Raw genomic sequence first — 452,498 nt, forward strand, 5'->3', positions numbered from 1 at the left:
GTGTGGCGCTGGAAGCAGGCTTTACCACCCCGGACCCGGAAGAAGCCGCCGTCAAGGCGGCAGCGGCGCACCGGGCACAGGAAACATGGTTCCTTGTGGATGACGCCAAGTTTGCCCGCATCTACCCGGCGGTCATCGCCGACCTGCAGGGCGGTGCCATCCTCACCAACCGCTGCCCCAATCCGAAATACAAACAGTTCACACTGGTAAAGGAGACGGAAGTATGATCTACACAGTTACATTCAATCCGGCCATCGATTATGTGGTGCGCTTGGAAGCACCGCTGGAAGTAGGCGAGGTGAACCGCGCAGCCGGTGAGGACTGCGTGCTGGGCGGCAAGGGCATCAACGTGTCCGGCGTGCTGGCACAGCTGGGCTGCGGGAACGTGGCACTGGGCTTTGTGGCGGGCGAGACCGGTGCATGGCTGGAGCGGGGCCTTGCGGCACAGGGCATGAAGACCGACTTTGTGCATCTGGAGCAGGGCATGACCCGCATCAATGTAAAGATCAAAGCCGGGCAGGAGACCGAGCTGAACGGGGCGGGCCCCGACATCCCGGAGAGCGCCATGCAGGAGCTGGAAAAGAAACTGGACAGCCTGAACGAGGATGATATCCTCATTCTGGCGGGCAGCATTCCCAAGAGTCTGCCGCAGGATACCTACGAGCGGCTGCTGGCCCGGCTGCAGGGCAGGGGCGTGCGCGCGGTGGTGGATGCCACCCGCGACCTGCTGGTGAATGTTCTGCAGTATCACCCCTTCCTCATCAAACCCAACAATCACGAGCTGGGCGAGATCGTGGGCAAGGTGCTGAAAACAGAGGAAGAGATCATTGCTGCGGCCCGCACCCTGCAGGAAAAGGGCGCCCGCAACGTGCTGGTGAGCATGGCGGGGGACGGTGCTCTGCTGGTGGACGAGCAGGGACAGGTACACCGCATCGGCTGCCCCAAGGGCAAGGTTGTAAACAGCGTGGGCGCAGGTGACAGCATGGTGGCCGGCTTTGTGGCTGGCTGGATGCAGACCCGGAGCTATTCCTTTGCACTGCGTCTGGGCACCGCCTGCGGCAGCGCCACGGCGTTCAGTCTGGGTCTTGCTACCAAAGAAAAAATCGACGAACTGATGAAGGAAATCTGACCCTCTGTGACGGAGAGGGCTGCAGTTATACAGGAAGGGAGAAAAATCATGCGTATTACGGAATTATTCACCGCGCAGTCCATCGCACTGGATGAGGCTCTGACCGATCAGGAGCAGATCATCAGCCGTCTGGTGGAGCTGCAGGCCACCCATGGCAACATCACGGACAAGGAAGCCTACAAAAAGGCCCTTTATGCCCGTGAGGCGGAGGGCTCCACCTATGTGGACAACGGCATCACGGTGCCCCACGCCAAGACCAATGTAGTCACCCGGCCCAGTCTGGCGGCGCTGCGGCTGAGCAGCCCGGTGCAGTACAATGCCGAGGACGACGGCACCACCGACCTGCTGTTTGCCATTGCAGCTCCGGAAAACGGAAGCCTGCATGTGGACATGCTGGCCCGTATGATGCAGATGCTGATGAACGAGGACTTTGTAGAAAAGCTGAAGGCCGCAAAGACCCCGGCAGAGTTCCTTGACTGCATCGATGCACAGGAAGAGGCTCAGTTCGGTGCGGAGAGCTTCACCCAGCAGGAGATCCCCCAGAACGGCTACCGCATTCTGGCCGTGACCGCCTGTGTCAACGGCATTGCCCACACCTATATGGCAGCGGAAGCCCTGACCAAGGCCGGCGACAAGCTGGGCCTGCCCACCAAGGTGGAGACCAATGGATCGGATGGTGCCAAGAACATCCTCACCAGAGAAGAGATCGCAAACTGCGACGGCATCATCGTGGCGGCAGAAAAGAAGGTGGAGACCGCCCGCTTCGACGGCAAGCCGGTGCTGTTCACCCGGGTGGACGATGGCATCCACAAGCCGGAGGAGCTCATCAAGAAGATCGTGCACGGCGAGGTGCCTGTTTACCACGCCGAGGGCGGCGCACAGGCCGCCGAGGATGCTTCCGGCAAGGACAGCTTTGGCCGCACCCTGTACAAGAACCTGATGAACGGTGTCTCCCACATGCTGCCCTTCGTGGTGGGCGGCGGCATCATGATCGCACTGGCGTTCCTGCTGGACGATTACACCATCGATCCCTCCAACTTTGGCATGAACACCCCGGTCGCTGCCTTCTTTAAGACGGTGGGCAGCGCAGCCTTCGGTTATATGCTGCCCATTCTGTCGGCCTTCATTGCCATGTCCATTGCAGACCGTCCGGGTCTGGCAGTCGGCTTTGTGGGCGGTGTGCTGGCCATGAACGGCACCAACTTTGCAGGCATTGCAGCGGGTGAGACCACCGGTGTTTCCGGCGGCTTCCTTGCGGCGCTGCTGGCCGGTTTTGCTGCAGGCTACATCGTTGAGCTGCTGAAAAAGATCACCGAAAAGCTGCCTGCCAGCCTGAACGGCATCCGCCCCATGCTCATCTATCCGCTGGGCGGTATGCTCATCCTCGGCGCGGTGATGTGCGGCATCAACCCGATCATGGGCATGATCAACACTGCCATGACCGATTGCCTGAACGCCATGGGCGGTACCTCCAAGGTGCTGCTGGGTGCCATCGTAGCCGGTATGATGAGCATTGATATGGGCGGCCCCTTCAACAAGGCAGCTTACGTCTTTGGCACGGCAGCCCTTGCCTCCGGCAACTATGAGGTGATGGCCGCTGTCATGGTGGGCGGCATGGTCCCTCCCATCGCCATCGCCCTGTCCACCACCTTCTGCCCCAAGAAGTGGACGGCCGACGAGCGCCGCAACGGCATCGTGAACTACGTCATGGGCCTGTGCTTCGTTACCGAGGGCGCGATCCTTATGCAGCAGCGGACCCCTGCGCGTCCTGCCCAGCTGCGTGGCCGGTGCAGCGGTGGCCGGTGCGCTCTCCATGACCTTCGGCTGCGCTCTGCGTGCACCGCACGGCGGCATCTTCGTGTTCCCTGTGGTTGACCACGCAGTGCTGTACTGTGTGGCACTGGCCGTGGGCAGCGTGCTGGGTGCCGTGATCCTGAGCCTGCTCAAGAAAAACCGTACCGACGCAGAATAAACGACATTTCCTCCATATTCGAGATACTTCATAAAGCCGCAGCAAGCCCCCGGGGAGACCCGGGGGCTTGCTGTATCCGGTTGCCCGGCAGGACGGCAGGAAGCTTTCTCCGCGAACAGCCCGGAACCCACGGTTCCGCCCCACCACCTGCGGTGGCATGGCCCCACTTCCCAGTCATTCGCTGGAGAAACTTCCTGCTGTCCTGCAAAACTACAGATAATTTTAGAATCAGATATAGTCCGAAATGTACGGGATCTTATGGAACAGCACATCGTCCAGCCGTTCCACAGCTTCCTCCCGGCCCTCGATGCGTTCCAGCTCAAACAGGCGTTCTGCGGTCTTGTAGCCCAGCAGCAGGGTGGAAAGGGTGCCGATGCCCATTTTCAGGTGGTATTCGGCGGGGGCATTGGTCAGCTTGCAGCCGCCGTCTGCAAATCGGATGCGGAAGGTGCGGTCGTTCCAGGGCAGAAGAGTGTCCGCGATCTCCAGCTCGATGCACAGCTCGCCGCCGTCCGGGTCGCAGGGGTAATCCTCCAGAAAGCCGGCCACATCCACGATACGGCCCATGGCATAGGGGCGGATGGCCTCCTTGATGTCGCCGTCGTCCATTTCAAAGGCGATGGGCTCACTGAAATAGGTATTGCCGTGCACCTCATCGATCATGGAATCGTGGGCGTGGATATACTCCCACAGGCCCTTCTGGGCCTCGCGGTTCAGGTAGATCATTTCCTTGATGTGCATGATGTCGTTCTTGATGAGGTACACCATGTAGCCGCAGGGCTTGTCCTTTACATTATAGTAGACGGCAACGTTGGTGTCGTCCTCATCCCAGCGCCAGTATTCTTCCCATGCCAGCGCGTTACGGAACAGGCACCCGTGCGTGATGGAAGCAAAGTGCGAGTGCAGCTCGTGGAATTCGGTGTTGTCCCATGCGACGCGCCGCACATAGCCGGGCGCGGAGACCTTTGTGGGGATCTGCCGGTCCTTGATGTTGAAGGAGATCTTGTTGGAGATGATCTCCCACCCAAGGTGATGGTACAGCGGGATGGAGTAGGGGTAGAGCAGAGCGAAGCTCTTGCCCTCCTTGTGCATCTGGGTCAGTCCCTGGATCATCAGCCGCTTCATGATGCCGTTGCCGGTGTACTCCGGGTAGGTACACACGCTGGTCACAAAGCCTACGTGATATACCGTGTCGTAGATGTTCATTTTCAGCGGGTAGACCGCGAACTGCGAGACGAGGTTTTTGCCGTCAAAGCAGCCCAGCACATCGGCGCGTTCCAGCACAGGAAACTTGGACTGCTTGATCTCGTCGTCCTTCCAGCCGGTGGCGGTAAGCTCTTCCTCGGTCACCTGAAAGGTATAGCGCAGCAGGGCGTTATACTGATCGAGATCGTCGGTCTCAAGATAACGGTATGTATAATCCTCGACAGAGTTCATGATAGACTTCCTCTCTGTTTTCAAAGACGTTTGCCGAACAGCTCCATTATACACCCGTTGTCAAAAAGGCGGCAAGAACCATTTTCACAAAAAACAGGGCAAAGAATAAGGCGAAACGCCGCATTTGCTGGAAAAAGCCGCAAGGGCCTCCTTTTGGATTGCACCCGGTTTTTGAGTGTGGTATACTGTTTCTGTTATGGAAAAGTTCCGGTGCGGTGTGCCGGGCACAGCAAAGAGGAAAAGGAAACGAACGATGAAAATTGGATTTGACAACGATAAATATCTTTCGATGCAGTCGGAGCACATCCGTGAGCGCATCAAGAAGTTCGACAACAAGCTCTATCTGGAATTCGGCGGCAAGCTGTTCGATGATTACCATGCATCCCGCGTGCTGCCGGGTTTTCAGCCCGATTCCAAACTGCAGATGCTGCTTCAGCTGAAGGATCAGGCCGAGGTGGTCATCGTTATCAGCGCCGAGGACATCATCAGCAACAAGATCCGCGGCGACTACGGCATCACCTACGATTTGGACGTGCTGCGCCTGATCGACGCGTTTCAGGAGGTGGGCCTGTATGTGGGCAGCGTGTGCGTGACCAAGTACGCCGCCGCACCGGAGGTGGAGGCCTTTGAAAAGCGGCTGAACGGTCTGGGCATCCGCACCTTCCGCCACTACAAAATTCCCGGCTACCCCAACGATGTGGCCCGCATCGTCAGCGACGAGGGCTACGGCAAGAACGATTACATCGAGACTCAGCGCCCGCTGGTGGTCATCACGGCCCCCGGCCCCGGCAGCGGAAAAATGGCGACCTGCCTTTCCCAGCTGTACCACGAGTACAAGCGCGGCGTGAAGGCCGGTTACGCCAAGTTCGAGACCTTCCCCATCTGGAACATTCCCCTCAAGCACCCGGTGAATCTGGCCTACGAGGCCGCCACGGCCGACCTGAACGATGTGAACATGATCGACCCGTTCCATCTGGAAGCCTACGGCGTGACCACCGTCAACTACAACCGCGACATTGAGATCTTCCCGGTGGTGAACGCCATGTTCGAGCTCATCGCGGGCAAGAGCCCCTACAAGAGCCCCACGGATATGGGCGTCAACATGGCAGGCAACTGCATCGTGGACGATGCGGTCTGCCGCGAAGCCTCCCGCAAGGAGATCCTGCGCCGCTACTTCAAGTGCCTGTGTGAGCAGAAGATCACCGGCACGGTCAAGGAGACCGAGCGCTACAAGCTGGAACTGCTGATGAATCAGGCCGACCTGACCGTGGGCCAGCGCGAAGTGGAAAAGCAGGCTCATGCCCGCAGCGAGAGCACCGGCGGGGCCCCCGCTGCCGCCATTGAGCTGCCGGACGGTACCGTTGTCACCGGCAAGACCGGCCCCCTGCTGGGTGCGGCTGCATCTGCCCTGATGAACGCCCTCAAGGTGCTGGCCGGTATCCCGCAGGAGACCGACCTTGTGAGTGCGGCTTCCATTGAGCCCATCCAGACCCTCAAGACCAACTATCTGGGCGGCAAGAATCCCCGCCTGCACACCGATGAGATCCTCATTGCCCTGTCCAGCTCTGCAGCCGACAACGAGCAGGCCGCAGCGGCCATGCACCAGCTGCCGAACCTCAAGGGCTGCGATGTGCACTCCACTGTGCTGCTCTCGGGTGTGGACACCAGCACCCTGAACCGGCTGGGAATGTACCTGACCTGTGACCCCGTTTACGAGGAAGAGGACCGCAAGTACCACAAGCAGTAAATCATACAAAAAACGAAACAGGCGCATCCAAAGGCCGAAAGGCTGGCGGATGCGCCTGTTTTTTTGGTTCAGATGCCGGTAAAATACGATTTGTATTTCTCCGCATACAGCTGGGTGCCCATGCGGCGCAGGCCGCCGTACAGGTGATGCCGGATCAGCGGTTCAATGGCGTCCACATCCTTTTCCCGGATCACGCGCAGGATCTCCCGGTGCTCGCTGAGCACATCCGGCACATTGTTGGCCCGCACCACATCCAGACGGGTGAAGCGGGAATAGTCCGGCTGCGGCTTGGTCAGGCTCTGCCAGATGTACCACTTGTTCATGCTGCAAAACCAGATGGCGTGCATTTCCAGGTCCAGCATGAGGAAGGCGTTGATATCCACATTCTCCGGGTCGGTCATGGTCTGGGCCATTTCCTCCAGCAGGTCGTACTTGTGCTTGATCTCGATGTACTCTTTGGGCGAACAAACCTGAATGAAATCGCGCAGCACCATGCTTTCGACGGCTGTGCGCTGGTAAGCGATCTGATCCACGATATCCAGATTGATGGGGGTGACGATGGTGCCCTTGCAGGGAATGATCTGCACAAAGCCGTTCTGTTCCAGCCGCTGCAGGGCAGCGCGCACCGGCGTGCGCGAAATGCCGAACCGCTTGCACAGCTGATTTTCGCTGATGGTCTCTCCGGGCTTGATCTTCAGCGTAACGATATCATGTTCCAACGTCTGGTAGATGTCCTCCGGATGCAGCTGTTCAGCCATGTGCTCACACTCCATTTACACAGTTGATGATAAGATATTTCTATTTTAGCCTGCCCAAAAGAGATTGTCAACGTATGAGGATGAAGTATACAATAGCCTGTATACAAGTATAGGAAAAGCTCCGAAATTTATCATTTTTGACGAAAATTGATATATCAGATGAAAATGAACGGAATTGTGTCATCGAATTGTAACAGTTTCCACGAGAAACGGATAAGATTGTTAGTTATGCACAAAGAAACTTTACGAAGTTGGTGAAGTTTGGCTCTTGTGCGAATGTGAATTTTCTGTTACGATTAGCGTGCAATGAAAATGCTGTATACAGGGGCATACCAAAAACTTTGCTGACGTATGAGGCAAAACGGCGTCCCTGAAACAAGGAGGAAGATTATGAAAAAGATCTCTCGTCGCAATTTCCTGAAGGTATCTGGTGCAATGGCAGCTGCAGGTGCTCTGGCAGCCTGCGGCGGTTCCGGTGCATCCACTCCGGCTGCTTCCGGTGCAGCATCCACCAGCACTGCAGCAAGTGCTGCAGCAGCCGGTGAGGACAAGTTTGCATCTCTGGGCGATTTCACCATGACCGTGGGTCATGCACAGCCCGAGGGCAACCCCCGCTTTGTTTCCATGGAGCAGTTTGCCGCCGATGTGGCAGAGGCCACCAACGGCCATGTGAAGATCGAAGTTTACGGCAACGGCCAGCTGGGCACCGAGAAGGAGATGCTGGAGCAGGTCGTGGCCGGCACCGTGCAGGGCATGCGCGGCGGTCAGTTCGACTTCAGCCCCCGTCTGCTGATGTTCACCCTGCCCTTCCTGACCAACACCCGTGCACAGGTCACGGCTCTGCTGCAGAGCGACCTGGCACAGAAAGTGTGCGCTGAGGCCGAGGGCGAGACCGGCACCGTCATCATCAACCTGTGCGATGCAGGCGGCTACCGCCAGTTCTCCAACTCCAAGCATGCCATCAAGGCTCCTGCAGACCTGAAGGGCCTGAAGATGCGCACCAACGGCATGAAGACCATTGACATGACCTTCCAGGCAATGGGCGCTACCACCACCACCATCCCGTACTCCGACCTGTACATGGGCCTGAAGACTGGCGTTGCAGACGGTCAGGAGAACCCCTGGGTCAACGTGGAAGGCATGAAGTTCTATGAAGTGCAGAAGTACTTCACCGAGGTCAACTACCAGTTCCATCCGGATCCCTTCTATGTGAACGCAGCATGGTGGAACGGCCTGCCCGAGGAGTACCGTGATATCATTACCGAGTGCGCCACCAAGATGGGCGAATACAACGACGAGCTGATCGACAAGAACTCCAGCGCCGCAAAGCAGACCATCGTGGACTATGGCTGCGAAGTCTACGAGCCCTCTGCCGATGAGCTGAAGGCCTTCCAGACCGCTGTGCAGTCCGTGTACGACCAGTGTGTCACCGAGGGCATCTGCACCGCCGACGAGATCAAGGAAATGCAGGATATCGTTGCAAAGGCATAAGCAGAAACGACCAAAGGCGAGAACGGCCATGTTACGGTAAAGGCGAGAGGGCAGCCTGCGGGCTGCCCTCTGCTGTAACAGGCCGATGGAAAAAGTTGTAAAATAACCGAAAGGGGCTGAGCACCATCGAAAAGCTGAAAAAAATCGGCAAGAAGCTGTTTGACATATACTTTACCATCGGCGTGATCGCCATGGCACTGCTGGCAGCTCTTGTGATCTTTACCGTTATTGCGCGCTACTGCTTCTCCCTGAGCTGGAAGCAGCTGGCAGAGTTCAACACCACCCTGTTTGCTTTTACCACCTTCTGGGGCATGGGCATCAACGTGATCAAGGACGAGCACGTCATGATCGACATCCTTTACGACGGCGTAAAGCCTGCCCGCAAGCGCTGGCTTGCCATCATCAACTACCTCATTGTGCTGGCCGTGGTGCTGGTGTTCACCTATCAGGGCTTCAAGTATGTGGGTGTTGCCGGTAAGCAGATCAGTCAGGGCATGGAGATCCCCATGATGTATATGTACGGCATCATGCCGGTGTGCGGCATCATCTGTGCCATCTGCGTCGTGATCAAGATCATCACCCTGTACAAGGCCGACATTTCCTACTTTGCACCCAAGAATCAGGCGCTGAGCCGTGACGACGCATAAGCGGAAAGGGGAGAATACACAACTATGGCAATGCTCATCCTTCTGGTGCTGCTGATCTTCTTTGCCGCGCTGGGCATCCCGCTGGCCTTCGCCATCGGCGCTTCCTGCGTGACCTACATCCTGATCTATGCACCTACCTTTATCACCATGCTGCCGCAGCGCGTGTGGAACGGTGCCTACAGTGAGCTGATGATCGCCATGCCGCTGTTCATGCTGGCTGGTGAGCTGATGAACACCGGCGGCATCACCCAGCGCATCATCAACTTCTGCATGGAGCTGCTGCGCCCCGTCCGCGGCGGTCTGGGCGAAGTGAACATCGTGGCTTCCATGATCTTCGGCGGCATTTCCGGTTCCTCCGTGGCCGACACATCGGCGCTGGGTTCCATCCTGATCCCCGCCATGGAGAAGGAAGGCTATCCGCCGGAAGCTTCTGCGGGCATCACGGTGGCATCCTCCACCATGGGCATGATCATCCCGCCCTCTACGCCCATGATCGTTTACTCCATCATCTCCGGCGCATCGGTGGGTGCGCTGTTCGTGGCAGGTGCCGTGCCCGGCATCCTGATCGGACTGACCCAGCTGGTGCTGGTGTACATCATCAGTGCCAAGAAGGGCTGGCACCCGGAAAAGGTCAAGTTTGACGGCAAGCGCGCCGCAAAGAGCCTGCTTTCCGGCATTCCCGCCCTCATCATGCCGCTGTTCATCATCATCTGCGTTTCCTTCGGCGTGTGCACTGCATCCGAAAGTGCCGGTGTGGCCGTGCTGTATTCCATGCTGGTGGGCTTCTTCGTCTACAGGGAGCTGACATGGAAGGGCGTCTGGGAGGCCCTGAAAAAGACCCTGATCTCTTCCTCCTCCATCATGCTCATCATCGGCTTCACCACCATCTTCACATGGGTGCTGACCATGCAGAAGGTGCCGCAGACGGTGGGTGCCTTCTTCATGTCCCTGAACATGCCCGCATGGGCCATTGCGCTGATCTTTGATGTGCTGATCCTGATGATCGGCACCTTCATCGACGTCAGTCCGGCCATCCTGCTGCTCACCCCCATCCTGCTGCCGGTCATGGTGCAGTACGGATTCTCGCCGCTGCAGTTCGGTGCCATGATGATCACCGGTCTGGCCATTGGTCTGGTCACCCCGCCGGTCGGCATGTGCCTGAACGCCTGCAACAAGATCAACCGCATGCCCATCATCGAGATCTTCAAGGGCGCAGCGCCCTACGTGATCTGCAATGTGATCGTTCTGATCTCCATCAGCCTGTGGGGCCCGCTTACCACCGCCCTGCCGCAGCTGCTGGGTTACAGCATCTTCTGAGCTCAACGCGTATACCTCTTATAAAGACAGGCAGCGCTCCCTTGCGGGGCGCTGTTTGTTTTTTGCACGCAAACAGGCGGGACCATTGTATTTGGCCGACAGATATGGTACACTAAGGCCACTTGTGTATAGGAATATAGGAAAAGAGGATCTGCAACATGGATACACAAAAACAAAAGCGCAGCGCTTTTTCCGGCAAGATCGGCTTTGTGCTGTCGGCCGCAGGCGCTTCGGTGGGCCTTGGCAACATCTGGCGGTTTCCGTATCTCGCCGCAAAATACGGCGGCGGCATTTTTCTGCTGGTGTACATCGTGCTGGCCGTCACCTTTGGCTACACGATGATCGTGGCCGAAACGGCACTGGGCCGCATGACCCACAAAAGCCCGGTGGGTGCCTTTGGCGCCTTTGGCAAAAAGGGCGGCCTGCGGTTCGGCGGCTGGATCAATGCGGTCATCCCCATTCTGATCGTGCCGTACTATTCGGTCATCGGCGGCTGGGTCATCCGCTATCTGTCGGAGTATATCAGCGGCCATGGCAGTGAGCTTTCGCAGGACGGCTATTTTTCCAATTTCATTTCCAGCGGACTGTCGGCAGAGGTGTGCTTTCTGATCTTTACGGCCTTTACGCTGGCCATCATCTTTGCCGGTGTGCGCAACGGCGTGGAGCGTGTTTCCAAGGTGATGATGCCGGTGCTGGTGGTGCTTTCGGTGGTCATTGCGGGCTACTCGGTCACGCGCCCGGGCGCACTGGCCGGCGTCAGATATTTTCTGGTGCCGAACGTGGCAAATTTCTCCTGGATGACGGTGGTCACGGCCATGGGCCAGATGTTCTATTCGCTGTCCATCGCCATGGGCATTCTGGTCACTTTTGGCTCCTATATGAAAAAGGATGTCTCCATTGAGGAATCCACCGAGAACGTGGAACTGTTCGACACGGCCATTGCCATCATGGCGGGCCTGATGATCATTCCGGCGGTGTTCTCCTTCTCCGGCGGCGACCCGGATACTCTGCAGGCCGGTCCGGCGCTGATGTTCATTACCATCCCCAAGGTGTTCGAGAGCATGGGCTTTGGCCACGTGGTGGGCGTCCTGTTCTTTTTGCTGGTGCTGTTTGCAGCCGTCACCAGCTCCATTGCCCTGACCGAGAGCGCTGTCTCCACCTTTGAGGACGAGCTGGGCTGGAGCCGCGAGCGTGCAACGGCACTGATCGGCCTGATCATGGTGGCGCTGGGCAGCCTGTCTGCGCTGGGCTACGGCCCGCTGGCGGGCGTGACGGTGTTCGGGATGCAGTTTCTGGATTTCTTCGATTTCCTCACCAACTCTGTCATGATGCCCATTGCAGCCATTGCCACCTGCCTGCTGGTGTCCCGCGTCATCGGCGTGCAGAAGATCGAAGAAGAGGTGACGCTGGACGGCAAGCCCTTCCGCCGCAAAAAGATCTTCAACTTTATGATCCGCTATCTGTGCCCCATCTTTGCGGCCATCATTCTGGTCAGCTCGGTGGCAAATGCCCTTGGCTGGATCGCCATGTAAGCAGCCGTTTCCATCGGGTAGAATGCTGAAAACGCAGCGGTAAATAACAGAAGAGTCGTGCAAAGCTGAGCATCTGTGCAAGAACAGGTGCTCAGCTTTTTTGCGCTTTTTTGCCGCACCGGAAGGAAAATAACGATAAAAAGCCCGGAATTTACCCTTTCAAGTGCGAAAAATTCCCAAACGGCTTGAAACGCTTTTGTTGCAGTGTTAAAATAATAACACTGCTTTTATGGGGTAATCGACGCAAAACTCAGTGCGGTCTGCTCGCAAGCGTCGGAGTTCCTGTGGGATGTGTAAGAATCGCTAAAGCAGCACTGCGCTACTGCACTTGCGTGGTACTGCCTCCGAAAATGTGAGGAAAATATTCGTATGATGAAAAAGATCTCCCGCCGCTCGTTTTTGCAGGTTTGCGGCATTACGGCGGCAACGGCAGCGCTGACCGCCTGCGGCGGCGGTAAGACCGAAACGACGAAAAAAGACGATGCGCACGAAGCCATCACCTTTATGGCACCCTATATGGAGGTGGAAGCCTTTATTGAGCAGGTGCACAGCGTTTACCCGGAAGTGAACATTGAGGTCGTGCCCTACAGCGGCGATAACACCACCACCTGTTTGCAGAATATGTTTGCGGCGGGCGACCTGCCGGACGTCTGTACCTTGACCTACTATGACCCCCGGATCGATCTGGTCTCCGACAAACTGCTGGACCTTTCCGGCTACGATTTTACGGATAACTATGTGGAGTCCCGCTTGCAGGACGTGTTCGACAACGGTGCCATCTACCTGCTGCCCTCGGCCTACAACTGCTACGGCATCACCTACAACAAGACCCTGCTGAAGAAATACGGCTGGGAGCTGCCCAATTCTTTCGCTGAGCTGGAAGCACTGGCTGCAAAGGCCAAGGAAGCCGGGGTCGATCTCTGTCTGCCGCAGATCCAGTATCCGGGCTACGGTTTCCAGTACCTGTGCAACATTGCAGACGCCGATTTCCTCGGCACACTGGACGGCAGGCTGTGGCAGCGGGATTATCTGTCCGGTAAGGCGAATGTCAGCAATACCCCCGGCATGATGCAGGCGATGGCCTATGTCCAGAAGTGGAAGGACATCGGGATGCTGAACGGCTCCGGCGACGCTCTTGACGACAATGTGACCCGGCAGAGGATGACCGAGGGCAACACCCTGTTTCTGATGGGCGGTACCAACGGTATCGTGGAGGCAGAGGGCAACACCGATAAATACGGGCTGATGCCGTTTCTCTCGGAGGACGGCACCCAGAACGTTTTTGTGCTGAATGTGAACCGCTTCTACGGTTTGAATAAAAAGCTGGAGCAGGACCCCCAGAAGCTGGAAGATGCGCTCAAGGTGATGCGTGTGCTTTCCACCGTTGCAGGCACCAGCGCTCTGCAGCCCGCAACGGCGCTGAAAAGCAGCCTGCTGCCCTTCAAGGACGCAAAAGCGGACGGCACCTACTATGCCGACATCGCCGATGCCCTGAACGCAGGCAACACCGCGCCCTTTATCTATTCCGGCTGGGAAAACACCATTGTGACCACCGGCCTTAAAATGCTGGACTTCATGAAGGGCAACGCCACCATGGAGGATGTGATCCGTCAGCTGGACGAGGATCAGGATAGTGTGGTGAACAACACCCCGGATACCATCACTACCGTTACGGAGGAGCTTTCGCAGGAGGACTGCGCCATGCTGGTGGGGCGCTGCTTTGCACAGGCCACCGGCAGCGACCTTGCGCTGGTGTCGCTGAGCACATGGATCCCCGGCAACCCGTCCGAACAGAACCACCACGGCGTCGCTGCCAAGCTGTACGCCAAGGGCATTACGGATTACGATCTTTCGGTGATCCTGCCCACCGGCTGGAACCGCACCATCCAGACCGTTGCCCTGACCGGGCAGCAGATCAGCGACCTGCTGACCACGGGCTACGATGCCTACGGCAACGGCAAGGGCTATCCCTATGTGCTGGTAAGCCCGGTGCAGCCGGAGGCCGGCAAGACCTATCAGGTTGCCATCTGCGGTGTGAGCGACCAGCTGGCTGCGGAGACCACGGTCACAGACAGCGGCGTGGTGGGCATGGACGCCGCAAAAGCCTTCTTTGGTGCATACACCACCATCAGCCGGGCAGATACCGCATGGAGCTGAATAGAACAGACAGGAGATACTGGATGTGAACAACAAACTATATAAAAAGCTGCTTTGGGGCATCGGCGTTGTCATCGTTGCGGTCATCCTGACCCTTTTTATCGTGAGCCGGACCTACATCCAGAACCTTGTCTACCATGAGCGGCTGAACCAGATGGAAGAGGTCACCCACCAGATGTTCCGCAGTCTGGAGGATGTGATCGACACCCATTGGAGCGAGGTGAATGTACAATGCAATTATTTGTACTGCACTCCGTTAAAGACCGATACCGAGTTCTATCGCTATCTGAAAAAGCTGTCGGAGCTTTCCAATTACCATGAAAGGCAGATCGAACTGATTGCCGTGGACTCTGCCGGACATTACTATACTGAGAATGGCCGCATGGGGCTGCTGCGAGGAATGAAGTATTTGGAAAGCGCACCGCAGCGGATCAGCTACGTTTCTAACTCGCTGACCGTGGACGACTCCCGGATGGTGTTTCTGAAACAGCTCTCCACCCCCATCACACTGCAAAGCGGAGAAAAAGAGATCACCCTGCGCTACTTTGGCATTTCACAGAGCATGACCCAGCTGAACGATTATTTCCGCTGTGATGCCTACGAAAATAACAACAGCGTCTATGTGCTGGATAACGACGGTTTCAAGCTGTTCAACGCCAACGATACCGAACTGCTGAAGGGACACAACGTATACACCGTGCTCTCCCGGATGTCCTATCTGCACGGCTCTTCCTTTGCGGAGGCAAAGGAGCGGCTTGACCGCACAGGTTCCTGTTATTCCAACGCCGTGCTGGACGGGACCGAGTATTTCTACGCCCTGAAGCAGATGGAAAACGCCCGGTGGACGCTGGCATTCCTTGTCCCGGCGGAATATGTGGCCGTGAATACCCAAAAGCTGGTCACCATCGTCATGGTCATCATCATCGTCATTGCGATGGTGTTCTCGGTCATAACAGTTTTTGTCGGCTGGTCTCTCCTGCGGCAAAAGCAGCAGCAGGAGCTGCAGGCAGAAAAAGAAGCAAACCTCCGTCTGGAGCAATACAACATCCATCTGACGCAGGTAAACGATGAGCTGCGACAGGCACAGGACATTGCCGCGGAAGCGCTGCAGTCCGCCGAGCGCGCCAGCAAGGCCAAGACGGACTTCCTTGCCAACATGAGCCACGATATCCGCACCCCCATGAACGCCATCATCGGCATTACCACCCTGATGAAAAACGAGCTGCACCAGCCGGAAAAGCTGGCCGAACATCTGGGCAAGCTGGAAAGCTCCGGCCAGCTGCTGCTGGGCATCATCAACGATATTCTGGATATGAGCCGCATCGAGAGCGGCAAGACCACCCTGAATGAGGAAAAAATGAATCTGCCCCAGCAGATCAGCCAGCTGGACAGCATCATCCGCCAGCAGGCAGGCCAGCGCCGCCAGACCTTTACGGTAAACACCCATCTGCAGCACGAAAATGTGCTGGCAGACCCCAACCGTCTGAATCGGGTGCTGATGAATATTCTCTCCAACGCAGTCAAGTACACACCCACCGGCGGACATATCCGGTTTGAGGTGGACGAGCTGCCCCGGAACGAGCACTACGCCCGATACCGCTTTGTGGTGCAGGATGACGGCATTGGCATGAGCGAGGCCTACCAGAAGACTCTTTTTGACCCCTTTACCCGGGAGGAGCGCTCCGGCACCAACAAGGTGCAGGGCACCGGCCTTGGCATGGCCATCACAAAGAGCATTGTGGACCTGATGGGCGGTTCCATCGGCGTGGAGAGCGCCACCGGCAAGGGCACCCGCTTTGAGGTGGTGCTGGAATTTCCCATTGACGCCGAGGCAGACCATGCGCAGCAGGTGCAGGCCCTGCCGGAGGAAGCGGAAGATACTTCGCCCCTGTGTGGCATGAAGTTCCTCTGCGCCGAGGATAACGCCATCAACGCCGAAATTCTGGAAATGCTGCTGGAAGCCAAGGGTGCAAGCTGCACCATCTGTTCCAACGGTCAGGAGATCGTGGATGCCTTTGCCAGCGTAAAGCCCGGCGATTACGACATGATCCTGATGGATGTGCAGATGCCGGTGATGGACGGCTTGGAAGCCACCCGCCGCATCCGCAGCGGCGAGAATCCGCTGGGCAGGATCATCCCCATCCTTGCCATGACCGCCAACGCCTTCCTTGAGGATATGCAGAAGAGCAGGGAAGCCGGTATGGACGAGCACCTCTCCAAGCCCGTGGATATCGCTGCGCTGGAACAGACAGTAAAACGCTTTCGTGTTACCCCCCCCCGAAAATAAATAGCGGACAAGCGCGTTTCCGCAGAGAAAGCACACAAACGATGTAAATGATGTAGGAGAAGGTTAGAACGTGAATACACTTTCCGAGATCGAGGGCTATTACAAAAAGCGCGAGCGGCGGCTGATCGAAAAGCTCCACAAACAGGAAGCAGCCCTTGCCGCAGCAAATCAGAAGCTGAAACAATTGACCGAAAATCAGAGAGCAACGGTGGACGAAACCGCCGAGCAGCATGCTGCACGGGAGCAGAAGCTCAAAGAAGAGCTTTATCGGGACCCGCTGACAGGAGCCTACAACCGCCGCTATTACGAAGAGGTCGTCCGCAAGATCATCGGCCCGGCGGGTGTCGCACTGCTGGATGTGGACGATTTCAAGATCTGCAACGATACCTATGGGCATCATGCCGGAGATATGGCGCTGAAAACGGCGGCAAACGCCATTCAATCCCGCATCCGGAAGTCGGACCTGCTCATCCGCTGCGGCGGGGACGAGTTCCTGCTGGTGCTGCCCGGCATTCCGGGGGATTTTCTGCGCACCAAGCTGGAACAGATCTGCACCGCCGTGCAGATGGCATCCGTACCCGGCTACTCGCATTTCCGCATCTCGCTGAGCATCGGCGGAACCATGCAGTCCATCACCGACCCGATGGAAAATGTGGTCCGCCGTGCAGACCGGCTGATGTATCAGGCAAAGCGCCGCAAGAATACCGTCACGGTGGAGGTCCCGGGGCAGGATCTGGCTGCGCTGGAAAGACTTTTGCAGGAAAAATCACAGATCCTGCTGGTGGACGACTCCGAAATGAACCGCGTGATGCTGTCGGAGATCCTGGGGCAGGAGTACCGCATTCTGGAAGCGAAGGACGGACAGGAATGCATGGAAAAACTGCAGGAGGAAGCCGGAGACATTGCACTGGTGCTGCTGGATATCAATATGCCGTTCATGGACGGTTTTGAGGTGCTGAGGGCCATGAATGCCAACCACACCATCGAGGATATCCCGGTCATCATGATCTCCAGCGAGGACTCCGAAGACGCGATCCGGCGGTCCTATGAGCTGGGTGCGAGCGACTATGTCAACCGTCCCTTTGATGCACGCATCGTATACCGCCGGGTGACCAACATCATCAAGCTGTACGCCAAGCAGCGGCGGCTGGTACAGATGGTGTCGGATCAGATCCGCGCCCGCGAAAACGATACGGATATTCTGGTGGGCGTGCTGAGCCACATCGTGGAGTTCCGCAACGGCGAAAGCGGGCCCCATGTGCGGCACATCCGCACCATCACCGAACTGCTGCTCCACCGTCTGCTGGAGGTCAGCAGCAGATATCCGCTCACGGCGGAGCAGCAGGATCATATCCCACTGGCCTCTGCCCTGCACGACATCGGCAAGATCACCATTGACGAAAAGGTGCTCAACAAACCCGGCAGGCTGACCCCGGAGGAATTTGAGCTGGTCAAGACCCACAGTATGCGGGGCGCCGAAATGCTGCATGATTTGGATAATTTTGGCGAGCAGCCGCTGCTGCAGACCGCCTACGAGATCGCCCGCTGGCACCACGAACGCTGGGATGGCCGCGGCTACCCGGATGGGCTGAAGGGCGATGAGATCCCCATCAGCGCACAGCTGGTCTCGCTGGCCGATGTGTACGATGCACTGACCAGCGACCGCTGCTACAAAAAAGCCTACCCCCACGAAAAAGCCGTGCAGATGATCCTGAACGGCGAGTGCGGGGCGTTCAATCCGCTGCTGCTGCAATGCCTGACGGATGTCCAGACCGACCTGAAAGAAGAGCTACAGGAGCATCCAAACTGAGCTGTGGATGCGATCAAAACAGGAGTATAAAAAGCCCGAATGAAACACAGAATCTCACGCCGTGCATTCCTGAACGGATGCACGCTGCTGGCGGCAGCTGCTGCCGTAGGCAGTCTGACTTCCTGCGGAGGAAAGGAAGCAAAAGACCGCGGTCTTGCACAAATCGTTGTGGGAAGCGACACCTACCCGCCTTATATCTATCTGAACAATGACGGTGTTCCCACCGGGATCGATGTGGAGATCGCCACCGAGGCGTTCCGCCGCATGGGGTATGCTGCCCGGTTTGAAACGATCGACTGGGAGCAGAAAACAAATCTTGTGGAAAGCGGTGCCATCGACTGTATCTGGGGCTGCTTTTCCATGGATGGACGCGAAGAGGTATACCGCTGGGCGGGGCCTTACATGGTGAGCCGTCAGGTGGCTGCGGTGGATGCCAACAGCGGCATCCGGACCCTCAGCGACCTTGCCGGCAAGACCATCGCCGTGCAGAGCACCGGCAAGCCGGAGGAGATCTTTCTCAGCGGCTCCGACCCGCGCATCCCGCAGACGGTGGAGGTGCTCAGCATCGAAAACCGCAGTGTGCAGTACGCAATGCTGGCCTGCGGCTATGTGGACGGCATTGCCGCCCACGAGACAGGCATCCTGCAATATATGAAGGACAATGCCGTAGACTTCCGCATTTTGGAGGAACCGCTGCTGGTCACCGGGCTGGGCATCGCCTTTGCCAGGAACGACACCCGCGGGCTGGACAGCCAGCTGACCGATACCCTTGCGCAGATGCGCGCGGATGGCACGCTGGAGCGGATCATTGGCCAATACCTTGAAAATGCTGCGCAGTATCTGGAGGTGGACACCATTGGCGCGTAAAAACAGAACCACCCCGGATAAAAGGAGATGGGCGGGCTATCTGATCGTCGGCGTGTTCCTGATGATCGGTGTCACATTTCTTTCCGGCTGGCGGGCAATGCGCACAGCGGAGGAACGCTTTTGCCAGACCCTTGAGTTTGTCAAATCCCAGTCTACCAGCTTTGAAAAGTACAATGATACCATCACGGCAAAGGCACTGCGCCGCACGGCGGTCGCGGTCCATCAGCTGGCAGAGGACCCTGCCCTCGACCTCTCCGACCCGCAGTGCCTGAACAGGCAGGCAGAAAAGCTCTGGCTTACCGGCATTTCGGTTCTGGGGCCGGACGGCACGCTCCGGTGCGAGTACACGACCAACGGCATCGGCTATGCCCGGTTTGGCGGCCAGCTGAAAAATGACGCCATTCTGGACGTTTTATCTTACCCGCGAAAGACCTATGTGAAGCGCGTCCTGCTGGAAGATGGCTCTGCTGTGGATGTGGCGGCACACCGGGCAGAAAGCACAGAGCTGCTCCTGCTTGCCTACCGGTATACCCCGGCAGAATTTGTGGAGGAAACGGCGCTGTCCATCCAGAGCGTACTGGATGGCTACCCGGCAGAAACCAGCGGCACGCTGTTCATCGTGCAGAACAATCAGGTCATTGCCGCAAACCGCCCGGAGCTGATGGGGCAGGATACTGCGGACAGCCCGCTGGTGCAGGGAATCCGCAAAGCCGGTGCCGCAGAGAAGCTGACCCATACCCAGGACTGGAACGGCTCCGGCTGCTATTTCGGGATGTTCTGCCATGGCAGATCCTTCGATCTCTATGCGTATACGGACGAAAAAATGATCTTCCGGGAGTCGCTTTCGCTGGTCCTGACGGCGCTGGTCGGCTACATCCTGCTTGTAATGGTCCTTCAGCTGCTGCGCCGCCGCTCCGTGCAGGAGATGGAACAGCAGAAAAAAGAGCAGGAGAGGAAGTATCAGACCCAGCTGGAAGAGCAGAACCGCAAGCTGGAAATCGCGCTTCAGCACGAGGGGGCGGCAAACCGCGCCAAGCGGGAGTTCCTGTTCAATATGAGCCACGATATCCGCACCCCCATGAACGCCATCATCGGCTTCACCTCGCTGGCTGCGACCCATATCGACAATAGGGAACAGGTGCTGGACTACCTGAAAAAGATCTCCACCTCCAGCCAGCATCTGCTTTCCCTCATCAATGATGTGCTGGATATGAGCCGCATCGAGAGCGGAAAGGTAAAGATCGAGGAAAAAGCGGTGCATCTGCCGGACCTCATCCACGATGTGCGCTCCATCATCCAGCCCAATATTTCGGCAAAGCGGCTGTCGCTTTTTATTGATACCATGGATGTGGAGAACGAGGATATCATCACCGACCCGCTGCGGCTGAACCAGATCCTGCTGAACATTTTGTCCAATGCCATCAAGTTTACCCCCACGGGCGGCATGATCAGCATTCGCATTGCCGAGAAAAACGGTGCGCCTGCGGGCCGGGCCTGCTATGAGTTCCGCATCAAGGACACCGGCATCGGCATGAGCGAGGAGTTCCAGAAGCACATCTTTGAGGAGTTCACCCGTGAGGAAAACTCCACCGTCAGCGGCATTCAGGGCACCGGCCTCGGCATGTCCATCACCAAGAACATTGTGGACCTGATGGGCGGCACCATCGCCATTGAGAGCGAGCCGGGCAAGGGCAGCGAGTTCATCGTGAATCTCTGCTTTGCGCTCAGCGGACAAAAGGTGGAGCTCAGACAGCTCCCGCAGCTGGAAGGGCTGCGGGCACTGGTGGCGGACGACGATACCGACACCTGTCTGAGCGTCAGCACCATGCTCTCCAAGATCGGGATGCGGCCGGAGTGGACGATCTCCGGCAGGGAAGCGGTGATCCGCACCCGGTACGCCATGGAGCAGGGGGATGAATTCAGTGTTTACATCATCGACTGGCTGATCCCCGATATGAACGGCATCGAGATCGTGCGGCAGATCCGCAAGGTGATCGGAAAAAGCTGCCCCATCATCATCCTGACGGCCTACGACTGGGCCGATATTGAAGAGGAAGCCCGTGCTGCCGGTGTCACCGCCTTCTGCGAAAAGCCGCTGTTCCTCTCGGAGCTGCGCAGGGTGCTGGCAGAGCCGTTCGGTGCAGAGCCTGCCTGCAGGCCGGTGCAGCTGAATGCGGAGCCCTTCAAGGGGAAAAAGATCCTGCTGGTGGAGGACAACGAGCTGAACCGTGAGATCGCAGTGGAGATCCTGAAGGAAGCGGGCTTTGAGGTGGAATCGGCCGAGGATGGCGAGATCGCCGTCCGGAAGATGGAGCAGGCGGCAGACGGACAGTATGCTCTGATCCTCATGGATATCCAGATGCCCAACATGGACGGCTACGAGGCAACGCGGCAGATCCGTGCCCTGCCGGATGCCGCAAAGGCTGGCATCCCCATCTTTGCAATGACGGCAAATGCCTTTGAGGAAGACCGTCAGAACGCGCTGAAGGCCGGTATGAACGGCCATATTGCAAAGCCGCTGGATATTCCGCACCTGCTGCAGGTCCTTGCAGATGTACTGAAATAAACAGCGCCCAAAAGCAAAAGCACCCACAGCAAGCGTCACAGAGGTTTTGAACCTCTGGTGAGCAAATTGCTGTGGGTGCTTTATTTTTTATGCCGGACAGGCGGCTTGTTACAAAATTTTGCGCAGCTCCTGCACAAGGTCGCCGATCACGATGGGCTTGGACAAAAAGCCATTCATGCCGCTTTCCAAGGCATTGCGGCGGTCTTCGTCGAATGCGTTGGCGGTCATGGCAAGGATCGGGATTTTTGCCAGTGCGGGGTCGTCCAGTGCGCGGATCTGCCGGGTGGCGGTATAGCCGTCCATCACCGGCATCTGTACATCCATCAGCACCAGATCATAGCTGCCCGGTGCGGCAGTGCGGACCTTTTCCACCGCAACGGCACCGTTTTCCGCCGTATCGACCCGGAAGCCATACTCGCACAGGATCTCCTGCGCGATCTCGCGGTTCAGCTCGTTGTCCTCCACCAGCAGGATGTGCCTGCCCTTGAAGCCGACATTCTTTTCCGGCAGAAGCTCCTGCGCCGCGTCCGTCTGCGTCTGCCCGATGGCGTTCATCAGGGTCTCGCGCAGGTCGGACATGAACATGGGCTTGGAGCAGAAGGCGGTCACACCGGCAGCCTTTGCCTCCACCTCAATATCGGACCAGTCGTAGGCGGTCAGGATAATGATGGGCGTATCATCGTGCAGGCTGCGGATCTGGCGGGTGACCTCGATGCCGTTCATATCCGGCAGACGCCAGTCGATGATATAGGCGTGGTAGACATCGCTCATCTCGATGGACTGCCGTGCCCGCAGCACCGCTTCCTTGCCGGAAAGGGTCCACTCTGCACGCATGCCCACCTTGACCAGCATCTTTGTCACGCTGTCGCAGGTGTTGAAATCGTCGTCCACCACCAGTGCCTTCAGGCCTTCCAGTTCGGTGATCTTTTCCACCGGACGGTGCTCTGCCTGTGCACGCATGGGCACACGAATGATAAACTCGGTGCCCTTGCCCTGCGCTGTCTGCACCTCGATGGTGCCGCCCATCATATCCACGATGTTTTTGGTGATGGCCATGCCAAGGCCGGTGCCCTGAATCCGGCTGACCGTGGAGGTACGCTCCCGCTCAAAGGGCTCAAAGATCTTTTGGGCAAATTCCGGGCTCATGCCGATGCCGTTGTCCTTGACGCGGAACTCGTACTGCCCGCAGCCGCGTACCTTACCGGCAAGCTGCCGCACCCGCACCGAGACCGTGCCGCCCGCCGGGGTAAACTTGATGGCGTTGGACAGCAGATTCAGCAGCACCTGATTCAGCCGGGTCTTATCACAGTAGACGTCCTCATCGGTCACATCCATGGCGTCCATATAAAGCTCCAGCTGCTTTGCGTAGATCTGCCCGCTGACGATGGTTTTCAGGTCGTGCAGCACATCCGAAAGGTTGATTTCCACCTCTTCCAGATGGATCTTTCCGCTTTCAATGCGGCTCATATCCAGCACATCGTTGATGAGGGAGAGCAGATGATTGCTGGATGCAAGGGTCTTTGCAAGATAGTCCTTCACCCGCTCCTTGTCGTCGAGATTGCTGAGCGCCAGCGTGGTAAAGCCGATGATGGCGTTCATGGGGGTGCGGATGTCGTGGGACATATTGGAAAGGAAGGTGCTCTTGGCGCGGTTGGCAGTTTCGGCCGCTGCAACGGCATCCGAAAGCGCCTGATTCACCTGCCTGTCGGCGGTGCGGTCGGACAAGACAAGGATATACTTGGTTCTGTCCGCCACCTCGCTGCCCATGGCGACGATGTGGAACCAGCGCAGTTCTTTTGTCTCCTGATGCAGATACGCCGCATCCCACTCGCGCTGCTGCCCGCGGTGAAGCCCCTCCAGAAAGTTCTTGTCACAGTCCGGGTCGTCTTTCGGGTGCAGGTTCGCCAGAACATGGACATCCTGCCGCACTTCTTTCCACGGGAGGCCCAGCAGGCGCTCGATGTTGGGGCTGACATAATCCACCTTGGAGGTCTTTGCGTCCAGCATCAGGAAAACGTCGTCCACGTTCAGCGAAAGCTTTTGGAACAGCTCGTCCCGGTACAGGATCTCCGTGTTTTTCCGGCGCAGGGTCGTGTGGTTTCTGCGCACAATGAGCAGAATGATCAGCAGCGCAAGACCTGCGGCGATGCCCGCCACGATCTGCGCCGTGCGGAACCACAACATGTCCAGATTGGCATTGACGATGCTGACCGGCACAAGCCCCACCATCGTCCAGTTCTGGACCGCTGTGCCCTCGTAGACCAGATAATAACTGGTGTCACCCAGTTTGACCTTCAGGTTTCCGCTGCGGCCCTGCGCAAAATCATCCGAAAGGGCAAGAATCTGTTCCTCGGAAAAATCGGAATGGTCGCGCAGCATCGCAATGAAGTTGTAAATGATTTCCTTGCGGTTTACGGAATTGTCGATGACCACCCGCCCATCCGGGTAGATGACATAGTTGCTGGCATTGCCCTGAAAAGCAGAGCTGTCCAGCAACCGCAGCACAGCATCATTATAATAGGTGATGGCAACGGCGTCGTAGGCAAAGCCCCGGTAGCTGCCCTGCGTTTCGGGGCAGATGAACGCAAGCATCGGGGCTTTGCCGGGCAGCGCCGTATTCACGACGATATCCTCGCCATCGGAGAGCTTTTCGTCCAGATTGGTCTGCAGGCCAAGATAGCCAGTTTCCCCGGTCACGGTCATGTAGTTGCCGTCATAGGTAAGAAAGTAAAAATCGACAAATCCGATTGCCTGCTGTGCATCCTCGATATAGGCCTGAATCTCGTCCTCATCCGAGGTGTTTTTCAGAAAGCCGTTGTACAGATGCAGATAGGTCAGGTTTTTGCGCACCATCTCTTTCAGCATATTGTTGGATTTATGCAGCACCTCTTCCAGATGCGAGGTGCTTTCCTGATAGATGGTCTGCGACACAAACGAGATGTACCGGACGCTGAAAACGGCTGCCAGAAAGACCAAAAGAAGGATGGCAGCGGCGGCAGGCAGCCACTTGTGCCGGGAATGGCAGCTGCGTTTGATTTCGTGCTTTTCGTCTGCCATTCCGCTCACCTCAGTGTCATGTAGTTTTCAGGCTCTGCAAGCGCTGCGCCGCCGCCGGAGACATAATCGCACCATGTGTCTTTTACCCACGCATCTTCGCCCGCAGACGTACCGCTTTCGCTCGCAAGCAGCGTGTCCAGCTGCTTTTCCGTTGCCAGACAGGTCACGGTAACGGTGTCGTTATCCCCCAGCGGCTGCCCGTTCCGGGTGATGCCGGTCAGGGTATAGCTGCCGCTTGCCTCTTTTACCTCCACGGCAATGCCGCTGACCACCGGCAGAGAACCGCGGTTGAAGGGCACAAACCCGCCCTCGCAGCCTTCCACAAAGGCGCGGACGGTCTCTTTCAGCTCTGCGCCGGTCATGGTGCACTGGCGGGACATCAAGCCGTTCGGCATGATCATGGAAGCCGCCATCTTCTGGTTATAATCTGCCTGCAGCACACTGCCAGTAAAGCTGTTTGCAGTGGCAAGCAGCACATCGGTGCCATACACGCCGCGCAGCGTGTTCGCCATCACGGAGAAGGCGGCGTTGCCGCCGTTTGCGTGGAACACGTTGGAATAGCCCTTCCCGGAGGTCAGCACGGTCTCGTTGTCGGCAGACTCCTCATCGGCAATGAGCTGGGCATTGAAGGCCTGATATGCCTGCTCAGCGGTAAGCTTGCCTGCGATCATTTTGGAGACCACATCCTTGGAAACGGCAAAGAAATCATTGGAGGCAATGCGGATATACATGTGGTTTTCGTCCACCGCGCTGCGGGCGTCCTTCATATAATCGGTCAGGTGCAGGGGAACGTTCTGGCTGTAACTCAGCAGGTCCTGTCCATCGGAGATAATGCGGTTCTGCGCCGGTTCGGAGAGCATGACGTTCAGCACCTTCATGGCTTTTTCGCGGCGCGCGGTGTCCTGCTCCAGATCCCGGTTCAGGGCGACCTGAAAATAGGGGGTGGTCATGATCCACTGTTCGCCGTTCTGGCTGAAGAAGGGAAAAAAGGTGGTGTCGATGCCCTCATCCTGAAACATCTTCACACCGGCAGAGCTGCCAAAGTACATGGCAACCTCTCCGTTCCGGAACATCCCGGTCACATCGTCGTAATTCAACGCAAGATCGTCTGCCGTAAGGTGGGTATCCTGAATGAACTGCGCCATCCGCTCAAAAGCCCCCGGCCACACGGCATCGTCCAGACCCACCCGCGCGGTGCTGGCGGGGTCGCTGTAAGCGGTGCGCCACCTGCGTCCCTCCGTCGTGGTAAGCTCGGCAGCGGAAAGCCCCTGCAGCGTTTCCATGCAGGTGTAGTCGTAGGTATAATCGGAGGTAAAGCCGCGGATGCCTACCTTTTCAAATGCCTGACATGCCGCCACAAAGCTTGCGTAATCGGTGGGCAGGGGAATATCGTACTGCTCAAAAAGGCTGCGGTTGACCACAAAGCCGTGAGCATCCGCGCAGACCGGTAGCCAGTTCACGCTGCCGTCCTCGTTTTTAAAGCTGTTGAGGTAGGTGTTGTACACAGCGCCAGCCTCATTGGTCATGGCAAGGTTCATCAGGCTGTCCTTCAGGGGAGCCGCATCGTGCAGCGAGAACCGGCAGCAGGTGATGATATCCGGCAGACCGCCGTTCTGCTGCAAAAACTTGTAAAAATCCAGATCGTTGTTGCCGACGATGAACTCAATGTTCACGTCCGGCAGCTGGGACTGGACATAGGGGGCATAGGTCTCGTACAGGGTATTCGTCCACAGATACACCTGAATGGTCTGGGCGTCCTCCTGCTGCTGTACCTGTTCTGCGGTTTTTGTGCCGCAGCCGGTCAGCAGGGAAACCGCCATCACCAATGCCGCAAGCAGGAAAATAAGGCGGTGCAATGTTCTTTTGCTCACTAAATCGTTCTCCTCACAACTTTAGAGCAACTGGCGTTTTCCGGCAAAGCTGCTTTGGCCTACTTGTCGTACATCACTGCCCGCAAGAGTGTGCGCTGTAAAACCCGCCCACGGAAAGGATGCCGCAATTTTTGCACGCTTTCTGTTTTGCGCTCTCCCTCTACCGCGAAAGGGCAGAGAATGACAGAGACATAAAAATATTTTACTACTGCCATGAAGGATTTTCAATGAATTTTCACGTATTTATACATAAAAACCACGCATGTCCGATTTCTTTGCATCGGCGCACATGGCGGGCGGAAAACTGTGGGGACAGCCTGCGTTACTGCACTCCACGGATGGCATCCGTCGTGATCTTGTACTGTTCCGTTACACGGGCAAACCATTCCCCGGAGCCTTCCAGTGTACCCGCACGCAGCACCTCGGTCAGCTCATAGGCGGGCTGATAGAGATTGGTAAAGCCAAGGTTCTGGCATACACCCTTGAGCGTGTGTGCTGCACGGAATGCTTCCTGTGCATTTCCTTCCTTCAGCGACTGCTCCAGCTTTGGATAGCTGTCGTCGTTCAAAAACATCAGCGCAAATTTACGGACCATACTCTCACGGGGCAGCCGATGAAATACCTCTTCATAGTCTGCGCCCATTTCTTTATAACACTCCTGAATCGTCATAATCCCTGCACGGCCTTTCCTATTTCTTTCTGCGCACGGCACTGCATCGTCACAAAAGTGCCACGCGGATTTGTTGCAGTTTGTTATGTTATCAATATACCATTTATTAAGTAGGATTTCAATTCATTTGCAGCGGTATTTTATAAAAATAAGGGCCGCTGTACATTATTTTGTGCAGCAGCCCCCTTTGCAGGATGTCCTGCCGCTGTGAAATCTGTTCTTGACGTCCGTGCGAGTAAGCGGTACGATACAAGCATAGACCGGAACGGCAAACGGATGATACAGAACGATCACGTACAGGAGGATGCTTTTGTGAACATTGAAAAGATCACGCAGGGGAAGAACCTGACCGATACAGAGCAGACCGTGCTGGAGTACATTCTGGATCATCTGGACACGGTGCAGACCGAGGGCGTGCGCGGGGTGGCGCGGGCAAACTATACCTCCACCTCCACCATCATGCGGCTGGCGCGCAAGATGGATTACAGCGGTTTTGTGGATATGTGCTACAAGCTGCGCTCCTTTACCGAGACGCCGCACCAGACGATGAAGGAGGAAGAAAACTTTCTCAACAGCTTTGGCGTGGAGTCGCTGCTGAACTACAATACCTATACGCAGCTTAAAGCCTGTGCGGAAAAGATCCTGGAGCAGAAAGACAAGATCATCTTTGTCTACGGCACCGGCTTTTCCGGTACGGTGTGCACCTACCTGACCCAGAAGCTGGTCAACATGGGCATTTTGTGCGTCAGCGCCACGGGCGGCGACTCTGTGGGCATCTTTGAGAATACGCTGGAGCGGATGGGGATGTTTTTCTGCATCTCCAAATCCGGCGAGACCTCGATGGTGCGCGACAAGATCAAGACTGCACAGGAAAACGGCGTGTGCACCGTAGCCATTACCGGCGAGCAGAAAAACAGCATCGGACAGTTTGCAGACCTGTGGTTTCGGATAGAGAACCCGTGGAAGCTGGATGACCAGAACACCATGCCCAGCACCTTTTTTCCGCAGACCATGATGCTGATCGAGCTGATTGCCTACGAATACCGCCGTCTGTGCCTTGGAAAAGACATGAAATAACGAGTATTTGTGCAGAATGTGCAAAAAAGACTCCGTTTTTTGCACAGAAGCGCCAGAAACGCGTTACCGCTTTTGGTAACGCGTTTCCTTCTGTTCAAAATTTGTTTACATCTGTAAATTTTTGTGCGATAGTAATGGCACAGATCCGGCCGGATATGTGTGGATGGACGCATCCCGCGCAAGAACGATATCTGAAAAATGTGAAACGAAAGAAGGAGTCAACCCATGAAGGATAAGGTAATGGATGCATTGCAGCGGTTCTCCAAAGCAATGTTCATCCCCGTTCTGATCCTGCCCATTGCCGGTATTCTCATCGCTGTGGGCAACCTGTTCACCAATGTCCGGCTGCAGGCAGTGCTGCCGTTTCTGAACAACCCGGTCACCATCGGCTTCGGCACGCTGCTGTCCGGTTCGCTCAACGCCATCCTGGGCAATCTGGGCGTTATCTTCTGCGTGGGCCTCAGCGTGGGCCTGGCCAACAAGAAAAAGTCTGAGGCAGGCTTTATCTCTCTGCTGGCATTCCTGGTGTTCCTCAATGCCATGAACAAATTCATGAACATGCGCGGTATGCTGGTAGAGGGCAGCCTTTCCGGCACCGGTCAGGCCATGGTTCTGGGCGTTCAGGTCCTGGACATGGGCGTGTTCATCGGCCTGCTGCTGGGCATCGTGGTCGCATGGGTGCACAACCGCTTCTGCGAGACTGAGTTCAACAACGCTTTCCAGATCTACGGCGGCACTCGTTTTGTGTTCATCGTTCTGATCCCGGTCATGGTGGTTCTGGCTGTGCTGTTCACCTTTGTGTGGCCGTATGCACAGGCTGGCATCAACGCTCTGGGCGGCTTTATCCGCGGCGCAGGCAACTTCGGCCTGTTTGTCTACGGCACGCTGGAGCGTCTGCTGATCCCCACCGGTCTGCACCATCTGGTCTACACCCCGTTCCTGTACACCTCTCTGGGCGGCACTGCCACTGTGGGCGGTCAGGTGCTGGAGGGTGCCCGCAACATCTACTACGCCGAGATCGCAGATCCCTCCGTTGCTGTGCTGAGCCAGTCTGTCATCTGGGATGCCCGCGGCATTTCCAAGATGTTTGGTCTGATCGGTGCTTGCCTGGCCATGTACCAGACTGCACGTTCTGAGAACCGCGAAAAGATCAAGCCCGTGCTGATCACCGCTGCTGTCACCTCCTTTATCGCCGGTGTCACCGAGCCCATCGAGTTCAGCTTCCTGTTCGTGGCTCCCGTCCTGTTCGTTGTGCACGCTGTGCTGGCCGGTTCCAGCTTTGTGGTGCTGAACCTGCTGGGCTGCCGCGCCATCGGCCCCAACGGCTTTATCGATTTCCTGCTGTACAACCTGCCGCTGGGCATTGGCAAGACCCGCTGGCCCATCTACATTGGCGTAGGCGTTCTGTACTTCTTCCTGTACTATGTGATCTTCCGCGTGCTGATCGTCAAGCTGAACCTCCACACGCTGGGCCGTGAGGCGGACGGCATGGAGATGAAGCTCCACACCAAGGCTGAGTACAAGGCCAAGACTGCTGCCACTGCTGGGAACGGCACCGCTGCTGCGCCCGCACAGGACACTGCCGTGGACGCTGCCACCATCGTGGAGGCACTGGGCGGCAAGGAGAACATCCTGAAGGTGACCAACTGCTACACCCGTCTGCGCACCGAGCTGGCAGACCCCGACAAGGTGCAGGATGATGTGCTGAAGAACCAGACCGGCGCTTCTGCCGTCATCCACAAGGGCAAAAATGTGCAGGTAGTGTATGGCCTGAAGGTCAACGCCGTGCGCAAGGCCGTGGATGCAGAGCTTGGCCTGAGCGGCGAAGATTAACCAATTGCGTTTCTTGAATTGAATTATAGAAAACATCCATAAGAAGGAGGGCATTTTTCCATGAAAAAGTTTTCTATTGTGATCGCCGGCGGCGGCAGCACCTATACGCCGGGCATCGTTATGATGCTGATGCATAGTCTGGATCGCTTCCCGATCCGCAGCCTGAAGCTGTACGATAACAACCCCGAGCGTCAGAAGACCATTGCCGATGCTGTGGCACTGGCTATGAAGAAGGTCGCCCCGGATGTGGCATTCAGCTATACCACCGACCCCGAAGAGGCCTTCACCGACGTGGATTTCTGCATGGCACACATCCGCAGCGGCGGCTATCCCATGCGTGAAAAGGACGAAAAGATCCCCCTGAGCCACGGCGTAGTGGGTCAGGAGACCTGCGGCCCCGGCGGCATCGCCTATGGTATGCGCAGCATCCCTGACATCATGCAGCTGATCGACTATATGGAGAAATACAGCCCCAACTGCTGGATGCTCAATTACTCCAACCCTGCGTCCATCGTCGCAGAAGCCTGCCGTGTGCTTCGTCCTCACTCCAAGATCATCAACATCTGCGATATGCCGGTGGGCACATTGCGCCGCATGAGCTACATCGTGGGCAAGACCCCGAAGGATCTGGACGTGCGTTACTACGGTCTGAATCACTTTGGCTGGTGGACCAGTGTCAAGGACAAAGATGGCACCGACTACACCCCGCAGCTGATCGACTACGTGAGCAAAAACGGCTATCTGACCCAGAAGGCCATTGAGACTCAGCACATGGATGCCAGCTGGCAGGAGACCCACCGCAAGGCCGCCGATCTGCTGGCGGTCACTCCGGACTGCCTGCCCAACACCTACCTGAAGTACTACCTGTACCCGGACTACGTGGTGGAGCACAGCGACCCCAACTACACCCGCGCCAACGAGGTGATCGATGGCCGCGAAAAGAATGTCTTCGGTGCAGCACGCGCCATTACCGCTTCGGGCGAGTTTAAGGGTGACGAGTTCAACATCGACAACCACGCCAGCTTTATCGTCGATCTGGCTCGCGCCATTGCCTACAATACCCACGAGCGGATGCTCTGCATCGTGGAGAACAAGGGTGCTATCAGTAACTTTGATCCCCACGCCATGGTGGAGGTCCCCTGTCTGGTGGGCAACGATGGTCCGGAGCCCCTGTGTCAGGGTGAGATCCCGACCTTCCAGCTGGGCATGATGAACCAGCAGGTCGCCGTGGAAAAGCTGGTGGTCGAGGCCTACTGCGAGCACAGCTACCAGAAGATGTGGCAGGCATTGACCCTGAGCAAGACCGTGCCCAGCGCCAAGGTAGCCAAGGAGATCCTGGACGACCTGATCGTAGCCAACAAGGACTACTGGCCTGAGCTGCACTAAAGTCTGCGCTTGTGAAGCGCTGTCCCGAATATCCCCATTTTTCATGAACTGAAAGGGGCTGCTGCACCGCGATGTGCAGCAGCCCTTTCGTTTTTGCAGAGAGTTCAGAAACTTTCTCTGCCGGATTTTCTTTCGGGTGGCAATGTCCGGGTGGCAATGTCCTGAAAACAGAAATGGCCCGGCTGATGCCGGGGCTGGGTGTACTTGAACAGCATCCCGTCCAGATAGATTGACACCGGTTTATAGGGAGCGTCCGCCGATTTTAGCAGAAAGCATAGAAAACGGCGATTTTGGCCTCAATTAGCTGGAAAGCCGATTTTATTAGCAGGGACCGAAAATTCTGCTAATGGCATTCGCTGGCTGATTTTGGCGATAGGTTCAAAATGAAAAATGCGAAGATCGTCTTTCCCATGGAGAAATGACCTTCGCATTTTCTTGAAATGGCGTCCCCGATGTGATTCGAACACACGGCCTTCCGCTTAGGAGTAGGGGCTGAAGCCATAAATCCTAGGCAAAAGTAGGTAAAACAAGTAACGTTTTATCAATTGATTTTTTGTTGCGCTGTCAATCTGAGTAAAGAACACAAACCCCGAAATAAAACGAGTAAAAGGCTTTTCATTAGCAGAAAATTAGCAGAGCTAATGAAAAGTGGAAGGTTCATTGTAAAATGCCCACCTTTCATTAGCTGGGAAGTGTACGTTTCCCTACGGATATTTGCTTGTTTAGCATTCGTGAACCAGACCATACAGCCGTAGCTGGTGTGATGGACAAATGTTTTCAATAGAAAAAGACCAGAGCTTTCTGCGAGAAAACTCTGGTCTATGTAACAGTGCGAATGGAAATGCGCATTGTCTTGTAAAAGGAAGGGGCTTATGGTATTCTTACGGGAGTAAAGGCACTGGATGCAAGGAACTTTGCGTGATTTTAGGAGTGTGCGATGGAAAAGAAATTTAATATTGTAGTCGGTGAAGATGGAACTGTAAAACTCCCAGATGCGGTTCTGGAAAAACTTGAAGTCAAACCCGGAGAGGAAGTTCGCTTCGAGGTAGATGACAATTTCTATGCAGTCAGGCTTCTATCGCGGATAGAAGCTGAACGCTTGGATTACTTGAATTGGATGCATAATAAACATTGCCCCTCTATTGAGGAAATGATTGCAGAGTCGAGAAAACAAGCCACTCAGAACATTGTGATCTCCCGTATCCTTGATGGGATGCCGGCAGAAAAAATCGCAGAAGGCTATGAAGTTTCACTCGATTATGTAAAACAGCTTACACATCAGCTGAAGATGGACATAGAGGAAGCTAAGGCGAAAAAACACAAAGAAACGGGATCATCCTAAAACAGATAGCGGCAGTTTTCCATATACGGAAAACTGCCGCTGTTTATGTATAGAGGCTTATAGGTTCTTTGCAAGATTTTTAATGAGTGTAGCCATAGAGGGGTCAGCCAGCAGTTTAGCAAGAGCTGCTGCCGCATCTGTATCGACTGGACTGGCTTTGGGAGTGGATTGCTCTGCGCGAGGGAGGGCTTCAGGCTCTGCACCATGATGCTGATAGAAGAAATCGTCGAATCGTTGTGCGTTCAAACGCCGATCATCATCCAGAATGTGTGCGTACTGCTCGGTGACCATCGAAGCCTGTGCATGACCGGAATCGCCCTGCACGGCTTTGATATCGCCGCCGTTCAGCTTGAGCTTGTATGTAATGCTTGAGTGTCGGAAGCTGTGGAAAACCACTTTGGGGAGATCGTTTTCCTCAATCAGCTGCTTCAATGCACCGTTAATGGTGGATTGTTCGGTCGGCATTCCCAGCGGGCCGGCAACCACGAGATTATAGTCTGCATACTCTGCACCCAGTGCGTCCTTTGTCATGTCCTGCTCGGCTTTATAGTGGACAAGCATTTCAGCAACTGTTTTGGGGAGAAAAATGGTTCGGATACTGCTGTCTGTTTTAGGGCTTTTCAGAACCTGGACCGTGGTGCAGCGGGAACTCAGCGAGGGAAAACGAGTGATGACATTTTTATTTTCCAAGGCGTTCAGCGAAGCAATATCTACACGCTGCAATTCCTTATTTATGTAAATGGAGGCTCGCCCGGCTTCAATGCTTTCGGGGGAGATATCCACACAATCCCATGTCAGACCGAGCAATTCCCCTAAGCGCAGGGAACAAGAGAAGGAGAGGTTGATGCAAAGCCGGAGCCGTGGATCATCACAGACTTCTAAGGCATGGAACAGGGTCTCGGCAGTCCAGATATCACGCTTCTTTGCAGTGTATTTGGGCAAGGTGGCATAAATACAGGGATTCTTTTCCATAAGTTCCCACTTTACAGCCTGCTCAAAGGCACTTCTCAAAATTTTGTGAACCGAACGAACCGTGCCGGGAGAAACGTATTGATGCTGACGCTTTCCACACATAGGGTCAACGGCTTCGTATTTAAGCAGCCGCTGATAATATCCCTCAATTACGCGGGTGGTGAGATCTTGCAGCTTCATTGAGCCGATAAGCGGTTCTATGTAGTTTGAAATCAGTGCAGTGTTTGATTGATAGGTTGAAAGTGCCCATTTGGTTCTTCCGTACAGGGTGACGTATTCTTTAAGCAGGTCTTTTAGAGTTCGGCACTGGGGTGCCACAAAGGTACCGACGGATTCTTTGTATTCGACCTCTTTCTTACGGTTTTTGGCATCTGCAAGGTCGGTAAAGGTTTCCCATTTCTGCTTTAGCGTTCCATTAGTGTGTTTGTAGGTATAGACAACGCAGTATCGGTTATTGCGTTTGACAATGCTAGCCATTATACATCCTCCTCTACTTTACGTTTGGACTTCAGAACTTCATCGAAAGCATCTTTTTGGATGCGTTTTACCCTTCCCAACTTCATCGTTGGAATTCCTTCTTTGAGAACCCACGAGTCAAGTGTTGGGCGGCTGATTCCGTAAAAAGCCTGAATTTCCTGAAAACTGTAGTATTTCCCATTCTTGGGACATTGCAGTTTTAGCGGCGGCTCCTCATGCGTTTCTTTTTTCGGTTTTTGAAGTTGGTATGTAGATTGGCTTTTAAGCCATGCCTTAAAACTTTTTTTGGTAATGCGCGGCCTGTCGGCCACGCGCTCAATGACGAAACAATCTCGGTATTTTTTGCAATCAAGAATCCCATAAACATTCTTGCGTGGGATACCGAGTAGTTTTGCCATTTCCGGGATGGAGATGGTTTGCGCTTCAATCTCCCGGTCACGCTCACGGTCGGCTGCTGTGCGGTAGCGACTTTGTGATCGGTACCACCGCTCAAAGTCCTCTTTGGGAATTCTCATACAGAAGTCTGCCGTTTCTGTTTTCAACTTGCCCTGTCGGATGAGTGTATAGATCGTTTCGGGTTTCACCTTCAATATCTCGGCGGCGTCAGGAACGGAATAGGACCGTTTGCAAAGTTCCTCGCCCGGTGGCGAACCATTGACCTTATGATATTTGACCTGATTGGCATACCATTTCTCAAAGCTGGAAATAACGATACGCCTTTTGTCGTTTATCAGAATGACTTCAAAGAGATTCTTATGAAGCAGCCAATAGCTGTCTGTTTTGCCAAGGCCGAGAAGCTGCCGCATCTCACGAACCGACATGGTGGTTTTGGTAGTGGCAGGTTCAGCTTTTCCGTATAAGGGAGCCGAAGTATTCCGCATATCATCCATGAAAGACACCTCTCTATCTATGTAAAAGTTTAGCCGGGATTTCTCATCCCGGCTAAAGAATAGCAGATTTCGCGTGAAATGTTGAGGATGTCAAACAGCAGGATTGCGTTCAACAGTGCCATCATTGAGCCATGCATCAAAGCTGGCTTTGAAAATACGGTAAGCGCCGCTTACCTTGAACCAGCGGAATTCGTTCTGCTTCAGTAGACGGTAGACAGTGGGACGGCTCAGGAGCAGCATTTCCATCAGGTCTTCTACGGTATAGCAGCGGCTGTCCTTTGCTGTGGAAACAGGGGAGGAAACCGAGTTGGGCGAAGGTTCTTCATGGATAATCATTGGATAATACCTCGTTAAATATACTTAAAGTTAAAACTTGAGCGGCAATGCAGCCCGGCGGCTGCCACCATTATAAATAGTATAGACCTGCTGAAGGGACTTCGTCTTGCCGGGAAGGCTTACGCCTGCGGTTCGTGCAAGGCGAAAAATCGTGAATGCATCGACCTGCCGCAGTTTGGCAATCAGACGGCTTTTACTGTATTCGGAGTGGTACAGTTCTACAAAGCGGCAGATGCCGAGCAGATTTGCAGAACTCATGGAATCAGGTTCTCCGTCCCACGCATTCAGCAAAACATCAAGGGATTCGATATACAGTTCAGGACCAAGCCGGATGAATTCGTGATAGGCGGTTGCGATGCAGCTGATCCGCTGCTTGCCCCGGCCTTCTTCAAAAGAAAGATGAACGCCAGCCAATTCGGTGGCCTGCTGGAATGCAACGGCAGCAGGCTCCCCTGCAAAAATCAGGGCACGGAGCTTCTGCCCTGCACTCAGCCGTTCCGAAATGCCTGTCTGCTGTGCAAATAGGAGGGCTTCTTCCTGCTCGGTCATGTTAAAGTAGACCTTGCAGCGAATCTGCAAATCTTCGCCGCCGTTCAGAAATTTCCGGGCAGCGATGGTGTTCTGTCCGTCCATCACATAGTAGTGACCATCCCGGAAGCTGATCTTCGGCTCATTGGCAACCCGCTCGTCAAATTCTTTTGCGATGCGGGCAACACGAGCGGGGTGAAGAGCACGCTGATAAGTGTCGCGCGGCACGATCAGCTCACTGCTGTTCAGGCACATTTCATGGTAAGGTTTTACCACTGCGTTCATCATAAAGGAACCTCCTTCTTTTTTTGCAGAAAATCAATTCCTGATTGGATAATCGAACCGATTTTCTTCTTTTCGTTATCGGATAAGCGGAAAGTGGAATACCGTTCATAACAGGTATTCCAGCGGAACATAAGCGATTGAAGCGCATCATCCAGTTCTGCAACCATGAACTCAACAGAAGATTCCGTCGGGGTGGAGAGCATCCTTTCCGATATCTGCTCAATGCTATGTAAATCGCCTTTTGTGTGCTTGGCGAGAGCAGGGGGCTGACTGTTCAGCACCCGAAGATTCTGAAACTGCTGGGAGAGCAGCTCTTTTGCAGCGGCGAGAACATCCTCCTGCGGAGGAGCCGTAAGGTATTTTCGGAATGACTTGTATCCAATGAACCCAAAGCTGTATTGCAGACACACTGACACTTGCCGCATTTCATATTTGGACAGGTGCCCAAGGTAGCTTAACACTCTGGATTTATCTGCGGGGCGCGGGCTTTCGCAAATCGCCATAGATGGCGCACTCAAAAAACGATTGTGCAGAATAAAATGCGTTGGCATATTTCGCTTTTTGATCTGTGTTGTCAGTGGAACGACCAGAAGAACATTGGAATAAAAATTACCGTCATCGTTTTGGACAACAATGGCAGGTCGGATGCCGCCTTGCTCGGAACCGCTGTAAGGATTCAGATCCATCATGTAGACATCCCCGCGCTTGTACATCCAGTTTGCGGGCATAGGCGGATACTCTTTCTCTTTTTTACCTCGTGTGGCCAATTTGGATTTCTCCTTTCTATCCGTATATGTAACAGTGGGCTGCTCGCACAGCCCACCCTACTATCTCAAACAGCAAATTGCTGTGATTTATAGTTCTATACCTTTCCGTATTTGTCCCCGACATCCCCGGAAACCGAAAACCCTGTTTTCGTGTGGGAAATCTTTCAGCCGTCCGGCAGCGTACCGAATCCATAGGGTTCTCACCTCTCCGTGGTTCTCACCGAGCTGCCCGAAGGCAGAAGTATCATTATTCTGTGATGGCTCTTAGCTATGGAGAAGCTGTCATCCATTTACCGTCAACCTACCGCTCATTCCCTCAGTGGGAGATCATCGCATTTGTTACGGACGTGGCTCATCATCACAGGAACGTGACTGAAGAATGCGTGTTCAATTTTCAAGGGGCGGGATAGCTTGAGGGCTGCTTTGAACGCTTGCCGAAGCTATGGCTGTATTGTAACCGATGCGGAACGAAATGAACAGGAACTCAGAGTTCACAATTTTTGAGGAAAATAGGAAGTATCGTTCCTGTTTCTCGATGAGCCGTCAAAAATATATTTCCTGACTTTATGTAAGAAATGAAGTATTATACTCGTAAGAAACTAACTTACGAGTATATAAATTCGATAAATACACTTTGGGGAGGGAACAAAATGAGCCGATTTTACTGCCGCGATGAGGAACTTCGGAAGTTAAATAAACGATATGAGAATACCGTAATGAAAAAATCGGTTTGGACGAACTGGAACTGATTCGGGAATATGCAGCAGTCTTTGGGAAAGGAACAAACTACCACTACTACATTTTCTCGAAAGGCGGATTTACGGACGGACTACTTCAGGCACAGGAACGCGGAGAAGTACAGCTGATTACCCTTGCCGATATTTTTGAATAACACAAGAAACGCTCTTGCCGGTGTAAAACTGGCAGGAGCGTTTCTTGTTGAAGTGATTATAAAAGACCTTTGATTTTTTCAAGATGATCTATAGCGGCTTGCAGTTCATTTTGAAACTGATCCCTAGAAGGATCTCGGCCCAAAAGAAGATAATCCATACTGACATGGAAGTATTCTGCAATATCGATCAGGATTTTTACAGAGCCATTGGAGCTTCCCCTTTCAAGATCGCCGAGGTGTCGATGGGAAACACCAAGTTTTTCAGCAAGTTTTTCCTGCGATAACTTCGCATTTGTACGCAAAGTAAAAATACGGTTACCAATAGCATTCGGATCAAAACTCATGTGTGACCTCCAAATTTTCGATAAAGCGTGAGAAGTCGAAAACTCGGAGTTGCTACGGATATCTAGCCGCTTGGGGCATCCACGAAAAATGGACAAACATAAAGCCTGCTCCTTTTTACGGGAGCAGGCTTCCTGAAGGCTAAAAAAATAGCCGGACAACAACCAACTGAGGAATCTTCAAAGAAAATCTCTCAATCAGCTGTTGCCCGGCTATTTGGAGCACGTTTCATACATTGCCTTGCGGCAATGGCCCGTTGCTCGGAGCGAACAGTCCATATTCAGGGTGCAATGCACCCGTATTTGTTAAAATGACTGGAAAATCACCGGCATCTAAATGCCAGATCAAGTCTCAGGGTTTCTTTGCATCTATTGCACTTCACTTGTAGTATACCTGAACACCCCTCGATTTTTTGGTATAACTTATTTCCACAAACAGGGCAAAATCTCCAGCCTATGCTAAATTCTGCCTGCTGTGTAGTAGTCGGTGCTTTACCGGCAAAGGGACGGTTCTTTAACTGAATCATATTCATTCTCCAAATCGCATGATGTCCAATGGATGGCAGTGGATGGGTTTGCCTTTTATAACCTGCATCTGCTGCAGTCTGATCCTGATTGCAGACCAAGAAACCCCAATCCGTCGAGCCATCTCCAGAATTTTTTCATAGTTAGGGTCAGACACTGATTTGTACAGAATCCCATTTGGCAGAGTCAACGCTACACGTTCTATTTCGGCATTGATCAGAAATGTTGGCATCAGCAGCTCTGCTGCAAGGGTATCCGCCTGCCATTCTTCCCACGAGGGCTTTCCGTTTCTCTCCCGATAGGCAATGTGCCCACGGCACTTGACTGCTTTTCCGTAGTCGTTCGGAAACAGATCAGCCAAAATCTGATGTGCTGCTTCGTGCGCTATTGTGAAATTCCGGCATCCAGTGCATCTGTCTGCCGCAAGAGCAGAATCGATTACGATATCCCTCGGCATAAATACTTCAACAAGCTTTGTTCCGTCCTCAAGGGTTGCTGTGAAGCTACATCTCTGGAAAACCGTTAATCCAAGGATGTGACCATCGCTACACAGCGGCAACATCTTCAGGTTCAGTCCAAGAACAGAATTTGCAAACTGCTCTGGGTTAATAGGAGCGGGGTCATTTTTGCTTATTCCGAAGAGTGCATAGTACATTTCAATATATTTGCCTGCTATGCACGAAAGTTCTGCACGCGATAAGTATCTTGCCATTATGAAGCCCTACCTTCTGATGTGGCACAGTAGGCTTCCACGAACCACTTGCCCTTTTCAAGCCAAAGATTCCGCTTCTGCCCGCAAATCAGGCAGGTGAAGCAATGCCCTTTCACGCCAAAACGTGATGTACCGTGCTTGACTGCCAAGACACGATCAATTCCATAAGTGCGAGTCTTGTCATAGTTTATGGCAAGAGGACGGATCTTGCCGTCAGGAGTAAAACGAACATCCACTTCGACGTATCTTTTCTCACGGCGAAGGTTGTAATCACCACACATCAGAATTCCTCCTTTTTGCAGATTTATCAGAATGCAGCGTGCATTACTTGCGAATCATACTGCGTGCCACGAGCTGTTTTTCGTTTAACAGAGGAACGGACACTGTATGCTTTTTCCACTCATCCATAGAGCAGGTTACTGCTTTGCACAGACGGCATTTTGTCCAGCCGTCGGTTGCATCAAGATCTACATCATAGTTCATGGTTCCGCACATCGGGCATCTTACATTTTCTTTTCTCATATTATCACCTCTCAAAAACGCCAAATATACACGATTTCGGTCCGAAATTAACACCAAAAAGCTGTTATTTGTGGATTTGATTCGATTGTACACCCACTTTATGGAGATGTCAATTACGCATTTGTCGCTATTTTGGAGATTTCTTGTTGATTTCTTATGTTTTCTATACTATAATAGAGCTACCGGATCACAAAGGAGTGTTCTTGCTATGAAAAAGAAAACTGCGCTCACCAAAATGCACATAGCCCCATCTACGGTGTGCTATGATGCAGTCGCCGCAAGGGATAGTAATGAGGTTGGTCTGATTCTCGCAGCTGTACGAAAAAGGAATGGTTATTCACTTGTAACTTTCTCCGAACTTCTCCGCCACTATGGCGTCGATGTCAGTGACAAGGGAATCAGCAAATGGGAAAAAGGATACACCACTCCCAGCATCTACCAACTGGTTGCAATCTGCCACGCATTGAACATCAAGGAAGGACCTTCCTACTTTACAAAGACCTTTCAGAAACCCGCCCTTCTAAATGCCATCGGGCAAAAAAAGGTCGCTGAGTACGAAATGGACTTGATTGCATCTCGGCGCTACCAGCCAGACACAGAAGAGCCTGCGGAAATCGACTACATAATGATGCCTGTGTCAGAGCTGCCAGTATCGGCAGGTCTAGGAGCTTTTCTTGAGGGTGAAATGTTCCAGCAGATACAAGTGCCTGCCAGTAGTGTTCCGGCTGGTGCCGAGTTCGGGATATACGTTAGCGGTGATAGTATGGAACCACGTTATCATAGCGGACAAATCGTATGGGTAAAGCGCTGCGAAGAACTTGAATGCGGAGATATTGGGATATTCGTATATGATGACTGCGGATATCTGAAAAAATACGATGAACATACCCCAGACAAGTCCCAAGCAGAGCTCCTTACCGACAGCTATGGCGTGGTGCATAACCAACCGGTTTTGGTTTCTCTTAACACCAAATATTCGCCAATCCTTATATCTCCAGAGCAAAGATTTGAGATCGTTGGAAAAGTTTTGAACTAAAAAGATGGGAGGGATTTTCGTGGATACGATCAAACGTGTTCAGGATTTGATGCAAGAGCGTGATATGAATCTGTGTGTGTTGGCAAAGAAATGCGGAATATCGTATTCCACAATCCAAAGTACTGCCCGTCGAGGAGGGCAGTTAAGCGTAGAGACGATTGAAAGAATTTGTCAGGGTTTGGGAATTACATTAAAAGACTTCTTCGATTCCTCCTACCTGTAAATATAGGGGCAGCAAAAAAGCCGTTCGCCACGCTGGAAAATCTGCGTGGTGAACGGCTTTAATACTGCTTCTATTTATCCTTTGGTAATCTCCAGATAAACAGTAATCTCCATGATTGTTACCATTGAAGGAATACATTTGCGACGATCTTCGGGCATACCGAATAAGATTTGCCTTGGCAGTTGAAAACAGCTCAGGTTACCTATTGCAATTCTGACTATTTGGAATATACTTGTAAGTATCAAATTATTTCACTGTATGAGGACATCCGCACCAAACTTATCCAGTCCGGTGTAATGAAATGCAGAGAATAAAAGACAAAATTGGTATGTTCCACGAAATTTAGGGAGAAAACTGAGCAAGTAGGAAGGCGGAATATATATGAAACAAGATACTTTAGAGGGCAAAGCAAAAACAAAAAATGGGGTAAAACGGCTGTGTTTTTCCATAATCTGCATTCTTCTGGAAGTGATTTTTATTATTACTATCGTAACACGCTTGAATGAATATGCAGAAGTCATAAATTTATTTACAAGGATTTTGAGTGGGATCTTGGTTTTGGGATTGTACGCATCAAATAAGACATCCTCTATGAAAATGCCTTGGGTCATCTTAATTCTAATTTTCCCAATTATGGGTGTAGGCCTGTATTTGTTGATTGGTTTGAATGGTGGCACACATAAAATGCGTGAGCGGTATGCAGAAATTGATAGCAAATTGTTACCAATGCTTCCGGACAGTCAGGAGTGTTTGAGCAGAATAAAAGAAACAATTCCGAAAGCAGGAAATATAGCAAGTTACATACAAAGAAATTCGCAGTATCCAATCTATCAGAATACGGATATTGTGTATTTTGATGAAGCAGTGAAAGGATTAGAGGCACAGCTTAAGGATTTGGAGAAAGCACAAAAGTTTATCTTTATGGAATATCATGCGATAGAAGACGCTGAAGCATGGCATAAGATTCAAGATGTTCTGGAAGAGCGAGTAAAAGCAGGTGTGGAAGTTAGAGTATTCTACGATGACATGGGTTCTATAGGCTTTATTAACACAGATTTTGTGAAAAAAATGGAGACAATAGGAATTCATTGCCGTGTATTCAATCCGTTTATGCCAGGTTTAAATCTGTTTTTGAACAATCGTGATCATAGAAAAATAACAGTTATTGATGGAAAAGTCGGATTTACAGGTGGATATAATCTAGCAAACGAATATTTTAATTACACACACCCGTATGGACAGTGGAAAGATACAGGTATTCGTTTAGAAGGAGATGCTGTTCAGTCGCTTACAGTGACATTTTTAGAAATGTGGAATGCTGTTAGTGAAAAAGCTACGAATGATACTGATTTTAGTAAATACATTATTCATTACGATTATAAAGCACAGCAAACAGGTTTTGTTCAGCCTTATGCAGACAGTCCTATGGATAATGAGCAGGTCGGAGAAGAAGTTTATATCAGTATGATAAATAAAGCTGAAAAATATTGTTGGTTTATGACTCCATATCTAATCATAACAGATGAAATGACGCATGCGTTATGTCTGGCTGCTAAGCGAGGGGTAGACGTAAGAATTATCACACCTGGTATCCCTGATAAAAAATTCATTTATAGTGTAACTCGTTCTTTTTATCATGGATTAGTTAAACATGGTGTTCGTGTTTATGAGTGGACTCCTGGTTTCTGTCATGCAAAAATGAGTGTGGCAGATGACTGTATGGCAACTTGTGGAACAATTAATTTGGATTATCGAAGTTTATATCACCATTTTGAAAACGGCTGTTTTATGGCAGATTGTCAGGCAGTTGTGGAAATAAAAAATGATCTGATAAGAACGATGGGAGAATGTCGTGATGTGACAGACCAATATCAAACCGGACGAAGTGCATATTTGCGACTGGGACAATTATTTATGAGATTATTTGCTGGATTGCTATAAGAATCTGATGATACGACCTTTCAAAAAACAGTTGATTTAGAAGTTAACTGTTTTTGAAAGGCCGTTTTTGCTATATCTAACAGTCTGTTGTACAAAGAAGATTTTGCATGGATGAAAAAACAAACCTTGTTGAGGTTAAATTGAGTTTTCTATTGTATTGTATTGCTAATGAATAAGAATAAGAAATAAAAAGGAATCAAGTGATGTACAATGAAAAAGCATAAAATATGTAAAATCCTTCTTGTTATACTGGCAATTTTTTTATGTGTGGCTTTTTATGAATTGCTCGGAATCTGCGTTGCATATAAAAAGCAGCCGGAAGTGTCCAATACAACCAAAAAAGAAACAAAAAATGGGTCATGGAACGAATGCAGTGAAAATACAGAACGGGCAGTAATCATAGAAAAGAATCCAGAAGCGCTTTTACAAAGAGTGCGTTTGATCAAGAATGCAAAAAAGGAAATTATTCTTTCTACTTTTGCATTTCAATCCGATGAAAGTGGAAAATTGATCTTAGGAGCACTGCATGATGCGGCAGACAGAGGTGTACATATTCGTCTGTTAGTAGATGGAATGGAGAGCTGGATTGATATGGAAGGAAATCCGTATTTCTATGGATTATCTTCCCATGAGAATGTTGAAATTAAACTGTATAATAAGGCCAATCCGTTGAAACCGTGGAAAATAATGGGTAGAATGCATGATAAATATTTGATTGCAGATGGAAAGAGATATATTCTTGGGGGAAGAAATACATACAATTATTTCCTGGGTGATTTTCCGGGACATAAGAACTATGACAGAGACGTGTTAGTGGTTTGCGATGAACCTGAGAAAGAAAATTCAGTTAACCAGTTGTTAGAGTATTTTGAAACGATATGGGAACAAGAAGACAGTGATTATTTTCATGACAATAAAAAACTGGCAAATAGAAAATCTGTAAAGAACGCAGTTTTAGAGCTGAAGAACGGCTATCAGAAATATTTTGAAGAGAATAAGGAAAGAATCTGCGATACCGATTACACGGACGAAACTTTTGAGACAGAAAAGATTGCATTAGTGTCAAATCCTATTCACACAGGTTCCAAAGAACCAGTAGTGTGGTATCAGTTGGGAGAATTGATGAAAAATGCAAAAAATCGTGTGAAGATCCACACGCCATATATTATCTGTAATGATATGATGTATAATACATGGGAGGAGATTGCAGAGAACGTTTCAGATTTTTCTATCATGACAAATTCAGTTGCGAATAATGGGAATCCATTTGGGGCTGCCGATTATGCGAAAAACAGAAATAGAATCTTAAGTACAGGAATTAATATCTGGGAATATGAAGGCGGTTATTCATACCACGGAAAAAGTATTCTGATTGACGATGATCTGTCTGTAATCGGTTCCTTTAATATGGACATGAGAAGTGCATATCTGGATACGGAACTGATGCTTGTAATTCGCAGTAAAGATATTAATAAACAGTTGGAAGAGGGCATGATGGACTATGAAAGAGTGTCCCGCCAGGTATTGGAAGATGGAACCTATCGTGATCCATATCATGTAGAGCCAATCGAATTAACAAAGAAACGTCAGAGAAAAATATTTTTGGTACAGCATCTGCTTGGATGGGCAAGGTATCTGTTTTAATAAGGAGGAAGGAAAACGTGTTTCAAATATTGATTGTAGAAGATGATAAAGAATTAAGCCAGCTATTCCAAAAAGTGCTTGAGAAGAATGGATATCAAGTCAAAAGTGCATCGGATGGAGCACAGGCATTAGAAGTATTGGTTAAGGAATATATTGATCTGATCATTTCTGATATTATGATGCCGGTTATGGATGGTTATGAACTGGTGTCGGAACTCCGTTCAGCTGGATATCAGATACCTGTACTTATGATCACTGCGAAAGGTTCCTTTGATGATATGCGCCAGGGATTTCTTTCGGGAAGTGACGATTATATGGTAAAACCGGTAAATGTGAATGAAATGGTTTTAAGAGTCGGAGCACTGCTTCGCCGTGCACAGATACTGAATGAACACAAAATTGTGATCGGTTCAACAGAGTTTGATTATGATGCAATGACGGTTACAACTGATAAGGAAAGTCTTGTTTTGCCTAAAAAAGAATTCCTGCTTTTATATAAGCTTGCAGCTTCGCCAGACAGAATATTTACAAAACAACAGTTGATGGATGAAGTATGGGGATACGAGACGGAGGCAGACCCACATACGATAGAGGTACATATAGGAAGAATCAGGGAGCGTTTGAAAGATAACCCTGATTTTGAAATCGTAACAATGCGTGGAATTGGATACAAGGTGGTGAAAAAATAGTGGAACAAAAGAAAGAAAAAGGATTGCGGATCCGATCCTGTCTGACTGGTGCAATCTGGCTGGCACTTGTATTTTCAACAGTCATATCTGCGTTATTATTTGCTTTTTTGAATCATTTTTTTAATCTGCCGGGCAGCATACCTGTGCTTGGCTGGCTTTTGATTTTCAATACATTGATTGCAGGGCTGATCACTTCCTTTATTAATGCAAAGTTACTGGAACCAATTACAAGACTTAGTAAAGCAATGAAGGAAGTTTCTCGGGGAGATTTTGAACAGCATTTGGAAACGAACAGCCGTATAGCAGAAGTTGGAGAATCTTATCAAAGTTTTAACGTTATGACAAAAGAACTTCGTGCAACAGAGGTGCTGCAGATGGATTTTGTATCTGATGTTTCTCATGAGTTTAAGACCCCGATTAATGCCATTGAAGGATATACAATGCTGCTTCAGGGAGAAGAACTGTCTCCGGATCAAGAGGAATATGTAGAAAAAATCTTATTTAACACCCAAAGACTTTCCGGATTGGTTGGTAATATTTTGCTGTTATCCAAGTTAGAGAATCAGAATATACCAATGAAAAAAACAGAATATCGTCTGGATGAACAGATCCGCCAGGCAGTTCTTTCATTGGAAACAAAATGGACAGAAAAAGAAATTGGTTTTCAGGTAGAATTGGAGGAAGTTAAATATACTGCGAATGAAGGACTTTTTATGCATATCTGGATAAATCTTTTAGATAATGCGATTAAGTTCAGCCCTTCAAAGGGGACAATTACGATGTTTCTGAAACAAGAACAGGATTCTGTTAAGTTCATTCTGGAAGATGAAGGACCAGGAATAGAGGATGATGTAAAATCCAGAATATTTGACAAGTTCTATCAGGTAGATGGATCTCATAAAGCAGAAGGAAATGGCCTAGGTCTTGCACTTGTAAAACGGATTGTAGATAGTGCCGGAGGAACAATCAAAGCAGAAAACCGTGAATATGGTGGATGCAGATTTGTTATAGAGCTGCCAAAGCAGAAAGATGAGATTATCTAGTTTTAAGATAAATTAGAAGATGGGAGGATTTATATGACATTTTATCAGGAGTTGCAGTTAAATCAGGCAGGTTCTAAAAACCTGTTGAAAAAGAGTGAAACACTAAAAGAAAAACTATATCATATGTGGGTATATCTGGTGAAGATAGCTGCTACAATGGCATTTTGTTTTTTCTTTGTTAGTATTTTCAGCATCCTATTTGGAAATGAGAACAGCATTGTAGGTGTAGTAGTCTTATTATGTCTCATGGTGTTTAGGAATGCGGATCTGGGGATCCACACCGGACAATCTACGATGCTTTTGGCTTTGTTCTTTGTAATTATGACTGTATGTCCGCATTTAGCAAATCAGTTTTCACCGGTATTGGGAATGCTGTTAAATATTGCGGCACTGGCTGTGTTGATTCTGTTCGGATGCCATAATCCATCCATGTTTAATCAATCTACATTGGTTCTTGGGTATCTGCTGCTATATGGTTATGATGTTACGGGAAAAAGCTATCAGATGCGATTAGTCGGAATGGCTTTAGGTGCAGCACTTACCTGCTTCGTATTTTATCGAAATCATAAAAACAGAACTTATAAAAGAAATCTGAAAGATCTGATACAAGAATTTGATATCACTTCTTCCAGAACAAAATGGCAGCTATGTCAGATTTTATGCGTACCGATTGTCCTTTGCATTGCAGAACTTTGTAATATGCCACGTGCAATGTGGGCTGGTATTGCGGCCATGTCCGTGATTTTGCCGTCTATGGAAGATATGCACTACAGAGTCCGTAAAAGGATTGCCGGAAATATTGCAGGTGTTATATGTTTTACAGTATTATATTTTCTGCTTCCTTCGTCAATCTATGCATATATAGGAATTCTTGGTGGAATCGGTGTAGGATTTTCAGCACAATATGGCTGGCAGGCAGTATTTAACACATTTGGTGCTTTAGCCATTGCTGCAGAGACATATGGACTACAAGGAGCGGTTAGTCTTAGAGTGAGTCAAAATGTTTTTGGTGTTGTGTTTGCTTTAGCATTTTGTGTTATATTTTATTGGTTTATGCCTAAAAAAAAGGAAAGTGAGGTGACCGTACATGCAGAGTGAAGTGAATCAGGAAGAAAATTTGAATACCACTGATTTTGACGAGCACTTCGCTAAAATTTCGTCCTATATTGTAGACACATTGCACGGCGTTCCACTTGAGATGACCGAGGATGAAAAAGAACAATTTCGCATACAGGTTATTTCAAATCAGTATGCAGAACGGTTGCTAAGTGAAGCCGAAAAGACAGAAACGTATAGAGGTTTATCAAAAATTGATATTCTCCATACAGTTTCTATCCCTCAACTGGCTAGAACAATCCCACTTAAAGGTTTGAATCTCAGTTTAGAAAAATACAGAATGCCGGATGGTGTAATAATAGAGGTTGAGAGTTCGTCACATTATTTGGGGTCATTTAGTGAGAAAAATGATTCTTCCACAAATTGGATAGAAAAGATCATGGAGGGTGTCGGTATTCACTAGATGGATTCTCAAGAAGCATATGCACGAAAGTTCTGCACGCGATAAGTATCTTGCCATTATGAAGCCCTACCTTCTGATGTGGCACAGTAGCAGTTGAAAACGGCTCATGTTACCTATTGCAATTCTGACTATTTGGAAATATACTTGTAAGTATCAAATTATTTCACTTTATGGGAGGAAATTATTATGGCAAGACCCAAGGGAAGCAAGAATAAGGCTCGTACTGTAAAGGCCAGCGTTGATTATGCAGCCGTCGTTGCAGAAAAGACCGCTGAAAAGGAAAAAATTGAATCTGAGGTTGCTACGCTGACTGCAAATCTCGATGATCTGAAAACGCAGATGAAAGCCAAGAAAGCAGAATTGAAAGCCGTCACCAAGGAACTTACCAAAGCCGAAAACAAAAAAGCTGCCGCCGAAGCAAAGGCAATGGAAGAAGCAAAGAAGAGCGAAGCAGAAGATGTGCTGAAGAAGCTGCTTGCCAGCGGTATGTCCGCTGATGAAATTGTTGCCAAACTCCAGTAAATTTTTATGGAAGCCAGCAAGCGAATCTGTCCGAACTGCGGACGTAAAATGAAGCAGCAGTTCATTGGTCTGTTCCACTGCAAATGCGGCACAAGCTGGCGGCGTGATATAGGATTTTTTGAACGTACTCCAGATATGGTGTTCTCACTGGAACGCAAAAAAGTCAGAAACAAAGTCAAGCAGTTACCGACGATACATCATAAGTAGGCAAGACCACCAGCCGTTTTTTCGACTGGTGGCCTTTTTTGTGCTTAATCCTCTGTAATGCCGAGATATTGGTCAATCTCCATGATGCTTTCCCCACTGATCTCAACCAGATCTTCAAAGGGCACTACGGTTTCGCCCACCTGCAAGGTGCGGAACACCGGGTCGATGCGGTCTGCCTTGCCAGTCAGGGTGACGTAGTTGCCCACTGCGGGAATCTCCGGGTGGGCGGTATCCTCCTTGAAGTACCGCACCGTGATGGTCATGCCCTTGGTGACCTGCATCAGCCGATCGGACAGAGCCGACATTTCTTCCTCGGTCAAAATGCGCTTGGTCACCCGCTCGGTGCGCTGTTTTTCTGCGGCAAGCTGCTCATCATAATACTGCTTCTATTTATCCTTTGGCAATCTCCAGATAAACGCTAAAATGGAGCATCTACTGCACATCCTAACTTAATATGCACTGAATAAAAGAAAAAGCCTTATATTTCAATCTATAGAGGCCAATCTGTGGTATAATTGGAGCAAGAGAACTGGAAAAAATCCAGCAAAAACCTTGTACCTGGAGGGCAGCTATGTATCGTTACAGCAATGGCCAGATCAGCTTGGCGGATTAATCGAGTATCTAATGCAGCAGGAGACCATCCTCCGGAAATGTGAGGCAGTGCTGGATCTACCGTCCGTGTATGAGAAAATGGTGCAGTTGTGCAGCAAAGAAGATAGTCGTCCGCCCCTCGCCCCAGCGTTCATCGTAAAGTACCTGCTGGTGAGTTTCCTGTACAGCAAACCATCGAACCGGCAGATCGGGCAGCGCACCCCTTCACCTCAAAGCTAACGAAGCTGATGAACTGCACGCTGCCACCAGCCTTCAGTTCCTCCATCACAACTGCGACGTGGACGTTCAGTGCCGCCTCCCTGTCCTTTCTTCGTCAGGCCAGGCTTTTTTCGCAATAGTGGCGACGAATTCGTTCTTGCTGTTTTTCGTTTGAAAAGAGCCTTATGACCTGGGCGCTCTCCGGTCGTGGGTGGCGTAGTAGGCTCGCTTATTTTCGTACATGCAATAGTCGGCCTTGTTCAGCAGCATTTGCATGACGCAGCCTTCATAATCGGTGGAGATCGCCCAACCGTAGGCGTAGCTGAGAGGAAGCTGATTGCTGTCACGGTTTGCAGCATCGGCTTCCCTGCGCAGACTGTCCAGTATGCCCTCCACCTCCTGCCGGTCCGTATGGTAAATGACCGCCATAAATTCATCGCCGCCGTATCTGCCCACGAAATGCTTTTCCGGGATCACCCGGCGTAAAAGCCGGGCAAAGCTCAGGATCAGTTGGTCACCCGCCGAATGACCCCTCGTATCGTTGACGGTTTTTAGATTGTTCAGGTCAAATATGACGCAGGCCGTAGGCTCCCGGAGAATTTCCCTGTTGTTGAGAAGCTCCTCGCAGGAGCCTTTGTTGGGCAGGCCGGTATGGATGTCGATGTATGCCTTCTGCTCCAGCAGTTGGTTTTTCCGGGCCATTTTCAGTGCCATGGCGGTCTGGAGCATGATCAGGATCACCAGGCACAGCATATCCAGTGCCGAGAGGATCTCAATAGTGCGGATCTTCATGGCGATCTTTTCTGAATAATGTTCCGCGGCAGACACCGTTTCGTCCGCCATTTCAAAATAGGTCTCGCTCATGGCAACGATTTGGGTGTTCTCATATCCACGCTGTCTGGCCGCCGCGACCTCCGCCTTGAGCCGCTCCCAGTAGGCACGCTGGATGTCCAGCCTTTCCTGATAGGCCGCGTCCTTGAGCTTTACCAATTCGTAGTGCCCATTCCCGGATGTCAGATCGCTTAAAATATCGTCTAAATACGCGATCAACTCATCGTTTCGGGTGCCTGTGATCTCCAGCTTTACCGCCCGCTGCGTGGCTCCGCGCACCAGACCGGCATAATTGATGACGCGGGCCGTGCCCTTCAGGTTGCCGATCTCGACCATCATCAGAGCGACAAGGATCACCAAAATCAGCACAAGGCAGCTTTGCAGGATGCTGATGAGATTTTTGCGATCTATTTTTACATTTCCTTTTATCATAACGACCTCGATCACGGAACGACCATGATATACTTTATTGCGAATCAGTCTTGATGAATACTTTACTCTGTAACGCACATCATGTCAATAACAATGGAAATTTTTCTACTGTCTCCCAAGAATGATCGGCATGAATAAAATGAAAAGCACGCACTTTATTGCTTGTTTCGGTTGGATAGCTTAGGCTTGCCAGGGACCGCCTCATCCGCCTTGGATGGGCGACCCCTGCGAGCCCCAACCAATTTCTCCGCTTTCTGGTTTTCAGGCATAGTCTTTTCTGCTTTCGGCGGACTGCCACGGCACAGCTTTTTCGGCTTCTATAATTGTAAGGAACATGGCTTTTCGCTGAATGGAAAGCGAAGCTGACCCGGGCTGGGGCGGTCTGTATTAAAGCGATATTTTTTTTTGAAATTATCTTGACAAATTTTATCAAGATTGATATGATGGTATTAACAAGCAAGCGAAAAGAGGATGTGGAGCATGATCATCACCAAAGAGACGGACTACGCGCTGCGCATTTTGCGGGTGCTGCTGGACGGGGAGAAGCATTCGGTGGCCGAGATGTCGGAAACGGAATTGATCCCCAATCAGTTTGCCTACCAGATTCTGCGCAAACTCTCCGCCGGCAATTTGGTGCGGGTGAGCCGCGGCGCTCTCGGCGGCTGCGAGCTGTCCTGCGATCTGGACGCGACCTCCCTCTACGATCTCATGGGGGTCGTGGGGGAGCGAGGCATCCTGTGCGCCTGCATGGAGCCGGGATATGAATGCCGCTGGCAGGACAAGCATGGGCGGTGCACCATCCACTGTCAGCTGGCGGCCTTGCAGCAAAAGCAGGACGAGGCGTTCCGTGCCGTGAGCCTGCGCAGGCTGCTGACCGGCGGATTCGATCCCCAAGATACAAGCAAGCTGTAAAATTTTAAAAGGAGGTACCCGTATGCTGTTTCAAACCACGTCGGCGCACGAAGAGCTGCGCGCGAAGATCCGGAGTTTTGCGGAGGAGGAGATCAAGCCCCTCGCATTTTTAATGGATCAGAACAATGAGTTTCCCGAGGAGGCTGTCAAGAAGCTGGGTAAGCTGGGCTGGATGGGCATTCCCTACCCCAAGGAGTACGGCGGTGCCGGTCTTGATGCTCTGAGCTACGCCATCGCGGTGGAGGAGCTGGCCCGTGTGGACGGCGGCACGGGCGTAATCCTCTCCGCCCACGTCTCCCTCGGCTCATGGCCCATTTTCGCCTATGGCACCGAGGAGCAGAAGAAGAAATATCTGGTTCCGCTGGCCAAGGGCGAGAAGATCGGCGCCTTCGGCCTTACGGAGACCAACGCCGGATCCGACGCCGGCGGCACGGAGACCACGGCGCTGGATAAGGGGGACTACTACCTCCTCAACGGCGGCAAGATCTTCATTACCAACGCCCCTAAGGCGGACACCTATGTGGTTTTCGCCGTCACCACGCCGGACATCGGCACCCGGGGCATCTCCGCTTTCATCGTGGAGAAGGGCTGGAAGGGCTTTGAGTTCGGCGACCACTATGACAAGATGGGTATTCGCTCCTCCTCCACGGCGGAGCTGATCTTCAACAACGTGAAGGTTCCCAAGGAAAACCTATTGGGCAAGGAGGGCGAGGGCTTCAAGATTGCCATGTCCACGCTGGACGGCGGACGCATCGGCATCGCCGCGCAGGCGCTGGGCATCGCCCAGGGCGCGTTTGAGCACGCGTTGAGCTATTCCAAGGAGCGCGTCCAGTTCGGCAAGCCCATCGCGGCCCAGCAGAGCATCGCCTTCAAGCTGGCAGATATGGCAACCAAGCTGCGCTGCGCTCGGTTCCTCATCTACTCCGCGGCGGAGCTGAAGGAGCAGCACGCGCCTTACGGCATGGAGTCCGCCATGGCGAAGATGTACGCCTCGGACATCGCGCTGGAGGTCACCAACGATGCCTTGCAGATCCACGGCGGCAGCGGCTACCTCAAGGGCATGGAGGTGGAACGGGCCTACCGCGACGCCAAGATCACCACCCTCTACGAGGGCACTAACGAGATCCAGCGGGTGGTCATCGCCTCTCATCTGTTGGGCAGGCTGGGCAAGAGCTCCGGCGGCGAGAGCCGTTCGGCGGCCAAGAAACCCGCGCCCATCACCGGCATTCGCAAAAAGACCATCTTCCGGGAGGGGGATGCTGCCCAGCAGGTGGCCGACCTTGTGGCGGCGCTGAAGAAGGATGGTCACGACTTCTCCGTGGGCATCCCTATGGATACGCCCATCCCGCAGGCGGAACGGGTGGTCTCCGCGGGCAAGGGCATCGGGGAGAAAAAGAACATGAAACTGGTAGAGTCGCTGGCCAAGGCCGCCGGCGCGGCCATCGGTTCTTCCCGCCCTGTGGCGGAGACTCTCAAATATCTGCCGCTGAACCGCTATGTGGGTATGTCCGGTCAGAAGTTCACCGGCAATCTGTACATCGCCTGCGGCATCTCCGGCGCATCCCAGCACCTTAAGGGCATCAAGGACGCCTCCACCATCGTGGCCATCAATAAGAACGGTAACGCGCCTATCTTCAAGAACTGCGACTACGGCATCGTGGGCGATGTGGAGGAGATCCTGCCCCTGCTCACTGCCGCGCTGGATAGCGGCGAAAAGCTGCCCGCGCCGCCCATGGTAAAGATGAAGCGGCCCACGCCGCCGAAGCCCGCCCCCATCGGCGACCGCTACGTCTGCAGCGGCTGCGGCTACGAGTATGTGCCGGAGTTGGGCGACGAGGACGGCGAGATCGCGCCCGGTACGCTCTTTGAGCAGCTTCCCGCCGAGTGGGTGTGTCCCGAGTGCGCGGAGACGAAGGATCAATTTGTAAAGGCTTGAGGCCGTGAAGGAGGCAAGATAAGATGTATTGCGTGCGTAAAGTAACGAACGACCTCTACTGGGTGGGCGCCAACGACCATCGCCTGGCCCTGTTTGAAAACTGCTTTCCCATTCCCCGGGGCGTAAGCTACAACGCCTACTGCCTGCTGGATGAAAAGACGGTGCTCTTTGACACGGTGGACTGGTCTGCCTGCCGCCAGCTTTTGGAAAATCTGGCGTATGTGCTGGATGGCCGCGAGCTGGACTACCTGCTGGTCAACCATCTGGAGCCGGATCACGCCGCCTGCATCGAGGAGATCCTGCTACGCCATCCCAAGGTGAAACTGATCTCCAATGAGAAGGCATTCATGCTCATGCGGCAGTTCGGCTTCCATGTGGACGGACATGAGTGCATCGAGGTGAAGGAGGGCGACACCTTCTCCTTCGGCAAGCACACCGTCACCTTTGTGGGAGCGCCTATGGTTCACTGGCCGGAGGCCATGGTGACCCTCGACGTCACCGACGGCGTCCTCTTTTCCGCCGACGCCTTCGGCACCTTCGGCGCGCTGGACGGCAAGCTGTTCGCCGACGAGGTGGACTTCGAGCGGGACTGGCTGGACGACGCCCGCCGCTACCTCACCAACATCGTGGGCAAGTACGGCCCCCACATCCAGCTCCTGCTGAAAAAGGCCGGCGGCGTTTTGGATCAGATCAAGTACATCTGCCCGCTCCACGGCCCCGTGTGGCGCAAGGATCTGGGCTGGTTCATTGAAAAGTACGACACATGGAGCCGCTATGCCCCTGAGACCCAGGGCGTGCTCATCGTCTACGCCTCTATGTACGGCAACACGGAGAACGCGGCGCAGGCGCTGGCGACGTCGCTCTGCGATAAGGGCATGAGCAAGGTGGCGATGTACGATGTGTCCTCCACTCATGTCTCCCAGCTGATCTCCGAGGCGTTTAAGTACAGTCACATTGTCCTGGCCTCTGTGACCTACAACCTCGGCATCTACCCTGCCATGCATGACTTCCTCATGGATATGAAGGCACTGAATCTGCAAAACCGCACCTTTGCCATCATTGAAAACGGCTCATGGGCGGTGAAGTCCGGTGACCTCATGCAGAAATTCGTCAACAATGAGCTTAAGAACATGACGGTGCTCAACGAGCGGCTCAGCCTCGCCTCGTCCATGGGCACGGACAAGCGCACTGAGCTGGAAGCACTGGCGGACGCCATTCTGGAATCTATGAAGTAACTGGCAGGAAAGCCAAAACCAAGACAACAGACAACAAACAGCCCCGCCGCGTCGGCTGCAGAAAAACCGGCTTTCAAAAAAAGAGCGGGCAAGCGTGATACTGCGCTTGCCCGCTCTTTTCCAAAAAGGACATGAGAAGTGACCGGAGAAGATGAGAGGATCGAAATGGAGATCAGAAAACGAAATGGGGAGTCTGTTCCCTTTCAACAGGAGAAAATTTTCAACGCCATGAAAAAGGCGTTTGACGGACAGGGCAAGGAGATCGGGAGCAGAGAGATGGATGAGATCCTCGCCACCGTTCTCAACAATCTCTCCGTCACAGTGCCGCTCACCGTAGAACGTGTGCAGGACGAGGTGGAGCGAACGCTCATGGAGCGCGGACACTATGAGGTGGCCAAGGCGTACATCCTCTACCGCGAAAAGCGGTCTGCGCTGCGCCGTGTCCGGCATACCATCGCGCGGACGGTGGGGGATGACTCGCTTGACGAGGTGCTGCGCCGCATCCAGATGGATTTTACCGAGGAAGTCTACTCCCTCGCGGCGCTTCAAATGAAGTTTGAGAGTTTCTGTCGCCTGGGCATGACGGAGGATGAGCGGGCTGAGGCACTGACCAAGGCGGCGGTAGAGCTGACTACGGCAGAGGCACCCAAGTGGGAGTTCATCGCGGCACGGCTTCTGAACCACTCCTTTCGCTGTCGCAACGCACAGGAATGGGAGGGGCGCGGCGTCTGCGACCTCTATGGCAAGCTTCGCTATCTGACGGATAAGGGACTCTACGGTGACTATATCCTTGCCCACTATACCCACGAGGAGATTGCCATGGCGGAGGACTTTCTCTGCCCGGAACGGGACGAGCTGTTCACCTACTCCGGCCTTGACCTGCTGCTCAAACGCTATGTGATCCAGTCACGCAGCCGCGTGCCGCTGGAAACACCGCAGGAGATGTTTTTGGGTATCGCGCTGCATCTTGCTATGAACGAAGGCTCTGACCGCATGGGGTGGGTAAAACGCTTTTACGATATGCTCAGCCGTATGGAGGTCACAATGGCGACACCTACCATGTCCAACGCACGAAAGCCCTACCATCAGCTTTCAAGCTGCTTTGTGGACACTGTGCCGGACAGTCTGGACGGCATCTACCGCTCTCTGGACAACTTCGCAAAGGTCTCTAAATTCGGCGGTGGAATGGGGATGTACTTCGGTAAGGTGCGCGCTGCAGGCAGCACCATCCGCGGCTTTCAAGGGGCGGCGGGCGGTGTTATCCGCTGGATCCGGCTGGTCAACGACACCGCCGTGGCGGTGGATCAGTTGGGGATGCGGCAGGGCGCTGTGGCGGTTTACTTAGACGCATGGCACCGGGATCTGCCGGAATTCCTTCAACTGCGCACCAACAACGGCGACGACCGCATGAAGGCACATGATGTGTTTCCCGCCGTGTGCTATCCGGATCTCTTCTGGCGACTGGCGGAGGAGAACATAGACGCGCCGTGGCATCTCATGTGTCCGCATGAGATCCTCACGGTCAAGGGCTACGCACTGGAGGATTACTGGGGTACAGAATGGGAGAAGCGGTATCTGGACTGCGTCAATGACCCGCGCATCGAAAAGCGCAGCGTCACCGTCAAGGACATCGTGCGGCTGGTGCTTCGCTCGGCAGTGGAGACCGGCACACCCTTCGCTTTCAATCGCGACAGTGTAAATCATATGAACCCAAACGGCCACACGGGAATGATCTATTGCTCCAATCTCTGTACGGAGATCGCGCAGAACATGGCACCCATCGAGCACATCAGCACTGAGGTGCACACGGAGAACGGCGACACAATTGTGGTGACGGCCACACGCCCAGGTGAGTTTGTGGTCTGCAATCTGGCGAGTCTGTCTCTCGGTAATCTGCCGGTGGAGGACGAGGCCTATATGGAACGCACGGTGGAAACGGCCATCCGCGCACTGGATAATGTGATCGACCTCAACTTCTACCCGTTGGAATACGCGCGGCTTACCAATCAGAAGTACCGCAGCATCGGCCTGGGCGTCAGCGGCTACCACCACATGCTGGCAAAGCGCGGCATCCACTGGGAGAGCGATGAGCACCTTGCCTTCACCGACGCAGTGTTCGAGCTCATCAACTACGCCGCTGTCAAGGCGGACACAGCTCTGGCACGGGAAAAGGGTCGTTACGCGCTCTTTGAAGGCAGCGACTGGCAGACGGGCGCGTATTTTGAAAAGCGGGGTTATACCTCCGAAAAGTGGCGGGCGCTTGCGAAAACGGTGGCGGTGCAGGGAATGCGCAACGCCTATCTGCTGGCGGTCGCACCGACCTCCAGCACATCTATCCTCTCCGGCACGTCGGCGGGCATAGATCCAATTATGAAGAAATTCTTTTTAGAGGAAAAAAAGGGCAGCATGCTGCCCCGCGTTGCTCCGGAGCTTTCTATGGACACATGGTGGTACTATAAGGCAGCGCATCTAATCGACCAAAGCTGGTCGGTACGCGCCGCGGGCCTTCGCCAGAGACATATTGACCAGGCGCAGAGCATGAATCTCTATATCACCAACGACTATTCCATGCGTCAGGTGCTCAGACTGTATTTGGAGGCGTGGAGGGCCGGCGTCAAGACCATTTACTATGTCCGCAGCAAGGCCCTTGAGGTCGAGTCCTGCGAAAGCTGCTCGTCATAAGGAGGATAGCATGACGGAACTGAAGAAAAAGCCCCTCTTTAACCCGGAGGGCGACCCTGATGTGCGCCTGCGGCGCATGATCGGCGGCAATACCACAAACCTCAACGACTTCAACAATATGAAGTACGCTTGGGTCAGCGACTGGTACCGGCAGGCCATGAACAACTTTTGGATCCCTGAGGAGATCAATCTCTCGCAGGATGTGAAGGACTATCCCCGCCTGCTGTCAGCCGAGCGCAGCGCCTACGATAAAATTCTGAGTTTTCTTGTCTTTTTGGATTCCATTCAGACAGCGAACCTGCCTAATATCGGCGCCTACATTACCGCCAACGAGGTCAATCTCTGCCTGTCCATTCAGGCGTTTCAGGAGTGTGTCCACTCACAGAGCTACAGCTATATGCTCGACACCATCTGTTCCCCCGTGGAGCGCAATGACATCCTCTACCAATGGAAAACGGACGAGCATCTGCTGCGCCGCAACACCTTCATTGGGGACTGCTACAACGAGTTTCAGGAGCGGAAGGACGCTCCCACGCTGCTGCGCGTGATGATGGCAAACTATATTTTGGAGGGCATCTATTTTTACAGCGGCTTTATGTTCTTCTACAATCTCTCCCGAAACGGGAAGATGCCCGGCTCGGCGCAGGAGATTCGCTACATAAACCGCGATGAGAACACGCACTTGTGGCTGTTCCGCAATATCATCACGGAGCTGCAAAAGGAGCAGCCGGAGTTGTTCACCGCCGAGAGCGTACAAGCGCTGCGCGAGATGATGCGTGAGGGCGTGGAGCAGGAGATCGCATGGGGGCATTATGTAATCGGCGACGACATCCCGGGGCTGAACCGGCAGATGATCAGCGATTACATCCGCTATCTCGGCAACCTCCGCTGGACGAGCCTTGGCTATCCCGCATTGTATCCAGGCTTTGAGAGCGAACCGGAGAGCATGGAATGGGTCAGCCAGTACGCCGACGCCAACATGGTCAAGACCGATTTCTTTGAGGCACGCAGTACCGCCTACGCCAAGAGCACCGCACTGATAGACGATTTATAAGAAAACCAAAGACATCAGAATAGGAGATACTACTATGAATTACAGCGCTATGATCCAAAATCGCAGATCCGTTCACGCATTCTGCGAAAAGGAAGTTCCGAGCGAGGCTATCGGCCAGCTCCGATCCTACTATGAAAAGACCTGCCCCCGTCTTGTCCCGGAGATTGCAACGGAGTTGATCGTCTTGGACAAGGATGCACAGCCGGCGCTGGAGAGCTCAGCGGGCTATAATCAATTTCTCATCGGAGCACCGCACTACCTGCTCCTTATGTCTGCCCCGCATTCCTATGCGGCCATCAACGCCGGCTACATGATGGAAGATCTCGTCCTCAAGCTGACTGAGTTGGACATTGACACCTGCTGGATGACCTTCACCGACAGCGACAAAATCAAAAAGGCACTGTCTCTCGCCACCCCGTTAGAGGTGGCGGCAATCGTTGCCTTTGGCTACGGGGAAAAGACCGCAAAAAAGCTGCGGCTGAATATCCTAAGTATGTCTCAGATCGATGTGCGGGCCGAGCAGCAGTACTACGCGCCCAAAAAGGGCGTGCATGATTTGGTTCACATGGGGAGCTGGAGCAACAAGTCTGGGCTTGACGAGATGATAGACTTCTACGACGATATGCTCTGGCAGTCCTTCTACGCCGCTTCGCTCTCCCCCAGCTATCTCAACCGTCAGCCCTATGGCTTCCTTGTGCAGGATCACAGCATCTATTTGGTGCAGCAGGAGGATGCCTACACCGATAATTTGGATGCCGCATTGGATCTCGGTATTGTCATGCTCCACTTCTCCGCCGTCGCCTCCCAGTGGGCGGGGCAGGTACGCTGGGAACTTTCACCTGCTGCGCCCGACGGCCTGCCGGAAGGACTTCGCTCCGCTGCGGTGTACCACATGTAACGACTCTGGGGGAAGCAAGTCAACGGTAAAATGCGCGACCGTCGATCCGCGGTTGAGCGTATGTTTCGTTAGAAAAGAAGAACCTATCAGTCAGAGTCTGAGTAAGGAAAATAGGAGGTATATTTTATATGGCTATCCAAACGGTAACAGATGCCATCCGCTATGTAGGGGTGGATGATAACACATTGGCACTCTTTGAAAACCAGTACCCCGTCCAGCCTATGGGAGTGAGCTACAACTCCTATGTCATTCTGGATGAGAAGATTGCCGTGATGGACAGCGTGGACGCACGGGCAACGGAAGAATGGCTTTCCAATGTGGCGCGGGTGTTGGAGGGGCGCAGGCCCGACTATCTTGTGGTCACACACATGGAGCCGGATCATTCCGGCAGTCTCATGCGGCTGGCACAAAAGTACCCGGAGATGAAGATCGTGGGAAACGCGAAAACATTTACCCTGATCAAGCAGTTCTTCGGCACAGGTGCATTGTCGGAAGACCGTATGCTGGAGGTTGGCGAAAGAGATACGCTTTCCTTGGGTTTGCACCGGCTGCGCTTTCTGCTGGCGCCGATGGTACACTGGCCGGAGGTGATGACGGCGTATGAGGAAACGGAAAAAATCCTGTTCTCGGCGGATGCCTTCGGACGCTTTGGCTCACTGGAACGGACTGCCCGTGCCCCCTGGGTGCCGCAGGCCCGACGGTATTATTACAATATTATCGGGAAATATGGCGCACAGGTGCAGGCTCTGCTGAAAAAAATCTCCGCGCTGGAGATCAAAACAATCTGCCCGCTCCACGGTCCCGTGCTTACAGAAGGGCTGGAGGAGTGTCTGCGGTTCTATGATCTCTGGTCACAATGGGAACCAGAAGAATCGGAGAGCATCCTGATCGCTCACGCATCCATCCATGGAAATACTGCCCATGCGGCGAAGACCCTCAAGGGTAAATTAGAGAAAAAAGGCGTACAGGTCAACATATGTGATCTCACTGTGACAGATCTTTCCTACGCTGTTGCCAGTGCGTTCTACTGCGGGAAGTTGGTTTTAGCCAGCTCCACCTATGACGGAGGACTGTTTCCGCCCATGAGGGAGTTTTTGGAACATTTACGGACAAAGGGATTCCGAAACCGCCGGGTTGGCCTTATTGAAGACGGCTCTTGGGCACCTGCTGCCGCGCGGCTGATGCGCACCAAATTGGAGGAGATGAAGGATATCCACCTTTACGAAACGGTAGTGTCTCTGCGTGGTGCATTGAACCAAACCAGCGAAGCGCAGATGGACGCTCTGGTGGCTGAGCTCTGCGCAGAATAAGCTGCAACAAACCGCAGCTATTCTCGTACAGATGATGGTCTTACTCATCTGCTTTATGTCCCAAGGGCAGAGTACCGTCATCTCAGGTTGAGGTCACGATGTGGTGTGGGGCGAGACCGGAGTCTTGAGAATACCCAAACAAAGGAAAGGAGCTGGCAGATATGGCAGCTATGAACATGAATCAGGAGCAGTTTGAGCAGGCGATCCGGGAGGAAAAGCCCGTTTTGGTGGATTTCTGGGCGCCCTGGTGCGGCTACTGCCGGAGGATCGGCCCCGCGTATGAGAAGATCGGAGAGGAATACGCGGACAGCCTCGCCGTCGGCAAGATCAACATTGACGAGGAGCCGCGGCTGGCGGGGGCCGAGGGATCGAGGACATCCCAACTCTGGTGCTGTACCGGAACGGAAAGGCCGTGGATTCCATCACCGCGCCCGGCTCAAAGGCAGAAATCGACCGTTTCATTCAGGAAGCCTTGGCGAAATAACGGAGGGTTCAGATATGAACAACAATCATGTTTATGATATGCTCGTGGTGGGCGGCGGCCCGGGCGGCTACACCGCCGCCCTGTACGCGGCACGGGCGGGGCTGGACACCATCGTGCTGGAAAAACTGTCCGCCGGTGGGCAGATGGCCCTGACCGAGCAGATCGACAACTATCCCGGCTTTGAGGACGGGATCGACGGCTTCTCTCTGGCGGAGAAGATGCAAAAGCAGGCGGAGCGCTTCGGGGCACGCAGCGAATACGCAGAAGTCCTCCGCATGGATCTGACGGCGGTTCCCAAGCTCGTGGAGACCAGCGAGGGATCTTCCTGGGGAAAACCGTGGTGCTGGCCACCGGTGCGGACCCCAGAACGCTGGGCGTTGCCGGAGAGACGGAGCTGTTGGGCCGGGGCGTGGCCTACTGCGCCGCCTGCGACGGGATGTTTTACAAGGGCAAAACGGTGGTCGTGGTGGGCGGCGGCAATTCCGCCGCGGCAGATGCCCTCCTTCTCAGCCGCGTGGCGAAAAAAGTGATCCTCGTCCACCGCAGAGACACCCTGCGGGCCACCAAGATCTATCACGAGCCGCTGGCACAGGCCGAAAACGTGGAATTCCGTTGGAACAGTGTCGTTTCCGCGCTGCTTTCCGGGGACAGGCTGACCGGCGTCCGCCTGCGGGACACCGTCACCGGTGAGGAAAGCGTGGTGGACTGCGACGGCGTATTTGTCAGCGTGGGCCGACAGCCCGCCACGGCGCTGGCGGTGGGTCAACTGGAGCTGGACGGCGGCGGCTATATCGTGGCCGGAGAGACCACGGAAACCAGTATTCCCGGCGTTTACGCCGTGGGCGACGTGAGGACGAAGCCCCTCCGTCAGGTGGTCACCGCCGTGGCGGACGGCGCGGTGGCAGTCCACATGGCGGAAAAATATATCGCGGAAAACCGATAAGGGAGGTAGATTGAAAAAGCCATGTTTAAGGTCAGGCCGGATACGACCGCAGTGGGGATGCCGACATATCTGCAAGGCAAACTGCCAAAGTGATGGCAGATAAGATAACCCATGTAAGATCGGGAGATATGTTGTCTCTCCATATCCAGTCCACACAACAGTGAGCAACTGAACACAAAGCACAGCCACAGATGTACTCTGCGGCTGTGCTTTTATGCGTAGTATTACCGCGTGACAAGCGGTTTTACTGTGACGGCGTCACATAATTTGAGAAAATCGGCTTCGAGGCAGCTTTTGGAGCACAAGCCCTTTGTGGTTGTTGACAGAGAAAAAAATATAGGTATAATAAAAGCAAAATAATAAGATTCATTCTTGCATTTGGAGAGTTGGCGGTATGCCAAAATACGCAGAGGAGATATTGGCCGCCGTAACGGAGCTGCAGCAGCATCCCAAGGCGGAGCAGGTGTTCCTGGAGATGAAAAGGGAGCATCCCAGCATCGCTCTGGGTACGGTATATCTGCCCCCATGCCGGGAGCAGGAAAAGACAATCTTATGGAGGAGAAGTATTATGAACGCTAACGTATCTCTTCTGATCAACGAGCAGATCAATAAGGAGTTCTACTCCGCCTACCTGTATCTGGACTTTGCCAACTACTACGCCGCCGTCGGACTGGACGGCTTTGAGAACTGGTACCGGGTACAGGCGCAGGAGGAACGGGATCACGCCATGCTGTTTTGTCAGTATTTGCAGAATAACGGCGAGGGCGTCACCTTTGAGGCTATCGCAAAGCCGGAGTGGGAACGAGGCGACCACATGGCCCCGCTGAAAAGAGCACTGGAACACGAGATGCTGGTCACCGCCAGCATCAATGCCATCTACGCCGCCGCATACGAGGTCAGGGACTTCCGCACCATGCAGATGCTGGACTGGTTCATCAAGGAACAGGGTGAGGAGGAGAAGAACGCCGCTGACCTCATTACCAAGATGGATCTGTTCGGCGGTGACAGCAAGGGGCTGTATATGCTAAACAGCGAGCTGAAGGCACGGGTCTACACCGCGCCCTCGCTGGTGCTGTAAGCCCCGCGTGTCTGCGGGATTTCGCATCAGGCAAAAGGCAGACTACATACAGGTGGCCTGCCTTTTCTTCCACCAGATGGTTAGTGCTGGTTAACTATGTATAAAACAGAAAGGACTTCAGAACTTGAACCAGGAAAAGGAGACCGAAACCGTTACCCTCATGGTGCGCCGGTATTGTTGTGGCGTGCATTGGACAAGGGACGAGGCGCTTTGTCCGGCGTGCAATGCACTGCTGGAATACGCCAGAGAGCGGCGGGACAGCTGCCTGCACGGGAAAATTTAGTGGCATAAATAAGCAGCGCCCGCCGGGAGATCTCCCGGCGGGCGCTGCTGTGTTCAGAGGAACGTTATTTTTCTTGCCTTACTTTGCGGCATCCACCAGCACACCAACGTAGCCGGCAGTATCCACCAGCGTGGCACCGGAAACGGCGTCCACAGCCTTTTCATCTTTGCTCAGAGCCTCGGCGTCGGCAATGCTCATGCCGTTCACGTGGTTCTGGATGGCGTCGTAGTTGGCATCCAGCGAAACGGTGGAACCAGCCTTTTCGGCCATCATCTTGCTGTAGTAATCGGCGTTGACCCGCTTGGACATCAGCACCTTGCCCTCGGCGTAGCCTGCGCCGAAGTCAGAATCGGAGTTGGGCACACCGACGACCCCGGCGTCCGAACCGGCAAACTGGAACTCGTCAATGTAGCTCAGCACGATGGTGTCCCCGGCGGTGGCGACAGCGCCGGAGGTGAAGCACTTGGTGCCGTGTGCGGCCCCATAGACCACATTCAGCTTCAGGTCCTCGGAGCTGCCGTTGAACTCCACGGCCTGCGTGGTCTGGGCGTTTTTGGCGGCATCCACGATGGCAGAGAGATAACCGGCGGTATCCACCAGCGTTGCGCCGGAGACGGCGTCCACAGCCTCGGCACCCTTGGCGGCTACATCCTCCAGCTCGGAGATGGTCTTGCCGACGGCAAAGTTCTGGATGGCGTCGAAGTTTGCATCCAGAGCGACCGTGGAGCCGCCCTTTTCAGCCATCATCTTGCTGTAATAATCGGCGTTGGCCCGCTTGGACATCAGCACCTTGCCCTCGGCGTAGCCTGCGGCAAAGTCGGAGTCGGAGTTGGGCACGGCGGTCACGCCTGCATCGGTGCTGGTGAACTGAAAATCGTCGAGGTAGGCGGCGAGGATGACGTCATCCTTCACCACAGCCACCGCTTCGGTGAAGCACTTGGTGCCGTGGGCGGCAGCATAGGCCTGACCGATTTGGATGCCGCCTTCCACCGGGACGATGGCGGCGGGCTCAGCGGGGGCTGCGGCAGCAGAGTCGGCGGGGGCTTCTTCGGCCAGCTCCACACCCAGTGCGGCGGCAACGGCCTTCCGAACGGCCTTGGTGGTCACCGTGGCACCGGCAACGCCGTCGATGGCGGGGCCGTTGGCGGCCACGACCTGCTTGGACAGCTCTTCCAGTGCAGCGCCGCCGATGCTCTCGGTCTCCTGTGCGCCTTCCAGCTTGCAGTCGGTAACAGTGCCGTTGGCATCCACGGTCAGGGTGGCGGTGACAGCACCGCCAAAGCCTTCGGCAGAGCCGGTCTTAGTCACACCAGCGGCGGTGGAGCTGCTGCTGCCGCCGCAGGCGGCCAGAGAGACGCCAACAACGAGGCTCATGGCCACGGCAGCGCTCAGTTTGCGGATGATCTCCTGTTTCATGGGTCTTTCCTCCAGAGAAAAATCGGTTTGTGTTCGGTCCCCAGAAAATGTCATATCTTTTCAAGGATGTTTACAAAAGATAACATATTTTGTGAGGTGCTGTCAAGAGATTTTAGCACATACTTCGTGAAGAATGATAAATTGGTGTCAATTTGTGACGCTGACGGTATAAAAAAAGCCGGAAACCAACGTGCAGCGGTCGGTTCCCGGCAGACGGAAGCGCTAAGGCGAAACTCAACGCTTGATGTCGTAGTTCATGTTCATCAGGTTGCGGATGGAGCTTACTTCGTCGGTGATGTTGGCATCGCCGTGGATGGTGTGCTTGATGGCGCTGCTGGCCACGGCAAAGTTGATCATATCCATGGCCTTGTAGTCGTGCAGCATGGCGTAGATGAGGCCGCTGGCGAAGGCATCGCCGCCGCCCACGCGGTCGAGGATATTAATGCCGGTTCCGCCTATGCCCATTACCGATTCAGCTTGCTTTGTGACACGAATGTACGGCAACATTTTTATCTGCCGATAACTCAACCTGCGTCAATCGAACGCTGCAATGGAGATGGCGGAGAACAGTTTGCGCGTACGAGCGTTCAGCTCAAGCAATGCTTCGTTCTCTCAGCACATCTTCATTGTAGCTTAGGTTTGGGCATCTGTATAGCTCACTGGCTGTGAACTTCTCAGAACCAACACCATTGTAGCAAGCAGGGCTTTTGTCTATACAAACGCCATTTTTGCGTTGCAAAATGCTTGTTGGGCTGTGCCCAATCCCCTTCATTCTGCACCGTTCCGATGCAGGCTGCGCGTTTTTTCAAAACGCTTCTATTTATATAAGGTAGAGTTTCAAGACAGTTGCGCTCTGCAATTTTGATGGAGACATCTCAAGCCAAACGAACAGCCAGCAACGGCCTCAACGGTAAGTGAGGTCATGATGCTGGCTGTTCTTCGTTCAGAACGGAAAACATTCGACATTTCCGCTGGTTCATGGTACACTACATCCAATCCATGCGAATCCGTTGGAGGTGATTGTGTTGCTTTCCCTGTACTTAGCTGTTCTTGACGATCAAAGCAAAGAAGAACAATTTATAGATGTATATAATACCTACAAACGGCTGGTCTACCATACCGCTTACAAAATTATGGGCGATTCGTATCTGGCAGAAGATGTACTGCAAGAGGTGTTTTTGTACGTTGCCAAAAATTTTTCTAAAATTCATCGAGAAAACTGTCACGAACTCGCTGCTTATCTCGTTAGTTGTAGTAGAAGCCGTGCATACGATATGCTTCGCAAGCAGCGGGAAGAACCGCTGGAAGAAATCCCGGACGCACCAGATGATGCCCCAGTGCCGGATGATGCAGTAGTCAGCACCGATAACATCCAACACCTGACAGAACTGATCGGACAGATGAAACCAATGTATCGTGCCCCACTACGTCTTTTGGCAATGGGCTACACCAACCGGGAGATTGCCGAATCGCTTGGACTGACGGATGAAGTGGTTCGGATGCGGCTTTTCCGTGGAAGAAAACTATTGTGGAAGGAGTTGAACAGCCATGAGTGAGAGAGCAGAAGTTTCTTTTGATGCTGCATTGATGATGGCACTCCGTGCAGATGCACAAAAAGAGCTGGATGAGCTGCCAAGTCCGGCCCAGCTTAAGGAACGCTACCCGGACACGTCCCGATGGGATGCTCGCCTGCAAGCGGCGTTGCATAAACACCGCCCTGTGCTGAAACGAGTGCTTATTACGGTCCTGACGCTGGTAATTTTAACTCTCGGCGCGCTTGCAGTAAGTGCAGATTTCCGCAGGGCAGTCTATACGATGATTCAGAAGTTCATGCCCGTTGAGATGCAACTGACATATCAGGTGGATGGCGAGCCGTTGGAACAGCTTCCGAATGGATACAGCGACCACTATGTGCCGGATGGATTTGAACGAGATTATGAACAAGGGTATGATAACGAAATATCCTTTCTTCATGCCTATGTTGATGTCAATGATAAGAACATCTTTTATTATGTGGACTGTTCCGTAATTCAAGACTATGGACAAGTCGAAACTTTCGACAATGAGCATACGGTTTATGAGCGCATTAAAATTGGAACAGCCGATGCAACACTTGGAACGAGTAATAACGGAGGACGTACAGGATATGTGCTAGTATGGGAGAAAGATGGCATTTCGCATACGATTATTGGAAAGATATCGCATGATGAGCTTCTAAGAATTGCGGAAAGCATTTCCTGATTTGTCAAGACCTTGCCGACACACTTGTGATTGTTTACAAATGTGTCGGCATTTTTTGTACAAATATACAAAGTTGATAAAATCTCGAAAATTTTTCAAAAAAGCTGTCACAAACACAATGTGAACTACGTTGACTGAGCAAAAGCTCCTGTTGGAGTACACAAAATGGAGGTTATGTCTTATGTCCAAAAAGCGTCTTGTCACTCTCATTCTGTCAATCGGTATTTTTCTGAGCCTTGCCGCAACGGTTTTTGCTGCTGGCCAACCTAGGCGGTATAACGAAAACAGCACTGTCAAAGGGACGATTTCTCAAAGTTTTTATCAAGTTAATGCCAAAACTGATGTTGCGGTAAAGCGCATCACCGTCACTGGAACGCTATATGAAAAAGGAACATTCGGTACGTGGCAGAAGGTAAGCAGCTGTTCTAACACCAGTACATCTTCTTCCTGCTCAGCAAGCAGTAATTATAATACAAAGCCCGGAAGATCGTATCGCCTTGAATGTTCAGCAACATTCACTTATTCAAATGGGCAGAGCGAAACTATCACATCAACTGCCAGCCATTAAATGATTTTATAAAAGAGCGATTTTGTTAAAAAGAGGTGATGCTAATACAGCATCTACCGGCATCGATTAACACGATTGAACTAAACTAAAGGATTCATTAATCAAAATGACGAAAGAAGAAATCATTTCCATGCTATCAAAGGAATTGAACAGTGAATGGACGAATGGAGTCACATGTTTGATGGTGGAAAATTCCGATAGCTATATTCCAGTAATAGTTCATCACAATAAAAATGAACTTATTGTTGAAGTAGTAGAACAAGACAAGAAGATTTACCGCATCGGACGAAATGAGCTAAATAAAACATCTTAGTCATCACCAAAAAAATCATTGAAATCAGTCACAATTTGACGCATAGAATATGAATTCAAACTTGATATGAGGTGATTCCAATGCAGAACTTAAAGCATTAACCATTTTGCGCATGTACATTCAGACGGTGAAGCTCAAAAGGTTTGATTGTTCTGAAGGAATCACACACATCTTTGTAACGGCATTTGCTGTCGTAAACGTAAATATCATCTGAAAACTTTACAGCATCAGCCGGATGTTATGGAATCACTCATTCGCAAATAATATTAGTTATATTTGTTGGACGATAATCTCTTTAAGAAGAAAGGAAGTGTAGAACAATGAAAAAAGTCTATCAATCTTTTATCTCGATACTTTTAGTTTTTTCTTTATTAGCCAGTATGACATTAACTTCTTTTGCAACCGCAAAAAATAATAAAGTGGGTGATAAAGTCACCTTATATGAAGATCATGAAACAATCGTTGAAATGTATACCGACCTTTCGGGAAACCGCATTCTGAATCAATATCTGAATGGAAAGCTTATACAAAGAGACACCCTCCTGACATCAAGCCCTAATAGTATAAAACGTGATTTTTTCGATGATAGTGTTACAAGAAAGTCATCAAGCGACGTTATTTATATTGAACAGTATGGTAAATTAACCTCTGACAATAATGAGCGTGTACAACCTTGCGCTGTGCAAACAGCAGGAACAATCAAATATCGCGCTGCTTTAGATACAGGATATATTTATTATGGCTTGAAGTGTACATATGATACAAAAAATCTTGGATCCACGACATACACAATCAATAATTTTGTTGGAAGGATGGTTGATTTAATTGCACTTGTTGTGGGCGCATTGACGTTACCGAATATTGTTGCAGAAGCATTTTTGGACGCACTTATTAAGGGACTGGGAATTACGGTTGCTAGCGGTATGATTAAAAATGCCGTTACGGATACTGTCAGCTGTATAAAAACACAGTATACATGGAATCTTGTTGATACGACAGCAGCTTCGCATCAGAAAAATGTTTACGGATATAAATATTATATAACAGATGTGAAGTCTGCCGCAAAAAACAACAATTACTACGAAGGCTATGTTCCGAAAGACTGGAAAACGCAGTCTCTTGCTGTGAACTTTCACAATGAAATGTTCACTTATAATGCATGGAATGTTGTAGGATGGGCGTAATGCCGAGGAAGTGCAAATGTCTTTAAACAATCAAGAAAAATTTGTCAATAGTTTTTGGGTGATTATTCTTTTAGTTGCTGTTGGAATCTATTTTTGGGTGATTCCTAAAAATTCAATCGCAGAAGCGTATAGCAAGAAAAAACACTACAACTTGAAAAAGACATCAAGATTCTTGGCTGTTGGTTTTTGGATAATAGCGATTTCTTGTGTTCCAGTGCTGATTTCGCTGTGGTTTGATACTCCTTGGATCTGCATTATATGTGTGATTCTCTTGGTACTGGGGACATCTGTTCTACACGATTATTGTCCGCAAGCACCTTGCCTTTGAAGAACTGACCCCCACTCTCTTGCGGGAAATGATCGAGAAAATTGTGGTGCATGAGTGCAGCTATGATGAGAACGGCACCCGCAGGCAGGACATTGAGATTTATTACAGCTTTGTCGGCAAGATTGACTTGCCCGAATAACCGCCCGACCTATCCGACACAATGGCCAAGTGTCGGATAGGAACGGCAAAATTTTTTGCACTTCTATTGCTTCTTTATCACACATAAGCAAAGAGTCAGGGTATGAAGCAGTTCATGGCTAATTAGTTGGAACAAAAAACGAAAGGAAAAGCACAATCCAGACGGTATCAGCGGCAGGCTACAAGAATAAATTGTGATTTCACAAGATTGGTGCTATAATAAGAGAAAAGTTCCTGCCGGGGCAGCCGCCCCGGTGGTATAGATAGAAAGGCAGGAAAACAATATGCACATCAGCTATAAGCCACTCTGGCACACACTGTTAGAGCGTGATATGAGAAAAGAGGATTTAAGGCTTGCCGCTGGTATGACAACAAATATGATTGCCAACATGAGCAAAGAGGGAAAGCACATCAGCATGGATACATTAGCCCGTATCTGCGAAACGCTGAATTGTGAGATTACCGATGTGATTGAGTTAGTACCAGACGAGCCTGCTTCCACAGGAGGTAAGGAACATGAGCGAATTGAAACCAAGAATAACGGAAAACGGAATTGATTATATCCTTGTCGGAGATTATTACATCCCGGACTTGAAACTGCCGGAGGAACACCGCCCTATCGGAAAGTACGGACGGATGCACCGGGAATATTTAAGGGAAGTCCACCCAGCCAGATTGAATACATTGATACTGACCGGGGAATTGTGGACATATCTTGCAGACCTGAACGAACAGGCACAGGAACGGTTAGACACCATCATGGAGCAGATGAAAACTGCCGAGGGCGTAACCGAGGAATTGAAGCGTACCCACCAAATGGAATGGGTGCAGCGTTGCAATAACATTCATAACCGGGCAGAAGAAATTGTTTTGCATGAGATGATTTATTCATAACGGGAGCAATTAAATCGGAGGTATATAAGATGATTGAAATTGTATTTGGTGAAAGTGCCTGTGGAAGTTTGAAAATTGCCCAAACTTACGGCAAGGGAAAGTATAGAGGAAGTGCTGTTTCAATATTTATGAGGCATGAAGACGGGAGTGTTCCATCTTCAGATGAAATGAAAAAAGCACAGCTTCAAGCACAGGAACAAGAACGCATTGCTTGGGAGAATGCTATTCCATTGGGAGGCAAGAGCTGTGATGTTTATTGTTTTGATATGGCTCTTAGTGTGGGAGATATTTCTGATAATGGAATTGGCGAACAGCGGAAAAATGTTTTCAAGAAAATGCTGTCTGTCTGCTTTGTAGAGGATTTAGATTATCAGGTTGAAGAAAAAATACAGAAAATTAAAACTACATTGACCTCAGTGATTGAACGATATGTAGCTGGGGAAGAAATTCGCATTTGGTATAGCTATAATCCAGATGAGCTTTGTGGTATGTATTGGCTTATGAAACAACTTCAACCCTTAAACTGCCAGACAACAATTTATTTGGTTAAGTTACCTACATGGGAATATGGAAAAGAAAATACTATGACATCCAAAATAGCATGGGGCGAGGTCTCTCCTGGCGAATGGGGAAACTATATAACTCTACAAGAGAAAGCTAATCCTGTATTTCTTTCAGCTTGTGCTATGAAATGGAATCAACTTCAAAATGAAAATGCACCTTTGCGTGCAATGTTAAATGGTAAATTGCAAAGCGTTTCAGAAGATATATATGATAGTTTCATTCTTCGTGAAATTGCGGAACAGCCAGAGCAATTCAAAATGGCTATTGTCATAGGTAATGTTTTAGGAAAATATCAACTTGGAATTAGTGATGTATGGATTTCCAATCGCATTGATAAAATGCTTGAAGATGGTGTGTTGGAAATTATACAGGACGCACCAAAGGGAGAAACAAATTATCGCCGAATATTAAGAAAACGAATGAAGTAATAACCACAGCACAAACCGCTGCTACATGGAAGCCAACAAACCATGCAACAGCGGTTTTTCTTTACCGTTTTTTCCTCTGGTTGATAGGCGTTCCCGTTTTCTTTGATTTTTGGAGAATCCGAATAAGCCAGCGAAATTCTTCATCTGACAGATTTTTATAGTTGATACCGAGCTGCTTGCAGTAAAGCACTGCCAGTTTTTCCAAACGGCTGCCCTTGAAATTTTCGACCGCTTCCAGATTTTCTTTCAGTTCATTGGCAACAGTGGTCTGGGGCGCACTCTCACTATCCTTTTTATGGGTTTCCCGAATATCCCGGATAATCAGGTTTAGGTCATCCAGAACCATGTGGCTGAAATATTCATCATCACTGATATGGGCGGCTTGCAGCACTTTCAAATGTGGGTCATCTTCGCCAGGGCGATACCGTTCTATGATTTCATGTCGGACAGTATCGACAAGGGTGTTGAGGTTTTGAATCTGCATGGTGGCAATCCCATCCACATAAATCTCAATGTCCGCAAGAAACTTGATAAAGTCCTTATGGGTGGCAAGTTCGCAGAGCAGACGGTTGTTGATCCGACCGCTTTTCAGAAGTGCAACCATTTCATCGTTCAAATGCAGCTCCGTCAGTGGCGTGTTGATCTGCTCCCGGTTCTCTGTCCGGCAAAAGAGATAATCGAGGGACACCCCATAAAAATCTGCCAGCAGGATAAGGTTGCCATGATTGATTTCCTTATAGTCATCTTTTTCATAACTGCCAAGAGCCGATTTTGAAATACCTGTTTGCTCTTCCAGTTCTTCCAGTTTTAATCCTTTGTTTAATCGTAAATCTTTTAGCCGTTCCTGTATTGTAGTAGCTCCGTTCATTGAAGCAGTTCCCCCTTTCTAACGACATTTATAACCGTTGAATTGATTATACCATATCAATTCCGCAATCGTGGAAATTTCTGATTTTTACCCCTAATTCCTACTTTGTGGACATACGGCACAGGGCACAAAAATGTTCTATGATACAGGTAGTTCATCGATGGATTATTCCAATCGAATGACCAGCCTGTGTGGGATATGCTTCCCCGGCGATGTAGTGCCATGACTTTTGGCAGGGATATGGAGGAACCCTTACCAAAACGAGCATACCAAAGGGAGCGATACGCCGCTGTGAGATTCAGGGGAGGAACGACACCGGGGAGAACTGGCGAACTGACACCGAAATGATACCGAAACACGACAATCTGATAGGGGGATAGTCTACCCTATCGCTGATACTTCGGGAGATTTTAGGCGGCTCTATGGCTGTAATTTTGCAGAAAATCGCCCCGAAACCATACACGAAAACGGGAGGAAGCGCAATATGCCGAGAATGAGCAAAAAGAGGAAGCATGAGCTTTCTTTTTACCTCAATGACCGGGGGCGTGTCACTTACAACGAATTATGCCGGAAATGCCAGCATGGGTGCAAGCAGAGCTTCCGGGCGGTTGTGATTGACTGCCCCCGTTATTTATCCAAACGAGCAAAGAAAAAGGAGGAACACACCGAATGAATTTTGAATTTATGACGATAGACACACCATTGCCGCCCTGTATGGCTTTTCCAAGAGCGTTGACAGGGTTTCCAGTCAGCAGCACCGCAAAGGTCATGTACTGCCGGATGTTGGACGCTATGCTCTCCAATGGGCAGGAGGACGAGAACGGAATCCTGTTTGTCTGCTTCCCTGTCACAGCCATTGCCGCAGTCCTGTCCCGCAGTCCTATGACGGTCAAGCGTTCTTTGAATGAACTGGAAAACGCCGGACTTATCATGCGGGTGCGTCAGGGCGTTGGAGAACCAAACAGGATTTATGTGCTGATACCGGGAAAGGAGGACGCTGCCCTTGCCTGATACCTCAAAGCTGGAAAAACTCAATCGGGAGTTGGAGAAAAGCGAAAAGAAACTGCGGAAAGCCATCAATGATGAAAAGGCATTGCAGCACCAGTTAAAGCAGCTTACCCGAAAGGAACGGACGCACCGGCTCTGTACTCGTGGCGGTATGCTGGAAAGTTTTCTGCAAGAGCCGGAACGCCTGACAGATGATGATGTCATGCTGTTGTTGAAACTCATTTTTCACAGGCAGGACACGCAGGAACTATTGAAAAAACTGCTGGAACGGGAGAAACCGGAAACCCCTTAGTTTGCTAAGGGCGCAATTATACACCACCCAGAGGTTGGTGCATTGCGTTCTCCGAAGGCTCCTCGCCGGAGGGCTGTGATTTTCCGCAGTCATGGTCTGCTCCAAATCATACAGGGGACGCTACGCTTCCCCTGCGCTGGCTGCCGCCAGCTACCCTTTTGTGGACTTGCCATCTGGGGACACCTTGCGCTGCAAGCTGTTCCCATCTGACAAGTTTCATAAAATATGCTATCTTTTCGATAATCGATGAAGTATAATAAAGTCAGAAATAAATCAGGAATTTGAGGTCAAGGCTTAAACGGGAGGTTTATATGAAAAAATACCAATGTCCTTGCTGCGGATATTTTACCTATAATGTTCCGGCAAATGAAGATTGTGGGTATATCTGTCCCGTTTGTTTTTGGGAGAATGACCCGTTCATTGCTTCTGATAACGAACCAAGCGACTCTAATCATGGAATAACACTAAAAGAAGCAAAATTAAATTTCTCAACATTCGGAGCTTGTGAAAAAGAAATGGTGTGTTATGTCCGACTACCAAGAGATGATGAAAAAGAAATTTCATAGTAGTGTGTAAAGGAGAATCAAATGAAGCATAAAAAGTTTTTGTTAATTGCACTGATATGTTTAATCGGTATAGGTATTAGCTTTCTTTTGTTTTCTGCTCATAGACCATTCAAAAATTTAGAGGCAGCAGATATTACTTCGGCAAGTGTTCGGTTATCGCCACCTGATACAACAATTCAGATAGTAGAAACAGAGGAATTAGTATCATATCTCAATGAGGTAGTTATTTACAATAAGGACAACTCATATACAGAATATGACGGACAAGCAGTTATTTTCACTCTGTCTTTGGCAGATGGTTCTCAAGTGGAGATTATAGCATACAATCCATTTATTATAATTGACGGTATTGGTTATAAATGCAAATATGAACCTTGTGAAGCTCTTAATCATTATGCTAATGAGCTAATGACAAGAGAACCATAATTTTTAAGTGTACCATCTACCCATCGGGTCAACTTGTCCCGAACTTTTACAGCTAAATATCCGCCGCCCTCACAGCGGCACACCGAGCAGGAAATCTGAAAAAGGTCTCCTGCTTTTTTTCTGCCAAAATGAGGTGGTAAAACGCCACCCCATCCACCAATTACCGAAAGGAGGGACACGAAATGCCCTGCCCACACAACGAAATCACGATTGTTCAGCGCAGCCAGCGGCAGTCTGCGGTTGCCGCCGCTGCTTACCAAAGCGGCGAAAAGCTGTTCTGTGAATACGACCAGCAAGTGAAGCACTACCCGGAAAAGCGTGGTATTATCCACAATGAAATTCTGCTCCCGGCAAACGCCCCACGGTCGTATGCAGACCGCAATACCTTATGGAACGCCGCCGAAGCGGTGGAAAAGCAATGGAACTCCCAGCTTGCAAGGCGGTGGGTGCTTACCATCCCAAGAGAGATACCACCCGACCAGTATGCTGTCCTTGTCCGGGAGTTTTGTGAGCAGCAGTTTGTTTCCAAAGGCATGATTGCTGATTTTGCAATCCATGACCCCCATCCGCCGGGACACAATCCCCACGCCCATGTCATGCTCACTATGAGGGCAATGGACGAACATGGAAAATGGCTTCCCAAGAGCCGCAAGGTTTATGACCTTGACGAAAACGGGGAACGGATAAAACTTCCGTCCGGCAGATGGAAAAGCCACAAGGAGGATACGGTGGATTGGAACGACCAGAAGTATTGCGAAATCTGGCGGCATGAATGGGAGGTCATCCAGAACCGCTATCTGGAAGCCAATGACCGTCCGGAGCGTGTGGACTTGCGTTCCTATGCCAGACAGGGGCTTGATATTGTCCCCACTGTCCATGAGGGGGCTGCTGTCCGGCAGATGGAAAAGCGTGGTATCCAGACGAATATCGGAAACCTGAACCGGGAAATCAGAGCCGCCAACCGCCTGATGAAGTCCATCCGGCAGCTTATCCAAAACCTCAAAGGCTGGATTACCGAGCTGGGAGAAAAACGGAAAGAGCTGCTTGCACAAAAAGCGGCGGAGGAAGCGACACTTCTTCCCAATCTGCTGATGAAGTACATGGAGATACGAAAGGAAGAACGGAAGGACTGGACGAGGGCTGGACAGAACCGGGGGACTTCACAGGACTTAAAGGCAGTCAGCGAAGCCCTGTCCTATCTCCGGCAAAAGGGGCTTTCCACTGTGGAGGACTTAGAAGCGTTTCTGGAATCTTCCGGGAAATCAGCCGCAGATTACCGCAATCAGATGAAGCCAAAGGAAGCCCGAAGCAAAGTGATTGACGGGATTCTTGCCAGCCGGACAGACTGCAAGGAATGTAAGCCTGTCTATGAGAAGTACCAGAAGATATTTTTTAAGAAAACAAAGGAGAAATTCAAACAGGAACACTCGGAGGTTGCCCGGTATGAAAAAGCCGCCGCCTACCTTGCCAAGCACCCAGATGATAAGGACAGCACGAAAAAGGAGCTTTTGCAGGAACAGGCGAAGCTTGTGGGCGAAATCGCAGACTTGAAAGTACCGTTGACCGAGGTGCAGGAAGATTTGAAGAAGCTGCGGGACATCCGCTACTGGGTACGGAAAGCCACACCCGGCACAGAGGAAAGCAAAGAGCCGCCCAAGAAGCAGCCCCTCAAAGAAGTCTTGCAGGATAAGGCTGACGAGAAGAAAGCACAGAAAAACGCCCCGGCGCAGACGAAACACAAACAACAGGATATGGAACTTTAACAGGCACTTGCCATTTTCAGATTGAGAATGATAAGTGCCTTTTCTTTTTTACAAGGAGGAATTGATTTGAATGTATTTGAAGCTGTGAAGCAGTCCGTTACGACAAGACAGGCTGCGGAGCATTACGGAATCCGGGTAAACAGAAACGGGATGGCTTGCTGCCCGTTCCACAACGATAAGACCCCCAGCATGAAGCTGGACAAGCGTTTCCACTGCTTCGGATGTGGTGCAGATGGGGATGTGATTGATTTTGTAGCTGCCCTGTACGGGCTGGGGAAAAAGGAAGCCGCCGCACAGTTGGCGAGTGACTTCGGGCTTGCCTATGAGGACTGGAAGCCACCGGGCAGGGCAAGGAAGCCCAAGCCCCGGCAGAAATCCCCGGAAGAACAGTTCCGGGAAGCAAAGGCACATTGCTTCCGTGTCCTTGCCGATTATCTACACCTCTTACGGGTATGGAAAACCGACTATGCCCCGCACTCCCCGGAGGAAGCGTTTCATCCCCGGTTCGTGGAAGCCTTGCAGAAGCAAGCCCATGTGGAATATCTGCTGGATGTGCTGCTGTTCGGGGAGACAGAGGAAAAAGCGGTTTTGATTATGGACTACGGAAAGGATGTGATACAGCTTGAACAGCGAATGGCAGAGCTTGCAGCCGCAGACGCAGCAAGAACTAAAAAACACCATGAACGCCATGCAGCCGCCCCAGAGCGTTGAGGAAGTAAAGGCAACTCTGGAAACCACCGAGAAAGGCGGCGTCCGCCAGAGCATACGGAACTGCCTGACCGTATTCCAGCGTGACCCTGTGCTTGCCGGGGCAATCGCCTACAACATCCTGACCGACCGCAAGGACATCATAAAGCCCATCGGTTTTCACAGAGAAAGCACAGCCCTGACCGATACGGACATGAAGTATCTGCTTCTCTATCTGGAGGAAACCTACGGGCTTACCAGTGAGAAAAAGATTGAAACCGCCATCGGGATTGTGGCGAATGAGAATAAGTACCACCCCATCCGGGATTTTCTGAACAGCCTTGCATGGGACGGGACTGAGCGCATCCGCTTCTGTCTGCGGCACTTTCTGGGAGCTGATGTGGACGATTACACCTATGAAGCCTTGAAGCTGTTCATGCTGGGGGCGATTACAAGGGCATTTAAGCCCGGAAGCAAGTTTGAAATCATGCTGTGTCTGGTAGGCGGTCAGGGGGCTGGCAAATCCACCTTCTTCCGGCTGCTGGCAGTCCGGGACGAGTGGTTTTCCGATGATTTGCGGAAGCTGGACGATGATAACGTGTACCGCAAGCTGCAAGGTCACTGGATAATTGAAATGTCGGAAATGATGGCAACCGCCAATGCCAAGAGCATTGAGGAAATCAAGTCCTTTCTAAGCCGCCAGAAAGAGGTTTACAAAATTCCCTATGAAACTCACCCGGCAGACCGCCCCCGTCAATGCGTGTTCGGCGGCACTTCCAACGCCCTTGACTTTCTCCCCCTTGACCGTTCCGGCAACCGCCGATTTATCCCGGTCATGGTGTACCCGGAGCAAGCCGAGGTTCACATTTTGGAGGACGAAGCCGCTTCCAGAGCCTATATCAGCCAGATGTGGGCGGAAGCAATGGAGATTTACCGAAGCGGCATGTTCAAGCTGTCATTCAGCCCAGCCATGCAGCGGTATCTCAAAGAACACCAGCGGGATTTTATGCCGGAGGACACCAAAGCCGGGATGATACAGGCTTACCTTGATAAGTACACCGGGGAAACGGTCTGCTCCAAGCAGCTCTACAAGGAAGCCTTAAACCACACCTTTGATGAGCCGAAGCAATGGGAAATCCGGGAAATCAACGAGATAATGAACCAGTGCATTACCGGGTGGAACTACTTTTCCAATCCGAGGATGTTTGCGGAATACGGCAGACAAAAGGGCTGGGAGCGTGAAATCCCGGCAACGGACACCGACAACCCGCCCGAAAAATCTATGGACGGTTTTGTGGAGGTCACAGAGCAGATGGAGCTTCCATTCTGAAAATGACAGCCCGTTGCCGACTTCGTTGCTATCCCGTTGCCGAGCCGGTTGCCGGGGAAAATCCCTTATTTCCGGGCTTTTTTCCCTCTCTGACAACCAAAACAACAGAAAAATAAAAGAAAAGTATAAATAGTAATCAACGCCAGATTGAGATTGTTTGCAAGGTCTTTTGAAGCCCGTTGCCGGACTTCGTTGCCGACCGTTCTCTGTCTGGCTATTTTCATGTATGGAGGATAACTGCCTATGGCGAAAAATAAGACCAAGATTGAAGTGACAACCGTATTTGACGGGGAACTGGACGCCACCGATGTGTTCGTCAGCCTGATTTCCCAGAAATACGGCAAAACAAATACAAAAGAATATCTTGCTAAAAAGAAAGATTTGAAGTATAATGAAGATGAGGTTCAACAGAGCCAGATACCGTCTGGATTGTGTGGGTAAATGGCTATGATGAACGAAATGGAATCGTCCATTTCAAAGCCGTCCGGCACATAATGATCGCTGTATCCATCCGGCAATCGTTCCAACGGTTCGCCGTCCACTTGATACGTCAGCTGCATCTCAATCGGCAAGAACTTCTGAATCATCGTGTAGACTGCCCTGCGGAAATCTGCACTTACTGCAAGCGCGCCGAGAGTTAAAATTACCAGCGTCAGGACCGTAATAAGCACTCGTTTCAGCACAGGGCGGTGTTTATGCAACGCCGCTTGCAGGCGAGCATCCCATCGGGAAGTGTCCGGGTAGCGTTCTTTAAGCTGCGCCGGAGTTGGTAGCTCGTTCAGTTCTTTCTGTGCATCTGCATGGATTGCCATCATCAACGCAGTGTCAAAAGAAACTTCTGTCTGCTCACTCATGGTGGTTCAACTCCTTCCACAATAGTTTTCTTCCACGGAAAAGCCGCATCCGAACCACTTCGTCCGTCAGTCCAAGCGATTTGGCAATCTCCCGGTTGGTGTAGCCCATTGCCAAAAGGCGCAGTGGGTCACGGTACATCGGTTTCATCTGTCCGATCAGTTCTGTCAGATGTTGGATTCCCGAAAAATCAACATGATACTTATCATTCATGCTTTGAATAACAGGATTGCTAGCTTTACGGCTGCTTATGTTAGCAGCATAAGACACAGTATTTATCGAAAACAAAAAACACACTGAAAGAATTAATGATACGAACCTCTTCATAACGAACCTCCTTAAATTCTGTACTCTACTATATAAATTGTGTGCTTCTCATCATCCCAGACAACGAGACTAAAATTCACATCTTCAGAATGTAAAAGCAATGTATTCATTTCGGCTTCCGAGCGTAGTTCCTTATGCTGACTATTATCATAAAGAAAAAAATTTCCACTTGCAATTTCAGGAATCACAAAATCTAATCCAAAATATGACGACACATTTTTTAATATAGAAGATATGGTTGGAGAATCATTAATTTTCTCCCATGAATCGAGTTGATGAATAATTTTGGCTGCATCCACATCGTAGTATACCGCTAACATTATCCCATCATTTTGCAATCCGCCATAAGCCTCATATATCAACGATTCAGAGTATGTTGCTTTTCCAATTTTGAATTGTTTCAAATAATCTCGTTTTTCATATTTGCTTTTTCTTCCAAGCATAAAGCCCAAAAGCAAGCACAGTGCGACTATAGCTAGGTATCGGATAACTCGCGTTGGTCTCGCCTTTATAATTACCTCACACCTTTCTAACTTGCTGAAATATATAACAAACTCCACTTATCTACTGGTACTTCCGGTAATGGTTTCGCTCCGTCCATCGGAATAGCTAAAGGTCGCAGAATACTCAAGCCTATAAGATTTTCCGGGCTTAGTGTTAAAGCTACTGCTCACCATGCAGGTTGAGGTCGTGCTGCTGTTTGAGCAGCTACTTACTTTTTGCCATGTTCCAATTGTCCCCTTTTCATAGAGAACGCCTGAAACGCTGATATGATGAATTTGAATTGGAGTTGCTATAATGCTATAAATTAGAATATTATGAAAGCTCGCCAGACATAAAATCTGGCGAGCTTTCACTTTTCCGTAATGGGATTAGATTGCTGTAGAGCTTGATACAAAAAGATAGATAATGAAAATGCACCACAAAACAACTTCAGCGATTATCAAATACTTCAAGTGTTGCTGCAATTTTTCAGGGACAATTTTTCCCTTTTTCAAAAAAGCGAAAATTGAATCTCGCGCTTTATCGACATCTTCCTGATTGACTTCCAGTTTTAAATGGAAATTTTTTCCAAAAAAGGAGCTGGTGCATCCCATAATATATTGAAAGCAATATCAAAAATGAAGTGACGCTTACGAGTGCTGGCTGGGTCCAACTTATTGCCATAGCTTCTGCCGATGTAAGATCTCTGTAAAAAACAATATCACTTAAACCGGCTACAAACAGCAGAAAATTCCAGCCCAAAAATGTATATAAAGTTTTCTTCATTGTCTATACCTGCAAAACCGTATGCGTTAGCCACCAACAGCTTGGTAATAATCAGTATCCGTCCGGAAAGGTGTGGACGCTCCACTATTATAGTACGACATAGTCTGATGATAGCAATGCGTATAATACGAATAAATTTATTTCAATTTTCCTCCACTCTCATGTCTCTATAATTGATAATCTGTTCCATTTGCTCTACCCTCATTGAAGTTTAATTTGTCAGGCTCTAATTATACAACTTTTCTGTTTAGCGGTCAAAGCGGAACTTCAACAGGCTTTCTATCAGTTGCCTGACGATATGCTCCTGCATATCCGTGTTAATCTGTCCGTCCATTTTCGCACAAGAGCGGACATATCCCGCATAATGGGATAGGACGGCGGCAACAGCTTCCGGGTCGCCCTCGCTTGCCTTAACGATTGTCTCATAGGGAAGTAGCTGGCTCATAGGACAAACCCTCCAACTCTGCCCGTAGCCGCCGTAAAATCATCTGAATACGCCGCCCGGTTGTGTTGCCAGCCCGTCCATATCTCCGTCCAATCTCCCTATGCGTCAATCGTTGGAAGTAGTACAAGAAAATGATTTCCTGTTCCATCTGTGATAGTGCGGACAGGGCTGCGGCAAGCTCTGGACTTTCCAAAAGCACCATCTGACCACAGACGAAAAGCGGATAGCTGGTCATGCCGGATTGCTCCGCAAAGTATTTATCTGTGGTACTGAATGGATAGTGTTTTTCTTCTATCAGATATTCAAGCGAGATTTCCCGCTTGCGGCGGCTCCGTATGCTCCGGGCTGCGTCTATGGCAGCGTGGCGAATAACAGTCTTGCAAAAGGCATCGTGTGTATGCCGGATATGTTCTTGATACTTTTCGTGTTCGGTCATGGAAAATCCCCCTTTCTGAATAATGGCAGAGGGCGGCAGCATCTTGTGCTGTCGCCCTCTTGATTACCGAACAGCAAAGACGGGCGGGGCTGTCAACGGCGGCGCATTTGCGCCGTTCATCTTGACCGTTGACAGGCTCGGCTGGGTTTGCTATCTGCTCACGGCAATTCACTCTCATTGATAGGAATTGCCTCAAGTTCCGTATTCAAATTGTTCCAATAAGAGCCGATATCCGCACTTGTGAAATACTTAAAACCGCCTGCTGCTGACTTCAATTCGCCGTTTTTAACCCCATAGCAGGCGTAAATCAAATCGTAGCTTGTTCCATCTGAGAGGTTAAATCTAAAGCTGGTCACATCTGCTCCGGCAGTTTCCTCAGTCGTTTTGTCTTTTAGGGATAAGCCCTTGAACTTATCATACAGGGTCTTTATATCATTTTCAGCAACAACTACTTTCTTTTCTGCTGATGCAGGCACTCCGTCATAGTGGTACATTTCAACGTTTTCGACATCTTCAACCTCAAATGGGAAGTCGATTTTGACAGGCTCATAAGCAATGTTTATAGGTAACAGAAAGAGAGCTGTAAAAATTGCAATGATACAAAGAGCGATGGAAACGAGAACAGCAATCGTTATCTTTTTTCTGCCTCTCTGCTTTTCTTTTGCCTCATGGCGCATAATAACGCTTTCGCTTTCTTCGTGAAGAACATCTTCGCTCGTGTGAGAAAGTAATTTCTGATAAATTGCGTTACAGTCAGCACAGGCGTTCAAATGCTCTTTTACCATCTCTGCGCTTGCTTCGCTGCAAGCACCGTCAACATACAGCGGAAGAATATCTCGAACAATATCGCATTGTTTACTCATGCTTTTCATCCATCCTTTCTTGAATTTTTAGCTTTGCACGATGATAAGTAACTCTCGCCCATGATTCTGTTTTTCCAAAAATTGCAGCGATTTGTGAAAAAGATAGTTCCCCGAATACGCGAAGCTGAAAGACTTCTTTGTATGGTTCTTCCAAACGGTGAAGAACGAGGTGTATGCGGAACGCCATGTCAGAATCTGCAACTGAGTTCTCAACATTTTCATTTGATGGCAAGTCATTGATTTCACTCACATCAGCTACTCGCTGACGGCTTCGCATTTCATCATGGTAAAGGTTTTTTGCTATGGAGCAGAGCCATGTCAATTCATCTGACTTACCTTTGAATTGTGATGTTGTAGAGACAGCCTTATAGAATGTGTTCTGCGTGATTTCCTCTGCTATCTCACGATTTTTGGCAAGAGAAATAGTATACGAGTATACCTGTAAATAGTAGGCTTTATAGAGCTTTTCATAGTCCATACTTGTCATCACCTCCTTCAGCTTCATAGGTTAGACGGAGAAATCGGAATTTCGTTACAAAGAAGTTTGAAATTTTTATACCTTTACGCTACTCTTGCTTTGTGCGGACTATTGGTAGACGCGCATTAACGGCAAGTAAAGAGATTGCTGTGTCAGCTTGATATGTTCAAATGCTAATTAAGTATAGCATACAGCTATGAATTTTTCTATTGCGTTCCCCTGACTTCGGAATAGTGGCAGGGCTGGCTATCCTTGTTTTGCTTTGTGCTTCTCTACCGTACATGAGCATTGGCCGAGGGGTTATCACCGCCGTAGCCCTCCATGAGGTTCACGGCACCCCACACGCCCAGACCGGCACCCAGTGCCACAACCAGAGTCTTCAGAACGTCCACTGCGCTGTTAAAGAATTCCATAGAAAAATCTCCTTTGTTTTGAAAAAGCGACCCTGCACACACCTGAAATCCGTTTGCAAAAAGCCGAAAACCACGGCGAAGGTTGATTTTCCGGTGTACCTGTTGGGTCAATGGATAAAAAATAACCGCTCGTCTTATCAGGCGAGCGGGAGTGAATCAGCATCCACCATGATGAAGGTATCATCCGGGTGGATTTTTTCTTTTCGATTCAAGAACTTCTCGATATCGAGGGCGTTCTTGGGGTCATAATCAGAGGTGTACTTGTAGTTCGGGTGCTGGGTCAGGTCGTACTTGTCGCTCAAAAATGGGCGCACACCACGAAGCTGCAGGATGCACTTGCCGCCATCCAAAACTGCCAACTCATCTCGGCTCATAAGTTCGTGACCGAGTTTTTGATAGTTGGTTCCATAGCTTGGGCTATTGCCACGGGTATCAGAATTGTTGTAGCTGTCGATTGTTTCTTTCCCTAGTGCTTCAGACAACTCTTTCAGGGTGGTAGGCTCGCTGCCGCCGAGAAAAATCTGGCTGTCCATGTTGCCCACGATGGTATCCGCATTGTCCTTGTAGATGGCTTTCAACTGGCTTCTTGCCTGCAAAACAAGGCAGGCGGAAATCTCACGGCTGCGGATGGTCGCCACCAGCTTTTCCAGCTGCGGAATCTGACCGATGTTAGCACACTCATCGATCAGGCACCGCACATGGACTGGCAGTTTGCCGCCGTATTGGTCATCTGCCTTATCACAGAGCAGATTGAAAAGCTGTGTGTAGATCATGGAGATCAGGAAGTTAAATGTACTGTCCGTATCGCTCATGATAAGGAACAGCGCCGTTTTCCGGTCACCCAGCTTGTCCAGTTCCAGCTCATCGTACATGGTGGCATCCCGGACTTCCTGAATATCGAAGGGTGCGAGCCGGGCACCGCAGGAAATAAGAATCGACTTGGCCGTTTTGCCGGCAGCTAGCTTGTAAAGTTTGTACTGCCGCACGGCAAAGGATTTTGGCTTCTTCTTGCCCAGATCCTCAAACAACAGGTCTACCGGATTCTGATAAGTTTCATCGTCCTCAGACACCTGCATAGTGTTTAGCATTTCCAGCAATGTTGCGAAGTTTTGCTCCTCGACAGGGGCTTCGTAGTGGAGGTATGCGATCAGCGAAACGAGCAGAAGCCGTTCCGCTTTGTCCCAGAATGGGTCGCCGCCCTGACCTTCACCTTTGGTGTTGGTCATCAGTGCGGTCACGAGTTTCAGAACATCCTTTTCACTGTGGATGTACGCCATGGGGTTATAGCGCATACTCTTGGAAAAGTTGATGGTGTTGAAGAATTTTAGCTTGTAGCCGTGCTTTAACAGGGCTTCTCCACATTCCACGCCGATACTACCTTTCGAATCTGTAACTACGAATGATACCGGAAAATTCTTGGAATCACATTGCAGCAGATTCGGCTTGATAAAGAACCTTGTCTTACCGCTGCCGGAGCCGCCGACTACCAGCACATTTTTGTTTCGGGCATTCTTGGGGTCCGGCGGGCGGTTGGACATCATCAGGCGTTCTGTTTTGGTCAGAATGATATTGTCCTCAAACTTCGGAGCCATAAACGGCTCGATATCTTTGGGTCCGCCCCATGAAGCGTTTTGTCAAGTGCTTTTTTGAGTTATTGACGCAAATTATCGTGAAAGTGCGAAAGTGCAAAGTGCAAAGGGTCTGCGTTTTGCACTTTCAGCTTGCGGGTTCGGGTGGCTGCTTCTTCTTGATGAAGTTGTACCATTGACCGCCGACGCGCCTTGCGCCTAAAATGCCGCCCATGTTGCGCTTGGCGTTCTGTACCGTCCTTTCGGATATTCCGGCTTCGGCTGCGGCTTTTACAATGTCCTCGCTGGCAAGCTCTTTCCCGTCTGCAAGCAGGTCAAGTATCAGCCTTTCAGCCTGTTCGGTTTTGGTAGCGGTGTTCCCGCCCGCGCCGGACAGCAGCTCGTCGGCGGTGATGTCGTATTCGCCTATCCACTCAAAGCCCGTTTCCGGGTCAAGGCAAAAGGCAACGGGCTTGCCCTCCGGCGCAAGGGAAGATTTGTCATGGACGATAACGCGCACATTCGGTTCTCGCTTCACGCGCCCGATCAGCAGGACGCTCCTTGCTGCGGCGCGGAAGTCGATAGAACCTAAGCCCCGGTATGCGCTCTGCCCTCCGGCAGCTTTGTTGAGATGTCCGATAAGGATAACGGCGCACCCGGTACGCTCGGCAACATCGGCAAGGCGGCGGAACATGGGGCGCACTTCATTTGCCCGGTTCATGTCGGTTTTTTCGCCCATGTACGCCTGTATGGGGTCAAGGATAATCAGCCGCGCCCCGTTCTGCGTGATTGCCTTTTCTATGCGCTCATCGGAGAGGGTAAGCTCCCGCTTGGCTTCATCAATCACAAGCACCCGGTCAAGGTCTGCGGCGGCTTCTATCAAGCGTGGCTTGACGGTATCGCCCAGCCCGTCCTCGGCGGTCTGGTAAATTACTTGGAATGGCGGCAAGGGCTTCATTCCCGGCAGCGTTCCCCCGGTGGTGCAGGCGGCGGCAAGGCGTAGGGCAAAAGTGGTCTTGCCCTCGCCGGGATTGCCCTGCACAATGGTTACTTTCCCAAAGGGAATATACGGCTCCCATAGCCATTCAACGGTCTGTGTGTCAACCTCGCTCATGCGGATAATCTCAACGGTTTCTTCCTGCGGCGGCTCTTTCAAGCCGTAGATTGCTTCCCGCAAATACTTCCCGTCTGTGATTTCTGCCCGGTGCTGCAATACCTCGTTCCAGTCCTTGAAAAGAGGGATAAGCCGATGGACGGTCAAGCCCTCCGGCACAAGCTCTGCAAGGCGGCTGCAAGCGTCGTTTCCGGCTTCGTCGCTGTCAAGGCAGAGGTACACGGTCTTGATGTTCGGACGGTCAGAGAGAAAGCGCAACAGGGCTTTTTCTCCCACGCCGCCCAACGCCAGATAGCTTTGCTTCTGCCAGTCCTTTTTGAACAGGCAGAGGAAAGAGAGCAGGTCAACGGGGGCTTCAAAGACAAACAATCTTTCGCCCTCGCCCCGGTAGCAGAAGTTAAATGCTTTGTCGCTGCCTTTCACATCAAGCCGGAAGTTCCCGGCTGTGCCGCGCTGGTGGGCGTACCTTGGTATGCCGCTTTCATCTCTGCCGACAAATACGGCGTTATGGTGGGCGGCTTCCTCGTAAATATCCCCGGTGGAAAAGAAAAAGCCCGTCACATCTTCATCAATGCGGCGGGCTGCTGTGAGGTAGTTCCTCGCTATGCGGTTGTCGGTGCTGCGGGGTGGTAGTCGGAAGTCGGATAGGGGCGCGGGGCTTGGTCTGTCCGGCGGCGGGGCTGCGCCTTTTTCTCCTGTCAGCATTTCAACGGCTTCGGTAAAGCTCTTGCCGAAAAACTCCATGACAAAATCAATGGGTGCGCCGCCCTTGCTCTGGCTGTGCCTGTACCATTTGTTTCCCCGGACGGTCAGGCTGTCGTGCCGCTTCCAGCGGTATTCCTGTCCGGCGCGGGTAAGCTGCTCGCCCTGTGATTGCAGGAAAGAAACAAGGTCGGCTTGGTTGGCGTGGTCTATCTGTTCTTGGGTGTAATACATGGCTGATACCTCTCTTTCTGTGGTTGAATTGTTCATAGTTTTGATGTAAAATGAAACCGAAAAATCGGAAGTTAGTGAGGTGCTGGATTGTGAATGAAAGAGAAAAAAATATTCACTTATGGTTTGAAATGTGGCTTACAAAACAGGATTTAGGTATTGATAATATTTTTGCAGAAGATGTAATTTATACTGAAAGTTGGGGTCCAAAATATAATAACCGTCAAATCGTAAAACACTGGTTTCAGGAATGGAATACTCGTGGCAAAGTCGTTGCTTGGGAAATCAAACAATTTTTCCACAAAGGAAATCAGACGATTGTGGAGTGGTATTTCAAAAATGAAATGAACAATGGGAGCATAGAGGAATTTGATGGAATTTCCCTGGTTGAATGGACAAAGGATAATAAAATAAAATCATTGAAAGAGTTTGGCTGCAATTTGAATAATTATAATCCTTATGAGCATAGTGACCTGCCCGAATTTAGGGACGAAAGAGCAAGTTGGTTTTAATATTAGGAATCAATAGCGTCCATTTTATCGGAAAACATTTAGGACGGACAAGCAAAATGGCTTGCCCGTCCTTTTCTTATCGCTCCTGTTCATGCCGCTTGGTGCGGCTCTGCATCTGCTCCGGTTGGTCGGCGCGGAGTGCAATATCCACGCACCTGCGGATTTTTTGAAGCTCGGCAACCTCGGCGCGGGTATCTTTCAGTTTGGTATAATCGCTGTCCCTCTGCGTTTTGAGGTCAGCATATTCCTGTTCCCATTCCGCAATAGGCAAGGTCTTTGTTCCTTTCGGCAGATTTGCATGGAGATAGCGGTTTGCCGCGTCCCATAGGGTAAGCTCGGTGCGGCGGGCTTCCGCAAACTTCTCCTGTTTTCCTTTCCAGCGGATTTGCCGGTACTCGTCCTGTATGGGCTTGTAGGTCTGATAATTTCTGCCGTACTCCATGAGTTTTTGCAGTTCTTTCATGCGTTGCTCGGCGGTTTTCATTCCTGCCCGGATTGAATAGGCTCTATCACTGACAGAGGAAAGAGAAGCGTCCAGCTCGTCAAGATTAGAGATACCATGCTCGGAAAGATAGTTGACCGCCGCCGCTATGGTTTTCAGTTCATCGGCTGCGTGCTGTTGTTGCCAACGCTGCGAATACTTCCGGCTCTTTTCTCTCTGAACGCTCAAATACTTCATCAGCAGATTTGCAAGGTTGGGAGATTGCGGCGGCTGTTCTGGGGCGGTTTCCCGCGCTTTGAACAGGTCGGCAATCCATTCTTTGAGCTTCCCAATCTGCGCCCGGATTTCCCGGATAAGGCGGTTTGTCTTTTGAATACTGCGGTTCAGTTCGCCTTTCTCGGTGGCGATACCTTTCTTCTCCATCTGGCAAGCCGCCACGCCCATGTGGACGGTGGGTATCTCGTCAATGCCGCGCTCGGCGTTGCTGCGGTGGTCGATACGCTCCGGGCTTCCGTTCCTCTCCAAAAAGTCGTTGGTAAAGTCAGCCCATGCCTTGCGCCACAAGAGGGTGTTGTCCTTGTTGTTCCAGCCCGTGAGGTCAACCTTGTGCGTCTTATATCTGCCGCTTGGCAAGCGGATACGCTCACCGCTTTCATCAAGGTCATATTCCTTTTTGGACTTCGCCGCCCACGCGCCGCGCTCGTCAAGGGGGCGCATGGTAAGCATAATATGACAATGGGGGTTGCCGCTGTTGGTGTCGTGGATTGCAAAGTCAACGCACATTCCTTTGGAAACAAATTGAGAGGAACAGTATGCTGCATCTCTCAGTCAATGCAGATGCAGACCATCTTCTCGCGTCCAGCCATCAGAGGAACACTGTTCTCGCCCAGATAACACTGGATCAGGTACAGGTCACCGGTGGTAAGGGCAACAAAGTTGCCATCGGTGTCATAGCGTACAAAGATGACTGCGCCGGACAGGTAACGCTTGCCAGCCAGCGTAATGACCTGACGAGGATCGTAGCAGAGTGCCAGCGGCACATCTTCGCTGATGCTGTAGCAGGAATCAGTTTCATCGAAGCAAGGCAGGTAACTGCGAACGTTCGCCAGCGGGGTGATGGTCAGTTCAATCTCCGGGGCAATCACGGCGGCGTAAACTTCATCATCGCCGAGCTGCAGCTCCAGCACATCGCTCATCTTGTTGAAGAAGTCGGTCACAGCATTGTCCATGTGGTTGATCTTCTGGTTCATGGCTTCGATGGTCTTTGCGGTCTTGAGATCAATAGTAGTGTTCATAGTGTTTTTTCTCCTTTTGTTTGCAAAAGAAAAAGGCCCCATCGGGTCTTTCGTTACGGTATAAGTCAGCGTTCGTTCTGCCGCTGGAGTTTGCGCTGCCACTGTTCCAGCAGCTTGATGATAGTGTCCTCCATCTGTTTCGGGGTGTAGCTGCGAGGAAAGTATTTCCGCAGGGTGTCGTTTTTGATGACCACCTTGTCCAGCTCGTCCTTTTTCTCTTCGCCCATGACTGCAAAGGCAACGTCATACGAGAAGTGCCCTTCCTGCGCCAGCTTTTTGAGCCGCTGCGCTTGAGAAAGGGACGGCGCATTCTGGGTGTCATTCATCGCTTCTAAAAAATCCCGCTGTTGGCTTTCGTCCAGATAGGACAACTCCACAGCGGGATTAAAAGCGATTTTCTTTTCGTCCACCATGTCCAGCAGCTCAGGGATAAGGCTGGTCAGGCGGATAAAGCGGTGCACTTGATTTCGACTATCGCCAGCTTCCTGACCAACAATATCAAGGGCTTGCAACTTCATCCCAACTTGGGATGAAGTTAAATCCGACCTAGCACCTTGATTTTTTAAGGCTTCCAGCTTCATTTTGTAGGCGAAAGCCCTTTCACTGGGCAGGATGCTCTCACGCTGGAGATTGCTATCCACCATGAGCAAAACTGCGGCATCATCATCCATATTGCGGACAATGACCGGCAGGGTTTCCAGCCCGGCAAGCTGTGCAGCGTGCTGACGGCGGTGCCCGGAGATCATCTCATAGCCACCCTCCGGGCGAGGGCGGGCAATCAGCGGAGAAAGCACGCCGTACTGTTCCACGCTTTCCACCGTGCGCTGCATGGATTCATCATCCAAAACCTTAAATGGATGATTCTTGAAAGGGAACAGCTCCCCGATGGGAATCTGCTGCACCTGCTCTCGCTGCTGCTCCTGCCGGGATTCTTCTGTGGAGAAAATATCATCTGCCCCTTTCAGCGACACGTTTAAGCTGCTTTTCGGCATTCGCCATCACCTCCTCGGTCAGAGATTTATAGGCTTCTGCCACCTTGCCTTTGGGGTCGTGCTGGAAAATGCTCTTACCCACGGCACTGATCTCCGCAGCGCGGACAGACCGGGGAATGGTCTGGTCGAACACCTTGATCTTGCTGCCGTAAGCACCCCGAATCAGGTTGTCGATCTGCTGCCCATAGTTGGTGCGGCTATCTGTCATAGTCAGCAGAATGCCCTCAATTTTTAATTTCGGGTTTATCTGCCGCCGGACTTTTTGGACGGTCTGCAAAAGCTGTTCCAGACCTTTTGCGGAAAGGTACTGCGCCTGCACCGGAATCAGGGTGGTGTCTGCCGCCGCCAGTGCATTGACGGTCAGCATCCCAAGGGAAGGGGTGCAATCCAGCAGAATGAAATCGTACTCGTGCTTCGCACCTTCCAACACCTGTTTCAGCATCTTTTCCCGGTTCATGCAGTTGACAAGGGAAACTTCCAGCCCTGCCAGTTCAATGTTTGCCGGAATCAGGTCAATGCCTTCTGCGTGGTGCAGGATGCCTTCGCCGGGTGGAATGCTCTGGTCGTTCATGGCTTTTGCCATCAAGGTGGAAAGGGTTGTGGGCAGTTCATCGGGCTGCTGCCAGCCCATGCTGATGGTCAAGCTGCCCTGCGGGTCAGCGTCTACCAACAGGACTTTCTTGCCCTCCATCGCCAGCCCAATGCCCAGATTTTCGCAAGTAGTGGTCTTGCCAGTGCCGCCTTTCTGGTTGACGATGGCAATCGTGGTTGCTTTCTTTGAAATTTTCATCACCCCCGCATCGCTAAGTCGTGGTTGGTTTGGTTCTGGTAGGAAAGCTGCATCGTGGTGGGTGCGTTGTACAGAGAAGCGAGCAGATATTGTTTCATGTTTCGGATTGGGCTGCTGTTCTCTGCAAGGCACTTCAGCACAAAACGGATATGGTCGGCGTTCAGCTTCATAAACCGGCTGCGTACCACCTCGGCAGGTTTATCGTCCCCGGCAATGTGCAGTAGCTTACGGTTGGTAGCGCAGGTATCCACCAGCAAATTCACGATTTGATAGATGGTGTCCTCATCATCCGGGCAAAGCCGGAGCAGAAGGTCTACCTCCAAAGCCTGAGAAAAATATTCTTCCAGTTGTTCACGTTCGCTCATCCAGTCGTTTTCATCGGAAGAGATAGGATCAGTATCGCTTATCTCTGTATTATTTCTCTCAGTCTTATTACATCGTAGTTTGGCCGGGTCTTGAAGCGTATTCTGGACGACTCCAGAATCGTCATTATCACGATTCAGAAAGCGTAGTTTTGACGATTCTGACGAAAAATTCTTCACATAGATGAGATTGGGCTTGCCCAGCCCCCTCCGTTTGCGTTCAATCAGGCCGTACTCTTCAAGTTCTCGCAGCAGCTTGGTCGCCTTTTTATCGGCACAGCCCAGTGAATCCTGCACTTCCTGCACGGTATAGATGATGAACACCCGCCCAGCCTTGTCCAACCAGCCGTTCCGTGCTGACAGGCTCATGCGATCGAGCAGGATGCCGTACAGCGTTTTGGCATCTGTGGAAAGCGGTTGAAAGCAGCTATCCTGAAACAACAGCTTGGGAATTCGGTAGAAGGAGAACAGCTCGCTGGACTGCCCATAGAAGTAATCAAGGTCTGCGGTTCTTGTCGGCTTTCTTTCGGGCATAGAGAATATCCCATTTTTCAGGTGTGGAACGGAATACATTGACCTGCTTCTTATAAGGGCAGTGGGCATACAGGCAGGTGCGGAACTTGAAATCGGGTCGATAGTACGGACACAGCTTGCAACTGTCCGGGGCACGGTCAGAACCTTCGCCAGCGGCGATCACATGGTGCATGGAGTGCTGGACATGGCGCAGGGCTTCGTTTCGCTTGTGGCTCACTTGGCATCACCTCGTTTCTCCAGCGGTGCCATCAGGTCTTTGTAGCAGGGAACCAGCACACAGGGCTTTGCCCGCTTGTAGGGGCACCCTTCGCACTTGCTGGGGCCTTTGGGCGGCTCGATCAGATAGTAGCAGTTCTCTTTGCCGAGAACGCAGCCCTTCTTTCGGTTCTTCCAGAAGAAGCAGTGCCGGCAATCTGCCGGGCGGGAAGCATGGTAGCGGATACCGTCCATCGTGACGGTCAGAACTTTTTTCATCGGTAAACCCTCCTTTGACGGATTCGGGAAGTTCAGCCCGAAAATAAAAAAGCGCGTTCCTCTTTCTGTTCGGGAAGAACAGCGAGTGAACGCGCTATGTATGGAGAAAAGTGTTTTGCACGGTTTCGGGCAGGAATGTGGAAAATAGATTTACACAAATTATCTTGTATTTACATGGATTTACAGGAAAGCGGCTACCAATTTTAGCAGAGAGCCGGAAAACAGAGTTCAAAAGGTGCTTTATGGGGCTTCATTAGCTGGGAACCTGATTTTATTAGCTGGAACCGAAAATTCTGCTAATGGCATTAGCTGGCTAATTTTGGTGATAGGTTCAAAATGAAAAATGCGAAGATCGTCTTTCACATGGAAAAATGACCTTCGCATTTTCATAAAGGGATACCCCAGACAGGATTCGAACCTGCGGTCTCCTCCTTAGGAGGGAGGCGCTTTATCCAGCTAAGCTACTGAGGCATATTATGTATTATCGTTGATTTTTTGAAATTCAACGCGTTTGGAAACGAATATGCAGAATGATTTTCACACCGAAGTGACCGACTGCGTTGCAACCGGAACGGTGTTAAACTTGTTGCATCAAAATTTGTTGAGAAAACCGTGATTCTCGGTTTTGCTTTTGAATAGAGCAATCACTTCTGCACCCAAGGTATCAGGTTGACCGAATTCTTAGGAGGCGGACGCTCTATCCAGCTGAGCTACGGAGACAGATACCCTATTATAATACAGCATTTTGCGGATAAAATCAAGTTGAACCGTAAAGCAAAATGGTGTATGCTATAGGAGAAATGAAATAGCCGCGGCAGGTCTTGCCGCGTGCGGAGGATCTTATGGAAAAGATAAAGAGAAAAAAGCTGTTTTACCGCCCGGCGGGCAAGCGCAAGGGAGGGTATACGCCTACGCAGATCATCTGCGGGAGCTTTGTCATCGTGATCGCGCTGGGCACCTTCCTGCTCAGCCTGCCCATTGCCAGCAGGCATGGGCGGCTGGATGTGCTGGATGCCATGTTCACGGCCACCAGTGCCACCTGCGTTACCGGCCTGATCGTGCGGGACACCTGGACGCAGTTTACCTTCTTCGGGCAGGCCGTGATCCTGCTGCTCATTCAGGTAGGCGGCCTTGGTCTGGTCACGCTCACCAGCTTTTTTGCGCTGGCCATGCGGCGGCGCATGGGCTTCCGTGACCTGCGGCTGCTGGGCGAGAGCGTCTCGGCAGATGGATACGCGCAGGCAAAGGACGTGCTGAAGATCGTGGTGGGTCTGGCCGGGCTGTTTGAGGGCATCGGTATCCTCCTGCTGCTGTTTGTCTTTGTGCCGCAGTTTGGGCTGGAGGGCATCTGGATCAGTGTGTTTACGGCAATTTCGGCCTTCTGCAACGCGGGCTTTGACCTGTTTGGCCGGTTCGGGCAGTATTCCTCACTGGTGCCCTATGTGAACAACTACTATGTACAGGCCGTTGTAATGTTCATGATCATTTCCGGCGGTCTGGGCTTTATGGTCTGGGTGGAAATCGGCGAGTACCACAAAAAACACCGCTTGTCTCTGCAGGCTAAGGTGGTGCTGAGCTTCTCGGTGATCCTGTGGCTCGGCGGCGCGGCGCTCATCGCGCTGATGGAGTGGAACAATCCTGCCAGCATGGGCGGGCTCTCTGTGCCCGGTAAGCTGATGGCGGCGCTGTTCCAGTCGGTGTCTACCCGTACGGCAGGCATGAATACCATCGACCTTGCCGCCTGCGGGCCCATTACCAAGCTGCTGATGAGTGTGCTGCAATTCATCGGTGCGGCACCCGGCTCCACCGGCGGCGGTGTGAAGGTGACCACCTTTGCTGTCATCATCCTGACCATCCGCAGCGTGGCTCAGGGCCGCGACGACTGTGTGATCGCAGAGCACCACATCGAGTCCAAGACGGTTTATCGTGCTTTGACCATTATCGTGCTCGGCGGGCTGGCGGCGGTTGGCTCGGCTGTGGTGGTGTACTACAACACTTCGGAGGCGGTATCGATCATTGACGCGATCTTTGAATCCTGCTCGGCCTTTGGTACGGTGGGCCTTTCGGTGGGCGTTACCAGCCAGCTGAACCGGGGCGCGAAAGCTTTGTATATGGCGGTCATGTTCATGGGCCGTGTGGGCCCGGTGTCGCTGGCCATGAGCCTGACGGCAAAGCCCGACGATAACAAGCGGAAGATCATGCCGGTGGGACATATCAACGTGGGTTAAATGATTTGAATGCCCTCCGTTTCACTCTGGGCATGTTCAGTGGAATTTAATTTTTGTTTTTCGCATTTGTCGCAGCCTGCGGGCTGCTCCAAATGCATTTTCACGAGTGGAGTCGTAGAGATAAGCGTCAGAGTATACCAAAAAGTGGGTGCTATCCGAAAATAGCACCCACTTTTGTTATATTGAAAAATAAAATTTACTCTGCGTACAATTTGATGATGTTCAGCAGGATCTCGGTGCAGCGGTCCATGCGCTCGGCGGTGATGCACTCACACACGCCGTGGAAGTTGAAGCCGCCGGTGCCAAGGTTCGGGCAGGGCAGGCCTTTCCAGCTCAGCATAGCGCCATCGGTGCCGCCGCGCACCGGAATCTCTTCCGGTTCCAGCCCGGCCATGCGGGTGGCCTTGCGTGCGGTTTCTACTAAATGGAAATGCGGCTTGATCTTTTCCAGCATGTTGCGGTAGCTGTCCTTGATCTCCACCTCAACGGTGCCTTCGCCGTACTTGCCGTTCAAAAACTCGGCAATGTCCAGCATGTTGTCCTTTTTGAACTGCAGCTTGTCGGCGCTGTGGTCGCGCAGGATATAGCCCAGTTTTGCGGTGGTCACATCGCCGTACATCTGGCACAGATGATAGAAACCCTGCCGGCCCTCGGTCGTTTCGGGGCGGGCGGTGATGGGCAGCGCCTGATGGAACTCCATGGCCACATTGGAAGCGTTGATCATGGTGTCCTTGGCGGTGCCCGGGTGGACAGAGAAACCGTGGATGGTCACGGTGGCAGAAGCGGCGTTGAAGTTCTCGTACTCAATGGAACCGGCATCGCCGCCGTCCACAGTGTAGGCAAAGTCTGCGCCGAAGCCGGAGATGTCAAACAGTTCTGCGCCCTCGCCGATCTCCTCGTCCGGCGTAAAGGCTACGCACAGTCTGCCGTGGGGCAGGCCCTTTTGCTGCAGGGTCTCCACGGCGGTCAGAATCTCCGCAATGCCGGCCTTGTCGTCGGCACCCAGCAGAGTGGTGCCGTCCGAGGTGATAAGAGTCTCCCCCTTCATGGAGGTGAGGAAGGGGAACATGGAGGGCTTCATCACCATGCCGGTGGCAGGCAGGGTCACATCGCCGCCGTTGTAGTTCTCCCAGACGATGGGCTGCACATTCTCGCCGCTGGCATCATCGGCGGTGTCCATGTGGGCAATGAGCCCCAGTGCGTGCTTGTCCTCGCAGCCCGGGGTGGCGGGCAGAGTGCCGTAGACGTAGCAGTGCTCGTCCACATGGGCATCCTCCATGCCAAGAGCCTTCATCTCCTCCACCAGCTGGCGGGCAAGGTCGAACTCCCGCTCGGCGGAGGGGTGAGTGCCGGAGGTCTCATCCGAGGTGGTGTGCACCCGGACATAATTCAAAAGCCGTTCATAAGCGCGCATAAGGCACACTCCTTTTATGTTTCAGTGATGTATACTACGACTTGCTCCTTCTATCATACCCTCTTTTCCGATTTTTTACAACTCTTTTTGCAGCATCTGCATGGAAATATGCGTCCTCATGCAAAAAATGAATATAATTCACCACTAAAAATGCGTCAGTCCGCGCAGAACGTGTTAAAATAAAGACAAAATCAGCCGGGAGGGAAGTTCTATGGCAACAAAAGTCTTTTTTTACACGCTGCGTCCGTACGATGAGCTGAGCATTGCACAGCGGCTGGCACCGCAGCTGGATATCGAGTTCGGCTATACGCAGGAATATCCCACACTGGAAAATGCAGAGCTGGCAAAGGGCTATGACGCTGTATCGGTAACGCCCTGCGATATGAGCGCGCCCATGGTAAAGCGCTTCCATGAACTGGGCGTAAAGTCCATCTGCTGCCGCTCCATCGGCTACGACCATGTGGACCGCGAGACTGCCCGAGCGCTGGGGATGAAGGTGGCCAATGTGGATTATCCCCCAAACGGCGTTGCGAACTTTGCCATTATGCTCATGCTGATGAGCCTGCGCAAGGCGGGCCACATCCTCAAGCGAGGGGAAGCGCAGGACTACTCGCTGCAGGGAAAGATCGGCCGTGACATCTCCACCTGCACGGTGGGCGTGATCGGTACCGGCCGCATTGGCCGCACGGTATTGCAGCATCTGTCCGGCTTTGGCTGCCGTCTGCTGGCCTACGATCTGTACCCCAATGCAGAGGTGAAGAAGATCGCGGAGTATGTGCCGCTGGAGACCCTGCTGGCCGAAAGCGATGTCATCACCCTGCACACCAATGCCACCGAGGAGAATCACCATCTCATCGACGCCAAAGCCATTGAGACCATGAAGCCGGGCGTGACCATCATCAACACCGCCCGCGGCAAGCTGATCGACAGCGATGCCCTCATCGCCGGGCTGGAAAGCGGAAAGCTGGGCGGCGCGGCGCTGGACGTGCTGGAAAACGAGAACGGCCTGTACTATTATAACCGCATGGGCGACGTGATCCCCAACCCGGAGCTGGCGGTTCTGCGCAGCATGCCCAACGTGATCCTGACCGACCACACGGCTTTCTACACCCACGAGGATGTGGAGAGCATGGTGCGCGGTGTGCTGGAAAGCGCCGTGGCCTTTGAACAGAACCAGCCTACCCGGCATGATGTGACGGATCTTTGATTTGTCAGGCAGACGATTTTGAATGGCCGCCGTTGCACTCTGGCCATATTCAGCGGAAATATGATTCCTAAATAGAGCAGATCCCGGCAGGCTGCGGCCTGCCGGGATCTGCATTTTCACGGGAGGGGCGCAGCGGAAAACGGCATTCAGTGTGTTTGAAGCATCTGCCGGTTGGGACCCTTCCGGTGAAAAAGGGATTCCTGAAAATCTGCAGATTTTCAGGAATCCCCAATAAAAATAATTATTCCGCTAAAAATGCTCAGAGCAAAGCGGAGAGCATTCAAATGGTGATCAACCCAGGCTGATGCCCATACGGCGGGCGACGGTGAGCAGCTCGCAGCCCTCCGGCACGTTGCGGGTCTTGCCTGCAATGTCGACCAGACGGTTCTGGGTGACGTGACCGTTCACCATGGCGACTGTCACGCCGTAGCGCTCAATCTCCACCAGCTTTGCCGCATAGCTGCCGAACTGGGTGGCCAGAACACGGTCGTAGGCGCTGGGGCTGCCGCCGCGCTGCATGTGGCCCGGGATGCACACACGCGTCTCCATGCCGGTCTTTTTCTGCACGGCCTGTGCAATGCGGTTGGTGGCGGTGGTGCCAAAGCCTGCCTCGGCGCGCTTTGCCATCCACTCCTTGCGCTTCATGCCGGCTTCCTCGCAGTTGATGGCACCCTCGGCTACAGCGATGATGGAGAAGTTGGAACCCTTTTTGGCGCGGCGCTCCACGGCAGAGCACACACGGTCGATATCATAGGGCTGTTCCGGCAGCAGGATGATGTCTGCACCGCCAGCAATGCCGGAGTACAGCGTCAGCCAGCCGGCCTTGTTGCCCATGATCTCGATGCACATTACGCGGCTGTGGCTACCGGCAGTGGTGTGGATGCGGTCGATGACATCGGTGGCAATGTCCACGGCAGTGTGGAAGCCGAAGGTCACGTCGGTGCCGTAGATATCGTTATCGATGGTCTTGGGCAGGCCGATGATGTTCAGGCCCTCCTGCGAGAGCAGGTTTGCGGTTTTGTGGGTGCCGTTGCCGCCCAGACACAGCAGGCAGTCCAGCTTGGCTTCCTTGTAGGTCTTTTTCATGGCGGCGACTTTATCAACGTTGTCGTTCTCCACCACACGCATCATTTTAAAGGGGGTGCGTTTGGTGCCCAGAATGGTGCCGCCCAGCGTCAGGATGCCGCGGAAGTCGTCCTCACACATCTCTTTGTAATCGCCGTTGATGAGACCGCTGTAGCCGTTCAGGATGCCCACGATCTCCACATCCTCGCCCATGCGGGCATACAGCGCTTTGGCTACGCCGCGGATGGTGGCGTTCAGACCCGGACAATCACCGCCGGAGGTCAGGATTCCAACACGTTTTTTCATTCAAAAGCCCTCTTTCATTTGCTGTTCAGCACCGTGCATTCCGGCTCCGAAAGTCAGTCTGCCCGGGAACCCGCTTATTTATAGTATAAGATTATTCCGGATGGGGCACCGTGTCAAGAGAAGTGCAAAAAATTTACACGGTCCCACGGACTGTTTTTGCGGGCAGAGCAGATGGGAGAAAAGTTTTGCGGAAAAAATAAAAAAATGGTTGACAAGCAAGACCCTTTCGAGTATAATATTCCCTGTCAGCAGCGCACAGCGCGGCAGACAAACAGAATAATGGGGATTTGCATAGTGGTAGTGCGGTAGACTCTGACTCTACTTGTGGGAGTTCGATTCTCTCATCCCCAACCAGAAAACCGCAGTCTCAACTGGCTGCGGTATTTTCGGGGCATAGCGCAGTTGGTAGCGCGCCTCGTTCGGGACGAGGAGGCCGTGGGTTCAAATCCCGCTGCTCCGACCATGACGGATATTCTTACAGCACATGAGATGCTGCGGAATGTCCGTCTTTTTTTGTTTGCTGATTTGCTGGATAGCGATGCTACAGGGGCGCAGTTCACAACTGTGCCTTTTTTGCATTCACCTACACATCATTCCTGCGCAGGCATTGGCTGCGGTCGTGTCCACCGCTAGATCTGCCGTTTCCTCAATGCGGTACTGGGCAAAGTAGCCCTCCTCCAGCGGGATCCACCGGGCGGCAAAATTGGCGTACCGCTCACCCTCCCGTGCCTGCAGGCGGCGGGTCTGCTCTTCTCTTGAGCAGGTGACGAAGACCTGCAGGGTCTCATACCCGGCCAACAGCGGGTGGTGGCTGTAGCTGCCCTCCAGAATGACCAGCGGCTGTGCGGCAAGCTCCTGCACAGGCTGGTATGCGCCCGCCCGGCAGGAGTAGGCGCGGTAGAGCACCGGCTGGCCTTCATAGGCCGGGCGCAGGGCTTTGTCCCGCAGACGGATAAGGTCCATGTTGGCGCAGGGCGTTTTTTCCCAGCCGCGTACACGCTGGGCAGGCGGCAGATAGAAATCGTCCGTGTGCAGGACGATGCTGGCCGGAAACTGCCGGGCCAGCCCGTCGGCAAGGGTGGTCTTGCCGCTGCCGCAGCGGCCATCCAGCGCCAGCACCAGCGGCTTTGTGGGCTTCTGGGCCAGTGCGGCGGCGAGGATCGAAATCAGGCTTTCCGGTGTGATGTTCTGCGCCATGGGAAACATGCTCCTTTTATAAGATAGAACCCTCTCAGTCATTGCTGCGCAATGCCAGCTTTCCCGAAGGGGAGAGTTTTTGAATGCGCTGACTCTATAAAGAGCTCCCCCCTGAGTGGAACGACTTCCCCCGCGCCGGGGGAAGATGGCGAAGCCAGAAAGGGGAACGGCTGGCGCGTTAGCGCCTGAGAGGGTTTTCCTTATTATACCATACCGCACCTCAAAACGGTAGGATGCGCAAAAAACAGGCCGAAGCAAATGATGGTTTGTTACAGATAACTTTTTTCAGAAAAAGTGTTGACAATGCCCCCGGGCTGTGGTAAGATACAGTCACGTTATAGATAACTAACCGCAAGAAACCAATCGGCAGGCCGAAGCCTTGATTGCTCCGCGCAAAGCCGCTTCTTTTTTGAAATCTAGGTTAGAAACATCTAACTTATAAACACGGTGCATCCGGGAAACAATAGCCCGGAGAAACAAGGCGGGAGGGCACAGACATGGAGCGTAATTTTGAAACGGTCATGATCGAACAGTGTGCCCCGGTGCTGGCCAGCCTGAAACCGGCGGGCCTGTTCCGCTACGAGACCCGCGACTGCGCCGACCTTGCACGCCGCGTGAAAAACTGGAATGTCCAGCTTGAGCCCAAGGGCCTGCGGGTGCGGGTGCTCAAGGGCTGCGTGCGCAACCACCGGTATCTTGTGTACGTCTACCGCGAAAGCAGGCTGTCTGCTGTACTGGCAGACGAAAAGGTGCAGAGCTTCCTGCAGCAGGAGGGATACCGTCTGCCGGAAGCGGGGGAACCGCTGGATGTGGGCGGCATGCTCACCCAGCTTTCCCGCAGGCTGTGCTGCTCGGAGGATTTTCCCCATGAGATCGGGGTGTTCCTTGGCTATCCGCTGGGGGATGTGGTGGGCTTTATCGAGAACCGCGGCAAGAACTTTACCTGCTGCGGCTGCTGGAAGTCCTACGGCGACCCGGATGCAGCGCAGAAGCACTTTGATCAGCTGAGCAAATGCACGGCTGTCTATCTGCGGCTGTTCCACAGCGGAACGCCCATTCTCCGCCTTGCCGTGGCGGCTTGATGTTGTCATTCTCTTTTCAAATACTCTCTTTTTATCCTGGCGCCTGCTGGTGTCCACGCACCGGCGGGAAAGAAATCCTCCTTTTGACACGCGGCCGCGCGGTGCAGAATGACCACTGTACCGCGCGGCTGTGTCATTTGCTGCAAAAGAGCACAGCGGGAGTAGGAAAAAAGCCTTGTGATAGTTTACAAGATGTCGCCAAAAAAGAACGAGAAAATGTAAACAATGGCTAACTTTGGCTCAATAATTTGAGTTAGTTGTTGTTGATTGTGGTGAAAAAACGGAAAAAATCGGGCAGAAAAATTGTTTGTTCATATAAACTAACTTTTAAATATGAAAAAACTATTGACATCAAAGGTTAGTAAGCGTAAACTATCCACGCTGGTAGTTGCGGCTGACTAACCGCAACGATATCCCAGATTCAAACAGGAAGGGAAGCGGAAGTATGATGCCTTTGACAATGGCAAAAGCAGGAGAGACCGTCACCATCAAAAAGATCACCGGCAAGGACGAAATCCGGCTGCATCTGGCAGAGCTGGGCTTTGTGGTGGACAGTGAGGTAACGGTCGTCAACGAGATCGCAGGCAACCTGATCCTGCAGGTCAAGGAGAGCCGCATCGCGCTGGACAAGACGATGGCAAACCGTATCATGATTGGCTGAACAGTGCCCCGGCGCTGTTTGGGAGCTGCTCCGAAACTGGAATAGTCTCTCTATAAAGACAAGCAGAGGAGGATGGTTAAGAATGAAAACTCTGAAAGACGTAAAGGTCGGCGAGACCGCTACTGTGGCAAAGCTGCACGGTGAAGGCCCGGTCAAGCGCCGCATCATGGACATGGGCATCACCAAGGGTGTCGAGATCTATGTCCGCAAGGTGGCACCTCTGGGTGACCCCATGGAGCTGACCGTGCGCAACTACGAGCTGAGCGTGCGCAAGGCCGATGCTGAAATGATCGAAGTAGTCTGATCCCAAAGGGAGGAAGGATTAAGCAATGAGCATTAAAATTGCACTTGCCGGCAACCCGAACTGCGGTAAAACGACCCTGTTCAACAATCTGACCGGCTCCAACCAGTATGTCGGCAACTGGCCCGGCGTTACGGTGGAAAAGAAGGAAGGCAAGCTGAAGGGCGATAAGGATGTTATCATTCAGGACCTGCCCGGCATCTACTCGCTGTCTCCGTACACGCTGGAAGAGGTGGTCTCCCGTACCTATCTGGTCAAGGAGAAGCCCGACGCCATCCTGAACATCATCGACGGCACCAACATCGAGCGCAACCTGTACCTGACCACCCAGCTGATCGAGCTGGGCATCCCGGTGGTCATGGCGGTGAACATGATCGATCTGGTGCGCAAGAACGGTGATAAGATCGACCTGAAGAAGCTGAGCGCAGAGCTGGGCTGTCAGGCTGTGGAGATCAGCGCACTGAAGGGCGAGGGCACCGAGGCCGCTGCAAAGGCTGCTGTGGCTGCCGCCAAGGCTACCAAGGCCGGCGAGCTGCCCCATGTCTTCACCGGCAGCGTGGAGCACGCCATTGCCCACATCGAAGAGTCCATTCAGGGCAAGGTGGATGACCGCTTCCTGCGCTGGTACGCTGTCAAGCTGTTCGAGCGCGATGACAAGGTGCAGGATGAGCTGAAGCTGGACAAGACTCTGATGGATCACATCGATCAGCACATCAAGGATTGCGAGACCGAGCTGGACGACGATGCAGAAAGCATCATCACCAACCAGCGCTATGCATACATCAACACCGTGGTGGGCAAGGCTGTCAAGAAGAAGGCCCGCGTGGAGCACCTGACCGTTTCCGATAAGATCGACCAGATCGTGACCAACCGTATTCTGGCTCTGCCCATCTTCGCACTGGTCATGTACCTGATGTACTCCCTGTCCATGGGCACCTCCATTGCAGACGGCGGCTGGGCCATTGGTACCTTTGCCACTGACTGGACCAACGACGTGCTGTTCGGTGAGATCGTTCCCAATGCTCTGGGCGGCTTGCTGGAGAGCATCGGCGTGGCAGGCTGGCTGTACGGCCTGATCATGGACGGCATCGTTGCCGGTGTCGGCGCAGTTCTGGGCTTCGTTCCCCAGATGCTGGTGCTGTTCTTCCTGCTGTCCATTCTGGAGGATGTGGGCTATATGTCCCGTGTCGCCTTCATCATGGACCGTATCTTCCGCAAGTTCGGCCTGTCCGGTAAGAGCTTCATCCCTGTTCTGGTGGGCACCGGCTGCGGCGTCCCGGGCGTCATGGCATCCCGTACCATCGAGAACGAGCGCGACCGCCGCATGACCATCATGACCACCTGCTTCATCCCCTGCGGCGCAAAGATGCCCATCATCGGCCTCATCGCAGGTGCGATGTTCGGCGGTTCTTCTCTGGTGGCTGTCTCTGCTTACTTCATTGGCATGGCTGCCATCATCTGCTCCGGCGTGATCCTGAAGAAGACCAAGCTCTTCGCAGGTGATCCCGCTCCCTTCGTGATGGAGCTGCCCGCATACCATGTGCCTGCATGGGGCAACGTGTTCCGTGCAACCTGGGAGCGCGGCTGGTCCTTCATCAAGCGCGCAGGCTCCGTCATTCTGGCCGCTACCGTTGTGCTGTGGTTCCTGCAGGGCTTCGGCTTCGAGAACGGTGCCTTCGGTATGGTCGAGGATCAGGACAACTCCGTGCTGGCTGCTATCGCTACCAAGGTCGCATGGATCTTTGCACCTCTGGGCTTCGGCAACTGGCGTGCAACCGTCGCTTCCGTCTCCGGCCTGATCGCAAAGGAGAACGTGGTTGGTACCTTCGGTGTTCTGTATCACTTCGGCGGCGAGCTGTCTGAGAACGGCGATGAGATCTGGGCTGCTGTTGCGCAGGACTACACCGCTCTGTCGGCTTACGCCTTCATGATCTTCAACCTGCTGTGCGCTCCCTGCTTCGCTGCTATGGGCGCCATCAAGCGCGAGATGAACAACGGCAGATGGACGGCCATCGCCATTGGTTACATGTGTGCTCTGGCTTACTGCGCAGCTCTGGTGGTTTACCAGCTGGGCGGCCTGATCACCGGCGAGGTTGGCTTCAACTTCTTTACCATCGTGGCGGCTGTGGTTCTGGCTTGCTTTATTTACCTGCTGGTCCGTCCCAACAAGTACACCGGCGACAACGAGGTCAAGATCGACGTTTCCAAGATCACTGCAAACAAGTAAGCTTCGTCTGCTGAAAGGAGAGATGCTTTATGATGGAATTTCTGGCAGCAAACTTTAATCTGCCTACGATCGTTGTGGCAGTCATCGTGTTTGGCGGTGTGGGCTGGATCACATGGCACTCTCACAAGCATGGCGGCTGCGGTGGCTGCGGCGAGGGCGGCTGCAATGGTAATTGCGGCGGCTGCAGCGGCTGTCACTGATCGGTAAAAACCGCAAGGGGCGCGGGCTGGAACTTTCGGCTCGCGCCCTTTTTTTAGAAGAAAAAAGTTAGCCTTGAGTAACATCAAAACGAAAGAGAGTGATCGGGATGGAACTTACGTCGGCGCATCTGCGCTATCTGCTGGCGATCTACGAGGTCTCGCAGACCCATCTGGATATCAGCTCCCGCAGCATTGCGGAAAAGCTGGGGGTCACCAAGCCCTCAGTGGTGCGCATCATGAACCTGCTCATGGAGCATGGCATGATCGTAAAGGAGCATTACGGAAAGATCTACATGACCGACCGGGGCATCTGGGTGGCAAAGCAGGTGGACCGGCAGCTGAAAACGATCCTGACCCATTTCCCGCCGGTCGGCGAGCCGCTGTCAGAGGAGGAACGCTTTGCGGCGGCGCTGGCCATGACCAGTGCATTGCCGGAGCGCATCTTTACCGGCGAATACGAGCGTTTGTTCGGAACAGCGGCGGATGACACAGAAATGGAGAAAGCCCAGTGATCAACAAAAAATTGCTGTCCTTTGACCGCGGTGCACTGCGGTATGTGGAGCTGAATGTGCTGTTCCAGTGGCTGGGAATGCTGTGCAATGTGGTGTTTGTAAAGGCTGTTGCGGGGCTCATCGGTGCTGCCTTTGCGGGCAGCCTGACCAGCGCCCTGCTGTGGCAGCAGCTGATGCTGTGCCTTGCTATGGTGCCGCTGCGCTTTGCCTGCACCATGCTGGCCTCCGGCATGAGCGACCGGGCGTCCAAAAACGTCAAGCGCACCCTGCGCAGCAGCATCTACGCAAAGCTTGCCCGCCTTGGCCCCAACTACACCGAGACGGCGGCCACCAGCGAGGTGGTGATGCTGGCCAGCGAAGGCGTGGAGCAGATCGATACCTATTTTGCAAAGTACCTGCCCCAGCTGCTCTACAGCCTGCTGGCTCCTGTTACCCTGTTCGCGCTGCTGGTGGGGGTGCACGCACGGTCTGCCATCATCCTGCTGTGCTGCGTGCCGCTGATCCCCATGTCCATCGTGGCGGTGCAGAAGTTTGCCAAAAAGCTGCTGGCGAACTACTGGGGCGAGTACACCACCCTTGGCGACAGCTTTCTGGAAAACATTCAGGGCCTGACCACCCTGAAGATCTATCAGGCAGACGGCTGGAAGCACGAGCAGATGAACGCGCAGGCTGAGCGCTTCCGAAGGATCACCATGAAGGTGCTCACCATGCAGCTGAACTCGGTGACACTGATGGACCTGATGGCCTACGGCGGTGCGGGCCTTGGCATCATCAGCGCGGTGGCTGCATTTGCGGCAGGCCGGCTGACCCTGACCGCCACATTGACCATTGTGCTGCTGGCGGCGGACTTCTTCCTGCCGCTGCGGCTGCTGGGCAGCTACTTTCACATTGCCATGAACGGCGCCGCTTCGGCAGAAAAGATCTTCCGGCTGCTGGCAGCGGAGGAGCCTGCCGACGGTGACCGCCTGCCCGGCGAAAACACCACCCTGCAGCTGGAGCATGTCACCTTTGGCTACGAGAAAGACCGCACCATTCTGAAGGATGTATCCCTCACCATCCCGCAGGGCAGCTTTGTCTCGCTGGTGGGCGAGAGCGGCTGCGGCAAAAGTACGATCGCAGCGCTGCTGTCCGGCAGCCGCACCGGCTATACCGGCAGCGTGACGCTGGGCGGCGTGCCGGTGCAGGAGCTGCAGCAGGAACAGCGCCTGCGCACCCTGACGCTGGTGCCCCATAACGCCGCCATCTTCAAAGGCACAGTGGAGAGCAATCTGCGCATGGCAAAGCCGGATGCCTCCGAAACAGAGCTGTGGAACGCACTGGAACAGGTGAATCTGGCCGATTTCTGCCGCAGCCAGAACGGCCTGCAGACCGCCTTGCATGAGGGCGGCAGCAATCTTTCCGGCGGTCAGCGTCAGCGCCTTGCCATGGCCCGCGCCCTGCTGCATGATACGCCCATCTACCTGTTTGACGAAGCCACTTCCAATGTGGATGCCGAGAGCGAGAACGACATCATGCGGGCCATCCACAGTCTTGCCGGGAAAAAGACGATCATCCTGATCTCCCACCGTCTGGCAAACGTGGTGCACAGCGACTGCATTTATGCAATGAGCAATGGCCGTGTGATCGAGCAGGGCACCCACGCCGAGCTGCTGGCAAAGCAGGGGGCTTACAGCCGCCTGTATCTGGCACAGCGGCAGCTGGAAACACTGGAAGAGGAGGATGCCTGAGCATGAACAAGAGCAATCATCGCAGCCCCTTTGCCATTGTGGGACGGCTTATCGTACTGGTAAAGCCCATGCTGCCCGTTATGCTGGCAGCGATCGTGATGGGGGTGGCAGGCCATTTCTGCGCCACCTTCATTACCATCTTTGGCGGTTTTGGCATCCTGCGTGCGCTGGGGCTTGCAAGCCCGGTGGGGACCGTGGGCACGGCCTTTGCCTGCATTCTGGTGTTTGCGCTGCTGCGCGGCGTTCTGCGCTACGCAGAGCAGGCGTCCAACCACTATATCGCCTTTAAGCTGCTGGCCCTGATCCGCGATAAGGTGTTCGGGGCGCTGCGCCGCCTGACCCCTGCAAAGCTGGAAGGCCGTGACCGCGGCGACCTGATCTCCCTCATCACCGCCGACATCGAGGCGCTGGAAGTGTTCTACGCCCACACCATTTCGCCCATCTGCATCGCGTGCATCTGCGTCGTCGGCATGACGGGCTTTGTGGGCAGCTGGCACATCCTGCCTGCACTGGTGCTGCTGGCGGGCTATCTGCTGGTGGGCGCGGCCCTGCCCATCTGGAGCGCAAAGCGCGGCGACCGTGCCGCCCGGGAGTACCGTCAGGCACTGGCCGATACCAACAGCTATGTGCTGGAAAGCCTGCGGGGCCTGAAGGATACCCTGCAGTATCAGGACACCGCAGCCCGTGCCGAGGGCATCACGGCCCACAGTGAGACGCTGGGCGAAAAACAGAAGTCTCTCAAGTACCGCGAGGGCCTGACCGTGGCCCTGACCAATACCCTGATCCTGCTCACGGTGCTGGCCGTGCTTGGCACCAGCCTGAGCCTTTACCAGAGCGGAAAACTGGGGGCTGAGGGGGTGCTGGTGTGCACCCTTTCGGCTCTGAGCTCCTTTGGCCCGGTGGTGGCACTGGCAAACCTTGGCGTGGGCCTGACGCAGGTGTTCGCCAGCGCCGACCGTGTTCTGGACCTGCTGGAGGAAGAGCCTGTCACTGCGGATGTGACCGACGGCACAGACACCGCCTTTGCGGGTGCTGCGGCAGAGCATGTGAGCTTTGCCTATGCCGAGGAAGAGATCCTGCATGACCTGAGCCTGACCATTCCGGAAAAGAAGATCGTGGGCATCACGGGCCGTTCGGGCAGCGGAAAGTCTACCTTCCTGCGGCTGCTGATGCGGTTCTGGGATGTGTCCGGCGGCAGCATCCGCTTTGGAGAACAGGACATCCGTCGGGTGAACACCGCCGCTCTGCGTGCGCAGGAGAGCCTTGTGACCCAGGAGACCGAACTGTTCGATGACACCATCGAGAACAACATCCGCATTGCAAAGCGGGATGCCACCCGGGAAGAGGTGGAAGCGGCCTGCAAAAAAGCTGCACTGGATGGTTTCATCCGCAGCCTGCCCAAGGGCTATGACACCCCAGTGGGTGAGCTGGGCGGTGCCCTTTCCGGCGGCGAGCGTCAGCGCATCGGTGTGGCGCGTGCGTTCCTGCACGATGCACCGTTTCTGCTGCTGGACGAGCCTACCTCCAATCTGGACAGCCTGAACGAGGGGGTCATCCTCAAGGCTGTGCGGGCAGAGTGCAAAGACAAAACGGTGCTGCTGGTCTCCCACCGAAAGTCTACCATGGCGGCGGCAGACATCAGCTTTTCGGTGGAAAGCGGCCGCCTGAGCTGAAAACGGGTTCTACAAAGAAACAGCCGGTCTCCTGTGCGGAGACCGGCTGTTTTTGGTCATAGAGAATTACTGGATCGCATTCAGGATCTGCTGTGCAATGTACTTGTGGCCTTTGACGGTGGGGTGGCCGTCCGCAGCGGTCTGGGTGCGGGGAATGTCCACATAGATCAAGCCTTCTTGTGCGGCAAGGTCTTTGGCAAAGCGGTTCAGTTTGCTGAAGTAGCGGTTCCATGCGGGCAGCAGAGGCACCGGATTGGTGTAGCCCAGCAGCACGATTTTGGCATCTGGGTTCAGTGCGCGGATACCGGCCACGATCTGCGGCAGGTTGTTGGTCACATTGGTATAGGCCTGATCGCAGATCTCATCCATGCCGCGGAACAGCAGGCGGTTGGTGGCGCGGCTCTCGTCAAAGGTAAGGGTCATACGGTTCAGCGCTTTGAGGAAGAGCCCTAGCTTCTGGAAGTTGAAATCACGCAGGGCACCGCTGACCATCAGCCCGGCCAGCTGCTCGCTCTTCCAGTTGGTGGCCTCGCCCAGACCTACGATGCAGGGCACCAGCGCGTCGTTGGAGCCGATCTGGATGGAAATGATATCGGCCTTGCGCAGATATTCCTGATATTCCGGGTAGACGTAGTACGAGCCGGAAGCCTGATTCATCTTGGGCATGGCGCTGCTTTGCACCATATCCACCATGTCAGGGCTCATCAGGCTGGGCAGGCCCAGATTGATGGCGTGCTGGCGGTCCAGCCCAAGGCCCTTGCCCACAAGGGCGGTATAGCACTGGGAAGAGTAGCCCTCGAAGTTTGGCCGGAGATCGTAGCCGATCTGGGCGATGTTGTATTTCATATCGGCAAGGCCGACACCGGAGGTGATGCTGTCGCCCAGCGCCACATAGGTGAGCTGCGGCTCCGGTTCGCCGGCTGTCTGGGCATCGGCGGGCGCTGCGGCCTGTTCCTGCTGCACCTCTGCTGCTTCGGCGGCAGGCAGCTCCGCCTGTTCGTCGGCAGCAAATGCAGGCATGGCCAGCAGCACAAGCGCTGCCGCTGCGGCCAGAAAGCTGGCAAATTTTTTGTTTTTCATTGTGATTCCTTCTTTCCGGAATGACTGCACCTGTGCGGCACAGCTGTTGTCTCTATGATAAAATGGAAAGTAAAAATTGTCAACTGACAAAATTCAAAAAATTGCGGTCATCGCTGCGCCCGTATTCTGCAGTTTCTTCCATACAAAAAAGCTCCCCCTTGCGGGAGAGCTCAGTGTCTGAAAAAACGATAGGGTGAAGTTCAGGATCAATAATCGCGGGGAGTGATCTCTTCCTCCAGCTTGCGGTAGTCCACCTTGCCAACGGGGGTCATCGGCATTTCGCTGATGAACTTGTAGCTCACCGGCTGCACGTACTCCGGCAGCTCTTCCTTACACAGCTGGCGCAGCTCGCGCACGATCTGGCGCTTCTTTTTGTCGGCCTCCGGGTCCAGCACCACGTAGACGAAGGGCAGGCGGCCCTGCACATGGTCCTTATCGGTGCAGCCTACCACCGAGCACTGATGCACAGCCGGATGGCGGCTGATGACGTTCTCGATCATGGACGGGAACACCTTGAAGCCGTCGTGACGGATGATCATGCGCTTGATGCGGGAGTCCAGATACACAAAGCCGTCCTCGTCCATGTAGCCGACATCGCCGGTGTGTGCCCAGATCTGGCCGTCTGCATGGCGGCGCAGGATCATATCGGTCTCATCGGGCTTGTTGTAGTAGCCCTTCATGACGGTGGGGGTGCAGATGCAGATCTCGCCGCGCTCCCCGATGGGCAGCTCGGTCTCGGTGCCGGGCTCGAAGATGGACACCACCGTATTCAGCATGGGGATGCCCACGCTGCCGGGCTTGGTCACATTGCCGGCGGCAACGGTAGCGGCAGAGGCGACTTCGGTCATGCCGTAGCCCTTGGCCAGCGGATACTCCACGTTGTGTGCCTTCAGGAACTCGTTCACGGTCATCTCAGCGCCCAGCGGCAGCGAGTCGCCGCCGGCGGCATAGTTGCGGATGAAGGAGAGATCCTTCTTCTTCTTGAGCAGCGGAGATGCTGCCATCTGCTGGTAGTGAGCCGGAACGCCGAACATGTGTTCGGGCTTGTGCTTCCAGATCAGTGCGCCCAGCTTGTCGGGGTCCAGATTGGGGATGATGACGACGTGCAGGCCCATGACCAGCGGCATATGCACGCCGCAGGCATAGCCGTAGGCAATGAACGGAGGCATAACGTTCATCAGCTTCTGGCCGCGGCAGAACAGGTTGCTCTGGGCAATGAATTCGTGGGCCAGAGAGTTGAAGCTGTCGTCGGTCAGCATAACGCCCTTGGGCGAACCGGTGGTGCCGCCGGTGTGCACCACCACGCAGGCGTGCTGCGGGTCGTAGGGTTCGGCGTTCATGCTCTGATCCTTGCCCTGTGCAATAAAGTCCTTCCAGTGGATCACGTTGGACTTGTAGCGGTTCTTATCGGGGTTGGTCAGCTTGTAGCCGACGGCCAGATGCAGCGGCAGGGAGTCTGCGGGGCTGATGACCAGCACGCGCTCCACATTGGTGCGCTTTTCTGCCTTGTGGCAGCGTTCATAGGTCACATTCAGGCAGATCAGCAGGCGGGAATCCACCTCCTCGATGTACTCGTGGATGCCCTCAACGCTGTAGCGCGGGTCCACCAGATTCAGCGTTGCGCCGATCATATCAGCAGCGTAAAAGGCGTAGATCACCTCGGGGGTCATCACACTGACAACGGTGATGATGTCGCCCTTCTTCACGCCGAGAGCACGGAAGGCAGCAGCGGTTTTCTTGACATTCACAAAGAGGTCTGCAAAGGTGAATTTGCGGCCATAATACTCCAGAGCGGTCTCGCTCAGATGGTTCTTGTTCTGATGGCAGAGATACTCAAAGGCGCTGCACTTGGGCAGAGGCATGTCGATGTATTTCTGGTCATAGTACTTCAGCCAGGGCTTCGCAGTGGACGCATAGAGCGGTTCACGCTGTTCAGTAGTCATAGAATAAAGTCCTCTTTTCTTTCTTCTTTTCATTGCTAAAAGCCGACAGCTTTGTAAGAAAGATGAAAGCCGCCGGTCAGATCACGCAAATAACTCAAAAATTAGAATCAACGATGCAGTCTCTATTGTAGTGGAGCCGCCTGAGAATGTCAAGAAATAAACTATGAACGTTGCGTAAAAGTGCCGTAAAACAACGATTCCTCCCGAAATGTCGGGGGTCAGCGCGGCAACCACTGCTCCGCTTCGGCGGCGCTGCACAGCACAAAATGCTCAGGCCGCAGCTCGCGCCACTGAGGGGTCTCTCTGGAGTAGTCGTGCATGGCGGGGTCGTAGACCAGCAGCTTTTTCTGCCGCTCCCGGCGGGGGTCCGGCATGGGAATGGCGGACAGCAGGCTGCGGGTGTAGGGGTGGATGGCGTGGGCCGTCAGCTCTTCGGCCCCGGCCAGCTCCACGATGCGGCCCTTGTGAATCACGGCGATGCGGTCGGAGATGTAGCGCATCACGGACAGGTCGTGGGCGATGAACAGATAGGTGATGCCGCGTTCTTTTTGTAAATGGCGCAAAAGGTTCAGCACCTGCGCGCGGATGGACATATCCAGTGCGCTGATGGGCTCATCGGCAACGATGAACGCCGGCTCCACGATCAGCGCCCGGGCGATACCGATGCGCTGGCGCTGTCCGCCGGAAAACTCGTGAGGAAAGCGGGAAGCAAATTCCGGCAGCAGGCCCACGTCCCGCAAAGCCTGCCTCACCCGCTCCTCCCGCTGGGCGGCGGTGAGGTCGGGCCGGACGTTCTGCAGGCCCTCGCCCACGATATAGCTCACCTTGGCGCGTTCATTCAGCGAGGACTGCGGGTCCTGAAAGATCATCTGGATCTCCTTGATGATCTGCCGGTCCAGCTGGCGGGAAATTTTGCCGTTGATCTTCTGGCCTTTATAAAGGATGTCACCGCCGGAGGTGGGCAGGATGCGCAGGATGGCCCGGCCGATGGTGGTCTTGCCGCTGCCGCTTTCGCCCACAAGGCCGAAGGTCTCGCCCTTATAAATTTTAAAGCTGGCGTCCTGCACGGCATGATAGGTGCTGCGGCCGGAGCCGTAGGTCACGTTCAGGTGGTTCACTTCCACAAGAACTTCGCGTTCATTTTCCATCTTACAGCCCCTCCTCTCGCAGCATTTTCACCGCAGCCGGCGGCTCAATCTTGGGTGCCCGGGGGTCCAGCAGCCATGTCTTGGCCTTGTGGGTGGGCGTTACCTCAAAGTAAGGCGGGCGCCTGACAAAATCGATCTTCAGTGCCTGCGGGTTGCGGGGCGCAAAGGCGTCGCCGCGGATCTCTGCAAACAGGTTCGGCGGTGTGCCCACGATGTTGAACAGGTCCTCGCCCTTCACGCCCATCTGGGGCATACTGGACAGCAGTGCCCATGTATAGGGGTGGCGGGGGTCGTAGTAGATCTCGTCGGCGGTGCCGATCTCCACGATGTCGCCCGCGTACATCACGGCTACCCGGTCGGCAATGTTGGCCACCACGCCCAGATCGTGGGTGATGAGCAGGATGGTCAGATCGTACTTGACCTGCATTTTTTTGAGCAGCTGCAAAATCTGGGCCTGAATGGTCACATCCAGTGCGGTGGTGGGCTCATCGCAGATGAGAATTTTGGGGCTGCAGGCCGCTGCAATGGCGATCACCACCCGCTGGCGCATCCCGCCGGAGAACTCGTGCGGGTACTGCTTAAAGCGCTTTTCCGGCTCAGAAATGCCCACATCCCGCAGGTATCCCAGCGTCTTTTCCCTTGCGGCAGCGCCCTTCAGGCCCTGATGCAGGGTGACGGCTTCCATGATCTGTGCCCCGATGGTCTTCAGCGGGTTCAGGCTGGTCATGGGATCCTGCATGACCATGGCGATCTCCCGGCCGCGTACCCGCAGCCAGTCCTTTTCGGTTCTGAGGTCAGAAAGGCGCAGCGGCTTGCCGTCCGCCATGCCATAGTAATCGATGGTGCCCCCGGTGATGGAGCCGTTGGCGTCCAGAAGGCCCATGAAGCTCTTGGTGAACACGCTCTTGCCGGAGCCGCTCTCGCCCACGATGGCGAGCACTTCGCCTTGGTACAGATCAAGATCGATGCCCCGGATGGCGTGCAGCACTTTTCCACGCAGATCGAACTGGATGTTGACATCTTTTGCGGAGAGAATGAGCGGGCGATGTTCCATGATATCCCCTCCTTACTGCAGATGGTTCTTCGGGTCGGCGGCGTCCGAGAAGGCGTTGCCGATCAGGTAGAACGCAATGGTGACAAAGCTCAGGATGAGGGTGGGGTACAGCAGCTGGTAGCGCAGCCCGGCCTGCATCATCACCTTGCGGCCATCGTTGACCAGATTGCCCAGCGAAGGTGTCTCCACCGAAAGCCCGAGGCCGATGTAGGTGATGAACACCTCGTTGCCGATGGCTTCCGGGATGGTGAGAGCCATGCGCAGCATGATGACCGAGACGAGATAGGGCAGCAGGTTGCGCAGTACGATGCGCACAGTGGGCGTGCCGAGGCAGCGGGACGCCACGTTATAATCCCGGTCGCGGATGATGAGGATCTGGTTGCGGATGAAGCGTGCCATTTCGATCCAGCCCTTGATGGCCATGCCAAGGACCATGGTCCAGATGCTGGGCGTTGCCACGTAAGAGATCAGGATCAGCACAATGGCGGTGGGGATGTTATCAAAGATGTTGTACAACTCGGTGAACACGGGGTCCAGCCCGCGCACATAGCCCCACAGCACACCGGCGGTGATGCCCACCACCGCTTCAATGAGGGCCACGAAAAAGGCGATGGTCAGGCTGGTGCGTGCACCGGCCCAGATGCGTGCCCACAGGTCCTGTCCGATGGAGTTGGAACCCCAGATAAAGCCGTCCTGCCCGGGGGCGATGTTGCGGTACTGGATGCCGGTGGCGGGGTCCACGGCGCAGAGGTTTGGGTCTGCCTGACCGGGCAGGTGGGGCTGGATGAAGGCAAAGGCCACCACAGCTGCCAGTGCCACCAGCAGAACCACCGCGAACCTGTTCTTGAAAAAGGCGCGGAAGGTGCTGCCCCAGTAGCTGTAGTTGGAGCTGGCAGTGGCTTCGGCCTGCGCCTCGCTGAACCCGGCGGGGGTGAACAGCTCGTCTTCGGGCAGAGCCTCCCATCCGGCAGTGTGTTGTGCCTGCGCGGCGTTGAGCTTGTCTTCCAGCAGCCGGGAGCGTTCACGTTTGAGAAAAGAGAGCATCAGCGGCCACCTTCCTTCCTGCCAAAGTGGATGCGGGGGTCCAGGAGAACCATGAGCACATCACCTAAAATCAGGCCGATGATGCCCACGCAGGCATACAGCAGCACGATGCCCTGCACCATGGTGTTGTCGTGGCGCTGCACGCAGGTGACCAGCAGACCGCCCATGCCCGGGATGCTGTACAGGCTCTCGATGTAAATGGAGCCGACGACAGTGTTCAGAAATGCGGAGGGGATATACTGCACCAGCGGCACCATGGCGTTGCGGAAGATGTGATGCAGGGCAATGCCGCTCTCGCTCACGCCCTTGGCCCGGGCCAGCTTTACGTAATCCTTGTTGCTTTCGTCCACCATGTAGCGGCGCAGCCACATGGCGTAGAACGCAAGGTTTGCAAGGCTCATGCTGCACACCGGCAGAACCCAATAGCGCCAGTCGGCGGCATCGAACAGCAGGCCCACGCCCATGGCGGTGGTGCCGTACATCTGAATGTACAAAAAGTACACGGCGGCAGGCACGGCCTGAATGAGCACGATGACGGCTGTGCCCAGCTTATCCGGCCAGCGGCCCTTGCACCGGCCCATGACAAGGCCCAGCGGGATGCCGAAGATCAGGCTGAGCAGCATGGCCAGCACACCCATTTCGATGGAAATGGGCAGCTTCTGGGCAAGGATCTTGGTCACGGGGGCGTTGAGCTTGTAAATGTGGCTCACGCCCAGATCACCGTGCAGCGCGTCCCGCCAGAAATGGCCGATCTGCACCGGCAGCGGGTCCAGCAGACCCATGGACTGCAGTCCGGCCTGAATCTGTGCCTCGGTCATTTTTTCGTAGTTGGCAAAATAGCCCTCTACCGGCATGAGCCGCAGTAGGCAGAACACCAGCGTCACGATGATGAACAGGGTCAGGATCGAGCGCCCGATGCGTTTTGCGAGATATGGCACCATCGCTGTGCACCTCACTTTTCGATTGAAATACAGATACCTATAGAATACCGCAATTTTTTACGTTTGGAAAGGGATTTGTGAGTTTTTGCGGGAAAATGGGGTGAGGAACGATTCAAAATGGCCTCCGCTTGCGCTCTGGCCATATTCAGCGGAAAAATATTTTTAATTCGCGTTTGTCGCGGCCTGTGGGAACTTGTCGGGGCGAGGCCCCTCCATCTGCTAACGCAGACCGCTCCTCCGCTTAAAAGCCCCACTGGGGCTTTTATTGCTGCGCAACCGCGACCTACTCCAAACGCTGCTTTCACCAGTGGGGTCGTAGACCGGAAACAGTAGATGCACACTTTACCGACCTTGCCCTCTCCGTCAGCAGCCTCGCCCTCTCAGTCATCGCTGCGCGATGCCAGATTCCCCTTTTTGTCACCTGTGGTGACATCTTCCCCCGGCCGGGGGAAGTCTTTCCTCAAAGCGGGAGCCCTTGGCAGTCCACGCAAAGTTCATCTCTTTGCCAAGGCCTCTCCCTTTGGGAGAGGTGGATGCGAACGCAGTGAGCAGACGGAGAGGGTGAGGACGCTCCCCGCAGCGCGGATGTTTCCGCAAGAAACCAGCGCTGCAAATGCCGCTTTCCTCCACGACTCTACCCGTGAAAATGCAATGCCGGACAGCCCGCAGGCTGCCCGGCATTGCTCTAATTAAAATAATTCTTCCGCTATTTATGCGTAAAGCGAACGCGGAGCGCATTTTAAACCGTTTTATCGCGCGTCGCGGTTCTGGTTGTACTCCTCCATGGAAACGTAATGGTCGAGGATGTGCACGCCCTTCAGGCGGTTGGTGGACAGGCCCGTGGGAGCGTACTGGCCTTCCCACAGGTTCAGGCGGGTGGCGATGTACGGCGGCACCGGCATCCCCAGCGGGATGACCAGCGCGTTCTGGATGAGGAAGGCTTCGGCATCCGCAAAGGCATCATACCGGGCATCCAGATCCTCGGTGATGGTCTTTGCCTTCTCCACCAGAGACATGTACTGCATCACAAGTTCGGCGGTCTCGCCGGTCACGATGCCGTCCTCCACGCCGGTGCGCAGGAAGCTGTAGCAGGTGCCGCGGTCGCCGGCTTCCTGATAGAAGGGGTACACCTCGGTTTCGGGGTCGGAGTAATCGGCACCCCAGTAGTAGGACATCAGCTGGTAGGCACCCACCCGGCGCACCGCGTTCAGGAAGTTGTCGGAGGGGCCCTGGGTGATGATGATGTTCACAAAGTCGAAGCCGTCGTTCAGCACGCCCTCCACCTGCTGCTTGAACACCTGACACTGCTTGTCCCAGTCCACCACGGCGGGGTTGTAGGGGTACTGCACCTTGATGGGGAAGGTGACACCGGCAGCCGTCAGTTCTTCCACTGCGGCATCGCGGTACTGCTTGGCGGTGGCTTCGTCAAAGAAATCGGACAGGCCTGCCAGCCCGCCGCATTCAGTATAATCCACGCCCTTGCTGTTGGCGCAGAAGGAAGGCGGGGTGATGGTGTGCAGCTTATAGTTTTCGTAGCCCTCGGGTGCAGTGACGGCCAGAGTGACGGAGGGATTGATGGCATACAGGAACGCCTTGCGGAAGTTGGTGGAGTTGATGGCTTTGGCCCAGTTGTCCGGCTCATATTCAGCGTCCACGCCGGTCACGGTCCAGTTGGAGAATTCGTGGCGGTAGGGCAGGAAGTTGAAGATGTAGAAATAGCTCTTGCCGGTCTCCGGGCGCTCCATGGACACCATATCTCTGGTGGTGTCATCGGCCAGCCAGCTGTCCAGAATGTCCGAGCTGATGGTGGCCTGATCGATCTCGCCGCGCTTGACCATCTCCGGGCCGCTGATGAGCTCTTCCTGATTGTAGATGTAGCGCACCGTATCGATATAAACGCTGTCGGCATCGTAGTTCTCGGGGTTTTTCTTCATCACCCAGCTTTCCAGCGGGGTGTACTCGGCCAGATAGAACGCGCCGCAGCTGCAGGCGGTCTCGGCACTGGTGCAGAACTGGTCGGCAAACTCCTCCAGCAGCGGGCCGTAGGCGGGCTCGTAGGGGGCGTAGCTGAGCAGGCTGAGGAAGCCCGGGAAATCAAAGTTCAGGGTGTAGGTCAGGGTGTGCTCGTCCACAGCCTTGACCCCCACGGCGCTGAAATCCACAGCCGGGTACTCAGTGGCAGTGCCGTCCGCAGCGGTGGCCGTCACAGTGCCGCTTGCGTCGATGGCGTAGGTGGTGCCGTCCTCGGCCACGGTGCCGTTGTTGGCGTTGTTGCGGTAGACACAGTAGTTGTAATAATCATCTGCACCGGCCACATAGGGGGTGACAAGGCTTGCAGTGGAGGAAGCATAGTCCGGGTTCAGCACATAGGCCAGCGCATCCACAAAGTCCTGCGCAGTCACAGGGCCCAGCACCTCGCCATTGCAGTCCACCCAGTTCTCGTCCCGCAGGTGGAAGGTCCAGGTCAGGCTGTCGGCGTCCCATTCCCACGCAGTGGCAAGGCCCTCCCGGATCTTGCCGCGGTTGTCGTATTCCACCAGTGTGTCGATGCACTGGGTGCCGTGGTAGAGGTCCGGGTCGGCAGAGCAGACCAGATAGTTCAGGGTGGCGGGCTGGCGGGAGTACAGCACGGTATAGGTGGAGCTGCTGCCGAAAGCGCCGGTGCCGCCGCCATTGGAAGCGGAGGAGCCGCCGCAGCTGCTCAGCAGACCGGCAGCTGCAGCAGAAAGGGCGGCTGCACCGCTGCCCTTCAGGAACTGACGGCGGGAAATGGAATGACGCATAGTGTGATCCCTCTTTCTTCTAGCTCTAGCATTTGTGTGCTCTGAAAAAAGGGAGTAACGGAACACACATCCGTTACCCCCTTTGTAACAGTCCATTGCCGCACAAAGGGCGGCTTTATGGTCAGTATAGCATTGAATCGACGCGCCGTCAATCGTTTTTCGGCGCTACGGCTTCGGGTGTCTCGTCCGGCAGCGTGGGTGCGGGCTTGGCAGGCGTCACGGCACTGATGACCGAACCGGCTGCAGCCGGCACAGCGGCTTCGGCGGGGACCGCTGCGGCCTCGGCGGAAACAGCGGCACCGGCCTCCTCCGCTGCCTTGGCGGCCTCCTCGGCAGCCTTTTTGGCCTCCCGCTCCTCCCGCAGCTGCTTTGCCCGGGCGGCGGCTTCCTCCTGCCGCTTTTTGGTGCGTGCCTTGATGCGGCACACGGTGCACACGCCCTCCGCACTGTCCGGCGCAATGGGCTTGCCGCACTCTTTGCACAGGGTCTTGCGGCATTTGTAGATGCTCACCGGGCCAAGGGTGGTCAGCTGGCGCAGTTTCATGCCATCGATGCCGTGGTTGGAGCAGGATGCCACGCACACCTCGCACTCGCTGCACTTCCACGGCGTGATGACGATGCGGGTCTGGCCGTCGGGCAGGTCCTCCAGCTTCAGCGCACCGGCGCGGCAGGCCTTTTCACACTTGCCGCAGCCAAAGCATTTGTCGGTGAAGTTGGGCAGATAGTAGCCGTACTTCAGCGGCATGTCCATGGCCGCTTTCAGCTGCTTTGTGCGCTGGTGCAGCAAAAGGCGGAAATCCACACCGCCGTCGTCCTCGCTGCGCAGGCCGGGCAGCAGCTGCAGCAGCTTTTTGGTGCCGCTCTTGGAGCCGTGACTCACCTGCTCGAACATTTCGCGGCGGCTCAGCTCCTTTACGTGATAGGGCGCTTCGTCCTGCTCGTAGGCCAGCGTGAACCGTGCCTCGAACATGGGCTGACCAAAGAAATCCACAAGCCTTGTCAGCTCCTTGCGCAGCTGGGCGGCGCACAGGTCGTTCTCACACTCACCGCAGGGGGTCAGGTCCAGCACGATCTTTTTGTTCAGGGCAAGGTAGGCCAGCGTCTCCCATGTGAGGGCAGAGATGCAGGCGCGCACCATGGAATTTTTGCGGGTGGACTTTTCGCAGCCGATCCAGATGGTGTCATTGTCGGTATCGGCGGCGGAGGTGTCCCGCTGCACCTGCTCCGGCGAAGGGATGATGCAGCCGCTGCGGCAGGCAGAAACGCACAGGCCGCACTCGGTGCAGGGGTCCCAGTCCTTGACGAGGTTCGGACGGGTAAAGATCTGTTCGCCATAGGGGCAGATATCCTTGCACTCGGTGCAGGGCTTGCGATGAGGATGCAGGTTCCAGCACTGGCGGCGGTTGATCTCGGGATGGGTAGTTTTCATCAGCATATCCATCGCGGTGCGTGTAAAAAAGCCCATAATTTACTCCCCTTCCACAACAGAAGTGATGTTTGCATGTTCGATCAGAAAGCGCTGTACCTTCTGGGTGGTCACGGCAGAGGCCACAGCGTCCCGGCTGAGCACTTTGCGGATCTCAGGCTCCGGGGTGTCGTGCAGCTTGGCAAGGCGGGCGTATTCGGCGTCCACCTCGGCGTTGGACACGGTGATCTGCTCTGCTTCGGCAATGGCCCGCACCGCAAGGATGCTGCGCATCTTTCGCTCCGCATCCTGGCGGAAGGCGGCACGCACCTCGTCCGGTGTGGTCTGGCCTGCCTTGCAGTACAGCTCCATGGTCATCTTGCTGCGGCGCAGCCGGTCGCGCAGGGCGTTCATGTCCCGCTCCGCGTTCTGATCCAGAATGGCATCGTTCAGCTCCGCCGTCAGGTTCGCCCCGGCCATGTCCAGCAGGGCGGCACCGGCAATGCGGTCGGCGTTGGCCTCGTGGGAGCGGCGCTTCTTTTCGCGGATGCTCTCTTTCAGCGCGTCCACCGAGTCAAAGCCCAGTGTCTTGGCAAAGGCGTCGTCCAGCGGCACGGTCTGCTTTTGCTCCACGGTGTGCAGGGTGATGGCAAACTGCGCCGTTTTGCCGGAAAGCTCCGGCACCCGGAACTCGGCGGGGTAGGTAAAATCGAACCGGAAATCCTCACCTGCCTTGTGGCCGTAGACCGCGTTTTCGGCGGCGGGCATCAGCTGGCCGGTGCCCAGCACCACCGTGACGTTTTCCATCCGGCTGTCCGGGATGGGAACTCCGTCCAGAAACCCCTCGAAATCCAGCGTTACACGCATCCCGCGTGCGGCGGGCAGCTCCACCGGCACAAAGGGGGCATGGGTGCGGGTGAGGTTTGAGGCCTCCAGCTCCACGGCTTTTTCAGACACCGGGCGCACCCGGCGGGTAAAGTCCAGCCCTTTGTACTGGCCCAGCGTGACCTTGGGCAGGGCGCTTGCATTCTGTTCCATCGAAAAAGACTCCTTTTATCTCCAAAGTACAGGCGCAGACGGCCTGAGAAAACAGCATCTTAAAGTCCATGCCCGGCAAGCCAGCTTTCTGCCACCTGCGAGAACATCTCGGGGTAGAGGGCATCCTCCTGCGCGAAGGCATCCAGATAATATTCCACCTCAGCCCGGTCGGCAGGCTCGGTGCGCTCCCACACGGTGAACACGGTGCCGTTGCCCATGTCAAAGCTGGCGGCCTGCGTAAAGTGCTCATCCCGCGCGGCGCAGAAGAGGGCGTTCCACCGGCCGGAGAGCTCGCCGCCGCTGACAAAGGTCTGGGGGAAGGGCTCTGCAGTGAGCACATACTTTGCCTCAAAGAACCGCACCGGGAACTCGTGGGTGCCCGGGATGGAGATGCCGGCGGCCAGCTTGCCCTGCAGCTGGATGTCCGGCAGGGCGGCATACTGGAACATGTCCGAGTTGTACAGCATATCGTGGGGGATCATGTAGGCGAACTCGCCCTTTTCCGCATCGCAGTGGGCATCGATCCAGTCGTCCACGCGCTGGATCTGGGCGGCGTCGGTGCGGTCGTAGGTGAGCTTGTCCAGCCGGACGAACTCCGACACCGCCTTGAGGGAAAAGTGGTCCACCACAAAGCCCGGCAGGGCCACGGTGGTCAGCGGGGAACAGCGCACCGACATGGCAAACACCAGCGTGAAGGCCCAGTAGAAAAGCTTGAGCTTCCGGTGCTTCCGGATGCCTTCGGCCAGTGCGGCAGAACCGGTGAGGAACAGCAGCAGCCACCCCGGCACGAACAGCAGCATCTGGTGGGAACCGGTGTTCTGCACCCGGGTGAACAGCACAAGGCTTACCAGCAGCTCCACACCCGCAAGACAGGGCAGGGCAGGCAGACGGCGTTTTGCGGCAAACCACAGCCCCAGCCCGATGAGGATGAAGTTCAGCAGGCCGATGCGCAGGGTCTGCGCGGCCAGCTCCAGCGTGATGCCGCCGAAGTTGTAGTAGGAGTAGCGCCCGGCGTAATCAAAGCCGAGGATCTTGCGCACCATGGGCAGCAGAAGCAGTACCATGGCCCCGGCGGCGCACAGGCCGAACACGGCCAGCCGGACGAGGCGGTGCACAGCCCGGGACTGCTGGCCGCTTTTTGCCAGCCGCACACTGGATACCACCAGCAGCAGGACGTAGGCGAAGCAGTAGCCCACCACAAAGTATAAGTACCACCGCCGTGTGAGGATGACCCCCGCCGTGGCGGCAAAGATCAGCAGATAGCGGGGCAGGTCGATGCGGTCAAAGCGGTGGTCCAGCGTGAGCAGCAGGAGCATGAAGGCGAAGATGAGCCCGAACCAGTCCGGCTGGCCCAGCATGGCAGACATGCGCAGGAACGGGAAGGTGACGCACCAGGAAAAGCCGATGAGGAAATACCAGCGGGTGTTTTTCACCCGCAGCAGCTGCCCGGCTTTGCACACCAGTCCCGCCAGCAGCACCAGCAGGCTGGGCAGGATGCTGAACAGCTGACAGAATGCGTAGTCGTCGCCGGTCTTGCCGCTCAGGCAGAACGGGAACTCGGTGAACAGGGGGATGAAGTTGGTGTAGTCCTCGGTGATGGAATCGAGGAGGAACCGGAAGCCTGCGCCTGTGCTCTGGGCAAAGGCGGCTTCGGCGTTATACTGCTTTAAAATGTAGTTCACATAGTCCCAGTAGTAGAGGAAGGTGCGGCTGCCCAGCGCCCAGAAAGAGTAGAGCGCCGCCACAGCCCAGACGCCCACCAGCACCGCCTTGTGGAACAGGTCCAGCTCCACACCGGCCCGGCGCAGCACCAGCAGCGCCAGTGCAAACAGCGCTGCATTGCACCACAGGCTCAGCAGCGGGAAAAACAGGCCGCTGCCCGGTGCGGCAAGGCCGAATACGATAAGCGCCAGCGCCCCGGCAGCAAGGCCCAGCCAGACCTTGCCAAGGGCAGACAGACGGGAAACGATTCCATTCATCCCCAAAAACCTCTCAGTTGCAGAATATCACAGCTACAGTATAGCAAGCAAAATCTGCACTGTCCAGCCGCAGGGCGTGGAAAACAGCAAAATGTCCCGCAGCTTTCAAAGCATACAGGACATTTTGATGTGAATATTACTTGTTGGAATTTGAAGCGGTCTTTGTGCTGCGGGCGCTGCGGCGCTTTTGCGCCATAGCCTTGTTAGCGCTGATGCGGGCGGCGTCCGGGTTCGGGGCTTCCGGGGTCAGCCGCAACAGGCAGCTCCCCATGGCGGGCAGATCGATGGTGAGGGTGTAATCCCGGCCATAGACACCGCCGTCGGTGGTGTGCAGGCTGGTCTTGCGGCGTCCCTTGAGCGCACCGCCCCACTCGGGGGATTCGGTGTTCAGCACCTCCTCGGCACCGCAGGGGAACCGGAGGTAGAGGGGAAACTTTTTGTGGGCGTGATCCTGCGTGTTCATGATGCACAGCAGGCTCTGGCCCTGTCCCTTGCGCAGCCATGCGTACACGCCCTCGCTGCGGCTCTCGCAGGCCACCCACTCAAAGCAGTCGGGGTTGTACTCGCCATCGTAGAGGGCGGGTTCGGTGGAGTAGACCCGGCTCAGGTGGGCAAAGTATTTCTGGAAGGCATCGTGGAAGGGATATTTCAGCAGGTCCCAGTCCAGCTCCCGCTTTTCGTCCCACTCCCGGAAGTGTCCCATCTCGTTGCCCATGAAGTTCAGCTTCTTGCCCGGGTGCATATACATATAAAAATACAGGGTGCGTAGCTGGGCGCATTTTTCCGCATAGGTGCCCCACAGCTTATCGATGATGGTCTTTTTGCCGTGCACCACCTCATCGTGGCTCAGCGCCAGCAGATACAGCTCGTTGTAGAAGTAGTGCATGCTGAAAACGATCTTGCCGTAGGCATTCGGACGCTCGCCGAAGGGGGTGGCAAAATAGTCCAGTGTGTCGTGCATCCAGCCCATGTCCCACTTGTAGTCGAAGCCCACGCCGTCGTAGCGGGTGGGAGCTGTCACCTTGAGGAAGTTGGTGGAGTCCTCTGCCATGTAGATGCCGGTGGGCCAGCGCTCGTTCAGGCCGTGGTTCAGGCTGCGCAGAAAGTTCACAGCTCCCTCGTTCACGCCGCGGTTCGGGTCTCCCTGCCAGTACAGCGCGCGGGAAATGGCGTCCATGCGGATGCCGTCGCAGTGGTACACGTCCATCCACAGGGCAGCGGCACTGTTCAAAAAGCTGCACACCTCCCGGCGGTAGTAATTGAAGTTGCAGGTGCCCCACTCGCTGTGGCCCACATCGCTGTCGTACTCGTAGAGGTGGGTGCCGTCAAACTTTGCCAGAGCGTCGGCGTTGGCGGCAAAGTGCACCGGCACAAAGTCCATGATGACGCCGATGCCCATGCGGTGGCAGGCGTTGACGAAGCCGGCAAACTGGGCGGGGGTGCCGTAGCGGCTGGTGACGGAAAAATAGCCGGTGGTCTGGTAGCCCCAACTGCCGTCAAAGGGATGCTCTGCCAGCGGCAGCAGCTCCACATGGGTAAAGTGATGGTCCAGCAGCCAGGGAATCAGCTCCTTGGCCAGCTCCTCATAGTTGTACCAGCCGTCTGAGCCATCGGCCTCCTTGCTGCCGGGCTTGTGCCGCCAGCTGCCAACATGCATCTCGTAGATGTTCAGCGGGCGGTTGCGGCATTTGTCGCGGCGCTCCATCCATGCACTGTCGTCAAAGCGGAAGTCCAGCTTTACCAGACGGCTGGCCGTACCCGGCCGCAGCTCGGTGGAAAATGCGTAGGGGTCGCTGCGCATCACCACACTGCCGTCGGCACCATGCACCCGGTATTTATAAAGGTCGCCCTCTGCAAGGCCGGGGACGAATGCGCTCCACACGCCGGTATCGGCTTTTTCCATGGGCACGCCTGCCTCCCAGCCGTCGAAGCCGCCGCAGACCTCCACTGCCGTAGCACCGGGGGCCCACACCGCAAAACGCCACCCTTCGGTGCCGTTGTCGGAGCAGGGATGGGCACCAAGGATGCGGTAGGCATCAAAGCAGTCTCCATTGAAGAATTCACGGGGAATGGCGGGGTAATTCATGCAAAGATCTCCTTACATTCTATGATGAGCAGTGCCCGGCGGCACTGCATGTGATACAGATATTTGGGCAATATATCCAATAAAAACAAGGCAAAATGGGGCACAGTAGCCGATATTCTTGTCGATTCTTGACAAAAATCGGCAAATATTAACATATTTTACAGATTCTGTGCTATACTATTCCTGCCGCTGCAGTGGGCGGCGGCTGACTTTTTTGTATGGGAGCGGTATGAACAATGGCTTGGTATGACAACGCGGTATTCTATCACATCTATCCTCTGGGGCTGTGCGGCTGCGCACATGAGAACGACGGGCAGGCGGTGCCCGGCGCATTCGAGAAGCTGAATGCATGGGCGAAGCACGCAGCGGACCTTGGCTGCACGGCCATTTATATCGGCCCGCTGTTCGAGAGCGGCTCCCATGGCTACGACACCATCGATTACCGGCTGGTAGACCGCCGCATCGGCACCAATGAGGAGTTCCGGGACTTTGTGGCAGACTGCCATGCCCGGGGCCAGAAGGTGATCGTGGACGGCGTGTTCAACCATGTGGGCCGGGATTTCTTTGCGTTCCAGGACCTGAAGGCGAACCGCGAGAACGCCCGCTATAAGGACTGGTTCTGCGATGTGAATTTCTGGGGCAACAACGAGTACAACGACGGCTTTTCCTACGGCAACTGGGGTGGCTACAATCTGCTGGTCAAGCTGAACCAGCGCAACCCGGAGGTGCAGAACTACCACTACGAGACCATCCGCTTCTGGGTGGATGAATTTGACATTGACGGCATCCGTCTGGACGCCGCCGACGTGCTGGACTTTGACTTCATGCGGGGGCTGCGCCGCCTTGCCAATGAGGTAAAGCCCGAGTTCTGGCTCATGGGCGAGGTGATCCACGGGGACTACAGCCGCTGGGCAAACCCGGAGATGCTGCACTCGGTGACCAACTACGAGCTGCACAAGGGCCTGTGGAGCGGCCACAACGACCACAACTATTTCGAGATCGCCCACACCATGCGCCGTCTGCAGGGCCTGTGCCACGATACCCGGCTGTATCTGTTCTCGGACAACCACGATGTGGAGCGGCTGCCCAACAAGCTGCGCAACCGGGAGCACATCCGTCACATTGCAATTCTAGTATATACGCTTTGGGGCATTCCGTCCATCTATTATGGCTCAGAATTTGGCATTGAGGGCAAAAAAGAGTGGGGAAGCGACTGGCCGCTGCGTCCCTGTCTGGAGCTTTCCGACTTCAAGGACGCTGAGACCACCAACCCTGTCACCAGCGTGTATGCCGCACTGGGCAGACTGAAGGCGGAGCTGCCGGAGCTGACCGACGGCGAGGTGAAGGAGCTGCAGCTCACCACCCAGTGCTATGCCTTTGCCCGGGTGCTGGATGGAAAGGCCTGCGTCGTGGTGCTGAACAACGGCGACAGTCCCGCACAGCTGGAATTCCAGCTGCCGGTGGAGGCTTCCGGGGCCGTTGACCTGCTGGCGGATACCGTGGGCGCACAGCCCGTTCTGACCAGTATAGAGTGGGGCCGCATGAAGGTGCAGCTGCCCTCCAATTATGCTACCATCCTGCAGCTGGAATAAAGGGCTGGCTTCTTGCACAAACCGCCGTGTTTTGCTACAATAGAGCAGGAATGCAGAAATGCGGAAAGGAAGCCTGAGACCTATGAACGCAGCGCAGCGCAGAGAATCCATCCTGAACCGGCTCAGCGGGGCCGAGACCCCGGTCAGTGCCAGTGCCCTGGCGGCACAGCTGGGGGTATCCCGTCAGATCGTGGTGGGGGATGTGGCTCTGCTGCGGGCAGGCGGCGCACAGATCGATGCAACGCCCCGGGGCTATCAGCTGCATCCGGCCCAAAAGGGCTATGTGGGCATTCTGGCCTGCGTGCACAGCACCGAGGAAGAGATGCGCACCGAGCTGTACACCATTGTGGATCAGGGCGGCATCGTGGTGGATGTGGCTGTGGAGAACAGCCTGTATGGTGAACTGCGGGGCAACCTGAACCTTGCCAGCCGCTATGATGTGGACAACTTTATCCAGCAGGCAAAAAATACGCCGGAAAGCCTGCTGAGCCGCATGACCGGCGGCGTGCACCTGCATACACTGCACTGCCCGGATGCCGACAGCTTTGAGCGCATCCGGCAGGCGCTGGACGAAAAAGGCATCCTGTACCGCAAGGAGTGACGCGGAGGGGGGATAGCCCCAGTATAAAAAAGGCTGAGGGCCTTGTCTATCCGCAAAACAGGAAAATGGTTGGATAATCAACAGAATTGCAAAAGAGGTGGATTTTCTGGATATTCGCATTGAAAAAACGGAGCGTGCCATCAAGCAGGCGTTCATGGAGCTGCGGGCGCAGAAACCGCTGGAAAAGATCAAGGTCAAGGAGCTGTGCGATCTGGCCTGCATCAATAAGTCCACCTTTTATGCCCATTATCAGGATATCTATGCGCTGGCCAACGCCATGGAGGACGAAATGGTGGAGGTGGTGGTGGAAAGCCTGCCGCAGCTGACTGCCAGTGATGTGAGCGAGCGCACCGAGTGGCTGACCCGGGAAATGTTCCGGGCGTTTACCCGGAATCAGACCGAGATCGGCATCCTGTTTTCCGGCTCCCGTCAGGGACTGTTCATCAACCGGGTGGAAGCGGCCATGTGCAAATGCATCTCGGAGCGAGACCCCTCGTTTGATGCCGATGTGGTGCGCAAGATCGTGCTTTCCTTCTGCGTGCAGGGCTGCTATTACACCTTCACCAGCTACTGCGGCCAGATGGACGAAAAGCGTCTGGTGACGCTGCTGGCGTCCATTGCCCGGGCGGCGCAAAAAATCAGGATGTAACAAATCAGAATGCCCGCCGCGTTCGCTTTGGGCATGAATAGCGGAAAAATAATTTTAACAGAGCAATGCCGGGCGGTCTGCGGACCGCCCGGCATTGCATTTTCACAAGAGGGGTCGTAACTGGAAGCGGCATCTTTTTTCCTTGTGCAGATGTTCCCGTAGGGAATAGGTACAGAAGATGCAGTTTGCCTTTCGGACTCCTTCTGTGAAAAAGCAGTTCAGCAAAGCCCGCAGGCTTTGCTGAACTGCAAACTATAAAAACTTTATTTCCGCTAAAGATGGCCAGAGCGCAGCGGAGGCCATTTAAAATCAATTACACACCGGAAGCGCCGTAGTTTGCCAGCACGCGGGCAGAGGGGTCGTTGACGTTGCAGTTGGGCCATGCCTTGTTGGGCATCCAGAAGCCCACGATGGTGCGGCTCTGGTCGTGGTAGTACTTCTCAAAAATTTCGCGGTAGAACAGGCTTTCCTTGGTGAACGGCATGCAGTGGGCCGAATAGTTCGCCCGGCGCAGCTGGAACTCCTCGTCGGTGTAAAGGCTCTCGGCATACTCCTTGATATCATCCACCATGCTGTGGCCCACGGCATCCGAGAAGGCGGCCTTCTCGCGCCACAGGATCTCCGGCGGCAGCCAGTCGCCCTCAAAGGCCTTGCGCAGCAGGTACTTGCCCTTGCCGTAGCTGTTCAGCTTCTTTTCCGGGTCGATGGCCATGACGTAGCGCACAAAATCCAGATCCCCAAAGGGCACGCGGGCCTCGATGCTGTTGGAGGAGATGCAGCGGTCGGCCCGCAGCACATCGTACATGTACAGCTCCCGGATGCGCTTCTGGCTTTCCTGCTGGAAGGCGTCGGCGGTGGGGGCGTAGTCGGTGTACTTGTAGCCGAACAGCTCATCGGAGATCTCGCCGGTCAGCAGCACCCGGACGTCGGTCTGCTCGTGGATGGCCTTGCACAGCAGGTACATGCCCATGCTGGCGCGGATGGTGGTGATGTCCCAGGTGCCCAGCAGGCGGATGACCTCTTCCAGACTGTTGATGACCATGTCCCGGTTGATGATGATCTCGTGGTGCTCGCTGCCCAGATATTCAGCGGTCTGGCGCGCATACTTCAGGTCAATGGCGTCGGTGTCCATGCCGATGGCAAAGGTGCGGATGGGCTTGTTCAGCTTCTTGGCGGCAATGGAACACACCAGCGAGGAATCCAGACCGCCGGAAAGCAGGAAGCCTACCGGGGCATCTGCATCCAGACGCTTCTCCACGCCTGCGATCAGCTTTTCGCGGATGTTCCGCAGCACGGTGTCCATATCGTCCTGCATGGGGGCGGGGACATCGGCGATGTCCTCATAGCGGACGAAGCGGCCATCGCAGTAGTAGCTGCCGATGGGGAAGGGACGGATGTCGTCGCACCAGCCAATGAGGTTCTGCATCTCGGAGGCGAAGGCAATCTGATGGCTGGACTTGGAGTAGCCGTAGAACAGCGGACGGATGCCGATGGGGTCGCGGGCGGCGATGAGCCGGTCCTTGCGGGAATCGTACATGATGAGCGCGAACTCGGAATCCATGTGGCGGAACATATCCAGACCATACTCATAGTACAGCGGCAGCAGGATCTCGCAGTCACAGTCGGACTGGAACTTGTAGCCCCGGCGCTTCAGAACTTCTTTTTCAAAGCGGAAGCCGTACAGCTCGCCGTTGCACACCACGCAGTCGGCACCGCGGTAGAACGGCTGCATGCCTTCCGGCGTCAGGCCCATGATGGCAAGGCGGCCAAAGCCCATCAGACCGAAAGGTCCTTCCACCACACGCTGGTCGTCCGGGCCGCGCATGACCGTGCGCAGCAGGTATTCCTTGAATTTGGCGGCACTCAGATCGTGCCCGGTATAGCCCATAACACAACACATATTTCTTACCCCTCTTTTTTCAATAAAAAAATACGGCAGCTCATTCATCCCAATTGCTAGGACGAATATGCTGCCGTATCCGTGGTGCCACCTAAATTACCGGCATAAAACCATGCCAGTCACTTTTGTGCGCTCTCCCCGTTGAAAGCACTGCCGCGATAACGAGCGGCGCACGTCTGCCCCTACTGCTGCACAAACAGGTTCAGGGGGAAGCTCACGGGTGTTCGTTCGGGCTTCGTCCTCTGCGCGGCTCCCAGCTGCCCGCACTCTCTGAAAGAGGACCTTGAAACCTTACTTTTCCCGGTCAACGCTTTTTCTTGCCTGCATTGTATCACGGCTTTTTGTCCGTGTCAACACAGCAGGCGCATTTTTGTGCGGTTTGATCAGCAGAGTCGGACTGTTCCGCTTTTTGGGCACAGTGACGGCACAAACCATACAAAACGCTGCCCTCGCACTGCAGGGTAAAGCCGTGCTCTGCCATCAGATGGGCGCGCACCTCGTCCATGAAGTGGCAGTCCAGATGATAGATGCGTCCGCACTGCACGCATTTGAGGTGCAGATGCTCCCGGCAGTGGCGGCCCTCGTCCACGTATTGGAACACGGCTTTTTCGCCCTTGTCGGCTACGTATTTCATGATGCGCTGCTCCCCGGCCAGCTTGTCCAGATAGCGGTACACCGTGGTGGGGTTGGGGCTTGCGCCCTGCGCTTCCAGATGCTCCAGAATGTTGGAAGCACTCACCGCGTGCTGCCGGTTGTTGATGAGATAATCTAAAATCAGTTGACGGGTCTTGGTATTGTAGCCGTCGCTTCGTGCCATAAGAGAGATCCACACCCTTTTCGTTATTTTATTCATTGTAGCATATTTTTGTGTTGGATGCAAAAGAACCGGGCCAAAAGAAGCAGCATTGGCTACAAGCACAAAAACCGTTGTTGATTTTAGCAAAAAATAAGACATAAAAATTAGCAAAAACGGAAAACGCACCAAAGTTCGCAAAAAAGTATTGTAATAATTGCCCTGTTATGAAATAATAGAACTGAAATACTACTTGGATTGCAGCAAGAATACAAGAGTGCTTTTGAAGAAGAAAAAAGCATGCGCTCCAAAGTATTATAAGGAGAAGAAACCTTTTTCATTGCAAAGGAAAAAGGGAATAGGAGTTGTGCAAAATATGAAAGAAACGGAGTCGCAGACCAAACTGAGCCTGAAGCTGCAGGCGTACCAGTACCTCAAGACCAGGATCCTGAACTGCGAGTACCGGCCCAATGAATTCCTGAACGAGCAGAAGCTTTGTGCGGAAATGGGCAACATCAGCCGCACCCCCATGCGGGATGCTCTGGGCCGTCTGGAGCAGGAGGGGCTCATCACCATCCTGCCCAAAAAGGGCCTGATGGTATCCGGCATCACCGAAGAGGACGTGCACAGCATGTTTGAAATGCGTTTGCTGGTGGAGCCGTATGCCCTGCGTACTTATGGCAGCAGCATCCCGCGAGAGCAGCTGGAGGCGTTTGCTGAGCTGATGCATCACCCGGACCGCATCACCGACTTCTGCGAGTCGGACGATGCGTTCCATGAACTGCTCATGAGCACCCTGCCCAATAAGTACCTGCGCTCGGCTTACGACCGCATCACCGGCCTGAACACCCGGTTCCGTATCATGACCGGCAAGGTGAGCATGATCAATCAGGAGCAGACCTGTGAAGAGCATCTGGAAATTCTGGATGCTGCGCTGGCGGACAACTGGGATCTGGCTGCGGATTCTCTGCAGCATCACCTGGAGCTGGCCCGCGATAAGGCGGAGGGCGTCATCAAGGTCATCCGGCTGTGGTAAAAACTGCATAAAAAAGACCGTTGCACGAAAAACGTGTGACGGTCTTTTTGTTATGAGACTCCCCCAGTTGCCTGCGGCGACAGCCCCCTCAGAGATGGGGCCTTAAAGCCTCCCTCTTTGAGGGAGGTGGCATCGCGCAGCGATGACGGAAGGAGTTACAGTGCATCCAGCTCCTTTTGCAGCTGTGCCAGCGAATCGCGGATGGGCAGCTTTTGCGGGCAGACTGCCTCACATTTGCCGCAGCGCACGCAGTGCAGGGCCTTTTCGCTGTCCGGGAAGTGCTCGGCCCACTGGGCTTTGATGGCATCCTTCTGCCCGAACATGCCCAGCTTGTTCCAGATGCTGAAATTGTCCGGGATGTCCACCCCCATGGGGCAGGGCATACAGTACCGGCAACCGGTGCAGCCGATCCTGATGCGGCGGTGCAGCTGGTCGGCAACGCTTTCCACGGCGGCATTTTCGGCAGGGGAGAGCGGCTGGAAAGAGCCAAAGGTAGCCAGATTGTCGGTCAACTGCTCCTCGGCGCTCATGCCGGACAGGATAACATGCACGTTGTTGTGGCTGCCCACCCAGCGCAGCGCCCAGGAGGCATCGGAGGCATCCGGACGCAGGGCGTGCAGCGGTGCGGCGGCGTCTGCAGGCAGAGACGCCAGCGTGCCGCCCTTGACGGGCTCCATGATGATAAGAGGCACGCCGCATTCTTCGGTCAGCTGATAGCCCCGGTCACCGGAGATCTCCTCGGCACGGTCGTCCCGGTCCAGATAATTGTATTGCAGCTGGCAGAAATCCCACGGCTGGTCGCGCAGAATGTACTCAAACCCGGCAGAGTTGTCATGGCAGGAAAATCCAAAGTTCCGGATGCGTCCTGCAGCCTTCTGCTGCCACAGCCAGTCCACAAGGCCCATGGCTTTTGCCTTTTCGTACCGTGCTCTGTGCAGGGAGTGCAGCAGATAGAAGTCGATATAGTCAACGCCCAGCCGCTGCAGCTGTTCTTCAAAAATTCGCTTGGCATCGTCCAGATTTTTGCAGCTCCACAGCGGCATTTTGGTGGCAAGATAAAAGCTGCTGCGGTCCCACTTGGCAATGACCCGGCCCACGAAGGGCTCACTCTGGCCGTTGTGATAGGGATAGGCGGTATCGAAGTAGTTGACACCGGCGGCCTTGGCGGTGCTCAGCAGCGCTTCGGCGCGCTCTTCATCAATGGTGCCGTCGGCCTTGGTGGGAAAACGCATACAGCCGTAGCCCAAAAGGGAAGTGCGGATATCGTTTTTGCTCCAGTTGCGGTATTCCATAGCTCTCTTTTGCGGCAGAGGGGGTAAAGGCTCTGCCGCTCCTCCTGTTGAGGATAGTATAGCATAGTTTTTGAATGCAGAAAAGATACGACGATGACGATTTAGAATGCCCTCCGCTTCGCTCTGGGCATAAATAGCGGAAATCATATTTTTAGATATTTGCAGCTCCGAAACGACTGCGGTCGTTTCGGAGCTGCTTTTTCACCATAGAGTCGTAGCGTCAAATGCATTTTCCTACCGCACAGATGCCGCTTGCCTTTACCGCCCCTCCTGTGAAAAAGTGTTCAGAAAATGTCCGCAGACATTTTCTGAACACAAATTAAAAATAATAATTCCTCTAAACATGCCTAGAGCGCAGCGGAGGGCATTCCAATCATCAAACAAAAAAGGCGCCCGCACCTTTCGGTACGGGCACCTCATTGTTCAAGAATGAACGACTCTCAGAAGAGATTCAATTACTTGACCTCGACCTTAGCGCCAGCCTCGGTCAGCTTCTTCTGGATGTCCTCAGCCTCAGCCTTGGAGACCTTCTCCTTGACAGCCTTGGGAGCGCCATCGACGATAGCCTTAGCTTCCTTCAGGCCCAGACCGGTGATCTCCTTCACCAGCTTGATGACCTGCATCTTGGTAGCGCCAGCCTCAGCCAGGATGACGTCGAACTCGGTCTTCTCTTCCTCAGCGGCAGCAGCAGCGCCAGCAGCAGCGGGAGCTGCAGCAGCAACAGCGGAAACACCGAACTCTTCGCAGTAAGCGTCGATCAGTTCCTTCAGCTCCAGAACGGACAGCTCCTTAACGGAGTCGATGATGGCAGTAATCTTCTCAGAAGCCATAGTAGTAACCCTCCAATATCAATGGTTTTGTTTGTTGATTTCAGAATTGTTTAAGCAGCAGTCACGCGGCCATCAGGCAGCGGGCTCCTCCTGCTTGTCGGCATAAGCCTGCATTGCAACGGCCAGACCAGACAGAGTGCTGGTGAGGGCGCCTGCGAACATGGACAGCATGCCTTCGCGGTTGGGCAGCTTTGCGATTGCGTTGGTCTCAGCTGCATTCATGACCTTGCCTTCCATGAAGCCAGCCTTCACGACGAACTTCTTGGACTTATCGCCATCCTGATACTTGCACAGGATGCGGGCAGCGGACATGGGATCCTCTTCGTGAGCAAAAGCGATAGCGGTATCGCCCTTGAACTGCTCAGCCAGGCCCTCCAGAGAGGTACCCTTGACAGCCAGACGCAGCATGGTGTTCTTCACGACCATGTAATCGACGCCTGCCTCACGCAGCTCCTTACGGAGCTTGGTGTCGTTCTCGACGTTAATGCCGCCGTAAGCGACGACGCAGCCGGAAACCGCACTCTCAAACTTTGCCTTCAGATCAGCGACATAAGCCTGCTTTTCAGAAAGAATCTTTGCACTGGGCATTCGGTTTCACCTCGTTTCAAAAACTTGTATCGAAAACCGGAGCAAGTATGAAAAAAGCCTCTTTCCCGCACTTGGTCGAGAAAGAGGCATAAAACAACTTTACGCACGTTTCTCGGCAGGCGGCATAGCCTTACACTGGACTCCAGTACCTGCTGTCTCAAAAACAGCATGATTATTTTACCGCAAACGTGCGGAGTTGTCAAGTCTTTTTTGAAATTTCCTGACAAAATTTTTCTGCCGTCCATACAAACGGCAGAAAAACGATCAGAACTTCAAATCAGACACCGTACTTCAGGGTGTTCAGACGGATGCCAGGGCCCATGGTGGTGGCGATGGTAGCGCTCTTGAAGTAGGTACCCTTTGCTGCAGCGGGCTTTGCCTTGGCAATAGCCTCCATCACAGTGTCCAGGTTGGCGTACAGCTTCTCTGCACCGAAAGAAGCCTTGCCCACGGGCACATGGATGATGTTCTGCTTGTCCAGACGGTACTCGATCTTACCAGCCTTGGCCTCGGAAACAGCCTTGCCCAGGTCAGGAGCAACGGTGCCGGCCTTGGGGTTCGGCATCAGGCCGCGGGGGCCCAGGACCTTACCGAGACGGCCAACGCGGCCCATCATATCGGGAGTGGTCACGACGACGTCGAAATCCATGAAGCCGCCGGCGATCTTTGCGATCAGCTCGTCATCACCGACGATATCAGCGCCAGCAGCCTCAGCAGCAGCAGCAGCGGGGCCCTTGGCGATTGCGCAGACGCGGACGGTCTTGCCGGTGCCGTTGGGCAGAACGACAGCGCCGCGGACCTGCTGGTCAGCGTGACGGCCGTCAACGCCCAGACGGACGTGCAGCTCAACAGTCTCGTCGAACTTGGCAGAAGCGGTCTTGCAAGCCAGCTCCAGAGCCTCGTTCACATCATATGCCTTAGTAGAATCGACCAGCTTTGCAGCGTCGACATAGTGCTTGCCATGTTTCATTGTATATCCTCCTGTGTGGTCATGCGGGCAGTGTTATGCCCTCCCACTGTTTATGTCTCAGCCCTCGACGGTGATGCCCATGGAACGGCAGGTGCCGCGGACCATGCTGCATGCAGCTTCCAGAGAAGCAGCGTTCAGGTCGGGCATCTTGGTCTTTGCGATCTCTTCCACCTGAGCGGCGGTCAGAGAAGCGACCTTCTCCTTGTTGGGCTTGCCGGAAGCGGTGTTGATGCCAGCGGCCTTCTTGATCAGAACGGCTGCCGGAGGAGTCTTGGTGATGAAGCTGAAGGAGCGGTCAGCGTAAACAGTAATGACGACGGGGATCACATAACCCATCTGGTTCTTGGTACGCTCGTTGAACTCCTTGGTGAAGGCCATGATGTTGACGCCCTTCTGACCCAGAGCAGGGCCAACAGGGGGAGCCGGAGTTGCCTTGCCGGCCTCGATCTGCAGCTTAATGTAGCCAGTAACTTTCTGTGCCATGATAAATGCACCTCCAAAAATCTGTGGTGAGTTGCGGTACGGTGTCTCCGTACCTCCCACGAGCATGTGCCCAATGCACACGCTCTATAAGAACCGCACTGCGGTCTTACCTTGGTAAACGTTCCTTGCCGGTTGGTTACGGCAGCTCGACCTGACCAAGCTCCACTTCTGCGGGAGTTTCGCGGCCGAACATGTTGACCTTGAGCTTCACTTTGAAGTTCTCGGTATCGATGGCCTCCACAAGGCCCATAAAGCCTTCCAGAGGACCGGCGGTGATCTGCACGGTGTCGCCGACAGCAAAGTCGACGGCCAGAGGTGCAGCCTTTTCTACGCCCATCTTCTCCACTTCTTCAGGGGAGAGGGGAACGGGCTTGGATGCGGGACCGACAAAACCGGTGCAGCCGCGCGTATTGCGCACCACATACCAGGTATCGTCGTTCATCACCATCTTGACCAGAACGTAGCCGGGGAACAGCTTGTGCTCCACCATCTTCTGCTTGCCGTTCTTGTCAATTTCGGGAACCATCTCGACGGGAACCTTGATATCGCAGATCAGATCCTGCAGATGGCGATTCTCCACCATGGTCTGCAGGTCGTTTGCGACCTTGTTCTCATAGCCGGAATAGGTATGCACGACATACCAAAGTGCCTCATTGGATTGTTCTTCCATTTTGGTTGACCCTCCGTTTCAAGATGATTCTCAGGCGCCGATGATCAGGCCCAGGATGCCGCCGAAGATGGCATCCAGCAGGATCATCACGACCGCTGCGACGGCGACAGTGATGAGCACGACGATGGTGTTGGTCTTGACGTCCGCCTTGGACGGCCACACCACCTTCTTCAGCTCGCTCTTGGTGTCGCGGAAGAATTTGGAGACGCGTGCGCCAAAATTCTTCACAGCGGCCTTTGCTCTGGCCACAAAGCCCGGCTTGTTCTCGGTTTTGTCTGCCATGATGCGTCCGCCTTTCTTACTTGGTTTCGCGATGAACGGTGTGCTTCTTGCAGAAACGGCAATACTTCTTCATCTCGAGACGATCGGGGTTGTTCTTCTTGTTCTTCGTGGTGTTGTAGTTGCGCTGCTTGCACTCGGTGCAGGCCAGAGTGATTTTAACGGTCATTTGTTGACACCTCCATTATAACGGTCGTTTTGAACCTCCCTCGGGTTGCGGGTGGCATCTGTAAAACAGGCGCACTTAATAACCCCGCAAAAGAGGTGATATCATTGTATCACGCCGTTTTCCATCCGTCAAGCGGAAATTTGCGATTTTCAGAAAGTTTTCCTTAAAAAATCTCTCCAGACAGCGGCAGGGCTTTTTGGCATTGTGCTTGCATCACGCGCATAGATATTGTATAATAAGCCAGAACGGCATTTTACCGGTTAGAACCCGCCCTGCTTCATGGGGCTTTATAAATAGGAGAGAGATATCATGCAGTCTGAAAAAATGTGCGTCGTCCTGCTGTTTGGCGGTATGTCCAGCGAGCACGAGGTCAGCCGCGTTTCGGTGGGCAACTTCGTCAACAACATCGATCGCGAAAAATATGAGACGCTTGCCGTGGGCATCACCAAGGAGGGCCGCTGGCTGTACACCGAGGCCACTGCAGCCCAGATGGCCGATGGCAGCTGGGAAGAGCTGGCAGGCAATATGCCCTGCGTCATCAGCCCGGACCGCGCCGACCATGGCATGATCCTGTTCACCCCGGAAGGCCATGTGGAAAAGGTGCATGTGGATGTGGTCATCCCGGTGCTCCATGGCCTGTGGGGCGAGGACGGCACGGTGCAGGGCCTGCTGGAGCTGGCCGGCATCCCTTACGTGGGCTGCGGCGTGCTGGCAAGCGCAGTGTGCATGGACAAAGCCGTGGCCAACGCTCTGTTTGAGGCCAACGGCGTGCCCCACACCAAGTGGGTGGCCGCGAACCGCTGGGAGATCGATCCGATCTGGAAGGCGTGTGCGACGGCGTGGAGCAGAAGCTGGGCTGGCCGGTGTTCGTCAAGCCCGCCAATGCCGGTTCCAGTGTGGGCATCTCCAAGGTGTCCAGCCGCGAGGAGCTGAAGAAGGCCATCGACCTTGCACTGGAAAACGACCGCAAGGTGGTGTTTGAAGCCTTTGTGGACGGTCAGGAAGTGGAGTGCGCCGTCATCGGCTCCGACCCTGCCGTGGCGACCCGCCCCGGCGAGATCCTTGCCGGTGCCGAGTTCTACACCTATGATGACAAGTACAAGAATGGCGTCAGCCAGACCGTCATCCCGGCCCACCTGCCGGAGGCAAAGCTGGATGAGGTAAAGACCTACGCCGCCATGGCCTACACCGCCCTGAACTGCGAGGGTCTGGCCCGCTGCGACTTCTTTGTGGAGCACGGCACCGGCCGGGTGCTCATCAACGAGATCAACACCTTCCCGGGCTTCACGTCCATCAGCATGTATCCCAAGCTGATGGAGCACGAGGGCCTGCCGGTGCCGCAGCTCATCGACCGGCTGATCGCGCTGGCTCTGGAAAGAAAGGAAAAGCAGCATGGATAATCGCCCCATCGGCGTGTTCGACAGCGGTCTGGGCGGGCTGACCGGCGTGCGGGAGCTGCGCAAGCGTCTGCCCCACGAGGAGATCATCTATTTTGGTGATACCGGCCGCGTGCCCTACGGCAGCCGCAGCCCGGAGACCATCCTGCAGTACGCCCGTCAGGATGTTGCGTTCCTGCTTTCGAAAGATGTAAAATGCATCATGGCGGCCTGCGGCACGGTGTCCAGCACCTACCCGGCTGCAGAGGCGGCCCGGCTGCCGGTGCCGTATCTGGGCGTGGTGGATGCCGCCGCCCGGGAAGCGGCCTTTTCCACCTGCAACCGCCGCATCGGCGTCATTGGCACGGCGGCGACCATCCGCTCCCGCAGCTATGAAAAGCTGCTGCGCCAGCTGGTGCCCGGTGTGGAGATCACCGCCCGGGCCTGTCCGCTGTTCGTTCCGCTGGTGGAAGCCGGTTATGTGGACCACAGCGAGGAGAGCCGGCAGCAGGTGACGAAGCTGGTCATTGCGCAGTACCTGACCGAGGTGCGGGATGCCGGGGTGGACACCCTCATTCTGGGCTGCACCCATTATCCGCTGCTCAAGACCATGATCGGTGAGTTCATGGGACAGAAGGTGACGCTGGTGGACCCCGCCAAGACTGCCGCCCATCATCTGGAACGGATGCTCTCGGAACGCGGCCTGAAAGCGGCGCAGGAGCATGAGGGACAGGCACATTTCTATGTCAGCGATGTGCCGGACAGCTTTGTGCAGACGGCAGACCTGTTTCTGGGCGAGTACAAGGGCGGCCCGGTGGAACAGATCGCCATTGACAAATATTGATAAGGGAAAGCAATGTGAGCAAACCGTTAAAGGAAGATTATATCATCCGCATCAAGAGCCGCATCGAGCAGCATGTGGAAGAACCTGCGGAGGAAGAAGAAAAGGAAGAGTTTGTGGAGCTGATGACCCGGGGCCAGTTCGTGCAGAAGGGCGGCAGCTACTACATTACCTATAAAGAAACGGAGACCACCGGCTACGAGGGCTGCACCACCACCCTGAAGATCGCCGCCGACGGAAGCCGGGTGGCTATGCTGCGCTTTGGCAGGGGCAGCGGGGCCGGTACCCAGCTGCTCATCGAAAAGGGCAAGCGCAACCTCTGCCATTACGAGACCGGCTACGGCTCCATGACGCTGGGCGTGACGGCTGACGAGATGATCTGCAGCCTGACCGAGAAGGGCGGCACTGCAAAGTTCGGCTATCTGCTGGACGCCAACAGCGCTGAACTGGTGAGCCGCAACCGCCTGGAAGTGACCGTGACCCATGTGAACTGAGAATTTGAGAGTTCCCCAGACTGTGAAAGGAATCAGACCAATGACTGAATTTGAAAAGACCTACCAGAACTACAACCCCCGTCAGGCTGCGCTGGATGAGGCCCGCGCTCTGCTGACCGCCGCCGCCAAGGCCGCTATGGCCGATGGCGCTCTGCCGGAAGCCGAGCTGCCCGCCTTCATCGTGGAGATCCCGCCGACGTGAAGAACGGCGACATCGCTTCCAACATCGCCATGGCCGGTGCCCGCAGCTGGCGCAAGCCCCCCGGATGATCGCGGACGCCCTGCTGGCGCACCTGCCCTCCATGGAAAACAGCGTGTTTGCCAAGGCGGAAGTGGCCGGCCCCGGCTTCATCAACCTGTTCCTGTCCCAGAGCTTCTGGGCTGGCGTGGTGCTGGGTGCCTGCGCCAACAAGGAGTATGGCCGCACCGACCATGGCAAGGGTGCAAAGTATAACGTGGAGTTCGTTTCCGCCAACCCCACCGGCCCCATGCACATGGGCAACGCCCGCGGCGGCGCACTGGGCGACTGTCTGGCCGCTGTGCTGGACTGGTCCGGCTACGATGTGACCCGCGAGTTCTATATCAACGATGCCGGCAACCAGATTCAGAAGTTCGGCAAGAGCCTTGCAGTGCGCTACCTGCAGAAGTATTGCGGCGAGGAGACCTTCCCTCTGCCCGCCGAGTGCTATCAGGGCGGCGACATCAAGGTGCTGGCCGGTGAGTTTGCCGACATCAACGGCGACAAGTACGTTGCCGCCTGCTCCGGGCTGAGCGAGGAGGCTCTGTTCGAGAGCGAAGCCTTTGCCCAGCTGAAGGACGCACTGGTGGCCTATGCTCTGCCCAAGAACATTGCCGCCCTGAAGCGTGATCTGGGCAAGTACCGCATCGACTACGATGTGTGGTTCCACGAGAGCACTCTGCACGAGTCCGGCGCGGTCATGGCTGTGGTGGATAAGCTGCTGGAGCTGGGCGCATGCTATAAGGCAGAGGACGGTGCCATCATGTACCGCAGCGCCCAGTACGCCGCCAAGTACGGCACCGTGAACAAGAAAAAGACCGAGGACGGCACCGAGGAGGAAGCCAAGGACGAAGTGCTGGTCCGTGCCAACGGCATCCCCACCTACTTTGCCGCCGATATCGCCTACCACTACAACAAGCTGGCCACCCGCGGCTTTGCCAAGGCCATCGACGTCTGGGGTGCAGACCATCATGGCCATGTGGCCCGCATGAAGGGTGCCATGGACGCCATCGGCCTGCATGGCGAGGATCTGGACGTGGTACTGATGCAGATGGTCAACCTGATGCGGGACGGCCAGCCTGTCCGCATGTCCAAGCGCACCGGCAACGCCATTACCCTGACCGACCTGCTGGAAGAGGTGCCCATCGACAGCGCACGCTTCCTGTTCAATATGCACGATGCAGGCAGCGGCATCGACTTTGACCTGGATCAGGCCGTCAAGACCGACAACGATAACCCTGTGTACTATGTGCAGTATGCCCATGCCCGCATCTGCTCCATCCTGAAAAAGATGGAGAGCGAGGGCGTGCAGTTTGCCGGTGCCGAGAAGGTGGACGCCACCCTGCTCACCGAGCCTTCCGAGATGGATCTGATCCGGATGCTGGCAGCCTTCCCGCAGGAGATCGTCATGGCGGCCGAGAAGTACGACCCCAGCCGCATCAACCGCTTTGTCATTGATCTGGCCAGTGCCTTCCACCGCTTCTACGGCAACTGCCGCATTCAGGGCGCAGACCCCGCTGTGCAGCAGGCACGTCTGGCCCTGTGCATCGGCGTCAAGAATGTCATCTTCAACGTGCTGACCATGTTCAAGATCAACGTGCCCGAGAAGATGTAACATAAAACCATGGGGGCTGTTGCACAGCATTTGGCGCAACAGCCCCTTTTTACGGTGTATGGATGGAAAGCAACTGCCTCTTTCCGTCACCTCCCTCCCGTGAAAATGCGTTTGGAGCGCTCCGCAGAGCGCGACAAACGCGAAATAAAAATAATCTTTCCTCTGAACATGCGCAGAGCAACGCAGAGCGCATTCAGAATCGTTTACCCCAAAACAGATACAAGGAGAACCAATGGAACCTTTGAAGATCGGCAATATCAGCCTGCCTCACCGGGCGGTGTTCGGCCCGATGGCAGGCTTTACGGATGCACCCTGCCGCCGCCTGATGGCCCAGCACGGTGCGGGCTTTACGGTGAGCGAAATGGTGTCCAGCCGGGCGCTTGTTTACGGCGACCACAAGACGGTCAGCATGCTGAAAGCCGAGCCCAACGGCGCGCCCTACGGCGTGCAGATCTTTGGTGAAGTGCCCGAGATCATGGGCGAAGCCACCGCTGCCATGGAGCAGTACGAATTCGATTTTGTGGACATCAACATGGGCTGCCCGGCCCCCAAGATCGTTTCCGGCGGCGCAGGCAGCAAGCTGATGCTGGACCCGGACCGCTGCGGACGCATCGTGGAGCAGGTTGTGGCCCACACAAAACGGCCTGTCACCGTCAAAATGCGCAAGGGCTGGGACGCCGACCACATCACCGCCGTGGAGTGTGCCAAGGCCTGTGAGCAGGCCGGTGCGGCCCTCATTGCGGTGCACGCCCGTACCCGGGAGCAGATGTATACTCCCGGCATCGACCCGGAAATCATCGCCCGGGTGAAGGATGCCGTCAGGGTGCCGGTGCTGGGCAACGGCGACATCCATTCGGCAGAGGATGCGGTGAGGATGATGCAGGCCACCGGCTGCGACGGCGTGATGATCGCCCGGGGCGCACTGGGCGATCCATGGCTCTTCGAGCGGGTGAATGCGGCCATCGAGGGCCTGCCTGCCCCCAAGGCACCGAACCTGCAGGCCCGCATGAATGCGCTGCGCCGTCAGGTGGAAGAGATGGTGGAGCAGAAGGGCGAGTTTGTGGCCATGCCGCAGGCCCGCTCCCAGACCATGCACTATATGAAGGGGCTGAAGGGGGCGGCCAATCTGCGCCGCTATTGCTGCACCCTGACCCGTCTGGAAGATCTGGATGAGCTGATCGACGCCGTGTTTGAAGAGCAGCGCAAGGCCGGGCTGGACCCGGACGACGTGCGCGAGGTGCCGTTCCCGTAAAAATTTGAGCTTTTTGCCCCGCAGGGGGCAGAGAAAAGAGGAAACCATGGAATGGTCTGATACTGCCCGGCAGCCGCGTCTGCTGGAACAAAAAAAGGATAAATTCTGGCTGACAGTGGGCCTGTGCGCTCTGACGGCGGCGCTGTTCTTTCTGCCGTTCTATCTCATCGACGGCGGTTTTTTCCACTACGCCGGCGATTTCAACAGCCAGCAGATCAGCTTTTACCGCTATATGAACGGCTTCGTCAAGGGTGCCGGCTATCCGGACAGTGCATTCACCACGGTGCGCAACACCTTTTCGTGGGCCACCGACCTTGGCAGCGGCGTCATGAACGCCTACTCGTTCTACCTGTACGGTTCGCCGTTCTTCTGGTTCTCGCTGCTCTTCCCGCAGAAGTGGCTGCCCTACCTGATGGTGCCGCTTCTGGTGCTCAAGTTTGCCGTGGCGGGTGGCGGTGCATATCTGTATCTTCGCCGCTACGTCAAAAACATCGACTACGCTGTGCTGGGTGCGGTGCTGTATGCCTTCTCCGGCTTTACGGTGTACAACGTGTTCTTCAACCACTTTGTGGATGTGGTGGCGCTGTTCCCGTACCTGCTGTGGTCGCTGGACGAGGCCCTTTACAATGGCCGCCGCAGCTGGTTTGCATTCTGGGTGGCGGTGAACCTTGTCAACAACTACTTCTTCTTCATCGGTCAGGTGGTGTTTTTGGCCATCTACTTCATCTGTAAGCTCAGCGCAGGAGACTTCCGGCTGACGGCAAAAAAGTTCGGGCTGCTGGCCTTTGAAAGTATTCTGGGCGTTGCCATGGGCAGCATCCTGCTGGTGCCTGCGGTGCTCTCCATTTTGCAGAACCCGCGCACCATCGACCTTTCCTCCGGATGGGGCTTTTTGACCTACAGCAAGGTGCAGCAGTACCTTGCCATTCTGGTCAGCTGGATCATGCCGCCGGATTCGCCCTACCTCACCTCCATCTGGTCGGAGGGCGTCATCAAGTGGACCAGTATGTCGGCCTATCTGCCGCTGTGCAGTCTGGCCGGTGCTGCGGCCTACTGGCAGGCAAAGCACGGCGACAGCAAAAAGCGCATCGTGGGCACCTGTGCGGTGTTCGCGCTGGTCCCCATTCTGAACAGTGCGTTCTATGCCCTCAACTCCAGCTACTATGCACGCTGGTACTATATGCCGGTGCTGGTGCTGGCCGCGATGACCGTCAATGCATTGGAGGATCACAACACCGATCTGGACAGCCCCGCCCGGGGCATCAGCTGGCTGATGATCGCCACGGTGGCCTTTGCGATGGTGCCGGTAAAGGACAGCGACACGGGCAGCTGGTCCTTCGGTGTGCTCAAGAACCCCGGTCAGTACTGCGCGGTGCTGGGCTTTGGACTGCTGGGCCTGCTGGTGTACCGCGCCCTCTGCCAGAAATGGCGGGCTGACCGCCGCTTTGCCCAGCGCATGACAGCGGCGGTGCTGGTATTTGCCTTCCTGTTCAGCGTGGTGCACATCGGCATTGGCAAGTTCGGCCAGTGGTATACCGACAGCGACCTTGTGGAGCAGGACACGAATGCTCTGCTGCTGAAAAACGACCTGCCCGAGGGCGACTACCGCATCGACACCTACAAGATTCATGATAACATCGGCATGTGGCTGGATAAGAGTTGTCTGCAGTATTTCGGCAGTACCGCTGCGCCCAGCATCCTCAGCTTCTACCCGGCGCTGGGGGTCAAGCGGGATGTGCGCAGCGAACCGGAGCTTTCCAACTATGCACTGCGGGGTCTGCTGAGCGTGGAATACCTCATCACCACGCCGGAAAAGCAGAACGACTTTGAGAACGAAGCCGATGCGGGCTGGGAGCATGCTTTTACAAAGGACGGCTACGCGGTGTACCGCAACACGAATTATGTGCCCATGGGCTTTACCTACGACTGCTACCTTACCGAGAGCGAGTACGAGGAGACCGCAAAGACCACGCGCGCAAACCTGCTGATGCGCGCACTGGTGCTCCGGGATGAGGATGCTGCGGTCTATGGCCAATACCTCACCCATCTGCCGGAGGGCAGACGGGAGGAGCTGTACTATGAGTCCTACGTGCAGGACTGCCGCGAGCGCCGCGCCGCAGCCGCCAGTGTGTTCCAGATGAACAATTCCGGCTTCCATGCGCAGATCACGCTGGAAAAAGAGAACCTTGTGTTCTTCTCGGTGCCCTATGATGACGGCTTTACCGCCTATGTCAACGGGCAGGAAACAGACATCCTGCAGGTGGACGAGGGCCTGATGGCCGTGCTGTGCCCGGCAGGGGAAAACAGCATCAATTTTGTCTATCAGCCCGACGGCATCCGGCTGAGCCGCCCGCTGACCTTGGGAGGCATTGCGGTGTGGCTGGCGTACACGGCCTGCTTTGTCTGGCGCAGACGCCGCACAAAGCAGAGCTGACACAGGGAAGAATGACTTTATGCCGCAGAAAAAAGAAATTTTTGCAATTTCCTCTTGACTTTATGCCGATAAAGTGTATAATGCAATCAAACCGATGAGGCGGAAGAGAACCTGTACAGCGCATCTTCAGTGAGCCCGGACAGTGAAAACGGGCGAGAGCGGGGCAGAGCTTCGTGGGCCGCCGAGGGCCGGGCAAACGGGCAGCAAGCCTTAGTAGCTTTGGACGGAAGTCTCCGTTACAGGACAGGGGAGTGTTGGCTCTCCGTGAGAGGCTCTGCGTCTGGAAAGCAGGGCAAGCAAGGTGGCACCGCAGAATCGAATTTTACCGATCCTGTCCTTGTGGATGAACACACAGGGACAGGGTCGTTTTTTATTGCAAAGACCCGTCCCGCAAAGGGAGCGGGTCTTTTTTATTTAAAATTTATGGGCCGCCCGCTCCGGGAAAGGAGCTTACTATTATGAAAAACGTTACCATGATCTCCCGCCGCAGCTTCCTCAAGGCCGCTATGGCTGCTTCCGCTGTTTCCGCACTGGCGCTGACCGGCTGCGGCGGCGCTGCTTCCAGCACCGTGACTGCATCTTCCACCGCTTCTTCCGCTGCCGCTTCTGCCGCAGCCGAGGGCGGTCAGACCTTCAAGGTGGGCATCGTCAACTACGTGGATCATGCTTCCCTGAACCAGATCGTGGAATCTGTGGAGAGCCGTCTGGATGAGCTGGGCGCTGAGAAGGGCGTTGCCTTCGACTACGCCGACTACTACGCAAATGCACAGGCTGACCAGTCCAACCTGAACCAGATCGGTGCCGACCTCGTAGGTGACGGCGTGGATGTGATCGTGGCTGTGGCTACCCCCACCGCCGCAACCATGCTGGCTGCTGTGGAGGATACCGATATCCCCGTTGTCTACTCTGCCGTTACCGACCCCGCCGCTGCAGGCTTTGACGGCGAGGAGAACATCACCGGCACCTCCGACGCACTGAACACCGAGGCCATCATGAAGCTGATCACTGCCGTCAACCCGGACATTGACACCATCGGCCTGCTGTACGACCTGAGTCAGGATGCCTCCACCCAGGCCATTGCAGATGCAAAGGCCTTCTGCGATGCCAACGGCATCAAGTACATTGAGAAGAACGGCACCACCACCGCCGAGGTGCAGATGGCTGCCGAGGCCCTGATCGCTTCCGGCGTCAAGGCCGTGTTCACCCCCACCGATAACACCGTAATGACCGCAGAGCTGTCCATCTACGAGACCTTCATCGAGGCAGGCGTCCAGCACTACACCGGTGCTGACAGCTTTGCACTGAACGGTGCCTTCGTAGGCTACGGCGTGGATTACGTCCAGCTGGGCGAAGCCACTGCCGATATGGTGGCAGAGCTGCTGTGCGAGGGCAAGACCACCGCAGACCTGCCGTACCAGACCTTTGACAACGGCATCGTCACCATCAACACCGAGACCTGCGAAGCATTGGGTCTGGACCTCGACACCGTGAAGGAGGCCTTCAAGCCCTACTGCACCGAGATCGTGGAAGTGACCACGGCAGAGAACTTCTCTTAAAAAAGAACCCTCTCAGTCAAAACCTGACGGTTTTGCCAGCTCCCCCGAAAGGGGGAGCTTTTGGCGGTTCTGAGGGAAGCGGTCTGCTGCACAAGATCAGCATCCTTGCCCTCTCAGTCATCGCTGCGTGATGCCAGATTCCCCCTTTTGTCGCTGCGCGACATCTTCCCCCGGCGCGGGGGAAGTCTTTCCTCAAAGGGAGAGCCCTTGGCATAGCGGGAAAGTTTCCGATTCAAGTGCAAAATGTCGAGCCCGCTTCCCTTTACGACCCCACTTGTGAAAATGGAATACCGGAGCGTCCGCAGACGCTCCGGTATTCCGAAATAAAAAACTGATTCCTTAAATTATGGCCAGAGCGCAAGCGGAGGCCATTTTAAATCGTCTATTCAAAAAGAAACATAAAAGGAGCACACACATGCTGGCGAGTATCTTTTCGCTCAACGTCCTACAGACGGCGCTGGAACTGGGCTGTATCTATGCCCTGGTGGCGCTGGCACTGTTCCTGAGCTATTCCATCCTGAACATTGCAGACCTGTCCACCGACGGCTGCTTCACATTGGGCTGCGCGGTAGCCTGTCAGGTGGCTTTGACCGGCCACCCCATTCTGGCACTTGTTGCAGCCATGGCGGCAGGTGTGTGCTCCGGCTTTGTCACGGCCTTTTTGCAGACCCGCCTTGGCGTGGAGAGCATCATGGCAGGCATCATCGTCAACACCGGCCTTTACACCATCAATCTGGCCGTGATGGGCTTTTCCTCCACCATGTCGCTGGTCAAGACCGACACTGTTTTCTCGCTGGCAAAAGGCTCACTGAGCTTCCTTGGCGGCTGGTATAAGCTGGCCATCGCGCTGGCCATGATCCTGCTTGCCGGTGCGGCGATGCTGGGCTTCCTCGGCACCCGGCTGGGCCTGTCCATCCGCGCCACCGGTGACAACGCTGCCATGGTGCGCGCTTCCAGCATCAACCCGGCCTTCACCATCACGGTGGGCCTGTGCGTTTCCGGCGCATTGTGCGCCCTCTCCGGCGGCCTGCTGGCGCAGTATCAGAAGAGCTGCGATATCAATGTGGGCACCGGCATGGTGACCATCGCACTGGCCTCCCTCATCATCGGCGAGACATTGCTCGGCAAGCGCACCATGCCGCGCCGCATCATCGGCGTGGTGTTCGGCAGCTGCCTGTACCGCTTTATCGTGGCTGTGGCCCTGCGCTTCAATGTGCCCGCCGCCGCCATGAAGCTGGTGTCTGCCATCATCGTGGCCATTGCCATTTCGATGCCGGCCATCAAGGAAAAAATCGCCTTTGAGCAGCGCAAGCATGGGGCCTGCCGCCGCCGCGTGACTACCGGCAAGGAGGGAAAGTAAGATGGAAATGCTTCAGCTGAACGATCTGCACAAGACCTTCAACCCCGGCACGGTCAATGAAAAAGTGGCCCTGAACGGCGTCAGCCTGCACATGGAAGCCGGGGATTTCGCCACCATCGTGGGCTCCAACGGCGCGGGCAAATCCACCCTGTTCAACGCCATCACCGGCGGCTTCATTGCCGACGAGGGCAGCATCCTGCTGGGTGGACAGGATATCACCTTTGAGCCGGAGCACCAGCGCAGCAAGGTCATCGGCCACCTGTTTCAGGATCCGCTCAAGGGCACCGCACCCAACATGACCATTGAGGAAAACCTGGCGCTGGCCTATCTGCGTGCCGGCACCGCGCCCCACGCCATCTTCTCCCGCATCTCCCGCAAGGACAAGGAAGTGTTCCGCGAAAAGCTGGCGCTGCTGGATATGGGCCTTGAGGACCGGATGAAGCAGCCGGTGGGACTGCTTTCCGGCGGTCAGCGGCAGGCGCTGACCCTGCTCATGGCAACGCTGGTCACCCCCAAGCTGCTGCTGCTGGACGAGCACACCGCAGCGCTGGACCCCGCCACCGCCGAAAAGGTGCTGGAGCTGACCAGGAGCATCGTGGCTGAAAAGAAGATCACCTGCCTGATGGTCACCCACAACATGCATCAGGCACTGGAGCTGGGCAACCGCACCCTGATGATGGATTCCGGCCGCATCGTCTTTGACGTGAAGGGCGAGGAACGCAGCCGGATGACCGTGGACGACCTGCTTGAAAAGTTCCGCGAGAATGCCGGCAAGAATCTGGACAATGACCGCATCCTGCTGAGTAAAGTGGAAAAGTGACCCGGACGGGAAAGCACAGCCCCGACAGACCATGCAGTCTGCCGGGGCTGTATTTTTGCAGGAGCGCACCGCAGGGGAAAAGCGGCTTCCCCTGAAACAGCAAATCCCCCCTGCGCAGATGCACAGAGGGGATTTTAAATATCAGAAATTACTGAACGTATTCGACCGTGTACTCGAAGCCGTACTCTTCCTGCAGCTTCTTCACCTCGGCTTCGCAGTCCTCGATGAAGGTGGGGGCGTAGACGGAAGCGCCGTTGTGGGCCTTCTTGTAGTCCTCAACGATCTGCTGCAGCTTTGCCCAGCCCTCGTTGGCCTTGTTCTGGTCGATGCTGTCGGGGAAGTTGATGATGAACTCGCGGTGTTTCGGAATACGTGCTTTCATGGTAGAAATCTCCTTATAACAATTTGGATTTTATGCGTCGGCTTATACAGAAGCACAGGGAAAAACCTGCGCAACTTGCGAAAAACGAATCACAGCCCGTATACCCGGCGGGCATTTTCGACTGTGGTGCGGAACACCTCTTCGGCAGAGATGCCCCGCAGCTGGGCGATATACTCGCCCACATAGCGGATGAGGGAGCTGTCGCAGCGGGTGCCGCGCACCGGCTCCGGTGCCATGTAGGGGCAGTCGGTCTCCAGCACGATGCTTTCCAGCGGCAGGGCGCTGATGGCTTTTGCCGCCCGCTTGGCACCCTTGAAGGTGCACGCCCCGCCAAAACCGATGAACAGTCCCTGTTTTGCCAGCCACACCGCGTCGTCGGCACTGCCGGAATAGCAGTGGACGATGCCCTTGGGCTGGTATTTTTTGAGCAGGGCGTAAACATCGGCGTGCGCATTGCGGTCGTGCACGATGATGGGTTTGTCCAGCTCCAGCGCCAGCCGGATGTGTGCCTCAAACATGGCCAGCTGGGCGTCCTTGGGCACAGGCCAGTGGTAGTCCAGCCCGCACTCCCCCACTGCCACCACCTTGGGGTCGGCATAATAGGGCATCAGGGCACGCATCTCGGCGGCCCAGTTGCCGCCATAGACCGAGACCGTAGGAGCCGGGCCTTCCTCGCCGCAGTCGGCGGCGGGCAGCAGGCTTTCCGGATGGATGCCAACGGCGGCCACCACCCACGGGTAGCGGTGCGCCAGCTCCAGCACCCGGGGCGCATCCCCGGAGTGGGTTGCCTGTTCACACACGCCCACCACGCCTTTACCGGGCAGGCTGTCCAGCAGGGGATAGCGGTCGGCGTCAAAGGCGCGGGCGCTGTAGTGCGCGTGGGTGTCAAAAATGGGGCCGGTCATTTACCCTCCTTTTTGGCGGGAGCCTTGTTCACCAGCCAGATGCCCACACACACGAACACCAGCGCCGCCAGATACTGCCAGCGGAACAGCGGTTCGCCGTTGAGCACGGCGCTCAGCAGCACGTTGACCACCGGGTTCACAAAGCCAAAGATGGCAATGCGGCTGACCGGGTTGTTCTTCATCAGCAGGGCCCACAGCACATAGCCTGCCCCGCAGATGAAGGCCAGATACAGCATGACCACCACCGCCAGTGCGTTCTGCACATGGAGACTGCCGCCCATGACCGCGCCCAGCACAAACAGTGCCAGACCGCCCACGAACAGGTTGATGAAGCAGACGGCAAAGCTGTCTGCTTTTTTGGTCACGGATTTGTTCCACGGGCCGGACAGGGTAAAGATGACGGTGGCCGTCATCATGCAGAACACGCCCCAGCCGCTGCCGCTGCCGTGGTTGCCCAGCGTGCCGATGAGCACGCCCGCAAAGCCGATGACACAGCCCAGTGTTTTGGCAGGGGTCATGCGGTCGGCGTTGCCGTAGATGAAGTGGGCAAAGATCACGCCCAGAAAGCTCTGGGTGCTGTTCAGGATGCCGCCAAAGGCACCGGTGAGCATGGCAACAGCGATATAATAGAAGGCGTACTGAAACGTGGTCTGCCACAGGCCCAGCGCACAGCACTCTGCCGCGACCTTGCCCCGGGGCAGGCGGGGAACCCGGCTTTGCAGCAGCACACTGCCCAGCAGGACCAGAAAGCTGCCCAGCATGAACCGCACACCGGCAAAGCAGAAAATGGACGCGGTGTTGCTGGTCTCAATGGAGAACAGCCGGTAGCCCAGCTTGATGAAGGGGAAGGCCGAGCCCCACAGCACATTGCAGAAGATGGCCAGCAGCACGGCGAACACCGGCGTGCCGAAGATCTTATCCAGCCATTCCGCGCGGGAAAGCGTTTTGTTTTTCTCCATGGCGGCTCAGTGGATGCGGCTGCCCACGGGGGTATCGTCGCCGTAGAATGCAATGGAGCAGCCGCCATCTGCGGTGTCGGCAGCAAAGATCATGCCTTCGCTGACGTACTTGCCCTTCATCATCGGGCGGGGTGCCAGATTGCACACGATGCCGATCTTCTTACCGATCAGGTCTTCCGGCTTGAACCACTTTGCAATGCCGGAAAGGATGCAGCGCTCCCGCTCGCCGTCAAACACGGTCAGGTGCAGCAGCTTCTTGCTCTCCTTCAGGTTCTCGCAGGCGCGCACTTCGGCCACGCGCAGTTCCACCTTGCAGAAGGTGTCAAAGTCGATCTCTTCCTCGTGAGTAAAGTCAACGGTGCTCTCCTCGGCAGGGACGGCAGCCTTCTTCTCCGCTTCTGCCTTGGCCTTGTTGGCAGCTTCGGCAGCGGCCTTGCGCTTCTCGTCTTCTTCCTTCAGATGGGCGATCTCCTTTGCCACGTCGATGCGGGGGAACAGTGCTTCGCCCTTGTGCACAGTGTAGGTCTCCTGTGCGCCGTAGGTGGTCTTGCTCAGATCCAGAGCGGATGCGTCCAGACCCAGCTGCTCCATCATCTTGGGGGCAGTGGTGGGCAGGTAGGCGTTCAGCAGGATGCCGCACACGCGCAGTGCCTCGCACAGGTGGTACAGTACGCTCTCCAGACGGGCCTTGTTGGCCTCGTCCTTGGCCAGTGCCCAGGGAGCGGTCTCGTCGATGTACTTGTTGGCACGCTGAATCACCGCAAAGATCTCCATCAGAGCCTGCGGGATGGTCAGGTTGTCCATGTCGGCCGTGACCTTGGCGGTCAGCTCGTTGACCATGGTCTCCAGCTCGGTGTCGATGGCCTCGGTACCGGCCACATTGTGCACGGTGCCGCCGAAGTACTTCTCGCACATGGCGACCGTGCGGCTGAGCAGGTTGCCCAGATCGTTTGCAAGGTCGCTGTTGATGCGGTTGATCAGAGCTTCGTTGGTGAACATGCCATCGTTGCCGAAGGGAATCTCACGCAGCAGGAAGTAGCGGATGGAGTCCACGCCGTAGCGGTCGCACAGGATCACAGGGTCCACCACATTGCCCACGGACTTGGACATCTTGCCGCCGTTCATCAGCAGCCAGCCGTGGCCGAACACCCGCTTGGGCAGAGGCAGATCCAGAGCCATCAGCATGGCAGGCCACAGGATGGTGTGGAAGCGCAGGATCTCCTTGCCCACCATGTGCAGGTCGGCAGGCCAGAACTTGTCATAGTCGTGATATTTTTCGTTGCCGTAGCCCAGCGCGGAGATATAGTTGCTCAGGGCGTCCACCCACACATACATGGTGTGCTTGGGGTCGAAGGGCACCGGGATGCCCCACTTGACCGAGGTACGGGACACGCAGGTATCCTGCAGGCCCTGCTTGATGAAGGCAATCATCTCGTTCTTGCGGCTCTCGGGCTGGATGAACTGGGGGTTCTCCTCGTAGAGCTTCAGCAGGCGGTCGGCATACTTGCTGGTCTTGAAGAAGTAGGCTTCCTCGTGGGCGTCGTAGACCTCACGGCCGCAGTCCGGGCACTTGCCGTCCACCAGCTGGCTGTCAGTCCAGAAGCTCTCGCAGGGCTTGCAGTAGTGGCCGATGTACTCGCCCTTGTAGATGTCGCCCTGCTCGTACAGCTTGGTAAAAATCTTCTGGCAGGACTCCATGTGGTAGTCGTCGGTGGTGCGGATGAAGCGGTCGTAGCTGACGTCCAGCAGCTTCCACAGATCCTTGACGGTGGCTACGATCTTGTCCACATACTCCTTGGGGGTCACGCCGGCATCGGCGGCCTTGTCCTGGATCTTCTGGCCGTGCTCGTCGGTGCCGGTCAGGAACATGACGTCATAGCCCTGCATCCGCTTGAAGCGTGCCAGTGCGTCGCAGGCGACAGTGGTATAGCTGTGGCCGATGTGCAGCTTGTCGCTGGGGTAGTAGATGGGAGTGGTGATGTAGAATGTCTTGTGCTCACTCATAGGTTGATACTCTTCCTTTCCTGATTTGGCGGGGGACGAAAAAAGCCCTCATCCTGCCGGACTGAGCCGGACAAGGACGAGAGCCTGAAACTTTCGTGGTACCACCTTGCTTCGCCGCACCCTTGCGGGCGCAGCCTTTTGCCGGGCAAAAAAGCACGGCGCAGCGCGGTAACGGGCGCACCCGTCGCAGGCTCAATCTTCACCTGCGCAGCTCCGAGACCATCTTCGGCATCGCGCGGCCTGCCCGGTTCCATCCTTCGGGCTTTCTGTCAGGCGCAGACGGTGCGTACTCTTCTCTTCACAGCCAATTTACATTATTATGTCTATAATACGCAAAAACGGTGGGTTTGTCAACATTAAATCTCGTAATCCAGACAGAACCGTGCCTTGGTGTAGGGCCGCACCTTGCTGTCGGCCACAGCCACATGGGCGGGATGGACGGAGTAGCCCTTGAGGGCCTCGGCACTTTCAAAGGTGGTGTCCAGCATCAGGTCGGCGGTGGAAGAGGGGAGACCGTGGATGTTGACATGCACTTCCACAAGGCCCGGGACCTTGCCTGCCAGACCTTCCAGCCCTTCCTTGATGCCTGCCTTGACGGCGGCTTTTTCGGCGTCGGACAGCTCGTCCTTCAGCTGCCAAAGGATCACATGCTTGACCATAATAAAATACCTCCTGCGTTTTTTCTCATTGTAGCAGGGTGAGAAAAAATCCGCAAGAGGAAAGCTGCAAAGTATTATTGGGGTGCGAACAGCAGAACCACCAGAAGCACGGCACAGAGCAACGAAACTACGATGCCCTCCAGCCGGGTCAGCCGGATGTACTCTTCCGTGGGCTCAGGTGCCTGCGTATACCGCCCACGGTCATGCAGGGCAATGGCATCCTCCGGCTGCAGCGCCATAAAAATGCCGAACCCGATGCCGAAAAGTGCGGTTAAGATCGCACAGATGACTTCCATAGCAATCCCTCACTTTTTGGTTTTGTCGTCCCTGCTCAGGGCATAGCACAGATACGAGATCAGCAGGGCAGCGCACAACACGAGCGCCGCCACCATCAAAATGGAATTCAGCGGCTTGACCTTTGGCAGAAAAATGTTGACCAGATAGAGTGCACCGCAAAGGATCGACAGGATGCCGAAGAAACTGTGAAAGTGCTTCTTTTCGTCCTCACTGCTCCATCCGGTGCCGGTGCCATTGTACAGGTCCCGGATGCCGCGGTACAAAAACAGTACGCCCAGTGCAGCGTTCAGCCAATCCCAGTCCGAAAGATTCAAATTCATGGTGGTCCCTTTCCGGCTGTCAATCCGCACTATGGTTCCAGCTTTCGTAAGCGACAAGATAAAGAAGGTCTCCCACGATGGCGATGCCGAAGAGGATACGGTAGAGCAGCGATGTGACAGGTGTGAAGGCTAAGATCAGAAAGGCGATGCTGTTGAGCATGTAAAACACGCCGTTCTTTTTCTGCCAGAAGGCGCGGTACTCCGGGTCACGGTGATACTGGTTGAACGGCAGATCGATGAACGGGTCTTTGCCTTGAAGATCCCGAATGCCGGAGATGAACCAGATAACGGTCAGCACAAGGTTGAACAGAGTGGAAAACGAAAAGAACGACTCCATGGAATACACCTCCCATCTTTTTCCACAATTATAACATAGAGGGGTGAAAACACAAGGACGGCATTCAACCTTCCTGCGTAAAATTTGCACAAATCGGGCGTTGACTGTTGGTGAAAACAGCACAAAATAAAACCAGCCGGACGAGGCGTTTGCAAGCCCTCGTCCGGCTGGATACTTACTTCTTCGGAGTCATAAGCCTCTTCTCCTTGGACTTCCTCATTTTCGGAGTAAACGTTTCATAGGGTGACTCTCCTTAGAAACTACTGGAAACTGAGAATCTATTTCAAGGGGACGAATTTACTTAGTACATTGGACTGACCCTTCTCTTAACTGATGGAGTGCGGCACCGAGATTCTGAAGATGAATTTCATATTACCACATTCTTTCGAGTTAGATTTGCCAGGGACAAGTTACTTAGTACATTGGTAGAACTCCTTTTTGCTATTCAAATAATGCTCTCCGTACAAAAGATACCTTCATAGGAATCATCTCCGGCGGATCTATTTGAATCGCTGGGGTTTTAGTTAATCGACAGGTTGTCGTATAATCGCATTTTTGATGCTCAAGACTGGCTCATTTTTGTTGTGTTTTTATACGGGGGAAACATCCCGTTTGTGGTGAGCCTCTGTTTTGCTTCTCAGCGAATCCCGACAGCCTGTCCAAACTGTGCGGGTTCCATATCGACCATCGGTCTCGCTCCTTTCTGCTTCAAGTCAGCGGGAGTAACTCTCTCTTGAGCTTCTGCTGTACTTCTCTGGTTTCTGGCTTTATTATACATATTCCTGATTGATTTGTCTATTCGCAGAGTGCACAAGGATAAAAACATAAAATTGTGCAGTTCTTGAAAAATGGCAGATGGAACGTACAAAATGCCGCTTTCTGTGCGGTGTGTCCGGACGATCGTACCCTTTGGAGAGGAACTCTGTTCCCAGCAGGGAGGGCTGCCAGGGAAGTCACAGCAAAGCTGCCCAGAAGTTCCGGGCCGTTTGTGGAGGATTTTGCGCAAAACGGGAGAAAGTGTCGGCAGGGTATTATGTGATGGATTTGTTTGTGCTAAAATAGCGCCAATGAATGGTAGTCGCCGCCGCCCCGCGAGATGAAAGTTTCGCGGGGCGGCTTTTTTGCGGCAAAAATTTACACACAAAAGAAATGGAGACACAATCAAAATGCCTAAAACTTTACCGGAACGTATCTTCTTTACCATTGTCATGGCTGCCATTATGGTCTATGGCATGATCGTTTACAATGTGGCGCTGAACACAGGTGGTGTCACCAATGCCACCTTTGTCATGGCTCTGCACGAGATGCCGATCATGGTTCCCATTGCCTGCGTGCTGGAATTTTTCGTGGTGGAGAAACTGGCCACCCGATTGGCGTTTATGTTCATGCGGCCCACAGATCGTCCGCAGTTCATCACCTATGCCATCTCGCTGATGATCGTGTGCATCATGTGCCCGGTGATGAGCCTGATCGCAACGGTGCTGTTTAAAGAACCCAGCTTTGGCACCTGGGTGCATACCTGGGGCTGCAATATGCCCATGGCCCTGTGCTGGCAGCTGCTGTACTGCGGCCCGCTTACCCGTGCCATCTTCCGGCTGGTGTTCCGCCGGGGCAAAAAGCAGACGGACTGACAGCTCCCGGGGATGGAACCATAATAAATATGTATAGGAGCGGGTGTAATAACGGACTAGACACCTATACGAATTTTATATATCGGGCATATAAAGCATGTACAATGGGGCATTTTTGATGGAAATATTTCCCGGAATGCCCTGAAAAAGCCATTGAAACCTAAGAATTGGCTAAGAAATTTGTGGAAAAAGTACATGCGAAGAGCGTTTTGTTGGACAAGATGCACAACTTTTTTTATATATCAATGCAGTAGAACCACCTAAAATGTAGAATGTGCACAAAGCCACTTGCCAATTTTCGTCAATCGTACTATCATACACAACGAAAAAAGACGAAGTGATCCGTGCAGGAGGGAGGGTGTGACCGGACAAAGCCGAACGCCTTCCTTACTTTTTTCACAAAGCTGCGCCTTTTCTTCGAGCGATAAGAAGGACGCTGCGCCGCCGGGGCGGTGCGGCGGTCTTACCCCCGGAACCCTATTCTTCAGGAAGGAGGAAAAACAATTGAATAATCTGACCAAAGCATTGATGGAAGAGCTGACCGTCGAATACGTCAAGGTCGGCCCGCTGCAGATTCCGGAATCCGTGGTCATCAGCTGGGTGATCCTGGCCATCGTCACCATCGGCTCGATCCTGCTTACCAGAAACCTGAAGGTGGACCATATCAGCAAGCGTCAGGCCGTGCTGGAAATGGCCTACCTCGCAGGCACCAATTTCTTTGAAGGTCTGCTGGGCGAAAAGGGCAGGCGTTATGTGCCTTACCTGATGACCGTGGCCATCTACATCGCCTTCAGCAACCTGATCGGCGTGTTCGGCGTCAAGCCCCCCACAAAGGATCTGGATGTGACCGCAGCGCTGGCGCTGATGAGCATCGTCCTGATCGAGGGTGCCGGCATCCGGGCACGCGGCGGCGTGGGCTTCCTCAAGAGTCTGGCTGCCCCCACTCCGGTCATGACCCCTATGAACATCCTCGAGGTCGCCATCCGCCCGACCAGCCTCTGCATGCGACTGTTCGGCAACGTGCTGGGTGCATTCGTCATCATGGAGCTGATCAAGCTCGTGGTGCCCGTGTTCGTCCCGGCGGTGTTCAGCCTGTATTTTGACCTGTTCGACGGTCTGATCCAGACCTATGTGTTCGTGTTCCTGACTTCGCTGTTCATGAAAGAGACCATGGGCGGAGAAGACTGATCCATTGATATTTACTGAATTTAAAAGGAGATTATTACTATGAATGGTTTGATTGCTCTGGGCGCTGGCATTGCAGCGCTGACCGGCATTGGCGGCGGTATCGGCATCGGCATCGCAACGGGTAAGGCAACGGAGGCAATCTCCCGTCAGCCCGAGGCATCCGGCAAGATCCAGACCAACCTGCTGCTGGGCGCTGCTCTGGCAGAAGGTACTGCAATTTTCGGCTTCGTCGTTGCACTGCTGATCATCCTGTTCCTGGGTCAGTAACGGAGGCGCAGACGAATGCTGAAGTTGGATATTAACCTGCTGTGGACCGTCGTGAACGTCCTCGTCATGTATGCGGTGCTGCGCAAGTTCCTGTTCAAGCCTGTTCAGGACGTGATCGCAAAGCGCCAGCAGATGGTGGACGCAAACCTGGCCGATGCGGAGACCTCCAAGAAGGAAGCCGCAGAGACCATGAACGCCGCGCAGGAAAAACTGCGCAATGTGGACAATGAGGCCGCTGCCCGCCGCGAAGCCTACGAAAAGCAGGCTGAGGTCGAAAAGCAGCAGCTGCTGGCAGATGCCCGCAAGCAGGCAGACGCCATCGTGGCCGCCGGCAAGGCGAGCGCCGAGGCCGAACGCCAGAGCAAGCTGCGGGAAGCCGATGCCCAGACCACGGCACTGGCCCGTGCGATGTGCGAGAAGCTGCTGGCCCGCAATCTGACCGCCCAGGACGATGCACGTCTGCTGGACGATCTGCTGGAGAAAGCAGGTGCAGGCAATGGCAACTGAATTCAGTCGTGAATTTTTTGCGGACAACCGCATCGTCAAGGCCGAACTGCGCAGCGCCCGCAAGCCCCGGGAAGAGGAGCTGAACCGGGTCCGCGCCGAGGTCCGCAAGCTGTATGACGCCACCGAGGTCATCCTGAACGTGACGGTGGACGAGAGCCTGCTGTCCGGCTATGTCCTGCAGGTGGGCGACCGCGTGTTCGATAACTCCGGCCGTCATCAGCTGGACAAGATGATGGAGGGCAAGCCCTCGCTGGCTACCCTCAAGACCCGCATTGAGGACTACAAGCCCGCCGAGACCTCTGCCGAGGGCGGTGTGGTCATCTCCTCTGCCGACGGCATCGTGCACGTCGAAGGCATGAACCGCGCCGTGTACGGCGAGATCGTCACCTTCGACAACGGTGCCAAGGGCATGGTGGAGAGCGTGGACCCCGAACAGCTGGGCATCATGCTGTTCGACGGCGCTGAGACCGTCGGCGTGGGCACCATGGTGACCCGCAGCGGCAAGCGTGCCGGTATCCCGGTGGGCGATGCCTTCCTGGGCCGTGTCATCAGCCCGCTGGGCGAGCCCATCGATGGCAAGGGCCCCATTGAAGCTGTGGGCTACAACCCCATCGAAAAGCAGGCCCCTGGCATTCTGGAACGTCAGAGCGTGGATACCCCGCTCCACACCGGCATCCTCGCCATCGATTCCATGTTCCCCATCGGCCGCGGCCAGCGTGAGCTGATCATCGGCGACCGCCAGACCGGCAAGACCTCCATCGCCACGGACGCCATCCTGAACCAGAAGAACACCGGTGTGCTGTGCATTTATGTGGCCATCGGCCAGAAGGCTTCTTCCATTGCCCGCGTGGCAGGCGATCTGCAGAAGCACGGTGCCATGAGCTACACCACCATCGTGGCGGCTACTGCTTCGGATTCCGCTCCCCTGCAGTACATCGCACCCTATGCCGGTACCGCACTGGCCGAGTACTTCATGAGTCAGGGCAAGAGCGTGCTGATCGTTTACGACGATCTGTCCAAGCATGCAGTGGCCTACCGTGCCATTTCTCTGCTGCTGCGCCGCTCTCCGGGCCGTGAGGCTTACCCCGGCGACGTGTTCTATCTGCACTCCCGTCTGCTGGAGCGCTCCTGCCGGATGCGCGACGATCTGGGCGGCGGTTCCATCACCGCACTGCCCATCGTTGAGACGCAGGCAGGCGACGTTTCGGCCTACATCCCCACCAATGTCATTTCCATCACCGATGGTCAGATCTTCCTCGAGAGCGCTCTGTTCAATGCAGGCAACCGCCCGGCCGTCAATGTGGGTCTGTCGGTGTCCCGTGTGGGCGGCGCTGCCCAGACCAAGGCCATGAAGAAGGCCAACGCCAACCTGCGTATCGAGCTGGCACAGTACAAGGATATGGAGTCCTTTGCACAGTTCAGCTCGGATCTGGACGCGGAGACCCGCCGCCAGCTGGATCACGGCAAGGCTCTGATGGAAATGCTCAAGCAGCCGCTGTATCAGCCCAAGTCCGACGCCGAGCAGGTGGTCACGCTGGTGCTGGCTTCCCACGGTGTGCTGGACGAACTGCCCACCGCCGAGCTGCGCACCAAAACTTCCGCATTTGTGCGTCAGTTCCGCGCGGATGTGTCTGGTACGATGGATAAGATCACCGCCACCGGCAAGCTGGAACCTGAAATGGTCGATGCCATCCTGAACGCCTGGAAAGCTTATGCGGGAGGCGACAGCCATGCCGTCCAGTAAGCTGCTGAAGGAGCGCATCGAGAGCATTCAGGACACCATGAAGATCACGAACGCCATGTACCTGATCTCCTCGTCCAAGCTGCGCAAGGCACGTAAGAACTACCAGAATGTATCGCCCTACTTCAACCGTATGCGCGATACCATTTCCCGCGTGGTGCCCCACCTGCCGGAAGAGCCGGTGCATCCGTTCTTCCACGAACGCAACATCGCAAACCCCAAGCGCGCTTACATCGTGCTGACGGCAGATAAGGGCATGGCAGGCGCTTACAACCAGAACATCATCAAGTTCCTCAAGGAAAATGCGGATGAAAATGACCGGTTCTATGTGATCGGCCAGACCGGCTACCGCGCCCTGTACCACAAGGACCCGCGGCTGGTGGAGGATTTCCACTACGGTGCCACGGAGCCTACGCTGCAGCGTGCCCGCGATATCACGATGGACGCCATCGATGATTTCAAGACCGGCAAGCTGGATGAGATCTATCTCATCTATACCCGCATCGAGAATGCACTGACCAGCGAGCCCACCATGGTGCGTCTGCTTCCGCTGGACCGCGCCCATCTGCAGCCTGCCCCCAAGGGTCTGGGCGATCCGAAGGGCGATGTGGAGATGTTCCCGTCTGCATGGACGGTGTTTGAACAAATCGCGCCCATTTATATGCACGGCATGATCTTTGGTGCCATGACCGAGAGCTTCTGCGCAGAGCAGAGCGCCCGCATGACTGCCATGGATTCCGCCACCAAGAACGCCAACGATATGATCCGGGAGCTGCAGCTGGAATACAACCGCACCCGTCAGGGCTCCATTACACAGGAGATCACCGAGATCATCGGCGGTGCGGCTGCCGTGCAGGACCGGGAATAAGATACCTGCCCTTCCGGACGGCTTTGCGCAAAGGAAAAGCCTTTGGCAGACCCGGAGTTCTTGCGTGGACTGCCAAGGTCTCCCACTTTGAGGAAAGACTCTCCCCGGCCGGGGAGAGATGTCGCAATAGCGACAGAGTGGGGAATGTGGCAGCGCGCAGGCGCTGACGGAGAGGGCAAGGATGCTAACGTGTTTGCAATATACAGATTATAAGAGGCAATCCAAATGATACAGGGAACTATTATTCGCGTAGCCGGCCCTGTGGTGGACGTGCAGTTCACCGCAGGCAAGCTGCCTGCCCTGCAGGAAGCGCTTACCGTGACCGCCGAGGGCACCGAGCGCACGATGGAAGTGACACAGCATGTCAACGAGACCACTGTGCGCTGCATCATGCTTTCCGCCAGCGAGGGTCTGGGCAAGGGCATGACCGTGCAGGCCACCGGCCACGGCCTGACCGCACCGGTGGGTGAAGCCACGCTGGGCCGCATGTTCGACCCGCTGGGCAGACCCATCGACGGCAAGGGCTCTGTGGATGATGTGCCGCATTGGCCCATCCACCGCAAGGCCCCCGGCTTTGCAGAGCAGAAGCCCGCGACCGAGTCCTGGAGACCGGCATCAAGGTCATCGACCTGCTGGCCCCCTATGCAAAGGGCGGCAAGATCGGTCTGTTCGGCGGCGCAGGCGTCGGCAAGACCGTGCTGATCCAGGAACTGATCCACAACGTGGCCACCGAGCACGGCGGCTACTCCATCTTCACCGGCGTCGGCGAGCGCTCCCGCGAGGGCTGCGACCTTTGGGGCGAGATGAACGAATCCGGTGTTCTGAGCAAGACCGCACTGGTCTTTGGTCAGATGAATGAGCCCCCAGGAGCACGTATGCGTGTTGCTGAGACCGGCCTGACCATGGCAGAGTACTTCCGTGAGGAGACTCACAAGGACGTGCTGCTGTTCATTGATAACATCTTCCGTTTCGTGCAGGCAGGCTCCGAGGTGTCCGCTCTGATGGGCCGTATGCCTTCTGCTGTGGGCTACCAGCCCACTCTGGCCAACGAGCTGGGCGCTCTGCAGGAGCGCATCACCTCCACCAAGGAAGGCTCCATCACCTCTGTGCAGGCCGTCTACGTCCCCGCCGACGACCTGACCGACCCGGCCCCCGCCACCACCTTTGCGCATCTGGACGCCACCACCGTGCTGTCCCGTAAGATCGTGGAGCAGGGCATTTACCCGGCCGTGGACCCGCTGGCATCCACCTCCCGCATTCTGGAAGCAGATATCGTGGGCGAGGAGCACTACCGCGTGGCCCGCAAGGTGCAGTCCATTCTGCAGCGCTATCAGGAGCTGCAGGACATCATTGCCATTCTGGGCATGGATGAGCTGGACGAGAACGACAAGCTCACCGTTGCCCGTGCCCGCAAGCTGCAGAAGTTCCTCTCCCAGCCCTTCGCTGTGGCCGAGAACTTTACCGGCCTGAAGGGCAAGTATGTGCCGCTGCAGGATACCGTGCGCGGCTTTGCCGCCATTGTGGACGGCGAGGCCGACGATCTGCCGGAGTGGGCTTTCTTCAACGTTGGTACGCTGGAAGATGCCCGCCAGAAGGCAGCGGAAAAGCTGGCTGAGGAAAAGGGCGGTGCCGTCTGATGAACAAGTTCATGCTGAACATCACTGCGTCCAGCGGTGAGTACTATCAGGGCGATTGCGAAGACCTTGTGCTGCCCATCAGCGATGGCGTGTACGGCATACAGGCCGGACACAGCCCGGTGCTGGTGGCCATCCACATGGGCATCCTGCACTTTGAGGTGAACGGTGAAAGCCAGGACATCCTGGTAGGCGACGGCATTGCCGAGGTGACGCCTGCCTACGTGATGGTGCTGGTGGACAGCGCCGAGCGTCCGGAGGATATCGACAAGAACCGTGCCGAGGCTGCCCGCATCCGTGCCGAGGAGCGTTTGCAGCATCAGCAGAGCATGCATGAATATTATCAGAGCAAGATTGCGCTCGACCGTGCGATGCAGCGCCTGCAGGCCGCTGCAAAGTACCGACGCTGAGAAAGAGCCGCATCTGTTGGGACCAGATCTGAAAAAAGAGCATCATTTGTATCCGTTGAGGGTGCAAAGTGGTGCTCTTTTTTGTTTCAGGCTGTTCCATGGAACGCAGCTTTCGTGTATAATAAGGTCAATGCAACCCCGCGTGTTGTGCGGGAAAGGAGGAGGTTTTCCATGATCCAATTCGGCCTGCGTCTGCATGACGCGGAAAAGCTGCCCGTTGAACAGGTGCTGCCGCTGGTGCGCCGGAAAGGCTTTACCTGCGCCCATGTGGCCCTGAGCAAATCCTTCAGGGAGCTGCCCTGCACCCCCAGCGCCCTGACCCCCGGCTATGCGCTGTATCTGCGGCATCTGTTTGAGAAAAACGGCATCGACATTGCCGTGCTGGGCAACTATCTCAATCTTGCCCACCCGGATGCGGATGCCCTGCACGCCATTCAGGAAAAATACTATGCCCATATCCGTTTTGCAAGCCTGCTGGGCTGCGGCATGGTGGGCACCGAGACCGGTGCGCCCAACGCGGAGTACAAATTCTGTCCGGAGTGCCGCAGCGACGAAGCCCTTGCTACTTTTATCCGGAACTTCAAGCCGGTGGTGCGCTGTGCCGAGCAGTATGGCGTGACCATTGCCATTGAGCCGGTGGTCAAGCACATCGTGTACGATGCCAGACGCGCCCGCACCGTGCTGGACGAGATCGGCAGCCCGAACCTGCAGATCCTGTTCGACCCCGTCAACCTGCTGAACATGGAAAATGTGGACCGCCGCGAGGAAGTGTTTGCCGAGGCCATCGAGCTTCTGGGCAAGGACATTGCCATGATCCACTTCAAGGATTTCCTGCGCAAAGATGCGGGCGGCCAGCTGGCTGCTACGGGTGCAGGGCAGGGCGGTATGGAGGACTACCGCACCATCCTGCGGTTTGCAAAGCAGGAAAAGCCCTATATCTTTGCAACGCTGGAGAATACCACCCCGGAAAACGCGGTGGAATGCCTGAACTACCTGAAAAAGCAGTACGACGAGTGCTGAACACTTTATAACAAGAAAAACATCTGCAAGCTTTGCCCGGAATGGGGCAGCCTGCAGATGTTTTTTGTATCAGATGAAGTTTATGTTTCGGCCTTTTACAAATTGCAATTAAGAAATAGTTCCGCTGAAAATGTCCAGAGCGAAAGCGGAGGACATTAAAATCATTCCAGATCCAGCTTATGCTCCATCAGCCAGCGGGTCAGCAGAAAGTACCCTGCGGCAAAGGCAATGCTGACCGCCAGCCCGAACAGGGTGGTGAAAGCACTGGGCGCAGCGATGGAAACATCCACACCACCAAGGGTGGAATAGGAAACAGCCTGCAGCATGTCGGCACTGCTGACACCGGAGCTCAGCCAGTTCTGCAGGAAGGACAGCAGGAAAAATGCCAGAATACCGGCCGGGACCATGTGCTTTTTGAACTGGTGGCCGATCATGCAAGCGGCATAGATGCACAGGATGCTGGACACCAGTGCCACCAGCCCGTTCAGCGTTTCAAAAATCAGCCAGAGCCACCCGGAGCTGCCGGTCATGCGGAAGATCTCCACCACTTTCTGCCACAGCTCCGGCAGCTGCTGCAGGGCCGCACTGTTCAGAGACAGAGCCAGCAGCATCACCGCAAAGGAGAAAATACCCACGATGCTGCTGCAAAGCATCCACACCACGCTGGAGATCAGCTTGGAAAGGATGAGCTGGCTTTCCGTCACCGGCAGGGTGTGCATCAGGTAGCCTTCGCGGCCCAGCAGATTGCGGGTGAAGCGGGTCACAATGGTCATCACGGACACCACTGCCACCGCAACGGCTACGATCATGTAGGCGAACAGCAGCAGAGATGCAAAGTCGTCCTTGGAAGAGCTGCGCAGGGAAAAGCCGCTCAGCACTGCCAGCGCAACAAGGGCCAGATACAGCCCGCCGTAGGTGCGGCCGGTGGCCTTGAATTCATATTTTAACAGCTGTTTCAGCATTTGAATACCTCCCGGAAATATGCATCCACGCTCATGCCCTCGGTCTCGCGCAGCTCTTCGGCATTGCGGTGGGCGAACACCCGGCCATCCTTCAAAAAGACGGCTTCGTCCAGAATGGGCTCGATATCGCCGATGAGGTGGGTGGATAGAATGACGGTCGCATCCCGGCTGTAGTTGTTCAGGATGGTGCTCAGGATGTAGTCCCGGGCGGCAGGGTCCACGCCGCCAATGGGCTCATCCAGCAGGTAGAGCTTTGCGGCGCGGCTCATGGCCAGGATCAGCTGCACCTTTTCCTTGCTGCCCTTGGAGAGGGTCTTGAGCCGCGCCTTCGGTTCCAGTTCCAGCCGGGCCAGCATTTCGTTCGCCTTGGCGGGGTCAAAATCGGCATAGAATTCGCGGAACATTTCCACCAGCTGCTCCACACGCATCCAGTCCGGCAGCCAGTCGGCGTCCGGCAGATAGGACACGATGGCTTTGGTGTCCGGCCCGGGGGTCATGCCGGCGATCCGGATGCTGCCTGCACTGGGCTGCAGCAGACCGTTCGCCAGCTTGATGAGGGTGGTCTTGCCGCTGCCGTTGGGGCCAAGCAGCCCCACGATGCGGCCAAAGCCGATGTGCAGGTCTACATTTTCCAGTGCGGGCTTATCCTTCTGGTAGCACTTGGTCAGTGCTTCACAGCTCAAAAGTTCACTCATTGCGGTCCTCCTTTGCGTCCCAGTGTTCCAAAAGCGCGGCTGTCTGTGCGGGACTATAGCCGATGCCGCGCATCTTTTCCAGAAAATCCGACGCCAGCGTCCGGGCGGTGTCGGCACGAAGCTGTTCGATCAATGCAGTGTCCTCCGTAACATAGCGGCCTGAGGTGCGTTCGGTGTGCACCAGACCCTCCGTTTCCAGCTGGGCAAGGGCCCGCTGCATCGTGTTTGGGTTCACCCCGGCGGCTGCGGCCAGATCCCGTACCGAATCCAGATGCCCGCCCGGCGGGTAGGTGCCGGCCAGGATCCGGGCCTTTAGCCGTTCCACAAGCTGTGCATAGATCGGGCGGCTGGCATCAAACTGTTCGCCCATGGTATCATCTCCTTGTCTTGCTGTATTAAGCGCTTGATACAATAATACACGATTTGCGCTGCTTGTCAAGGGGAAAAAGAAAAAACATTATAAAACTGTGGGAAATCGGAAAAAGTGCCCATAAAACACTGCACATTGATAAAAATTTACAATAAATTCAAACAATTTCACATTGCAAAGCTTTTGACAATGTGCTATGCTGAAAAACAGAGAGCTCCGCCCGGAAAGCGGCGGAAAAGAGATTTGGAGGAAAAATAACTATGGCTGACCGCATCGTTCTGAATACCATCTCCTACCATGGCCACGGTGCCATTGAGAACATCGTTCCCGAACTGACCGCCCGCGGCTACAAGAAGGCATTCGTCTGCTCCGACCCCGACCTGATCAAGTTCGGCGTCACCAAGAAGGTTACCGACCTGCTGGATGCTGCAAACTTTGCCTACGCTGTTTACAGCGAGATCAAGCCCAACCCCACCATCGCCAACGTGCAGGACGGCGTGGCCGCTTTCAAGGCTGCTGAGGCTGACTGCATCGTGACCATCGGCGGCGGCTCCTCCATGGATACCGCAAAGGCCATCGGCATCATCATCAATAACCCCGAGTTTGCGGATGTCCGCTCTCTGGAAGGTGTTGCTCCCACCAAGAAGCACGCGGTGTTCACCATCGCTGTTCCCACCACCGCCGGTACGGCTGCTGAGGTCACCATCAACTACGTCATCACCGATGTGGAGAAGAAGCGCAAGTTCGTCTGCGTGGATACCAACGATATCCCCGAGATCGCTGTGGTTGACCCCGATATGATGTCCTCCATGCCCAAGGGCCTGACCGCCGCCACCGGCATGGACGCTCTGACCCACGCCATCGAGGGCTACATCACCAAGGGCCACTGCGTCATCTCCGATATGTTCCATCTGGAAGCCATCAAGCTCATCAGCCAGAGCCTGCGCGGCGCAGTGCAGAACACTCCGGAAGGCCGCGAGGGCATGGCTCTGGGCCAGTACATCGCCGGCATGGGCTTCTCCAATGTGGGTCTGGGCATCGTCCACTCCATGGCACACGGCCTGTCCGCTCTGTATGACACCCCGCACGGTGTGGCCTGCGCCATCTTGCTGCCGGTGGGTCTGGAGTACAACAAGAGCGTCGCCGGTGAGCGCTACCGTGCAGTCGGCAAGGCCATGGGCGTTGTGGGCATCGACGAGATGAACGATGTGGAAGCCGCTGACGCCACCATCGCCGCCGTCAAGCAGCTGAGCGCAGACGTGGGCATCCCCGCAAATCTGCACGACATCCTGAAGGAAGAGGATATCCAGTTCCTCGCCGAGTCCGCATTTGCAGACGCCTGCCGTCCCGGCAACCCCCGCGACACCAGCGTGGAGGAGATCGTGGAGCTGTATAAGAGCCAGCTGTGATTCCGCTCTGTAAATTCAAGCTGTGATTTTGGTCCTGCTGTCCTTCGGGATGGCAGGGCCTTTTTCTAAGATGTATCCGAAAACAAAGCAACAGACTGGATCTTCGTCTTTTCAGAGATGCCCGGAGAGCCTGCCGCGTCGCAGAGTGACAAAATTTCTGCACGGCTCTTGTACACAGCGCCCAAAACGGGTACAATCAATGCAGTAAGAAAAAACTGGAAGCGAAAGGAACCTTATGACGCTGAACTTCTATACTCTGAGTGTTATTTATCTTGTATATTCCTTTTTGGGCTGGGTGGCGGAGACAGTAGCCGCGACCATCCGGGGCGGAAGGTTTGCCAACCGCGGTGCGGCGGCAGGCCCGTTCTGCTTTATCTACGGTACCACCGGCGTGCTGCTGGCCGTGAGTTTCGGCGACCTGCGCACCGAGCCGGTCTACCTGTTCTTTGCCTGTATGATGGCGGCAACGGTGATGGAATGGATCACCGCCAAGCTGCTGGAACGCCTGCACCGCCGCAAGTGGTGGGACTATTCCGGCAAAAAATTCAATCTGAACGGCTATGTGTGCCTGCAGTATTCGCTGCTGTGGGGTGCGCTGGGCACGGCAAGTGTGCTGTGGGGCAATGATGTGCTGCTGCGGCTGTGCGCGCATATCCCGGTTTGGCTGCTGCGCCCGGCAGTATGGATCTCGCTGACGGTGGCGGTGCTGGACCAGATCGGTTCGGCAGTGCTGGTGCAGCAGTATGCGGCCCGGCACCCGGTGCTGGAGCAGCTCAACCAGAGACTGGGGAAGCGGTCGGATACGCTGCGCCGCAGGATCGCGCTTTACATTGAAAAACGCATCCAGCATGCTTACCCGGCTGCGGCCCGGCAGGAGCAGACTGCGCTCCGGAAGGGGGAAAAGAACTTCCTCAGCGTGTCCGACCTGCTGTGGCTGTTCGTGATCGGCGCGTTTCTGGGCGACATGGTGGAGACGGTGTTCTGCCGCGTGACCGCCGGGGTCTGGATGAGCCGCTCCAGTCTGGTCTGGGGGCCGTTCAGCGTGGTGTGGGGTCTGGCGCTGGTGCTGGCAACGGTGCTGCTGCGTCAGGAAAAGGACCGGAGCGACCGCTACCTGTTCGCCTTCGGCACCGTCATGGGCGGTGTGTACGAATACGTGTGCAGCGCCGTCACCGAGCTGCTGTTCGGCACCGTGTTCTGGGACTACAGCAAGTTCAAGTTCAATCTGGGCGGGCGCATCAACCTGCTGTACTGCTTTTTCTGGGGCATTGCGGCGGTGATATGGATGCGCTACGGCTATCCGCTGGTGCTCAGAGGCATGGAGAAGGTGCGCAGCCGCGTCCGCCCATGGATGACCGCCCTGCTGGCAGTGTTCATGGCGGTGAACGTGCTCACCAGTGCGCTGGCGCTGGCCCGGTACGATGCCCGCACCAGCGGTGAAGGCCCCAAAAACAGCATCGATACGCTGCTGGACGACCATTTTGATGACGCCCGTATGGAGCGCATCTATCCCAACGCGAAGAAAGTGGCCAAGGCTGGATGAAATTTCAACGTTCCTCTTGCACTTTGGTGCAAAAATCGGTATAATACTTTCCGGATAAAAGGGAGTAGAGGGCGCACGTTCGCAAAACGATGCGCTGTGCCGCAGCGGCATCCCCGCAGAAATGCCCGCTGCGGTGCCGGATGCTTGAGACTTTTATTACGCTTTCCCGTTTCTGGGCAAGCTGTAATAGAGGTCTCTTTTTTATGGCTGCTCTGCCGGAAACAAAAGGAGAAAAAACTATGCTTATCCCTGTTTTGCTGTTCATCGTGGGCCTGCTGTGCCTCATCAAGGGCGGTGACTGGTTTGTGGATGGTGCCACGGGTATTGCCCGCCGCTTCCATGTGCCGGAGCTGCTCATCGGTGCTACGGTGGTGTCCATTGGCACCACCCTGCCGGAGGTCATGGTCTCCACCACCTCGGCCTTCACCGGCCACGGCGAGATCGCCTATGGCAACGCCATCGGCTCGATCATCTGTAATGCATCCCTCATTGCGGCCATCACCATTGCGGTGAAGCCGGGCAAGGTAGACCCCAAGAGCCTGCGCACGCCGGTGCTGTTCTTCTTTGTGGCAGCAGCCTTTTACGCGGGCGTGGCCTATACCACCGGCTACTACTCCCGCCCGGTGGGCCTTGTGCTGCTGGCCATGTTCGCGGCCTACATCGTCTGCAACGTGATGGCGATGAAGAACGCCCCCGCCCCGGAAGAAGCGGAGGAGACCGACGAAAATGGGTCCCTTGCCAGGGAGCTGGGTCTGCTGGCCGTGGGCGCGGTGCTCATTGCCGTGGGCGCGAACCTGCTGGTGGATAACGGCACCCTGATCGCACAGGCACTGGGCGTGCCGGAGTCGGTGATCGCGCTCACCTTTGTGGCGCTGGGCACCTCGCTGCCGGAGCTGGTCACGGCCATCACCTCGCTGGCCAAGGGCCACGGTGCGCTGTCTCTGGGCAATGTCATCGGCGCGAACGTGTTCAATCTGGTGCTGGTGAGCGGCGTTTCCGCAGTGGTGGCACCCTTTACCATCCCGCAGAACTCCATGCTGTTCGGACACAACGCATCGCTGGTGCTGGAGTTCCCGGTGATGTTTGCCGTGATGCTGCTGCTGACGGTGCCGGCCCTCATCAAAGGCAGGCTCAGCCGCCCGCAGGGCATCGCTCTGCTGTGCATCTACGCGGCCTTCTGCGTGGTACAGTTCACCATCTGAGCATACAAGACGCAAAAAAGTCCCGGTGCAGTTCGGTTTTACTGCACCGGGACTTTTTACGCTTCAGAAGAATTACTGCTGTGCAAAGATCTTGATCTCGTCCTTATCCATAAAGGCGGCACCCACAAAACCGGCGGCTTCCAGCTGGCCCAGCTGTTTGCCCAGCTTCTTGCCCTGAGGCAGAACGGTTACGTTGTAGCTGTCACGCAGGGAAGCGGCCTTTGCCAGCACGGCAGGGAAATCGGCATCCTTGGTGTACAGCAGGACGATCTTCTGCTTGGCACCGGGGATCTGATAGCCCTGCTCCAGCAGGATGCCGCACACCCGCTCAAAGCCGATGGAAAAGCCCACGGCAGGCACCTGCGTGCCAAGGAACTTGCCCACCATGTTGTCGTAGCGGCCGCCGCCTGCAACGGCACCGCTGAACTGCGGGCAGGTGATCTCGAACACCATGCCGGTGTAGTAGCCCTGACCGCGCACCAGACTGGGACAGTAGGCCACCTGATAGCGGCCTGCGGCCATGGCGTTGGCGGTGGCCAGAACATACTTGAGGTCGTCGGCGATGGCAGGGTCTGCGCAGCGGGCAGCTACGGCGTCCAGCGTCACCTCACCGGCGGCGATGAAATCGGCCAGAGCCTGAATGGCGGCTTCCGGCAGCTGCTTCTCGGTCAGCTCAGCCTTGACGCCCTCGGCACCGATCTTGTCCATCTTATCGAAGGTGATGCAGACGGAATCCAGCGTATCTGCGGCAAAGCCCATGCTTTCCAGCATGCCGCGCAGGATGCGGCGGTCGTTGATGTTGACGGTGAAGCCGGTAAAGCCGATGTTCAGCAGAGCGCGGGTGGTCACGTCAATCAGCTCCACCTCGGCGTTGGGGGAAGAATCGCCCAGAATGTCGATATCGCACTGCACGAACTCCCGCAGACGGCCCTTCTGGGGACGCTCGGCGCGGAAGACGCGGTCGGTCTGGATCACCTTGAAGGGGCTGGGCAGCTTATCCTTGTTGGCGGCATAGTAGCGGCTCAAAGGCAGGGTCAGGTCATAGCGCAGGCCCATGTCGGACAGCTGTTTGGGGTCGCCGGTGTTCAGGGCAGCGGTGAGCTTATCGCCGCGCTTGAGCACCTTGAAGATCAGGTTCAGGTTGTCGCCGCCGTCGGATTTGTCCAGATTTTCCATATCCTCCAGCATGGGGGTGGAAATGCGCTCGAAGCCGGACGCACGGTAGGTCTCCAGAATTTTGCCCTGAATGTAATCGCGCAGGGTCTGCTCTGCGGGCAGCAGGTCGCGCATGCCCTTCAATGCCTGTGTTTTCATAAGATGGTTCCTCTCTATATAAATCAATGTAAATGCTTTTACCTTATTCATTATAAAGGAATCTGCCATTTTGTCAATTGAAATGGGCACACTGTAAAGGAAAAACCATTCGGAGGGCAGGCAATGAAACAGCAATTTGCAGCAAAACACCCGTGGACCATCCTTGCGGCGGGCGCAGCCATTCAGGTGCTCACGGGCATCCCGGCGGCGTGGGGCGTATTTCAGCAGCCGGTGATGGAGGAGTACGGCCTGAGCGAGCAGGGGGCAGGCTATGCCTTCGGCATCCTCATTGCGGCGTTCGGCGTGGGGTGCGTCCTCGGCGGCTTTCTGCAGGACGGCCGCGGCCCGCGGTGTGCGGCTCTGTGGGGGACAGCACTGCTGTGCGGCGGATTTTTTGCAGCGGCCATGCTGCCGGGCGGCAGTGCGGTCAGCTTTTTTCTGGCATTCAGCATCCCGGCGGGGCTGGGCACGGCGTTTCTGTACCCGTCCATCCAGTCCTGTGCACAGAAGTGGTATGCCGGACGCAAGGGCCTTGCCACCGGTGTCATCGGCGGGGCGGTGGGCCTTTCTGGCGCGTTCCTCACCGTATTCGTGCGCACGGCGGTCAGGGGCTTTGGGATCGTGCAGGGCATCAGGGGTGCGTTCTGGGCACTGGGAGCCGTCACGCTGCCCATCTGCCTTGTGGGCAGCCTGCTCTTGCAGGACCCGCCGCAGAACGCCGAAAAACAGCAGAAAAACGACAGGAATGCCATTGACCTCTCGCCATGGCAGATGCTGCGCACACGGCAGTACTGGCTGTGTGCAGGGGCTGTGTGCTTTTCCACCCCGGCGGTGCTGCTGTTCAGCCCCATCATCCTGAAGCTGGGCGTGGAGCGGGGGCTGGACGAGAACGCTGCTCTGTGGAGCGTGGTGCTGGGCAGCGTGGGCAGTGCGGCAGGCCGCCTGCTGATGCCCATGCTCAGCGACCGCATCGGCCGCAGGCCCACGGACATGCTGCTGTTTGCGGTGTCGCTGGGGCTTTCAGCGGGATTTGCGTTTGCGCAGGGCTGGTGGGTGGTGGCCTGCTATGCGGGGCTCACCTTCTGCTACTCCGGCCTTGCGGCGGTGCTGCCTGCCCTCTCCACGGACCTGTTCGGCTTCCCCCACGCAGGGGTGAACTACGGCTTTCTGGCGCTGGGGCAGAGCGTGGGAAGTCTGGCATTTCCGGCTGCGGCGAATCTGTGGGGGCTGGAAGCCGGGCGGCACTGGCTGGCTGTGGGCGGTGCGGCGGCAGGCTTTGCTGCCATGTGGGCGCTGAAATCTGCCGGACAGCAGTCCCGCAGGCAGGACACAGGAGCGTGAAATTTATCTCCTTGACAAAGTTGACAAAAAATTGACGAATGAAATGACAAAAGCATCTGAATTGACAGTTGGCAGCAGACAACCGCAAATAGTTTTGATGTTTTTCCCGGAAATGTATTGCAAAATTCGTCCGCTTTCTCTATAATAAAATCATGCGTGGTAGTACCGGTGCAGGCGCTGAAAGAGAGCAGCGTGCCCGGTTCGGATGCAAGCAGTACAGAGCAGCGGCTGTGCCGGCAGGGCGCGGCAGCGGTTTTGTGCTGCAAAGCGACATTTGTCAAAAGGAGAGTATGATTATGACCTATTCGCAGCAAGTACAGAATATGTGCCCGATCACCAAAGGTCCTAAGCATGGTCCGGCTCCCATCCCCGAAGAGGGCGCATGGGTCAAGGCCTATGAGATCAAGGACATCAGCGGCTACACCCACGGTGTGGGCTGGTGTGCACCTCAGCAGGGTACCTGCAAGCTGTCTCTGAACATCAAGAACGGCGTCATCGAAGAGGCTCTGGTGGAGACCATCGGCTGCTCCGGCATGACCCACTCTGCTGCTATGGCAGGCGAGATCCTGCCCGGCAAGACCATTCTGGAAGCTCTGAACACCGACCTGGTGTGCGACGCCATCAACGTTGCAATGCGTGAGCTGTTCCTGCAGATCGTCTACGGCCGCAGCCAGACCGCTTTCTCTGAGGACGGTCTGCCCATCGGCGCAGGTCTGGACGACCTGGGCAAGGGCCTGCGCTCCATGACCGGCACCATCTTCTCCACCAAGGAGAAGGGTGTGCGCTATCTGGAGCTGACCGAGGGCTACATCAACAAGCTGGCAGTGGACGCTAACGATGAGGTCATCGGCTATCAGTTCGTTAAGCTGGGCAAGATGATGGAGGATATCCGTCACGGCAAGACCCCCAACGAGGCTTACGAGAAGAACGTGGGTACTTACGGCCGCTTCAGCAAGGAGCAGGGCGCTGTGAAGTACATCGACCCGCGTGAGGAATAAGAGAGGAGGAACAACTCATGGCAACTTTTGAATCTATGGATCGCCGTATGCCTAAAATCGAGGCATGCCTGAAGGCTAACGGCCTGGAGTCTCTGGACGCTTGCAACGAGATGCTCCTCGCTAAGGGCATCGACTGCGACAAGATCGTGCGCGGCGTTCAGCCCATCTGCTTTGATAACGCTGTCTGGGCATACACCCTGGGCACCGCTATTGCCGTCAAGCGCGGCCTGACCGATGCTGCCGAGTGCGCTGCTGCCATCGGCGAAGGTCTGGAAGCTTTCACTATCCCCGGTTCTGTCGCTGAGCAGCGTCAGGTCGGTCTGGGCCACGGCAATCTGGGCGCTCGTCTGCTGAGCGAGGACACCACCTGCTTCGCTTTCCTGGCAGGCCACGAGTCCTTTGCAGCTGCTGAGGGTGCCATCGGCATCGCCCGCACCGCAAACAAGGTCCGCAAGACCCCCCTGCGCGTCATCCTGAACGGCCTGGGCAAGGATGCAGCTTACATCATTTCCCGTATCAACGGCTTCACCTATGTTCAGACTGAGTACGATATCCCCACTCAGACCCTGACCGTCGTCAAGGAGATCCCCTTCTCCGAGGGCGAGCGCGCAGCCGTCAAGTGCTACGGTGCAAACGACGTTATGGAAGGCGTTGCCATCATGAAGAAGGAGGACGTTCAGTGCTCCATCACCGGCAACTCCACCAACCCCGTCCGCTTCCAGCATCTGGTTGCCGGCACCTACAAGAAGTGGGCCATCGAGAACGGCAAGAAGTACTTCTCTGTCGCTTCCGGCGGCGGCACGGGCCGTACCCTGCATCCCGATAACGTGGCTGCAGGCCCCGCAAGCTACGGCCTGACCGACTCTCTGGGTCGTGTGCACGGCGATGCTCAGTTTGCAGGTTCTTCTTCTGTGCCTGCACACGTTGAGATGATGGGCCTGATCGGCATGGGCAACAACCCGATGGTTGGTGCTACCGTTGCATGCGCTGTTGCTGCAGCTCAGGCTAACGCCTAAGTTTTTCCTAAGTTTCAGCGAGGGGAAACTGCTTTCCGAATGAGCAGTTTCCCCTTTTTTGCTGATAGATGTCCGAACACAAGCAACCCGAATATGAGAAGGAAAAAACAATGAAAAAGAATCAGATCCGCAAGAGCGTGGCTGCGCTGGCTATGGCGGCTGTTGTGGGCGTCAGCCTGCTGGGCTACGGCTGCGGCAGCAAGTCCGCTTCCACCGCAGGCGGCGTGTCCGGTGATTTCACCGGCACTGCCAAGGGCATGGGCGGCGACGTTACCGTTACCCTGACGCTGGAAGACGGCAAGATCACCGGCTGCACCGCTGAGGGCAAGGATGAGACCCCCGGCATCGGTACGCTGGCACTGGAGCAGCTGCCCGCTCAGATCGCTGAGACCGGCAGCATTGCCGTGGACGGCGTGTCCACCGCGACCATCACCTCCAACGCCATCAAGGAGGCAGCAGCCGCTGCCCTGACTGCCGCCGGCCTGAACGCCGACGACTATAAGATCGAGGTCAAGGCCGACGAGACCAAGGCTGAGGATTCCACCGTTGACGCTGACGTTGTCATCGTGGGTGCAGGCGGCGCGGGCATGACCGCCGCCATCACCGCTGCTGCCGAGGGCAAGAGCGTTGTGATCGTGGAGAGCCAGCCCATGGTGGGCGGCAACTCTGTGCGCGCTACCGGCGGCATGAACGCCGGCAAGACCGTGTATCAGGATGAGAACGAGTTCGGCGAGTCTGCCGGTGTCGAAAAGACCCTGAAGACCGCTGCTGAAAAGTACGCTGACAACGAGACCATCACCGCTCTGGCAAAGACCGTCTCCGAGCAGTGGGCAGAGTACCAGAAGAACCCCACCGGCTACTTCGACTCTGTTGAGCTGATGGAGCTGGATACCATGATCGGCGGCAAGGGCATCAACGACCCCGCTCTGGTGGAGACCCTGTGCGCCAACAGCGCTGACGCCATCGACTGGCTGGACGAGCACGGCATCACCCTGCACAGCGTTTCCAGCTTCGGCGGCGCATCCGTCAAGCGTATCCATCGTCCTGTGGACGCAGAGGGCAAGACCGTTTCTGTCGGTTCCTACATGATCCCCCTGCTGGAGGAGAACTGTGAGAAGGCTGGCGTTCAGATCCTGCTGAACACCACCGCCAACGAGATCCTGACCGATGCGAGCGGCGCTGCTGTGGGCATCAAGGCCACCGGTTCTACCGGCGAGACCGTCACTGTGAACGCCAAGGCTGTGGTGCTGACCACCGGCGGCTTCGGCGCAAATCTGGACATGGTTGTCGAGTACAAGCCTGAGCTGAAGGGCTTCATGACCACCAACGCTGCCGGCGCTCAGGGCCAGGGCATTGAGATGGCCACCGCCATCGGTGCCGGCACTGTGGATATGGACCAGGTCCAGATCCACCCCGCCGTTGAGGCCAACACCGCTGCCCTGATCACCGAGGGTCTGCGCGGCGACGGCGCTGTGCTGATCAACGCCGAGGGCAAGCGCTTCATCGACGAAGTGGGCACCCGTGACGTGGTCTCTGCTGCTGAGATCGCACAGACCGGCAGCTACAGCTGGCTGGTGGTCGATCAGGCCATGGTGGATGCTTCCAGCGTCATTCAGGGCTACATCAAGAAGGGCTATACCGTGACCGGCGAGACCTACGAGGAGCTGGGCAAGGCAATGGGCGTTGATGAGGCTGCGTTTGCCGAGACCATGAAGACCTGGAACGGCTATGTTGAGGCCAAGAACGACCCCGACTTTGGCCGCACCAGCTTTGCAAACAAGCTGGATACCGCTCCGTACTACGCCATCAAGGTCACCGCTGGCGTGCACCACACCATGGGCGGCCTGACCATCAACACCAACACTGAGGTGCTGAAGGCTGACGGTACCGTTATCCCCGGCCTGTTCGCAGCAGGTGAGGTGACTGGCGGCGTTCACGGCGCAAACCGTCTGGGCGGCAATGCTGTTGCAGACTTCACCGTGTTTGGCCGCATTGCAGGTAAGGCTGCCAGCGATTACGCTGCATGAGCAACCGCAAAACGGCTGAAACGGCTTCCAGTTCCAGAAAACGGAAGCCGTGGAGGAAGAACCTGATCTTTGCACTGGTGGTCCTTGTGCTGGCGGCAGCGCTGTATTTCGGCGTGCGCGCAGCCCACAGCGGCAAAGGCGGTGGTCTGCAGGCGGTCGTCGATTTCGGCGACGGCATCACCGAGACCCTGCCGCTGGATACGGATCACGATTACCTGTATGATGTGGGCGATTATGTCGTGCATTTGCAGGTGAAAGACGGTGCAGTCGCATTTTTGGACAGTCAGTGCCCGGACCATGTGTGCGAGCAATTCGGCTGGCTGGACAAGGATGGCGCATGGGCTGCCTGCATCCCTGCCGGGGTGTATGTGGTCGTAGAGGATACCGCAGAATAAAGATCATGCTCAAAAAGGGGCAGTGCTTCGGGAGACCGGGGCGCTGCCTCTTTTGCTTTGTACAGGATGCAGGAGGAAAAAGGGTGTGAAAGTTCCATAAAAGTTTGGCGCAAAACCTCAAAACAAAATTTAGACGCTTGTGTATTGGGCGAAAATGCGATAAACTAACAATGTCACCCTTTTGTACAGTGCGGAAGGGGAAAAGACAGAACGGACAGAAATTACAGGGCGCCCTGCATAAGGCAGAGGTGCTCTGAAAGATACAGGAGGAAACAGCAAGCATGATCTTTAAAAAGAAGCAGGATGCTGCGGCACAGCAGGCGGCTGCCGGTGAGGCAAGACCCGCAGGAAAAGACAAAGTGGCTGCATTTTTTCGCAAAAACTGGAAGTGGATGGTGCCGGTGGCGTGTGTGGCCGTGCTGGGCGGATGGTTCATCCTGCGTCCGGACAGGGCACAGGACGCCAATGTGGATGTGAATTATGTGCAGACCACGCCGGAAAAGCGGGATCTGTCCAACTCCCTCAGCGGCACCGGTACGCTGAACCCGGCCAATACATACAATGTCAAATCGCTGGTGGCAGGCAAGGTGCTCACCAGCACCATTGAGGAAGGCGACATTGTGGAGGAAGGCACTGTGCTGTACACGGTGGATGCCTCCGATGCCACCACCAAGGCCGAGCAGGCCTCCATCACCCTGCAGCAGGCACAGCGCAGCTACGATAAGACCGTGGACCGCCAGTATGTGCGTGCCGAGGTGGCAGGCGTTGTGGCTACATTGAAGGTGGCCAAGGGTGACGAAGTGACCAGCGGCCAGGAAGTGGCTGTCATCCGCGACAGCTCCAAGATGGTGCTGCATCTGGAGTTCCCTGCGGCAGACGCCGCCGCATTCTCGGTGGGCCAGAGCGCTGAGGTGACGCTGGACGGCACCTTTGAGACCCTGACCGGCACCGTGACCGCTGTGACCGGCACGGATACGCTGAGTACCGGCAACCTGCTCACCCGCACCGTGACCATCACCGTGCGCAATGCAGGCGGCCTGACCACGGCTCAGGCGGCAACGGCCACCATCAACGGTGTCAGCTGCATTGCAGCCAAATGCTTTGAATATCAGGCAGAGCGCACCCTGACCACCCTTGCAGCCGGTACGGTCACTGCCATCAATGTGCAGGAGGGCGGTGCCGTGAACAAGGACGACATCGTGCTGCAGATCAGCGGTGAGGACCTGACCGAAGCAATCCAGTCCGCTGCGGAGACCCTGCGCAGCGCAGAGCTGAACATGGATAACCTGCAGGAGGCCATGAACAACTACACCGTCACCTCGCCCATCAGCGGTACCATCATTGAGAAGAACGCCAAGGCAGGTGATGCACTGACCGCAGGTGCAGACCTGTGCACCATCTACGACCTGAGCTATCTGGTCATGGTCATCAATGTGGATGAGCTGCAGGTCAGCGATGTTTCGGTGGGCCAGAGCGTGCAGGTGACGGCAGATGCAGTGCCGGATAAGACCTACACCGGCACCGTGACCCGCGTTTCCATGAAGGGCTCTTCCAACGGCGGCACCACCACCTACCCGGTCACGGTGCGCATCGATGAGACCGAGGGCCTGCGCCCCGGTATGAATGCCAACGCGGAAATCGTGATCGCGGAGGCCAAAAACGCTCTGGCAGTGCCCAATGCGGCCATCGTGCGCGGCGGCTATGTGCTGGTGACCAAGGATTCGCCCAGCGCCGCCAATGCAGACCCCGATATGACCGCACCGGAAGGCTATGTGTACGTTCCGGTCAAAATCGGCGTGAGTGACGACGACTATACCCAGATCATCAGCGGCGTCACCGGCAACGACACCGTGGCCTATGATCCCAGCTCTGTGAGCACCGATTACTATTACGATGATGGCGGCTATGGCGATGCCATGGACAAAACTGAAGCTGACACAGAGAACGACACGGACACTGCAGACGGCAGCACAGCAGAGGAGCCGATGGAAGAATCTGCCGATGCGGGTGACACTGCAGACCCGGCAGATGCAAACGGCGTGATCATCACAGGCTGATACAGGAGGAATGCATGAGCGCTCTGATCGAGTTTGATGGGGTGTGCAAGTATTACCAGATGGGCGATACCACGGTAAAAGCAGCAGACCACATCACCATGAAAATCGAAAAAGGCGAGTTCGTAGCCATCGTCGGCCAGTCCGGCTCCGGCAAGTCCACCTGCATGAACATCATCGGCTGTCTGGACGTGCCGACCCATGGCACTTACCGGCTCAACGGCAGGGACGTGGGCAAGATGAGCCGCAACGAGCTGGCTGCGATCCGCAACGAAATGCTGGGCTTTATCTTCCAGCAGTATAATCTTTTGCCAAGGCTCAACCTGATGGAGAACGTAGAGGTGCCGCTGGTGTATGCGGGCATCGGCCGTACCGAGCGCCACGCCCGGGCCAAAGAGGTGCTGGAGCAGGTGGGCTTGGGTGATAAGCTCAGGAACCGCCCCAACCAGCTTTCCGGCGGCCAGCAGCAGCGTGTTTCCATTGCCCGGGCGCTGGTGCGGAACCCGGCGGTCATTCTGGCCGACGAGCCTACCGGCGCACTGGACAGCCACACCGGCCGCGAAGTGCTGGGGATGCTGCAGCAGATGCACGATGAGGGCCACACCGTGGTGCTCATCACCCATGACAATTCCATTGCGGTGCAGGCAGACCGCATCATCCGTCTGGAAGACGGGCGGGTGGTCTACGATGGCGACTCCCATGCGCCGGAGGCCATCGTGCAGCCCACACTGCTGCCGGATGAGGAGGAAAAAGCATGATCATTGAGACCTTCCGTCAGGCCATCCAGAACGTGTGGAGCAATAAGCTGCGCACCTTTCTTACCATGCTGGGCATCATCATCGGTGTCATGGCAGTCATCGTTATCGTGGGTCTGGGCAACGGCATGACCAAGAGCATGCGTGACAGCTTTTCGGCACTGGGCACCAACACCCTTTCGGTGCAGGTGTGGGGCAACGGCTCCCGTACCGTTCCGGTGGAGGAAATGTACAAGCTGCCCACGAAGTACCCGGAGCTGATCCAGTCCATCTCGCCGCAGATCGATTTCAGCGGCAGCGGCACGCTGAAGATCGGCACCAACAGCTACCGCTGGTCCACCATCAGCGGCGTGGACGAGAACTATTCCGCTATGAAGAACTACCAGATCGCGCAGGGACGCGGTCTGCAGTACATGGACATCAAGGGCAACAAGCAGGTGTGCGTCATCGGCGATTATCTGAACCGCGTGGCCTTTGGCGGCAACGGCCTGGGCCAGACGCTCAAGATCGGAGCCAACAAGTTCCGCATTGTGGGTGTGCTGGCGGCAAAGGTGAGCGACCCGGACATGCAGCAGGGCAGCGATGACGACTGCGTTTACCTGCCCTATACCACGGCCATGCGCCTGTCCAGCCAGAGTATGGTGAGCAACTATGCCGCGGTCATGGAGGATGAGAGCCGCGCCAACGAAGCCAAGTCTGCGGTGGAAAGCGAACTGCAGCATCAGCTTGGCTCGGATAACGGCTACTACGTCTACAGCGCCAGCGAGTGGCTGGAGGAAATGAACAAGATGATCAACATGGTCATCGTGATCCTGACCGGCATCGCCAGTATTTCGCTGCTGGTGGGCGGCATCGGCATCATGAACATCATGCTGGTGTCGGTGACTGAGCGCACCCGCGAGATCGGCATCCGCAAGGCACTGGGCGCCAAGGAGCGCACCATTCTGTCGCAGTTCGTGGTGGAAGCCGCCACCACCTCGGCGCTGGGCGGCGTACTGGGCATTGCACTGGGCTACATCGTATCCATGGCGGCGAACCGACTGCTGCCCATGTTCACCAGCGGCACCACGGTCACGGTCAGTCCGTCCTTCAACTCCGTCGCGGTGGCCTTCGGCATTTCGGTGGGCATCGGCGTGCTGTTCGGCTATCTGCCGGCAAAGCGTGCGGCCCGTCTCAATCCCATCGAGGCTCTGCGCTATGATTAAAAAGCCGTTTTCGTCCGCATGGCATACGCCGCATCGACCCGGCGCACCCTGCTTGTGGAAAACTGCTTTTAAGCTCCTCTCAGCCGGCTTTGCGCCGGACTGCTTACGGCAGCTGCTTCAGAGCAGCAGCCAAACATCAAGGAAGGGGAATACACCTATGAAAAAACGTCTTCTCGCATGTCTGCTTGCAGCATGCATGGCTGTGTCCATGCTGGTGCTGCCGGCATCGGCGGCCAGCCTGAACAACTCGGCCATCCAGACGGCCATCACGCTGGGCGCTATGGATACCAGCCAGACCGGCAGTCTGGATGCTGCCGTCACCCGCGGTGCATTTGCCAGGATGCTGGTCTCCTTTTCGGCCTACCGCGAAAGCGCAGCCCAGCAGGGCAACATCGGCACCCTGTATAAGGATGTGCCCGGCACCTCCCAGTGGGCACCTTATGTGCGCATTGCGGTGCAGCAGGGCTGGATGAACGGCTACACCGACGGCACCTTCCGTCCGGACAACGCAGTTACGCTGGAAGAGGCCTGCACGGCAGCGCTCAAGCTGCTGGGCTATAAAATGACCGAACTGAATGGCGTGTTCCCGATGGCGCAGCTGACCAAAGCACAGGAATTGGGTCTGCGCAACCAGCTGAACCGCAATCAGGGCGAGACCATGAACTATGGGGATTGTGCTCTGCTGCTGTATAACACCCTCACGGCAAACACAGCCGCCGGCGGCGCCTATGGCACCAGTCTGGGCTTTACGGTGGCGAACGGTCAGGTGGATACCTCTACCGTGATGCTCAAGAGCCTGAAGGGCCCCTTTGTGGCAGCGGAAGGCACCCAGCTGCCGTTTGCACCGGTCAGTGTTTACCGCAACGATAAAGTTTCGGCTTCTGCCGAGCTGAACCGTTACGATGTGTATTATTACAGCGAAAGTCTGCAGACTGTATGGATCTACACCCGCAAAGCAGCAGGCCGCATCACAGCCGTTTCGCCCAGCGCCAGCGCACCCACGGCCGTTACCGTGGCAGGCGTCAGCTATCAGCTGGGCAGCACGGCAGTTGCCTCCAAGGTGTCCAGCCTGAACGGCGGCGGTGTGGGCGAAGTGGTCACCCTGCTGCTGGGCATGAACAACGAAGCAGCAGACGTGATCACCGGTGCAGAAGCCGATGAGGTGTTCTACGGCGTGGTACAGGGCGCAGCCCGCAGCCTTGTGGAAGACAACGGCGCGGATGTGCTGCAGCGCGTGTCGGTCATGTGCACCGACGGCATTCAGCGCACTGTGAATGTGGACAAAAGCCTGAACTATCCCACGGGCTGGCTGGTGGAGATCCGCGTAACGCCGGAAGGCGAGTCCGTGAGCGGCATCGAGAACAAGGTCGTTACCGGCAAGGTCAGTGCGGATGCGGCAACGCTGGGCAAGTACACTCTGGCAGACGATGTGCAGATTCTGGATACGACTTCGGAGGGTGTGGCTGGGACGATTCGTCCCAGCCGCCTAGCGGGGACAGACCTGAATCTTCTGAATGTCCGCTATTATACGCTGAATGAGAAAGGCGAGATCGACCGCCTGATCCTGAACGATGTCACCGGCGACCTGTGGACCTATGGCGTGCTGGACGATATCAAAAATGTTTCGGTCAATTCTTCCGAGCTGAAAACGCTGGCCACCATCCTTTCGACCGGTTCCAGCACCAGCACGGATACGCAGGATAAGATCGTGGGCGACCTGAAGGGTGTTCTGGTGCCCACCACCAGCGAGGTGCTGTGGGGCGTGATCAACGGCGACATCCTCTCCACCGTCTGGCAGAAGATTACGGCCAACACGGACAGCCTGCTCAGTCTGGGTCTGCGGCAGGTGGGCACCCTTGTAGGGGAACCCTATGCGTCAATCTTCCGTTACATTGGCGGCGGCGCCACCTATGTGTGCTATGTCAATGGTTCGCAGGTGGCGTTCACCACCAACGTCAAATATCCGGTGCTGGTGGGCGGTGTTGCAGCCCGCAAGGAGACCACCGGCAGCGTAAAGACGATGGTCCAGCTGATGCCCATGAAGATCGATCAGGTGGGCGCAGCATCGGTCATGAGCAACGGAAAACGGTTTGAGATGGCGGACGATGCACAGGTCTACCTGTGGTATAAGGGCCAGTATTACGCGACCAAGCTGACCGAAGTGAACTCGGACGAGTACCATCTTACCGGCTGGTACGATAACTTTGGCTGTGCTGCGGGCAAGCGTGTGCGTGTCATCGTAGCTGTCAAGAAGGACTGATGGATTACTACAGCGTTCCGTGCCGCCTGCTGCGTGGGGCAAGACAGCTGGTGTATCCACGCCGCTGCCCGTTCTGCGATCAGGTGCTGGGCAGTGTGCCCACATGCCCGGACTGTGCCGCAGAACTGGAAGAACTGCGCAGGAAGCCGGGCATGCGGCTGGATGCTTCCCAGCATTATCTGGGCAGGCTGGCCGGTGCGGCGGCGCCCTTCCGGTATGAGGGCTGTGTACGGCGGGGCGTTTTGCACACCAAATATCATGCCGCACCGTGGGCAGCAGTGGAAATGGGCGTCTGGCTGGCAAAGCTGGCCTTTGGCAGTGAGGTGCGAATGTCGGGTGCAGAGCTGCTGCCGGAACTGGTGGAGGGCATGTCCCTTGGATATGACTGCATCGTTCCTGTGTCGGCATCCGGCACAGCCCGCGGCTACAATGTGCCGCAGCTCATGGCTTTGCCGCTGACACGGGCATTGGGCGTTCCGCTGTACCCGGAGGCACTGGGCCGCGCCCGTGCAAAGCAGCATCAGGCGGGCCTGCCGTTTGAGCAGCGCATGGCCAATGTGGCGGGCGCGTTCCGCGTGACAGATCCGGACAGGATCGAAGGCCGGAAGGTGCTGCTGGTGGACGATGTGATCACCACCGGTGCTACGGCTGCGGCCTGTGCGCAGGCCCTGCTGGCGGCAGGTGCAGAAAGCGTGTTTGCAATTGCACTTGCCACCGTTGAATTTGAAGCGTTCCCCGCAAAAGATCAGCCGCTGCAGGAAAATAAACCGGATTTTTGAAAAAATCTGGCCGAAAAAGCTTGACAAAACACCCTGAATCAAGTATACTGATTGAGCTGTGAGCGATAACCGCTTACAGATATCCGGGTGTAGCGCAGTTTTGGTAGCGCGCTTGAATGGGGTTCAAGAGGCCGTGAGTTCGATTCTCGCCACTCGGACCAAACAAAAATAATCCGAACTTGTTTCCGATAGGAGATGGGTTCGGATTATTTGTTTTCTTCGGAAAATTAGCGTTTGCGAAGCAATGAAAGCCCCAGTGGGGCTTTTAAGCGACGGAACGGTCTGTGTTAGCAGATGGAGGGGCTTTGCCCCGACAAGTTCCATGCAGGTGTCCGTGGAAGATAAAATCCAAAATCATGGATTGACCGACATAAGCCACACATGATTTCAGGAGGACACGAACATGAAGTACGATGAAAGCGTTTGCAAGTTCAACATGGACACCGGCTGCGTGGAGCTGCTGTTCCGGGATGGGAGAAAAATCTCCATTGACTGCACCGGGGTCGAGGATGCGCTGGATGTGACCATGGCGCAGAGGTCGGAGTTAGACTATCTCGTCTATAATGACCCGCTTGGCTATGCCGATTTGATTCTGAACGGTGACCCGAAGGAATATTTGAAGAAAGTGGCCGGGAGCCATGGGTTAGAAGATTAAGAGAAATGCCGTTCCAAAAGCAACTGGAACGGCATTTCTTATCTTTCGATATTCGGCATCTTCTGTCCCCGAAGCTCCTGCCGGATGGCACGGAACGGATCAGGTACATCCGCATCGGTCATCGCACCGGGGACATGCCGGGAGAAAGAGTATGCCCAACGTATGCGGCATTCATGTCACAACGTAAAGCAAAAAGCTCTAGGCTTAACCCCTCTTCTTTGCGGATCTTTTTGATCCTTTCTCCAACAAGGGATGCTAGTTCGGCTGGTTCAGATCCAGACTGATCTTTCGCTTTTTTCACAGAGAACACCTCATTTGCGGGCAATCATCAGATGCCACGGAACGTAAAGGTGAACTCCACAGGCTTGGTCACATCAGGAATATACTCCGGGTGGACATTGGCACCCCAGCTGTCATCGCCGCCAACGCCCATCTGCTCGCCCATAGCACGGATGACCGTGTAATGCACCGGGGGCAGCTCGTAGGGATGCTTGGCACTCTCCATTTCATGGGGAGTGTAGGGCAGCGCAGAGAAGAACATGGGCTTTGCGGCATCTGCGGTAAACAGCAGCCCGCGACCCTTGCGGTCCACTACCTTTGCCCAGCGCACAGCGGTCTTTGCACCGCACTCCTGCGGCACAAGGTACTGCGCCATGTTGTCTGCGACCTTGTTCTGGTAAATGCCCAGCTTTGCACCATGCTGACGATCCCAGTAGGTCTCCGCAGGGCCGTTTCCGTACCACTCCACCGTGTCGTAGTCAGCGTCGATCTTGAACAGTACGCCGAACTCCGGCATTGCTGCAAGTCCTTCCACCGGGTCATAGTGCAGGGTAGTCTGGATGCGGCCATCACCGAACACACGGTACTGCAGGCTGCACTCTGCTGCGGGGCTGGTCTGAAGGTTATAGAGATAGGTCACGACCACGCTGTCGGCTTCCACCTCACAGGTGGGGTTCTGGAGGATGGTGCCGCCATGAACAGACGGAATCTCCTTGCCGATGCCCTTGGCGGTAGCATACAGACTTGCCAGCTTCCACTGACCGCGAACGCCGCCCATGTTGTTGCCGCAGTCGTTGTCGGTGGGGGCGCGCCAGAAGTTGGGGCGGGGAATCTCCTGAATCATCTCCTTGCCGGCATAGCGGTAGGAAGTCAGGCCGCCATTCAGGTCGGAGAACAAAACATCGAAATTCTCACCACGGACACCGATGTTGTGTGTACCGTGCGTAACGGTAAACGGCGTGACCTTCTTGCTGGGAATGGAACGAACCACAGCGATCACACCCTGTCCAAAGGCGACTTCATGACCCTTCTTTGCCCAGCTGGTGTCCTCCTTCAAACGGAAGCTGATGGTCACTGCATATTCACCGGGGAGCGCAGGAACCATAAACGGCAGCGGGAAGCTGGAACGCTCTTCGGGAGCAACATCAATATTGGCTAGTTCCTGCTGCTGATACAGCTTTCCATCACGGTGCAGCAGTGCAACGCAGTCGAAGGCATCCGTAGAGGTGAACAGGTTCTTGTTCCAGACTTCAAAGCCAGAGTTGTCGATGGAAATGGCGATGTTCTGATAGCAGAACTTGACCTCCTGCATCTTGGGAGAAGGAGCACGATCACCACCGTAGGCAATGCCGTTCCCGCTGAAATTATAGTCGGTAGGACGCTCACCGAAGTCGCCGCCGTAGGCTTGGAACCACTTGCCGTAGCGGTCTTTTTTCCAGATGGACTGGTCGATGTAATCCCAGATAAAGCCGCCCTGATAGCCGCAGTCCTTCTGGTCGGCAAGTTCAGTGTACTTGTGCAAAGCACCGTTGGAGTTGCCCATAGCATGAGAATATTCGCACTCGATATAAGGCCGCTTATCGCCCTGTGCCAGATACTCTTTAATGTCCTTGACCGTGCTGTACATATGGCTCTCGATATCGGTGGTTTCGAGGAAGCGGGGATCATTGACCACACCTTCGTAATGCACCAGACGGGTGTCATCAAAGCGGCGGACCATCTCTGCCATCTGGAGCAGGGTCTCACCACCAAACGATTCGTTGCCCAGAGACCAGATCAGAACAGCAGGATGGTTTTTGTCACGCTGGTAAGTGGAATTCATGCGGTCAAACAAGACAGCTTTCCACTCCGGCTTATCATTGGGCAAAACGCCCTCGATGCCGCGAATGCCCGCCTGATGGATGTCCCATGTGCCATGGGATTCCAGATTGTTCTCTGCGATCAGATACAGACCATACTCGTCGCACAGGTCGTACAGTGCATCCTGATTCTGGTAATGGCTGGTACGGATGGCATTGATGTTGTTCTGCTTCATGGTGATGATGTCCCGAAGCAGTTCCTCATGGGTGTGTACGCCCACAGCACGACCCGTAATAGAGCTGAAATCATGACGGTTGGCACCCTTGAACACGATGCGCTTGCCGTTGAGCAGCATCCGATTGTTCTTCAGCTCGAACTTGCGGAAACCGATTTTCTGCCCGGTCACCTCTACCAGATGGCCTGCATCGTCCAGCAGCTCAATTTCCAGTTCATACAGAGCCGGGTCCTCTGCACTCCACAGGTGGGGGTTCTCCACCGCATGGCTGAATAGCGCAGAGCCGCCGTTCAGTGCGATTTTTTCGGAGAACACTTCCAGCTCACTGCGGCGCAGGGTCAGACGGGCTGCGCCCTTGCCCTCCACCTGCAGTGCAACTTCCAGCGTGGAATGAGTAAAATCATCCCCGGCAAACAGCGTTTTGACGGATATATCTTCCAGATGCACGGTGGGGATGGCGTACAGCCACACGCTGCGGAAGATGCCGGAGAAGCGGAAGAAGTCCTGATCTTCGCACCAGCTGGAGGAAGTCCACTTGAACACCTGCACAGCAAGTTTGTTCACGCCCGGCTGGAGATAGGGAGTCAGATCGAATGCGTGTGCGGAGAAGCTGTCCTCGGTGTAACCCACATAAGACCCGTTCAGCCAAAGAGCCATGCCGCTTTCCACACCCTCGAACTCGATGTGGACGGGCTTGCCCTGCATGGATTCCGGCAGATCGAAGTATTTTACATAGCTTGCCACCGGATTGAACCGCTGCGGGATCTCGCCCGGCTGTACTTCTTCACGGCCATCCCACGGATACTGAATATTCGCATACTGGGGAATGTCGTAGCCCTCCATCTGGATGTGTGCCGGAACATGAATGTCATCCCAGCCGCTGCAATCGTAATCCGTCTTTTCAAAGCCGGGGATGGCACTGGTGTAGTTCTTTGCGTAGGCGAATTTCCAGATACCGTCCAGCTTCAGCGCCAAAGAAGAGGAGCCTGTCCGATATTCTTCGCGGGAAGCGTAAGTACGGAAACTTGCATGAGCATTCAGCACGTTTTCCTTGAAAAAGGTGGGGTCTTTTACTTTTGCAAAATCAAATGCAGCCATAGTATTTCCTCATTTACCTTTTATAATTTTATAATATTTCTCCAGCCTCCCCGGAGGAATCGCTGGATTCCTCCGGGGAACAGCAGATGAAGGAGAAATGATAATGGCTTGTTGTCAGACTGCTGCACGCAGTTTTTCATTTGCTTCTTCGACCTTCATACGAGAGAGAATGAAGGTGATGATGGCATCCAGAGCAAACGGAATCACCAGATACATGATCTTCAGCATATTGATGCAGGAATCCGGCTGAACGGTCAGAGCGCTGTCAAAATGGCTTGCAGCCAGCAGCCAGCCGGTGATGGCAGTACCCAGACCGCCGCCCAGCTTCACACCGAGAGAAGTGCAGGAGTACATCGTGCCATCCACGCGCTTATGCTTCGTCAGCCAAGTATATTCAGAGCAAGCAGCAATCGCAGCGTTCATATCGCCCTGCCAAGGACCCTGACCAAGTGCTGCGATTGCAGTAAAGAGCAGCATCAAGGTCACATTGCCGCTGCCCATGTAACCAGCTACAGCAACCAGTGCACGAGAAATCGTTGCCAGAGTATAGCTCATTACATTCAGCTTATACATTCCATTCCACTTTGCAACCAAGGTCGGGGTGAACACCAGTGCGATGATCAGAGGAATGTTGATTGCCCAAGAGAATACACCGAACAGATTCTGGTTGCCAAGGATGTAGGTTGCATAGTAGGTGCCCATGCTGATCATGGCACCGTAGATCTGCTGCAAAATGTAGGTGACGCAAATCATCATATAATATTTGTTACCAGCAAGCAGCTTTGCAGCCTGAACCAGATTGTACCTTTCGTCCTGCTCGATTTCCTTTTTGTCGGTGGTATCCTCCAATTCGCCTTCCGGCAGTTCCTTCACGGAGAAAACGGAGAGGGTGTTGACAAGCAGACCGATGATGGCGTAGATGATTGCAACAGTGCGCCAACCGGCAGCACCACCGCCCAATGCCGTAACAGCACCCAGCGTGATGGACTGGATGAGCAGGCTGGTGGCAAAGGCGAACATGAAACGCCAAGAACCCATCTCGACCTGTTCGGCACTGTTCTTCGTGATGAGAGCAGTCAGTGCAGAGTAGGCAATGTTGTTGGCAGTGTAGAATACAGCGTTCAGCAGAGTATATGCGATCAGGAACCATGCGTACTGTGCAAACTGTCCCAGATTGGTCGGAATGGCGAAAATTGCCACCAGCGTAATGGCACAGCCAATGTAGCCGTACAGCATCCAAGGACGGGCTTTGCCCATCTTAGAATGCGTTTTGTCAATCAAGGAACCAAAGAAAATGTCCGTCACACCGTCCAGCAGTTTGGAAACTGCAATCAGAGTGCCGACAATACCGGGGTTCAGGCCAACGGTGTTGGTCAGATAGATCATGACGAAGGAGGACAGGAATGCATACACCACGTTGCCTGCAATATCGCCTGAACCATAGCCGACTTTATTATACCACTTTAGATAACGTTTCTCAGTCATTGTGCTTTCTCCCATCTTGCTTGTTTTGTGTGGGCGCGACCAATCTGCTGCGCACTTCAGACTGGAATTCTCATTACGCAAGTTGCCCAAATCTCTTGTGTTTCGTCTGAAAATATTATAGAATCTAATGGAACGAAAAGATATAGACAAGATGGAACAAAATATGCACAAAATCAAAGTGTTTGTAATTTTTTGATAGAACATTTCTCAAATCACTGTAAAATCTCTGAAGATGAGGAGGACGCAGGGATGTATTTCAACTCAGGATATTTGAACAACTCCCGTTTGGATTTCAAAGACTACTCAAAGCCGCTGGTCGTAGGCAGCTGCGGCACTTATCGCTTGAAAAAACGCCCTAAGCTACCTACTTTTTGGGCAAAGGGTCGCAGAGACTATCAAATCCTCTATGTGGCATCTGGTAAAGCACACTTCTGGTTCGATGGTGTTGAGGAAGTGGTGACTTCTGGACACATGGTGCTTTATCAGCCGAAAGAAATCCAGAAGTATGTCTACTATGTAGAAGATCATCCAGAGGTGTTCTGGATTCACTTTACAGGATACGATGTCAAAAACATCCTGAACTATCACGGAATACCATTGGACAAGCACGTTTTTTACAGCGGCACACTGCCGGATTACAAAATGCTGTTCCGAAAGATCATCCGGGAACTGCAACAATGTGAATATGGCTATGAAGACTATATTGCTTCACTCTTCAACATCATTCTGCTTTTAGTAAGCAGGCAACAGCAGGAAAGCGAGAAAACAACTACAAGCATCCCGGAAGAAATCGAAGCCGCCGTTGCCTACTTTAACGAGAATTATAATACAAAGGTCAGTGTGGACGATTACGCAGAATCGCTGCATATCAGTACGAACTGGTTTATCCGTAATTTTAAGCAGTACATGAAAATAAGCCCTGCACAATACATCCTGTCCCTTCGGATGGTAAATGCACAAAGCTTATTGGAGAGCACCGAATACAATATTGGAGAAATTGCAGAGATCGTAGGGTATGATAACCCACTCTATTTTAGCCGGGTATTCAAGAAAGAGTATGGTGTCAGTCCGGCACAGTACCGAAAGAATCTGGAAGAATCTACTGAAAAATGAGAAAGATTCCTTATAAATAAGGAGAGTAGAACCATGCCGATAAAAATGCGATCCACAGCCAACAAGTCTACGACCCAACGGATGAATCCATCATGGCAGAGCAGGAACTTTGCATGGAGCGGCTGTATGCTTATAATCATACCCGCCCTTCCGAACACGCAAAACGGGAGCAGCTTTTGAAAGAAATGCTTGCAGAGTGCGGCGCAGGCTGCTGGATCGAGCCGCCGTTTCACGCCAACTGGGGCGGAAAGCACGTTCACATGGGCGATTATGTCTATGCCAACTTCGGGTTGGCCTCATTTGGTTTTGACCACAATTCTGACCACAATGCCAACGATTTTATCTGGTCGATCGCAGGCACGCCTGCTTTGATCGAATGCCTGCGACGACTGGCATAAAGGATCCGGAAGGACTACCGGGATCGTCTGGGGAAATCAGAGAAACCTGGTAGACTTGCGCTGAAAAAATTTTTCCCGCATCCTTTTTACGGGCTGATTTTTTTGTCGAAAATGTAGAATATCGCTCTGGAAACTATGCATTCTCTCTAACAAAATCTGCCCAAACGTGTTGATATTGAGAAAAACGCTTCATAAACGTTTACAAAATGGTAACAGGCTGGTATACTTTATAGCGGTAGATAACAGGAATTGCAGAAGCTGAAAGGAGAATCGACCGTGAATACCGCTGTACCGTCCCATTTCCGCAAAAAACTGCTGAGCCTTGTGCTGACGTTGGTGGTAATGCTCACCTGCCTGCCTGCTGCTCTGGCAGTGGACCTGAATGTGGACGCGGGCTTCTATTTCAAGCAGAGCCGCGGCGGCACCTGCACGCTGGCATCCGCAGCCATGATGCTGCGCCGCCGGGCGTATCTTGATGGTCTGACGGATTGGACCGCTGTGACAGAAAACAGCGTACGCTCCACGGCATGGGCCAACGGTCTCTCTCACAGCTTTACATATAAGGAAATGCAGGTGGGCTACGGAACCCTGCCTTCCCGCAAACAGGAAAAGATTCAGACCCTCATTACCCTGCTGTCGCAGCATCCGGAGGGCATCGTGCTGTATGACCGCAGACAGCCCCATGCGCTGCTGCTGACCGATTACACCAATGGTACTTTCTACTGCTCCGACCCGGCAGGTAATATTTCTTCCGGCCGTATCCCGCTGGAAAATTCCAGTGTTTCGATCAGCGGCTCTTCCTGCTACTGGTACGTGGCATCCGATCACAACGCGGTTGCGTCCTCGCCGGACAGCCTGCGGCTGGAGGGTATGAGTTATCCCATCAACATCCATGCAGGCAAGGGCATGGCTATGACCGGTACCGCGAACGCTGCACTGGGCATGACGCTGACCGATGTTCAGGTGGCAGTGCTGGATGAAAATGACCAGACTGTGGTCACGGCGCAGGCATCGCCCAATGCGGCGGGCTTTTCCTTCAAGACGCTGGACAGCGAGATCCGTTTTGGCGAACTGCCTGCAGGCAGCTACACTTACATGGTGATCGTGACCGACTCCAATGGCGATAACCTTTGCTTCACCAGCGACTTTACGGTTTCGGATGGTTCTGCAAGCACCGGAACTTACTGGTCGGTAAAAGATACCGAGGGCGCCAAGCTGCTGGACAGCATTCAGGAGGTTCAGGATTCGTTTACCAGTGCAACCGAGTCCACGCTGGGCTGGCTTGAAAGCCTCTTCCACTAAAACGCAAAACAAAAAGATGACCCGGGGCCTGCCGCTCCGGGTCATCTTTTTTGGTGTTATGGGCTTATTTCAGCGTGCCGTCCAGCACCTGATTGTAATACCACGGTTTGGGGGCGTGGAAGGTCTTGCCGCTGAGGAAGGCAAAGTCCGGCTGGTTGAAGCGGGGCATAGTCAGTTCCCATGCGCACAGGGCCTGATACTTGAGTTTCAGCTCGCGGTTGGCGGTGTTGTTGCCGTATTTGCTGTCGCCCAGAATGGGACAGCCGATGCTGGCCATGTGGGCGCGGATCTGATGGGTGCGGCCGGTGATCAGCTGCACCTTCAGCAGGGCCAGACGGCCGGAGACGGCGATGGTCTCGTACCGGGTCTCCACGTCCCTGGCACCGGGCTGCTTGTCCTCCACGATCTTCACGATGCCGCGGTCGGCGTCCTTAAGCAGATAGCCGCCCAGAGTGGCATCCGGCGGGGTCGGACGGCCGAAGGTGACGCAGAGGTAGGTCTTTTTCACTTCGCGGTTCTTGATGGCTGCAAGGAACAGCTCTTCGGCCTCCGGGGTCTTGGCAACGATGACAAGGCCGCTGGTGCCGGTGTCCAGCCGGTGGCACAGCGCCGGGGTGTACAGGTCGTTCTCCTTGTACTCGCCCTGCTGGTTCAGGTAGAGCAGGGTGCGGTTCAGCAGCGTGTCGTCCTCCGGGCCGTCCACGGCAAGACCGGCGGGCTTGTTCACAATAACGATCTGCGGGCAGTCGTAGACCACCTGTGCCGGGCCGCGGGCGTTCTTCCACGCCGGGCCTTCCACACGGCGGTCCGCATCCAGAACTTCATCCAGAATGAACAGCTTGATCTCGTCACCGGCCATCACGCGGGTGGAAAGTGGCTGCTTTTTGCCGTTCAGCTTGATCTTGTTCTCCCGCAGGGCCTTGTTCAGGCGGCCGGGGGTCAGGGCGGGGTACTGCTGGGTCAGATAATTGTCCAGCCGGGTAGGGGCAAGACATTTTACTTTTAAAATCTTCACGGAATATTCCTCTCTATTATAAAATAAGAATGTGCTTTCAATATTTTTATTGTAGCGGAACAGGCACGCTGCGTCAAGCACAGCAGACTGAAAATTTTGTCCAAACCCGTTGACAAACGCCCGGCTCATGCTATAATTTAACTGTACGCGGAAAGAACTGTGTGCTTTCCGCATGTGCATGAATATTATGACAGATGGCAATGATGGGGTCAGAAATGTACACCGCCGCCCAGAGAGAGCGCTCCCAGCTGCAAGGCGCTCCGGCAGGTCTCGTTTCGTGCCGCCCCGGAGCTTCCGGCGACACAAGTCGGACGCAGCGCAGCGTTAACGCGCCGAAAGCGGCAGGGGACACATTTTATCCTTTGCAATTTGGGTGGTACCACGGAGCAGTTTACAGGCAGCCTCGTCCCTTTTGGGATGGGGCTGTTTTTTGTTTTCTGCGCCCACCCGCCCCGTCTGCCATAATCATAAATCTGACGTGCAAACGCCAAGGACAATCGAGGAGAGAAAACCTATGCAATGGACCGGTTTGAATGAACTGCGTGAAAAGTACCTGAGCTTCTTTGAGAGCAAGGGCCACCTGCGTCTGGACAGCTTCCCGCTGGTGCCCAAGAACGACCCCAGCCTGCTGCTCATCAACAGCGGCATGGCACCTATGAAAAAGTGGTTTCTGGCTCAGGAGGAGCCGCCCCGTCACCGCGTGACCACCTGCCAGAAGTGTATCCGCACCCCGGATATCGAGCGTGTTGGCATCACTGCCCGCCACGGCACCTTCTTTGAAATGCTGGGCAACTTCTCCTTCCAGGATTACTTCAAAGAGGAGGTCATTCCCTGGGCATGGGAGTTCCTGACTTCTGACGAGTGGATGGCCATTCCGAAGGACCGCCTGCACATCTCTGTGTACGAAGAGGACGACGAGGCTTACGATATCTGGACCAAGAAGGTGGGCATCGCCCCCGACCACATGGTGCGTCTGGGCAAGGAAGACAACTTCTGGGAGCATGGCTCCGGCCCGTGCGGCCCCTGCTCCGAGATCTACTTTGACCGCGGCCCTGAGTATGGCTGCGGCAAGCCGACCTGCGGCGTGGGCTGCGACTGCGACCGCTATATGGAGATCTGGAATCTGGTGTTCAGCCAGTTCGACGCCGACGGCAAGGGCCACTACGAGCGTCTGGCACGCCCCAACATCGATACCGGCATGGGTCTGGAGCGTCTGGCCTGCGTGATGCAGGGCGTGGGCAACCTGTTTGAGGTTGACACCGTGCAGAGCGTGCTGCACCATGTAGAGCACATTGCCAACAAGACCTACGGCGAGGACGACAAGACCGATATCTCCATCCGTGTCATCACCGACCACATCCGCAGCTGCACCTTCATGGTGTCCGATGGCATCCTGCCTTCCAACGAGGGCCGCGGCTATGTGCTGCGCCGCCTGCTGCGCCGTGCTGCCCGCCATGGCCGTATGCTGGGCATCACCCGCCCGTTCCTGGTGGAGCTGGTGGAGACTGTCATCCAGTCCAGCGAGAGCGCATACCCCGAGCTGCGCGAGCACGATGCTTATATCAAGAAGGTCATCGGCACCGAGGAGGCAAACTTTGCCCGCACCATTGATGCCGGTATGAACATCCTGAACAACATGATCGACGGTCTGGAAAAGGCACATGAGCATCTGCTGAAGGGCCTGGACGTGTTCAAGCTGAATGATACCTTCGGCTTCCCGCTGGATCTGACCAAGGAGATCGCTGCGGAGCAGGGCATTGAGGTCGACGAGGAAGGCTTCCACGCCGAAATGACCAAGCAGAAGGAGCGTGCCCGTGCGGAGCGCCTGAAGAAGAATATCTCCGGCTGGAGCGAGGATCTGTTCGGTGCGCTGAATGCAGAGCCCACCGTCTTTACTGGCTACGAGACCCTGAACGACACCGGTGTCGTGGTCGCCCTGAGCGACGAGGAGACCCTGACCGACGCCATTGCTACCGATGAGGAAGCAAAGGATGGCGTGCTGGTGGTTCTGGATAAGACTCCCTTCTACGCTGAGATGGGCGGTCAGGCTGCGGATCACGGCGTGCTGAACAGCGCTGACTGCAGCCTGCGCGTGCTGGATGTGAAGAAGACCCCCAAGGGCTACTACGTCCACACCTGCGTGCTGGAGAGCGGCATCGTGAAGGTGGGCGACCATCTGAACGCTCAGGTGGACAAGGAATACCGCATGGCCATTGCCCGCAACCACACCGCCACCCATCTGCTGCAGGCAGCGCTGCGTGAAGTGCTGGGCGACCATGTGCATCAGGCAGGCTCCTATCAGGATGCAGAGATCACGCACTTCGACTTTACCCACTTCAGCGCTGTCACTCCCGAGGAACTGGCCCGCGTGCAGAAGATCGTGAACGACAAGATCTACGAGTCCATGAATGTCACCGTCCGGGAAATGCCCATTGAGGAAGCCAAGAAGCTGGGTGCAATGGCTCTGTTCGGCGAAAAGTACGGCAAGGTCGTGCGTGTTGTGGACATCGAGGGCTGGTCTACTGAGTTCTGCGGCGGCACCCACGTGAAGAACACCGCCCAGATCGGCGGCTTCAAGATCGTGAGCGAGGCCTCCGTTGCTGCGGGCATCCGCCGCATCGAGGCTGTCACCGGCCGCAACCTGCTGATCCGTGCAAACCTGCAGGAGGCTATGCTGCATACCGTGGCAAACACCCTGAAGGCAAACAACGTGACCGCTCTGCCCGTCCGTGCCGAGGCCGTGATGGCTGAGAACAAGGCTCTGGCCAAGGAGCTGGAAGAGATCAAGGCACAGGTCGCCGCTTCCAAGGTGACCAGCCTGTTTGACAATGCCGAGGAGATCGGCGGCGTGAAGATCGCTTCTGCATACTTCACCGGCACCACCGGCGACACCCTGCGCGGCATGTGCGATACCATCCGCGACAAGGCTGTGAAGCCCGCTGTGGCGGTTCTGGTGGGCAAGGCTGAGGACAAGATCACTATGGCTGTCACTGTGAGCAAGCAGGCACAGGAAAAGGGCCTGAAGGCCGGTGCTCTGGTCAAGGAGATCGCTGCCATTGCTGGCGGCAAGGGCGGCGGCAAGCCGGACTTTGCAATGGCTGGCCTGAAGGACGAGACCAAGATCGATGAGGCTCTGGCGGCTGTCAGCACCATCGTCAAGAAGGCTCTGGGCGAATAAGAAAACGGGCCCGCCCTTAGGCCCGGCTCTCCCTTTGGGAAAGCTGGACGCAAAGCGGCCTGAGAGGGCGGAGACGTTTATAAAATATCAGGAAGGAGTTGTTCCCCATGGAAGATTGTCTGTTTTGCATGATCGCGGAGGGCAAGATCCCCTCCAAGAAGCTGTACGAGGACGAGCAGGTGGTGGCGTTCTACGACATCAACCCGCAGGCCAAGGTGCACTTTCTGGTGGTGCCCAAAAAGCACATCACCTCTGCTGCTGCGCTGACCGAAGAGGACGGCGCACTGCTGGGCCATATCTTTGCAGTGATCGCAAAGCTGGCTGCGGAGCAGGGTCTGGAAAACGGTTACCGCGTCATTTCCAATGTTGGCGAGGACGCAGGCCAGACCGTGAAGCATCTGCATTTCCATGTTCTGGGCGGCGAAAAGCTGCCCGTCTGATTCCAAAAAAGGGAGAGCGTTGAATTATGGCTGAGACTTATACCCTGCATGTTGCAGGCCTGACCCGTGAGCTGACCATCTGCAAGGTGAATGACCACATGGACATTGCGGCTTTTATCATGCTGGGTGACGCCGAGCTGACCGTGGCTGCTGCCACCGAGCTGCTGAAAAAGTGCCCGGACTTTGATATCCTGCTGACCGCTGAGGCCAAGGGCATCCCTCTGGCCCACGAGATGAGCCGCCAGAGCGGCAAGCCCTACGTCTGCGCACGCAAGGGCGAAAAGCTGTATATGACCGACCCCGTGGTGGTGGAGGATCAGTCCATCACCACTGCCGGCAAGCAGAAGCTGGTCATCGACCGCAAGGAGCTGGATAAGATGAGCGGCAAGCGCGTTCTGGTGGTGGATGATGTCATCTCCACCGGCGGCTCCCTCAAGGCTCTGGATGCGCTGGCTGAGCAGACCCAGTGCACCATTGTGGGCCAGGCCGCTGTTCTGGCCGAGGGCGATGCAGCTGAGCGCAAGGATATCATCTTCCTGGAGCCGCTGCCCCTGTTCTTCCACTAAGCTGCCATGCGACGCCCGCTCTGCGTTTTCTGCGCTGGAATGCTGGGTGTTGAGTTCGTGTGTGCTTTTTTGCCGCAAACGGAGCTTTTTGTGCCGTTTGCGGCATTTTTTGTTGCCGTTTGTCTGGTGCTGTGCATCTTTGATGCTGCCCGCAAAGCGGCGCTCTGCATCCTGCTGGGTGCTGCGGTGGGTATGGCATCGGTGCTGTACACGGCAAACCGGCTGGAGCGCATCCGCGTGCAATATACCGCCCGCCCGCTGGTGCTGACGGCAGAGGTGGAAAGCGTTTCGGACTCTTACTATCCCGGCGTTGTGGACGCAGTCTTGCGGGTGGAGAAGATCAATGGTGCAAAGACCTCCTTCCGGGTGGAATGCGAGACCTTGCCGGAATGTGAGGCGGGGCAGCGGGTGCAGGGCAGATTTGTGTTGTCCGTTCCGGTACAGCAGAGCCGGGTCGGCCTGTATGCGGACGGCATTGTGCTGCTGGCAGAACCGGACGAGGAGAAACCGGATTTCAAACAGCTGGGGCAGAGCAGCAGCTTCCGTGCCCGCACCCACCGGCTGCAGCAAAGGCTCAGCGCAGCCCTGCGCCGCCGCATGGATGGCAAGACCGGCGGCGTGCTGGCGGCCATGACGGTGGGCGACCGGGCACACCTTTCCCCGGCGCTGCGCAGCGCCTACCGGGGCGCGGGCCTTGCCCATGTGCTGGTGGTGAGCGGAATGCATGTATCTATCCTGTGCGGCGAGGTGTTCCGCTTGGATGCACGCAGGAAGAAAGAACGCTGCTATGCGGTGCTGCGCCTGAGAGCAGTGTGGAAGGCGCTGCTTGCGTTGCTGCTGGTGGGCGTGACCGGCTTTACGCCCTCGGTGCTTCGTGCAGCGGCAGCGGTGTGGGTCAGTGCGCTGGGGGTGTGGCTGTACGCCCCGCCGGATACCCTTACCTCTCTGGCGGTGGCCGGCATCGCAATGACAGCAGGCAGCAGCTATGCCGTGTGTGATATCGGCTTTGAGCTTTCCTTTGCGGCGGTGCTGGGCACGGTGGCGGGCGGTGCGTGTATCCGCCGCATTCGGATGTGGTACAGCATCCGTTTCCGGAGTAAAGCAAGCGCTCCGGTGAAGCGCCCATGGTATTTCAAACTGCCGGAGCGCCTTTGGGGCCTTGCAGAAAGCGTCTGCATTTCAGTCTGTGCGTCTGCGGCGACCTTTCCGGTGCTGGTGCTGCGTGGGCTGAGCGTCAGCATCTGGGCAGTGGTCTCCAGCGTGGCGGTCCTCTGGCTCATCCAGCCCATGATGCTGCTGGGTCTCGGTACGGCGTTCACCGGGCTTGTGCCCGCTCTTGCGCCGCTGCACGGTGTGCTCTCCGTACTGTCTGCAGCCTTGACCGGCCTGCTCGACCGCTGGGCCGTCTGGATAGCGGCAAAACCGGGTGCGGGGCTCTACTTTGATACGGCCTATGCGGCCATTGTCTGTCTGGTGCTCATCCTGCTGTGCTGGCTGGCCTTCCGCTGGCGTCTGCGTCTGCGGGTGGCCGTGCCCTGCATTGTGCTGACAGCGGCGGTTTCCGTTGGGCTGGGCAATGCCCTCAGCCGGGATGTGGTGCATATCGACCTTGTGGGCAGCGCCAACGCGCCGGCAGTGGTGGTCACCCAGAACGATACCGCTGTGGTACTGTTCCGGGGCGGGAATTCGGTCCGGAATGCAGTGGAAGAACAGCTGGCCCGGCGGGGCGCGGCGAAAATTGAACTGCTGGTGGATCTGCGCACAAAACCGGAAACGCCCTGTGCGCTGGAAGCGGAACAGAGCGTTTTGGCAGAAGAACTGTCTGTGAACACCGCGCAAAAGCAGAAGTGCACACCCGCACTCGTGGAAGTCCTGCGCACCCGGAACGGCTGCCTTGTGCGGCTGACCATCGGCAACCGGCAGTTCGTGACCCTGAGCGGCAGGGTGGAGCTGGCGCAGCCGGTCTCGGCCCGGTGGCTTCTGGCATCTCCTGCAAGGCCGGAGGCGGTACAGTATAAAGAGGTTCTGGCTCTGCGGCGGTATGATTGGATGCCCGGCGGAGCAGTGCAGTCCTCGTCCCTCAGCCTGCGGCGGTATGGCGGGCTTAGAGCGGAGTGATGCTTTGCAATCCGGGCAGAGTGTGGTACAATAGAACAACATGAGGGAAAAGGGGGTGCCTGCATGGCCACCGAAACCAGGCTCCGGCAGCTGGCAGACAAGGGCTGCCCGGTCTACTATTTTTATTCCAGTGAACGGTATCTGGTGCGGCAGGCCGTGGCAGCGGCCACCCGCATCCTGACCGCAGACAGCGACGAGGACGCCACCATTCTGGATGGCGGTGCGCCGGAATGAACAGCTCATCATGGCAGCGGGCACCATTTCTTTTTTTGGGACCCGGCGTGTGGTGGTGCTGCCGGAGCTGGAACCCGGCAGCTATGGGGATAAGGATCTGGAAGAGCTCAGCAGCACGCTTGCCAGTCTGGAAAATGCCGTGGTGGTGCTGGGAAGCGTGTTTGAGCTGGAGCGCAGTAAGCTCAGGCTGAACAAAAAAGCGCAGAAGCTCATCGCGCAGTGCAAAAGCATCGGCTACACCGAAGAATTGGCTAAGCCGAAGCCCTTTGAGCTGAAAATGATGATGATCGACCGCGCCAAAGAACAGGGCACCAGCCTGCCGGACGGCGCAGCGGCGGCGCTGCTGGAACGCTGCGGCGAGGACCCTTTCCTGCTGGAAAATGAGGTGGACAAGCTCTGTGCATTGTCCGGGTACCAGACGGTCACGGCAGCGATGGTGGCCGAGATGGGCACCGTGAGTCTGGAAGCGGATGTGTTTGAAATGATCCGCATGATCACGGCCAAAAACGCCACAGGTGCCTGCAAAAAGCTGCAGACTTTGCTGCGCCTGCAGCAGGAGCCCATTGCCATCACGGCGGCACTGATCGGCAGTTATGTGGACCTGTACCGTGTCAAGCTGGGCGCGGCAAAGCGCAAGCCTTACGGCACCGTGTTCAAGGATTTCGGCTACAAGGGCAGTGACTACCGGCTCAAGCGTTCGGCCGAGACGGCCTCGCACTACACGCTGGGCCAGATCGAAAACTGTATGCAGGTGCTTCTGGAACTGGACCAGAGCCTGAAAAGCCAGCCCACCGATGACCAGATCCTGCTGGAAACAGCGCTGTGCCGGTTGGCAATGGCGGGGAGCGGACGATGAAGGAAAACGAAATGATCCATACCAGCCGGGTGCTCATTGTGGAAGGCAAATACGATGCGGCCCGGCTTTCCCATCTGACCGATGCCATGATCCTGCTGACCGACGGCTTTGGCATTTACAGCGACAAAAAGCGCCAGCAGCTGTTCAAAGCGCTGGCGCAGAAAAACGGCCTGATCCTGCTGACGGATTCGGACGCGGCAGGCTTCCGCATCCGCACCTACATCACCAATCTGGTGGGAGAAAAGAATGTGGTGCAGGCTTATGTGCCCGCGATCCACGGCAAGGAAAAGCGCAAGGAACAGCCCGGCAAGGAGGGCCTGCTGGGGGTCGAGGGCGTGGACGACGCCATCGTTCTGCAGGCGCTGCGGGATGCCCTTGGCGCAGAAGCGGGTGCCGCAGCAGCCCGTCCGGAAGGACGGCAGATGACCTATACCGATCTCTATGAGTGGGGGCTCTCCGGCAGGCCGGGCAGTGCCGAACGCAAGGCAAAGCTGCTGAACGCGCTGGGTCTGCCGCCGCGTCTTTCCAAAAAGGAACTGGTGGAGGCACTGAACCGACTGTATACGTTTGAACAATTGGACGAGATGCAGTTGAAAATTTTGGATAGTTGACTGCATGGCGCAGGGGAGAGCACGCCGCTCACCTCTGCGCTGTTTTTGTGTCCGGGGCGTTCCAGCGCTGACGCAGAAGCTCCAATGCATGGGTCTCAAGGCGGGAGACATAGCTCCGGCTGATGTTCAGAAGCCCGGCCACCTCCAGCTGGGTCAGCGGCGGCTGGCCGGCAAGGCCATACCGCAGCAGGATGATCTGCCGTTCCCGGGCGGGCAGGCCGTCCAGAAGCAGTCTGGCCCGGCGGATCTCGGCCTGCTTTTCGCAGGTTTCCTCCATGCAGAAGCTGTCCTGCAGAACATCGGCCAGAGTCAAAGAGGAAGCCTCATCAGATTCCAGCGTTTCCTGCAGAGAGACAGTGCCGCCGGTCTTGCGCTCCCGCCGGAACTGCATCCGGAGCTCGTTTTCAATGCACCGGCTGGCGTAGGTAGAAAACCGTGTCCGGCGGGCAGAGTCGAAGGTGTCCACCGCTTTCATCAGGCCGATGGTTCCGATGGAAACAAGGTCGTCCTGATCGCCGGGCAGGGCGTAGTATTTTTTTACGATGTGTGCCACCAGACGCAGATTGTGCCGGATCGAGCTTTTCCCGCGCGGCAGGGTCACCGGCACGCAGTGCGGCAAAGGCTTCGGCTTCCTCCCGGGCAGAGAGGGGCCGCGGAAAGCTGCCGCTTTCCAGATGAAGCGCCAGAACCAGAAATTTTGTGGCAAAAAATTGCAGAAGAGATAAAAACATGCCGACCCCTCCCCAAAGCATCATAAACGGTTTACTGCAATTTATGAAGGAGGGCTTGCCCTTTTTCCGGACTCCGGGGCGAACAGTTCTGCCTCATTGTCCACAAAATACTGATAGGCGTCCTTGTCTGCAATCAGGTAGACAGGATTCTGCAAAATCGACTTGATGGAAAACCGGGTGAACGAACGCCCGGTCTTTGCCAGCTCGTGCATATTGTCCCGGATGCGCTCCGCAATGGTCTCACGTTCCAGCTGACTGAACACCGACGCGATGTACATCATCGCGCGGCCCATGGGGCTGGACGTGTCAAAACTTTCGCGGATGGACACAAAGTCGATGCCCAGCCGTCCCAGTTCTTCAATCAGGCTGGAAAAGTCGCTGATGTTGCGGCTGATGCGGTCCAGACGGTAGACCACAATGGCCTTGAATTTCCGGTCCTTGGCCGCAGTCATCATCTTTTTGAAATCCGGGCGGTTCAGGTTGCCGCCGGAAAAAGCCCTCGTCCTCAAAGACAACGGCATGTTCCGCGGCGGCATCGCCGTAGTGAGTGCGGATATATTCGCGGCAGAGGTCGATCTGATTTCCGATACTTTCGCCCTTGCCGGTGTAGCGGGATTTGCGGGAATAGATGGCAATGGTGTCGGCAGTTTTGGCCATGAGATACTCCTTTCCTGTTGCCCGGTGGCCGTAGATGCGGCTATTGTAGCATGGCAGGCCATCTTTGTAAAGAAAAATAACGATAGTCATACATATTTCATCATACTACGAACGGAGGTGTCAAGGATGTGACAAGGCAGAACAAGCGAGGAAGTCAGGATGTTTGACTATTTCTATGGGCAGTCGGGCGAGATGTTCTCGTATTTCCGGGTGCCCAAAATTTTATTCCGGGACATAAAATTCAAGGACCTGTCCACCGATGCCAAAACGCTGTACGGCATCCTGCTGGACCGCATGGGGCTGTCGGTGAAAAACGGATGGCTGGATGAGCAGGGAAGGGTGTATATCATTTTTCCTGTGCAGGAAGTGATGGATGCACTGGGCTGCGCAGACAACAAGGCTACCAAACTGTTCCGGGAATTGGAAAAGTTTGGACTGATTGAGCGCAAACGGCGCGGGCTGGGAAAACCCAATCTGATTTACGTCAAAAACTTTGCAGACCCGCGTTTCCGGAATCGTGAAAAGAACGGTTCCGGTGCCGCGGATTCAGCGCAGCCGGAGACGGCAAAATCACGAGGAAATAAGATTGAGTGGAATAAAACCGAGGGGAGTGAACCTGATCCTTTCTCTTCCGACGCGGAGGACGAACCGGATGAGCGCACACGGCTGGAAGCGTATTTTATGCAATCGTTGGAGGTGGACTTGCTGCTCCGGGTCTGCCCGGATGAGGAGGATACCATCCATCAAATCGTGAATCTTCTGGTGGACACCTGCTCTTCGAAACGCAGAATGCTGCGGGTGGCAGGGGATGACAAGCCCGCGGAGGTCGTGCGCAGCCGATTCGTGAAGCTGAATGGTTATTCTTCCGTTTTCGCTGCTTACGGCTTTCTTTGCGCTGATGCTGAAATTGACATTGAATCTGTCGGCATTTGTGCTTGCGCTGCCGATGCTGTATATTTTTGGCTGCGGACTTTATACTCTTTATTGTAGGGAATGGACACAGTTCCTGATCCTTTTTGTGGCAGAGTTCGGGTGCTTTTTGCTCATCGTGGCAGGAACGGCGCTTGTGGAAGCCGTCGAGCGATTCAGCAAATGGCTTACGGAACTGTAATGGAGGAAACGATGAATAAAGGTAAAATGCTGGATTATTTCAATGACCGTGAGGCAACGCTTTTTCGGGATGAATTGGGAAGCAATGCATGGTATCACGAACTCCTGCGGAAAAAACTAGCAGCGGAAGACGCACACCGGAAAATGGTGGGCGAAGCAGCATGGAAGCAGTATCTTCAGTTGGATGAGATCTGCAATGAGCTGGAAAGCGTACGATATCAGGCAATGTATCTGGCCGGGGCCGCTGATTTTGAAAAGTTGTTCCGTCAATCCTGATGGATAATGTGCCGCCTTCGGGCGGCTTTTTCTTTATGGGGGTGGTTTGAGGTGGCAGCAACACGGCTGATTGCGCTGCATAAAAACAAGGGAAAGTCTGTTGCGGCTTGCTTGAAAAGCCGCACCGACTATGCACAAAACCCGGATAAAACGGAGCAGGGGCAGCTTGTAAGCAGCTATAAATGCAGCCCCTTGACTGTAGATGAAGAATTTATGCTGTCCAAGCGGCAGTACGAACTTGTTACAGGGCGCAGACAGAAAAATGACGTGATTGCATATCAGATTCGGCAGTCCTTCAAACCCGGAGAAATCACCGCTGAAGAAGCCAACAAAGTAGGTTATGAGTTGGCGATGCGCTTTACAAAAGGCAAGTATGCTTTTCTGGTTGCTACGCACACCGACCGGGAGCATATTCACAATCACATTATCTATAACTCTACGGCTCTGGACTGCAGCCGTAAATTCCGGGACTTTTTGCTGTCGGGGTTGGCTGTGCAGCGGCTGAGCGACCTGATTTGCCTGGAACACAGCCTGTCTGTGATTGAAATAAAGCCCTACCGGGAGCGGCAGAAGCGTGTACTTTACCCGCCAAAAGAAAGCAACCGCGATCAATTGTGCGGTGTGATTGACAGCATCCTTGCGGACAAGCCGGGCAGTTACGAAGAATTTTTGAAAAAACTGGAACAGCAGGGATATGAGGTCAAGCGCGGAAAATTCACATCGGTGAAAGGTGTACGGCAAAAACGATTCATCCGGTTTCGGACTTTGGGGGCGGGATACAGTGAGGAAGAATTAAAAGCGGTCCTCGCCGGAGAAGCAGAGCATTGCCCGAGGAAAAAACATCTGGTGCAGGAACAGAAATTTCAGATGTTGGTGGATATTCAGGCAAAATTGGCTGAAGGAAAGGGAGACGGCTATGCGCGTTGGGCGAAGCGGTACAACCTGAAGGAGATGTCCAAGACGCTGATTTTTCTGCAGGAAAACAAAATCGGGAGCATGGATGAAATGGAAGAACAGGTGCGTGCTGCAACGATGCGCTATCACGAACTGGGCGACTCCATCAAAGCTGCGGAAGCGCGGATGGCAGAAATTGCGGTAATGAAAACGCACATTATCAACTATGCCAAAACAAGGTCCATCTATGAGGCCTATCGAAAAGCAGGATACAGCAAGCGATTCTTGGAAGCAAATCGGGAGAGCATTGCGTTGCACAAGGCGGCCAAAGCGGCTTTCGATGAGGCTGGGCTGAAAAAACTTCCGAAGATAAAAGAACTGAGCATCGAATATGTTGAGCTTCTGAAAAAGAAAAAAGCAGAATATCCGAGCTATCGGAAAGCACGAGAGAGGATGCAGGAGCTGATGAAGGCACAGAAAAACGTAGAAATGTTTTTTGCAGACAACAGGAGCGAACAGGAACAGCAGCAGACCCGATAAAACGAAAGTCACCGAGGATTCGATCCCAATCCGTTTTGGGAAAGAATCCTCGGTGGCTTTTTTAGTTTATATAGCAGCGGTCCTGCGTGACGAGCCAATCCTCACATAACCGCTGCGCTTCGTCCTTTGAGCGGCAGGTGCAGTTGAAAAGTCTGCCGTGCAAAGAACAATATGTGTAGTGTACCTTTGGGATGCCATCGGAATCTCTGAAATTGACACAGCGTTCTTCGCCGGGCAGCAGGTAGATTGAATCCACGTTCGGCAGCTCCTTTTATTCTTGTTTGATGTGCATTGCACAACATTGCTATTGTAGCATGCCCGGTTCAAAAAGGCCATTGATGATTTGAACAAAGAAATGCTCTAAAATTTTCTGTCCGAAACAAACGCTAATAGAGTTGAACAAACGCCAACTGATTACGTATAAAGAAATGCACGGCCTTTATTCTAGTGGTGTGTAACTAACGCCAATAGAATGCGAGGATGTTATGAAAACACTTTTAGGCCAACGAATCAGAGAACAACGCAGGAAAAAAGGCTGGACAATGGATAAACTGGCCGAGAAAGCAGATTTGTCTGTAAACTATGTGGGTGATTTGGAACGTGGGGTGAAGACGCCAAGCCTGGACGCTTTCATCCGGATCGTTGAAGCATTGGATGTTCCCGCAGATGTGCTGATCCGGGACACCGCAGCCCCAGCATCTTATGTGGCAGATGATGAGCTGAACCGGAAGCTGAGCCGTCTTACACCGGGGCAGAAGAAAGCCGCAACCGATATTTTGAACGCATATATCGATAACATACCGTACATCAAAGAGAAGTAAATAGGTTACAGTGGGTGCTGACAAAATCATTGTCGGCACTTTTTCTTTTAAGTGGGTCTGTGCCCAGCGAATATACCACTGAATCATGAACTCCATCAAAAAAGCGTTCGGCAGGAACGCGCAGCCTGCAGCGGTACGATGCAGATCACAAAGGGTTTGGGAATTCCCAACAAGCATTTTACGAAGCAAAAATGGCGTTTGTATAGACAGACGCCCTGCTTGCCGCAACAATGTCGCTGTAGTCTTTGGTATTCTTTCATTGATTTTAACTGATTACAAGTGTAAAATATATATGATGATATCATAATGGATTTTTGTACTTGCTTAATACAAAGACATCGGTTATTCACGGATTTCAGGAGGTTCCCCGGTATGATATGCCCTTTGGACAGTTCTTACAAGGCTTCTCTGACACGAGAGCAGTTTCTGTTCCACGAAATGCGTATTGTCGCTAAATTTATGGTAGATGGAAAAAATGAATCAGAAATAACGGACATAATTACAAAAGATAACCTCTTTCAGTACCCAACTGAACGTATGACAGTTGGTATGGTACGGGCGTGCTATCGACGGCTAAATCTTTTGAGCAGTGAACGACTGATTCGGAATGTTGCAGAGCATCCAGTTGAAGAGGCAAAACAAATTTGTCTTTATGCGATTATGAAAGATAATAGGCTTGTCTGGGATTTTATGGTAACAGTTATTGGGGAAAAATATCGAAACCAGGATTTCAGCTATGGAAAACTTGATCTGACAAGCTTTTTCACAAGACTACAGGAACAGAATGAAGCCATCGCGGGTTGGAGTGAATCTACAGTTAAAAAGTTAAAATCGGTTCTGAACCGAATTTTAAGGGAAAATGATTACCTGAATGATATAAAAGCAGGCCATTTGAACCCGGTTTGGCTTTATCCGGAATTGGAAAATGTGATTCTTACAAATGGGGATCAGGCGGTATTGCCCGCATTTAACCGTTTTGAGTGAGGAAAATTTAATGGGTGACATACAAAAACGCCTTGATAACGTTCGGCAGATGATTCAGAGTCAAGACTTCCTGGAAGGAAAAGGTCTTAGCAATGAAGTGAATATTCGTATCTTCTGCTATGAACCGAGAGATGAAATGGCGGTTCGACATTTCATTGAACAGCTATCTACAGATATGACACTGGGCTGTCAGTTGCGGATCTGTAATTTATATCAAATCTTCCTAGGGATTTGTGAAGGCATGGATATTTTAGATACAATCCCCGATATGGAAGAAGAGGACGGCCATGATTATCTGTTGGAACAGCTTCAATCGACAATTGGAGTCGATGAAATTGTGCAGAAAATTCAGAGCGAGCCGTTCCAGCCGGGAGAAGTATTGGTTTTGACTGGCGTTGGAGAAGCGTTTCCATTTATGCGAATTCATACGTTACTGGAAGCATCATTGTTTGCAGAGAGGCCGGTGCTTGTGTTTTACCCGGGAACATTTAACGACCAGCAGCTGCGGCTGTTCAACTGTCTGAAGCCGAACAATTACTATCGCGCATTTAACGTTGTGTGAAGGGGGAAACAGAGCGTTGGTTATACAGAATATGTTTGTAGAAGACATCAACCGTAAAATTAACGGTGTTGTCAAGGTTGACGAGGACGAGAACAAGGTCCTGGAACAGGAACTGAACGAGTACGTTATTACACGAGAGCTGAAGCGGCATTTTGCAGACTTTTTCAATACCTATGCAGAAGCATTTGACGAACCAACGGCAGATACAGGAGTCTGGATCTCCGGTTTTTTTGGCAGCGGTAAATCTCACTTCTTGAAAATGTTGTCATACTTGTTGGAAAACAAAGAGGTTAATGGCATTCGTACGGTGGAGCGTTTCCGCAAAAAATTTGAGGATGACCCCGGTACCTTTATGCAGGTGGATCGTGCAACCAAAGGTGAAACCGAGACGATTCTGTTTAATATCGATTATGAAGGCTCTATCAATAAGGACAAAACAGCCGTTTTACGTGTTTTTGCTAAGGTGTTCTATAATCATCTGGGATTCTTTGGCAGCAATCTTAAAGTTGCTATGCTGGAGCAGTACATTACGCAGCAGGGCAAGATGGATGAATTTTGCCGTCTGGTTGAAGAAAAGAAGGGCAAGCCCTGGGCAGAAGTGCGCAAGGCGTTTGCATTCAATGGAAAGGTCATTAAACCTGCATTGGCGGAAGCATTGGATATCAGTGAAGAGGATGCAAATAACTGGTTTAACGATAAGAGCGCAACGGAACTCTCTGTTTCACAGCTTGTAGACGACATCAATGCATACGTCAGAACAAAACCTGCAAACTTCCGCCTTCTGTTTATGGTGGACGAAGCGGGTCAGTATGTTGGCACGGACACGGATATGCTGCTGAATCTGCAGTCTTTGGTGGAAAAAATCGGCAGTGAATGCAGAGGAAAAGTCTGGGTGGTCTGTACCGGACAGGAAGCTATTGATGAGATCATCAAGGTACGCGCAGATGAATTCTCTCGGATCCAGGCTCGTTTCAAAACTCGTCTGAGCCTTTCTTCTTCTTCCGTAGACGAAGTAATCCAGAAGCGTATTCTGAAAAAGACTCCGGAAGCAGAAAGAACGCTGGATGCGGTCTATGAGAAAGAAAGCTCCGGGATGCGCAACTTGTTCAGCTTTACAAATGCAATGCCGGACATCAAAGGATTCTCTGGCCCTGCACAATTTGCAGAGGATTTTCCGTTCGTTCCATACCAGTTTCTCATCATGCAGAAAATTTTTGTGGAGATCCGCAAACACGGCAATGCGGGTAAGCACTTCTCTGGCGGCGAGCGTTCCATGCTGAGCGGTTTCCAGGAAGCAGCCCAGAAAGTGGAAAAACAGAACGAGTTTGCATTGGTGCCACTGTTCCGCTTCTATGATACTGTACATTCTTTTCTGGATAGCTCTATTCGCAACGTGATTGACCGCTGCAGCAAAGCTGTAGAAAATCACGATGGTCTGGAGCCAATGGACGTGGATGTTCTGAAACTTCTCTATCTGATCCGGTATGTCAATGAGGATATTCCGGCCAACTTGGACAACCTTGTGATCTTGATGGCGGACGACATTCGTCTGGAAAAGGTTGCTATGCGCGAAAAGCTGCGCGGCAGCTTGGATCGGTTGATGGGACAGAACTACATCGGCCGTACTGGTGACACCTACAACTTCCTGACGGGTGAAGAACAGGACATCCAAAAAGAAATCAACCTTACACAGGTGGATACGGGCGCTATTGTTGGGGACATTGCAAAGATTATTTTTGGTATGATCTATGATGCAAAAAAGTTCCGCTATGGCAAGTGCGACTTCCCGTTTGACCAAATGGTGGATAACACTATGTACGGCATCGCCACAGGCGGCATGCGCCTGCGCTTTTTGACGGCAGCTTCTGATGCAACGGAAAAAACGGAATTTCGCCTGATGAACAGCTCCAAAGGCAGCGAGGCGATTGTAGTTTTGGGCGATACGCCGTATTATGAATCACTGGAAGCATCCATGAAGATCCGCAAATATGTCAAACAGCGGAATGTCAGCCAGATGCCCAAGAGTGCTCAGGATATTATCCGCGGCCAACAGGAAGAAGCAACCAAGTATGAAGCTGAAGCCAGCAAAGCTCTGGTAGAGGCTATTGAAAACGCAAAATTTTACGCCGATGGTGAACATCTGGACATTAAGAGCGGCAATGCTAAGGCCAAAATTGACCAGACGATGGAGTATCTGGTCTCGCATGTTTACAGCAAGTTGGACCTGATTGGGAAAAACGCAGATACCGATGCCGAAATTATGGCGGTGCTTTCTGGTGCAGATGTCGTTTTTGCAGAAGCTGACCCCAACCGAGATGCGAAAGCAGCTGTGGAAGAATATCTTGAGATGCAGGCAATGCATCACCTGCCGACCTCCATGGCGGATGTGCAGAGCAAGTTCAGCAGTATACCCTATGGCTGGAAGGAAATCGACATTGCTTATGTGGTGGCGCGTTTGATCGTGAATCAGAAGGTAACCATCAAATATGCAGGCACTACCATCCAGCCGGACAACGCCAAATTACCTGACATGCTCCGTAAAAAGAGTGAGGTGGGTAAAACATCCATTAGCAAGCGCGTGGTGGTATCGGCAACCAAAATGAAGGCTGTGCGGGACCTTCTGCGGGATTACTTCGATGTCATGGATGTTCCTGCGGACGAAGACGGTTTGGTTAAATTTATTGCCGATGAGTTCGGAAATCAGCTGCAGCATTATAACAAACTGAACGAGAAGTACGATGATACCCACAAGTACCCGGATCAGACAATAGTGCACAACGCTATTACTGCAACGCAGGAAGTGTTGAACCAGAAGAAGGACAACATCGCGCTGATCGACTATCTGCTCAAGAAAGAGGACGACCTCTTTGATCAGAAGGATGCCATGGGCAATGTAGAGACCTTCTTCAAGAGTCAGGTCGGCACCTTTGATGATGCTGCACGGCTGGAACACGAGATGCAGGCGGATCTGGACCGCATTGCGCAGGATGCGGCGGCATACGAGGCCCTGAACAAGATTCGGCTTATCATCACAGTGCCATCTTTTGGGCAGAAGTTCAACTATAAGCGCATTCCGGAGCTGAATGGGTTGATGCAAACGGTGCGTACAGCCCATGACCAGATGCTGGATAAAAAACGCTCTGAGATCCTAGAAACTGTACGTCAGTGTATGGAAGCTACCCACACCGCCGCCGACGGCGATCCCAAGGCGATGGACATTATCCGCAAATCTGACACCTACTTTGACGGGTACAAGACGAAGATCAACGAATGTAAGAGCATTGCACTGCTGGACGGTATGATTATCCCGCTGAGCAAGTACAAGGATGATGCTGTTAGCAACATTGAGATTGCACTGATGCCACCAGCACCAAAGCCGGCCGCAGAAAAGAAGGATGTTGTTACTCCGGCACCAAGGCAGAAAAAAGTGAAATCTTACAGCCGCCAGATTCTTTTCCCTGCCAAGACCCTGCGGGATGATGCGGATATCGATGCTTATGTGGAGAAGATTCGCTGCCAGCTTCAGAATCTACTGGACGGCTGCGACGAGATCAAGTTGAACTAAATGGGGATTTGACAAATGGCTTTTATTGCAATGCTGGCCCTTCAAGTTGCAGGAGCATTGGTTTTACTCTTGAATAATATTAACGGAAGTCGAGAAGCTGTTATACGTAGTTGCTTTCCTGGATCCAATATAGTTAAACGGGATAATGATAACAACTGTGTTCTCCCCTGTGAAAAACTGCAAAGAAGTGCACACGCAATCTATCTGAATATTGTTGCTTTTTTCGATCTTGTGATTGGATATGGAATCGCAGCGTTCAGCCCGGAGTGTAAGTATCCACAATTTATGAATGTTGCTTTGGTGATTGTGTCATCTGTTTTATTGACTATTGCTGAATTTTATCTTTGTAAGGTGGCGGCAAAGTTTGTTTATTCAAAAGATAGAACAGTTTCTTATGATGAGTTAGAAAAGTTTGATGTGGAAACATTTGCCACAGACAGGGAGTTTGACGAAATGTTAGATGGTGTATTTGGAGCGCAGGATGATGATAGGTAAGAACAGAGGATTGCTATATGGATGAAATCGAGAAAAATAATTTTAGCTCTATAAAAAAGGCTCTCGAACAAATTCAGATGTTAGGGCTCTCCGAGAGGATGAATCCATACCACGATCTTATACAGAGCATTGGAATTGCTACGACAAATCACAAAGAAGTCTTTGAACTGGCCAAAACAATCGGTAACGTTGCTGGAACTTCCAATTTCTTGAGGTTAGTTCAGCCGATAGTCAATCCGGAATCGTTATCTATAAGCAAAGCTGTTGCCTCAATAGCAGCAACCATAATGGGGGAGTCTCCTACATTCATACGGAATCTGAAGGAAATTCAGGCCAATTTAGGGCAAATCATAAACACCCGAATTGATTGGAACGCCATAGTTATCCCAGGTCTTTCAGAAGACAAAAAGAAAGAACGAATAGAAGCATTCCGGCAGTGGGGCGCTTATGGATGGACGGTTATTCCGCATGCTAATTTCAAATATTTCAACACTGCACCAACTTCAAGCAAGGAAGCAAACGAAAAGGCCCTAAGTTGCTTCAGAACAAAAAAGCAAATGGAAGAATTCTGGAAAGCGTTTGATTCCGTTGAAAAGATCAAAAGAAGCGATTTTGAGGAGGCGATTAAGGACTTCGATAATCGTTGCTACAAGTCATGTGCGATGATGTTGTATTCCCTAATCGATGGAAGACTTATTCGGTTGCAGGGCGGTCCCAAAACCGAAAAAGAGAATCTGGAATCAGCGAAAAAGACTAAAAGAAAGCCTGCTCGATATAGTGGGGCTGCTGCTGTCAATAGAATCAATAACAAGTATAATGAAGTTCATGAAGATGATATTAAAGTTTGGTTTTTCAGCAATTTGACGAGAGAAAATCTTTTTTGTGCATTGGCAGTGCTTTATGCTAACGGAAATGATTTCAAGGAGCAGCCTGCCGTTATGAATCGAAACTTTGTTGACCATGGAATGCTTCACCGAAAAGTTCGCAGAATGGACTGTATTCAGCTTTTTTTAGCGTATTATAATTTCCTCACATTTGAAAATCGACTAACCGCAGAAGACAGAAAAGAACTGAAAGGGATTGTGTGAGTATGGATAAAAACGCCATCAAGAAATATGCGGTCTGGGCACGGAAAGAGATGCTCTCCCGCGTGGCGCAGAAAGCTCAGCAGTACGGCATTACGGAAACGGAAATGGTGGACGCCGGTGCTGATAGCGTCAACGGCAAAGTGTTGTCTGCAGAAGAGATGCAGCAGCGCAGGGCACTGATCGCACAGATCAACGAAAAAGGCTACCAGCAGGTCATGGAAGAGGTGGCGTATACATGGTTCAACCGCTTCTCGGCACTGCGGTTCATGGAGGTCAACGGCTATCTGCCCAGCCATGTGCGCGTGTTTACGGATGAAAACAATGCGTTCAAGCCCCAGATTCTGGCCGAAGCCCTGCATCTGGAATTGGATAAGCTGGATAAGGACAAAGTCTACGCCCTGAAAGAGGCTGAGCAGACCGAAGAACTGTACAAATACCTGCTCATCGTGCAATGCAACGCGCTGAACAGCATTCTTCCCGGAATGTTCCAGACCATTGCGGACTACACGGAGCTGCTTCTGCCGGACAACCTGCTCCGGGAGGGCAGCGTCATTGAGCAGATGATCTCCCAGATCCCGGAGGACAACTGGCAGGATGCCGTCCAGATCATTGGATGGCTGTATCAGTACTACAACAGCGAGAAAAAGGACGACGTGTTTGCCGCCCTCAAGAAAAATGTCAAGATCACCAAGGAGAATATCCCGGCGGCGACCCAGCTGTTTACCCCAGACTGGATCGTGCGGTACATGGTGGAAAACAGCCTTGGACGCCTGTGGGTGGAGGGTCACCCGGACGCAAAAGCACAGCTGTTGCCCACACCGGAGGAGCAAGCAGCTTATACTGCCGGGAACCGTGACCCGGAGGACACCAAGTGGCACTATTATCTGGAGGAAGCCCAGCAGGAGCCGCAGGTACAGGCCCAACTGTCCGAGATCAGCAAACAGTATGCCGACCTGACCCCGGAACAGATCAAGGTCATCGACCCTTGCTGCGGCAGCGGCCATATTCTGGCGTATCTGTTCGATGTACTGATGCAAATCTACGAGAACTACGGCTACACGTCCCGCGATGCCGTGACCAGCATTTTGCAGAACAACCTCTATGGTCTGGACATTGATGACCGCGCCGCCCAGCTGGCCTATTTTGCGGTGATGATGAAGGCCCGCCGGTATGACCGCCGATTTTTCAGCCACACTACCCAGCCTCATGTGTATGCCATTGAGGAGAGCAACCGCATCGAAAAGCCGGATGTGGAGTATTTCTGCAACGGCAAGCCGGAATTGAACGATGCTATGCACACCATCCTCACCCAGCTTTACGATGCTAAGGAGTATGGCTCCATCCTCACCATCACCCCGCAGGACTGGGATGCCCTCTATGCCCGGTTTGACGAGGCGGCAGACGTGTCCTCGTTCCATCGAGAGAGTATTCGCAAAAAATTACTCCCATTGGTGCGGGTGGCACAGACGTTAGCGCAGAAATACGATGTGGTCGTCACCAATCCGCCGTATATGGGTGCATCTAATATGAACTCGGATTTATCTGAGTATGTGAAAAAATACTACCCGGACAGCAAGAGCGATCTGTTTGCCGTGTTTATTGAAGTATGCTCCCGTATGGCAAAACAGAACGGTTATCAGGCAATGATCACCCAGCACGCATGGATGTTCCTGTCCAGCTTTGAAAAACTGCGGGAGAAGATGATGCTGACTGAAACCGTCAGCATGGCACATCTTGGCGCACGAGCATTTGAGGAAATCGGCGGCGAAGTGGTGCAGACGACCTCGTTTGTGCGTGTGCGGACGCATATTGATAATTATAAAGGTGTGTATTGCCGCCTGATTGAGCCTACCACCCAGCAGGGCAAAGAGGATATGTTCCTTGCCTGTGAAAATCGTTATATTGCAAATCAAGATAACTTTGCAAAAATTCCGGGAAGCCCGGTGGCATACTGGATTGGACAGGATGTTTTTCGTGTCTTTTCAGAAAAGTCAGTTCGTGATTATGCAGAGCCTCGCCATGGAATGTCAACGGGGAATAATGATGTATGTCTTAAGCTATGGTTTGAAATTAACAGAAGAAAGATTTGCTTTGATGCAAGTAGTTTGGAGGAATTTGATTCCTCCAATTGTAAATTTGCGCCGTATAAAAAAGGTGGCTCTTTTAGGCTTTGGTATGGAAATAATGATTATGTGATTGCGTATGACAAGAAATCTCGCCAAATTATGGAAAGACTTCCAGGATATCGTTCATCGAGTACAGGCTTTTTCTTTAAGCCTTCTATAAATTGGTCTGATGTTAGTACATCCGCTTTTGGAATGAGGGTGTCCCCTAGGGGATTTGCTTTTGATGGTCGTGGTGCATCAATGTTTTGCAACAATGATGTAATGATGTATATTGCTGCGCTATTGGCATCAAAATTTACGACGTACATCTTGAATATTTTGAACCCAACATTAACATTCAATATTGAAAACGTCGCAGCCATTCCTGTGATAATAGATAAAAACAAAAAGAAACAAATTGAATTTACAGCAGCAGACAACATTCGATTTTCAAAAGCGGACTGGGACTCCTTTGAAACATCTTGGGACTTTACCCGCCACCCTTTTATCAAAGCCATTACCAAGTACCCCAACATGATGGATATTGGAAACATTTACCTTGCTGAGTGCTATGACATCTGGGCTGGCGAATGTGAAGAACGCTTTGAGAAGCTGAAAGCCAACGAGGAAGAACTGAACCGCATTTTTATTGATATTTACGGCTTGCAGGATGAACTGACCCCGGAAGTAGAAGATAAGGATGTGACCGTGCGCAAAGCGAACCTTGGCCGGGATGTGCGCTCCTTTATCTCCTACGCTGTGGGCTGTATGTTTGGCCGCTACTCTCCCACCTATGATGGTCTTGCGTATGCAGGCGGTACATGGGACGATGGCAAATACAATATCTATAAGCCGGATGCAGACGGTATTATTCCCATCTGTGACGACGAATACTTTGAAGATGACATGGTGGGCCGTTTTGTGGAGTTTGTGCGGGTGGTATACGGTAATAGCTCGCTGGAGGATAATCTGCGCTTTATTGCAAACGCACTGGGCGGCAAGGGGCAGCCGAAAGAGGTCATCCGCAACTACTTCCTGAACGATTTCTATGCCGACCACTGCAAAATTTACCAGAAGCGGCCCATCTACTGGCTGTTTGACAGCGGTAAGAAGAACGGCTTTAAGTGCCTGATCTATATGCACCGTTATCAGCCGGACACCATTGCCCGCATCCGCACCGATTATGTCCACGAGCAGCAGGCGCGCTACCGTACTGCCATCGAAGGTTTGGAAAAACAGGTGGCCGCTGCCACCAGCACCAGCGAGCGTGTCAAGCTGACTAAGCAACTGAACAAAGTGCAGGCGCAGGACGCCGAGCTGCATCAGTATGAGGAAAAAGTTCATGCGCTGGCCGATCAGATGATTAAGATTGATCTGGACGATGGTGTGAAGCATAACTATGAGATCTTTAAGGACGTGCTGGCGAAAATAAAATGAGAAAAACAGAAGAAATAAGCCTTTCCCTACATACCAAACATGTTACAAAAACCGTTTTGTCAAATAGAATTTCTTATAAGCGTGCTTTTATTGGCGATACATGTGCTGCGTATCATTACACTTCACCAGAAGGGCTTATGGGAATCCTGAAAAATCGTGAAATCTTTTTTACGGATGCGGAGTTTCTAAATGACGCAAGTGAACGGAAAAATATAAACGAAGACTTGAATCGTTTCTGGGCACGATGCAAAAAAGATTACGAAGAAAGATTCATTAGAGTCCTTTCTGATATTCGAGTGAATGCATATGAGGACTACCGATTTGGCACAATTGACAAAGCCTATAAAGGAAAGGCCTGTCGGTATTTTGTCTTGTCGGCATCGAAAGATTCTGATAGTCTCAGTATGTGGAAATACTATGCTAAAAACGGAAGCTATAATGGCTATAATATTGGACTTGATACTCTGGCGCTTCAAGACACTTGGATAAATAGAGAACAGGGAATTGCGATAGAGTATGGCTCTGTGATTTACGAAGATGATGAAAAATATTATCAAATTAAAGAAGCCGTTAATCACATTTATGAGTCGTGGATACAATATGAATACTCTGACAAGTTGGATGAAAAGATTCGAGGCGAATTTGAAACATGGGTTTCGTTAAATTCACTGTTCTTTAAACACGAAAGTTTTTCAACCGAAGAAGAATATCGATATGTCGCAGTTGTCCCTACAGAAAATATAAAGATTCTTTCCTATACAACGGAAAATGGATCAAATGTGCAAATGTATAATTTTCGGGCAGTAGATGGCGTATTGACACCATATATAAAAGTTCCAATTTGGGGAACTGACGACTTAGACTTGAAAGCAACTTTTTGGAATGTAGCATCCATTGGAATTGCCCCATGTTTGAACTTTGAACTAAAGAAAAACGGTGTTATACAATTTGTGAAATCTCTTCCATATCGAGTTGAAAACTTTCAAATTAACAAGTCGAAAATCCCAGTTCGCTATTAACAAATTACAGGATTATAACAATGGAAACAGATAAAATCGTACTAGACCTCAACCGCCGGTTTGCGGTACCGCTGCCGGAATTTTATGAGCGCCGGATCATCTTCTGGCACGATGAAGAAAAGGAGTATGCGGACAAGCTGGATGAGATCCGGCTTGAAAATGCTAAGCTGGTTGCACTGACTGGCAGCAATACCTTTGCGGTCAAAAAAATGCTGTCGGTGGATGACCTGGCGAGCAACTATGTCGTCTACTGCCCCATTTCCTACGAGCGGCAGGAGGATGACTGGCTGTTGGATATTGAACTATACAGCGAAAGCTACCGGACGGATGCTGTTTCCAACTGGATGCAGGAACTGGATATCTTGGACAATCCCTCTATGCGCAAGTTGGTGAAGCACTACCGGAAGTTTTTTGGTGCACAGGCTCGTCGTGCCAAAATCATGGCACAGGATAAGATACCTGCCACTCCAGCACAGCTGCACATGGCCGTGATGGCGGCGCTCTGCGGTATGAAAAAAGCACAGCCCAATGAAATCTTGCTGAACGTGCTTCGTGGTGGGTTGGATAAAGCGCAGAATCCAATCTATCAGAGTTTTGTGGATTATAGTGCGGAAGAAGCTTTCTGGGCAATGGTTCGACAGGGCTGTGGCTATGCAGAGGAAGAGCCGGATCTTGGGCAGCTGGCAATTCATCTTCTGTTGACAGCTTCTACGCGCACACTGCGCCCGGAATTTCTGGCAGGGCTTGAGAAGTTCCTTTCCATTCCGCATCAGGCGTACTGCTACGAGCTGGTGTCGGAGTGGCTGCACAGTGGTGATCTGCAGCAGCTTTATGACGTGGCCCGCTATGTGGAAGATGAAGCACATCTGCCGCAGAGGCTGGAAAAACTGACGGTTGATGATCTGGCGACAACGGAGTGTTTCCCGTGCATCAACGAGATCATCCTGAGTAAGCTGATGACGGAGATCAGTGACCATATCATTGATGTGGATGTGATCACAAAGACGGTGGAAAAACGCCGCATCTGTGTCTGGTACGAGTACTTCCGCAATTTCTACGAGGGTCTGTTGCAAGTGGCCAACATGCAGGAGTTCTTCAAAGAGCACTCCGCAGGGTTCCATACCCCGGACGCAAAGCAGGTCTGGAAAGAATATGCGGAGGACTATTATAGGATGGACACCTATTATCGCCTGTTCCATCTGAGTTTCCAGAGAAGTCTGGAAACCTCCAATATCAAACTGGATGACCTGTTCAAGCATGTTGTAGATAAGGTAGAGGGGCTGTACTCCTACTGGTTTCTGGGAGGCCTCGGCAAAAACTGGTCGGATGTATGTGCTGATGAGATGGCAGAGCATGGCCGCGTATTGGAAATTCCGCAGCAGTCGGATTTCTACAATGAGCATATCCGTCCGGCAGACAGCCGCGTGTTCGTGATCATCTCGGATGCTATGCGTTACGAGGTGGCGGCATCACTGGCAGATGAACTGCGCAGAGAAACGCAGAGCAATGTGAAACTTGGCAGTATGCAGAGCATCTTCCCGTCTATCACGAAATTTGGCATGGCGGCACTGCTCCCACATAAGGCGTTGACGGCTGAACTGAAAAATGAGGTACTGAATGTTCTGGCCGATGGGCAGTCTACCGCAAGCACGAACCGGGATAAGGTCCTGAAAGGTGTAAATCCGGCCAGCGTGGCGTTGCAGTATAAGAACATCATCGGGATGAAACGTGCAGAGCGTGCGGCACTGGTCAAGGGGATGGATGTAGTCTATATCTACCATGATACCATTGACGAAGCAAGCCATACTTCGGACACCTCTGTGTTCCCGGCATGCGATAGGGCTATCAGTGAACTGAAGAATATGGTGCGCATTATCGTCAATGACTTCGGCGGGGCGAACATTCTGATTACAGCAGATCATGGCTTCCTGTACACTTACAGTCCGCTGACCGAGGATGACAAAGTGGATAAAACCAGCTTCCATGATATGGAAGTGGAATATGGCAGACGCTATGCAATCATGCAGAAGGAGGCGGATCCGCAGTATTTGCTTCCTGTAAAATTCCTGGACGGAAAAACGGAATACACTGGATTTGCTCCACGGGAAGGTATTCGCATCAAGATGAATGGTGGCGGGCTGAATTTTGTGCATGGCGGTATCAGCCTGCAGGAAATGACGGTTCCGGTGATCGAATATCATTATCTGCGCAACGGCTCTATGGAATATCGACGCAATAAGCAGAAGTATGATACGCTCCCCGTAACAGTGAGTTTGCTTTCTTCCAGTCGGAAGATCAGCAATATGATCTTTTCACTGGATTTCTACCAGAAAGATGCGGTAAGTGCAAACCGTGAGGCTGCTACTTATCTGGTGTGGTTTACGGATGAATACGGAAAGCCTGTCAGCGATACCCAGAAGATCATTGCGGACAAAACCAGTGAGAACGGCGCAGATCGTACGTTCCATTGCAACTTCAACCTCAAATCGATGAAGTTCAGCAATACAGCAACCTATTATCTGGTGATTGCGAATGAGCAGGGTCAGCAGATGCAGCAGCGGGAACAGTTCCAGATCGATATTGCATTTGCGATTGATGAATTCGATTTTTTTAACTGATGGGAGCAGGAGGACTATAAATGGAGCCGAATGCGGAAAATAGCTGCTGTCGAGACGAAATCAAGGAAAAATTACGGCAGAATTTTGATGGAAAGATCGTTCGCAAGGATTTGACTAAAAAGATCAAAGAAGGTGCGAATGTCCCGGTTTATGTGCTAGAGTTTTTATTAGGCCAGTACTGTAGTTCGGATGATGAAGCTATTATTGAAAAAGGCGTACAAAATGTAAAACGGATTCTGGCGGACAATTTTGTTCGTCCGGATGAGGCACAGAAAATTCTGTCACAGCTGCGAAAAAAGGGAAGCCATACTGTTATTGATATGATCACGGTCAATCTTGACATTAAGAAGAACTGCTTCTTTGCCAGTTTCTCTAATTTGGGATTGGACAAGGTGCCCATTTCGGATGAATATCCGGAAAAATATGATCGGCTGCTCTGCGGAGGCATCTGGTGCATTGTACAGCTGGATTATGAAGTAGAGGGTGACAATAATTTTGGCCTTGTTGATCTGGGCGGTGAACCGTTGCAGTCCAGCCAGAAAAAGCAGAAGGATCTTACTCCAATCAGCATCCGTAAACTAACACCGATCCAGATGCCGCATATCGATATCGACGAATTAAAGCGTGGCCGTAAAGCTTTTACAAAGGATGAGTGGCTGGATATCCTTCTGCGTTCTATCGGCATGGAACCGGACGAATTCACGGAAAGAGAAAAATGGCTCCTGCTCACACGAATGATTCCACTGGTGGAGAACAATTTCAACCTCTGTGAACTTGGTCCCCGCAGTACGGGAAAATCGCATCTTTATAAAGAAATCTCGCCCAACAGCATTTTGATTTCTGGTGGACAGACGACCGTTGCAAACCTGTTCTACAATATGGGGCGCAAATCGGTTGGCTTGGTTGGTCTTTGGGACTGTGTGGCTTTTGATGAGGTTGCCGGAATCAAGTTCAAGGATAAAGACGGCATCCAGATCATGAAGGATTATATGGCATCTGGGTCTTTTGCCCGTGGTAAAGAAGAAAAGGTCGCTTCAGCTTCAATGGTCTTTGTGGGCAATATCAACCAGAGTGTAGATATTCTATTAAAAACTTCTAGCCTGTTTGATCCGTTCCCTCCCGAAATGGGAACGGACACTGCATTTCTGGATCGTATCCATTGCTATTTGCCCGGCTGGGAGATCCCGAAATTTCGACCCGAACATTTTACGAATGACTATGGTTTCATCAGCGATTATCTGGCTGAGTTTATCCGGGAACTGCGGAAAGAACAGTATGGTGATGCGCTGGATCATTATTTCCGATTGGGCAAAAATTTGAATCAGCGTGATACCATTGCTGTACGGCGTATGGTGGATGGTTATCTAAAACTGATGTACCCAGATGGAGTGTTTGATAAATCTGAACTGGAAGAAGTTCTGCAGATTTCATTGGAGATGCGTCGCCGCGTAAAAGAACAGTTGAAAAAGCTGGGCGGGATGGAATTCTACGATGTGAACTTCTCCTATATCGACTTGGAAGACATGTCGGAGCATTATGTGTCGGTTCCTGAACAGGGCGGTGGCAAGTTGATTCCAGATGGTATGTGCAATCCAGGACAGGTCTACACAGTATCTCGCGGAAAAAGTGGCATGATTGGTGTATTCCGTTTGGAAAGTCAGATGTTGCCTGGTAGCGGAAAGTTTGAGCGCACAGGTCTTGGCAGTGACCGTGACTGCAAAGAGTCAACGAATACGGCGTTCAATTTCCTAAAAGCAAATGGAAAACGCATCAGCGGAGGCATCAGCACTGCATCTAAAGACTACATCATCAATTATCAGGATCTGCAAGGTATTGGCATGACAGGAAAATTAGCATTGCCTACGCTGATTGCGCTGTGCAGTATTGCGCTTGGACGGCCAACAGTCAGTACCCTTGCTGTTCTAGGTGAAATTAGTATCAGTGGTACAATTCTAAAGGTAGATGAGCTTGCGAACAGCTTGCAGGTTTGCCTTGATAGTGGAGCGAAGAAAGTTCTGCTGCCGATTACAAGCGCTGCAGATCTTGGAACTGTACCTCCCGAATTAGTGGGAAGTTTTAATTTGATCTTCTACAGCAGCGCAGAGGATGCGGTGTTTAAAGCACTTGGTGTGGAGTGAAGAAAGGCGTGCTCTATGAAAACGAATGATAGAAAAATCACAGACCTGATGTCTACGATCCATACTGGAAAAACGCAACTTCCTGACTTTCAAAGGGGATGGGTATGGGACGACAGTAGAATAAAAGCACTGATTGCAAGTATCACAAATGGCTATCCTGTTGGCGCGGCAATGTTTCTGGAATACGGTAATGAGAGTATTCATTTCAAATCACGAGTCGTTGAAGGGGCACCTTCTGCAGACAAAGTAACACCAGATGAGCTGATTCTTGATGGACAGCAACGATTGACATCCGTTTACTCTTCGCTTTTTAGTGAGAAGGCTGTTAGGACAAAGACAGACAAAGGACAGGAAATAGAGCGATTTTATTATATTGATATGGTCAAAGCGGTTAACAGTACGATTGATCGAGTAGATTCTGTTGTCTCTGTTCCGAAAGATCGAAAAATAACTTCAGATTTTGGCAGAAAAATTGAGTTGGATCTTTCTTCTGTTTCGCAGGAGTATGCACAGAACATGTTTCCTCTGAACATTATTTTAGATCCCAGTAAATACAGCAAGTGGCAGATGGATTATATGCAATATCATCAGTATGATCCGAATGCGGCAAAGTTGTATATGGATTTTCTGTCTAAAGTAATTGTTGCAACGGTGTACAAAGGGAACATAATAAAAAACTTAATAATGGACTGCCAATCTTACACAAAGTACCGCCCAAACGAGACTACGGGCGGTATTTTTGTATCATGGCGGAGAAAGGAGGAACTTCCCACGGGGGCTTGACTGAAAAGTTGAGCCTCTTTTTTCATGCCAAAAAACAGGAGGTAAATGCTTATGGCAGATGATAAAACCACAAAAACGCCGGAACAGCCGGTAACGGATAGCGGGCCGGGCAAGGAAACGCCTCCCGCTCCCCCAAAAGAGCCGGAGAAGGTTTCCGTTTCTCCGGAGCCGGAAAAAAAGACGGAACCAGAGGTAAAGAACCCGCAGGTTTCCGTCTATAACTTCTCTGAAATTATGAAGGAAAAGAAGGTCGAGGAACGGGCGGCAGCTCCCAGCGGGGAAAAGTCTGACCCGGCAAAAGAGGAGAAACCGGAAAAGCAGCCGGAGGCTCCGAAAAAAGCAGAGGAAAAACCCAAAGAGCCGGAACAGCCGAAGCGCCGGGGCCGTCCCCCGAAAACAGATAAGGACAAGGCCGCAGCCCCGAAGTCCAAAGCCCCCGCACAGAAACCGGAAAAGGCGGTCAAAAAGGAACCGGAGAAAAAAACGGCTCCAACGATACAGGCCGCTCCCGCTCCGAAAGGACCCGAAAAGCCAAAGGATGCTCCACGCCGGGGCAAGGAGCAGATCGTCTATATCAAGCTGAACGAACTCCACGCCTTCAAGAACCATCCCTTTGAAGTCCGGGATGATGAAGAAATGCGGGCTATGGTGTCCAGCGTCAAGGACAAGGGCGTGACCCAGCCCGCTATCGTCCGTCCCCGTGAGGATGGCGGCTATGAGATCGTGTCCGGCCACCGCCGCCAGAAAGCCAGTGAGCTTGCCGGATATGCGGATATGCCCTGTATCGTCCGAAATCTGACAGATGATGAAGCCATCACACAGATGGTGGAGGACAATCTGAACCAGCGTGAAGAAATCCTCCCCAGTGAGCGGGCCAAAGCCTTAAAAATGCAGCTTGAAGCCATCAAGCACCAGGGCTCCCGCACTTCGGGCCAGATTGACCCGAAGGACGCAGGTAAACGCTCCAACGAGATCGTGGCCGAGCGCAATAAGATGGCGGTCAAGCAGGTGCAGCGGTATATCCGTCTCAATGAGCTGGTTCCAGACCTGATGAAGCTGATGGATGAAAAAAGGCTGGGCTTTACTACGGCGGTGGAGCTTTCCTATATCGGCAAGAAGAACCAGAACTATATCGCCGTCGCCATTGACAGCCAGCAGTCCTCTCCTTCACAGGCGCAGGCAAAGCGTATGCGTGAGCTGGACGAAAAGAAGCTGCTCAACGGGGATGTGATCGGCGGCATTATGATGGAGGACAAAAAGGAGGTAGACAAAGTGATTTTGACAGGTGCGGAACTGAGCAAGTATTTCGGCAAGGAAACTACGCCGCGGGAAATGAAGGACCAGATCATCAAGCTGCTGGACGACTGGAAGGGTCAGCAGAAGGAACACGAAAAGCCGGAGAAGAAAACCGAACAGGAAAAGTAAGCTAAAACTTCGGGTCAGCATGGCCCGAGGATTGCGGGGCTCTGCCCCGCGCCCCGAAGCTCTGGAGATATAAATTATTCCCCGTCGCCAGTTATTCCGTAGCATAGCCGGGAAAATCAGTCAAGGGCAGCGCCGCCGCAGGCGGTGCCGGAGGCACCCTTGACGGATTTCTCCCGGTTATGCTTTTTCCCGGTCAAGCGACGGGGATATAAATTCTCCAGAGCCGTTCCCCTTCCCGGGGGAAGGGGCGGAGGGGTTGGGCGATACCTTGCTTTTCCCTAAACCAAAACAGAAATGGAGGCTCAACCAATGAAACGACCTTTAGCGTACCTGACCGCCGCATGGAGCGGCGAGCCGGATGTTGATATGGAGCTGGCGGCCCACTACTGCCGCCTTGCTTATGAGGCGGGCTTTTCCCCAATCTGCCCGCTCTTGTATCTGCCGCTGTTTTTGAATGACAGCGTTCCCGAGGAACACAAGGCCGGGATTGATATGCGCCGGGATATGCTGCGGCGCTCCCATACCCTGATCGTCTGCGGCAGCGTTGTGGACGAGGATGTAAAAAACGATATTGCGGTTGCCGGGCGGCTGGGCATTGCGGCGACAACGCTGGAAGGGGTGCTTGCCGTGAAGGGACACGGCACCCCGGGCTATGCCGGACATTAAGCTGGGGAGCCTTTTTGACGGGATCGGCGTGTTCCCTCTGGCTGCTTCCCGGTGCGGTATCCGTCCGGTATGGGCCAGCGAGATTGAAAAAGCGCCCATCTCCATAACCAAAAGGCACTTTCCCGATATGGCGCATTTGGGAGATATTACGAAGGTGGACGGCGGGAAAATCCCGCCGGTCCATGTGATAACCTTCGGCTCTCCCTGTCAGAACCTTTCTCTGATCGGCAATCGCTCCGGCCTTGCCGGGGCAAAATCAAGCCTGTTCTATCAGGCGTTTCGTATCATACAGGAAATGAGGGATGCTACTGATAACCTATATCCAGCTATCGCTGTTTGGGAAAACGTCATGGGAGCGTTTTCTACAAATGACCGGATGGACTTTAGAGCCGTCCTATCCGCCTTCTCGGACACCGAAGTTCCAATGCCTCCTTCGGGAAGATGGGGAAACGCCGGAATGGTGCGAGGGGGAACGCCTGATGTGTGCTGGCGGCTCATGGACGCCCAGTATTGGGCAGGCTCCCGAAGGCTGGCACGAAGGCAGCGGATTTTCGTCGTGGCGGATTTTGGAGGCAGACGTGCCGCAGACATACTATTTAAGCCCCGTCCAATGCTCCCACTTCCTCCGCCTTGCGGAGAGGGCGGGCGGGCCGCCGCCGAAGGAGATCGAACAGCTTCTTTTGAAACAGGGCGGCAGATACCAGTCATCCACCCCTTTCAGTGCTTCCGTATGCGGGGAGCGGCAAAAAGGCAGGAAGAAACGGCCTTCCGAAACAGCTTCGGATTACCAACTGACCCTTTTCCCACTCTTTTAGCCAGTGATGTAACGCCCTTTGCCTTCTGGTATGAGGGCGACCCGGAGGGTGGCTGTATCCGTTTTCTGACGGAAACAGAAAGTGAACGGCTGATGGGGCTGCCGGAGGGCTGGACAAAGTACGGGGCGGACGGCGTGGAGATCCGGCCTCTGCAACGCTACAAGGCGCTGGGAAATGCGATCGCCCTCCCTTGCGCCGATTACATTATGGCCGGGATCTATGAGGTGCTGGCTGACCGGGCCGGAAAGGAGGAATAAGCCCATGTTTGAAGCCTATATAACCAATACAGCCCTGTACCCCTTAATGGGGATCGAGGTAGGGACAACGGTACATTTCCCCATGACGACACAGGAGTTGCAGGCCGCCCTTGCCAAAATCGGGATAGACGGGAAACGGTACAGCGAAGTGTTCTTTACCAGCTTTGACAGTGATGTGCTGGGGCTCTACGATTATCTCTACGAATGTGAGAACATCGACGAGCTGAACGAGCTGGGCCACGCCCTGCTGGAAGTACGGGATAAGGGCGGACTGGAAACCTTTGAAGCCGCTCTTGTCTTGGGAAACCACACAAGGAGCGTGAAGGATTTGATAAACCTGACGCAGAACCTTGACCTTTACCGCTTTTACCCGGATATTTCCGATGATGAAGGGCTGGGCCGTCTTTACGCCGACGAGCTTGGGACTATCGACATACCGGAGCACATTCAGAACTACTTCGATTATGAGGCATACGGGCGGGATGTGCGTATCAACGAGGGCGGCGTATTCGCTCCCGGTGGGTATGTGTCGGCAGTCCCGGAGGGCTTCAAGGAGTATTACCACGGGCCGCAGGACATCCCGCCGGAACACCGGATATTTGCCTATCCTGAAAAGGCCGAGCCTGTCCACTCCATTCTCGCTACACTCAAACGGTTTCAAGAAGCCCCACCCGCTCCGAAAAAGGACAAGGCGGGGCCTTCCCATGAAGAACGGTAAGACTTCGGGCCAGCATGGCCCGAAGCATAAAGGAGGTGCATACCATCAACTATTACCCTATCAATGAAGGAGCCGCCCGCCGGGCAAAAGAAATGAACAGCTTTTCCGACTACAAGGAAGGGAGCGCAACGGCGGAATACCGGGCAATGGTGGACAAGGCCGCCGCCATAGCGGAAAAGCAGAAATCCCGGGTGGACCCCATGTACCATGAGAAGATCGACCATCTGTTAGACACCTACGCCCGCAAGCTGGCCGAAAACATGAACCAAGGCTTTGCCATTGACGCGAGGGTTCCCTCTGTGCTGATCGCCGGGCCTTCCAATTTCCCGGTGGGAAAGAAGGAAAAACAGAACCGGGCGCGGGACAGCAACATGGAGGAATGGCGGCATATTCAAGGGCTGCTGGATAAGATACGCAGCACCGGCATGGGCGGGATCAGCGCCGATGACCCGGCAGCGATTGAAAAGCTCCAGAAGAAGCTGGACGGGCTGGAACGCTCCCAGCTCATTATGAAGGAGGTCAACGCCTATTACCGCAAGCATGGCAAGCTGGACGGCTGTGCGCTGCTGTCGCCGGACCAGATTGAAAAGCTGAAAGCAAGCATGGCGTCAAGTTGGCGAAGCGACCCGAGGCCCTTTGAAAGCTATCAGCTTACCAACAACAATGCGGAGATCCGCCGGGTAAAGGCTCGTATCGAACAGCTTTCCAAACAGGCACAGCAGGAATTTTCCGGCTGGGAGTTCGATGGGGGCCGTGTGGAAATGAACCGGGAGGACAACCGCTTGCAGGTGTTCTTTGACGGAAAGCCTGACGCGGACACCCGAGCCGAGCTGAAAAGCAGCGGTTTCCGCTGGGCTCCCAGCGTGGGAGCATGGCAGAGGCAGCTCACGGACAACGCCATCCGGGCGGCTGACCGTTTGGAATGTATCAAGCCGCTGTCCGGCGAAAAGCCCTCCCAGCTTCAAAAGAAGCCCTCTATCTTGCAGACCATGCGGGAACAGGGCGAAAAAGTCCAGACGGAGCCGGAAAAGAAAGCTCCGTCCGGCAGGGATGCCGAGCGGTAAGCCTCGGGCCACATTGGCCCGAGGTTTTCTGTTCCCCGATATTGTACGGGGGCCTCCCGGATAGCGGGGACCCCGACGGAAAGGAGGTTTTATGCAGGAAGAAGTAAACCAAAAAACGGTTGCCCTTTCGATCAGGACAACGAAGCTCACAGGAAAAGTGCTGGCTGCCGCTCTTGGCAAGGTGGTTCGGGCGCTGCAAAAGCACCACCGGAAGGCGCTGACCCCGCAGGGACGCCAGAGTGTAAAAAAGCTGATGAACCACTATGGCGGCAAAAGCGCCATGCCCTATGTGGGAGCCCCAAAGGATTTTGACCGGATCGCAAAGGAGTTCCATGTGGACTACGCTTTCCATAAAGTGAGCCCCGGTCATTACCTACTGTTTTTCAAAGCCAATCAGGCGGACGCTATCACGGCGGCCTTCCAGAAGTACAGCGCAAAGGTGCTGAACAAAGAGCAGGACAAGGCTTCCATCCTCGGCCAGCTTCGGAAATTCACGGAGCAGATCAGGACGCAGGCAAAGGAAAAGCAGCGGACCAGAGAGGCGGTGAAGGACGGACGTTGAGTGACAAGATCAGAAAATATGTGCTCCCAAACCTGCCGTACCTCTTTGTGTTCTGGTTTTTCTCCAAAATCGGGACGGCCTACCGGATCGCCCCCGGCACAGACTTCGGGACAAAGCTCATGGGGATGCTTGATACCTTCCCCAAAGCCTTTGAAACCTACTGGCCGGGGCTTGGCGGTATTGACCTGCTGGTGGGCCTTGCCGGTGCGGCTGGGGTGTATCTGCTGATACAGTCAAAGATCAGGCAGGCGAAAAAATTCCGGCGGGATGCAGAGTACGGCACCGCCCGCTTTGGAACAAAGGAGGATATAAAGCCGTTTGTAGACCCTAAATTTCAGAACAATGTCATTCTGACCGGGACGGAGTTCCTGACCATGAACACCCGTCCGAAAATACCCGCCAATGCCCGGAACCTAAACGCCTGTGTCATCGGATCGTCCGGCTCGGGAAAGACAAGGTTCTGGCTGACTCCGCAGCTCCTTCAGGCCCATTCCTCGTATGTGGTGGTAGACCCGAAGGGCGGCACTCTCGACCAGTGCGGGCGGTTTCTGCAACGGGAGAAATACAGGGTGCGGGTGTTCAACAGTATCGACTTTTCAAAATCCATGCACTACAATCCGCTGGCCTATATCAAGACAGAAAGCGATGTTTTGAAATTTGTTACCGCCCTGATTGCCAACACCAAAGGCGACGGCAAGGAGGGCGACGAGTTCTGGACAAAAGCAGAAACCCTCTTGTACTGCGCCCTTGTGTCCTACATCGTCTTTGAGGGGCCGGAGGAAGAACGCAACATGAATACGCTGGTGGAAATGATAAACAGCATGGAAGTCCGGGAGGATGACGAAACCTTCAAAAACGCGGTGGACTATATGTTTGACGGGTTGGAACGTCGCAGCCCCCAGCACTTCGCCGTGAGGCAGTATAAGAAATACAAGCTCGCCAGCGGTGATATATGCTCTAAGTGACTTCTTAATCATGATTTTGTCATGGTTAGTGAAGCAATCACTTAGAGCATTTTTGTTTCAGGAGGTACAGCTATGAGAAACGAAAAAATCACCCCACTGTACGAGCGCCTGAGCCGGGACGATGAGTTACAGGGCGAGAGCAATTCCATATCCAACCAAAAACAGATGTTAGAGGATTTTGCCCGCCGGAATGGGCTGTCCAACCCTACGCACTTTACCGATGATGGTATCTCAGGCACCCGTTTTGACCGCCCCGGATTTTTGGCGATGATGGAGGAAGTGGAGGCAGGGCGTGTAGAGGCAATCGTCATCAAGGACATGAGCCGGTTAGGGCGTGACTATCTGAAAGTCGGCCAGGTCATGGAGATTTTGCGGCAGCGCGGCGTACGGTTAATTGCCATCAACGATGGCGTGGACAGTCTGAAAGGCGACGATGATTTTACGCCCTTCCGCAATATCATGAATGAGTTTTACGCCCGCGACACCAGCCGGAAAATCCGATCTGTGTTTAAGTCAAAAGGCATGAGCGGTAAGCACCTGACAGGCACCGTGATTTACGGCTACTTGTGGGATGAAAAGCGGGAACATTGGCTGGTAGATGAGGAAGCCGCCGAAGTGGTACGCCGTATCTTTTCCCTCACGCTGGAGGGATATGGGCCTTATCAGATCGCTTGCAAGTTGTCCGCAGACCGGATTGAAATTCCTGTCGTACACCTTGCCCGATTCAACGAAGGTGTGAACCGTTCAAAGCCGGTCAAAGACCCCTATGGATGGGGATCATCTACCATCGTGAACATTTTGAAAAAGCGAGAGTATTTAGGGCACACCATCAATTTCAAGACCCGCAAGCACTTTAAGGACAAGAAAAGCCACTATGTTTCTGAGGACGAATGGACGATCTTTGAGAATACCCATGAAGCCATTATCGACCAGCAGACCTTTGATTTGGTGCAGAAAATCCGCAGCAATGTACGGCGTTATCCAAACGGCTGGGGCGAAGCGGCTCCCCTCACAGGCTTGCTCTATTGTGCAGATTGTGGCGGCAAGATGTATGTCCACCGCACCAACAATGGCAGGCGGATTTCTCAATATACCTGTTCCAATTATACCAAAATTCCGTGTGGGACACTATGCCCCACTCAACACCGTATCAATGAGAGTGCTGTTCTGACATTGGTTTCCGACACGCTCCGGGCTATCGCTGAATATTCCAGAAATGACCGGACGGAATTTATTCACACTGTTCAGGAGACGCAGGTTGCTCAACAGAGTGCCGATATATCGAAAAAGCGCAGGCGTTTGGCTGCTGCCCAAAAGAGAGCCGGAGAACTGGAAAAACTGATTTGCAAAATCTATGAGGACAACGCCCTCGGCAAGCTGCCGGATGCACGATATAAGGCGCTTGATGCACAGTATGCCAAAGAGCAGGATGCACTTGAGATTGAAATTGCAGAGCTGGAAAAGGCTGTTACCGGCTATGAGCAGAGCCAGAAATCAGCAGAGAAATTTATAGCCCTGATTGATAAGTACGAGAATTTTGACACGCTGACAAACACCATGCTCAACGAGTTTATAGAGAAAATCCTTGTCCACGAACGCGCCCGAAAAGGCAGCCAGGACACCACGCAGGAAATTGAAATCTACTTCAATTTTTTAGGACGCTATATCCCACCATCCTTACAGCCGGTTCCTTTAACCCCGGAGGAACAGGAAGAACTGCAGAAAAAAGAAGAACGCAAGGACAGGCTTCATCAGAATTATTTGAAGCGGAAAGCCAGCGGCGCACAGAAACAGTATGAGGACAAAATCAAGGCGAAGAAAAAAGCGGAAATGGACGCTAAGAAAGCCCTGATCCGGGCTGAGGATATGAAAAAAGGCGTTTTTTCTACTGTCGGACAGCTGCCGAAAGAAGAACCACGCAAAGGCAGCATAGCAGCCAGCGCAGCAGTCTAATCATCACGAAGCAAAGGAGAATGAATATGAGTAAGTTGACTTACATTCGTTGTGGAGATTATGATATACCCAACCTAAAACTTTCTGAACAGCCGGAAACTTCTATCAGCAAGTACGGCAGAATGCGAAAATCCTACCTAAAGGAACATCGCCCCATTCTCTACAACCATCTGCTGATGAGCGAGAAGCTGTATCCACACCTGTTAGAGATTGAGCGGACAGCACAGGGGCGTGTGGAAACCATGTTGCCTCACATGATGGAAGTTGCGGGTGTCACGGAGGAACTGAAAGCCTGTGACCCTATGCGCTGGATGGGGCTGATGAACACGCTGAAAGCGCAGGCAGAAGAAATCATATTAGCAGAATTGATTAACGACTGATTCCCTAACAATAAATTACAATATAATCAAAAAGACGAAGTTAGTGTAAATAGACTGACTTCATCTTTTTTGATTCCTATATTCTTCTGGGGATTTTCCATAAACTTTACGGAAAGTGGCCGCAAATTTACTTGCATTGGCATAGCCCAAATGCTCTGCAATATTGCCGATTGTCAAATTCGGTTTTGACATCAATAAAAGCGCATACCGCATTTTTGCCTGTCGGATATAAGCCCCAATAGGAACACCATACATGGCTTTGAATGATTCTCGAAGTTTGGTCTGCCCCATTGCTGCTATTTTGCAAAGCTGCGAGAGTTCTGGTGGGTTTAAAATATTCTGTTCAATAGCCAGACGTACAGATTCCAGCGCCTTTTTCTCTTGTTTGGAAAGAGACTGGTGTTTAGATGCTATCTCCTGTCGCTGTTTATGAAAGTTGCCTGCCACAATAGAAAGCAGTTCACCTACTTTGCTTTCGTAGTAAAGACGGGAGGTTTCGCCAGCAATCAGTTTATCCCGTATCTGCAAAAACAGGGTTCCAATTTCCGGGGTATTATAATCAAAAGCTTTCCAATCATAAACCTCTGCATAGTCAAAATCGTCCGGGGTAAAACGGTCTTGCAGATTTTTCTCTATGTAATCTTCAAACAGCAAAACTGACGCATAGCTGATTGGTATATTGGGTTGATATAATACTCGCCCCTGTGACGGCTTATTTAGATAAAGGTGGATTCCCTCTGTGATAGGTTGGGCTTTCCGCCCATTCTGGATCAGGGTAACACCGCCGGATTCCAAATAATAAATTTTCACCAGCTTTTGATTGATCTCATATTTGCGTTCCATTGAGGCGTATGGTATCCAGCTTCCGGTTGACAGGAATAATCCATCTGTCGGTTGAACCTGATAGATATTTCCATAGCCTTGTCTGTTTTGCGGCTGCAAGGTGCAGATTCCATTATGATTATCCTGTCGAAAATGATAATCATGCAGATAAAAAGAAGCATCCCCTAATTCGTGCGCGGCCTGTGTAGAATCGGTCTGCATCCTGCTCACCCCCGTTTCTTATGTAGTCGGAATAATCCGCAGTATCTTTTTTTATGCCCCAAAATGTCGCAAAGGCTGTCAGCAAAACCACAAAAAGCACTGATATATCCGGTTGTTTTTCCACTTTTAACTCCTGTTTTGACCTTTTTTGCCGGATTTGACACCCAAAAAATCACTGAGTAGAATGACATTACTGGCTGGTTAGCTGACTCTAATCACAGCAATTTTATCACGATTTTGTGCGTAGGTCAATGAGGCTTCTGCCAGCAAATAATAAATAGGAGGACGTTGAAAATGTCTAATTCACAACAAATGAAAAAAGGGCTGTCTGTGCGTGATTTGATTACCACCGGCATCCTTGCTGCTTTGTACATGGTATGCGCCATGATTGGCGAGGCTATCTTTGGGTTCTTCCCTGTACTGACTTTCCTTTGCCCGCTGTCTATTGCGCTGCTGTGCGGCCCGGTTTATATGCTGATACTGGCGAAGGTGCCGAAGCATGGCCCAATCATTGTCACCGGTATTTTGGTAGGAGGTGTACTGTTCGTACTCGGTATGTACTGGTCTATGTGTTTGGCATATTGTATTCTCGGCGTTGTGGCCGATCTGCTGGCCGGTTCCGGGAACTTTAGAAACAAAGGGCGTAACCTGTTGTCCTACATGATTTTTGTTCTCAGCCCAGTTTTCTCCTACGGTATGCTTTGGTTTGACCGCGACGCCTATGTGCAATATTTGGTAGAAAAGGGAACAGAACAGACCTATATGGACACAATGGTTTCAACCGCGCAAAACTGGATGCTCCCGGCAATGATTATCGGCGTGTTGATCTGTGCTGCTATCAGCGGTCTTGTAGGCCAGAAACTATTGAAAAAGCATTTTGAAAAGGCCGGAGTAGTGTAATGGAGATGCAACTGCAAACAAAAGACACACTTGCCACATTACATTTAGACCCTCGCACAAAACTATATCTGTTGATCGTCGGAAATGTTGCGTTGTTCCTTGCGCCCTCTTTACTCTATGAGATTGCGCTGGTTGTATGCGTTGTGATTCTCGGCATCCTTGTAGGAGCAAAGCGGTTTACGGTAAGAATGGCTGCTGTCTATGCGGGAATGGTTGTTCTGCATATCATTGGAACAAATTATTTGACAGGGACTTTGCAGATTGCGATTGTAACATTTACCGTATTTATCCGTAAAATCTTTCCTTGTGCCATGCTCGGAGGTATTTTAGTCAGCACGACAAGGGTAAATGAATTTATGGCGGCCATGAACCGTATTCATATGCCAAAAGCAATGGTTATTCCTCTGACGGTCATGCTCCGCTATTTTCCTATGGTGCATGAGGATTGGGGCTATATCAGCGACGCCATGCGGATGCGCGATGTAGCTCCAACCGTCAAAAGTCTGCTGACCCATCCGGCCCGAACAGTGGAATGTATCTATGTTCCGATGATGATGTCAGCACTGAAAGTGGCGGATGAATTGTCGGCGGCGGCTGTTACAAGGGGGCTGGAAAATCCGAAGCCCCGAACCTGCTTGCAGGAAATCCACTTTAGTGTTGCGGATGCCGTATGCTTTATCCTGTTCACTTTGTTTATGTCAGTGTCAATCTGGCTGAAATTGAAAGGGGGTGCAGGCTAATGATCCGTTTTGACAAGGTTTCTTTTACCTATCAGGAATCATTACAAAATGGCGGACTGCGCGATGTTGATTTGACAATCAACAAAGGCGAGTGTGTGCTGTTGTGTGGGCGAAGCGGCTGTGGGAAAACCACATTGACCCGTCTTGTGAATGGCCTGATTCCATACTTTTATCCGGGAGAAGTCACCGGAACAACCTATGTTGACGGTAAAAATATACAGGATTATCCCATATATGAAGTGTCCGAGTATGTGGGGTCTGTATTCCAAAATCCACGCTCTCAATTTTTTAATGTAGATACAGACAGTGAAATCTCCTTTGGAATGGAAAATCTGACTTATCCAAGGGAAAAAATGAAAGAACGCATTTCAAAGACAGTTGCGGATTTAGATATAGCACATCTGACGGGGAGAAGCATATTTGAATTGTCTGGCGGTGAAAAACAAAAGGTGGCGTTTGCGTCCATCTATGCTATGTCTCCGAGTATTTACTTGTTAGATGAACCATCGTCCAATCTGGATATGGATGCTATTGAGGATTTGCGGCGTACACTTGAACTCCTAAAGAAACAAGGCAAGACCATTCTAATTGCAGAACATAGGATTTATTATCTGAGGGAATTAGTTGACCGCATTGCGTATATGGAAAACGGGGCTATATCTGCTGTGTTTTCTCCAAGCCAGTTTCTTTCTATTCCTGAAGAACAGCGGCATAGTATGGGACTTCGCGCTTTAGATTTGTCAAAGGTACAGCCAAGGGTCTTTGCTGAAAATTCTCAAAAGCCGATTTTGGAAGTCAGGAACTTATCCTTGTTCTATAAGAAAAAGCTGGTTCTGGACGATTTGAATTTGAGTGCGGCACCGGGAGAAATCATAGGAATTATCGGCCATAATGGAGCCGGAAAATCTACATTTTCCAGAACACTATGCGGTCTGCACACAAACTGTACGGGAAAGATTCTTTGGGATGGTAAAGAACTGAACGCAAAGAGCCGATTAAAACATTCCTATATGGTGATGCAGGACGTAAGCTATCAGTTATTTGCCGATACATTGGAAAAGGAATGTGTATTTGGAATTAAGCATCCTGATCTGGATGCAGCAAAACAGGCAATGGAATGGCTGGGTATTTATGAGTACCGTACGCATCATCCCAATACACTTTCCGGGGGCCAGAAGCAGCGTGCGGCCGTGGCAGTAAGTATGGTATGCCGTAAGGATGTTTTAATTTTTGATGAACCGACTAGCGGACTTGATTATGACAGCATGATTCAGGTTGCAGGGTTATTTCAAACGCTTTCTAAAATGGGAAAGGTAATTTTTGTTGTAACCCATGATTACGAATTTTTAGCGGTAGCCTGTACAAGAGTGATTCATTTAGATAACGGAAAACAGCAGGAAGATTACCCACTTTCCTACGACAATCTGCATCGACTACGCGATTTTTTCTTGCGGTCAGAAAGGAGGCAGAACCTTGAGGAGAATGGAAAATGACCTCCTGTTCTTCCATGAGCTGATCGGTAACTGTTCCGTTGAAAAGGATTCAAAGATATATACAATTTCTCCAAAATTTGGGAAAGGCACCATGCAGAGCTTTGAAGTGATGCCTGGTGCTGAAATTGTTTATAGCAATGTTCATATCACAACTCCAATTCAAAAGAACATCCAATGTAAGGATCGTTTTATTGAAGTCACCTATTGCTTTCATGGGCGAGTGAATATGCTGTTCAGCAACCAGCCGGAGATGGTTATGAGCGACCATTATATTTCTGTTTTCAATGGTGCAAGCCACCTGAAAAGCTGTGATTTTGGGAAAAACCCTTTTGTTGGTGTTTCAGTGGTGGCTTATCTGCCGCAGATTATAAACAGCCTGAATATCATGCTGGGGACAATCGCGTTTGACGAGGACATGGATTTTCAAGGGCTTTTTACAGCGGGCGGCTGTTTTATAGCACCAGCGACAAAAAGCGTGGAGCATATTTTTACCGAACTGCTCTTGCTGCCGGAACAGTACCGCAATTACCTTATGCGTATTAAAGTCATGGAACTATTGCTATACCTGGTTGGCAAAATGGAGTATCGGACAGATTTTGGAATTTCACTATTCCGCAAGGAGGAGATGAATTGTAATGAGTGATGTAAAAGCTCTGTTTGGACTAATTGATAAGAAAAATAAGCGTCGCCTGATCGGCGCGGTAATCTGCTGCGTCCTGTCTGTTTTGTGCGGCATCCTGCCCTATTTGGGCGTTTGGGGCATTGTGACCTGTTTTCTGAATGAACGGACAGAGAATCTTTTTCAATATGTGTGCCTGATTGCCGCAGCAATCATTTTGAAACATCTGCTGTTTGGAACCGGCACAAAAATCTCTCACAAGGTAGCCTACCAGACATTGGGGGAAACCCGTAAAAAGCTGTTCCGTAAAATTGCCCGTTTACCAATGGGCTATGTGAAAACAACGGCATCCGGGCAGGTCAAAACGATCATTATGGACAATATGGAACAGTTGGAGACATTTTACGCCCATAACATTCCAGAGATTATTTCTGGTCTCGCTGTACCGCTATGTATGGAAATCCTGCTGGCGATATTGGACATTAGGGTAGCCGGTATCATGCTGATTCCGGTCGTTCTGTTTATTCTTGTCGGTATTCTTATGATTATCGTTCAGATGAAAAAAATGGACGAATTTAATCAGGCGTTTGCCGACGTCAGCGTTAAGACGGTGGAATATGTCAACGGTATGAAAGAACTGAAGATATTTGCCGCCGACGAATCCACTTATGGCCGCCTGTCAGAAAGCATCCGCACTTACAGCACCGTTGTAACAGAGTGGTTCCAAAGCTGCTTGAAATATGTTGCTTTCAATCATGCCGACTTAAACAGCAACCTTGTGTTCTTGTTTCCACTTGCCGGTTTGATGTACCTCTCCGGCAGCGTGACAGCGGCCAGCTATATTATGTATCTGTTTATGGGGCTTGCCATGCTGATTCCGTTGGAAACTGTTTCTAATAACTTTGATTATATCGGCATGAACGCTTCTGTTGCAAAAAAGATAGACGAAATTCTGAAGCTGGATGAAATGGCGGATACGACCTCGAAGGCAGAACTTTCCGACCACACGATTGTGTTTGAACACGTTACATTTTCCTATGGGGAAGGACAGCCGGTATTAAAAGATGTCTCAATTACTGTTCCTGACGGAAAAGTAACTGCGCTCGTCGGTGTTTCCGGCAGCGGTAAAAGTACGGCGGCCAGCCTGATCTGCCGGTTTTGGGATATAACCGGGGGACAGATTTGCCTGGGAGGCGTACCGCTGAACCAGATTCCGCTATCCGATCTGATGTCCCAGATCTCCTTTGTGACCCAGAATACGTTCCTATTCAAAAAGAGTATCCGGGAAAACATTATGATGGGAAACCCAGAGGCCACGGAGGAAGAAATGATGCAGGCAGCAAAGGATGCCGTATGTCACGACTTTATTATGCGGCTTCCAAAGGGCTATGACACAGTGATAGACAAGGAAACCAAGTTGAGCGGTGGCGAAAAACAGAGAATCACATTGGCAAGGGCAATTCTGAAAAATGCGCCGGTTGTGATTCTTGACGAGGCAACGGCTTACATTGACGCCGACAATGAAGATTTACTGCAAAAGGCGCTGGCTAAATTATCAGAGGGAAAAACCGTACTCGTAATAGCGCACCGTCTTTCTAGTATCAAGGAAGCTGATTCGATTGTGGTTCTGGAACAAGGCAAAGTGATTGACTGCGGCACACATGATGAATTGATAAACCGTTGCTCCCCGTATCGGGATATGTGGGCGGCCTTTGAGCAATCCGATCAATGGAAAATGGGAGGTGTAAACGCATGATTGCTATGATACGGAAATTCTTAGACCTTGCAGGCGAGCGCAAAAAGCAGCTTTATCTTGCGTGGCTGTTTCAGGCGTTGACCTCAATTTGTGAGGGCGCGATATATTTCATGCTGTTCCTTGCGATAAAAGATATTTTGGGCGGCTCGTTTACAAGGGAAAAACTGATACAGTATAGCCTTATGTTTCTGGTTTATACTGTCCTGCATTTTATTTTTTATTACTTTACGATTGTAAAGCAGCGCCCGGTATCTTATGCCATGATGCGGGATGAACGTCTTTCGATTGCGGCGAAAATCAAACAGTTTCCGCTCTACTACTTTACAAAAGACAAGATCAGCCAGCTTACATCTTTGTTTACAACTGATTTAAGTTTCGTGGAAATGAATATCATGGAGATTATTGCCGGTTTCGTTTCTAGCATGATAATGACGGTTGTATTTGCTCTGATGCTGCTTAGTGTGGACTGGCGTATGGCGCTTCTTCTGTTTGTGGGGATCATCCCCGGCTATATCCTCTACCAGCAGTTTCAAAAGAGCATGGTTCAACTGGGAGAGCAGAAGAAAAATGCACAGGTGGTAATGATTGATTCCACACTGGAATATGTACAGGGCATGGAAACGATCAAGGCATACCGGCTGGAGCAATCCGGTAAGCTCGTGGAGAATCAGGTGGACAGATATTGCACGGCTTCTGACCGTTATGAAGCGACGCTGACGAATTGGAGCATGGGTTATAAGATCTGCCTGAATCTGGGCCTGTTTTTGAGCTTGGGTGTTGGCATTGCAATGGTTCGTTCTGGTTCATTAACCCCGGCAACCTATTTGTTTTTTGCAATTATGGGCATTATTTTTTACCGTCCGCTGGAAGCTCTGATGGGTTCCTTTGCCATGATGAATCTTGCAAACGCATCGTTGGATAACATAGCAGAAATCAACAACCTGCCGACTGAAAATGAAAAACAGGGAACTACACAGTTTGCAGATACACAAGCCGATGTACGGTTTGAAAATGTATCGTTTAGCTATGATGGAAAGCGTGAAGCAGTTAGTCATGTAAGTTTTTCAGCTAAACCTGGAACGATCACTGCATTGGTTGGCCCTTCTGGAAGCGGCAAATCCACTCTGCTTAATTTAATTCCGGGATTTATAACGCCGAAAAACGGGCGGATTCTGTTGAATGGGAAAGATGCGGCAGCATTAAAGCATAGTGATCTGGTGCGTCATGTGAGTGTCGTTTTTCAGGAAGTATATCTTTTTCAGGATACCATGATGAATAATATCCGGATGGGAAACCAGAGCACAACGGACGAGCAGGTGGTAGAGGCGGCAAAAAAGGCTCACTGTCACGAATTTATAGAAAAGCTCCCACAGGGCTATCAAACGGTTATCAGCGAGGGCGGCGCAAGCCTTTCCGGTGGAGAGCGTCAGCGCGTCGCTATTGCGAGGGCAATTTTGAAAGATTCCCCGATCATTCTTTTAGATGAGGCGCTGTCCAGTCTGGATGCCGAAAATGCCGTAGCAATACAGAAGGGCATAGAAGAAATGATTAAGGGCAAGACGGTGTTCCTTGTATCACACACTTTGTCCTATATCCAAAATTCAGATCAGATACTTGTCCTATCTGACGGCATATTGCAAGGCTGTGGGAAACATGAAGAACTGTTGCAGACCGTGCCGCTTTATCAAACTATGTGGGAAAAAGAGAAATCTATTAAAAACTGGAAGCTGGCATAATGAGCAGCAAGAACAAACTTCATGCGTCCGGGGAGGACTACCTGGAAACCATCCTTGTTCTCCAAAAGAAACGCGGTATGGTACGCTCCGTAGATGTGGCCCGGCACATGGAGGTGTCAAAGCCCAGCGTGTGCCATGCAGTGGCTATCTTGCGGGACGGCGGCTTTCTTACAATGGACGAAGATCACTTTCTCCATCTGACCGATGTGGGCCGCGAGGTAGCCGAAAAAATCTACGAGCGTCACTGCTTCTTTACCGAGCAGCTTATCGCCGCAGGCGTTGACCCCAGGACTGCGGAGGCTGACGCCTGCCGGATTGAACACATCATCAGCGATGAGAGCTTTTCACGGCTGAAAGAGGCAGCCGAACAGGAACAAACCTAAACCAAATAAGACAAGCGATCCTGCCCCGCAAGACGGGGAAAGAAAAAAACCGTTGCAGGGCAGGCAGCTTCGTGCGCCCATAATGGATTTTCCGGGTACTGCGGCGGTTTTGAGTAACATCAAGGCCGCCGTTCCTTATGCCCTCAACAAAGGAGTGACGACTACACGCTGACACGGCGGCTTTAGGAGGGAACCGCCATGAAGCACATTGACCGCCGACAAATTCAGACGATATTTCACTACCGTCAAAAAAAGCCCAGTCAACGAACAGGCCCCGTCTGGTAGCCGGTGCGAAAATTGTCATTCTGTAAGTGAATATTGGAGTTTTTGCGCTCGAATAGCTTTTTGCTGTCCGGGCGCTTTTTTGTCCCTATGGAGCCGGAACATCGGGCCAGCATGGCCCGAACCCTGGCCCCAGTGCCGCGCCCCGCCGCCTCATTCAGATTTACCCAAAAAATCTGAATGGAGGAAAGGCAGATGGAAGTTACCATCAATTATAACGGACAAGCTGTGGCCGTGGAGGTCACGCTGGAAGTCTATGAATTTCTTGACCGGGCCGATCACAAAACGGAGAACCTGTTCCATGAACAGCGGCGGCATTGGGATGGCCGGGAGTTTGACGAGTACATCATTACCACCGAGGGTGTAGGGGTCTACGGCGAAACGCCGGAGGAATACCTTTGCCGCATGGAAACGCTGCATGAGCTGATGGCTGTTCTGGACACCTGTACCGAGGCCCAGCGCCGCCGGTTCCTGCTCTATGCGCTTGACGGGCTGAGCCTTGCAGAGATCGGTGTGCTGTGCGGCTGCTCCAAAGTGGCTGTTTATCAAAGTGTGGAGGCAGTCAGAAAAAAATTTATAAATTTCTTTGAGAACAGGCTTAACGAATGACCTGTTTTCTGGCTACCAAGTGAAAGGGATCATTTCCCTTATCTCAGCGAGGGGCGGACAGCGGACGAGCTGCCCGCCTCTCCGATTTTCAGGAGGTAAGCCTATGAAAACAATCAATCTGCGGTGGATGTATCCCCACTACCGGCATGACGAGTTTGTGGATGTTACGGACGAGGTATGGGCAGCGATGTATCAGGCCCAGCGGAAGATGGAGAACTATGAGCGTCGGAAAGTCTACCACCGCGCCTACTACTCTCTGGACGCATACAGCTGGCTGGAAAATTACGCACTGGAACACAGCAGATCGCCGGAAGATATTTTGCTGGAACGAGAAGAAATGACCACCCGCCTATACCTGATTGCAGCTCTGCCGGTGGCTCTGGCTCATGCCACTCCGACACAGGCCCGCCGTGTTCACGCCTACTACATTGCTGGTATCAAGCAGCCGGAAATCTCTCGGATAGAGGGCGTCCACAGCAGCAAGGTTAGCGTTGCCATCCGCCGGGGTCTGCGGAATATGCGCCGTTGCTATGATGGCCTTTTCCAAACAGAGTGAGGGCATGCCTATGCAGACCATCAATCTCAAACAATATTATCCATTTTGCAAAGAGGACATTTTTGTGGAGGTGTCCGATGAGATCGTCGAAGCGTTTCTTCTGGACAAGAGAGCCGAGGCCGCCAGAGATCGCAAGATGTTCCGGTATAAGGCGTTTTATTCCCTCGATTGTAACGATGGAATCGAAAATGCCGCCATCGGCTGGGCGCAGCCATCGCCGGAGGACTACCTGATAGAAAAAGAAGAATTAGACGAATACGAAGAATTGATACGGCGATTGTACGAAGCCATTTCTTCCCTGCCGCCTATGCAGGCCCGCCGTGTCCACGCCCGCTATATGCTGGGTATGAAAGTGAAAGATATTGCCGCAATGGAGGGTATCACGCCATCACAGGCGGGAAAATCCATCCATGCCGCACTGCGGAGGCTGCGCCGGTACTTTGCTCGACAGAAATGGACGGTCAATCTATGAGTATTTCCAAAGAAAAGAGGTGCCTGACATGAACGAAAAAATTACAGCCCACCCACAAAAAGAAGAACGGGAGAAAGTCCTGAAGGAGATTCGGCAGTTTGAAAACCGAAAGAAGATTTTGGAGAACAAGCAGCGGAACGAAGAACGCAGGGTTCGCACCCGCCGCCTGATTGAGCGCGGAGCCATTTTGGAGGGTATTTTTCCGCTGGCTCCCAACCTTTCCGGCGCAGAGGTCAAAGCATTTCTGATTGCCCTGTCCCATCTTCCGGGGGCTGTGGAATTGACTGCAAACCTGCCAAAATCCGGGGACACGCCATAAGTCCCTTGTTTACAAGGGCGCACTTATACACCGTTGCCGGTGCTGTGCGCCCTGCCGGGGGCATTGCGTACTTCGTCCGCGATGGGAAGCTACGCTCCCCAAACCCCTTGTGCGCTCTGCGCAGCCAGACACCCGCTTTGCGTTTGTCCGGCTCCACAGAGCCTGTTATCCCCTCACTGAAAGGAGGTGTTCCCCATAGATTTCTGTCATATCCCCGTCAGTATCATCAAGCGCAGCGCGGGCCGTTCTGCTGTTGCCGCAGCTGCTTACCGCAGCGGAACCAAGATGACAAATGAATGGGATGGAATGACCCACGACTACACCCGGAAAGGCGGCATTGTCCATGCGGAGATCATGCTGCCTGCCCACGCGCCGCCGGAATTTGCAGACCGATCTATCCTCTGGAACAGCGTGGAGCAAATCGAGAAAGCAAGGGACAGCCAGCTTGCCCGCGAGATTGAAGCAGCCCTGCCCCGTGAACTGTCCGGTGAACAGCAGCTTGCCCTTGTGCGTGCCTATGTGAAGGACAACTTTGTAGACAAAGGAATGTGCGCCGACTTTGCTATCCATGACAAGGGAACCGGCAACCCTCATGTCCATATCATGCTGACGCTCCGGCCTCTGAAAGAAAATGGACAGTGGGGTGCAAAGTGCCGCAAGGCATACGATCTGGACGAGAACGGCCAACGCATCCCGGACGGGAAAGGCGGCTGGAAGAACCACCGGGAGGACACCACCGACTGGAACGACAAAGGGAATGTGGAGATTTGGCGGGCGGCATGGGCGGCCTGCACCAACCGGGCATTGGAGGCCGCCGGTCATCCCGCCCTGGTAGACCACCGCAGCTACAAGCGCCGGGGCATTGATAAAATCCCCTCTGTCCATCTGGGGCCAGCCGCCAGCCAAATGGAAAAGCGCGGCATCCGCACCGACAAGGGCGAAGTAAACCGGCAGATCGCCGCCGACAACAAGCTGCTGAAAGAAATCAAAGCCCGCATTACCCGTCTTTATCGCTGGTCGAAAGCCGAAACGGAAAAACCACAAACACAGCAAAGCAACTTGACAGCTTTGTGGGAGGCCCAGCAGCAGTTGGACGCTCCCCGCACCCGCACCGGCAAAATCCGGGCTTTGCAGGAAAGCGCTGCACTATTCAGCTTTTTGCAGGCAAACGGCATCCAGTCTATGCAGCAGCTTCATGAAAAAATCGCTGATATGAACAGATGTTACTATGACCTGCGGGGAAAAATCGTCAAGGCTGAGCGCCGGATCGCCATTCTTACCGAACGCGGGGAGATGTGGGAACAGTACAACCAGTACAAGTCCATCCACAAGCAGCTTGCCAAAGTAAAGCCGGAAAAACGGGAACAGTTTGAACAGCGCCACAGCCGGGAACTGATTCTGTATGACGCAGCGGCCCGGTATCTGAAAGAACTGAAAGACAGAGGCGAGGGGATAACCCCGAAGGCATGGCAGCGGGAGATCGACCAGCTGGCCGCTGGAAAGCAGACGGACACGCTTGCCATGAAATCCATGCGGGAGGATTTGAAAGCAGTGGAACGGCTCCGCAAAACCGCCGAGCAGCTGTCCAGACAGGAACGGGACAATTCTCACGACCGGGAGCCGGAGCGGTAAGGGCTACCGCGTTTCACGACATACTTTTGCACACAGAAAAACCGCCGTACAGGTTTCCCCATACGGCGGCAGACTGTTTATTTGCCGAACAAGTCGCTGTGTGTGCCGGTGCGGGCCAGCGTCAGCACCAGAACATCATCTTCTATGCGGTAGACAAGCAGCCAGTCCGGGAGAATATGACATTCCCGATGGCCTGCCCAATCGCCGGACAGGTCATGGTCACGGTTCTTATCCGGCAGCGGTTCGCCCATTGCCAGCAATGCTACGACCTGCTCCAGCAGCTCTATCTTCAAGCCACGCTTGATGGCTCGTTTGTAGTCTTTTTTGAAACTGGTCGTGTACTTGACGGTATATTTGGTTTCTTTCATCTTTTCAGGTCAGCAAACAACTCGTCAAGGTCATTGTAGCCCTTTACAGACGGGTCTTTTGCAATCCTTTCCGCTTCCAGCATGGCAGCAACCGTTTCTTTGTTCGGCTGTTCCAGCCTTACTTCAAAGGGAATGCCGCCTTCACGAAGCGACTGGCGCACAAAGATGTTAAACGCCGTAGTCAGGTTCATGCCAAGTTCAGTAAACAGTGCGTCCGCCTGCGCTTTCAAATCTGCGTCCATGCGGATACTGATGTTTGTGGTATTTCCAGCCATACGATCAACCCCTTTCTGCTGGCAATTATAGTATATGCCATTCGCACGAAGAAAACAATACTTTGCACGAATATTTAATAATAAATTCATTCAAGGAGGTTACCGGCTTTATGAAAGAAATCATTTATGAAGAACAATAAGTCTGAACCTATCCCCGTCATGGATTACCGCCAGTACCGCAGAGTGCGGAGGCTGGTGCATGAGTGCTGCAACTATGACGGCGGTAACTGTATCGCCCTGGACGATGGGGAGGAATGTGTCTGTGTCCAGTCTATTTCCTACTCCCTGTTGTGCAGGTGGTTTCGGGCGGCGGTATTGCCGCAGGATAAGGAACTGGAAACGGCGCTGTTCCACCGGCTGAATGCTAAGAAATGCTCCGTATGCGGGGCGCTGTTTACCCCCGGTTCCAACCGAGCCAAATACTGCCCGGAATGTGCCGCACGCATGAAGCGGATCAACGCCGCAAAGCGCAAGCGGAAACAACGGGAGAAATGTCACGCTTTAGGGGCTGAAAAACCCTTGTAAATCAAGGATTTTTTCGAGGGTGTCAAAGGCAGGCTGATAGATTTATCCTCTGACCCCTAAAACGGCCTTAAAATGCGTATAGAATCCCCAGAGAACCCCCAGAGAACCCCCAAGGAGGAACCCTATGTCAGACAACCGAAAATATTATTACCTGAAACTCAAAGAAAACTATTTTGACGATGATTCCATCGTGCTGCTGGAAAGTATGCAGGATGGTGTGCTGTATTCCAACATTCTGCTCAAGCTGTATCTGAAATCGCTGAAACATGGCGGGCGGCTCCAGCTTGACGAGGACATCCCCTACACGGCGCAGATGATCGCCACCATTACCCGCCAGCAGATCGGCACTGTGGAGAGAGCCTTGCAGATCTTTTTGAAGCTGGGTCTTGTGGAAGTGCTGGACAGCGGCACCTTCTACATGAGCAATATTGAACTGCTGATCGGCCAGTCCTCCACCGAGGCCGAGCGAAAGCGTGCGGCGAGGCTCCAAAACAAGGCTCTTTCCGCGCCCCGGACAAACGGCGGACATTTGTCCGACATTCGTCCACCAGAGATAGAGATAGAGTTAGAGAAAGAGATAGAGATAAAGAGAGAGATAGAGAAGGGACGCTCCGCCCGCGCCTATGGCCGTTACCAGAATGTTTTCCTGTCGGACGAGGAACTGGCAGACTTGCAGGCCAGCTTTCCTGCTGTATGGGAACAGTACATCGAAAAAATGTCCGAGTACATGGCTTCTACCGGCAAGCGGTATCAGAGCCATGCCGCCACCATCCGGCGCTGGGCCGGTGAGGACGCGAAGAAAGCAGCCCCGCCCACCCGCAACCGGGATTACAGCGTAAAGGAAGATGAAACCGTATGATTGAGATTACCGCAGAAATCCGGGCGCTGATCGACAAGGCAGCCGCCGGTGTGGAACTGGCCGGGGACGAGTACATAGACCCGGCAGACGGCCTCATTCACTGTAAGAAGTGCGGCGGCCAGAGGCAGACCGTTGTGCCATGCTTTGGAAAACCAGGCTACTTCATGCCCCGCTGCATCTGCCAGTGCCAGCAGGAGGCCGAGGAACAGCGCAAGGCTGCTGAAGAACGGCAGCGCCGCATGGAGCGTATCAAACGCCGAAAGGCACAGGGCTTGCAAGACCGCTATCTCTATGACTACACCTTTGCCAACGACAACGGCCAAAACCCATTGATGGACAAGGCCCGCGCCTACGTGGAGAACTGGAAGGAGGCATACAGGAACAACACCGGCCTGCTTCTGTTTGGGGATGTGGGAACTGGCAAGTCCTTTTTCGCCGGTTGTATCGCCAACGCCCTGCTTGACCGGGATGTGCCGGTGCTGATGACGAACTTTCCCACCATCCTGAACCGTCTGACGGGAATGTTTTCCGAGGACAGGGCCGACTTTATCGCCAGCTTTGACGAGTACGACCTGCTTATCATTGACGATTTGGGTGTGGAGCGCAGTACCGAGTATGCGATGGAGCAGATGTTTTTCGTCATCGACAGCCGCTACCGCAGCCGCAGGCCCATGATTATCACAACAAACTTGAAACTGTCTGAGCTGAAAAACCCGCCTGATCTGGCCCACGCCCGTATCTATGACCGTATTCTGGAACGGTGTGCGCCGATTCTTTTTGACGGGAAGAATTTCCGGGAAGAAAATGCCGGTGCTACCCGACAAACAGCAAAAGACATTGTAAACAGTAAGCAAGACTGATTTTTTACCGGGCGGCACAGACCCGTTCGGAGAAAGGAGCGCCATGAACAAAGAACCCCGTACTATGCAGGCGGCAGACGCCGTTACTGCGTCCAGAGCGCCGAAAAACACGCCAGCGATGGTAAAGAAAATCGGCAAGACAACCTACAAAGTTCATGTTCATTTCAGCAATACCAGCACAGAAACCATGAGCGATAAAATCAAGCGTATGCTCAAAAATGAAATTCAGCAGATGTGACAGACTGATAAACTAAGCCGCCTTGTGCTAAACTGATAGTGGTACGCACCAAAACTTTTATCTAAGGAGGACATGAAAATGCTGTACACAGAAAAAGAGAAAAATGAGATTGAGCGCGTCCGTAAAGTGTTCGAGAAACACATCCAACAAATGACTGCTTATGATTTGGTTTGGTCGGACAAGGTCGGCTATGTGTGGCTGGCAATATCTATCGACCCAGTCTATATTGATACCGGCAACTGGATAGAGTCCGCTGCTGGCCTTTGTTATGAGTGCTTGAATGATATAGCACTGGATGTTTTTGGAATGACCGGAAACGACCATGACTTCGAGGACGCCGATCCGCTGGAACTGGCCGAGATTAAGCGGCGCTGGGAGCCATATATCGGCCAACTGCCGGAATATGCGTACCTTTGCGACGAACTGTTAAGCAGGAGCAAATAACCCATCCGCAAAAGTGTCAGGAGCTAAAATCTGCTTCTGGCACTTTTTTTGTGGCTTTTTTGTGAATTTGATGAAAAAGTCCTTGACTTTTCGTCTCTGGCAAGACAGCCAAAAGCATCTTGATTTCCTGCGGTGCAAGGCTGGCTCCCTTTGATATTCCCCAACTTCGGGAGATCATGTCTTATGACGAGCTGGAGCTGGATAAGCTGGGGGATGAAAAATCGGCGCTGTTCTTTCTTATCAGCGACACGGACACCACCTACAATTTTTTGGTTGCCCTCGCTTTTTCGCAGATGTTCAACCTTCTGTGTGAACGGGCTGACAACACCTATGGCGGGCGTCTGCCCTACCATGTGCGGGTGCTGTGGGACGAGGCAGCCAATACCGGACAGGTGCCGGGGCTGGAAAAGATCGTGGCCGTCATCCGCTCCCGTGAGATCAGCCTGACACTTTTTTATCAGGCAATGAGCCAGTGCAAGGCATTGTACAAAGACCATTCCGAAACCATCATGGGAAACATGGACAGTATCGTGTTCCTCGGAGGCCGGGAGGCTTCCACCCTAAAGGATATTTCGGAAAACTGGCTGGGCAAGGCCACCATCTCCATGCAGACCGAGGGCAGAAGCCGTGGACAGTCTGAAAGTTACAGCCAGAATACGCAGCGGCTTGGCCGGGAGCTGATGACCACCAGCGAGATCACCACCATGCCCGGAGATAAATGTATCTTGCAGCTTAGGGGGCTCCCGCCTTTCCTGTCCCCGAAGTATGACTTGAAAAAGCACCCGAATTACAAGTACACAGCCGAATTTGATAAAAAGAAAAACGCCTTCCGCTTGGAAAGCCTGTTCCGCCACCGGCCATTGAGACTAAAGCCGGAGGACGAATACACGGTGTACGAAGTGGACGGCTCCGACACGGACGAAGAAGCTGACCTGTTGAATTTCGATGATCTGGACAGCGACGAGTTTGTGTAACTTCGGGCCATGATGACCCGAAGCGCCGCCGATGTGGGCGGCTTTTTTTGTACCCAAAACCATCAAACAAACAAAATGGAGGAACGTATATGGAATTTTTCAATCAGGCAATCGACATTCTTAAAATTCTGGTCATGGCTCTTGGCGCTGGTCTGGCGGTATGGGGCGTCATCAACCTTCTGGAAGGTTACGGGTCGGACAACCCTGCGGCAAATGCTCATGTACGGTAAGGAAGCAAGCAACCGAAAACAAGAGATAGACCGCCAGCACTACACTATTCCGAACCAAAGACCAAAAGATAAGCATTGTGGGAAAATCTAAACTTTTGGATTTTCCTACAATGCCAACTACGGCGGAATCCCTCCCACTCCTTATATCTTTCTGTATACATTGAATTTGTATTTAGTAAAATGCAGACAACACCACGGATCGGCTTTTGGTTGGACAATTCCAACCAAACACCACAGCAGACAGCAGAAAACATTCTGAACGCTAGGAAGCCGGTATGATTGTTACATATAAGGGGAAGAAAAATTTCTTTTAGGTACTTGCTTTCCTAAAACTGATGTGATACAATACTGATGTGATACAATGATTTAATCCAGAAAAGGAGTAAAAAATATGCGGCAAGGTATTCTTAAATAAAACTATAATCAAATAGTGGGAACAAAGGATTATGATAGCTCCTTTTGTAGGGGCTTAGTTTTTTGTACCCAATTTAAGAATACTTTTGCCTTATCAATTTTGACATATCCCCAAAAACAGCAATCACAAACAGGTGTATGCTGTATATGTGTATGTCCGCAACTTATAATCCCCAGTGGTAAAAGTATTTTACTGCTGGGGATTTTTATGCCCTTTGGGGCTGTAAAGGGAGGACAATCACATGAAAATAATCAATATTGGAATTCTTGCCCATGTAGACGCTGGAAAGACGACCTTGACGGAGAGCCTGCTATATGCCAGCGGAGCCATTTCAGAACCGGGGAGCGTCGAAAAAGGGACAACGAGGACGGACACCATGTTTTTGGAGCGGCAGCGTGGGATTACCATTCAAGCGGCAGTCACTTCCTTCCAGTGGCACAGATGTAAAGTTAACATTGTGGATACGCCCGGCCACATGGATTTTTTGGCGGAGGTGTACCGCTCTTTGGCTGTTTTAGATGGGGCCATCTTGGTGATCTCCGCTAAAGATGGCGTGCAGGCCCAGACCCGTATTCTGTTCCATGCCCTGCGGAAAATGAACATTCCCACCGTTATCTTTATCAACAAGATCGACCAGGCTGGCGTTGATTTGCAGAGCGTGGTTCAGTCTGTTCGGGATAAGCTCTCCGCCGATATTATCATCAAGCAGACGGTGTCGCTGTCCCCGGAAATAGTCCTGGAGGAAAATACCGACATAGAAGCATGGGATGCGGTCATCGAAAATAACGATGAATTATTGGAAAAGTATATCGCAGGAGAACCAATCAGCCGGGAAAAACTTGCGCGGGAGGAACAGCAGCGGGTTCAAGACGCCTCCCTGTTCCCAGTCTATCATGGCAGCGCCAAAAATGGCCTTGGCATTCAACCGTTGATGGATGCGGTGACAGGGCTGTTCCAACCGATTGGGGAACAGGGGGGCGCCGCCCTATGCGGCAGCGTTTTCAAGGTTGAGTACACCGATTGCGGCCAGCGGCGTGTCTATCTACGGTTATACAGCGGAACGCTGCGCCTGCGGGATACGGTGGCCCTGGCCGGGAGAGAAAAGCTGAAAATCACAGAGATGCGTATTCCATCCAAAGGGGAAATTGTTCGGACAGACACCGCTTATCAGGGTGAAATTGTTATCCTTCCCAGCGACAGCGTGAGGTTAAACGATGTATTAGGGGACCAAACCCGGCTCCCTCGTAAAAGGTGGCGCGAGGACCCCCTCCCCATGCTGCGGACGACGATTGCGCCGAAAACGGCAGCGCAAAGAGAACGGCTGCTGGACGCTCTTACGCAACTTGCGGATACTGACCCGCTTTTGCGTTGCGAAGTGGATTCCATCACCCATGAGATCATTCTTTCTTTTTTGGGCCGGGTGCAGTTGGAGGTTGTTTCCGCTTTGCTGTCGGAAAAATACAAGCTTGAAACAGTGGTAAAGGAACCCACCGTCATTTATATGGAGCGGCCGCTCAAAGCAGCCAGCCACACCATCCATATCGAGGTGCCGCCCAACCCGTTTTGGGCATCCATCGGACTGTCTGTTACACCACTCCCGCTTGGCTCCGGTGTACAATACGAGAGCCGGGTTTCGCTGGGATACTTGAACCAGAGTTTTCAAAACGCTGTCAGGGATGGTATCCGTTACGGGCTGGAGCAGGGCTTGTTCGGCTGGAACGTAACGGACTGTAAGATTTGCTTTGAATACGGGCTTTATTACAGTCCGGTCAGCACGCCGGCGGACTTCCGCTCATTGGCCCCGATTGTATTGGAACAGGCATTGAAGGAATCAGGGACGCAACTGCTGGAACCTTATCTCTCCTTCACCCTCTATGCGCCCCGGGAATATCTTTCCAGGGCTTATCATGATGCACCGAAATACTGTGCCACCATCGAAACGGCCCAGGTAAAAAAGGATGAAGTTGTCTTTACTGGCGAGATTCCCGCCCGCTGTATACAGGCATACCGTACTGATCTGGCCTTTTACACCAACGGGCGGAGCGTATGCCTTACAGAGCTGAAAGGATATCAGGCCGCTGTCGGTCAGCCGGTCATCCAGCCCCGCCGTCCAAACAGCCGCCTGGACAAGGTGCGCCATATGTTTCAGAAGGTAATGTAAAGATACATAATCGTCAAGACGGCAACAATCAGAAGTTATGGAGGGTAACAATGGAATATAGTAAGGAAGATTTAATGGAAGCAAAAAAGCAAATTTGGGGAGTGGGAGAGAACATGGGAACAGAGGAAAGTAAAAAAATCTGGGAGGAGAACGCACAATTTTGGGATAATGCAATGGGTGACGAATCTAATGAATTTCACAGAGAGGTAGTGCGCCCCAAAGTAACGGAACTTCTATCTCCTAATCCTGCGGATTACATTTTGGATATTGCGTGTGGCAATGGAAATTATTCTTCGTATCTTGCACAAAGAGGTGCTTCGGTTGTCGCTTTTGATTACAGCAAAAAAATGATAGAATTGGCTAAAAGACGGCAATCACAATATGCAAAACAAATTGAATTTTGTGTGGCGGATGCGACCGATAGAAAAAGTATATTAGAATTAAAAAGAAATCGAGCCTTTACGAAAGCAGTTTCTAATATGGCAATTATGGATATTACGGACATTGAACCACTTCTTATGGCTGTTTATGAACTGTTGCAGGAAAGCGGAATTTTTGTCTTTGCAACGCAACACCCTTGTTTTGTCACGTTGACTGAAAAATATATGACACCGCACAGTTACTATGATATAGCGATTGAAGGGCAACCGAAAGAGCAGATTTATTATCATCGTTCCATACAAGATATTTTTAACCTTTGTTTTAGAGCTGGATTTGTCATTGATGGATTTTATGAAGAATGTTTCAAAACCAACAAAGAAATTCCTATGGTAATGATAGTAAGGCTTAAGAAGGTAAAACGTGATAGCTTAAAATAAATTCAAGTTTGTCGGGTAAATAGCAAACCCAGCCGAGCCAGTCAACGATAAAATGAACGCCGCTTCGCGCCGTCGTTGACAGCCCCGCCCGTCTTTGCTGGTAGGCAATCAAGGGGCGACAGCAAGGAGTACTGCCGCCCCGCACTATTATTCAGAGAGGGGGAATTTCCATGACCGACCAGATAGCCTATCAAGAATATATCCAGCGCAGGTACAACGCCTTTTGCAAGACTGTTATCCGCTGTGCCGCCTTGGACAAGATTTTGAAGCTTAAACGGCAATGGGAACGGCAAGTTTCCCTTGACTATCTGATGAACGAGAAGTTTGTCCAGTTTGCCGCGTCGGAGCCGGACGAGGAATACCCATTTACCGTCTGCGGTCAGACCGTCCTGCTCTGCAACGCCGCCCTTGCCGACGCGATCTCTGTTTTGCCGGAGCAGACGCGGGAAGAAATCCTGCGCTATTACTTTCTGCGCCAGCCGCAGCGCGTGATCGGCGCGTGTATTGGCCGGTCACGCAGCACAGCGGGGCGGCATATCCAGCTTGCCTTGCAGCGGCTACGCGAAGAAATGGGGGTGAGCCGGTATGAGTAGACTTCTCCCCTATGAAACAATCCTCAAAGCCCGTGAGGGCGACCCAGAAGCCGTGAACGCTGTCCTGCTCCACTACGCCGGATATATCCGCTATTTCTCAAAAGTGAACGGGCAGGTCAACGCCGAGGTGGAGGACTATGTAAAGCAGCGGTTAATTGACTGTCAATTCAAGTTCCGGCTTGACGAACCACCGGACAAGTCATAAAAACTGAATACCAGCCGCCACCGACGCGGCCAGCGAAAGCAGTAAGTCTTGAAAAAGATTTACTGCTTTTTTTGTTGTCCGGCTCCGCTCCCGGCCATTTTGCCCCCTGCCGGTTGTAGTAGTAAGCGAGGAGGGAATTTTTCTGCCCTGGTGTTTGGCATTTGGAGCATTTACCCGTAGTAGAGGGCAAAGAGAAAGGATTTCTCCAACACCGGGTAGAAACCACTGCGTCCGGTGTCATTTTAGCGAAAGCGGGCAGGAATGCCCTTTACAGGATTAGTAGTAGCAGAAAAAGAGAAACAAACTTTTGTGGTTGCAGTTTTCCAAAAAAGTGGCGGACGGAAGTGAGAGAAAGTTTGCAGTCACGGAGAGCAAGATTCTACCGAGGTGCCAAAATTCGCTCTCCGCTTATTTTTGCCCCTGCGGGAATCTTGTTGGGGAGTGCCTTCCCCAAACCCTGCTATGCGCCCTGTCGGGCGAGAAAGGAGGTCACAGACCATGCGAAAGAAATACAATACGCCCCACCGCCGTCATGTGGTAAAGACCCGCATGACCGATGAAGAATACGCCGACTTCACCGGGCGGCTGGCGGCTTATGAAATCAGCCAGTCCGAGTTTATCCGGCAAGCCATACGGAAAGCGACCATACGCCCCATTGTCACCGTTTCCCCGGTCAATGACGGGCTGCTTGCCGCCCTCTCCAAGCTCACGGCAGAGTACGGGAAAATCGGCGGCAACTTAAACCAGATTGCCCGGAGCCTGAACGAATACGGAAGCCCCTACCGGGGGCTGGAAAAGGAAGTGCGGGGAGCCGCCGCCGACCTTGCCGCCTTGAAGTTTGAAGTCTTGCAGAAAGTAGGTGAAGCCGTTGGCGATACTCAAACATATCAGCTCTAAAAATGCCAACTACGGGGACGCTGAAAAATACCTCACATTCGAGCATGACGAGTTTACCATGAAGCCCACCCTTGACGCAGACGGGCGGCTCATACCGAGGGTAGACTACCGCATATCCTCTCTGAATTGTGGCGGGGAGGATTTTGCCGTTGCCTGTATGCGCTCCAATCTCCGCTACGGCAAGAACCAGAAACGGGAGGACGTAAAGAGCCACCACTACATCATCAGCTTTGACCCACGGGACGGCCCGGACAACGGCTTGACCGTTGATCGGGCGCAGGAGCTGGGCGAGAAGTTCTGCGCCGAGCATTTCCCCGGACACCAGGCCCTTGTCTGCACCCACCCGGACGGACACAGCCACACCGAAAATATCCATGTGCATATCGTCATTAACAGTCTGCGGATTGCGGAGGTTCCCATGCTGCCCCACATGGACAGGCCAGCGGACAGGAAAGCAGGCTGCAAGCACCGCTGTACGGACGCAGCTATGAACTATCTGAAAGCCGAAGTCATGGAGATGTGCCACAGCGAGGGGCTTTACCAGATAGACCTTTTGAACGGCAGCAAAGAACGCATTACCGAGCGTGAGTATTGGGCGCAGAAGAAAGGACAGGCTGCCCTTGACAGAGCCAACGCCCCTATTGCTGCGGACGGTATCGCGCCCCGGCAGACCAAGTTTGAAACGGATAAGGCGAAGCTGCGCCGGACTATCCGGGAAGCCCTTGCCGCTGCTTCCGGCTTTGATGAGTTTGCCGCCCTGCTTCTCCGGCATGGTGTGACCGTCAAGGAGAGCCGGGGGCGGCTAAGTTACCTCACGCCGGACAGGACGAAGCCAATTACCGCCCGGAAGCTGGGGGACGATTTTGACCGGGCTGCTGTCCTCTCCGTTTTGGAGCAGAACGCCGCCAGAGCCACAGAAAAGGCCGCAGCCATACCCGAATACCCCCGGCATGGGAAAACCGGCATACAGCCCACAAAAGCCCCACAAACCGCCCCGAAAGAGGACGGTGTGCAGCGGCTTGTGGACATTGAGCAGAAAATGGCCGAGGGCAAAGGCCGGGGCTATGAACGCTGGGCGACCATGCACAACCTCAAACAAATGGCCGCGACGCTGAATGTGTATCAGGAATACGGCTTTACTTCCCCGGAGCAGTTAGAAGCCGCCGTTGATACCGCCTATCAGGAAATGCGCCAGACCAGCGGCGAACTGAAAGCACTGGAAACGAAGCTACAAGGGAAAAAGGAGTTGCAGCAACAGGTACTTGCCTACGCCAAGACCAAGCCCGCCCGCGACGGACTGAAAGCGCAGAAATCCGAGAAAGCCCGCGCCGCCTACCGGCAGGCGCATGAAAGCGACTTTATCATAGCCGAAGCCGCCGCCCGGTATTTCAAGGCGCATGGCATTACCAAGCTGCCCGCCCGGAAAGCGTTGCAGGCCGAGATCGAGCAGCTTATCTCCGAGAAAGACGGCCTGTATAACACCTATCACGAACAGAAACAGCGGTTCAAGGAATTGCAGACCGTCAAGCGGAACATCGACCAGATCTTGCGCCGGGAGGAACCCCACCGCAGAAAGGAGCAGAGCCATGAGCGATAACCTGCCCCGCATGGACTACCGCCAGCACCGGCGGGCGCGGCGGCTGGTACATGAGTGCTGTAACTACGACGAGGGGAACTGCCTGCTGTTAGACGACGGGGAGCCTTGCGTGTGCGTCCAGAGCATTTCCCTTTCCCTCATGTGCCGCTGGTTCCGTGTGGCTGTCCTGCCCCTTGACGGGGAGCTGGCCGCAGCCCTTTTGTACCGGGGGAGCCGGAAACGGTGTGCCGTCTGCGGGGCGGCATTTGTCCCCAAATCCAACCGGGGGAAATACTGCCCCGACTGCGCCGGACGCATGAGGAAAATCAAAGCCGCCCAGAGGAAGCGGAAACAAAGGCAGAGATGTCACGCTTTAGAGCCTTTCAAACCCGCATAAATCAAGGCTTTTTTCGTGGGTGTCAAAGGGTACGCGATACATTTATCCTTTTCCCCCGGAAACGTCGTCCTAAAGCGTGACAAAACCCAAAAATCAACCCGAAACACAGGGAGGTGATACTATCGCTGATTATATCATGGCAGACACGCCGCTGCCTATCTATCTGCCCTACCCCCGTTTCCTGCTGAAAATGGAGATTTCCCAGACCGCCAAGCTGCTGTATTCGCTGCTGTTAGACCGTTCCACACTTTCCCAGAAGAACAAGTGGCAGGACGACGAGGGCAGGATATATATTATCTATCCAATCGCGGAGATAGCCGAAATACTGGATAAAGGCAGCACCACCATAAAGGGGGCGCTTAATGAACTGGACACGGCGGGGCTGCTGGAACGGGAACGGGGCGGCTTCTCCGCACCGAACCGGCTTTATGTCAAAGTGCCGCGAGTGCCACAAGTACAGTTTTCCGACCAACTGATGGCCGGAAATCCGACCCTCATAGAGCCGGAAAACCGTCCTACTGATGGTCAGAAAACCGACCTTATGATGGTCGGAAAACCGTCCCCTAACCAAACTACTATAAACAACCTTACAGAGAGCCAAACAAAGGGAGTGAGTGGGGAGCCGCCCGCAGCTTTTGGCAGATACCAGAATATTTTCCTGTCAGAAACAGAATACGCAGAACTGAAAGAGGACTACCCCGACAGGCTGGAACGGTTCATTGAGGAATTGAGCCAGTATATCGCCGCCACCGGGAAAGATTACCGCAACTATGCCGCCGCTGTCCGTATGTGGGCAGACCGGGACAGAAAGGGAGCCGCAAAACAGGGCGTCCCCGATTACTCATTCAAGGAGGGAGAGAGCCTATGAACACCACATTTTCAGAAATGATTGACAGATTGACCGCCACCACCCCGGAGCCGGAGGACTACACCGGCGAGGACGGTTTACTGTACTGCGGCAAGTGCCATAAGCCGAAAGAAGCCTATTTTGCGCCGGACAAGGCCGCTGTCTTTGGCCGTGACCGCCACCCGGCAGAGTGCGACTGCCAGAGAGCTGCCCGTGAGGAACGGGAAGCCGCCGAGAAACGACAAAAGCACCTTGACACCGTAGAGGACTTGAAACGCCGGGGCTTTACCGACCCCGCCATGCGGGACTGGACTTTTGAGAACGACAACGGCCAGAACCCGCAGGCAATCCGGGCGCGCAACTATGTGAAGAACTGGGAACGGGCATACGCCGGGAATGTGGGCTGCCTGTTCTGGGGGAGCGTCGGCACCGGCAAGAGTTACCTTGCGGGCTGTATCGCAAACGCCCTCATGGAGAAAGAAATCCCCGTCTATATGACGAATTTTGCCCTTATCCTCAATGACCTTGCCGCCAGCTTTGAGGGCAGGAATGAATATATTTCCCGCCTTTGCCGCTATCCGCTGCTTATCCTTGACGACTTCGGCATGGAGCGCGGGACAGAATACGGGCTGGAACAGGTTTTCAATGTGATTGACAGCCGTTACCGCAGCCGCAAGCCGCTGATCGTCACGACCAACCTCACGCTTTCAGAGTTGCAGCACCCAAAAGACACCGCCCATTCCCGGATTTATGACCGGGTGCTGGAAATGTGTCCCCCGGTGTGCTGTACCGGCGGCAATTTCCGCAAAAAGGCCGCGCAGGACAAGCTGGGGCTTTTGAAAGAACTGATGAACGAGTGAAAGGAGTATTGCCTATGGCAGATAACAAGCAGCACGACACCCGCACCGCCCGCCGCCCCGACTGCGTGACGGAAATCCGCATGGGCAATTCCGTCCTTGTCGTGTCCGGCTATTTCAAAAAAGACACTACCACCACCGCCGCCGACAAAATGGCGCGGGTACTGGAAGCGGAAGCCGCTGCTACACAAAAACCGGCGATTTGACAAGCTGTAAAGAAGCAGATTTGACACTTTTGCCGCTATACAACCAGCCCTGTTCCGTGGTACAATGAAACCACGGAATAGTGGGGCTGGCTGTCGGAAACGGAGGATTTTATGTTAAGACAAGCCACCCAAAACCTCATTACCGCCCTTTATCCGAGATTGTCCCATGAGGACGAATTGCAAGGCGAGAGTAATTCCATATCGAACCAAAAAAGGATACTCGAAACCTTTGCAAAACAAAATGGCTTTACCAACCTGCGCTGGTACACCGACGACGGCTATTCCGGCGCGAACTTTCAAAGGCCCGGTTTTCAAGCCATGCTTGCAGACATTGAAGCCGGGAAAGTGGGTACGGTCATTGTCAAGGACATGAGCCGGTTAGGGCGAAACTACTTGCAGGTGGGATTTTACACGGAAATGCTGTTCCCCCAAAAGGGCGTGCGTTTTATCGCTGTCAACGACAATGTGGACAGCGCAAACGGCGGCATGGACAACGATTTTACCCCTCTGCGAAATCTGTTCAACGAATGGCTGGTGAGAGATACGAGCAAGAAAATCAAGGCAGTTAAGAGAGCAAAAGGCATGAGCGGCAAGCCCGTTACCAGCAAGCCAGTGTACGGCTACCTCATGGACGAGGACGAGAACTATATTGTTGACGAGGAAACCGCGCCGGTAGTCCGGCAGATATACCAGCTTTGCCTTGCCGGGAACGGCCCGACCAAGATTGCCCGTATGCTTACGGAGCAGCAAATCCCCACGCCGGGTACGCTGGAATACCGCAGGACGGGCAGCACCCGCCGCTATCACCCCGGCTATGAGTGCAAATGGGCGACAAACACCGTTGTCCACCTGTTGGAAAACCGGGAGTACACCGGCTGTCTGGTAAACTTCAAGACGGAAAAGCCCTCTTACAAGACCAAGCACAGCGTAGAGAACCCCGTGGAGAAGCAGGCCATTTTCCCGAACCACCATGAGCCGATTATCGACACGGAAACATGGGAGCGCGTGCAGGAGTTACGCAAGCAGCGCAAACGCCCGAACCGCTATGACGAAGTGGGGCTGTTCTCCGGTATGCTGTTCTGCGCCGACTGCGGCCATGTGATGTACCAGCAGCGGTATCAGAACAAGAACCGCAAGCAGGACTGTTACATCTGCGGCAGCTACAAGAAGCGCACCCGCGACTGTACGGCGCACTTTATCCGCACCGACCTGTTGACCGCCGGTGTCCTCTCCAATCTCCGGCAGGTGACGGAATATGCCGCCAAGCATGAGAGCCGCTTTGTAAAGCTGCTTATCCAGCAGAACGAGATCGGCGGCAAGAGAAAGACCGCCGCAGCCACGAAGCAGCTTGAACAGGCGCAGGAGCGCATTTCCGAAGTGAGCCGCATTATCAAGCGGCTGTATGAGGACAATGTGAACGGCAAAATCAGCGACGAGCGTTTCATGGAACTGTCGGCAGACTATGAGCAGGAGCAGCGGGAACTGAAAGACCGCGCCGCCGCTTTGCAGGCCGAACTGGACAAGTCGCAGGCCGCCACCGTCAACGCGGAAAAGTTTATGGGTATCGTCCGAAAGCACCTTGCCTTTGAGGAATTGACCCCCACCCTCTTGCGGGAAATGATTGAGAAAATCGTCGTGCATGAGTGCAGCTATGACGAGAACGGCACCCGCAGGCAGGACATTGAGATTTATTACAGCTTTGTCGGCAAGATTGACTTGCCCGAAGCCTAACGCCCGACCTATCCGACACAATGCGCAAGTGCCGGATAGGAACGGCAAAATTTTTTACACTTCTATTACTTCTTTATCGCACATAAGTAAAATCACAGGGCATTAAGCAGCTCATGGCTGGCGGCGGTGTCGTTCTGATCGGCCTTCAGCTTATCCCTCTGCTGTCCGGCCTGTTCAGCTAAGTGTCACCCATTGTCCCTTTTCCAGAAAAGGAGCTGATGTATGGACTTTATCATCGACGCAATCGTTGAATGGCTGAAAGGTCTGCTCGTCGATGGTATCATGGGAAATCTGGACGGCCTTTTCGATAACGTCAATCAGAGCGTTGGCGAGATCGCCACACAGGTAGGCACGACCCCGGCGGACTGGAACGCCGGGGTCTTTTCCATGATACGACAGATCTCCGAAACTGCCATTCTGCCAATCGCCGGGGTCATCCTCACTTTTGTTATGACCTATGAACTGATACAGATGCTCATAGAACGCAACAACCTCCATGAAGTTGACACATGGATGTTTTTTAAGTGGGTGTTCAAAACCTTTGTGGCTGTGATGATCCTGACGAATACCTTCAATATCGTGCTGGCGGTCTTTGATGTGAGCCAGCATGTGATACAGCAGTCAGCGGGCATTATCCAGAACGGGACAGAGATCACGCCGGATGTGCTGGACAGTCTGCGGACAGAGCTTGAGGCGATGGAGTTAGGTCCTCTGTTCGGACTCTGGCTACAATCCTTCCTGATCCAGCTTACCATGATTGCCTTAAACATCGTGATTTTCGTCATCGTATATGGCCGTATGATTGAAATTTATTTACTCACAAGTTTAGCGCCTATCCCGTTTGCCACAGTCCCCAACAAGGAAACCGGACACATGGGGCAGAACTATTTCCGCTCCCTCTTTGCGGTGGGCTTTCAAGGTCTATTGATCTTAGTCTGTGTCGCCATCTATGCGGTGCTGATCCAGAGTATCGCCACCGACGGCGACCCCATCGGGGCGATCTGGGGCTGCGTGGGATATACGGTGCTGCTGTGTTTTACCTTATTCAAAACAGGCAGTCTTGCAAAATCCATCTTCGGCTGCCATTAAGAGACTTCGGGCCATGCTGACCCGAAGCGGAAAGGAGGCGGTATGCCCCGGCGTTACAAACAGGGTGCGGACGGACAGCCGCACCCGGCTTTCTACGGAAAGCTCCCCGAAGAATTTTCTAAAGCAGACACCATGCGCTTTATGGTGGAAACCGATCTGAAACTGTCCGGGTGCGTATCGGCGGACACGCTGGCGGCACTCCGGGCGGAAGGCTATGACTACAAGGACGGGAACCTTGTTCCCGCCGGAAAGGAGAAATCCATGCAGGAAAAAACTGCGGGCGGAACACCAGCCGCCCCTATAAAGCTGGATGTAAGCGTGCGGGTCATCGAACCTGTGAAAAATCTCATGGGCTTTGCCAGCGTGAAATTCAATGACTGCTTTGTGGTGGAAAATCTGAAAATCGTACAGGGCAGCAAGGGCCTCTTTCTTGGGATGCCCAGCCAGCCGGACGGCAAAGGCGGCTATCGGGATATGGCCTACCCTGTCACAAAGGAGTTCCGGGAACAGCTCAATACTGCTGTTCTGCAAGCCTATGAGGCAAAGTTGGAACAGATGGCGGAGCGCGGCTCTGTGGGGCGTGCGTCCATCAGCGACCAACTCAAAGCCGGAAAAGCGGCTGCCGAACAGGCAAAGGCAGAGCGGCCTCCGAAGGAAAAGCCCAGCCGCAGTGCAGAGCGTTGACCTCGGGCCATGCTGGCACGAAGCAGAAAGGAGGCGGGAACCATGCCACGCAAACGGACGGGCTATGACGCGGCCTGCTATTACGACGGAAAACTGCTGGGCCGCTGTACCAAAGCGGACAGCGACGCCTATACCCTGTTGATGAACGCCTGCGGCGGGGAGGCCGCCCGTGTCCTTCGGGAATATGCCTATTTTTCCCCGGAACTGAAAGCCATCTTAGAAAAGGCAGCACTCATGCAGGCAGACCGGAGCCGGACGGGCGGAATGTTCCATGCGCCGAAAAGCTCCCCGTGGGGCGAGGTGCAGAATTGTGAAACCCTCTGTCCGGGGGTGTTTCTGGTATCTACCGCCAGCCACGGCGGAACGATGGTGGCAAACGAGGTAGCCGCCGTTCTCTCCCCAGCGGCCAAAAAATGCGGCTTCAAGGACAAGGGCTATATCTGCTATGAGGAGGACGCACAGGAAAGTGTGGTGCTCCGGGAGCTGCTGGACAAAAAGCTGTGGAAAATCCCTGACCGCATTAAGGACAAAGGACAGTTTGAAGAAAAACTCAATCAGTCCATCCGGCAGTATCACCCCGAATACTGGCGGGCAAGGCAGAGCGGACGAGAGGCCGCCGAAGCTGCCCGCAGCACAGCCCCGGCCAAAGAGGCCGCAAGATAACCTCGGGCCATGCTGGCCCGAAGCAATAAAGGAGGTGTACCAAAATGGCCTATGTGCCAGTACCAAAAGACCTTTCCAAAATCAAGACAAAGCTGGCCTTCAACCTAACGAAGCGCCAGCTTGTTTGTTTTTCCAGCGCGGCGGCGGTGGGCCTCCCGGCTTACCTGTTTTCCCGTGGCAGTATCGGGAACAGTGCCGCCATGTTCCTGATGATCGGCCTCATGCTCCCGTTCTTCTTTCTGGCTATGTATGAACGAGACGGTCTGCCGCTGGAAAAAGTGCTGAAAAACATCATTCGCACACGGTTCCTCTATCCCCGTGTGCGGCCTTACAAAACCGAAAACTTCTATGCGCTGCTTAGCGCCAGAAAGGAGGCGCAGCCGATTGCGAAACAGCAGAAGGGCCGGAAAGCCCGCAGGCAGAAAGCCTGAAAAGCAGGGCCTTACCGGCCTGTTCACGAAAGGAAAGAACATTCCCACCACCGCCCAGCAGACCCTCCCTTACCGGGAAATGTACCGGGACGGGGTGTGCCGGGTAGCGGACCGCTATTACACCAAAACCATTGAATACGAGGACATCAACTACCAGCTCGCACAGTCCGAAGATCAGGCAGCCATCTTTGACGGGTGGAGCGCCTGCCTCAACTACTTTGACAGCAGCCTTCCGTTCCAGCTTTCCTTCCTCAACCACCGGAGCCGCCCGGGCAGCCGGTACAGCGTGAACATCCCCATGCAGGACGATGATTACAACAGCGTCCGGTGTGAGTATGTGGAAATGCTGGAAAACCAGATCGCCAAAAGCAACAACGGCATTGTCCGCACAAAGCTCCTGACCTTCGGCGTGAATGTGGACGACCTTCCCACCGCCAGGGCAAGGCTGGAACGTGTAGAGGCGGACATTTGCGGGAACTTCAAAAAGCTGGGCGTCAAGTGCCGCTCCCTTTCGGGGGTGGAACGGCTGGAGCTTCTTCACGGGCAGCTCCACCCCGGCAGCGGCTCCCCCTTCCGGTTTTCATGGGATATGATCCCCAAAACCGGGCTTTCCACCAAAGACTTTATCGCCCCGGACAGCTTCGACTTCCGTTTCAGCCGTCTGTTCCGGGTGGGGACGACTTGGGGTGCCGCCTCCTACTTGCAGATTTTGGCCTCGGAGCTCTCGGACAAGCTGCTGGCGGAGCTTTTGGAAATGGATGCGGAAATGACCATCACTCTCCATATCCAAACCGTCGATCAGGCCGCCGCCGTAAAATCCATCAAGGCCAAAGTCTCCGACATTGACAAGATGAAGGTGGAGGAACAAAAGAAGGCAGCCCGGTCAGGGTACGACATGGACATACTTCCACCCGACCTTGTAACGTACAGCAACGACGCAAAGACCCTCTTGGAAGATTTACAGAGCCGGAATGAGCGAATGTTCCTTCTGACCTTCCTTGTGGTAAACATGGCCCCGACCCGCCGGGAGCTGGACAATGACCTGTTCACGGTGTCGGGTATCGTCCAGAAATACAACTGCACCTTGAAGCGGCTGGACTTCCAGCAGGAGGATGGTTTTCTTTCCAGCCTTCCGCTGGGCCATAACGGCATTGAGATCAAGCGCGGCATGACGACCAGCTCCACGGCCATTTTCGTTCCCTTTATGACGCAGGAGCTCCGCATGGATGGCGAAGCCGTCTATTACGGGCTCAACGCACTTTCCCATAACGTCATCATGGCAAACCGGAAAAAGCTCAAAAACCCCAACGGCCTGTTCCTCGGCGTGCCGGGCTCCGGCAAATCCTTTGCCGCAAAGCGAGAGCTTGTGAACGTGTTCCTTGCCACCCGTGACCGGATCATTGTGGTTGACCCGATGGGCGAATATTCGCCCCTTATCAAGCGGCTGGGCGGTCAGGTCATCGAGATCGCCCCGGACAGCCCCCACCACATCAATCCGATGGACATTGATTTGAGCTTCGACGAGGAAAATCCGATGGCGCTGAAAGCCGACTTTATCCTGTCGCTGATGGAGCTGATCGTCGGCGGCAAGGACGGCTTGCAGCCGGTGGAGCGTACCGTCATTGACCGCTGTGTGCGCCAGATGTACCGGGAACACTTGCAGGACCCAGAAACAAGCAAAATGCCGACCCTCCAAACCCTGTATGACCTGCTCTGTTGCCAGCCGGAGGGCGAGGCGGTACGGCTGGCAACTGCCCTTGAAATCTATGTGTCGGGTTCCCTTAACGTGTTCAACCATGAAACCAATGTGGACCTGAACCGCCGTCTGGTATGCCTTGACTTAAAAAAGCTGGGGGCCGGGCTTCGGACGATTGCCATGCTCATTATGCAGGACTTGGTAAACTCGCAGGTGTCCATGAATTTCCTCCGCGGTATCGCTACATGGTGCTACTTCGACGAGTTCCATGTGCTGCTCCGTGACCGGCTGACGGCAAGCTACTGTGTGGCGATCTGGAAAATGCTGCGAAAAAAAGGGTGCGTTCCCAGTGCTTTAACGCAGAACGTGAAGGATTTTCTGGCAAGCCCGGAGATCGAGAACATCTTTGAAAACTCGGACTTCCTTGTGCTGCTCTCGCAGGCACAGGGGGACCGGCAGATTTTAGCCAAACAGCTTGGGATCAGCCCCCACCAGCTTTCCTATGTGACCCATACCAATTCCGGCGAAGGGCTGCTGTTCTTCGGGAATACCACCATCCCGTTTGTTGACCGCTTCCCGCAGAATACCGAGCTGTACGCCATTATGACCACCCGCCCGGAGGACAAAAAACAGGAAATGAACCGGGCATAACGCACTTCGGGCCATGATGGCCCGAGGTTTGGAAAGGAGGGATACATCATCGGAAAGAAACCGGATAAACGGAATTTTCAAAGGCCGGGGCCGACGGAGGATACCGGGGGCAATCGCCCCGGACCGGCTGAACGGGAAGGGCCTTCCCCCGCACCGTCCCGACGCCTGCGGTTTGAGGACGAGGATACCGGGCAGGACAGCCCTTCGGGCCACGATGGCCCGAAGTCCAAAAGCGGCAAGTTTCAAGAGAACAGCCGGAAAAGCCGTCCCTCTGACCGCATGAGGCAGGAAGATGAAGCGGGCGGGCCGCAGGATACCGGCAAGGCACAGGAGCCGGAGGGCCCCGCCGAGAAGGCCGGGAGCAAAAAGGACAAGTACCAGAAAGCACAGGCAAAAGCGGAACACGCCGGGAAAAAGCTGGGAAAGGCTCGGGAGAAACTGGATAAGACCGAGGCAAAACGGGCAGCGAAGAAACCGCCGGGGCTTGCGAAGAAAGCTGTCCGGGGAGCCCGCACCGAAGCATGGTTTTATCTCCACAACAAAATCCACGAAGTTGAGCATGAAAATGTGGGTGTGGAAGGAGCCCATAAGTCGGAACTTGTGGCCGAGGCCGGAGCCCGGAAACTGACCCGCTATGCCAAACGGAGATACCGGGAACACCCGGCCCGGAAGGTGGCAAAGTGGGAACGGAAGGACATAAAAGCCCGGGCCAATGTGGATTTTCAAAAGATGGCCTCCGAGCACCCGGAACTTGCCAGCAATCCGCTTTCCCGTGTGCAGCAGAAATGGAAACTGAAACGCCGGTATTCCAAAGAAGCAAAGGCGGCTGCAAAACAGGGCGCAAAGGCCGCAAAGAAAACCGCTGCCGCTTCGGGAACTGTGACCCGTCGGGCGGCGCAGTTTGTGACCCATCATCCTGTGGCGGTGCTGGTCCTGCTCCTGCTGTTGCTGCTCTGTTTTCTTGTGTCGGCGGTAAGCTCCATCTTTCCCACGCTTGGTAGCGGCCTTGCTAATGCGTTATCCGGCACCTCCTACGCCTCGGAGGATACGGACCTGCTGGGGGTGGACGAGGACTACACGGCGCTGGAAAACGAGCTGGCACAGACGGTAGCGAACATTGAAAGCACCCATCCCGGCTATGACGAGTACCGCTATTCCGTGGACGAGATCGGCCATAACCCCTATGAGCTGGCGTCCTATCTCTCGGCAAAGTACCATGTCTATTTCCGGGAACAGGTGCAGGACGAACTGCGGGAGATCTTCGAGGCACAGTATGAGCTGACCTTGACGGAGGAAGTTGAGATACGCTACCGCACCGAAACCAGCACTGACCCGGAGACCGGGGAAACCACCACCGAGGAAGTCCCCTATGAGTATTACATCTTAAATGTGACCCTCACAAACAAAACACTGCCTGCCGTGATCCTGCCGAGGCTTAACGAACAGCAGCGGGAAATCTACACCGTTATGCAGCAGCTCAAAGGCAACAAGCCCTATCTGTGGGAAGGGATTTACAACGGCGGTGAAGATACCGGCCCCAGCTATGAGATACCCGGCGAGGCGCTGGATGACCCGGCTTTTGCGGCGCTCATGGAAGAAGCCACAAAGTACATCGGCTGGCCCTATGTATGGGGTGGCTCCAGCCCGTCCACCTCCTTTGACTGTTCGGGCTTTGTCTGCTGGGTGTACACGGCCAGCGGCGTCCACAACCTGCCCCGTACCACGGCGCAGGGCATTTACAACCAGTGTGCTATCATTTCCCCCTCCGAGGCAAAGCCCGGCGACATTATCTTTTTCACGGGAACCTATGACAGCCCCGGCCCTGTATCCCATGTGGGGATTTATGTGGGCGGCGGGATGATGCTTCATTGTGGTTCGCCCATCCAATACGCAAACATCAATTCAAGCTACTGGCAGACACATTTCTATGCCTTCGGGCGTTTGTGAGCCAGAGGAAAGGAGTCCTTGCATGAACAAGATCGACAAGCTCGATAAGGAACTGGAAAAAGCACGGGAGAAGGCTGCTGAGTGGCAGGCCAAAATCCGGGAGTTGGAAAAGCAGAAACAGGAGGAAGAAAACAGCCAGATCGTGCAGGCGGTGCGCTCCCTTAAACTGACGCCCGCCCAGCTGATGGCATTTCTGAATGACCCCAAAAACAGCCTTACCACTTCGGGCCATACTGACCCGAAGCCGGAGGCACCCGAAAAGGAGGACACAGCCCATGAAGAAAACTAAATTTCGCAGGCTGGCGGCGATGGCTGCCAGCCTTTTGTGTTGCCTGATCTTTACGGTCCCGGCCTACGCCCAGAGCAGCGAGCCGCAGCCGGAGACAGCTCCCGCCCCGGCAGAAACCGAAGCGGAGCCGGAAACCCAGAACCCCTTTACCCCGGACGGGACGGGAACCGTGGTGGACAACGCCACCGACGAGGACGGTAAAGAGTTCTACACCATCACCACAGCAGACGAGAGCGTGTTTTATCTGGTGATCGACAAGCAGAAAACCAGCGAGAACGTCTATTTCCTCAATACCGTTACCGTAGACGACCTTCTTCCGCTTGCTGAACAGGGCAAGGAACCGCCCAAAGAAGTGACCCCGGAGCCAGAGCCAAAGCCCACCGAACCGGTGGAGGAAATACCGGACCCCGAGCCGGAGAAAAAGGACAGCCCCCTTCTCTCTCTGCTCCTGATTGGTGCGGTGGTGCTGACCGGCGGTGGAATTGGTTACTACTTCAAGATTTACAAGCCGAAGCATGAGGCCCCGGATTTGGAAGATGATTACTGCGAATATGAGGACGGGGAGCTGGAGGAGATCGCAGAGGAACCCGAGGACGAAGATACCCCGCCGTGGGAGGAAGATACGGAGGAATGAGAATGAATTTTACAAGCAGCCCTTTTGAACGAATGATGAAGGAAGTACCGCACCCCGGCTGGGACAATGACGACCCTTGTAAGGGATGCCGTTACTACAAGGAGTGCAAAGGAAAGAAAAAACAGTGCCGGAAGAAGTTCCGGGCGCTGATCGTGGAGCCCCGCCCTTCGGGCCATCGTGGCCCGAAGTCTTAAATGGACGCCCGGGAGCTGACCCGTGACGAGAAGAAAAAAATCCGCACTCTGGTCACGGGGATGTGCGCCAACTATGACCGGGAAAGCGGCCTGTGCCTTCCTCTTGACTGTGCCTGCTATATGCTGCACAAGTGCTGGACAGGGGCGTACTGCCGTTATTTCCGTGAGGCTGTCCTGCCCCTTAACCCGGAGCTTCAAGCGGCGCTGACAACGGAAGGCATCTCCCCGGAGCTGCGGGCCTGTGCGGTCTGCGGAAAGGCGTTTTTGCCCGAGGGGCGTCAAGCCTACTGTTCCGACGCCTGCAAGGCCGAAGGGAACCGCCGGAAAAGCCGGGAACGCATGAGGAAAATGCGGGAGAAAAGGCCGGGCGGCTGTTACGATTTGCCGCCTCCAAAGGCTTGACATTCCGGGCTTTTTGGAGGGTGTTTCCGGGGTGGGAATATCTTATTACATTCCTCCCCGGTCTGCCCTCTTATTTCGTAACATCCAGCACTTCGGGTCATGTTGACCCGAGGCACAGAAAGGAGGGATCTCTTGGAGACAGTACAAGGATATGTGATTTTGAAAGCTGCCACCTTTGAAACCGGACACGGCTTTGCGCTGGGGCATAATCCGGGAGCGCCGAGCCCCTTTGTGACCTGGCAGTTTACCGAGGGGGAAAACGGCCATCGGGATTACTACTGGGGCCGCTATGGAACTAGTCAGGCGTGGGCGCAGAGGGACTTTGACCGCCGGGTGGACGACTATCAGCAGTTTTACCATGCGGCGGTCAAGCATACCGAGCTGGGACCGGAGGGCATTTACCGCTATTATTCCACCCAGCGGCCCGTGGACATAGGAACTTACCCGAAGCCGCCGGATAACCAGCCTCTTTCCATCGTCAACTACGATGATGACAGGCGGCGTCCTGTGGCAGACGGCAGGCTGATGGCATGGGGCGAACTGACCTACGCAAAGCCGCTGACCGAAAAGCAGATGGAGGATTATGAGCTGAAACCAGCACCGGGCAATCCTGACCGGGTGCGCCCATCCATTACTGCCCAGCTCAAAGATGAAACCAGAGGGCAGGAACCCCCGAAGGAACCCGGCCAGAAGCGAAACCATAAAAACCATGAGGAACGATAAAGGAGGATCGCCATGCACGAAAAAGACAACTATCTGAAAACCGCCGAGCTCTCCACAGAGCAGAACTGCAACATGATCGACGGCGTACCCAACAACACGCCCATCCCGCCCACGCCCCCGGAGCTGGACGCAAAACCGCTTGATAAGGTAAAGGAGCCCAAAGAACGCCGGAAAGGCCGGGAGCTGGAACGCTGATGGAGAACCGCAAGCGGAATATCCATCTGCACGTCATGGTAACACCGGACGAGCTGGCGGCCATCCATGAGCGGATGGCCGAGGCGGGCATTTCCAACGCCGGGGCTTATGTACGGAAAATGGCTCTGAATGGGTATATCCTGCACATCGACCTTGCGCCCGTAAAAGAGCTGATCTCTCTGCAACGGCGCTGTTCTAACAATCTCAATCAGGTCGCCGTACACGCGCATACCTATGGCGTGTACCCGGAGGAAATCGATGGATTGAAGCGGGACTATGAAAAACTGTGGGGCGAGGTGTCAAAGGTGCTGCGGGAGCTTTCCGAGCTGGTGGCAAAGTAAGACGAAGGCGGCAGGTTCCGATGTTGGGACCTGCCGCCTTGTTCTTTTTACCATCTATATCTATGTTTCCGAAAATGTAATTCCCGAAGTCCAGCCTCTTTACAAATAGACGATAGAATTTTTAGTATTTCTTCTCGTGTAGAATTAAGCCATTCAGCAAGCTCACGATCATAGAAACAATAAGCGACATCTTCGCCTGTGCCATATGTCGAATAGGCGTTTTCCTTTTTGGCTATTTTCAATCGTCTGCGAATTGCTGTTAGCATATCAGTGATAGTATAGAGTTTTTCTCTCCATAAAGAGTTTTGGACAGAAGATTTTCCATCAGCCTGTTTTAATATGGAGCCATCACGAGTTCTTAGTACCCCTGTATTCAAGGCAATTAGCGTATCTTCAATCGCTTTATCAAAATCCTCCATTCGACCTTCTTGATAAATGTCATCTTGAAAGGCTGGACGATCAAAGCACTCCAAATAAAATTGGACAAGCTCTTTATCTTTTTCAAAGGCAGGTGTGGAAGAAGTAGTTTCGACTTCCAAAATTGCTGTCTGTTCTGCAAGCTGCTTCCAACTTTGTAGCAGTTCTTTAGGATAACGAGTAATATCCGTATCAATCAATTTAGAACAAGACTGGCATAACCAAATTCCATTTTCAAACGACTTTCTTTCTTCGGGTGTCATAGAAGCGTCATAGCGTGGACCGCCTTGAGCCGCTGCACAGATATGAGCTGCTACCCCTATATTTGTAACTTTTTCAGGATTGGTATTTGCCCCACAAGTCAACTTTCGGCAAGCAGGATTACTACATCTTCTACCAACCCGATTTGCCAGTAATTCCTTTGTTGCTGAAGTAAAGTCGTCTCTGATGTTCCCCATGTTCATCACCTCGTCTAACTAAAATATTGATTTCATTATATCATAACTTTTTAGATAAAACCATCAAACTTCTGGCCAGCATGACCCGAAGTTTTGGGACAGGATTCACTAATCTTTCGCAACATTTATGTCCCCGGGCAGGCATGATAAAATAGAGGTAGGAAGGATAGATAAAGGAGGTTTTGAAGATGAAGATACTGCTGAAAATATTGGTTGCTCCCTTTGCGTTGGCGCTGTCCCTTTTGGCGGCTCTGCTGGTGTTCCTGTTTGATATTTGTGCCGTCCTGCTGACGATTGCCTCTGTGATCCTGGTGGTGCTGGGTGTCGCTCTCTTTTTCACGCCGACGCCCATAGGCGGGATTGTATTTCTGTTTCTTGCCTTCCTTCTTTCGCCGTATGGACTGCAAGCGGCGGCGGGCTCCCTTCTTTGGGCGCTGGACGGAGGCAAATCCGCTCTGTACCGGTTTCTGGCAAGTTAAGCAGCCTCGGGCCATACTGGCCCGAAGTCGGGGCGGTCTGAATGGGTCGCCCTTTTCTCATGGAAAGGAGGGATGATTTCTGGCTACCACAACTTTGTTACAGCGCCATGCGGGCGAAGGCGAAACGATTGCTGAGGCTATCCGGGATTGTCTGGACTATGGCAAGGACCCGGAGAAAACAGAAAGCGGAAAGTATATCTCCGCTTATGAATGTGATCCGGCCACCGTGGCGGACGAGTTCCTTTTGGCAAAGGCCAGCTATGCCGCTATGACGGGCCGGGAACAGAAGAAAGAAAATAATGTGCTGTGCTATCAGATACGACAATCCTTCTATCCGGGCGAGATCACCCCGAAGGAGGCGAACCGTATCGGCTATGAGCTGGCTATGCGCTGGACAAAGGGGCGGCACGCTTTTATCGTTACCACGCACACCGATAAGCAGCACATCCATTGTCACATTTATTACAACTCCACCACCCTTGACTGCACCCGGAAATTCCGAAATTTTTGGGGCTCCAGCTTCGCCCTTCGGCGGCTCTCTGACAGGCTGTGCCTTGAAAACGGGCTGTCCATCGTGGAGAACCCGAAGCCCCGGAGCAAGAGCAAGTATCGGAACTATGGGGAGTGGCAGAAAGACCGGAAAGGGCCGCTTTCCTATCAGGACCGACTGCGCCTTGCTATTGATACTGCGCTGGCGGAACGCCCCGCTGATCTGGACGAATTTCTCAATTTGATGAAGCGGACCGGGTATGAGGTCAAGACGGTTCGAGGCGGCGGTATCAGCTTCCGGCTGACCGGGCAGGGACAGGAACGCTTCACCCGTCTGCGTGCCTCCACGCTGGGGGACGGCTACGACTTGCAAGATGTTCTGTCCGCCATTGAGGGCAAAGAAAAACGCCCCGGGCGCTCGGAGCGGAAAATCAGTCTGGCGGTGGATATTCAAGCAAAGCTGGCTGCCGGTAAGGGGCCGGGATATGAACGCTGGGCGAAGGTATTTAACATTAAGCAGATGGCCGCCGCTCTTGCCTATATACAGGACAATAACCTGACCGATTATGAGCAGTTGGCGAAGAAAGCCACCGAGGCGGCAGACCGTTTCCATGTTATTTCCGAACAGGTCAAGCAGACGGAACAGGCCATGAAAACCAATGCCGGGCTAAAGGCCGCAACGGTTCAGTATGCCAAAACCCGCCCAGTCTTTGAGCAGTATAAGACGACGAAGTACAGCCGGAAATTCCTTGCGGAGCATGAGGCCGACCTTGAACTGTACCGGGCTGCACAAGCGGAAATGCGCTCTCTGCTGGGCGGGGCGAAGCTCCCTAAAATGGATGTGCTGAAGGAGGAAGGCCGCAAGCTCACAGCAAAGAAAAAACAGCTCTATGGAGAATACCAGAAGGCACGACGGGATATGCAGGAGCTCGTCACGATCAAGGCGAACATTGACACTCTGATGGGCTACACCGAGCCGGGAAGAAAGCAGGAAAAGGAGCGTTAAGGTTATGAAAATAAGGAGCAAAGCGACGCTGACACTTCGGGCCATGTTGGCCCGAAGATACGGGTTTGGGGCGAGCCCCAACAAGCCGCCTTTGTGCCACTTGTGGCCACAGAGGCATTGCTTGCCACTTAGCGGCAGTCCCTAAAATGGCGCAAAAAAACAGAGGCCCTTATTCTGGAACCTCCGTTTCTCTGGCTTTCTTAATGCCCTCGGCTGTGGCTTCTATCACGACAAGCTCTTTTTCATTCATGGAGTTTAGAAGCACATCAATATGCTTTCTGCAAGAGCTTGACCTTGCCCCTCCGTCCGCATGAATAAACTGGTCAACTGAAACGTCAAACATGGTAATGAGTTTAACAAAAAGGTCGAAGCTGGGATACTGACCTTTGTTCTCAATATTCATAATGGTACGGGAGTCACGGTCTACTAATTCCGCAACATAGGCTTGTGTCCAGCCCTTTTCTTCTCTGGCCCGTTTGAGAGCCGCCCCGAGGCCGTGAAAGTCAAACCTTCTTTCATTTTGGTTCATTCTCATATCACCCTATATCATTGTACATTTCGGGTTGGATTATGAGAATGTAATGGAATTTTACATAAAGTAGTATTTCATTTCATCAATATGCAGCCTCCAACTTGTACTATTCGAGATAAAGAACTATAATGTACTCTGTGGAGGTGCGAAATGGACTATATGACATTGAAAGAGGCCGCCGAAAAGTGGGGCGTGACACCTCGTAGGGTAAATTATTTGTGCGCTGCTGGGCGTATCCCCGGTGCTGTGAAAATGGCCGGTGTTTGGCTGCTCCCAAAGAACGCAGAAAAGCCGATTGACGGAAGGACAAAACAAGGGAAGGAGTTGCGCCATGAATAAAATCCTGATTATAGATGATGACAAAGAGCTGTGCGCTTTGATTAAACGTAGCGTACAAGCAGAAAACATAGAAGCTGATTTTTGTAATACCGGAAAAGAGGGCTTACAAAAATTAAGAGAGCAGGAATACCAGCTTGTGGTGCTGGATGTGATGATGCCCGGCATGGACGGGTTTGAAACGCTGGAAGAAATTCGCAAGGAGTACAGCTTGCCGATTTTGATGTTCACATCTAAAAATGACAGCATTTCTAAAGTACGGGGCTTACGGGCCGGAGCGGACGATTATCTGACAAAGCCGTTTGATATGGATGAGCTGATTGCCCGTATTGTGTCCCTCATTCGCCGTTACACTCGCTTTAATCAGCAAGCCGGAACGGTGCAAAAGCTGAATTTTGATGGATTACAAATTGACCTTGAAAATCGTTCCGTTACTACGGGAAACGGCACTTTTGAACTTCCACCAAAGGAATTTGATTTGCTGCTCTATTGTGTAAAAAATCAAGGAAGGATTTTAACAAAGCAGCAGATTTATGAAGAAGTATGGGGTGAAGAATATTTCTATGATGACAGTAACATTATGGCGATTATCAGTCGGCTTCGTAAAAAATTAGAAGTCAACCCCTCCAATCCAAAGTACATCCAAACTGTCAAAGGGATCGGTTATCGCTTTAACAAGGAGGTGTAGTCAGCATGGAAATCATCGTATTCTTGTCCATTGTGATTGCTGTTGTGGCTGTATTGACTTCCATCGTTCTCGTTCGGCGTATAAAAAAACAAATAGCAGAAATGACCGATGCATTGGTTGATGTGAAAAATGGAAATGGCAATCGGCGTATTTTGTCTGCAACAAATGAACTAACAGCCCCTCTTGCCTATGAAATCAATGAGATCGTTGTGGCTTATGAAAGCAGGCTTTCTGCTGTGCGACAGACGGAAGAAACCAACCGCCAGCTTATGACGAGCCTTTCTCACGATGTTCGGACGCCTCTTACCACTCTGATCGGGTATCTTGATGCTGCACACAAAGGTATTGTCACGGGAAAAGACCGGGATGATTATATTGAAACTGCTCGCCGGAAAGCCCACGATCTGAAAGAATATATTGATGTGCTTTTTGACTGGTTCAAGTTAAATTCCAACGAGTTTGCTTTGGAAATCCAGAGCATTGAGGCCGCAGAGTTTACAAGGAATATCCTGATTGACTGGATACCGATTTTTGAGGATAAACAGGTTGATTATGACATTGATATTTCCGAACAGCCTGTCCGGGTAAGATTGGATATGGACAGCTATATGAGGATTGTCAATAATCTCATTCAAAATGTAATCGCTCACAGCCATGCAGACAAAATCAAAATTGCCCTGTCAAAGAAGGAAAATAACATGGAGCTGCTGCTGGCGGATAATGGAGTGGGAATTGAGAAGGAAGATTTGAAACACATTTTTGAACGGCTCTATAAGTGTGACAAAGGACGGTCTGAAAAAGGAAGCGGTCTTGGTCTTTCTATTGTCCATCAGCTTGTAGAAAAGATGGGTGGGAGTATAACAGTTGAAAGTTTGCCGGGAAAAGGAACTGAATTTATGTTGCTTTTTCCTTTGGAGAGTTAAGCGGGTTCCCGTCTTTATGGCGGGAGCCTTTGTCATTTTACTGGATTTCAAATTGCAAGGTTAATGCAAGGTTGCGGCAAGGTTAATGCAAGGTTGGCATGATAGAATACCTTACAGAACAGGAGGTTTTGAATATGGATACAAATTATATCATTGAAACAAAAAATCTGACGAAGCAATACGGCTCACAAAAGAGTGTGGCTGACTTAAATATCCATGTCAAGCGTGGGAGAATTTACGGTCTGCTGGGCAGAAACGGAGCCGGAAAAACCACTACCATGAAAATGCTGTTGGGTTTAACGAAGCCTACTTCCGGTGAGGTCAAAATCTGGGGAAAGTCTTTGCAAGGAAATGAAAAGAAGTTGCTGCCCCGCATTGGCAGTTTGATTGAGTCCCCTGGTTTTTATCCCAATCTGACCGGCACAGAGAACCTGCGTATCTTTGCTACTCTGCGGGGTGTACCAAACAATCATGCTATCAAAGATGCTCTGGATCTGGTAGGACTGCCCTACAAAGATAAAAAGCTCTTTTCACAGTATTCTCTTGGTATGAAGCAGCGGCTTGCCATCGCCCTTGCCGTTATGCACGATCCGGAGCTTTTGATTTTGGATGAGCCGATCAACGGCCTCGATCCCATCGGTATTGCAGAAGTACGCTCCTTTATTCGGGAGCTTTGCGACGCAAGAGGAAAAACTATTTTGATTTCCAGTCACATTCTTTCGGAGATTTCTTTGCTGGCTGACGATATTGGAATTATCGACCACGGCGCGTTGCTGGAAGAAGAAAGCCTTGCTGAGCTGGAGCAAAAAAGCAGTAAGCATATCCGGTTTACGCTCTCTGATACTGCACAGGCAGCAAGAATTTTGGAACGCAATTTCCATGAAAATCATTTTTCCATACAGGACGACCACAATCTGCGCCTGCACAACCTTGATCTGCCTGTGGGGAAAATTGTAACTGCTTTTGTAGAAAACGGATTGGAGGTATCAGAAGCACATACCTGTGAAGAAAGTCTTGAAGATTACTTCAAGCGTGTGACAGGGGGCGAAGGAATTGCTTAAACTAATCAAATGCGAATTTTTGAAATTGAAACGGAAGAAATTTATTCCGCTGATTATTTTGGCTGCGTTCCTGTTTCCAATCCCGCTGACTTATCTGATGACAACGCCCTCTATGATGGAGCGATATACGGATCGGGCAGATGCTTTCGATGGACTATTTAACATGGTGTTGGGATATGGTATCCAGTTTTTACTGCCCTGCATTATTGGAGTGATTGCCGCTATCCTGTTCTTTATGGAACGCGACAACGATACATTCAAAAATCTGCGTACAATTCCCGTAACCAGCACGCAAATGGTGCTTGCAAAGATTATTGTCCTCTTTCTTTTTGGAATTGTTTTTTGTGTGGCTTCTACCATTGCAACAATTCTTTGCGGATTTGGAACATTAGAAGTTTATGGAATAGGCTATAAATTGTTTTTATCGGTTGAAACAGGAATTTTCATTACGGCAGGAACACTCCCGTTGATTGTTCTTGTTGTCTTTTTCAGTAAGACCTATGTTTTTTCCATTTTGTTGTGTGTCTTTTACAGCGTTCTGAACATGAGTGCTACGGCATTGTTTGACACACTGCCTAAAACTATGTTATGGCTTCTGCCCACGCCACTGACTACATTTTGGAGTGCGGGAGATATGGCGGCTCATGGAATAAAAATGGACTTGGAGCAAATGACAGGGCTAATTCCCTCAACATTTCAAGTTGTATTCATTCTTGGGATCATGGCATTCGTTTCGTTCTTACTGATTGACAGATTATATAAGCAGAGGGGGGAATAAACATGGTTCGCATTGTAAAAACAGAATTCTATAAATTGAAAAGGTATCATATCCTTTGGGCGGGCGTTGCACTCATGCTCCTATCCGTCCTGCTGACCTTGTTTACCTCTATGGCGAATGATGGTTCCGTTTGGGATTTTGCCTATCTTACAGAACAGGTCATCAAAAACAATATGTCCATGATTTTTCCGATGTGTATCAGCCTAATTGCTGGATATATGATTTCTCGTGAGCAGACGGATGACACATTGAAAAATATTCTGACTGTGCCGATCTCTTTTAAGAAACTGTTGACCGGAAAATTGATTGTGTGCGGCGTATTGTCTATTATTTTCGGGCTGATATGCAGTCTGTTTACAATCATAGCAGAAATGATTGTGGGATTTCCCGGCTTTGAGATTTCCTTAGCTCTAAAAGCAGCTTTGCAGATTACTGCGGTTAATTTCTTTTTATATCTTGCGGTTCTGCCGATTATCGCTCTTACTTGTCGGAGGGCAGGCAGCTTTTTAGTCGGTGTAATCATTGCTTTTGTCTATGGATATGGAGGGATGTTTGCCGCAGGAAATATGACATTAGCAAACCTTTATCCGATTACCGCAAGTCTTGGAATGGTAGGCTACCGCAGCTATGATACCGCAGTCAACTGGAATATCGGAACCTGTTCTTGCAGTCTTGCGCTTGCTGTCGTTATTTCTGCCATCTTGATTTTGTGCATGAAAGAACGAGAAGCAACCCAAACAAAGAAAAAGGCCAAAAAGGTAGCTCCAAAGAAAGGCTGGTGATGATTTTATGAAGAAAATAGTTTTAGCATTAACATTCGTCCTTGTGGGAAGTTTTATGCTTGCTGGCTGTTCAAAAGATGAAATTCTCAATCATTACAATAACATTGTTCAATCTGCGGGCTCCATAGAACTGACAGGGAAATCGGCACTGCAAGGGGAAAAAGAAAAAGGAATTGATGATTATACAGGGACTTATACGGCTGATTATGCGAACTTTTCAGGTACAGAGTATTTGTTCGGAGGAACTTCCATAAAGAGAGAAGCCGGTAAGGAGCTGTCCATTGATTGCACCTTGGAGATTACGGAAGGTACTGCAAAAGTATTTTGGATTTCTGGATCTGATGAAGCAGTCACGTTGATTGAAGCAACCGGAACTTATAGTGACACAATTACACTTCCTGATGGTGGAAATTATATTGGCATTGAATGTGAGAATTTCACTGGAAACATTGAATTAAATATTGAATAATACTCTGCCGGACGACGGCAAAAGAAAAAAAGCCGTCGTAGAGCAGACAATTTGACACGCCCATTTGAAACGGCGGCTTTGATTTTCAGAGCCGCCGTTTCTTTGCGTTTACACAAACCTATGACGACTTGCAGGGACACGGTAGCCGATTGGAGGTTGATTTACCGTGTCCTTCTTTTTATTTCGCAGTATCCATGATCTGCACCAGTTAAAAAAAGCGTAGCTCCCCCTCCGGGACAGTCTGGTTATGAATGTGAAATTAGACAACACATAAATGAATATGTAATTTCATGCGTCCGTGTGGCTTCATGCCGCCCGGGCGCTTTTGCGTTCTTATGGGGCTGCTTCGGGTCATGTTGGCCCGAAGCCATTCCCCGGTGCCGCTCCCCGCCGCCTTCGTTTCGGTCACTTGTCAACCAACAACCGAAACGGAGGTCAATATGGCTATTATCAATTTGCGGGACTATTACCCATTCTATACATCGGATTGCTTCATGGAAGTATCGGAAGAAGTTGCAGAAATGTTCAAAGAGTTTGATCGTAAAGAGGCTGCGTACCGGCTGCGTACATACCGCCACAAAGCCTACTATTCCCTTGATCGGGATGACGGGCTGGAGCATGAAGCTCTCTTTGTCGCCTTATCTCCCCATGAACTGTATGAGCGGAAAGTGACCATGCAGGAGCTTCATGCAGCGATTGCCAGTCTGCCGAACAAACAGGCAAAACGGATTTACGCTCATTTCATTCTCGGCATGACCAAACAGGATATTGCCCGGGCAGAGGGCGTCCATGAAAAAGTGGTTCGTGTCGCAATCGAGCGAGGTCTGCGGCGCTTAGAAAAAATTTTGAAAAATTCTTTGTAAGGTGTACCGATTTAGGCCGGAAAATGAAATGGCTTATGAGAGGTAAAACACTTCGGGTCACAATGACCCGAGGTTCAGACAAGCCTCATGCAGATTGAAAATTGAATAAAAAGACACCCGGATACGAAGGGGAATGCGCTGTGTGACAGACCCGCCATGACCTCGGATTTCAGAGAATACAGTCTTTGTAAAACTGAGCGAGCGAACAGGTTCATGCCATAGGTGGGGGCAAGGCTGGCTCCACCGGAACAGGCGCAGAACCCGGATACTTGCGTTTAGTCACAGTCCGAGCGTTGAAGCGGCCTTGCAAGCCGTGAGCCGTCGCAGGCAATGAGAACGCCTTGCCATCAGAATGGGGAGAGTTGAAATACTATGGGGCATGAAGCCTATGTCCGTCCGATGTGTCTGAAATGAAGTGAAAACCTATGGGGAGTCCCCGGCAATGCTGTCTGATGATAGGCCAACCGATCCGGCGTGGCTCCCCATCTTTTCAAAAAAGGAGCATTTTATGGGAAATGCGTTTGGAATGATCCCTGGCTTGGAAACGGACGAATGGAGCAATGACGCCTGCCGCGGTTATGTCATTATGGCAATGGAGGACTGCGGATTTTCAAAGAAGGATATACGGCGTGTTGTGGGGCAGCTTTATGAAGTATTTGACCTCAACAGCGTGGAGGACGCCAAAGAAAAGTACCATTCCAGTCCTTACTGACCTCGGGCCATATCGACCCGAAGTGGAGAAAGCTCAAAGGGCGGCACCTGCTGGGTGTCGCCTTTTGACATTTCCCCACAGGACAAGCGGGAAAGGCAGGCATATACACGCACTTTCGCAAAGGAGGTTTTCAATGACGCAAGCTGTCACTTATGAACGAGAAACAAAGTCTGTCGCATTTCAAGGGAAGATCATTATGCTGGAAAGCCTCACGCCGGTACTTCCCCCGAAGGAGAAAGCACAGCGCAAAAAAGAAATTGAGCGTTGTCTTTATGAGGTGTTCAGAAAATATGGGGACAGATTTCCCTAATCATTCGCAACATTGTTGTCCGGGGCTGCTGATGGTATAATATAGTTGTAAGGTTGGTAGCTCCATTCCAACAAGGAAAGGAGCCCAATATGGAATTTATCAGAGAAGATTGTATTTACGCAAGACAGTCAGTAGACCGCAAGGACAGTATCAGCATTGAAAGTCAGATTGACTTTTGCAAGTATGAATTGAAAGGTGGGAGCTGCCGGGTATTCAAGGACAAAGGCTATTCCGGTAAAAATACGGATAGGCCGGAGTTTCAAAAGCTGTTGGGCGAGATCCGCAAGGGAAAGGTCAGGCGGGTCATCGTGTATAAACTGGACCGTATAAGCCGCTCTATTCTGGACTTTGCAACGATGATGGAGCTGTTTCAAGAGTATGATGTGGAGTTTGTATCATCCACAGAAAAGTTTGATACTTCGACCCCGATGGGCCGGGCCATGCTGAATATCTGCATTGTATTCGCCCAGCTTGAACGGGAGACAATTCAGAAGCGTGTCACAGACGCCTACTATTCCCGGTGTCTGAAAGGTTTCCACATGAGCGGACAGGCACCATACGGTTATCAGTTAGAGCCTACTGTGGTAGAGGGTATCCGTACAAAGAAAATGGTTGCCGACCCCATAGCCGCCGACCATGTACGGCTGATGTTTGAAATGTACGCTGAACCGGAAACCTCCTTCGGAGATATTACCCGATACTTCGAGGAACAGGGTATCAAGATTTACGAGAAGTCAATGGTTCGGAGTTTTCTTTCCCAGCTTTTGCGAAACCCCGTTTATGCACAGGCCGACTTGGAGCTGTACGAATTTTTCAAGAGTCAGGGTGCAGCGATTGTCAATGACGCTTCTGACTTTGCCGGAACAAACGGCTGCTATCTCTATAAGGGGCGGGATGTGAAGGAGGACAAGGACAGGTGCTTAAAAGACCAGATACTTGTTATCGCTCCCCATGAAGCACTCATTTCCTCTGACACATGGCTGAAATGCCGGAAAAAACTTATGGCAAATACCACCTTCCAGCAGGGACGGAAACCGAAGAACACTTGGCTGGCCGGAAAAATCAAATGCGGTCATTGTGGGTATGCGCTGAAAGCCACCCATGTGCCAAACAGCACCGGGTATTTCCGCTGTACCAAACGGACGGAAAACAAAGGTTGTCCGGGCTGTGGGAAAATCCGCAAAGAAGAATTTGAGCAATTCATTTTCTCGGCCATGCAGGAGAAATTCAAAGACTTTCAGATACTCCACGGCAGGGAGGAAAAAGTCAATCCGAAGCTGACCGCCTATCAAGTGGAGCTGGCACAGGTGGAGGCAGAAATTGAAAAGCTGCTGGATACGCTGACCGGAGCCAATGCGACCTTGCTTGCCTACGCCAACAAAAAAATTGAAGAACTGGACACCCGACGCCAGACCATTTCAAAGGCAATCGCCGAATTGAGCGTTGAAACCATATCTCCCCAGCAGATAAAGAAGTTATCCTATTATCTCGACAACTGGGACAGTATAGATTTTGACGACAAAAGAAAAGCCGCCGATGGTTTGATCTCTACGATCAAGGCCACCAGCGACCGTGTTCAGATAGAGTGGAAAATCTGACATTTCCGCTCTATCGCCCCTCATTTCTATTTTATATTGTTTGTACCCCTTGTACACCGATGTTTCCTTTGGGACAGTATACAATTCCAGTGATTACATTGGATAAAGATACACCCAAGGAGGCAGTTTGCCAGGTCTTTGAGAATGTAAATACTGGTGGAGTATCACTTACAGTTTTTGAATTAGTCACTGCGATTTTTGCAATGGATAATTTCGAACTGCGTAAGGACTGGGAAGAGAGAAAGAATAAATATTTTAATGATGAGATTCTTTCGGTGACCTCTGCAACGGACTTCCTTACAGCTTGCACATTACTGTCTTCGTATAAAAAAGGAGGAACCGTAAGTTGTAAGAAGAAAGATGTCTTGAATCTGACGCTGGCAGAGTATCAGCGGTATGCAGATGATTTGACAGATGGATTTGTAGAAGCAGAAAAAATTTTGCAGGAAGAACGGATCTTTTCCAGCAAGGACTTACCGTATACAACGCAATTGATTCCGCTTGCAGTTCTTTGTACACTGCTGGCAGAGCATAATCGCATTAAAACAACAAGCGTAAAAGACAAAATAAAGCAATGGTACTGGTGCGGCGTTTTTGGTGAAATGTATGGAAGTGCAAATGAAACGCGCTACGTATATGATGTAGTGGGAGTGATGGCGTGGCTAGAAGACGCCAGCAAAACGCCTAAAACGGTGCAGGAGTTTTATTTTAATCCAGTGCGTCTGTTATCTTTGCAGTCAAGATTGAGCGCAGCCTATAAAGGCATTATGGCACGGATCTTGAAAAATCAATGCAAAGATTTTATCAGTGGTCGTGAAATGGACTTTACGGTTTATAAAGCGGAGAGTATAGACATTCACCATATCTTCCCGCGAGATTATTGCGAGAAAAAAGGGCTGCCGCGCGCAAAATGGAATTCTGTCGTGAACAAGACACCTATCACGTATTCTACTAACCGTGAAATTGGTGGAGTGGCGCCAAGCCAGTACTTGACTAAAATTGAAAAGAAAGGTCAGGTTTCACCGAGTGTATTGGATGGCTATCTTAGGACTCATCTAATCGATACAGGAGATATCCGCGCAGATCGATTTGATGATTTCTTTATCAAACGTTCGACTGCCATTTTGAATGAAATTGAGAAAGCTACAGGAAAGACTGTTTCTGGCCGAGACAGTGATCTTGTAATTCAGGATTTTGGTGGAGCACTATTATAATTCACTAAAACAGGGCGTATCTGAATTTTAGGAGGGCCATCATGGAGCTATCAAAAGCAACCAGTGTCAACAGCCGTGCGGAAGAACTGTTTGTTCAGCTGTTCTGTGAGGCGTTCGGCCCAGAAAAGACTGAAAATCTGCAGGTTCAATACCCCTGCGTGGATATTTACGGTCGGCACCGCTATATCGATTTTGCGCTGGAATCTCCTGAATCTAAGATAGCAATCGAAATAGACGGAGAAACCTACCATAACCCCAGCAAGGTGTCCGAAAATAAGTATGCTGATGACCTCCTGAAACAGAACAGCCTGATCTATGACAACTGGAAGGTCTACCGTTGAATCTACAGCCAGTTGGAAAAGCAACCGGAAAAGGTCAAAGACGAGCTGATTACATTTCTGGGCACCAGCCCCATGTTCAAGGCATTTGAAGCAGACCTGCCGGTGCAGATGGAACAGACCATCGAACTTCGGGATTACCAGCAGGAAGCCACCGAGAACCTGCAGAAGATGCGAGAGGACGGCAAAACCATTGCGCTGCTGTACCATGCAACCGGCGTGGGCAAAACCATCACGGCAGCCACAGATGCAAAAGCTGTGGACGGACGAACGCTCTTTCTGGTCAATGCCCTGAAGCTGGCTTCACAGGCTAAGGATACGTTTGCAAAAGTGTGGCCAGAGGCTACACTGGGGGAATATACCGGAAGCCAGAAAGATGTTTCGCAGACTGTTATTTTTGCCACGGTGCAGAGCATCTCCAAGGATTTGGAAAAATTCTCCCCGACAGATTTTGATTATTTGATCGTGGATGAATGCCACCATGCAGCGGCTAATACTTATCAAAAAATCTTTACCTACTTCCATCCGAAGTTTATTCTGGGCTTGACTGCAACACCGGAGCGCAGTGATGGCGAGGATATGCTGGAGTTGTTCCAGAATGTTGCCCACAAAATGGACCTGAAGACTGCAGTGGAGCGCGGTGTACTGGTGCCGATTCGCTGCATCCGGGTCAAAACCAACATTGATCTAACCGATGTGCGGATCAATGGTATCAAATACAACTCGCAGGATCTGGAAAGTAAGCTGTTCATTCCGGAGCGCAATCAGTTGATTGTTGATACCTATCTGAAGTACGTGAATGGCAAGAAGACTGTGATTTTTTGCGCAAGTGTAGATCATGCGGCGGAGATTGCGAAGCTGCTGCGCGACAATGGGGTGAAAGCAGAGGCTGTTTCCGGGCGTGACCGGGTAGAAATCCGGGATAAGATCCTGAAAGATTACGAAACCGGTTCTACGAATGTTCTTTGTGCCTGTGACTTGCTGAATGAGGGCTGGGATAGTCCTCATACCACAGTGCTGTTCATGGCACGGCCCACAATGTCTAAAACAATCTATATGCAGCAGCTTGGGCGAGGCACCCGCCGCTGTCCGGGAAAAGATGACCTGCTGGTGATTGATTTTGTAGACAACGCCAATATGTTCAATATGCCCTACAGTCTGCATCGGGTGCTGGATATTTCAAAATATCAGCCCATGGCCTATGTGCTGGCCCCGGAGAACAAGCGGAAGCTGGATCAGGACATGCTGTTCAAGGGAGAAAAGCCGGAAGCGTGGCTGGATGTGCCGATTGATGTAGACGACTACGAAATCATCGACTTGTTCAATTGGCAGAACAGCGTCAAGGATATGATCTCGCAGATTGAGTTTGTTCGGATGGTAGATGTGCAATCCGAAACGGTAGATCGTTATATCAAGGATGGAAAAATCAAGCCGGATCTTTCTGTCCCGTTTGGCGACAAGCGGATGTTCCACTATTTCCGCGAGGAAAGTGTCCGAAACATTGCCAAGCAGTACGGCTGGGATCTCATCACGCCGCAGAATATGGCAGATAAGTTCATGAAATTCATTGAAACGATGGATATGAGCTTTTCCTATAAGCCGGTCCTGCTCAAAGCAATTTATGAGTACATGGACAGCAATGGCAGAGTTGCCCTGCCGGATGTGGTGGATTACTTCATTGACTTTTATGAAGACCGCAAGGCGCATGGGATGATTGCGGAAAAGCCCAACAGTATCTACCAAAAGGGTGGCTACACTAAGAAGGATGTGGAGAAGAACATTCTGTCCAATCCTTTCAAGCGTTTTGAAGACATGCGTTTTTTGATGCGTTGCAAAGATGTAGAGACCGTTGAAGTGAATCCCATCATCTTCCGCAAACTGACACGGGAAGATTGGCTGCATATTGTGGATGTCTGCGACAAGAGCCTTGAAAAATATTATGCACGATTCCCAAAGTGACTAAAAAGGGAGGATTATAGTACACATATAGGTGTAAAATGTGAATAAGAGCAGCATTCAAACTGAATTGTGCTGAAAAAACCAATGAAAGGAATGAATCTGAATGGAGAATTTGTCCTTTTTCGATGAGCAGCAAACTATGGAAAACTTGAACGGTGTAAAAGACTCAAAGCACTTGGATGTTGTTAAACTGAATTATGAGTCATGCGAGTCTCTGACATGGCAGGAGCTTTTTTTCGGATATAATAATCTTTGCGCAATCACCTATTCTTCCGGTATTGGTTTTGTGTGTGAACTTTTGAATCGGTTTGAACAGGCAGAGATTATTTTCGGTTGCGAAGATGTTATGGATTACTCCATGCAAAGTGTGATGGCGTACCAGTGCAAGCTGATTGAACGAATGAGAAATAAAGCGTATAAAAAGCTTGCCGAGCGTGTGGAAAATGGAACGTTGCATCTTTTCGTTGCAAGGGATATTCTTTCTCATGAAAAGATCTATTTGCTTTCAGCCAAGGATGGTAGAAAACGCGTGATAATGGGTTCGGCAAATATGTCAGCAGCCGCATTTGAAGGAAGGCAGCGCGAGAATATCTGCTATATGGATGGAGATGAAGCATTTGACTGGTATATGGAGTGTTACCAGACGTTAAAAGAAAAAAGCACGGACGAAATTGGAAAAGATTCGCTTTTGTGTGCCGATGACGGTGAAAATCTGGAAGAACTTCCGATTGCAAAGACGGTTCGAGTAAAAAAGGCTGTTGTGATTCAGCCTGTCTCAGAAAATCAGAAAGAGGAAGTGCGCTTTGCGCTTGATGTAAAGGGACTTGCAGCAAAATTCAAACCATGCGTCCCGAAACCGGATAAAAAAGGAAAAATTCTGCTGTCGCCAGATAAAATCAAAATCATCCGAAAGCATGTGGTTGAGGCAAAAACATTGGAAAAAGAACAACGCAGTGAGTACCCGCAGCTTGATGTTGAGCCGGATGAAAAGTACGTGACATTAAATGAACAAAAACTCGATTTGAACCCTCCGAAGGCCGAAGTTGAGAAAGATGTGGAATTGTTCCTGCGTTATATGGATGGATATGAAAAATTCCATGGAGATCATGTTGGAATGCAGTTCCGATACTATGAATTTGCAAACTGGTTCTTCTGCTCTCCATTTATGGCCTGTATGAGGGATATGGCAGTTCGATATAATCAGAACACATTACCTTATCCGGTGTTCGGGCTTGTTTATGGACAAAGCAAAGCAGGAAAAACAAGTTTTCTGGAAACGCTTCTAAAAATGATGATCGGCCAAAAGACAAAGATTTCTGCACCTGATTTTACGCGATCAAGCATTGATAGCCTTAAACAAACGGTGCATGGAGCACCGATTATTGTGGACGATCTGACAAATACAAGATTCAGTCAACATGCGATCGAAACAATCAAGAATGATGATTTTGGGATTGCAGAGCATTTGGTAAACTATCCGGCTGTTGTGATCAGTGCAAATGAAGATGTCAAAGCTGTTGCACCGGAAGTGATTCGCCGGACAGTGATCTGTCGTGTTCAGGCAGGACTGACCAACACAGAAGTGATGAGCAGCAATATTGTGCGTACGGTTCAGCGGGAGGTTGGGACGGCACTTTATCGGGAATATCTGCGACAGATGCTTGAAATTGTTCCGGAATTGCTGGAATTGATGAAAGATGATGAACAGGATGAAGCGCCTGATATTCTGAAAGCATCGTCACAGGTCCTTATGAATGTTTTCAAAGAGTATGGGCCGGAAACGCTGCCAGAATATATTCGAGTTTTGAGTCTTGAGGATTATTTCAGCGAGAAAGTAACGGGAAGCTACGCAATAAAAACAATTCAAAATGCATGGAAAACCAGCAAGGATTCATTTGAAATTTATCCCCGAACAAATGAACTCTGCTATAATGCGGGTGCGACATATGAGGCCGACAGAATTTTGAAAGAATTGCCAGAGACATTGGAAGTACGTAAGTCCAGAGACTGCCTGATGATGAATCTGGAGGAGGCGCAGAAGTTCTTTGGTATCACTTTTAAGAAACCGTTATTTCCATGGCTTTCAAAGATTTTTGCATAAAATGCTTTGAAAGAGATGCTTGTTGGACATCGCTTTCGATAAAATGAACCTCAGAAGGGAAAAAATATATTTCTGAGGAAGACAAAACAATGTCAAACGGTGATTATGGTTACTTCGGCAAAGGCGATACGGGCTATGCCCAGTACATGACGGCGTTCAACCGCAACTTCGGCGGCTCGTCCGGCGGCGGTGGTGGTGGCGGAAACCACAACAACAATGGCGGTGGCGGCGGGGACGGCAGCGGGTGCGGCTGCCTGATCGCTATTGCAGTGGTCGTGGTGCTGATCCTGATCGTCTTGGGTGGCTGAATCAATCCCTGCAGGTGAAACACAGGTTTTCCCTGTGGGGATTTTTTGAATCCGCTTGTAGAAAGCAACGGTCTATGGTAGGATGAAACCAAAGATACACAGGAGGGCTTACACATGGTTTTACTGATTGAGGATACACAAAAAGGTATCGTGGATGAACGCCTGTACGCGTTTGAAACGTTTGTCAGCAACATCAAGAAGCTGATCCGGACTGCCCGCGAACAGGGAATCGAGGTCGTCTATGTCCAGCATGACGATGGGCCCGGCACCGGTCTCTCCATCGGGGACGATGAATTCGAGGTCTATTCCGGGTTTGCGCCACTGCTGACTGAAAAACGGTTCGTCAAGACTGTATGCAGTGCGTTCAAAAAAGAGAGCGGCCTGCTGGAATATCTGACGGAAAAGGACGAAAAAGACGTGATGGTCTGCGGCATCATGACCGACTTCTGCATCAATGCAACGGTGGAGGCGGGCTTTGAGCATGGCCTGCACATGATCGTTCCTGCCTATGCAAATTCCACGCAGGACAACGAGTACATGACGGGGGAGCAGAGCTACCGCTATTATAATGAGTTCCTCTGGCCGGATCGCTATACCGATTGTGTGCCCATGGACAAGGCGCTGGAGCTGCTCAAAAAGTGAGGTGTTTACAATGATTTCTGAAAAAGTAAAAAATCAGATTCAAGTGGTGCAGGGCGACATCACTAAGCTGGACTGCGACTGCATCGTGAATGCGGCCAATCGCAGTCTGTTGGGTGGCGGCGGTGTGGATGGTGCCATCCACCGGGCAGCAGGGCCGGAACTGTTGGCGGAGTGCCGCACGCTGCACGGCTGCCGCACCGGCGAAGCAAAAATCACCAAGGGCTACCGGCTGAAAGCAAAGTACATCATTCATACAGTGGGGCCGATTTACTCCGGCGTGGCAGAGGATGCTGCGCAGCTGGCGGACTGCTACCGCAATTCGCTGGACCTTGCCAAAGAGCATGACGTCCACAGCATTGCGTTCCCGGCAATTTCGACCGGTGTGTATGGCTACCCGCTGGAAGATGCCACGGAGATTGCGGTCAAAACAGTGGCGCAGTGGCTGGAAGCACATGCGTATTACGCAATGCAGGTGATTTTCTGCTGCTTCGATGCCCGGACGGAGCGGGTGTATCAGGCAAGGCTGTAACCGGAAGAGGTGTGAGAGATGGGCTTTTTCAAAAAGCTGTTTACAGGGATCGGTTTTGCGACAGGATTTCTGTTCTTCGGATGCTTGTCAGTGATTGTGTATGCGTCCCGTGGACGGCATAAACCCTGCCATCGGCGCAGCAGCTTTTGGAACACACTGGAGCGCTACCTGATTTTTTCGTGGATCTGTGATGGTGTGCGCAGCAGCCGGAAACGAGCGGAAAAGTCCTATTATCAGCGCACAGGCAGCGATTTCTGGCAGACGCAGACACGGGTTCGACCGGAAAATGTTAAAAATGCTGTTCCAGCGGTGAAAACACCAAGGCCGGAGGCAAAAAGCACGAGCACAGGTGCAATGCGGTCGGTAAAACCAAAGAGAAAGGAGCGTCCTTCTGCGGCACAGAAAGCATCGGCAGCACAAAGCGGTGCCAAAAGCGTGTCGGTGCCGACTGTACTAGGGCAAAACGTTTCGGAGGCTGACGCAAAAAAGCACGGCGAACGGTCAAAGCCTAAGCCAGAGCCCAAGCAGGAGCATGCTGCGCAACAGTCAGAAGCCAAAGAAGTACATCAAAAGTCCGCACAGCAATTGGAAGCAGAACGGCAGCAGAAACTGGAAACTCTGCGCACTACGATGCAGAAACAAATTTGCGCCATCCATGCAGATGTAGAACTCTCGGCCAACGGTCAGAATGACAGTGGGGCGGTGGAGCAGAAACTGCATGTCCTGTTGTATAAGTCCACGCTGCCAGAAAATGACCTGAATCAAGCGCTGAATGAGCTTCGGACGGAGCGCAGACGGCAAAAGGCAGAGTATCAGGGGGCACCGTTTGCGGATGTGTTTCTGGTGAACCTGATTTTGTCCGATGAGGACAGTGAACGGGCCTGCATCGTGGATGTGGGGGATACGGGCATGAGCTATGTCATTCCATGGAGCAGCATCCCGAAGGAACTGCAGGAACCGCTGCACCGCTATGTATCGGAAGCGGAAGGAAAGCTCTGCGGCTACTGCAAGGAAGAACTCTGCAACAGTGAAAGCGGCAGGATGATCGTGGAACTGTATCTTGGTAAACAGGATGGGCATAGCTCCCGAATCCTGTACTGAAAATGGAGTAAAGATTGAAATACAGAGAAATCGCAGACGGCATTTTTGTTGACCGTCCCAACCGCTTTATTGCCCATGTGGAAGTGAATGGAGCAGTGGAAACCGTCCATGTCAAGAACACCGGGCGGTGCAAAGAGCTATTGCTGCCTAGCACGGCGGTTCGGCTGGAAGTGTCGGATAACCCGAAACGCAAAACGAAATACGACCTTGTGGCGGTACACAAGCAAGGTCTTGGCTGGGTCAATATGGACAGTCAGGCACCCAATAAGGTGGTAGGGGAGTGGCTTGCAAAACAGGGCTACGACTATATCAGACCGGAATTCACCTATGGCAAGTCCCGCATTGATTTTTATATGGAAAAGGGTGAGCAAAAGTATCTGATGGAGGTCAAGGGCTGCACACTGGAAGTGGACGGTATCGGCTATTTCCCGGATGCACCCACCGAGCGCGGTGTGAAGCACCTGCACGAACTGGCGCAGGCACAGCGGACAGGATATCAGTGCGCTGTGGCCTTTGTGATTCAGATGGAAGGCATCACCGAGGTGCGGCCAAATGTCAGCACACAGCCGGAGTTTGGCACGGCACTGGCCGAAGCAAAGGGTGCAGGTGTGCAAGTGCTGTTTTTGCTCTGCCATGTAGGGCGGGATAGTCTGGAAATCGTGGAGCAGAGGGAAGGGTGAAGACGGCAGAAAAACGCTTTGCGTGATTCAGTTACAGAAATCATAAATAGGAAATGTTATCATATAGATACAAGAAACACACCGATAACATTCCAATGGAGGATTTCGATATGAAGGCAAAGTTTTACATCTGCAATCACTGTGGCAACCTCGTCACTATCATCCATAACGCAGGCGCTCCGCTGGTCTGCTGCGGGGAGAAAATGAAAGAGCTGGTTCCCAATACGGTGGAAGCCAGCGGCGAGAAGCATCTGCCGGTGGCAGAGCTTTCCGGCAGTCGTCTCACGGTCACAGTGGGCGCGGTGGAGCACCCCATGGCGGATGTTCACTATATTCAGTGGATTTTTGTGGAGACTGAGAACGGCGGGCAGATCCGCTATCTGAATCTGGGGCGGGCTCCCAACGCGGTGTTTGAACTGGGAAGTGAAAAGCCGGTGGCCGTTTACGCATACTGCAATCTGCATGGGCTCTGGATGACGAAACTCTGATACAATCAATGCAAACGGGGAGTGATTTGATGTCACTCCCTGTTTTTTGATGAGAACTTTATGCGGTTCTTTTGGTTCGGAACTGTGTATAAATGGGATGGATAAAATGAGTAGGCACACTATATGCGTTTGTTAAACGCTGACAGCGTTCAATTTTTTGCGTGGAATCGTGAAAATGAGACCTGTGAAAAACGTAGAAAATTTGATATGGTTGCGCTGCAAACTAAGACATATTGATGTTTTTGAAACGAGTTTATAGTGAAATATGTGCGATTCGAATGCAGATATTCATTCTTGTGAGTTTGTTGTGTGAATTTGTCACGTTCCGCCGCAAAAAAGGACTTGACGGAAAAAATACTCTGTGGTAATTTATGAGCAAATTCGCTTTTGTGAAATAAAGTCGAATTTGAATCCGCATGCATTATCCTGATATGCGGAAAAGGAGAAAGCATCTTTATCGCAGGGAGGATTGCAAACAAAACCCAGTTCCTCCGCCCAAACCGCTGCGTAGCAGCAGAAGGGACGACCGAATATGAGTTATGACAAAGTGCAAGTCGGCAACAGAATCCGCGGAAGCCGCCTCGAAAAAGGCTGGACGCAGGAACGGCTTGCAGCAGAAGCTGAAATTTCAGTGCAGCAGCTTCGCGCATTGGAAAAAGGACAGCGCAATCTGGGAGTAGACCACTTGGGACGCCTGTCGGACGCAATGAGAGTCAGCAGCGATTTCCTGCTGAAAGGTTGTTCTGAAAACAGTATATTGGTTTGCAAGATGCTGGATGACCTCAAGAAAAAATTGCAGCCACCAAAGCAAATCGCAGAAAAATGAGCAGTTTTGTTGCTGAAACAGTATGTTTTAGTGCTTTACAGTGATGAAAACACTTGCTATAATATCGCCATGGCGCAAGTTTCAGTTGCGCAAGAGGGAAAATTGCCTGAAATGCATTAAAGGCTGATAATACTCCGTGAGCTGCTCACAAGAGCAGCTCCATCGAGTCGCGGTCATTGTGCATTTTCAAGCTGAAAATAGGCCGGGACTCGGAAAAGGAGTCTCGGCCTGTTTGTGTTTTCGGCGCAAAGGAAAGGATTGAACAATGCGATTTGATGCAAAAGAATTCGGCGGACGTATCCGCGATTTGCGGAAAAAGCAAGGGATTACACAGAAACAGTTGAGTATAATGCTGAACGTTAGTGCGAACCATCTTGCAAAAGTTGAAACGGGAAGCCGCTGCTGCTCGATTGAGTTGCTGCAGGATCTTTCGTCCTGCCTGAATGTCAGAACGGACTATCTGCTGAACGGAGATGCACCGCATAACAACCATCTGAGGGAAAGACTGACGTTTCTTGCACAGGAATTAGAAAAGATTACGGCGGACCTCCCGGTATGGGGATAGGAAAAGCAAAATCCTCTTTTTCAATGCCCAAAAGCGTGGTAGAATAGGGAAAAGATTCAGTATCTGAAAAACGGAGCGCGCAACAATGAAGATTCTGGTCAGCGCCTGCCTGCTGGGCGAAAACTGCAAATACAGCGGCGGAAACAATTACAATCAGGCGGTCTGTGATTTTGCGCGGGGGCATCAGGTGGTTCCGGTCTGCCCGGAGGTGCTGGGCGGCCTGCCCACACCGCGGTGCCCGGCGGAAATCGCGCAGGGCGTTGTCACGAACAAAGAGGGCATCAATGTGGACCGGGAGTTCCGGGCAGGTGCAGCGAAAGCCCTTGCCATTGCAAAAGAAAATGGGGTGGAGCTTGCCATCCTGCAATCCCGCAGTCCCAGCTGCGGCGTGAAGGAAATCTACGACGGAACGTTTTCTGGGACAAAGATTCCCGGACAGGGTGTTTTTGCCAAGATGCTGATGGACGAAGGCATCCGTGTTCTGGATGCCGGGGAATTGCCTAAAATTATCTTGAAAAATGAGGACGGAAAATGTCAATCAGACTGATTTGCAGCGATATTGACGGTACGCTGCTGCAATACGGCAGGAAAGAGCTGGAAGGCGAGATCTTTGAACAGATACGGGAGCTGCATCGGCGCGGTATTTTGTTCTGCCCGGCATCCGGCCGGCAGTATACCAGCCTGCGCAAGCTCTTTGCACCGGTGGCAGACTGCTGTGTGTTTCTTTGTGAGAACGGCGGCGTGATCTATAAAGACGAACAGTGCATCGCCAAGAACCCGATGCCCCGTGCACTGGCCGAAGAAATCGCCAACGACCTGTGGACCCGCAGCGACGGGCAGGGTGAAGTGATGCTCTCAGGTCAGAATACTGCATACCTGATGGAGCGGGGTCTGGGAATGCTCAAGCGTATTCAGTTCATCGGGAACAATTATCAAATCATCCATGACCCTTCCGAGGTGCCGGAGGAGATCACAAAAGTATCGGTGTATCTGCACGAAGGCGTAGAATCTTACACGGAACGGTTTGTCCCACGATGGAAAGAGGCGAACTGCGCTGTGGCAGGGCCGTACTGGATCGACACCACCTTTGCCAACAAGGGCATCGGTGTGCGCAGCATCTGCAAGACTCTGGACATCGCCCTTGCCGATGTGATGGCTTTTGGCGACAATTATAACGATGTGTCGATGCTGGACATTGTGGGTGTGCCCTACATTATGGATGGTGCCGCCGCACCGCTGCGGGAAAAGTACCCGAACCATACACCCCGCCCAGAGGATGTGCTGCGGGAGTTCTTGAAGCAGAACTGAATTTTGCACGCATGTGTGCAAAATTCAAAATGATACGATATAAGGAAATATTTTGACATGACGAAAGTGCTTTTCATCTGCCACGGCAACATTTGCCGCAGCCCAATGGCCGAATTTGTAATGAAAGACTTGGCGGCCAAAGCCGGGCTTTCTGATAAATTTGAAATCGCATCCGCCGCCACCAGCACCGAGGAGATCGGTAACCCGGTCTATCCGCCCGCCCGGCGGAAGCTGGCCGAGCACGGCATCTCCTGCGAGGATAAAACCGCCCGGCAGATGACCCGGAGGGATTACGAAACCTACAATTACCTGATCGCCATGGATCACAACAACCTGCGCAATATGGCGCGCTTTGTGGGCGGCGACCCGGAGCATAAAGTGTCTCTGCTGATGGATCATACCCGCCGCCCCGGCGATGTGGCCGACCCGTGGTATACCGGGGACTTTGAAGCTACCTGGCAGGATGTGCTGGAAGGCTGCACAGCTTTGCTGGAAGAACTGCGCTGACAGGAGAATTTTATGACAGAGCGTTATTGTGAAGGTGAACGGTTTGCTGACCTGTCGTTCACCGAGGAGACTTTTGAGGACTGCGACTTTACCGACTGCGTGTTTGTGGATTGCTCCTTTACCAAATGCGAACTGGATCATACCACGCTGAACGAGTGCAAATTCGCGCGGTGTGAGATCACAGGTCTGCGCAGCACCCATTCCTCAGTGCAGTCGCTGGATTTTGAGGACTGCCGCCTGAATGAAATCGAGTGGGCACCGCTGATGTCCAACGGTGCCTTCCCGGACCCTATCCACACGCTGAAAGAGTGCAGTCTGAAATATAACACCTTCACCGAAATGAACTTCAACCGCTTCAACTTTTCAGACGGAAACGAGATCGTCGGCTCCATGTTTGCCAAATGCGAGATGCAGTTGGCGAATTTCAAGGGCGTGGAACTTCACGAAACGGAATTCTACCAGTGTGACCTGCGCAAGGCGGATTTCCGGGATGCCGCCGGTTATAGGGTGGACATTCTGGGCAGCCGCCTGAAGGATGCGAAATTTTCCCTGCCGGAAGCGGTGAATCTGTTGGCAGATTTGAAGATCAAGCTGTCGTAAGAAGGAGAGAAAATGCGTCAACTCATCATTGCCCGAAAAGATCTGCAGATGTCTCCCGGTAAGCTGGCGGCGCAGTGCTGCCATGCTTCGCTGGCATTCCTCACCGACCCCATCGGCATGGGACAGGGCGTGGAACCCATTGAGAAAAACGGAGAAATTACCGGCTATCGGGCAGAAATCATGTTGGAGAAAGCAACCTATGAAGAATGGTTCGATGGCTCTTTTACCAAAACTATCTGCGGGGCAAAGAACCGCAATCAACTGCTGAAAGCAAAGACAATTGCCGAGGAATTGAGCCTTGTGGAAAACAAAGACTTCTTCCTTATCCGGGATGCCTGCCACACCGAGCTGGAGCCGGAAGAATTTGATGAAAACGGAGAAGGCATGACCCTGACCTGCATCGGTTTCCGCCCGCTGCCGGATGAAATTGCACACCAGATCAGCCATAAGTTCCATTTGTATTGAGTGCTGGTTCGCGGAATAATAAAAATAGTCCCGGCCATTCTCCTGTGACATACAGGAAAATGGTCGGGATATTTTGCTTTTTATTGAAGATTCATCCATGCCGCCAGTGCATCCGCTGTCTGCTGTTGCTGTTCCTCGGCGGAGATAACAGGCGCGTCATCGCCCTTCTGCGCACCGTAACTGCCAAACCCGGCATGACAGCCGCCGTCAAATGACCGTTTCGGTAGTGTCCTGTGGGAGGTTCGTGCGGTCGGCTTCGTATTTTTCGCGGTTCAGTACGCCGTCCTCGCTGCCGTAGGCGGCATAGACCCGCAGGCCGCTGTCGGTCAGGTCGGCGGTGGAGTAGGCCGCCAGCAGCACCAGACCGTCCAGTTCATCGGTGTGCTTGGCCGCATAGCTTGCCGCCATGGCCCCGCCCAGCGAGTGTCCGCCGATGTACCAGTCTGTGACTTCGGAAAAGCGTTCCGGGATGCTGTCCGCCGCGTTCATGTCCAGTACGGCCAGATTGCAGGGCATCTTGACCAGCACGCACAGAATGCCGTCCTCGGCAAGGTCGTGCAGGAGGGGAGCATAGACGGCCAGCAAAACAGCCAGCAGGCAGAGGAACACTCTGCGGGGAAACGATTTTTTCTTCTGGTTCTTCATAGAACTCCTTTATTTTATAAGCATTTTCCGCAATCGCTGCAGCCGTTGCAGATCAACTTGCTGCCGCAGGTCTCGCAGTTTGCGCGGAAATGAGGCACATAGAGATCTTCCTGCGGGATGGGGTAGCCCCAGTCGTCCACGAGGTCAAAACGGATGGGCCTTCCCTGAAAGTTCATACCGGATTTACAGGCCATTCGGCTTTGCAGCTGCTTGTTTGGCAGGTGGTAGCGCCTGCCGTCCTTGATGAACACGGTGCCGGTCTCGATAAAGCAGAAGGTCACGTTGGCATCCACGCATTCCTGCCGGAGAGACTTGACCCAATCGAAATTGCAGGGGTGGGCACCATCATAGTTTTCGCCGCCGCAGATGACCTGCTCGATTTGCCCGGCGGAAAGGTACTGCCGGATGCTTACTGACCCGATGAAGGGCGCGCACATGATGCCCTTGTGCTTGAAGGGCAGGTCAAACAGAATTTGGTCAGGGCTGAAAAGGGCTTTCATAATTTGCTGCAGCGCATCATGTCCTCGACGCTCCCAGCGTCCTCAAAGGACGATTTGATGGGTGTGTAGTGATAAGCTGTAAAAAGAAGCATGGACGCCCCCGAAAAGGAGAGCGTCCATGCTTCTTGCTGTATCCGAATGGAGGAGATTGCGAAATCAGCGCTTGTCCGGGCAGACGATTTCCAGCATCTGATCGAAAACCTCTTCCATCTGCCGCACCAGTGTGAACTGGGTGCGGGCGCGGTCGAGGTTGTGATCCGGGCGAGCAATATGGAAATAATGGTCGCCCTCCAGATAGTCAGTCAGAAAACGGATGCCGCATTCCAGCGTCATGAGCCTTGCACCCCATGCAAGGCTCTTTTTTTCTGCCATGCTCATGGATGCCCCGGCAGTGGAGAGATACCCTTTGGCGAACACTTCGTACAGATGCAGGTCAAAATGGACTTTGCTCTGGTCAGGTTCGTCCTCAGCGCAGTCGTTGGCACCGGTGCGGATGGAATCGCCGAAGTCGTAGGCCGAAAGTCCCGGCATCACGGTGTCGAGGTCAATGACACAGATGCCTTTTCCGGTAGCGGCATCAATGAGGACATTGTTGATCTTGGTGTCATTGTGGGTGACGCGCAGAGGAATTTCGCCAGCTGCCAGCTGATCCAGCAGGACATGGCAGTCCTGCTCCCTCGCATGGATAAATTCGATTTCCGACGTGATATTTTTTGCCCGGCCCAGTGCATCGGCGGCGAGGGCTTTTTCAAAATTGGCATAGCGGTTGGGCGTGTCGTGGAAGCGGGCGATGGTTTCGTGGAGGGTGGAGGCTGGGTAATCCTCCAGCTGGTTCTGGAATTTGCCCAGTGTCTCGGCCACGGTGCGGAAGTCGGTTTCGCTGCCGACCTGCTGCAAACAGATGGTATCTTCTACAAAGTCGTAGGCACGCCATGCGCCGCCGTCTGCATCCAGATAGCAAGTCGACCCCGACAAAGTTGGGATGACATTCAGCGTTTCCCGTGCTGGGTCGCCGCCCTCGGCAAGAATTTTCGCCCGCAGATGCCGGGTCACGCCGCAGACATTCTCCATCAGGCCCACCGGGTTAGTAAAGGTATCTGTGTTGATGCGCTGCAAAATAAAGCGTTTGGAATGATCTTCCCGCCAGACCACAAAGGTGTCGTTGATATGCCCCTCACCATAGTGGTGAGCATCGCAGAGCACAGGCCCGCCAAAATCAAAGGCATTTGCAGCAGACTGGAGCAGAGAAAGGGTAACGGATTTCATCATAAATTCCTCGTTTTCGTTATACTTCATGCCGTTTTGTCGGGGCGGGGCGTTTTCCCTGCCGCGTCTGACGGCGGTATTCGTTGGGGGTCATGCCCTCCGCCTTGCGGAAGCACTGGGAGAAATAGCTGGGGGAGGAAAAGCCCATCAGCTCGCTGATCTGCGCCAGACTGTAGCTGGTGTTGCCCAGCATATGCTTGCTCTCCTCAATGCGGCGGCGGTTCAGGTAAGTAATGGGGGAAATGCCGTACTCCCGCTGGAAGGTGTGGGCCAGATAGTATTTGTTCAGGTGGGTAAGCTCTGCCAGCAGGTCCAGCGAGATATCCTCGCGGTAGTTGGTGTCCAGATACCGCTTGATCTCGGCGCACTCCCGGTTCTCGGTCGGGGCAGCCTCCTCCAGCTGCAGCGAAATGGTGGTGCAGCGCACCAGCCAGATCAGCAGTACCTCCAGCAGGTCCTGACAAACGGTCTCGCAGCCGTCTAAGCTGCGGTCGGCCTCGGCCAGCAGCATGTGCAGCAACGTAACCATCCGCTCCCGGTTCTCCCGGCAATTGAAGATGGCGTAGTTCGTATCCGCCTTGCTGAACAAAAACTCCATGCTGGCAACGCCCAGCACGATATACTCCAAGGGCGAGGCGTTCAGGCTAAGCTCGGTATGCTCCACCTGCGGATTCACAATGACCATATCGTCCGGCTTTACCGGGAACAGCTGCCCGGCAAGGTAGAACTGTCCCTCGCCGCTGAGGCAGTAGAACAGCTCCGTGCAGGAGTGGGTGTGGGCAGTGCTGTTCCAATCGCCGCCAAACCGGCTCTTGCTGATGTACAGCAGACGGAAGGATTCCCGCGGGGCGGGCGCGTGGCGGATATCAAAGCGCTGGGTACTCATAGATGATCGGCTCCTTCGGGAAACGCAAATTTTCTAAAAATAAACGCAACATTCTAAAAACATTACCCCAAAATGGTGCGTTGTTTCGTGCACTTTACCCTCATTATAGAGGGAACACACAAAAAAAGCAAGCCCTGATTTTAGGCTAATTTTTATATTTTTGTTTCTCAAGTCCCTTCGAAATATGTCAAAATAGTTACAGGCTGGGGATTATGCTGAAATTTTTAAAAGATTTTTAGCACTTTTGCTGGAAGAATTTTTCAGAAAGCAACATCTATAAAAAATGAAACAACAAACCTCTTGAGCAAGGAAGCGAAAGAATTTATATTGGAGGCAGAAAAACACACAGTCCTTCGGGCAAAGCCTGTTTGCCCGGCTGTGTTTGAACGGAACAAAATGATGGAGGCAACACAGTATGAATCGTATTTCTCGTCGTAATTTCCTGAAGGCGGCCGGCGTTGGCGCCGCTGCACTGGGTCTGGCTGCCTGCGGCGGCTCTTCCAGCTCCACCGCATCCAGCGTGGCATCCTCCACCGCCGCTTCTTCCGCAGCGGCGGCTGCAGACGTTACCATCAAGGTAGCCGCCATCGAGACCGGCTACGGCGCTGATATGTGGAAAAAGGTCGCCGAGGCCTTTACCGCACAGACCGGCATCAAGGTGGACCTGACCACCGACAAGAAGCTGGAGGACGTCATCGGCCCCTCCATGCAGGGCGGCGACTACCCCGACGTTGTCCATCTGGCTACCGGCCGTGAGGCTGCCCTGACCGAGCAGTTCATCAAGGGCAACCTGATCGCCGACATCACCGACGTGCTGAGCATGACCGTGCCCGGCGAGAGCAAGAAGGTGAGCGAGAAGATCGCCGGCGGCTTTACCGACACCTCCCTGACCAACCCCTACGGCGACGGCAAGACCTATCTGGCTCCCATGTTCTACAGCCCCTGCGGCCTGTTCTACAACGCCGGTTTCCTGAAGGAAAAGGGCTGGGACGTGCCCAAGACCTGGGACGAGATGTGGGCACTGGGCGACAAGGCTGCCGCTGAGGGCACCTACCTGTTCACCTACCCCACCACCGGCTACTTCGACGCCTTCTTCTATGCGCTGATGTACGCTGCCGGCGGCCCGGAGTTCTTCAACAAGGCCACCCACTACGAAGAAGGCATCTGGGACACCCCCGAGGCAAAGACCTGCTTTGATATCGTGGCAAAGCTGGCTTCCTACACCAACCCCATCACCCCCGCACAGGCCAACGATCAGGACTTTACCCAGAACCAGCAGCTGGTGCTGGACAACAAGGCCCTGTTCATGCCCAACGGCACCTGGATCGTGGGCGAGATGGCCGAGGCTCCCCGTGCAGACGGCTTTGAGTGGGGCATGACCGCCCTGCCCGCTGTCAAGGCCGGCGGCGATGGTTACAGCTACACCTGGTTCGAGCAGGCATGGATCCCCGCCGGTGCCGAGCATCAGGATGCCGCCAAGCAGTTCGTGGCTTACCTGTACAGCGACGAAGCCTGCAAGCTGTTTGCCGAGAGCGGCGCTATCCAGCCTGTGCTGGGCATCGCCGACAGTCTGGAAGGCGACAACAAGATGTTCTACTCCATCTACGACAACGGCGCAAAGGCCGCCATGGGCAACTTTGCAGCCTTCAGCGCCATCCCCGGCGTGGAAGTGCGCACCGTGTTCTTCGACCCTGTCAACTCTCTGGTGTCCGGCAGCATGACCGAGCAGCAGTGGATCGACGGCATCAAGTCCGCCAGCGACCAGATGCGCGCCAACATCATCGAGTAATTAAGCCCTGCCCAGCGGGGGCGGTTTTTACCGCCTCCGCTTTTTTGGGCTGTACAGTACCATCAAGAAAGGAGCGGTCAATCCCCTATGAGAACGGATAAAAGCCGCAAACGGTTCGTATTCCTCTGTGTGGCACCGGCTACCATCCTGTTTTTCCTCTTTATGATCCTGCCCACCCTCAACGTGTTCCGCATGAGTTTGTATGAGCGGGGTGCCTATTCTCCCAACGAGACCTTTGTGGGGCTTAAAAACTTCCAGCATCTGCTGCGGGACGCCCAGTTCATCCGCTCCATGCAGAATATGATCCTGCTGGTGGTAACGGTCACCCTGATCACCTTCGCCTTTGCACTGGTATTTGCCGCCATCCTCACCCGGGAGAAGATCAAAGGCCAGAACTTTTTCCGCATCATCTTCTACATCCCCAACATCCTGTCCGTGGTCGTCATCTCCGGCATCTTCTCTGCCATCTATAAGCCGGAAAACGGCATGCTGAACAGCATCATCGGCCTGTTCCGCAACATGAGCGACCCCATCCTGTGGAAAGGCGAAAAACTGGTCATCCCCTCCATCATCGTTGCCATGGTGTGGCAGGCCATCGGCTACTACATGGTCATGTACATGGCCTCCATGTCTGCCGTGCCCATCAGCCTGTACGAGAGCGCCAATCTGGACGGTGCCGGGCGGCTGACCCAGTTCTTCCAGATCACCATCCCCCTCATCTGGACGAATATCCGTACCACCCTCACCTTCTTTATCATCTCCACCATCAACATGGCCTTCCTCTTCGTCAAGGCCATGACAAGCGGCGGCCCCAACGGCGCATCGGATGTGGCGCTGAGTTATATGTACAGCCAGAAGGACGCCGGTCTTTACGGCTACAGCATGGCCATCGGCGTGGTCATCTTCCTGTTCTCGTTTGCGCTGTCCGCCTGTGTCAACAAGGTCACCAACCGCGATACGCTGGAATTTTAAGGAGGGAAGAAGATGCAGAATACCACCGAAAAATCTTCCCGCTCTGCGGAAGGTCTGTACAAGTTTTTCATCTATTTTGTGCTGGTTCTGCTGGCCGTTACCATCATCGTGCCGGTGGCATGGGTGTTCATGGCCTCCATCAAGCAGAATGCAGAGTTCTACGGCAACCCCTGGGCACTGCCCGCCGGGTTCTACTGGCAGAACTTCGTCAACGCATGGAACGGCGCCAAAATGGGCGAATATATGCTCAACTCGGTCATCGTCACCGCGCTGGCGCTGGCGCTGCTGCTGGTCGTTGCCCTGCCCGCCGCCTACTGCCTGTCCCGCTTTCACTTCAAGGGGTGTAAGGTGCTGAACACCCTGTTCATGGCGGGCTTGTTCATCAACGTGAACTACATCGTGGTGCCCATCTTCCTGATGCTGCGGGACGGCGATGTGTGGCTGAAAGGCCATTTCGGCAGCGGCTTTCTGCTGAACAATCTGGTGGTGCTGGCGGTGGTATACGCCGCCACCGCGCTGCCCTTTACCATCTACCTGCTGTCGGGCTACTTTGCCACTCTGCCCCACGATTTTGAGGAGGCCGCCTACATCGACGGTGCAAGCTATTTTTCCACCATGACCCGCATCATCTTCCCCATGGCAAAGCCTTCCATCATCACCATCATCCTGTTCAACTTCCTGTCCTTCTGGAACGAGTATATCATCTCCATGACCCTGATGAGCTCCACCAAGGCACCCCGCACCCTGCCGGTAGGTCTTTTGAACCTGATGCAGGCGCAGCAGAGCGCCGCCCAGTACGGTACCATGTACGCAGGCCTTGTGCTGGTGATGCTGCCCACCCTGATCTTGTACATCTGCGTGCAGCGGCAGCTGACGCAGGGCATGACCGTGGGCGGCCTGAAAGGTTAAGGTGACAGACGATGAAAGCATATTGGAAAAACCATCCCGCCCTGCGCATGGTACTGATGCTGGTGCTGTTCGTGCTGGCACTGGTGCTGGTGGTGTCCGGCTGGAAAATGACCGGACAGCTGGCAGGGCTTGGCATCATGCTGGTGGGCGTAGCACTGCTGCTGGCTGTGCTGGCGCTGTATAACGCCGCCTACGATTGACCCCCTACGATTCAAAGAGAGGCAAAAGGAGAGTTCCCTATGGATGAAATAAAAAAGACCGGGCGCGTGACCATTCCCACAGACCTGGACGTTGTGCCCGAAACGCTGGAGATCTTAAAAAAGTGGGGTGCTGATGCCATCCGCGACTGCGACGGCACCGACTTCCCGCAGCAGCTGAAGGATGCCGACGCAAAGATCTACTCCACCTATTATACCACCCGCAAGGACAACGCATGGGCAAAGGCAAACCCGGACGAGGTACAGCAGTGCTACATCATGACCGGCTTTTACACCGCCCCCGGCGAGACCGTGACCATCCCGCTGATGAAGGGCATCAGCCCGGAGCTGATGCAGGTGAACACCAACGACGATATCACCCGCTGGTGGGAGGTCATGGATCGAACCACCGGTCAGCCCGTGCCGCCGGAAAAGTGGAGTTACGCCGACGGCAGCGTGACCGTACAGGCCGTACCGTTCCATGAGTATACCGTCAGTTTTCTGGCTTACCTCATCTGGGACCCGGTGCATATGTACAACGCTACCACCAACGGCTGGACGAACTTTGAGCACCAGATCACCTTTGACGTGCGTCAGCCCAAGACCCACAAGTATTCCATGGAGCGCCTGCGCAAGTTCATCGCAGAGCACCCCTATGTAAACGTCATCCGCTACACCACCTTCTTCCACCAGTTCACCCTGATTTTCGACGAGCTGAAGCGGGAGAAGTTCGTGGACTGGTATGGATACTCTGCTTCGGTCAGCCCTTATATCCTCAACCAGTTTGAGCAGGAAGTGGGCTACAAGTTCCGCCCGGAGTACATCATCGATCAGGGCTACTATAACAACCAGTACCGGGTGCCCAGCAAGGAATTCCGGGATTTTCAGGCCTTCCAGCGCCGCGAGGTGGCAAAGCTTGCCAAGGAGATGGTGGACATCACCCACGCGTGCGGGTGCGAAGCCATGATGTTCCTCGGCGATCACTGGATCGGCACCGAACCTTTCATGCCGGAGTTCAAGACCATCGGACTGGATGCCGTAGTGGGCAGCGTGGGCAACGGCTCCACCCTGCGCCTGATCTCTGACATTGAGGGCGTGAAGTACACCGAGGGCCGTTTCCTGCCATACTTCTTCCCCGACACCTTCCACGAGGGCGGCGACCCGGTGCGGGAAGCCAAGGAGAACTGGGTTACAGCCCGCCGCGCTATCCTGCGCAAGCCCATCGACCGCATCGGCTATGGCGGCTATCTGAAACTGGCCTTGCAGTTCCCGGAGTTCGTGGACTACGTGGAGAGCGTCTGCAACGAGTTCCGCGAACTGTACGAGAACATCAAGGGCACCACACCCTACTGTGTCAAGCGAGTGGCCGTGCTGAACTGTTGGGGTAAAATGCGGGCTTGGGGCTGTCACATGGTGCATCACGCCCTCTATTACAAACAGAACTATAGCTATGCCGGTGTCATTGAGATGCTGTCCGGTGCGCCCTTTGATGTGAAGTTTATCAGCTTTGAGGATATCAAGAACGACCCGCATCTGCTGGATTCGTTGGATGTCATTATCAATGTCGGCGATGCCGACACCGCACACACCGGCGGCATCTGGTGGGAAGACCCGGAGATCTCCTCCGCTATCCGCAAGTTCGTCTGGAACGGCGGCGGCTTTATCGGCGTGGGTGAGCCTTCCGGTCACCCGTATCAGGGCCACATTCTCCAGCTTGCCAGCGTGCTGGGCGTGGAGGAAGAAAACGGCTTCACCCTCAACTACGACAAATACAACTGGGAAGAGCACCCCGACCACTTCATTCTGCAGGATGCCGACCGGCCCATCGACTTTGGCGAGGGCAAAAAGAACATCTACGCCCTCGAGGGCACCGAAGTGCTGGTGCAGCGAAACAAAGAAGTGCAGATGGCGGTACACGACTTCGGCAAGGGTCGTGCCGTGTACATCAGCGGTGTGCCTTATAGTTTTGCCAACAGCCGCACCCTTTACCGCGCTATCCTGTGGAGTGCCCACAGCGAGGAGGAACTGCATACATGGTTCAGCTCCAATTATAATGTAGAAGTTCACGCCTACGTCAAGAACGGCAAGTATTGTGTGGTGAACAACACGTACGAGCCGCAGGACACCACCGTTTACACCACAGACGGCAGCAGCTTTGCTCTGCATCTGGATGCCAACGAGATCAAGTGGTATGAGATCTAAGTTCTCCTTTTCATAAACGAACACAACGGACAGCTCTGTTACCAGAGCCGCCCGTTGTGTTTGCTGTATCTGCCGATAACTCAACCTGTGTCAATCGAACGCTGCAATGGAGATGGCTGGAAACGCAGAAATTCAGTAATGCGAGCGTAATAGACCTGCAGAAAAAAGAAACTGCCCGTGCGAGTATATACTGAACCCAGAGAGTATATCGAATTTTTTGGGAAAAGGAGAGAACGGTATGGAACATCTTTATGAAAAGGCACTGGAAAGTGCGGAATATATCAAGACGCACACGAAAAAGCGCCCGAAGATCGCGGTGGTGCTGGGCTCCGGCCTTGGCAAGCTGACCGCGGACTTTACGGACACGGAAGAACTGTCCTACAAGGATATCCCCAACTTCCCGGTATCCACGGTGGCAGGACACAAAGGTGCATTGTTGGCTGGCAAGCTGGGGGACACGGAAGTCTACGCCATGGAAGGCCGCTTCCATTTCTATGAGGGCTACTCCATGAAGGAAGTCTGCTACCCGTTCTATGTGTTCAAGCTGCTGGGCGTGGAAAAGGTGGTGCTGACCAATGCATGCGGCGGCATCAACCGGGAGTTTGCGCCGGGCACCCTGATGCTCATTACCGACTTCATCAACATGATGGGCACGAACCCCCTCATTGGCCCCAACGATGAGCGCTTCGGCCCCCGCTTCCCGGACATGACCGAACCTTACAGTCTGGAACTGCGGAACCTTGCCAAGCAGACTGCCGATGAACTGGGCATTGCCTACAAGGAGGGCGTTTACATGGGCTTTATGGGCCCTTGCTATGAAACGGCGGCTGAAATTCGCGCCTTTGCGGGGATGGGAGCCGATGCCGTGGGCATGAGCACCGTGCCGGAAACCATGGTCTGCAACTACATGGGCATGAAGGTACTGGCCGTCAGCTGCATCACTAACATGGCCACCGGCATCCAGACGGTCAAGCATAGTCACGCCCGCGTGCTGGAGATCGCAAATCAGGCAGGCGATACCCTGTGCCGATGGCTGGGTGCGGTGATTCAGAGAATGGAGTAAAAAAGATATACCATGAAAATCCTTTCGTTTGGTTCCCTCAACTACGATTATACCTATGAGGTCGAGCACTTTCTCGCGCCCAAAGAGACCCTTGCAGCCAAGTCCATGCAGCGGGGCTTTGGAGGGAAAGGCGCAAACCAGTCTATCGCCTTTGCACGAGCTGGATTGTCAGTATGCGCAGATCATAGATGGCGTTTTGCCGGCGTATGATGTGCCGGAAAGCGCACTTTCCGACTATCTGCGGCCAAACTGGAGCGATGCGTGCATCAATGTCCGCACCGAGGAAGCCTACGAAACGGCCCATGAGGTGCTACGGGCGGAAGGACTGTTTCTAGGCACATCGGCAGCAGCGGCTTTGCACGCAGCGGTGCAGGTGGGCCGCAGACCGGAGAATCAGGAAAAGAACATCGTGGTCATCGTCCCGGACAACGGCATGAAATATCTGTCTACGCCGATGTACCGGCAGAAATGATAAAAACACGATGATGCGACTGAATTTTGAAAAGATTGCATAGGATTTTATAAAAGTGTTATTCTTTCATGAATTTTAGCGCTCTTCTATTGACACTGCTAATAAACGGTGCTATAACAGTGGCGTGCTCAGGAGGAAGGGCAAAAGGAGAGCCGCTAGGCTCCCCGGAAAGCCCTTCTGAATGGACGCTTCAGATTTTTTGCCCCGACCCGAACGCCGGGATTGGAGGAATGATTTATGCTTATGCCGACTGTTTTCCATGAAAACCTGTTCGATGATTTCTTCGATCCGTTCTGGAATGACGCTGCACTGGAACGTGCTATGAACCGTGAGGCTCGTGATACCTTTGGTAAGCGCGGTGCAAACATGATGAAGACCGATGTCAAACAGACGGACAACGGCTACGAAGTAGCGGTTGACCTGCCGGGCTGCAAGAAGGAAGACGTTCAGATGGATCTGAACGACGGCTACCTGACCATTCAGGCAGTGCGCAGCCACAGCAACGACGAAAAGGATAAGAAGGGTCGCTATCTGCGGCGCGAATCCTTCTCCGGCACCTGTGCACGCAGTTTCTACGTGGGCGATGTGAAGAAGGAAGACATCCACGCAAAGTTCGAGGATGGTGTCCTGCACATCGAGCTGCCTGCTCCTCAGCAGACGAAGGCTTTGCCTGAGAACCCGAACCTGATCGAGATCGAGTAAAACGCCGGTCATGTGCGCCAAAGCACAACGCACATAAAGTGGCCCCGGAGAGCTGTAACAAGCCCTCCGGGGCCATTTTTGTTTCCCGACATCTTTTCCGCAGCGGCAAGGCGTGGTAGAATAAGGGCAGAACCAATCCACAGGTGAGAAAATCGAACTTCAGAGAGAGGAGATGTTTCTATGCAGTCTGATGAGCTGAAACGCCGGATCTCGGCAGGCAGAGGAGATGCTTTGGCTGATCTGGTTTTGAAAAATGCCAGAATTGTCAATGTGTTTACCGATGAGGTCGACACCGCTGATATTGCCATCAGCGGAAATTTGATCGTGGGCGTGGGCACGTATCATGGCCGGAAAGAAGTTGATCTGCACGGCAAATATGTCTGCCCGGGACTGATCGATGGGCATATCCACATCGAAAGCTCCATGCTCTGTGGTCCGGCTTTCGAGCAGGCAGTGCTGCCCCACGGTACCACTGCGGTGGTCACAGACCCACACGAGATCTCGAACGTTGCGGGGCTGGAAGGCTTGGATTTCATGCTGGAAACGACAAAAAATCTGACCCTTTCGGTTTATTTCATGCTGCCCTCCTGTGTGCCGGCCACGGATCTGGATGAATCCGGTGCGGTGCTGAACGCAGAACAGCTCCGGCCTTACTACGGCGATCCCCGTGTGCTGGGGCTTGCGGAACTGATGAATGCCTATGGAACGGTGCGCTGTGACCCGAAGATCCTGCAGAAGATCCGCGACTGCACCGAAGCGGGAAAGATCGTGGATGGCCATGCGCCGCTCTTGAGCGATAAGGACCTGAATGCTTATATTGCGGCAGGCGTTCAGTCCGATCACGAGTGCTCCAACATCGAGGAAGCCATGGAAAAACTCCGGCTTGGACAATATATCATGGTCCGGGAAGGAACGGCTGCCAAAAATATGGAGGCCCTGATGCCGCTGTTCCGGGAGCCCTATTGCAGCCGCTGTATGCTGGTGACGGATGATAAGCACCCCGGTGACCTGCTGGACAGCGGACACATCGATTCCAACATCCGTAAAGCGATCCGGCTGGGGGTGGACCCGGCAGTGGCCGTCAAAATGGCGACGCTGGTCCCGGCACAGTATTTTGGATTCAAGCAGCGCGGTGCCGTAGCACCGGGGTATGCTGCCGACCTCATTGTAGTATCGGATTTTGAATCCTTTACGGTCGAACAGGTTTACAAGAATGGCACGCTGGTGGCCGAGCACGGAAAAACGCTGAAAACCGCACCGCTTGACATCGACCGTGTGAGATTTTCCCACGTTATGGATTCCTTTGATCTGGATGAGATCACACTGCAGGACCTGGAACTTCGGGAAAGCGGGGAGCAGGAGCGTGTCATCTGCCTGAACCGGGGCGAGCTGCTTACGGAGGAAAAAATCATCCCGTTCCAACGGCATCCGGGCAAAGCTCCCGGTGTGGACCCGGAACACAACATCGTAAAACTGGCCGTTTTTGAGCGGCATCATCACTCCGGCCATGTGGGCATTGGCTTTTTAGGAAACTTCAGCCTGAAATGCGGAGCCGTTGCATCGAGCATCGCACATGATTCCCATAACCTGATCGTGGCAGGGGACAACGATGCCGACATGATGTTGGCCGGCAACACTGTGCGGAAAAACAAAGGCGGACTTGCGTTTGTGGCAGGTGGACAGGTCGTGGCAGAACTTGCGCTTCCGGTGGCCGGATTGATGAGCACCGAAAGCGCAGAGAGCGTTGCGGCGAAAATGCAGGCGCTGAACGATGCCCTCAAGGCACATGGTGTAGCGGAAGATATCGGCATCTTTATGACCCTCGCCTTCGTCAGCCTTCCGGTCATTCCCAAACTCAGACTGAATACATACGGCATCATCGATGTAGCGCAGCAGAAAGTCGTTCCGGCTGTTTTTTAATACGCGATAACAAAAATACTGCCGGAGACCGACCCGAAAGGTCCGTCTCCGGCAACAGAACAGTTCGTTCCTACTCTTAGAAGCGAGCCGCATCAAGAGAAAAATTGACGGAAATTCTTATTTGATAAATCGGAATTTGTGGAGGAGAGTAATTTGCTGGTATTAAATAAATTAGAGTGGTTGCTAACGGTATGCTTTAAACCCAAAGAAAATTATACGAGGAGTGAATTATTAAAAGTCAATGAAAAATAACAATAAAAAAACACTAAAGAAATTGGCAATCCTTGTAATAGGTTCTATAATTGCGGCTTATGGAATTACACTTGCACTGTATGCTGGATTTGGCGGAGCTACGCTTGCGGTGCTGTGGCAGGGGATTGCAAGAACATTTCACATAAGCATTGGCACAGCATCTTTTGTTGTAGCATTGGGAATGATTTTGTTTGCGCTCATTTACGATAAAAGTCAGATTCATATAGGAACTGTGTTGTACCAGATTGTATACAGTACCTGTGTAGATTTGTTTGCTAACTGCCATATTTACAGTACCTATAAGTGGATCAATTTTTTAATTATGTTGTTAGGAGTGGTTTTGTTTGCTGTCGGAACAGGACTATATGCGTCGGCATCCCTTGGTAGAGGCTCCTATGAGGCAGTCACTTTTGCTTTAGCAGAAAAAAATCACTGGCAGATTAAATTTGTCCGAATGGCATTGGATATTTTGGTTGTTGTTACAGGTGTTTTGTTTGGCGGAAAGTTTGGTGTATGCACGCTTATTACAGTTATCATTTCAGGCCCAATTATCCAATTTGTTAATGCGAAAGCAAAACAAGTTTTAAAGATATGATAGTAAAGAAACTTACAACTTAGAATTTGTGGAGGAAACAAATATGGAAGATAATAAATCAACGAATGTCAAGAAAACGGTAAAATCAGGAATAACTTTTGGAAGTGCATTAGCTATGGTTATTAGTTATACAGCGTGGAAGTCTGTCGGTTGGGCGATTTTTCATGGATTACTTAGTTGGGTGTATGTCATATACTTCCTTTTGCGTTACTAAATTCACGTTTGTGGAAGTTATAAAGGGGTGCATCATGGAAATCGAGTATAAACAAACAAAAGATTTCACGGCCGATGAATTGCAGAAACTGTTTTTATCCGTTCACTGGGAATCCGGCAATTATCCCGAAAAACTTGTCCGTGCGATGCACAATTCCACACGAGTTATTTCTGCGTGGGATGGTGATAAGCTGGTCGGGCTGGTTCGCGCGCTTGATGATGGAGAAACAGTCGCATTTTTGCATTATCTTTTGGTGGACCCTGCTTATCAGGGACAGTACATTGGAGATGAGCTGATGAAACGGATCATGAGTTTCTATCAAAATCTTCTGTATGTGAAAGTTATGCCGTCTGATCCTAAAACGATCCCATTTTATGAGCGATATGGCTTTCAACAATATGATAATTACTCTGCAATGGTGCGGAAGCACTTTTTGTGAGTTGGTATGATGGATCGATTTGCAGCTAGCAAGGAAACCGTAAGGAGTACAGAGCATGGATGCAAACTGTACCAGTAAAAGAAGGAAAGTCAAGAGTATGGAAACGGTATACATTGCAGGCGGGTGCCTTTGGGGCGTCCAGCATTTTTTTGACACGGTGCCCGGTGTACGGACGACCGAAGCCGGGAGAGCCAACGGAACAACAAACACGCTGGACGGCCCGTATGATGGATACGCAGAGTGCGTTAAAGTGGTCTTTGATGAGAAATGTACCAGTGTTACAGAGCTTATGGAGCATCTGTTTGAAATCATCGACCCGTACAGCCTGAACAAACAGGGCGTTGATGTTGGAAAAAAGTATCGCACGGGGCTTTACAGCACAAATCCCGGACATCTGGAAGAAGCAAGAGCCTTTATTGACAGCCGGAAGGACCGGGATAAAATCGTTGTGGAAGTGCTGCCGCTGACGAATTACGTCCGGAGTGCAGAGGAGCATCAGCACCATCTGGAGCGGTACCCGGAAGATTGCAGCTACTGTCATATCCCGGATGAAGTCTTAAACAAATACAGGAATCAGTAAGCAAAGGAAAAACGAAAATGCGGGGATGGGGAACGATCATCAATGCGCTGGCCATTGTGATAGGCGGTGTGCTGGGGATTCTGTTCAAACGCTTTCTGAAAGAGCGCTATCAGGATACAATCATCAAAGCCACGGGCTTTTCCGTGGTGTTTCTGGGAGCGGCGGGAACGCTCTCCAAGATGCTGACGGTTAGGCCAGACGGAACTTTGAGCACCGGTGGTTCTATGGTCATGATTCTATCGCTGGCGTTGGGTGCGCTGCTGGGTGAACTTATTGATCTGGATGCACAGTTTGAACGCTTTGGCGAGTGGCTCAAACACAAGACTGGCAGTGACGGCGACAACCAGTTCGTCAACGGCTTCGTGTCGGCATCCCTGACGGTGAGCATCGGGGCCATGGCCGTCATCGGCTCCATTCAGGATGGCATCTACGGCGACCATTCCACGCTGGTGGCAAAAGCGATTCTGGACTTTATCATTGTGCTCATCATGGCGTCCTCCATGGGCAAGGGCTGCGTGTTTTCATTTATTCCGGTGGCAGTGCTGCAAGGTGCCATGACGGCTCTTGCGGTAGTGCTGTCCGGCTTTATGACGGACGCTGTGCTGAACAATCTCTCGCTGGTAGGAAATATTCTGATTTTTTGTGTGGGCATCAATCTGGTATGGCCAAGAACCATCAAGGTGGCAAACCTGCTGCCGTCCCTTCTGGTTGCAGTGGCGCTGACGGGGATTTTATGAATCGGAATTTGTAGAGGGGTGTGATTATATGAAAAACAATAGCCCACAAAAGCAGGCCGCCATTTCTTGGATCATTTTGATGATAGGAATATTGCTCGCAGTAATAGGAGCAATGACGGCAAAGGAGTACAGAGTAAACCTATGCCTGCTAATCGGTGCAATGGTTGTTATTGGTGGTATTGTATATCATCTCACCATGATGAAATGTCCTTATTGCGGTTGCTCGCTTGTTGGTTATAGGCCGATCCCTAAAGAATGTCCAAAGTGTCATAAAAAATTTGAAGAATAAGTTCGCGTTTATCAAGGTGAACATTTAAGTATTAAAAACGGGAGTGAAACAAATGATGACCATTGCACAGATCATGGAAAAGATGATCGCCTTTTCCGAAGGGAATATCCATGACATCACGCACCTGAGCTGCGTGTGGACCTATGCCAAAACCATTGGTGAGCTGGAGGGGCTGGACGCAGACACGCAGTTTATTCTGGAGGTGGCGGCCATCACCCACGATATCGCCTGCCCGCTCTGCCGCAAAAAGTACGGCAACACCAATGGTAGATATCAGGAGCAGGAGGGTGCCCCGCTGGTGCGGGAGTTCTTGGCGGATACCGGCATGACAGCAGAACAGATCGACCGTGTGGCCTATCTGGTAGGGCACCACCATAGCCCGGCGCAGATCGACGGCATTGACTATCAGATTCTGATTGAGGCGGATTATATCGTCAATGCGTCCGAAAGCGGGTACGACCAGCAGGCAATCCGAACCTTTATGGAACATACGATGAAGACGGCAGCAGGTATCCGGCTGACGAAAACAGTGTTTGGAGTGTAAAAATGATTCAGAAGCATTGCTTTGAATGCGGTACGGCATTGATTGAAAAAGAACTGGAAGAAGAGGGCATTGTGCCTTATTGCCCGAAATGCCAGCAATATCGGTTCCCGATGTACAATGTGGCAGTCAGCATGATTGTTGTGGATGAGGAAACCGGGAAAATTCTGCTTATCCAGCAGTACGGCAAGCCCTCTTATATTCTGGTGGCTGGATATGTGAACCGCGGTGAGGCAGAAGAACACGCCGTGGTGCGGGAAGTCCGGGAAGAAACCGGGTTGGAAGTAGAGCACCTCCGGTTCAACCGTACTAAGTTTTTTGAGCCGTCCAACACGCTGATGTGCAACTTTACGGCTTTCGTCAGAACCGCAAAGGCGCTGCATATCAACCACGAAGTGGACCGCTGCAAGTGGTTCACCCCACAGGAAGCCAGAGAAAACATCCGTCCCAACAGCCTTGCAGCGGAATTTTTGAATGCGTATCTGGACGAAGTGGGGAATAAGCCGATGGAGATGTGATTCGTGGCTGTGCCGCGGGAATTTTGACGGAAAGTATGGAAAAAAGTTGGTTCGGCCTGTTTCGGTTGACTTTTTTATAAAGAATCGGTATATTGATACTATGTAGTATCAATAAGTATTAACTGCGAGGTGGACAGAATGGATGGGGCACAGTTTGCCAAAATGCTTTCAGATAAGCATTTGTTTGAACTCAATCGGATGGAATACAAGTACTCGACTGTCAGCGTCAAAGAATTTGCCGAATTGCTGCGGCAAAACTTTGCGCAGCCTCTGCCGTTGACTGATTTTTCTGGAAATAAGCTGTTTTACCTGCCGAACCTCGCGCAAATTTCAACAAATGGTATGAAGCGGTTGCTCTCTGTCCCTGTCAGTGGACAAAACTTCGGTTTGTCGGCGATGACCGAGGAAATTTATGCTACTTTTCAAATTGAAAGTATCCGCTCGACCCGCAGCAGTATCCGTTATATCCTCGATGGTTATGCCCCTCGTGATGAACAAGAAGCCCGCATCTATGGTATGAAGCGCGGACTGGAGTTTATCGCGAATCGTCAGAATAGGATCACCGAGGAGAATCTGCATTACCTATATCAGATCAGCACAGGGGATTGTCTCCCGGATGAAGATCGATTACTGCCAAACCACTTTTATCGGCATGGCGAGGTTTTTATTGTGGGCGGTGAAGAACCCAGACCGGGACTTCCGGCAGAGCGGCTTCCCGGTGCCATGAAATGTCTTGTCGATTTTGCGAATGCCAATGACGGCATCAATGAGCTGCATAAGGCTGCCATTCTGCACTTTGCCTTTGCGTACTACCACCCCTATTTTGACGGGAATGGACGCACTGCACGGCTATTCCACCTCTGGTATCTTGTTCAGCAGGGCTATCCTGCGGCACTGTTCACGCCGTTTTCCCGATACATCGCTGAAAACAAGGACGCATATTACAAAGCCTACGAACGCGTGGAGAGAAATGCTCTGATTTCCGGCTATACGGATGTGACTCCCTTTCTGTTCTACTTCTGCAATGAGGTCTATAACCGCCTGCAGGTGGATGCAGTCCCGCCGAAAACTGATCTTGAGGTATATCAAACTGCTCTTGCGGAAGGAAAAATCACAGAAAAAGAACGGCTGCTCTGGGAGTATGTTCTGTCTGCTTATGGTGCAGAGGAGTTTACCACAAAGCAGCTGGAAAAGGATTTCCGAAACGCTGCGTATGCAACCATTCGGACGTTTGTGATGAAATTCCATGAGATGGGGCTGCTTACTGCAAGAAAAGCAGGAAACAGGGTGTTCTATCGTGTCGGTGGGACTTCTGATGGTCGGCCTAATGAATCCAAAAGGAGAACGTTATGAAAACGATTCGTGTTGTGGCCGCTGTGATTTGCGACTCCATGCAGGAAAAGCGCAAAATCTACGCCACTGCCCGCGGTTATGGCGACTACAAGGGTCAATGGGAGTTTCCGGGCGGCAAAATCGAGCCGGGCGAAACCCCGCAGCAGGCTCTGAAGCGGGAAATCGAAGAAGAACTGGACACGGAAATCGCCGTGGGTGACCGGATTGGTACGGTCGAGTACGATTATCCGGCGTTTCATCTTTCCATGGACTGCTTCTGGTGTGAAGTGGTTTCCGGCGAGCTTGTGCTGAAAGAAGCGGAAGCTGCGCGGTGGCTGACGAAGGAGGAGTTTGATTCCGTTCCGTGGCTCCCGGCGGATCAGACTATTTTGGATGTTATCAGAAGTTCAATGCAGCCAGTGAAACCACTCCATACCAGCGAATATGACAACGAACCTCTGCAGAGATGCTGAGGATTCCCGGAATGAAAGATGAACTGCGCCGTCCTATGACGCTGCTGGTGAAAGCCGCTATTTCGAAAAAATTGTAAAACAGAGGCCTCTGAATCTTTTCCTAATAAGAAAGAGGTTCGGAGGCCTTTATTGGTTGATTTAGCTAACAGTCGTGTCGAAAGACATCCTGTCTGAGGGCAAAGCGAAGGTTTTGCTTTTCAGGCGGGATTTTTTTGCTTTTTGGGACTGTTGTATACAATATATGGACTAAGAGGGTGGGTGACTTGGACTACGAGTCCATAAACTTTTGCTCGAAAGTACGATACACTATTGTCACGGCAGCGGCCCACCTCCGAAAGGGAGCGGGAGCCGCAGCCGGGCGGACCTTGAAAATTGAATATGCAGCTTCAGGTACTTCCAGATAATGATACTTCCGTAATTCGCGGCCCGGTCATAAAGAAGACGGGGTGGCCGAGAGGCCAATGGAGTGGTGCAAATCCAACGCCTGAATGTTTCCCTTTCTCAGGGGTGCCGGGGGCAAATTAAGAGAAACCATCGAACGCTTTATGGGCTATGCCAGCAAGGCTGAAATGCTCCGCATTGATATGGCTTTGCTGGTCAGTCTGGCTCTGAATGTTCTGAGCGGAAACCGCAGCGAATAGCGGACAACCAGTAACCCGTAAAAATGAGGTGATAGCGATGTAATCGGAGGTGAGTGAGCTATGCGAAAGAGTGCCCCCATTGAAGTGGTGGTACATTACCCCAAAACGAAAGAGGGATGGGACGAACTCGGAAAACGGGTCGCGACCGCCCACGCCAACTATGTGATCGAAAAAATCGACCGTCTGAACTGCCCCACATGGCAGAAGCTCGAATTGCTGCAGGCGGTGATCGATACTACCAAAGGAACCTACAAACCCAAAGAACACCAAAAGCCCGGCTGGCAGCCGAGCCGATAAACAAAGCCCCACGCTCAACATATGTTTTTCTGCTCCGACCAGAGATAGTCGGATTCAGAGGCAGTGTTGAGCGTGGGGCTTTTTGTGTTACATAAGTTTTTGGAATTTTGCTGACAAAAAATCATTGATTGTTGGCGGCCAATATGGTATCCTATGGCATTGCATAACACTCAAAACAGTTCCACTTTTTTCTGAAAGAGCGTATCGAAACCGTCCTGATGGAGCAGCAGAAAAAGCTTTTTGAAAAGTAAAAGCTCTTGCGTCCCGTGAAAAAAGAAGGTAATATAAATACAGAGCAAGACACAGAACGCAGGGAGGGATGAAAATCATGTTTTACGAGATCATGCACCGGGAAAGCTGTGTGGCACAACTCAGCACGACAGGGGAATGCAGGGTCTGCCTCGAGGATTTCATGCCCTATGATCTGGTTCTGGTGGAATCGGATGATTTTGACGAGCGCATCAATAATGTAACGAACTTTTACTATTGGTGCGCCTCCCGGATGTTGACGTTGGATCGCACCTACGCCAAGGAAATCCTGAACAGTATCGGTGCATCTCAGAGTGTTACGGACAGGGAACGAGCACAGATTGCATTATCCTACCATTGTCTGTCTTTGCTGGATGTGTTCTGGGTGAAAGAAGAAAACGAGAAGATTCGATTCGAGGATATCAACCTTTTTGCACACTCCTTAAGCAATGCGCTTGTGGATATTGCGCTGCGGGGGCACCAAATGACGGTGACAAACGCCCATCTTCTGGCAAATGACCTGTCTACGGGCGGCTTGTACCCCAAGGCGTGGGTGCGAAAAGAGGATGGCTTCTATCTTTACAAGGATGGTGGCAGGGAAGCGGTGGAACGTGAAGTGCTGGCAAGCAAAATCTGCCGGTGCTTTGACTGCCATCAGGTACTGTATGAGCAGGGGATGTTTGAAAATGAGCCGGTTTCTATCAGCAAAATCATGACATCTCAGCGATACAGTCTTGTGACCTATGCAGCCTATGACGTCTACTGCACGAACCGTGATTGGAACACGCTGGATAAGATCTTAGAATTGGATGCTCCCGGCTACTATATGATGAACATTCTGGATTATCTGGTGGGCAATACCGACCGTCATTGGGAAAATTGGGGTCTGCTGGTAGACAACGAAACCAATCAGCCCATCCGTCTGCATGACCTGATGGACTTCAACCGGGCGTTTCAGCAGTACGACACGCCAGAAGGCGCAAACTGTCTGACCGTGGGAAAACGCCATCTGAGCCAAAAAGATGCTGCAGTGGAAGCGGTGCGGAACATCGGACTGAACCAAGTCCGTCAGGTGGAGCACACCGTATTCTCCGAGCATCCGGCATGGAAAGCAACGTTTGAAGAACGACTGCGTGTTTTACGGAACGCCATGTAAGTCAGAGCGAATATCAGAATAATTGAAACAGAATGATTCCATAACGAAAGCCCGTCTGCGCTGCCACATATCGTGGCTTGCAGACGAGCTTTTTCGTTTGACCGGAGAAAAATTACCATACCTCACATGCGAAGCATAGATGGAAAATCGGAACCAAGGTTTTCCACCAGATGGCAAAAGCACTTCTGACTGATGGTCTTTTGTCCACTTTCCCAGCAGCGGATGCTTGTCCGGCTGACCTTTGCATGGTCGGCAAGTTGCTGACGGTTCCAGCCTTTTGCCTCCCGGTATCTGCGGAGGAAGGCTCCTCCGCCCCGGTGCAGAAACAGGGTGTAGTCGTCCAGAATATCCTCCACAGGGATGCCGTAAAGGGCGGCGAGCTTGTCCGCAAGTTCGGGCGTGAAGCTGCGGTGAAATGTGCTGCTTTCCAGATCCCGATAGAGCCATTCCTCCATGCCCACCATGGCGGCAACCTCTTTTTGCAGCAGACCAAGGCTGTAGCGGCACCAGCGCAGACGGTCGGATGGATTGGTGATTTCGGAGTAGGAATGGTACATATGAAAGAACGCCTGTGCTTCCGAAGTGGTGTGCGGCCCGGCAAGCGGCACCTGCAGGATGTAGAGAGGGGTTAGACCACAACCCTCACATGATACTTTTTGAAGTAGAAAAAGGTGACCGCTCTCTCGGCTCCAAAAAATCCATTTTGACGTAGATGCGTCATTGCGTGAAAGAGGTGGATTCTCTTTTCCATCCCAAAGTGCGCTGGGGAGAGGATAGCATTTTCAATGCATCGGCTGGCGTAGGTAGAAAACCGTGTCCTGCGGGCAGAGTCGAAGGTGTCCACCGCTTTCATCAGGCCGATGGTTCCGATGGAAACAAGGTCGTCCTGATCGCCGGGCAGGGCGTAGTATTTTTTTACGATGTGTGCCACCAGACGCAGATTGTGCCGGATCAGCTTTTCCCGTGCGGCAGGGTCACCGGCACGCAGTGCGGCAAAGGCTTCGGCTTCCTCCTGGGCAGAGAGGGGCCGCGGAAAGCTGCCGCTCTCCAGATGAAGCGCCAGAACCAGAAACTTTGTGGCAAAAAATTGCAGAAGAGATAAAAACATGCCGACCCCTCCCCAAAGCATCATAAACGGTTTACTGCAATTTATGAAGGAGGGCTTGCCCTTTTTCCGGACTCTGTGGCGAAAAGCTCCGCTTCATTGTCCACAAAATACGGATATTAGTTTATATAGCAGCTTTGCGGAGCAATGCGCCTGTTACCCGTATATTTTCCCCACGATCTTTCCGCGTGCTGCGGCGGGCAGGAGCTTGCACAAAAGGCTCAGGAATTTATACTGTGCACCGGCAACATAAACGACTGCTGGGTTCTTTTTCTCCACAATACCGGCGATGTACCGTCCAATGCGTGCCGGGTCCATGCCGTTTTGCTCGTCGTGCTCCATCTGGCTGACGCTCCGGGAGATACGTCCGCCATATTCATCATCGCCGAGAATGCTTTTTTGACGTGCTTTTGTAAACCCGGTGCAGATATCGCCCAACTCTACAACAGTAACATGGATGCCGTAGGGCTTGACTTCGTTTGCCAGAGCGTAAGAGTAAGAAGAAACGGCGGCTTTGCTTGCAGAGTAGAAGGTCTGGAACGGAATGTGCGCTACGGCAGCAACAGAGCTGATGTTCACAATATGCCCCTTCCCCTGACGGCGCATGAAGGGGAGAACCGCTTTATTTACAGTGACTGTCCCGAAAAAGTTCACATCAAACTGTGCTTTGGCTTGCTCCATGGACGTAAACTCCACCGCACCGGAAATGCCAAAGCCTGCACAGTTGATCACTGCATCAATTTTGGTCTCTTTTTGGATGACCTGCTGCACAGCGGCGTTGACCGCATCTTCATCGGTCACATCGACGGACAGATGGGTGACACCCTCCATAGGGATACTTCTGCGGCTGAACTCATAGACGATGCAGCCGTTCTCTTTCAGAGCGGATGCCGTGCACCGTCCGATGCCGGAGCTTCCTCCGGTAACAATGACCACCTTGTTGTTTTCTCCCACCATGATTTTCCTCCTGAAAATGTTGATCTGGTTCGAGTATACCGCATCGCAGTGGCGGCTGTCTATACGGATAGCCGGATTGTGGAAAAGTACAGGGATCAACTTGTGTAAATTTTTACGCAGATTGGCCTCCCTTTTTTACACAGCCAATGCCAATCAGCGCTTGAAATCGAAACGCTGCGCAAGTATACTATACTAGTTATATTGTACAAGCTTGATCAAAAATCAGTATGCCAGTTGACCATAAAAGACATACCAGAATTGAAGTGCGCGGCGGGATCAAAACCCTACGAGGATGAAAATGAAATTCGATAGAAGACTTACAGATGAAATCTACACTTCCGATACGGTAAGGCTGGGAAAAAATGCATTTCAGGCCATGCAGGAGACGATCTATCATAATGGCGGTGTCGGAACCATTGCCGGGTACTATGATGCCGAATTGTCGATCCTGTCGGTCAGTGATCTGTTGCTGCATAATCTGAATCACAGCTATGCATCCCTGATGGAGCAGACAAAGGGTTCGCTGAAGAATCTTTTCTATAAGAGAGATGCCGCATTCCTCGACAATGCGCGCTTTCGTCAGCTCCAAGGCGAAGGGGAAGGCCGGATCCTTACAGCAGATGGCTCTCCCGTCTATGTGCGTCTCTACAAAAAAGATGCAGTCGATACGGATGGAACACCGATCTGGATCATGTCAGTACAGATGAACTGGGCGTATGAGAACCTTGCGCTGGTTAATGAATCCATCCATTCTGCACTATGGTATTTTGAGTGTAATGAAAACGGTGAGATCGTTCATGTGAACTGGAGCCATGCGTTCCGGCAGATCCTTGGATATCATGACATTCTGGATTTTCCGAACAAACTGGATTCGTGGTCGAACCTTCTGCACCCGGAGGACTATGACCGGGTAATGCAGCTGCTTTTGGAAACGATTGCGGACAAAACCAATACTACAAAGTATAATGTTGAGTACCGGCTGAAAATACAGGATGGCCAATACCACTGGTTCCGGGCATCGGCGGAGGTGATACGCCGTCTGGATGGTTCGGCCAATCGAATTGCCGGAATCATCAGCAACATTGACGCGGAAAAAAGAAGTCGGATGCAGGCGCAGCGGGCAGCGGCATTTCACCGTGCGTTTACCAGCGCAAACCTCTGCGAATACTATGTAAATCTGGAAAAGAACACCTTTGATACTTTCAAAGTGGAGCCCTCTTTGATGACTGCCTTTGAGCAGAACCATACATGGGATGGACTGGTCAGATTCCTTGTGGATAACTATGTGGTGGAAGAGGACAAAAAGTCTGTAGCGGATTTCTACAATCGCGCCTACATCACGGAAAAATTAAAGGGGCTTGAGACGGAGCTGCGTCAGGAGTGCCGCATCGTTCTGGATGGAGAGGAACGATGGGTCAGCAACGTGGTCATGCGCGGCGAGATCGAAGATTCCGAATATGCGATGATTTTTCTGCGGGACATCACAGAGTCCAAAGCAGAGACGGCACGGCGGATGCAGATGGCCTCAGATAACGCATCGATGGATCTTTTGATCAAGAGTATGGTGCGTCTGCTGGACCGCTTTGTCGTCTGCGATCTGGAGAATGACCGATATCGGTTCTATAACCTGCAAGGCGACATGATCTATGCGCCGACGGGAACCTACCATGATTTTGTGGAGCAGGTGGCTGTAAGGTATAAGACGTTGGAGCCATTGGCGGCGATAGACGCATTGTTCTCACCGGAAAATATCCGAAAGAATCTGCAGGGCGAGAACGACATCTACAAATTTGAATACTGCTCCATGGATGAGAACACCTATAAGATCGCTTCCTTCATTCCGCTGGAGTGGGATGGCACAAAGCTGGTCAAAGCACTGTTGGCATCTATGGATGTGTCACAGGAGAAAAAGGCCGAGATCGAATCCCATAAGGCACTGAAGGATGCGTACCGGGCGGCGGAAAACGCAAGCCGCGCCAAGACGGAATTTCTCTCCAATATGTCCCATGATATCCGTACACCGATGAATGCAATCGTTGGCTTGACCGCCATTGCGGGTGCGAATATCGAGAGTCAGGACAGGGTGGTCGAGTGCCTTGGCAAGATCACAAAGTCGAGCCGTCATCTGTTGGGACTGATCAATGAAGTGCTGGATATGGCCAGAATCGAGAGCGGGCGAATGAGCCTTGCCGAGGAGGATTTCAGCCTGCCGGAGCTGGTCGATAACCTGCTCACCCTCACAAAACCGGCAATCGACGAGCACAGACATCAGCTCGAAGTCCATATTGAGCACATTGAGCACGAAGCTGTCTGCGGCGACAGCCTGCGCATCCAGCAGATCTTTGTGAACCTGATGAGCAACGCCGTCAAGTACACCCCGGATGGAGGAAACATCACCCTTACGATCAAGGAAAAACCGAACGGCTTCTCGGAGCTTGGCTGCTACGAGTTTTCCATCGAGGACAACGGCATCGGTATGACGCCGGAATTCCAGAAGATCATGTTCGAGCCGTTCAGTCGGGCAGACGATCACCGGACGACCAAGGTGCAGGGCACCGGTCTTGGCATGGCCATTGCAAGAAACATCGTCAACCTGATGAATGGTGACATTCAGGTCGAAAGCGCTCCCAACAAGGGAACGAAGATCACGGTCACGGTCTATCTGAAGCTTCAGGAGAACGAAAAGGAACAGGAAAAAGAACTGCTCGATCTGCCGGTACTGGTCGTGGACGATGACAAGACCTGCTGCGAAAGCACTGTGGCAACCCTTCAGGAGATCGGCATAGCGGGCGAATGGGCCCTGACCGGTAAGGAAGCTGTGGAACGCTGCGCGGCGCGGCACAAGACCGGCCGCGACTATTTTGCGGTGATTCTGGACTGGAAGATGCCGAAAATGGACGGTATTGCAACCGCCAGAAAAATCCGGGAACGGGTAGGAGAAGATGTCACGATCATCATCCTGACTTCCTTTGATTTCAGCGAGATCGAAGAAGAAGCCAGAGCAGCGGGCGTGAATGCTTTTATGGCAAAACCGCTGTTCCGTTCCCGTCTGACGGCAACTCTGCGGCAGTTTACATCCGGGAAGAAGGAGAAAAACGCCCGGAACTATCTGGAAGACTTTGCGAAGGAAAACTATGCGGGCAAGCGGATCCTTCTTGTGGAAGATAACGAGCTGAACCGTGAGATCGCAACCGAGATCATAGGCATGACGGGCGTGACCATCGACAGCGCCGAAAACGGAAAAATTGCAGTCGAAAAGGTGATGGAAGCGCCAGAAAAGTGGTACGATCTCATTTTTATGGACATCCAGATGCCCATCATGAATGGTTACGAAGCCACGGCTGCGATCCGTGCCCTTGCCGGCAGCCGGGGCAAAGTGCCCATCATTGCCATGACAGCAAATGCCTTTGCCGAGGACGTGCAGCTGGCAAAGAACACCGGCATGAACGAGCATATCGCCAAACCGCTTGATTTGAATAAGCTGAACGATGTGCTGAAACATTGGCTGTGATCTGTGCATTGCAGTATCTGGGTAAACAGGAACATCACGTTTTGAGGATCTTGTATTGAAATAGCTGCACAACCGCAGCTATTGGGTTGAAAATAAGGCTGAAGCCCCAATTGCTCCAGCCAATGTCAGAGCTTCTTAATTGTCCATCAAAAATACGTTGGTACGTTTTACACTGTGACAATTCAAAAAACAGAGGGGAGATATTTTACTATGATCTACAAAAAGCAATACGGTCAACCGTTTGATACCGAAAGTGTAGTGGGTTCTTTTTTGCCCATGATGGAAACGATACCCTATCTGACCAAGGAGCCGGATGGCTTCTCCTATGCCATGGAGCCGCAGGATGTCCTGTATGGTCTTGGCGAAAACGTCCGTGGTATCAACAAGCGCGGGTGGGTGTACGAAAGCAAGTGCTCTGATGACGGCAACCATACCGAGGGCAAATCCTCGCTGTACGGTGCTTATAATTTTATGATCGTGTCCGGCAAGGATACATTTGGCATTTTTATCGACTACCCGGGCAAGGTCACCTTTGACTGCGGCTACACCGACATGGATACCTTACGCATCACGGTGGCCGAGGAAAATTACGATCTCTACATCATTGAGGGCGAGAGCCTGACCGATATTGTACACCAGTTCCGCCAGTTGGTGGGGCGCAGTTATATTCCGCCTAAATGGGCTTTTGGCAACGCCCAGAGCCGCTGGAGCTACATGAACGAGGACGAGGTCCGCGAGGTGGTGGCAAATTACCGTGCCAATCATATGCCGCTGGACGCTGTGGTTTTGGATATTGATTACATGGAGCGTTACAAGGACTTTACGGTGGATGCACAGCGCTTCCCGCGTTTTGCAGACTTTGCCGCCGAGATGAAAGCGCAGGGCATCCATCTTGTCCCCATCATCGATGCAGCAGTCAAGGTCGAAGATGGATATGATGTGTACGAGGAGGGCGTGAAAAACGGCTATTTCTGTACGAATCAGGATGGCACCCCCTTTGTAGCCGGTGTGTGGCCGGGACGGGTACACTTCCCTGATATGCTCAACCCGGAAGCCCGTGCTTGGTTTGGCAGTCAATATAAAGTTCTGCTGGATCAGGGGATCGAGGGCTTCTGGAACGATATGAACGAGCCTGCTATCTTCTACGCAGAGGAAAGACTGAAAAAGACCTTTGCTAAAATTGGGGAATACGACAAGCAAAACCTGGATATTTCCAGCTTTGGTGCTTTTACCGGCATGGTGGCAGAGCTTTCCAACAACGAAAACGATTATAAGCTGTTCTACCACAACACCAAACAGGGGCGTATGCGGCACGACAAGGTACATAATCTTTTTGGTTATAACATGACCCGTGCAGCAGGCGAGGCTTTCGAGCGGCTGGAGCCGGACAAGCGCATTTTGATATACTCCCGTTCTGCCTGCATCGGGATGCACCGGTATGGCGGCATCTGGACCGGCGACAACCATTCTTGGTGGAGCCACATTCTGCTTGCGCTGCACATGATGCCCTCCCTGAATATGTGCGGCTTCCTGTACGAAGGCCCCGACATTGGCGGCTTTGGCAGCAATACCACGGAGGATCTGGTGCTGCGCTGGTACGGCTTGGGCATCTTCTCTCCGCTGCTGCGGAACCACTCTGCCAACGGCACCCGCCGGCAGGAGCCCTACCGCTTTAAGAACAAGGCCGCCTTTGCCGGTATTTTACAGCTGCGCTACCTGCTGCTGCCCTACATTTACAGCGAGTACATGAAGGCTGCTCTGCACGACGGCATGTACTGTATGCCGTTGGCGTTCGCCTTCCCGGAGGACGACTTTGCCCGCCGGGTGGAGGATGAGGTGATGATCGGTGAAAGCCTGTTGATCGCCCCGGTATATGAGCAAAATGCCCGAGGTCGGTATGTTTATCTGCCGGAGGAGATGTTGCAGGTGCGGGTAAAGTGCAGCGAAAGCAACCGCATCGAAACCAGCGTGCTGCCGGCAGGCCATCATTACATTCCGGTGGAGCTGGATGAAGTGGTGTTCTTTATGCGCAAGGGACACCTTCTGCCCCTTGCCAAGGACGGCAAAAAGATCCAGAGCGTTGCCGATGTGGATTTTGCAGATCTGCGCCTGCTTGCCTATGCTCCCGATGGTGCATCCTATGAATACTATACCGATGACGGCGAGACAAAGGATTATGATAAGCCGGAACATTTTGTGCATATCACGCTGGATGCGGATGGAAACGCAAAGAGCGATCGTGCTACGGTCAAAGTAGAAGGATAATCGTCAGTCACTACGCAGTTCCTACAGAGTGACAGCGTTTCAGCTTGAAATGCTGCCACTCTTTTTTGTTGTCTATATCACAGATAAAATAGCCGTTCCATCTTGAAAACAGCGTAAAGATTTATTATAATAAGATAAATAGTTGTGACTTTTGCAAAGGAGGGCTGAATCATGGCAGCGCAGCGCACCTATCTGGCAATCGACCTGAAAAGTTTCTATGCCTCGGTGGAGTGCGTAGACCGCCATCTGGACCCCCTGACCACCAATCTGGTGGTGGCAGACGCCTCCCGCACCGAAAAGACCATCTGCCTTGCGGTGTCGCCCTCCCTGAAAGCCTACAAGATACCCGGCAGAGCGCGGCTGTTTGAAGCCGTTCAGCGGGTGAAAGAGGTCAACGCTCAGCGGCTGCAAACTGCCATCCAGCAGAAAAAGGCAGTCCGGGGAGAGGATGGAAAATACCACTTTGCCAGCACCTCCTTCGATGCCAACGCCCTGAATGCAGACCCGGCACTGGGGCTGAGCTACATCGTTGCGCCGCCCCGGATGCAGCGGTATCTGGACGTTTCCACCCAGATCTACAAGACCTACCTCAAATATGTGTCCCCGGCGGATATCTACCCCTACTCCATTGACGAGGTTTTCATTGATGTGACGGGCTATCTGCCCTATTACCACATGAGCGCCCACGAGCTTGCCATGACCATGGTGCGGGAGGTGCTGTACAACACCGGCATCACCGCAACGGCAGGCATCGGCACCAACCTCTACCTTGCAAAGCTGGCCATGGACATTGTGGCAAAACACATCCCGGCGGACAAGGACGGTGTCCGCATTGCGGAACTGGACGAGCAGTCCTACCGGTATCTGCTGTGGAACCATCGCCCGCTGACGGATTTCTGGATGACCGGTCCCGGTACCGTCAAACGGCTGGAAGCCCACGGCATCTACACCATGGGGGACTTGGCACGGTTTTCCATCCACGGAGAAGATCGTCTGTATGAGATTTTCGGCGTGGATGCGGAAATCCTTATTGACCACGCATGGGGCTACGAACCCTGCGGCATGGAACAAATCAAAAGCTACAAGCCCAGCACCAACAGCATCAGCGAGGGGCAGGTGCTGACCTGCCCCTACCCCAACGATAAGGCAAAGCTCATCGTTCGGGAGATGGCGGAGATTCTGATGTTCCGGCTCACCGAAAAGAAGCTGGTGACGGAATCCATCACCTTGGAGATCGGCTACGACCGGGAGAACGTGGACAAGGGCGGTTATCGTGGTCTGACCCAGACCGACCGCTACGGCAGAACCATCCCCAAAGCAGCACACGGCACTATCCGGTTTGATGCGCCCACCAATCTGGGCAGCACCCTCATCAACGAAAGCGCAAAGCTGTTTGAGCGCATCACCGACCCGGCGCTGACGGTGCGGCGCATTACCGTCAATGCCAACAAGGTCATGCCGGACGAGGGCATCTATCAGGTGGACTTTTTCACCGACACCAAGAAGCTGGAAAAGGAGAAAAAGCTCCAGCAAGCCATGCTGGGCATCAAGAGCAAGTACGGCAAAAACGCCGTGCTGAAAGCCAGCAGCTACGAAGAAGGTGCCACCATGCGACAGCGCAACGCGCAGATCGGCGGGCACAGTGCAGGAGGTTCGGCGGGAGGTTCAGATGGAAAACTACAAAAATAGCAAAATCGGGCGGGAGAACGCCCAGAAGTACGGGGATATCCTAGAGATGGAACGCCCCCAGACCGAAGAATCTCTCCGCAAGCACCCCCGCATGACTTTACAGAACAGGGCAAAGATCTTCTCGCCCTTCTCTCCGCTGCGGGGCTACGACGAGCAGCTTGCCGCAGAAAAGCAGCGCACGGAGCGTGTGACCAAGCGCATTTTGACCGAGGAAGAAATGTCCGCCCTGTCCGATCGGTTGATGCAGGTCACCAAGGGCATGACCATCACGGTGCGGTATTTCAAAGAGGATACCGCCCACCCGGAGGTTCCGGCAGTGGGCAACTACATCATCCTGACCGGAAAAGCAGACCGCATCGACCCGGTGTTCCGCACCCTGCAGGTGGGCGAAACCGTAGTGCCCTTTGAAGATCTGGTGGAGGTCAGCGGGGAAGGTATCATGGACATTGATGTGTATCTGGGCATCGGGGAAGAATGAGATGACGAGAAATGCTGAAAGAGATGTTTATAGGACAGCTCTTTCAGTAAAATGACCTCAGAAGAAGCGAAACACACTTCGGATGGAGGAAAACACCATGGCAAACGGTGATTACGGCTATTTCGGCAAAGGCGACACGGGCTATGCCCAATACATGACGGCTTTCAACCGCAACTTTGGCGGCTCGTCCGGCGGTGGCGGCGGCGGTCACAACAATGGCGGCGGTGGTGGAGACGGAAGCGGCTGCGGCTGCCTCATCGCCATTGCGGTGGCGGTCGTGCTGGTGCTTATTGCCATGGGAAGCTGAGGGCATACAGAGAGATCGTGGACGGCATTTTTCTTGATCGCCCCAACCGTTTTATGCTCCACATAACAACCATCTGAGGGAAAGGCTGATGGTTCTTGCACAGGAGTTGGAAAGGCTCACGATGGACCTTCCTGCATGGGGGTAAAACGCTATCTCTGATGCGGCACTCCGGTCTTTTACAGCCTGCTCCCTGCCAGAGCTGTGTGGACGGCAAAATAAGCGCAGCCCTTGCACCACTCTGCCGGATGTGATAGGATGAAGAAAACCGTGTAAGGGAGGAACCAGCATGCCTTTTCTGATGATCCGCAACGACATCACCAAGGTAACAGCGGATGCCATCGTCAACCCCGCCAACCGGAACCTTTTGCAGGGCAGCGGCACCAGCCGTGCTATCTATCAGGCGGCAGGGGAGCAGGAGCTGACCGCCGCCTGTGAAGCCATCGGGCACTGCGATTTGGGCAGGGCGGTGTGCACCCCGGCATTCGGACTGCCCGCAAAGTATATCTTCCATGCGGTCTGCCCGGCATGGCACGGCGGATTTTTTGGCGAAGCAAAACAATTGGCCGGTGCGTACCATTCTGCGCTGAAACTAGCCGCAGAATACCACTGCGAGAGCGTGGCTTTTCCGCTGCTGTCCAGCGGAAACTACGGCTACCCCAAGGAACAGGCCTTCCGCATTGCAGTGGACACCATCACGCAGTACGTCATGGAGCACGACCTGACCGTGTATCTGGTGCTCTACGACCGGCACTCGCTGGCGGTGAGCCGCAAGCTGTTTGCCTCGGTGGAGGAGTACATCGACGACCATTATGTAGCCCAGAACGATGAAAGCTACGAGTTTGACCGTCGGCGCAGAGAACACGTGGAACGCTGGGAAGATGCTGTGCTTGCCGACCGGGAGTATCCTGCGCAAGAGTGCGCATCGCCGGTCTTTGCGACTGTGCTGAGGCAGCAGAGTGCCCCCATGGCAGCCCGCAGTCTGGAAAACCTGATGGACAATCTGGGCGAGAGCTTCACCACCCGGCTGCTGCGGCTCATTGACGAGCGGGGGCTGAAAGACTCCACCGTGTACAAGCAGTCCAACATCTCCCGGCAGCATTTCTCCAAAATTCAGTGCAACCGGGACTACAACCCCAAAAAGAAGACTGTGCTTGCCTTTGCGGTGGGGCTGCATCTGTCGGAGGATGAGACCATCGACCTGCTCAAAAGCGCAGGCTATGCCTTCTCCGATGGCTCCAAGCGGGACTGGATCGTGCGGTACTGTCTGGAACAGAAAATTTATAATATCAATCAGGTCAATACCCTTTTGTTTGAATATGATCAGGAACAGCTGGGTGCGTGATTTGTCGCCTGCCCGTTGACCTTTTGCCCTCCGGTTTGTGGTATCCTCTTGTCAGAAAGACGGAACACCACAAAAAACGGAGGGCATTTATTATGAAGAAGAATCTCACAGAGCTTGTTTTCATCCTTGACCGCAGCGGTTCCATGGGCGGGCTGGAGCAGGACACCATCGGCGGGTTCAATGCCATGCTGACCCGGCAGAAGGAGCAGGAGGGCGAAGCCAACGTGACCACCATCCTGTTTGACCACGAGGTGCAGTTGCTGCACGACCGCTTTCCCCTGCACGCCGTTGCACCGCTGACCGAAAAGGACTACTATGTCCGGGGCTGCACGGCGCTGCTGGATGCCATCGGTTACGGCGTGGAGAAGATGGTGAACATCCAGCGCCATCTGCCGGAGGACGAACGTGCCGAAAAGGTCATCTTTGTCATCACCACCGATGGGCTGGAAAACGCCAGCAAGCGGTTTGGCTACGAGAAGATCCGCCGGATGATCGAGCGGGAAAAAGAACGGTACGGCTGGGAATTTCTGTTCCTTGGTGCCAACATGGACGCCGTACAGGAGGCCGCCCGCTTCGGCATCGGGGCAGACCGGGCGGTGCGGTTTGAGAACGATGCGCAGGGCGTGGCAGTCAATTACCATGTGGTCAGCGAAACGGTCTGCCAGATGCGGCAGGCAGCCTGCCCGGCATCCGTCGGCGCAGAGTGGAAAGAGGAAATCGAAGCCGATTTCCAGAAGCGGCATCAGGGGTAAAGGAGGAAACAGCCATGTTGGGAGCAATTTTGGGCGATATGGTAGGCAGCCCCTACGAGTATGGCTAAACACGATAACTATAAGAAAGAGAGGACCGAAACGGCCCTCTCTTTTCATTTTTCGGATTTTGGGATGCGCGGGTATATCTCAATGGTGAAACCATCAGGACTTTTTTTGCGCTTCTCGTTTAGCTTCTGGTAGACGACCTTTTCGAGCACTTCTTTTAGGAGAGCGTTTTTCTCCTCGGCCGTTTCGAGCAGCGGGTACACGTCGAGCAAATTCTTAACCTTAGGGATGATGTCACGGCGGCTGGTCTCCCGGAGCTTCTCCTCGGTCAACTCACGGGAGCAGCGGGCGACACTATCCTTTGCGGCAGCGATTTTGTCGGAGAGCATTCGGGAGCGGGACAGAAAGGTATCTGTGTCGTAGATGCCCTGCTCGAGGAAGTCGTGTGTACGTTCGAGCTGCTGCTGTAATTTGCGGAGCTCGGCCTCCGCGCTGGCGAGAGCTTTTTCCCGGACGCCGACCGACGACACGGAGGACGACGCGGCAGCGGAGCTCCACTCGAGCTCATAACCTTTCATCCACTCGGAGAGACCCTGTATGACGCGCTCCTCGACGATAGGAAGATAGCTCGAGCAATTCGGGCAGCCGCGACGAGGGCAGCGCACGACAGGCATATCCGGATGGACGGGGTTTATCATCCGCATCATCTGCCTGCCGCACTCGGAGCAGACGAGCAGACCGGCCAGAGGATTCCGGACAACCTTTTCTGTGTGTGTGGAAGTATTCTCGCTCCGGGTGAGCTTATCGTTTGCGAGCTCAAATGTTTCTTTCGGAATGAGCGGAGGGTGAATGCCTTTGAATACGCACTCTTTCTCTGGGTCGGCGGGACCGCGCACAGAAACGACCTTGCCGTCAACCACTTTCTTCTTCGTCTCACGGCTGCCCCAGCGCACCATGCCGATGTACGTCGGATTCTTGATGATTCCGCGAATGGTGATTCTTGCCCATTGCGAACCGGACGGAGACGGGATGTGCATATCGTTGAGCCTCGTGGCGATTGAACCCAAAGACAGCGGGTGAGCGGAACCATCCTCGTCCTGCAAACCGACCGTGTACAGGTCGAAAATCATACGAACTATTGCGGCCTGCTCCTCGATGGGCTCGAGTGAGCAGCCCTTTTCGTTTTTGAGCTTTACCCGACGATAACCAAATGGAGCTAGACCGGACGGCCATTTGCCCTCTTTGGCGGAGGCGAGGCGACCGCGCTGCAACCGGCGGTTGATGATTTTGTACTCGCGGCGGCTCATAAACAAGCCGAACTCAAAATACTCCTCGTCGAACTCGTTGTCAGGGTCATACGTTTTTATAGGGGTTATTATTTTTGTTCCGGAGAACTTGAATGTCTGCGCGATGATGCCTTGGTCGATGGTGTCGCCGCGCGCCAGACGCTCGACCTCCATGACAAGGACACCGGACCAGACGCCCTGTTCAACCTCGGAGAGAACCCGTTGCATCATTGGGCGGGCAGCGATGGTGTCACCAGAGACGACCTCACGGTAAATATCGGTCACGTTGAGATGCTGCCTTTTCGCCAGCTCGAGCAGAGTGTGCTCGTGCCGGGAGAGCGTTTCGCCCTCGCCGTGCGCTTCGGCCTCGAGGTCGGAACGAGACTTGCGCAGGTATATGAGATACTGCTCCATGATGACCTCCAAACAAAAAAGGCCCGCGCCGGAGCGCAGGCCAATAGGTTACTTGTTGCTGTCTTTTAAGGCCGCAACATCGGCCTGCAAGAGGCTATCCAGAATAGAGGCGGTCTTGGCCTTGAGCGTGTTCTGCTTCTCCATAATCTGCGGGAAAGCATCTGCCAGGTCTCCCCCGCAATCAGCGAGGATGCTCTTTATCTCGCCGCGACCGGTTTGCAGCTCAGAGAACAGCTCACGATACAGGGCCATCTCTGCTGCGTTCTGCGCGTTCATGCACCGGGAGAGCAGCACATAGACCGAATCGAACGTCGAGGAGACGACGGCGCGGAGCTCTTTCGGGAGGGCGTCATATCTTCGCTTGAAATTTGCATTGTCCTGACGGAACGCCTCGTTACCGTGGGCGCGCTCATCCTCGCGGCCCAGCAGATAGTCAGTGGTTACCCCGAAATAGTCTGCCATCTGGCAGAGCAGGGCGAAATCTGGCTCTTTGCCCTCGGTCTCGTAGCCGGAGACCGTAGTGCGCTGCTTACCACAGAGGCGGGCAAACTCGGCCTGCGTCAAATCTTTCTCCTTGCGGAGCGCGACCAACCGTTCAGAAAACTTATCCATACAGACGTACCTCCCTAAGACTTTTATATTGTATCACAAAAATCCCCTCACGGGGACAAATGACGCTAATTGCGTCATAAATAGCAAAAATTTCTGAAAAAAACTTGACTTTGACCCAATTAGGGACTATAATAGACCACAGAAAGACCCCAAAAGGGTCACACAGAAAGGAGGAGACAGGCGGAATGCGGAAAAAGCTGCAAACGCTCCGAGAGGGCGCAGGCTATACCCAGCAGACTTTCAGCGAGCGACTGGGCGTGAGCCGGAGCCACTACGCACAGATTGAGAGCGGAGACAAGAATCCGTCCCTCAAGCTGAGCCTGAAAATCAAGCAGGCCCTCGGCTATCCCTACGACGACCTTTTTTTTAACCCGAAGCGACCCGTTTCGCGTCATTGATGCGAAATAATGACGCCAAAAGCAAACATTTGGCGTTTCCTTGTAAATATTTTAACCGAAAGGAGGCACGGGATAAATGCCTAAAATGGCAACGAAAGCCGCAGATAACGTGTTCTACAAGGCACGAATCGCAGCGGCATCGTGGAACGACCGGTTAGGCAGCAGAGAGGGTGCGTCAGAGGTGACCGGCATCGACCGGACGCGGCTCGCCAACATCGAGCTCGGAACCATCAACCCGCACCCGGAGGAAGTCCTGATGCTGTCGGACACCTACAACGCGCCGGAGCTGCAAAACCATTTCTGCTCGCACCTCTGCCCGCTCGGCATCGGGACGATTTCACCGATTGAACTGGAAGAGCTCGAGCGGGTCACATTGCAGCTCATTTCGGCAATGAAGTCGTTACCGGAGGTCAAGGACGGAATCATCGACATCGCAGCCGACGGCGTCATCGACGCGAAAGAAAAGCCGCGCATGGAGCAGTACCTCGAGGTACTCGACGAGATAACGAACAAGGCTCAGACCTTGAAGCTCATTTACAGAAAGCAATTCGGAAAACAGGAGGTGTAAAAAGTGTTGGAGGCGAAGCAGAGCGGGAACGTCGTGGAGGACTTCACCATCGGGAACACCCGAATCAAGATTTGCGACGACTTCTGCCGGACCCGGACGAGCGGAGAGGTCAAAGAAATCCTCAACCGCGTCGCACGGAGGACGGTCGGCTCGCTCACGGCAGCCGCCACACCTGATTATGGATGCGCTTAAAAGAAAGATGGAGATTGCGGCCGTTGTGTTTTTCTGCACAGTCACCGCACTTATTGCGGCTTACTCCTGCGCGACGACGGCCGCAGCAAACCTCGCACAGCAGACAGCGGCAGCACCGGCAACGGAATATGTGACGCTCGCCTACATGGAGGTGCAGCCAGAGGCCGAACAGGAGCCGGAGCTCCTCTACGACGTACCCATGAGCGACGAGCTGCAACGGTGCGTCCGGGAGCAGGCGGAGCGGCAGGGCGTCCCGTTTGAAATCGCCATCGCCGTCATCGAGCGGGAGAGCAGCTACCAGCCGGATGCGGTCAGCGACACCGGAGACTTCGGCCTTATGCAGATTAACATCTGCAATCACCGCTGGCTCTACGAAGAACTCGGAATTACGGATGTGATGGACCCGGAGCAGAACATCGAGGCTGGCTTATACATCCTCGGGCGGGCGTTCCAAAAGTACGACGACCCGGACAAGGCTCTCATGGCCTACAACATGGGCGACAGCGGCATGAAATCAGCGTGGAGCAAGGGCCAGCACAGCAGCAAATACAGCCGCGCAGTCATTGAGACGGCGCAGGCCCTCAAGAGAAAGGAGCACTAAATGGATTGGAAGATTCACAGAGCGATTCTCATTGCGGCCATCTGGATTGCAGAGGTCCTCTCGGCCGGTATCTGCGGATTCATCGCCGCGCTGGCACTCATTCCGGCCAGCTACGCAGCGCGCGGCTACTTCGCCTTTGGTGGCGAGTGGCTTATCGTGCTCGGCGTCACGCTGCTTGCGTTCCACGTCATCAACAACGCATTCTTCAAGATGCTCAAGAACCACTGAAAGGAGGTGAACCACATGGCTGAACAGAACCTTTTCTGCCTCTGCGGCAGATGCTCGCGCAAGCTGCGCAGCGCGGCTGCCCGTCGCGTCGGTATGGGCTCGACCTGCTGCCGCAAGGAGACAGGCAAGACCATCACCCAGTTGCTCAAGGAGCTGGACGAGCAGGAGGCCGCAGCAGCGGCAGAGCAGCAGGAGCCGGATACACAGGCATAAAAAAAGAGCCGCGCTCGAAAGCGCGACCCTCTTGTCGGACAAGCCTATTGTATCTCGCTCCACATCAAAAGTCAATAGGAGCGTGAATTATGAACGAACAGAACAATCACGCTGCGCTCACCATTGCGCAGCAGTACCCGCCCACGCAGTACAACCTCCTCGTCCCGATGCAGACCGTGACGGAGATTGCCGACATCCAAAAGCCGGTGATGAACTCCGTGAGCATCAGCACCAACCTCAACGACGGCGAAATCTATGAGATGGAGAAAGCCAAGGACGAGTGGCGCGACAGCAAGGGGTACGTCCACAAAGCGACCCCGGCCAAGTACGCACTCACCAAGAAGGGCCTCACCAAGCTCATGCGGGCAGCAGGCATAAAAATCCTTTCCAGCCGCCCGGTCGTCCCATCCACCTGCCAGAAGTGCGCGGAGGTCAACCGCAGCATTGGAAAGCCGATTCGCTGCGGCGGCTGCCCCAACAAGGACGTCAAGCACGAGGTGCGAATCAGCGTCCCGCAGCTTACCGGCGAGAACGTCACCATCGTCGCCCACAAGGAAATTGCGGTCGAGGACGTGACGGCCGGGATGACTGAAAAGCAGCGGGCGGAGTTCATGAAGTTCCGCAGCGAGATGTGCGAGAGCAAGGCCCTCAACCGCGCTCTCCGCACTGCGATGCAGATTAAATCCAGTTACCTTATCGAGGAGTTCAAAAAGCCATTTGTCGTGGCATACCTTGTCCCGAACCTTGACAACCCGGCCGTCCGCGAGGAGGCGGTAAAGTCCATGTTTGGCGCGGCGAATGACCTGTACGGCAGCCGCCCGAAAACCAGCCACACGGTCTATGTGGACGATGACGACGACGGCTATGTGCAGCCGGAGCCGGATTTTGAGGTCGTACCGGAGCAGCCCCAGCAGGAGCAGCCGCCCGAGAGACCGGCGCAGCGGCCTCGCCAGCAGCAGCCCGCGCCGAGCAACCGACAGCAGGGCCGGAACGGCGACAGCGAGTTCTGTGCGGACTGCGGTAAGCAGGTCGGCCTCGACGTAGCAGAGTACAGCCGCAAGCATTTCGGCGGAGTGGCTTATTGCCGCGACTGCCAGAGAAACCATACTTGGAGGAAATGATTATGATGATTCTTTCGCAGGACGGCATGGTCGCCGTCAATTCGGACAACGTGGTGATGTTTGAGGTCAAGGAGAGCGAAACACTCCCTCGCGAAACGCGGCTTTGTGTGACCATCCTTGTCACGAACGGCGCGCGATTCAGCCGCTCTATCGGGACGTTCCGCAGCCCGGACCGCACCGAACTTGCAAAGCTCGCACTGGACTACATTTCGTTCAGTATCGGCTCCGGCCACAAGGGCTCTGCGCAGGTTCCGACCGAAGATGAAATGAGGAATATTCAGGGCGCGAAGTCTCGTGCGGATGCAGCGCGGCGCGGCAAGCTCGACGACATCATCAAGGAGCTGCTCAAGGAGGATATGTGATGCTGAAAGTATTGCACACCGGAGACTGGCACATCGGCAGTTTCCCCGGGCCAGAGGTCGGCGGACAGAATGCCCGTTTTCAGGACATCTGCCGCTGCCTTGATTTTCAGGCGATGTACGCGGAGGAGCACCGGCCGGACCTTATCGTCGTCTCTGGCGACATTTTCCATCAGGCCCGCGTATGGTCGGACAGAGGTCTCCGCGAGAGCCGGACAGCCATAGACCACATCCGGCGGCTTTCCAACGTGGCCCCGACCGTCGTGTTGCGTGGCACTCCGAACCACGACAGCGAGGAGCAGTTCGAGATGCTGACGACGGCTTTTTACGGCGATGATTCGGTCAGCGTCGTAACGGAGCCGGAGGTGATCCACATCCACACCTACCACGGGCAGCGCGTAGATGTGGCGTGTATTCCGGGCTTTGACCGTGGCGTACACCGGGCAGCGCACCCGGGCCTCTCTCGAGAGGAGGAAACGCAGGTGTTCACGGACGAGCTGGCAAAGGTCGTTCTCGGCCTGAAAGCACAGTGCGAGCCCGGTGTGACGAGCATCCTGTCTACGCACTTCACTGTCCCGGGATGCAACATGGAGAGCGGCCAGACCGCGCTATTTGCACAGTTTGAGCCCGTCATCTACCCAGACACCCTGAAAGCTGCAGACTTTGACCTCGTAGCACTCGGCCACATCCACCGGCCGCAGCAGCTCCCGGAGGCAGGCCGTGCGGTGTTCTACTGCGGCAGCATTACAGGCCTCAACTTCAACGACGAGGGCCAGCCGCGAGGCTTTTACATCCACGACATCGACGACGACGGGGAGGCATGGAGTGAGTACATCGAAACGCCCTACCGGGAGTTCGAGACCATCCGCCTCAACGAGGACGATGTCTGCACAATGTTGAGCGCGGAGCGGGTCGTTGTACCTGACCGCCTCAAGGGAAAAATCGTCCGCGTTCTCTACACCTGTTCGGACGAAACAAACAAGGCTTTCAACAAAGCTGTCCTTGAGAAAAGGCTCTATGACGGTGGTGTGTTCTATGTCTCCGAAATCACGCCGGAGGAAATCACGACAAGCGTGAACCGCGACGAGCTCCATGGCGACAACAGCCCGGAGCAGAACCTCGCCGAGTACCTCGCCGAAAAGGAAAAGAGCCCGGAGGACGCCCAGCGCATAATCGAGCTGGCCCGCCCGATTATCTCGGAGGCAATGGAAAAAGGCCGCCTTGAGACCCCGACCGGCTTGTTTATGCCGGTGGAAATAGAGGTCAAGAACTACCGCAACTACCGCGACGAACTGTTCAGCTACGACGGCATTTCCTTTGCAACCATCAACGGCGAGAACGGCGCAGGCAAGTCCAGCCTGTTCATGGACGCCATGCTGGACGCCCTTTTCGAGGAGCCCCGGGAGGGCGACCTCACTGGCTGGATTTGCAACGACCCGGATGCCCGCAGCGGTTCCATCAAGTTCACGTTTTACCTCGGCACCAAGCTGTATCGCGTGACACGCACCCGCACAAAGAGCGGCAAGGCGACGCTGAATCTCTCCGAGTATGTGGACGAGAGCTGGCAGAACCGCAGCGCGGAGAAATACCGCGATACGCAGGCCATCATCGAGAACACCATCGGCATGGACAGCCTGACGCTCAAGGCGACCGGCCTTATCATGCAGGACCAGTACGGCCTCTTTTTGCAGGCCGACAAGGCGGACCGCATGGCAATTCTCGGCAACATCCTCGGCCTCGGCATTTATGACCGCATGGAGAGCATGGCGGCCAACCGGGCAGCAGACGCCAACCGGGAGCTCCGGCGCGTCGCGGATTTGCAGGAGGAGACCGGGCGGACGATGCCGGACAAGGCAACGGTCGAGGCGGCCATGAACAAGACGGCCGTCGAAAAGGCCAGCGCGGTAGCAGACAGGGCCATCCACACAAAGGCCATGAGCGAGGCGCAGACAAAGCTCGACATTGCCAAGCAGGCACAGAAGCGGTCGGAAAAACTCGCCAGCGAGCTCGGCTCTTGGATTGCGGAGAAGAACGCGAACGCCAGCGCGCAGGCTGTTTGCAGAGCGCAGATTTCCGATGCGCAGGCTCTCCTCGATAAGCGCGAGGAGGTAGAGGCAGGCAGCCAGAGTTACGGAAAACTTTCCGCACGGCGGGAGGAGCTGCTGGGAACGGCGGCCCTGATTCAGCCCAAGGAAGAAAAGCTGCGGGACGTTATGGCCGCGCTCTCTGCCCAGCGGAAAAAGAAAGGCAGTCTCGAGGCCGAAAAACTTTCTGCACAGGCAACGTGTTGGAGCTATGAGCAGGCCCTCGCGGACTATGACGAGCTCGAGCGGAAAGCGGCAGACCTCGCAGGAGCGAGCGAACGGCTCACCGCGCTGGAAGAACAGGACGAGCAGTATCTCGCAGCAGACCAAGAGGCCATGAAGCTGCTCCAAACCAAGAACGCAGAAACCGCGCGGATACAGTCTTGGCTCGACATAAAAGAGAACGAGGTCACACATATCCGCTCCCGGGCCATCATGCTCGAGACCTGCGGCTGCCCGGTCGAGAACCCGGAATGCCGTTTCCTGCAGGATGCAGTGGAGGCGAAAAAGAAACTGCCTGCGGCCGAGACGGAACTGGAAACCTACCGGCAGCAGGCCGAGGAGCGCGCCGAGCAGCTCGACGCTGAGTATCAGGCCGCAAAGAAAAAGGCAACGGGCCTCAACTGCCGCAAGGATTTGCAGGCCCAGCGTTTCCTCGTTGCAGACCTGCGGAAAGCCTCGGAGCGGTTCGCAAAGCTGGCGGCGCAGAAAGAACGCCTCGCGGAAGTTAAAGAGCGCATCAAGGCCATCGACGAGGAGCTTGAAACCATTCCGGCCAATATCGAGAGCCTCGAGGCAGACCGTTTCGTCGTTGAGGACGAGCTGAAAAAGCTCCGGCAGAACGCAGCGGAGCTCGCCAGCATTGAGGCGCAGCTTTCGGACGTTAAGAAATACATCGAGCTGGAAAAGCTGCTCCCGGCAGCGGAGGCTAAAAAGAGCGCAGCGCAGACCCGCCTCACGGAGCTCCTGACCTACGCAGAAAAGACCCGGACGGCGATTGATGGCATCAATGCGGAGATTCTGACCCTCGCAAAGGCGCAGGCTGATGTTGACGAACTCAAGGAGCAGTACGCGGAGGCGGATGCAGCCCTCACGGTGGACAATATCCGCATTGAAGAGCTGGACCAGCAGGCCGGACACAGCCGCAGGCAGATGGAAGAAATCGAGACGGCAGAGGCAAAGCTCGAAGTCCTTCGCCGTCAGGCGACGGAACAGGGCCAGCTTGCAGCGGGCTATGAGGAGCTCAAGCGGGCTTTCTCTCAGGACGGTATTCCGCATAACATCGTCCGCAGCATCGTCCCGCTGTTCGAGGCGACCGCGACGAGCATCATCAGCCAGATGTCAGGCGGCCACATGAGCATTGAGATGCGCATGGAAAAGACCCTCAAGAGCAACAGCAAGAAAGAGGTCACCGCGCTGGACATCATCGTAAACGACGCGGCGACCGGAGCTCTGCCCTATATGAGCCGTTCCGGCGGCGAGCGCGTTAAGGCGGCCCTCTCGGTCATCCTTGCGCTGGCAGAGCTCAAGAGCAGCACCGCAGGAGTGCAGCTCGGATTCCTGTTTATCGACGAGCCGCCGTTCCTCGACGACAAGGGTGTACAGGCCTACTGCGACGCCCTCGAGGCCATCCAGAAACGGTATTCCTCGCTCAAGATTATGGCTATCACTCACGACCCGGAGATGAAAGCCCGTTTCCCGCAGGCCGTTGACGTTGTAAAGACGGCGGAGGGCAGCAAGGTCATCTACTCTTGAAATCACCAGCAGAAAGGAGGTGCGAGACTTGGGAAGAAGCAACAGGCAGACCGCCGACTACTTCCCCCATTACGTCGGGGAAAAGAGCCGGACAAAGTTCATCCTTGAAAAGAACTGGGGAAACGACGGGTATGCCTTTTGGTTTAAGCTGCTCGAACTTCTTTGCGCGGCAGACGGCCAGTATTACGACTGCTGGGACAAGATGGGATGGGAGTACCTACTCGCCGTCACCGGAGTTACAGCCGAAACGGCGGAGGCCATCCTGAACACGCTCGCCTCCATGGGAAAGGTGGACAAAGAGCTGTGGGAGAGCTGCCGCGTCATTTGGGTGCAGTCTCTCCTTGAGAACCTCCGCCAGCTTTACTCAAAGCGCACCGCAGCACCGACGAAACCGTCGGTCGATAACTTTCCCGGCCGCAGGGCGGAAAGCCCTGCACAGGAGCCTGCAGCGGCCACAGAGGCGGAGGGAACGCCACCGGCCGTACCGGAGCCCACGCCGGAGGAGCACGACAAACCGAAAGCTCCCCGGCGTAAAGCCGGGAGCCTCTCGGCAGAGCAGGCCGAACGGTTTGACCGCTTCTACGCGGCCTACCCGAAAAAGGTGGACCGGGCCACGGCAGAGCGGGCGTGGGCCAAAATCAACCCGGAGCCGGACGACGCGGCGACCGACAGAATCATCGCGGCGGTTGAGGCCGCAAAGAAATATGACAGCCGGTTCCGGGAGCGGCAATTCACGCCAAACCCGGCAAGCTGGCTTAATGCAAAAGGCTACATGAACGACTACACAGGAGGTGAGCAGCGTGGAAACGATGACGGCTATGCTGGATTCACTCCGTCCGGCGGATTCGGCTCGTTCGGCTGAGACCACACAGCACCGACGGCCGACAAGCAAGGATATTCTGGCTGGTGGTTACAACTGCCAGCGCGAAATCCCGGAGCCGGTCGAGTGCGAGTTCTGCGGCCGGAAACTGTACCACGAGGCCCTCGTGATGGGCCGAACGGTCCTCATGTTTGCCCCGTTCCCGCAGAGATGCACCTGTGAACAGGCAAAAGCCAAATGGGCGGAGGCGGACGCAGAGGAGGCCAGACAAAAGGCGGAGGCCGAGAAAGAGGCGGCGCAGGCCAAACGGCGCGCCAAAATCGAGAGGCTGCTCGGCAGGAGCGGCATCAAGAAACGCTTCCAGCAGCGGACGTTCGCCAACTTCATCCGGGACACCCCGGAGCGGCGGCGGTGCTACGACACGGCCAAAACCTATGCAGACAGCTTTCCACAGCGCGCAGAGCGTGGCGAGGGCCTCTACATAGAGGGAACATACGGAACCGGCAAAACGCACCTCGCGGCCGCCATCGCCTTGCAGCTCATAGGATGCGGCGTCCCGGTCGTCTGCAAGACGTCCGGCGACCTGCTGGCCGACATCAAGGAGGCTTTCGACAACAGCGACGCCACCGAGTACGAGATACTCAAAGCGTACAAAACGGTCGATTTGCTCATTGTGGACGACCTCGGGAAAGAGCAATGTACCGATTGGAGCGTGAGCACCCTCTACTCCATCCTGAACGACCGGTACGAGGATATGAAGCCGACCATCATCACGACGAACTACAACGCCGACGAGCTGGTGCGAGCACTGACCCCGAAAGGCGGAGACGGCACAAAAGCCCGGGCCATCATAAGCCGCCTGCGGGAGGTCTCAACGGTCATCACGATGGCGTGGCCCGATTATAGAACAGGAGGCAGCAGACGTTGAAGTACATGAAATTAACTGACGAGCAAAAAGAACGGCATCCATCAATCCATTATACCGGCAGCGTCCGAGGCATGAAAAAGCTCGGATATTGGGGCAAACATGATGTATGCGTTCGGTGCGGTCAGTACATCTACAACATCTCTATTTGGCTGGACCCGAACCGCTCGAATAAGACCGAAAGGCCAAAAGAGGAGCTGCCGCAGGCGTATTTGGATATTCTCGAGAAACGTGAATGGAGCGTTTGCGATTATACGGACGACGGCCGCGTTGAGCTCGAGTGGTATTCACCGGCCGGAGAGGACTTCATTGTCTGCGTGAAAGTCGAGAACTTCCCGGACGAGATTCTGGACTACTCCGACAGCTTTGACCCGGACGAGCATATTGCGATGTGGATTGAGGCAAAGCAGAACGGTACGAAGGGCGTTCCGGGCGCGCGGCAGATTGTCCACGACGCGGAGGAAATCGAGAAAGAGCTTGACGAGCTCGCATTTGAATTGCAGGAGGCAGAGAGAAAATTATGGCTTACAGATATTACAGCACACGCCGCCCGCTGATGGTGGGCGGAATCCCCTCTACGGAGAGCGTTACCGAAATCGTAAACTTCGAGAGCGGTCGGACCTATTGCGAGGAAATCGACAATAAAGCATGGGGCTACATTGAGTACGCCACACCGCTCGACCCGCAACAGGCATCCGATTACGAGCTGGTTTTGGCCCCGCAGAAGCCCTCTATCCCTAAACCGCCGCTGAACCGGCAGGAGGTCTACCATGAGTGAGGTGAAAATCAAGGAATTGGACAAGAGCCTCATTCATCAGGCGAACAGCAACAGCATGAGCGGCCAGCGCGGCGACATTTCGGCCCACGAGTACGAGGTCTACTGCCAGAAAGTTATGAGCTGGAACATCCCGGACAGCCGCAAGCAGAAAATCGTGGACCAGATTTATGCCAAGTGGAGCGAGCAGCTCCGGCACGAGGCAGCCCATGTGAGCGTCGCCGTCGCAGGACCGGCGCGGTACAACGCAAAGAAGCTGGACCACAGCGACACCATTCTCCGCCTTTCCTCTGAGTTCGTGGAGTGGTTCAACGGCCTGCAGGAGCAAGTCTGGCAGGGCCGTATCGAGGACAAGGACGCAAAGGAGATTGCGCGGCTGGTCGATGACATCAAATTCTGCATCGAGCGGACGACGCTTAATCCTACCGCGAGCCTATGCGAGCTCGCCAACAAGGACCCGGAGCTCTTCATGGAGTATTACGAGAAGCTCCATGAAAAGTACCGCTGGCGCAAGAACAGCGTCATCGCCAAGCTCTACGCGGCCGGGAAAGAGGGCAAACTCGCAAACCTGAACCGGCAGAAGTTTTTCGAGGACGAGAACCTCGTCGCCTACACGATGGGCGACCGGGCGTACATCAAGTTCGTTATGAAGCCTCGGCAGCAGCTTATTGTTGCCCTCAAGAGCCGGAAATGGTGGTGGAACAGTTACGAGGAGGCGTGGAGCACATACCTCAACAAGCTGGACGAAGAGTGGGTGCAGAGCATCAGCACCCGGTACGCCGATTACGTTTGAGGAGGACAGCATGAAGCGACTTATGATTATCGGCCTGTGGCCGGACGACGCGGTCAATTATTGCACCGAGAAATGCGACTGCCGCAGGTACGCATTCGACAGGATACTTTACCACAGGGGCGGACGAGCCGCCCGCGAGCGCATCTGCATCCCGGTAGTTGACAGGAGCGGAGCGACAACGACATACCTCGACCTCCCTGTAACACTCCTCGAGGCGGGCGTCGTTTATCTCCGCCTCGACGACGGCAGCGACATTTTTTTGAGCAACACGCAGATGGCGTTAATTGCCAACGAAGTCGAGAGGCAACGCGCAGAGTGCGCAGGAACCGGCCTCAAGACGCTCGGGAAATGGTTTGAGAGCGGCCTCCCGACCGCAGAGGACTATCTCGAACCGGGCGACGAGGTAGACGAGGACCTGATTGGCTACTTTCTTGACGTCTTACCGCCACGCACAAACCGCGCAGGCCTGTTGCAGGTGGGCGGAGAAATCAGCACCGCAAAGGATGTCAACGGACGCTGGCAGCCGACCTACCTTACGTTCAAGCGACAGGGCGGCACATGGCGGTACGCAGGACGGTGTTTTGAGGGCTCTGCGGAGCCAGTTCAGAAGTACCAGTCCTCGCTAGAGAGGATGATGCTTACACGCTGTAAGCTACTGGGAGTTGTAGCGCAGGAGGTTGAAGCCTAATGGACTACAAGGACAAAATCCGAAAGCTCCTCGCTCTTGCAAAGAGCCCGGAGCCGGAGGAGGCAAAGCTCGCCCTGCTCAAGGCCCGCAAGCTTATGGCGGAGCACAAGCTCAGCGAGCGGGACCTCGAGGAACGGAACACTACGGTCATAAAACGGGCCATCGGCGAGAAGTTTTCCAAGAAAGCAAACTCGTGGATGGACCCGCTCTCAATCGTTATTGGAGAAAACTACTGCTGCTCGGCGTTTCGATGCAAAATTAGCGCAAAAACAACCGTTTGGCACGTCGGATTTATCGGCTTGGAGGGCGATATTGAAATCTGCGTAAAGATATTCCGGTATGCGGTCCGGTGCATTAAATCGGAGCAGAAGAAGCTCCGCAAACAGCACCGGGACTATTACACACCGCAGGAGATTGCAAAAATCTGCGATTCCTACGGCTATGGGTTCGCCAGAGGTGTATACGAGGCGTTCACAAGACAGAATGAGGAAAATCAAGAATACGGCCTTGTGCTGAAAGTCCCGGAGGAGGTCAAAGACGAGCTCGAAAAGATTGGACCGCCGAAAGAGTTCAAAAAGACGCCCCAGCCAAAGACGGTTGGAGAGCTCGACGCAGCATGGCGCGGCGTCGAGGACGGCAGGAAATTCGACCCGTCAAACAAGCTGGAAGAAAAGAAACAGGAGGCATAACCGACATGGCAAGTACGAAGTTTGAAGTCTCGATGGAAATTTTCAAGTTTCAGGGAGAACCGGATGTGAGCGTCACGCTGACCGGCAAGAGCCCCGCAGAGCTCGACACCGCGCTCAAAACACTCGAGACCATCGCCAAGACCACGACGCTGTACAACGGCGACAGCGCGCCGGAGGCGGAAAAGAGCGTCACCAGCGAGCCGAAGCAGGCCGCCTCGGTAGTTTCCACGGCGGACAAGAAAGCCCCCCCCCCCAAGAAGCCGGTAAGCTGGCTTACGCCCGTCGGCGCAAAGGGGCTCATGCCCCTGCGCTGCCCGAAATGCAAGAGCGAGTTTGTACAGTTCTTGCGCGAACCGCAAACGACCAACGAGTGCCGGAAGTGCGGCGCGAAAATCCCGCTGGACGCGCTGGCACGGTTCGAGTTCACCTGCCCGGTCTGCAAGAAGGAGAGCTACGGTCGGACGAACGTCGAGGACGCCGAAATCGTAAACGAGAAGTTCTCCTGCGTTTGCGGCCGGAGCATCCCGAAGCTCACGTGGAACCCGGCCAAGCGTTGCTATACGACGTAAGGAGGGCTGGATGATGAAAGCACTGACCCACAACATCCAGCAGGAGCGCGAGGACCAGCGCGACCGCTCCGCGCAGCTCTTTATGTGGTGCATCGTCGTTTCTATGCACCAAGACGACGGCATTGGCGCGTCCCGCCTCCTGCGGGCGTGTAACGAGATGGACGCTTTTGAGAAAAAATACCAGACGGCCATCCTATACGGCAGCAGCAAGAACGCAACGGACGCCATGAGGGAGAACCTCAAAGGCATCTGTGATTTTGAGGTCCGGCTGCCGGTTGACCGAGCTCCGAGAGGACGCCGGGAGGAGCAGCTCCGCATGGCAAGCAATCAGGGCGCAGAAATCGCGTGGCTTGTTATGGCGGCCACCTGTCACGAGACGTTCGGCTACGGGAGAGACCGGCTGGCGCGCCTCAAGCAGAACTCCATGAACAACTACAAGCAGTACCTCGAGTGGGAAAAAGAGGATAAGGACCTCGCCCTCGACCGTCTGCGCAGATGCGTACAGGACGCCCTCAAAGAGGACCTCCGCGTCACTGACACCGACGACCGCAAGGGGATGCTTTCGACCCCGGGCAGAGGCCCCAGCGTATACGAGACGGCCGCTGTCTACTCGGAGATATTCAGGAGGGCCAGAGCAGCCCGGGCAGTGGCTCCGCTCGCGGTATACAGCGCAGCGAAGTACGACGAAACCATGACGGCCGCCCGGAAACGGGCCAGCGTTATGCTCGGCTTATGACTATCTGCCCGAAAGAGTGCCCGGACAGACACCCGGGATGCCACGACCATTGCGAACGGTATGCGGAGAACAAGGCGGCATACCAGAAGATGAAGCAGGAGTACGACGGGAGCGTCCGAAACCCCTACTGCCGTAGGTGGACGCACCGAGCCATCGTGCGCAGTTTCAAGAAGAAATTCAGGTAAAGGAGTGGTGACTATGTACGAGGTTCTTTTAGAGCTTGACGACCTGCTGGAAACCTTAACTTACTGGCTTTCCTTTGCGGCCGTCGCCTTGTCAGTAATAGTTGTTGTGGCCTATGTATGGTGCAAGGCCGCCGAGCAGAAAGCAACCCGGGCGGAGCCCCGGAAAAGAAAGGATGGGATGACATGAAACAGAGCGAAAAGCTCACGCAGCTCCTTGAGCTCATGCAGGCAAACCCGGAGCTCCCGGTCATTCCCTGTGTAGATGGGGATGTTGTCAGCGGCGACGAGTATTACTGCTGGCTTGGCTCATGGGGAGAGAGCGCGGTTCAGGAGTTCGTCATCGGCAGAGAGAGAACCTACTACCGGGAGGACGATATTTCAGAGATGAACGACGTCCTCTGTGAACACTATGACCCGGAGCTCGTGGACAACATGACGGAGGAGGAGACGCGGGCGGCGTACAACGCGCTCCCGTGGAAGAAAGCCATCTTCGTCGATGTTCACCAATACGAGGAGGAACCGGATGCCGAGGTATGATGTGTTCCTTGAGGGCAGGGCAGAGAGCTCCACCTGCTACTTCGGCGTCGCAGTCATGGCAGACGACCAAAAAGAGGCGGAGTACCTCGGACACGAAGCAGGGCGGAAGAAACACCGCGAGTGTGACGAAATCGAGGTCGTCGGCGTTATGCCGGTGATTTCAGCCCGGAACGCCGGAAAAGGGAGGCTCTGCCAGCGCATTCCGCTCAAAGAACGCGCTTTGAAGTTTGTAAAGGAGGCTATCAAAAATGGAAGAAGTAAGATTGATTGACGCGAACGCTTTGCACAAGCGCATCGAAATGAATCTCCATGCCAGTAACCCGTTCACTATTGAAGAATGCTGCTATAAGGACGCCCTGAACAGCGTGGATGAGGCTCCCACCATCGACCCAGAGAGCCTGCGCGGTCATGCCAAGTGGGTGAAGGACAAGGAATTGAAGTTTATCATCGTCGATGATGAAAACAACAGTCACGAGGAACCGGCAATTCGCTGCACCCATTGCAATGCCAAAATTTCGCAAAGCGATTTCGACAGCTGGGTCTGGAACTTCTGCCCGGTCTGCGGGTTCAAGATGGAGGATGAAACGGAGGAGCAACATGAAACCGATTAACGCAGAGGAAATCGTCCGTGTATTCAACGGCTGGCTCGAGGAGGCGGACAGCCTCGCAGAGCGGGAGGCCATCGAGTGCTGCATCGACCACATTCGGGACGCCCCAGCAGTCAGTCAGCAGGAGCTCCGCAGCTATATGCTGCCGTGGTTCAGCCCATTCGCGGCTCCGTGGTGCGGGAAGATTCAGCGCGCTTTCCCGAAAGCCTACGTCACCATGAACTTCGAGCTGATTCTCGTCCCGAGGACGAACACATACATCAACCTCAACCACTGCAGCACCCCGGACGAGTTCAAGGCGGAGGTCATCGAGGGTGTATCGCGGTTTGCGTTCAAGGCGTTCACAAAGCCGCTGCGCAAGGAGCATCTCGACGGCATCAACAAGCTGCTCGACACCAAATTCACGCCGGAGGACATGGAGTACATCTACACCAACCTCGGCAACGGCATCAACCACGAGCTGTGCATGAAGTTTGTCAAGAGCGGGTATGACCTCAAAGTAATCGAGGAAAGCGTATGAACTGCCAATTTTGCGAAGATTACGAGTGGAGCAAGAAGCACAGGCCAAAGACCGGCAGAGAGTTATACACAAAGTATTACGTCTGCCTTTATGAGAGAACCCTCAGAAAGGGCTGCGGGCTTGCCTCAACCTACACTCACAAAAGACGGCCGCTGAACTTCTGCCCGGAGTGCGGCCGCCAGTTGAAGAAAACAAAAAAGGAGGATGAAACGTGAACGGAGTCATTCGGGGCCGATGCCCGAGGTGTGGCGGGAAAATTATTTATTCGGAATTTTACCAGAACGCACGGGACTACACAATCCGAAAAGACGGAAAAGTTCCGAAACGCTATGTATCCAGAAGCGGAGAACTAAGCGAGAGCGTAGCGGCCTGTGAAAACGGTTGCGGCGCATACTGGGAAGATGAAGATTTTTCCATCGGGCAAGACGGGATGTTCTACGACAATAAATACACGGAGGATGGGCAGGAATGAAAGAAAGACAAGTAGAGATCCTGCCCTGCCCGTTTTGCGGAGCGAATCCGTGCCGCATTGCAGAAAAAAGGGAGGTCGTCAATACCGAAACCGGTGAAGCGATAAGTAGTAATATCGGCATTACGTATTGGAAGCATCCCGAAACGCCTGATTGCGTTTTGGGATTCGGGATGTTTTTTCTCGACACGCCAGACGACATCCAAAGGTGGAACAGCAGAACCGATAAAGCAAAATCTAACCCCGAAACTTGAAAATGATTCAAGCGCATTTCAATCTTTAACCATCAAATTTGAAAATTGGAGGATAAAATTTATGTTTCCGCAGAGAAGAATGACGACCGACACCCCGGATGGGAATTATGAGCAGGCTCTCAACCTGTTCGTGCGCGGCGAGGACGGCTGGGTGCAGATGCCCAGCCGGAGCATCAGCCTCAACGACTACATGAAGCAGCTTATCAAGGCGCACAACGCAGATATTGACACCGAGGGAACTCCGGAGGAGTTCGACATGACCCTGTGCGAGCATCTGTTCGACGGCCCGGAGACCATCGAGGGCCTGCTTGCAGAGCACTACACCCTCTCGTGGGCTCTCGCCTCGTTGCGCGACAAGCTCAAGCACTACGAGGACGCGCTCATTCCGGAGATTATGCCGGAGGGCTTGCAGACCATCGACCGCGCCATCGGCACTTACGGCAAAGACGCCCAGCTCACCAAGGCTGTGGAGGAAATGTCGGAGCTCACCAAAGCCCTCTGCAAACTCAAAGAGTGCAAGCGCAAGTATGATACCCCGTTTAACAGGGAGACGCAGGAAGTACACTCGAACATCGAGGAGGAAATTGCTGATGTTTTCATCATGCTGGTGCAGCTCTTTGCAATTTTTAACCCTCACGAGCTGGTAAACATCACGAAAGTCGTATGGGACAAGCTCGACCGGCTCAAGGACAATCTGGACAAAGAGGCAGCAAAGCAGGAGGCCAGCGATGCCGGAAAAGAGTGAGTTCGACAAGGCACTCGGCGAGCTGTACGACCTGACCGAGTGGGAGGACGCGGAGGCGGCCATCCGGGAGCTCCACGCGCGGGGGCCGGAAATTGAGAAGCTCTATCTCGACAGCAAGATTCTCCCCGGAGAGCTGCGAGCCCTCGTTATGGTGAGTAACTGCCTCGAGCGTGAGTTTATCCATCGGCAGCTTGCCACCGGGCAGCCGCTTCACATGAATGTTTTATAGGAGACAGCACAATGAGAGATGATGGTATGTTTTGCCCGTACAAGAAAAGCACGAAACGGGAAGTGAGCTACTCGTGGATTAGCCGGACCGAGATTACAACGGAGCGTTTCGGCTGGTGCTCGGAAAAGAAGTGCATGGCCTATGAGGATGGCCGCTGCAAGCGGCTGGAAAGAGAGGGAGCCCAGTGAAGAAAAGGAACTGCCGGATGACCGGCGAGGAGAAGAATGTACATGAGCGCGCCGTGAAGCTGCGCAAGATGACCGACGACAAGCTCGTGGAGCACATCGACCACATCCGGGAAGAGGCTTACAACACCGGCTACTCCGAAGCCGAGGCCCAGCGCGCATCGACCCCGGCCCCGGGCAAGACCCTGCCGCAGCTCCTCGAGCAGCTCAACGCCGGAGAGTGCAAGGGTATCAAGAGCGCGACCGCCTACAAAATCGAAGAGTTCGCCCGCCAGCAGGGCTACCTCGAATGAGCGGCGCGGTAAAGGACCCGCTCCGGGCATTGCAGGGAGCCCGGAGCCGCGCGCAGGGCGGGCAGCTCGAGGAGAGAATCGAGGCATCCTGCACCCGGCTGGCGGAGGCAGGCCGCGCGGACATCAGCAAGACACCGGAGCCCATGCGGCCGGTAAGCCAGCCGAACAAAACGGGCCAGTTCCGCGCAGTCTACACCAAAAAGGCGGAACCAGACTTCAAGGGCGTCATGCTCGGCGGCCGCGCGGTGATGTTCGAGGCAAAGAGCACCGGGACCGGCAGGCTGAACAAAGACCGCGTTCTCCCGGAGCAGGCCAAAAAGCTCGATTCCTACGAAGCCCTCGGCGCGCACTGCTTCATCGTCGCCACATTCGACGGGCTACGGATGTACAGAATCCCGTGGACAGTCTGGCGCAGCATGAAGCAGCGGTACGGCCGGAGCTATGTCACGGAGCCGGACCTCAAGGAATACGCGGTACGGTTTGGCCCGGGCTTTACCCCGGACCTGCTGCGGGACATCCCCACGATGGACGACATCGACCAGCTCTCGTGCGCGAGCGACGTGCTCACGGCGTTCTGCGGGATGTCCTACGGGACGAAGCCAGAGACGGACGAGTGGCGCGCGGCCGTGTGCAGGTTGAGCCGCCTGATGAACTGGACGACGCCGGAACGCTTTATGCTGGTGAACGAAATACGGAGGGAGCAGCCGAACATGGAAAAACCGATATTCTCATTTATGGGTGTCCCCATCACGGAGGACAGCGCGGGCAAGCTCGCAGAGGCCATGAAGAAAAGCGGGGTCTCCGCACTCGAAGTGGTGACTGCCTGTGAGACACTCAAGAAAATTTCCAAAGCCTTGCTCGACGAGCTGCCGGGTGTTACCGAGGAGGAACATAATGACTGAAAAAGAAATTGTGGTAATGGCCGCAGAGGTGGCGGCAAAGGCGGCTGTTGCTGCCGTTCGAGCCATCTTGGGGAAAGAGATACAGGAGAGCGTAGAAGCCGCTGTGACGGACGCTGCCCGCCTCGGAGCGGAGGCCAGCATCAAGGCCGTGGAGCAGGAGCGCAAGAAGTTCCGGGACAGCCGTAGCGACCGGAGATTCCGTAACACAAAGCTCCTGCTGCGTAACTATACCACGCTTAATGCCAACTGTGCCAATGCAGTATACGACGCGGCCAGCGCAGCGACCGGCGAGGAGAGCGTTGAAGAAATTGTGGAGGCACTGGACGAGCTGCTTGAGGACGACCTCAAGGTAGAAAGCATCATGAAGTCCGCAGCCCGGACGCAGATTATCATGCGCCATGTGAACCGGATGCTCGACATCTACAAGGCGGTATGCGGGAACAGTTTGGACGAGGCCGAACAGAGGCACTACCGCGTTATCGAGGCCCTGTATCTGCGGGACCGGCCCCTCTCTCCGGCCGCCGTAGCAGAGATGGAAAGCATCGACAAGAGAACCGTCTACAAGGATGTGGACGCAGCCTGTGCCACACTGTCGGCCTTGATTTTCGGCATCGACGGCATCAAGAAGGTTTAACTATGTAACGAAACGACCCGTTCTGGGGCATAAACGCGGCATTGACAGGGCGCAAGGTCTGAGATACAATGTAGGCGGTAAAACCGCGCACAGAGACAATTTCTTGGCATCATAATAAATTCCCCTTCTTGACAAAGGACCGCCCGACTCCGGGCGGTCCTTATTTTTTTATGTGTTATAGACCCGAAAAGGGTCGTGGAGGAACGGCAGATGAAAATTATCACCCTGCCGGTGAGCGACCTCCATCCGGCGGACTACAACCCGAGGAAAGACCTCGCACCGGGCGACAAGCAGTACGACAAGTTGGCCCGGAGCATCGAGACTTTCGGCTATGTTGAGCCCATCGTATGGAACCGGACCACCGGCAACATCGTAGGCGGCCATCAGCGGCTCAAGGTGCTGGTGGAGCAGGGCTACAAGACGGTCGAAGTCGTCGAGGTCGAGCTCAACGAACAGGAGGAGCGCATCCTTAACGTCTCGCTCAACAAAATCTCCGGCCGGTGGGACAACGAAAAGCTCACCGCGATTCTGGACGAGCTGAAAGAGCAGGACGAAATGGCCCTCACTGGTTTCGAGGACTGGGAACTCGACGCCCTCAAGGTGACATACGACCACATCGAGGACCTGCTGAACGAGGACTTTTCCGACACCGGCAAGAGCGAGCCGACAAGCTACACCATGACGTTCACCCTGCCCGAGGAGGTGCATGAGGCAATGGATAAGTACATTGACGAGAACCCCGCAGGCAAGGTCGAACTGGCGCAGTTGCTCGTGAACAAGGCGAAGGGGCTTATCTGATGGAAATTATCAAAAAAAGAATCACCGACATGGAGCGCGCGGAGTACAACCCTCGCGTGGAGCTGATGCCCGGTGATGACGAGTACGAGAAGCTCAAGCGGAACATTGAGCGGTTCGGCATGGTCGTCCCTGTCATTTGGAACAGGCGCACCAACCGCGTCGTGTCCGGCCACCAGAGGCTCACCGTCCTTATGAACGAGGGCGTAACCGAGGTGGACGTGTCCGTGGTGGACCTCGACGAGACCGCAGAAAAGCAGCTCAACATCGCTATGAACAAAGTGACCGGCGAATGGGACGAGGTAAAGCTCAAGGAGCTGCTGGACGGCCTTGGAGACGCAGCCCCGGAGACGGGATTCGACCTGTACGAAATCGAGGCCCTTGAGAACAACGTGGACGCCCTCGTGGACGGCGACTTCCTCGACAGCGAGCTCAAGAGCATCGAGGAGACGTTCAACATCTCGCTCAAGTTCAGCGCGGAGGACCGCGACGTCCTGAAAGAGTACATAAAGGACAACGGCAAAGAGGACCTTGTTGCCGTAATCGTCCAGAAGATTAGAGGTGAGATTTAATGGGCTGCAAATGCGGGAGCCAGATTATTCTCTGTAACCTGCCTGTGCGTTTCGACACCTATCGCGGCTGCTCACACGGCTGCCGGTACTGCTTCGCACAGAAGAAAAACGACATCAGCCACATCGAGCGCGACGAAAGCGTAGACGGCCTGCGCTCCTTTATCGAGGGCAAGCGCGGAAACGAAACGGAGTGGTGCGACTGGAACATCCCTATCCACTGGGGCGGCATGAGTGACCCGTTCCAGCCGGTCGAAAAGCAGATTCGCGCCAGCTACGAATGCCTCAAGCTGCTGGCGGAGACGAAATACCCGTTTGTGGTGAGCACAAAGGGCCGCCTCATTGCGGACCCGGAGTACCTCGACCTGCTGGCACAGTGCAACTGTGTACTGCAAATCAGCATGGTGTGCAGCAAGTACGACCGCCTCGAACGCGGGACGCCCAGCTACGAGGAGCGGCTCACCATCCTCAAGACGGTATCAGCCAGAGTGCAGCGCACCATCGTCCGCATCCAGCCGTATATGCCCGAGGTGTTCCATGACGTTATGAAGAACATCCCTCGCATCGCGGAGGCAGGAGCCTACGGCGTCATCGTGGAGGGCATGAAGTTCTTCAAGGCTAAACCCGGCATGACGAAAATCGGCGGTGACTTCTGCTATCCGCTGCCCCGCCTCCGGCACGATTTTGAAGACATCAAGGCGGAGCTCCATCGGTACGGCCTGAAATTCTACAGCGGCGAGAACCGGCTCCGCGCGATGGGCGACAGCATGACTTGCTGCGGCATCGACGGCCTGCCCGGATTCCGGCCGAACGAGTATAACCTCTGTATGCTGATGAACGGCAAGAACCCGGAGCCGACGGAAAAGATGAAAGAAGTCGGGACGGGCGGACCGTTCAAGACGCTGAACCAGAGCGCAGGCAGCGGGCGCAAAATTGCAAAGCAGAGCTTTTACGGCCTGATGCAGGAGGAGCTTGCCAAAAAGACCGACTACCACAGAAAGGTGTTTGGACTGGATGAATGAGTATAGCCTGACGCCGGTTCAGGAGGTAGACGGGCTGCACATCAAGCGGGACGACCTTTATGCCCCGTTTGGCCCCGGAGAGGTGAACGGAGGAAAGCTCCGGCAATGCGTGATGCTGGTGAACAGCGTCAAGAAGGACTACAAGAGCCTGCTGACGTATTGCAGCATCCACTCCCCGCAAGCACCCATCACCGCAGCGGTTGCCCGGGCAAACGGGATGCCGTGCAGAATCGTGTACGGCGGAACCACCCGGGAGAGCGTTGCGGCTCTGCCTATGCCCCGGCTGGCGATGAAATATGGGGCGTCCATAGTGCTCGCAGCACGTTCCGGCCGCCACAGCATTTTACACGCCCGCGCAAAAGAGCTGGCGGCGCAGGAAAACAGCTTTATTGTCCAGTACGGCATCAATATCATCGGGTACGGCGACACGCTGCTAACCGCAGTTGCGGCGCAGACAGAGAACCTCCCGGACGATATAGAAAACCTCGTGATGACCTGCGGCAGCGGCATCACCGCCACCGGCGTGATGATAGGACTGCACAGGTACGGGAAACGGGTCAAGAGGATGCACCTCGTAGCCACGGCCCCGGACCGGCGCGGATTCATCCATGAGACCCTCAAAAAGTACGGCGCAGACCGAGAGTTTGAGTACCACGACCTTTTCCACAGCCCCGGATTCGTCTATGAGAAGTCCGCAGCGGCTACATGGGGGGGCATTCGCCTGCATCCTCATTACGAGGCAAAGACGATGCAGTGGTTTAGAAGCTCCGGCATCGCACCGGAAAGCACCCTATTCTGGATTACGGGCGCGGAGCCTCGCAGCCCGGGACAGAGCTGAAAGTGAGGAGAGGAGGACAATGCCGAATAGGACCAAAGACGACCTTTGGGAGCGCCAACCGGGCGAAAGCGCGCAGGCCTACGAGGCATTTGCCATCTACCGAGACATGGGCTCAAACAGGAGCCTACGGGTCGTTGCCGAACAGTTATCCAAGAGTGACACGCTTATCAAGCGTTGGAGCCGCGAGAAAAAGTGGGGAGAACGCTGCCGAGCGTATGACAACCATTTGGATGACGTAGCCCGACAAGAGGCACTCCGAAAGTACAAAAAAATGAGGACCCGCCACATCGGCATCGCCTTGCAGCTCCAAGAGAAAGCCCTCGCGGAGCTCAAGAATCTGCCGGACGGGTCGATGACGCCAAAGGACATTATCCAGTTCCTCGACAAGGCCACAGAGCTTGAGCGGGATAACCGGATGGAGGAGGCAGGCGTCACGGCCGGAGGCAAGACGGCGGAGGAGCAGGAGGAAACAACGCTCTCCCTCGCCGATGAAATCGCGGCCGCATACGAGAACCGGAAACGAGGAGAACAGACGTGATGACCCAAGAGGCTATCCTGTACTACGCAGACCACCCGGCTGATTTTGTCGAGGACCTGCTCCACGTTACGCCGGACAAGAACCAGCGCGCCATATTGGATTCTGTGGCAAAGAATCAGATGACGAGCGTCCGCAGCGGCCACGGCATCGGCAAGAGCGCGGTCGAGGCGTGGACCGTTATCTGGTTTATGTCAACCCGGCCATTTCCCAAAATCCCTTGCACGGCCCCGACGCAGCATCAGCTATTCGATATTCTGTGGGCGGAAATAAGCAAGTGGCTGCGCAACAATAAAGCCCTCGAGCGGGAGCTGATGTGGACAAAGGAAAAGGTCTACATGAAGCAGTACCCCGAGGAGTGGTTCGCTGTGGCCCGAACGGCCAGCAAGCCGGACGCCCTGCAGGGATTCCACGCTGACGACATCCTCTACATCATCGACGAGGCCAGCGGCGTGGACGACAAGGTGTTCGAGCCGGTGCTGGGCGCACTTTCGACGCCCGGAGCGCGGCTGCTCATGTGCGGAAACCCGACACAGTTGTCGGGCTTTTTTTATGACAGCCACCATAAGAACAGAGGCAGCTACACCACATTCCATGTTGACGGCCGGAACAGCAGCCGCGTCTCGGACGACTTCGTCAAAACCATCATCCAGATGTACGGCGAGGATTCGGACGTTTTCCGTGTTCGTGTCGCCGGAGAGTTCCCCCGGCAGGAGAACGATGTTTTCATCCCTCTGCCGCTAGTCGAAAAATCCATTATGACCGAGTGGACGGAACCGACAAAGCCCGCCCGCATCGACATCGGCTGCGACGTTGCCCGCTATGGTGACGACCGCACCGTCATCGGTTACAAGGTGGACGAAAAGGCCATGTTCTACAAGCGAAAGAGTGGGCAGGACCTTATGCAGACGGCCGACGACATCATGGAGCTCGGCCTAAAGCTCATGGAAAAGTACCGGTTCGACAAGGCTATCTCCATCAAGATAGACGACAGCGGCCTCGGCGGCGGCGTCACGGACCGTCTGCGGCGCGTAAAGCGCGAGCAGCCGGAGCGGTTCTGGTGGATGGATATTATCCCCGTTTACTTCGGCCAGCGCATACACCATGACTTTTACTACGATAGCACCACCTACATGATGAGCGTCGTAAAGAATCTACTTGCACCGCAGACGCCGGAGGGCGCACAGAAGCCCGTCCAGCTCATTCTCCCGAACGATAACGACCTCGTCGGCCAGCTTTCCACACGAAAGTATTCCATGACCGACGACGCCAAAATCCGCGTGGAGAGCAAGGACGCCATGAAAAAGCGCGGGATGCACTCGCCCGACGAGGCCGACTGCATCCTCCTGCTGTGCCTGCCGGTTAAACCCAAGAGGAGAGGAGACGTTAAGAAGTGAGCGACAAGAAGCAGCCCGCCCAGCAGCGGGTAAACGTCCGCATCGTTAAAGCGGACAACCCGGAGCAGCGCAGCGGGATTAAGGCCATCGCCAAAGCAGACGGCTCCCTGCAAATCTCGCCGGAGGAGGCGTGCACGGCAGGCATTTGGACAAAACCGCCGTTCGACCTCCGAGGGCTTTCCAAGATGGTGGATGAAAGCACCATACTTCCGCAGTGCATCCGGGCCTACAAGTCCAACATCGCCGGATTCGGAATTGACATCCGGTACAAAGACGACTTTGCAGACGCGAACGAAACCCCGGAGATGAAAGCAGAGTGGGACCGGGCGGTGGAGGTCGTCGAGATGCTCAACATGGAGCAGGAGAGCAACGAGCTCTTTGAGGACATCGTGGAGGCCCGGGAAACCTACGGCTGCGCCTACGCAGAGGTCATCCGGGACATGGATGGGAACGTCATTCAGCTTGAGTTCATCGAGGACACCCCCAGCGTGGAAAAGAGCCGGAGGCTGGACCCGCGCGTCGAGGTGACGTATTTCCACCGAGACCACACCGAGAACCGCATGAGGAAGTTCCGCAAGTATAAGCAGACCGTCAACGGCAAGACGGTCTACTACAAGGAGTTCGGAGACCCGCGAATCATGGACCCGACGAGCGGAGAGTACGTCACCGAGCTCGAGTTTAAGAGCCGCGCCAACGAAATAATCGAGTTCGCCATCGGGACCGCAACATACGGCAAGGTCCGGTGGGTTGGTTCCATCCTTACCGTAGATGGGGCCCGGAGAGCGGAGAGCCTCAACAATAACTATTTCCTGAACGGCCGACACACCCCGTTGCTGATTATGGTGAAAGGCGGCAGCCTGACGGACGATAGTTTCGCCAAGCTCAAGGAGTACATGAACGGCATCCGAGGCGAGGCGGGCCAGCACAGTTTTATGGTTCTGGAAACGGAGGCGGCAGACAACCGCACCGGATTCAACGCCGAGAACCGGCCGGAGGTCGAGGTCAAGGACCTTGCAGCTATCCTGCAAAAGGACGAGCTTTTCCAAGACTACCTCGAAAACAACCGGCGGAAGGTGCAGAGCGCGTTCCAGCTCCCGGACCTGTACACCGGATACACGACGGACTTCAACCGCGCCACCGCGCAGACCGCCATGGAAGTGACCGAGAAACAGGTATTCCAGCCGGAGCGGCGGCGTCTGGCGTGGGCCATCAACAACAGGCTGCTCAACTGCTATCAGTTCAAGTACGTCGAGGTGTTCTTCCGCGCGCCGGACGTTTCCAACCCGGACGACCTGTACAAGCTGCTGACCGTCTGCAACAACGCTGGCGGCCTCACCCCGAACAAGGCAAAGAGCGTCCTGTACAAGGCCCTCGGCGAGACCTCGGAGGACTTCCCCGAGGAGTGGGGCGACATTCCGCTGGCGTTTACCAACGCACAGCAGCGGGCCGCAGCCATCACCGTGGCTGGAAACGGCCCCAGCGTAGCGCAGAATGGCGGTTCTGACGCTGGCAAGAAAAACACACAACCGGAGACAAAGCCCGCACAGAACGCCCAGCAGGGCGGGCCTAGCGTAGAGGAACAGCTCGACGGCCAGATTCAGAAAGCGGCAGCCGCTAATGAGACGGAGCTCGTCGCCGTGATGAAAGAGGTCCGCCGCCTGCTGGCTGACATGAAACAGGAGGAGGGCGACGCGGAGTGAAGTGCTTACGCTGCGGACCCCTAATCAAGGCCATCGACGCATACCTCGCCAAAGCAGAAAACGACCTGTACGAGCAGCTCACGATGGAGGGATACCTCAAGGCAAAAGAGAGCCTGAACACCGTGGACGAAATCGAGGAGGTCGTGACGAAGCTCCTCGAGGACAACGCCGACGACCTGCTCAAGGAGCTGGCGGACGCCATCGACCTTGAAACTTTCTTCAAGGACAACTGGCCGAAGTTCAAGAACAAGAGCAAGCTGTCGCAGGACCTTTTCGATGTTTTCCATACTCAGTTTTCCACCATCATGCCGACGTATGTTGAGGCTTACGTCCAGAAAACGGATGCAGAGCTCACCGTTACGAAGCTCACCAAGCGGACAACCGATTGGATAAGCTCGTGGAGCAGCGACCTCGCCGACATTATGAAGCTGGACACCGAGACCGAAATCGAGGCAGTCCTGAAAAAGGGCCTGAACGACGGCAAGGGCATCAACGACGTCGCAAACATCATTGCAGACAGCGGCATCCGCTCCCCGGGCTACCGCGCGCGGCGCGTGGCCCTGACGGAGGTGCTCCGGGCGCACGGCTATGCGCAGCTCGAAAGCTACATCCAGAGCCCGGCCGTCGAGGAGAAGATGTGGAAACACACCGGAGCATACCGGAACGACCCGAGACAGAACCATGTGGATATGGACAGCGTTCGCGTCCCGAAAGGGCAGCCGTTCACCCTGATTGGAGCTGACGGAAATACCTACTACCCCATGACCCCGCGAGACGTCTGTTTGCCGCCGAGAGAGAGCGTCAACTGCCATTGCCTTTTGCAGCCGGTAGTTAGTGAGGAGGTGCTCGGTCTCTCCCTTGAGGAGCGGCAGGCCCTCCAAGCGCAGGCCATCGCGGAGGACGACGGCGAGTGGGAGAAAGAGCTCGACGCGCAGAACAAGGCGCGCGCAGGCATCAACGAGGAGGACTACACATGAAAGTTACCATCGACGAAGCCCAAGTTGGAAAGCAGCCTATTCTCAAAATCGACGGCATTGAGCTGGCGAGCATCGTAAACGGGTACACCCTGCACCATGACGCAGGACAGCCCGCAACGCTTGAATTACGGATTGCATTCGGAGCCGATTTATCCGAGATTGAGGCTCTGATTGAGAACCCCAACGTCAAAATCATTATGCCGGAGGAGGAGCCCCATGTGGAAAGCACTTGACCGCATCGTTTCGGCGATTATTCGCCGCCTTTTCAAGCCTAAGTACCATGTGGAGCGGGTCGAGAGATACCAGCTCCCCGGGAGGCTGCGCATCGTCAAGTGGTGCGCAGCACCGGCAGACGCACCGGAGGACGAGCTCCGGCACATCTTCTCCATCGTAGACGAGCCCCAGTGCGATGATATGGTCGTTTGGTTCTATTCATCGCTTGAGGATATAAGCCGCAAGCCCTTTGACGTTGCACTCCTTGAGCGCAGCGGCAAGGACGCATGGCCGACCATTAGACGCCCTACCTAGGGGCGTAGAGAGGAGGTGAGAAAACCATGAGCAAAATCGAGAAAGCATACGCCATCACAGATGCAAAGATTTCTTTTGTCAGCCTTGTAGACAAGGCGGCCAACAAGAAACAGTTTCTTATCACCAAGGCGGAGCACGGCTCCGCCTCTTTTGCTTCTTACGGCCGAATCGTCAACGCGGATGCTGATAGCCACTACATCACCGGCATTGTCTATGAGCCCCTCACAGAGGACGCTCACGGCAATTACATGACGGAGCAGGAAATCACCAAGGCCGCGTACTGGTTCGCCAAGAACGGCAATCAGGTGGATGTGCAGCACTCGTTCGAGCCGCTCGAAAAGGCGGCCGTCGTCGAGAGCTATGTCGCACCTTGCGATATGAGCGTCGGAGAGCAGGCCATCAAGAAGGGCACGTGGATGATGACTGTCGAGGTGGACGACCCGGATATTTTCGAGAAAGTCCAGAAAGGCGAAATCACCGGCTTTTCCATGGGCGGCGTCGGCAAGTACAGCGACGAGGACGACCCGCTGCCCGATGACGGAGTGGCAAAGGCGGAGGAGCAGCCCGAAAAGGGTATGCGCGGCATCTTCAAGAAGATGGCCGCTGCCCTCGGCTTTGATGTTGTCGAGAAAGGCGAAGTTGCCGACAACTACACCAAGCGCAGCCAGAGCGACAACTTCTGGACCGCGTTCTACGCGCTCAACGACGTTCTGTACCGGTACAACTGGGTGAATGACCGTTGGGAGTTCGCGTCGGACGAGGAGACCATCCGAGACGCCCTGAACGACTTCAACAACATCGTCACCGAGCTGCTCACCAAAGGGCAGCCCGTTGCGAAATCGCTCGAAAGCTGCGCCGTCATCAAGGCTGGCAAGGCCATGAGCAAAGCCAACCGCAGCACGTTGCAGTCCATCTACACAAACCTCGGGGAGTTCCTCGATAAATTCCCCGAAGAAGAACAGGAGGAAACCGAAGTGACCAAGAAAGAAATCGAAGATACCGTGGCGGCAGCCGTCGCCAAGGCACTGGAAACCCAGCAGAAGCCCGCGACTGACCCCGTCCAGAAAGCCGCAGAACCGGCAGCAGAGCCCGCAGGCCTGACCGTCGAGGCCGTCAGCAAGATGGTCGAGGCGGCCGTCGCAAAGGCTCTCGGCCAGCAGGAGGAGCCCGAAAAGGCCCCGGAGCTGCTGACCGCCGAGAATGTTGCGGACGTCGTCGCAAAGGCCGTCGCAAAGGCTGTCGCACCCGTCCGCAAGGCCGCAGGCCTGCCGACCAACCTGAACGATGATGGCGACCCGGAGGACCCTGTCGAGAAGTCCGAGCCGCACTATCTCGCTGGTATCCTGTAAGGAGGAACAAGCACTATGACCATGAGAAGCAATAAGGCAATCGTGAACGCAGCAGGCCAGACCATCACCACCGCCGGTCTGGCCGCTGGCGGCGCACTGAACCCGGAGCAGGCGAAGAAGTTCATTCAGCAGACCTTTGAGGCCACTCCGCTGAGCGGCCTCGTCCGCCACGAGCTGCGCTCCGCAAAGACCGGCGAAATCGACAAGATTGGCGTCGGCCGCCGTCTGCTGCGCAAAAAGACCGAGAACACCGACGACGGCTACCGCTCCGGCGTGAAGCATGGCAAGCTGGAATACGCTTGCACCCCTGTCCGTCTGCCGTGGGAAATCACTGAGGAGACCCTGCGCGAAAACATCGAGGGCTCCAACTACGAGACCATCGTCACCAACCTGATGACCCGTCAGATTGGCTGCGACCGCGAGGACCTGTGCCTGAACGGCGACGAACGGTATGCCAAGGTCAAGGAGTTCAGCTCCTCTGAGAACTACGCTATTGGCGACCTCGTCGCATACAACAAGAAGGTCTACCAGTACACCGCAGCCCACACCGCAGGCGCATTCGACGCAGGCGAGGCCACCGAGCTGGGTACTGTCGATGACGCCGACTTCCTCAAGGTGAACGACGGCTGGGTCAAGCAGTTCAAGGAGGGCGGCCACGTTGTCGATGTGTCCGGCATCAACTCCGGTGCAATGGTTCTGGATGTGTTCTACAAGGGCCTGCGCGCAGTTCCCGACAAGTTCAACAACGGCTCTCTCCGCTGGCTGATGTCCCCCCACCGCCGTCAGGAGTGGGAGCGTTACATCCTGAATCAGGCAGTCACCGCAGGCGGCATCATCACCGACAAGCGCGTCGAGAATCCCGCCAGCGTTCCCGTCATCGAGGTCCCGGCCCTGCCCGACGACGTTATTATGCTGACCGACCCGAAGAATCTGGTCGTCGTCAACTCCTACGGCGTTGTCATCCGCAAGACCACCGAGGGCCCGGAGGCCATCTATCAGGACAAGCGTTTCTATGTCGTGCATTTCGACTTCGATACGCTGGTTGAGGAGCTGGACGCAACGGCCATTGTGACCGGTCTGGCATCTATCTAACAGGAGGCAGGACGCTATGCACCTCAGACTGATTAAAGGTCTGTCCTATGATGGCGTTGTGCGCGCCTCTGCGGCGCATCCTGACGTCTTTGTGGACGACCCCGAGAAATATACCGCTCTGCTGGAAAGTGGCTATTTCGAGGCTCTCCCTGACGCTCACACCGTCACCGGCCATCTGGACGCCGACTTTCTCGGCGAGATGGACGAGGAGCAGCTCGACAAGCTGGCTGACGATATGGGCGTCGATACCACCGGCAAGGACAAGGCGGAGGTCATCGCGGCCGTCGCCGAGGAACCCGTGGAAGTCCCTGACATTTCCAAGATGAAGCTCGACGAGCTCAAGGAATTTGCCGAGGACAACGGCATTGACCTGACCGGCTGCACCACTAAGGCCAGCATTTTGCAGAAGATTCGTGAGTATGAGGCGGATGCAGCCGCAGCGGCCGCCATCATCACCCCGGAGGGCTGATGGCCGAACGGCCGTGGGTCACGCCGGAGGAACTCAAAGAGTACACAGAATTTGAGGAAGTAAAGAACCGCGCCGACAGCAAGCTCAAAATTGACATCTCCCGGGCGGAGAGCTGGGTCATCGACTACTGCAACAACAGATTCGACGACCCGGAGAAATACCCCGAAATCCCGGAGAACGTCAAGACGGCGGTCCTCCTTATCGCGGAGGCATACGCCCACAATGCCGTTGAGCAGACCAAAGTCCGCCTCAAAAGCGAGACCTTTGACGACTACTCCTACACGGCAGAGAGCAGCATCATAGACGTCGGGAAACTGGGCGTGGAGAGCCTGTTGGACGATTACGTCGTCGTACAGCCGCTCAACGGCGTCACGATGCGGTTAAGGAGCCTCTGAGCCAATGGCTATTGAGGACTTCTTTGACCATCGTTGCAGTATCTACCACGCCCAGCAGGAGAGCACGAGCCCCGGCTACGGGCTCCCCGGCTCCCCCAAGTTCAAATACCCAAAACAGCCGGACCTCGAGGAAGTCCCGTGCCATTTCGGAGTGCGTAGCGCGTCCATCCAAATCGCCCAGCAGCAACCGCAGAACGATATGGACAGCGACATAAAGCTCACGCTCCCGGCAGGAACGGACATCAGGCTCAACGACAAAATCGTCAGCAGCGAAACAGGGCTCGAATACACCGCAGGTCAACCGCGAAACATCCGAGGGCATCACATGATGGTAAAGATATACCGCACAGCCCAACAGAGGCCATTGTAATGGCGCAGGTGACATTCGACACAGTAGAGCTCGAAAACTTCGTGAAGCGGCTCGGAAAGGCCGCGCAGGGCGATTTTAAGCGGGCACTGAACAAATTCCTTGAAGGGCTCGGCATGGAGTTCTTACGCATTCTGCAAGATGAAATCGTTCGCCGGAACGTGCTGGACTATCGGCTGCTGCTCCACAGTTTCCAAAAAGGCGACGGAGAGAACGTCTGGACACTCGACGAGAACGGCCTGACCCTTGAGGTCGGCACGAACGTCGAGTACGCCAAGTTCGTAAATGACGGCCACTGGACCAACCCGAAAGGGATAGAGAGGCGATTCGTTCCCGGACACTGGGAAAAGGCGAACGGAAAGGACCGCTTCATCTACACCCCGGGAGAAAAGACCGGGATGGTCCTAAAAATGAAATGGGTGGAGGGCTCCCACTACTGGGAAAGCTCCATCAGAATCCTAGAAAAGCTCTACCCGGAGCTGCTCGAAAAGAAGCTGCAGAGCTGGCTGGACGAGTATTTCAAGGATTTTTTGTGAGGTGAAACCTATGGCTGCCCTAGAGCAGGAAATCGCAAGCGTTATCCGCTTTATCCTCGATTCCGTACCCGGGATTACGCCCTATTACTGGGACATCCCGGAGGGATTCGTCGTACCCTCTGTTTTCTTTCCGCAGCCGGAGCTCACACCTCTCGGCGACACGTTCGCGTCCTATGCGGTGGAATATGACTGGTACATCCGGTTTTTCGCCAGCACGGACGAGGACGCCTACGCAAGCGCGGCAGCGGCCTTGAATGCCCTCTGCGCAGCCCGCCTGCTGGTTCCGCTCATTGACGAGACAGGAGCAGCGGCAGGATGCGGAGTACGGCTCAAAGACCCCGGAGGAGTGAAGCGGCTGGACACAGGCACAGCCCAGCTCACACTCCACTGGGACAGCCGCCGTCCGTACAACAGGGTGGATTGCCAAAAGGTGATGCACTACAACCTCGACCTCAAAGCGGCCGAGGGAAAAACTGAATAGGAGGTATCTGCATGGCAGAGAAGAACGCGAGCGCGGCACAGACCGCGCAGAAGTTCCCTATTGAGCGTCTGGCAAAGGCTTGCCGGACGCTTTTTCATGTTTCGGCCAGCACGTTCGCCGGTGCCACGGCGGGCATGACTGGTGAATACACCGTCGAGGAGATGCGGAAGCACATCGACGAGTGGCTCGGAAAGGAGGCCGTTGTTTAATGGCAGGCGGTAAATACGATAAGCTGGCGGGAAAGACCCGCCCGGGCACTTACATCAACTTCGAGAGCGACCGCAACGACACCGTCGGCAACTCTGAGCGCGGCATCGTGCTGCTGCCCCTGATTGGCTACGACTTTGGCCCCGCCAAGACGCCCATCACCCTGACGGCAGCGGCCCCGGATGCTTACAGTGTGGAGCTCGGCCGCAGCGTCTACGACGCGACCAACGATAAGATGCGCCTGATTCGTGAGGCATTCAAAAAGGCTTCCAAGGTCATCGTCTACATCACGGAGAGCGGCACAGCCGCAACCGGAACCGCTGCTCCGCTGACCGTAACGGCCAAGTACGGCGGCACTCGCGGCAACGATATTCACGTCTCTGTCGTCACAAACCCCGTCGGCGGCTTTGACGTCACCGTGTATTTGGATGCTGACGCCACCGCTGTGTACGAGGGCGTCAAGACCGTCGAGGAGCTTATTGCAGCCGCAGCAGACGACAAGCTGGTGAAGTTCACCGGTACGGGCGACCTGAAAGCGGCATCCGGCGTGAAGCTGGCAGGCGGCACGAACGTCACCAGCGCAAACGGTGACGTCACCGCGTTTGTGGACAAGATGGAGGGCATCAAGTTCAATACTCTGTGCTTCCCCGTTACCGATGCTACGTTGCAGACCGCAGCCATCACCAAAATCAAGTATATGCGCGAGAGCATGGGCAAGGGCGTGAATGTGGTTCTGCCGGACGCAAAGAGCCCCGACCACGAGGGCGTCATCAATGTCACAAACTCTGTTGTTGTTGACGGCGTTGAGCTGACCCACGCGGAGGCCTGCGCATTCGTTGCGGGCATCACCGCATCCGCAAGCTGCATCAAGTCTAACACCTACGAGGTCTACAACGGCGCGACCGGCATCGTGGACCCCAAGGACAACGAAGCAGCCATTGCGGCCATCAAGAACGGCGAGATGTTCTTCTCCTACTCCGAGGCGGGCAACGTCATCATCGAGTACGACATCAATTCTCTGGTCTCTTTCAAGAAGCCCAAGGACAAGACGTACAGCAAGAACCGCGTTATCCGCACTCTGGACGCTATTCAGGAGACCATCCAGAATAACTTCCCGCCCAACAAGTACGACAACAGCCCGACCGGCTACGCCGCTATGAAGGGCATCGGCCAGTCCATCCTCAAGCAGTACGAGGATATGGGGGCCATCAAGAACGTGGACTATGACGCGGACTTCAAAATCGACGAATCTTTGAGCAGCGGCGACGAGGTTTATTTCATCGTCGCAATCCAGCCTGTGGATTCTGCCGAGAAGCTGTTCTTCACCGTCAAGACCCGCTAAAGCAGCAGGAGGTAAGTTATGCAGTACAACAAAAACCCTATTAGCCTCCGCGAGGGCCATGCGCTTATCGACGGCGTCGAGGTCATGGACGGCGTGAAGATGACTATCAACTTCACCCCGGAGACGTGGACCGGCCGCCAGTTGAACGAAACCACTCCGTCTACCCGCTGGGTTGGCGCGACCATCACCGGCAGCATGACCCGTCGCCGGACCAACAACTGGCTCAAGACCAAAATCGAGGAGTATCAGGCAACCAAGGCGACGCCCGAGTTCGTGATTCAGGGCATCATGGACGACGCTAATTCTGACTACTATGCAGCCCACGGCTCCGATGTCGTGACCTGCGTCGGTTGCGTCCTGACTGGTGACCTGCCCCTGACCGCACTGGATGCAGAGAGCGGCAGCGTGGTCGATGACGTCATCAACTTCAACATCAAGAACATCATCTAACCTCCCGACATTTTGGTCGGGAGCATACAGGCGAAGCCTCTCCTAGGTGGAGGGGCTCCGATTTTTATTTTGGAGGAGACAGCTATGAGCAAGAACCTGAAATATTTTATGCGCGAGGCAGCAGAGGTGGAGAAGGTCGTCACCGTACCGGCCCCGGAGAGCTTTAAGGACGAGAACGGCAAGGTCATCCAGCTCGAGGTCAAGGTGCTTTCCTCTGAGCGTATCCGCGCCATCAATGAGGGGTACCACACCCACACTGTCGCGCTGGACAAGAAGGGCAATCCCTACATCAACGGCGGCAACGTGGTTTTCCGCGACGAGCGCGACAATGCAAAGGCCACCCGTCACATCCTCGTTGAGGCCCTGCAGTACCCCAAGCTGGACGACCCGGAGCTGATGAAGTACTACAACTGCGTGGACATCACCCAGATGCCGGAAAAGGTTTTCTCCCGCGCCGACGAGTTTGCTCATGTCACCCGCGTCGTCATGGCTCTGCTTGGCATCGGCGGTCAGCTCTCCGAGGAGGAGCAGAAGCAGGCCGATGAAAAGGAAATCGACGACGCAAAAAACTGATTCGCAGCGCGGGCAGCGAGACGTACTGGGCCCATGTACTTTGGCAGCGGCACGGTCTCCGACCGGAGGAGTTCGACCGAATGAGCCGGAGACAGAAGCTCTTTTACATCGCCTCCGAAGAGGAGGAAAGCGCGCGCCCGTGCAGAAGAGATACCATGAAGCTCGTCCCTATAAGGCGATAGGAGGACCGACATGGCAACACTGAAAGTCGTATTCAAGGCCATCGACGAAATCTCCTCCAAGTTCGACGAGATGACGCAGAGCGGCGAACGGGCTCTGGAAGCGTTTGAGAACACCGGCACGGCGGCAGACGGAGCGTTGAGCAAAGTCTCCCGCACGGCTGCGCAGACCGCCAAGAGCACCGACGCTGCTGCTGATTCCGTCGATGACCTGTCCTCGGCCATCGGGGACTACGAAAAAGCCACCGGGCAGGCGGCAAATTCTACCGGCATCCTGTCCGAGAAAACGACCGAGACCGAGAAGAACCTCGACGAGGCAGCGGAGGCAGCCCGTAAAGCCTCGGAGGAGGTCGAGAAGTTCGGTGATAAGTCCGAGGAAACTGGCAAGCAGAGCGAGGAATCGAGCAAAAAGGGCCGCGACGGCATCAAGGAGCTGCAAGGCGTCCTTGCGTCGGCCGGAATAGCCGCCACTCTGAACGAGATTAAGAACGGCTTTTTTGACTGCTCCGAAGCGGCCGCACAGTTCGAGACCTCCACTGCAATGGTTGCTACCATCGCGGATACGAGCCAGAAATCCTTGAGCAGCATCTCGAAAGAGGTGCGCACTTACTCCAACGAGACCGGCGAGGCGGCCAGCGACATGGCAGAGGCGACCTATCAGGCCATCTCTGCCAGCGTCAACACGGCGGACGCTGCGGCCTTTGCGGGAACCGCGACCAAGCTGGCCGTCGGCGGCTTTACGTCGGCGACCACGGCTGTGGACGTTCTGACAACGGCCATCAATGCCTACGGCCTCGCGGCGTCGGATGCAACGCAGCTTTCCGACTACCTTATCACCACCCAGAACCTCGGCAAAACGAGCGTGGACCAACTGGCGCAGAGCGTCGGCAAGGTCATTCCTCTGGCGTCTGCGTACAACGTCCAGATGGACAATCTTAGCTCGGCTTACGCTGTCCTAACCGCCAACGGTATCGCTACCGCAGAATCCGGCACCTACCTCAAGTCGATGCTGAATGAGCTCGGCGACACCGGCAGCGGCGTTTCTGAGGTCTTGCTGAACTCCACCGGCAAGACCTTTGCGCAGCTCATGGAGCAGGGCTACTCGCTCGGCGATGTGATGGCTATGCTGGGTAACGCGGTAGATGGAGACAGCACAGCGTTCAACGCCCTGTGGAACTCCACGGAGGCCGGTATCGGCGCACTGTCCCTGTTCAACGCAGGAGCAGACAAGTACAACAGTGTGCTCGAATCCATGCGTACCAGCGCAGGAGCAACCGAAAAGGCATACTCCACGATGGCGGACACGACCGACAAGAGCAAGCAGCGGATGGAGAATGCGTTCAACAACCTGAAAATCTCTGTCGGCGATGTGCTCAACCCCGCGCTCACGCAGGTATACGAGGGATTCACCAACGTATTTGCGGGCATGAGTGATTTTGTGGACGAGCACCCGGCCGTCGTGGCGGCCATTTCGGCCATTGCGGTCGGCGTGGGCGGATTCACGGGCGCGCTGGCTGCCTACAACCTCGCAACCACGGCTGCGAAGTTCGTGACGGAGGCATTCACTGCGACGCTGGCGGCTAACCCTTACGTCCTCGCGGCAGCAGGCATTGTTGCTGTTACAGCAGCGGCCGTTACCCTGACCGGAGTGCTGATTACGCAGAGCGACGAGTACGAGGGCATGACGGCCACCTGCCGTGACCAGTACGACGAGCTGCAGAGGCTGAACGACCAGTACAATGCAGCCTGTGAGCAGTACGGCGAGAACTCCGACGCGGCCAACAGCCTGCGTTACCAGCTCGACCAGCTCAACGACGAGTTTGAAGCCAACCGGCAGACCGTCAAGGAGTTTGTGGCGGAGTGCGACGGCCTCGTCGAGAGCCACAACAAGGTCATGGACGCCTACAACAGCTCCACCTCGAGCATCAAGGACCAAGAGCTCGGCACACTGGCTCTGACCCAGCGGCTCGGGGAGCTGGCCTCGCAGAACACGCAGACCACCGCGAGCTACACGGAGATGAAAGCCATCATCGACCAGCTCAACGCCGACGTCCCGGGTCTCGGCCTGACCTACGACGGCGTGACCGAGAGCGTGGACGCGACCGTCAAGGCTATCAAGAAAGCTGCAAAGGCGCAGGCTGATTCGGAGTATAAGGCCGAGCAGCAGCAGACCTATGTTGACCTGCTGAAAGAGCAGAGCAGCCTCGAACAGCAAATCGCGGAGGCGGAGGCCAACCTCGACGCGGAGCGTCAGCGGCGCGGCATGAGGCAGGACGACGTCACCGGCGACTGGGTCAGCGGCAGCGGCTTTTGGATGGAGGACAGTCCGTGGGTGGCGTGGACTTCTGACATCGACGAGTACAAGAAATCCCTCGAGGAGCTGCAAGCTGCCTACGACGAGAACCAGCAGACCCTCTCCGACATCGAGGGCGAGTGGCGCGGCGTCGCGCAGGCAGTCGAGGACGCGCAGAACCAGACCGTCACCTATGACGAAGCCGTCAGCATGGCTACGAGCTCCGCGCAGTCTGCTCTCGACGAGCTGACCGCAGCCTACGACAAGGCATACGAATCGGCCCGGACGAGCATCGAGGGACAAATCGGTCTGTTCGACACGATGAAAACCTCGTCGGAACTTTCCATCAGCGATATGGAAAAGGCCATGCAGAGCCAGACGGACTACCTCAACCTCTACTCTGAAAACCTCAAAAAGGCCGCAGAATACGGCCTCGATGACGGCCTGATTAAGTCGTTGAGTGATGGCAGCGAGGAAAGCGCGGGCTACATCAACGCCATCATCCAGAACATCGAGAAGCTGGGCGGTAGCACCGAGGGTATGCCCGCAGCAGCCTCCAAATTCGTGGACGAGTTTAACTCCAAGTTCGAGGAGACCGAAAAGGCAAAAGACGCCTTTGCGGACAACATCGCCAAGATGGAGACCGACTTCGATAAGACGATGTCGGACATCGAGCAGACGATGACCGGAACCGTCGAAAAAATGGAGATGGCCGACGAGGCCAAAGAAGCAGCACAGGCGACCATCAAGGCCTACTGCGATGCCATCCGTTCCATGACCGGCGAGGCCGGGAGCGCAGCGGAGGCCGTTGCGAACGCAGCCGCCTCCCACCTGAAAACCACGCCGACAACGACGCCCACCGCAACGACAGTCGCCGGTCACGCGAACGGCACTCTGTCCGCACAGGAGGACGTCTACATCGCCGGTGAGAAAGGCCCCGAGCTTATCATCGGCGCGCGCGGGTCCGAGGTGTTCCCCACGCAGGAGACCGAAAGAATCCTCGCAGCCGTGAACAGCGCGGAAAACGCCACGAACGCCCCGGAGCCCACGGCAAGCCCGCTCCCGGAGAATGACCTGCCGGAGGGTATGGAGGCCGTCAAGGAGTATTCCTATCTCACGGCTGACGGGCAGGGCTCTGATGCACAGCCCACCGGTATTGAGTACGTCGAACCGGAGGTGCAGGCGCAGACTACGGAGGAGGCTGCACCCGCAGAGGAGGCCCCGGTCAACACGACTGCCCCGGCCGCCAGCGACGCGCAGCAGGAGGCCCCGGCCTCCTCCTCGGACGCGCCCAGCATTGGCGAGACCGTCAAACGCATTATCCTCGAAATCAACGGCAGCGGCTCCATCGACGTCGGCGGCATGAATGAGGAATCCGTCCTCGACATTCTGACGCGCCATGCAAAGCCAGTCCTTATGAGCATCATCAAGGGTGAAATCTTCGAGGAAGGAGACCTTGCCTATGATTTTTGAGAGCAGTATGCAGCTCTGGATTACGCACAACGGAGAGCGCGAGAAACTGCGCTTTCCTGTTCTGCCGACGAAGTTCGACGTCACTCACGGGACGAAGAACACGAGCGTCACCATCAGTGGCCTCGGCGAAATCCTCGTTTTGCAGGACCGGGCGGCCGTGGAGGTATCGTGGGACGGCTTTTTTCCAGCCGCGTATTTTCCGGGCATCCAGACGCCATTTATGCTGTCGTCACCGGATGCGATGATGCAGCGGCTTTTCGAGTGGAAAATCAGCGCGAAGCCGGTGCACCTCATCCTGACCGGAACGCGCGTAAACTTCTACGCGGCTATCCAGAGCTTGCAGCCTTACAGAAAAGGCGGCGACCCCGGGAGCATCTACTACAAAATCAAGCTCAAGGAGTACAGAGAGGTCAGAATCCGGCAGGTCAAAGTCAGCTCGACCGGAACTGCGACCGTCTCCGGCGGCTCCACCCGGACAGACAACCGAGTGCAGGCGAAAACCTACACGGTCAAGCCCGGAGACTGCCTCTACAACATCTCGAAATCGACCCTCGGCGACGGAGGCCGGTACAAAGAAATCTATTCCCTGAACAAGGATAAGCTCAAAAACCCGAATTTGATTTATCCCGGACAGGTGTTGCAGCTCCCGTGAGGTGAGGCGATGAGCAAGATTACATTCCTCGTCACAAAAGGCGAGACCACCTACGACATGAGCGAGCTGGTGGAGAGCGCGACATGGAGCGGCCGAAAGGGCTCCCCGGCGCGCACTCTTTCCGTATCGCTTATCGACGATGACGGCTGGAAACACGCCCGTTCCGGCATTGATGTCACCAAGGGAAACCACTGTGTTTTTTATTGGGAGGGCGCAGAGCTGTTTCGCGGCATCATCATGCAGCAGAGGCAGAGCACGAAAAAGACCATGACCATCAAGGCCTACGACGTGGGTATCTACCTGTCGAACAACAAAGACAGCTTTTGCTACAAGCGGAAAAAGGCGTCCGAAATCTTCAAGGACTGCTGCGACCGATTCCAGATTCCGTACAAGGACGTGGCCGACACTGGCTACGTCATCTCGGAGCTACCAAAGGCCAAAACGACAGCCTGCGATGTTATTCTGGACGCCTTGAGCCTCACGTTTAAGGCCACCGGCATCAGGCATTATGTGACGTCAGCCGACGGGAAACTGAGCTTGATAAAGCGGAAAGACAGCATCCTGCAATGGGTGGTGGAAACCGGCCGGAACCTTATAAGCTACGACTACACTTGCAGCATCGAGAAGGTGAAAACCCGCATAAAGCTGCTGTCTAAGGAGGACAAAGTGCTCGCCGAAAAGGCGGACACGGAGCTCGAAAAGACCATCGGTATCATGCAGGACATTTCCACGCCCGACAGCAACACCGAGGAGGCGAACCTCACGGACATGGCTGAATCCATGCTCGCAGAGCAGAAGCTCCCCAGCAAAACGCTGACAATCGAGGGCCTCGGGCAGGCAAACGTCATTTCTGGCGTCGGCCTGTGCATCATCATCAGGCCGCTCGGCATCTCGAACAGCTACTATGTAGACGAGGATACCCACACATTCAAGGGCAACTACCATTCGATGCGCCTTACCTTGAACATGGCAACAGACACCGAGCGGAGCGCAAAGGCGAGCGATGAAAAGAGCTCGACCTCGCACTCCGTCGGCGATAAGGTCCAATTTTCGGGCGGTCCCCAGTACGTTGCGTCCACCGCGACGTCTCCGACCAACAGCCCGAAAGCGGGACCGGCGAAAATCACCGCCATCGCCAAGAGCAAGAACGCAAAACACCCGTACCACATCATCCACACGGACAAGCAGAGCACCGTCTATGGATGGGTGGACGCCAGTCAAATCGGATAGGAGGAGCTGCACATGAACCCAGAAGATGCAACGAGCCTAAAGCAGCTCTTTCTATCTATGCTACCCAAAAACGGCGGCATCGTTGTCGGCACAGTCACGAAAGAGAGCCCGCTCACCATCCAGATAGAGAACGACGAAAAGCTCGAAATCTCTGGCAGCGCGCTCCTCGTCCCCCGGAACCTGACCGACTATCAAGTGAAAGTAGACATCGCCCTCGCGGACGGCAAAATCGACAGCAACACCCATGTGGGAGGCGCGCACGGCCACAAGTTCCAGTTGTTCGATTCCAGAGGCGGAGGAGTGACCGGCCTCGTCGGCTGCCCGTTTGAGGGCGATAAGGACAAGCCCGTGGGAGACTATCACAAGGTCGAGAGCAGCAAGGAGAGCGCGCACATCCACTCGCTGAAAACCTTTTCCATTGAGAGCGGTCTGCTGACCGTTTACAATGCGCTCAAGACGGGCGAATCCGTCTACCTTCTCCGCTTCAACGACGGTAAGAGCTACTATGCTCTTGAGAGGGCTATCGTATGAGCAGAGTATTTGTTCCTATTCCCATTTCCGGCATCGAGGAGGAGAAAGAGCAGCCGTCGCTCACCTACAAGCTCGACCTCGATACAGGGCGCATCGTCGGAAAGGTTGACGGCCTCGAAGCCGTCAACCAGTTTATTTTGAAAGCACTCCTCACTCCGCGTTTCCACTGCCTCGTCTACGACAACCAGTACGGCAGCGAAATCAAGGACACTGTCACGGACGAGAGCGCGACAGAGGAGCTTATCAGGGCGGAAATCCCGAGACTTGTGGAGGATGCACTCCTCTGCGACGGCCGGATTCTTAAAGTCTATGACTTTGAGTTTGAGTTCAACGAGGATTCCTGCAACGTCCACTTCACGGCGGACACTATTTACGGGACCACAGAGGTCGAGGAGGTGATATAGAGTGTTTGAAGCCCAGACCTACGACAAGGTTTTGGAGGAGATTTTGAGCCGCGCGCCGGACGGAATCGACCTCCGGCAGGGCAGCATCTTCTACGATGCTGTCGCAGGCATCGCTTTCAAAATCGCCAAATACTATGCAGACCTCGAACAGGTGTTCGAGATGGTGTTTCTGGTGACGGCGACCGGCGATTACCTGACGCTCAAGGCGGAGGAATACGCCGTTTACCGGCAGGCAGCCGCGACGGCAAAGTACCGCATCAAGTACGACGGGGAACTCCCGGAGCTCGGGACGCGCTTCTTCTGCAGCGGCCAGTATTTTGTGCTGGCGCAGGATGACGCCCTCGGCATCTACATCGAGGCGGAGAAAGCCGGAACGGAGGCGAACGACATTCCGGCCGGAACCTCTGTTGTGCCGACCGACACGCAGCGGAGCCTCACGGCCTGCTCCATCGTCGAGGAACTCGAACCGGGCGCAGACGACGAGGACGACGAGAGCCTCCGAAAGCGTGTACAGGAGAAAATCGCTGGACCGGCAGAAAATGGAAACCAGCAGCATTACAAAACGTGGTGCGAGAGCATCTCCGGCGTCGGCCGTGCGCGCATTGTTCCCCTTTGGGCGGGAGAGAACACGGTCAAAGGCGTTCTCATTGGCACGGAGGGCGGCCCGGCGTCTGAGGCTGTTGTGCAGCGCGTACAGGAGTACATCGACCCGGGCGGGACCGGCCTTGGCGAGGGACGGGCCAACATCGGCGCGCACTTCACCGCGACATCCGCCACGGCGAAAAGGGTCAACATCTCTTTCTCCGTGACGCTTGCAAAGGGAGGAGACCTCGCCAGCGTCAGGAGCGCAGCGCAGACGGCCCTCAAAGCTCAAATCAAGAGCATCAACCTCACCACGGACGACAGCGAAACGCCCACCCTGCGCATCAGCACGGTCGGCAACACGATTTACAGCCTCTTGGGAGTGCTGGACTACGCAAACCTCCGTTTCAACGGCCAGACGGCAAACGTCGAGGCCGGAAAAGAGGAGGTATTTGTTTTGGGGGAGGTGACAGTAAGTGAAACCAACCCTGTATCCTAACGGATTCCCCAGCGCATACGAGGAGCTGAAAACATTCTACCCGGTGTTCTACCGGGATGTTTTCGAAATGGACGCTATCTGGCGCGCAGCCGGAGGCGGGCTGGACGAAATCGAGGACGGCGTGGACGCTGTTGTCAACAACAACTTCGTATCCCTGATGGACACGGATACGCTGGCGCAGATGGAAACCTTCCTCGGTATCCCTCTGAACCAGAAGCGCACCCTCGAGGCGCGGCGCAAGCTCGTCGCCTTGTACTTCATCGGCGGCAACCACATCGGCTCTCAGGAGATAAAAGATATTGTTTTTGGATATACCGGAGCCTCGTCCTCTGTTGAATTCAAAAATAGCAGAATTTATGTGAAGCTCTTCCCAAATGATAACTCCACATTCTTATCGAGCGACGTCATGGAATGCTTGAAGCGCAAGATTCCGGCTCATCTTTCGCTTTCGCTTGTTCTTGCATATATTCCGGATTTACAGCCAGCCTACGTCGCCGCCGCACCCTGCGGAATGGCTGCCTTTTGCACCGTTCGGCTGCCCGGAAGCATCAAACCCCGCGCCGTCACGGCTCGTGGCTATGTTGCCGGTGCTATGAGCGCAGCGCGGATGCAGACGACCGTTGAACTGCCCGGAGCCATCCACCCGAAAAACATCACCGCGCAGGCATACGCCACCGGCGGGCTTGCGCACACGCACGAAACCGTAACCATCAAGATTGGAGGACAGACAACATGAGCTGGGAAAAATCCAGTTATACAACTGCCGGTGCCGCGCTCCTGTCGGAATCCCTCTCCGGCGGCGCGCTCACCATCACCCGCGCCGTGAGCGGCACCGGCATCGTTGAAACCGACTTGTCGGCAGAAACGACCGTCAGCGGCGAAACGCACGAACTGACCATCCTTGCGATTGACACCGTAAAGGACGGAGAGGAAACGGCCCGGAAAGTCAGCATCCAGATTACCGGAGCAGAAAGCACTTACATCATGCACCAGATCGGCGTATATGGCCGCCTGAATGATGATGCCGAAGTGCTGCTGTTCATCATGCAGGATGAACGTGGAATCGAAGTCCCTGCATCCAGCGTGAACGCTGATTTTGAAATTGAGATTGCTGCCCTTATTGCAATCTCGAACAAAGCAAAAATCGAAATTGCCCTCAGCCCGCAGATGCAGGCTTTGATGAAGCTGGTCAAGGCCGAAATTGAGAAGCACAACGCCGCCGCTGATGCCCATGCAGCGACCATCACGGCAGCGGTCAGCGCAGCCGTGAAGAACCTGTCTGAATCCGGGGAAATCCTGAACGAAGAACAGGTAAAGGCTCTTATCAAGGAGCAGGTGGACGGCGGCACAGGCGGCGGCTACTATGGCTCCTACAAACTCACCCTTGCGGCTGACGGGTGGAAGCCCGCTCGCAGCGAGGATGATTACGAAAACGCTGGCGGTATGGATTACTACCAGTGCATTTATGATGCAGAACTGTCGGACAGCACCAGCGAGCTTGTACCCGTTGGCGTTGTATCTCCCGGCAGCTTCTATACTACGACCAAAGCGGGCGTCCTGAACGGGTGCGAAACGCATGATGGCTTCATCAGATTCTTTTCACAGCGCATCCCGTCCGATAATATTCAGGCGACCGTGACCCTGTTCGGGAAAGGAGGTGGTTCGGGTGAAACCGGTAGCGTAAGCATCGGTCAGGGCTTGAAGCGTGACGCGAGCGGCGCTATTGCCGTCCGCATTGGCGAAGGCCTTGACTTTGACAGCGCAAACGCGCTGACTGTCCGCAAAGAAACCGTTATGACGAGCGAAGACCTGCTGAACGAGGAAGAAACGCAGCAGGAAATCGTTGATATGCTGAAATAATTTTAGGAGGACACTACTATGTCTAAGCAGATTTCTACCAAGACCACCATCCGCAACCTGACCGCCGAGATCAAGAAGACCTTCGTCAAGAAGGACGCTTTCACCCCGGTCGAGACCGCTGCCAACGCCGCCATTAAGGCCGTGAAGGTGACCGGTAACACCGTCAACTTCTACACCAACACCGGCATGACCGGCGCAGCTGCTTTCTCCATGGACTTCCCGACCGAGATGTTCCTCGACCAGACCAAGACCGCGTTCGTCGGCAAGTTCAAGTTCTCCGACACCACCTATCCCGGCGCCACCGACCCCAAGCTGGACGGCAAGCCGGTCATGGTTCTGGCCGTCAAGGGTGAGAACCCCGACAGCTGCACCTACTCTTTCCTGAACATGGCTGCTCTGGTCGATACCTACGCCGCAAAGACCACCGGCAAGGATGCATCCACCACCGTTACCATCGCTGGTTATGAGGTGGATGTCAAGGTCAATGTTTCCGCTGCTGTCGGCAACGCCCTGATTCTGAAGGATGATGGTCTGTATGTTCCCACCCCTAAGGAAGTGGACATCTCCGGCAAGGCCGATAAGGCCACCGGTGCCACCGCCGGCAACTTTGCTGCACTGGATGGCGAGGGCAATCCGACCGACAGCGGTAAGAAGCCTGCCGACTTCGTGGCTGCTGAGACCGGCAAGCGCCTGATGACCGATGCCGAGGGCGAAAAGCTGGCCGGTGTCTCTGAGGGTGCAACCAAGACTGCCGCCAGCTCCACCAACGGCAATGTGAACATCGACGGCAAGGAAGTCGTCGTGTACACCGAGCCGGAGAATGTTCTGCACGACGAGGACGTGGAGGACTTCTCCGCAGAGGAGATCGCCGCTCTGCTGGCTGACTAAGACATGAGGAGGTAAGCTCTATGGCAAAAGCGAAGATCAAAACGCTTTTGGGCACAGGGCTTGCCGCGCTTTGCAGCCACATCAAGCAGTGCAACACCGCACTCGGAGACCTTTCCGAAGCAACTGCAAACGGATTCGAGGAAACCGATGACATCCTGCACGAAAAGCAGGATGTCACGGCTGCGGTGTCTTTTACGATTCCGGTCGATGGCTGGGGCGAAGATGATTCTTCCCCCGGCTATTTTTATTGTGACATCCCTATTGCGGGCCTGTTGGCTACCGACATTGTGGATGTTACGGTACTGCCGGAATTTTACGATGTGGCGGGTGCGGTGGGCTTTATTGCAACCGAAAGCCTCGAAGGAAAGCTGCGGCTGAGGGCCGCCAAAGCTCCGACCGAGAAAATTTCTGCACAGTATCACATTACAAGCACCGTGAAATACACGGATGCACAGGAAGGGGGGACCTAAATGGCATACGGTTCTTTTAACGCAGGCCCCGGCAAGGCGCCGGACGAAGATGTTGTCCGCACTGACCAGATCGGCGTGCCGGGCGGCATTGCTACGCTGGATGCAGACGGCCACCTGACCGAGAGCCAGCGGTGGGAAGTGGATGGCTACAAAAAGGCCGAGACCGACCAGCGCATCAGCGCGGCGGTAGATGCCCACAACGAAGCGACCAACGCCCACGGCGACATCCGTGCCAGTGTGGCAGCTATGAACGCCAGCATCAAGGCCATTGAGCTGAAGTTCGGCACGAACGTCACGAAAAACCCGTTTTCTGCCACGTTCGGCAGTCTGGACGGCCTGACCGTGACCGGCGTGTGGAACGCCGAGCAGGCAAGGGTGGAGTTCTGACGATGGCTGAAATGTTCAAGGTCGGCGCGAATGCGCGGGAGCTGTTGCGCTACACTCAGAGGGCAACCCGCATTGTCACCGACGACATCAGCCGGAGCGATGCCCGGAAGATGATCCAGAAAGTCGCAGCGCTCGAAGATGTGCGCGACATCCAGAAGGTGTGCGGCACTGCCGTCCATGCACTCGACACACGGGACAGGGAGGGCTTTTCCAAGAGCACGTTCCGGCTGTATGGCGAGGGCATCCGGCTGACCGCCCGGCAAATCCTGCTGGATGCACACGCGGCGAATAACGTCAATTTCCAGACCGACTACGACAAGCGCGTTGAGAAGATCGGCGCAGTCGTGGACGGCTGCTCTCTGCTGCTGGAATACCTGACCATCTGCACGGAGGAAGGTATCATCAGCGCGAAGAAAGCCGGTATCTGGACAAAGAAGGTCACGGACGTAAAATACCCGGCGATGAAGTGGCTCACGTCGGAACGCGGACGTGCCGAAAAACTCCGGGCAGAAGCGGAACGGAAACGGCTGACCGAACAGGCTGCCGCCCTGAAAGCCGTCCTTTACCCGGAACCGTAAACGCACAGCGGGCAACCGCTTTGCATAAAGGGTGCGGTTTGTTTGTCTGACGCTGCCATTTGGTGGCTGCGCTCTCCGAACACCAACAATAACAACAACGTCTGGAACGTCAACACCGATGGCTCCAACAACAACAACTGGTACAACAACTCCTATGGTGTTCGCCCCGCTCTGATGGAACCGTGTGACGAGTAGGCATAAGCTGAAAGCAGTGCGCCCATCAAAGGAAACCGCATCCTGTCGCTTGCCGATGCAGGCAAGTGATAAATACATCCCGCTGAGGTGGGCCATCCCTGCCGGATGCAGCCCACTACCGCAGCAGCGAACCAGCGGAGGGTCATTTTGACATACGAAGAACTGTGCAGCTTTGAGGTGCTTTACAAAGCCTACCTCGAAGCCCGGAAGGGAAAACGCAGCAAGAGCAAAACAATCGAGTATGAATCCCATGCATTGGCTTGCACGGAAAAGCTCTCCCGTAAGCTGGCTGTCTGCAATGTGCGGCAGCCAGACGGGAGCATCCGGCAGCAGATACGCTATGTGCCAAGTAAGTTTGAGGTCTTTGCCGTCTACGAGCCGAAGCGCCGCATGGTACACGCCCCCGCATTTGTGGACAAGGTGGTGCTACACGCTCTGGTCGATAACATCCTGTATGACGCCCTGACAAAGAGCTTTATCCGGGACAGCCACGCCAGCCAGACCGGCAAAGGCACAGACGACGGCCTGATGCGCCTGAAAACCCACATGGTGGACTATTACCGCCGTGAGGGCCACGGCGCGGACGGCTGGGTGCTGAAAGGCGACGTGCGGCATTTCTTCGCCAGCATCGACCACCGGAAGCTAAAACGCAAGCTCAAAGCCGTGCTGGATAAGCGCGGCGTTGACCCGCGTGTCTATGAGCTGCTTTGCATCTACATCGACGTGATGGAGGACGGCTTGCCGCTGGGCTACCAGACGAGCCAGCTTTTCGCCCTCATGTTTTTGGACGAGTTCGACCACATCATCAAAGAAAAGTACCGCATCAAATACTATGGCCGATACATGGATGATTTCTACATCATCTGTTCGGACAAGAAGAAATTGCAGTGCATTCTCCGGGATGTGCGGGCACTCATGGACAGTTACGGCCTTGAGCTGAACCAGAAAACCGCCATCTTCCCGTTGAGGAACGGTATTGATTTTCTGGGCTTTCACTCCTACCTGACCGACACCGGCGCGGTCATCCAAAAGCTGCGCCGGGATAGCTCCAAGCGGATGAAGAACAAGATCAAGTATTGGGAAACAGCATACCCCGCAGGCGAAGTAACCAAGCAGGAAATCCTGCGGAGCTTTGATGCGTGGGATGCCCATGCCGCCCATGGTGAAACCTACTCTTTACGCCGCAAGTACGCTGACCGGCTCGAAAAATTGCTTGACTGCAAAATCCCTATCCATCGAAAAATCAACTCGAACAAACTCGCGCGTGACAGACGGCGGGCGCGGCAATGCCGCTGCATCTACAAGAAGCAGCACAAAGCCCTGTCCCTCTCTGTATCGCAGAACACGCGGCCTGCGGAGATCATGCCGTGGGCCTGAACGAAAACAAGGAGGTAACAATGGCAAACGTAAAACTGGGCACGAAAGCCGTTGGCAGCATTGTCAAAATCAAAGTCAACGGCGCGTCCAAAGATTTTATTGTTGTGCAGCAGGGCAACCCGAACACCGGCACCTATGATTCGAGTTGCAACGGAACGTGGCTGTTGATGAAGGATATCTACACAACGTCCACGTTCGGCAACAATAACTCCTACAAGGATTCCAGCATCCACACATACCTGAACGGAACGTTCTACAACCTCATCGACAGCAACATCCGGGCAGCTATTAAGCAGGTGAAAATCCCGTACCAGAACGGCACTGGTTCCGGCGGCAGCCTTGCCACCGGCTCCAACGGCCTGAGCACCAAAGTGTTCCTGCTGTCTGGTTATGAGGTTGGCTGGACGACCAGCGACAACGGCTATTTCCCGAAGGACGGTGTGAGGCTGGCATACTTTGGCAATAGCTCCGGCGGTAACAGCAAGCGTATTGCATACAATGGCAGCTCCGCTGCCATTTGGTGGCTGCGCTCTCCGTACACCAACGTTGACGGCGACGTCTGGTACGTCAACACCGATGGCTCCAGCAACTACTACTGGTACTTCTACTCCTATGGTGTTCGCCCCGCTTTCATTCTTCCCTCTACACTCGTGGTCTCTGACGATGGCACGGTCAGTGTCAACACTGCACCTACCGTCAGCACGGACGGCGCAGCTCTGGGGCAGAAGAACACGGCCTTTGGGAAGTGCACCGTCAGGGATGCCGACGGCGACACCTTGACCGTCACCGAAAAGCTGGACGGCAAGACCACCAAGACCCGCACCGGCGTTGCCAGCGGCACGGCCCTGACCTTTGAGCAGACGGCCAGCGCTGCCGGATTCCAGAAAATCCTGAACGGCAACCACACCATCACCGTTGAGGTGAGCGACGGCAAGGAAACCGTCAGCACGTCCGCGACCTTTACCAAGGCCGTCCACGCCGCAAGCGTGACGCTGGCTGAACCGTTGGCCGTTGAGGGCGACATTACCGTTGCCGTGCTTCAGGTGACCGGCTCCATCCCCGATGATGCGAAGTTCAAAGCCGAAGTGACCAACAACGCACTCGACAGCTCCCCGGTCTGGCAGGATGCCACGACCGAGGTAAAAAAAGGCGTGAACATCGTCTTTGAGAATAAGACCGCCACCAACGGCGCGGCGTTTAACTTCCGCGTCAGCGTGGAGCGCGGCGAATCCGGCACCGGCGGCTATATCGAGGCCGTTTCCGGCGCATTCCAGTAAGGAGGACAGTATGGCTATTGAATGGAAGAAAAACGACCTTCCCACTCTGGCACAGAAGGTGGCGGACGACGCTTCTGAAACCTGCCAGAACTTTATTTATGCTGGCATTGACGTGGAGTTGTCCGACGGTACGCAGCACTTTTCGCTGATGCCCAACGACCAGACGAACATCGACTCGATGTTTGCGGCCATTACGTTGGGCGCGTCCGAATACCCTTACCACCCGGATGGCGGCAAGTGCGTTATGTACAGCGCGGCAGACATTATTACTCTGTACAGCGAATACAAGAGCTTCGTCACCAAACAGACGACCTACTGCAATGCGCTGCGCCAGTGGGCGAAGCGCGAGACCGACCCGAATGTTATCGGCTCCATCTATTACGGATGCGCCCTTCCCGAGGACCTCGAAAAGGAAGTCGGGGACATTCTCAGCGCGGCGCAGGCGCAGATTACGGCCATCATCAACAAGCTCTCCGCCTAAGGAGGACCGAAATGGCAAGGAACTCTGTATGTAAAACTGCCATCCTCTTTGTGTTCGGAGGGCTTGTATACTTCGGACTCGAGGTGCTTTTCAGAGGACATAGCCATTGGACGATGTTCGTCCTCGGCGGATTCCTTTTCCTGATTCTCGGTGAGCTGAATGAGGGCCTGCTTGAGTGGGATACCCCGCTCATTTGGCAGGGCGTCCTCGGCTCGGCCATCGTGACAGGAGCGGAGCTCGTTACCGGTATGATTCTCAACGTCTGGCTCGGCCTCGGCGTTTGGGACTACTCCGGTATGCCGTTCAACTACAAAGGGCAGATTTGCCTCCCGTTCAGCATTTTGTGGATTTTCGTGTCTATCGCGGCCGTTGTCCTCGATGACTGGCTGCGATACTGGCTGTTTGGGGAGGAGCATCCGCACTACACACTGTTCCGGCGCGGCGAGAGCCGCTGAAAGGAGCCGCCAATGAACCGCGAGGAGAGGCTCGAACAGCTTTTGACGGCCACCGTTAAGCTGCTCGACCGGTGGGAGGAATACTCCCTCGAAACGAACTGCGGGGAGCCGGAGGGCTACGGCGCAGCCCGCGCGGTGGTACACGCAGAATTTTCCGTACTCAAACAGACTGATAAAGGAGACGGTGAGAATGAGCGTAATTACCTTTAAGCCGAACGACCACACGAAAATTACCACGGATTTCGAGCGGTACGAGTTCGCCTGCCCGTGCGGATGCACGGCGCAGATGATTGACCCGGAGCTCGTCCAGAAGATGCAGACCATCCGCACCAAGCTCGGCAAGGCCATCAAGGTTACGTCAGGCTACCGGTGCGTGAAGCACAACGCAGACCCGAAAGTCGGCGGCAGCCGGACGAGCCGCCACCTCTACGGCATTGCGGCCGACTGGCGCACGAAGGACCGGAGCGTCAACCCCGTCGCCCTCGGCATCATCGCGGCCGCGCAGGGCTTTGGCGCGGTCGGCATCTACTGGCACGACAAGGCCGCCATTGTCCACACCGACACGCGCGGAGGCAAGGCTACATGGCTTTGCGTCCAGCCCGGCGTGTATCCCAGCACCACCTACAACAAGTTTGTCCTGCCGACCATCGAGCAGGGTTGCGAGGGAGCCGCTAACCGCGCAGCTACGGTTATGCTGCAGCGGCTCCTCGGCATCCCGCACGACGGCAGTTTTGGCCCGGCTACCACAAAGGCACTGATGACGGCCCAGCGTAAGCACGGCCTCGTCCCTGATGGCATTTGCGGCCCCAAGAGCTGGACTGCCCTGTCAGGCGCAGACAAATATCTGTGAGGGAGGAGGTGATACCAGTGGAAACATGGCAAATTCTCGTCACCGTTGGAGTGCCGTCTGGAATCTTTGGATTTGCTGTCTGGCTGATTGAGCGCAAAATCGAGCAGCACGAGAGAAAGCGGACCGAAGAAGCCAAGAAGCGCGAGAACATTGAAGCCCAGCGCGAAAAGAGCAGAGAGGAGCTGCAAATCTGCATCTATGAAACTTCTCTCGCCGCCATCGCCCTCGGCGAGGCCACCGCAAAGGCAGTTCAGCGCATCCCTGACGCGCACTGCAATGGTGATATGCACGCAGCCTTGGACTACGCCTCTAAGGTCAAACACGCACAGCGGGAAGTCGTTTCCCGCTGCGGAATCAAATCCATTGTCGAATGAGAGGAGAACGCTATTATGAAGTACAATAACAAAGTTTCCGCCGCCACCATCGCCCGTACCGCTGCTCTGCTGCTGGCTCTGGCAAACCAGATTTTGAGCGCGTTCGGCAAGTCTCTGCTGCCCATCGAGAGCAGCACGGTGGAACAGCTCGTCACCACGGGCATCACCACCGTTACGGCCCTGATTAACTGGTGGTACAACAACTCCTTCACGCAGGCCGCTATCGAGGGCGATAAGACCTACGAGAACGTCAAGAACCAGATTCACTAAGGACGCCCCAGCAGCTACCACATAACAGCACGAGCCTCCCGGTATTCCTCGCACAAGAGGGCCGGGAGGCTCTTTTTTTTATTGCTGTTTTTTGCAATATCTTCCCCGGAAACGCACTTAAAGCAGCATTTCCGGCGCGGTTATTCTCGTAAAAAGACATTTTCGGGACAGAAATGCACTTTTTGATACATTTTCTATCATTTCCGTGGATAACCGCAGAAAAACGGCGCGGAAATACCAGAACGACCCGAAAAGTGGAAAACTGGGTGGAAAAAGTTGATAAAAGGGTCATGCGAGACAACACACGCAGTTGTCCCAAAATACCACGAAAAACAATATAACCGGAGCGGAAATACCGTTTTGAACGCATATCCGCGCGGATATGCACTGAAAGCAGCATTTCCGGGTATTTCCGGCGAAACAATCGACAAAGTAGAGTAGAGTAAAGTAAAGAAGAGTAGAGAATATATTATACTCAGCGATTTTGCAATCGCTGGCGCGAAAGCCGTTGCCATTGTCCCTGTTAGGTGCTATCATAAAAGCACGACCACCAACACAGGACAGGAGGACAACAGTTATGGGTAACACAACTGCGTCCCTCACCCACGAACAACTGTTCGGGGGGGGGGTAACAAGTAGCGGCGCGCGATTCGTAGACCCGGCCAGCATCCCAATGGACGAGGTACGGGAGAGGCTGAAACAGCAGTGCGCGTACAAGCCATCGCTCGAAATCAACTTCGCAATGAGCAGGGATTCCAAGATTGCTTGCTTTTGGGGAAAGCAATTCTACATCACGGACGATTCATTCACCCCGGAGCTTGTCTACGAAACAGAATCCTTTGTAAACGCGGCCTCCATTTCAGACGGCTCAAGATACGCCGTGTGCCAGACAGCGCACAACGCCCGGAACGACGAGGACAGCGGAACATTCGCTGTGATAGATGTTCTGCACAAAAAGGTACTAGGAAAATACCACACAGAGCATGGCTGGAAGTACATGACACACCTGTATGTGGACGAACGGGAAAAGTGCTTTTGGGCATACTTTGGCGATGACAAAGAAAAAGTGAGCTTTGCGGACCGCGTGAAAGAGGAGCCGTCGCCGGAGCAGAAACCGGAGCAGCCCAAAAAAGAAAACCCGGCAGCGGAGCCGAGCAAAAAGCAGAACAAAAAGGCGAACATCATAGCCATCGCTGTTGCTGTGTTCTTTGCGTTCATGCTTTTTGGCGGATTCGACCTTATAGCACCTCGAAAGAGAACAACCAGCACAACCAGAGTATCGACGCCGGAGACGAACCGGAGCGTCCTCGAAGAAACCGCACTGAACGCGCTGGACAAAGAAAGCGCAGCCTACATATCGTCGATTGATGCATTCTATTACAGCGGCAAGTACACGCTCACCGTTCGAACCGTTTCCTCTGGCGGCCTGTATCTCCCGATAGTGGCGGAGCAGACGGCGCAGGCAGTGTTCGACAAAGCGGCAGAGCTTGGTATCACGCTTTCGGAGTACAAGGTCGAGGAGTTCAGCGAGGGCAACAGCAGCAAGGTGGAAAACATGATACTTTGGAAAAGCGCAGATGGTGTAACCGGAACCTACACAGACGACACCGGCAGCAGCCCGTACATCGAGACAGATGTTACCGTCGAGAGGCTGGCGGAAATCGTGAAATGACCCAGCAAGTGACGAAAGCCTCCTGCGGAGACCCGCAAAGAGTCGTGGTGGCTAGGCGGCAATCTTTACGGCCAGACCACAAAAGCCCGAAATCGAGGCCCCGGAGCCGTGCTCGTGACGTTCTACGGCTCAACGCAGGAGAAAGCACTCCGAAAAGCTACAGGCAAATAGCCAGCAAGTTAAAATCAGCCTGCGGGAGACGGCCCACAGGGAGGTGATGGAGAGGGCTGCACGGGGACCACGAACAGCCCTCCCGTCACAATGGCTGCTCCGAAACACCCGCAGCGGGAAGAACGGCGCGCGCAAATCCTGTATGCGCGGCAGCGGCTCGACCGCTGGCGGGCATAGGAGGCAAGCATGGAACAGTCTATTTATGAGCTCTACATGGAGCAGGTCAACCCGCAGGACACCCGCGAAATCATGCAGGCAGAGGACACGCTCACCGCGCTGCTCAAGCTGGTGGAAAACCGCGAATTGCGCGACGCCATCGACCGCGCAGCAGGCCGCGTTGCCTACCTCCGAGAAGTAGCGGCATTTGAGGCCGGTTACGGCTTTATGCCCGAATAACAAAAAGGGAGACCCGGCGTAGTGCCGGGTCTCCTGATTCATTATAGCCCAAGATAATCCTCAATGCTCATGCCGAGCGCAGCGGCGACGGCATGAATCTGGTAAACATCGCGCGGGACCCGGCGACCGGCCTCCCACTCCTCGAGTGTCCGCAGCGGGACGCCAGAGAGCTGCGACAGCCGGGTGCGGGTCAACCCGCGAGCCTCGCGCAGCCCGGTGATGCGAACGGCAACAGGCGTTAAAGCTGACATCTTGAAATCCCCCTTGAATCTGCTATGATAGAAATGCCGGAGAAGTGAGGCATCTGCAAGCTGTTTCTCACTCCCCCGGCGTTTCAGAACTCTGGCCGCCGTCATCGGCCTTTGTTCTTCATCGGAGAGCCCTGCTTACTTGTTGAGCAGGGCTTTTACTTTTTCCACGGCCTCCTCGAGCGTTTTGCTGTTACGCATAAGCTCAAGAATTTCACGGGTCCGGTTCTCCTTTGCCTCGTCTCGAAGCACCTCGGCGGTATTCATTTCGTCGTCCATATCGTTTCATTTCTGGCCTTGCCACCTTACTCATTGAGGAGCGGCCCCCTCAACTGACTATATTATACCACACAAGCGCGTGGAAAGCAAGAGCAAAATGGCAATTTCTTGAAATATTTTTGCGTACCTGTGAAAGATTTACTGCTCGATGTACCGAAAGAGGAAACCGCCCGCATGGGGTAACTTTCCCTTGCATACCTTTCCGATTGCGCTGTCATCCAGACCGGTAGCACGGGAGGCAGCAGCGATACTCGGATACTCATGTATGACCTGATTTGTCTTGCGGTCAATCTGGCAGACCGGAGCGAGCGTTGAGCCGTGATAGGCCCGGACACTCCGGCCGTATCCGTCGCCCGGTTCGGGAGCCGTCTTTCCGTTCCACTTTGCGCCGGATGCAAGACCACCGAAAAGAAAACCCTGCATCTCGTAGGCGCGGGACAGACGCCCCAGCAGCGTGTCGAGCTGGTCGCGCTGGTTGCGGTCGAGAGACTTGAGGAACGTGTCAATCTCCTTTTCGGCCTCGACGACCTCCTGAATGCCGACGTGTAAAACGTCGTTCTGCTCATATTTTTCGTACAACGTCCGATAGACAGCAGACATTGTGTTCCGCCTCCTAGTTGATAATCTTGTAGTCGAACGCATCGGACATCGGCAGGCCCGGCTCACCGTCCCGGCCGTTACTGGATGCAGTATAGAGCTTGTCGTGCCGCTCCTTCGGCATTGCACCGGGCTCTGCGTACTTCCAGATTGTGCCCAGCTCATCGACGAACACCTCGCGGCCGAAGTCGTCCGTGCCAATGAAGCTCAGGACGGCGACAGCGCGCCGGAGGCTCATTTCCTTTCTTCCCATTCTGCGGACACCTCCCCGTCTTTGCAAAAGAGCTTTGCACGACGCAGGCGGAATGCCTCAAGAATGAGCGCGAAAGCCGTGTCACACGTTCCAGACACCATCTCAAAACCCGGCATTTCCCACAAACTAGCGTTGTAAAAAGCGGCAGCCAACTCGACGATGATGCGCTCGTTCTGGCTCAAATTGAAAGCCTCCTCTGCGGCCGTGAACATCATGTAGTCCTCGCCGATGACGGCAATGCGGAGCTCCGGCCAGCGCGTGAGCGCGGAGAGCAGATACAGGGACGCGCCCCAATACGGATTGATGCGCCCGGATTCGGGATTTACGATGTGCGGAATCCGCTGAAGCTCAGACAGGAACGCAGCCTCATGCTCCGGGCTTTTGTATGTGATATTTATTTCCATGCGAACCTCCTTTACATATCGACCGAAACAAAATGATAGGCGTACCAGCAACCGCGACGGCGAAAGAGCCTGACGCGGGTGGTAAAGAACTGACCGGAGCACCCCATGCCGTCATAACGGTCGTCGCGGTAGGCCCGGTGCATATAGAACCATTCGAGAACGCTCTCTTTTGAGAGGGGAGAGAGCTTCTCTGGCAGCTTAACGAGCTCGACGAAAGAATCGAGCTCGTCGCGGACGATGTGGCAATCGGAAACCCGATTGACGTATTCTCGGATGTCGCGCTTGAGCTGAGTGACGAACTCCTCGACGCGCTCACTACGCACCGGACCGGGAAACCGCTCGAACATGAGCAGGACATCGTATGCCTCCTTGAGGCTGTCGTAATCGTGAATATCGCGGGACATTAGGCTCCCTCCCTTTCTTCCTTTGCCTTGCGGAGCTCCTCGAGAAACTCGGGGAGCGGCAGCCGCTCGAGCTGATACTCCCGGCGCGCGGCCGGAGACAGGCCGTTGAGCCATGTCTCGTACTTTACCCGCTCCTGCTCTGCGCAGGCCCGGATGCTTGCGAGAGCATCCGCAGGCGGGTAATCCTCGCCGACGTACCAAGTGATTTTCCCCTCGTTGGAGATGTGGGCGACCATCTTGAAATCGCCGTCCTCCATCACGGCGGAGTTACAGACCGTTACGCCGTTACCGAGACAGCCAAGGAACAACTTGAAATTCTGGGCAGCCATCAGTAAATCTCCTCCTCAAGCATCTTTTTGCTGAACCGCTCAATCTCCTCGAGAGAGGTCCACTCCGGCTTCTCGTCGTCGGAAAAGCTGTCCCACAGGATGCGCATGGCCTGAATATGATTCTCAACGCAGCAGCCCCAGAGGTACTTGCTGAAACGCGAGCCGCAGCCGAGGAAATACTTGCAGTCCTGAATACAGCGGCTCAAGAGTCTGTAGCGAAACTCGGCATCGGAGCCGACAAGGTCAGTAGCGACGTTGCCGAAATAATGAAATTCCGCGTCGCCAGCGAAGTAGAGCGTGACACTGGCATCGAGGCTGCGCGGCCAGCCGTCCGGGTACGGACGGGTCGAGCCGTCAGAGAAGTGGGTCATCGCTGTTGCGGTCACCCCGATGGCGGCCTCGTTCTCACGGGGGCGGCAGAAGAACGTGCGAATCTGGATGCGCTCACACTCCATGGAACCAGCATTCCCGATACTGTCAGGGAACAGGGACACGGCCGGGTCATACCCGGCAGCTTTCAAACGCTCAAGAACGGTCATAGCTCTTATGCCTCCATTTCGATGTCGAGCAGCTCCATGCTGCCGTATACACAGTGCTCGGAAATCTCGCGGGCTCTTTTGCGAGCAGAGGGCAGCGAGACGGCCTCAATCTTGCGCTCAGTGACGTAACCGCCATTCTTGAACTGGGGATTGTGGCGGAAGAAAGTTGCCTTGTAGGACTTCATTTTCATAGCTGACACTCCTTTGCGGTTTGGCTCCCGCGACGCCCTTTTGGGCGTTTCGGCCGTCGCCAGCGGCCATCGTCAGGCGGGGTTAGATGTTGGTTTTTCGTGCGCCGGTCGCCGTGTGTTCCCACACATCGACGGAGTACCCAGCAGCCCGAAACCTGTTTGCAAAGCTGCGGGCCTCCTCCTCGGACGACTTCCAAACGCAGAGCGGGAAACCGGCCTTGTTATATAAAATCTGGTAACGCTTCATCGTCTGCACCTCCTTAATCTCTGTTCTCACGCTTCCACATGAGGAAGTTCTGGTAATCATCTTGACCCATCGAGACCGGCTTGCTCGTGTTGATGAAATCGGGGCAACCGAAGCAGACGAGCTCGTCCGGATTGCTGCGGGTCTGCGTCAGGACCTTGGCCGGGACACCGGCCATCTGGAACTGTTCGGACGGGACGCCCGGAACCTCGATGCGCCGGAGCAGCATATTGAAGTCGTAGTACCAGTCGAGATTCATGTACCGCTCCTCGCTGTCCGTGCCCTCGATTTTCTTGATGTACTCGGCCAGAGCCCCGCGAACATCCAGACGAACCGGAGCGACGCTGTCGTCATAGCTGTCGTAGAGGGTGATGGTCTCGGCCTTGCCGAAACGAACGGTCATGGCGGCAACGCTGCCGGTGTACTTGTAGAGCTCCATAAAAACCTCCTACCCGAAACGGGTCTTATTACTTGCTTGGCGTCCCTAAAAGGGACACACGAAAGCAAAAAAATTAAGCGACCTCAACCATACCGGCCAGACTGTAGAGGAGCTCGTGGTCCTCAAAGGAGATGCGCTCTTCCTCGAATGCACGGTCAATCTGCCAGTAGCACTCGTCGCGGTCGTTCTCGGTCTTGATGGCGGCAATGGATTTCACGATTTTCTTGAACATCTTGAGCACCTCCATTAACCGGCGTAAGCGAGAACACAAAGGAAGTTGTCCTTCTGGGATGCTCTCTCGACAAACTTGTCGCGGGCGGCAGCAGTCTTGAAAAACTTGCGCTTGGTGACGACTTCGTCGCGCTTGTTTACTTCCTGATAGGTCACTTCAAACATCTTTTTGTCCTCCTACCCGTTTTGGGTCATAGCGTTTTCTTGTACCCTCATTATAGACCCTAAAAGGGACAATGTCAAGTAAAATCTGGCAATTTGTGGCAAAAAGTTTTCAAGAATGACGCTTTTTGCGGCATTATGCACGAAACGGCGGCAGAACAGAAAGAAAGCAGGAGCCCGGAGGCCCCTGCTGATATAGTTATCCTGTTTATCCTAATGAGTTTGACCGGAACAATCACAAGGGCAAGAACTTTCCGCTGCTGAGCGAAAAATCGCACTTCACCGATGACACGGTCATGACAGTCGCGGTGGCACGGGGCTTGATGGCAGGGCAGGGAGATGCACCGAAAACCTTTGCCGAGGTGCAGCACGAAATGCGACGTTTGGGCAAGGCATACCCCAATGCCGGTTACGGTGGGATGTTCCGCCGGTGGCTGCGTGCGGAGCATCCGCAGCCCTACGGCAGCTTTGGCAACGGCTCCGCCATGCGGGTGGCGGCGGCTGGCTGGCTGTTTGATACGCTGGACAAAACGCTGGAGATGGCAAAGGTGACTGCCGAGGTCACCCACAACCATCCGGAGGGCATCAAGGGTGCACAGGCCACGGCGGCAGCGATTTTTCTGGCACGCACCGGCCACAGCAAGCCGGAGATCCGGCAGTATGTTGAGCAGACTTTCGGCTACGATTTGAGCCGCACCTGCGATGAAATTCGTCCGGGCTATCGCCATGTGGAGACCTGTCAGCAGACCGTGCCGGAGGCCATCATCGCCTTTCTGGAAAGCACCGGCTTTGAGGATGCCCTGCGCAATGCTGTTTCCCTCGGCGGTGACAGCGACACCCTTGCCTGCATCACCGGCGGCATTGCCGAAGCCTTTTACGGGATGCCGTCTGAATTGCAGCAGGAAACCTTGAAGCGTCTGCCGGAGGAGATGCGGGCAGCGTATGAGCTGTTCCGGCAGAACCTTGAGCGCAGGGTGTGACACCGTCGGTGCTGAGAGCTAGAGAGCCGCTGCACAGTGATCTGTGCGGAGGCTCTTTTGTGCGCAGGTGCTTTTCCGCAGCGGCAAGCCCTCGTCAAAACTCCGGGTGCCATTCATCCCGGATGCCAATGTCGGCACAGACGATCTTTCCGCACAGCGGCGCAGAAGCTTCTGCAATATGCAAAGGCTTATAGCTGTCGAAGGTTACGGTCAGATCCGCATGGGCAGCACCCTCGGCAACCTCGCCGGTGTCCGTATTGATGCCGCTGGGCAGGTCTACGGCCAGCACAAAGGCACCGCTCTTGTGCAGACGGCGCATCAGACCGCAGGCAGCAAGACCGGAAGGCCGCAGTTCACCATGGAACCCGGTGCCGTAGAGGGCATCCACAACGGCAGCAAAGCTCTGGGTTTCCAGTACAGAACCGTCAGTGCAGATGTGCACCGGCAGGGAGTGCAGACGCTCAAAATTGCGGATGGCGTCAGCGGTTTTCGGCTCGCCCTCGGCCAGAAGAACGGTCACACTCCAGCCGTCTTTTGCAGCGGCGCGGGCAATCACGAACCCATCGCCGCCGTTGTTGCCCTTTCCGCAGACCACCAGCAGCCTGCCGGGATGCGGAAACTGCTTTTGCAGTTCGGCGTAAGCCGCCAGCCCGGCGTTTTCCATCATTTGCAGGTAAGGCAGACCGTGGACATCCCCGGCCCGTTCGATTTCCTTCATCTGCGCAGCCGTCACAATGCGATGTTTCATGTTGGCACCTTCTTTCCAATTCTATTATAATGGATGCGATTGTTTGGAACAAGATGAAAGATACCGGTGTATAGAATCGTCCCCGGAGAGTTGGAACAAGCCCTCCGGGGGCATTTTTGTTTTTCACTATCTTTTCCGCAGGGGAAAACCATGGTATACTGAACGCAACGAATCCAAAGTAATAAACCGGGAGGTACCGTTATGAAGTGGGGAATCTTAGCGACCGGCACCATTGCCAAAAAGTTTGCATCTACGGTGGAACAGATGGGCGCAGAAGGGGAGCAGCTTGTTGCCGTGGGGTCACGGCACATGGAAAGCGCGCAGGCGTTTGCACAGCAGTACGGCATCCCCCGCTGCTATGACTCCTACGAAGCTCTTGCCGCCGACCCGGAGGTGGAGGCCATCTATATCGCCACCCCCAACACCCTGCACTACGAAAATTGCAAGCTCTGCTTGGAGCAGGGTAAGCACGTTCTGTGCGAAAAGCCCTTTACCATCGATCCGGAACAGGCGCAGCAGCTGTACCGTCTGGCAGAGGAAAAGCACCGCTTTCTCATGGAGGCGTTCTGGATCTGGCTGCTGCCGCTGTACGACCGCCTGCGCGAGATCCTTGCGGCGGGCACCATCGGGGAGCTGAAGCAGATGATCTGTCAGTACGGCTTTGTTGCCGCCGGTGCCCGGAAGGACCGCAAGTTTGATTCCGGTCTGGGCGGCGGTGCGCTGCTGGATATCGGCATCTACAATCTGGGCTTTCTGCGCATCCTGACCGGACAGGACCCGGAGAAGGTGGAGACCAAAGAGGTGCACATCAACGAGTACGGCACCGACGATTACAGTCGCCTTGCGCTGACCTACCCCGGCGGCTGCAAGGCGGAGTCTGTCCAGACCATCGGGCAGGAGCTGGAGCGCAATGCCCGCATCGTTGGCACCAAGGGCAGCATCTTTCTGCCGGATTTCCAGCACGCCGAGACCATGACGCTGGAAGTGGAGGACAAAGAGCCGGAGGTCATCCGCTGCCCGGTGGACATCAACGGCTTTGAGTATGAGATCCGGGAAGCAAGCCGTTGCGTCAAGCTGGGACGCACCGGCAGCGACCGCTACACCCCGCAGGACAGCCTTGCCCTGACCCGCCTGATGTACGACACCCGCATGAGCTGGGGCATGAAGTTTGCGGGCGAGGTGTAAGTGCACAGCTTGCCGCAAAGGGCTTTTTTGCGTGCGGAGACTATGGCATACGGAGAGCGGCAACTCGGAATTGATATAAAAAAGAAGGACACATAGATGAAAACAGTGGTTCTTTATAATATTATTTCTTTTATCATCCTCGTTGCTTTGATTTTTGTCTTAAGGATTGTTAGTAAGAGTAATTTAAGACAAAATCAACAACTTGTTATTAAAGTCATTGCAACTATTTTAATTGTTTGTGTGATAGCGTTCGTGCTTTTTATTGATGCAATAGCATTTGGCATTATAGGACCAGTTCAAGATTAACAATTCCAGTTTGACAAGGAAGTGCTTTGCATGAAAAAGCGTATATCAAGGATTCTCGGTTTAATAATGCTGATTATAGCTATTGCATTTATAGTGTTTGCATTGAACCATCCAGAAATGAGTTTTCCTTGGAACAATACCATTACTTGGTTACTGTATGGTTTATATATTCTTGTGACAGTCATGTTGCTTATTGCGCCTAAGACGAAGAAGTAAACAATTCGCGTTTGTGGAGCGAAGCGGAACAATGAAAGCCCCAGTGGGGCTTTCAAGCGACCGAACGGTCTTGCGGCAGCAAGATGGAGGGGCCTCGCCCCGACAAGTTCGCGTTTGTGGAGCGAAGCAGAACAATGAAAGCCCCAGTGGGGCTTTTAAGCGACCGAACGGTCTTGCGGCAGCAAGATGGAGGGGCCTCGCCCCGACAAGTTCCAGTTTGCCGGGCAGACTGGTATCTAAAAACACAAAAAATAAGGGGGCAACCATGGTACTTTATTTTACGGGAACCGGCAACAGCCGGTATCTGGCACGGCGCATTGCCGAAGGGGTGGAGATGCTGCTTTACGACCTGAACGCCTGCATCAAGGCAGGGGATACCGCCCCGGTGCAGACTGGGCGTGACGTGGTGCTGGTAACGCCTACCTACGCATGGCGCATCCCCCGGGTGGTGTCCGAGTGGCTGGGAAAGACCGCGCTGACCGGGGCAGAGCGTATCTGGTTTGTGATGGACTGCGGCAGCGAGATCGGCAATGCGGCAGGCTATAACCGGCAGCTTGCGGCGCAAAAACAGCTGCAGTATATGGGCACAGCTCAGATCATCATGCCGGAAAACTACATTGCCATGTTCAATGCACCCCAAAAGGAGCAGGCACGGAGCATCGTGGAGCAGGCAGAGCCTGCGCTTCAGAAGGTGCTGACCCGGCTCAAGGCCGGGCAGGAGTTTCCTCCGCCGAGAGAGAACCTCTACGACCGCTTTATGAGTGGCCCGGTGAACCCGGTGTTCTATCGCTTCTTTGTAAAAGCGGATGCCTTCCGGGCAACGGATGCCTGCATCGGCTGCGGTAAGTGCGTGGAGCTGTGCCCCCTGAACAATATCCATCTGGAAAACGGCAAGCCGGTCTGGGGCAAAAACTGCACCCACTGCATGGCGTGCATCTGCTACTGCCCTAAAGAGGCCATCGAGTACGGCAAAAAGAGCAAAGGCAAGCCCCGGTATCACTTTGAAGCACTGGAAAAGCAGCAGGACGTATGAAGAAAAAAGGAAAAACGATGATGGTAAAAAGTAGATGAAGTATTTATACTTACATGGATTAGGACAAAAACCAGACAGTTGGGATAGAGTGATAAAAGAAACGACGGTCTCGGATAGAAGTGCCAGCTTGAGCTTGGCAGAGATGCTGGAAGGAAAAGCGGCCACCTATAGGGAGCTGTATACTGCATTCTCAGAAGAGTGCAATAAGGAAAATGACAAAATCGTCTTATGTGGGCTCTCTCTGGGTGCTGTTTTGGCACTTAATTATGCAATAGACCATCCGGATAAAGTAAAGGCGCTTGTGTTAATTGCGGCACAATACAAAATGCCTAAAAAATTATTGAAATTCCAGAATATGCTGTTCCGCTTTATGCCAAATGCAATGTTCAAGCAATTTGGATTCAAAAAAGCAGATGTGATTAGTTTGTGCGGCACGATGGCAGAATTGGATTTCAGAGATTCATTGTGTAAGGTGTCTTGTCCTGTATTGATCGTTTGTGGCGAAAAAGACGATGCAAATAAAAAAGCCTCAAAAGAACTTGTCAGCTATTTGAGCAATTCCTGCTATCGTGAACTTTTGAAAACGGGTCATGAAGCAAACATAGAAGCTCCGGAGGGATTAGCGGCAGTGTTACAGAGATTTTATGACGATATCGAATAAATCTGATTTATCAAAAGAGAGACGAAGACTGTCAAGCAAACTCGAAGAACAGCAACGCAGGCTGTTACTTGGAAAGCACCTGCGGTACACGAATCGACGCGGTGATGGCGGCGGGCAACCGGCGGACGAAAAGGCAGATTTGTCTTTGAAAGAATAAACCTATTGACATGGTGTGAAAATTGGTTTATACTATTCCCAACACAAGGAAGAGAGCGCAGACAGATGGAACATACAGCAGATGCCCGGCACAGACTACCCGGGCGAATGCGCTGCTCCCAGACAAATTCCCGGCAGACAGACTGAGAAAAAACAGGAAGATGCCGTTGTCTGGGAGAAGTGCCCGAACATACATCGTCACAATAAAAGGAGAACCGACAATGGCTGATTATAAACTGTGGAACGCACTGAAAGACGCTAAAAAATATCGCTGGGTGGAACTTTCTCACTCGCTGAACAACGAAAGCCCCTACTGGTCCGGCATCCCGGAAGGCTCCGTGGAGCTGGCAAAGACCGTGTGGGACTGGGGCAAGCCGGAACTGGAATGCCTGATCCAGACTTTCAAATTCCCCGGACAGTTCGGTACCCATATCGACTTCCCGGGTCACTTCATCAAGGGCAAAGCGCTGTCCGAAAAGTTTGATGTGAACGACCTGATCTTCCCGCTGGTGGTCATCGATATTTCTGAGCAGGCCAAGAAAGACCCTCGCTACGCTGTGACAGTGGAGGACATCAAGGCCTATGAAGCAAAGTACGGTCCTATCCCGGATGGTGCGCTGGTGGCTCTGCGCAGCGACTGGTATAAGAAGTGGCCGGATATGGATGCGCTGTCCGGCATCGACGCAGAGGGCAAAGAAAATGCTCCCGGCTGGTCGCTGGAAGCATTGGAGTATATCTACAAGGTGCGCAATGCCGCCGCCAACGGCCACGAAACGCTGGATACCGATTCCTCTGCGGTGGCGGAGGAAAAGGGCGACCTTGCCTGCGAGCGCTATGTTCTGGACAACGACAAGCTGCAGGTGGAGGTGCTTGCAAATCTGGATAAAGTGCAGCCGGCCGGTGCAGTGGTCATCGTTTCTTATCCCCGCATTGAAGGTGCAACTGGTCTGCCTGCGCGGGTCTGGGCCATTACCGAATAAGAGCGGAGAAGTGGGAAAATGTCCTTTGAAAAAGCAAAAGCCGGTGCTCATTGTCACCGAGGGCACGGCAAAGCTGGACAACCACAAGTACAAGAGCCTGTTCCACATGAAGGCCAAAATGATCCCCTACGATGAGGTGGAAGCCTATGTGGGGCATGCACCCGGCGGTGTGTGCCCCTTTGGAGTGAACGAGGGCGTGGCGGTCTATCTGGACGAGAGCCTGCGCAAGTTTGATACCGTCTACCCGGCGGCGGGCAATGGTCACACCGCCGTCAAGCTGACCTTGCAGGAGCTGGAAGTAGCCGCCGGAGCCGAGGGCTGGGTGGATGTCTGCAAGGAGCCGGAAGGCGAATAAAAAGGGCCCATCCCGCAGTATTGCTGTTGGATGGACCCTTTTGTGATTCGCAGAGTAATGCCGGCAATATTGATTCCATATTGCAGACGTAAAAACTGTTGACCCTGCGATTGGGCTCCATCTGCAATAAAAAAGGGCAAAGCCGCCTGCATTCAGGAGACCTTGCCGTTTTGTGTTATATTTTACAATAAATTAGGCAGTTTCCCGTGTATTCACAGCGCCACATTGACCGGCAGGACATACACGCCGTCGGCGGCGTAGAAGGTGATCTGAGTAATCGTCTTGCCGATGATGGATGCAAAGTAAGGATCATCGGCATTGAAGCCCAGCTTGGTACCATGCCAGATGTTGGCCACATGATGCAGGCCGTACTCACTGCCATCGGCGGTGGTCAGAACTACGCCGTAGACCTTGTTGGCCTTGTAGTCCAGATCAAAACCGGAGATTTTCATCTCGTAGGTGGCATGGTGACCGTTGGTATTCAGCTCCACAGTGGTGCCCTCTACGGTGGTCTCGGTGGCGTGGACCTTGCCAAACTCCCACTTGCCGCTCAGCAGGTTATACCATGCGGTGATGTAGTAGGCAGGGGTCTCACTGAGCTTGTAGTAAGCATAGCTCTCGTTCTCAAACAAGGCATCTGCGCCGGTGTAGGTGGTGGTGGATTCCTTGCCCTTCAGGGTAACGGTAATGTCGTAGCTGTCGGCATCGGTGACCTGCTTTGCGTTCTTCAGCGCCCACGGGGTCAGCACCTTGACCGGGAAGGAAACGCCGGTGATGTCGGTGCCATCTGCGTTGACGTGGTAGGAACCGGCGGCAAGGTTGCCTGCACGGGTCTTGTTCTTGGTGGCGCTGGTCACAGCGTCGATCTCAGATGCGTTGTCCACACCGGCAGCCTTGTAGAAGTCGGCGTAGGGGATGTTCATTTGGACATAGCTGGAGGTCAGGCAGTTTTCCTGTTCCACCTCTTCCGCAGCGAAGGCCGGGACTGCCACAGCGCATACCAGCATAGCGGCCGCAAGTGCACCTGCAAATACTTTTTTCAATCTCATGGTAACACACCTCTATCTCAGTTTTGAAAAAATAGTTAGCTTTGCCTAACAATTGATGCAAAAAATACAGGGGAAAAACCCCTCAGATGGTTAGGTAAAACAAATTTGCAAAGTAAAAGTAGCACTCCCACCGGGCGTTGTCAAGTAGAAACCGGAAAGTTTGCAGAGGTGAATTTTTCGATGCAGGAAACCATCTGCATCCTCTATACCGCAAAGCCCTTGACCTTTTTGCCGGGGCGCAGTATACTGCTTGCATGGTTAGCTACGTTTAACTGCAAGGAGGTACTACATGATACAAGACGCATTCTGGGGGATTTTGATCCCCTTTCTGGGCACAAGCCTTGGGGCGGGCTGTGTGTTCTTTTTGAAAAACTCTCTGCGTGACGGCATCCAGCGCGCCCTCACCGGCTTTGCCGCCGGAGTGATGGTGGCGGCATCGATATGGAGCTTGCTGATCCCGGCTATGGAGCAGGCCGCAGATCTGGGCAGGCTGGCATTTTTCCCGGCGGCAGCAGGCTTTTGGCTGGGTATCCTGTTTTTGCTGCTGCTGGACCATCTCATCCCGCATCTGCACCAGAACAGTTTGCAGGCCGAAGGGCCAAAAAGCCAGCTCCAGCGCACCACCATGATGATTCTGGCGGTGACGCTGCACAACATCCCGGAGGGTATGGCAGTGGGCGTAGTCTATGCCGGATACCTTGCCGGAACTGCTCAGATCACCGCCGCCGGGGCGCTGGCTCTTTCTCTTGGCATTGCCATCCAGAACTTCCCGGAGGGTGCCATCATCTCCATGCCACTGCGGGCGGAGGGAATGAAAAAAGGCCGGGCGTTCTGGGGCGGCGTACTGTCCGGCATCGTAGAGCCCATCGGGGCAGTGCTGACGATTCTGGCGGCAGGCATCGTGGTGCCCGCTTTGCCCTATCTGCTCAGCTTTGCAGCCGGTGCCATGCTGTATGTGGTGGTGGAGGAACTGATCCCGGAAATGTCGCAGGGGCAGCACTCCAACGTTGGCACGGTATTTTTCGCGGTGGGCTTCAGCGTGATGATGGTGCTGGATGTGGCATTGGGGTGACGGTTGGGGGTTCCCGAGAGCGAAATCTCTTTCGGAATACCCGAAAATGCCCAAACTTCTTGACAGAGGAGACGGCAGGGCGTATTATTTTGGCAGAAGGACCGCTGAGAAGCGGCTTTTTATAGAATAAAAAGTTAGCTCTATCTAACTTTTGGCACGAGGAATTGCTGGCCTGTCATCCGGTGCAGTGGGCGCATCTGGTAAAAAGTATTGCATTGTGAACGGTAAATAGAAAGAGGGTGGCGTTATGTCCTTTTTTGAAAACACCCGAAAGCCCGTAGGCCTTGGCGGGAAGATCATGGTTGCTATGATGAACTTTGGACACAGCGCAATGGCAGAATGGGGGCTGCACTTTTTACAGCCTGCCCCGGATGCCATGGTGCTGGACTGCGGCTGCGGCGGTGGGGCGAACATGAAAACGCTGTTGAAACTGTGCCCCAACGGCAAGGTGCAGGGCATCGACTACTCAGCCGTCAGCGTGGAAAAAGCGCGAAAGGTCAATGCCAGAGCCATTGCGGCAGGACGGTGTGCTGTGCAGCAGGCAAGTGTGGCAGAGCTGCCGTTTGAAGCGGAGCAGTTTGAGGTGGTGACCGCCTTTGAAACGGTCTACTTCTGGCCGGAGCTTGCACAGAATTTCAGAGAGGTCTATCGAGTGCTGAAGCCCGGCGGAATCTTTTTCATCTGCAATGAAGCAAACGGCGAAACGACAAAAGACGACAAATGGACGCAGATCATCGATGGCATGACCATCTATACGGATACTGCACTGAAAGAGTATCTGGAAAAAGCAGGATTCTGTCAGATCCAAAGCCACAAAAATAAAAAGGGCTGGCTTTGCGTTACGGCGCAAAAGCGGTGAAATAGTGTAAGAAGGACGGAGCATGGAACGAAAAGAAGCAATCCGCGGTGCCTATCGGCTGACAGGTGGAAACAGCTTTTATGACGGCATGATCACCTGCTCTACTCTGAGCGGGAAAGCGGTGTGCCGTCTGGTGTGGGACATGAACAAGGTGGAAAACGATGCCTATCTGGAAAAGGCACTGTCCGGCATCCCGGAGCATTTTTCCGGCAAGCTGCTGGAGGTGCCGGTGGGCACCGGCATTCTGACCATGCCGCTTTACAAGACGCTGCCAAAAGCGGACATTACCTGTCTGGATTACTCGGCGGATATGATGGGGCAGGCGCAGGAAAAGGCAGACCGCCTGCATCTGCAAAACGTGACCTTCCGGCGGGGCGATGTGGGTGCACTTCCCTATGCGGACGGCGTCTTTGACATTGTTTTGTCGCTGAATGGCTTTCACGCGTTCCCGGATAAAGAGGCCGCTTATCGGGAGGTGTTCCGGGTCTTGAGACCCGGCGGAATCTTCTGCGGCTGCTTCTATGTGAAGGGCGAGCAGAAGCGGACAGACTGGTTTGTTCGGCATGTTTATGAAAAAACGGGGTTCTTCACACCGCCCTACGAGACGGCCTTTAGCTTGAAAAAACGGCTGGAGAAACGGCACGCAACCGTAACACTTGGAACAGTGAAGAGCATGGCATGGTTTGCCTGCCGGAAAGCAGAATGAGGAGAACAGGAAGGAACCTATGAAATACAAAATCGAGAAAAACACCGTGCAGGAGACGCTGATCCTCCCGCTGTATTCCCGGAAGCTGTGCACCGAGCTGTATCCGAACCTTTACCGGGACGAAACGGCGGTGCGTCTAATCGACCAGATCGACTACGACTTTTCAGAGGCAGAGGAAAACTCCCGCAGCCTGATGCAGCGGTTCGGTGCGCTGGAGGTCGCCATGCGGCAGAATGACCTTGCCTTTGAGGTGCAGGCATACCTGAAAAACCACCCCTGCGCGGCAGTGGTCAATCTAGGTTGCGGGCTGGATAACACCGGCAAAGCCTGCGACAACGGCAGATGCAAGATCTACAATCTGGACTTCCCGGATGTCATTGCCTTGCGGCAGCAGCTGCTGCCTGCCGGGGAGCGGGAGCAAAACATCCCCTGCGACCTGAAAGACCCCGCATGGTTTGACCGTATCGATGCCACCGGCGGGGCGGTGTTCTTTGCCTCCGGGGTGTTCTATTACTTCCTGACCCAGCAGGTTCGGGAACTGGTGCAGGGGATGGCGGACGCTTTCCCCGGCGGAGTGCTGGTCTTTGATGCTGCCAACCGCACGGCGGTGAAGATGATCGCCAAAACGTGGCTCAGGACGGCGAAAATCAAGGATGTGGGAGCATATTTCGCGGTTTCGGATGCGAAAAGCGAGCTTTCCCCATGGGACAGCCGTTTGCAAGTGTCCAGCCGGGGCTATATGCTGGGTTACAACGATTTGAAAGATCCTTCTGTCAGCGGCTTTTTCCGGTTTCTTGCAAGGGTCGGGGACAACGGGATGAAAATGCAGATCGTGAAGATCGGATTTGGAGACAGACAATGAAATATGCCGGAATACGATAAAACCAAAGGGAGCTCTGCCCGGATCTTCGTCCGTGACAGAGCTCCCTTTTTTACTTTAGCCTTTTATGCAAGAATCCCGGTGGACTGCAAAAACAGCACCAGCATCATCACCGGGGCAACATAGCGGATCATCACCCGGTAGAGCTTCTTGCGGCGGAAGGTCTCGCCGTTGCGCTGCATCTCGTCAATGACGTAATCCGGCGTCATGACCCAGCCGATCAGGATGGTGGACAGCAGGGCAATGAAAGGCATCATGACGCTGTTGCTGACGTAGTCCATGATATCCAGCAGCTGAGCCGCAGAGCCGTTGGGCAGCTGTACCTCAAAATAGAAGACGCTGTAACCCAGCGCAATGATGGCGGAAGCGGCCAGATAAATGACCGTCAGCACAAGCACCGTCTTTTTGCGCCCGGTGTGGAAGATCTCCATGCAGTTGGCAGCGATGGATTCCAGCACCGAGATGCAGGAGGTCAGGGTGGCAAAAATGGCAGTGACAAAGAACAGAATGCCCACGAAAGTGCCGGCCTTGCCCATAGCGGCAAACACCTTGGGCAGCGAGACGAACATCAGGCTGGGGCCTGCGCTCATGCCCTCGGTGCCGGAGAACACATACACGGCGGGGATGATCATAGCACCGGCCAGCAGAGCTACACCGGTATCGAAGATCTCGATCTGATTCACCGCCTTGTTCAGGTCTACGTCCGGTTTGACGTAGGAACCGTAGGTGATCATAATGCCCATGGACACGCTGAGGGAGAAGAACAGCTGGCTCATGGCATCCAGCAAGATCTGCAAAAAGCGGCTGACGGTCAGCCCTTCCATGTGCGGAGTCAGGTAGTAGCGCAGACCCTCCAGACCGGTGCGCATCTGACCGGAAGCGTCCTCGTGGCGCAGGGTGAGGGCGTAACCCGCAATCACCACCACCAGCACCAGCAGAATGGGCATCATGTAGCGGGACACCCGCTCAATGCCGCCCTCCACGCCGTTGTACACGATGAAAGCCGTCACGCCCATGAACAGCAGAGCGAACACCACAGGCGACACCGGCGAGGTAATGAAGCTGGTAAAATAGCCGTCCTCCGCAGCGGCAGCAGACTGTCCGGTGAGGTAGACCACCGCATATTTCGTGATCCACCCGCCGATGACCGCGTAGTAGGTCATGATCAGAACCGGCACCAGAAAGGTCAGGATGCCGAGAAATTTCCACTTGGGGCGCATGGTCTCGTAGGCGCGGATGGCACTCTGCTTGGTGCGGCGTCCGATGGCAATATCCGAGGTGAGCAGGGTAAAACCGAAGGTCAGCACCAGCACCAGATACACCAGCAAAAATAAACCGCCGCCATCCTTTGCGGCAAGGTACGGGAACCGCCACAGGTTGCCGACACCCACCGCACTTCCGGCGGCAGCAAGGACAAATCCGATTTGTCCGGAGAAACTGCTTGCTTTCTTTTCCATGATTCTCAAACTCCTATCCTAAAAACCTATTGTAATATAGGATAACATGAAGTATCATATCAGTAAACCCAATAAAATTACTACGACCTATAAATTTTACTTATGGAGTGTTTGCGATGCGGGAACAGAAAGACCGATACGAGATATTCTTGAAAGTATGCGAAACGGGCAGCTTTTCCAAAGCAGCGGAGGCACTGAACTATACCCAATCCGGCATCAGCCAGATGATGGCAGGGCTGGAAGAGGAATTGGGCGTGCAGCTGTTCGCCCGCATCAACCGGGGCGTGACCCTGACAGATAACGGCACCCGCCTTTTGCCCTACATCCGGGAACTGGCCAACCAGAAGACCCGGCTGCGGCAGGCGGCGTTCAATATCAACCACAAGGTGGAGGGCAAGCTGCGGGTGGGCAGCTTTTCCAGCATCACAACGCTCTGGATGCCGGAAGTGGTGCACTATTTCAAGGAGAACTACCCGAAGGTGAAGATAGAAATTCTGGACGGCAACTATGATGAGATCCGGGAATGGATCATCCATGGGCAGGTGGATTGCGGTTTTCTCTCATCCATTGTGGCAGACGACCTGAAATTCTACCCGCTCCGGGACGATCCGCTGTGCGCTGTGTTCCCGGAGGGGCATCCACTGGCTGAACGCTCCAGCGTAACGCTGTCGCAGCTGTTTCGGTATCCGCTCATCATTGAAACGCCCGGCTGTGATAATGACATCCAGCACCTGATGCTCAAATGCCCGGTGAAGCCGAATATTTCATACAGCTTCCGGGACGATACCCTCATCATGGCGTTCGTGCGCAGCGGGCTGGGCGTGACCATCTCGCAGGAGCTGGTGATGCAGGCATTCGGCTGCCCCGGTGTGGTGTCCCGCCCACTGGAGCCTGCCTGTTGCCGGACATTGGGGCTGGCGTTTTCTAAGACGGCAAGCTCGGTGGTGAGCCGGACGCTGCTGGAATATCTGAGATCCACCCGGCAGCGAAAGGATACACCGCAGATAAAATAAGAACAAATAGCAGTCATATTGAAAGACGTCTCGTCTGAAAGTGAAGGCTTTATTTTCAGGCGGGACTTTTTGTTTTTTTATCCCCATAGTACAGGACTGCTTGCGGCAGGCCAACTACGATATAAAGGCCATCTTCTGCTGCTTTGATGCCCGGACGGTGTGGGCGTGTCAGGAAAAGCCGTAAGAGGAACACAGGAAAACGTGACCCGGTCACAGAAAATCTAACTAGGAAATGTTATCATATAGTCACAGAAAACACCAACAACATTCCGATGGAGGATTTGAATATGAAGGCAAAGTTTTATATCTGTGAGCACTGTGGCAACCTGATCACCACCATCCACAACGCAGGCGTTCCGCTGGTCTGCTGCGGCGAAAAGATGAAGGAGCTGCTCCCCAACACGGTGGAAGCCAGCGGCGAAAAGCATCTGCCGGTGGCAGAGCACTCCGGCAGCACCCTCACGGTTACGGTGGGTGCAGTGGAGCACCCCATGGTGGATGTGCACCACATCCAGTGGCTCTTTGTGGAGACCGAAAACGGCGGACAGCTCCGCTACCTCGCCCCCGGTCAGGCACCCAAGGCGGTGTTTGAACTGGGCAGCGAAAAACCGGTGGCGGTCTACGCCTACTGCAACCTGCATGGTCTGTGGATGACGAAACTTTAAGAAATAAACGGGCTCCTGCCAGTGGTTAAACGCTTGCAGGAGCCTGTTTTGGCGTGCAGCCAGAGGATTGATGCAGCGCTGAAAATGTTCTGCTTGACCTTGTGCAGAGGATGAAGTAATATACTCGCAAGAAACCGACTTCCGAGTATATTGTATGCAAGTACGCTTTGAGGAGGAAATACCATGCGTTCCGAACAGATCAAAAACCGACTGGAAATCGTGCAGGGAGACATTACCAAGCTGGATTGTGACTGCATCGTGAATGCAGCCAACCGCAGCCTGTTGGGCGGCGGTGGCGTGGATGGGGCCATTCACCGGGCAGCAGGGCCGGAGCTGCTTGCCGAGTGCCGCACCCTGCACGGCTGCCGCACCGGCGAAGCGAAGATCACCAAGGGCTACTGGCTGAAGGCAAAGTACATCATCCATACGGTGGGTCCCATCTACTCCGGCACCCCGGAGGATGCCGTACAGTTGGCAGACTGCTACCGCAATTCGCTGGAGCTGGCAAGGTCCTACGACATCCACAGCATCGCCTTCCCGGCAATTTCTACGGGCGTGTATGGCTATCCGCTGGATGCCGCCACCCAAATTGCGGTGGATACAGTGACCGATTGGCTGCAAAACCACGCCGACTACGATATGAGGGTCATCTTCTGCTGCTTTGATGCCCGGACGGAACAGGTGTATCAGATAAAAATGAAAATGGGGTAAACATTGAAATACAGAGAAATCGTGGACGGCATTTTTCTTGACCGCCCCAACCGTTTTATTGCCCATGTAGATGTGAACGGTACGGTGGAAACCGTCCATGTCAAAAATACCGGACGGTGCAAGGAACTGCTGCTGCCCGGTGCGGCGGTGCGTCTGGAAGTGTCAGACAACCCGAAACGCAAGACAAAATACGACCTTGTGGCGGTATGCAAGCAGGAACTTGGCTGGGTCAACATGGACAGTCAGGCACCCAACAAGGTGGTAGGAGAATGGCTCTCAAAGCAGGAGTTTGACCTTGTCAGGCCGGAGTTTGCATACGGAAAATCCCGCATTGATTTTTACATGGAAAAGGGCGAACAGAAATACTTGCTGGAAGTCAAAGGCTGCACATTGGAAGTGGGCGGCATCGGTTATTTCCCGGATGCACCCACCGAACGGGGCGTGAAGCACTTGCACGAGTTAGCGCAGGCACAGCGGGCAGGGTACCGGTGCGCAGTAGCCTTTGTGATTCAGATGGAAGGCATCACCGAGGTGAGGCCGAATGTTGGCACGCAGCCGGAGTTTGGCACAGCACTGGCCGAAGCGAAAGCCGCAGGCGTGAGCGTGCTGTTCCTGCTTTGCCATGTCGGGCGGGACAGTCTGGAAATCGTGGAGCAGCGGGAAGCGTGAAAAAGGGAGAAAATGACACTCTATTTGCGTTTGTTGAATTTATAGCGTTTGCATTGAACCATTGCGGCAGCGAGATCGGCAATGCGGCAGGCTATAACCGGCAGCTTGCGGCGCAAAAGCAGCTGAGAAATCCTGACAGGGGCAAAAAAGGAACAGATGCCGTGGATTCGGCGCAGCCAGAGGTAGTAGAACGAACGCGGATAGATTTGTTAGAAAAAGATATACTGCCATCTTCAGGAAGGCAAAAGAGGACTTTTCGAAGATTGTAGGTTTTTTGAAGTAGTAAAAAGCTGAAGCGTTTGGAGCTGACCGCTTACGATTTGAGCCTTGTAGTGGTTGTTTTGCAAAATTTTTATTCTTTACTTGATAACTGTATACGATAAAACCAAAGGGAGTTCTGCCCGGACCTTCGTCCGTGGCAGAGCTCCCTTTTTGCCTCATAAAACTTATTGCGAAGTGGGTGGTGGTCTGCCGGGCAGCAGGAAAAAAATGTTCATAGCGCTGCCTGATACCGCGTTTAGCGGAGCAAGAACCACACGCCCAGCAGGATCGCAAGGAAGATCAGGTTGGACAGGGTGAACAGCCCAAAATACTGCTTCTTCCCCTGTGGCAGCTCCCGTGCGATCTGCCGGTAGGAAATAAGACTGGCCATGGATGCGATCAAAGTGCCAAGACCTCCCAGATTGGTGCCGATGATGAGGGCTTGTGTCTCTGCCGTGAACCCGGACAGCAGCAGGGCGGCGGGAACATTACTGGTGACCTGTGATGCCAGAACCGCCACCAGCACTTCCCGGCCGGTCAGAAACTCCTGCAGCCAGCCGGAAAAGGCGGGAACGCGGCCCAGATTGCCAATGAAGATGAAAAAAGCCACAAAGGTCAGAAGCAGGGAATAGTCCACCGTCCGTAAGGTGCGTGGGTCTGCAAAAAGGGCGCAGACGAGCACAGCGGCAAAGGCAATGCCATAGGGCAGCACCCGGATCACGGACAGCAGGCAGACGGCAAACAGAACCAGATACAGCAGGATGATCTTCTGATCTCCCTGAGATGCAGAGGAAGAAACAAGCTCGTCCACGGAGAGGGCGGCAGAGGCTTTCCGGCAGACCAGCGCTGCCCAAGCCAGCAGCAGGAGCAGAGAAACCAGGGTGTAGGGCAGCATAAGAAGCACAAATCCTCCGATGCTCATGCCGCTTTTTCCGTAAAGATAGAGGTTCTGCGGGTTGCCGATGGGGGTCATCATGCTGCCAAGGTTTGCCGCAATGGTCTGCATACAGACCACCGGGATCAGAAGGGAGCGGCGGACATCCGCTCCCAGACGGCTCAGGACCACGAACGTAAAGGGAACGAAGGTCAGCAGGGAAACATCGTTGGTGATGAACATGCTTCCGAAAAAGCACAGCCCGACCAGTACCAGCGTCAGCTGAAAGGTGCTGTGGGTACAGGACAGCAATGCCCGGCCCAGTCCATCAAAAAAGCCCTGCCGCCGCAGCCCGGCCATGACCGTCATCAGGGAAAACAGGATCGCCAGCGTGCGCAGGTCGATGTAGCCAAGATACTGCGCATCCGGCGGAACAAAGAAGGCGGAGACAACGGCCAGCACAGCGGCTGCGGTGAGGACCGTTTCCTGCTGAATGAATTGTTTGAGTTTCATAGAGACACATCCTTGTAGTTGTAAAGGCTGCCCTGCTGCGGTGCCGGACGGCCTTCTTCCGCATTTCAGAGCAACAGCTTCTGCGATCTTTTTTTTTTGCAGCACCATCCTACTCCATTAGCGGGGCATCGTCAAGAGAAAACAGAAAAATGCGATCTGAATATGAAAAAACGGATGGCTCCGCAGAACCATCCGATAAAACTGGTATCATCAGTCTTTCCGATACTTATGAGTATGCTGGAAAGCTTTTTTGACATCTGCAAAGATAGCAGAAAGCTGCCGCTTTCCAGATGAAGCGCCAGAACCAGAAACTTTGTGGCAAAAAATTGCAGAAGAGATAAAAACATGCCGACCCCTCCCCAAAGCGTCATAAACGGTTACTGTAATTTATGAAGGAGGGCTTGCCTTTTTTCCTGACTGCGGGCGGCGTACATAAAGTATTTTGTTTTCCCAAAAGATATGCTATAATCAGATCAGACAAAATTCCTCTCTTCAAGCGATTTCTCTGCAATTTCCCGGTGTCTCTGCTCGTATCAAAAATAAGGGACTGAATTTTAATTGTCAGAACGGAGGAACCATTATGGCAATCTTTGAAAAGACCATCCGAAACAAAAACTTTGACAAGCTGCTTCGGAAGCTGGAAAAGGAGATCCCGGACGGCAGTTGGTCTGCAGATTTAGAGGCAGGCAGTGATTTCAAAGAGGGCGATGCCAGGTGCAGTGTCCGTGTGTTTGAACGGTACAGCATGATGGGAGGCAACCGCCTGAGTCTGACGCTGACCATGTTCCAGAATGCGGACAGTCCGATCCGGCTGTCTGCCATCACCGCAGGAGGCAGTCAAGCGGTGTTCTTTAAGGTGAACACCCTCGGAGAAGAATCTTTTCTGGACGATGTAAAGGACCTGCTGGAAGAAATTTTGGAGGAATGAAATGTTTTACGCTGGATTTGATCTGTTGTTCAGCATCCTGTTTCCCATCCTGTTCCTTGTGGTTTTGGGCATGATCCTATACACCATCATCGGAAATATCAGCACATGGAATAAAAACAACCATTCGCCGCGGCTGGCCGTGCCGGCAACGGTGGTGGCAAAGCGCACGGAAGTTTCTCGCCACCATACAGACAATACGATGATACATACGTTCACGACCTATTATGTGACCTTTCAGGTAGAGAGCGGTGACCGCATGGAACTTACCGTAAGTGGTTCGGACTACGGAATGCTTGTAGAGGGCGACATTGGAAAGCTGAATTTTCAGGGTACCCGCTATCTTGGGTTCCAGAGGAACTAAGCGTTTCCTACATTATGCAGCAAGGAGTGCTGTACGGACAGCTACGTTATCGCCAAAACATTTGTAAATGATCGGCAGCATTTTTTGAACCGGCTTCTGAACGAAGAAATGTAATGCCGGGAAAGGACATTCCATATGAGTGATTCTACGTTGAAAGAGCTTTGGCAGCAGGTCGCAGAAAAGAAAAGCTGTGAAGCAAAACAGAAAGAACTGACCGCCCAGCGAAATGCGCTTGCTGATCGTCTGAAAAAGCTGGAAAAATCCAAGCTGGCGGAACAGGCTGATGTTGACCGTCTGGAAGGTCACAGCCTTGCCGCATTTTTCTATCAAGTAATTGGAAAGATGGATGAAAAGCTGGACAAGGAACGGCAGGAAGCCTATGCAGCCCGTGTCAAGTACGATGCGGCTCTCCATGACCTTTCTTCCGTTGATGCCGACTTGGAGCAGGTTCAAAATAGGTTGGCACGGCTGTCCGATTGCGAAAGGCGGTATCAAGCTGCTCTTTCTGAAAAAATCAAAAGCATCAAAGCCTCTGCCCACCCGGCCGCACAGCAGGTTGCGGAAAGCGAAAGCCGTATTGCCGCTTTGAAAGTTCAAAAGCAGGAGCTGCTGGAGGCCATCAACGCAGGAAAGACCGCCCTGCATACGGTCAACGAAGTTCTGGAAACCCTCGACAATGCCGAGGGCTGGAGTACATGGGACGTAATGGGCGGCGGTTTGATGGCCGATTTTGCCAAGTATGAGGAACTGGACAATGCACAGAAGCAGGTTGAACAGCTCCAAGTGGAACTGCGGCGGTTCAAAACCGAACTTTCCGATGTCGAGATCACTGCAGACCTTCAGGTCACGGTGGACAGCTTTTTGAAATTTGCGGATTTCTTCTTTGATGGCCTCTTTGCAGACTGGGCGGTTCTGGATCACATCAATCAGGCACAGAGCAGAGTAGAAAACACCAAGGGTCAAATCAAGCGAGTCCTTGCACTTCTAAAAAAGATGCGCGAAGATGTTGATGTCCAGATCGCTGATGAAAAAGAAAAGCAGGAGCAGCTTGCGGTGGAAACCGAGCTGTAAGGTTAGAGCGTTCGCTTATGTGATATGCTCAATTCAATAACTCGGAAGTTATGGGAGGAAAGCTCAATGGAGGAACGGACATATCAGACCCGCTGCGGAACGATTCACTATTGGGTGAGTGTGTCAAACCTGGATACAATTACTCTTGTTTTTCTGCCGGGATTGACTGCGGACCATCGACTGTTTGATAAGCAGACTCAGTATTTCGAGAGCAGATATAATGTTATCGTCTGGGATGCGCCGGCACATGGCTCCTCATGGCCGTTTCGATTTGATTTTGATCTGTTCGATAAGGCAAAATGGCTGAACGATATCTTAAGCCGTGAAGGAATTACAAAGCCTGTTATTATCGGGCAGTCTATGGGCGGATATGTGGGACAGGCTTATGCGCAGCTTTACCCAAACAAAATGACAGGTTTTGTCTCCATTGACTCTGCACCGCTGCAACGAAGCTATGTGACAGCAGCTGAAATCTGGCTCTTGAAACGGATGGAACCGGTATATGCTCACTATCCGTGGAAATGGCTCCTGAAATCGGGGTCGGAAGGCGTTGCCACGTCTGATTACGGTAGAAACCTCATGCGTGAAATGATGTTGACCTATGACGGCAATCAGAAACGCTATGCACAGATTGCCGGACATGGTTTTCGTATTTTGGCAGCGGCTATGGAGAAGGACCTGCCGTATGAGATCAAGTGTCCGGCGTTGCTGATATGCGGCACACAAGATCACGCTGGTTCGTGTATACGATACAACAAAGCATGGCATCGCAATACGAATATTCCTTTGACGTGGATCGAAGGAGCAGGACACAATTCCAATACAGACAAACCCGAACAGGTGAATCGTTTGATAGAGGAATTTGTTGCTGATATTTTATAACAGGCAATTTCCATTATTCGACCAACAAAATCAAACCATCCCTTCAGCGGACGACCCTGAAACGGTTGTCCGCTCTTTTTATGCCCGCGCATCCCGGCAGGGGAGAACTGCCCGGCGAAACCGCCTGCGGGCGGTGTATGGAACGGTCAACGGGTCAACAGCTCAAAATGATTCCGCTTTGTGACCAGCAATCCTTCCTTTTGCAGCTTGGAAAGCTCCACCGACATGGCGGCACGTTCCACGCAGAGAAAATCTGCCAGCTGCTGACGGTCAAAGGGGATGTCAAAGGAGAGAGAAGACTGCCGGATGGACTCGGCGGACAGGTAGGACAGCAGCTTTTCCCGGGTGGTGCGCTTGCTGACATGGGTGATCTTATCGTTAAAGAGCAATATTTTGTTTGCCAGAACACTGACCAGATTGCGGATGAGCTTCTGGTGATGGTCGCAGGCGGTGGGGCAGGCGGTGAGCAGCCGCTTGACGTTCAGCAGCAGGATCTCGCAATCCTCCTCCGCCACCACGCTGATGTTCAGGATGGCACCGGGGGTGGCGGCGTAAGGTTCGCCGAAAAAGTCTCCGGTGTTGCACTTGGACAGGATGTTGCGGTGTCCCCAAAGGTCCTCCTGAATCACAAGGGTGGAGCCGGACAGCATGAGCCCCATGACCTCTGTGGATTCTCCGGCACGGAAAATATAGGAGCCCCGGGGGCGGGTGATCTTTGCCGCACTGACACAGTGCAGGATGGACAAAATCTCATCATCGGTAAGCCCGGTAAAGAAGGGGCAGCTCCGCAGAACAGGCAGATATTTTTGCATAAAAGCTCTCCTTGTTGGAATTCAAACATACAAGTTGCCTTTAGTATACTATAATAAGGCTGCAAATGCAAAAAACACCCCAAATTGGAGGAAATAGATATGATTCGGAAGATCATCCATATTGACGAAGAAAAATGCAACGGCTGCGGCTTGTGCGCAACCGCCTGCCACGAGGGAGCTATCGACATCATCAACGGCAAGGCAAAGCTGGTGCGGGAGAATTTCTGCGATGGCTTTGGTGACTGCCTGCCGGGCTGTCCCACCGGCGCGATCACCTTTGAGGAGCGGGAAGCCCCCGCTTACGACGAGGCAGCAGTGCAGGAGAACAAAAAGAAGAAGGAGCTGCAGGAGAAGATGAAACACCTCCATGAGGGCGGCTGTCCCGGCTCCCGGATGCGGATGCTGGAACAGTCGGAGGCCACTGCCGAAAGCGCAGTTTCTGCCCCCGTGCAGCCGGTCTCCCGCCTGCGCAACTGGCCGGTGCAGATCAAGCTGGCTCCTGTCCATGCGCCCTACTTTGAGGGAGCAAAGCTCCTGATCGCAGCGGACTGCACGGCATACGCCTATGCCAATTTCCATCAGGAGTTTATGCGCGGCAAGGTGACTCTCATCGGCTGCCCGAAGCTGGACGCTGTGGATTACAGCGAAAAGCTCACCGAGATCCTGCGCAATAACGATATCCAGAGCGTGACCATCCTCCGCATGGAGGTGCCCTGCTGCGGTGGCTTGGAGATGGCAGCGAAAAAGGCGCTTCAGGTCAGTGGAAAGTTCATTCCGTGGCAGGTGGTCACCATCTCCATTGACGGAAAAATTCTGGATTGAATGCACCGGGTAGACCTATACCGCTTTGTTTGTCATCAGCAGCCCGTCCGATCTGGACGAGAAGCTGTTTGAATGGTGTTTGGAGTATAACAGAGAAGTTTGTCGCAAAACGCGAATGCCGCTTTTTTGTGAAGCTTGATTTACTCGGTGTTCTCCGGTTCCTGTTCTGCAGGCTTTATGGTCTTGACCCGCAGAGCGAAGTACAGCAAATGGCAGACCCACACCACGGCAATGCAGACCCTGCCAATGGGCGCATTTTTCATGCAAAGAAAGCCGATGGCCATAACAGCAGTGACCATTGCGATGATCTTGCATTTTGTTCCGGCTGTCATGGCTTTTTTCTGAACGAAGCGGTCCAGATGCTTTTTGTATAAGTTCGTACCTACGAACCAATCGTGCAGCTTTTGAGAGCTTTTCGCAAAGCAGAGCAGGGTCGCCATGTAGAAGGGAACCGTGGGCAGAATGGGGAGCACGATCCCCACAGTGCCCAGAACCATGCAAAGAAAGCCCAATACGATCCAAAATGCCTTTAATAGTCTTTTCATCATCTTCTCCTGTTGATTTCTGGTGCTGCTGTACGACAGTGCAGGGCGAGCGTCTCCGTCATATTTTCAGGACAGAAATCCAAATGTTAGCAACGACTAACTTCTTGTCTTGAGAAAAGCCGCCCGTTGGCGACTTTTCTGGAGAGATCATACGATATTCCGGAAACTTTGTCAAGGTGCACTTTGCGGAGCGCTGCGTCTGTTACCCGTATATTTTTCCTACAATCTTTCCTCGTGCTGCGGCAGGCAGAAGCTTGCACAAAAGGCTCAGGAATTTATACTGTGCACCGGCAGCATAAACGACTGCCGGTTTCTTTTTTTTCCACAATGTCGGCGATGTACCGTCCGATGCGTGTTGGGTCCATGCCGTTTTGCTCGTCATGCTCCATCTGACTGACGCTCCGGGAGATGCACCCGCCGTATTCATCATCACCGAGGATGCTTTTCTGACGTGCTTTTGTAAACCCGGTGCAGATGTCACCCAATTCTACGACGGTGACATGGATGCCGTAGGGCTTGACTTCATTTGCCAGTGCGTAAGAGTAAGAAGAAACGGCGGCTTTGCTTGCAGAGTAGAAGGTCTGGAACGGAATGTGCGCTACGGCAGCAACAGAGCCGATGTTCACAATATGCCCCTTCCCCTGACGGCACATGAAGGGGAAAATAAAGACATAGCAAGCAGAATCACTTGAAACGCTTCTGTTATAATGTTACAATATGTGCTATATAATGGCATATATATTCAAAAAAGCTGCTGACGACCTGACGTGATCAATGCTGCAATGAACTTCTTGAAACCTGTGCAATGGAAATGAAACTGAAATGAGACCGTCTGGGGCGGAGAAAGATTGGATAAAATGAAAAACTCTGGAATGAGCGAAACCATGCAGACCTTGACGCGGAAAAGCGTCTGTGTGGTGCTGAGCCTGCTGTTGCTACTGTCAGCCGTGCTCCCTGTGAAAGCTGCCGCGGAAACCGCCCCTGCAAAGGTCGTCCGTGTCGGCTCGTTTGAGGACACCTTCAACTATGTCAACGAGAAGGGCGCAAGAAAAGGCTACGGCTACGAATTGCTGGAGACCTTATCCGGCTATACAGGCTGGCAGTTCGAGTATGTGACCTGCGACTGGTCAGACTGCTTTGAAAAACTTGAAAACGGCGAGATCGACATTATGGGCGGTATCTCTTATACGGAGGACCGCACCGAGGAGATGCTGTTTTCAGACGAGCCGATGGGAGTGGAAAAATATTACCTCTACGCCGATCTCTCACGCGCAGACATCTCCGCCTCCGACTTCAAAACGCTGAACGGCAAAAAGATCGGCGTTCTGATGGGAACGGAGCCGGAAGTGATGCTGACCGAGTGGGAAGAAAAATACGGCCTGGAAACGGAACACGTCAACATCTCCAACAACGATGATGTGAAGCAAAAGCTGGCAAATCACGAGATCGACTGCTTTGTTTCGCTGGAAGAATCCTTCTGGGCAGAGCGTGGCATCTCGACCATAACCCGTGTGGGAGAATCTGGCATCTACTATGCAATCAACAAAAACCGGCCTGATATCAAGGAAGAACTGGACGATGCAATGCGCGCGTTGGACGAAGCTGTGCCTTTTTATACGGCGGATCTGTATAAACGGTATTTCTCAATGGATTATACGCCCATCCTTACAGGGGAGGAAAAAGCGTGGCTCAGAGAGCACGGTGTGATCAGGATGGGCTTTCTGGCGAGCGACAGCGGCGTCAGCACCTTTGACCCTGCCACCGGGGAGTTTACCGGGGTAATCACGGACTATATTCAGTTTGCAGCAGATTGTCTGGGCAATCAGGAACTGGAATTCCAGCTGGTCGGCTATGACAGCAAGGAAGCAGAACTGGATGCGCTGAAATCGGGCGAGATCGACATGATCTTCCATTTCGACCAGAACCCGAATCTGGCGGAAGAGTATCACTTTGCCTGTACCAACACAACGTGGACCTCCAACCTGATGGCGGTCACGAACAAACAGCACTTTAACGAAAACAATGTAAACCGCATTGCCGTTCCCCAAAACAAACTCTCCCTGAAAAAGTACCTTGCGTTTTATTATCCGCAGTGGGAGATCGTGGACTGCGATACACAGGAGGATGCGGCAAGGCTGATCGAAACCGGACAGGCAGATTGCTTTGTTACCGGGATCAGCAGTGAGGAAAATTACAGTAAGAAATACGGGTTTTACAGCGTTCCGCTGCTGAACCCTGTAAGATCCTGCTTTGCGGTCAATAGCGGAAACCGCAGCCTGTTGTCCATCCTGAACAAAACGATCAAGGCAATGCCTGTTAATATGCTTGCCGGCGCGCTTGCGATGTATAAGAGCTCCGCGCGGAAGGTTACCCTGAGCGATTTTATAAAGGATAACTTCTTTAAGGTTATGTTGATCAGCAGCATTGCTGTTGCAGTTGTTCTGCTCACGATTTTGATGCTGCTCCAGAAGGCGCGTAAAGCCGAAGCTGCTGCAAGGAAAGCCGCAAACGATACGCAGGAACTGAATGCAAAATTGCAGGTCGCCGTGGAAAAAGCAGAGAGTGCGAACCGCGCCAAGTCCACCTTCCTGTTCAATATGTCTCATGATATCCGTACCCCCATGAACGCCATTATCGGTTACGCAGACCTTGCCTCCCGGCATCTGGACGCCCCTGCAAAGCTGGAAAAATACATGGAGAACATTCAGATATGCGGACAGAACCTGCTGGTGCTGCTGAACAATGTGCTGGATCTTGCCCGAATTGAGAACGACAGGACGGAGATCGAATATTCTGTTTCGGATGTCGAAAAAGATTTTCGTAACTGCATTGCGATGTTCCAGAATCAGGCAGACAGCAAGGGGCAGACGCTTACGGTGACAACACATCTGCTGTATCCGTATATCTATGCGGATGTTCCGCATCTGACTGAGATCTGCACGAACCTCGTCAGCAACGCGGTCAAATACACAGGTGCCTGCGGCACGATCCACTGTGATGTCACGCAGAAACCCGGCAAAAAAGAGGGCTGGTGCGATACGGTGATCACGGTTGCCGATAACGGCATCGGGATGTCGCAGGAGTTCCAGAAGCACATTTTTGAACCCTTTGAGCGGGAACGCACTTCCACCGTCAGCAAGGTGGAGGGCAGCGGCATCGGAATGGGCATCGTGAAAAAGCTGGTCGGGCTGATGAGCGGCACCGTGGAAGTGGAGAGCAGGATCGGTGTGGGCTCCACATTTACTGTCACCATTCCCAGCCGCATTGCATCGCAGGAGGAAACACAGGCGAAACGGGATACCACTTCTTCGGACAAAAAGAGCCTGCTCGGTGTGAAGATCCTGCTGACCGAGGACAACGACCTCAATGCAGAGATCGCCGCCGAACTGCTGCAGGAAGAGGGCTGCACGGTAGACCGCGCCAAAGACGGTGTGGAATGTGTGGATATGCTGGAAAAAGCTGCGAACGGAACCTATCAGCTGATCCTTATGGACATCCAGATGCCTGTGATGAACGGCTACGATGCAGCAAAAAAGATCCGGAGAATGGAAGACCCCCAAAAAGCGGATATTCCCATCATCGCCATGACTGCAAATGCCTTTTCCGAAGATCGGCAGGCGGCACTGGATGCCGGGATGAACGACCATGTTGCAAAGCCGATCAATATGAATGTCCTTGTGCCGACCATCCGGAAATACCTTTGATGCGGACAGAAAGCTGTGTATCAGGACGATACCGTATTGTGGAGCGTAAAAGCGAGTTGTGGATACTTTGAAGAAAGAGGATCGTAAAATGAACATTGAAGAACGGGCAGCGCAGGCTGCCGCATGGAAAGCCGCCGGACAGTGCAACTGCGCACAGGCGGTGCTGAAGGCATTTGAGGACAGGCTGCCGGTGGATGCCGACACCCTGATGAAGCTGGGCGCGGGCTATGCCGCCGGCATGGGCTGCATGGAAAGCACCTGCGGCGCACTGATCGGCGCTGTGATGGTGGCGGGCGTTGCTACAGACGGCAAGGGCACGCCCCGCATTTCCAAGGAACTGCTGCAAAACTTTCAGGATAAGTGCGGTGCCACCCTCTGCAAGGATCTGAAGGGTATGGAGACCGGCGCACCGCTGTGCCCCTGCCCGGAGTGCGTCCGCAACGCCGTGCTGGCATTGGGCGAGGTGCTGGGAGAGTAAGACGAAGAAAGTCTTGTTTGAAGGAGATATTTTGCGATGGAATACAAACGCTTTGGCAGTAAGATCCTTGTCCGCATCGACAAGGACGAGGAGATTCTTGAAAAAGTAAAGGAGCTTGCTCTGAAGGAAAAGATCCGCCTTGCCGCCGTTCAGGCGCTGGGGGCCACCAACAGCTTTACGGTGGGCGTATACAATGTAGCTGAAAAGAAATACTACGCCAACACCTTCAGCGGCAGCTTTGAGATCGTTTCGCTGACCGGAACCATCAACACCATGAACGGTGAATTTTACACCCATCTGCACATGAGCGCCGGAAACGACAAGGGTGAGGTGTTCGGCGGGCATCTGAACCGGGCGGTGGTCAGCGCCACCTGCGAAATGGTGGTCGATGTTCTGGACGGAACGGTAGACCGTGCGTATGATCCGGTCACCGGGCTGAACCTGTTCAAATTCCCGTCTGTCAAAGAAAATGACTGCGCTGAAAGTGTTTTGAAGGAAAGTAAAATGAAGATCCGTAAGGCAGAGGAAAAAGATATTCCCCGACTTCTTGCGCTGCTGGGGCAGGTATTGCAGATCCATGCAGAGATCCGCCCGGATATTTTTATCTCCGGCACCACCAAATACACTGTCGGCCAGCTGGCAGAGCTTTTGAAGCAGGAGGATAAACCCATCTATGTTGCGGTGGACGAGGACGATGTGTGTAGGGGCTATGCTTTCTGCCAGCTCAAAGAACAGCCTTTTTCCACCAACATGGTGCCCTTCAAGTCCTTGTTTATTGATGACCTTTGCGTTGACCGGCAGGCACGGGGGCAGCACATCGGAGAAAGTCTGTTTGAATACGTGAAGCAGCAGGCAAAAGAGCTGGGCTGCTATGAGGTGACCCTGAACGTCTGGGCGGGAAACACCCCGGCAGAGCACTTCTACGAAAAGATGGGCATGAAAACAAAGGAACGGCAGATGGAATATATCCTGTGAATGCGGACGCAGGAAGATGACCCGCTGGTAGAATTGTCGGAAAGAAATTGATGATAGAGATGAGGACAGAAAATGCCTATCAGACTGATCTGCAGCGACATTGACGGTACGCTGCTGCAATACGGCAGGAAAGAGCTGGAAGGATCTGCGCACCGAACCACACGGAAAACGGTTGCCCTGAGCGTTCCGGGCGCCTGTTTCAAGGGCAGCGTGCTTTGACTACAGCATCAGCCCCAAGGTCTGGTCGCCGGAAAAAACGCCCTGGGAGGAGGAAAATATCAATGGATCGCAAAAAACTGGAACAGCTGATTTTTGACACCTGCAGTGTGGAGCCGGACTATCCCTGGATGGACACCCCGGAATCGGCGGTGTTCCGCCACCCGGGCAATCGCAAATGGTTCGCGCTGGTCACCACGGTGTCCCGCAGCAAGCTGGGGCTGCCCGGGCAGCAGCCGGTGGACATCGTAAACCTGAAATGTGCCCCCCTCCTCATTGGTTCCCTGCGGATGGAGCCGGGCTTTTACCCGGCCTACCATATGAACAAGGACAACTGGATCACGGCAGCGTTGGACGGCAGTGCACCGGATGACACGATCCGGATGTTGCTGGAAATGAGCTATGCGGCAACCGCGCCGAAGCTGCGGAAAAAGCCCCGGCCTTCTGCGGCTTGCCCCCTGCCATGACTGCGTGGGATGCGCAGTCCGGAAAAAATAAAGTACACGGAGGAAAAAAGCATGCTGACCTACACCTATGTTTCAAAGGGCAAGTTTGTCCTGATGGAAAAACCAAAGCCGGTGCTGCAGCACGAGCGAGATGCCATTGTGAAGGTGACACTTGCCAGCATCTGCTCCAGCGACCTGCACATCAAGCACGGCAGCGTGCCCCGGGCCGTGCCCGGCATCACGGTAGGCCATGAGATGGTGGGCATCGTGGAAGAAGTGGGCAGTGCAGTGACCAACGTGAAGCCCGGCGACCGGGTGACGGTGAACGTGGAGACCTTCTGCGGAGAGTGCTTTTTCTGCAAAAAAGGCTTCGTGAACAACTGCACCGATCAAAACGGCGGCTGGGCGCTGGGCTGCCGCATCGACGGCGGGCAGGCAGAGTATGTCCGGGTGCCTTTTGCGGATCAGGGACTGAACAAGATCCCGGACGGCGTTACCGACCGGCAGGCGCTGCTGGTGGGCGATGTCCTTGCCACCGGCTATTGGGCAGCGCGCATCTCTGAGATCACCCCCGAGGATACTGTGCTGATCCTCGGCGCAGGGCCGACCGGCATCTGCACCCTGCTGTGCGTTATGCTGCACAGCCCCAAGCGCATCATCGTGTGTGAAAAGGACGCAAGCCGCCTGCAGTTCATCCGTCGGCACTACCCGCAGGTGCTCACCGTGCAGCCGGAGGACTGCACCGCCTTTGTGCGGGCCAACAGCGACCACGGCGGGGCAGATGTGGTGCTGGAAGTGGCAGGGGCGGACTCCACCTTCCGGCTGGCGTGGGAGTGCGCAAGACCCAACGCCATTGTGACCGTGGTGGCGCTGTACGATAAGGCGCAGACCCTGCCGCTGCCGGAGATGTATGGCAAAAATCTCACCTTCAAGACAGGCGGCGTGGACGGCTGCGACTGTGAAGAAACGCTGCGTCTCATTGCAGAAGGCAGGATCGATACCGAACCGCTCATCACCCATACCTATCCTCTGCGCCGGATCGAAGAGGGCTACGACCTCTTTGAACACAAGCGGGACGGTGTGATCAAGGTGGCAGTGGAATGCTGACAGCTGCCGTCAAGGCAAGGCACCAGCGCTCTGCACGATGCCTGCAGACGGGATCGTGAGGCGATGGCTCCCAAAAACGTGGCAGCACGCGGAACCATTGCCGTGGTCCATAGCATGTGAACCGATAAAGCGCCCCCGGAGAGCTTTTGAACTGTACTCTCCGGGGGCGTTGTTTTATTGCAGGTCATATTTTGCATGAGGCTATTGTGGTGACAGGAAGAAACAAACACAAGATATTGTTGCAAAAGTGTTATCTTTCCATGAATTTTAGCACTCTACTCTTGACAGTGCTAAAACTGTGTGCTATAACAAAGGCGTGCTCAGGAGAAAGGGGCATGAGGGAACCGCAAGGCTCCCGGGAAGACTCCGCTCCTGATGCACGATCTTGATTTTATACCCGACCCGAACGCCGGGATTGGAGGGTTGTTTTATGTTTATGCCTGCTGTTTTTCATGAGAACCTGTTCGATGATCTCTTTGATCCGTTCTGGAACGATGCTGCACTGGAGCGTGCAATGAGCCGTGAGGCTCATGACACCTTTGGCAAGCGTGGCGCGAACATGATGAAGACCGATGTGAAGCAGACCGCTGATGGCAATTATGATGTTGCAGTGGATCTGCCCGGCTGCAAGAAGGAAGACGTTCAGATGGAGCTGAACGACGGCTACCTGACCATTCAGGCTGTCCGCAGCCACAGCAACGACGAGAAGGACGAGAAAGGCCGCTATCTGCGCCGTGAGACCTTCTCCGGCACCTGCGCCCGCAGCTTCTACGTGGGCGATGCAGTGAAGAAGGAAGACATCCACGCAAAGTTCGAGGATGGCATCCTGCACATCCAGCTGCCCGCTCCTCAGCAGCAGAAGGCTCTGCCGGAAAACCCCAACCTGATCGCAATTGAGTAAAACATTACACGTGTGTGCCAAGGCACAACGCGTATTTGCTGATCTTCACAGCGCTTTCAGAATATAACAAAACCTCCCCGTGCGGCTTCATCCTGCACGGGGAGGTTTTTTGTTGATCGTCTGTTTTTACCGGCCGGTCTGCTGAGACATGCGGACAGGGAACGTCCGGGTTCAGCGGTTGTCGGCTGCTTCGGTCAGAACAAAGGTCAGCTCGGCGGTGGCGGCGCACTTGCCGTCCACCCACGCCGAAGCCTTGCCCACGCCCACCGGGCCGTGCTGCTCTACCAGTTCACAGTGCAGGGTGAGCACATCGCCGGGGGTGACCTGTTTGCGGAAGCGGGCATTCTTGATGCCGCCGAAGAGGGCCAGTTTGCCCTTGTTCTCCGGCAGGCTCAGCGCTGCCACCGCGCCGGTCTGGGCCAGTGCTTCCAGAATGAGCACTCCCGGCATCACCGGCTGACCGGGAAAATGTCCGCAGAAAAATTCCTCATTGCGGCTCACGCACTTGCGGCCGATGGCCCACTGGCCCGGCTCGTAGTCCAAAATGCGGTCCACAAGGGCAAAGGGATAGCGGTGCGGCAGAAGCGCCGCGATCTCCTCGCTGTTCAGGGCGTTTGCGTCTGCACGCACGGTGCGGGGTTCTGCCATGGGTCAGCCCTCCCATCTGCGCAGGGCGATGCAGGCGTTGTGCCCGCCAAAGCCCAGACTGTTGCTCAGTGCGTAGGTCATGGCCTGCGCACGGCCAGTGTTCGGCACATAGTCCAGATCACATTCGGGATCGGGCTGCTCATAGTGGATGGTGGGCGGCGCAAACTGGTCATGCAGGGCCAGCGCTGTAAATACGGCTTCAATGCCGCCTGCACCGCCCAGCAGATGGCCGGTCATGCTCTTGGTGCTCACCACGGTCAGCTGCTTTGCGTGTTCGCCGAACACTGCATGGATGGCGGCGGTCTCGCAGGCATCGTTCATGTGGGTGCCGGTGCCGTGGGCGTTGATGTGATCCACCTGCTCCGGTGCGATGCCCGCATCCGCCAGCGTCAGCGCCATGCAGTCGATGGCACCTGCGCCGCCGGGGGCGGGAGCGGTGAAGTGGTAGGCGTCGCAGTTGGCACCGTAGCCCACCACCTCAGCGTAGATGTGCGCACCACGGGCACGGGCATGTTCCAGCTCTTCCAGCACCAGCACGCCGCTGCCTTCGCCCATCACGAAGCCGCCGCGCCGTGCGTCAAAGGGCAGGCTGGCTGCATCCGGATCGGTCGCGGTGGAAAGCGCTTTCATGCTGGTAAAGCCGCCGATGCCCAGAGGGCTGATGCAGCTCTCTGCACCGCCGCAGACCATGGCAGTCTCGTAGCCGTCACGGATGCGGTGGAAGGCATCGCCTACGGCATTGGTGCCGCCGGCGCAGGCCGTCACCGGGCAGGTGCACATGCCCTTCAGGCCAAAGCGGATGGCCACCTGTGCCGCCGCCATGTTGGCAATGGACATGGGCACGAAATAGGGGCTTACCTTTTCCATGCCCTTTTCTTCACCGCGGGTGTGCTGCTCCTCAATGGTGGGCAGACCGCCGATGCCGCTGGAAAGGATGACGCCGATCTGTTTGGCTTCCGCTTCGGTGTCCAAACCGCTGTCTGCAACCGCTTCAGCGGCGGCAGCAAGGGCCAGAACGGTAAAGCGGGCCATCTTGCGGGCTTCCTTTTTGTCCACGATGGTTTCCGGGTCAAAGCCCTTCACCTCGCCTGCCAGCTTGCATTTGAAATCGGTGGTATCGAACTGGGTAATGGGGCCGATGCCGCATTTGCCCGCTTTGGCAGCAGCCCAGCTGTCGGCGGTGTTGTTGCCCAGCGGGTTCACGGTGCCAAGGCCGGTGATCACGACTCTGCGTTTTTCCATGAGAGTTTTCTCCTTTTACATTGCCATGCCGCCGTCTGCACAGAGCACCTGCCCAGTGAGATAGCTGCTTTGTTCTGCGGCAAAAAATGCCACTGCATTTGCCACATCCTCCGGCTTTCCTGCGCGGCCTGCGGGGATGCCCTTTGCCATTTCGGCACGGACGGCTTCCGGCAGGGCGGCGGTCATGTCGGTCTCGATAAAGCCCGGCGCGACTGCGTTCACGGTCACATTGCGGCTTGCCAGCTCGCGGGCAAGGCTTTTGGTCAGTCCGATCAGGCCCGCCTTGCTGGCGGCGTAATTGGTCTGGCCGGCGTTGCCCCGCAGGGCCACCACACTGGAAAGGTTCACGATGCGGCCCCAGCGCTGGCGCACCATGCGGCGGGCGGCCTCCTTGCAGCAGAGGAACGCACCCTTGAGGTTTGCGTTCAGCACTGCGTCAAAGTCCTCTTCGCTCATGCGCAGGATCAGGTTATCGCGGGTAATGCCCGCGTTGTTCACAAGGATATCCACCCGGCCAAAGGCGTTCACCGCCTGTTCAAAGAGCGTTTTGCAGCCCTCGGCAGTGGAAACATCGGCCTGCACAGCCACAGCATTTGCGTTTTCGGCCTTGCACAGAGCCACCGTCTCGGCAGCTGCAGCTTCGCCGTGGCAGTAGTTTACCACCACATTGCAGCCCTGCTTTGCAAGCTGGATGCACACAGCCCGGCCAATGCCCCGGCTTCCGCCGGTGACAACGGCGGTGCGGATGATCGTTTCTTCGCTCATAGCTCTTCCTTCCATGCTGTCAGTGCGGCGTTCAGCTGCTCCGGGGTCTCCACCGAAGCGCAGACCACGCCGGGCAGGGTCTTTTTCACAAAGCCAGCCAGAGCACTGCCCGGGCCGACTTCCAGAATATGGTCTACGCCCAGCTCACCGAGGCGGCGGAGCGTATCTTCCATGTAAACGCTGCTCTGCACCTGCTTCACCAGCAGCGCCGGGATGCTGTCGGCATCAGCCTTTTCACGGCCAAGGCAGTTGAACAGCACCGGCACCTGCATCTCGCCAAAGGACTCAGAGGCAAAACGCTTTGCCAGTGCATCCCCGGCGGGGGCCATGAGGCGGGTGTGGAACGGGCCGCTCACCTTGAGCGGAATGCAGCGGCGGGCACCGGCTTCTTTGGCCAGTGCGGCGGCTTTGTCCACAGCGGCTTTCTCGCCGCCGATGACCAGCTGGCCCGGGCAGTTGTAGTTGCAGATCTGCACACAGCCCAGCTCCGCCGCCTGCTCACAGCAGGCGGCAAGTGCCTGCCGGTCAAGGTTCAGCACGGCGGTCATGCCGCAGTCGATGCCCTTTGCAGCTTCGGCCATGGCTTTGCCGCGGTAAGCGGCCAGCTCGATGGCCTGCTTTGCGGTGAACACCCCGGCAGCTTCCAGCGCGGAGTATTCGCCCAGCGAAAGCCCGGCCACATAAGCGGGCTTTACGCCCTGCTGTGCCAGCACTGCGGTCACGCCGCAGGCAAAGGCCACCATGCAGGGCTGGGTGTATTCGGTCTGATTCAGAAGGCCGTCCGGGTCCTCAAAGCAGACGCGGTGCAGGTCGAAGTCCAGCTCGGCGCTGTCGAATGCCGCCCGGAACGCGGGAGAGCCTTCGTAAAATTCTTTGCCCATGCCGGGGTGCTGTGCCCCCTGACCGGCATATAAAACGGCAAGTTTCATTGATTTTGCCTCCATTCGGTCACAAGTTCGTCCATCAGCTCCTGTACCGTGCGCATCCGGTCCAGCCTGCCCACGTTGGCTCCGCAGAAGAACAGGCCCTCCTCCACATTGCCCTTTACGGCTTCGATGAGCGCGTGGGTGATGCAGTAGGGCACCTTGGCGGGGTCGCAGGTCTTCAGGCAGCGGGCACAGTGCCGGGGAGGGAAGCGGGTCCCCTCTGCCAGCGCCTGCACCAGCGGGGTGTTCAGTGCACGGCCCGGCATTCCCACCGGGCTGTGGATGATCCGCACATCTTCGGGCCGGGCGTTCAGCAGAACGTCCTTGTAGCCCTGGGATGCGTCACACTCGTAGGTGGTGATAAAGCGGGTGGCAAGCTGTACGCCTGCAGCGCCCATTGCGGTAAAGTGGGCCATATCGGCACCGGTGTACACGCCGCCTGCCACAAACACGGGGATGCTGTGGCCAAACTGTGCTTCAAAGGGCTTTACCTCGGCCAGCACCTCGGGCAGGATGTCGTCGAGGGTCTGGCATTTGCCTGCCAGCAGGTCATCTTCGGCAAAGCCGAGGTGTCCGCCTGCCTTGCAGCCTTCGATCACCACAAAATCAGCGGTGCGGCCAAACTCTTTGGCCCAGCGGCGCAGGATGAGCTTTGCGGCCCGTCCGCTGGAAACGATGGGCGCAATGGCAACATCCGTTGTGCCCACGATGCCGGGCAGCTCCAACGGCAGGCCTGCGCCGGACACCACCGCGTCCACGCCTGCTTCCACAGCAGTGCGGATCGCGGCCGCATAATCCTGCGTTGCCACCATGGCGTTGATGGCTACCATACCGGCACCCTTTGCGATCTCCTTCGCCTTCCGGATCTCGGCGGTCAGGGCACGGTGATTGGCGCTTGCCGGGTCGCGGGCAAAGTCCGGCTCCCGGTAGCCTGCATCGGCGGTGGAGATGCACCCCATGCCGCCGCAGGCTGCAACAGCACCGGCCAGCCCGCCAAGGGAAACGCCCACACCCATGCCGCCCTGCAAGATGGGCACAGACAGGGCCTTTCTGCCGAGGGTCAGCATTCGGTGCTCAGCGCGGCAATGCGCTGCCTCCCGCCGTCCCACAGGTCTGCAAGAATATCCGCCACCGGGCGCACCTCGTGCAGCATGCCTGCAACCTGACCGGCCATCAGGCTTCCGGTGGTGGTGTCGCCCTCAAACACGGCGCGGCGCAGGCTGCCAAGGGTGTACTTTTCCAGCTCCATCTTGTCGGCACCGGCGTTTTCCTGCCGGACATATTCGCGGCTCATGCGGTTTTTCAGCACCCGCACCGGCGCACCCACGCTGCGGCCGGTCACGATGGTATCGCTGTCCTTGGCCTTGAGCAGGGCGGCTTTGTAGTTGGGGTGGATGGGGCATTCCTCGCTTGCCAGCAGGCAGGTGCCCACCTGCACGCCGCAGGCGCCCAGAGCCAGAGCGGCTGCCAGCTGACGGCCGTCGGCGATGCCGCCTGCCGCAATGACCGGAATGCTGACCGCATCCACCACCTGCGGCACCAGTGCCATGGTGGTCATTTCGCCCACATGGCCACCGCTCTCGGTGCCTTCAGCGATGACGGCATCGATGCCCAGCGGCTCCAGATGCTTTGCCAGCACCGCAGCTGCCACCACCGGGATCACCTTGATGCCGGCAGCTTTCCACATGGGCACGTATTTGCCCGGGTTGCCTGCACCGGTGGTCACAACGGACACGCCCTCGTCCACCACGATCTGCGCAAAGACATCTGCCTGCGGATGCATGAGCATGATGTTCACGCCGAAAGGCTTGTCGGTCAACTGCTTGCAGCGGCGGATATTCTGGCACAGGGTGTCGGCATCCATGCCGCCCGCACCGATGATGCCCAGTGCTCCCGCATTGGAGCAGGCGGCGGCAAACTCGCCGGTGGCGATGTTGGCCATGCCGCCCTGAATGATGGGGTATTTTGTACCCAGAATTTCATTTAAAAGTTTCATTGAAAACCCTCTCAGTCAATGCCGTAAGGCATTGCCAGCTCCCCCGAAGGGGGAGCTTTTTTCTGCTTTTCTGTCAGCTAGACCTTCTCTTGGAAAGCACGCTGACCCTACCCGCCCATAAAGCTCCCCCCCTTTGGGGGAGCTGGCGCGTCAGCGCCTGAGAGGGTCATATTCCACGATCATTCCGCCCCATGTCAGGCCGCCGCCAAAGCCGATGCAGGCCAGCAGCTGGCCCGGCTTCAGCTGCCCGCTCTCGGCCAGCTCGTTGAGGGCGACCGGGATGCTGGCGGCGCTGGTGTTGCCGTGGCGCTCCATGTTCTTGTAGAACTTTGCCGGGTCGGCCTTCAGCGCCCGCACGCAGTGGTCGATGATGCGGCTGTTGGCCTGATGACAGACTACCCAATCCAGTTCATCCAGTGTTTTGCCGGTTTCTTCCAGCACAGCGTGCAGACATCTGGGCAGAGCATCCACTGCAAAGCGGAACACCGCTTTGCCATCCATCGTGATGGGGGCAGAGCCTTCGCGGCTGGGCCCGCCGGCGTGAATGGCGGCATCGCCCCGGGCACCCAGTGTTACGGCAAAGGGCACGGAGGCTGCAGTCAGCTCAAAGACGGCTGCACCGGCCCCATCGCCGAACAATACGCAGGTGGAACGGTCGGTTGGGTCTATCAGGCGGGAAAGAGCTTCACAGCCCACCACAAGGGCATACCGCCCGCCCATCGTTGCCAGCAGCCCGCGTGCCACGGCGGTACCATACAAAAAGCCGGAGCAGGCCGCGTTCACGTCCAGAGCCGGGCAACTTTCCGGCAGGCTCAGTGCTGCCTGGATCTGGCAGGCAACGCTGGGGGTCGCATCCGGTGCCGAAAGGGTGGCACAGATGCAGCAGCCGATGTCTGCCGGGGCAAGGCCGCTGCGGCTGAGCGCCTGCTTTGCAGCAGCAATGGCAAGGGTGGCAGCGGATTCGTTCTCGCCGCACCAGTGCCGGGCACGGATGCCGGTGCGGGTGGTGATCCACTCGTCGCTGGTGTCCACCATGCGGCTCAGATCTTCGTTCGTGACAGTCCGGCCGGGCAGTGCCCCGCCGGTGGCTATCAAGCGCAAAGCAGCGTTCATGGGTTCCTCGTTTCTCCGATCTGACGGTATTTTTTATAGCGCTGATCGGCCAGCGCCCGGCCGCTCATGCGGCACAGCTCTCTCAGGTTTGCACGCAGAGCTTCGTCCAGCGTCTCAAACAGGGCGGCATGGCCGCGCTGTGCGCCGCCCACCGGCTCCGGGATCACCTGTTCCACAATGCCGCCGCGGTACAGATCCTGCGCCGTCAGCTTCATCATCTCACAGGCTTCGCCGCTGCGGGAAGAATCCTTCCACAGGATGCTGGCAAAACCCTCGGGGCTGAGGACAGAGTAGACGGCGTTTTCCAGCATGAGGATGCGGTTTGCCACACCCAGAGCCAGCGCGCCGCCGGAAGAACCTTCGCCGGTAACGACGGCGATGACCGGCACAGTCAGGCCGCTCATTTCCATCAGGTTCCGTGCGATCGCTTCGCCCTGACCACGCTCCTCGGCGTCTTTTCCGGGGTAAGCGCCCGGGGTGTCGATAAAGGTGATGATGGGGCGGCCGAACTTTTCCGCCTGCTTCATCAGGCGCAGAGCCTTGCGGTAGCCCTCCGGCCCCGGCATACCAAAGTTGCAGGCCAGATTTTCTTCCAGCGTAGCACCCTTTCGGTGGCCGATGACCGTCACCGGCAATCCGTGAAAACGGGCGATGCCGCCCAGAATGGCAGGGTCTTCCTTGCACTGACGGTCGCCGCGCTGCTCAAAGAAATCGGTGAACAATGCGTTCACGATCTCATCGATGTGGGGGCGTTCCGGATGCCGGGCCAGAAACACCCGGTCCTCGGCGGTCAGCGGGCCGCAGGTGCGCAGGATCTCGTCCTCCTCCACGGCCAGCTCAGCCAGTTCGGACGCATGAGCCGTGATGGCTTCCATGTCGTTGCCGCGGCCCTTCAGTGCGGCGATCTGGGCGTCCAGCGGAGCCAGCTGTTCCAGAATTTCTTTGATCATTCGTGCTTTCCTCCTGTGTGGAGCTGTAAGATCTGGATCAGGGTATCCCGCAGCTGGCTGCGGGGGATCACCTGATCCACAAAGCCGTGCTCCATCTGGAACTCGCTGCGCTGGAATCCGGCAGGCAGCTTTTCGCCGATGGTCTGTTCAATGACCCGGGGCCCGGCAAAACCGATCAGCGCACCGGGCTCTGCCAGCATGATGTCGCCAAGGCTGGCAAAGCTGGCGGTCACGCCGCCGGTGGTGGGATGGGTGAGCACACTGATGTACAACCCGCCCTTTGCGGAGAACCGCTGGATGGCGGCGCTGGTCTTGGCCATCTGCATCAGGCTGAAAATGCCTTCCTGCATCCGCGCACCGCCGCTGGCCGAAAAGATGACCAGAGGAAGCCGCTTGGCGGCGGCGTATTCCACTGCACGGGTGATTTTTTCGCCCACAGCAGTGCTCATGCTGCCCATGAAAAAGCGGCTGTCCAGCACGGCTGCCACGCAGGCCACCCCGCCGATGCGGCCGGTGGCCGTGACAGCGGCTTCGCGCAGGCCGGTCTTGTTCTGGGCGGCAGCAAGCTTCTCACTGTAGTCCGGAAAGCTGAGCACATCCTGCGGAGGCAGATCTGCATCCAGTTCCCGGAAGCTGCCATGATCCAATACCAGACTCAGCCGGTAGTATCCGCCGATGGGCATGTGATAGCCGCAGTTGGGGCAGACGAAAAGGCTTTTGGTCCACAGGGTGCGTGCTGCACGGCGGCCGCACTGCTTGCACTCTACGAACTGGGGCTCGTGCCAGACGGCCCCGGCGTCCCGCTTGGCTTTCAGCTGGAAGGTGCGCTCCCGCATCCGGCCGGGGAACAGATCTCGGATATCGTTCATCGCTTTTTGCCTCAGACGTGTGCGGTGATGTAGTTGAAGATGTCGCCCACGGTCTTGAGCTTTGCCAGCTCCTCGTCCGGGATGGACACGCCGCAGGCATCTTCCAGAGCCATGTTCAGCTCCACAGCGTCCAGACTGTCAGCCTCCAGATCCTCGGTCAGGCTGGCCTCCATCGTGACCTTGTCCTCGTCGCAGTTCAGGGTATCGACAACGATCTTCTTCATTTCTTCAAACGTCATGGTAGTAGTCTCCTTTGTTCTGTTAAGTTTGTATTTTTAACTAAATATTTTGATGTTTCTTGCGAACACGACTATTATAGCCGAACTGTCGGATAAGTCAAGAATAATAGTTAAAATAATTTATCTTTTACAATTTTGACACAGTTCTCTTCCTTTTTATAAAGAGGGCAGCAGAACACGGAGATCGATCTTCCGCACAAAGGCGTTCGCTCTGGGTTCGGCTGCAAAAGCTGAATTCTGTGAGGGGGGCAGACCCCCTCTTTTCTGTTTTGGCAAAGCGTGGTACAATAAAAGCAGATCATGGCCCTTGGTCGGCCTGTTGGAGGAGAGCGTAAAACGATGAACGATCTTGGCGGCAAGGCATACTATCATCTGCCCGGCCTGTTTGAATTTTATGAGCTGTACCGTGTGTTTCTGCCCCTGTTCCGGGAGCACCGCGCGTATTTCTACGACTGGTGCGAGATCGGTTCCATCTACGGAGCCCCGGCAGACTGCATCTGGGGCGGGGGCCGTGCAGGCTTTGGCGACCAGAGCGCAAAAGAGGTGCGGGCGCTGCTGCGGGAGTACGGCATCTCTGCCCGGCTCACCTTCAGCAATTCACTGCTGCAGAAGGAGCACCTGCGCGACCCGAAATGCAATGCCCTGTGTGCGCTGTTTGAAGCGGGCAGCGGCGTGCAGAATGGGGTCATCGTCCACTCGGAGCTGCTGCTGAAGTACCTGAAAGCGCGGTACCCGGGTTTTTACTTTGTGTCCTCCACCACCAAGGTCCTGACGGAGTTTGCCCAGCTGCGCAGGGAGCTGGAACGGGAAGAGTTCCGCTTTGTGGTGCCGGATTTCCGTCTGAACAAAGCGTTTGACCAGCTCAAAGGACTGCCGCGGGCCCAGAAGAATAAGGTGGAATTTCTCTGCAATGAGTGCTGCTGGCCCGGCTGCAAAGACCGGAAGCGGTGCTATGAGACCGTCAGCCGCAAAAACCTTGGCGAAGCCTGTCCGGAGCACGTATGTACCGCACCCGATGCACAGGAGGGCTACCGCTTTTCCAGAGCAATGCAGAGCCCGGCGTTTATCGGGACGGAGGAGATCTGCAGGACCTACCTGCCCATGGGCTTCTCCCATTTCAAGATCGAAGGCAGAGGCCTTGGCAGTGCGCTGATCCTGGAATTTCTGCTGTACTACATGACAAAGCCGGAATATCAGCTGCAGGTGCGGGAAGCGATCTATCTGGACAGTATGCTGGATCTGTTCTGAGCAAAAGCGGCGAAAAAAATGCGCGGCGGCTTTTCTTCAGTGCAGTGATGTGCTATAATGAGCGCAGAAAACCGAACAAACAGGAGGGAACACGAGCATGGAATTTACAGAAGTAGTCCGGAACCGGTATTCCTGCAAAAATTTTGATGCAGGCAAGGCGGTGGACGCCGCAAAGCTGACCGAGATCCTGGAGGCAGGCCGTGTGGCGCCGACTGCCAAGAATTTTCAGGAGCAGAAGATCTATGTGATCCAGTCGGCAGAGGGGCTTGCAAAGATCGACAAGGCAACGCCATGCCGCTACAATGCACCCACCTGTCTGGTGGTGGCGTTTGACCGTACCAATGTGTTCACCTACCCCGGCGGCAGGCGGGACTCCGGTGTGGAGGATGCCACCATTGTGGCCACCCACATGATCCTGGCCGCTGCCAATGCAGGCGTGGACAGCTGCTGGGTCAACTTTTTTGATCCGGAGCAGCTGGCAAAAGAGCTGGGCCTGCCCGAAAACGAAGAGATCCTGATGATCATGGATCTGGGCCATGCCGCACCGGGCGCTGTGCCGCTGCCGAACCATGGCTCCCGCAAGCCGCTTGCGGATACGGTAGCATATCTGTGATCGGATAATACAATACCGGCAGGGCCTTCTGATACGGGCTCTGCCGGTATTTTTCTGCAGGACAAAAAAGAAAGCCTCCATGCGGTTGAACATGGAGGCTTTCTCTTTTTATAAACTATGGACCTGGAGGGAGTCGAACCCTTGACCTTTCGGATGCGAACCGAACGCTCATCCCAACTGAGCTACAGGCCCATATGATGACGCTGTTAGTGTAACTCTGTTCGGATGATTTGTCAAGAGAATTATGTGCTGTTTCAGCGGCGGCCCAGCTGCCAGAAGGCCACAGCACTGGCGGCGGCAACGTTCAGCGAGTCCACGCCGTGGGACATGGGAATCTTCACGGTGTGGTCGCAGGCGGCAATGGTGCTGGGGGCAAGGCCATCGCCCTCGGTGCCCAGAACGATGGCGAGCTTGGGCTCAGCAGCAAGGGCGGCATCATCGATGCTCACGGAACGGTCGCTCAGGGCCATGGCGGCAGTCCGGAAGCCCAGAGCGTGCAGCTGTGCGATGCCGTTCTCCGGCCAGTCGGCAGGGGACGCACCGATCTGTGCCCATGGCACCTGAAACACGGTGCCCATGCTCACGCGCACCGCCCGGCGGCACAGGGGGTCGCAGCAGGAGGGGGTGATGAGCACCGCGTCCATATTCAGCGCGGCGGCACTGCGGAAGATGGCCCCCACATTGGTGGAGTCCACAATGCCTTCCAGCACGGCCACCCGGCGCGCATTGCGGCAGACCTCTTCCACACTGCGGGGCAGCGGACGGCGGAACGCGCACAGCACACCCCGGGTCAGCTCAAAGCCGGTCAGGCTGGCCAGCGTGTCACGGTCAGCGGTGTACACCGGCGCATCGCCGCAGCGGGTCAGGATCTCTGCCGCAGGGCCGGTGATCTGTCGGCGCTCCATGAGCAGGGAGAGCGGCGTGTACCCGGCATCCAGTGCGCGGGCGATCACCTTGGGGCTTTCGGCAATGAAGATACCTTTTTCCGGCTCCAGACGGCTGCGCAGCTGCGCCTGCGTCAGGCGGGCGTAGATGTCTAGCTCCGGCGCGGAAAGGTCGGTGATCTCAATGATATTCGGCATAAGGAAATCTCCTTTGGAAAAGCTTTTTTCTTATTCTAGCACAACCCGGGCGGGAATGCAAAACTCCATACCCAAAACAGGCCGGCATCCCACGCGGGGACACCGGCCTGCAAGGACAGATTTATTCGGAGCGCAGTGCGGTAACGGGGTTGCACTTGGCTGCGCTGCGGGCGGGGAGCAGGCCGCCGAGGATGGTAAGCAGGGTGGCCAGTACGATCAGGATCAATGCGGCCTTGGGCGGCAGCACGGCAGTGACGCTGTTGGTACCGGCAATGGAATGGATGAGCATGTTGCCGGGGATCAGCAGCAGCAGGCACAGGCCCACGCCGATCACGCCGGAGCACAGACCGATGATGAAGGTCTCGGCGTTGAACACCTGCGAGACATTGTGCTTGGAAGCACCAATGGCACGCAGAATGCCGATTTCCTTGCGGCGCTCCAGCACGCTGATATAGGTGATGACGCCGATCATGATGGAGGAGACCACCAGCGAGATGGCCACAAAGGCCACCAGTACGTTGCTGACCATGCCCACGATCTTGGTCACGGCGCTCATCAGGGTGCCGACCGTGTCGGAGAAAACGATCACCTTGTCGTCCTGTCCCTGCTCGCGCATGGAGGCGTTGTAGGCGTTCAGGTTTTCCACGATGCGGTTCTTGGCCTCAAAGCTGTTGGGATAGATCCAGATGGCTCCGGGCGATGCGTAATCAGAGTAGCCCAGCGAGCCCAGTACGCTGTTGTAGGTGGTGGAGCCGGACTGCAGGTTCAGCTTGACCAGATCCACCAGATCGTCGGTGCTCATGTTCAGTCGCACGGCATTCTGGAACACCGCAGCGTCGATCTGCAGTGCGTCCTCCACCTGACTGCTGAGCTTGGAAATGTTCTTCTGGATCGCGGTCTGCAGCTGCTGGCTGAACTGCGTAGTCAGCTGGCGCATCAGCTGCTGCATCACGGTGCCGATCTGAGCCTGAATGGCGGCAGTGAGCTTTTCCTGCAAGGCTTCGCCCAGCTTCTGGGTGAGTTGCTGGGAATAGCTTTCCAGATAGCGGGCCATGATGCCCTGCAGGTTCTGCTGCAGCGAAGCAGTGAACTGATCCTGCAGGCCGGAGGTATCCAGCAGACTGCCCATGGACTCGGCAAGGATCTGCTTGAATATGTCGCTCTCCATATAGGAAGAGAAACCGATCTTGTCCAGATTCAGGATGCCGTTGCCGATGATGTAGCGCTTGTAGCCGTTCATGACGTTCTTCATCAGCTCCTGCAGCGCATCCTGCGAAATGGACATGTCCATATCCGCGAACAGCTGGCTCAGATCCAGCGAATCCATCTCCGGCAGCTGCACATCGCTCAGGTCGATGTCGCTCAGGTCAAAATCGTTCATATCCAGCTGGAAGGAGGACGGATCGATGATGGACGCAAGGTCGAAGGAGCCGTTCGTCAAATTGAACGCGCCGCTCAGGTCAAACTGCAGTTTGCTGGCGTCGAACTGGAAGGCATCCTTCAGCGCATCGGTGTCCACAGAGAACAGGGAGGAAAAATCAAGGCTGCTCTTGTCCTGCTGCTCCGTGTCAAAGGGTTCACCGGTGAGCACGTTGGTATCCGGGTGGGCAAGCTGCTGCTTTACGACCTCGCTCTCGGCGGCATGGTCGATGGCGTAATAGGTCAGCGCATGGGAATAGGCAACGCCGGTGGGCAGGATGGTGGAGCTGGCGTCCGGCTTGGGCTGGACGACGCCCACGATGGTCAGATCCGGGCTGTCGGCAACGGCCTGTTCCATGAAGGCTTCATCGCCGGACTGGTTGCGCCAGATCTGACGTTCCTCATCATAAGCATAAAGGTCGGAAAGGGTCAGCACCTTGAACTTCAGCCCCACAAAGGTTTCGTAGGGATAGGTGCTGTAACCGGTGGGTGCTGGAGTGTTTTTGTCTCTGGAATATGCTTCCAGAAAACGCAGCATCACGTTTTCATCCTCAATGCCCATCAGGTAAAGCGCATAGTCGCTGACACTGCCGTCTGCGTTCAGCACCAGAATGGCTTCGTTGGCGCCATTCGGCCAGCGGCCTGCTTTGACGTCGTACTGGTTCTCGTACAGAGAGGGTACCTCGGCCATTTCGGTGAACACATTCTGGTTGGTCATGGAGGAGACGATGCCGGCGGCAGAGGCGGTGTTGCTCAGGGAAGAGATGGTGCTGTCCGGATACACCTGACGCACGGTGCCGTCCTTATTCTGGCGGTAGATGAGCGGGTAGGAGCCGTAGGTGTACTCGATGGAAGCAGCGTCCTCCGGGATAGGGCAGTCCGGGCTGTCCAGATAGGCTTTCAGGGAGGTAAGGTCGTTGGAATTGGAGGTGTCCTCGGTCAGCTGGGAAAGCAGCTCCCGCACCGTGACCATTCCCTCCGGGGCGGAAGAGGACGATACACTGCCGACGCCGGTGGTATCGGCAACGGCAGTGGTATAACTCTCCGGGTTCAGCAGGGCGGCAAGGTCGATGCCGTTATAGGTGATCTGCAGCGGATACTCCGAAAGGGTGGATCGCTCCATGTCCTGGATATAATTGCTCACACCGGCCGAGAGTGAGAGGATCAGCGCGATGCCGATGATGCCGATGGAACCGGCAAATGCGGTGAGCAGGGTGCGGGCCTTTTTGGTGAGCAGATTGTTGAAGCTCAGGGAAAGGGCCGTCAGCAAAGACATGGAGGAATGGCCCAGATTCCTGTGCACCGGCGGGGCCAGCACGGCATCGTCCGGCAGGAAGGGGGCCGTGTCGGACTGGATGATGCCGTCGCGCAGACGGACGATGCGGGTGGCATACCGTTCGGCCAGCTCCGGGTTGTGGGTGACCATGACCACAAGGCGGTCTTTGGCCACCTCCTTTAGCAGCTCCATGACCTGAATGCTGGTCTCGCTGTCCAGTGCACCGGTGGGCTCGTCTGCCAGCAGGATGTCGGGATTGTTCACCAGAGCGCGGGCAATGGCCACACGCTGCATCTGACCGCCGGACATCTCGCTGGGATGCTTGTGCAGCTGGTCTCCCAGACCCACCTGTTCCAGTGCTTTGGCGGCCCGGCTGCGGCGCTCCGCACCCGAAATGCCGGAAATGGTCAGTGCCAGCTCCACGTTGGAGAGCACCGTCTGGTGGGGAATCAGATTGTAGCTCTGGAACACAAAACCAATGGTGTGGTTGCGGTAGGAGTCCCAGTCGCGGTCGGTGTATTTTTTGGTGGAAACACCGTTGATGATCAGATCACCGCTGTCGTAGCGGTCCAGGCCGCCGATGATGTTCAGCAGGGTGGTCTTGCCGGAACCGCTGGGGCCGAGAATGGCAACAAATTCATTGTCCCGCAGGTTCAGGCTGACGTCATCCAGTGCTTTCTGGACCAGATCGCCGGTCTTGTATTCTTTTTTGATGTGTTTGAGTTGGAGCATGTGCAAGCCTTTCCGGCCGCTCCCCACAGGAACGGTGCCGCTCTTTCCAATGAACTGTCAAAAGCTGCGCTCTGCGCAGAATGTCATACCCTTTCATTTTACCGTAATAATATGAAAAAACTGTGTATAACCGGGTGAGAATTTCTGCGGAATGGATAAAATTATGTGCTGTTGGCAGAGACCGGCTGTCCAAAACGGGAAAAGACCGGGAAAATGAGTCGAAAAGTTGAATTTGCGTCGCATTCGTGCTATTTTAAGAGCAGGAGATGCCGCTGAAAAAGCAAAAAGCGGCATGGCCGGGCCGGACAAAAGCGACCAGATGCTAAAAACCGTGGTAAATGCTGGTCAAAATGGACATGCGTTGTAAAAAAGTTGTAAAAAATAAAGTATGGCGTAAAAATGCAGCCTGATGAAAATAGACACTTCTTCGGGGTTGTACCACTCCCTTCTTGCTCTTTAAAATAAACTCGGGAAAGCTTTTACAGCAAAACAGGAAAAACAGGGAATACAGTAAAATACTGCGGAACCCTGTAGCAAGGAGGAAGAATTATGGAACGTACATTTGCACCTATGATCCGTCAGTTTTCGGCAATTGACGGACTGCAGAAGGCGTATACGCTGGTGTATTCGATGGATGCAGACGACGAAAGCGGCTGTCGTCTGACCCTTTGCCGCACCGGGGATCGACAGTGTATGAAAAGCCGGTACATCGCGGCGGCACCAGAGTTCGGCTACCGGATCCTGCGGTATCTGTGTGAGAATGGCGTCCAGCCGGAGATCTGGCAGGATGTGGTAGAGGAACTGGCCGACACAGAACAGCTCAGGCAGAAAGGCGGCGCGTTGTGTGGAGAATGAGAACACAGACAGAACGCTGCAGATCGCCCTTGGAAGCTACGACCGCAAGGAACTGCGGGTACAAAAGAATTACATACAGGAGCAATGCGCCGGGTCAGAGTGCACCTGCTTTCAGAACGGCAGCCGCCTGCTGGAGCAGCTGCAGCAGGGCCGGAGATTCGACGCAGTGATCCTTTGCAGCCAGCTGGAAGATATGAGCGGGCTGGAACTTCTGACGGAGCTCCGCACCACGGAAGCAAGGCCCCCGGTATTGATGATCGATGAAGCCCGGCGGCAGAACAGCAGCATCCTCTGCCCGGAGTCCGGCGAAGGCCTGTGTTATGTTGGCCGTACGGAGCTCAGAAGCCTGCTGTGGGAGCTGTATCGGATGCCGGGACGGCAGAACCGGCAGATGGAACGCAGGTGTCAGGAATTGTACGAGGGCTGGGGAATCCGGCAGCCGGACATGAATAGCCGCTATCTGTCCAGCGCAGTGGGCGTGGTGTATGGCACCATCCAGAAGCTGGCGATCCGCAAGGAGATCCTGCAGGCGGTGGGCGAACAGTATGAGGTGTCGGTCTCTGCCGTGGACAGCGGGATCCGGCGTATGGTCGATCAGCTGGAAGCCAGACCCACCGCAGAGTGGCTGGCGTTCAAAGAAAAAAGCGGCTTTACAGACGAAAAGCCCACGACCGGCAAACTGATCTATGCAGTCAAAAACTATCTTCAGCATCAGAAAGGCGGCTGAGCAGGAGGCTTTGGAGGTGTAAAGGTATGGAGCAAGAGTGGCAAAACGACGCGGGAGCACTGACGGCACAGGCGATCCCGCAGAAAGATGTGGAACAGGCCTGCTTCCATGCGTTGGGACTGGTCGGACGCAACTGCGAATATCTGGAGCAGCACCTTGCACGGGTCGGAGCCGATGAGCAGACCCGGCAGGCGGTGAATGACATCAGCGCCGCTGCGGCACGGCTGGACCGCACGATGAACGAAGTGATGACCCTGCTGGATTTTCTGCGTGCAGAAGAGCCCCCGCAGCTTTCCCCGCTGGACCTGTGCCAGATGCTGCAGCAGATCGCAGCGCAGGCCGATATGGTGCAGGAGCAGCTGGATGTGGAGCTGACGCTGGACTATGGCGGCTTGACGTCCTGCCGTGTGATGGCCGACTGCAGCGATGCAGAGCTGCTGTGCCTGCATCTGCTCTCCAATGCGCTGCGTGCCTGCGGCACAGGCGGCAAAGTGCAGCTGACGCTGCGCCGGTGCGAGAACTTCTGGAAGCTGACCGTGCTGGATGACGGCTGCGGTCTGCCGGAAACAAGCAGAGAAGCATGGCTGGAAAACCGCCGCTGCTTTCTGGGCGGGGCCGGGCTTGGTCTGCTGCTCTGCCGCGAGTGCTGCCGCCGTATGGGCTGGGACCTGCAGGTAGAACAGCGTGCACCGGAAAAAGGCACCCGGGCCGTCGTGACCATCCCGCTGTGCGATGAACCGATGCCGGAACCGACCGTGGAATTGCGTTCGGACTGCAGCCCGGTGCGGACGCAGCAGCAATACCAGCTGCGCAATATGCTGGTGCGGGAGCTGCGCACCATGCCGGAGCGCGGCGGCACGGAAGACCTGTGAAGAACCGGTGCTGAAGCCTGCTCTATAAATAGGAAGAAGACACTGCTGCATGATAAATAGGAAGAAGATACTGCTGCATGGGAGAGCGCCTGTGCAGCAGTTTTTGTTTGCAGACTGAGCTGCAGATGCCGCCGTTTCAGTCTGGACAAGTTCACAAAATGTTTAACTTTTTGCGCGGAAAATACTATTTTTTCCGTGTAAAATGAAGTACATGCATTGATTGCACCACGGAATTGGATTATAATACAGCTGTATGCGATTCAATGAATGATTCGTTACCAAACTAATTTTTGGTAAAGAAATTGCTTTGCCTTTTACCGGGGACGTCGTCTCCGGCATTTGTCCTTAGGAGGAAAACGACGTGAGAGTAGGTCTTGACATCGGCAGCACCACCATCAAGTGTGTGGTGCTGGATGAACATGATACGCTGCTGTATTCTACATACGAACGGCACTACAGCCATATTCTGGGAAAGGCGCAGGAGCTGCTGCGCCGCATCGATGCCGAGCAGATGCACGGTCAGAAGGCGCTGCTGAGCATTTCCGGTTCGGCGGGCATGGGTCTGGCCGACAGCTGCGGCGTGCCCTTTGTACAGGAGGTGTTCTCCACCCGCGTGGCGGTCAAGCGCTTTGTGCCCCAGACGGACTGTGTCATTGAGCTGGGCGGCGAGGATGCCAAGATCCTGTTCCTGACCAATGGCACTGAGGTGCGCATGAACGGCAGCTGCGCCGGCGGCACCGGCGCCTTCATCGACCAGATGGCGACTTTGCTGAAGATGGGTGCCGACGAGATGAACAAAGCGGCAGAGAATGCCCAGCGCACCTACACCATCGCCTCCCGCTGCGGCGTGTTCGCCAAAAGTGACGTGCAGCCGCTGATCAATCAGGGCGCCCGCACCGAGGACATTGCTGCCAGCATTTATAAGGCTGTGGTCAACCAGACTATTGCAGGCCTTGCACAGGGCCGTCCCATCAAGGGCAATATCCTGTATCTGGGCGGCCCGCTCACCTTCAGCAGCGTGCTGCGCAAAAGCTTTGACGAAGCGCTGAACGTGACCGGCACCTGCCCGGAGAACAGCCTGCTGTATGTGGCACTGGGTGCTGCCCTCTATGCCGACAAGTCTTTTGTTCTGTCCGAGGTGGCGGATGCGCTGGATCAGTATGCTGCCACTGCCACCTATGCCAGTGAACCGCCGCTGTTCGCTAGCAAGGAGGAATACGAGGCCTTCCACGCCCGCCACATGTCCCACAGCGTGCCCCGCGTGCCCTTCAGTGCCCAGTGCGGCCCGGTGCATATCGGCATCGACTCCGGCTCCACCACCGTCAAGCTGGTGGTGGTGGACGAGAAGAGCCAGATCCTCTACACCAACTATCAGCCCAACTTGGGCAACCCGCTGCCCCTGATCCGGGAGCAGCTGCTCAAAATTTACAAGGAGCACCCGGGCCTGCAGGTGGCCAGCGTCACCACCACCGGCTACGGCGAAGAGCTGGTGAAGAACGCCTTCCGCTGCGACTACGGTCTGGTGGAGACAGTGGCACACTTTACCGCCGCCAAATACTTCATGCCGGATGTGGATTTCATCATCGACATCGGCGGGCAGGATATGAAGTGCTTCAAGATCGAGGATGGAGCCATCAGCAACATCTTCCTGAACGAAGCCTGTTCCTCCGGCTGCGGCAGTTTCCTGCAGACCTTTGCGCAGGCGCTGGGCTACGATGTGAAGAAATTTGCCAGCCTTGGCCTGTTCGCAGACCGTCCGGTGGATCTGGGCAGCCGCTGCACCGTGTTCATGAACAGCTCGGTCAAGCAGGCCCAGAAGGACGGTGCCAGCATCGAAAACATCTCAGCAGGCCTGTCCATCAGCGTGGTCAAGAACGCACTGTACAAGGTCATCCGCGCTTCCAGCCCGGAAGAGCTGGGCCGCAAGATCGTGGTGCAGGGCGGTACCTTCTATAATGAAGCCGTGCTCCGCGCCTTTGAGAAGGAGATGGGGGTGGAGGTCATCCGCCCGGACATCGCCGGTCTGATGGGCGCTTACGGTGCGGCGCTGTACGGCCTGCGCCAGAGCCATAAGAGCGGACAGACTGCCTCTGCCATGATGAACGAGCAGGAGCTGGAAGCCTTTGCGCAGAAGGTGGTCAGCGTCAAGTGCGGCGGCTGCGGCAACCACTGCCAGCTCACCGTCAACACCTTTGCGGACGGCCGCAAGTACATCTCCGGCAACCGCTGCGACAAGCCCGTGACCGGCAAGAGCGCCGACGACAGCCTGAACCTGTACGCCTACAAGCAGCAGCTGCTGGCCAGCTACAAGCCTGTGCCCGGCAGCCGCGGCTCCATCGGCATCCCGCTGTGTCTGGGCTTCTACGAGCTGCTGCCCTTCTGGTGGGCTTTCTGGACAAAGCTTGGCTTTGCCGTGCACACCAGCCCGGTGTCCAGCCGCGGGCTGTATCTGGCCGGTCAGGCCACCATCCCCAGCGACACCGCCTGCTTCCCGGCAAAGCTGAGCCACGGCCACATCAAGGCGCTGAGCCAGATGCAGCTGGACGCCATCTTCTATCCCTGCCTGACCTACAATGTGGACGAGGGACTGGGCGACAACCACTATAACTGCCCGGTGGTGGCCTACTACCCCGAGGTTCTGGCGGGCAACTGCCCGGAGCTGGAAGGCACCAAATTCATTTATGACTATGTGGGCATCCACCGCCCCAAGGACTTTGTGCACAAGATGGCAAAGAACATCCTGCCCAAGTACTTCGGCGGCATCTCGGAAAAAGAGGTGCAGGCCGCAGCGGATGCCGCCTATGCGGAATACGAGTCCCACATGGCAAAGATCCGGGTGAAGGGCAGCGAGATCATCGATGAAGCTCGCCGTCAGGGCAAGCGCATCATCGTGCTGGCAGGCCGCCCCTACCATGTGGACCCCGAGGTGAACCACGGCATCGACCGCCTCATCACCCGCCACGGCGCTGCCGTTGTTACCGAGGACAGCATCTCCAACCGGGTGCAGAAGTTCCCCACCAGCGTGCTGAACCAGTGGACCTACCACAGCCGCCTGTATGCCGCCGCCAAATACTGCACCACCCAGAAGGATATGGATCTGGTGCAGCTGGTGTCCTTTGGCTGCGGCGTGGATGCCATCACCACCGACGAGACCCGCGAGATCCTGCAGGAGGGCGGCAAGCTCTACACCCAGCTCAAGATCGACGAGATCACCAATCTGGGTGCCGTGAACATCCGTCTGCGCAGCCTGTTTGCCGCTCTGGATGAGCGGGACGAGGTAGCTGCAGAAAAGGCAGAATAAAATAGAGAGAGCGCAAAAGGCTTTTTAAAAAAGCAACATAGGAGGAACCTATGGAATACAATTATCCCAAATTTACCCCGGAGATGAAGAAGACCCATACCATCCTCATCCCCAACATGGCCATTACCCAGTTCCGCCTGCTGGAGTACGCCCTGCGTTACGACGGCTACAAGTGCGAGATCCTGGGCAACTGCGGCAGTGCTGTGGCACAGCTGGGCCTGAAATACGTCCACAACGACACCTGCTATCCGGCCCTGCTGGTCATTGGCCAGTTTCTGGACGCACTGAACAGCGGCAAGTATGATCTGGACCACACCGCCCTGCTCATCACCCAGACCGGCGGCGGCTGCCGTGCCTCCAACTACATCCATCTGCTGCGCAAGGCACTGGTGAAGGCCGGATATCCGCAGATCCCGGTGGCCAGCCTGAACTTCTCGGGTCTGGAAAAGGACAGCGGCTTCCAGATGACCCTGCCGCTGGCCCGCCGTGCACTGGCCTGCATCTTCTACGGCGACATGCTGTGCGCTCTGCGCAATCAGGTGGCACCTTACGAGAACGAGAAGGGTGCTGCCGATAAGATGGTAGACCTGTGGGTGGAACGTCTGGGCCGTGTGCTGCTGGCGGGCAAGGGCTACACCGCCGGGGAGATGAAACACACCTTCCCCCTCATCGCAAAGGACTTTGCCGCCATCCCCGTTACCCGGGTGCCCAAGGTCAAGGTGGGCGTTGTGGGCGAGATCTATGTCAAGTACAGCCCGCTGGGCAACAACGACCTGCAGAAGTTTCTGGAAAGTCAGGACTGTGAGGTGAACTTCCCGGGCCTGATGGGCTTTGTGCAGTACTGCGCCTTCAACATGGGCGAGGATCATGTGCTGTACGGCGGCAAGCTGGCGGTGAAGATCGGCATTGACCAGTTCCTGAACTGGCTGGACAGCATCGAGCGCGCCATGCTCAAGGCCGAGGCCGACGCAGGCTTCTACGCCCCCGGCCCCTTCAAGGAGCTGGTGGAAAAGCCCAAGGGCATCATTTCGCTGGGTGCCAAGATGGGCGAGGGTTGGCTGCTGACCGCCGAGATGATCGAGCTGGTGCAGGGCGGCTACGGCAACATCGTGTGCGCCCAGCCCTTCGGCTGCCTGCCCAACCACATCGTGGGTAAGGGTATGGTGAACAAGATCCGCGCCCTGTACCCCAGTGCCAACATCACCCCCATCGATTACGACCCCAGTGCCACCAAGGTCAATCAGGAGAACCGCATCAAGCTGATGCTGGCAGTGGCCAAGGAGCGCCTGAATGCCCCGGTGGAGGCAAAGCCCCTGACGGCAGAGGAAATTGCAGGCGGCGTACCCAAAGTCGGCGCAGCGGTCTGATCTTCTGAAGCGGAAAATACCAAAATGCAAAAAGCCCGTCCGGGCGTAAAACTCGGACGGGTTTTTATCATGCCTTGAGAAAAATCAATGCGGGAGAGATCACTTCTGATTCTTCATGTAGATGTGGTGGGGCAGACCGGCAATGTACAGCGGGGTCAGCTCGGCCTGGATCAGCGGACGGGCATAAGCCAGAAACTCATCGGTCATCTGGGTGTGGTTGGCGTTCATCCAGCTCAGCGGCACTTTCTTTTCGAGGTTTGCCACCTCGCTGATGGGGTGCAGCTCGGTGGTGCACTGGTACGGGCTGTTGGAGATGCGCTTCAGGGCCACCATCTGGCCGGTGACGCCCTCAAAAGCAGCCTTGGCAGCAGCACCGCCTACCTGATAGGCCTCGGTGATGTCGGTGCGGCTGGTCAGATGGCCTGCGCAGCGCTGCAGGGTGGAAAGCTCGATGCAGCGGGTCTTGGTGTCCAGATTGCGGGCCACCACGTTGGCCAGATACCGGGCGGTGCCGGTCAGGGCCTTGTGGCCAAAGGCGTCCACAGCGTGCACATCGTCGGCCAGCTCACAGACGTAACGGCCATCCTCCAGCTTGACGCCTTCGGACACGGCAATCACGATGCTGGGCTTCTTTTCCTGCATCACGCGCACCTTCTCAATGAAGTGCTCCACGTTGAAGGGCACTTCGGGCAGGCAGATCATATCCACGCCCTCGCAGTCATCGCTCTTTGCCAGAGCAGCGGCAGCGGTCAGCCAGCCTGCGTTGCGGCCCATGATCTCCACCACGGTGACGTACTTGGTGCCGTACACGGTGGCGTCGCGGATCATCTTCATCACCACGCCGATGTACTTGGCAGCAGAGCCGTAGCCGGGGGTGTGGTCGGTGACCATCAGGTCGTTGTCGATGGTCTTGGGCACGCCCATAAAGCGGATGTCACTCTGGATGCGCTCGCCGTACTCGGCCAGCTTGCCGATGGTGTCCATGGAGTCGTTGCCGCCGATGTAGAAGAAGTAGCCGATGTTCAGCTTTTCCAGAATGGCGAACAGCTTTTTATAGACGGTCTCGTCCTCATGCCAGTCGGGCAGCTTGTAGCGGCAGCTGCCGAGGAAGCTGGACGGGGTGCGTTTGAGCAGCTCGATGTCCAGATCGTCCGTCAGCACAGTGGAAAGATCCACCACCCGCTCCTCCAGCAGACCGGCAACGCCATTGCACATGCCGTAGACGATTTCTGCGCCGCGGCTCTTGCAGCTCTCAAAGACGCCCGCAAGACTTGCATTGATGACGGAAGTAGGACCGCCAGACTGACCAACGATTGCATTTTTACCCATGATGATTTCTCCTTTTTTGTTTTTCTGTTTCGGCAATATAATATGACGTGCAGGATGCACGAAAACAGACGCGGGAAAAGGGGTTACAGACGGATGTGGCGCGGGGTGCCGTTGACGTAAACGGGGGTCACCTCGTCCAGGATCAGCGGACGGGCATACTCCTCAAAAGCAGCCGTCACCTGCATCCCGTCGGGGCTGATCCAGTCCAGCGGCACCTTCTTTTCAAGGTTTGCCACCTGCTGCACATCCACCGACTCGGTGATGCACTGGTAGGGATAAGCGGAAATGCGCTTGAGCGCGATCATGCGGCCGGTCTCGCCCGCAAAAGCGGCTGCGGCTGCGGCACCGCCCACCGCGTAGGCCTCGTTCACATCCGTGCGGCTGGCCAGATGGCTGGCGCAGCGCTGCAGGGTGGAGAACTCGATGGCGCGGCTCTTGCAGTTCAGTTTATCGTGGATCAGGTCGGACAGGTAGCGGCTGGTGCCGCTGAGCACGGCCTTGTGGCCAAAGGCATCCAGCTGACCGGCAGTGGACACCAGATCACACAGATAGGTGCCGTCGGCAGTCTTGACGCCCTCGCTGGCAGCGATGATGACGTTGGACTTGCGGCGCTGCAGCTCGTCTACCCGGGCAAGGAACTTGTCCTGATCGAAGGGCACCTCAGGCAGCAGGATAAAGAATCCGGGCCCTCGCAGTCGTCGCCGCCGGCAAGGCAGGCCGCACCGGCCAGCCAGCCCGCGTGGCGGCCCATGATCTCGGCCACGGTCACGCTGCGGATGTCATACACGGAGGAATCCCGGATGACTTCCTTTAAAATGGTGGCAATGTACTTGGCGGCAGAGCCGTAGCCGGGGGTGTGGTCGGTCAGACACAGGTCGTTGTCGATGGTCTTGGGCACACCGATGAACCGCACACTGCTGCCGACACGATCGCCGTAGCGGGAAAGCTTTGCGATGGTGTCCATGGAGTCGTTGCCGCCAATGTAGAACACCGCGCAGATGTCGTACTTGTCAAACAGGGTGAACAACTTGATGAAGGGTGTGGAGTCCACATCCGGGTCCGGCAGCTTGTAACGGCAGCTGCCCAGATAGCTGGACGGGGTGCGCTTGAGCAGTTCGATGCTCATGCGGTCGTCCAGCAGGACGTTCAGTTCCAGCATTTCCTCCTTGAGCAGACCCTCGATGCCGTACTTCATGCCGTACACCTTGTCTGCGCCCAGACTGCAGGCTGCTTTGTACACGCCCGCCAGACTGGAGTTGATCACGGCGGTAGGGCCGCCGCTCTGACCAATGATCACGTTCTTGGCCATGAGAACCTCCTTTTGCAAATTTCATTCTTATCATTTTTACGCCGCCTGCAAGATACGGCTTCCGCGCCGCTTTGCATGGGAAAATGGTCCTGAGGCCCTGCACTGCCCGCAGACCGACGGTAAACAGACCGCACCTTGCAAGTGATACAAAAAAGTTTGCGGCATGTGCACACGCTTTTTGTAAAATGTGCAAAATTGCCACATCCTTATTGTACCTGTTTTGCCTGTTGTATGCAAGACCCAATTGGTTGCACAGGCAAAAAAATTATGATAAAATAAAAAACAGACCGCTCCGGGGGCGGTAAAAGTCCCCCTCTGCGGGGGAAAATTGGAGAAAGCTGGAAAAACCATGGGCATTTCACACGAATATCATTCGGCACCGCGCCGGGCACGGCACGGCACCGTCAGCGGCAGGCTGCGCTTTCTGGGCGCAGTGATCGCAATTTTGCTGGTATCCTACGCCATTACCGCCATTCTGGAAAAAGGCGCAGAGGGTGCGGACGATACCCCGTCCACCAATGCAGGCGGCATTGCCGAGAACATTCTGGCCCCGCTGCCCATGCAGGGCGAGGCAGACAGCAGCAGTGCCGCACCGGACAGCAGTATCGGCACACCGGACGCCGTCACCCTGGAAGCATTTGGCCCGGCAAAGCAGACCGCCGGAGCGTACACCGTAAAGGCCTATGACGCCAGTGTGATCCGTCAGCCCAGCTGCGGGCAGGTGGACCTGAGCTATTTTGCGGATGCGGCTTTTCTGGGCGACAGCCTGACCGTGGGCTTCTCGGATTACCAGATCAATCTGGGCGGGGCGCTCATCTGCGGCTATACCGGCGTGGGCCCGGATGCCATCGTGAACCGCAGCGCGGTCAAGAGCCCCACCCGCGGGCAGGAGGTGGCACTGGATGTGCTGGCCGCAGCGCAGCCCAAAAAGCTGTATATCCTGCTGGGCACCAACACCCTCACCACACTGGGCGCGTCAGACCGCTTCCTTGCCTACTATGGCCAGATGCTGGATCTGCTGCGCCAGACGCTGGGCGATGGCTGCACCATTTACGTGCAGTCTATCCCGCCGGTGCGACCCTCGGCAGCTGCTGAAAAGCCCGGCCTTGCATCGGATGTGCTGCACGGTGTGAACGAGCAGCTGGCTCAGCTGGCAGCCAGCAAGGGCTGCGTCTATCTGGACCTGTGGGAGGCTCTTGCAGACGGCGAGGGCAACCTGAAGGAGATGCTTGCCGCACCGGATGGTGTGCATCTGAGCGCCGGCAACGGCTATGGCGCGTGGGTCACCTACCTGCGCAACCATGCAAAGTACAGTGCGGACAATTCCTGGACGATGGGCAGCGTGTACAGCGCACAGTAAAACGGAGTGAAAAATAAAGAGCCATTGCACAAAACGGGTGTGCAATGGCTCTTTTTCGTTTGCAAGGCTTACCCTTGTTCCAGTTCCAGCAGATACTGCTTCATCTCCACGCCGTAGGCGTAGCCGGTCAGGCGGCCGCTGCGGCCCACCACCCGGTGGCAGGGCTGAAGGATGGCGATGGGGTTGCTGTGGCAGGCTCCGCCCACGGCCCGGCAGGCAGAGGGCCTGCCAATGGCAGCCGCCAGCTGGCCGTAGGTGCGGGTCTCGCCGTAGGGGATGCGGCACATTTCGGCCCAGACCGCTTTCTGGAAGGGGGTGCCCTTGGGGGCCAGCGGCAGGTCGAATTCCCTGCGCGCCCCGGCAAAGTATTCGTTCAGCTGTTCCTCGGCCTCCTGCAGAAGGGGCGTCTCGCATACCTTGCGGGGCAGGGGCTCCAGCTCCGGCACCCCGTCCGGGCAGAGGGCCAGTCCACAGATGGCATTGTCCTCCTCTTCCAGCCGGAAGGTGCCCAGAATGCTGTTCACATACCAGACGTTCAAAAGCTGCGCTTCCTTTCCTGTGAGTTTGTGTTATACTAAAGCTATCTTAACACAAATGTACATCCGGCGAAAGGGGCGTTTTTTGTTATGGTACAGGCATTGGAAGAGATCATTGCCAAAAGCAGCAGCATCGTGTTCTTTGGCGGGGCGGGCGTTTCCACCGAGAGCGGCATCCCGGACTTCCGCAGTGTGGACGGACTTTATCATCAGAAGTACGCCTACCCGCCGGAAACCATCCTGAGCCACACCTTCTGGGAGGAGAACCCGGAGGAGTTTTACCGTTTTTACCGCGATAAGCTCATCGTGAAGGGGGCAAAGCCCAACGCGGCCCATCTGCGGCTGGCAAAGCTGGAACGGGAGGGCAGGCTGAAAGCGGTCGTCACCCAGAACATCGACGGCCTGCATCAGGCGGCGGGCAGCCGCACGGTGTACGAGCTGCACGGCAGCACCCTACGCAACTACTGCACCCGATGCGGCAAATTCTACGATGTGGACTTTATTGCAGACAGCACCGGCGTGCCCCGCTGCACCGAATGCGGCGGCATCGTAAAGCCCGACGTGGTGCTGTACGAGGAAGGGCTGGACGAAGAGGTGCTGTCCGGCGCGGTGAACGCCATCCGTCATGCGGATACCCTCATCATCGGCGGCACCAGTCTGGTGGTGTACCCGGCAGCGGGGCTCATCCGGTACTTCCGGGGCGACCATCTGGTGGTCATCAACATGCAGCCCACCGGGGCCGATGCCGAAGCCGACCTGTGCATTGCAAAGCCCATTGGTCAGGTGCTGAGCGAGGACGTAACGCTGGATCTGTAAAACAAAAAGAACGGCCCTGTTTCGCGCCGATTCTCGCCCCCGGTCCGGTATGCTGAGTGCATAACGAAAAGAATGGGGGAAATCAAATGATCCAGGTTTGTGACCCGCCGCGCATGCGGCAGGTAAGGCGGCTTTCAACAGAAGAGTTCTGTCAGCTGGTCAGAGGTGAAGTGAGCTGTGTGTACCGCCCGCGCAGCGAGGTGCTGCGGATGCTGACAGTAGGCGAGGCATGGGGCACCGGCGGTGTGCGGGGCGCTCCCGGTGCCGGATGCATCCTGCTGCCCATGGACGCCGATGTAGCCGCAGCGGCTGCCCTGCGCCGCTTTCTGGGCTGGGGCTGCACGGCGGGCGGGTACTTTCTCACCCCGGCGGCCGGGCCGGACAGCCGTGCCGCCGGGACCCTTGCACCGCTGCTGGCTGCTGCCGCCGCCCGGCAGGAACAGCTGGCCCGGGGCCGGGTGCGGTGGGCTGTGGTGGAGTGCGCTGCCGAAGAAGTGCTGCCGCTGTACCTGCGGCAGGGGTTCGCGCTGCGGGCTATCCGCCCGCTGGACAGTCTGGCCCCCTGCTTCTGGCTGCAGGCGGGCTGTCTGGGACAGAACCAGCCGCCGGTCTGGGTGCCGCTGGCAGACCGGGTGCACATTGCCATCCTGCTGGCCCGGGGCTATGCCGCGCTGGAAAGCCGCGAGAGCCCGCAGGGCACGGTGCTGGCACTGTATCCTGTGTAAAATAAAAGGGGAGGAAGTTCAAATGAAAGCAGTTATTCTGGAAGACTATGCCATACAGCAGGGAGATCTGGACTGGTCGGGCGTGGAAGTGCTGGTGCCGGACGTCACCCGCTATGGGCGCACCGCGCCGGAGGAGGTGGTGCCGCGCATCAGGGATGCAGAGATCGTGTTCCTGAACAAGTGCCGCATCGACGAAACCGTTCTGGCCCGGTGTCCGAAGCTCCGGTGGGTGGGCATCATTGCCACCGGCACCGACAACCTTGACCTGCAGGCCTGCCGCCGCCATGGCGTGGCTGTGGCCAATGTGCCGGGCTATTCTACGCACAGTGTGGCGCAGATGACCTTCAGCCTGCTGCTGGCCATCTGCCAGTGTGCCGACCGCTATGACCGTCTTGTGCAGGACGGCCGGTGGCGCACCGAAGATCCCGCTGCCTACCGGCTGCTGCCGCAGGTAGAGCTGCTGGGCAAGACCTTTGGCATCTACGGCTACGGCAGCATTGGGCGGCAGACCGCCCGCATTGCCAGAGCCTTTGGCATGGATGTGCTGGTGTGCACCCGCACCGTGCGGCCGGAGTACGCCGCCGACGGGGTGGAGTTCGTTGACTTTGACACCCTGCTGGCCCGCAGCGATGTGCTCAGCCTGCACTGCCCGGCCACGCCCGCCACGCGCGGACTGGTCAATGCAGACTCCCTTGCCAGGGCAAAGCCCGGCATGATCCTGCTGAACACCGCCCGCGGTGCGCTGGTGGACGAGCAGGCCGTGGCCGATGCGCTGAAAAACGGGCAGCTGGCCTTTTACGGGGCAGACGCTTTTGGCACCGAGCCACTGCCGCAGGAAAGCCCGCTGCGGGGCCTGCCCAACGCCCTGCTGACGCCGCACATCGCATGGGCCACCAACGAAGCCCTGCAGCGGCTGATGGACATTACCACCAACAACCTGCGCACATGGCTGGATGGCGCAGGAGAGAACATTGTGAACGCATAAAAATAACGGGAACGCCGCATGGACGTTCCCGTTATTTTTTAGTTCAGGATACCGCTCTCTTTGATGGAATTCACCGCCTCGGCAATGCGCTCTGGCGGCAGGGTGAGGGCAAAGCGCACATAGCCTTCGCCCAAGGGGCCGAAGCTGGAACCCGGGGTGCACAGCACGCCGCTCTTTTCCACAAGTTCCAGACAGAAGTCCATGCTCTTTGCATACTTTGCCGGGATGGGAGCCCACACGAACATGCTGCCGTGGCTGTCCGGCACATTCCAGCCGATGGAACGCAGACCGCCGCACAGGGCGTCGCGGCGCTGCTGGTACAGGCCGCACTGGGCCTTTACCATGTCCAGCGGGCCGGTCAGGGCGGCGATGGCGGCTTTCTGCACCGGCAGGAACATGCCGAAATCGATCTGACCGCGCAGCTTTTTAAAGGCGGCTACCACGTCCCTGCGGCCCACAAGGAAGCTGATGCGGGCACCGGTGACGTTGAAGCTTTTGGAAAGGCTGAAGAACTCCACGCCCACATCCATGGCACCGGGCGTGTTGAAGAAGCTGTTGCCCACGGCCCCGTCAAAGATGATGTCGCTGTAGGCGTTGTCGTGGATAATGAGAATGTCGTACTTCTTTGCAAAGGCCACCAGCTCGGCGTACAGCTCCGGCGTGCCCACGCTGCCCACCGGGTTTGCGGGCAGGGAGACGATCATGTACTTTGCCTTGCGGGCCACATCCTCCGGGATATCCTTCACGTAAGGCAGGAAGCCGTGCTCCTTGGTCAGCGGGTAATACCACGGCTTTGCGCCGCCCAGCAGACTGCCCGCAATGAACACCGGGTAGCAGGGGGTGGGCAGCAGCACGGTGTCGCCCTCATCGCACAGCACCATGCCGATGTGGCCCACGCCCTCCTGACTGCCGGCGCAGCTGGCCACCTGATCCGGCATGATCTACGCCGAAGCGGCGCTTGTAGTAGCCGCACACAGCATCCAGCAGCTCAGGCAGGTCGCGCAGGCTGTACTTCCAGTTCTGCGGGTCGGCGGCTGCGTCCATCATGGCCTTACGGATGTGCTCGGCAGGCGCAAAGTCCGGTGTGCCGACGCTCAGATTATAAATGGTACGGCCCTGAGCTTCCAGTTCCACCTTGCGTTCGTTCAGTGCGGCGAAGATCTCATCGCCGAACAGATCCAGTCGTTTGGAAAATTGCATATCCTGATACCCCTCTTTAACACGGATCATTTTGATAATAGGGCTATTTTAGCACGTTTTGCCTGACTGCGCAACGAAAAGGGCAGATGCGGGAGAAAGTTTCAACTTTCGGTGATGGAAAGCGAAGGATGTTTCACGGGAAGAAAACCCTCTCAGTCACGGC

At 54.3% G+C, this 452,498-nt stretch carries 466 protein-coding genes, 5 tRNA genes, 19 pseudogenes and 1 other annotated feature (1 of these 491 cut by a window edge); of the genes and pseudogenes, 358 read left to right on the top strand and 132 right to left on the bottom strand.

Annotated elements, in window-relative coordinates; translation table 11 throughout:
* From ACKXF7_RS07250 to ACKXF7_RS07260, 3 genes and pseudogenes are all read left to right on the top strand, one after another.
* On the top strand, positions 1-227 hold the final stretch of the coding sequence (locus tag ACKXF7_RS07250) for a DeoR/GlpR family DNA-binding transcription regulator (RefSeq protein WP_423742565.1). 529 nt of this gene lie to the left of the window's left edge; the window shows 227 of its 756 coding nt (coding positions 530-756); its start codon lies off the left edge, out of view; the stop codon is at positions 225-227.
* Positions 224-1,129 carry a 1-phosphofructokinase gene (gene pfkB, locus ACKXF7_RS07255; protein WP_348585028.1) on the top strand — a complete coding sequence of 302 codons (906 nt, stop codon included), beginning with the start codon at positions 224-226 and terminating at the stop codon, positions 1,127-1,129. The genes ACKXF7_RS07250 and pfkB overlap by 4 nt, the downstream gene beginning before the upstream one ends.
* Before the next feature lie 48 nt (positions 1,130-1,177).
* Positions 1,178-3,101 (top strand): annotated as a pseudogene (locus tag ACKXF7_RS07260) (PTS fructose transporter subunit IIABC).
* A gap of 228 nt (positions 3,102-3,329) precedes the next feature.
* Here ACKXF7_RS07260 and ACKXF7_RS07265 read toward each other — a convergent pair.
* Entirely contained in the window at positions 3,330-4,538 is a 1,209-nt protein-coding gene (locus ACKXF7_RS07265; protein ID WP_423742567.1) for a GNAT family N-acetyltransferase, read from the bottom strand.
* 253 nt (positions 4,539-4,791) lie between these two features.
* Here ACKXF7_RS07265 and ACKXF7_RS07270 point away from each other — a divergent pair, with 253 nt between their 5' ends.
* The gene (locus ACKXF7_RS07270) at positions 4,792-6,285 is read left to right on the top strand and encodes a DUF1846 domain-containing protein (RefSeq protein WP_423742568.1); all 1,494 of its coding nucleotides are present in this window, start codon (positions 4,792-4,794) and stop codon (positions 6,283-6,285) included.
* Positions 6,286-6,353: 68 nt separating this feature from the next.
* On the opposite strand, the gene ACKXF7_RS07275 is transcribed toward ACKXF7_RS07270, so the two are convergent.
* Positions 6,354-7,043, bottom strand: coding sequence for a GntR family transcriptional regulator (locus ACKXF7_RS07275; protein WP_249237224.1), 690 nt, complete (start codon positions 7,041-7,043; stop codon positions 6,354-6,356).
* Between the two features lie 390 nt (positions 7,044-7,433).
* On the opposite strand from ACKXF7_RS07275, the gene ACKXF7_RS07280 reads away from it, so the two are divergent.
* The 9 genes from ACKXF7_RS07280 to ACKXF7_RS07320 all read left to right on the top strand — a co-directional run bounded on the left by ACKXF7_RS07280 (position 7,434) and on the right by ACKXF7_RS07320 (position 21,717).
* Positions 7,434-8,534: a TRAP transporter substrate-binding protein gene (locus ACKXF7_RS07280; protein ID WP_339395731.1), complete on the top strand. Its 1,101-nt coding sequence runs from the start codon at positions 7,434-7,436 to the stop codon at positions 8,532-8,534.
* A gap of 191 nt (positions 8,535-8,725) precedes the next feature.
* On the top strand, positions 8,726-9,181 hold the full coding sequence (locus tag ACKXF7_RS07285) for a TRAP transporter small permease (RefSeq protein ID WP_097780928.1): 456 nt from the start codon (positions 8,726-8,728) through the stop codon (positions 9,179-9,181).
* A 24-nt stretch (positions 9,182-9,205) separates the two neighbouring features.
* Positions 9,206-10,498, top strand: coding sequence for a TRAP transporter large permease (locus ACKXF7_RS07290; RefSeq protein ID WP_423742569.1), 1,293 nt, complete (start codon positions 9,206-9,208; stop codon positions 10,496-10,498).
* Between the two features lie 158 nt (positions 10,499-10,656).
* A complete protein-coding gene (locus ACKXF7_RS07295) occupies positions 10,657-12,030 on the top strand; it encodes a sodium-dependent transporter (protein ID WP_339395729.1) in 1,374 nt (457 codons plus the stop codon).
* Positions 12,031-12,399: 369 nt separating this feature from the next.
* Positions 12,400-14,187, top strand: a complete 1,788-nt coding sequence (locus ACKXF7_RS07300) for an extracellular solute-binding protein (protein ID WP_423742570.1) — start codon at positions 12,400-12,402, stop codon at positions 14,185-14,187.
* 25 nt (positions 14,188-14,212) lie between these two features.
* Entirely contained in the window at positions 14,213-16,474 is a 2,262-nt protein-coding gene (locus ACKXF7_RS07305) for a hybrid sensor histidine kinase/response regulator (protein WP_423742571.1), read from the top strand.
* Between the two features lie 70 nt (positions 16,475-16,544).
* On the top strand, positions 16,545-18,284 hold the full coding sequence (locus ACKXF7_RS07310) for a diguanylate cyclase (RefSeq protein WP_423742572.1): 1,740 nt from the start codon (positions 16,545-16,547) through the stop codon (positions 18,282-18,284).
* Positions 18,285-18,323: 39 nt separating this feature from the next.
* Positions 18,324-19,151 carry a substrate-binding periplasmic protein gene (locus ACKXF7_RS07315; RefSeq protein ID WP_423742573.1) on the top strand — a complete coding sequence of 276 codons (828 nt, stop codon included), beginning with the start codon at positions 18,324-18,326 and terminating at the stop codon, positions 19,149-19,151.
* Positions 19,141-21,717 carry a response regulator gene (locus tag ACKXF7_RS07320; RefSeq protein ID WP_423742574.1) on the top strand — a complete coding sequence of 859 codons (2,577 nt, stop codon included), beginning with the start codon at positions 19,141-19,143 and terminating at the stop codon, positions 21,715-21,717. Before ACKXF7_RS07315 ends, ACKXF7_RS07320 begins: the two co-directional genes overlap by 11 nt.
* 108 nt (positions 21,718-21,825) lie before the next feature.
* Here the strand turns inward: ACKXF7_RS07320 and ACKXF7_RS07325 are convergent, their stop codons facing one another.
* The 3 genes from ACKXF7_RS07325 to ACKXF7_RS07335 form a co-directional block, all read right to left on the bottom strand.
* Positions 21,826-24,774, bottom strand: a complete 2,949-nt coding sequence (locus ACKXF7_RS07325) for a response regulator (RefSeq protein WP_423742575.1) — start codon at positions 24,772-24,774, stop codon at positions 21,826-21,828.
* A gap of 5 nt (positions 24,775-24,779) precedes the next feature.
* Complete coding sequence (locus tag ACKXF7_RS07330) at positions 24,780-26,645, bottom strand: extracellular solute-binding protein (protein WP_423742576.1); 1,866 nt, start codon at positions 26,643-26,645, stop codon at positions 24,780-24,782.
* Positions 26,646-26,967: 322 nt separating this feature from the next.
* Positions 26,968-27,288, bottom strand: coding sequence for an Hpt domain-containing protein (locus ACKXF7_RS07335; protein WP_249237214.1), 321 nt, complete (start codon positions 27,286-27,288; stop codon positions 26,968-26,970).
* Between the two features lie 339 nt (positions 27,289-27,627).
* Between ACKXF7_RS07335 and ACKXF7_RS07340 the strand changes: the two genes are divergently transcribed.
* From ACKXF7_RS07340 to ACKXF7_RS07355, 4 genes are all read left to right on the top strand, one after another.
* Positions 27,628-28,392, top strand: coding sequence for a MurR/RpiR family transcriptional regulator (locus tag ACKXF7_RS07340; RefSeq protein WP_348585039.1), 765 nt, complete (start codon positions 27,628-27,630; stop codon positions 28,390-28,392).
* Between the two features lie 225 nt (positions 28,393-28,617).
* The gene (locus tag ACKXF7_RS07345) at positions 28,618-30,225 is read left to right on the top strand and encodes a PTS transporter subunit EIIC (RefSeq protein WP_348585040.1); all 1,608 of its coding nucleotides are present in this window, start codon (positions 28,618-28,620) and stop codon (positions 30,223-30,225) included.
* A 60-nt stretch (positions 30,226-30,285) separates the two neighbouring features.
* Positions 30,286-31,611 (top strand): 6-phospho-alpha-glucosidase, encoded by a 1,326-nt coding sequence (locus tag ACKXF7_RS07350; RefSeq protein ID WP_348585041.1) that lies wholly within the window; start codon positions 30,286-30,288, stop codon positions 31,609-31,611.
* Between the two features lie 937 nt (positions 31,612-32,548).
* A complete protein-coding gene (locus tag ACKXF7_RS07355) occupies positions 32,549-32,953 on the top strand; it encodes an AbrB/MazE/SpoVT family DNA-binding domain-containing protein (RefSeq protein WP_015536742.1) in 405 nt (134 codons plus the stop codon).
* A gap of 57 nt (positions 32,954-33,010) precedes the next feature.
* Here ACKXF7_RS07355 and ACKXF7_RS07360 read toward each other — a convergent pair whose 3' ends face one another.
* The 5 genes from ACKXF7_RS07360 to ACKXF7_RS07380 form a co-directional block, all read right to left on the bottom strand.
* On the bottom strand, positions 33,011-34,402 hold the full coding sequence (locus tag ACKXF7_RS07360) for a tyrosine-type recombinase/integrase (RefSeq protein WP_113992753.1): 1,392 nt from the start codon (positions 34,400-34,402) through the stop codon (positions 33,011-33,013).
* On the bottom strand, positions 34,402-35,292 hold the full coding sequence (locus tag ACKXF7_RS07365) for a helix-turn-helix domain-containing protein (protein WP_005928318.1): 891 nt from the start codon (positions 35,290-35,292) through the stop codon (positions 34,402-34,404). Before ACKXF7_RS07365 ends, ACKXF7_RS07360 begins: the two co-directional genes overlap by 1 nt.
* A gap of 90 nt (positions 35,293-35,382) precedes the next feature.
* Positions 35,383-35,628 carry a helix-turn-helix domain-containing protein gene (locus ACKXF7_RS07370; protein WP_423742577.1) on the bottom strand — a complete coding sequence of 82 codons (246 nt, stop codon included), beginning with the start codon at positions 35,626-35,628 and terminating at the stop codon, positions 35,383-35,385.
* Positions 35,629-35,658: 30 nt separating this feature from the next.
* Positions 35,659-36,444: a DUF6551 family protein gene (locus ACKXF7_RS07375; protein WP_423742578.1), complete on the bottom strand. Its 786-nt coding sequence runs from the start codon at positions 36,442-36,444 to the stop codon at positions 35,659-35,661.
* Positions 36,441-37,208 carry a type II toxin-antitoxin system PemK/MazF family toxin gene (locus ACKXF7_RS07380; RefSeq protein ID WP_349190187.1) on the bottom strand — a complete coding sequence of 256 codons (768 nt, stop codon included), beginning with the start codon at positions 37,206-37,208 and terminating at the stop codon, positions 36,441-36,443. Before ACKXF7_RS07380 ends, ACKXF7_RS07375 begins: the two co-directional genes overlap by 4 nt.
* 730 nt (positions 37,209-37,938) lie before the next feature.
* Here ACKXF7_RS07380 and ACKXF7_RS07385 point away from each other — a divergent pair.
* Positions 37,939-38,100, top strand: a complete 162-nt coding sequence (locus tag ACKXF7_RS07385) for a hypothetical protein (RefSeq protein ID WP_005928329.1) — start codon at positions 37,939-37,941, stop codon at positions 38,098-38,100.
* 56 nt (positions 38,101-38,156) lie between these two features.
* On the opposite strand, the gene ACKXF7_RS07390 is transcribed toward ACKXF7_RS07385, so the two are convergent.
* From ACKXF7_RS07390 to ACKXF7_RS07400, 3 genes are all read right to left on the bottom strand, one after another.
* On the bottom strand, positions 38,157-38,444 hold the full coding sequence (locus ACKXF7_RS07390; RefSeq protein ID WP_005928332.1) for a helix-turn-helix domain-containing protein: 288 nt from the start codon (positions 38,442-38,444) through the stop codon (positions 38,157-38,159).
* Positions 38,445-38,970: 526 nt separating this feature from the next.
* A complete protein-coding gene (locus ACKXF7_RS07395; protein ID WP_181573319.1) occupies positions 38,971-39,678 on the bottom strand; it encodes an ImmA/IrrE family metallo-endopeptidase in 708 nt (235 codons plus the stop codon).
* Positions 39,678-39,959 carry a hypothetical protein gene (locus tag ACKXF7_RS07400; protein ID WP_005928337.1) on the bottom strand — a complete coding sequence of 94 codons (282 nt, stop codon included), beginning with the start codon at positions 39,957-39,959 and terminating at the stop codon, positions 39,678-39,680. Before ACKXF7_RS07400 ends, ACKXF7_RS07395 begins: the two co-directional genes overlap by 1 nt.
* A 449-nt stretch (positions 39,960-40,408) precedes the next feature.
* Here ACKXF7_RS07400 and ACKXF7_RS07405 point away from each other — a divergent pair, with 449 nt between their 5' ends.
* The 9 genes from ACKXF7_RS07405 (at position 40,409) to ACKXF7_RS07445 (ending at position 48,817) form a co-directional block, all read left to right on the top strand.
* Positions 40,409-41,236 carry an XRE family transcriptional regulator gene (locus ACKXF7_RS07405; RefSeq protein WP_423742579.1) on the top strand — a complete coding sequence of 276 codons (828 nt, stop codon included), beginning with the start codon at positions 40,409-40,411 and terminating at the stop codon, positions 41,234-41,236.
* Between the two features lie 19 nt (positions 41,237-41,255).
* Positions 41,256-41,459, top strand: a complete 204-nt coding sequence (locus tag ACKXF7_RS07410; protein ID WP_423742580.1) for a helix-turn-helix domain-containing protein — start codon at positions 41,256-41,258, stop codon at positions 41,457-41,459.
* Between the two features lie 381 nt (positions 41,460-41,840).
* The gene (gene cls, locus ACKXF7_RS07415; RefSeq protein WP_113992749.1) at positions 41,841-43,400 is read left to right on the top strand and encodes a cardiolipin synthase; all 1,560 of its coding nucleotides are present in this window, start codon (positions 41,841-41,843) and stop codon (positions 43,398-43,400) included.
* Positions 43,401-43,610: 210 nt separating this feature from the next.
* Positions 43,611-45,044 carry a phospholipase D family protein gene (locus ACKXF7_RS07420; protein WP_423742582.1) on the top strand — a complete coding sequence of 478 codons (1,434 nt, stop codon included), beginning with the start codon at positions 43,611-43,613 and terminating at the stop codon, positions 45,042-45,044.
* Entirely contained in the window at positions 45,023-45,733 is a 711-nt protein-coding gene (locus ACKXF7_RS07425) for a response regulator transcription factor (protein WP_097782385.1), read from the top strand. Before ACKXF7_RS07420 ends, ACKXF7_RS07425 begins: the two co-directional genes overlap by 22 nt.
* Positions 45,733-46,776, top strand: coding sequence for a HAMP domain-containing sensor histidine kinase (locus tag ACKXF7_RS07430; protein ID WP_005929825.1), 1,044 nt, complete (start codon positions 45,733-45,735; stop codon positions 46,774-46,776). The genes ACKXF7_RS07425 and ACKXF7_RS07430 overlap by 1 nt, the downstream gene beginning before the upstream one ends.
* Before the next feature lie 33 nt (positions 46,777-46,809).
* Positions 46,810-47,874: an FUSC family protein gene (locus ACKXF7_RS07435; protein WP_215673934.1), complete on the top strand. Its 1,065-nt coding sequence runs from the start codon at positions 46,810-46,812 to the stop codon at positions 47,872-47,874.
* Entirely contained in the window at positions 47,864-48,295 is a 432-nt protein-coding gene (locus tag ACKXF7_RS07440) for a hypothetical protein (RefSeq protein ID WP_005921183.1), read from the top strand. Before ACKXF7_RS07435 ends, ACKXF7_RS07440 begins: the two co-directional genes overlap by 11 nt.
* Before the next feature lie 186 nt (positions 48,296-48,481).
* Positions 48,482-48,817 (top strand): hypothetical protein, encoded by a 336-nt coding sequence (locus ACKXF7_RS07445; RefSeq protein ID WP_112122108.1) that lies wholly within the window; start codon positions 48,482-48,484, stop codon positions 48,815-48,817.
* 251 nt (positions 48,818-49,068) lie between these two features.
* On the opposite strand, the gene ACKXF7_RS07450 is transcribed toward ACKXF7_RS07445, so the two are convergent.
* The 3 genes and pseudogenes from ACKXF7_RS07450 to ACKXF7_RS07460 all read right to left on the bottom strand — a co-directional run bounded on the left by ACKXF7_RS07450 (position 49,069) and on the right by ACKXF7_RS07460 (position 51,097).
* A complete protein-coding gene (locus ACKXF7_RS07450) occupies positions 49,069-49,359 on the bottom strand; it encodes a hypothetical protein (RefSeq protein ID WP_423742583.1) in 291 nt (96 codons plus the stop codon).
* 407 nt (positions 49,360-49,766) lie between these two features.
* A pseudogene (locus ACKXF7_RS07455) lies at positions 49,767-49,934 on the bottom strand (hypothetical protein); the annotation flags it as partial.
* Positions 49,935-50,017: 83 nt separating this feature from the next.
* Positions 50,018-51,097 carry a GGDEF domain-containing protein gene (locus tag ACKXF7_RS07460; protein WP_348585048.1) on the bottom strand — a complete coding sequence of 360 codons (1,080 nt, stop codon included), beginning with the start codon at positions 51,095-51,097 and terminating at the stop codon, positions 50,018-50,020.
* A 480-nt stretch (positions 51,098-51,577) separates the two neighbouring features.
* On the opposite strand from ACKXF7_RS07460, the gene ACKXF7_RS07465 reads away from it, so the two are divergent.
* The 11 genes and pseudogenes from ACKXF7_RS07465 (at position 51,578) to ACKXF7_RS07515 (ending at position 63,912) form a co-directional block, all read left to right on the top strand.
* Entirely contained in the window at positions 51,578-52,009 is a 432-nt protein-coding gene (locus tag ACKXF7_RS07465; RefSeq protein WP_348585049.1) for an RrF2 family transcriptional regulator, read from the top strand.
* 22 nt (positions 52,010-52,031) lie between these two features.
* Positions 52,032-53,945, top strand: coding sequence for an acyl-CoA dehydrogenase family protein (locus ACKXF7_RS07470; RefSeq protein WP_005946387.1), 1,914 nt, complete (start codon positions 52,032-52,034; stop codon positions 53,943-53,945).
* A gap of 23 nt (positions 53,946-53,968) precedes the next feature.
* Positions 53,969-55,180 (top strand): FprA family A-type flavoprotein, encoded by a 1,212-nt coding sequence (locus ACKXF7_RS07475; protein WP_005946385.1) that lies wholly within the window; start codon positions 53,969-53,971, stop codon positions 55,178-55,180.
* 165 nt (positions 55,181-55,345) lie between these two features.
* Positions 55,346-57,862: a ribonucleoside-diphosphate reductase subunit alpha gene (locus tag ACKXF7_RS07480; RefSeq protein WP_181573339.1), complete on the top strand. Its 2,517-nt coding sequence runs from the start codon at positions 55,346-55,348 to the stop codon at positions 57,860-57,862.
* A 10-nt stretch (positions 57,863-57,872) separates the two neighbouring features.
* A complete protein-coding gene (locus ACKXF7_RS07485) occupies positions 57,873-58,916 on the top strand; it encodes a ribonucleotide-diphosphate reductase subunit beta (protein ID WP_005946381.1) in 1,044 nt (347 codons plus the stop codon).
* 34 nt (positions 58,917-58,950) lie between these two features.
* Positions 58,951-59,814: a nitroreductase family protein gene (locus tag ACKXF7_RS07490; RefSeq protein WP_015536763.1), complete on the top strand. Its 864-nt coding sequence runs from the start codon at positions 58,951-58,953 to the stop codon at positions 59,812-59,814.
* Positions 59,815-59,942: 128 nt separating this feature from the next.
* Positions 59,943-61,124 (top strand): FprA family A-type flavoprotein, encoded by a 1,182-nt coding sequence (locus tag ACKXF7_RS07495; protein ID WP_423742584.1) that lies wholly within the window; start codon positions 59,943-59,945, stop codon positions 61,122-61,124.
* 161 nt (positions 61,125-61,285) lie between these two features.
* A pseudogene (locus ACKXF7_RS07500) lies at positions 61,286-61,608 on the top strand (thioredoxin family protein).
* 14 nt (positions 61,609-61,622) lie between these two features.
* Positions 61,623-62,551, top strand: a pseudogene (gene trxB / locus ACKXF7_RS07505) (thioredoxin-disulfide reductase).
* Positions 62,552-63,119: 568 nt separating this feature from the next.
* Positions 63,120-63,629 (top strand): ferritin, encoded by a 510-nt coding sequence (locus tag ACKXF7_RS07510; RefSeq protein ID WP_423742620.1) that lies wholly within the window; start codon positions 63,120-63,122, stop codon positions 63,627-63,629.
* 124 nt (positions 63,630-63,753) lie between these two features.
* Positions 63,754-63,912 carry a nitrous oxide-stimulated promoter family protein gene (locus tag ACKXF7_RS07515; RefSeq protein WP_423413573.1) on the top strand — a complete coding sequence of 53 codons (159 nt, stop codon included), beginning with the start codon at positions 63,754-63,756 and terminating at the stop codon, positions 63,910-63,912.
* A 78-nt stretch (positions 63,913-63,990) separates the two neighbouring features.
* On the opposite strand, the gene ACKXF7_RS07520 is transcribed toward ACKXF7_RS07515, so the two are convergent.
* Entirely contained in the window at positions 63,991-65,328 is a 1,338-nt protein-coding gene (locus ACKXF7_RS07520; protein ID WP_113621370.1) for an FMN-binding protein, read from the bottom strand.
* Positions 65,329-65,562: 234 nt separating this feature from the next.
* A pseudogene (locus ACKXF7_RS07525) lies at positions 65,563-65,769 on the bottom strand (PfkB family carbohydrate kinase); the annotation flags it as partial.
* A 581-nt stretch (positions 65,770-66,350) separates the two neighbouring features.
* On the opposite strand from ACKXF7_RS07525, the gene ACKXF7_RS07530 reads away from it, so the two are divergent.
* From ACKXF7_RS07530 to ACKXF7_RS07575, 10 genes and pseudogenes are all read left to right on the top strand, one after another.
* Positions 66,351-66,884, top strand: coding sequence for an RNA polymerase sigma factor (locus ACKXF7_RS07530; RefSeq protein WP_423742585.1), 534 nt, complete (start codon positions 66,351-66,353; stop codon positions 66,882-66,884).
* The gene (locus ACKXF7_RS07535) at positions 66,877-67,569 is read left to right on the top strand and encodes a DUF4367 domain-containing protein (RefSeq protein ID WP_118659016.1); all 693 of its coding nucleotides are present in this window, start codon (positions 66,877-66,879) and stop codon (positions 67,567-67,569) included. Before ACKXF7_RS07530 ends, ACKXF7_RS07535 begins: the two co-directional genes overlap by 8 nt.
* A 181-nt stretch (positions 67,570-67,750) precedes the next feature.
* Entirely contained in the window at positions 67,751-68,137 is a 387-nt protein-coding gene (locus tag ACKXF7_RS07540; protein ID WP_146746959.1) for a hypothetical protein, read from the top strand.
* 106 nt (positions 68,138-68,243) lie between these two features.
* Positions 68,244-68,450 carry a hypothetical protein gene (locus ACKXF7_RS07545; RefSeq protein ID WP_015536772.1) on the top strand — a complete coding sequence of 69 codons (207 nt, stop codon included), beginning with the start codon at positions 68,244-68,246 and terminating at the stop codon, positions 68,448-68,450.
* Between the two features lie 320 nt (positions 68,451-68,770).
* On the top strand, positions 68,771-69,634 hold the full coding sequence (locus ACKXF7_RS07550) for a hypothetical protein (RefSeq protein WP_015536773.1): 864 nt from the start codon (positions 68,771-68,773) through the stop codon (positions 69,632-69,634).
* A 16-nt stretch (positions 69,635-69,650) separates the two neighbouring features.
* Positions 69,651-69,962 carry a hypothetical protein gene (locus ACKXF7_RS07555; protein WP_423742586.1) on the top strand — a complete coding sequence of 104 codons (312 nt, stop codon included), beginning with the start codon at positions 69,651-69,653 and terminating at the stop codon, positions 69,960-69,962.
* Positions 69,937-70,101, top strand: a pseudogene (locus ACKXF7_RS07560) (DUF4368 domain-containing protein); the annotation flags it as partial. The gene ACKXF7_RS07555 and the pseudogene ACKXF7_RS07560, both read left to right, overlap by 26 nt.
* A gap of 283 nt (positions 70,102-70,384) precedes the next feature.
* Complete coding sequence (locus ACKXF7_RS07565; RefSeq protein ID WP_002593556.1) at positions 70,385-70,657, top strand: helix-turn-helix domain-containing protein; 273 nt, start codon at positions 70,385-70,387, stop codon at positions 70,655-70,657.
* Complete coding sequence (locus ACKXF7_RS07570; RefSeq protein ID WP_005927690.1) at positions 70,617-70,994, top strand: TnpV protein; 378 nt, start codon at positions 70,617-70,619, stop codon at positions 70,992-70,994. Before ACKXF7_RS07565 ends, ACKXF7_RS07570 begins: the two co-directional genes overlap by 41 nt.
* 29 nt (positions 70,995-71,023) lie before the next feature.
* Positions 71,024-71,986 (top strand): DUF3658 domain-containing protein, encoded by a 963-nt coding sequence (locus ACKXF7_RS07575; RefSeq protein ID WP_005927687.1) that lies wholly within the window; start codon positions 71,024-71,026, stop codon positions 71,984-71,986.
* Between the two features lie 61 nt (positions 71,987-72,047).
* Here the strand turns inward: ACKXF7_RS07575 and ACKXF7_RS07580 are convergent, their stop codons facing one another.
* A complete protein-coding gene (locus ACKXF7_RS07580; protein ID WP_423742587.1) occupies positions 72,048-72,854 on the bottom strand; it encodes a helix-turn-helix domain-containing protein in 807 nt (268 codons plus the stop codon).
* A 484-nt stretch (positions 72,855-73,338) separates the two neighbouring features.
* Here ACKXF7_RS07580 and ACKXF7_RS07585 point away from each other — a divergent pair, with 484 nt between their 5' ends.
* From ACKXF7_RS07585 to ACKXF7_RS07625, 9 genes are all read left to right on the top strand, one after another.
* Positions 73,339-73,527, top strand: a complete 189-nt coding sequence (locus ACKXF7_RS07585) for a hypothetical protein (RefSeq protein WP_002304353.1) — start codon at positions 73,339-73,341, stop codon at positions 73,525-73,527.
* On the top strand, positions 73,524-73,865 hold the full coding sequence (locus ACKXF7_RS07590; RefSeq protein WP_173772494.1) for a DeoR family transcriptional regulator: 342 nt from the start codon (positions 73,524-73,526) through the stop codon (positions 73,863-73,865). Before ACKXF7_RS07585 ends, ACKXF7_RS07590 begins: the two co-directional genes overlap by 4 nt.
* On the top strand, positions 73,858-74,154 hold the full coding sequence (locus tag ACKXF7_RS07595; protein ID WP_002594808.1) for a DUF3847 domain-containing protein: 297 nt from the start codon (positions 73,858-73,860) through the stop codon (positions 74,152-74,154). Before ACKXF7_RS07590 ends, ACKXF7_RS07595 begins: the two co-directional genes overlap by 8 nt.
* Positions 74,155-74,465: 311 nt before the next feature.
* Positions 74,466-74,720, top strand: coding sequence for a CPCC family cysteine-rich protein (locus ACKXF7_RS07600; protein WP_002594807.1), 255 nt, complete (start codon positions 74,466-74,468; stop codon positions 74,718-74,720).
* Between the two features lie 21 nt (positions 74,721-74,741).
* Positions 74,742-75,146, top strand: a complete 405-nt coding sequence (locus ACKXF7_RS07605; protein WP_195371016.1) for a hypothetical protein — start codon at positions 74,742-74,744, stop codon at positions 75,144-75,146.
* 182 nt (positions 75,147-75,328) lie between these two features.
* Positions 75,329-76,909, top strand: coding sequence for a MobQ family relaxase (gene mobQ, locus ACKXF7_RS07610; RefSeq protein ID WP_195371013.1), 1,581 nt, complete (start codon positions 75,329-75,331; stop codon positions 76,907-76,909).
* Between the two features lie 66 nt (positions 76,910-76,975).
* Complete coding sequence (locus ACKXF7_RS07615) at positions 76,976-77,620, top strand: CHC2 zinc finger domain-containing protein (RefSeq protein ID WP_025544160.1); 645 nt, start codon at positions 76,976-76,978, stop codon at positions 77,618-77,620.
* Positions 77,589-78,926: a virulence-associated E family protein gene (locus ACKXF7_RS07620; RefSeq protein WP_008394605.1), complete on the top strand. Its 1,338-nt coding sequence runs from the start codon at positions 77,589-77,591 to the stop codon at positions 78,924-78,926. Before ACKXF7_RS07615 ends, ACKXF7_RS07620 begins: the two co-directional genes overlap by 32 nt.
* A 243-nt stretch (positions 78,927-79,169) precedes the next feature.
* Entirely contained in the window at positions 79,170-79,367 is a 198-nt protein-coding gene (locus tag ACKXF7_RS07625; RefSeq protein ID WP_002595176.1) for a hypothetical protein, read from the top strand.
* A gap of 11 nt (positions 79,368-79,378) precedes the next feature.
* Here ACKXF7_RS07625 and ACKXF7_RS07630 read toward each other — a convergent pair.
* From ACKXF7_RS07630 to ACKXF7_RS07675, 10 genes and pseudogenes are all read right to left on the bottom strand, one after another.
* Positions 79,379-79,780, bottom strand: a pseudogene (locus tag ACKXF7_RS07630) (DUF4367 domain-containing protein); the annotation flags it as partial.
* Positions 79,773-80,105 (bottom strand): RNA polymerase sigma factor, encoded by a 333-nt coding sequence (locus ACKXF7_RS07635; protein ID WP_423740977.1) that lies wholly within the window; start codon positions 80,103-80,105, stop codon positions 79,773-79,775. The gene ACKXF7_RS07635 and the pseudogene ACKXF7_RS07630, both read right to left, overlap by 8 nt.
* 11 nt (positions 80,106-80,116) lie before the next feature.
* Positions 80,117-80,509: a hypothetical protein gene (locus ACKXF7_RS07640; RefSeq protein ID WP_223383318.1), complete on the bottom strand. Its 393-nt coding sequence runs from the start codon at positions 80,507-80,509 to the stop codon at positions 80,117-80,119.
* Between the two features lie 1,112 nt (positions 80,510-81,621).
* Positions 81,622-81,819: a helix-turn-helix domain-containing protein gene (locus ACKXF7_RS07645; protein ID WP_005921293.1), complete on the bottom strand. Its 198-nt coding sequence runs from the start codon at positions 81,817-81,819 to the stop codon at positions 81,622-81,624.
* Positions 81,797-82,297 (bottom strand): RNA polymerase sigma factor, encoded by a 501-nt coding sequence (locus tag ACKXF7_RS07650; protein WP_004853592.1) that lies wholly within the window; start codon positions 82,295-82,297, stop codon positions 81,797-81,799. Before ACKXF7_RS07650 ends, ACKXF7_RS07645 begins: the two co-directional genes overlap by 23 nt.
* Before the next feature lie 116 nt (positions 82,298-82,413).
* Complete coding sequence (locus ACKXF7_RS07655; protein WP_005946129.1) at positions 82,414-83,118, bottom strand: zf-HC2 domain-containing protein; 705 nt, start codon at positions 83,116-83,118, stop codon at positions 82,414-82,416.
* Positions 83,111-83,623 (bottom strand): RNA polymerase sigma factor, encoded by a 513-nt coding sequence (locus tag ACKXF7_RS07660; protein WP_003533443.1) that lies wholly within the window; start codon positions 83,621-83,623, stop codon positions 83,111-83,113. Before ACKXF7_RS07660 ends, ACKXF7_RS07655 begins: the two co-directional genes overlap by 8 nt.
* A gap of 245 nt (positions 83,624-83,868) precedes the next feature.
* On the bottom strand, positions 83,869-84,009 hold the full coding sequence (locus ACKXF7_RS07665; RefSeq protein ID WP_005924798.1) for a Maff2 family mobile element protein: 141 nt from the start codon (positions 84,007-84,009) through the stop codon (positions 83,869-83,871).
* Between the two features lie 137 nt (positions 84,010-84,146).
* Positions 84,147-85,640: pseudogene (locus tag ACKXF7_RS07670) on the bottom strand (VirD4-like conjugal transfer protein, CD1115 family); the annotation flags it as partial.
* Between the two features lie 85 nt (positions 85,641-85,725).
* Positions 85,726-87,627 carry an AAA family ATPase gene (locus tag ACKXF7_RS07675; RefSeq protein WP_423740978.1) on the bottom strand — a complete coding sequence of 634 codons (1,902 nt, stop codon included), beginning with the start codon at positions 87,625-87,627 and terminating at the stop codon, positions 85,726-85,728.
* 89 nt (positions 87,628-87,716) lie between these two features.
* Here ACKXF7_RS07675 and ACKXF7_RS07680 point away from each other — a divergent pair, with 89 nt between their 5' ends.
* The gene (locus ACKXF7_RS07680; RefSeq protein ID WP_055059684.1) at positions 87,717-88,136 is read left to right on the top strand and encodes a nuclear transport factor 2 family protein; all 420 of its coding nucleotides are present in this window, start codon (positions 87,717-87,719) and stop codon (positions 88,134-88,136) included.
* A gap of 76 nt (positions 88,137-88,212) precedes the next feature.
* Here ACKXF7_RS07680 and ACKXF7_RS07685 read toward each other — a convergent pair whose 3' ends face one another.
* The 8 genes from ACKXF7_RS07685 to ACKXF7_RS07720 form a co-directional block, all read right to left on the bottom strand.
* Positions 88,213-89,406, bottom strand: coding sequence for a MobA/MobL family protein (locus tag ACKXF7_RS07685; protein WP_423742621.1), 1,194 nt, complete (start codon positions 89,404-89,406; stop codon positions 88,213-88,215).
* Positions 89,403-89,873, bottom strand: a complete 471-nt coding sequence (locus ACKXF7_RS07690) for a hypothetical protein (protein ID WP_112121886.1) — start codon at positions 89,871-89,873, stop codon at positions 89,403-89,405. The genes ACKXF7_RS07685 and ACKXF7_RS07690 overlap by 4 nt, the downstream gene beginning before the upstream one ends.
* A 65-nt stretch (positions 89,874-89,938) precedes the next feature.
* Positions 89,939-90,865: a ParB/RepB/Spo0J family partition protein gene (locus ACKXF7_RS07695; protein WP_423740979.1), complete on the bottom strand. Its 927-nt coding sequence runs from the start codon at positions 90,863-90,865 to the stop codon at positions 89,939-89,941.
* Entirely contained in the window at positions 90,822-91,655 is an 834-nt protein-coding gene (locus ACKXF7_RS07700; protein WP_055186034.1) for a ParA family protein, read from the bottom strand. Before ACKXF7_RS07700 ends, ACKXF7_RS07695 begins: the two co-directional genes overlap by 44 nt.
* Positions 91,655-92,551 (bottom strand): DUF6017 domain-containing protein, encoded by an 897-nt coding sequence (locus ACKXF7_RS07705; RefSeq protein WP_423740980.1) that lies wholly within the window; start codon positions 92,549-92,551, stop codon positions 91,655-91,657. Before ACKXF7_RS07705 ends, ACKXF7_RS07700 begins: the two co-directional genes overlap by 1 nt.
* Complete coding sequence (locus tag ACKXF7_RS07710) at positions 92,514-92,768, bottom strand: hypothetical protein (RefSeq protein ID WP_005924919.1); 255 nt, start codon at positions 92,766-92,768, stop codon at positions 92,514-92,516. Before ACKXF7_RS07710 ends, ACKXF7_RS07705 begins: the two co-directional genes overlap by 38 nt.
* Positions 92,765-93,025, bottom strand: coding sequence for a hypothetical protein (locus ACKXF7_RS07715; RefSeq protein ID WP_005945283.1), 261 nt, complete (start codon positions 93,023-93,025; stop codon positions 92,765-92,767). The genes ACKXF7_RS07710 and ACKXF7_RS07715 overlap by 4 nt, the downstream gene beginning before the upstream one ends.
* Before the next feature lie 397 nt (positions 93,026-93,422).
* Positions 93,423-93,496 (bottom strand) — tRNA-Arg (locus tag ACKXF7_RS07720).
* Positions 93,497-93,867: 371 nt separating this feature from the next.
* On the opposite strand from ACKXF7_RS07720, the gene ACKXF7_RS07725 reads away from it, so the two are divergent.
* Entirely contained in the window at positions 93,868-95,253 is a 1,386-nt protein-coding gene (locus ACKXF7_RS07725; protein ID WP_348585115.1) for a TrkH family potassium uptake protein, read from the top strand.
* A 196-nt stretch (positions 95,254-95,449) separates the two neighbouring features.
* Here ACKXF7_RS07725 and pepT read toward each other — a convergent pair whose 3' ends face one another.
* A complete protein-coding gene (pepT, locus tag ACKXF7_RS07730; RefSeq protein WP_423740981.1) occupies positions 95,450-96,667 on the bottom strand; it encodes a peptidase T in 1,218 nt (405 codons plus the stop codon).
* Positions 96,668-96,878: 211 nt separating this feature from the next.
* On the opposite strand from pepT, the gene ACKXF7_RS07735 reads away from it, so the two are divergent.
* On the top strand, positions 96,879-97,874 hold the full coding sequence (locus tag ACKXF7_RS07735; RefSeq protein WP_423740982.1) for a D-isomer specific 2-hydroxyacid dehydrogenase family protein: 996 nt from the start codon (positions 96,879-96,881) through the stop codon (positions 97,872-97,874).
* 291 nt (positions 97,875-98,165) lie between these two features.
* Here the strand turns inward: ACKXF7_RS07735 and ACKXF7_RS07740 are convergent, their stop codons facing one another.
* Positions 98,166-99,245 (bottom strand): 6-phosphofructokinase, encoded by a 1,080-nt coding sequence (locus ACKXF7_RS07740; protein ID WP_423740983.1) that lies wholly within the window; start codon positions 99,243-99,245, stop codon positions 98,166-98,168.
* 280 nt (positions 99,246-99,525) lie between these two features.
* Between ACKXF7_RS07740 and ACKXF7_RS07745 the strand changes: the two genes are divergently transcribed.
* A tRNA-Gln gene (locus ACKXF7_RS07745) sits at positions 99,526-99,599 on the top strand.
* Between the two features lie 33 nt (positions 99,600-99,632).
* A tRNA-Pro gene (locus tag ACKXF7_RS07750) sits at positions 99,633-99,708 on the top strand.
* Between the two features lie 116 nt (positions 99,709-99,824).
* On the opposite strand, the gene ACKXF7_RS07755 is transcribed toward ACKXF7_RS07750, so the two are convergent.
* A complete protein-coding gene (locus ACKXF7_RS07755) occupies positions 99,825-100,442 on the bottom strand; it encodes a uridine kinase family protein (RefSeq protein ID WP_423740984.1) in 618 nt (205 codons plus the stop codon).
* Between the two features lie 497 nt (positions 100,443-100,939).
* On the opposite strand from ACKXF7_RS07755, the gene ACKXF7_RS07760 reads away from it, so the two are divergent.
* The 8 genes from ACKXF7_RS07760 (at position 100,940) to ACKXF7_RS07795 (ending at position 108,825) form a co-directional block, all read left to right on the top strand.
* On the top strand, positions 100,940-101,524 hold the full coding sequence (locus tag ACKXF7_RS07760; protein WP_339396112.1) for a DUF3793 family protein: 585 nt from the start codon (positions 100,940-100,942) through the stop codon (positions 101,522-101,524).
* A gap of 445 nt (positions 101,525-101,969) precedes the next feature.
* A complete protein-coding gene (locus ACKXF7_RS07765; RefSeq protein WP_249237206.1) occupies positions 101,970-102,185 on the top strand; it encodes a FeoA family protein in 216 nt (71 codons plus the stop codon).
* An 82-nt stretch (positions 102,186-102,267) separates the two neighbouring features.
* Positions 102,268-102,489 carry a FeoA family protein gene (locus tag ACKXF7_RS07770; protein ID WP_005944554.1) on the top strand — a complete coding sequence of 74 codons (222 nt, stop codon included), beginning with the start codon at positions 102,268-102,270 and terminating at the stop codon, positions 102,487-102,489.
* 25 nt (positions 102,490-102,514) lie between these two features.
* Positions 102,515-104,713: a ferrous iron transport protein B gene (gene feoB / locus ACKXF7_RS07775; protein ID WP_423740985.1), complete on the top strand. Its 2,199-nt coding sequence runs from the start codon at positions 102,515-102,517 to the stop codon at positions 104,711-104,713.
* Between the two features lie 29 nt (positions 104,714-104,742).
* A complete protein-coding gene (locus ACKXF7_RS07780) occupies positions 104,743-104,913 on the top strand; it encodes a FeoB-associated Cys-rich membrane protein (protein ID WP_339396114.1) in 171 nt (56 codons plus the stop codon).
* Between the two features lie 107 nt (positions 104,914-105,020).
* On the top strand, positions 105,021-105,425 hold the full coding sequence (locus ACKXF7_RS07785; protein ID WP_348585131.1) for a metal-dependent transcriptional regulator: 405 nt from the start codon (positions 105,021-105,023) through the stop codon (positions 105,423-105,425).
* Complete coding sequence (locus ACKXF7_RS07790; RefSeq protein WP_423740986.1) at positions 105,422-107,152, top strand: ABC transporter ATP-binding protein/permease; 1,731 nt, start codon at positions 105,422-105,424, stop codon at positions 107,150-107,152. The genes ACKXF7_RS07785 and ACKXF7_RS07790 overlap by 4 nt, the downstream gene beginning before the upstream one ends.
* A 2-nt stretch (positions 107,153-107,154) precedes the next feature.
* Positions 107,155-108,825 (top strand): amino acid ABC transporter ATP-binding/permease protein, encoded by a 1,671-nt coding sequence (locus tag ACKXF7_RS07795; RefSeq protein ID WP_423740987.1) that lies wholly within the window; start codon positions 107,155-107,157, stop codon positions 108,823-108,825.
* Between the two features lie 66 nt (positions 108,826-108,891).
* Here ACKXF7_RS07795 and ACKXF7_RS07800 read toward each other — a convergent pair whose 3' ends face one another.
* The 11 genes from ACKXF7_RS07800 to glgB form a co-directional block, all read right to left on the bottom strand.
* Positions 108,892-109,905 (bottom strand): SGNH/GDSL hydrolase family protein, encoded by a 1,014-nt coding sequence (locus ACKXF7_RS07800; protein WP_423740988.1) that lies wholly within the window; start codon positions 109,903-109,905, stop codon positions 108,892-108,894.
* A 206-nt stretch (positions 109,906-110,111) separates the two neighbouring features.
* Positions 110,112-111,848: a class I adenylate-forming enzyme family protein gene (locus ACKXF7_RS07805; RefSeq protein ID WP_423740989.1), complete on the bottom strand. Its 1,737-nt coding sequence runs from the start codon at positions 111,846-111,848 to the stop codon at positions 110,112-110,114.
* A gap of 218 nt (positions 111,849-112,066) precedes the next feature.
* Positions 112,067-112,996, bottom strand: a complete 930-nt coding sequence (locus ACKXF7_RS07810; protein ID WP_423740990.1) for an ATP-binding cassette domain-containing protein — start codon at positions 112,994-112,996, stop codon at positions 112,067-112,069.
* Position 112,997: 1 nt separating this feature from the next.
* Entirely contained in the window at positions 112,998-114,050 is a 1,053-nt protein-coding gene (locus ACKXF7_RS07815; protein WP_423740991.1) for an ABC transporter ATP-binding protein, read from the bottom strand.
* A 12-nt stretch (positions 114,051-114,062) separates the two neighbouring features.
* Positions 114,063-115,094, bottom strand: a complete 1,032-nt coding sequence (locus ACKXF7_RS07820) for an ABC transporter permease (RefSeq protein WP_249237196.1) — start codon at positions 115,092-115,094, stop codon at positions 114,063-114,065.
* A complete protein-coding gene (locus ACKXF7_RS07825; RefSeq protein ID WP_423740992.1) occupies positions 115,094-116,035 on the bottom strand; it encodes an ABC transporter permease in 942 nt (313 codons plus the stop codon). The genes ACKXF7_RS07820 and ACKXF7_RS07825 overlap by 1 nt, the downstream gene beginning before the upstream one ends.
* A gap of 749 nt (positions 116,036-116,784) precedes the next feature.
* A complete protein-coding gene (locus ACKXF7_RS07830) occupies positions 116,785-118,818 on the bottom strand; it encodes an ABC transporter substrate-binding protein (protein WP_423740993.1) in 2,034 nt (677 codons plus the stop codon).
* 148 nt (positions 118,819-118,966) lie between these two features.
* Entirely contained in the window at positions 118,967-120,283 is a 1,317-nt protein-coding gene (locus ACKXF7_RS07835) for a 4Fe-4S dicluster domain-containing protein (protein ID WP_423740994.1), read from the bottom strand.
* Between the two features lie 3 nt (positions 120,284-120,286).
* Positions 120,287-121,261 carry a trigger factor gene (tig, locus tag ACKXF7_RS07840; RefSeq protein ID WP_423740995.1) on the bottom strand — a complete coding sequence of 325 codons (975 nt, stop codon included), beginning with the start codon at positions 121,259-121,261 and terminating at the stop codon, positions 120,287-120,289.
* Positions 121,262-121,320: 59 nt separating this feature from the next.
* Complete coding sequence (locus tag ACKXF7_RS07845; RefSeq protein WP_423740996.1) at positions 121,321-123,240, bottom strand: DUF3488 domain-containing protein; 1,920 nt, start codon at positions 123,238-123,240, stop codon at positions 121,321-121,323.
* A gap of 136 nt (positions 123,241-123,376) precedes the next feature.
* Positions 123,377-125,326, bottom strand: coding sequence for a 1,4-alpha-glucan branching protein GlgB (gene glgB / locus ACKXF7_RS07850; protein WP_423740997.1), 1,950 nt, complete (start codon positions 125,324-125,326; stop codon positions 123,377-123,379).
* 236 nt (positions 125,327-125,562) lie between these two features.
* On the opposite strand from glgB, the gene ACKXF7_RS07855 reads away from it, so the two are divergent.
* From ACKXF7_RS07855 to ACKXF7_RS07865, 3 genes are all read left to right on the top strand, one after another.
* On the top strand, positions 125,563-126,918 hold the full coding sequence (locus tag ACKXF7_RS07855) for an alpha-amylase family glycosyl hydrolase (RefSeq protein ID WP_423740998.1): 1,356 nt from the start codon (positions 125,563-125,565) through the stop codon (positions 126,916-126,918).
* Positions 126,919-127,000: 82 nt separating this feature from the next.
* Positions 127,001-127,519, top strand: a complete 519-nt coding sequence (locus tag ACKXF7_RS07860; RefSeq protein ID WP_339396129.1) for a transcription repressor NadR — start codon at positions 127,001-127,003, stop codon at positions 127,517-127,519.
* A gap of 97 nt (positions 127,520-127,616) precedes the next feature.
* Complete coding sequence (locus ACKXF7_RS07865) at positions 127,617-128,168, top strand: TetR/AcrR family transcriptional regulator (RefSeq protein WP_423740999.1); 552 nt, start codon at positions 127,617-127,619, stop codon at positions 128,166-128,168.
* Positions 128,169-128,481: 313 nt separating this feature from the next.
* Here ACKXF7_RS07865 and asnB read toward each other — a convergent pair whose 3' ends face one another.
* Both asnB and ACKXF7_RS07875 read right to left on the bottom strand, forming a co-directional pair.
* Positions 128,482-130,068 carry an asparagine synthase B gene (gene asnB, locus ACKXF7_RS07870; protein WP_423741000.1) on the bottom strand — a complete coding sequence of 529 codons (1,587 nt, stop codon included), beginning with the start codon at positions 130,066-130,068 and terminating at the stop codon, positions 128,482-128,484.
* 54 nt (positions 130,069-130,122) lie between these two features.
* Positions 130,123-130,385 (bottom strand) — a binding site (T-box leader).
* A 14-nt stretch (positions 130,386-130,399) separates the two neighbouring features.
* Complete coding sequence (locus ACKXF7_RS07875; protein ID WP_249237186.1) at positions 130,400-130,885, bottom strand: Fur family transcriptional regulator; 486 nt, start codon at positions 130,883-130,885, stop codon at positions 130,400-130,402.
* A gap of 352 nt (positions 130,886-131,237) precedes the next feature.
* Between ACKXF7_RS07875 and ACKXF7_RS07880 the strand changes: the two genes are divergently transcribed.
* On the top strand, positions 131,238-131,897 hold the full coding sequence (locus ACKXF7_RS07880; protein ID WP_423741001.1) for a GntR family transcriptional regulator: 660 nt from the start codon (positions 131,238-131,240) through the stop codon (positions 131,895-131,897).
* Positions 131,898-132,052: 155 nt separating this feature from the next.
* On the opposite strand, the gene ACKXF7_RS07885 is transcribed toward ACKXF7_RS07880, so the two are convergent.
* From ACKXF7_RS07885 to rpmG, 8 genes are all read right to left on the bottom strand, one after another.
* Positions 132,053-133,189, bottom strand: coding sequence for an aldo/keto reductase (locus tag ACKXF7_RS07885; protein WP_423741002.1), 1,137 nt, complete (start codon positions 133,187-133,189; stop codon positions 132,053-132,055).
* Positions 133,190-133,644: 455 nt separating this feature from the next.
* Positions 133,645-134,019, bottom strand: coding sequence for a 50S ribosomal protein L7/L12 (gene rplL / locus ACKXF7_RS07890; RefSeq protein ID WP_005944525.1), 375 nt, complete (start codon positions 134,017-134,019; stop codon positions 133,645-133,647).
* 72 nt (positions 134,020-134,091) lie between these two features.
* Entirely contained in the window at positions 134,092-134,607 is a 516-nt protein-coding gene (gene rplJ, locus ACKXF7_RS07895) for a 50S ribosomal protein L10 (RefSeq protein ID WP_249237183.1), read from the bottom strand.
* Between the two features lie 277 nt (positions 134,608-134,884).
* Positions 134,885-135,577 carry a 50S ribosomal protein L1 gene (gene rplA, locus ACKXF7_RS07900; RefSeq protein WP_005944523.1) on the bottom strand — a complete coding sequence of 231 codons (693 nt, stop codon included), beginning with the start codon at positions 135,575-135,577 and terminating at the stop codon, positions 134,885-134,887.
* 57 nt (positions 135,578-135,634) lie between these two features.
* Positions 135,635-136,060 carry a 50S ribosomal protein L11 gene (rplK, locus tag ACKXF7_RS07905; protein ID WP_118551709.1) on the bottom strand — a complete coding sequence of 142 codons (426 nt, stop codon included), beginning with the start codon at positions 136,058-136,060 and terminating at the stop codon, positions 135,635-135,637.
* 136 nt (positions 136,061-136,196) lie between these two features.
* Positions 136,197-136,730, bottom strand: a complete 534-nt coding sequence (gene nusG / locus ACKXF7_RS07910) for a transcription termination/antitermination protein NusG (protein WP_249237182.1) — start codon at positions 136,728-136,730, stop codon at positions 136,197-136,199.
* A 30-nt stretch (positions 136,731-136,760) separates the two neighbouring features.
* Positions 136,761-137,012, bottom strand: a complete 252-nt coding sequence (gene secE / locus ACKXF7_RS07915; RefSeq protein WP_339396134.1) for a preprotein translocase subunit SecE — start codon at positions 137,010-137,012, stop codon at positions 136,761-136,763.
* A gap of 16 nt (positions 137,013-137,028) precedes the next feature.
* Entirely contained in the window at positions 137,029-137,178 is a 150-nt protein-coding gene (rpmG, locus tag ACKXF7_RS07920; protein WP_005920501.1) for a 50S ribosomal protein L33, read from the bottom strand.
* Positions 137,179-137,487: 309 nt separating this feature from the next.
* Between rpmG and ACKXF7_RS07925 the strand changes: the two are divergent.
* From ACKXF7_RS07925 to ACKXF7_RS07965, 9 genes and pseudogenes are all read left to right on the top strand, one after another.
* A pseudogene (locus ACKXF7_RS07925) lies at positions 137,488-138,578 on the top strand (D-alanine--D-alanine ligase family protein).
* On the top strand, positions 138,571-139,398 hold the full coding sequence (gene murI / locus ACKXF7_RS07930; protein WP_339396136.1) for a glutamate racemase: 828 nt from the start codon (positions 138,571-138,573) through the stop codon (positions 139,396-139,398). The pseudogene ACKXF7_RS07925 and the gene murI overlap by 8 nt, the downstream one beginning before the upstream one ends.
* A gap of 14 nt (positions 139,399-139,412) precedes the next feature.
* Entirely contained in the window at positions 139,413-139,889 is a 477-nt protein-coding gene (locus ACKXF7_RS07935; protein WP_423741003.1) for a DUF1934 domain-containing protein, read from the top strand.
* Between the two features lie 40 nt (positions 139,890-139,929).
* Positions 139,930-141,742: pseudogene (gene argS, locus ACKXF7_RS07940) on the top strand (arginine--tRNA ligase).
* Between the two features lie 232 nt (positions 141,743-141,974).
* On the top strand, positions 141,975-142,994 hold the full coding sequence (gene dusB / locus ACKXF7_RS07945; RefSeq protein ID WP_423741004.1) for a tRNA dihydrouridine synthase DusB: 1,020 nt from the start codon (positions 141,975-141,977) through the stop codon (positions 142,992-142,994).
* 46 nt (positions 142,995-143,040) lie between these two features.
* Positions 143,041-145,428 (top strand): YfhO family protein, encoded by a 2,388-nt coding sequence (locus tag ACKXF7_RS07950; RefSeq protein ID WP_423741005.1) that lies wholly within the window; start codon positions 143,041-143,043, stop codon positions 145,426-145,428.
* A 458-nt stretch (positions 145,429-145,886) separates the two neighbouring features.
* A complete protein-coding gene (locus tag ACKXF7_RS07955) occupies positions 145,887-146,984 on the top strand; it encodes an ABC transporter substrate-binding protein (protein WP_423741006.1) in 1,098 nt (365 codons plus the stop codon).
* 415 nt (positions 146,985-147,399) lie between these two features.
* Complete coding sequence (locus ACKXF7_RS07960) at positions 147,400-148,344, top strand: ABC transporter permease (RefSeq protein ID WP_339396142.1); 945 nt, start codon at positions 147,400-147,402, stop codon at positions 148,342-148,344.
* 7 nt (positions 148,345-148,351) lie between these two features.
* Positions 148,352-149,164 (top strand): ABC transporter ATP-binding protein, encoded by an 813-nt coding sequence (locus ACKXF7_RS07965; RefSeq protein ID WP_348585176.1) that lies wholly within the window; start codon positions 148,352-148,354, stop codon positions 149,162-149,164.
* 148 nt (positions 149,165-149,312) lie between these two features.
* Here the strand turns inward: ACKXF7_RS07965 and ACKXF7_RS07970 are convergent, their stop codons facing one another.
* From ACKXF7_RS07970 to ACKXF7_RS08005, 8 genes are all read right to left on the bottom strand, one after another.
* A complete protein-coding gene (locus ACKXF7_RS07970; RefSeq protein WP_005944505.1) occupies positions 149,313-149,546 on the bottom strand; it encodes a hypothetical protein in 234 nt (77 codons plus the stop codon).
* Between the two features lie 89 nt (positions 149,547-149,635).
* Complete coding sequence (locus ACKXF7_RS07975; RefSeq protein ID WP_423741007.1) at positions 149,636-150,451, bottom strand: TatD family hydrolase; 816 nt, start codon at positions 150,449-150,451, stop codon at positions 149,636-149,638.
* A complete protein-coding gene (locus tag ACKXF7_RS07980) occupies positions 150,448-151,410 on the bottom strand; it encodes a DMT family transporter (RefSeq protein WP_423741008.1) in 963 nt (320 codons plus the stop codon). Before ACKXF7_RS07980 ends, ACKXF7_RS07975 begins: the two co-directional genes overlap by 4 nt.
* Before the next feature lie 6 nt (positions 151,411-151,416).
* The gene (metG, locus tag ACKXF7_RS07985; RefSeq protein WP_423741009.1) at positions 151,417-153,414 is read right to left on the bottom strand and encodes a methionine--tRNA ligase; all 1,998 of its coding nucleotides are present in this window, start codon (positions 153,412-153,414) and stop codon (positions 151,417-151,419) included.
* 356 nt (positions 153,415-153,770) lie between these two features.
* A complete protein-coding gene (locus tag ACKXF7_RS07990) occupies positions 153,771-154,073 on the bottom strand; it encodes a Dabb family protein (RefSeq protein WP_423741010.1) in 303 nt (100 codons plus the stop codon).
* Between the two features lie 74 nt (positions 154,074-154,147).
* The gene (locus ACKXF7_RS07995) at positions 154,148-154,369 is read right to left on the bottom strand and encodes a hypothetical protein (protein ID WP_423741011.1); all 222 of its coding nucleotides are present in this window, start codon (positions 154,367-154,369) and stop codon (positions 154,148-154,150) included.
* 9 nt (positions 154,370-154,378) lie between these two features.
* Entirely contained in the window at positions 154,379-154,690 is a 312-nt protein-coding gene (locus ACKXF7_RS08000) for a hypothetical protein (protein ID WP_423741012.1), read from the bottom strand.
* A gap of 19 nt (positions 154,691-154,709) precedes the next feature.
* Positions 154,710-155,027: a hypothetical protein gene (locus ACKXF7_RS08005; protein ID WP_423741013.1), complete on the bottom strand. Its 318-nt coding sequence runs from the start codon at positions 155,025-155,027 to the stop codon at positions 154,710-154,712.
* 1,166 nt (positions 155,028-156,193) lie between these two features.
* Between ACKXF7_RS08005 and ACKXF7_RS08010 the strand changes: the two genes are divergently transcribed.
* From ACKXF7_RS08010 to ACKXF7_RS08050, 9 genes and pseudogenes are all read left to right on the top strand, one after another.
* Positions 156,194-156,658 (top strand): DUF2798 domain-containing protein, encoded by a 465-nt coding sequence (locus tag ACKXF7_RS08010; protein ID WP_423741014.1) that lies wholly within the window; start codon positions 156,194-156,196, stop codon positions 156,656-156,658.
* Positions 156,659-157,162: 504 nt separating this feature from the next.
* On the top strand, positions 157,163-157,846 hold the full coding sequence (locus ACKXF7_RS08015) for a F0F1 ATP synthase subunit A (RefSeq protein WP_291014986.1): 684 nt from the start codon (positions 157,163-157,165) through the stop codon (positions 157,844-157,846).
* Between the two features lie 39 nt (positions 157,847-157,885).
* Positions 157,886-158,113, top strand: a complete 228-nt coding sequence (atpE, locus tag ACKXF7_RS08020; protein WP_005944490.1) for an ATP synthase F0 subunit C — start codon at positions 157,886-157,888, stop codon at positions 158,111-158,113.
* A 15-nt stretch (positions 158,114-158,128) separates the two neighbouring features.
* Complete coding sequence (locus ACKXF7_RS08025; protein ID WP_005944489.1) at positions 158,129-158,620, top strand: ATP synthase F0 subunit B; 492 nt, start codon at positions 158,129-158,131, stop codon at positions 158,618-158,620.
* Positions 158,610-160,364 (top strand): F0F1 ATP synthase subunit alpha, encoded by a 1,755-nt coding sequence (atpA, locus tag ACKXF7_RS08030; RefSeq protein ID WP_249237162.1) that lies wholly within the window; start codon positions 158,610-158,612, stop codon positions 160,362-160,364. Before ACKXF7_RS08025 ends, atpA begins: the two co-directional genes overlap by 11 nt.
* A complete protein-coding gene (gene atpG / locus ACKXF7_RS08035) occupies positions 160,351-161,229 on the top strand; it encodes an ATP synthase F1 subunit gamma (protein ID WP_339396150.1) in 879 nt (292 codons plus the stop codon). Before atpA ends, atpG begins: the two co-directional genes overlap by 14 nt.
* A gap of 225 nt (positions 161,230-161,454) precedes the next feature.
* A pseudogene (atpD, locus tag ACKXF7_RS08040) lies at positions 161,455-162,866 on the top strand (F0F1 ATP synthase subunit beta).
* A complete protein-coding gene (gene atpC, locus ACKXF7_RS08045) occupies positions 162,866-163,273 on the top strand; it encodes an ATP synthase F1 subunit epsilon (protein ID WP_154259085.1) in 408 nt (135 codons plus the stop codon). The pseudogene atpD and the gene atpC overlap by 1 nt, the downstream one beginning before the upstream one ends.
* A gap of 171 nt (positions 163,274-163,444) precedes the next feature.
* Positions 163,445-164,293, top strand: a complete 849-nt coding sequence (locus ACKXF7_RS08050) for a sugar phosphate isomerase/epimerase family protein (RefSeq protein WP_423741015.1) — start codon at positions 163,445-163,447, stop codon at positions 164,291-164,293.
* Positions 164,294-164,454: 161 nt separating this feature from the next.
* On the opposite strand, the gene ACKXF7_RS08055 is transcribed toward ACKXF7_RS08050, so the two are convergent.
* The 3 genes from ACKXF7_RS08055 to ACKXF7_RS08065 are packed head-to-tail and all read right to left on the bottom strand — an operon-like array spanning position 164,455 to position 166,320.
* Positions 164,455-165,255, bottom strand: coding sequence for a hypothetical protein (locus ACKXF7_RS08055; RefSeq protein ID WP_423741016.1), 801 nt, complete (start codon positions 165,253-165,255; stop codon positions 164,455-164,457).
* Entirely contained in the window at positions 165,249-165,950 is a 702-nt protein-coding gene (locus ACKXF7_RS08060; protein WP_423741017.1) for an ABC transporter ATP-binding protein, read from the bottom strand. Before ACKXF7_RS08060 ends, ACKXF7_RS08055 begins: the two co-directional genes overlap by 7 nt.
* The gene (locus tag ACKXF7_RS08065) at positions 165,943-166,320 is read right to left on the bottom strand and encodes a GntR family transcriptional regulator (RefSeq protein ID WP_423741018.1); all 378 of its coding nucleotides are present in this window, start codon (positions 166,318-166,320) and stop codon (positions 165,943-165,945) included. Before ACKXF7_RS08065 ends, ACKXF7_RS08060 begins: the two co-directional genes overlap by 8 nt.
* Before the next feature lie 260 nt (positions 166,321-166,580).
* Here ACKXF7_RS08065 and fucO point away from each other — a divergent pair, with 260 nt between their 5' ends.
* The 3 genes from fucO to ACKXF7_RS08080 all read left to right on the top strand — a co-directional run bounded on the left by fucO (position 166,581) and on the right by ACKXF7_RS08080 (position 170,474).
* Positions 166,581-167,729 (top strand): lactaldehyde reductase, encoded by a 1,149-nt coding sequence (gene fucO, locus ACKXF7_RS08070; RefSeq protein WP_423741019.1) that lies wholly within the window; start codon positions 166,581-166,583, stop codon positions 167,727-167,729.
* A 235-nt stretch (positions 167,730-167,964) separates the two neighbouring features.
* Positions 167,965-169,272: a putative ABC transporter permease gene (locus tag ACKXF7_RS08075; RefSeq protein ID WP_423741020.1), complete on the top strand. Its 1,308-nt coding sequence runs from the start codon at positions 167,965-167,967 to the stop codon at positions 169,270-169,272.
* Positions 169,273-169,511: 239 nt separating this feature from the next.
* Positions 169,512-170,474 carry a calcium/sodium antiporter gene (locus tag ACKXF7_RS08080; RefSeq protein ID WP_348582989.1) on the top strand — a complete coding sequence of 321 codons (963 nt, stop codon included), beginning with the start codon at positions 169,512-169,514 and terminating at the stop codon, positions 170,472-170,474.
* A 72-nt stretch (positions 170,475-170,546) separates the two neighbouring features.
* On the opposite strand, the gene hisS is transcribed toward ACKXF7_RS08080, so the two are convergent.
* Positions 170,547-171,788: a histidine--tRNA ligase gene (gene hisS / locus ACKXF7_RS08085; protein ID WP_249237154.1), complete on the bottom strand. Its 1,242-nt coding sequence runs from the start codon at positions 171,786-171,788 to the stop codon at positions 170,547-170,549.
* A 123-nt stretch (positions 171,789-171,911) separates the two neighbouring features.
* On the opposite strand from hisS, the gene ACKXF7_RS08090 reads away from it, so the two are divergent.
* The 12 genes from ACKXF7_RS08090 (at position 171,912) to ACKXF7_RS08145 (ending at position 185,273) form a co-directional block, all read left to right on the top strand.
* Positions 171,912-173,129, top strand: a complete 1,218-nt coding sequence (locus ACKXF7_RS08090; RefSeq protein WP_423741021.1) for an MFS transporter — start codon at positions 171,912-171,914, stop codon at positions 173,127-173,129.
* A 296-nt stretch (positions 173,130-173,425) separates the two neighbouring features.
* Positions 173,426-174,127 (top strand): iron-sulfur cluster assembly scaffold protein, encoded by a 702-nt coding sequence (locus tag ACKXF7_RS08095; protein WP_015537775.1) that lies wholly within the window; start codon positions 173,426-173,428, stop codon positions 174,125-174,127.
* Between the two features lie 17 nt (positions 174,128-174,144).
* The gene (locus ACKXF7_RS08100) at positions 174,145-175,143 is read left to right on the top strand and encodes a GGGtGRT protein (RefSeq protein WP_005935035.1); all 999 of its coding nucleotides are present in this window, start codon (positions 174,145-174,147) and stop codon (positions 175,141-175,143) included.
* Positions 175,144-175,253: 110 nt separating this feature from the next.
* On the top strand, positions 175,254-177,170 hold the full coding sequence (locus tag ACKXF7_RS08105; protein ID WP_423741022.1) for a flavocytochrome c: 1,917 nt from the start codon (positions 175,254-175,256) through the stop codon (positions 177,168-177,170).
* Positions 177,167-177,565 carry a NusG domain II-containing protein gene (locus tag ACKXF7_RS08110; protein ID WP_423741023.1) on the top strand — a complete coding sequence of 133 codons (399 nt, stop codon included), beginning with the start codon at positions 177,167-177,169 and terminating at the stop codon, positions 177,563-177,565. The genes ACKXF7_RS08105 and ACKXF7_RS08110 overlap by 4 nt, the downstream gene beginning before the upstream one ends.
* 281 nt (positions 177,566-177,846) lie before the next feature.
* On the top strand, positions 177,847-179,622 hold the full coding sequence (locus ACKXF7_RS08115; RefSeq protein WP_339395885.1) for an HlyD family efflux transporter periplasmic adaptor subunit: 1,776 nt from the start codon (positions 177,847-177,849) through the stop codon (positions 179,620-179,622).
* A gap of 14 nt (positions 179,623-179,636) precedes the next feature.
* Positions 179,637-180,377, top strand: coding sequence for an ABC transporter ATP-binding protein (locus ACKXF7_RS08120; RefSeq protein ID WP_423741024.1), 741 nt, complete (start codon positions 179,637-179,639; stop codon positions 180,375-180,377).
* Positions 180,374-181,579, top strand: coding sequence for an ABC transporter permease (locus ACKXF7_RS08125; RefSeq protein ID WP_423741025.1), 1,206 nt, complete (start codon positions 180,374-180,376; stop codon positions 181,577-181,579). Before ACKXF7_RS08120 ends, ACKXF7_RS08125 begins: the two co-directional genes overlap by 4 nt.
* Positions 181,580-181,736: 157 nt before the next feature.
* Positions 181,737-183,839: an S-layer homology domain-containing protein gene (locus ACKXF7_RS08130; RefSeq protein ID WP_423741026.1), complete on the top strand. Its 2,103-nt coding sequence runs from the start codon at positions 181,737-181,739 to the stop codon at positions 183,837-183,839.
* Entirely contained in the window at positions 183,839-184,618 is a 780-nt protein-coding gene (locus ACKXF7_RS08135; protein WP_423741027.1) for a ComF family protein, read from the top strand. The genes ACKXF7_RS08130 and ACKXF7_RS08135 overlap by 1 nt, the downstream gene beginning before the upstream one ends.
* 83 nt (positions 184,619-184,701) lie before the next feature.
* Positions 184,702-184,779: transfer RNA gene (locus ACKXF7_RS08140), tRNA-Pro, on the top strand.
* 242 nt (positions 184,780-185,021) lie between these two features.
* Complete coding sequence (locus ACKXF7_RS08145) at positions 185,022-185,273, top strand: DUF6061 family protein (RefSeq protein ID WP_423741028.1); 252 nt, start codon at positions 185,022-185,024, stop codon at positions 185,271-185,273.
* Between the two features lie 118 nt (positions 185,274-185,391).
* Here ACKXF7_RS08145 and ACKXF7_RS08150 read toward each other — a convergent pair whose 3' ends face one another.
* The 3 genes from ACKXF7_RS08150 to ACKXF7_RS08160 all read right to left on the bottom strand — a co-directional run bounded on the left by ACKXF7_RS08150 (position 185,392) and on the right by ACKXF7_RS08160 (position 190,170).
* Positions 185,392-185,574: a hypothetical protein gene (locus ACKXF7_RS08150; protein ID WP_423741029.1), complete on the bottom strand. Its 183-nt coding sequence runs from the start codon at positions 185,572-185,574 to the stop codon at positions 185,392-185,394.
* Positions 185,575-185,601: 27 nt separating this feature from the next.
* Positions 185,602-188,685, bottom strand: coding sequence for a glycoside hydrolase family 2 TIM barrel-domain containing protein (locus ACKXF7_RS08155; protein ID WP_423741030.1), 3,084 nt, complete (start codon positions 188,683-188,685; stop codon positions 185,602-185,604).
* Positions 188,686-188,799: 114 nt separating this feature from the next.
* Positions 188,800-190,170 carry an MFS transporter gene (locus ACKXF7_RS08160; RefSeq protein ID WP_423741031.1) on the bottom strand — a complete coding sequence of 457 codons (1,371 nt, stop codon included), beginning with the start codon at positions 190,168-190,170 and terminating at the stop codon, positions 188,800-188,802.
* Positions 190,171-190,419: 249 nt separating this feature from the next.
* On the opposite strand from ACKXF7_RS08160, the gene ACKXF7_RS08165 reads away from it, so the two are divergent.
* From ACKXF7_RS08165 to ACKXF7_RS08175, 3 genes are all read left to right on the top strand, one after another.
* A complete protein-coding gene (locus tag ACKXF7_RS08165; protein WP_339395892.1) occupies positions 190,420-191,283 on the top strand; it encodes a helix-turn-helix domain-containing protein in 864 nt (287 codons plus the stop codon).
* A 50-nt stretch (positions 191,284-191,333) separates the two neighbouring features.
* Positions 191,334-191,681, top strand: coding sequence for a maltose acetyltransferase domain-containing protein (locus ACKXF7_RS08170; protein ID WP_423742622.1), 348 nt, complete (start codon positions 191,334-191,336; stop codon positions 191,679-191,681).
* Positions 191,682-191,957: 276 nt separating this feature from the next.
* On the top strand, positions 191,958-192,983 hold the full coding sequence (locus tag ACKXF7_RS08175) for a hypothetical protein (RefSeq protein ID WP_423741032.1): 1,026 nt from the start codon (positions 191,958-191,960) through the stop codon (positions 192,981-192,983).
* A 64-nt stretch (positions 192,984-193,047) separates the two neighbouring features.
* Here ACKXF7_RS08175 and ACKXF7_RS08180 read toward each other — a convergent pair whose 3' ends face one another.
* A complete protein-coding gene (locus ACKXF7_RS08180; protein ID WP_339395894.1) occupies positions 193,048-193,998 on the bottom strand; it encodes an RluA family pseudouridine synthase in 951 nt (316 codons plus the stop codon).
* 514 nt (positions 193,999-194,512) lie between these two features.
* Here ACKXF7_RS08180 and alaS point away from each other — a divergent pair.
* The 7 genes from alaS to ACKXF7_RS08215 all read left to right on the top strand — a co-directional run bounded on the left by alaS (position 194,513) and on the right by ACKXF7_RS08215 (position 202,001).
* On the top strand, positions 194,513-197,176 hold the full coding sequence (gene alaS / locus ACKXF7_RS08185) for an alanine--tRNA ligase (protein WP_423741033.1): 2,664 nt from the start codon (positions 194,513-194,515) through the stop codon (positions 197,174-197,176).
* 107 nt (positions 197,177-197,283) lie between these two features.
* The gene (locus tag ACKXF7_RS08190; protein WP_249237126.1) at positions 197,284-197,616 is read left to right on the top strand and encodes a histidine triad nucleotide-binding protein; all 333 of its coding nucleotides are present in this window, start codon (positions 197,284-197,286) and stop codon (positions 197,614-197,616) included.
* 26 nt (positions 197,617-197,642) lie between these two features.
* Complete coding sequence (locus ACKXF7_RS08195) at positions 197,643-198,182, top strand: phosphoribosyltransferase family protein (protein ID WP_339395898.1); 540 nt, start codon at positions 197,643-197,645, stop codon at positions 198,180-198,182.
* Positions 198,183-198,272: 90 nt separating this feature from the next.
* Complete coding sequence (locus ACKXF7_RS08200; protein WP_423741034.1) at positions 198,273-200,300, top strand: ComEC/Rec2 family competence protein; 2,028 nt, start codon at positions 198,273-198,275, stop codon at positions 200,298-200,300.
* A 63-nt stretch (positions 200,301-200,363) separates the two neighbouring features.
* Complete coding sequence (locus ACKXF7_RS08205; protein WP_423741035.1) at positions 200,364-200,534, top strand: hypothetical protein; 171 nt, start codon at positions 200,364-200,366, stop codon at positions 200,532-200,534.
* The gene (holA, locus tag ACKXF7_RS08210) at positions 200,515-201,390 is read left to right on the top strand and encodes a DNA polymerase III subunit delta (RefSeq protein ID WP_423741036.1); all 876 of its coding nucleotides are present in this window, start codon (positions 200,515-200,517) and stop codon (positions 201,388-201,390) included. The genes ACKXF7_RS08205 and holA overlap by 20 nt, the downstream gene beginning before the upstream one ends.
* Complete coding sequence (locus ACKXF7_RS08215; RefSeq protein ID WP_423741037.1) at positions 201,387-202,001, top strand: toprim domain-containing protein; 615 nt, start codon at positions 201,387-201,389, stop codon at positions 201,999-202,001. Before holA ends, ACKXF7_RS08215 begins: the two co-directional genes overlap by 4 nt.
* 28 nt (positions 202,002-202,029) lie before the next feature.
* Here ACKXF7_RS08215 and ACKXF7_RS08220 read toward each other — a convergent pair whose 3' ends face one another.
* Both ACKXF7_RS08220 and ACKXF7_RS08225 read right to left on the bottom strand, forming a co-directional pair.
* Entirely contained in the window at positions 202,030-202,620 is a 591-nt protein-coding gene (locus tag ACKXF7_RS08220) for a sigma-70 family RNA polymerase sigma factor (protein WP_423741038.1), read from the bottom strand.
* A 153-nt stretch (positions 202,621-202,773) separates the two neighbouring features.
* A complete protein-coding gene (locus ACKXF7_RS08225; RefSeq protein WP_423741039.1) occupies positions 202,774-203,451 on the bottom strand; it encodes a recombinase family protein in 678 nt (225 codons plus the stop codon).
* A 97-nt stretch (positions 203,452-203,548) separates the two neighbouring features.
* Here ACKXF7_RS08225 and ACKXF7_RS08230 point away from each other — a divergent pair, with 97 nt between their 5' ends.
* The 3 genes from ACKXF7_RS08230 to ACKXF7_RS08240 all read left to right on the top strand — a co-directional run bounded on the left by ACKXF7_RS08230 (position 203,549) and on the right by ACKXF7_RS08240 (position 206,209).
* Positions 203,549-204,379, top strand: a complete 831-nt coding sequence (locus tag ACKXF7_RS08230) for a replication initiator protein A (protein ID WP_423741040.1) — start codon at positions 203,549-203,551, stop codon at positions 204,377-204,379.
* A gap of 102 nt (positions 204,380-204,481) precedes the next feature.
* Complete coding sequence (locus ACKXF7_RS08235; RefSeq protein WP_423741041.1) at positions 204,482-204,775, top strand: hypothetical protein; 294 nt, start codon at positions 204,482-204,484, stop codon at positions 204,773-204,775.
* Between the two features lie 51 nt (positions 204,776-204,826).
* On the top strand, positions 204,827-206,209 hold the full coding sequence (locus ACKXF7_RS08240) for a relaxase/mobilization nuclease domain-containing protein (RefSeq protein ID WP_423741042.1): 1,383 nt from the start codon (positions 204,827-204,829) through the stop codon (positions 206,207-206,209).
* A 61-nt stretch (positions 206,210-206,270) separates the two neighbouring features.
* Here the strand turns inward: ACKXF7_RS08240 and ACKXF7_RS08245 are convergent, their stop codons facing one another.
* Entirely contained in the window at positions 206,271-206,465 is a 195-nt protein-coding gene (locus ACKXF7_RS08245) for a DUF3873 family protein (RefSeq protein WP_097778304.1), read from the bottom strand.
* Between the two features lie 229 nt (positions 206,466-206,694).
* On the opposite strand from ACKXF7_RS08245, the gene ACKXF7_RS08250 reads away from it, so the two are divergent.
* The 20 genes and pseudogenes from ACKXF7_RS08250 (at position 206,695) to ACKXF7_RS08345 (ending at position 232,629) form a co-directional block, all read left to right on the top strand.
* Entirely contained in the window at positions 206,695-207,030 is a 336-nt protein-coding gene (locus tag ACKXF7_RS08250; RefSeq protein ID WP_418266517.1) for a helix-turn-helix domain-containing protein, read from the top strand.
* A 372-nt stretch (positions 207,031-207,402) separates the two neighbouring features.
* The gene (locus ACKXF7_RS08255) at positions 207,403-208,014 is read left to right on the top strand and encodes a DUF1819 family protein (RefSeq protein WP_348583020.1); all 612 of its coding nucleotides are present in this window, start codon (positions 207,403-207,405) and stop codon (positions 208,012-208,014) included.
* A 10-nt stretch (positions 208,015-208,024) separates the two neighbouring features.
* Positions 208,025-208,576, top strand: a complete 552-nt coding sequence (locus ACKXF7_RS08260; RefSeq protein WP_348583021.1) for a DUF1788 domain-containing protein — start codon at positions 208,025-208,027, stop codon at positions 208,574-208,576.
* A 16-nt stretch (positions 208,577-208,592) separates the two neighbouring features.
* Complete coding sequence (brxC, locus tag ACKXF7_RS08265; RefSeq protein WP_423741043.1) at positions 208,593-212,141, top strand: BREX system P-loop protein BrxC; 3,549 nt, start codon at positions 208,593-208,595, stop codon at positions 212,139-212,141.
* Positions 212,142-212,156: 15 nt separating this feature from the next.
* Positions 212,157-212,636 (top strand): hypothetical protein, encoded by a 480-nt coding sequence (locus ACKXF7_RS08270; RefSeq protein WP_423741044.1) that lies wholly within the window; start codon positions 212,157-212,159, stop codon positions 212,634-212,636.
* A gap of 17 nt (positions 212,637-212,653) precedes the next feature.
* Positions 212,654-213,724 (top strand): hypothetical protein, encoded by a 1,071-nt coding sequence (locus ACKXF7_RS08275; RefSeq protein WP_423741045.1) that lies wholly within the window; start codon positions 212,654-212,656, stop codon positions 213,722-213,724.
* A 2-nt stretch (positions 213,725-213,726) separates the two neighbouring features.
* The gene (gene pglX / locus ACKXF7_RS08280; protein ID WP_423742623.1) at positions 213,727-217,266 is read left to right on the top strand and encodes a BREX-1 system adenine-specific DNA-methyltransferase PglX; all 3,540 of its coding nucleotides are present in this window, start codon (positions 213,727-213,729) and stop codon (positions 217,264-217,266) included.
* Positions 217,263-218,285, top strand: a complete 1,023-nt coding sequence (locus ACKXF7_RS08285) for a DUF2971 domain-containing protein (protein ID WP_348583026.1) — start codon at positions 217,263-217,265, stop codon at positions 218,283-218,285. The genes pglX and ACKXF7_RS08285 overlap by 4 nt, the downstream gene beginning before the upstream one ends.
* Positions 218,286-218,305: 20 nt before the next feature.
* Entirely contained in the window at positions 218,306-220,903 is a 2,598-nt protein-coding gene (gene pglZ, locus ACKXF7_RS08290; protein WP_348583028.1) for a BREX-1 system phosphatase PglZ type A, read from the top strand.
* A gap of 20 nt (positions 220,904-220,923) precedes the next feature.
* Positions 220,924-223,041: a protease Lon-related BREX system protein BrxL gene (gene brxL / locus ACKXF7_RS08295; RefSeq protein WP_423741046.1), complete on the top strand. Its 2,118-nt coding sequence runs from the start codon at positions 220,924-220,926 to the stop codon at positions 223,039-223,041.
* A gap of 15 nt (positions 223,042-223,056) precedes the next feature.
* Positions 223,057-223,824, top strand: coding sequence for a DUF262 domain-containing protein (locus ACKXF7_RS08300; protein ID WP_423741047.1), 768 nt, complete (start codon positions 223,057-223,059; stop codon positions 223,822-223,824).
* Positions 223,825-223,869: 45 nt separating this feature from the next.
* Entirely contained in the window at positions 223,870-225,249 is a 1,380-nt protein-coding gene (locus tag ACKXF7_RS08305; protein ID WP_423741048.1) for a ParB/RepB/Spo0J family partition protein, read from the top strand.
* Positions 225,250-225,558: 309 nt separating this feature from the next.
* On the top strand, positions 225,559-225,915 hold the full coding sequence (locus ACKXF7_RS08310; RefSeq protein WP_178105371.1) for a hypothetical protein: 357 nt from the start codon (positions 225,559-225,561) through the stop codon (positions 225,913-225,915).
* Positions 225,902-226,987 carry a DNA cytosine methyltransferase gene (locus ACKXF7_RS08315; protein ID WP_007887907.1) on the top strand — a complete coding sequence of 362 codons (1,086 nt, stop codon included), beginning with the start codon at positions 225,902-225,904 and terminating at the stop codon, positions 226,985-226,987. Before ACKXF7_RS08310 ends, ACKXF7_RS08315 begins: the two co-directional genes overlap by 14 nt.
* A 4-nt stretch (positions 226,988-226,991) precedes the next feature.
* The gene (locus ACKXF7_RS08320) at positions 226,992-227,705 is read left to right on the top strand and encodes an antirestriction protein ArdA (protein WP_003500154.1); all 714 of its coding nucleotides are present in this window, start codon (positions 226,992-226,994) and stop codon (positions 227,703-227,705) included.
* 14 nt (positions 227,706-227,719) lie between these two features.
* Positions 227,720-228,769, top strand: coding sequence for a hypothetical protein (locus ACKXF7_RS08325; protein ID WP_118001048.1), 1,050 nt, complete (start codon positions 227,720-227,722; stop codon positions 228,767-228,769).
* 91 nt (positions 228,770-228,860) lie between these two features.
* Entirely contained in the window at positions 228,861-229,331 is a 471-nt protein-coding gene (locus ACKXF7_RS08330) for a PcfB family protein (protein WP_012741698.1), read from the top strand.
* A pseudogene (locus ACKXF7_RS08335) lies at positions 229,328-230,278 on the top strand (type IV secretory system conjugative DNA transfer family protein); the annotation flags it as partial. The gene ACKXF7_RS08330 and the pseudogene ACKXF7_RS08335, both read left to right, overlap by 4 nt.
* Positions 230,279-230,368: 90 nt before the next feature.
* On the top strand, positions 230,369-232,249 hold the full coding sequence (locus tag ACKXF7_RS08340; RefSeq protein WP_423741049.1) for a DUF4368 domain-containing protein: 1,881 nt from the start codon (positions 230,369-230,371) through the stop codon (positions 232,247-232,249).
* Between the two features lie 26 nt (positions 232,250-232,275).
* A complete protein-coding gene (locus ACKXF7_RS08345; RefSeq protein ID WP_423741050.1) occupies positions 232,276-232,629 on the top strand; it encodes a TnpV protein in 354 nt (117 codons plus the stop codon).
* Between the two features lie 60 nt (positions 232,630-232,689).
* Here the strand turns inward: ACKXF7_RS08345 and ACKXF7_RS08350 are convergent, their stop codons facing one another.
* Positions 232,690-233,673, bottom strand: coding sequence for a helix-turn-helix transcriptional regulator (locus tag ACKXF7_RS08350; protein ID WP_050004277.1), 984 nt, complete (start codon positions 233,671-233,673; stop codon positions 232,690-232,692).
* A 294-nt stretch (positions 233,674-233,967) separates the two neighbouring features.
* Here ACKXF7_RS08350 and ACKXF7_RS08355 point away from each other — a divergent pair, with 294 nt between their 5' ends.
* From ACKXF7_RS08355 to mobQ (ACKXF7_RS08410), 12 genes are all read left to right on the top strand, one after another.
* Complete coding sequence (locus tag ACKXF7_RS08355; RefSeq protein WP_015533385.1) at positions 233,968-234,573, top strand: MptD family putative ECF transporter S component; 606 nt, start codon at positions 233,968-233,970, stop codon at positions 234,571-234,573.
* Positions 234,573-235,313, top strand: coding sequence for an energy-coupling factor transporter transmembrane component T (locus ACKXF7_RS08360; RefSeq protein WP_050004278.1), 741 nt, complete (start codon positions 234,573-234,575; stop codon positions 235,311-235,313). The genes ACKXF7_RS08355 and ACKXF7_RS08360 overlap by 1 nt, the downstream gene beginning before the upstream one ends.
* Positions 235,313-236,806, top strand: a complete 1,494-nt coding sequence (locus ACKXF7_RS08365) for an ABC transporter ATP-binding protein (protein ID WP_423741051.1) — start codon at positions 235,313-235,315, stop codon at positions 236,804-236,806. The genes ACKXF7_RS08360 and ACKXF7_RS08365 overlap by 1 nt, the downstream gene beginning before the upstream one ends.
* On the top strand, positions 236,796-237,449 hold the full coding sequence (locus tag ACKXF7_RS08370; protein ID WP_215686387.1) for a hypothetical protein: 654 nt from the start codon (positions 236,796-236,798) through the stop codon (positions 237,447-237,449). The genes ACKXF7_RS08365 and ACKXF7_RS08370 overlap by 11 nt, the downstream gene beginning before the upstream one ends.
* The gene (locus tag ACKXF7_RS08375) at positions 237,442-239,181 is read left to right on the top strand and encodes an ABC transporter ATP-binding protein (protein ID WP_423741052.1); all 1,740 of its coding nucleotides are present in this window, start codon (positions 237,442-237,444) and stop codon (positions 239,179-239,181) included. Before ACKXF7_RS08370 ends, ACKXF7_RS08375 begins: the two co-directional genes overlap by 8 nt.
* Positions 239,178-240,917, top strand: a complete 1,740-nt coding sequence (locus ACKXF7_RS08380; RefSeq protein ID WP_423741053.1) for an ABC transporter ATP-binding protein — start codon at positions 239,178-239,180, stop codon at positions 240,915-240,917. The genes ACKXF7_RS08375 and ACKXF7_RS08380 overlap by 4 nt, the downstream gene beginning before the upstream one ends.
* The gene (locus ACKXF7_RS08385) at positions 240,917-241,300 is read left to right on the top strand and encodes a metal-dependent transcriptional regulator (RefSeq protein WP_024724761.1); all 384 of its coding nucleotides are present in this window, start codon (positions 240,917-240,919) and stop codon (positions 241,298-241,300) included. The genes ACKXF7_RS08380 and ACKXF7_RS08385 overlap by 1 nt, the downstream gene beginning before the upstream one ends.
* A gap of 477 nt (positions 241,301-241,777) precedes the next feature.
* Positions 241,778-242,191, top strand: a complete 414-nt coding sequence (locus tag ACKXF7_RS08390) for an RNA polymerase sigma factor (protein ID WP_007860240.1) — start codon at positions 241,778-241,780, stop codon at positions 242,189-242,191.
* A 103-nt stretch (positions 242,192-242,294) separates the two neighbouring features.
* Positions 242,295-242,747, top strand: a complete 453-nt coding sequence (locus tag ACKXF7_RS08395; protein ID WP_349072943.1) for an RNA polymerase subunit sigma-24 — start codon at positions 242,295-242,297, stop codon at positions 242,745-242,747.
* Positions 242,748-242,757: 10 nt separating this feature from the next.
* Positions 242,758-243,219: an RNA polymerase sigma factor gene (locus tag ACKXF7_RS08400; RefSeq protein ID WP_423741054.1), complete on the top strand. Its 462-nt coding sequence runs from the start codon at positions 242,758-242,760 to the stop codon at positions 243,217-243,219.
* Positions 243,220-243,247: 28 nt separating this feature from the next.
* On the top strand, positions 243,248-243,538 hold the full coding sequence (locus tag ACKXF7_RS08405) for a DUF3847 domain-containing protein (protein WP_423741055.1): 291 nt from the start codon (positions 243,248-243,250) through the stop codon (positions 243,536-243,538).
* Positions 243,539-243,724: 186 nt separating this feature from the next.
* Positions 243,725-245,170, top strand: a complete 1,446-nt coding sequence (gene mobQ, locus ACKXF7_RS08410; RefSeq protein ID WP_423741056.1) for a MobQ family relaxase — start codon at positions 243,725-243,727, stop codon at positions 245,168-245,170.
* Between the two features lie 77 nt (positions 245,171-245,247).
* Here the strand turns inward: mobQ (ACKXF7_RS08410) and ACKXF7_RS08415 are convergent, their stop codons facing one another.
* Together ACKXF7_RS08415 and ACKXF7_RS08420 are read right to left on the bottom strand one after the other, a co-directional pair.
* Positions 245,248-245,538 (bottom strand): type II toxin-antitoxin system YafQ family toxin, encoded by a 291-nt coding sequence (locus ACKXF7_RS08415; protein WP_002596328.1) that lies wholly within the window; start codon positions 245,536-245,538, stop codon positions 245,248-245,250.
* Positions 245,535-245,813, bottom strand: coding sequence for a type II toxin-antitoxin system RelB/DinJ family antitoxin (locus ACKXF7_RS08420; RefSeq protein WP_005924829.1), 279 nt, complete (start codon positions 245,811-245,813; stop codon positions 245,535-245,537). The genes ACKXF7_RS08415 and ACKXF7_RS08420 overlap by 4 nt, the downstream gene beginning before the upstream one ends.
* A 126-nt stretch (positions 245,814-245,939) precedes the next feature.
* Between ACKXF7_RS08420 and ACKXF7_RS08425 the strand changes: the two genes are divergently transcribed.
* From ACKXF7_RS08425 to ACKXF7_RS08580, 32 genes and pseudogenes are all read left to right on the top strand, one after another.
* Positions 245,940-246,338, top strand: a complete 399-nt coding sequence (locus ACKXF7_RS08425) for a cysteine-rich VLP domain-containing protein (RefSeq protein ID WP_423741057.1) — start codon at positions 245,940-245,942, stop codon at positions 246,336-246,338.
* Positions 246,339-246,462: 124 nt separating this feature from the next.
* The gene (locus ACKXF7_RS08430; RefSeq protein WP_423741058.1) at positions 246,463-247,197 is read left to right on the top strand and encodes a phage replisome organizer N-terminal domain-containing protein; all 735 of its coding nucleotides are present in this window, start codon (positions 246,463-246,465) and stop codon (positions 247,195-247,197) included.
* Positions 247,194-248,057, top strand: coding sequence for an ATP-binding protein (locus ACKXF7_RS08435; protein ID WP_423741059.1), 864 nt, complete (start codon positions 247,194-247,196; stop codon positions 248,055-248,057). Before ACKXF7_RS08430 ends, ACKXF7_RS08435 begins: the two co-directional genes overlap by 4 nt.
* Positions 248,058-248,100: 43 nt before the next feature.
* Positions 248,101-248,295 (top strand): transposon-encoded TnpW family protein, encoded by a 195-nt coding sequence (locus ACKXF7_RS08440; protein ID WP_423741060.1) that lies wholly within the window; start codon positions 248,101-248,103, stop codon positions 248,293-248,295.
* Positions 248,296-248,373: 78 nt separating this feature from the next.
* Entirely contained in the window at positions 248,374-248,739 is a 366-nt protein-coding gene (locus ACKXF7_RS08445; RefSeq protein WP_118014053.1) for a hypothetical protein, read from the top strand.
* 95 nt (positions 248,740-248,834) lie between these two features.
* Positions 248,835-249,713: pseudogene (locus tag ACKXF7_RS08450) on the top strand (VirD4-like conjugal transfer protein, CD1115 family); the annotation flags it as partial.
* An 89-nt stretch (positions 249,714-249,802) separates the two neighbouring features.
* Positions 249,803-249,931: pseudogene (locus ACKXF7_RS08455) on the top strand (Maff2 family mobile element protein); the annotation flags it as partial.
* A 668-nt stretch (positions 249,932-250,599) separates the two neighbouring features.
* Positions 250,600-252,519: a tetracycline resistance ribosomal protection protein Tet(W) gene (tet(W), locus tag ACKXF7_RS08460; RefSeq protein WP_418265575.1), complete on the top strand. Its 1,920-nt coding sequence runs from the start codon at positions 250,600-250,602 to the stop codon at positions 252,517-252,519.
* Positions 252,520-252,569: 50 nt separating this feature from the next.
* The gene (locus ACKXF7_RS08465) at positions 252,570-253,337 is read left to right on the top strand and encodes a class I SAM-dependent methyltransferase (RefSeq protein WP_002586626.1); all 768 of its coding nucleotides are present in this window, start codon (positions 252,570-252,572) and stop codon (positions 253,335-253,337) included.
* A gap of 170 nt (positions 253,338-253,507) precedes the next feature.
* Positions 253,508-253,930: a sigma-70 family RNA polymerase sigma factor gene (locus tag ACKXF7_RS08470; protein ID WP_002586616.1), complete on the top strand. Its 423-nt coding sequence runs from the start codon at positions 253,508-253,510 to the stop codon at positions 253,928-253,930.
* The gene (locus ACKXF7_RS08475) at positions 253,923-254,135 is read left to right on the top strand and encodes a helix-turn-helix domain-containing protein (protein ID WP_002586615.1); all 213 of its coding nucleotides are present in this window, start codon (positions 253,923-253,925) and stop codon (positions 254,133-254,135) included. The genes ACKXF7_RS08470 and ACKXF7_RS08475 overlap by 8 nt, the downstream gene beginning before the upstream one ends.
* Positions 254,136-254,633: 498 nt before the next feature.
* The gene (locus ACKXF7_RS08480) at positions 254,634-255,032 is read left to right on the top strand and encodes a plasmid mobilization protein (protein ID WP_002602094.1); all 399 of its coding nucleotides are present in this window, start codon (positions 254,634-254,636) and stop codon (positions 255,030-255,032) included.
* The gene (locus ACKXF7_RS08485) at positions 255,004-256,629 is read left to right on the top strand and encodes a relaxase/mobilization nuclease domain-containing protein (protein WP_423741061.1); all 1,626 of its coding nucleotides are present in this window, start codon (positions 255,004-255,006) and stop codon (positions 256,627-256,629) included. Before ACKXF7_RS08480 ends, ACKXF7_RS08485 begins: the two co-directional genes overlap by 29 nt.
* Positions 256,619-257,005, top strand: coding sequence for a cysteine-rich VLP domain-containing protein (locus ACKXF7_RS08490; RefSeq protein ID WP_423741062.1), 387 nt, complete (start codon positions 256,619-256,621; stop codon positions 257,003-257,005). Before ACKXF7_RS08485 ends, ACKXF7_RS08490 begins: the two co-directional genes overlap by 11 nt.
* Positions 257,006-257,138: 133 nt before the next feature.
* Positions 257,139-257,873 (top strand): replication initiator protein A, encoded by a 735-nt coding sequence (locus ACKXF7_RS08495; RefSeq protein WP_423742624.1) that lies wholly within the window; start codon positions 257,139-257,141, stop codon positions 257,871-257,873.
* Positions 257,870-258,712 (top strand): ATP-binding protein, encoded by an 843-nt coding sequence (locus ACKXF7_RS08500; RefSeq protein WP_005875988.1) that lies wholly within the window; start codon positions 257,870-257,872, stop codon positions 258,710-258,712. The genes ACKXF7_RS08495 and ACKXF7_RS08500 overlap by 4 nt, the downstream gene beginning before the upstream one ends.
* Before the next feature lie 14 nt (positions 258,713-258,726).
* On the top strand, positions 258,727-258,915 hold the full coding sequence (locus ACKXF7_RS08505; RefSeq protein ID WP_020995296.1) for a transposon-encoded TnpW family protein: 189 nt from the start codon (positions 258,727-258,729) through the stop codon (positions 258,913-258,915).
* Between the two features lie 111 nt (positions 258,916-259,026).
* On the top strand, positions 259,027-260,646 hold the full coding sequence (locus ACKXF7_RS08510; RefSeq protein ID WP_423741063.1) for a recombinase family protein: 1,620 nt from the start codon (positions 259,027-259,029) through the stop codon (positions 260,644-260,646).
* Between the two features lie 89 nt (positions 260,647-260,735).
* Positions 260,736-260,828, top strand: a pseudogene (locus ACKXF7_RS08515) (Maff2 family mobile element protein); the annotation flags it as partial.
* A 40-nt stretch (positions 260,829-260,868) separates the two neighbouring features.
* Positions 260,869-261,735 carry a VirB6/TrbL-like conjugal transfer protein, CD1112 family gene (locus ACKXF7_RS08520; protein ID WP_423741064.1) on the top strand — a complete coding sequence of 289 codons (867 nt, stop codon included), beginning with the start codon at positions 260,869-260,871 and terminating at the stop codon, positions 261,733-261,735.
* A gap of 42 nt (positions 261,736-261,777) precedes the next feature.
* On the top strand, positions 261,778-262,419 hold the full coding sequence (locus ACKXF7_RS08525) for a septation protein SpoVG family protein (protein ID WP_158573025.1): 642 nt from the start codon (positions 261,778-261,780) through the stop codon (positions 262,417-262,419).
* Between the two features lie 42 nt (positions 262,420-262,461).
* On the top strand, positions 262,462-263,082 hold the full coding sequence (locus tag ACKXF7_RS08530) for a DUF7007 domain-containing protein (protein WP_227358979.1): 621 nt from the start codon (positions 262,462-262,464) through the stop codon (positions 263,080-263,082).
* 44 nt (positions 263,083-263,126) lie between these two features.
* Positions 263,127-263,513: a PrgI family protein gene (locus ACKXF7_RS08535; protein WP_003500106.1), complete on the top strand. Its 387-nt coding sequence runs from the start codon at positions 263,127-263,129 to the stop codon at positions 263,511-263,513.
* The gene (locus ACKXF7_RS08540) at positions 263,431-265,860 is read left to right on the top strand and encodes a VirB4-like conjugal transfer ATPase, CD1110 family (protein WP_423741065.1); all 2,430 of its coding nucleotides are present in this window, start codon (positions 263,431-263,433) and stop codon (positions 265,858-265,860) included. Before ACKXF7_RS08535 ends, ACKXF7_RS08540 begins: the two co-directional genes overlap by 83 nt.
* 279 nt (positions 265,861-266,139) lie before the next feature.
* Positions 266,140-267,807 (top strand): CD1108 family mobile element protein, encoded by a 1,668-nt coding sequence (locus ACKXF7_RS08545; RefSeq protein ID WP_423741066.1) that lies wholly within the window; start codon positions 266,140-266,142, stop codon positions 267,805-267,807.
* 22 nt (positions 267,808-267,829) lie between these two features.
* Positions 267,830-268,096, top strand: coding sequence for a DUF4315 family protein (locus tag ACKXF7_RS08550; protein ID WP_107630817.1), 267 nt, complete (start codon positions 267,830-267,832; stop codon positions 268,094-268,096).
* On the top strand, positions 268,083-268,730 hold the full coding sequence (locus ACKXF7_RS08555; RefSeq protein WP_423741067.1) for a DUF4366 domain-containing protein: 648 nt from the start codon (positions 268,083-268,085) through the stop codon (positions 268,728-268,730). The genes ACKXF7_RS08550 and ACKXF7_RS08555 overlap by 14 nt, the downstream gene beginning before the upstream one ends.
* Positions 268,727-268,924, top strand: coding sequence for a hypothetical protein (locus ACKXF7_RS08560; protein WP_005927616.1), 198 nt, complete (start codon positions 268,727-268,729; stop codon positions 268,922-268,924). Before ACKXF7_RS08555 ends, ACKXF7_RS08560 begins: the two co-directional genes overlap by 4 nt.
* Complete coding sequence (locus ACKXF7_RS08565; protein ID WP_055650129.1) at positions 268,925-269,326, top strand: cysteine-rich VLP protein; 402 nt, start codon at positions 268,925-268,927, stop codon at positions 269,324-269,326.
* A gap of 99 nt (positions 269,327-269,425) precedes the next feature.
* On the top strand, positions 269,426-270,049 hold the full coding sequence (locus tag ACKXF7_RS08570; RefSeq protein ID WP_423741068.1) for a hypothetical protein: 624 nt from the start codon (positions 269,426-269,428) through the stop codon (positions 270,047-270,049).
* A 12-nt stretch (positions 270,050-270,061) separates the two neighbouring features.
* Positions 270,062-270,244 carry a DUF4316 domain-containing protein gene (locus ACKXF7_RS08575; protein ID WP_003500078.1) on the top strand — a complete coding sequence of 61 codons (183 nt, stop codon included), beginning with the start codon at positions 270,062-270,064 and terminating at the stop codon, positions 270,242-270,244.
* On the top strand, positions 270,244-270,585 hold the full coding sequence (locus ACKXF7_RS08580) for a plasmid mobilization protein (protein WP_313721924.1): 342 nt from the start codon (positions 270,244-270,246) through the stop codon (positions 270,583-270,585). The genes ACKXF7_RS08575 and ACKXF7_RS08580 overlap by 1 nt, the downstream gene beginning before the upstream one ends.
* Before the next feature lie 47 nt (positions 270,586-270,632).
* On the opposite strand, the gene ACKXF7_RS08585 is transcribed toward ACKXF7_RS08580, so the two are convergent.
* Positions 270,633-271,460: an HNH endonuclease gene (locus tag ACKXF7_RS08585; RefSeq protein ID WP_182438949.1), complete on the bottom strand. Its 828-nt coding sequence runs from the start codon at positions 271,458-271,460 to the stop codon at positions 270,633-270,635.
* A gap of 188 nt (positions 271,461-271,648) precedes the next feature.
* Between ACKXF7_RS08585 and ACKXF7_RS08590 the strand changes: the two genes are divergently transcribed.
* Positions 271,649-271,939 (top strand): CD1845 family protein, encoded by a 291-nt coding sequence (locus ACKXF7_RS08590; protein WP_023042378.1) that lies wholly within the window; start codon positions 271,649-271,651, stop codon positions 271,937-271,939.
* A gap of 79 nt (positions 271,940-272,018) precedes the next feature.
* On the top strand, positions 272,019-273,434 hold the full coding sequence (locus tag ACKXF7_RS08595) for a relaxase/mobilization nuclease domain-containing protein (protein WP_423742625.1): 1,416 nt from the start codon (positions 272,019-272,021) through the stop codon (positions 273,432-273,434).
* Positions 273,435-273,603: 169 nt separating this feature from the next.
* Here the strand turns inward: ACKXF7_RS08595 and ACKXF7_RS08600 are convergent, their stop codons facing one another.
* The gene (locus tag ACKXF7_RS08600; protein WP_173762803.1) at positions 273,604-273,969 is read right to left on the bottom strand and encodes a helix-turn-helix transcriptional regulator; all 366 of its coding nucleotides are present in this window, start codon (positions 273,967-273,969) and stop codon (positions 273,604-273,606) included.
* A 147-nt stretch (positions 273,970-274,116) separates the two neighbouring features.
* Between ACKXF7_RS08600 and ACKXF7_RS08605 the strand changes: the two genes are divergently transcribed.
* From ACKXF7_RS08605 to ACKXF7_RS08740, 28 genes are all read left to right on the top strand, one after another.
* Complete coding sequence (locus tag ACKXF7_RS08605; RefSeq protein ID WP_423741069.1) at positions 274,117-274,305, top strand: helix-turn-helix domain-containing protein; 189 nt, start codon at positions 274,117-274,119, stop codon at positions 274,303-274,305.
* Positions 274,298-274,990, top strand: a complete 693-nt coding sequence (locus ACKXF7_RS08610) for a response regulator transcription factor (protein ID WP_423741070.1) — start codon at positions 274,298-274,300, stop codon at positions 274,988-274,990. Before ACKXF7_RS08605 ends, ACKXF7_RS08610 begins: the two co-directional genes overlap by 8 nt.
* Before the next feature lie 5 nt (positions 274,991-274,995).
* Positions 274,996-275,913, top strand: a complete 918-nt coding sequence (locus ACKXF7_RS08615) for a sensor histidine kinase (protein ID WP_423741071.1) — start codon at positions 274,996-274,998, stop codon at positions 275,911-275,913.
* A 134-nt stretch (positions 275,914-276,047) separates the two neighbouring features.
* Positions 276,048-276,974, top strand: coding sequence for an ABC transporter ATP-binding protein (locus tag ACKXF7_RS08620; RefSeq protein ID WP_007860248.1), 927 nt, complete (start codon positions 276,048-276,050; stop codon positions 276,972-276,974).
* Positions 276,967-277,752: an ABC transporter permease gene (locus tag ACKXF7_RS08625; protein ID WP_186970366.1), complete on the top strand. Its 786-nt coding sequence runs from the start codon at positions 276,967-276,969 to the stop codon at positions 277,750-277,752. Before ACKXF7_RS08620 ends, ACKXF7_RS08625 begins: the two co-directional genes overlap by 8 nt.
* Before the next feature lie 2 nt (positions 277,753-277,754).
* Positions 277,755-278,534: an ABC transporter permease gene (locus ACKXF7_RS08630; protein ID WP_002594767.1), complete on the top strand. Its 780-nt coding sequence runs from the start codon at positions 277,755-277,757 to the stop codon at positions 278,532-278,534.
* A 7-nt stretch (positions 278,535-278,541) separates the two neighbouring features.
* Positions 278,542-279,003, top strand: a complete 462-nt coding sequence (locus ACKXF7_RS08635; protein WP_423741072.1) for a hypothetical protein — start codon at positions 278,542-278,544, stop codon at positions 279,001-279,003.
* A 440-nt stretch (positions 279,004-279,443) separates the two neighbouring features.
* Positions 279,444-279,866, top strand: coding sequence for an RNA polymerase sigma factor (locus ACKXF7_RS08640; protein WP_154259463.1), 423 nt, complete (start codon positions 279,444-279,446; stop codon positions 279,864-279,866).
* 508 nt (positions 279,867-280,374) lie between these two features.
* Positions 280,375-280,578: a hypothetical protein gene (locus tag ACKXF7_RS08645; RefSeq protein ID WP_118709570.1), complete on the top strand. Its 204-nt coding sequence runs from the start codon at positions 280,375-280,377 to the stop codon at positions 280,576-280,578.
* A 133-nt stretch (positions 280,579-280,711) separates the two neighbouring features.
* Positions 280,712-280,888, top strand: coding sequence for a hypothetical protein (locus ACKXF7_RS08650; protein ID WP_423741073.1), 177 nt, complete (start codon positions 280,712-280,714; stop codon positions 280,886-280,888).
* Between the two features lie 89 nt (positions 280,889-280,977).
* Complete coding sequence (locus tag ACKXF7_RS08655; RefSeq protein ID WP_055194511.1) at positions 280,978-282,486, top strand: recombinase family protein; 1,509 nt, start codon at positions 280,978-280,980, stop codon at positions 282,484-282,486.
* Positions 282,474-283,700 (top strand): hypothetical protein, encoded by a 1,227-nt coding sequence (locus tag ACKXF7_RS08660; protein WP_423741074.1) that lies wholly within the window; start codon positions 282,474-282,476, stop codon positions 283,698-283,700. The genes ACKXF7_RS08655 and ACKXF7_RS08660 overlap by 13 nt, the downstream gene beginning before the upstream one ends.
* 41 nt (positions 283,701-283,741) lie before the next feature.
* Positions 283,742-284,041, top strand: coding sequence for a hypothetical protein (locus tag ACKXF7_RS08665; protein WP_423741075.1), 300 nt, complete (start codon positions 283,742-283,744; stop codon positions 284,039-284,041).
* A gap of 12 nt (positions 284,042-284,053) precedes the next feature.
* On the top strand, positions 284,054-285,997 hold the full coding sequence (locus ACKXF7_RS08670; protein WP_423741076.1) for a DEAD/DEAH box helicase: 1,944 nt from the start codon (positions 284,054-284,056) through the stop codon (positions 285,995-285,997).
* Positions 285,998-286,100: 103 nt separating this feature from the next.
* On the top strand, positions 286,101-288,098 hold the full coding sequence (locus ACKXF7_RS08675) for a phospholipase D family protein (protein WP_423741077.1): 1,998 nt from the start codon (positions 286,101-286,103) through the stop codon (positions 288,096-288,098).
* An 89-nt stretch (positions 288,099-288,187) separates the two neighbouring features.
* Positions 288,188-288,406 carry an HFLK protein gene (locus tag ACKXF7_RS08680; protein WP_097793250.1) on the top strand — a complete coding sequence of 73 codons (219 nt, stop codon included), beginning with the start codon at positions 288,188-288,190 and terminating at the stop codon, positions 288,404-288,406.
* Positions 288,407-288,520: 114 nt separating this feature from the next.
* The gene (locus ACKXF7_RS08685; protein WP_423741078.1) at positions 288,521-289,048 is read left to right on the top strand and encodes an isochorismatase family protein; all 528 of its coding nucleotides are present in this window, start codon (positions 288,521-288,523) and stop codon (positions 289,046-289,048) included.
* Between the two features lie 10 nt (positions 289,049-289,058).
* Complete coding sequence (locus ACKXF7_RS08690) at positions 289,059-289,577, top strand: O-acetyl-ADP-ribose deacetylase (protein ID WP_423741079.1); 519 nt, start codon at positions 289,059-289,061, stop codon at positions 289,575-289,577.
* Positions 289,578-289,595: 18 nt separating this feature from the next.
* Positions 289,596-290,678 carry a hypothetical protein gene (locus ACKXF7_RS08695; RefSeq protein WP_423741080.1) on the top strand — a complete coding sequence of 361 codons (1,083 nt, stop codon included), beginning with the start codon at positions 289,596-289,598 and terminating at the stop codon, positions 290,676-290,678.
* 14 nt (positions 290,679-290,692) lie between these two features.
* A complete protein-coding gene (sfsA, locus tag ACKXF7_RS08700) occupies positions 290,693-291,358 on the top strand; it encodes a DNA/RNA nuclease SfsA (protein WP_348583039.1) in 666 nt (221 codons plus the stop codon).
* A 110-nt stretch (positions 291,359-291,468) separates the two neighbouring features.
* The gene (locus ACKXF7_RS08705) at positions 291,469-291,846 is read left to right on the top strand and encodes a desulfoferrodoxin family protein (RefSeq protein WP_348583040.1); all 378 of its coding nucleotides are present in this window, start codon (positions 291,469-291,471) and stop codon (positions 291,844-291,846) included.
* A gap of 532 nt (positions 291,847-292,378) precedes the next feature.
* Positions 292,379-292,672, top strand: a complete 294-nt coding sequence (locus tag ACKXF7_RS08710) for a helix-turn-helix transcriptional regulator (RefSeq protein ID WP_348583042.1) — start codon at positions 292,379-292,381, stop codon at positions 292,670-292,672.
* 265 nt (positions 292,673-292,937) lie between these two features.
* Entirely contained in the window at positions 292,938-293,237 is a 300-nt protein-coding gene (locus ACKXF7_RS08715; RefSeq protein ID WP_348583044.1) for a helix-turn-helix transcriptional regulator, read from the top strand.
* Between the two features lie 85 nt (positions 293,238-293,322).
* Positions 293,323-293,784 carry a DUF523 domain-containing protein gene (locus ACKXF7_RS08720; protein WP_348583046.1) on the top strand — a complete coding sequence of 154 codons (462 nt, stop codon included), beginning with the start codon at positions 293,323-293,325 and terminating at the stop codon, positions 293,782-293,784.
* A complete protein-coding gene (locus ACKXF7_RS08725; protein ID WP_317421033.1) occupies positions 293,769-294,545 on the top strand; it encodes an HAD family hydrolase in 777 nt (258 codons plus the stop codon). Before ACKXF7_RS08720 ends, ACKXF7_RS08725 begins: the two co-directional genes overlap by 16 nt.
* 57 nt (positions 294,546-294,602) lie before the next feature.
* The gene (locus ACKXF7_RS08730; RefSeq protein WP_423741081.1) at positions 294,603-295,052 is read left to right on the top strand and encodes a low molecular weight protein-tyrosine-phosphatase; all 450 of its coding nucleotides are present in this window, start codon (positions 294,603-294,605) and stop codon (positions 295,050-295,052) included.
* 12 nt (positions 295,053-295,064) lie between these two features.
* Positions 295,065-295,652 (top strand): pentapeptide repeat-containing protein, encoded by a 588-nt coding sequence (locus ACKXF7_RS08735; protein WP_418266535.1) that lies wholly within the window; start codon positions 295,065-295,067, stop codon positions 295,650-295,652.
* A gap of 12 nt (positions 295,653-295,664) precedes the next feature.
* On the top strand, positions 295,665-296,117 hold the full coding sequence (locus tag ACKXF7_RS08740; RefSeq protein WP_418266536.1) for a peptidyl-tRNA hydrolase: 453 nt from the start codon (positions 295,665-295,667) through the stop codon (positions 296,115-296,117).
* Between the two features lie 80 nt (positions 296,118-296,197).
* On the opposite strand, the pseudogene ACKXF7_RS08745 reads toward ACKXF7_RS08740, so the two are convergent.
* The 5 genes and pseudogenes from ACKXF7_RS08745 to ACKXF7_RS08765 form a co-directional block, all read right to left on the bottom strand.
* Positions 296,198-296,290 (bottom strand): annotated as a pseudogene (locus ACKXF7_RS08745) (alpha/beta hydrolase); the annotation flags it as partial.
* Between the two features lie 34 nt (positions 296,291-296,324).
* Positions 296,325-296,762: an alpha/beta fold hydrolase gene (locus tag ACKXF7_RS08750; protein WP_418266537.1), complete on the bottom strand. Its 438-nt coding sequence runs from the start codon at positions 296,760-296,762 to the stop codon at positions 296,325-296,327.
* A 14-nt stretch (positions 296,763-296,776) separates the two neighbouring features.
* The gene (locus ACKXF7_RS08755; RefSeq protein WP_418266538.1) at positions 296,777-297,262 is read right to left on the bottom strand and encodes a DUF5131 family protein; all 486 of its coding nucleotides are present in this window, start codon (positions 297,260-297,262) and stop codon (positions 296,777-296,779) included.
* A gap of 156 nt (positions 297,263-297,418) precedes the next feature.
* A complete protein-coding gene (locus ACKXF7_RS08760; RefSeq protein WP_348585179.1) occupies positions 297,419-298,528 on the bottom strand; it encodes an aminoglycoside phosphotransferase family protein in 1,110 nt (369 codons plus the stop codon).
* Between the two features lie 19 nt (positions 298,529-298,547).
* Entirely contained in the window at positions 298,548-299,414 is an 867-nt protein-coding gene (locus tag ACKXF7_RS08765; RefSeq protein WP_348583056.1) for an AraC family transcriptional regulator, read from the bottom strand.
* A 415-nt stretch (positions 299,415-299,829) separates the two neighbouring features.
* On the opposite strand from ACKXF7_RS08765, the gene ACKXF7_RS08770 reads away from it, so the two are divergent.
* The 22 genes from ACKXF7_RS08770 to ACKXF7_RS08875 all read left to right on the top strand — a co-directional run bounded on the left by ACKXF7_RS08770 (position 299,830) and on the right by ACKXF7_RS08875 (position 317,953).
* Positions 299,830-301,203, top strand: coding sequence for a carbohydrate ABC transporter substrate-binding protein (locus ACKXF7_RS08770; protein WP_055184864.1), 1,374 nt, complete (start codon positions 299,830-299,832; stop codon positions 301,201-301,203).
* Between the two features lie 87 nt (positions 301,204-301,290).
* Positions 301,291-302,175 carry a carbohydrate ABC transporter permease gene (locus ACKXF7_RS08775; RefSeq protein WP_423741082.1) on the top strand — a complete coding sequence of 295 codons (885 nt, stop codon included), beginning with the start codon at positions 301,291-301,293 and terminating at the stop codon, positions 302,173-302,175.
* Between the two features lie 12 nt (positions 302,176-302,187).
* Entirely contained in the window at positions 302,188-303,084 is an 897-nt protein-coding gene (locus ACKXF7_RS08780) for a carbohydrate ABC transporter permease (RefSeq protein ID WP_291016282.1), read from the top strand.
* Between the two features lie 11 nt (positions 303,085-303,095).
* Entirely contained in the window at positions 303,096-303,284 is a 189-nt protein-coding gene (locus ACKXF7_RS08785) for a DUF6903 family protein (RefSeq protein WP_005946255.1), read from the top strand.
* A gap of 39 nt (positions 303,285-303,323) precedes the next feature.
* On the top strand, positions 303,324-305,483 hold the full coding sequence (gene gnpA / locus ACKXF7_RS08790; protein ID WP_423741083.1) for a 1,3-beta-galactosyl-N-acetylhexosamine phosphorylase: 2,160 nt from the start codon (positions 303,324-303,326) through the stop codon (positions 305,481-305,483).
* 238 nt (positions 305,484-305,721) lie between these two features.
* A complete protein-coding gene (locus ACKXF7_RS08795; protein WP_097785016.1) occupies positions 305,722-306,546 on the top strand; it encodes a purine-nucleoside phosphorylase in 825 nt (274 codons plus the stop codon).
* Between the two features lie 12 nt (positions 306,547-306,558).
* The gene (locus ACKXF7_RS08800; protein ID WP_339395915.1) at positions 306,559-306,756 is read left to right on the top strand and encodes a PfkB family carbohydrate kinase; all 198 of its coding nucleotides are present in this window, start codon (positions 306,559-306,561) and stop codon (positions 306,754-306,756) included.
* Positions 306,698-307,018 carry a pyridoxal-phosphate dependent enzyme gene (locus ACKXF7_RS08805; protein WP_423741084.1) on the top strand — a complete coding sequence of 107 codons (321 nt, stop codon included), beginning with the start codon at positions 306,698-306,700 and terminating at the stop codon, positions 307,016-307,018. The genes ACKXF7_RS08800 and ACKXF7_RS08805 overlap by 59 nt, the downstream gene beginning before the upstream one ends.
* A gap of 237 nt (positions 307,019-307,255) precedes the next feature.
* Entirely contained in the window at positions 307,256-307,720 is a 465-nt protein-coding gene (locus ACKXF7_RS08810) for an Hsp20/alpha crystallin family protein (RefSeq protein WP_423741085.1), read from the top strand.
* 180 nt (positions 307,721-307,900) lie between these two features.
* Positions 307,901-309,640, top strand: coding sequence for an adenine deaminase (gene ade / locus ACKXF7_RS08815; RefSeq protein ID WP_423741086.1), 1,740 nt, complete (start codon positions 307,901-307,903; stop codon positions 309,638-309,640).
* A gap of 241 nt (positions 309,641-309,881) precedes the next feature.
* Positions 309,882-310,487 (top strand): YczE/YyaS/YitT family protein, encoded by a 606-nt coding sequence (locus ACKXF7_RS08820; protein WP_021885137.1) that lies wholly within the window; start codon positions 309,882-309,884, stop codon positions 310,485-310,487.
* 43 nt (positions 310,488-310,530) lie between these two features.
* Positions 310,531-310,701, top strand: coding sequence for a hypothetical protein (locus ACKXF7_RS08825; protein ID WP_172678648.1), 171 nt, complete (start codon positions 310,531-310,533; stop codon positions 310,699-310,701).
* A gap of 34 nt (positions 310,702-310,735) precedes the next feature.
* Entirely contained in the window at positions 310,736-311,140 is a 405-nt protein-coding gene (locus ACKXF7_RS08830) for a GNAT family N-acetyltransferase (protein ID WP_227621721.1), read from the top strand.
* A 97-nt stretch (positions 311,141-311,237) separates the two neighbouring features.
* Positions 311,238-311,720 (top strand): peptide-methionine (S)-S-oxide reductase, encoded by a 483-nt coding sequence (locus ACKXF7_RS08835; protein ID WP_097774964.1) that lies wholly within the window; start codon positions 311,238-311,240, stop codon positions 311,718-311,720.
* 17 nt (positions 311,721-311,737) lie between these two features.
* Positions 311,738-312,457, top strand: coding sequence for a DUF554 domain-containing protein (locus ACKXF7_RS08840; RefSeq protein ID WP_423741087.1), 720 nt, complete (start codon positions 311,738-311,740; stop codon positions 312,455-312,457).
* A gap of 28 nt (positions 312,458-312,485) precedes the next feature.
* Positions 312,486-312,746: a hypothetical protein gene (locus tag ACKXF7_RS08845; protein ID WP_004798084.1), complete on the top strand. Its 261-nt coding sequence runs from the start codon at positions 312,486-312,488 to the stop codon at positions 312,744-312,746.
* Positions 312,747-312,798: 52 nt separating this feature from the next.
* The gene (locus tag ACKXF7_RS08850; RefSeq protein ID WP_423741088.1) at positions 312,799-313,290 is read left to right on the top strand and encodes an HD domain-containing protein; all 492 of its coding nucleotides are present in this window, start codon (positions 312,799-312,801) and stop codon (positions 313,288-313,290) included.
* A gap of 2 nt (positions 313,291-313,292) precedes the next feature.
* On the top strand, positions 313,293-313,805 hold the full coding sequence (locus tag ACKXF7_RS08855) for an NAD(+) diphosphatase (RefSeq protein WP_005922551.1): 513 nt from the start codon (positions 313,293-313,295) through the stop codon (positions 313,803-313,805).
* Positions 313,806-313,943: 138 nt separating this feature from the next.
* A complete protein-coding gene (locus tag ACKXF7_RS08860; protein ID WP_348583064.1) occupies positions 313,944-315,158 on the top strand; it encodes a Fic family protein in 1,215 nt (404 codons plus the stop codon).
* Complete coding sequence (locus ACKXF7_RS08865; RefSeq protein WP_348583066.1) at positions 315,155-315,610, top strand: (deoxy)nucleoside triphosphate pyrophosphohydrolase; 456 nt, start codon at positions 315,155-315,157, stop codon at positions 315,608-315,610. The genes ACKXF7_RS08860 and ACKXF7_RS08865 overlap by 4 nt, the downstream gene beginning before the upstream one ends.
* Before the next feature lie 701 nt (positions 315,611-316,311).
* Positions 316,312-316,548, top strand: a complete 237-nt coding sequence (locus tag ACKXF7_RS08870) for a hypothetical protein (RefSeq protein ID WP_005922522.1) — start codon at positions 316,312-316,314, stop codon at positions 316,546-316,548.
* 328 nt (positions 316,549-316,876) lie between these two features.
* Positions 316,877-317,953, top strand: coding sequence for a hypothetical protein (locus ACKXF7_RS08875; RefSeq protein WP_394806373.1), 1,077 nt, complete (start codon positions 316,877-316,879; stop codon positions 317,951-317,953).
* Positions 317,954-318,075: 122 nt separating this feature from the next.
* Here the strand turns inward: ACKXF7_RS08875 and ACKXF7_RS08880 are convergent, their stop codons facing one another.
* The 3 genes from ACKXF7_RS08880 to ACKXF7_RS08890 form a co-directional block, all read right to left on the bottom strand.
* On the bottom strand, positions 318,076-318,510 hold the full coding sequence (locus ACKXF7_RS08880; protein ID WP_423741089.1) for a helix-turn-helix domain-containing protein: 435 nt from the start codon (positions 318,508-318,510) through the stop codon (positions 318,076-318,078).
* A gap of 71 nt (positions 318,511-318,581) precedes the next feature.
* Positions 318,582-319,061, bottom strand: coding sequence for a sigma-70 family RNA polymerase sigma factor (locus tag ACKXF7_RS08885; protein ID WP_339395924.1), 480 nt, complete (start codon positions 319,059-319,061; stop codon positions 318,582-318,584).
* Positions 319,062-319,214: 153 nt separating this feature from the next.
* Entirely contained in the window at positions 319,215-320,015 is an 801-nt protein-coding gene (locus ACKXF7_RS08890; RefSeq protein ID WP_423741090.1) for an SDR family oxidoreductase, read from the bottom strand.
* Positions 320,016-320,313: 298 nt separating this feature from the next.
* On the opposite strand from ACKXF7_RS08890, the gene ACKXF7_RS08895 reads away from it, so the two are divergent.
* From ACKXF7_RS08895 to ACKXF7_RS08925, 7 genes are all read left to right on the top strand, one after another.
* Positions 320,314-323,526, top strand: coding sequence for a response regulator (locus ACKXF7_RS08895; RefSeq protein ID WP_423741091.1), 3,213 nt, complete (start codon positions 320,314-320,316; stop codon positions 323,524-323,526).
* Positions 323,527-323,736: 210 nt separating this feature from the next.
* Entirely contained in the window at positions 323,737-325,791 is a 2,055-nt protein-coding gene (locus ACKXF7_RS08900; RefSeq protein WP_423741092.1) for a TIM-barrel domain-containing protein, read from the top strand.
* A 171-nt stretch (positions 325,792-325,962) separates the two neighbouring features.
* Positions 325,963-327,480, top strand: a complete 1,518-nt coding sequence (locus ACKXF7_RS08905) for a DNA methylase (RefSeq protein ID WP_423741093.1) — start codon at positions 325,963-325,965, stop codon at positions 327,478-327,480.
* Entirely contained in the window at positions 327,461-327,958 is a 498-nt protein-coding gene (locus ACKXF7_RS08910) for a hypothetical protein (RefSeq protein ID WP_423741094.1), read from the top strand. Before ACKXF7_RS08905 ends, ACKXF7_RS08910 begins: the two co-directional genes overlap by 20 nt.
* Before the next feature lie 97 nt (positions 327,959-328,055).
* Entirely contained in the window at positions 328,056-328,265 is a 210-nt protein-coding gene (locus ACKXF7_RS08915) for an HFLK protein (protein WP_423741095.1), read from the top strand.
* A gap of 286 nt (positions 328,266-328,551) precedes the next feature.
* Positions 328,552-329,607, top strand: a complete 1,056-nt coding sequence (locus ACKXF7_RS08920; protein WP_423741096.1) for a macro domain-containing protein — start codon at positions 328,552-328,554, stop codon at positions 329,605-329,607.
* A gap of 92 nt (positions 329,608-329,699) precedes the next feature.
* Entirely contained in the window at positions 329,700-330,359 is a 660-nt protein-coding gene (locus ACKXF7_RS08925) for a vWA domain-containing protein (protein ID WP_423741097.1), read from the top strand.
* 113 nt (positions 330,360-330,472) lie between these two features.
* Here the strand turns inward: ACKXF7_RS08925 and ACKXF7_RS08930 are convergent, their stop codons facing one another.
* Both ACKXF7_RS08930 and ACKXF7_RS08935 read right to left on the bottom strand, forming a co-directional pair.
* Entirely contained in the window at positions 330,473-332,065 is a 1,593-nt protein-coding gene (locus ACKXF7_RS08930) for a recombinase family protein (protein WP_423741098.1), read from the bottom strand.
* 48 nt (positions 332,066-332,113) lie between these two features.
* Positions 332,114-332,677 (bottom strand): helix-turn-helix domain-containing protein, encoded by a 564-nt coding sequence (locus tag ACKXF7_RS08935; protein ID WP_117505100.1) that lies wholly within the window; start codon positions 332,675-332,677, stop codon positions 332,114-332,116.
* Between the two features lie 185 nt (positions 332,678-332,862).
* On the opposite strand from ACKXF7_RS08935, the gene ACKXF7_RS08940 reads away from it, so the two are divergent.
* The 75 genes from ACKXF7_RS08940 to ACKXF7_RS09310 all read left to right on the top strand — a co-directional run bounded on the left by ACKXF7_RS08940 (position 332,863) and on the right by ACKXF7_RS09310 (position 386,918).
* Positions 332,863-333,075 carry a helix-turn-helix transcriptional regulator gene (locus tag ACKXF7_RS08940; protein ID WP_129872737.1) on the top strand — a complete coding sequence of 71 codons (213 nt, stop codon included), beginning with the start codon at positions 332,863-332,865 and terminating at the stop codon, positions 333,073-333,075.
* A gap of 76 nt (positions 333,076-333,151) precedes the next feature.
* On the top strand, positions 333,152-333,643 hold the full coding sequence (locus ACKXF7_RS08945) for a helix-turn-helix domain-containing protein (RefSeq protein ID WP_117505096.1): 492 nt from the start codon (positions 333,152-333,154) through the stop codon (positions 333,641-333,643).
* A 3-nt stretch (positions 333,644-333,646) separates the two neighbouring features.
* Entirely contained in the window at positions 333,647-333,835 is a 189-nt protein-coding gene (locus ACKXF7_RS08950; protein WP_156070653.1) for a hypothetical protein, read from the top strand.
* A 25-nt stretch (positions 333,836-333,860) separates the two neighbouring features.
* A complete protein-coding gene (locus ACKXF7_RS08955; RefSeq protein ID WP_423741099.1) occupies positions 333,861-334,436 on the top strand; it encodes a transglycosylase SLT domain-containing protein in 576 nt (191 codons plus the stop codon).
* On the top strand, positions 334,437-334,664 hold the full coding sequence (locus tag ACKXF7_RS08960; RefSeq protein ID WP_249233312.1) for a hypothetical protein: 228 nt from the start codon (positions 334,437-334,439) through the stop codon (positions 334,662-334,664).
* A 15-nt stretch (positions 334,665-334,679) separates the two neighbouring features.
* Positions 334,680-334,877, top strand: a complete 198-nt coding sequence (locus tag ACKXF7_RS08965; RefSeq protein WP_117505089.1) for a DUF6011 domain-containing protein — start codon at positions 334,680-334,682, stop codon at positions 334,875-334,877.
* Between the two features lie 89 nt (positions 334,878-334,966).
* Entirely contained in the window at positions 334,967-335,998 is a 1,032-nt protein-coding gene (locus tag ACKXF7_RS08970) for a hypothetical protein (RefSeq protein ID WP_423741100.1), read from the top strand.
* On the top strand, positions 335,995-336,360 hold the full coding sequence (locus ACKXF7_RS08975; protein WP_423741101.1) for a hypothetical protein: 366 nt from the start codon (positions 335,995-335,997) through the stop codon (positions 336,358-336,360). Before ACKXF7_RS08970 ends, ACKXF7_RS08975 begins: the two co-directional genes overlap by 4 nt.
* The gene (locus ACKXF7_RS08980; protein ID WP_238077806.1) at positions 336,360-340,196 is read left to right on the top strand and encodes a metallophosphoesterase; all 3,837 of its coding nucleotides are present in this window, start codon (positions 336,360-336,362) and stop codon (positions 340,194-340,196) included. The genes ACKXF7_RS08975 and ACKXF7_RS08980 overlap by 1 nt, the downstream gene beginning before the upstream one ends.
* A gap of 28 nt (positions 340,197-340,224) precedes the next feature.
* A complete protein-coding gene (locus ACKXF7_RS08985; protein ID WP_154251254.1) occupies positions 340,225-341,058 on the top strand; it encodes a Lin1244/Lin1753 domain-containing protein in 834 nt (277 codons plus the stop codon).
* Positions 341,006-341,944, top strand: coding sequence for an ATP-binding protein (locus tag ACKXF7_RS08990; RefSeq protein ID WP_238077816.1), 939 nt, complete (start codon positions 341,006-341,008; stop codon positions 341,942-341,944). The genes ACKXF7_RS08985 and ACKXF7_RS08990 overlap by 53 nt, the downstream gene beginning before the upstream one ends.
* A complete protein-coding gene (locus tag ACKXF7_RS08995) occupies positions 341,941-342,498 on the top strand; it encodes a hypothetical protein (RefSeq protein ID WP_238077805.1) in 558 nt (185 codons plus the stop codon). Before ACKXF7_RS08990 ends, ACKXF7_RS08995 begins: the two co-directional genes overlap by 4 nt.
* Positions 342,462-342,719 carry a hypothetical protein gene (locus ACKXF7_RS09000; protein WP_173014764.1) on the top strand — a complete coding sequence of 86 codons (258 nt, stop codon included), beginning with the start codon at positions 342,462-342,464 and terminating at the stop codon, positions 342,717-342,719. The genes ACKXF7_RS08995 and ACKXF7_RS09000 overlap by 37 nt, the downstream gene beginning before the upstream one ends.
* Positions 342,712-343,509, top strand: coding sequence for a hypothetical protein (locus tag ACKXF7_RS09005; RefSeq protein ID WP_129872746.1), 798 nt, complete (start codon positions 342,712-342,714; stop codon positions 343,507-343,509). The genes ACKXF7_RS09000 and ACKXF7_RS09005 overlap by 8 nt, the downstream gene beginning before the upstream one ends.
* Positions 343,510-343,519: 10 nt before the next feature.
* Positions 343,520-344,197: a hypothetical protein gene (locus tag ACKXF7_RS09010; RefSeq protein ID WP_249235650.1), complete on the top strand. Its 678-nt coding sequence runs from the start codon at positions 343,520-343,522 to the stop codon at positions 344,195-344,197.
* On the top strand, positions 344,197-344,886 hold the full coding sequence (locus ACKXF7_RS09015) for a DUF2786 domain-containing protein (protein WP_129872748.1): 690 nt from the start codon (positions 344,197-344,199) through the stop codon (positions 344,884-344,886). Before ACKXF7_RS09010 ends, ACKXF7_RS09015 begins: the two co-directional genes overlap by 1 nt.
* A 5-nt stretch (positions 344,887-344,891) precedes the next feature.
* A complete protein-coding gene (locus ACKXF7_RS09020; RefSeq protein WP_423741102.1) occupies positions 344,892-345,455 on the top strand; it encodes a hypothetical protein in 564 nt (187 codons plus the stop codon).
* Between the two features lie 10 nt (positions 345,456-345,465).
* The gene (locus ACKXF7_RS09025; protein WP_129872750.1) at positions 345,466-346,191 is read left to right on the top strand and encodes a hypothetical protein; all 726 of its coding nucleotides are present in this window, start codon (positions 345,466-345,468) and stop codon (positions 346,189-346,191) included.
* A gap of 198 nt (positions 346,192-346,389) precedes the next feature.
* On the top strand, positions 346,390-346,563 hold the full coding sequence (locus ACKXF7_RS09030) for a hypothetical protein (protein ID WP_154251255.1): 174 nt from the start codon (positions 346,390-346,392) through the stop codon (positions 346,561-346,563).
* A complete protein-coding gene (locus ACKXF7_RS09035; RefSeq protein WP_129872751.1) occupies positions 346,560-346,913 on the top strand; it encodes a hypothetical protein in 354 nt (117 codons plus the stop codon). The genes ACKXF7_RS09030 and ACKXF7_RS09035 overlap by 4 nt, the downstream gene beginning before the upstream one ends.
* A complete protein-coding gene (locus tag ACKXF7_RS09040) occupies positions 346,900-347,184 on the top strand; it encodes a hypothetical protein (RefSeq protein WP_238077799.1) in 285 nt (94 codons plus the stop codon). The genes ACKXF7_RS09035 and ACKXF7_RS09040 overlap by 14 nt, the downstream gene beginning before the upstream one ends.
* Complete coding sequence (locus ACKXF7_RS09045; RefSeq protein ID WP_238077798.1) at positions 347,162-347,524, top strand: hypothetical protein; 363 nt, start codon at positions 347,162-347,164, stop codon at positions 347,522-347,524. Before ACKXF7_RS09040 ends, ACKXF7_RS09045 begins: the two co-directional genes overlap by 23 nt.
* A complete protein-coding gene (locus tag ACKXF7_RS09050; RefSeq protein ID WP_238077797.1) occupies positions 347,511-348,041 on the top strand; it encodes a hypothetical protein in 531 nt (176 codons plus the stop codon). Before ACKXF7_RS09045 ends, ACKXF7_RS09050 begins: the two co-directional genes overlap by 14 nt.
* A 211-nt stretch (positions 348,042-348,252) precedes the next feature.
* On the top strand, positions 348,253-348,513 hold the full coding sequence (locus ACKXF7_RS09055) for a hypothetical protein (RefSeq protein WP_238077796.1): 261 nt from the start codon (positions 348,253-348,255) through the stop codon (positions 348,511-348,513).
* Positions 348,510-348,764, top strand: coding sequence for a hypothetical protein (locus tag ACKXF7_RS09060; RefSeq protein ID WP_249235653.1), 255 nt, complete (start codon positions 348,510-348,512; stop codon positions 348,762-348,764). Before ACKXF7_RS09055 ends, ACKXF7_RS09060 begins: the two co-directional genes overlap by 4 nt.
* A gap of 61 nt (positions 348,765-348,825) precedes the next feature.
* On the top strand, positions 348,826-349,509 hold the full coding sequence (locus ACKXF7_RS09065) for a hypothetical protein (RefSeq protein WP_249258112.1): 684 nt from the start codon (positions 348,826-348,828) through the stop codon (positions 349,507-349,509).
* Positions 349,493-349,738: a hypothetical protein gene (locus tag ACKXF7_RS09070; protein WP_249235655.1), complete on the top strand. Its 246-nt coding sequence runs from the start codon at positions 349,493-349,495 to the stop codon at positions 349,736-349,738. Before ACKXF7_RS09065 ends, ACKXF7_RS09070 begins: the two co-directional genes overlap by 17 nt.
* 11 nt (positions 349,739-349,749) lie before the next feature.
* Positions 349,750-349,926 carry a hypothetical protein gene (locus ACKXF7_RS09075; RefSeq protein ID WP_238077792.1) on the top strand — a complete coding sequence of 59 codons (177 nt, stop codon included), beginning with the start codon at positions 349,750-349,752 and terminating at the stop codon, positions 349,924-349,926.
* Positions 349,923-350,216: a hypothetical protein gene (locus ACKXF7_RS09080; RefSeq protein WP_238077791.1), complete on the top strand. Its 294-nt coding sequence runs from the start codon at positions 349,923-349,925 to the stop codon at positions 350,214-350,216. Before ACKXF7_RS09075 ends, ACKXF7_RS09080 begins: the two co-directional genes overlap by 4 nt.
* Positions 350,213-351,118 carry a Holliday junction resolvase RecU gene (locus tag ACKXF7_RS09085; RefSeq protein ID WP_249258113.1) on the top strand — a complete coding sequence of 302 codons (906 nt, stop codon included), beginning with the start codon at positions 350,213-350,215 and terminating at the stop codon, positions 351,116-351,118. The genes ACKXF7_RS09080 and ACKXF7_RS09085 overlap by 4 nt, the downstream gene beginning before the upstream one ends.
* On the top strand, positions 351,111-351,752 hold the full coding sequence (locus ACKXF7_RS09090) for a hypothetical protein (protein WP_423741103.1): 642 nt from the start codon (positions 351,111-351,113) through the stop codon (positions 351,750-351,752). The genes ACKXF7_RS09085 and ACKXF7_RS09090 overlap by 8 nt, the downstream gene beginning before the upstream one ends.
* A gap of 210 nt (positions 351,753-351,962) precedes the next feature.
* The gene (locus ACKXF7_RS09095; protein ID WP_238077788.1) at positions 351,963-352,550 is read left to right on the top strand and encodes a ParB N-terminal domain-containing protein; all 588 of its coding nucleotides are present in this window, start codon (positions 351,963-351,965) and stop codon (positions 352,548-352,550) included.
* Positions 352,550-353,119, top strand: coding sequence for a ParB N-terminal domain-containing protein (locus ACKXF7_RS09100; RefSeq protein WP_249258114.1), 570 nt, complete (start codon positions 352,550-352,552; stop codon positions 353,117-353,119). Before ACKXF7_RS09095 ends, ACKXF7_RS09100 begins: the two co-directional genes overlap by 1 nt.
* Complete coding sequence (locus tag ACKXF7_RS09105; protein WP_423741104.1) at positions 353,119-354,138, top strand: radical SAM protein; 1,020 nt, start codon at positions 353,119-353,121, stop codon at positions 354,136-354,138. Before ACKXF7_RS09100 ends, ACKXF7_RS09105 begins: the two co-directional genes overlap by 1 nt.
* A complete protein-coding gene (locus ACKXF7_RS09110) occupies positions 354,131-354,976 on the top strand; it encodes a pyridoxal-phosphate dependent enzyme (protein ID WP_249258300.1) in 846 nt (281 codons plus the stop codon). Before ACKXF7_RS09105 ends, ACKXF7_RS09110 begins: the two co-directional genes overlap by 8 nt.
* A 19-nt stretch (positions 354,977-354,995) precedes the next feature.
* Positions 354,996-355,514: a hypothetical protein gene (locus ACKXF7_RS09115; protein ID WP_117505024.1), complete on the top strand. Its 519-nt coding sequence runs from the start codon at positions 354,996-354,998 to the stop codon at positions 355,512-355,514.
* Positions 355,514-356,908 carry a terminase B gene (locus ACKXF7_RS09120; protein WP_423741105.1) on the top strand — a complete coding sequence of 465 codons (1,395 nt, stop codon included), beginning with the start codon at positions 355,514-355,516 and terminating at the stop codon, positions 356,906-356,908. Before ACKXF7_RS09115 ends, ACKXF7_RS09120 begins: the two co-directional genes overlap by 1 nt.
* Positions 356,905-358,608 (top strand): phage portal protein, encoded by a 1,704-nt coding sequence (locus ACKXF7_RS09125; protein WP_423741106.1) that lies wholly within the window; start codon positions 356,905-356,907, stop codon positions 358,606-358,608. Before ACKXF7_RS09120 ends, ACKXF7_RS09125 begins: the two co-directional genes overlap by 4 nt.
* Positions 358,605-359,585: a phage minor head protein gene (locus tag ACKXF7_RS09130; protein ID WP_423741107.1), complete on the top strand. Its 981-nt coding sequence runs from the start codon at positions 358,605-358,607 to the stop codon at positions 359,583-359,585. Before ACKXF7_RS09125 ends, ACKXF7_RS09130 begins: the two co-directional genes overlap by 4 nt.
* Complete coding sequence (locus tag ACKXF7_RS09135; protein WP_423741108.1) at positions 359,582-359,818, top strand: hypothetical protein; 237 nt, start codon at positions 359,582-359,584, stop codon at positions 359,816-359,818. The genes ACKXF7_RS09130 and ACKXF7_RS09135 overlap by 4 nt, the downstream gene beginning before the upstream one ends.
* Entirely contained in the window at positions 359,802-360,113 is a 312-nt protein-coding gene (locus ACKXF7_RS09140; protein WP_423741109.1) for a hypothetical protein, read from the top strand. The genes ACKXF7_RS09135 and ACKXF7_RS09140 overlap by 17 nt, the downstream gene beginning before the upstream one ends.
* A gap of 26 nt (positions 360,114-360,139) precedes the next feature.
* Positions 360,140-361,462: an XkdF-like putative serine protease domain-containing protein gene (locus ACKXF7_RS09145; protein WP_423741110.1), complete on the top strand. Its 1,323-nt coding sequence runs from the start codon at positions 360,140-360,142 to the stop codon at positions 361,460-361,462.
* A gap of 15 nt (positions 361,463-361,477) precedes the next feature.
* Positions 361,478-362,554 carry a hypothetical protein gene (locus ACKXF7_RS09150; protein WP_423741111.1) on the top strand — a complete coding sequence of 359 codons (1,077 nt, stop codon included), beginning with the start codon at positions 361,478-361,480 and terminating at the stop codon, positions 362,552-362,554.
* Between the two features lie 16 nt (positions 362,555-362,570).
* Complete coding sequence (locus ACKXF7_RS09155) at positions 362,571-363,023, top strand: SAP domain-containing protein (RefSeq protein WP_423741112.1); 453 nt, start codon at positions 362,571-362,573, stop codon at positions 363,021-363,023.
* Positions 363,023-363,418: a protein YqbG gene (gene yqbG / locus ACKXF7_RS09160; protein WP_117505008.1), complete on the top strand. Its 396-nt coding sequence runs from the start codon at positions 363,023-363,025 to the stop codon at positions 363,416-363,418. The genes ACKXF7_RS09155 and yqbG overlap by 1 nt, the downstream gene beginning before the upstream one ends.
* Before the next feature lie 4 nt (positions 363,419-363,422).
* Positions 363,423-363,788: a DUF3599 family protein gene (locus tag ACKXF7_RS09165; RefSeq protein ID WP_423741113.1), complete on the top strand. Its 366-nt coding sequence runs from the start codon at positions 363,423-363,425 to the stop codon at positions 363,786-363,788.
* A complete protein-coding gene (locus tag ACKXF7_RS09170; RefSeq protein WP_418196676.1) occupies positions 363,788-364,321 on the top strand; it encodes an HK97 gp10 family phage protein in 534 nt (177 codons plus the stop codon). Before ACKXF7_RS09165 ends, ACKXF7_RS09170 begins: the two co-directional genes overlap by 1 nt.
* Before the next feature lie 10 nt (positions 364,322-364,331).
* Positions 364,332-364,802 carry a hypothetical protein gene (locus ACKXF7_RS09175; RefSeq protein WP_423741114.1) on the top strand — a complete coding sequence of 157 codons (471 nt, stop codon included), beginning with the start codon at positions 364,332-364,334 and terminating at the stop codon, positions 364,800-364,802.
* Positions 364,803-364,813: 11 nt separating this feature from the next.
* Positions 364,814-365,011 carry a hypothetical protein gene (locus ACKXF7_RS09180; RefSeq protein WP_129872775.1) on the top strand — a complete coding sequence of 66 codons (198 nt, stop codon included), beginning with the start codon at positions 364,814-364,816 and terminating at the stop codon, positions 365,009-365,011.
* Positions 365,011-366,351, top strand: coding sequence for a phage tail sheath family protein (locus tag ACKXF7_RS09185; RefSeq protein ID WP_423741115.1), 1,341 nt, complete (start codon positions 365,011-365,013; stop codon positions 366,349-366,351). The genes ACKXF7_RS09180 and ACKXF7_RS09185 overlap by 1 nt, the downstream gene beginning before the upstream one ends.
* 18 nt (positions 366,352-366,369) lie before the next feature.
* Positions 366,370-366,801 carry a phage tail tube protein gene (locus ACKXF7_RS09190; RefSeq protein ID WP_423741116.1) on the top strand — a complete coding sequence of 144 codons (432 nt, stop codon included), beginning with the start codon at positions 366,370-366,372 and terminating at the stop codon, positions 366,799-366,801.
* 84 nt (positions 366,802-366,885) lie between these two features.
* Positions 366,886-367,374 (top strand): phage tail assembly chaperone, encoded by a 489-nt coding sequence (locus tag ACKXF7_RS09195; RefSeq protein ID WP_129872778.1) that lies wholly within the window; start codon positions 366,886-366,888, stop codon positions 367,372-367,374.
* A gap of 192 nt (positions 367,375-367,566) precedes the next feature.
* The gene (locus ACKXF7_RS09200) at positions 367,567-371,319 is read left to right on the top strand and encodes a phage tail tape measure protein (protein ID WP_423741117.1); all 3,753 of its coding nucleotides are present in this window, start codon (positions 367,567-367,569) and stop codon (positions 371,317-371,319) included.
* Positions 371,309-371,971: a LysM peptidoglycan-binding domain-containing protein gene (locus ACKXF7_RS09205; RefSeq protein WP_238077772.1), complete on the top strand. Its 663-nt coding sequence runs from the start codon at positions 371,309-371,311 to the stop codon at positions 371,969-371,971. Before ACKXF7_RS09200 ends, ACKXF7_RS09205 begins: the two co-directional genes overlap by 11 nt.
* A 9-nt stretch (positions 371,972-371,980) precedes the next feature.
* The gene (locus ACKXF7_RS09210) at positions 371,981-373,201 is read left to right on the top strand and encodes an XkdQ/YqbQ family protein (RefSeq protein ID WP_412599979.1); all 1,221 of its coding nucleotides are present in this window, start codon (positions 371,981-371,983) and stop codon (positions 373,199-373,201) included.
* A 12-nt stretch (positions 373,202-373,213) separates the two neighbouring features.
* A complete protein-coding gene (locus ACKXF7_RS09215) occupies positions 373,214-373,732 on the top strand; it encodes a DUF2577 family protein (protein WP_423741118.1) in 519 nt (172 codons plus the stop codon).
* Positions 373,729-374,136 (top strand): DUF2634 domain-containing protein, encoded by a 408-nt coding sequence (locus ACKXF7_RS09220; protein ID WP_296966518.1) that lies wholly within the window; start codon positions 373,729-373,731, stop codon positions 374,134-374,136. Before ACKXF7_RS09215 ends, ACKXF7_RS09220 begins: the two co-directional genes overlap by 4 nt.
* A gap of 1 nt (position 374,137) precedes the next feature.
* On the top strand, positions 374,138-375,217 hold the full coding sequence (locus ACKXF7_RS09225; protein ID WP_423741119.1) for a baseplate J/gp47 family protein: 1,080 nt from the start codon (positions 374,138-374,140) through the stop codon (positions 375,215-375,217).
* Entirely contained in the window at positions 375,195-375,953 is a 759-nt protein-coding gene (locus ACKXF7_RS09230) for a DUF2313 domain-containing protein (RefSeq protein ID WP_129872785.1), read from the top strand. The genes ACKXF7_RS09225 and ACKXF7_RS09230 overlap by 23 nt, the downstream gene beginning before the upstream one ends.
* On the top strand, positions 375,950-377,077 hold the full coding sequence (locus tag ACKXF7_RS09235; protein ID WP_423741120.1) for a hypothetical protein: 1,128 nt from the start codon (positions 375,950-375,952) through the stop codon (positions 377,075-377,077). Before ACKXF7_RS09230 ends, ACKXF7_RS09235 begins: the two co-directional genes overlap by 4 nt.
* A gap of 18 nt (positions 377,078-377,095) precedes the next feature.
* On the top strand, positions 377,096-377,965 hold the full coding sequence (locus ACKXF7_RS09240) for a hypothetical protein (RefSeq protein ID WP_423741121.1): 870 nt from the start codon (positions 377,096-377,098) through the stop codon (positions 377,963-377,965).
* 20 nt (positions 377,966-377,985) lie between these two features.
* Positions 377,986-378,435 (top strand): hypothetical protein, encoded by a 450-nt coding sequence (locus tag ACKXF7_RS09245; protein WP_097777981.1) that lies wholly within the window; start codon positions 377,986-377,988, stop codon positions 378,433-378,435.
* Entirely contained in the window at positions 378,436-378,822 is a 387-nt protein-coding gene (locus ACKXF7_RS09250; RefSeq protein ID WP_423741122.1) for a hypothetical protein, read from the top strand. It abuts the gene before it with no gap.
* Positions 378,823-378,824: 2 nt separating this feature from the next.
* Positions 378,825-379,400, top strand: a complete 576-nt coding sequence (locus ACKXF7_RS09255) for a hypothetical protein (protein ID WP_423741123.1) — start codon at positions 378,825-378,827, stop codon at positions 379,398-379,400.
* Between the two features lie 42 nt (positions 379,401-379,442).
* Positions 379,443-379,595 carry a DUF6273 domain-containing protein gene (locus tag ACKXF7_RS09260; protein WP_005940875.1) on the top strand — a complete coding sequence of 51 codons (153 nt, stop codon included), beginning with the start codon at positions 379,443-379,445 and terminating at the stop codon, positions 379,593-379,595.
* A gap of 147 nt (positions 379,596-379,742) precedes the next feature.
* Positions 379,743-380,972 carry a reverse transcriptase/maturase family protein gene (locus ACKXF7_RS09265; protein WP_423741124.1) on the top strand — a complete coding sequence of 410 codons (1,230 nt, stop codon included), beginning with the start codon at positions 379,743-379,745 and terminating at the stop codon, positions 380,970-380,972.
* Between the two features lie 20 nt (positions 380,973-380,992).
* Positions 380,993-382,249 (top strand): DUF6273 domain-containing protein, encoded by a 1,257-nt coding sequence (locus tag ACKXF7_RS09270; RefSeq protein ID WP_423741125.1) that lies wholly within the window; start codon positions 380,993-380,995, stop codon positions 382,247-382,249.
* Positions 382,250-382,259: 10 nt separating this feature from the next.
* Entirely contained in the window at positions 382,260-382,730 is a 471-nt protein-coding gene (locus tag ACKXF7_RS09275; protein WP_129872792.1) for a hypothetical protein, read from the top strand.
* Between the two features lie 11 nt (positions 382,731-382,741).
* Positions 382,742-383,185 carry a putative ABC transporter permease gene (locus ACKXF7_RS09280; RefSeq protein WP_129872793.1) on the top strand — a complete coding sequence of 148 codons (444 nt, stop codon included), beginning with the start codon at positions 382,742-382,744 and terminating at the stop codon, positions 383,183-383,185.
* Between the two features lie 12 nt (positions 383,186-383,197).
* Positions 383,198-383,395, top strand: a complete 198-nt coding sequence (locus ACKXF7_RS09285; RefSeq protein ID WP_129872794.1) for a hypothetical protein — start codon at positions 383,198-383,200, stop codon at positions 383,393-383,395.
* Entirely contained in the window at positions 383,376-384,035 is a 660-nt protein-coding gene (locus ACKXF7_RS09290) for a D-Ala-D-Ala carboxypeptidase family metallohydrolase (RefSeq protein WP_129872795.1), read from the top strand. The genes ACKXF7_RS09285 and ACKXF7_RS09290 overlap by 20 nt, the downstream gene beginning before the upstream one ends.
* 17 nt (positions 384,036-384,052) lie before the next feature.
* Positions 384,053-384,409, top strand: a complete 357-nt coding sequence (locus ACKXF7_RS09295; protein WP_243114925.1) for a serine/threonine protein kinase — start codon at positions 384,053-384,055, stop codon at positions 384,407-384,409.
* Between the two features lie 15 nt (positions 384,410-384,424).
* Complete coding sequence (locus tag ACKXF7_RS09300) at positions 384,425-384,679, top strand: phage holin (RefSeq protein WP_423741126.1); 255 nt, start codon at positions 384,425-384,427, stop codon at positions 384,677-384,679.
* 577 nt (positions 384,680-385,256) lie between these two features.
* Positions 385,257-386,351: a hypothetical protein gene (locus ACKXF7_RS09305; RefSeq protein ID WP_423741127.1), complete on the top strand. Its 1,095-nt coding sequence runs from the start codon at positions 385,257-385,259 to the stop codon at positions 386,349-386,351.
* A gap of 357 nt (positions 386,352-386,708) precedes the next feature.
* Positions 386,709-386,918 carry a hypothetical protein gene (locus ACKXF7_RS09310; RefSeq protein ID WP_156070560.1) on the top strand — a complete coding sequence of 70 codons (210 nt, stop codon included), beginning with the start codon at positions 386,709-386,711 and terminating at the stop codon, positions 386,916-386,918.
* Between the two features lie 41 nt (positions 386,919-386,959).
* Here ACKXF7_RS09310 and ACKXF7_RS09315 read toward each other — a convergent pair whose 3' ends face one another.
* From ACKXF7_RS09315 to ACKXF7_RS09375, 13 genes are all read right to left on the bottom strand, one after another.
* The gene (locus ACKXF7_RS09315) at positions 386,960-387,169 is read right to left on the bottom strand and encodes a helix-turn-helix transcriptional regulator (protein ID WP_249233307.1); all 210 of its coding nucleotides are present in this window, start codon (positions 387,167-387,169) and stop codon (positions 386,960-386,962) included.
* A gap of 135 nt (positions 387,170-387,304) precedes the next feature.
* Entirely contained in the window at positions 387,305-387,445 is a 141-nt protein-coding gene (locus ACKXF7_RS09320; RefSeq protein WP_129872799.1) for a protein phosphatase, read from the bottom strand.
* A gap of 138 nt (positions 387,446-387,583) precedes the next feature.
* Positions 387,584-388,045: a hypothetical protein gene (locus ACKXF7_RS09325; protein WP_423741128.1), complete on the bottom strand. Its 462-nt coding sequence runs from the start codon at positions 388,043-388,045 to the stop codon at positions 387,584-387,586.
* A 13-nt stretch (positions 388,046-388,058) separates the two neighbouring features.
* Positions 388,059-388,295 (bottom strand): hypothetical protein, encoded by a 237-nt coding sequence (locus tag ACKXF7_RS09330; protein WP_423741129.1) that lies wholly within the window; start codon positions 388,293-388,295, stop codon positions 388,059-388,061.
* Positions 388,277-388,699: a hypothetical protein gene (locus tag ACKXF7_RS09335; protein ID WP_423741130.1), complete on the bottom strand. Its 423-nt coding sequence runs from the start codon at positions 388,697-388,699 to the stop codon at positions 388,277-388,279. Before ACKXF7_RS09335 ends, ACKXF7_RS09330 begins: the two co-directional genes overlap by 19 nt.
* 11 nt (positions 388,700-388,710) lie before the next feature.
* Complete coding sequence (locus ACKXF7_RS09340; RefSeq protein ID WP_423741131.1) at positions 388,711-389,103, bottom strand: hypothetical protein; 393 nt, start codon at positions 389,101-389,103, stop codon at positions 388,711-388,713.
* Entirely contained in the window at positions 389,103-389,432 is a 330-nt protein-coding gene (locus tag ACKXF7_RS09345; RefSeq protein ID WP_249233303.1) for a hypothetical protein, read from the bottom strand. The genes ACKXF7_RS09340 and ACKXF7_RS09345 overlap by 1 nt, the downstream gene beginning before the upstream one ends.
* Positions 389,432-389,971 carry an LPD11 domain-containing protein gene (locus ACKXF7_RS09350; protein WP_412312869.1) on the bottom strand — a complete coding sequence of 180 codons (540 nt, stop codon included), beginning with the start codon at positions 389,969-389,971 and terminating at the stop codon, positions 389,432-389,434. Before ACKXF7_RS09350 ends, ACKXF7_RS09345 begins: the two co-directional genes overlap by 1 nt.
* Positions 389,972-389,976: 5 nt before the next feature.
* On the bottom strand, positions 389,977-390,162 hold the full coding sequence (locus ACKXF7_RS09355) for a hypothetical protein (RefSeq protein WP_117504946.1): 186 nt from the start codon (positions 390,160-390,162) through the stop codon (positions 389,977-389,979).
* A gap of 82 nt (positions 390,163-390,244) precedes the next feature.
* Entirely contained in the window at positions 390,245-390,409 is a 165-nt protein-coding gene (locus ACKXF7_RS09360; RefSeq protein ID WP_154251259.1) for a hypothetical protein, read from the bottom strand.
* 13 nt (positions 390,410-390,422) lie between these two features.
* Complete coding sequence (locus ACKXF7_RS09365) at positions 390,423-390,845, bottom strand: hypothetical protein (RefSeq protein WP_423741132.1); 423 nt, start codon at positions 390,843-390,845, stop codon at positions 390,423-390,425.
* Positions 390,846-390,918: 73 nt separating this feature from the next.
* The gene (locus tag ACKXF7_RS09370) at positions 390,919-391,077 is read right to left on the bottom strand and encodes a hypothetical protein (RefSeq protein ID WP_423741133.1); all 159 of its coding nucleotides are present in this window, start codon (positions 391,075-391,077) and stop codon (positions 390,919-390,921) included.
* A gap of 14 nt (positions 391,078-391,091) precedes the next feature.
* Positions 391,092-391,241, bottom strand: coding sequence for a hypothetical protein (locus tag ACKXF7_RS09375; RefSeq protein ID WP_423741134.1), 150 nt, complete (start codon positions 391,239-391,241; stop codon positions 391,092-391,094).
* A gap of 245 nt (positions 391,242-391,486) precedes the next feature.
* Between ACKXF7_RS09375 and ACKXF7_RS09380 the strand changes: the two are divergent.
* A pseudogene (locus ACKXF7_RS09380) lies at positions 391,487-392,218 on the top strand (ADP-ribosylglycohydrolase family protein); the annotation flags it as partial.
* Between the two features lie 94 nt (positions 392,219-392,312).
* On the opposite strand, the gene ACKXF7_RS09385 reads toward ACKXF7_RS09380, so the two are convergent.
* On the bottom strand, positions 392,313-392,966 hold the full coding sequence (locus ACKXF7_RS09385) for an NAD(P)H-hydrate epimerase (protein ID WP_423741135.1): 654 nt from the start codon (positions 392,964-392,966) through the stop codon (positions 392,313-392,315).
* A 201-nt stretch (positions 392,967-393,167) separates the two neighbouring features.
* Between ACKXF7_RS09385 and ACKXF7_RS09390 the strand changes: the two genes are divergently transcribed.
* The 6 genes from ACKXF7_RS09390 (at position 393,168) to ACKXF7_RS09415 (ending at position 397,858) form a co-directional block, all read left to right on the top strand.
* Positions 393,168-394,151, top strand: coding sequence for a Gfo/Idh/MocA family protein (locus tag ACKXF7_RS09390; protein WP_423741136.1), 984 nt, complete (start codon positions 393,168-393,170; stop codon positions 394,149-394,151).
* 96 nt (positions 394,152-394,247) lie between these two features.
* Positions 394,248-394,457, top strand: coding sequence for a hypothetical protein (locus ACKXF7_RS09395; RefSeq protein ID WP_097772305.1), 210 nt, complete (start codon positions 394,248-394,250; stop codon positions 394,455-394,457).
* A gap of 481 nt (positions 394,458-394,938) precedes the next feature.
* On the top strand, positions 394,939-395,706 hold the full coding sequence (locus ACKXF7_RS09400; RefSeq protein WP_423741137.1) for an EFR1 family ferrodoxin: 768 nt from the start codon (positions 394,939-394,941) through the stop codon (positions 395,704-395,706).
* Between the two features lie 34 nt (positions 395,707-395,740).
* Positions 395,741-396,367, top strand: coding sequence for an alpha/beta hydrolase (locus ACKXF7_RS09405; protein ID WP_348583086.1), 627 nt, complete (start codon positions 395,741-395,743; stop codon positions 396,365-396,367).
* A gap of 377 nt (positions 396,368-396,744) precedes the next feature.
* Positions 396,745-397,503, top strand: a complete 759-nt coding sequence (locus tag ACKXF7_RS09410; RefSeq protein ID WP_308563254.1) for a cyclase family protein — start codon at positions 396,745-396,747, stop codon at positions 397,501-397,503.
* A gap of 25 nt (positions 397,504-397,528) precedes the next feature.
* Entirely contained in the window at positions 397,529-397,858 is a 330-nt protein-coding gene (locus ACKXF7_RS09415; RefSeq protein WP_418266579.1) for a YbaK/EbsC family protein, read from the top strand.
* 212 nt (positions 397,859-398,070) lie between these two features.
* Here the strand turns inward: ACKXF7_RS09415 and ACKXF7_RS09420 are convergent, their stop codons facing one another.
* Positions 398,071-398,907, bottom strand: coding sequence for a hypothetical protein (locus ACKXF7_RS09420; protein ID WP_423741138.1), 837 nt, complete (start codon positions 398,905-398,907; stop codon positions 398,071-398,073).
* A 289-nt stretch (positions 398,908-399,196) separates the two neighbouring features.
* Here ACKXF7_RS09420 and ACKXF7_RS09425 point away from each other — a divergent pair, with 289 nt between their 5' ends.
* The 4 genes from ACKXF7_RS09425 (at position 399,197) to ACKXF7_RS09440 (ending at position 402,406) form a co-directional block, all read left to right on the top strand.
* Positions 399,197-399,979 carry a ZIP family metal transporter gene (locus ACKXF7_RS09425; protein ID WP_423741139.1) on the top strand — a complete coding sequence of 261 codons (783 nt, stop codon included), beginning with the start codon at positions 399,197-399,199 and terminating at the stop codon, positions 399,977-399,979.
* 247 nt (positions 399,980-400,226) lie between these two features.
* Positions 400,227-400,838, top strand: coding sequence for a class I SAM-dependent methyltransferase (locus tag ACKXF7_RS09430; protein ID WP_423741140.1), 612 nt, complete (start codon positions 400,227-400,229; stop codon positions 400,836-400,838).
* A 22-nt stretch (positions 400,839-400,860) separates the two neighbouring features.
* Positions 400,861-401,544 carry a class I SAM-dependent methyltransferase gene (locus ACKXF7_RS09435; protein WP_423741141.1) on the top strand — a complete coding sequence of 228 codons (684 nt, stop codon included), beginning with the start codon at positions 400,861-400,863 and terminating at the stop codon, positions 401,542-401,544.
* 19 nt (positions 401,545-401,563) lie between these two features.
* Positions 401,564-402,406 carry a class I SAM-dependent methyltransferase gene (locus ACKXF7_RS09440; protein ID WP_423741142.1) on the top strand — a complete coding sequence of 281 codons (843 nt, stop codon included), beginning with the start codon at positions 401,564-401,566 and terminating at the stop codon, positions 402,404-402,406.
* Positions 402,407-402,489: 83 nt separating this feature from the next.
* Here the strand turns inward: ACKXF7_RS09440 and ACKXF7_RS09445 are convergent, their stop codons facing one another.
* Positions 402,490-403,881 carry a sodium-dependent transporter gene (locus ACKXF7_RS09445; RefSeq protein ID WP_423741143.1) on the bottom strand — a complete coding sequence of 464 codons (1,392 nt, stop codon included), beginning with the start codon at positions 403,879-403,881 and terminating at the stop codon, positions 402,490-402,492.
* A 116-nt stretch (positions 403,882-403,997) separates the two neighbouring features.
* Between ACKXF7_RS09445 and ACKXF7_RS09450 the strand changes: the two genes are divergently transcribed.
* From ACKXF7_RS09450 to ACKXF7_RS09470, 5 genes are all read left to right on the top strand, one after another.
* Positions 403,998-404,894 (top strand): LysR family transcriptional regulator, encoded by an 897-nt coding sequence (locus ACKXF7_RS09450; protein ID WP_423741144.1) that lies wholly within the window; start codon positions 403,998-404,000, stop codon positions 404,892-404,894.
* Between the two features lie 287 nt (positions 404,895-405,181).
* A complete protein-coding gene (locus ACKXF7_RS09455; protein ID WP_423741145.1) occupies positions 405,182-405,559 on the top strand; it encodes a desulfoferrodoxin family protein in 378 nt (125 codons plus the stop codon).
* 183 nt (positions 405,560-405,742) lie between these two features.
* Positions 405,743-406,270, top strand: a complete 528-nt coding sequence (locus ACKXF7_RS09460) for an O-acetyl-ADP-ribose deacetylase (RefSeq protein ID WP_423741146.1) — start codon at positions 405,743-405,745, stop codon at positions 406,268-406,270.
* Between the two features lie 3 nt (positions 406,271-406,273).
* Positions 406,274-406,939: a DNA/RNA nuclease SfsA gene (gene sfsA / locus ACKXF7_RS09465; protein ID WP_423741147.1), complete on the top strand. Its 666-nt coding sequence runs from the start codon at positions 406,274-406,276 to the stop codon at positions 406,937-406,939.
* Positions 406,936-407,208 (top strand): hypothetical protein, encoded by a 273-nt coding sequence (locus ACKXF7_RS09470; protein ID WP_423741148.1) that lies wholly within the window; start codon positions 406,936-406,938, stop codon positions 407,206-407,208. The genes sfsA (ACKXF7_RS09465) and ACKXF7_RS09470 overlap by 4 nt, the downstream gene beginning before the upstream one ends.
* Before the next feature lie 248 nt (positions 407,209-407,456).
* Here ACKXF7_RS09470 and ACKXF7_RS09475 read toward each other — a convergent pair whose 3' ends face one another.
* Positions 407,457-408,587 (bottom strand): SLC13 family permease, encoded by a 1,131-nt coding sequence (locus ACKXF7_RS09475; RefSeq protein ID WP_423741149.1) that lies wholly within the window; start codon positions 408,585-408,587, stop codon positions 407,457-407,459.
* Between the two features lie 580 nt (positions 408,588-409,167).
* Here ACKXF7_RS09475 and ACKXF7_RS09480 point away from each other — a divergent pair.
* The 4 genes from ACKXF7_RS09480 (at position 409,168) to ACKXF7_RS09495 (ending at position 411,829) form a co-directional block, all read left to right on the top strand.
* The gene (locus ACKXF7_RS09480; RefSeq protein WP_423741150.1) at positions 409,168-409,515 is read left to right on the top strand and encodes a DUF6054 family protein; all 348 of its coding nucleotides are present in this window, start codon (positions 409,168-409,170) and stop codon (positions 409,513-409,515) included.
* Position 409,516: 1 nt separating this feature from the next.
* Positions 409,517-409,876 (top strand): DUF2500 domain-containing protein, encoded by a 360-nt coding sequence (locus ACKXF7_RS09485; protein WP_423741151.1) that lies wholly within the window; start codon positions 409,517-409,519, stop codon positions 409,874-409,876.
* A 135-nt stretch (positions 409,877-410,011) separates the two neighbouring features.
* Positions 410,012-410,947, top strand: coding sequence for a hypothetical protein (locus ACKXF7_RS09490; protein WP_423741152.1), 936 nt, complete (start codon positions 410,012-410,014; stop codon positions 410,945-410,947).
* 66 nt (positions 410,948-411,013) lie between these two features.
* On the top strand, positions 411,014-411,829 hold the full coding sequence (locus tag ACKXF7_RS09495) for an alpha/beta fold hydrolase (protein WP_423741153.1): 816 nt from the start codon (positions 411,014-411,016) through the stop codon (positions 411,827-411,829).
* A 146-nt stretch (positions 411,830-411,975) separates the two neighbouring features.
* Here the strand turns inward: ACKXF7_RS09495 and ACKXF7_RS09500 are convergent, their stop codons facing one another.
* The gene (locus ACKXF7_RS09500) at positions 411,976-412,641 is read right to left on the bottom strand and encodes a Crp/Fnr family transcriptional regulator (protein WP_423741154.1); all 666 of its coding nucleotides are present in this window, start codon (positions 412,639-412,641) and stop codon (positions 411,976-411,978) included.
* Positions 412,642-412,740: 99 nt separating this feature from the next.
* On the opposite strand from ACKXF7_RS09500, the gene ACKXF7_RS09505 reads away from it, so the two are divergent.
* The gene (locus tag ACKXF7_RS09505; protein WP_423741155.1) at positions 412,741-413,463 is read left to right on the top strand and encodes a 4Fe-4S binding protein; all 723 of its coding nucleotides are present in this window, start codon (positions 412,741-412,743) and stop codon (positions 413,461-413,463) included.
* 140 nt (positions 413,464-413,603) lie between these two features.
* Here the strand turns inward: ACKXF7_RS09505 and ACKXF7_RS09510 are convergent, their stop codons facing one another.
* Positions 413,604-414,011, bottom strand: a complete 408-nt coding sequence (locus ACKXF7_RS09510) for a YbaN family protein (protein WP_423741156.1) — start codon at positions 414,009-414,011, stop codon at positions 413,604-413,606.
* Between the two features lie 272 nt (positions 414,012-414,283).
* Positions 414,284-414,634, bottom strand: a complete 351-nt coding sequence (locus ACKXF7_RS09515; RefSeq protein WP_423741157.1) for an SDR family NAD(P)-dependent oxidoreductase — start codon at positions 414,632-414,634, stop codon at positions 414,284-414,286.
* A gap of 246 nt (positions 414,635-414,880) precedes the next feature.
* Here ACKXF7_RS09515 and ACKXF7_RS09520 point away from each other — a divergent pair, with 246 nt between their 5' ends.
* From ACKXF7_RS09520 to ACKXF7_RS09550, 7 genes are all read left to right on the top strand, one after another.
* On the top strand, positions 414,881-417,712 hold the full coding sequence (locus tag ACKXF7_RS09520; RefSeq protein ID WP_423741158.1) for a hybrid sensor histidine kinase/response regulator: 2,832 nt from the start codon (positions 414,881-414,883) through the stop codon (positions 417,710-417,712).
* A gap of 88 nt (positions 417,713-417,800) precedes the next feature.
* Complete coding sequence (locus ACKXF7_RS09525) at positions 417,801-418,190, top strand: C-GCAxxG-C-C family protein (protein ID WP_339395957.1); 390 nt, start codon at positions 417,801-417,803, stop codon at positions 418,188-418,190.
* A gap of 36 nt (positions 418,191-418,226) precedes the next feature.
* A complete protein-coding gene (locus ACKXF7_RS09530; protein ID WP_423741159.1) occupies positions 418,227-419,165 on the top strand; it encodes a GNAT family N-acetyltransferase in 939 nt (312 codons plus the stop codon).
* Positions 419,166-419,237: 72 nt separating this feature from the next.
* Positions 419,238-419,384 carry a hypothetical protein gene (locus ACKXF7_RS09535; RefSeq protein ID WP_423741160.1) on the top strand — a complete coding sequence of 49 codons (147 nt, stop codon included), beginning with the start codon at positions 419,238-419,240 and terminating at the stop codon, positions 419,382-419,384.
* A 62-nt stretch (positions 419,385-419,446) separates the two neighbouring features.
* Positions 419,447-419,848 carry an MmcQ/YjbR family DNA-binding protein gene (locus tag ACKXF7_RS09540; RefSeq protein WP_418266601.1) on the top strand — a complete coding sequence of 134 codons (402 nt, stop codon included), beginning with the start codon at positions 419,447-419,449 and terminating at the stop codon, positions 419,846-419,848.
* A 51-nt stretch (positions 419,849-419,899) separates the two neighbouring features.
* Positions 419,900-420,934, top strand: a complete 1,035-nt coding sequence (locus tag ACKXF7_RS09545; RefSeq protein ID WP_418266602.1) for an alcohol dehydrogenase — start codon at positions 419,900-419,902, stop codon at positions 420,932-420,934.
* A 430-nt stretch (positions 420,935-421,364) separates the two neighbouring features.
* Positions 421,365-421,835, top strand: a complete 471-nt coding sequence (locus ACKXF7_RS09550) for an Hsp20/alpha crystallin family protein (RefSeq protein ID WP_339395226.1) — start codon at positions 421,365-421,367, stop codon at positions 421,833-421,835.
* A 171-nt stretch (positions 421,836-422,006) separates the two neighbouring features.
* On the opposite strand, the gene fabZ is transcribed toward ACKXF7_RS09550, so the two are convergent.
* The 10 genes from fabZ to acpP all read right to left on the bottom strand — a co-directional run bounded on the left by fabZ (position 422,007) and on the right by acpP (position 430,583).
* On the bottom strand, positions 422,007-422,483 hold the full coding sequence (gene fabZ / locus ACKXF7_RS09555; RefSeq protein ID WP_339395225.1) for a 3-hydroxyacyl-ACP dehydratase FabZ: 477 nt from the start codon (positions 422,481-422,483) through the stop codon (positions 422,007-422,009).
* Between the two features lie 3 nt (positions 422,484-422,486).
* Positions 422,487-423,725, bottom strand: coding sequence for a beta-ketoacyl-ACP synthase II (gene fabF / locus ACKXF7_RS09560; RefSeq protein ID WP_097774745.1), 1,239 nt, complete (start codon positions 423,723-423,725; stop codon positions 422,487-422,489).
* A 15-nt stretch (positions 423,726-423,740) separates the two neighbouring features.
* Complete coding sequence (fabG, locus tag ACKXF7_RS09565) at positions 423,741-424,490, bottom strand: 3-oxoacyl-[acyl-carrier-protein] reductase (protein ID WP_348583120.1); 750 nt, start codon at positions 424,488-424,490, stop codon at positions 423,741-423,743.
* Positions 424,487-425,419, bottom strand: coding sequence for an ACP S-malonyltransferase (fabD, locus tag ACKXF7_RS09570; protein WP_348583121.1), 933 nt, complete (start codon positions 425,417-425,419; stop codon positions 424,487-424,489). Before fabD ends, fabG begins: the two co-directional genes overlap by 4 nt.
* The gene (locus tag ACKXF7_RS09575; RefSeq protein ID WP_249237038.1) at positions 425,416-426,483 is read right to left on the bottom strand and encodes an NAD(P)H-dependent flavin oxidoreductase; all 1,068 of its coding nucleotides are present in this window, start codon (positions 426,481-426,483) and stop codon (positions 425,416-425,418) included. The genes fabD and ACKXF7_RS09575 overlap by 4 nt, the downstream gene beginning before the upstream one ends.
* Positions 426,477-427,412 carry a DUF561 domain-containing protein gene (locus ACKXF7_RS09580; RefSeq protein ID WP_423741161.1) on the bottom strand — a complete coding sequence of 312 codons (936 nt, stop codon included), beginning with the start codon at positions 427,410-427,412 and terminating at the stop codon, positions 426,477-426,479. The genes ACKXF7_RS09575 and ACKXF7_RS09580 overlap by 7 nt, the downstream gene beginning before the upstream one ends.
* A gap of 150 nt (positions 427,413-427,562) precedes the next feature.
* Positions 427,563-428,525 (bottom strand): beta-ketoacyl-ACP synthase 3, encoded by a 963-nt coding sequence (locus ACKXF7_RS09585; RefSeq protein ID WP_423741162.1) that lies wholly within the window; start codon positions 428,523-428,525, stop codon positions 427,563-427,565.
* Complete coding sequence (locus ACKXF7_RS09590; RefSeq protein WP_249237035.1) at positions 428,522-429,475, bottom strand: acetyl-CoA carboxylase carboxyltransferase subunit alpha; 954 nt, start codon at positions 429,473-429,475, stop codon at positions 428,522-428,524. Before ACKXF7_RS09590 ends, ACKXF7_RS09585 begins: the two co-directional genes overlap by 4 nt.
* Positions 429,472-430,344 (bottom strand): acetyl-CoA carboxylase, carboxyltransferase subunit beta, encoded by an 873-nt coding sequence (gene accD / locus ACKXF7_RS09595; protein WP_339395219.1) that lies wholly within the window; start codon positions 430,342-430,344, stop codon positions 429,472-429,474. The genes ACKXF7_RS09590 and accD overlap by 4 nt, the downstream gene beginning before the upstream one ends.
* An 11-nt stretch (positions 430,345-430,355) precedes the next feature.
* Positions 430,356-430,583, bottom strand: a complete 228-nt coding sequence (gene acpP, locus ACKXF7_RS09600; RefSeq protein WP_249237033.1) for an acyl carrier protein — start codon at positions 430,581-430,583, stop codon at positions 430,356-430,358.
* A gap of 339 nt (positions 430,584-430,922) precedes the next feature.
* On the opposite strand from acpP, the gene ACKXF7_RS09605 reads away from it, so the two are divergent.
* Both ACKXF7_RS09605 and ACKXF7_RS09610 read left to right on the top strand, forming a co-directional pair.
* The gene (locus ACKXF7_RS09605) at positions 430,923-431,831 is read left to right on the top strand and encodes a hypothetical protein (RefSeq protein ID WP_423741163.1); all 909 of its coding nucleotides are present in this window, start codon (positions 430,923-430,925) and stop codon (positions 431,829-431,831) included.
* 97 nt (positions 431,832-431,928) lie between these two features.
* Positions 431,929-432,444 (top strand): nitroreductase family protein, encoded by a 516-nt coding sequence (locus ACKXF7_RS09610; protein WP_348583126.1) that lies wholly within the window; start codon positions 431,929-431,931, stop codon positions 432,442-432,444.
* A gap of 118 nt (positions 432,445-432,562) precedes the next feature.
* Here the strand turns inward: ACKXF7_RS09610 and ACKXF7_RS09615 are convergent.
* The 3 genes from ACKXF7_RS09615 to ACKXF7_RS09625 form a co-directional block, all read right to left on the bottom strand.
* Positions 432,563-432,636, bottom strand: a tRNA-Ala gene (locus tag ACKXF7_RS09615).
* A gap of 62 nt (positions 432,637-432,698) precedes the next feature.
* Complete coding sequence (locus tag ACKXF7_RS09620) at positions 432,699-433,526, bottom strand: TrmH family RNA methyltransferase (protein ID WP_418266607.1); 828 nt, start codon at positions 433,524-433,526, stop codon at positions 432,699-432,701.
* Positions 433,527-433,647: 121 nt separating this feature from the next.
* On the bottom strand, positions 433,648-436,953 hold the full coding sequence (locus tag ACKXF7_RS09625; protein WP_423741164.1) for an ATP-binding cassette domain-containing protein: 3,306 nt from the start codon (positions 436,951-436,953) through the stop codon (positions 433,648-433,650).
* Positions 436,954-437,179: 226 nt separating this feature from the next.
* Here ACKXF7_RS09625 and ACKXF7_RS09630 point away from each other — a divergent pair, with 226 nt between their 5' ends.
* The 6 genes from ACKXF7_RS09630 (at position 437,180) to ACKXF7_RS09655 (ending at position 444,075) form a co-directional block, all read left to right on the top strand.
* Positions 437,180-437,320: a hypothetical protein gene (locus tag ACKXF7_RS09630; RefSeq protein ID WP_423741165.1), complete on the top strand. Its 141-nt coding sequence runs from the start codon at positions 437,180-437,182 to the stop codon at positions 437,318-437,320.
* A 182-nt stretch (positions 437,321-437,502) separates the two neighbouring features.
* The gene (locus ACKXF7_RS09635; RefSeq protein ID WP_423741166.1) at positions 437,503-437,808 is read left to right on the top strand and encodes a hypothetical protein; all 306 of its coding nucleotides are present in this window, start codon (positions 437,503-437,505) and stop codon (positions 437,806-437,808) included.
* Positions 437,798-438,535, top strand: a complete 738-nt coding sequence (locus ACKXF7_RS09640) for a response regulator (RefSeq protein ID WP_348583130.1) — start codon at positions 437,798-437,800, stop codon at positions 438,533-438,535. The genes ACKXF7_RS09635 and ACKXF7_RS09640 overlap by 11 nt, the downstream gene beginning before the upstream one ends.
* Before the next feature lie 26 nt (positions 438,536-438,561).
* Complete coding sequence (locus ACKXF7_RS09645) at positions 438,562-439,407, top strand: sensor histidine kinase (RefSeq protein ID WP_423741167.1); 846 nt, start codon at positions 438,562-438,564, stop codon at positions 439,405-439,407.
* 361 nt (positions 439,408-439,768) lie between these two features.
* Positions 439,769-442,708, top strand: coding sequence for an acyl-CoA dehydratase activase (locus tag ACKXF7_RS09650; protein ID WP_423741168.1), 2,940 nt, complete (start codon positions 439,769-439,771; stop codon positions 442,706-442,708).
* A 50-nt stretch (positions 442,709-442,758) separates the two neighbouring features.
* Entirely contained in the window at positions 442,759-444,075 is a 1,317-nt protein-coding gene (locus tag ACKXF7_RS09655) for a 2-hydroxyglutaryl-CoA dehydratase (protein ID WP_423741169.1), read from the top strand.
* Positions 444,076-444,174: 99 nt separating this feature from the next.
* On the opposite strand, the gene ACKXF7_RS09660 is transcribed toward ACKXF7_RS09655, so the two are convergent.
* Both ACKXF7_RS09660 and ACKXF7_RS09665 read right to left on the bottom strand, forming a co-directional pair.
* Positions 444,175-445,404, bottom strand: a complete 1,230-nt coding sequence (locus ACKXF7_RS09660) for a 6-phosphofructokinase (protein WP_423741170.1) — start codon at positions 445,402-445,404, stop codon at positions 444,175-444,177.
* Between the two features lie 83 nt (positions 445,405-445,487).
* Positions 445,488-446,713 (bottom strand): annotated as a pseudogene (locus ACKXF7_RS09665) (6-phosphofructokinase).
* A gap of 349 nt (positions 446,714-447,062) precedes the next feature.
* On the opposite strand from ACKXF7_RS09665, the gene ACKXF7_RS09670 reads away from it, so the two are divergent.
* Positions 447,063-448,073 carry a GDSL-type esterase/lipase family protein gene (locus ACKXF7_RS09670; protein ID WP_423741171.1) on the top strand — a complete coding sequence of 337 codons (1,011 nt, stop codon included), beginning with the start codon at positions 447,063-447,065 and terminating at the stop codon, positions 448,071-448,073.
* A 68-nt stretch (positions 448,074-448,141) separates the two neighbouring features.
* On the opposite strand, the gene ACKXF7_RS09675 is transcribed toward ACKXF7_RS09670, so the two are convergent.
* On the bottom strand, positions 448,142-448,612 hold the full coding sequence (locus tag ACKXF7_RS09675; RefSeq protein WP_249237021.1) for a methylated-DNA--[protein]-cysteine S-methyltransferase: 471 nt from the start codon (positions 448,610-448,612) through the stop codon (positions 448,142-448,144).
* 87 nt (positions 448,613-448,699) lie between these two features.
* On the opposite strand from ACKXF7_RS09675, the gene ACKXF7_RS09680 reads away from it, so the two are divergent.
* The 3 genes from ACKXF7_RS09680 (at position 448,700) to ACKXF7_RS09690 (ending at position 451,135) form a co-directional block, all read left to right on the top strand.
* Entirely contained in the window at positions 448,700-449,425 is a 726-nt protein-coding gene (locus ACKXF7_RS09680; protein WP_339395204.1) for an NAD-dependent protein deacylase, read from the top strand.
* A gap of 86 nt (positions 449,426-449,511) precedes the next feature.
* Positions 449,512-450,150 carry a hypothetical protein gene (locus ACKXF7_RS09685; protein ID WP_348583138.1) on the top strand — a complete coding sequence of 213 codons (639 nt, stop codon included), beginning with the start codon at positions 449,512-449,514 and terminating at the stop codon, positions 450,148-450,150.
* Between the two features lie 22 nt (positions 450,151-450,172).
* On the top strand, positions 450,173-451,135 hold the full coding sequence (locus ACKXF7_RS09690; protein ID WP_423741172.1) for a D-2-hydroxyacid dehydrogenase: 963 nt from the start codon (positions 450,173-450,175) through the stop codon (positions 451,133-451,135).
* A gap of 38 nt (positions 451,136-451,173) precedes the next feature.
* On the opposite strand, the pseudogene ACKXF7_RS09695 reads toward ACKXF7_RS09690, so the two are convergent.
* Positions 451,174-452,335: pseudogene (locus ACKXF7_RS09695) on the bottom strand (aminotransferase class I/II-fold pyridoxal phosphate-dependent enzyme).
* Positions 452,336-452,498: the final 163 nt, after the last annotated feature.

Origin of the sequence: Faecalibacterium sp. 7, assembly GCF_049562865.1 — a bacterium.
GTDB lineage: Bacteria > Bacillota > Clostridia > Oscillospirales > Ruminococcaceae > Faecalibacterium > Faecalibacterium wellingii.

What these genes read in the sequence shown, in the direction of transcription:
- nusG (WP_249237182.1), bottom strand. Translation starts at nt 136,730, where the DNA reads ATGGAAGAACAATCCAATGAGGCACTTTGGTATGTCGTGCATACCTAT.
- ACKXF7_RS08675 (WP_423741077.1), top strand. Translation starts at nt 286,101, where the DNA reads ATGGAGAATTTGTCCTTTTTCGATGAGCAGCAAACTATGGAAAACTTG.
- ACKXF7_RS07805 (WP_423740989.1), bottom strand. Translation starts at nt 111,848, where the DNA reads ATGACTACTGAACAGCGTGAACCGCTCTATGCGTCCACTGCGAAGCCC.
- ACKXF7_RS09320 (WP_129872799.1), bottom strand. Translation starts at nt 387,445, where the DNA reads ATGGACGACGAAATGAATACCGCCGAGGTGCTTCGAGACGAGGCAAAG.
- ACKXF7_RS07740 (WP_423740983.1), bottom strand. Translation starts at nt 99,245, where the DNA reads ATGAAAAAACGTGTTGGAATCCTGACCTCCGGCGGTGATTGTCCGGGT.
- ACKXF7_RS08695 (WP_423741080.1), top strand. Translation starts at nt 289,596, where the DNA reads ATGGGCTTTTTCAAAAAGCTGTTTACAGGGATCGGTTTTGCGACAGGA.
- pglZ (WP_348583028.1), top strand. Translation starts at nt 218,306, where the DNA reads ATGGAAACAGATAAAATCGTACTAGACCTCAACCGCCGGTTTGCGGTA.
- ACKXF7_RS08795 (WP_097785016.1), top strand. Translation starts at nt 305,722, where the DNA reads ATGGAACATCTTTATGAAAAGGCACTGGAAAGTGCGGAATATATCAAG.
- ACKXF7_RS09205 (WP_238077772.1), top strand. Translation starts at nt 371,309, where the DNA reads ATGATTTTTGAGAGCAGTATGCAGCTCTGGATTACGCACAACGGAGAG.
- ACKXF7_RS09175 (WP_423741114.1), top strand. Translation starts at nt 364,332, where the DNA reads ATGGCTGCCCTAGAGCAGGAAATCGCAAGCGTTATCCGCTTTATCCTC.
- ACKXF7_RS08440 (WP_423741060.1), top strand. Translation starts at nt 248,101, where the DNA reads ATGAACAAAGAACCCCGTACTATGCAGGCGGCAGACGCCGTTACTGCG.
- ACKXF7_RS09505 (WP_423741155.1), top strand. Translation starts at nt 412,741, where the DNA reads ATGATTCGGAAGATCATCCATATTGACGAAGAAAAATGCAACGGCTGC.
- ACKXF7_RS09645 (WP_423741167.1), top strand. Translation starts at nt 438,562, where the DNA reads ATGGAGCAAGAGTGGCAAAACGACGCGGGAGCACTGACGGCACAGGCG.
- rplA (WP_005944523.1), bottom strand. Translation starts at nt 135,577, where the DNA reads ATGAAACATGGCAAGCACTATGTCGACGCTGCAAAGCTGGTCGATTCT.
- holA (WP_423741036.1), top strand. Translation starts at nt 200,515, where the DNA reads ATGGCGGTGCGCCGGAATGAACAGCTCATCATGGCAGCGGGCACCATT.
- ACKXF7_RS08445 (WP_118014053.1), top strand. Translation starts at nt 248,374, where the DNA reads ATGCTGTACACAGAAAAAGAGAAAAATGAGATTGAGCGCGTCCGTAAA.
- ACKXF7_RS07425 (WP_097782385.1), top strand. Translation starts at nt 45,023, where the DNA reads ATGGGCAAGGTATCTGTTTTAATAAGGAGGAAGGAAAACGTGTTTCAA.
- yqbG (WP_117505008.1), top strand. Translation starts at nt 363,023, where the DNA reads ATGGCCGAACGGCCGTGGGTCACGCCGGAGGAACTCAAAGAGTACACA.
- ACKXF7_RS08235 (WP_423741041.1), top strand. Translation starts at nt 204,482, where the DNA reads ATGGCTTACGGAACTGTAATGGAGGAAACGATGAATAAAGGTAAAATG.
- ACKXF7_RS09315 (WP_249233307.1), bottom strand. Translation starts at nt 387,169, where the DNA reads ATGTCAGCTTTAACGCCTGTTGCCGTTCGCATCACCGGGCTGCGCGAG.
- ACKXF7_RS07950 (WP_423741005.1), top strand. Translation starts at nt 143,041, where the DNA reads ATGGAATGGTCTGATACTGCCCGGCAGCCGCGTCTGCTGGAACAAAAA.
- ACKXF7_RS09310 (WP_156070560.1), top strand. Translation starts at nt 386,709, where the DNA reads ATGGAACAGTCTATTTATGAGCTCTACATGGAGCAGGTCAACCCGCAG.
- ACKXF7_RS07335 (WP_249237214.1), bottom strand. Translation starts at nt 27,288, where the DNA reads ATGGGCGCAGACTATGAAGAGGTATTTCATCGGCTGCCCCGTGAGAGT.
- ACKXF7_RS09165 (WP_423741113.1), top strand. Translation starts at nt 363,423, where the DNA reads ATGGCTATTGAGGACTTCTTTGACCATCGTTGCAGTATCTACCACGCC.
- ACKXF7_RS07480 (WP_181573339.1), top strand. Translation starts at nt 55,346, where the DNA reads ATGGAGATCAGAAAACGAAATGGGGAGTCTGTTCCCTTTCAACAGGAG.
- ACKXF7_RS09475 (WP_423741149.1), bottom strand. Translation starts at nt 408,587, where the DNA reads ATGAAACTCAAACAATTCATTCAGCAGGAAACGGTCCTCACCGCAGCC.
- ACKXF7_RS08635 (WP_423741072.1), top strand. Translation starts at nt 278,542, where the DNA reads ATGAAGAAAATAGTTTTAGCATTAACATTCGTCCTTGTGGGAAGTTTT.
- ACKXF7_RS09385 (WP_423741135.1), bottom strand. Translation starts at nt 392,966, where the DNA reads ATGAAACATCGCATTGTGACGGCTGCGCAGATGAAGGAAATCGAACGG.
- ACKXF7_RS09095 (WP_238077788.1), top strand. Translation starts at nt 351,963, where the DNA reads ATGAAAATTATCACCCTGCCGGTGAGCGACCTCCATCCGGCGGACTAC.
- ACKXF7_RS07295 (WP_339395729.1), top strand. Translation starts at nt 10,657, where the DNA reads ATGGATACACAAAAACAAAAGCGCAGCGCTTTTTCCGGCAAGATCGGC.
- ACKXF7_RS07400 (WP_005928337.1), bottom strand. Translation starts at nt 39,959, where the DNA reads ATGTGTGGTGATTACAACCTTCGCCGTGAGAAAAGATACGTCGAAGTG.
- murI (WP_339396136.1), top strand. Translation starts at nt 138,571, where the DNA reads ATGGATAATCGCCCCATCGGCGTGTTCGACAGCGGTCTGGGCGGGCTG.
- ACKXF7_RS08500 (WP_005875988.1), top strand. Translation starts at nt 257,870, where the DNA reads ATGAACACCACATTTTCAGAAATGATTGACAGATTGACCGCCACCACC.
- ACKXF7_RS08885 (WP_339395924.1), bottom strand. Translation starts at nt 319,061, where the DNA reads ATGTTTTTATCTCTTCTGCAATTTTTTGCCACAAAGTTTCTGGTTCTG.
- ACKXF7_RS08785 (WP_005946255.1), top strand. Translation starts at nt 303,096, where the DNA reads ATGAAAGCATATTGGAAAAACCATCCCGCCCTGCGCATGGTACTGATG.
- ACKXF7_RS08770 (WP_055184864.1), top strand. Translation starts at nt 299,830, where the DNA reads ATGAATCGTATTTCTCGTCGTAATTTCCTGAAGGCGGCCGGCGTTGGC.
- ACKXF7_RS08270 (WP_423741044.1), top strand. Translation starts at nt 212,157, where the DNA reads ATGGCTTTTATTGCAATGCTGGCCCTTCAAGTTGCAGGAGCATTGGTT.
- fabG (WP_348583120.1), bottom strand. Translation starts at nt 424,490, where the DNA reads ATGAGCGAAGAAACGATCATCCGCACCGCCGTTGTCACCGGCGGAAGC.
- ACKXF7_RS09350 (WP_412312869.1), bottom strand. Translation starts at nt 389,971, where the DNA reads ATGACCGTTCTTGAGCGTTTGAAAGCTGCCGGGTATGACCCGGCCGTG.
- ACKXF7_RS09485 (WP_423741151.1), top strand. Translation starts at nt 409,517, where the DNA reads ATGTTTTACGCTGGATTTGATCTGTTGTTCAGCATCCTGTTTCCCATC.
- ACKXF7_RS07650 (WP_004853592.1), bottom strand. Translation starts at nt 82,297, where the DNA reads ATGCTGCCGCCCTCTGCCATTATTCAGAAAGGGGGATTTTCCATGACC.
- ACKXF7_RS07460 (WP_348585048.1), bottom strand. Translation starts at nt 51,097, where the DNA reads ATGATAAAAGGAAATGTAAAAATAGATCGCAAAAATCTCATCAGCATC.
- ACKXF7_RS08025 (WP_005944489.1), top strand. Translation starts at nt 158,129, where the DNA reads ATGCTGAAGTTGGATATTAACCTGCTGTGGACCGTCGTGAACGTCCTC.
- ACKXF7_RS07725 (WP_348585115.1), top strand. Translation starts at nt 93,868, where the DNA reads ATGGAAAAGATAAAGAGAAAAAAGCTGTTTTACCGCCCGGCGGGCAAG.
- ACKXF7_RS08585 (WP_182438949.1), bottom strand. Translation starts at nt 271,460, where the DNA reads ATGGGGAACATCAGAGACGACTTTACTTCAGCAACAAAGGAATTACTG.
- ACKXF7_RS08130 (WP_423741026.1), top strand. Translation starts at nt 181,737, where the DNA reads ATGAAAAAACGTCTTCTCGCATGTCTGCTTGCAGCATGCATGGCTGTG.
- ACKXF7_RS07575 (WP_005927687.1), top strand. Translation starts at nt 71,024, where the DNA reads ATGATTGAAATTGTATTTGGTGAAAGTGCCTGTGGAAGTTTGAAAATT.
- ACKXF7_RS08605 (WP_423741069.1), top strand. Translation starts at nt 274,117, where the DNA reads ATGGACTATATGACATTGAAAGAGGCCGCCGAAAAGTGGGGCGTGACA.
- ACKXF7_RS07360 (WP_113992753.1), bottom strand. Translation starts at nt 34,402, where the DNA reads ATGGCTAGCATTGTCAAACGCAATAACCGATACTGCGTTGTCTATACC.
- ACKXF7_RS08870 (WP_005922522.1), top strand. Translation starts at nt 316,312, where the DNA reads ATGCGAAAGAGTGCCCCCATTGAAGTGGTGGTACATTACCCCAAAACG.
- ACKXF7_RS07350 (WP_348585041.1), top strand. Translation starts at nt 30,286, where the DNA reads ATGAAAAAGTTTTCTATTGTGATCGCCGGCGGCGGCAGCACCTATACG.
- ACKXF7_RS07535 (WP_118659016.1), top strand. Translation starts at nt 66,877, where the DNA reads ATGAGTGAGAGAGCAGAAGTTTCTTTTGATGCTGCATTGATGATGGCA.
- ACKXF7_RS07960 (WP_339396142.1), top strand. Translation starts at nt 147,400, where the DNA reads ATGCTGGCGAGTATCTTTTCGCTCAACGTCCTACAGACGGCGCTGGAA.
- ACKXF7_RS09290 (WP_129872795.1), top strand. Translation starts at nt 383,376, where the DNA reads ATGAGCGTAATTACCTTTAAGCCGAACGACCACACGAAAATTACCACG.
- ACKXF7_RS08155 (WP_423741030.1), bottom strand. Translation starts at nt 188,685, where the DNA reads ATGGCTGCATTTGATTTTGCAAAAGTAAAAGACCCCACCTTTTTCAAG.
- ACKXF7_RS09655 (WP_423741169.1), top strand. Translation starts at nt 442,759, where the DNA reads ATGGAATACAATTATCCCAAATTTACCCCGGAGATGAAGAAGACCCAT.
- ACKXF7_RS09460 (WP_423741146.1), top strand. Translation starts at nt 405,743, where the DNA reads ATGCGTTCCGAACAGATCAAAAACCGACTGGAAATCGTGCAGGGAGAC.
- ACKXF7_RS09575 (WP_249237038.1), bottom strand. Translation starts at nt 426,483, where the DNA reads ATGCTGACCCTCGGCAGAAAGGCCCTGTCTGTGCCCATCTTGCAGGGC.
- ACKXF7_RS08680 (WP_097793250.1), top strand. Translation starts at nt 288,188, where the DNA reads ATGTCAAACGGTGATTATGGTTACTTCGGCAAAGGCGATACGGGCTAT.
- ACKXF7_RS09400 (WP_423741137.1), top strand. Translation starts at nt 394,939, where the DNA reads ATGGTACTTTATTTTACGGGAACCGGCAACAGCCGGTATCTGGCACGG.
- ACKXF7_RS08880 (WP_423741089.1), bottom strand. Translation starts at nt 318,510, where the DNA reads ATGTACCATTCCTACTCCGAAATCACCAATCCATCCGACCGTCTGCGC.
- ACKXF7_RS09550 (WP_339395226.1), top strand. Translation starts at nt 421,365, where the DNA reads ATGTTTATGCCTGCTGTTTTTCATGAGAACCTGTTCGATGATCTCTTT.
- ACKXF7_RS08845 (WP_004798084.1), top strand. Translation starts at nt 312,486, where the DNA reads ATGAAAAACAATAGCCCACAAAAGCAGGCCGCCATTTCTTGGATCATT.
- ACKXF7_RS08225 (WP_423741039.1), bottom strand. Translation starts at nt 203,451, where the DNA reads ATGGCCTGCCATGCTACAATAGCCGCATCTACGGCCACCGGGCAACAG.
- ACKXF7_RS09075 (WP_238077792.1), top strand. Translation starts at nt 349,750, where the DNA reads ATGAGAGATGATGGTATGTTTTGCCCGTACAAGAAAAGCACGAAACGG.
- ACKXF7_RS08690 (WP_423741079.1), top strand. Translation starts at nt 289,059, where the DNA reads ATGATTTCTGAAAAAGTAAAAAATCAGATTCAAGTGGTGCAGGGCGAC.
- ACKXF7_RS07520 (WP_113621370.1), bottom strand. Translation starts at nt 65,328, where the DNA reads ATGAAACAGGAGATCATCCGCAAACTGAGCGCTGCCGTGGCCATGAGC.
- ACKXF7_RS08425 (WP_423741057.1), top strand. Translation starts at nt 245,940, where the DNA reads ATGAAGAACAATAAGTCTGAACCTATCCCCGTCATGGATTACCGCCAG.
- ACKXF7_RS09580 (WP_423741161.1), bottom strand. Translation starts at nt 427,412, where the DNA reads ATGAAACTTTTAAATGAAATTCTGGGTACAAAATACCCCATCATTCAG.
- ACKXF7_RS08545 (WP_423741066.1), top strand. Translation starts at nt 266,140, where the DNA reads ATGAGGCAGGAAGATGAAGCGGGCGGGCCGCAGGATACCGGCAAGGCA.
- ACKXF7_RS08095 (WP_015537775.1), top strand. Translation starts at nt 173,426, where the DNA reads ATGACCTATTCGCAGCAAGTACAGAATATGTGCCCGATCACCAAAGGT.
- ACKXF7_RS09050 (WP_238077797.1), top strand. Translation starts at nt 347,511, where the DNA reads ATGAAACCGATTAACGCAGAGGAAATCGTCCGTGTATTCAACGGCTGG.
- ACKXF7_RS09085 (WP_249258113.1), top strand. Translation starts at nt 350,213, where the DNA reads ATGAGCGGCGCGGTAAAGGACCCGCTCCGGGCATTGCAGGGAGCCCGG.
- ACKXF7_RS08430 (WP_423741058.1), top strand. Translation starts at nt 246,463, where the DNA reads ATGTCAGACAACCGAAAATATTATTACCTGAAACTCAAAGAAAACTAT.
- ACKXF7_RS07830 (WP_423740993.1), bottom strand. Translation starts at nt 118,818, where the DNA reads ATGCGTCATTCCATTTCCCGCCGTCAGTTCCTGAAGGGCAGCGGTGCA.
- ACKXF7_RS07755 (WP_423740984.1), bottom strand. Translation starts at nt 100,442, where the DNA reads ATGGCGCAGAACATCACACCGGAAAGCCTGATTTCGATCCTCGCCGCC.
- ACKXF7_RS08865 (WP_348583066.1), top strand. Translation starts at nt 315,155, where the DNA reads ATGAAAACGATTCGTGTTGTGGCCGCTGTGATTTGCGACTCCATGCAG.
- ACKXF7_RS08355 (WP_015533385.1), top strand. Translation starts at nt 233,968, where the DNA reads ATGTCTAATTCACAACAAATGAAAAAAGGGCTGTCTGTGCGTGATTTG.
- ACKXF7_RS07625 (WP_002595176.1), top strand. Translation starts at nt 79,170, where the DNA reads ATGGCGAAAAATAAGACCAAGATTGAAGTGACAACCGTATTTGACGGG.
- ACKXF7_RS09540 (WP_418266601.1), top strand. Translation starts at nt 419,447, where the DNA reads ATGGATCGCAAAAAACTGGAACAGCTGATTTTTGACACCTGCAGTGTG.
- ACKXF7_RS09135 (WP_423741108.1), top strand. Translation starts at nt 359,582, where the DNA reads ATGAAAGTTACCATCGACGAAGCCCAAGTTGGAAAGCAGCCTATTCTC.
- ACKXF7_RS09545 (WP_418266602.1), top strand. Translation starts at nt 419,900, where the DNA reads ATGCTGACCTACACCTATGTTTCAAAGGGCAAGTTTGTCCTGATGGAA.
- ACKXF7_RS07675 (WP_423740978.1), bottom strand. Translation starts at nt 87,627, where the DNA reads ATGTATTACACCCAAGAACAGATAGACCACGCCAACCAAGCCGACCTT.
- ACKXF7_RS07540 (WP_146746959.1), top strand. Translation starts at nt 67,751, where the DNA reads ATGTCCAAAAAGCGTCTTGTCACTCTCATTCTGTCAATCGGTATTTTT.
- ACKXF7_RS09140 (WP_423741109.1), top strand. Translation starts at nt 359,802, where the DNA reads ATGTGGAAAGCACTTGACCGCATCGTTTCGGCGATTATTCGCCGCCTT.
- metG (WP_423741009.1), bottom strand. Translation starts at nt 153,414, where the DNA reads ATGAGTGAGCACAAGACATTCTACATCACCACTCCCATCTACTACCCC.
- ACKXF7_RS07285 (WP_097780928.1), top strand. Translation starts at nt 8,726, where the DNA reads ATGGCACTGCTGGCAGCTCTTGTGATCTTTACCGTTATTGCGCGCTAC.
- ACKXF7_RS07495 (WP_423742584.1), top strand. Translation starts at nt 59,943, where the DNA reads ATGGCTATCCAAACGGTAACAGATGCCATCCGCTATGTAGGGGTGGAT.
- ACKXF7_RS07440 (WP_005921183.1), top strand. Translation starts at nt 47,864, where the DNA reads ATGCAGAGTGAAGTGAATCAGGAAGAAAATTTGAATACCACTGATTTT.
- ACKXF7_RS08510 (WP_423741063.1), top strand. Translation starts at nt 259,027, where the DNA reads ATGTTAAGACAAGCCACCCAAAACCTCATTACCGCCCTTTATCCGAGA.
- ACKXF7_RS09335 (WP_423741130.1), bottom strand. Translation starts at nt 388,699, where the DNA reads ATGGAAATAAATATCACATACAAAAGCCCGGAGCATGAGGCTGCGTTC.
- rpmG (WP_005920501.1), bottom strand. Translation starts at nt 137,178, where the DNA reads ATGACCGTTAAAATCACTCTGGCCTGCACCGAGTGCAAGCAGCGCAAC.
- ACKXF7_RS07835 (WP_423740994.1), bottom strand. Translation starts at nt 120,283, where the DNA reads ATGGGCTTTTTTACACGCACCGCGATGGATATGCTGATGAAAACTACC.
- ACKXF7_RS09430 (WP_423741140.1), top strand. Translation starts at nt 400,227, where the DNA reads ATGTCCTTTTTTGAAAACACCCGAAAGCCCGTAGGCCTTGGCGGGAAG.
- ACKXF7_RS08320 (WP_003500154.1), top strand. Translation starts at nt 226,992, where the DNA reads ATGTTTGAAGCCTATATAACCAATACAGCCCTGTACCCCTTAATGGGG.
- ACKXF7_RS08910 (WP_423741094.1), top strand. Translation starts at nt 327,461, where the DNA reads ATGGAAAACTACAAAAATAGCAAAATCGGGCGGGAGAACGCCCAGAAG.
- ACKXF7_RS08575 (WP_003500078.1), top strand. Translation starts at nt 270,062, where the DNA reads ATGCACGAAAAAGACAACTATCTGAAAACCGCCGAGCTCTCCACAGAG.
- ACKXF7_RS09605 (WP_423741163.1), top strand. Translation starts at nt 430,923, where the DNA reads ATGAACGATCTTGGCGGCAAGGCATACTATCATCTGCCCGGCCTGTTT.
- ACKXF7_RS07600 (WP_002594807.1), top strand. Translation starts at nt 74,466, where the DNA reads ATGAAAAAATACCAATGTCCTTGCTGCGGATATTTTACCTATAATGTT.
- ACKXF7_RS07325 (WP_423742575.1), bottom strand. Translation starts at nt 24,774, where the DNA reads ATGGCAGACGAAAAGCACGAAATCAAACGCAGCTGCCATTCCCGGCAC.
- ACKXF7_RS08360 (WP_050004278.1), top strand. Translation starts at nt 234,573, where the DNA reads ATGGAGATGCAACTGCAAACAAAAGACACACTTGCCACATTACATTTA.
- ACKXF7_RS09530 (WP_423741159.1), top strand. Translation starts at nt 418,227, where the DNA reads ATGGAATACAAACGCTTTGGCAGTAAGATCCTTGTCCGCATCGACAAG.
- ACKXF7_RS08780 (WP_291016282.1), top strand. Translation starts at nt 302,188, where the DNA reads ATGCAGAATACCACCGAAAAATCTTCCCGCTCTGCGGAAGGTCTGTAC.
- ACKXF7_RS09070 (WP_249235655.1), top strand. Translation starts at nt 349,493, where the DNA reads ATGCCGGAAAAGAGTGAGTTCGACAAGGCACTCGGCGAGCTGTACGAC.
- ACKXF7_RS09510 (WP_423741156.1), bottom strand. Translation starts at nt 414,011, where the DNA reads ATGATGAAAAGACTATTAAAGGCATTTTGGATCGTATTGGGCTTTCTT.
- ACKXF7_RS08505 (WP_020995296.1), top strand. Translation starts at nt 258,727, where the DNA reads ATGGCAGATAACAAGCAGCACGACACCCGCACCGCCCGCCGCCCCGAC.
- ACKXF7_RS08710 (WP_348583042.1), top strand. Translation starts at nt 292,379, where the DNA reads ATGAGTTATGACAAAGTGCAAGTCGGCAACAGAATCCGCGGAAGCCGC.
- ACKXF7_RS08230 (WP_423741040.1), top strand. Translation starts at nt 203,549, where the DNA reads ATGTTTGACTATTTCTATGGGCAGTCGGGCGAGATGTTCTCGTATTTC.
- ACKXF7_RS08600 (WP_173762803.1), bottom strand. Translation starts at nt 273,969, where the DNA reads ATGAGAATGAACCAAAATGAAAGAAGGTTTGACTTTCACGGCCTCGGG.
- ACKXF7_RS09590 (WP_249237035.1), bottom strand. Translation starts at nt 429,475, where the DNA reads ATGATCAAAGAAATTCTGGAACAGCTGGCTCCGCTGGACGCCCAGATC.
- ACKXF7_RS08110 (WP_423741023.1), top strand. Translation starts at nt 177,167, where the DNA reads ATGAGCAACCGCAAAACGGCTGAAACGGCTTCCAGTTCCAGAAAACGG.
- ACKXF7_RS09325 (WP_423741128.1), bottom strand. Translation starts at nt 388,045, where the DNA reads ATGTCTGCTGTCTATCGGACGTTGTACGAAAAATATGAGCAGAACGAC.
- ACKXF7_RS07570 (WP_005927690.1), top strand. Translation starts at nt 70,617, where the DNA reads ATGAGCGAATTGAAACCAAGAATAACGGAAAACGGAATTGATTATATC.
- ACKXF7_RS08930 (WP_423741098.1), bottom strand. Translation starts at nt 332,065, where the DNA reads ATGGAGCAGTATCTCATATACCTGCGCAAGTCTCGTTCCGACCTCGAG.
- ACKXF7_RS07510 (WP_423742620.1), top strand. Translation starts at nt 63,120, where the DNA reads ATGAACGCTAACGTATCTCTTCTGATCAACGAGCAGATCAATAAGGAG.
- ACKXF7_RS08615 (WP_423741071.1), top strand. Translation starts at nt 274,996, where the DNA reads ATGGAAATCATCGTATTCTTGTCCATTGTGATTGCTGTTGTGGCTGTA.
- ACKXF7_RS09480 (WP_423741150.1), top strand. Translation starts at nt 409,168, where the DNA reads ATGGCAATCTTTGAAAAGACCATCCGAAACAAAAACTTTGACAAGCTG.
- ACKXF7_RS09000 (WP_173014764.1), top strand. Translation starts at nt 342,462, where the DNA reads ATGGCTTACAGATATTACAGCACACGCCGCCCGCTGATGGTGGGCGGA.
- ACKXF7_RS08285 (WP_348583026.1), top strand. Translation starts at nt 217,263, where the DNA reads ATGAGAAAAACAGAAGAAATAAGCCTTTCCCTACATACCAAACATGTT.
- ACKXF7_RS08750 (WP_418266537.1), bottom strand. Translation starts at nt 296,762, where the DNA reads ATGAAGAACCAGAAGAAAAAATCGTTTCCCCGCAGAGTGTTCCTCTGC.
- ACKXF7_RS07435 (WP_215673934.1), top strand. Translation starts at nt 46,810, where the DNA reads ATGACATTTTATCAGGAGTTGCAGTTAAATCAGGCAGGTTCTAAAAAC.
- ACKXF7_RS09090 (WP_423741103.1), top strand. Translation starts at nt 351,111, where the DNA reads ATGACTGAAAAAGAAATTGTGGTAATGGCCGCAGAGGTGGCGGCAAAG.
- ACKXF7_RS09455 (WP_423741145.1), top strand. Translation starts at nt 405,182, where the DNA reads ATGAAGGCAAAGTTTTATATCTGTGAGCACTGTGGCAACCTGATCACC.
- ACKXF7_RS08610 (WP_423741070.1), top strand. Translation starts at nt 274,298, where the DNA reads ATGAATAAAATCCTGATTATAGATGATGACAAAGAGCTGTGCGCTTTG.
- ACKXF7_RS08190 (WP_249237126.1), top strand. Translation starts at nt 197,284, where the DNA reads ATGGAAGATTGTCTGTTTTGCATGATCGCGGAGGGCAAGATCCCCTCC.
- ACKXF7_RS08390 (WP_007860240.1), top strand. Translation starts at nt 241,778, where the DNA reads ATGGAAGTTACCATCAATTATAACGGACAAGCTGTGGCCGTGGAGGTC.
- ACKXF7_RS09500 (WP_423741154.1), bottom strand. Translation starts at nt 412,641, where the DNA reads ATGCAAAAATATCTGCCTGTTCTGCGGAGCTGCCCCTTCTTTACCGGG.
- ACKXF7_RS07290 (WP_423742569.1), top strand. Translation starts at nt 9,206, where the DNA reads ATGGCAATGCTCATCCTTCTGGTGCTGCTGATCTTCTTTGCCGCGCTG.
- gnpA (WP_423741083.1), top strand. Translation starts at nt 303,324, where the DNA reads ATGGATGAAATAAAAAAGACCGGGCGCGTGACCATTCCCACAGACCTG.
- ACKXF7_RS09030 (WP_154251255.1), top strand. Translation starts at nt 346,390, where the DNA reads ATGTACGAGGTTCTTTTAGAGCTTGACGACCTGCTGGAAACCTTAACT.
- mobQ (WP_195371013.1), top strand. Translation starts at nt 75,329, where the DNA reads ATGCCCTGCCCACACAACGAAATCACGATTGTTCAGCGCAGCCAGCGG.
- ACKXF7_RS07405 (WP_423742579.1), top strand. Translation starts at nt 40,409, where the DNA reads ATGAAAAAGAAAACTGCGCTCACCAAAATGCACATAGCCCCATCTACG.
- ACKXF7_RS08315 (WP_007887907.1), top strand. Translation starts at nt 225,902, where the DNA reads ATGCCGGACATTAAGCTGGGGAGCCTTTTTGACGGGATCGGCGTGTTC.
- ACKXF7_RS08830 (WP_227621721.1), top strand. Translation starts at nt 310,736, where the DNA reads ATGGAAATCGAGTATAAACAAACAAAAGATTTCACGGCCGATGAATTG.
- ACKXF7_RS08840 (WP_423741087.1), top strand. Translation starts at nt 311,738, where the DNA reads ATGCGGGGATGGGGAACGATCATCAATGCGCTGGCCATTGTGATAGGC.
- ACKXF7_RS07280 (WP_339395731.1), top strand. Translation starts at nt 7,434, where the DNA reads ATGAAAAAGATCTCTCGTCGCAATTTCCTGAAGGTATCTGGTGCAATG.
- ACKXF7_RS08300 (WP_423741047.1), top strand. Translation starts at nt 223,057, where the DNA reads ATGAAAACGAATGATAGAAAAATCACAGACCTGATGTCTACGATCCAT.
- ACKXF7_RS08590 (WP_023042378.1), top strand. Translation starts at nt 271,649, where the DNA reads ATGAAGATACTGCTGAAAATATTGGTTGCTCCCTTTGCGTTGGCGCTG.
- ACKXF7_RS09525 (WP_339395957.1), top strand. Translation starts at nt 417,801, where the DNA reads ATGAACATTGAAGAACGGGCAGCGCAGGCTGCCGCATGGAAAGCCGCC.
- ACKXF7_RS07545 (WP_015536772.1), top strand. Translation starts at nt 68,244, where the DNA reads ATGACGAAAGAAGAAATCATTTCCATGCTATCAAAGGAATTGAACAGT.
- ACKXF7_RS09375 (WP_423741134.1), bottom strand. Translation starts at nt 391,241, where the DNA reads ATGTTTGAAGTGACCTATCAGGAAGTAAACAAGCGCGACGAAGTCGTC.
- ACKXF7_RS08755 (WP_418266538.1), bottom strand. Translation starts at nt 297,262, where the DNA reads ATGAAAGCCCTTTTCAGCCCTGACCAAATTCTGTTTGACCTGCCCTTC.
- ACKXF7_RS07795 (WP_423740987.1), top strand. Translation starts at nt 107,155, where the DNA reads ATGAACAAGAGCAATCATCGCAGCCCCTTTGCCATTGTGGGACGGCTT.
- ACKXF7_RS09660 (WP_423741170.1), bottom strand. Translation starts at nt 445,404, where the DNA reads ATGGGTAAAAATGCAATCGTTGGTCAGTCTGGCGGTCCTACTTCCGTC.
- ACKXF7_RS09395 (WP_097772305.1), top strand. Translation starts at nt 394,248, where the DNA reads ATGAAAACAGTGGTTCTTTATAATATTATTTCTTTTATCATCCTCGTT.
- ACKXF7_RS09045 (WP_238077798.1), top strand. Translation starts at nt 347,162, where the DNA reads ATGGAAGAAGTAAGATTGATTGACGCGAACGCTTTGCACAAGCGCATC.
- ACKXF7_RS08115 (WP_339395885.1), top strand. Translation starts at nt 177,847, where the DNA reads ATGATCTTTAAAAAGAAGCAGGATGCTGCGGCACAGCAGGCGGCTGCC.
- ACKXF7_RS07475 (WP_005946385.1), top strand. Translation starts at nt 53,969, where the DNA reads ATGTATTGCGTGCGTAAAGTAACGAACGACCTCTACTGGGTGGGCGCC.
- ACKXF7_RS08975 (WP_423741101.1), top strand. Translation starts at nt 335,995, where the DNA reads ATGATTATGATGATTCTTTCGCAGGACGGCATGGTCGCCGTCAATTCG.
- ACKXF7_RS08655 (WP_055194511.1), top strand. Translation starts at nt 280,978, where the DNA reads ATGGAATTTATCAGAGAAGATTGTATTTACGCAAGACAGTCAGTAGAC.
- ACKXF7_RS09285 (WP_129872794.1), top strand. Translation starts at nt 383,198, where the DNA reads ATGAACCGCGAGGAGAGGCTCGAACAGCTTTTGACGGCCACCGTTAAG.
- ACKXF7_RS08160 (WP_423741031.1), bottom strand. Translation starts at nt 190,170, where the DNA reads ATGACTGAGAAACGTTATCTAAAGTGGTATAATAAAGTCGGCTATGGT.
- ACKXF7_RS09180 (WP_129872775.1), top strand. Translation starts at nt 364,814, where the DNA reads ATGGCAGAGAAGAACGCGAGCGCGGCACAGACCGCGCAGAAGTTCCCT.
- ACKXF7_RS09405 (WP_348583086.1), top strand. Translation starts at nt 395,741, where the DNA reads ATGAAGTATTTATACTTACATGGATTAGGACAAAAACCAGACAGTTGG.
- ACKXF7_RS08550 (WP_107630817.1), top strand. Translation starts at nt 267,830, where the DNA reads ATGAACAAGATCGACAAGCTCGATAAGGAACTGGAAAAAGCACGGGAG.
- ACKXF7_RS08685 (WP_423741078.1), top strand. Translation starts at nt 288,521, where the DNA reads ATGGTTTTACTGATTGAGGATACACAAAAAGGTATCGTGGATGAACGC.
- ACKXF7_RS07785 (WP_348585131.1), top strand. Translation starts at nt 105,021, where the DNA reads ATGGAACTTACGTCGGCGCATCTGCGCTATCTGCTGGCGATCTACGAG.
- ACKXF7_RS07265 (WP_423742567.1), bottom strand. Translation starts at nt 4,538, where the DNA reads ATGAACTCTGTCGAGGATTATACATACCGTTATCTTGAGACCGACGAT.
- fabD (WP_348583121.1), bottom strand. Translation starts at nt 425,419, where the DNA reads ATGAAACTTGCCGTTTTATATGCCGGTCAGGGGGCACAGCACCCCGGC.
- ACKXF7_RS08945 (WP_117505096.1), top strand. Translation starts at nt 333,152, where the DNA reads ATGCCTAAAATGGCAACGAAAGCCGCAGATAACGTGTTCTACAAGGCA.
- ACKXF7_RS07700 (WP_055186034.1), bottom strand. Translation starts at nt 91,655, where the DNA reads ATGAAAATTTCAAAGAAAGCAACCACGATTGCCATCGTCAACCAGAAA.
- ACKXF7_RS08250 (WP_418266517.1), top strand. Translation starts at nt 206,695, where the DNA reads ATGAAAACACTTTTAGGCCAACGAATCAGAGAACAACGCAGGAAAAAA.
- ACKXF7_RS09365 (WP_423741132.1), bottom strand. Translation starts at nt 390,845, where the DNA reads ATGGAGCTCTACAAGTACACCGGCAGCGTTGCCGCCATGACCGTTCGT.
- cls (WP_113992749.1), top strand. Translation starts at nt 41,841, where the DNA reads ATGAAACAAGATACTTTAGAGGGCAAAGCAAAAACAAAAAATGGGGTA.
- ACKXF7_RS08080 (WP_348582989.1), top strand. Translation starts at nt 169,512, where the DNA reads ATGCTTATCCCTGTTTTGCTGTTCATCGTGGGCCTGCTGTGCCTCATC.
- ACKXF7_RS08990 (WP_238077816.1), top strand. Translation starts at nt 341,006, where the DNA reads ATGACGGCTATGCTGGATTCACTCCGTCCGGCGGATTCGGCTCGTTCG.
- atpC (WP_154259085.1), top strand. Translation starts at nt 162,866, where the DNA reads ATGAACAAGTTCATGCTGAACATCACTGCGTCCAGCGGTGAGTACTAT.
- ACKXF7_RS09440 (WP_423741142.1), top strand. Translation starts at nt 401,564, where the DNA reads ATGAAATACAAAATCGAGAAAAACACCGTGCAGGAGACGCTGATCCTC.
- ACKXF7_RS08740 (WP_418266536.1), top strand. Translation starts at nt 295,665, where the DNA reads ATGCGTCAACTCATCATTGCCCGAAAAGATCTGCAGATGTCTCCCGGT.
- ACKXF7_RS08120 (WP_423741024.1), top strand. Translation starts at nt 179,637, where the DNA reads ATGAGCGCTCTGATCGAGTTTGATGGGGTGTGCAAGTATTACCAGATG.
- ade (WP_423741086.1), top strand. Translation starts at nt 307,901, where the DNA reads ATGCAGTCTGATGAGCTGAAACGCCGGATCTCGGCAGGCAGAGGAGAT.
- ACKXF7_RS09025 (WP_129872750.1), top strand. Translation starts at nt 345,466, where the DNA reads ATGATGAAAGCACTGACCCACAACATCCAGCAGGAGCGCGAGGACCAG.
- ACKXF7_RS08405 (WP_423741055.1), top strand. Translation starts at nt 243,248, where the DNA reads ATGAACGAAAAAATTACAGCCCACCCACAAAAAGAAGAACGGGAGAAA.
- ACKXF7_RS07300 (WP_423742570.1), top strand. Translation starts at nt 12,400, where the DNA reads ATGATGAAAAAGATCTCCCGCCGCTCGTTTTTGCAGGTTTGCGGCATT.
- ACKXF7_RS08860 (WP_348583064.1), top strand. Translation starts at nt 313,944, where the DNA reads ATGGATGGGGCACAGTTTGCCAAAATGCTTTCAGATAAGCATTTGTTT.
- ACKXF7_RS08090 (WP_423741021.1), top strand. Translation starts at nt 171,912, where the DNA reads ATGAAACAGCAATTTGCAGCAAAACACCCGTGGACCATCCTTGCGGCG.
- ACKXF7_RS09345 (WP_249233303.1), bottom strand. Translation starts at nt 389,432, where the DNA reads ATGGCTGCCCAGAATTTCAAGTTGTTCCTTGGCTGTCTCGGTAACGGC.
- ACKXF7_RS08905 (WP_423741093.1), top strand. Translation starts at nt 325,963, where the DNA reads ATGGCAGCGCAGCGCACCTATCTGGCAATCGACCTGAAAAGTTTCTAT.
- ACKXF7_RS07765 (WP_249237206.1), top strand. Translation starts at nt 101,970, where the DNA reads ATGATGCCTTTGACAATGGCAAAAGCAGGAGAGACCGTCACCATCAAA.
- ACKXF7_RS09490 (WP_423741152.1), top strand. Translation starts at nt 410,012, where the DNA reads ATGAGTGATTCTACGTTGAAAGAGCTTTGGCAGCAGGTCGCAGAAAAG.
- ACKXF7_RS09585 (WP_423741162.1), bottom strand. Translation starts at nt 428,525, where the DNA reads ATGAACGCTGCTTTGCGCTTGATAGCCACCGGCGGGGCACTGCCCGGC.
- ACKXF7_RS07345 (WP_348585040.1), top strand. Translation starts at nt 28,618, where the DNA reads ATGAAGGATAAGGTAATGGATGCATTGCAGCGGTTCTCCAAAGCAATG.
- ACKXF7_RS09685 (WP_348583138.1), top strand. Translation starts at nt 449,512, where the DNA reads ATGATCCAGGTTTGTGACCCGCCGCGCATGCGGCAGGTAAGGCGGCTT.
- ACKXF7_RS08395 (WP_349072943.1), top strand. Translation starts at nt 242,295, where the DNA reads ATGAAAACAATCAATCTGCGGTGGATGTATCCCCACTACCGGCATGAC.
- ACKXF7_RS07820 (WP_249237196.1), bottom strand. Translation starts at nt 115,094, where the DNA reads ATGCTCTCTTTTCTCAAACGTGAACGCTCCCGGCTGCTGGAAGACAAG.
- ACKXF7_RS09255 (WP_423741123.1), top strand. Translation starts at nt 378,825, where the DNA reads ATGGCTGAAATGTTCAAGGTCGGCGCGAATGCGCGGGAGCTGTTGCGC.
- ACKXF7_RS09115 (WP_117505024.1), top strand. Translation starts at nt 354,996, where the DNA reads ATGCCGAATAGGACCAAAGACGACCTTTGGGAGCGCCAACCGGGCGAA.
- ACKXF7_RS08705 (WP_348583040.1), top strand. Translation starts at nt 291,469, where the DNA reads ATGAAGGCAAAGTTTTACATCTGCAATCACTGTGGCAACCTCGTCACT.
- ACKXF7_RS09145 (WP_423741110.1), top strand. Translation starts at nt 360,140, where the DNA reads ATGAGCAAAATCGAGAAAGCATACGCCATCACAGATGCAAAGATTTCT.
- ACKXF7_RS07875 (WP_249237186.1), bottom strand. Translation starts at nt 130,885, where the DNA reads ATGGCACGAAGCGACGGCTACAATACCAAGACCCGTCAACTGATTTTA.
- ACKXF7_RS09535 (WP_423741160.1), top strand. Translation starts at nt 419,238, where the DNA reads ATGCCTATCAGACTGATCTGCAGCGACATTGACGGTACGCTGCTGCAA.
- secE (WP_339396134.1), bottom strand. Translation starts at nt 137,012, where the DNA reads ATGGCAGACAAAACCGAGAACAAGCCGGGCTTTGTGGCCAGAGCAAAG.
- ACKXF7_RS07660 (WP_003533443.1), bottom strand. Translation starts at nt 83,623, where the DNA reads ATGAAGCTGAAGGAGGTGATGACAAGTATGGACTATGAAAAGCTCTAT.
- ACKXF7_RS08825 (WP_172678648.1), top strand. Translation starts at nt 310,531, where the DNA reads ATGGAAGATAATAAATCAACGAATGTCAAGAAAACGGTAAAATCAGGA.
- ACKXF7_RS07845 (WP_423740996.1), bottom strand. Translation starts at nt 123,240, where the DNA reads ATGAATGGAATCGTTTCCCGTCTGTCTGCCCTTGGCAAGGTCTGGCTG.
- ACKXF7_RS08775 (WP_423741082.1), top strand. Translation starts at nt 301,291, where the DNA reads ATGAGAACGGATAAAAGCCGCAAACGGTTCGTATTCCTCTGTGTGGCA.
- ACKXF7_RS09020 (WP_423741102.1), top strand. Translation starts at nt 344,892, where the DNA reads ATGGCAAGTACGAAGTTTGAAGTCTCGATGGAAATTTTCAAGTTTCAG.
- ACKXF7_RS08620 (WP_007860248.1), top strand. Translation starts at nt 276,048, where the DNA reads ATGGATACAAATTATATCATTGAAACAAAAAATCTGACGAAGCAATAC.
- ACKXF7_RS07770 (WP_005944554.1), top strand. Translation starts at nt 102,268, where the DNA reads ATGAAAACTCTGAAAGACGTAAAGGTCGGCGAGACCGCTACTGTGGCA.
- ACKXF7_RS08920 (WP_423741096.1), top strand. Translation starts at nt 328,552, where the DNA reads ATGCCTTTTCTGATGATCCGCAACGACATCACCAAGGTAACAGCGGAT.
- ACKXF7_RS09620 (WP_418266607.1), bottom strand. Translation starts at nt 433,526, where the DNA reads ATGCCGAATATCATTGAGATCACCGACCTTTCCGCGCCGGAGCTAGAC.
- pfkB (WP_348585028.1), top strand. Translation starts at nt 224, where the DNA reads ATGATCTACACAGTTACATTCAATCCGGCCATCGATTATGTGGTGCGC.
- ACKXF7_RS07810 (WP_423740990.1), bottom strand. Translation starts at nt 112,996, where the DNA reads ATGGAAAATGAACGCGAAGTTCTTGTGGAAGTGAACCACCTGAACGTG.
- ACKXF7_RS08970 (WP_423741100.1), top strand. Translation starts at nt 334,967, where the DNA reads ATGAACGAACAGAACAATCACGCTGCGCTCACCATTGCGCAGCAGTAC.
- ACKXF7_RS07855 (WP_423740998.1), top strand. Translation starts at nt 125,563, where the DNA reads ATGGCTTGGTATGACAACGCGGTATTCTATCACATCTATCCTCTGGGG.
- ACKXF7_RS08415 (WP_002596328.1), bottom strand. Translation starts at nt 245,538, where the DNA reads ATGAAAGAAACCAAATATACCGTCAAGTACACGACCAGTTTCAAAAAA.
- ACKXF7_RS09215 (WP_423741118.1), top strand. Translation starts at nt 373,214, where the DNA reads ATGAACCCAGAAGATGCAACGAGCCTAAAGCAGCTCTTTCTATCTATG.
- fabZ (WP_339395225.1), bottom strand. Translation starts at nt 422,483, where the DNA reads ATGGCAGAACCCCGCACCGTGCGTGCAGACGCAAACGCCCTGAACAGC.
- ACKXF7_RS08350 (WP_050004277.1), bottom strand. Translation starts at nt 233,673, where the DNA reads ATGCAGACCGATTCTACACAGGCCGCGCACGAATTAGGGGATGCTTCT.
- ACKXF7_RS09420 (WP_423741138.1), bottom strand. Translation starts at nt 398,907, where the DNA reads ATGAGATTGAAAAAAGTATTTGCAGGTGCACTTGCGGCCGCTATGCTG.
- ACKXF7_RS09680 (WP_339395204.1), top strand. Translation starts at nt 448,700, where the DNA reads ATGGTACAGGCATTGGAAGAGATCATTGCCAAAAGCAGCAGCATCGTG.
- ACKXF7_RS07275 (WP_249237224.1), bottom strand. Translation starts at nt 7,043, where the DNA reads ATGGCTGAACAGCTGCATCCGGAGGACATCTACCAGACGTTGGAACAT.
- ACKXF7_RS07620 (WP_008394605.1), top strand. Translation starts at nt 77,589, where the DNA reads ATGAACGCCATGCAGCCGCCCCAGAGCGTTGAGGAAGTAAAGGCAACT.
- ACKXF7_RS09520 (WP_423741158.1), top strand. Translation starts at nt 414,881, where the DNA reads ATGAGCGAAACCATGCAGACCTTGACGCGGAAAAGCGTCTGTGTGGTG.
- ACKXF7_RS07490 (WP_015536763.1), top strand. Translation starts at nt 58,951, where the DNA reads ATGAATTACAGCGCTATGATCCAAAATCGCAGATCCGTTCACGCATTC.
- ACKXF7_RS09105 (WP_423741104.1), top strand. Translation starts at nt 353,119, where the DNA reads ATGGGCTGCAAATGCGGGAGCCAGATTATTCTCTGTAACCTGCCTGTG.
- ACKXF7_RS07655 (WP_005946129.1), bottom strand. Translation starts at nt 83,118, where the DNA reads ATGAGTAAACAATGCGATATTGTTCGAGATATTCTTCCGCTGTATGTT.
- ACKXF7_RS07445 (WP_112122108.1), top strand. Translation starts at nt 48,482, where the DNA reads ATGGCAAGACCCAAGGGAAGCAAGAATAAGGCTCGTACTGTAAAGGCC.
- fabF (WP_097774745.1), bottom strand. Translation starts at nt 423,725, where the DNA reads ATGGAAAAACGCAGAGTCGTGATCACCGGCCTTGGCACCGTGAACCCG.
- ACKXF7_RS07550 (WP_015536773.1), top strand. Translation starts at nt 68,771, where the DNA reads ATGAAAAAAGTCTATCAATCTTTTATCTCGATACTTTTAGTTTTTTCT.
- ACKXF7_RS08730 (WP_423741081.1), top strand. Translation starts at nt 294,603, where the DNA reads ATGACGAAAGTGCTTTTCATCTGCCACGGCAACATTTGCCGCAGCCCA.
- fucO (WP_423741019.1), top strand. Translation starts at nt 166,581, where the DNA reads ATGGCTGACCGCATCGTTCTGAATACCATCTCCTACCATGGCCACGGT.
- ACKXF7_RS07580 (WP_423742587.1), bottom strand. Translation starts at nt 72,854, where the DNA reads ATGAACGGAGCTACTACAATACAGGAACGGCTAAAAGATTTACGATTA.
- ACKXF7_RS09065 (WP_249258112.1), top strand. Translation starts at nt 348,826, where the DNA reads ATGTTTCCGCAGAGAAGAATGACGACCGACACCCCGGATGGGAATTAT.
- ACKXF7_RS08470 (WP_002586616.1), top strand. Translation starts at nt 253,508, where the DNA reads ATGACCGACCAGATAGCCTATCAAGAATATATCCAGCGCAGGTACAAC.
- ACKXF7_RS07465 (WP_348585049.1), top strand. Translation starts at nt 51,578, where the DNA reads ATGATCATCACCAAAGAGACGGACTACGCGCTGCGCATTTTGCGGGTG.
- ACKXF7_RS08370 (WP_215686387.1), top strand. Translation starts at nt 236,796, where the DNA reads ATGGAAAATGACCTCCTGTTCTTCCATGAGCTGATCGGTAACTGTTCC.
- glgB (WP_423740997.1), bottom strand. Translation starts at nt 125,326, where the DNA reads ATGAATTACCCCGCCATTCCCCGTGAATTCTTCAATGGAGACTGCTTT.
- ACKXF7_RS08340 (WP_423741049.1), top strand. Translation starts at nt 230,369, where the DNA reads ATGAGAAACGAAAAAATCACCCCACTGTACGAGCGCCTGAGCCGGGAC.
- ACKXF7_RS08100 (WP_005935035.1), top strand. Translation starts at nt 174,145, where the DNA reads ATGGCAACTTTTGAATCTATGGATCGCCGTATGCCTAAAATCGAGGCA.
- ACKXF7_RS07980 (WP_423741008.1), bottom strand. Translation starts at nt 151,410, where the DNA reads ATGGAGAAAAACAAAACGCTTTCCCGCGCGGAATGGCTGGATAAGATC.
- asnB (WP_423741000.1), bottom strand. Translation starts at nt 130,068, where the DNA reads ATGTGTTGTGTTATGGGCTATACCGGGCACGATCTGAGTGCCGCCAAA.
- ACKXF7_RS07370 (WP_423742577.1), bottom strand. Translation starts at nt 35,628, where the DNA reads ATGATTATCCATGAAGAACCTTCGCCCAACTCGGTTTCCTCCCCTGTT.
- ACKXF7_RS08665 (WP_423741075.1), top strand. Translation starts at nt 283,742, where the DNA reads ATGGAGCTATCAAAAGCAACCAGTGTCAACAGCCGTGCGGAAGAACTG.
- ACKXF7_RS08480 (WP_002602094.1), top strand. Translation starts at nt 254,634, where the DNA reads ATGCGAAAGAAATACAATACGCCCCACCGCCGTCATGTGGTAAAGACC.
- ACKXF7_RS09450 (WP_423741144.1), top strand. Translation starts at nt 403,998, where the DNA reads ATGCGGGAACAGAAAGACCGATACGAGATATTCTTGAAAGTATGCGAA.
- ACKXF7_RS09425 (WP_423741139.1), top strand. Translation starts at nt 399,197, where the DNA reads ATGATACAAGACGCATTCTGGGGGATTTTGATCCCCTTTCTGGGCACA.
- ACKXF7_RS09360 (WP_154251259.1), bottom strand. Translation starts at nt 390,409, where the DNA reads ATGAAGCGTTACCAGATTTTATATAACAAGGCCGGTTTCCCGCTCTGC.
- ACKXF7_RS08435 (WP_423741059.1), top strand. Translation starts at nt 247,194, where the DNA reads ATGATTGAGATTACCGCAGAAATCCGGGCGCTGATCGACAAGGCAGCC.
- ACKXF7_RS08475 (WP_002586615.1), top strand. Translation starts at nt 253,923, where the DNA reads ATGAGTAGACTTCTCCCCTATGAAACAATCCTCAAAGCCCGTGAGGGC.
- ACKXF7_RS08215 (WP_423741037.1), top strand. Translation starts at nt 201,387, where the DNA reads ATGAAGGAAAACGAAATGATCCATACCAGCCGGGTGCTCATTGTGGAA.
- ACKXF7_RS07800 (WP_423740988.1), bottom strand. Translation starts at nt 109,905, where the DNA reads ATGAAAAACAAAAAATTTGCCAGCTTTCTGGCCGCAGCGGCAGCGCTT.
- ACKXF7_RS07990 (WP_423741010.1), bottom strand. Translation starts at nt 154,073, where the DNA reads ATGGTCAAGCATGTGATCCTTTGGCAGCTGAAGGACGAGCTGTCCGAC.
- ACKXF7_RS09445 (WP_423741143.1), bottom strand. Translation starts at nt 403,881, where the DNA reads ATGGAAAAGAAAGCAAGCAGTTTCTCCGGACAAATCGGATTTGTCCTT.
- ACKXF7_RS09300 (WP_423741126.1), top strand. Translation starts at nt 384,425, where the DNA reads ATGAAGTACAATAACAAAGTTTCCGCCGCCACCATCGCCCGTACCGCT.
- ACKXF7_RS07635 (WP_423740977.1), bottom strand. Translation starts at nt 80,105, where the DNA reads ATGAAGAGGTTCGTATCATTAATTCTTTCAGTGTGTTTTTTGTTTTCG.
- ACKXF7_RS08205 (WP_423741035.1), top strand. Translation starts at nt 200,364, where the DNA reads ATGGCCACCGAAACCAGGCTCCGGCAGCTGGCAGACAAGGGCTGCCCG.
- rplL (WP_005944525.1), bottom strand. Translation starts at nt 134,019, where the DNA reads ATGGCTTCTGAGAAGATTACTGCCATCATCGACTCCGTTAAGGAGCTG.
- pepT (WP_423740981.1), bottom strand. Translation starts at nt 96,667, where the DNA reads ATGCGCGCTTATGAACGGCTTTTGAATTATGTCCGGGTGCACACCACC.
- ACKXF7_RS08760 (WP_348585179.1), bottom strand. Translation starts at nt 298,528, where the DNA reads ATGAAATCCGTTACCCTTTCTCTGCTCCAGTCTGCTGCAAATGCCTTT.
- feoB (WP_423740985.1), top strand. Translation starts at nt 102,515, where the DNA reads ATGAGCATTAAAATTGCACTTGCCGGCAACCCGAACTGCGGTAAAACG.
- brxL (WP_423741046.1), top strand. Translation starts at nt 220,924, where the DNA reads ATGGAGCCGAATGCGGAAAATAGCTGCTGTCGAGACGAAATCAAGGAA.
- ACKXF7_RS08010 (WP_423741014.1), top strand. Translation starts at nt 156,194, where the DNA reads ATGCCTAAAACTTTACCGGAACGTATCTTCTTTACCATTGTCATGGCT.
- ACKXF7_RS09435 (WP_423741141.1), top strand. Translation starts at nt 400,861, where the DNA reads ATGGAACGAAAAGAAGCAATCCGCGGTGCCTATCGGCTGACAGGTGGA.
- ACKXF7_RS07555 (WP_423742586.1), top strand. Translation starts at nt 69,651, where the DNA reads ATGTCTTTAAACAATCAAGAAAAATTTGTCAATAGTTTTTGGGTGATT.
- hisS (WP_249237154.1), bottom strand. Translation starts at nt 171,788, where the DNA reads ATGAAAACACAGGCATTGAAGGGCATGCGCGACCTGCTGCCCGCAGAG.
- ACKXF7_RS07375 (WP_423742578.1), bottom strand. Translation starts at nt 36,444, where the DNA reads ATGATGAACGCAGTGGTAAAACCTTACCATGAAATGTGCCTGAACAGC.
- ACKXF7_RS08195 (WP_339395898.1), top strand. Translation starts at nt 197,643, where the DNA reads ATGGCTGAGACTTATACCCTGCATGTTGCAGGCCTGACCCGTGAGCTG.
- ACKXF7_RS08890 (WP_423741090.1), bottom strand. Translation starts at nt 320,015, where the DNA reads ATGGTGGGAGAAAACAACAAGGTGGTCATTGTTACCGGAGGAAGCTCC.
- ACKXF7_RS09100 (WP_249258114.1), top strand. Translation starts at nt 352,550, where the DNA reads ATGGAAATTATCAAAAAAAGAATCACCGACATGGAGCGCGCGGAGTAC.
- ACKXF7_RS09495 (WP_423741153.1), top strand. Translation starts at nt 411,014, where the DNA reads ATGGAGGAACGGACATATCAGACCCGCTGCGGAACGATTCACTATTGG.
- ACKXF7_RS07485 (WP_005946381.1), top strand. Translation starts at nt 57,873, where the DNA reads ATGACGGAACTGAAGAAAAAGCCCCTCTTTAACCCGGAGGGCGACCCT.
- ACKXF7_RS09015 (WP_129872748.1), top strand. Translation starts at nt 344,197, where the DNA reads ATGGACTACAAGGACAAAATCCGAAAGCTCCTCGCTCTTGCAAAGAGC.
- ACKXF7_RS07885 (WP_423741002.1), bottom strand. Translation starts at nt 133,189, where the DNA reads ATGGAATACCGCAACTGGAGCAAAAACGATATCCGCACTTCCCTTTTG.
- ACKXF7_RS08720 (WP_348583046.1), top strand. Translation starts at nt 293,323, where the DNA reads ATGAAGATTCTGGTCAGCGCCTGCCTGCTGGGCGAAAACTGCAAATAC.
- ACKXF7_RS09340 (WP_423741131.1), bottom strand. Translation starts at nt 389,103, where the DNA reads ATGTCCCGCGATATTCACGATTACGACAGCCTCAAGGAGGCATACGAT.
- ACKXF7_RS08530 (WP_227358979.1), top strand. Translation starts at nt 262,462, where the DNA reads ATGCCACGCAAACGGACGGGCTATGACGCGGCCTGCTATTACGACGGA.
- ACKXF7_RS08855 (WP_005922551.1), top strand. Translation starts at nt 313,293, where the DNA reads ATGATTCAGAAGCATTGCTTTGAATGCGGTACGGCATTGATTGAAAAA.
- ACKXF7_RS09120 (WP_423741105.1), top strand. Translation starts at nt 355,514, where the DNA reads ATGACCCAAGAGGCTATCCTGTACTACGCAGACCACCCGGCTGATTTT.
- ACKXF7_RS09305 (WP_423741127.1), top strand. Translation starts at nt 385,257, where the DNA reads ATGGGTAACACAACTGCGTCCCTCACCCACGAACAACTGTTCGGGGGG.
- ACKXF7_RS08145 (WP_423741028.1), top strand. Translation starts at nt 185,022, where the DNA reads ATGAAGTACGATGAAAGCGTTTGCAAGTTCAACATGGACACCGGCTGC.
- ACKXF7_RS08055 (WP_423741016.1), bottom strand. Translation starts at nt 165,255, where the DNA reads ATGCTGAAACAGCTGTTAAAATATGAATTCAAGGCCACCGGCCGCACC.
- ACKXF7_RS07695 (WP_423740979.1), bottom strand. Translation starts at nt 90,865, where the DNA reads ATGCCGAAAAGCAGCTTAAACGTGTCGCTGAAAGGGGCAGATGATATT.
- ACKXF7_RS08380 (WP_423741053.1), top strand. Translation starts at nt 239,178, where the DNA reads ATGATTGCTATGATACGGAAATTCTTAGACCTTGCAGGCGAGCGCAAA.
- ACKXF7_RS08105 (WP_423741022.1), top strand. Translation starts at nt 175,254, where the DNA reads ATGAAAAAGAATCAGATCCGCAAGAGCGTGGCTGCGCTGGCTATGGCG.
- ACKXF7_RS09060 (WP_249235653.1), top strand. Translation starts at nt 348,510, where the DNA reads ATGAAAGAAAGACAAGTAGAGATCCTGCCCTGCCCGTTTTGCGGAGCG.
- rplK (WP_118551709.1), bottom strand. Translation starts at nt 136,060, where the DNA reads ATGGCACAGAAAGTTACTGGCTACATTAAGCTGCAGATCGAGGCCGGC.
- ACKXF7_RS07590 (WP_173772494.1), top strand. Translation starts at nt 73,524, where the DNA reads ATGAATTTTGAATTTATGACGATAGACACACCATTGCCGCCCTGTATG.
- ACKXF7_RS07735 (WP_423740982.1), top strand. Translation starts at nt 96,879, where the DNA reads ATGGCAACAAAAGTCTTTTTTTACACGCTGCGTCCGTACGATGAGCTG.
- ACKXF7_RS09250 (WP_423741122.1), top strand. Translation starts at nt 378,436, where the DNA reads ATGGCATACGGTTCTTTTAACGCAGGCCCCGGCAAGGCGCCGGACGAA.
- ACKXF7_RS07355 (WP_015536742.1), top strand. Translation starts at nt 32,549, where the DNA reads ATGGAAAAGAAATTTAATATTGTAGTCGGTGAAGATGGAACTGTAAAA.
- acpP (WP_249237033.1), bottom strand. Translation starts at nt 430,583, where the DNA reads ATGACGTTTGAAGAAATGAAGAAGATCGTTGTCGATACCCTGAACTGC.
- ACKXF7_RS08050 (WP_423741015.1), top strand. Translation starts at nt 163,445, where the DNA reads ATGATCCAATTCGGCCTGCGTCTGCATGACGCGGAAAAGCTGCCCGTT.
- ACKXF7_RS07995 (WP_423741011.1), bottom strand. Translation starts at nt 154,369, where the DNA reads ATGGAAGTCATCTGTGCGATCTTAACCGCACTTTTCGGCATCGGGTTC.
- ACKXF7_RS09155 (WP_423741112.1), top strand. Translation starts at nt 362,571, where the DNA reads ATGCACCTCAGACTGATTAAAGGTCTGTCCTATGATGGCGTTGTGCGC.
- ACKXF7_RS07690 (WP_112121886.1), bottom strand. Translation starts at nt 89,873, where the DNA reads ATGAACACTACTATTGATCTCAAGACCGCAAAGACCATCGAAGCCATG.
- atpA (WP_249237162.1), top strand. Translation starts at nt 158,610, where the DNA reads ATGGCAACTGAATTCAGTCGTGAATTTTTTGCGGACAACCGCATCGTC.
- ACKXF7_RS09190 (WP_423741116.1), top strand. Translation starts at nt 366,370, where the DNA reads ATGCAGTACAACAAAAACCCTATTAGCCTCCGCGAGGGCCATGCGCTT.
- ACKXF7_RS07665 (WP_005924798.1), bottom strand. Translation starts at nt 84,009, where the DNA reads ATGGAATTCTTTAACAGCGCAGTGGACGTTCTGAAGACTCTGGTTGTG.
- atpE (WP_005944490.1), top strand. Translation starts at nt 157,886, where the DNA reads ATGAATGGTTTGATTGCTCTGGGCGCTGGCATTGCAGCGCTGACCGGC.
- ACKXF7_RS07315 (WP_423742573.1), top strand. Translation starts at nt 18,324, where the DNA reads ATGAAACACAGAATCTCACGCCGTGCATTCCTGAACGGATGCACGCTG.
- ACKXF7_RS08875 (WP_394806373.1), top strand. Translation starts at nt 316,877, where the DNA reads ATGTTTTACGAGATCATGCACCGGGAAAGCTGTGTGGCACAACTCAGC.
- ACKXF7_RS07390 (WP_005928332.1), bottom strand. Translation starts at nt 38,444, where the DNA reads ATGAGTTTTGATCCGAATGCTATTGGTAACCGTATTTTTACTTTGCGT.
- ACKXF7_RS08125 (WP_423741025.1), top strand. Translation starts at nt 180,374, where the DNA reads ATGATCATTGAGACCTTCCGTCAGGCCATCCAGAACGTGTGGAGCAAT.
- ACKXF7_RS09355 (WP_117504946.1), bottom strand. Translation starts at nt 390,162, where the DNA reads ATGAAAATGAAGTCCTACAAGGCAACTTTCTTCCGCCACAATCCCCAG.
- alaS (WP_423741033.1), top strand. Translation starts at nt 194,513, where the DNA reads ATGCAATGGACCGGTTTGAATGAACTGCGTGAAAAGTACCTGAGCTTC.
- ACKXF7_RS08565 (WP_055650129.1), top strand. Translation starts at nt 268,925, where the DNA reads ATGGACGCCCGGGAGCTGACCCGTGACGAGAAGAAAAAAATCCGCACT.
- ACKXF7_RS07970 (WP_005944505.1), bottom strand. Translation starts at nt 149,546, where the DNA reads ATGAAAGCACGTATTCCGAAACACCGCGAGTTCATCATCAACTTCCCC.
- ACKXF7_RS08915 (WP_423741095.1), top strand. Translation starts at nt 328,056, where the DNA reads ATGGCAAACGGTGATTACGGCTATTTCGGCAAAGGCGACACGGGCTAT.
- ACKXF7_RS08555 (WP_423741067.1), top strand. Translation starts at nt 268,083, where the DNA reads ATGAAGAAAACTAAATTTCGCAGGCTGGCGGCGATGGCTGCCAGCCTT.
- ACKXF7_RS08400 (WP_423741054.1), top strand. Translation starts at nt 242,758, where the DNA reads ATGCAGACCATCAATCTCAAACAATATTATCCATTTTGCAAAGAGGAC.
- ACKXF7_RS07705 (WP_423740980.1), bottom strand. Translation starts at nt 92,551, where the DNA reads ATGCCCGAAAGAAAGCCGACAAGAACCGCAGACCTTGATTACTTCTAT.
- ACKXF7_RS08965 (WP_117505089.1), top strand. Translation starts at nt 334,680, where the DNA reads ATGGCTGAACAGAACCTTTTCTGCCTCTGCGGCAGATGCTCGCGCAAG.
- ACKXF7_RS07270 (WP_423742568.1), top strand. Translation starts at nt 4,792, where the DNA reads ATGAAAATTGGATTTGACAACGATAAATATCTTTCGATGCAGTCGGAG.
- ACKXF7_RS08640 (WP_154259463.1), top strand. Translation starts at nt 279,444, where the DNA reads ATGGCTATTATCAATTTGCGGGACTATTACCCATTCTATACATCGGAT.
- ACKXF7_RS07955 (WP_423741006.1), top strand. Translation starts at nt 145,887, where the DNA reads ATGAAAAACGTTACCATGATCTCCCGCCGCAGCTTCCTCAAGGCCGCT.
- ACKXF7_RS09625 (WP_423741164.1), bottom strand. Translation starts at nt 436,953, where the DNA reads ATGCTCCAACTCAAACACATCAAAAAAGAATACAAGACCGGCGATCTG.
- ACKXF7_RS07645 (WP_005921293.1), bottom strand. Translation starts at nt 81,819, where the DNA reads ATGAGCCAGCTACTTCCCTATGAGACAATCGTTAAGGCAAGCGAGGGC.
- ACKXF7_RS09690 (WP_423741172.1), top strand. Translation starts at nt 450,173, where the DNA reads ATGAAAGCAGTTATTCTGGAAGACTATGCCATACAGCAGGGAGATCTG.
- ACKXF7_RS08820 (WP_021885137.1), top strand. Translation starts at nt 309,882, where the DNA reads ATGAAAAATAACAATAAAAAAACACTAAAGAAATTGGCAATCCTTGTA.
- ACKXF7_RS09185 (WP_423741115.1), top strand. Translation starts at nt 365,011, where the DNA reads ATGGCAGGCGGTAAATACGATAAGCTGGCGGGAAAGACCCGCCCGGGC.
- ACKXF7_RS08165 (WP_339395892.1), top strand. Translation starts at nt 190,420, where the DNA reads ATGTATTTCAACTCAGGATATTTGAACAACTCCCGTTTGGATTTCAAA.
- ACKXF7_RS07780 (WP_339396114.1), top strand. Translation starts at nt 104,743, where the DNA reads ATGATGGAATTTCTGGCAGCAAACTTTAATCTGCCTACGATCGTTGTG.
- ACKXF7_RS08715 (WP_348583044.1), top strand. Translation starts at nt 292,938, where the DNA reads ATGCGATTTGATGCAAAAGAATTCGGCGGACGTATCCGCGATTTGCGG.
- ACKXF7_RS09390 (WP_423741136.1), top strand. Translation starts at nt 393,168, where the DNA reads ATGAAGTGGGGAATCTTAGCGACCGGCACCATTGCCAAAAAGTTTGCA.
- ACKXF7_RS08850 (WP_423741088.1), top strand. Translation starts at nt 312,799, where the DNA reads ATGATGACCATTGCACAGATCATGGAAAAGATGATCGCCTTTTCCGAA.
- ACKXF7_RS07860 (WP_339396129.1), top strand. Translation starts at nt 127,001, where the DNA reads ATGAACGCAGCGCAGCGCAGAGAATCCATCCTGAACCGGCTCAGCGGG.
- ACKXF7_RS07565 (WP_002593556.1), top strand. Translation starts at nt 70,385, where the DNA reads ATGCACATCAGCTATAAGCCACTCTGGCACACACTGTTAGAGCGTGAT.
- ACKXF7_RS09270 (WP_423741125.1), top strand. Translation starts at nt 380,993, where the DNA reads ATGGCAAACGTAAAACTGGGCACGAAAGCCGTTGGCAGCATTGTCAAA.
- ACKXF7_RS08895 (WP_423741091.1), top strand. Translation starts at nt 320,314, where the DNA reads ATGAAATTCGATAGAAGACTTACAGATGAAATCTACACTTCCGATACG.
- ACKXF7_RS08630 (WP_002594767.1), top strand. Translation starts at nt 277,755, where the DNA reads ATGGTTCGCATTGTAAAAACAGAATTCTATAAATTGAAAAGGTATCAT.
- ACKXF7_RS08580 (WP_313721924.1), top strand. Translation starts at nt 270,244, where the DNA reads ATGGAGAACCGCAAGCGGAATATCCATCTGCACGTCATGGTAACACCG.
- ACKXF7_RS08525 (WP_158573025.1), top strand. Translation starts at nt 261,778, where the DNA reads ATGCCCCGGCGTTACAAACAGGGTGCGGACGGACAGCCGCACCCGGCT.
- ACKXF7_RS08735 (WP_418266535.1), top strand. Translation starts at nt 295,065, where the DNA reads ATGACAGAGCGTTATTGTGAAGGTGAACGGTTTGCTGACCTGTCGTTC.
- accD (WP_339395219.1), bottom strand. Translation starts at nt 430,344, where the DNA reads ATGAACGATATCCGAGATCTGTTCCCCGGCCGGATGCGGGAGCGCACC.
- ACKXF7_RS08065 (WP_423741018.1), bottom strand. Translation starts at nt 166,320, where the DNA reads ATGGGCGAACAGTTTGATGCCAGCCGCCCGATCTATGCACAGCTTGTG.
- ACKXF7_RS09005 (WP_129872746.1), top strand. Translation starts at nt 342,712, where the DNA reads ATGAGTGAGGTGAAAATCAAGGAATTGGACAAGAGCCTCATTCATCAG.
- ACKXF7_RS07880 (WP_423741001.1), top strand. Translation starts at nt 131,238, where the DNA reads ATGAAAGAAACGGAGTCGCAGACCAAACTGAGCCTGAAGCTGCAGGCG.
- ACKXF7_RS08935 (WP_117505100.1), bottom strand. Translation starts at nt 332,677, where the DNA reads ATGGATAAGTTTTCTGAACGGTTGGTCGCGCTCCGCAAGGAGAAAGAT.
- ACKXF7_RS07760 (WP_339396112.1), top strand. Translation starts at nt 100,940, where the DNA reads ATGGAGCGTAATTTTGAAACGGTCATGATCGAACAGTGTGCCCCGGTG.
- ACKXF7_RS08275 (WP_423741045.1), top strand. Translation starts at nt 212,654, where the DNA reads ATGGATGAAATCGAGAAAAATAATTTTAGCTCTATAAAAAAGGCTCTC.
- ACKXF7_RS08560 (WP_005927616.1), top strand. Translation starts at nt 268,727, where the DNA reads ATGAGAATGAATTTTACAAGCAGCCCTTTTGAACGAATGATGAAGGAA.
- ACKXF7_RS08465 (WP_002586626.1), top strand. Translation starts at nt 252,570, where the DNA reads ATGGAATATAGTAAGGAAGATTTAATGGAAGCAAAAAAGCAAATTTGG.
- ACKXF7_RS09670 (WP_423741171.1), top strand. Translation starts at nt 447,063, where the DNA reads ATGGGCATTTCACACGAATATCATTCGGCACCGCGCCGGGCACGGCAC.
- ACKXF7_RS08800 (WP_339395915.1), top strand. Translation starts at nt 306,559, where the DNA reads ATGAAAATCCTTTCGTTTGGTTCCCTCAACTACGATTATACCTATGAG.
- ACKXF7_RS08810 (WP_423741085.1), top strand. Translation starts at nt 307,256, where the DNA reads ATGCTTATGCCGACTGTTTTCCATGAAAACCTGTTCGATGATTTCTTC.
- ACKXF7_RS08255 (WP_348583020.1), top strand. Translation starts at nt 207,403, where the DNA reads ATGATATGCCCTTTGGACAGTTCTTACAAGGCTTCTCTGACACGAGAG.
- ACKXF7_RS07715 (WP_005945283.1), bottom strand. Translation starts at nt 93,025, where the DNA reads ATGAAAAAAGTTCTGACCGTCACGATGGACGGTATCCGCTACCATGCT.
- ACKXF7_RS08420 (WP_005924829.1), bottom strand. Translation starts at nt 245,813, where the DNA reads ATGGCTGGAAATACCACAAACATCAGTATCCGCATGGACGCAGATTTG.
- ACKXF7_RS07815 (WP_423740991.1), bottom strand. Translation starts at nt 114,050, where the DNA reads ATGGAACATCGCCCGCTCATTCTCTCCGCAAAAGATGTCAACATCCAG.
- ACKXF7_RS08305 (WP_423741048.1), top strand. Translation starts at nt 223,870, where the DNA reads ATGCTTATGGCAGATGATAAAACCACAAAAACGCCGGAACAGCCGGTA.
- ACKXF7_RS09275 (WP_129872792.1), top strand. Translation starts at nt 382,260, where the DNA reads ATGGCTATTGAATGGAAGAAAAACGACCTTCCCACTCTGGCACAGAAG.
- ACKXF7_RS09010 (WP_249235650.1), top strand. Translation starts at nt 343,520, where the DNA reads ATGAAGCGACTTATGATTATCGGCCTGTGGCCGGACGACGCGGTCAAT.
- ACKXF7_RS09200 (WP_423741117.1), top strand. Translation starts at nt 367,567, where the DNA reads ATGGCAACACTGAAAGTCGTATTCAAGGCCATCGACGAAATCTCCTCC.
- ACKXF7_RS09110 (WP_249258300.1), top strand. Translation starts at nt 354,131, where the DNA reads ATGAATGAGTATAGCCTGACGCCGGTTCAGGAGGTAGACGGGCTGCAC.
- ACKXF7_RS08325 (WP_118001048.1), top strand. Translation starts at nt 227,720, where the DNA reads ATGGCCCGAAGCATAAAGGAGGTGCATACCATCAACTATTACCCTATC.
- tig (WP_423740995.1), bottom strand. Translation starts at nt 121,261, where the DNA reads ATGGAACAGAATGCAAGCGCCCTGCCCAAGGTCACGCTGGGCCAGTAC.
- ACKXF7_RS09240 (WP_423741121.1), top strand. Translation starts at nt 377,096, where the DNA reads ATGTCTAAGCAGATTTCTACCAAGACCACCATCCGCAACCTGACCGCC.
- ACKXF7_RS07965 (WP_348585176.1), top strand. Translation starts at nt 148,352, where the DNA reads ATGCTTCAGCTGAACGATCTGCACAAGACCTTCAACCCCGGCACGGTC.
- ACKXF7_RS08385 (WP_024724761.1), top strand. Translation starts at nt 240,917, where the DNA reads ATGAGCAGCAAGAACAAACTTCATGCGTCCGGGGAGGACTACCTGGAA.
- pglX (WP_423742623.1), top strand. Translation starts at nt 213,727, where the DNA reads ATGGATAAAAACGCCATCAAGAAATATGCGGTCTGGGCACGGAAAGAG.
- dusB (WP_423741004.1), top strand. Translation starts at nt 141,975, where the DNA reads ATGGAACCTTTGAAGATCGGCAATATCAGCCTGCCTCACCGGGCGGTG.
- ACKXF7_RS09410 (WP_308563254.1), top strand. Translation starts at nt 396,745, where the DNA reads ATGGCTGATTATAAACTGTGGAACGCACTGAAAGACGCTAAAAAATAT.
- ACKXF7_RS08060 (WP_423741017.1), bottom strand. Translation starts at nt 165,950, where the DNA reads ATGAGTGAACTTTTGAGCTGTGAAGCACTGACCAAGTGCTACCAGAAG.
- ACKXF7_RS08310 (WP_178105371.1), top strand. Translation starts at nt 225,559, where the DNA reads ATGAAACGACCTTTAGCGTACCTGACCGCCGCATGGAGCGGCGAGCCG.
- ACKXF7_RS08000 (WP_423741012.1), bottom strand. Translation starts at nt 154,690, where the DNA reads ATGAATTTGAATCTTTCGGACTGGGATTGGCTGAACGCTGCACTGGGC.
- ACKXF7_RS09210 (WP_412599979.1), top strand. Translation starts at nt 371,981, where the DNA reads ATGAGCAAGATTACATTCCTCGTCACAAAAGGCGAGACCACCTACGAC.
- ACKXF7_RS08375 (WP_423741052.1), top strand. Translation starts at nt 237,442, where the DNA reads ATGAGTGATGTAAAAGCTCTGTTTGGACTAATTGATAAGAAAAATAAG.
- ACKXF7_RS08540 (WP_423741065.1), top strand. Translation starts at nt 263,431, where the DNA reads ATGCGCTGCTTAGCGCCAGAAAGGAGGCGCAGCCGATTGCGAAACAGC.
- ACKXF7_RS08005 (WP_423741013.1), bottom strand. Translation starts at nt 155,027, where the DNA reads ATGGAGTCGTTCTTTTCGTTTTCCACTCTGTTCAACCTTGTGCTGACC.
- ACKXF7_RS07825 (WP_423740992.1), bottom strand. Translation starts at nt 116,035, where the DNA reads ATGGTGCCATATCTCGCAAAACGCATCGGGCGCTCGATCCTGACCCTG.
- ACKXF7_RS08330 (WP_012741698.1), top strand. Translation starts at nt 228,861, where the DNA reads ATGCAGGAAGAAGTAAACCAAAAAACGGTTGCCCTTTCGATCAGGACA.
- ACKXF7_RS09635 (WP_423741166.1), top strand. Translation starts at nt 437,503, where the DNA reads ATGGAACGTACATTTGCACCTATGATCCGTCAGTTTTCGGCAATTGAC.
- ACKXF7_RS09195 (WP_129872778.1), top strand. Translation starts at nt 366,886, where the DNA reads ATGAGCAAGAACCTGAAATATTTTATGCGCGAGGCAGCAGAGGTGGAG.
- rplJ (WP_249237183.1), bottom strand. Translation starts at nt 134,607, where the DNA reads ATGCCCAGTGCAAAGATTCTTTCTGAAAAGCAGGCTTATGTCGCTGAT.
- ACKXF7_RS08960 (WP_249233312.1), top strand. Translation starts at nt 334,437, where the DNA reads ATGGATTGGAAGATTCACAGAGCGATTCTCATTGCGGCCATCTGGATT.
- ACKXF7_RS08365 (WP_423741051.1), top strand. Translation starts at nt 235,313, where the DNA reads ATGATCCGTTTTGACAAGGTTTCTTTTACCTATCAGGAATCATTACAA.
- ACKXF7_RS07365 (WP_005928318.1), bottom strand. Translation starts at nt 35,292, where the DNA reads ATGGATGATATGCGGAATACTTCGGCTCCCTTATACGGAAAAGCTGAA.
- ACKXF7_RS07585 (WP_002304353.1), top strand. Translation starts at nt 73,339, where the DNA reads ATGCCGAGAATGAGCAAAAAGAGGAAGCATGAGCTTTCTTTTTACCTC.
- ACKXF7_RS09040 (WP_238077799.1), top strand. Translation starts at nt 346,900, where the DNA reads ATGCCGAGGTATGATGTGTTCCTTGAGGGCAGGGCAGAGAGCTCCACC.
- atpG (WP_339396150.1), top strand. Translation starts at nt 160,351, where the DNA reads ATGCCGTCCAGTAAGCTGCTGAAGGAGCGCATCGAGAGCATTCAGGAC.
- ACKXF7_RS08075 (WP_423741020.1), top strand. Translation starts at nt 167,965, where the DNA reads ATGACGCTGAACTTCTATACTCTGAGTGTTATTTATCTTGTATATTCC.
- ACKXF7_RS09280 (WP_129872793.1), top strand. Translation starts at nt 382,742, where the DNA reads ATGGCAAGGAACTCTGTATGTAAAACTGCCATCCTCTTTGTGTTCGGA.
- ACKXF7_RS08570 (WP_423741068.1), top strand. Translation starts at nt 269,426, where the DNA reads ATGTTGACCCGAGGCACAGAAAGGAGGGATCTCTTGGAGACAGTACAA.
- ACKXF7_RS08645 (WP_118709570.1), top strand. Translation starts at nt 280,375, where the DNA reads ATGGGAAATGCGTTTGGAATGATCCCTGGCTTGGAAACGGACGAATGG.
- ACKXF7_RS09220 (WP_296966518.1), top strand. Translation starts at nt 373,729, where the DNA reads ATGAGCAGAGTATTTGTTCCTATTCCCATTTCCGGCATCGAGGAGGAG.
- ACKXF7_RS08260 (WP_348583021.1), top strand. Translation starts at nt 208,025, where the DNA reads ATGGGTGACATACAAAAACGCCTTGATAACGTTCGGCAGATGATTCAG.
- ACKXF7_RS09235 (WP_423741120.1), top strand. Translation starts at nt 375,950, where the DNA reads ATGAGCTGGGAAAAATCCAGTTATACAACTGCCGGTGCCGCGCTCCTG.
- ACKXF7_RS07975 (WP_423741007.1), bottom strand. Translation starts at nt 150,451, where the DNA reads ATGACCGGCCCCATTTTTGACACCCACGCGCACTACAGCGCCCGCGCC.
- ACKXF7_RS08345 (WP_423741050.1), top strand. Translation starts at nt 232,276, where the DNA reads ATGAGTAAGTTGACTTACATTCGTTGTGGAGATTATGATATACCCAAC.
- ACKXF7_RS08900 (WP_423741092.1), top strand. Translation starts at nt 323,737, where the DNA reads ATGATCTACAAAAAGCAATACGGTCAACCGTTTGATACCGAAAGTGTA.
- ACKXF7_RS09370 (WP_423741133.1), bottom strand. Translation starts at nt 391,077, where the DNA reads ATGTTCAAGAAAATCGTGAAATCCATTGCCGCCATCAAGACCGAGAAC.
- ACKXF7_RS08650 (WP_423741073.1), top strand. Translation starts at nt 280,712, where the DNA reads ATGACGCAAGCTGTCACTTATGAACGAGAAACAAAGTCTGTCGCATTT.
- ACKXF7_RS08765 (WP_348583056.1), bottom strand. Translation starts at nt 299,414, where the DNA reads ATGAGTACCCAGCGCTTTGATATCCGCCACGCGCCCGCCCCGCGGGAA.
- ACKXF7_RS08535 (WP_003500106.1), top strand. Translation starts at nt 263,127, where the DNA reads ATGGCCTATGTGCCAGTACCAAAAGACCTTTCCAAAATCAAGACAAAG.
- ACKXF7_RS08940 (WP_129872737.1), top strand. Translation starts at nt 332,863, where the DNA reads ATGCGGAAAAAGCTGCAAACGCTCCGAGAGGGCGCAGGCTATACCCAG.
- ACKXF7_RS08835 (WP_097774964.1), top strand. Translation starts at nt 311,238, where the DNA reads ATGGAAACGGTATACATTGCAGGCGGGTGCCTTTGGGGCGTCCAGCAT.
- ACKXF7_RS07420 (WP_423742582.1), top strand. Translation starts at nt 43,611, where the DNA reads ATGAAAAAGCATAAAATATGTAAAATCCTTCTTGTTATACTGGCAATT.
- ACKXF7_RS09330 (WP_423741129.1), bottom strand. Translation starts at nt 388,295, where the DNA reads ATGGGAAGAAAGGAAATGAGCCTCCGGCGCGCTGTCGCCGTCCTGAGC.
- ACKXF7_RS08520 (WP_423741064.1), top strand. Translation starts at nt 260,869, where the DNA reads ATGGACTTTATCATCGACGCAATCGTTGAATGGCTGAAAGGTCTGCTC.
- ACKXF7_RS09035 (WP_129872751.1), top strand. Translation starts at nt 346,560, where the DNA reads ATGAAACAGAGCGAAAAGCTCACGCAGCTCCTTGAGCTCATGCAGGCA.
- ACKXF7_RS08925 (WP_423741097.1), top strand. Translation starts at nt 329,700, where the DNA reads ATGAAGAAGAATCTCACAGAGCTTGTTTTCATCCTTGACCGCAGCGGT.
- ACKXF7_RS09245 (WP_097777981.1), top strand. Translation starts at nt 377,986, where the DNA reads ATGGCAAAAGCGAAGATCAAAACGCTTTTGGGCACAGGGCTTGCCGCG.
- ACKXF7_RS09150 (WP_423741111.1), top strand. Translation starts at nt 361,478, where the DNA reads ATGACCATGAGAAGCAATAAGGCAATCGTGAACGCAGCAGGCCAGACC.
- ACKXF7_RS07395 (WP_181573319.1), bottom strand. Translation starts at nt 39,678, where the DNA reads ATGGCAAGATACTTATCGCGTGCAGAACTTTCGTGCATAGCAGGCAAA.
- ACKXF7_RS07605 (WP_195371016.1), top strand. Translation starts at nt 74,742, where the DNA reads ATGAAGCATAAAAAGTTTTTGTTAATTGCACTGATATGTTTAATCGGT.
- ACKXF7_RS08490 (WP_423741062.1), top strand. Translation starts at nt 256,619, where the DNA reads ATGAGCGATAACCTGCCCCGCATGGACTACCGCCAGCACCGGCGGGCG.
- ACKXF7_RS07470 (WP_005946387.1), top strand. Translation starts at nt 52,032, where the DNA reads ATGCTGTTTCAAACCACGTCGGCGCACGAAGAGCTGCGCGCGAAGATC.
- ACKXF7_RS08725 (WP_317421033.1), top strand. Translation starts at nt 293,769, where the DNA reads ATGTCAATCAGACTGATTTGCAGCGATATTGACGGTACGCTGCTGCAA.
- ACKXF7_RS08980 (WP_238077806.1), top strand. Translation starts at nt 336,360, where the DNA reads ATGCTGAAAGTATTGCACACCGGAGACTGGCACATCGGCAGTTTCCCC.
- ACKXF7_RS09610 (WP_348583126.1), top strand. Translation starts at nt 431,929, where the DNA reads ATGGAATTTACAGAAGTAGTCCGGAACCGGTATTCCTGCAAAAATTTT.
- ACKXF7_RS09170 (WP_418196676.1), top strand. Translation starts at nt 363,788, where the DNA reads ATGGCGCAGGTGACATTCGACACAGTAGAGCTCGAAAACTTCGTGAAG.
- ACKXF7_RS08135 (WP_423741027.1), top strand. Translation starts at nt 183,839, where the DNA reads ATGGATTACTACAGCGTTCCGTGCCGCCTGCTGCGTGGGGCAAGACAG.